Origin of the sequence: Halomonas sp. PAMB 3232 (genome assembly GCF_031954225.1) — a bacterium.
Taxonomy (GTDB): Bacteria; Pseudomonadota; Gammaproteobacteria; order Pseudomonadales; family Halomonadaceae; genus Vreelandella.
In genome coordinates, this window is sequence record NZ_CP134865.1 from 852523 (window position 1) to 1313895 (window position 461373).

At 61.9% G+C, this 461373-nt stretch carries 409 protein-coding genes, 4 tRNA genes and 1 other RNA gene (1 of these 414 only partly in view); 222 read left to right on the top strand and 192 right to left on the bottom strand.

Translation table 11 applies throughout. The features are described from left to right. Positions 1-118: 118 nt before the first annotated feature. The 4 genes from argA (at position 119) to RN346_RS03990 (ending at position 5601) form a co-directional block, all read left to right on the top strand. The gene (gene argA / locus RN346_RS03975; RefSeq protein ID WP_311962199.1) at positions 119-1429 is read left to right on the top strand and encodes an amino-acid N-acetyltransferase; all 1311 of its coding nucleotides are present in this window, start codon (positions 119-121) and stop codon (positions 1427-1429) included. Positions 1430-1535: 106 nt separating this feature from the next. Then, a complete protein-coding gene (locus RN346_RS03980; protein ID WP_311962688.1) occupies positions 1536-3734 on the top strand; it encodes an OsmC domain/YcaO domain-containing protein in 2199 nt (732 codons plus the stop codon). A gap of 20 nt (positions 3735-3754) precedes the next feature. Further along, positions 3755-4954, top strand: coding sequence for a serine hydrolase (locus RN346_RS03985; protein ID WP_311962200.1), 1200 nt, complete (start codon positions 3755-3757; stop codon positions 4952-4954). Positions 4955-5007: 53 nt separating this feature from the next. Next, entirely contained in the window at positions 5008-5601 is a 594-nt protein-coding gene (locus tag RN346_RS03990) for a GNAT family protein (protein ID WP_311962201.1), read from the top strand. A gap of 25 nt (positions 5602-5626) precedes the next feature. Here RN346_RS03990 and RN346_RS03995 read toward each other — a convergent pair whose 3' ends face one another. The 4 genes from RN346_RS03995 to RN346_RS04010 all read right to left on the bottom strand — a co-directional run bounded on the left by RN346_RS03995 (position 5627) and on the right by RN346_RS04010 (position 8856). Continuing rightward, entirely contained in the window at positions 5627-6172 is a 546-nt protein-coding gene (locus tag RN346_RS03995; RefSeq protein ID WP_263584870.1) for a cysteine hydrolase family protein, read from the bottom strand. Between the two features lie 41 nt (positions 6173-6213). After that, positions 6214-7140: a lysine exporter LysO family protein gene (locus tag RN346_RS04000; RefSeq protein ID WP_311962203.1), complete on the bottom strand. Its 927-nt coding sequence runs from the start codon at positions 7138-7140 to the stop codon at positions 6214-6216. A gap of 15 nt (positions 7141-7155) precedes the next feature. Continuing rightward, positions 7156-7845 (bottom strand): hypothetical protein, encoded by a 690-nt coding sequence (locus RN346_RS04005; protein WP_311962205.1) that lies wholly within the window; start codon positions 7843-7845, stop codon positions 7156-7158. Positions 7846-7920: 75 nt separating this feature from the next. Continuing rightward, positions 7921-8856 (bottom strand): glyoxylate/hydroxypyruvate reductase A, encoded by a 936-nt coding sequence (locus RN346_RS04010; protein WP_311962206.1) that lies wholly within the window; start codon positions 8854-8856, stop codon positions 7921-7923. Between the two features lie 130 nt (positions 8857-8986). On the opposite strand from RN346_RS04010, the gene RN346_RS04015 reads away from it, so the two are divergent. The 4 genes from RN346_RS04015 to RN346_RS04030 all read left to right on the top strand — a co-directional run bounded on the left by RN346_RS04015 (position 8987) and on the right by RN346_RS04030 (position 12969). Next, positions 8987-9994 (top strand): DNA topoisomerase IB, encoded by a 1008-nt coding sequence (locus RN346_RS04015; protein WP_311962207.1) that lies wholly within the window; start codon positions 8987-8989, stop codon positions 9992-9994. 196 nt (positions 9995-10190) lie between these two features. Next, positions 10191-11390 carry an ectoine hydrolase DoeA gene (gene doeA, locus RN346_RS04020; RefSeq protein WP_311962208.1) on the top strand — a complete coding sequence of 400 codons (1200 nt, stop codon included), beginning with the start codon at positions 10191-10193 and terminating at the stop codon, positions 11388-11390. Between the two features lie 64 nt (positions 11391-11454). Beyond that, entirely contained in the window at positions 11455-12486 is a 1032-nt protein-coding gene (gene doeB / locus RN346_RS04025; RefSeq protein ID WP_311962209.1) for a N(2)-acetyl-L-2,4-diaminobutanoate deacetylase DoeB, read from the top strand. Between the two features lie 6 nt (positions 12487-12492). Continuing rightward, positions 12493-12969 (top strand): Lrp/AsnC family transcriptional regulator, encoded by a 477-nt coding sequence (locus tag RN346_RS04030; protein ID WP_263584864.1) that lies wholly within the window; start codon positions 12493-12495, stop codon positions 12967-12969. On the opposite strand, the gene RN346_RS04035 is transcribed toward RN346_RS04030, so the two are convergent. Next, on the bottom strand, positions 12964-14169 hold the full coding sequence (locus tag RN346_RS04035; RefSeq protein ID WP_263584863.1) for a GGDEF domain-containing protein: 1206 nt from the start codon (positions 14167-14169) through the stop codon (positions 12964-12966). The two genes, RN346_RS04030 and RN346_RS04035, sit on opposite strands and share 6 nt — an antisense overlap. A gap of 305 nt (positions 14170-14474) precedes the next feature. Between RN346_RS04035 and RN346_RS04040 the strand changes: the two genes are divergently transcribed. The 5 genes from RN346_RS04040 to RN346_RS04060 all read left to right on the top strand — a co-directional run bounded on the left by RN346_RS04040 (position 14475) and on the right by RN346_RS04060 (position 20188). Beyond that, positions 14475-15971 carry an NAD-dependent succinate-semialdehyde dehydrogenase gene (locus RN346_RS04040; RefSeq protein ID WP_311962210.1) on the top strand — a complete coding sequence of 499 codons (1497 nt, stop codon included), beginning with the start codon at positions 14475-14477 and terminating at the stop codon, positions 15969-15971. Between the two features lie 87 nt (positions 15972-16058). Further along, on the top strand, positions 16059-17492 hold the full coding sequence (locus RN346_RS04045) for an aspartate aminotransferase family protein (RefSeq protein WP_263584861.1): 1434 nt from the start codon (positions 16059-16061) through the stop codon (positions 17490-17492). Positions 17493-17600: 108 nt separating this feature from the next. Next, positions 17601-18278 (top strand): haloacid dehalogenase type II, encoded by a 678-nt coding sequence (locus RN346_RS04050; protein ID WP_263584860.1) that lies wholly within the window; start codon positions 17601-17603, stop codon positions 18276-18278. Positions 18279-18360: 82 nt separating this feature from the next. Then, complete coding sequence (locus tag RN346_RS04055; protein WP_263584859.1) at positions 18361-19443, top strand: CNNM domain-containing protein; 1083 nt, start codon at positions 18361-18363, stop codon at positions 19441-19443. A gap of 94 nt (positions 19444-19537) precedes the next feature. Further along, entirely contained in the window at positions 19538-20188 is a 651-nt protein-coding gene (locus tag RN346_RS04060) for a peroxiredoxin (protein WP_263584858.1), read from the top strand. 115 nt (positions 20189-20303) lie between these two features. Here the strand turns inward: RN346_RS04060 and RN346_RS04065 are convergent, their stop codons facing one another. Beyond that, positions 20304-21572, bottom strand: coding sequence for a PAS domain-containing methyl-accepting chemotaxis protein (locus RN346_RS04065; protein ID WP_311962211.1), 1269 nt, complete (start codon positions 21570-21572; stop codon positions 20304-20306). Positions 21573-22063: 491 nt separating this feature from the next. Between RN346_RS04065 and RN346_RS04070 the strand changes: the two genes are divergently transcribed. Both RN346_RS04070 and RN346_RS04075 read left to right on the top strand, forming a co-directional pair. Then, positions 22064-23551 (top strand): SulP family inorganic anion transporter, encoded by a 1488-nt coding sequence (locus RN346_RS04070; RefSeq protein WP_311962212.1) that lies wholly within the window; start codon positions 22064-22066, stop codon positions 23549-23551. Positions 23552-23567: 16 nt separating this feature from the next. Then, positions 23568-24419 carry a universal stress protein gene (locus tag RN346_RS04075; protein ID WP_263584855.1) on the top strand — a complete coding sequence of 284 codons (852 nt, stop codon included), beginning with the start codon at positions 23568-23570 and terminating at the stop codon, positions 24417-24419. 35 nt (positions 24420-24454) lie between these two features. Here the strand turns inward: RN346_RS04075 and RN346_RS04080 are convergent, their stop codons facing one another. The 3 genes from RN346_RS04080 to RN346_RS04090 all read right to left on the bottom strand — a co-directional run bounded on the left by RN346_RS04080 (position 24455) and on the right by RN346_RS04090 (position 27020). Next, positions 24455-24841, bottom strand: coding sequence for a CrcB family protein (locus RN346_RS04080; protein WP_311962213.1), 387 nt, complete (start codon positions 24839-24841; stop codon positions 24455-24457). After that, positions 24838-25239, bottom strand: coding sequence for a CrcB family protein (locus RN346_RS04085; RefSeq protein WP_311962214.1), 402 nt, complete (start codon positions 25237-25239; stop codon positions 24838-24840). The genes RN346_RS04080 and RN346_RS04085 overlap by 4 nt, the downstream gene beginning before the upstream one ends. A gap of 89 nt (positions 25240-25328) precedes the next feature. After that, positions 25329-27020: a 2-isopropylmalate synthase gene (locus tag RN346_RS04090; RefSeq protein ID WP_311962215.1), complete on the bottom strand. Its 1692-nt coding sequence runs from the start codon at positions 27018-27020 to the stop codon at positions 25329-25331. Positions 27021-27206: 186 nt separating this feature from the next. Between RN346_RS04090 and RN346_RS04095 the strand changes: the two genes are divergently transcribed. After that, positions 27207-27689 (top strand): Lrp/AsnC family transcriptional regulator, encoded by a 483-nt coding sequence (locus tag RN346_RS04095; protein WP_311960285.1) that lies wholly within the window; start codon positions 27207-27209, stop codon positions 27687-27689. A 35-nt stretch (positions 27690-27724) separates the two neighbouring features. Beyond that, positions 27725-28084, top strand: a complete 360-nt coding sequence (locus RN346_RS04100) for a RidA family protein (RefSeq protein ID WP_311960286.1) — start codon at positions 27725-27727, stop codon at positions 28082-28084. Positions 28085-28092: 8 nt separating this feature from the next. Here RN346_RS04100 and hexR read toward each other — a convergent pair whose 3' ends face one another. The 3 genes from hexR to RN346_RS04115 are packed head-to-tail and all read right to left on the bottom strand — an operon-like array spanning position 28093 to position 33307. Further along, entirely contained in the window at positions 28093-28944 is an 852-nt protein-coding gene (hexR, locus tag RN346_RS04105) for a transcriptional regulator HexR (RefSeq protein ID WP_311962216.1), read from the bottom strand. Further along, positions 28896-30704, bottom strand: a complete 1809-nt coding sequence (locus RN346_RS04110) for an EAL domain-containing protein (RefSeq protein WP_311960287.1) — start codon at positions 30702-30704, stop codon at positions 28896-28898. Before RN346_RS04110 ends, hexR begins: the two co-directional genes overlap by 49 nt. Beyond that, positions 30701-33307 (bottom strand): GAF domain-containing protein, encoded by a 2607-nt coding sequence (locus RN346_RS04115; RefSeq protein WP_311962217.1) that lies wholly within the window; start codon positions 33305-33307, stop codon positions 30701-30703. Before RN346_RS04115 ends, RN346_RS04110 begins: the two co-directional genes overlap by 4 nt. 235 nt (positions 33308-33542) lie before the next feature. On the opposite strand from RN346_RS04115, the gene RN346_RS04120 reads away from it, so the two are divergent. The 12 genes from RN346_RS04120 (at position 33543) to lpxL (ending at position 44264) form a co-directional block, all read left to right on the top strand. Then, a complete protein-coding gene (locus tag RN346_RS04120; protein ID WP_311962218.1) occupies positions 33543-34712 on the top strand; it encodes a GNAT family N-acetyltransferase in 1170 nt (389 codons plus the stop codon). A gap of 96 nt (positions 34713-34808) precedes the next feature. Continuing rightward, positions 34809-35165, top strand: a complete 357-nt coding sequence (ftsB, locus tag RN346_RS04125; protein ID WP_311962219.1) for a cell division protein FtsB — start codon at positions 34809-34811, stop codon at positions 35163-35165. After that, positions 35158-35859 (top strand): 2-C-methyl-D-erythritol 4-phosphate cytidylyltransferase, encoded by a 702-nt coding sequence (gene ispD, locus RN346_RS04130; RefSeq protein ID WP_311962220.1) that lies wholly within the window; start codon positions 35158-35160, stop codon positions 35857-35859. Before ftsB ends, ispD begins: the two co-directional genes overlap by 8 nt. Before the next feature lie 5 nt (positions 35860-35864). Then, positions 35865-36344: a 2-C-methyl-D-erythritol 2,4-cyclodiphosphate synthase gene (gene ispF, locus RN346_RS04135; protein WP_311960291.1), complete on the top strand. Its 480-nt coding sequence runs from the start codon at positions 35865-35867 to the stop codon at positions 36342-36344. After that, positions 36344-37381, top strand: coding sequence for a tRNA pseudouridine(13) synthase TruD (truD, locus tag RN346_RS04140; protein ID WP_311962221.1), 1038 nt, complete (start codon positions 36344-36346; stop codon positions 37379-37381). The genes ispF and truD overlap by 1 nt, the downstream gene beginning before the upstream one ends. 88 nt (positions 37382-37469) lie before the next feature. Beyond that, positions 37470-38216, top strand: coding sequence for a 5'/3'-nucleotidase SurE (gene surE / locus RN346_RS04145; protein WP_263584841.1), 747 nt, complete (start codon positions 37470-37472; stop codon positions 38214-38216). A 31-nt stretch (positions 38217-38247) separates the two neighbouring features. After that, a complete protein-coding gene (locus RN346_RS04150) occupies positions 38248-38880 on the top strand; it encodes a protein-L-isoaspartate(D-aspartate) O-methyltransferase (RefSeq protein WP_263584840.1) in 633 nt (210 codons plus the stop codon). Continuing rightward, positions 38877-39833 (top strand): DUF368 domain-containing protein, encoded by a 957-nt coding sequence (locus tag RN346_RS04155; RefSeq protein WP_263584839.1) that lies wholly within the window; start codon positions 38877-38879, stop codon positions 39831-39833. The genes RN346_RS04150 and RN346_RS04155 overlap by 4 nt, the downstream gene beginning before the upstream one ends. Positions 39834-39850: 17 nt before the next feature. Further along, on the top strand, positions 39851-40936 hold the full coding sequence (locus tag RN346_RS04160; RefSeq protein ID WP_311960294.1) for a peptidoglycan DD-metalloendopeptidase family protein: 1086 nt from the start codon (positions 39851-39853) through the stop codon (positions 40934-40936). Between the two features lie 162 nt (positions 40937-41098). Then, positions 41099-42073 carry an RNA polymerase sigma factor RpoS gene (rpoS, locus tag RN346_RS04165; protein ID WP_263584837.1) on the top strand — a complete coding sequence of 325 codons (975 nt, stop codon included), beginning with the start codon at positions 41099-41101 and terminating at the stop codon, positions 42071-42073. A 167-nt stretch (positions 42074-42240) separates the two neighbouring features. Then, positions 42241-43335 carry an alanine racemase gene (alr, locus tag RN346_RS04170; RefSeq protein ID WP_311962222.1) on the top strand — a complete coding sequence of 365 codons (1095 nt, stop codon included), beginning with the start codon at positions 42241-42243 and terminating at the stop codon, positions 43333-43335. Between the two features lie 14 nt (positions 43336-43349). Further along, positions 43350-44264: an LpxL/LpxP family Kdo(2)-lipid IV(A) lauroyl/palmitoleoyl acyltransferase gene (lpxL, locus tag RN346_RS04175; protein ID WP_311962223.1), complete on the top strand. Its 915-nt coding sequence runs from the start codon at positions 43350-43352 to the stop codon at positions 44262-44264. Positions 44265-44474: 210 nt separating this feature from the next. Here the strand turns inward: lpxL and speD are convergent, their stop codons facing one another. From speD to RN346_RS04200, 5 genes are all read right to left on the bottom strand, one after another. After that, positions 44475-45266: an adenosylmethionine decarboxylase gene (speD, locus tag RN346_RS04180; RefSeq protein WP_263584834.1), complete on the bottom strand. Its 792-nt coding sequence runs from the start codon at positions 45264-45266 to the stop codon at positions 44475-44477. A gap of 144 nt (positions 45267-45410) precedes the next feature. After that, positions 45411-45836: an OsmC family protein gene (locus tag RN346_RS04185; RefSeq protein ID WP_311962224.1), complete on the bottom strand. Its 426-nt coding sequence runs from the start codon at positions 45834-45836 to the stop codon at positions 45411-45413. A gap of 133 nt (positions 45837-45969) precedes the next feature. Then, entirely contained in the window at positions 45970-46359 is a 390-nt protein-coding gene (locus RN346_RS04190; protein ID WP_263584832.1) for a gamma-glutamylcyclotransferase, read from the bottom strand. Continuing rightward, on the bottom strand, positions 46356-47039 hold the full coding sequence (murU, locus tag RN346_RS04195; protein WP_311962226.1) for an N-acetylmuramate alpha-1-phosphate uridylyltransferase MurU: 684 nt from the start codon (positions 47037-47039) through the stop codon (positions 46356-46358). The genes RN346_RS04190 and murU overlap by 4 nt, the downstream gene beginning before the upstream one ends. After that, the gene (locus tag RN346_RS04200) at positions 47036-48043 is read right to left on the bottom strand and encodes a phosphotransferase (RefSeq protein WP_311962227.1); all 1008 of its coding nucleotides are present in this window, start codon (positions 48041-48043) and stop codon (positions 47036-47038) included. The genes murU and RN346_RS04200 overlap by 4 nt, the downstream gene beginning before the upstream one ends. Positions 48044-48113: 70 nt before the next feature. Here RN346_RS04200 and RN346_RS04205 point away from each other — a divergent pair, with 70 nt between their 5' ends. From RN346_RS04205 to apaG, 5 genes are all read left to right on the top strand, one after another. Then, positions 48114-50561, top strand: a complete 2448-nt coding sequence (locus RN346_RS04205; protein WP_311962228.1) for an LPS-assembly protein LptD — start codon at positions 48114-48116, stop codon at positions 50559-50561. 75 nt (positions 50562-50636) lie between these two features. Then, entirely contained in the window at positions 50637-51668 is a 1032-nt protein-coding gene (locus RN346_RS04210) for a peptidylprolyl isomerase (RefSeq protein ID WP_409335793.1), read from the top strand. Beyond that, positions 51668-52726, top strand: a complete 1059-nt coding sequence (gene pdxA, locus RN346_RS04215) for a 4-hydroxythreonine-4-phosphate dehydrogenase PdxA (RefSeq protein WP_311960301.1) — start codon at positions 51668-51670, stop codon at positions 52724-52726. Before RN346_RS04210 ends, pdxA begins: the two co-directional genes overlap by 1 nt. A 58-nt stretch (positions 52727-52784) precedes the next feature. Continuing rightward, the gene (gene rsmA / locus RN346_RS04220) at positions 52785-53618 is read left to right on the top strand and encodes a 16S rRNA (adenine(1518)-N(6)/adenine(1519)-N(6))-dimethyltransferase RsmA (RefSeq protein WP_263584826.1); all 834 of its coding nucleotides are present in this window, start codon (positions 52785-52787) and stop codon (positions 53616-53618) included. Then, positions 53615-53992 carry a Co2+/Mg2+ efflux protein ApaG gene (gene apaG / locus RN346_RS04225; protein ID WP_263584825.1) on the top strand — a complete coding sequence of 126 codons (378 nt, stop codon included), beginning with the start codon at positions 53615-53617 and terminating at the stop codon, positions 53990-53992. Before rsmA ends, apaG begins: the two co-directional genes overlap by 4 nt. On the opposite strand, the gene RN346_RS04230 is transcribed toward apaG, so the two are convergent. Both RN346_RS04230 and RN346_RS04235 read right to left on the bottom strand, forming a co-directional pair. Further along, complete coding sequence (locus RN346_RS04230; RefSeq protein ID WP_311962229.1) at positions 53989-55428, bottom strand: GMC family oxidoreductase; 1440 nt, start codon at positions 55426-55428, stop codon at positions 53989-53991. The genes apaG and RN346_RS04230 overlap by 4 nt on opposite strands. Continuing rightward, a complete protein-coding gene (locus tag RN346_RS04235; protein WP_263584823.1) occupies positions 55428-55658 on the bottom strand; it encodes a hypothetical protein in 231 nt (76 codons plus the stop codon). The genes RN346_RS04230 and RN346_RS04235 overlap by 1 nt, the downstream gene beginning before the upstream one ends. A 174-nt stretch (positions 55659-55832) precedes the next feature. Here RN346_RS04235 and RN346_RS04240 point away from each other — a divergent pair, with 174 nt between their 5' ends. Next, positions 55833-56648: a symmetrical bis(5'-nucleosyl)-tetraphosphatase gene (locus tag RN346_RS04240; protein ID WP_311962230.1), complete on the top strand. Its 816-nt coding sequence runs from the start codon at positions 55833-55835 to the stop codon at positions 56646-56648. A 1-nt stretch (position 56649) separates the two neighbouring features. Next, complete coding sequence (locus tag RN346_RS04245) at positions 56650-57771, top strand: polynucleotide adenylyltransferase (RefSeq protein WP_311962231.1); 1122 nt, start codon at positions 56650-56652, stop codon at positions 57769-57771. On the opposite strand, the gene folK is transcribed toward RN346_RS04245, so the two are convergent. Further along, the gene (gene folK, locus RN346_RS04250) at positions 57768-58280 is read right to left on the bottom strand and encodes a 2-amino-4-hydroxy-6-hydroxymethyldihydropteridine diphosphokinase (protein ID WP_311962232.1); all 513 of its coding nucleotides are present in this window, start codon (positions 58278-58280) and stop codon (positions 57768-57770) included. The genes RN346_RS04245 and folK overlap by 4 nt on opposite strands. Then, positions 58277-58657: a dihydroneopterin aldolase gene (gene folB / locus RN346_RS04255; protein WP_311962233.1), complete on the bottom strand. Its 381-nt coding sequence runs from the start codon at positions 58655-58657 to the stop codon at positions 58277-58279. Before folB ends, folK begins: the two co-directional genes overlap by 4 nt. Positions 58658-58761: 104 nt before the next feature. On the opposite strand from folB, the gene plsY reads away from it, so the two are divergent. Further along, the gene (gene plsY / locus RN346_RS04260) at positions 58762-59340 is read left to right on the top strand and encodes a glycerol-3-phosphate 1-O-acyltransferase PlsY (protein WP_311962234.1); all 579 of its coding nucleotides are present in this window, start codon (positions 58762-58764) and stop codon (positions 59338-59340) included. Here the strand turns inward: plsY and tsaD are convergent. Beyond that, positions 59337-60383 (bottom strand): tRNA (adenosine(37)-N6)-threonylcarbamoyltransferase complex transferase subunit TsaD, encoded by a 1047-nt coding sequence (gene tsaD, locus RN346_RS04265; protein WP_311962235.1) that lies wholly within the window; start codon positions 60381-60383, stop codon positions 59337-59339. The genes plsY and tsaD overlap by 4 nt on opposite strands. A 188-nt stretch (positions 60384-60571) precedes the next feature. On the opposite strand from tsaD, the gene RN346_RS04270 reads away from it, so the two are divergent. The 4 genes from RN346_RS04270 (at position 60572) to rpoD (ending at position 66582) form a co-directional block, all read left to right on the top strand. After that, positions 60572-61996 (top strand): amidohydrolase family protein, encoded by a 1425-nt coding sequence (locus RN346_RS04270; protein ID WP_311962236.1) that lies wholly within the window; start codon positions 60572-60574, stop codon positions 61994-61996. Between the two features lie 203 nt (positions 61997-62199). Beyond that, the gene (gene rpsU, locus RN346_RS04275) at positions 62200-62415 is read left to right on the top strand and encodes a 30S ribosomal protein S21 (RefSeq protein WP_016416934.1); all 216 of its coding nucleotides are present in this window, start codon (positions 62200-62202) and stop codon (positions 62413-62415) included. A 165-nt stretch (positions 62416-62580) separates the two neighbouring features. Continuing rightward, positions 62581-64425, top strand: a complete 1845-nt coding sequence (gene dnaG, locus RN346_RS04280; protein ID WP_311962237.1) for a DNA primase — start codon at positions 62581-62583, stop codon at positions 64423-64425. A 300-nt stretch (positions 64426-64725) separates the two neighbouring features. Continuing rightward, a complete protein-coding gene (gene rpoD / locus RN346_RS04285) occupies positions 64726-66582 on the top strand; it encodes an RNA polymerase sigma factor RpoD (RefSeq protein ID WP_263584814.1) in 1857 nt (618 codons plus the stop codon). Between the two features lie 112 nt (positions 66583-66694). On the opposite strand, the gene RN346_RS04290 is transcribed toward rpoD, so the two are convergent. Together RN346_RS04290 and RN346_RS04295 are read right to left on the bottom strand one after the other, a co-directional pair. Further along, the gene (locus RN346_RS04290) at positions 66695-67354 is read right to left on the bottom strand and encodes a hypothetical protein (protein WP_311962238.1); all 660 of its coding nucleotides are present in this window, start codon (positions 67352-67354) and stop codon (positions 66695-66697) included. Positions 67355-67499: 145 nt separating this feature from the next. After that, positions 67500-68387: a LysR family transcriptional regulator gene (locus RN346_RS04295; protein ID WP_263584812.1), complete on the bottom strand. Its 888-nt coding sequence runs from the start codon at positions 68385-68387 to the stop codon at positions 67500-67502. A 135-nt stretch (positions 68388-68522) separates the two neighbouring features. Here RN346_RS04295 and RN346_RS04300 point away from each other — a divergent pair, with 135 nt between their 5' ends. The 3 genes from RN346_RS04300 (at position 68523) to mtgA (ending at position 71366) form a co-directional block, all read left to right on the top strand. Further along, positions 68523-69632, top strand: coding sequence for an S-(hydroxymethyl)glutathione dehydrogenase/class III alcohol dehydrogenase (locus RN346_RS04300; protein ID WP_263584811.1), 1110 nt, complete (start codon positions 68523-68525; stop codon positions 69630-69632). Between the two features lie 152 nt (positions 69633-69784). Next, entirely contained in the window at positions 69785-70639 is an 855-nt protein-coding gene (gene fghA / locus RN346_RS04305; protein ID WP_263584810.1) for an S-formylglutathione hydrolase, read from the top strand. 10 nt (positions 70640-70649) lie between these two features. Beyond that, positions 70650-71366 (top strand): monofunctional biosynthetic peptidoglycan transglycosylase, encoded by a 717-nt coding sequence (gene mtgA / locus RN346_RS04310; protein ID WP_263584809.1) that lies wholly within the window; start codon positions 70650-70652, stop codon positions 71364-71366. On the opposite strand, the gene RN346_RS04315 is transcribed toward mtgA, so the two are convergent. After that, entirely contained in the window at positions 71348-72289 is a 942-nt protein-coding gene (locus RN346_RS04315; RefSeq protein ID WP_311962239.1) for a DMT family transporter, read from the bottom strand. The two genes, mtgA and RN346_RS04315, sit on opposite strands and share 19 nt — an antisense overlap. Before the next feature lie 131 nt (positions 72290-72420). Here RN346_RS04315 and RN346_RS04320 point away from each other — a divergent pair, with 131 nt between their 5' ends. The 3 genes from RN346_RS04320 (at position 72421) to RN346_RS04330 (ending at position 75634) form a co-directional block, all read left to right on the top strand. Further along, a complete protein-coding gene (locus RN346_RS04320; RefSeq protein WP_263584807.1) occupies positions 72421-72813 on the top strand; it encodes a DUF4168 domain-containing protein in 393 nt (130 codons plus the stop codon). Positions 72814-72996: 183 nt separating this feature from the next. Beyond that, a complete protein-coding gene (locus RN346_RS04325; RefSeq protein ID WP_263584806.1) occupies positions 72997-74898 on the top strand; it encodes a DUF294 nucleotidyltransferase-like domain-containing protein in 1902 nt (633 codons plus the stop codon). 10 nt (positions 74899-74908) lie between these two features. Further along, on the top strand, positions 74909-75634 hold the full coding sequence (locus tag RN346_RS04330; RefSeq protein WP_263584805.1) for a 3'-5' exonuclease: 726 nt from the start codon (positions 74909-74911) through the stop codon (positions 75632-75634). 109 nt (positions 75635-75743) lie between these two features. On the opposite strand, the gene RN346_RS04335 is transcribed toward RN346_RS04330, so the two are convergent. The 5 genes from RN346_RS04335 to RN346_RS04355 form a co-directional block, all read right to left on the bottom strand. Then, positions 75744-77384 carry a BCCT family transporter gene (locus RN346_RS04335; protein ID WP_311962240.1) on the bottom strand — a complete coding sequence of 547 codons (1641 nt, stop codon included), beginning with the start codon at positions 77382-77384 and terminating at the stop codon, positions 75744-75746. Between the two features lie 418 nt (positions 77385-77802). Beyond that, on the bottom strand, positions 77803-79443 hold the full coding sequence (locus tag RN346_RS04340; RefSeq protein ID WP_409335784.1) for a BCCT family transporter: 1641 nt from the start codon (positions 79441-79443) through the stop codon (positions 77803-77805). A 173-nt stretch (positions 79444-79616) separates the two neighbouring features. Further along, entirely contained in the window at positions 79617-80486 is an 870-nt protein-coding gene (locus tag RN346_RS04345) for a glycine betaine ABC transporter substrate-binding protein (protein WP_263584802.1), read from the bottom strand. Between the two features lie 164 nt (positions 80487-80650). Continuing rightward, positions 80651-81487, bottom strand: coding sequence for a proline/glycine betaine ABC transporter permease (locus RN346_RS04350; protein WP_263584801.1), 837 nt, complete (start codon positions 81485-81487; stop codon positions 80651-80653). After that, positions 81487-82689 (bottom strand): glycine betaine/L-proline ABC transporter ATP-binding protein, encoded by a 1203-nt coding sequence (locus tag RN346_RS04355; RefSeq protein ID WP_311962241.1) that lies wholly within the window; start codon positions 82687-82689, stop codon positions 81487-81489. The genes RN346_RS04350 and RN346_RS04355 overlap by 1 nt, the downstream gene beginning before the upstream one ends. A gap of 428 nt (positions 82690-83117) precedes the next feature. Between RN346_RS04355 and RN346_RS04360 the strand changes: the two genes are divergently transcribed. Both RN346_RS04360 and RN346_RS04365 read left to right on the top strand, forming a co-directional pair. After that, positions 83118-83555, top strand: a complete 438-nt coding sequence (locus RN346_RS04360) for a hypothetical protein (protein WP_311962242.1) — start codon at positions 83118-83120, stop codon at positions 83553-83555. 278 nt (positions 83556-83833) lie between these two features. Further along, positions 83834-84028, top strand: coding sequence for a hypothetical protein (locus RN346_RS04365; protein WP_263584798.1), 195 nt, complete (start codon positions 83834-83836; stop codon positions 84026-84028). A gap of 78 nt (positions 84029-84106) precedes the next feature. On the opposite strand, the gene RN346_RS04370 is transcribed toward RN346_RS04365, so the two are convergent. The 5 genes from RN346_RS04370 to RN346_RS04390 all read right to left on the bottom strand — a co-directional run bounded on the left by RN346_RS04370 (position 84107) and on the right by RN346_RS04390 (position 90159). Further along, entirely contained in the window at positions 84107-85504 is a 1398-nt protein-coding gene (locus tag RN346_RS04370; RefSeq protein WP_263584797.1) for a sigma-54 dependent transcriptional regulator, read from the bottom strand. An 11-nt stretch (positions 85505-85515) separates the two neighbouring features. Continuing rightward, on the bottom strand, positions 85516-86964 hold the full coding sequence (locus RN346_RS04375; RefSeq protein WP_263584796.1) for an ATP-binding protein: 1449 nt from the start codon (positions 86962-86964) through the stop codon (positions 85516-85518). Between the two features lie 58 nt (positions 86965-87022). After that, on the bottom strand, positions 87023-88189 hold the full coding sequence (locus tag RN346_RS04380) for a PQQ-dependent sugar dehydrogenase (protein WP_311962243.1): 1167 nt from the start codon (positions 88187-88189) through the stop codon (positions 87023-87025). Positions 88190-88260: 71 nt separating this feature from the next. Next, positions 88261-89136 (bottom strand): AEC family transporter, encoded by an 876-nt coding sequence (locus RN346_RS04385; RefSeq protein WP_311960318.1) that lies wholly within the window; start codon positions 89134-89136, stop codon positions 88261-88263. 108 nt (positions 89137-89244) lie between these two features. After that, on the bottom strand, positions 89245-90159 hold the full coding sequence (locus RN346_RS04390; protein ID WP_311962244.1) for a LysR family transcriptional regulator: 915 nt from the start codon (positions 90157-90159) through the stop codon (positions 89245-89247). Between the two features lie 201 nt (positions 90160-90360). On the opposite strand from RN346_RS04390, the gene RN346_RS04395 reads away from it, so the two are divergent. Then, entirely contained in the window at positions 90361-92319 is a 1959-nt protein-coding gene (locus tag RN346_RS04395; RefSeq protein ID WP_311960319.1) for a ligand-gated channel protein, read from the top strand. 172 nt (positions 92320-92491) lie between these two features. Here the strand turns inward: RN346_RS04395 and RN346_RS04400 are convergent, their stop codons facing one another. Further along, positions 92492-94705: a TonB-dependent receptor domain-containing protein gene (locus RN346_RS04400; RefSeq protein ID WP_311962245.1), complete on the bottom strand. Its 2214-nt coding sequence runs from the start codon at positions 94703-94705 to the stop codon at positions 92492-92494. A gap of 315 nt (positions 94706-95020) precedes the next feature. Between RN346_RS04400 and RN346_RS04405 the strand changes: the two genes are divergently transcribed. The 4 genes from RN346_RS04405 (at position 95021) to RN346_RS04420 (ending at position 99057) form a co-directional block, all read left to right on the top strand. Further along, positions 95021-95995, top strand: a complete 975-nt coding sequence (locus tag RN346_RS04405; RefSeq protein WP_409335785.1) for an ABC transporter substrate-binding protein — start codon at positions 95021-95023, stop codon at positions 95993-95995. Between the two features lie 56 nt (positions 95996-96051). After that, positions 96052-97020 (top strand): iron ABC transporter permease, encoded by a 969-nt coding sequence (locus RN346_RS04410; protein WP_311962247.1) that lies wholly within the window; start codon positions 96052-96054, stop codon positions 97018-97020. A gap of 112 nt (positions 97021-97132) precedes the next feature. Next, a complete protein-coding gene (locus RN346_RS04415) occupies positions 97133-98248 on the top strand; it encodes an iron ABC transporter permease (RefSeq protein ID WP_311962249.1) in 1116 nt (371 codons plus the stop codon). Then, on the top strand, positions 98245-99057 hold the full coding sequence (locus RN346_RS04420; RefSeq protein WP_311962250.1) for an ABC transporter ATP-binding protein: 813 nt from the start codon (positions 98245-98247) through the stop codon (positions 99055-99057). The genes RN346_RS04415 and RN346_RS04420 overlap by 4 nt, the downstream gene beginning before the upstream one ends. A gap of 3 nt (positions 99058-99060) precedes the next feature. Here the strand turns inward: RN346_RS04420 and RN346_RS04425 are convergent, their stop codons facing one another. Further along, positions 99061-99636: a hypothetical protein gene (locus RN346_RS04425; protein WP_311960324.1), complete on the bottom strand. Its 576-nt coding sequence runs from the start codon at positions 99634-99636 to the stop codon at positions 99061-99063. Positions 99637-99763: 127 nt separating this feature from the next. On the opposite strand from RN346_RS04425, the gene RN346_RS04430 reads away from it, so the two are divergent. From RN346_RS04430 to RN346_RS04455, 6 genes are all read left to right on the top strand, one after another. Then, positions 99764-99840: transfer RNA gene (locus RN346_RS04430), tRNA-Ile, on the top strand. A 241-nt stretch (positions 99841-100081) separates the two neighbouring features. Further along, complete coding sequence (locus tag RN346_RS04435) at positions 100082-102961, top strand: SNF2-related protein (RefSeq protein ID WP_311962251.1); 2880 nt, start codon at positions 100082-100084, stop codon at positions 102959-102961. A 160-nt stretch (positions 102962-103121) separates the two neighbouring features. Continuing rightward, positions 103122-106505 (top strand): site-specific DNA-methyltransferase, encoded by a 3384-nt coding sequence (locus RN346_RS04440; protein WP_311962252.1) that lies wholly within the window; start codon positions 103122-103124, stop codon positions 106503-106505. Between the two features lie 6 nt (positions 106506-106511). Continuing rightward, positions 106512-109859 carry a DEAD/DEAH box helicase family protein gene (locus tag RN346_RS04445; protein ID WP_311962253.1) on the top strand — a complete coding sequence of 1116 codons (3348 nt, stop codon included), beginning with the start codon at positions 106512-106514 and terminating at the stop codon, positions 109857-109859. Between the two features lie 20 nt (positions 109860-109879). Continuing rightward, the gene (locus tag RN346_RS04450; RefSeq protein ID WP_311962254.1) at positions 109880-110470 is read left to right on the top strand and encodes an AAA family ATPase; all 591 of its coding nucleotides are present in this window, start codon (positions 109880-109882) and stop codon (positions 110468-110470) included. Beyond that, the gene (locus RN346_RS04455; RefSeq protein ID WP_311962255.1) at positions 110467-110661 is read left to right on the top strand and encodes a hypothetical protein; all 195 of its coding nucleotides are present in this window, start codon (positions 110467-110469) and stop codon (positions 110659-110661) included. The genes RN346_RS04450 and RN346_RS04455 overlap by 4 nt, the downstream gene beginning before the upstream one ends. Positions 110662-111339: 678 nt before the next feature. Here the strand turns inward: RN346_RS04455 and RN346_RS04460 are convergent. From RN346_RS04460 to RN346_RS04695, 49 genes are all read right to left on the bottom strand, one after another. Further along, on the bottom strand, positions 111340-111807 hold the full coding sequence (locus tag RN346_RS04460) for a hypothetical protein (protein ID WP_311962256.1): 468 nt from the start codon (positions 111805-111807) through the stop codon (positions 111340-111342). Positions 111808-111834: 27 nt separating this feature from the next. Beyond that, on the bottom strand, positions 111835-112626 hold the full coding sequence (locus RN346_RS04465; protein ID WP_311962257.1) for a DNA adenine methylase: 792 nt from the start codon (positions 112624-112626) through the stop codon (positions 111835-111837). Continuing rightward, a complete protein-coding gene (locus tag RN346_RS17050; protein ID WP_409335794.1) occupies positions 112577-112726 on the bottom strand; it encodes a hypothetical protein in 150 nt (49 codons plus the stop codon). Before RN346_RS17050 ends, RN346_RS04465 begins: the two co-directional genes overlap by 50 nt. A 199-nt stretch (positions 112727-112925) precedes the next feature. Beyond that, positions 112926-113351 (bottom strand): hypothetical protein, encoded by a 426-nt coding sequence (locus RN346_RS04470; RefSeq protein ID WP_311962258.1) that lies wholly within the window; start codon positions 113349-113351, stop codon positions 112926-112928. 22 nt (positions 113352-113373) lie between these two features. Continuing rightward, on the bottom strand, positions 113374-113985 hold the full coding sequence (locus RN346_RS04475; RefSeq protein ID WP_311962259.1) for a DUF4376 domain-containing protein: 612 nt from the start codon (positions 113983-113985) through the stop codon (positions 113374-113376). 828 nt (positions 113986-114813) lie between these two features. Further along, positions 114814-115587 (bottom strand): hypothetical protein, encoded by a 774-nt coding sequence (locus RN346_RS04480; RefSeq protein ID WP_311962260.1) that lies wholly within the window; start codon positions 115585-115587, stop codon positions 114814-114816. Then, positions 115584-116540: a hypothetical protein gene (locus tag RN346_RS04485; protein WP_311962261.1), complete on the bottom strand. Its 957-nt coding sequence runs from the start codon at positions 116538-116540 to the stop codon at positions 115584-115586. The genes RN346_RS04480 and RN346_RS04485 overlap by 4 nt, the downstream gene beginning before the upstream one ends. Then, positions 116537-121510 carry a phage tail tape measure protein gene (locus RN346_RS04490; RefSeq protein ID WP_311962262.1) on the bottom strand — a complete coding sequence of 1658 codons (4974 nt, stop codon included), beginning with the start codon at positions 121508-121510 and terminating at the stop codon, positions 116537-116539. Before RN346_RS04490 ends, RN346_RS04485 begins: the two co-directional genes overlap by 4 nt. A gap of 18 nt (positions 121511-121528) precedes the next feature. Next, complete coding sequence (locus RN346_RS04495; RefSeq protein WP_311962263.1) at positions 121529-121858, bottom strand: DUF1799 domain-containing protein; 330 nt, start codon at positions 121856-121858, stop codon at positions 121529-121531. A 32-nt stretch (positions 121859-121890) separates the two neighbouring features. Then, entirely contained in the window at positions 121891-122214 is a 324-nt protein-coding gene (locus tag RN346_RS04500; protein WP_311962264.1) for a hypothetical protein, read from the bottom strand. Between the two features lie 70 nt (positions 122215-122284). Continuing rightward, entirely contained in the window at positions 122285-123214 is a 930-nt protein-coding gene (locus RN346_RS04505; RefSeq protein ID WP_409335795.1) for a phage tail tube protein, read from the bottom strand. 16 nt (positions 123215-123230) lie between these two features. Next, entirely contained in the window at positions 123231-123632 is a 402-nt protein-coding gene (locus RN346_RS04510) for a hypothetical protein (protein ID WP_311962266.1), read from the bottom strand. Then, entirely contained in the window at positions 123632-123886 is a 255-nt protein-coding gene (locus RN346_RS04515) for a hypothetical protein (RefSeq protein WP_311962267.1), read from the bottom strand. The genes RN346_RS04510 and RN346_RS04515 overlap by 1 nt, the downstream gene beginning before the upstream one ends. Positions 123887-123895: 9 nt before the next feature. Beyond that, positions 123896-124306: a DUF1320 domain-containing protein gene (locus RN346_RS04520; RefSeq protein WP_311962268.1), complete on the bottom strand. Its 411-nt coding sequence runs from the start codon at positions 124304-124306 to the stop codon at positions 123896-123898. A gap of 1 nt (position 124307) precedes the next feature. After that, positions 124308-124787, bottom strand: a complete 480-nt coding sequence (locus RN346_RS04525; RefSeq protein ID WP_311962269.1) for a hypothetical protein — start codon at positions 124785-124787, stop codon at positions 124308-124310. 62 nt (positions 124788-124849) lie between these two features. Then, positions 124850-125752 (bottom strand): Mu-like prophage major head subunit gpT family protein, encoded by a 903-nt coding sequence (locus tag RN346_RS04530; RefSeq protein ID WP_311962270.1) that lies wholly within the window; start codon positions 125750-125752, stop codon positions 124850-124852. Between the two features lie 39 nt (positions 125753-125791). Continuing rightward, entirely contained in the window at positions 125792-126229 is a 438-nt protein-coding gene (locus RN346_RS04535) for a hypothetical protein (RefSeq protein WP_311962271.1), read from the bottom strand. A gap of 36 nt (positions 126230-126265) precedes the next feature. Continuing rightward, on the bottom strand, positions 126266-127351 hold the full coding sequence (locus RN346_RS04540) for a phage protease (protein WP_311962272.1): 1086 nt from the start codon (positions 127349-127351) through the stop codon (positions 126266-126268). A gap of 76 nt (positions 127352-127427) precedes the next feature. After that, the gene (locus tag RN346_RS04545; RefSeq protein ID WP_311962273.1) at positions 127428-128750 is read right to left on the bottom strand and encodes a HEPN domain-containing protein; all 1323 of its coding nucleotides are present in this window, start codon (positions 128748-128750) and stop codon (positions 127428-127430) included. 179 nt (positions 128751-128929) lie between these two features. Then, positions 128930-129376: a phage virion morphogenesis protein gene (locus tag RN346_RS04550; protein ID WP_311962274.1), complete on the bottom strand. Its 447-nt coding sequence runs from the start codon at positions 129374-129376 to the stop codon at positions 128930-128932. Between the two features lie 135 nt (positions 129377-129511). Further along, entirely contained in the window at positions 129512-130666 is a 1155-nt protein-coding gene (locus RN346_RS04555) for a phage minor head protein (RefSeq protein ID WP_311962275.1), read from the bottom strand. Beyond that, positions 130656-132263: a DUF935 domain-containing protein gene (locus RN346_RS04560; protein ID WP_311962276.1), complete on the bottom strand. Its 1608-nt coding sequence runs from the start codon at positions 132261-132263 to the stop codon at positions 130656-130658. Before RN346_RS04560 ends, RN346_RS04555 begins: the two co-directional genes overlap by 11 nt. Then, complete coding sequence (locus RN346_RS04565; RefSeq protein ID WP_311962277.1) at positions 132257-133765, bottom strand: terminase large subunit domain-containing protein; 1509 nt, start codon at positions 133763-133765, stop codon at positions 132257-132259. Before RN346_RS04565 ends, RN346_RS04560 begins: the two co-directional genes overlap by 7 nt. Further along, positions 133766-134314 (bottom strand): DUF3486 family protein, encoded by a 549-nt coding sequence (locus RN346_RS04570; RefSeq protein ID WP_311962278.1) that lies wholly within the window; start codon positions 134312-134314, stop codon positions 133766-133768. Positions 134315-134316: 2 nt separating this feature from the next. Further along, a complete protein-coding gene (locus tag RN346_RS04575) occupies positions 134317-134616 on the bottom strand; it encodes an ArsR family transcriptional regulator (protein WP_311962279.1) in 300 nt (99 codons plus the stop codon). Beyond that, positions 134613-134963, bottom strand: coding sequence for a DUF2730 family protein (locus RN346_RS04580; RefSeq protein ID WP_311962280.1), 351 nt, complete (start codon positions 134961-134963; stop codon positions 134613-134615). The genes RN346_RS04575 and RN346_RS04580 overlap by 4 nt, the downstream gene beginning before the upstream one ends. Before the next feature lie 10 nt (positions 134964-134973). Next, positions 134974-135267 (bottom strand): hypothetical protein, encoded by a 294-nt coding sequence (locus RN346_RS04585; RefSeq protein WP_311962281.1) that lies wholly within the window; start codon positions 135265-135267, stop codon positions 134974-134976. Continuing rightward, on the bottom strand, positions 135264-135497 hold the full coding sequence (locus tag RN346_RS04590) for a hypothetical protein (RefSeq protein ID WP_311962282.1): 234 nt from the start codon (positions 135495-135497) through the stop codon (positions 135264-135266). The genes RN346_RS04585 and RN346_RS04590 overlap by 4 nt, the downstream gene beginning before the upstream one ends. Positions 135498-135601: 104 nt before the next feature. Beyond that, positions 135602-136222 carry a lytic transglycosylase domain-containing protein gene (locus RN346_RS04595; RefSeq protein ID WP_311962283.1) on the bottom strand — a complete coding sequence of 207 codons (621 nt, stop codon included), beginning with the start codon at positions 136220-136222 and terminating at the stop codon, positions 135602-135604. 1 nt (position 136223) lies between these two features. Beyond that, positions 136224-136523: a putative holin gene (locus tag RN346_RS04600; RefSeq protein ID WP_311962284.1), complete on the bottom strand. Its 300-nt coding sequence runs from the start codon at positions 136521-136523 to the stop codon at positions 136224-136226. Positions 136524-136677: 154 nt separating this feature from the next. Then, on the bottom strand, positions 136678-137274 hold the full coding sequence (locus RN346_RS04605; protein ID WP_311962285.1) for a type VI secretion system-associated protein TagO: 597 nt from the start codon (positions 137272-137274) through the stop codon (positions 136678-136680). Continuing rightward, positions 137271-137480 (bottom strand): hypothetical protein, encoded by a 210-nt coding sequence (locus RN346_RS04610; protein ID WP_311962286.1) that lies wholly within the window; start codon positions 137478-137480, stop codon positions 137271-137273. The genes RN346_RS04605 and RN346_RS04610 overlap by 4 nt, the downstream gene beginning before the upstream one ends. Before the next feature lie 32 nt (positions 137481-137512). Further along, positions 137513-137938: a Mor transcription activator family protein gene (locus tag RN346_RS04615; RefSeq protein ID WP_311962287.1), complete on the bottom strand. Its 426-nt coding sequence runs from the start codon at positions 137936-137938 to the stop codon at positions 137513-137515. Further along, positions 137925-138347 (bottom strand): regulatory protein GemA, encoded by a 423-nt coding sequence (locus tag RN346_RS04620; protein WP_311962288.1) that lies wholly within the window; start codon positions 138345-138347, stop codon positions 137925-137927. The genes RN346_RS04615 and RN346_RS04620 overlap by 14 nt, the downstream gene beginning before the upstream one ends. After that, positions 138344-138754, bottom strand: a complete 411-nt coding sequence (locus RN346_RS04625; RefSeq protein WP_311962289.1) for a hypothetical protein — start codon at positions 138752-138754, stop codon at positions 138344-138346. Before RN346_RS04625 ends, RN346_RS04620 begins: the two co-directional genes overlap by 4 nt. A gap of 9 nt (positions 138755-138763) precedes the next feature. Further along, positions 138764-138830, bottom strand: an RNA gene (locus RN346_RS04630) — hammerhead ribozyme type II. Further along, a complete protein-coding gene (locus RN346_RS04635) occupies positions 138828-139166 on the bottom strand; it encodes a hypothetical protein (RefSeq protein WP_311962290.1) in 339 nt (112 codons plus the stop codon). The genes RN346_RS04630 and RN346_RS04635 overlap by 3 nt, the downstream gene beginning before the upstream one ends. Beyond that, positions 139163-139399 (bottom strand): hypothetical protein, encoded by a 237-nt coding sequence (locus tag RN346_RS04640; protein WP_311962291.1) that lies wholly within the window; start codon positions 139397-139399, stop codon positions 139163-139165. The genes RN346_RS04635 and RN346_RS04640 overlap by 4 nt, the downstream gene beginning before the upstream one ends. Then, positions 139396-139554, bottom strand: a complete 159-nt coding sequence (locus RN346_RS04645) for a hypothetical protein (protein ID WP_311962292.1) — start codon at positions 139552-139554, stop codon at positions 139396-139398. The genes RN346_RS04640 and RN346_RS04645 overlap by 4 nt, the downstream gene beginning before the upstream one ends. A 2-nt stretch (positions 139555-139556) precedes the next feature. Beyond that, positions 139557-140189 (bottom strand): DUF3164 family protein, encoded by a 633-nt coding sequence (locus tag RN346_RS04650; RefSeq protein WP_311962294.1) that lies wholly within the window; start codon positions 140187-140189, stop codon positions 139557-139559. After that, the gene (locus RN346_RS04655; protein ID WP_311962295.1) at positions 140186-140431 is read right to left on the bottom strand and encodes a hypothetical protein; all 246 of its coding nucleotides are present in this window, start codon (positions 140429-140431) and stop codon (positions 140186-140188) included. The genes RN346_RS04650 and RN346_RS04655 overlap by 4 nt, the downstream gene beginning before the upstream one ends. 1 nt (position 140432) lies before the next feature. Beyond that, entirely contained in the window at positions 140433-140864 is a 432-nt protein-coding gene (locus RN346_RS04660) for a hypothetical protein (protein ID WP_311962296.1), read from the bottom strand. Continuing rightward, positions 140861-141496, bottom strand: a complete 636-nt coding sequence (locus RN346_RS04665) for a hypothetical protein (RefSeq protein WP_311962297.1) — start codon at positions 141494-141496, stop codon at positions 140861-140863. The genes RN346_RS04660 and RN346_RS04665 overlap by 4 nt, the downstream gene beginning before the upstream one ends. Then, positions 141486-141869, bottom strand: a complete 384-nt coding sequence (locus RN346_RS04670; protein ID WP_311962298.1) for a hypothetical protein — start codon at positions 141867-141869, stop codon at positions 141486-141488. The genes RN346_RS04665 and RN346_RS04670 overlap by 11 nt, the downstream gene beginning before the upstream one ends. Continuing rightward, positions 141866-142495 carry a hypothetical protein gene (locus RN346_RS04675; protein WP_311962299.1) on the bottom strand — a complete coding sequence of 210 codons (630 nt, stop codon included), beginning with the start codon at positions 142493-142495 and terminating at the stop codon, positions 141866-141868. The genes RN346_RS04670 and RN346_RS04675 overlap by 4 nt, the downstream gene beginning before the upstream one ends. A 2-nt stretch (positions 142496-142497) precedes the next feature. Then, positions 142498-143217 (bottom strand): ATP-binding protein, encoded by a 720-nt coding sequence (locus tag RN346_RS04680; RefSeq protein WP_311962300.1) that lies wholly within the window; start codon positions 143215-143217, stop codon positions 142498-142500. A gap of 38 nt (positions 143218-143255) precedes the next feature. After that, complete coding sequence (locus tag RN346_RS04685; protein ID WP_311962301.1) at positions 143256-145313, bottom strand: DNA-binding protein; 2058 nt, start codon at positions 145311-145313, stop codon at positions 143256-143258. Then, a complete protein-coding gene (locus RN346_RS04690; RefSeq protein WP_311962302.1) occupies positions 145310-145747 on the bottom strand; it encodes a hypothetical protein in 438 nt (145 codons plus the stop codon). The genes RN346_RS04685 and RN346_RS04690 overlap by 4 nt, the downstream gene beginning before the upstream one ends. A gap of 2 nt (positions 145748-145749) precedes the next feature. After that, positions 145750-146088 carry a helix-turn-helix domain-containing protein gene (locus RN346_RS04695; protein WP_311962303.1) on the bottom strand — a complete coding sequence of 113 codons (339 nt, stop codon included), beginning with the start codon at positions 146086-146088 and terminating at the stop codon, positions 145750-145752. Positions 146089-146240: 152 nt separating this feature from the next. On the opposite strand from RN346_RS04695, the gene RN346_RS04700 reads away from it, so the two are divergent. Then, on the top strand, positions 146241-146945 hold the full coding sequence (locus RN346_RS04700) for an XRE family transcriptional regulator (protein ID WP_311962304.1): 705 nt from the start codon (positions 146241-146243) through the stop codon (positions 146943-146945). Between the two features lie 429 nt (positions 146946-147374). On the opposite strand, the gene RN346_RS04705 is transcribed toward RN346_RS04700, so the two are convergent. Both RN346_RS04705 and RN346_RS04710 read right to left on the bottom strand, forming a co-directional pair. Next, positions 147375-148322, bottom strand: coding sequence for an endonuclease NucS domain-containing protein (locus RN346_RS04705; RefSeq protein ID WP_311962305.1), 948 nt, complete (start codon positions 148320-148322; stop codon positions 147375-147377). A gap of 41 nt (positions 148323-148363) precedes the next feature. Next, positions 148364-150217, bottom strand: coding sequence for a 3'-5' exonuclease (locus RN346_RS04710; RefSeq protein ID WP_311962306.1), 1854 nt, complete (start codon positions 150215-150217; stop codon positions 148364-148366). A 186-nt stretch (positions 150218-150403) separates the two neighbouring features. Here RN346_RS04710 and RN346_RS04715 point away from each other — a divergent pair, with 186 nt between their 5' ends. Continuing rightward, a complete protein-coding gene (locus tag RN346_RS04715) occupies positions 150404-151702 on the top strand; it encodes an MFS transporter (protein WP_311962307.1) in 1299 nt (432 codons plus the stop codon). On the opposite strand, the gene RN346_RS04720 is transcribed toward RN346_RS04715, so the two are convergent. Together RN346_RS04720 and RN346_RS04725 are read right to left on the bottom strand one after the other, a co-directional pair. Then, positions 151699-152220, bottom strand: coding sequence for a hypothetical protein (locus RN346_RS04720; protein ID WP_263584769.1), 522 nt, complete (start codon positions 152218-152220; stop codon positions 151699-151701). The genes RN346_RS04715 and RN346_RS04720 overlap by 4 nt on opposite strands. A 34-nt stretch (positions 152221-152254) precedes the next feature. Then, a complete protein-coding gene (locus tag RN346_RS04725; RefSeq protein WP_311962308.1) occupies positions 152255-153712 on the bottom strand; it encodes a Na+/H+ antiporter NhaC family protein in 1458 nt (485 codons plus the stop codon). Positions 153713-153920: 208 nt separating this feature from the next. Between RN346_RS04725 and RN346_RS04730 the strand changes: the two genes are divergently transcribed. Beyond that, positions 153921-156059: a TonB-dependent siderophore receptor gene (locus RN346_RS04730; RefSeq protein ID WP_311962309.1), complete on the top strand. Its 2139-nt coding sequence runs from the start codon at positions 153921-153923 to the stop codon at positions 156057-156059. Between the two features lie 68 nt (positions 156060-156127). Here the strand turns inward: RN346_RS04730 and RN346_RS04735 are convergent, their stop codons facing one another. Next, a complete protein-coding gene (locus RN346_RS04735; RefSeq protein WP_311962310.1) occupies positions 156128-157036 on the bottom strand; it encodes a sucrase ferredoxin in 909 nt (302 codons plus the stop codon). Next, positions 157033-157878, bottom strand: a complete 846-nt coding sequence (locus RN346_RS04740) for an ABC transporter ATP-binding protein (protein WP_311962311.1) — start codon at positions 157876-157878, stop codon at positions 157033-157035. Before RN346_RS04740 ends, RN346_RS04735 begins: the two co-directional genes overlap by 4 nt. A gap of 305 nt (positions 157879-158183) precedes the next feature. Here RN346_RS04740 and RN346_RS04745 point away from each other — a divergent pair, with 305 nt between their 5' ends. Then, the gene (locus tag RN346_RS04745; RefSeq protein ID WP_311962312.1) at positions 158184-160322 is read left to right on the top strand and encodes a TonB-dependent receptor; all 2139 of its coding nucleotides are present in this window, start codon (positions 158184-158186) and stop codon (positions 160320-160322) included. Between the two features lie 45 nt (positions 160323-160367). Here the strand turns inward: RN346_RS04745 and RN346_RS04750 are convergent, their stop codons facing one another. From RN346_RS04750 to RN346_RS04760, 3 genes are read right to left on the bottom strand one after another with little or no spacing between them, the layout of a single operon-like run. After that, complete coding sequence (locus RN346_RS04750) at positions 160368-161387, bottom strand: iron ABC transporter permease (RefSeq protein WP_311962313.1); 1020 nt, start codon at positions 161385-161387, stop codon at positions 160368-160370. Further along, positions 161384-162388 carry an iron ABC transporter permease gene (locus RN346_RS04755; RefSeq protein ID WP_311960336.1) on the bottom strand — a complete coding sequence of 335 codons (1005 nt, stop codon included), beginning with the start codon at positions 162386-162388 and terminating at the stop codon, positions 161384-161386. Before RN346_RS04755 ends, RN346_RS04750 begins: the two co-directional genes overlap by 4 nt. Continuing rightward, a complete protein-coding gene (locus RN346_RS04760) occupies positions 162382-163383 on the bottom strand; it encodes an iron-siderophore ABC transporter substrate-binding protein (protein ID WP_311962314.1) in 1002 nt (333 codons plus the stop codon). The genes RN346_RS04755 and RN346_RS04760 overlap by 7 nt, the downstream gene beginning before the upstream one ends. A 237-nt stretch (positions 163384-163620) precedes the next feature. On the opposite strand from RN346_RS04760, the gene RN346_RS04765 reads away from it, so the two are divergent. Further along, on the top strand, positions 163621-172218 hold the full coding sequence (locus RN346_RS04765) for a GH36-type glycosyl hydrolase domain-containing protein (RefSeq protein ID WP_311962315.1): 8598 nt from the start codon (positions 163621-163623) through the stop codon (positions 172216-172218). Here the strand turns inward: RN346_RS04765 and RN346_RS04770 are convergent. Both RN346_RS04770 and RN346_RS04775 read right to left on the bottom strand, forming a co-directional pair. Beyond that, complete coding sequence (locus RN346_RS04770) at positions 172215-172931, bottom strand: Crp/Fnr family transcriptional regulator (RefSeq protein ID WP_263584757.1); 717 nt, start codon at positions 172929-172931, stop codon at positions 172215-172217. The two genes, RN346_RS04765 and RN346_RS04770, sit on opposite strands and share 4 nt — an antisense overlap. A 189-nt stretch (positions 172932-173120) precedes the next feature. Next, the gene (locus RN346_RS04775; RefSeq protein ID WP_263584756.1) at positions 173121-173840 is read right to left on the bottom strand and encodes a Crp/Fnr family transcriptional regulator; all 720 of its coding nucleotides are present in this window, start codon (positions 173838-173840) and stop codon (positions 173121-173123) included. A 534-nt stretch (positions 173841-174374) separates the two neighbouring features. Here RN346_RS04775 and RN346_RS04780 point away from each other — a divergent pair. Beyond that, positions 174375-175388 (top strand): diguanylate cyclase domain-containing protein, encoded by a 1014-nt coding sequence (locus tag RN346_RS04780; protein WP_263584755.1) that lies wholly within the window; start codon positions 174375-174377, stop codon positions 175386-175388. 44 nt (positions 175389-175432) lie between these two features. On the opposite strand, the gene RN346_RS04785 is transcribed toward RN346_RS04780, so the two are convergent. The 6 genes from RN346_RS04785 to RN346_RS04810 all read right to left on the bottom strand — a co-directional run bounded on the left by RN346_RS04785 (position 175433) and on the right by RN346_RS04810 (position 179384). After that, on the bottom strand, positions 175433-175777 hold the full coding sequence (locus tag RN346_RS04785) for an AzlD domain-containing protein (protein ID WP_311962316.1): 345 nt from the start codon (positions 175775-175777) through the stop codon (positions 175433-175435). Beyond that, positions 175774-176508, bottom strand: a complete 735-nt coding sequence (locus RN346_RS04790) for an AzlC family ABC transporter permease (RefSeq protein ID WP_311962317.1) — start codon at positions 176506-176508, stop codon at positions 175774-175776. The genes RN346_RS04785 and RN346_RS04790 overlap by 4 nt, the downstream gene beginning before the upstream one ends. A gap of 83 nt (positions 176509-176591) precedes the next feature. Further along, positions 176592-177104 carry an XRE family transcriptional regulator gene (locus RN346_RS04795; protein ID WP_311962318.1) on the bottom strand — a complete coding sequence of 171 codons (513 nt, stop codon included), beginning with the start codon at positions 177102-177104 and terminating at the stop codon, positions 176592-176594. A gap of 162 nt (positions 177105-177266) precedes the next feature. Beyond that, positions 177267-178487, bottom strand: a complete 1221-nt coding sequence (gene sstT / locus RN346_RS04800; protein WP_311962319.1) for a serine/threonine transporter SstT — start codon at positions 178485-178487, stop codon at positions 177267-177269. A 216-nt stretch (positions 178488-178703) separates the two neighbouring features. Next, positions 178704-179021: a hypothetical protein gene (locus RN346_RS04805; protein WP_311962320.1), complete on the bottom strand. Its 318-nt coding sequence runs from the start codon at positions 179019-179021 to the stop codon at positions 178704-178706. Between the two features lie 183 nt (positions 179022-179204). Continuing rightward, positions 179205-179384, bottom strand: a complete 180-nt coding sequence (locus RN346_RS04810) for a hypothetical protein (RefSeq protein ID WP_263584749.1) — start codon at positions 179382-179384, stop codon at positions 179205-179207. A 453-nt stretch (positions 179385-179837) separates the two neighbouring features. On the opposite strand from RN346_RS04810, the gene RN346_RS04815 reads away from it, so the two are divergent. The 7 genes from RN346_RS04815 (at position 179838) to RN346_RS04845 (ending at position 188876) form a co-directional block, all read left to right on the top strand. After that, complete coding sequence (locus RN346_RS04815) at positions 179838-181505, top strand: DASS family sodium-coupled anion symporter (protein ID WP_263584748.1); 1668 nt, start codon at positions 179838-179840, stop codon at positions 181503-181505. 174 nt (positions 181506-181679) lie between these two features. After that, positions 181680-182504 (top strand): ammonia-dependent NAD(+) synthetase, encoded by an 825-nt coding sequence (nadE, locus tag RN346_RS04820; RefSeq protein ID WP_311962321.1) that lies wholly within the window; start codon positions 181680-181682, stop codon positions 182502-182504. Positions 182505-182585: 81 nt separating this feature from the next. Beyond that, on the top strand, positions 182586-183737 hold the full coding sequence (locus RN346_RS04825) for an exonuclease SbcCD subunit D (protein WP_263584746.1): 1152 nt from the start codon (positions 182586-182588) through the stop codon (positions 183735-183737). Continuing rightward, positions 183734-186799 (top strand): SMC family ATPase, encoded by a 3066-nt coding sequence (locus tag RN346_RS04830; protein WP_311962322.1) that lies wholly within the window; start codon positions 183734-183736, stop codon positions 186797-186799. Before RN346_RS04825 ends, RN346_RS04830 begins: the two co-directional genes overlap by 4 nt. Positions 186800-186830: 31 nt before the next feature. Next, a complete protein-coding gene (locus RN346_RS04835; protein WP_263584744.1) occupies positions 186831-187553 on the top strand; it encodes a tellurite resistance TerB family protein in 723 nt (240 codons plus the stop codon). Between the two features lie 100 nt (positions 187554-187653). Continuing rightward, positions 187654-188394, top strand: coding sequence for a tellurite resistance TerB family protein (locus RN346_RS04840; RefSeq protein ID WP_311962323.1), 741 nt, complete (start codon positions 187654-187656; stop codon positions 188392-188394). Beyond that, the gene (locus tag RN346_RS04845) at positions 188394-188876 is read left to right on the top strand and encodes a phosphatidylglycerophosphatase A (RefSeq protein WP_263584742.1); all 483 of its coding nucleotides are present in this window, start codon (positions 188394-188396) and stop codon (positions 188874-188876) included. Before RN346_RS04840 ends, RN346_RS04845 begins: the two co-directional genes overlap by 1 nt. A gap of 81 nt (positions 188877-188957) precedes the next feature. On the opposite strand, the gene RN346_RS04850 is transcribed toward RN346_RS04845, so the two are convergent. Further along, a complete protein-coding gene (locus RN346_RS04850) occupies positions 188958-190340 on the bottom strand; it encodes an NAD-dependent succinate-semialdehyde dehydrogenase (RefSeq protein ID WP_311962324.1) in 1383 nt (460 codons plus the stop codon). A gap of 262 nt (positions 190341-190602) precedes the next feature. After that, positions 190603-191502, bottom strand: coding sequence for a LysR family transcriptional regulator (locus tag RN346_RS04855; RefSeq protein WP_311962325.1), 900 nt, complete (start codon positions 191500-191502; stop codon positions 190603-190605). A 170-nt stretch (positions 191503-191672) separates the two neighbouring features. Between RN346_RS04855 and RN346_RS04860 the strand changes: the two genes are divergently transcribed. From RN346_RS04860 to RN346_RS04870, 3 genes are all read left to right on the top strand, one after another. After that, positions 191673-193181 carry a CoA-acylating methylmalonate-semialdehyde dehydrogenase gene (locus tag RN346_RS04860; protein ID WP_311962326.1) on the top strand — a complete coding sequence of 503 codons (1509 nt, stop codon included), beginning with the start codon at positions 191673-191675 and terminating at the stop codon, positions 193179-193181. 12 nt (positions 193182-193193) lie between these two features. Next, a complete protein-coding gene (locus RN346_RS04865) occupies positions 193194-194879 on the top strand; it encodes a GMC family oxidoreductase N-terminal domain-containing protein (protein ID WP_311962327.1) in 1686 nt (561 codons plus the stop codon). 191 nt (positions 194880-195070) lie between these two features. Next, on the top strand, positions 195071-195274 hold the full coding sequence (locus RN346_RS04870) for a cold-shock protein (RefSeq protein ID WP_009101184.1): 204 nt from the start codon (positions 195071-195073) through the stop codon (positions 195272-195274). 93 nt (positions 195275-195367) lie between these two features. Here RN346_RS04870 and RN346_RS04875 read toward each other — a convergent pair whose 3' ends face one another. Continuing rightward, on the bottom strand, positions 195368-197413 hold the full coding sequence (locus RN346_RS04875) for a CocE/NonD family hydrolase (protein WP_311962328.1): 2046 nt from the start codon (positions 197411-197413) through the stop codon (positions 195368-195370). A gap of 66 nt (positions 197414-197479) precedes the next feature. Beyond that, complete coding sequence (locus RN346_RS04880) at positions 197480-198781, bottom strand: ATP-grasp domain-containing protein (protein WP_311962329.1); 1302 nt, start codon at positions 198779-198781, stop codon at positions 197480-197482. A 329-nt stretch (positions 198782-199110) separates the two neighbouring features. Between RN346_RS04880 and RN346_RS04885 the strand changes: the two genes are divergently transcribed. The 7 genes from RN346_RS04885 (at position 199111) to RN346_RS04915 (ending at position 208189) form a co-directional block, all read left to right on the top strand. Continuing rightward, positions 199111-200880, top strand: a complete 1770-nt coding sequence (locus RN346_RS04885; RefSeq protein WP_263584735.1) for an SLC13 family permease — start codon at positions 199111-199113, stop codon at positions 200878-200880. A 61-nt stretch (positions 200881-200941) separates the two neighbouring features. Further along, positions 200942-201607 (top strand): alpha/beta hydrolase, encoded by a 666-nt coding sequence (locus RN346_RS04890; protein WP_263584734.1) that lies wholly within the window; start codon positions 200942-200944, stop codon positions 201605-201607. Between the two features lie 118 nt (positions 201608-201725). Then, the gene (locus RN346_RS04895; protein WP_263584733.1) at positions 201726-202421 is read left to right on the top strand and encodes a hypothetical protein; all 696 of its coding nucleotides are present in this window, start codon (positions 201726-201728) and stop codon (positions 202419-202421) included. Further along, positions 202418-203908, top strand: a complete 1491-nt coding sequence (locus RN346_RS04900; protein WP_311960356.1) for a proton-conducting transporter membrane subunit — start codon at positions 202418-202420, stop codon at positions 203906-203908. The genes RN346_RS04895 and RN346_RS04900 overlap by 4 nt, the downstream gene beginning before the upstream one ends. Beyond that, a complete protein-coding gene (locus tag RN346_RS04905; protein WP_263584731.1) occupies positions 203905-205422 on the top strand; it encodes a complex I subunit 5 family protein in 1518 nt (505 codons plus the stop codon). Before RN346_RS04900 ends, RN346_RS04905 begins: the two co-directional genes overlap by 4 nt. Further along, positions 205419-207185, top strand: a complete 1767-nt coding sequence (locus tag RN346_RS04910) for a complex I subunit 5 family protein (protein WP_311962330.1) — start codon at positions 205419-205421, stop codon at positions 207183-207185. The genes RN346_RS04905 and RN346_RS04910 overlap by 4 nt, the downstream gene beginning before the upstream one ends. Next, positions 207182-208189 (top strand): YihY/virulence factor BrkB family protein, encoded by a 1008-nt coding sequence (locus RN346_RS04915; protein WP_311962331.1) that lies wholly within the window; start codon positions 207182-207184, stop codon positions 208187-208189. The genes RN346_RS04910 and RN346_RS04915 overlap by 4 nt, the downstream gene beginning before the upstream one ends. A 56-nt stretch (positions 208190-208245) precedes the next feature. On the opposite strand, the gene RN346_RS04920 is transcribed toward RN346_RS04915, so the two are convergent. Further along, positions 208246-209655: a PhoH family protein gene (locus RN346_RS04920; protein WP_263584728.1), complete on the bottom strand. Its 1410-nt coding sequence runs from the start codon at positions 209653-209655 to the stop codon at positions 208246-208248. Between the two features lie 174 nt (positions 209656-209829). Then, entirely contained in the window at positions 209830-210699 is an 870-nt protein-coding gene (locus RN346_RS04925; RefSeq protein WP_311962332.1) for a LysR family transcriptional regulator, read from the bottom strand. 101 nt (positions 210700-210800) lie between these two features. Between RN346_RS04925 and RN346_RS04930 the strand changes: the two genes are divergently transcribed. Next, positions 210801-211664 carry a cation diffusion facilitator family transporter gene (locus tag RN346_RS04930; RefSeq protein WP_311960360.1) on the top strand — a complete coding sequence of 288 codons (864 nt, stop codon included), beginning with the start codon at positions 210801-210803 and terminating at the stop codon, positions 211662-211664. Positions 211665-211748: 84 nt separating this feature from the next. Further along, a complete protein-coding gene (locus tag RN346_RS04935) occupies positions 211749-212018 on the top strand; it encodes a hypothetical protein (protein WP_252107062.1) in 270 nt (89 codons plus the stop codon). A gap of 77 nt (positions 212019-212095) precedes the next feature. On the opposite strand, the gene RN346_RS04940 is transcribed toward RN346_RS04935, so the two are convergent. Beyond that, positions 212096-212284, bottom strand: a complete 189-nt coding sequence (locus tag RN346_RS04940; RefSeq protein WP_311960361.1) for a DUF3008 family protein — start codon at positions 212282-212284, stop codon at positions 212096-212098. Between the two features lie 131 nt (positions 212285-212415). Between RN346_RS04940 and ybaK the strand changes: the two genes are divergently transcribed. From ybaK to RN346_RS04970, 6 genes are all read left to right on the top strand, one after another. After that, complete coding sequence (gene ybaK / locus RN346_RS04945) at positions 212416-212883, top strand: Cys-tRNA(Pro) deacylase (RefSeq protein ID WP_263584721.1); 468 nt, start codon at positions 212416-212418, stop codon at positions 212881-212883. Between the two features lie 106 nt (positions 212884-212989). Continuing rightward, a complete protein-coding gene (gene dbpA / locus RN346_RS04950; RefSeq protein WP_263584720.1) occupies positions 212990-214381 on the top strand; it encodes an ATP-dependent RNA helicase DbpA in 1392 nt (463 codons plus the stop codon). 68 nt (positions 214382-214449) lie between these two features. Beyond that, the gene (locus RN346_RS04955) at positions 214450-215319 is read left to right on the top strand and encodes a PA4780 family RIO1-like protein kinase (RefSeq protein WP_263584719.1); all 870 of its coding nucleotides are present in this window, start codon (positions 214450-214452) and stop codon (positions 215317-215319) included. Positions 215320-215404: 85 nt separating this feature from the next. After that, entirely contained in the window at positions 215405-216436 is a 1032-nt protein-coding gene (locus tag RN346_RS04960; protein ID WP_311962333.1) for an AbrB family transcriptional regulator, read from the top strand. A gap of 132 nt (positions 216437-216568) precedes the next feature. Next, positions 216569-218467, top strand: a complete 1899-nt coding sequence (locus RN346_RS04965; protein ID WP_263584717.1) for an ABC transporter ATP-binding protein — start codon at positions 216569-216571, stop codon at positions 218465-218467. A 43-nt stretch (positions 218468-218510) separates the two neighbouring features. Next, the gene (locus RN346_RS04970; protein ID WP_263584716.1) at positions 218511-219524 is read left to right on the top strand and encodes an NAD(P)-dependent alcohol dehydrogenase; all 1014 of its coding nucleotides are present in this window, start codon (positions 218511-218513) and stop codon (positions 219522-219524) included. 87 nt (positions 219525-219611) lie between these two features. Here RN346_RS04970 and RN346_RS04975 read toward each other — a convergent pair whose 3' ends face one another. Further along, positions 219612-219896, bottom strand: coding sequence for a hypothetical protein (locus tag RN346_RS04975; RefSeq protein WP_263584715.1), 285 nt, complete (start codon positions 219894-219896; stop codon positions 219612-219614). 210 nt (positions 219897-220106) lie between these two features. On the opposite strand from RN346_RS04975, the gene RN346_RS04980 reads away from it, so the two are divergent. Beyond that, positions 220107-221255: a hypothetical protein gene (locus RN346_RS04980; protein WP_311962334.1), complete on the top strand. Its 1149-nt coding sequence runs from the start codon at positions 220107-220109 to the stop codon at positions 221253-221255. Between the two features lie 8 nt (positions 221256-221263). Continuing rightward, positions 221264-222112 (top strand): mechanosensitive ion channel family protein, encoded by an 849-nt coding sequence (locus RN346_RS04985; RefSeq protein ID WP_263584713.1) that lies wholly within the window; start codon positions 221264-221266, stop codon positions 222110-222112. Between the two features lie 7 nt (positions 222113-222119). Here the strand turns inward: RN346_RS04985 and RN346_RS04990 are convergent, their stop codons facing one another. Then, the gene (locus RN346_RS04990; RefSeq protein WP_263584712.1) at positions 222120-222851 is read right to left on the bottom strand and encodes a YebC/PmpR family DNA-binding transcriptional regulator; all 732 of its coding nucleotides are present in this window, start codon (positions 222849-222851) and stop codon (positions 222120-222122) included. A 243-nt stretch (positions 222852-223094) separates the two neighbouring features. Here RN346_RS04990 and RN346_RS04995 point away from each other — a divergent pair, with 243 nt between their 5' ends. Together RN346_RS04995 and RN346_RS05000 are read left to right on the top strand one after the other, a co-directional pair. Next, positions 223095-223718 (top strand): LysE family translocator, encoded by a 624-nt coding sequence (locus tag RN346_RS04995; protein ID WP_263584711.1) that lies wholly within the window; start codon positions 223095-223097, stop codon positions 223716-223718. A 51-nt stretch (positions 223719-223769) separates the two neighbouring features. Beyond that, the gene (locus RN346_RS05000; RefSeq protein WP_263584710.1) at positions 223770-224258 is read left to right on the top strand and encodes a glutathione peroxidase; all 489 of its coding nucleotides are present in this window, start codon (positions 223770-223772) and stop codon (positions 224256-224258) included. Here the strand turns inward: RN346_RS05000 and RN346_RS05005 are convergent. Then, positions 224246-224638: a hypothetical protein gene (locus RN346_RS05005; RefSeq protein WP_263584709.1), complete on the bottom strand. Its 393-nt coding sequence runs from the start codon at positions 224636-224638 to the stop codon at positions 224246-224248. The two genes, RN346_RS05000 and RN346_RS05005, sit on opposite strands and share 13 nt — an antisense overlap. Before the next feature lie 188 nt (positions 224639-224826). On the opposite strand from RN346_RS05005, the gene fabV reads away from it, so the two are divergent. The 4 genes from fabV to RN346_RS05025 all read left to right on the top strand — a co-directional run bounded on the left by fabV (position 224827) and on the right by RN346_RS05025 (position 228597). Beyond that, on the top strand, positions 224827-226032 hold the full coding sequence (gene fabV, locus RN346_RS05010; protein WP_263584708.1) for an enoyl-ACP reductase FabV: 1206 nt from the start codon (positions 224827-224829) through the stop codon (positions 226030-226032). Positions 226033-226106: 74 nt separating this feature from the next. After that, a complete protein-coding gene (locus RN346_RS05015) occupies positions 226107-226319 on the top strand; it encodes a hypothetical protein (protein ID WP_311960366.1) in 213 nt (70 codons plus the stop codon). Positions 226320-226476: 157 nt separating this feature from the next. Beyond that, the gene (locus tag RN346_RS05020) at positions 226477-227463 is read left to right on the top strand and encodes a PRC-barrel domain-containing protein (protein ID WP_311962335.1); all 987 of its coding nucleotides are present in this window, start codon (positions 226477-226479) and stop codon (positions 227461-227463) included. Positions 227464-227622: 159 nt separating this feature from the next. Further along, entirely contained in the window at positions 227623-228597 is a 975-nt protein-coding gene (locus tag RN346_RS05025; protein ID WP_311962336.1) for a GlxA family transcriptional regulator, read from the top strand. Positions 228598-228626: 29 nt separating this feature from the next. Here the strand turns inward: RN346_RS05025 and RN346_RS05030 are convergent, their stop codons facing one another. After that, positions 228627-229421 carry an SDR family oxidoreductase gene (locus tag RN346_RS05030; RefSeq protein WP_311962337.1) on the bottom strand — a complete coding sequence of 265 codons (795 nt, stop codon included), beginning with the start codon at positions 229419-229421 and terminating at the stop codon, positions 228627-228629. Positions 229422-229668: 247 nt separating this feature from the next. Between RN346_RS05030 and RN346_RS05035 the strand changes: the two genes are divergently transcribed. Genes RN346_RS05035 through astB form a run of 5 tightly spaced genes read left to right on the top strand, consistent with a single transcriptional unit; the run spans position 229669 to position 235871 of the window. After that, complete coding sequence (locus RN346_RS05035) at positions 229669-230883, top strand: aspartate aminotransferase family protein (RefSeq protein WP_311962338.1); 1215 nt, start codon at positions 229669-229671, stop codon at positions 230881-230883. A 38-nt stretch (positions 230884-230921) separates the two neighbouring features. Beyond that, positions 230922-231995: an arginine N-succinyltransferase gene (locus RN346_RS05040; RefSeq protein WP_311960371.1), complete on the top strand. Its 1074-nt coding sequence runs from the start codon at positions 230922-230924 to the stop codon at positions 231993-231995. After that, positions 231995-233038: an arginine N-succinyltransferase gene (gene astA / locus RN346_RS05045; protein ID WP_263584701.1), complete on the top strand. Its 1044-nt coding sequence runs from the start codon at positions 231995-231997 to the stop codon at positions 233036-233038. Before RN346_RS05040 ends, astA begins: the two co-directional genes overlap by 1 nt. Further along, positions 233035-234522 carry a succinylglutamate-semialdehyde dehydrogenase gene (gene astD, locus RN346_RS05050; protein WP_311960372.1) on the top strand — a complete coding sequence of 496 codons (1488 nt, stop codon included), beginning with the start codon at positions 233035-233037 and terminating at the stop codon, positions 234520-234522. Before astA ends, astD begins: the two co-directional genes overlap by 4 nt. Then, positions 234519-235871 (top strand): N-succinylarginine dihydrolase, encoded by a 1353-nt coding sequence (gene astB, locus RN346_RS05055; protein WP_311962339.1) that lies wholly within the window; start codon positions 234519-234521, stop codon positions 235869-235871. The genes astD and astB overlap by 4 nt, the downstream gene beginning before the upstream one ends. A gap of 26 nt (positions 235872-235897) precedes the next feature. Here the strand turns inward: astB and RN346_RS05060 are convergent, their stop codons facing one another. From RN346_RS05060 to RN346_RS05070, 3 genes are all read right to left on the bottom strand, one after another. Next, complete coding sequence (locus RN346_RS05060; RefSeq protein WP_311962690.1) at positions 235898-236269, bottom strand: Fic family protein; 372 nt, start codon at positions 236267-236269, stop codon at positions 235898-235900. Positions 236270-236278: 9 nt separating this feature from the next. Then, a complete protein-coding gene (locus RN346_RS05065; RefSeq protein WP_311962340.1) occupies positions 236279-236428 on the bottom strand; it encodes a hypothetical protein in 150 nt (49 codons plus the stop codon). Between the two features lie 65 nt (positions 236429-236493). Next, positions 236494-236658 (bottom strand): YhfG family protein, encoded by a 165-nt coding sequence (locus tag RN346_RS05070; RefSeq protein ID WP_263584697.1) that lies wholly within the window; start codon positions 236656-236658, stop codon positions 236494-236496. A gap of 126 nt (positions 236659-236784) precedes the next feature. On the opposite strand from RN346_RS05070, the gene RN346_RS05075 reads away from it, so the two are divergent. Next, on the top strand, positions 236785-237210 hold the full coding sequence (locus RN346_RS05075) for a GNAT family N-acetyltransferase (RefSeq protein WP_311960376.1): 426 nt from the start codon (positions 236785-236787) through the stop codon (positions 237208-237210). Positions 237211-237241: 31 nt separating this feature from the next. On the opposite strand, the gene RN346_RS05080 is transcribed toward RN346_RS05075, so the two are convergent. Beyond that, positions 237242-238171: an EamA family transporter gene (locus RN346_RS05080; protein WP_311960377.1), complete on the bottom strand. Its 930-nt coding sequence runs from the start codon at positions 238169-238171 to the stop codon at positions 237242-237244. 85 nt (positions 238172-238256) lie between these two features. Here RN346_RS05080 and RN346_RS05085 point away from each other — a divergent pair, with 85 nt between their 5' ends. Continuing rightward, positions 238257-238763: a MarR family transcriptional regulator gene (locus RN346_RS05085; RefSeq protein ID WP_311960378.1), complete on the top strand. Its 507-nt coding sequence runs from the start codon at positions 238257-238259 to the stop codon at positions 238761-238763. A 6-nt stretch (positions 238764-238769) separates the two neighbouring features. Beyond that, positions 238770-239111 carry a GlpM family protein gene (locus RN346_RS05090; protein WP_263584693.1) on the top strand — a complete coding sequence of 114 codons (342 nt, stop codon included), beginning with the start codon at positions 238770-238772 and terminating at the stop codon, positions 239109-239111. 7 nt (positions 239112-239118) lie between these two features. On the opposite strand, the gene RN346_RS05095 is transcribed toward RN346_RS05090, so the two are convergent. Beyond that, complete coding sequence (locus tag RN346_RS05095; RefSeq protein ID WP_311962341.1) at positions 239119-240021, bottom strand: LysR family transcriptional regulator; 903 nt, start codon at positions 240019-240021, stop codon at positions 239119-239121. A gap of 88 nt (positions 240022-240109) precedes the next feature. Here RN346_RS05095 and RN346_RS05100 point away from each other — a divergent pair, with 88 nt between their 5' ends. Further along, the gene (locus tag RN346_RS05100) at positions 240110-240862 is read left to right on the top strand and encodes an NAD(P)H-dependent oxidoreductase (RefSeq protein WP_311962342.1); all 753 of its coding nucleotides are present in this window, start codon (positions 240110-240112) and stop codon (positions 240860-240862) included. Positions 240863-240899: 37 nt separating this feature from the next. Here RN346_RS05100 and RN346_RS05105 read toward each other — a convergent pair whose 3' ends face one another. Then, positions 240900-241880, bottom strand: coding sequence for an alpha/beta hydrolase-fold protein (locus tag RN346_RS05105; protein WP_311962343.1), 981 nt, complete (start codon positions 241878-241880; stop codon positions 240900-240902). Positions 241881-242074: 194 nt separating this feature from the next. Between RN346_RS05105 and RN346_RS05110 the strand changes: the two genes are divergently transcribed. Then, a complete protein-coding gene (locus RN346_RS05110) occupies positions 242075-242527 on the top strand; it encodes a GNAT family N-acetyltransferase (RefSeq protein WP_311960383.1) in 453 nt (150 codons plus the stop codon). Then, positions 242524-243222, top strand: coding sequence for a 5,6-dimethylbenzimidazole synthase (gene bluB / locus RN346_RS05115; RefSeq protein ID WP_311962344.1), 699 nt, complete (start codon positions 242524-242526; stop codon positions 243220-243222). Before RN346_RS05110 ends, bluB begins: the two co-directional genes overlap by 4 nt. A 60-nt stretch (positions 243223-243282) precedes the next feature. Here bluB and RN346_RS05120 read toward each other — a convergent pair whose 3' ends face one another. After that, complete coding sequence (locus RN346_RS05120; RefSeq protein ID WP_311962345.1) at positions 243283-244665, bottom strand: diguanylate cyclase domain-containing protein; 1383 nt, start codon at positions 244663-244665, stop codon at positions 243283-243285. Positions 244666-244986: 321 nt separating this feature from the next. Here RN346_RS05120 and RN346_RS05125 point away from each other — a divergent pair, with 321 nt between their 5' ends. The 6 genes from RN346_RS05125 (at position 244987) to RN346_RS05150 (ending at position 250416) form a co-directional block, all read left to right on the top strand. Beyond that, a complete protein-coding gene (locus RN346_RS05125; protein ID WP_311962346.1) occupies positions 244987-245715 on the top strand; it encodes a DUF1963 domain-containing protein in 729 nt (242 codons plus the stop codon). A 37-nt stretch (positions 245716-245752) separates the two neighbouring features. Then, positions 245753-246238, top strand: a complete 486-nt coding sequence (locus RN346_RS05130; protein ID WP_311962347.1) for a GNAT family N-acetyltransferase — start codon at positions 245753-245755, stop codon at positions 246236-246238. Further along, positions 246235-247146, top strand: coding sequence for a LysR family transcriptional regulator (locus RN346_RS05135; RefSeq protein ID WP_263584686.1), 912 nt, complete (start codon positions 246235-246237; stop codon positions 247144-247146). The genes RN346_RS05130 and RN346_RS05135 overlap by 4 nt, the downstream gene beginning before the upstream one ends. Positions 247147-247250: 104 nt before the next feature. Beyond that, complete coding sequence (locus tag RN346_RS05140; RefSeq protein WP_311962348.1) at positions 247251-248651, top strand: amidase; 1401 nt, start codon at positions 247251-247253, stop codon at positions 248649-248651. A 45-nt stretch (positions 248652-248696) separates the two neighbouring features. Next, positions 248697-248924 carry a hypothetical protein gene (locus RN346_RS05145; protein ID WP_263584684.1) on the top strand — a complete coding sequence of 76 codons (228 nt, stop codon included), beginning with the start codon at positions 248697-248699 and terminating at the stop codon, positions 248922-248924. Continuing rightward, positions 248917-250416, top strand: coding sequence for a sodium:solute symporter family protein (locus RN346_RS05150; RefSeq protein WP_311962349.1), 1500 nt, complete (start codon positions 248917-248919; stop codon positions 250414-250416). Before RN346_RS05145 ends, RN346_RS05150 begins: the two co-directional genes overlap by 8 nt. Here RN346_RS05150 and RN346_RS05155 read toward each other — a convergent pair. Next, positions 250413-251141, bottom strand: coding sequence for a class II aldolase/adducin family protein (locus RN346_RS05155; RefSeq protein ID WP_263584682.1), 729 nt, complete (start codon positions 251139-251141; stop codon positions 250413-250415). The genes RN346_RS05150 and RN346_RS05155 overlap by 4 nt on opposite strands. Then, positions 251138-252073, bottom strand: a complete 936-nt coding sequence (locus tag RN346_RS05160; RefSeq protein WP_263584681.1) for a glycine betaine ABC transporter substrate-binding protein — start codon at positions 252071-252073, stop codon at positions 251138-251140. Before RN346_RS05160 ends, RN346_RS05155 begins: the two co-directional genes overlap by 4 nt. A gap of 411 nt (positions 252074-252484) precedes the next feature. Here RN346_RS05160 and RN346_RS05165 point away from each other — a divergent pair, with 411 nt between their 5' ends. Next, positions 252485-253789, top strand: coding sequence for a DUF2252 family protein (locus tag RN346_RS05165; RefSeq protein WP_311962350.1), 1305 nt, complete (start codon positions 252485-252487; stop codon positions 253787-253789). Positions 253790-253803: 14 nt separating this feature from the next. On the opposite strand, the gene RN346_RS05170 is transcribed toward RN346_RS05165, so the two are convergent. The 3 genes from RN346_RS05170 to RN346_RS05180 form a co-directional block, all read right to left on the bottom strand. Further along, positions 253804-255591: a GGDEF domain-containing protein gene (locus tag RN346_RS05170; protein WP_311962351.1), complete on the bottom strand. Its 1788-nt coding sequence runs from the start codon at positions 255589-255591 to the stop codon at positions 253804-253806. A gap of 241 nt (positions 255592-255832) precedes the next feature. Then, entirely contained in the window at positions 255833-256894 is a 1062-nt protein-coding gene (locus RN346_RS05175; RefSeq protein WP_263584678.1) for an SPFH domain-containing protein, read from the bottom strand. 2 nt (positions 256895-256896) lie between these two features. Further along, positions 256897-257388 (bottom strand): NfeD family protein, encoded by a 492-nt coding sequence (locus RN346_RS05180; protein WP_263584677.1) that lies wholly within the window; start codon positions 257386-257388, stop codon positions 256897-256899. Between the two features lie 141 nt (positions 257389-257529). Here RN346_RS05180 and RN346_RS05185 point away from each other — a divergent pair, with 141 nt between their 5' ends. Beyond that, positions 257530-258240 carry a trimeric intracellular cation channel family protein gene (locus RN346_RS05185; protein WP_311962352.1) on the top strand — a complete coding sequence of 237 codons (711 nt, stop codon included), beginning with the start codon at positions 257530-257532 and terminating at the stop codon, positions 258238-258240. Positions 258241-258246: 6 nt separating this feature from the next. On the opposite strand, the gene RN346_RS05190 is transcribed toward RN346_RS05185, so the two are convergent. Then, positions 258247-261174, bottom strand: a complete 2928-nt coding sequence (locus RN346_RS05190; protein ID WP_311962353.1) for a hypothetical protein — start codon at positions 261172-261174, stop codon at positions 258247-258249. 104 nt (positions 261175-261278) lie between these two features. On the opposite strand from RN346_RS05190, the gene RN346_RS05195 reads away from it, so the two are divergent. Further along, on the top strand, positions 261279-261986 hold the full coding sequence (locus tag RN346_RS05195; protein WP_263584674.1) for a DUF3581 domain-containing protein: 708 nt from the start codon (positions 261279-261281) through the stop codon (positions 261984-261986). Positions 261987-262040: 54 nt separating this feature from the next. Here RN346_RS05195 and RN346_RS05200 read toward each other — a convergent pair whose 3' ends face one another. From RN346_RS05200 to RN346_RS05210, 3 genes are read right to left on the bottom strand one after another with little or no spacing between them, the layout of a single operon-like run. After that, entirely contained in the window at positions 262041-262916 is an 876-nt protein-coding gene (locus tag RN346_RS05200; RefSeq protein ID WP_311960397.1) for a transglutaminase family protein, read from the bottom strand. Further along, positions 262913-265303, bottom strand: coding sequence for a circularly permuted type 2 ATP-grasp protein (locus RN346_RS05205; RefSeq protein WP_311962354.1), 2391 nt, complete (start codon positions 265301-265303; stop codon positions 262913-262915). The genes RN346_RS05200 and RN346_RS05205 overlap by 4 nt, the downstream gene beginning before the upstream one ends. Positions 265304-265344: 41 nt before the next feature. After that, positions 265345-268698, bottom strand: a complete 3354-nt coding sequence (locus RN346_RS05210; RefSeq protein WP_311962355.1) for a transglutaminase family protein — start codon at positions 268696-268698, stop codon at positions 265345-265347. 258 nt (positions 268699-268956) lie between these two features. Here RN346_RS05210 and RN346_RS05215 point away from each other — a divergent pair, with 258 nt between their 5' ends. After that, positions 268957-270441: a circularly permuted type 2 ATP-grasp protein gene (locus RN346_RS05215; protein ID WP_263584670.1), complete on the top strand. Its 1485-nt coding sequence runs from the start codon at positions 268957-268959 to the stop codon at positions 270439-270441. 3 nt (positions 270442-270444) lie between these two features. Then, complete coding sequence (locus RN346_RS05220) at positions 270445-271446, top strand: alpha-E domain-containing protein (protein ID WP_263584669.1); 1002 nt, start codon at positions 270445-270447, stop codon at positions 271444-271446. Here RN346_RS05220 and RN346_RS05225 read toward each other — a convergent pair. Further along, positions 271443-272597 (bottom strand): putative zinc-binding metallopeptidase, encoded by a 1155-nt coding sequence (locus RN346_RS05225; protein ID WP_311962356.1) that lies wholly within the window; start codon positions 272595-272597, stop codon positions 271443-271445. The genes RN346_RS05220 and RN346_RS05225 overlap by 4 nt on opposite strands. A 283-nt stretch (positions 272598-272880) precedes the next feature. Between RN346_RS05225 and RN346_RS05230 the strand changes: the two genes are divergently transcribed. Beyond that, complete coding sequence (locus RN346_RS05230; protein ID WP_311960403.1) at positions 272881-274380, top strand: CoA-acylating methylmalonate-semialdehyde dehydrogenase; 1500 nt, start codon at positions 272881-272883, stop codon at positions 274378-274380. A gap of 21 nt (positions 274381-274401) precedes the next feature. Here RN346_RS05230 and RN346_RS05235 read toward each other — a convergent pair whose 3' ends face one another. Beyond that, positions 274402-275082, bottom strand: a complete 681-nt coding sequence (locus RN346_RS05235) for a hypothetical protein (protein ID WP_263584666.1) — start codon at positions 275080-275082, stop codon at positions 274402-274404. A 165-nt stretch (positions 275083-275247) separates the two neighbouring features. On the opposite strand from RN346_RS05235, the gene corA reads away from it, so the two are divergent. The 3 genes from corA (at position 275248) to RN346_RS05250 (ending at position 278622) form a co-directional block, all read left to right on the top strand. Beyond that, a complete protein-coding gene (corA, locus tag RN346_RS05240; RefSeq protein ID WP_311960404.1) occupies positions 275248-276216 on the top strand; it encodes a magnesium/cobalt transporter CorA in 969 nt (322 codons plus the stop codon). A 97-nt stretch (positions 276217-276313) separates the two neighbouring features. Continuing rightward, positions 276314-277483 (top strand): alcohol dehydrogenase catalytic domain-containing protein, encoded by a 1170-nt coding sequence (locus tag RN346_RS05245; RefSeq protein ID WP_311962357.1) that lies wholly within the window; start codon positions 276314-276316, stop codon positions 277481-277483. 92 nt (positions 277484-277575) lie between these two features. Further along, positions 277576-278622: a proline racemase family protein gene (locus RN346_RS05250; protein WP_311960406.1), complete on the top strand. Its 1047-nt coding sequence runs from the start codon at positions 277576-277578 to the stop codon at positions 278620-278622. A 182-nt stretch (positions 278623-278804) separates the two neighbouring features. On the opposite strand, the gene arfB is transcribed toward RN346_RS05250, so the two are convergent. Continuing rightward, positions 278805-279218: an alternative ribosome rescue aminoacyl-tRNA hydrolase ArfB gene (gene arfB, locus RN346_RS05255; protein WP_263584662.1), complete on the bottom strand. Its 414-nt coding sequence runs from the start codon at positions 279216-279218 to the stop codon at positions 278805-278807. A gap of 207 nt (positions 279219-279425) precedes the next feature. Here arfB and RN346_RS05260 point away from each other — a divergent pair, with 207 nt between their 5' ends. From RN346_RS05260 to RN346_RS05275, 4 genes are all read left to right on the top strand, one after another. Next, positions 279426-280040, top strand: a complete 615-nt coding sequence (locus RN346_RS05260; RefSeq protein WP_311962358.1) for a flavin reductase family protein — start codon at positions 279426-279428, stop codon at positions 280038-280040. A gap of 86 nt (positions 280041-280126) precedes the next feature. After that, positions 280127-280756 (top strand): SDR family oxidoreductase, encoded by a 630-nt coding sequence (locus RN346_RS05265; RefSeq protein WP_311962359.1) that lies wholly within the window; start codon positions 280127-280129, stop codon positions 280754-280756. Between the two features lie 6 nt (positions 280757-280762). Further along, positions 280763-281236 carry a metallophosphoesterase family protein gene (locus RN346_RS05270; protein ID WP_311960409.1) on the top strand — a complete coding sequence of 158 codons (474 nt, stop codon included), beginning with the start codon at positions 280763-280765 and terminating at the stop codon, positions 281234-281236. A 16-nt stretch (positions 281237-281252) separates the two neighbouring features. Continuing rightward, on the top strand, positions 281253-281591 hold the full coding sequence (locus RN346_RS05275) for a hypothetical protein (RefSeq protein WP_311962360.1): 339 nt from the start codon (positions 281253-281255) through the stop codon (positions 281589-281591). On the opposite strand, the gene RN346_RS05280 is transcribed toward RN346_RS05275, so the two are convergent. Beyond that, positions 281588-281821 carry a DUF3820 family protein gene (locus RN346_RS05280; RefSeq protein ID WP_263584657.1) on the bottom strand — a complete coding sequence of 78 codons (234 nt, stop codon included), beginning with the start codon at positions 281819-281821 and terminating at the stop codon, positions 281588-281590. The two genes, RN346_RS05275 and RN346_RS05280, sit on opposite strands and share 4 nt — an antisense overlap. 54 nt (positions 281822-281875) lie before the next feature. After that, positions 281876-282745, bottom strand: coding sequence for a LysR family transcriptional regulator (locus RN346_RS05285; RefSeq protein WP_311962361.1), 870 nt, complete (start codon positions 282743-282745; stop codon positions 281876-281878). Between the two features lie 117 nt (positions 282746-282862). Here RN346_RS05285 and RN346_RS05290 point away from each other — a divergent pair, with 117 nt between their 5' ends. Further along, complete coding sequence (locus RN346_RS05290; protein ID WP_263584655.1) at positions 282863-283288, top strand: VOC family protein; 426 nt, start codon at positions 282863-282865, stop codon at positions 283286-283288. Between the two features lie 8 nt (positions 283289-283296). Here the strand turns inward: RN346_RS05290 and RN346_RS05295 are convergent, their stop codons facing one another. Next, positions 283297-284184, bottom strand: a complete 888-nt coding sequence (locus RN346_RS05295) for an AraC family transcriptional regulator (RefSeq protein WP_263584654.1) — start codon at positions 284182-284184, stop codon at positions 283297-283299. 173 nt (positions 284185-284357) lie between these two features. Between RN346_RS05295 and RN346_RS05300 the strand changes: the two genes are divergently transcribed. Further along, complete coding sequence (locus RN346_RS05300; RefSeq protein WP_311960413.1) at positions 284358-285419, top strand: NAD(P)-dependent alcohol dehydrogenase; 1062 nt, start codon at positions 284358-284360, stop codon at positions 285417-285419. 64 nt (positions 285420-285483) lie between these two features. Here the strand turns inward: RN346_RS05300 and RN346_RS05305 are convergent, their stop codons facing one another. Further along, a complete protein-coding gene (locus RN346_RS05305) occupies positions 285484-286272 on the bottom strand; it encodes a methyltransferase domain-containing protein (protein WP_311962362.1) in 789 nt (262 codons plus the stop codon). 168 nt (positions 286273-286440) lie between these two features. Between RN346_RS05305 and nfsA the strand changes: the two genes are divergently transcribed. Next, entirely contained in the window at positions 286441-287178 is a 738-nt protein-coding gene (gene nfsA, locus RN346_RS05310; protein ID WP_311962363.1) for an oxygen-insensitive NADPH nitroreductase, read from the top strand. A gap of 10 nt (positions 287179-287188) precedes the next feature. Here the strand turns inward: nfsA and RN346_RS05315 are convergent, their stop codons facing one another. Continuing rightward, the gene (locus RN346_RS05315) at positions 287189-290059 is read right to left on the bottom strand and encodes an EAL domain-containing protein (protein ID WP_311962364.1); all 2871 of its coding nucleotides are present in this window, start codon (positions 290057-290059) and stop codon (positions 287189-287191) included. A gap of 385 nt (positions 290060-290444) precedes the next feature. Between RN346_RS05315 and RN346_RS05320 the strand changes: the two genes are divergently transcribed. From RN346_RS05320 to RN346_RS05355, 8 genes are all read left to right on the top strand, one after another. Next, positions 290445-290711, top strand: coding sequence for a DksA/TraR family C4-type zinc finger protein (locus RN346_RS05320; protein ID WP_311962365.1), 267 nt, complete (start codon positions 290445-290447; stop codon positions 290709-290711). 69 nt (positions 290712-290780) lie between these two features. Further along, positions 290781-292394: a PQQ-dependent sugar dehydrogenase gene (locus tag RN346_RS05325; RefSeq protein ID WP_311962366.1), complete on the top strand. Its 1614-nt coding sequence runs from the start codon at positions 290781-290783 to the stop codon at positions 292392-292394. A gap of 104 nt (positions 292395-292498) precedes the next feature. Beyond that, complete coding sequence (locus tag RN346_RS05330; RefSeq protein WP_311962367.1) at positions 292499-293554, top strand: SDR family oxidoreductase; 1056 nt, start codon at positions 292499-292501, stop codon at positions 293552-293554. 71 nt (positions 293555-293625) lie between these two features. After that, positions 293626-294030 carry a hypothetical protein gene (locus tag RN346_RS05335; protein WP_263584647.1) on the top strand — a complete coding sequence of 135 codons (405 nt, stop codon included), beginning with the start codon at positions 293626-293628 and terminating at the stop codon, positions 294028-294030. 60 nt (positions 294031-294090) lie between these two features. Beyond that, entirely contained in the window at positions 294091-294945 is an 855-nt protein-coding gene (locus tag RN346_RS05340; RefSeq protein ID WP_311962368.1) for a hypothetical protein, read from the top strand. 25 nt (positions 294946-294970) lie between these two features. Further along, positions 294971-295543: a hypothetical protein gene (locus RN346_RS05345; RefSeq protein ID WP_263584645.1), complete on the top strand. Its 573-nt coding sequence runs from the start codon at positions 294971-294973 to the stop codon at positions 295541-295543. A gap of 45 nt (positions 295544-295588) precedes the next feature. Next, positions 295589-296443, top strand: a complete 855-nt coding sequence (locus RN346_RS05350) for a hypothetical protein (RefSeq protein ID WP_311962369.1) — start codon at positions 295589-295591, stop codon at positions 296441-296443. 96 nt (positions 296444-296539) lie between these two features. Continuing rightward, positions 296540-297424, top strand: a complete 885-nt coding sequence (locus RN346_RS05355; protein WP_311962370.1) for a dihydrodipicolinate synthase family protein — start codon at positions 296540-296542, stop codon at positions 297422-297424. Between the two features lie 46 nt (positions 297425-297470). Here the strand turns inward: RN346_RS05355 and RN346_RS05360 are convergent, their stop codons facing one another. Both RN346_RS05360 and soxR read right to left on the bottom strand, forming a co-directional pair. Beyond that, positions 297471-298409, bottom strand: a complete 939-nt coding sequence (locus tag RN346_RS05360) for a glycerophosphodiester phosphodiesterase (protein ID WP_311962371.1) — start codon at positions 298407-298409, stop codon at positions 297471-297473. 121 nt (positions 298410-298530) lie between these two features. After that, a complete protein-coding gene (gene soxR / locus RN346_RS05365) occupies positions 298531-298974 on the bottom strand; it encodes a redox-sensitive transcriptional activator SoxR (protein ID WP_263584641.1) in 444 nt (147 codons plus the stop codon). A 174-nt stretch (positions 298975-299148) separates the two neighbouring features. Here soxR and RN346_RS05370 point away from each other — a divergent pair, with 174 nt between their 5' ends. From RN346_RS05370 to mmuM, 5 genes are all read left to right on the top strand, one after another. Then, positions 299149-300222, top strand: a complete 1074-nt coding sequence (locus RN346_RS05370) for a zinc-binding dehydrogenase (protein ID WP_311960422.1) — start codon at positions 299149-299151, stop codon at positions 300220-300222. 144 nt (positions 300223-300366) lie between these two features. Further along, positions 300367-300996 (top strand): LysE family translocator, encoded by a 630-nt coding sequence (locus tag RN346_RS05375; RefSeq protein WP_311962372.1) that lies wholly within the window; start codon positions 300367-300369, stop codon positions 300994-300996. A gap of 293 nt (positions 300997-301289) precedes the next feature. Beyond that, positions 301290-302966, top strand: a complete 1677-nt coding sequence (locus RN346_RS05380; RefSeq protein ID WP_311962373.1) for a methyl-accepting chemotaxis protein — start codon at positions 301290-301292, stop codon at positions 302964-302966. 199 nt (positions 302967-303165) lie between these two features. Then, complete coding sequence (locus RN346_RS05385) at positions 303166-304611, top strand: amino acid permease (RefSeq protein ID WP_263584637.1); 1446 nt, start codon at positions 303166-303168, stop codon at positions 304609-304611. Then, a complete protein-coding gene (gene mmuM, locus RN346_RS05390; protein WP_311962374.1) occupies positions 304608-305567 on the top strand; it encodes a homocysteine S-methyltransferase in 960 nt (319 codons plus the stop codon). The genes RN346_RS05385 and mmuM overlap by 4 nt, the downstream gene beginning before the upstream one ends. Here the strand turns inward: mmuM and RN346_RS05395 are convergent. Next, positions 305559-306458: a LysR family transcriptional regulator gene (locus RN346_RS05395; RefSeq protein WP_263584635.1), complete on the bottom strand. Its 900-nt coding sequence runs from the start codon at positions 306456-306458 to the stop codon at positions 305559-305561. The genes mmuM and RN346_RS05395 overlap by 9 nt on opposite strands. A gap of 140 nt (positions 306459-306598) precedes the next feature. Between RN346_RS05395 and trpB the strand changes: the two genes are divergently transcribed. Both trpB and trpA read left to right on the top strand, forming a co-directional pair. Continuing rightward, positions 306599-307825, top strand: coding sequence for a tryptophan synthase subunit beta (gene trpB / locus RN346_RS05400; RefSeq protein WP_311962375.1), 1227 nt, complete (start codon positions 306599-306601; stop codon positions 307823-307825). Then, positions 307825-308676 (top strand): tryptophan synthase subunit alpha, encoded by an 852-nt coding sequence (gene trpA / locus RN346_RS05405; RefSeq protein WP_311962376.1) that lies wholly within the window; start codon positions 307825-307827, stop codon positions 308674-308676. The genes trpB and trpA overlap by 1 nt, the downstream gene beginning before the upstream one ends. On the opposite strand, the gene RN346_RS05410 is transcribed toward trpA, so the two are convergent. From RN346_RS05410 to RN346_RS05425, 4 genes are all read right to left on the bottom strand, one after another. Then, complete coding sequence (locus RN346_RS05410; protein ID WP_311962377.1) at positions 308673-309407, bottom strand: SDR family oxidoreductase; 735 nt, start codon at positions 309405-309407, stop codon at positions 308673-308675. The two genes, trpA and RN346_RS05410, sit on opposite strands and share 4 nt — an antisense overlap. 139 nt (positions 309408-309546) lie before the next feature. Next, on the bottom strand, positions 309547-310200 hold the full coding sequence (locus RN346_RS05415) for a CPBP family intramembrane glutamic endopeptidase (protein WP_311960429.1): 654 nt from the start codon (positions 310198-310200) through the stop codon (positions 309547-309549). Then, positions 310188-311054, bottom strand: a complete 867-nt coding sequence (locus RN346_RS05420) for an NmrA family NAD(P)-binding protein (protein ID WP_311962378.1) — start codon at positions 311052-311054, stop codon at positions 310188-310190. The genes RN346_RS05415 and RN346_RS05420 overlap by 13 nt, the downstream gene beginning before the upstream one ends. After that, positions 311051-312106, bottom strand: a complete 1056-nt coding sequence (locus tag RN346_RS05425; protein WP_311962380.1) for an aldo/keto reductase — start codon at positions 312104-312106, stop codon at positions 311051-311053. The genes RN346_RS05420 and RN346_RS05425 overlap by 4 nt, the downstream gene beginning before the upstream one ends. Positions 312107-312255: 149 nt before the next feature. Between RN346_RS05425 and RN346_RS05430 the strand changes: the two genes are divergently transcribed. Both RN346_RS05430 and RN346_RS05435 read left to right on the top strand, forming a co-directional pair. Beyond that, positions 312256-312909: a TetR/AcrR family transcriptional regulator gene (locus RN346_RS05430; protein ID WP_311962381.1), complete on the top strand. Its 654-nt coding sequence runs from the start codon at positions 312256-312258 to the stop codon at positions 312907-312909. Positions 312910-312915: 6 nt separating this feature from the next. After that, positions 312916-313395: a YpsA SLOG family protein gene (locus RN346_RS05435; protein ID WP_311962382.1), complete on the top strand. Its 480-nt coding sequence runs from the start codon at positions 312916-312918 to the stop codon at positions 313393-313395. Positions 313396-313413: 18 nt separating this feature from the next. Here RN346_RS05435 and RN346_RS05440 read toward each other — a convergent pair whose 3' ends face one another. The 3 genes from RN346_RS05440 to RN346_RS05450 all read right to left on the bottom strand — a co-directional run bounded on the left by RN346_RS05440 (position 313414) and on the right by RN346_RS05450 (position 315488). Next, positions 313414-314028: a LysE family transporter gene (locus RN346_RS05440; RefSeq protein WP_311960434.1), complete on the bottom strand. Its 615-nt coding sequence runs from the start codon at positions 314026-314028 to the stop codon at positions 313414-313416. A gap of 49 nt (positions 314029-314077) precedes the next feature. After that, entirely contained in the window at positions 314078-314908 is an 831-nt protein-coding gene (locus tag RN346_RS05445; RefSeq protein ID WP_311962383.1) for an AraC family transcriptional regulator, read from the bottom strand. A gap of 88 nt (positions 314909-314996) precedes the next feature. Continuing rightward, entirely contained in the window at positions 314997-315488 is a 492-nt protein-coding gene (locus RN346_RS05450; RefSeq protein ID WP_311962384.1) for a GNAT family N-acetyltransferase, read from the bottom strand. 147 nt (positions 315489-315635) lie between these two features. On the opposite strand from RN346_RS05450, the gene RN346_RS05455 reads away from it, so the two are divergent. From RN346_RS05455 to RN346_RS05465, 3 genes are read left to right on the top strand one after another with little or no spacing between them, the layout of a single operon-like run. Then, positions 315636-315950: a hypothetical protein gene (locus tag RN346_RS05455; protein WP_263584623.1), complete on the top strand. Its 315-nt coding sequence runs from the start codon at positions 315636-315638 to the stop codon at positions 315948-315950. A gap of 21 nt (positions 315951-315971) precedes the next feature. Next, positions 315972-316355, top strand: a complete 384-nt coding sequence (locus RN346_RS05460) for an NUDIX hydrolase (protein ID WP_311962385.1) — start codon at positions 315972-315974, stop codon at positions 316353-316355. Positions 316356-316371: 16 nt separating this feature from the next. Beyond that, positions 316372-316803: a GNAT family N-acetyltransferase gene (locus tag RN346_RS05465; protein ID WP_311962387.1), complete on the top strand. Its 432-nt coding sequence runs from the start codon at positions 316372-316374 to the stop codon at positions 316801-316803. 18 nt (positions 316804-316821) lie between these two features. On the opposite strand, the gene RN346_RS05470 is transcribed toward RN346_RS05465, so the two are convergent. Further along, positions 316822-317790 (bottom strand): putative zinc-binding metallopeptidase, encoded by a 969-nt coding sequence (locus RN346_RS05470; protein ID WP_311962691.1) that lies wholly within the window; start codon positions 317788-317790, stop codon positions 316822-316824. Between the two features lie 174 nt (positions 317791-317964). Between RN346_RS05470 and RN346_RS05475 the strand changes: the two genes are divergently transcribed. Continuing rightward, positions 317965-319311, top strand: coding sequence for a carboxylesterase family protein (locus RN346_RS05475; RefSeq protein WP_311962388.1), 1347 nt, complete (start codon positions 317965-317967; stop codon positions 319309-319311). Between the two features lie 79 nt (positions 319312-319390). Further along, positions 319391-319915 carry a hypothetical protein gene (locus RN346_RS05480; RefSeq protein ID WP_311962389.1) on the top strand — a complete coding sequence of 175 codons (525 nt, stop codon included), beginning with the start codon at positions 319391-319393 and terminating at the stop codon, positions 319913-319915. A 342-nt stretch (positions 319916-320257) separates the two neighbouring features. Here the strand turns inward: RN346_RS05480 and RN346_RS05485 are convergent, their stop codons facing one another. Further along, on the bottom strand, positions 320258-320755 hold the full coding sequence (locus RN346_RS05485; protein ID WP_263584618.1) for a hypothetical protein: 498 nt from the start codon (positions 320753-320755) through the stop codon (positions 320258-320260). A gap of 428 nt (positions 320756-321183) precedes the next feature. On the opposite strand from RN346_RS05485, the gene RN346_RS05490 reads away from it, so the two are divergent. Further along, positions 321184-321897 (top strand): haloacid dehalogenase type II, encoded by a 714-nt coding sequence (locus RN346_RS05490; protein WP_311962390.1) that lies wholly within the window; start codon positions 321184-321186, stop codon positions 321895-321897. Between the two features lie 45 nt (positions 321898-321942). On the opposite strand, the gene RN346_RS05495 is transcribed toward RN346_RS05490, so the two are convergent. Then, positions 321943-322437 carry a hypothetical protein gene (locus RN346_RS05495; protein ID WP_311962391.1) on the bottom strand — a complete coding sequence of 165 codons (495 nt, stop codon included), beginning with the start codon at positions 322435-322437 and terminating at the stop codon, positions 321943-321945. 563 nt (positions 322438-323000) lie between these two features. Between RN346_RS05495 and RN346_RS05500 the strand changes: the two genes are divergently transcribed. Further along, positions 323001-325940 carry a DEAD/DEAH box helicase family protein gene (locus RN346_RS05500; RefSeq protein ID WP_311962392.1) on the top strand — a complete coding sequence of 980 codons (2940 nt, stop codon included), beginning with the start codon at positions 323001-323003 and terminating at the stop codon, positions 325938-325940. Positions 325941-326293: 353 nt separating this feature from the next. Here RN346_RS05500 and RN346_RS05505 read toward each other — a convergent pair whose 3' ends face one another. Then, positions 326294-326599, bottom strand: a complete 306-nt coding sequence (locus RN346_RS05505) for a phosphatase PAP2 family protein (RefSeq protein ID WP_311962692.1) — start codon at positions 326597-326599, stop codon at positions 326294-326296. Positions 326600-326706: 107 nt separating this feature from the next. On the opposite strand from RN346_RS05505, the gene RN346_RS05510 reads away from it, so the two are divergent. Continuing rightward, positions 326707-327273 carry a DUF1993 domain-containing protein gene (locus tag RN346_RS05510; protein ID WP_311962393.1) on the top strand — a complete coding sequence of 189 codons (567 nt, stop codon included), beginning with the start codon at positions 326707-326709 and terminating at the stop codon, positions 327271-327273. Positions 327274-327371: 98 nt separating this feature from the next. Here the strand turns inward: RN346_RS05510 and RN346_RS05515 are convergent, their stop codons facing one another. The 3 genes from RN346_RS05515 to recB form a co-directional block, all read right to left on the bottom strand. Further along, positions 327372-328127: a phosphatase PAP2 family protein gene (locus tag RN346_RS05515; protein ID WP_311962394.1), complete on the bottom strand. Its 756-nt coding sequence runs from the start codon at positions 328125-328127 to the stop codon at positions 327372-327374. Between the two features lie 118 nt (positions 328128-328245). Next, positions 328246-330531, bottom strand: coding sequence for an exodeoxyribonuclease V subunit alpha (recD, locus tag RN346_RS05520; protein ID WP_311962395.1), 2286 nt, complete (start codon positions 330529-330531; stop codon positions 328246-328248). Further along, entirely contained in the window at positions 330528-334184 is a 3657-nt protein-coding gene (gene recB / locus RN346_RS05525; protein ID WP_311962396.1) for an exodeoxyribonuclease V subunit beta, read from the bottom strand. The genes recD and recB overlap by 4 nt, the downstream gene beginning before the upstream one ends. A gap of 203 nt (positions 334185-334387) precedes the next feature. On the opposite strand from recB, the gene pncB reads away from it, so the two are divergent. After that, positions 334388-335581, top strand: coding sequence for a nicotinate phosphoribosyltransferase (gene pncB / locus RN346_RS05530; protein ID WP_311962398.1), 1194 nt, complete (start codon positions 334388-334390; stop codon positions 335579-335581). Between the two features lie 46 nt (positions 335582-335627). Here pncB and recC read toward each other — a convergent pair whose 3' ends face one another. Together recC and RN346_RS05540 are read right to left on the bottom strand one after the other, a co-directional pair. Then, positions 335628-339206: an exodeoxyribonuclease V subunit gamma gene (gene recC, locus RN346_RS05535; protein ID WP_311962399.1), complete on the bottom strand. Its 3579-nt coding sequence runs from the start codon at positions 339204-339206 to the stop codon at positions 335628-335630. A gap of 29 nt (positions 339207-339235) precedes the next feature. Further along, on the bottom strand, positions 339236-339598 hold the full coding sequence (locus RN346_RS05540) for a DUF5362 family protein (RefSeq protein WP_311962400.1): 363 nt from the start codon (positions 339596-339598) through the stop codon (positions 339236-339238). A gap of 195 nt (positions 339599-339793) precedes the next feature. Here RN346_RS05540 and ilvD point away from each other — a divergent pair, with 195 nt between their 5' ends. Next, positions 339794-341527 (top strand): dihydroxy-acid dehydratase, encoded by a 1734-nt coding sequence (gene ilvD / locus RN346_RS05545; RefSeq protein ID WP_311962401.1) that lies wholly within the window; start codon positions 339794-339796, stop codon positions 341525-341527. A 107-nt stretch (positions 341528-341634) separates the two neighbouring features. Next, positions 341635-342816 carry a chromate efflux transporter gene (gene chrA, locus RN346_RS05550; RefSeq protein WP_311962402.1) on the top strand — a complete coding sequence of 394 codons (1182 nt, stop codon included), beginning with the start codon at positions 341635-341637 and terminating at the stop codon, positions 342814-342816. A gap of 141 nt (positions 342817-342957) precedes the next feature. On the opposite strand, the gene RN346_RS05555 is transcribed toward chrA, so the two are convergent. After that, complete coding sequence (locus RN346_RS05555) at positions 342958-343236, bottom strand: XRE family transcriptional regulator (RefSeq protein ID WP_311960455.1); 279 nt, start codon at positions 343234-343236, stop codon at positions 342958-342960. Between the two features lie 204 nt (positions 343237-343440). Here RN346_RS05555 and purE point away from each other — a divergent pair, with 204 nt between their 5' ends. The 3 genes from purE to RN346_RS05570 all read left to right on the top strand — a co-directional run bounded on the left by purE (position 343441) and on the right by RN346_RS05570 (position 346857). Continuing rightward, positions 343441-343953, top strand: coding sequence for a 5-(carboxyamino)imidazole ribonucleotide mutase (gene purE, locus RN346_RS05560; RefSeq protein ID WP_263584603.1), 513 nt, complete (start codon positions 343441-343443; stop codon positions 343951-343953). Between the two features lie 10 nt (positions 343954-343963). Then, positions 343964-345079 carry a 5-(carboxyamino)imidazole ribonucleotide synthase gene (locus RN346_RS05565; RefSeq protein ID WP_311962403.1) on the top strand — a complete coding sequence of 372 codons (1116 nt, stop codon included), beginning with the start codon at positions 343964-343966 and terminating at the stop codon, positions 345077-345079. Positions 345080-345246: 167 nt separating this feature from the next. Then, positions 345247-346857: a diguanylate cyclase domain-containing protein gene (locus RN346_RS05570; protein WP_311962404.1), complete on the top strand. Its 1611-nt coding sequence runs from the start codon at positions 345247-345249 to the stop codon at positions 346855-346857. On the opposite strand, the gene RN346_RS05575 is transcribed toward RN346_RS05570, so the two are convergent. The 7 genes from RN346_RS05575 to RN346_RS05605 form a co-directional block, all read right to left on the bottom strand. Next, entirely contained in the window at positions 346835-347671 is an 837-nt protein-coding gene (locus RN346_RS05575) for a TraX family protein (RefSeq protein WP_311962405.1), read from the bottom strand. The two genes, RN346_RS05570 and RN346_RS05575, sit on opposite strands and share 23 nt — an antisense overlap. Positions 347672-347924: 253 nt before the next feature. Beyond that, complete coding sequence (locus tag RN346_RS05580) at positions 347925-348695, bottom strand: transporter substrate-binding domain-containing protein (protein ID WP_263584599.1); 771 nt, start codon at positions 348693-348695, stop codon at positions 347925-347927. A gap of 121 nt (positions 348696-348816) precedes the next feature. Further along, on the bottom strand, positions 348817-349548 hold the full coding sequence (locus RN346_RS05585; protein ID WP_311960459.1) for an ABC transporter permease: 732 nt from the start codon (positions 349546-349548) through the stop codon (positions 348817-348819). Between the two features lies 1 nt (position 349549). Then, positions 349550-350251 carry an ABC transporter permease gene (locus tag RN346_RS05590; RefSeq protein WP_263584597.1) on the bottom strand — a complete coding sequence of 234 codons (702 nt, stop codon included), beginning with the start codon at positions 350249-350251 and terminating at the stop codon, positions 349550-349552. A gap of 14 nt (positions 350252-350265) precedes the next feature. Then, positions 350266-351036 (bottom strand): ABC transporter ATP-binding protein, encoded by a 771-nt coding sequence (locus RN346_RS05595; protein ID WP_263584596.1) that lies wholly within the window; start codon positions 351034-351036, stop codon positions 350266-350268. 200 nt (positions 351037-351236) lie between these two features. After that, positions 351237-352229, bottom strand: coding sequence for a succinylglutamate desuccinylase (locus RN346_RS05600; RefSeq protein ID WP_311962406.1), 993 nt, complete (start codon positions 352227-352229; stop codon positions 351237-351239). A 242-nt stretch (positions 352230-352471) separates the two neighbouring features. Beyond that, a complete protein-coding gene (locus RN346_RS05605; RefSeq protein ID WP_263584594.1) occupies positions 352472-352912 on the bottom strand; it encodes a hemerythrin domain-containing protein in 441 nt (146 codons plus the stop codon). Positions 352913-353082: 170 nt separating this feature from the next. Between RN346_RS05605 and wrbA the strand changes: the two genes are divergently transcribed. Then, on the top strand, positions 353083-353682 hold the full coding sequence (wrbA, locus tag RN346_RS05610) for an NAD(P)H:quinone oxidoreductase (protein WP_263584593.1): 600 nt from the start codon (positions 353083-353085) through the stop codon (positions 353680-353682). 135 nt (positions 353683-353817) lie between these two features. Further along, positions 353818-354930 (top strand): alpha-hydroxy acid oxidase, encoded by a 1113-nt coding sequence (locus RN346_RS05615; protein WP_311962407.1) that lies wholly within the window; start codon positions 353818-353820, stop codon positions 354928-354930. On the opposite strand, the gene RN346_RS05620 is transcribed toward RN346_RS05615, so the two are convergent. Beyond that, complete coding sequence (locus tag RN346_RS05620; protein WP_311962408.1) at positions 354927-356000, bottom strand: tartrate dehydrogenase; 1074 nt, start codon at positions 355998-356000, stop codon at positions 354927-354929. The genes RN346_RS05615 and RN346_RS05620 overlap by 4 nt on opposite strands. A gap of 105 nt (positions 356001-356105) precedes the next feature. Between RN346_RS05620 and RN346_RS05625 the strand changes: the two genes are divergently transcribed. Next, a complete protein-coding gene (locus RN346_RS05625) occupies positions 356106-357023 on the top strand; it encodes a LysR family transcriptional regulator (protein WP_263584590.1) in 918 nt (305 codons plus the stop codon). 11 nt (positions 357024-357034) lie between these two features. Here the strand turns inward: RN346_RS05625 and RN346_RS05630 are convergent, their stop codons facing one another. Then, a complete protein-coding gene (locus RN346_RS05630; protein ID WP_311962409.1) occupies positions 357035-357814 on the bottom strand; it encodes a zinc-dependent peptidase in 780 nt (259 codons plus the stop codon). A 93-nt stretch (positions 357815-357907) separates the two neighbouring features. Here RN346_RS05630 and RN346_RS05635 point away from each other — a divergent pair, with 93 nt between their 5' ends. Then, positions 357908-358327 (top strand): secondary thiamine-phosphate synthase enzyme YjbQ, encoded by a 420-nt coding sequence (locus RN346_RS05635; protein ID WP_311960466.1) that lies wholly within the window; start codon positions 357908-357910, stop codon positions 358325-358327. A gap of 124 nt (positions 358328-358451) precedes the next feature. After that, the gene (locus tag RN346_RS05640; protein ID WP_311960467.1) at positions 358452-360695 is read left to right on the top strand and encodes a glycosyltransferase; all 2244 of its coding nucleotides are present in this window, start codon (positions 358452-358454) and stop codon (positions 360693-360695) included. On the opposite strand, the gene RN346_RS05645 is transcribed toward RN346_RS05640, so the two are convergent. Continuing rightward, the gene (locus RN346_RS05645; RefSeq protein WP_263584586.1) at positions 360677-361438 is read right to left on the bottom strand and encodes a TVP38/TMEM64 family protein; all 762 of its coding nucleotides are present in this window, start codon (positions 361436-361438) and stop codon (positions 360677-360679) included. The genes RN346_RS05640 and RN346_RS05645 overlap by 19 nt on opposite strands. A 68-nt stretch (positions 361439-361506) precedes the next feature. Then, positions 361507-362454 (bottom strand): ABC transporter substrate-binding protein, encoded by a 948-nt coding sequence (locus RN346_RS05650; RefSeq protein ID WP_263584585.1) that lies wholly within the window; start codon positions 362452-362454, stop codon positions 361507-361509. Positions 362455-362712: 258 nt separating this feature from the next. On the opposite strand from RN346_RS05650, the gene RN346_RS05655 reads away from it, so the two are divergent. The 3 genes from RN346_RS05655 (at position 362713) to RN346_RS05665 (ending at position 365260) form a co-directional block, all read left to right on the top strand. After that, positions 362713-364164: a sodium:alanine symporter family protein gene (locus tag RN346_RS05655; protein WP_311962410.1), complete on the top strand. Its 1452-nt coding sequence runs from the start codon at positions 362713-362715 to the stop codon at positions 364162-364164. 157 nt (positions 364165-364321) lie between these two features. After that, positions 364322-364930 (top strand): NAD(P)H-dependent oxidoreductase, encoded by a 609-nt coding sequence (locus RN346_RS05660; RefSeq protein ID WP_311962411.1) that lies wholly within the window; start codon positions 364322-364324, stop codon positions 364928-364930. 27 nt (positions 364931-364957) lie between these two features. Further along, positions 364958-365260 (top strand): MGMT family protein, encoded by a 303-nt coding sequence (locus RN346_RS05665; RefSeq protein ID WP_311962412.1) that lies wholly within the window; start codon positions 364958-364960, stop codon positions 365258-365260. An 88-nt stretch (positions 365261-365348) separates the two neighbouring features. On the opposite strand, the gene RN346_RS05670 is transcribed toward RN346_RS05665, so the two are convergent. Together RN346_RS05670 and RN346_RS05675 are read right to left on the bottom strand one after the other, a co-directional pair. Continuing rightward, positions 365349-366917, bottom strand: a complete 1569-nt coding sequence (locus RN346_RS05670) for a bifunctional GNAT family N-acetyltransferase/carbon-nitrogen hydrolase family protein (RefSeq protein ID WP_311962413.1) — start codon at positions 366915-366917, stop codon at positions 365349-365351. Between the two features lie 53 nt (positions 366918-366970). Further along, a complete protein-coding gene (locus RN346_RS05675; protein WP_263584581.1) occupies positions 366971-367885 on the bottom strand; it encodes a DMT family transporter in 915 nt (304 codons plus the stop codon). A gap of 236 nt (positions 367886-368121) precedes the next feature. On the opposite strand from RN346_RS05675, the gene RN346_RS05680 reads away from it, so the two are divergent. Together RN346_RS05680 and RN346_RS05685 are read left to right on the top strand one after the other, a co-directional pair. After that, positions 368122-370143, top strand: coding sequence for an NADPH-dependent 2,4-dienoyl-CoA reductase (locus RN346_RS05680; RefSeq protein ID WP_311962414.1), 2022 nt, complete (start codon positions 368122-368124; stop codon positions 370141-370143). Between the two features lie 166 nt (positions 370144-370309). Further along, on the top strand, positions 370310-371359 hold the full coding sequence (locus RN346_RS05685) for a low specificity L-threonine aldolase (RefSeq protein ID WP_263584579.1): 1050 nt from the start codon (positions 370310-370312) through the stop codon (positions 371357-371359). Positions 371360-371411: 52 nt separating this feature from the next. Here the strand turns inward: RN346_RS05685 and RN346_RS05690 are convergent, their stop codons facing one another. Next, the gene (locus RN346_RS05690; protein ID WP_311960472.1) at positions 371412-371930 is read right to left on the bottom strand and encodes an invasion associated locus B family protein; all 519 of its coding nucleotides are present in this window, start codon (positions 371928-371930) and stop codon (positions 371412-371414) included. A gap of 357 nt (positions 371931-372287) precedes the next feature. Here RN346_RS05690 and RN346_RS05695 point away from each other — a divergent pair, with 357 nt between their 5' ends. From RN346_RS05695 to RN346_RS05705, 3 genes are read left to right on the top strand one after another with little or no spacing between them, the layout of a single operon-like run. Next, entirely contained in the window at positions 372288-374210 is a 1923-nt protein-coding gene (locus RN346_RS05695; RefSeq protein WP_311962415.1) for a PrkA family serine protein kinase, read from the top strand. Positions 374211-374260: 50 nt separating this feature from the next. Further along, positions 374261-375550, top strand: a complete 1290-nt coding sequence (locus RN346_RS05700) for a YeaH/YhbH family protein (RefSeq protein ID WP_263584576.1) — start codon at positions 374261-374263, stop codon at positions 375548-375550. Positions 375551-375578: 28 nt separating this feature from the next. Next, complete coding sequence (locus RN346_RS05705) at positions 375579-377159, top strand: SpoVR family protein (protein ID WP_311962416.1); 1581 nt, start codon at positions 375579-375581, stop codon at positions 377157-377159. A gap of 25 nt (positions 377160-377184) precedes the next feature. Here RN346_RS05705 and RN346_RS05710 read toward each other — a convergent pair whose 3' ends face one another. Continuing rightward, positions 377185-377499 (bottom strand): high-potential iron-sulfur protein, encoded by a 315-nt coding sequence (locus RN346_RS05710; protein ID WP_252107233.1) that lies wholly within the window; start codon positions 377497-377499, stop codon positions 377185-377187. Between the two features lie 273 nt (positions 377500-377772). Here RN346_RS05710 and RN346_RS05715 point away from each other — a divergent pair, with 273 nt between their 5' ends. Beyond that, complete coding sequence (locus RN346_RS05715; RefSeq protein WP_252107234.1) at positions 377773-378048, top strand: Lrp/AsnC family transcriptional regulator; 276 nt, start codon at positions 377773-377775, stop codon at positions 378046-378048. Positions 378049-378148: 100 nt separating this feature from the next. Then, positions 378149-379012 carry a DNA/RNA non-specific endonuclease gene (locus RN346_RS05720; RefSeq protein WP_311962417.1) on the top strand — a complete coding sequence of 288 codons (864 nt, stop codon included), beginning with the start codon at positions 378149-378151 and terminating at the stop codon, positions 379010-379012. Here the strand turns inward: RN346_RS05720 and RN346_RS05725 are convergent. The 6 genes from RN346_RS05725 to RN346_RS05750 form a co-directional block, all read right to left on the bottom strand. Then, the gene (locus tag RN346_RS05725; protein WP_311962418.1) at positions 379006-379923 is read right to left on the bottom strand and encodes a LysR substrate-binding domain-containing protein; all 918 of its coding nucleotides are present in this window, start codon (positions 379921-379923) and stop codon (positions 379006-379008) included. The genes RN346_RS05720 and RN346_RS05725 overlap by 7 nt on opposite strands. A gap of 90 nt (positions 379924-380013) precedes the next feature. Beyond that, entirely contained in the window at positions 380014-382038 is a 2025-nt protein-coding gene (locus tag RN346_RS05730; protein WP_311962419.1) for a CocE/NonD family hydrolase, read from the bottom strand. After that, positions 382035-383585, bottom strand: a complete 1551-nt coding sequence (locus RN346_RS05735) for a BCCT family transporter (protein WP_311962420.1) — start codon at positions 383583-383585, stop codon at positions 382035-382037. The genes RN346_RS05730 and RN346_RS05735 overlap by 4 nt, the downstream gene beginning before the upstream one ends. 274 nt (positions 383586-383859) lie before the next feature. Continuing rightward, positions 383860-383946, bottom strand: a tRNA-Leu gene (locus RN346_RS05740). 22 nt (positions 383947-383968) lie between these two features. Continuing rightward, a tRNA-Leu gene (locus RN346_RS05745) sits at positions 383969-384055 on the bottom strand. 62 nt (positions 384056-384117) lie between these two features. After that, positions 384118-384204, bottom strand: a tRNA-Leu gene (locus tag RN346_RS05750). 257 nt (positions 384205-384461) lie between these two features. Here RN346_RS05750 and rnr point away from each other — a divergent pair. The 9 genes from rnr to RN346_RS05795 all read left to right on the top strand — a co-directional run bounded on the left by rnr (position 384462) and on the right by RN346_RS05795 (position 392641). Beyond that, entirely contained in the window at positions 384462-386972 is a 2511-nt protein-coding gene (gene rnr / locus RN346_RS05755; protein WP_311962421.1) for a ribonuclease R, read from the top strand. Between the two features lie 2 nt (positions 386973-386974). Then, a complete protein-coding gene (rlmB, locus tag RN346_RS05760; RefSeq protein ID WP_311962422.1) occupies positions 386975-387787 on the top strand; it encodes a 23S rRNA (guanosine(2251)-2'-O)-methyltransferase RlmB in 813 nt (270 codons plus the stop codon). A 229-nt stretch (positions 387788-388016) separates the two neighbouring features. Further along, positions 388017-388424, top strand: a complete 408-nt coding sequence (rpsF, locus tag RN346_RS05765) for a 30S ribosomal protein S6 (RefSeq protein ID WP_263584571.1) — start codon at positions 388017-388019, stop codon at positions 388422-388424. 34 nt (positions 388425-388458) lie between these two features. After that, positions 388459-388686, top strand: a complete 228-nt coding sequence (gene rpsR, locus RN346_RS05770) for a 30S ribosomal protein S18 (RefSeq protein WP_009097135.1) — start codon at positions 388459-388461, stop codon at positions 388684-388686. Positions 388687-388698: 12 nt separating this feature from the next. After that, complete coding sequence (locus RN346_RS05775) at positions 388699-389550, top strand: hypothetical protein (protein ID WP_311962423.1); 852 nt, start codon at positions 388699-388701, stop codon at positions 389548-389550. Between the two features lie 15 nt (positions 389551-389565). Further along, complete coding sequence (gene rplI, locus RN346_RS05780; protein WP_263584569.1) at positions 389566-390012, top strand: 50S ribosomal protein L9; 447 nt, start codon at positions 389566-389568, stop codon at positions 390010-390012. A 310-nt stretch (positions 390013-390322) separates the two neighbouring features. Continuing rightward, positions 390323-391708 carry a replicative DNA helicase gene (gene dnaB / locus RN346_RS05785; protein WP_263584568.1) on the top strand — a complete coding sequence of 462 codons (1386 nt, stop codon included), beginning with the start codon at positions 390323-390325 and terminating at the stop codon, positions 391706-391708. Between the two features lie 153 nt (positions 391709-391861). Continuing rightward, on the top strand, positions 391862-392158 hold the full coding sequence (locus RN346_RS05790; protein WP_252107667.1) for a hypothetical protein: 297 nt from the start codon (positions 391862-391864) through the stop codon (positions 392156-392158). A 180-nt stretch (positions 392159-392338) separates the two neighbouring features. Further along, positions 392339-392641, top strand: a complete 303-nt coding sequence (locus RN346_RS05795; RefSeq protein ID WP_263584567.1) for a DUF6482 family protein — start codon at positions 392339-392341, stop codon at positions 392639-392641. A 15-nt stretch (positions 392642-392656) separates the two neighbouring features. Here the strand turns inward: RN346_RS05795 and RN346_RS05800 are convergent, their stop codons facing one another. Beyond that, positions 392657-393064, bottom strand: a complete 408-nt coding sequence (locus RN346_RS05800; RefSeq protein WP_311962424.1) for a DUF393 domain-containing protein — start codon at positions 393062-393064, stop codon at positions 392657-392659. A 1-nt stretch (position 393065) separates the two neighbouring features. Then, complete coding sequence (locus tag RN346_RS05805; RefSeq protein ID WP_311962425.1) at positions 393066-394637, bottom strand: cryptochrome/photolyase family protein; 1572 nt, start codon at positions 394635-394637, stop codon at positions 393066-393068. Positions 394638-394740: 103 nt separating this feature from the next. Here RN346_RS05805 and hemH point away from each other — a divergent pair, with 103 nt between their 5' ends. The 11 genes from hemH (at position 394741) to RN346_RS05860 (ending at position 405799) form a co-directional block, all read left to right on the top strand. Next, complete coding sequence (gene hemH / locus RN346_RS05810; protein WP_263584564.1) at positions 394741-395823, top strand: ferrochelatase; 1083 nt, start codon at positions 394741-394743, stop codon at positions 395821-395823. A gap of 206 nt (positions 395824-396029) precedes the next feature. Beyond that, complete coding sequence (locus tag RN346_RS05815; RefSeq protein ID WP_311962426.1) at positions 396030-398366, top strand: putative monovalent cation/H+ antiporter subunit A; 2337 nt, start codon at positions 396030-396032, stop codon at positions 398364-398366. Next, positions 398359-398790, top strand: coding sequence for a Na+/H+ antiporter subunit B (locus RN346_RS05820; RefSeq protein ID WP_263584562.1), 432 nt, complete (start codon positions 398359-398361; stop codon positions 398788-398790). Before RN346_RS05815 ends, RN346_RS05820 begins: the two co-directional genes overlap by 8 nt. A gap of 18 nt (positions 398791-398808) precedes the next feature. Further along, complete coding sequence (locus RN346_RS05825; RefSeq protein ID WP_263584561.1) at positions 398809-399156, top strand: Na+/H+ antiporter subunit C; 348 nt, start codon at positions 398809-398811, stop codon at positions 399154-399156. Further along, positions 399153-400754: a Na+/H+ antiporter subunit D gene (locus tag RN346_RS05830; RefSeq protein ID WP_311962427.1), complete on the top strand. Its 1602-nt coding sequence runs from the start codon at positions 399153-399155 to the stop codon at positions 400752-400754. The genes RN346_RS05825 and RN346_RS05830 overlap by 4 nt, the downstream gene beginning before the upstream one ends. Next, complete coding sequence (locus RN346_RS05835) at positions 400751-401224, top strand: Na+/H+ antiporter subunit E (protein ID WP_263584559.1); 474 nt, start codon at positions 400751-400753, stop codon at positions 401222-401224. The genes RN346_RS05830 and RN346_RS05835 overlap by 4 nt, the downstream gene beginning before the upstream one ends. Then, the gene (locus tag RN346_RS05840) at positions 401224-401493 is read left to right on the top strand and encodes a cation:proton antiporter (protein ID WP_263584558.1); all 270 of its coding nucleotides are present in this window, start codon (positions 401224-401226) and stop codon (positions 401491-401493) included. The genes RN346_RS05835 and RN346_RS05840 overlap by 1 nt, the downstream gene beginning before the upstream one ends. After that, entirely contained in the window at positions 401486-401890 is a 405-nt protein-coding gene (gene mnhG, locus RN346_RS05845) for a monovalent cation/H(+) antiporter subunit G (RefSeq protein WP_263584557.1), read from the top strand. Before RN346_RS05840 ends, mnhG begins: the two co-directional genes overlap by 8 nt. A gap of 374 nt (positions 401891-402264) precedes the next feature. Beyond that, positions 402265-403836, top strand: a complete 1572-nt coding sequence (locus RN346_RS05850; RefSeq protein ID WP_311962693.1) for a DASH family cryptochrome — start codon at positions 402265-402267, stop codon at positions 403834-403836. Positions 403837-403936: 100 nt separating this feature from the next. Further along, entirely contained in the window at positions 403937-405190 is a 1254-nt protein-coding gene (locus tag RN346_RS05855) for a lytic murein transglycosylase (protein WP_263584555.1), read from the top strand. A gap of 51 nt (positions 405191-405241) precedes the next feature. After that, entirely contained in the window at positions 405242-405799 is a 558-nt protein-coding gene (locus RN346_RS05860) for an ATP-dependent zinc protease (RefSeq protein WP_263584554.1), read from the top strand. Between the two features lie 57 nt (positions 405800-405856). Here the strand turns inward: RN346_RS05860 and RN346_RS05865 are convergent, their stop codons facing one another. After that, positions 405857-406570 carry a 16S rRNA (uracil(1498)-N(3))-methyltransferase gene (locus RN346_RS05865; protein WP_311962428.1) on the bottom strand — a complete coding sequence of 238 codons (714 nt, stop codon included), beginning with the start codon at positions 406568-406570 and terminating at the stop codon, positions 405857-405859. Positions 406571-406701: 131 nt separating this feature from the next. Between RN346_RS05865 and phaR the strand changes: the two genes are divergently transcribed. The 6 genes from phaR to RN346_RS05895 all read left to right on the top strand — a co-directional run bounded on the left by phaR (position 406702) and on the right by RN346_RS05895 (position 411010). After that, a complete protein-coding gene (gene phaR / locus RN346_RS05870) occupies positions 406702-407172 on the top strand; it encodes a polyhydroxyalkanoate synthesis repressor PhaR (RefSeq protein ID WP_263584552.1) in 471 nt (156 codons plus the stop codon). An 85-nt stretch (positions 407173-407257) separates the two neighbouring features. After that, on the top strand, positions 407258-408550 hold the full coding sequence (gene purD, locus RN346_RS05875; RefSeq protein WP_311962429.1) for a phosphoribosylamine--glycine ligase: 1293 nt from the start codon (positions 407258-407260) through the stop codon (positions 408548-408550). A 56-nt stretch (positions 408551-408606) separates the two neighbouring features. Further along, the gene (locus RN346_RS05880) at positions 408607-409044 is read left to right on the top strand and encodes a thioesterase family protein (protein WP_311962430.1); all 438 of its coding nucleotides are present in this window, start codon (positions 408607-408609) and stop codon (positions 409042-409044) included. Continuing rightward, a complete protein-coding gene (locus RN346_RS05885) occupies positions 409044-409916 on the top strand; it encodes a phosphoribulokinase (RefSeq protein WP_263584549.1) in 873 nt (290 codons plus the stop codon). Before RN346_RS05880 ends, RN346_RS05885 begins: the two co-directional genes overlap by 1 nt. 76 nt (positions 409917-409992) lie before the next feature. Beyond that, on the top strand, positions 409993-410334 hold the full coding sequence (locus RN346_RS05890) for a histidine triad nucleotide-binding protein (protein ID WP_263584548.1): 342 nt from the start codon (positions 409993-409995) through the stop codon (positions 410332-410334). A 31-nt stretch (positions 410335-410365) separates the two neighbouring features. Continuing rightward, positions 410366-411010, top strand: a complete 645-nt coding sequence (locus tag RN346_RS05895; protein WP_263584547.1) for a demethoxyubiquinone hydroxylase family protein — start codon at positions 410366-410368, stop codon at positions 411008-411010. 128 nt (positions 411011-411138) lie between these two features. Here the strand turns inward: RN346_RS05895 and ettA are convergent, their stop codons facing one another. From ettA to RN346_RS05915, 4 genes are all read right to left on the bottom strand, one after another. Next, a complete protein-coding gene (gene ettA / locus RN346_RS05900) occupies positions 411139-412800 on the bottom strand; it encodes an energy-dependent translational throttle protein EttA (protein ID WP_311962431.1) in 1662 nt (553 codons plus the stop codon). A 163-nt stretch (positions 412801-412963) separates the two neighbouring features. After that, positions 412964-413176, bottom strand: coding sequence for a PA3496 family putative envelope integrity protein (locus RN346_RS05905; protein ID WP_263584545.1), 213 nt, complete (start codon positions 413174-413176; stop codon positions 412964-412966). 148 nt (positions 413177-413324) lie between these two features. Then, on the bottom strand, positions 413325-413759 hold the full coding sequence (locus RN346_RS05910; RefSeq protein ID WP_263584544.1) for a PAS domain-containing protein: 435 nt from the start codon (positions 413757-413759) through the stop codon (positions 413325-413327). A 156-nt stretch (positions 413760-413915) separates the two neighbouring features. Beyond that, positions 413916-415229: an MFS transporter gene (locus RN346_RS05915; protein WP_311962432.1), complete on the bottom strand. Its 1314-nt coding sequence runs from the start codon at positions 415227-415229 to the stop codon at positions 413916-413918. Between the two features lie 80 nt (positions 415230-415309). Here RN346_RS05915 and RN346_RS05920 point away from each other — a divergent pair, with 80 nt between their 5' ends. From RN346_RS05920 to RN346_RS05955, 8 genes are all read left to right on the top strand, one after another. Beyond that, positions 415310-415579, top strand: coding sequence for a SelT/SelW/SelH family protein (locus tag RN346_RS05920; RefSeq protein ID WP_263584542.1), 270 nt, complete (start codon positions 415310-415312; stop codon positions 415577-415579). Next, positions 415576-416451, top strand: coding sequence for a DMT family transporter (locus RN346_RS05925; RefSeq protein WP_311962433.1), 876 nt, complete (start codon positions 415576-415578; stop codon positions 416449-416451). Before RN346_RS05920 ends, RN346_RS05925 begins: the two co-directional genes overlap by 4 nt. Before the next feature lie 228 nt (positions 416452-416679). Then, positions 416680-418236, top strand: coding sequence for a TolC family outer membrane protein (locus tag RN346_RS05930; protein WP_311962434.1), 1557 nt, complete (start codon positions 416680-416682; stop codon positions 418234-418236). 326 nt (positions 418237-418562) lie between these two features. Next, positions 418563-420731 (top strand): type I secretion system permease/ATPase, encoded by a 2169-nt coding sequence (locus RN346_RS05935; protein WP_311960492.1) that lies wholly within the window; start codon positions 418563-418565, stop codon positions 420729-420731. Further along, positions 420731-422158, top strand: a complete 1428-nt coding sequence (locus tag RN346_RS05940) for an HlyD family type I secretion periplasmic adaptor subunit (RefSeq protein ID WP_263584538.1) — start codon at positions 420731-420733, stop codon at positions 422156-422158. The genes RN346_RS05935 and RN346_RS05940 overlap by 1 nt, the downstream gene beginning before the upstream one ends. Beyond that, on the top strand, positions 422158-422787 hold the full coding sequence (locus tag RN346_RS05945; RefSeq protein WP_311962435.1) for a response regulator transcription factor: 630 nt from the start codon (positions 422158-422160) through the stop codon (positions 422785-422787). The genes RN346_RS05940 and RN346_RS05945 overlap by 1 nt, the downstream gene beginning before the upstream one ends. Positions 422788-422976: 189 nt before the next feature. Then, positions 422977-434607, top strand: a complete 11631-nt coding sequence (locus RN346_RS05950; RefSeq protein WP_311962436.1) for an Ig-like domain-containing protein — start codon at positions 422977-422979, stop codon at positions 434605-434607. A gap of 91 nt (positions 434608-434698) precedes the next feature. Further along, on the top strand, positions 434699-435022 hold the full coding sequence (locus RN346_RS05955; protein ID WP_263584536.1) for a tryptophan synthase subunit beta like protein: 324 nt from the start codon (positions 434699-434701) through the stop codon (positions 435020-435022). A gap of 25 nt (positions 435023-435047) precedes the next feature. Here RN346_RS05955 and RN346_RS05960 read toward each other — a convergent pair whose 3' ends face one another. From RN346_RS05960 to RN346_RS05970, 3 genes are all read right to left on the bottom strand, one after another. Then, complete coding sequence (locus RN346_RS05960) at positions 435048-436949, bottom strand: EAL domain-containing protein (protein WP_311962437.1); 1902 nt, start codon at positions 436947-436949, stop codon at positions 435048-435050. 80 nt (positions 436950-437029) lie between these two features. Next, complete coding sequence (locus tag RN346_RS05965; RefSeq protein ID WP_263584534.1) at positions 437030-437734, bottom strand: transglutaminase-like cysteine peptidase; 705 nt, start codon at positions 437732-437734, stop codon at positions 437030-437032. Positions 437735-437875: 141 nt separating this feature from the next. Further along, positions 437876-438532, bottom strand: a complete 657-nt coding sequence (locus RN346_RS05970; protein ID WP_311962438.1) for an arylesterase — start codon at positions 438530-438532, stop codon at positions 437876-437878. On the opposite strand from RN346_RS05970, the gene RN346_RS05975 reads away from it, so the two are divergent. The 3 genes from RN346_RS05975 (at position 438531) to glyA (ending at position 443329) form a co-directional block, all read left to right on the top strand. Continuing rightward, on the top strand, positions 438531-439346 hold the full coding sequence (locus RN346_RS05975) for an ABC transporter ATP-binding protein (RefSeq protein WP_311962439.1): 816 nt from the start codon (positions 438531-438533) through the stop codon (positions 439344-439346). The genes RN346_RS05970 and RN346_RS05975 overlap by 2 nt on opposite strands. Continuing rightward, on the top strand, positions 439339-441945 hold the full coding sequence (locus RN346_RS05980) for an FtsX-like permease family protein (RefSeq protein WP_311962440.1): 2607 nt from the start codon (positions 439339-439341) through the stop codon (positions 441943-441945). The genes RN346_RS05975 and RN346_RS05980 overlap by 8 nt, the downstream gene beginning before the upstream one ends. Positions 441946-442063: 118 nt before the next feature. Beyond that, a complete protein-coding gene (gene glyA, locus RN346_RS05985; protein WP_311960498.1) occupies positions 442064-443329 on the top strand; it encodes a serine hydroxymethyltransferase in 1266 nt (421 codons plus the stop codon). An 89-nt stretch (positions 443330-443418) separates the two neighbouring features. Here the strand turns inward: glyA and RN346_RS05990 are convergent, their stop codons facing one another. From RN346_RS05990 to RN346_RS06000, 3 genes are all read right to left on the bottom strand, one after another. Next, positions 443419-444588 carry a nucleotide sugar dehydrogenase gene (locus RN346_RS05990; RefSeq protein WP_311962441.1) on the bottom strand — a complete coding sequence of 390 codons (1170 nt, stop codon included), beginning with the start codon at positions 444586-444588 and terminating at the stop codon, positions 443419-443421. 74 nt (positions 444589-444662) lie between these two features. Continuing rightward, entirely contained in the window at positions 444663-446093 is a 1431-nt protein-coding gene (locus tag RN346_RS05995; RefSeq protein ID WP_311962442.1) for a phosphomannomutase, read from the bottom strand. 139 nt (positions 446094-446232) lie between these two features. Beyond that, entirely contained in the window at positions 446233-450972 is a 4740-nt protein-coding gene (locus tag RN346_RS06000) for an ExeM/NucH family extracellular endonuclease (RefSeq protein WP_311962443.1), read from the bottom strand. 320 nt (positions 450973-451292) lie between these two features. Here RN346_RS06000 and RN346_RS06005 point away from each other — a divergent pair, with 320 nt between their 5' ends. From RN346_RS06005 to RN346_RS06035, 7 genes are all read left to right on the top strand, one after another. Further along, positions 451293-453629: a DUF4214 domain-containing protein gene (locus RN346_RS06005; RefSeq protein ID WP_311962444.1), complete on the top strand. Its 2337-nt coding sequence runs from the start codon at positions 451293-451295 to the stop codon at positions 453627-453629. Positions 453630-453749: 120 nt separating this feature from the next. After that, the gene (locus tag RN346_RS06010; RefSeq protein WP_263584525.1) at positions 453750-455504 is read left to right on the top strand and encodes a type I secretion system permease/ATPase; all 1755 of its coding nucleotides are present in this window, start codon (positions 453750-453752) and stop codon (positions 455502-455504) included. Further along, on the top strand, positions 455505-456884 hold the full coding sequence (locus RN346_RS06015; protein WP_311962445.1) for an HlyD family type I secretion periplasmic adaptor subunit: 1380 nt from the start codon (positions 455505-455507) through the stop codon (positions 456882-456884). Further along, on the top strand, positions 456884-458401 hold the full coding sequence (locus tag RN346_RS06020; protein WP_311962446.1) for a TolC family outer membrane protein: 1518 nt from the start codon (positions 456884-456886) through the stop codon (positions 458399-458401). The genes RN346_RS06015 and RN346_RS06020 overlap by 1 nt, the downstream gene beginning before the upstream one ends. 57 nt (positions 458402-458458) lie before the next feature. Then, positions 458459-459790: an undecaprenyl-phosphate glucose phosphotransferase gene (locus tag RN346_RS06025; protein WP_263584522.1), complete on the top strand. Its 1332-nt coding sequence runs from the start codon at positions 458459-458461 to the stop codon at positions 459788-459790. A 52-nt stretch (positions 459791-459842) separates the two neighbouring features. Further along, positions 459843-461291 carry a mannose-1-phosphate guanylyltransferase/mannose-6-phosphate isomerase gene (locus RN346_RS06030; protein ID WP_409335786.1) on the top strand — a complete coding sequence of 483 codons (1449 nt, stop codon included), beginning with the start codon at positions 459843-459845 and terminating at the stop codon, positions 461289-461291. A 6-nt stretch (positions 461292-461297) separates the two neighbouring features. Then, positions 461298-461373 carry the start of a glycosyltransferase family 4 protein gene (locus tag RN346_RS06035; RefSeq protein WP_311962448.1) on the top strand. The gene runs 1040 nt beyond the window's last position, so the window shows 76 of its 1116 coding nt (coding positions 1-76); its start codon is at positions 461298-461300; its stop codon lies off the right edge, out of view.

The window sequence follows — 461373 nt, forward strand, 5'->3', positions numbered from 1 at the left end:
CTTCGCCCCGGCGAGTCTTGCAAAGCGGTGCCGTTTTTTTTGGCGCTGGTTTTTCGGGCTCTGTTAAAGTAGTCGGTCTGCCAACGCCTTCATTCACTCTGCGCCGGAGAGCGGCCCCTTGGATAAACGCTTCCCCTTTGTCGACTGGTTTCGTAACGCCTCGCCGTACATCAACGCGCACCGCGGGCGAACCTTCGTGATTTTGATCGAAGGCGACGCCATGGCCTCACACCGTGGCGAGCAGCTGATTCAGGATCTGGCGCTGTTGCACACGCTCGGCGTTCGCCTGGTCGTGGTGTTCGGCGTGCGCCCCCAGGTGCAGGCTGCGCTCACCGCGGCGGGCGTGGCACCCGTTCACGTCGACGGGCGCTGGGTGGCCGATCGCGCGGTGATGGCTCAGGTCGAGCAGGTGGCGTCCCACCAGCGGCTGTGGCTCGAGGCACGCCTCTCCCTGGGGCTGCCAAGCTCCCCGCTGCACGGCGTTGAGTTAAGCGTAGTCTCCGGCAACCTGGTCACCGCCAAGCCGCTGGGCGTGCGCGAAGGGGTGGATTTCGATCATAGCGGCGAGGTGCGCCGGGTGCGCGCCAGTGCCATTCAGGAGCTTTTGAGCCAAGGGTCGCTGGTATTGCTGCCGCCGCTGGGCTTTTCCAGTACCGGCGAGGTGTTCGATCTCGACGCCGCCGACGTCGCCCAGCACGCCGCCGTGGCGCTCAAGGCGGACAAGCTGATTCTGCTCGGTGACTCGGAAGGCCTCGAAGACGAGCAGGGCGGGCTGCTTCGCCAGCTCAGCCCGAAGGAGGCCGAGCCCCGGCTCGCCGCCGCCGCCCCCGGCTCCGAGCTCGCCCGCCACCTGAGCGCGGCCTCTACCGCGGCGCGCAAGGGCGTGGCGCGCACGCACCTGCTCAGCTGGCAGGACCCGGATGCGCTGCTGGGCGAGCTTTTCACCCGCGACGGCGTAGGCACGATGATCACCGAGCACCGCTACGAGCAGCTTCGAGCCGCCACGCTCAACGACGTGGCGGGGCTTTTGGAGCTTCTCGAGCCGCTGGAGCGCCGCGGGATGCTGGTGGCGCGCTCCCGCGCGCGCCTCGAGCACGAGATCGACGACTACCAGGTGATTGAGCGCGACGGCATGGTAATCGGCTGCGCGGCGCTGCACCTCTTTTCGGAGGCCGGCGTCGGCGAGCTGGCCTGTGTGGCGGTGCACGAAAGCTACCGCGGCGGCGAGCGCGGCGAGCGCCTGATCGAGGCCGTCGAGCGGCGCGCGCGCAAAGCCGGGCTGGCGGCGCTTTTCGTGCTCACCACCCACACCGCCCATTGGTTCGTCGAGCACGGCTTCCAGGACGCAAGCCTGGAGGAGCTTCCGCCGCTCAGGCGCGATACCTACAACCACGCGCGCAAATCCAAGGTGCTGATCAAAACGCTGTAAGACGCGCGACGGGCAGACGGGGCGGGCGAAAAACTGGATAATGGGGGCCATCGCCCAAAGCCATATAAACGCGCCGGGCACACTCATCGATTCGGACGTCTGCCCCATGGAAATCAAGGTCAACTATCTCGACAACCTTCGCCTCGAGGCGAAGTTCGACGACTTCAGCGTTATTTCGGATCAGCCGATTCGCTACAAGGGCGACGGCTCCGCCCCCGGCCCCTTCGACTACTTTCTGGCCTCATCCGCCATGTGCGCGGCGTACTTCGTCAAGGTGTACTGCAACGCGCGCAATATTCCGACCGACAACATTCGGCTCTCCCAAAACAACATCGTCGACCCGGAAAACCGCTACAAGCAGATCTTCAAGATCCAGGTCGAGCTGCCCGAGGACATTTCCGAAAAGGACCGCGAGGGCATGCTGCGCTCGATCGACCGCTGCACGGTGAAAAAGGTCGTGCAGACCGGCCCGGAGTTTCAGATCGAGGTGGTCGAGAACATCGACGAGGACGCTCAGGCGCTTCTCATGGGCGCCCCCGAAGGCGGCGAAACGTTTATTGAGGGCAAGGATGCACCGCTGGAGCAGACCATCGCCACCATGAGCGGCATCCTTGCGGATCTGGGCATGAAGATCGAGATCGCCTCCTGGCGCAATATCGTGCCCCACGTCTGGTCGCTGCACATTCGCGACGCCGCCGCCCCCATGTGCTTCACCAACGGCAAGGGCGCGACCAAGGAGAGCGCGCTGTGCTCGGCGCTGGGCGAGTTCATCGAGCGCCTGTCGTGCAACTTCTTCTACAACGACCAGTTCTTCGGCGAAGAGATCGCGGGCAGTGACTTCGTCCACTACCCGAATGAAAAGTGGTTTCAGCCGGGCCCCAATGACGAACTGCCCGACGAGATCCTCGACGCGCATACGCGGGCGATCTACAACCCGGAAGGCGAGCTTGCCGGCTCGCATCTTTTCGACACCAACTCCGGACGCGTGGACCGCGGCATCGTCTCGCTGCCGTTTACGCGCCACTCGGATGGCGAGACGGTCTACTTCCCGTCGAATCTGATCGAGAATCTGTTTCTGAGTAACGGCATGAGCGCCGGCAACACCCTGGCGGAAGCCCAGGTACAGTGTCTGTCGGAAATTTTCGAGCGCGCGGTCAAGCGCGACATTCTCGAGCAGGAGCTTTCGCTTCCGGACGTGCCGCAGGCGGTGCTGGCGAAGTATCCGGGCATTATCGAAGGCATCCAGGCGCTGGAGGCCCAGGGCTTCCCGGTGCTGGTGAAGGATGCCTCGATGGGCGGCCAGTTCCCGGTCATGTGTGTGACGCTCATGAACCCGCGCACCGGCGGCGTGTTCGCCTCCTTCGGCGCCCACCCAAGCTTCGAGGTGGCACTCGAACGTAGCCTCACGGAACTGTTGCAGGGGCGCAGCTTCGAAGGCCTGAACGATCTGCCGCTGCCGACGTTCAACTCCCAGACGCTGGCCGAGCCCAACAACTTCGTCGAGCACTTCATCGACTCGGTCGGCGTGGTCTCCTGGCGCTTTTTCAGCGCGCGCTCGAACTTCGAGTTCGTCGAGTGGGACTTCACCGACGAAGGGCGCAAGACCTCCCAGCAGGAGGCCGAGACGCTGTTCGACATCTTCGCCGAGCTCGACGCCGAGGTGTACATGGCCGTTCACGAGGATCTCGGCGCGCCGGTATGCCGCATTCTGGTGCCGGGCTACTCCGAGGTGTACCCGATCGAGGATCTGATCTGGGACAACACCAACAAGGCGCTCGACTACCGCGAGGATATTCTCAACCTCCACGCCCTCGACGACGAGGCGCTCACGGATCTGGTCGAGCGCCTGGAAGAGAGCCAGATGGACGATCATGCCGACATCATCACGCTGATCGGCATCGAGTTCGACGAAAACACCGTCTGGGGCCAGCTCACTATATTGGAACTCAAGCTTCTGATCTTTCTGGCGCTGGGTCGGCTCGACGAGGCGCTGGACTGCGTCGAGATGTTTTTGCAGTACAACGACAACACCGTCGAGCGCGGGCTCTTCTACCAGGCGGTACAGGCGGTGCTGGAGATCGCGCTGGACGACGAGCTGGAGCTCGACGACTACCTGCCCAATTTCACCCGCATGTTCGGCGAGGCGACCATGGCGGCGGTGGTCGGCTCCGTCGAAGGCTCCGTGCGCTTTTACGGGCTCACGCCCACCAACCTGCAGCTCGATGGCCTGGAGCGCCACCAGCGCCTGATCGAAAGCTACAGGAAACTTCACGCCGCGCGTGCTGCCAAAGCGGGCCTTGCGTGAGCCAATCAAGAGAGGGTGATATGACCACACCGACGCTACTCAACACCTCGCTGATCGCCGGCGCCCTGGCCCTTGCCCCGGCGGCCTGGGCCCAGAGCTCCGAGCAAAGCCAAAGCGAGGTGCGAAAGCTGTATAGCGGCCAGATGATGCCCGACGAGCAGGTCGAGCTTTCGCGCCACATCGACCGGCTCTTCCCAACCCGCACGGTCAAGGCGGCGGCTGAGCCGCATCGGTTTGGTCAGCGCGACGCCTCGCTCGAGGATTTCTCGCTGACCCATGATGGCGTGACCTACGACATTTATGACTTCATGGCGCTCAACCGGGTGAGCGGGCTGATGGCGGTGCACGACAACGACGTGGTGTTCGAGCAGTACGCGCTCGGCAATACCGCCCAGACGCCCTGGATGTCGATGTCGATCGCCAAGTCGGTCTCCTCGACGCTGATCGGCGCCGCGCTCAAGGATGGCCATATCGAAAGTCTCGACGACCCGGTCAGCACCTACGTGCCGGCGCTCGAGGGCAGCGTCTATGACGACGTCAGCGTCGAGCAGATTCTTTTGATGGCTTCCGGCGTGGCCTGGGATGAAACCTACGCCGATCCGGACTCCGAGCGCCGCCAGATGCTCGAGCTTCAGCTCGAACAGCGCCCGGGCGCGATTCTCGAGTTCATGGGCGGGCTCGAACGCGCCGCCGACCCCGGCACGGTGTGGAACTACAGCACCGGCGAAACCCAGCTGCTCTCGGCGATCATCAACGGTGCGGTAGGCAAGAGCGCCTCTGAATACCTCTCCGAGAAGATCTGGGCGAACTATGGCATGGAAACCGATGCAAAGTGGTGGCTCGACGGCGAGGATGGCCAGGAGATCGGCGGAAGCGGGCTTCTGATCACGCTACGCGACTATGCGCGCTTTGGTCAGTTCGTGCTCGAGGAGCAGCGTGCGCCGAACGTGCTGCCGGAAGGTTGGGTGACGGAGTCGGCAAGACCTCACGAGATCGGTGGCGAGGAGATCGAGTACGGCTACTCCTGGTGGCCGGAAGGTGATAACGCCTTCTCGGCGGTGGGCATCTTCGGCCAGTGGGTGTTCATCGACCCGGACAACGATATGGTCATCGCCATGACCAGCGCCCAGCCCAAGGCGGAAGCCATGGAGATCGTGCCGATCACCCAGTTCTTCCACGCCCTGAGCGACCACCTGGCCGCCAGCGGCGCCGAGCGTTAGACGAGCCGCGCGACTCGGTCGCACAGACAAGGGCTATCCGTCAGGAGGTAGCGATGTTTATTCAGGAGCAGCAGCTCGAGGGCCAGCACGTGCGCCTGGAGCCCTTGAACGCCGGGCATATCGAGGCGCTTGCCGAGGCGGTGCGCGACGGGCAGGGCTGGACGCTCTGGTACGCCAGTGTCCCGCGCCCCGAAGAGATGGCCGCCTACGTGGAGCGGGCCATCGAAGAGGCCAGCCGCGGTCACCTGGCCTACGCCGTGCGCCACCTGGCCAGCGGCGATATCGTTGGCACCACGCGGTTTTACGCCGTCGACGCCGCCAACCGCCGGGCGATGATCGGCTATACCTGGTACTCCCAGAGCGTTCGCGGCACCGCGGTGAACGCCGAGTGCAAGCTCTTGATGCTATCGAACCTGTTCGAGGCCTCCCGGGCAATCGCCTGCGAGTTTCGCACCCACTTCTTCAACCGGGCTTCGCGCGCGGCGATCGAGTCGCTGGGCGCCAAGCAGGACGGTATTTTGCGCGCCCACCAGATCCTGAGTGATGGCTCGCTGCGCGACACCGTGGTCTATTCGATCATCGAATCCGAGTGGCCGGCGGTGCGCATGAATTTGAGGAGCAAGCTCGCGCGATTGACGCCGGGCTGAGAACGCTATTGGCCGCGATACGGGGTCAGACCACTTGGGCGCCCAGCACGTTCTGAAAGTGACCCAGCGCCCAGGCGTGGCCGGCGGCGTCGAAGCTTGCCACGGCGTTCTGATGGACGACGATTTTGAACCCCCGGTTGTAAGCATCGACCGCCGTGTGCAGTACGCAAATATCGGTACATACGCCGACCAGATGCACCTCGGTGATTCCGCGCTCGCGCAGTTTGATTTCAAGGTCGGTGCCGTGAAAGGCGCTGTAGCGGCTCTTGTCCATCGTATGCACGTTGGGTGCGTGCTTTACGCTTGCGTGGTACGCCGCGAGCTCGCCATAGAGCGCCCGGCCCTCGGTACCCACGATATTGTGGGGCGGAAAGAGCGCCGTTTCCGGATGGTAGGGGTCGTCTTGAGCGTGCCGGTCGATGGCGAACACGACGAAGTCGCCGGCCTCGACGAACGACTTCGTCAGCGCCAGCAGGGCATCGTGAATGGCCTGACCCGGCGCGCCGCAGGTGAGACTGCCGGTGTCGGCGACGAAGTCAACGGTGTAGTCGATGTTGATCAGTGCTTTCATGTCTGCCCCTTCGGTCGTGGTGTGGCTGCGCCCTGGTGTATCTAAAGCGAGAGAAAAAACAAAATCAACGGCGGTGATAAAAGCGACAGGATGAAGCCGCTGACCACCGCGACCGGCACGCAGGCCACGCCGCCGTGCTGCTGGATCACCGGCAGGGTGAAATCCATCGAGGTGGCGCCGCCGACGCCGATGGCAAGCGGCGCGTGGCGGTGGATGATCAGCGGAATCAGCACGAACGCTAAAAGCTCCCGGGCCAGGTCGTTGAAAAACGCCACGCCGCCGAGCAGCGGGCCGAGCTGGTCGCCGATCAGAATCGCCGAGAGCGAATACCAGCCAAAGCCCGAGGCCATGGCGAGCCCCTCAAAGGGCGTCAGCGATAAAAGCGGCGCGGCGGCAAGCCCGGCCAGTAGCGAGCTCGCTGCCAGCGTCGCGGCGATGGCCAGCCCCAGCCGGTTGAGCAGAATCTGCTTGAGCGCCATGCCGGAGTTGCGTAGCTGACACCCGATCAGCACGAGCAGCGCGTAGAGCGCCCATTCGGCGAGCAGATCCGCCGTGGTGAACAGTTCGCGGCCCCAAAGCAGCGCCAGCAGCAGACCCAACACCACACCCAGTACGACCGTCACCAGCAGTAACAGTGAGCCCTTGATCGCGGCAAGCTTGCTGGTCGGCGCGTTCTCGACCACGTTAGATGCGCCAGCCTTGAGCGTCAGCCTGCGCGATAGCCAGCCAAGGGCGGCCAGGTTGAACACCATCGTGATCGAAAACAGCACCAGCGTGCTTCCCCCCAGTGTCGAGAGCTGGCCCGTCAGATTCTCGAGTCCGGCCAGGCTCACGCCCATCAGCAGCAAAATCAGATACACCGAGGCGCTGACGCCGCGATTGATGAGTTCCAGCAGCCGCGGTGAGCGAACGCGCAAAAGATAGCCCCCGATCAGAGGCAGCAGTACGATGAGTAAACCGGAGAACATGGGGGTGGGCGAGCCTTATTGCGGTGCAAACCGTGTCAACGTGAGGGTGGTATCCCGGCGGCCATCCTTGATGTACTCCGCAGAGAGAATCAGGCCGGGCCACTGGGGGTGAAAGCTTAAGTCGATATGGCGATCCGGCTTTTCGACGTCCGTAAGCGTGACGCTCGGCGCCTGAAAATCACCGGCGGGAACGCTCACGGTGGTTTCCGGATGGATGTAGTACTGAAAGTGCTCGTCGCGCCCGCGATGGTCGAGAAAGGTGATGTCGCAGGGCGCACGCTCGGTGCACTCGGCTCTCTCCACGCGGCGCGACAGATCGAACAGCGCGGCTTGACGATCGAGGGCGGTAAGCTCGGCCTCACCAAGCGTATAGTCGTCGCCGACGCCCAGCAGGGAATAGCTGCTCGAATAGAGCAGCGCCCGGGTGTCGTTGCCCTCCACCGCGAAGCGGCTGCGCTCCTCACCCTTGGCCACGGCGATGGAAAAACGCATGCTCGAGAGCCAGTGAAGCCCTTCCTGACTGAGCGTATGGCGCACGGTGGCGCCGGGCCAGCCGCGAATTTCCAGCCGGTAGCTCGCCTCGAAAGGGCGCGGGGCGACAAGCTCCGGCGTCTGGGCCGCAGTACTGGCCGCGGTGACGCCCATGGTCAGGCACGCAAGCGCCAGACAGGCGGCGCGGCGGCGCGAAGGTACAGGTTTGAGCACGATCCTTCTCCTTTGCTTCAATCTTCCCTGAGAGCGTCGAGCTCAGCGCTTCGTTCAGTCAAAACGTCGCGGCCGTCAGTAGCCGTCGCTTGGGTTGACCGTGGCGATGGCGTCGCCGGCCTCGAAAGCGTGCAGGTACGAGATCACCTGGTCGATGGCGTCCGCCAGCGGCGTGGGGGCGGCCATGTGCGGCGTGATCAACACGCGCGGATGCTGCCAAAGCGGGTGGGCCGCCGGCAGTGGCTCCTCGCTGAACACGTCCAGCAGGGCGCCGCGCAAATGGCCTTCCTGCTCACCGCTTCCAAGCGCCTCGAGCAGGGCGTCTTCGTCGATCAGACCGCCCCGGCCCGGGTTGATCACGCTTCCGCCCTTGGGCAGGCGCGCGAGCCGCTCGGCGTTCAGAATATGCCGAGTGGCCGGGGTGTCCGGCAAAATGGTCACCACGCTTTGAACCTGGCCCAACAGCTCATCGAGCCCCGCCTCGCCGTGCAGGCAGCGCACGTTCTTGAGCGTCTTGGGCGACCGGCTCCAGCCCAGCACCGGAAAACCGGCCTGGTCGAGGGCGCTCGCCACCGCCTGGCCGATCGCCCCGAGCCCCAGGACGCCGACCGGCCACTGGGCTTTCTCCACGACCTCGTGTGGCTGCCACTGCGCGCCTGGCTGCTGCGCGCTGTAGCGGTCCATGCTGCGATAGAAATGCAGCACCCCGTAGAGCACGTAGTCAGCCATCAGCTCGCCCATACCGGCGTCGCGCAGCTTGACGATCGGTACGTCTGCCGGGCGCTCGGGGGAGGCGAGCAGGTGATCCACACCGGCGCCCAGGTTGATGATGCCTTTAAGCGCGCGCTGCTCGGCCAGCAGATGCCCCGGCGCCTTCCAGACGGCGAGATAGTCGGCGCCCTGGCGCTCTTGCGCCGGCGCATCGCTTTTGAGCACCGTTGCCTCGGGTAGCGCCTCGCTGAGTGCGGCCTGCCACTGGTCGGCCTGGTCGGTATGTACCACGATCTTCATGAAAAACCTCCGTGAATCGCATGTTGTAGGTTACCAGCTATCATGGGTTAAGTGGGGGAAGGGCTGCAAGGACGCCGCGCACCCTCAGCGCCACGTTGGCGCCCATTTTGAGGCGAAAAGGAGATTCACCATGGCAACCCGCAAGGCCCACGTGGTCACGCGTCAACGAAGCGGCAAGGGCTTTACCTATAAAACCGAAGATGGCGAAACGCTCAAGGATCAAACGTGGCGCGACTGGATCAAGTCGCTTGCCATTCCGCCGGCTTGGCGCGACGTCGAGATCACCCTCGACACGCGCCACCATATCTACGCCACCGGCCGCGACGACGCCGGGCGCAAGCAGTACGTCTACAACCCCAAATGGCGCGAGAAACGCGAGGCGCTAAAGTTCGATCGCATGATCGCCTTCGCCCAGAAGCTCACGCCGATGCGAAGGGTGACCGGCCAGCACATGCTGCAGGAGGGTCTGCCGCGCGAAAAAGTGCTGGCGTGCATGGTGCGTTTGATCGACAGCGCTTATTTCCGCCCGGGCAGCGAGCGCTATCGTCAGCAAAACGACTCCTATGGGCTGACCACCATGCGCTCGAAACACTTGACCATCGACGGCGACGAGCTGATTTTCGACTACCGTGGCAAAAGCGGCCAGGACCAGCACCGGGTGGTAGAGGATGCGCGTTTGGCGAGCGTGGTCGCAGAGCTCGATGAAACGCCGGGCTACGAGATCTTCAAGTATTTCGACGACGAGGGCCACAAGGTGCGCGTCGACAGTGCTGATCTCAACGACTACATCCACGAGGTAATGGGCGAGCAGTTCAGCGCCAAGGATTTTCGAACCTGGGCGGGTACCTCGATCGCCGCGCTGGCGCTCGAGGAGCTGGGGGTCGACGAGGATGAAAAGGTCAGCGAGAAGAACGTGCGCGAGGCCGTCGAGCGGGTGGCGAAATCCTTGGGCAATACGCCAAGCATCGCCAGGGCGAGTTACATCGACCCTCGGGTGGTGGAGAGCTACCTGGACGGTCAGACGCTCGAGAACTTTCGCCAGCTGGTCGAAGTCGAGCTCGAACACGAGGATCTGACCGGGCCGGACGAGCGCGCCGTGCTCGAGCTTTTGAAAAGTCGCCTGAAGCGCAAGACCTGATGCGCGTCGACGCCACGCCAGCACGGCCGGTTTTTGATAAGGGCTTTTGGTAAGGGCTTTTGATAAAGCCTTTGACCCAACGCCAAGGGTCGGTGCTAGTATCGGCTCAAGACGGCAATGGCGGTGCTCGCACGGACCTTTCGCTGCATGGGCCCAGCAAGCTGGTTTTTAGTGATTTAAAAGGGCGAGTTGCTCGATGAATGAGGTTTCCCTGCCTTTCACTCGCGAAGAGTATGCCGCGCGCCTTTGGAAGGTGCGCGCTGAAATGGCCAGCCGCGGTATCGACGTACTGATCGTCAGCGACCCCTCCAACATGGCCTGGCTGACCGGTTACGACGGCTGGTCGTTCTATGTCCATCAGTGCGTACTGGTGGGGCTCGAAGGCGAGCCGGTCTGGTTCGGAAGACGTATGGACGCCAACGGAGCGCTTCGCACCTGCTGGATCGACCCGGAGAACATCACCTACTATCCCGACTACTACGTGCAGAACCCGGACATGCATCCGATGGAGTATCTGGCACAGTCGGTGATGCCCGGGCGCGGCTGGCACACCGGCGTGGTCGGCATGGAGATGGACAACTACTATTTCTCCGCCAAGGCCTACCAAAGCCTTCTACGCGAGCTGCCCCACGCCCGCTTCATGGACGCCAACGCGTTGGTCAACTGGTGCCGGGCGATCAAGTCGCCTCAGGAGATCGAGTATCTGCGCGTGGCCGGACGCATCGTCGAGGGCATGCACTCGCGCATCATCGAAGTGATCGAGCCGGGGCTTCCCAAGAGCAAGCTGGTCTCGGAGATCTATCGCGTCGGCATCGAAGGCTTCGTCGATGAGCAGGGCCGCGTGTTCGGCGGCGACTACCCGGCCATCGTACCGATGCTGCCCACCGGCAAGGACGCGGCCGCCCCGCACTTGACCTGGGACGACACCCCGTTTCGCGAAGGCGAGGGCACGTTCTTCGAAATCGCCGGGGTGTTCAAGCGCTACCACGCCCCGATGTCGCGCACGGTGTTTCTCGGCACGCCTCCCAGAGACTTCATCCGCGCCGAATCCGCGCTTCTGGAAGGCATCGAAAACGGCCTGGCTGTGGCCAAACCCGGCAACCGCACCGCGGATATCGCCATGGCCCTGGGCGCGGCGATGGACAAGTACGGCTTTGATCGCGGCGGGGCCCGCTGCGGCTACTCCATCGGGCTCTCCTACCCACCGGACTGGGGCGAGCGAACCATGAGCCTGCGCCCGTCCGACGAAACGGTTCTGAAACCTGGCATGGTGTTTCACTTCATGCCCGGGCTCTGGGTAGAAGAGTGGGGCCTTGAGATCACCGAAAGCATTCTGATCACCGAAAGTGGCTGCGAGACCCTGGCGAACTTTCCCCGGCAGCTATTTGTGAAGTAGCGAGGCGACGATAGGCTCCACGTTCGCCATCGCGCCGACGACGATTCGACACAAGGACATATGCATGACTCAGCAAGCGAGCACCCGGCGGCCAAGCCCCGTCTCTGCCACCGTGGATTTCGACGCCGACGGCGTTCAGCACGGCTTTCTGAAGCTGCCGATCTCCACCGATATCTCCGCCTGGGGGGCGGTGATGATTCCCGTCACCGTGGTGAAAAACGGCGACGGCCCCACTGCGCTTCTGACCGGCGGCAACCACGGCGACGAGTATGAAGGCATCACCTCGCTTTTGAAGCTCTCAAGCGCCCTGAAAGCCGAAGAGGTCTCCGGGCGGGTGATCATCGTGCCGTGCATGAACACTCCGGCGGTAATGGCCGGCACGCGCACCTCGCCCATGGATAAAGGCAACCTTAACCGAAGCTTTCCCGGCGACCCGGATGGCGGCGTCACCGCACAGATCGCCGACTACTTCACCCGCGTGCTGGTACCGATGAGCGACGTGGTGCTCGACCTGCACTCCGGTGGGCGCACCCTCGATATCCTGCCGTTTGCCGCCTCCCACGTGCTCGATGACAAGAATCAGCAGCGGGCCGCCCTCGATGGCGCCAGAGCGTTCGGGGCGCCCTACGCCATGGTGATGTTCGAGCTCGACGCCGAGCGGCTTTTTGACACCGCCTGCGAGCGCCAGGGCAAGGTGTTTGTGGCCACCGAGCTCGGCGGCGGCGGCACGTCCACCCCACACAGCATGGCGATCGCCGAACAGGGCGTGCGCAATTTCCTGATTCACTACGGGCTGGTCGAAGGCGAGGTGGCCATGCCGGACGGCGGCCAGGTCTATCTCGATATGCCGGATGCCCGCTGCTACGTGCAGAGCCAGCACCAGGGCGTGTTGGAGTTGACCGTGGCGCTGGGCGATGCGGTCCAAAAGGGCCAGACCATTGCTTACGTGTACGACATGTCGCGAAGCGGCGCCGAGCCGGTGGCTTACAAGGCCGAACGCGACGGTGTTCTGATGGCGCGCCGCGCACCGTCGCTTATCAATATGGGAGATACGCTCGCGGTGATCGCCGATGTCGTCGACCGACTTGAGGCGTAACGCCACGTGCTGAAACTCGACCGCTATGACCTGAAGATTCTCGACATTCTCAGCCGCGATGGACGCATCACCAAGTCCAAACTGGCCGAGGCGATCAATCTATCGATCAGCCCCTGCTGGGAGCGGGTCAAGCGGCTCGAGAAGGCCGGGGTCATCGAGGGGTATACCGTCTGTATCAACGCCGAGGCTCTGGTGCCGCGCAACCCGGTGTGGGTGCAGATCGAGCTCAAGGCGCACAACGTGGAGAGCTTTTCGCGCTTCGAGGCGCTGGTGCTCGAAACGCCGGAGGTCACCGAGTGCGTGGCGGTCGGCGGCGGGGTGGATTACCTGGTGAAGTTCGAAGCACGCTCGATCGACAGCTATCAGCGCCAGATGGATCGCTGGCTGGTCTCAGAGGCCGGTATCGAGCGCTACTTTACGTATATCGTGACCAAGACCGTCAAGCGCCAACCGCTGGCGCTCGAGTTCGACGAGCCGTCATGACATCTTGTTGGCGTGATGAGGGGAAGGCGCATACTCGCGCCGGCACACCCGATTGCGCCCTTGCTGCTTGGCATCGTAAAGCGCCTGGTCGGCGCATCGGGTCAGCTCCTTGAGGGTGGTGCCACTGCCGAGCGCCCCACTGCAAACGCCCACGCTCACGGTCACCTTGCCCGCCGGCACGCCCCGGTGGGCAATACGCCGTTCGGCGACCCGCTCGCGAATGTGCTCCGCTACGGCCAGCGCGTTATCGTGGCAGGACGCTTCGCCGTAGCGCAGTACCAGAAACTCTTCGCCCCCATAGCGGCACACCACGTCCCTGGGCGCGCAGGCGCTTTTGATGGCATTGGCGACCTCGCGCAGCGCACTGTCTCCCTCGGCATGACCGTAATGGTCGTTGTAATCCTTGAAATGGTCGATATCGACCACGATCACCGTGGCTTTCTCTAGCGAAGCGCTGCGCTGCGCCAGTTTCTTTTCCTGACGGGCCAGCGCCCGGCGGTTGGCAAGCCCGGTGAGCGGGTCCAGGTGCGAAAGGCGCTCGAGTTCGACGTTACGCTCGGTCAGCTCGCCGCGCAGGCGCTCCACGTGGAGATTCTCCATATAGAGGCGCAGCGACTCGGAGGAGAAGCGGTAGTTGGCCATCAGCGACAGCACCAGCACCGGCACGCCGACGGACAGATTACGCACGACGTACTCTGGCGTCACTCCCTCCAGAAACCAGACGGTCGAGTAGAGGCACGCAAACACGAACAGCGAGGCGTAAACGCTGTACTCGAATGGCGGAGTAAAGACGATGGTGAGCACGAGAATGAACACTAGCCCGGCATAGAAGTAGTCGAGCACGCTCGGGTCGTGGGAGCCAACGATCACCAGACACCAGGCGACGCACCCAAGGCAGGCCTGGCAGGTGCCTGCGAGTTCCTTTAACCGAATCGGGCCGGGCCGGTCGTAGTAAAGCATCAGTGCGACCGTGGTCGGCCCCACCAGCAGCCCGCGAATCAATATCGAACGCCAGGTGACATCATCAAGCAGGTAGATATCGACCAGCGTGTAGAAAAAGTAGAAAAACGCGAGCCAAAGCGTGAGCAGCTTGATCGAGCGAAGGCGCTCATCGTGTCGATAATTATCGTAGTGATCACGGACCGTCAGGTCGCCGGCGCGTTGCGAAAGCGCCTTGTAGTAGGAAGTGAGTCGATACACGAAATCGGCCTCTATGATGCCGGCACGGGGGCAATGGGTCACTCAAACGGTGCCGGCATGAAAAAGATCATTTAACTCTCATGAGTTTACTCCACAAATGTTTGCAAGTGCCGTATTTGCACATGCGAACCAAAAAAAACCGTCGTTGAAGCGCGAGCCACCAAAAAAAGCGCACGCTCGGCCGCGTTTTTCGAAAACACTTCGGGTGAATCCTCGCGTAGCGTAGAGCCATCGAGTCAGCGCCACGGGCGCTTATCGCTTTTTGCACGTCTTCGCCGCTTGTTGACGAAGGCCAGGGAGGTTTTATGACCACGTACGCCGCCACACTGTCCAATCGTCTGGATGACCCGCGTCTGTTTCGCCAGTACGCCTACGTGAACGGCAAATGGACCCACGGCGAGGGCGGACGCGAGGAGGGCGTCGTCGATCCCGCCACGGGAGAGACGATCGGCCATATTCCGCTGCTCGAGGCCAGCCAAATCACCGCCGCCGTTGACGCCGCCGAGGCCGCCTTCAGCCAATGGCGGCTGCTGCGCGCCGACGAGCGCTGCGAGCGCCTGCTTGCCTGGTACGATCTGATTCAGGCCCATCGCGAGGATCTGGCCCGCATCATGACCCTGGAACAGGGCAAACCGCTGCCGGATGCCCGCGGCGAAGTGGAGTACGGTGCTAGCTTCGTGCGCTGGTTTGCCGAAGAGGGCAAGCGCACCTACGGCGACACCATCCCCAGCCACATTCCGAACGCCTCACTGGGCACCATAAAGGAGCCGGTCGGCATCGCGGCGATGATCACGCCCTGGAACTTCCCGCTGGCGATGATCACCCGCAAGGCAGCGGCGGCACTTGCCGCCGGTTGCCCGGTGATCGTCAAGCCCGCCAATGAAACGCCGTTTTCCGCGCTGGCGCTGGCCGAGCTTGCCGAGCGTGCGGGCATTCCGGCGGGCATTTTCAACGTGGTGCTGGGCGAGCCCGCCGAGGTGTCGAAGATTTTGTGTCGCGAGCCGCGCATCCGGGCGCTGTCGTTTACCGGCTCCACCCGCGTCGGGCGGCTTCTGATCGAGCAAAGCGCCGACACCGTCAAGCGCCTGTCGCTGGAGCTGGGTGGCAATGCCCCGTTCATCGTCGGCCCGGATATGGATCCGCGCGAGGCCGCACTCGCCGCGGTGGCGGCGAAGTTCCAGACCGCCGGGCAGGACTGTCTCGCCGCCAACCGAATTTTGGTGCACGCCTCGATCCACGATGAGTTCGTGGCGCACTTTACCGAGCGGATGGCCGCGCTCACCGTGGGCAACGGCTTCAAGGGCGAGGTGGACCTGGGCCCGCTGATTCACCGCCAAGCGGTAGAGAAGGCCGCCGCGATCGTCGATGACGCCCTTTCCAAAGGCGCGACGCTGATCGCCGGCGACCAGCAAAAGGCGCCGGGCGAGAACTTCTTCATGCCGGTGCTGTTGACGGGCGTTACGCCGAAAATGAAGGTCTGGCGCGAGGAAAACTTCGCCCCGGTGGCCGGTATTACCGCGTTTGAAAGCGATGACGAGGTGATCAGTATGGCCAACGACACCGAGTATGGGCTGGCCGCCTACGTCTATACCCACGATATCCGTCGCATCTGGAAACTTTTGCGGGCGCTTGAGTACGGCATGGTCAGCGTCAACTCGGTTAAAATGACCGGCCCGCCGGTGCCCTTCGGCGGCGTCAAACAGTCCGGGCTTGGCCGCGAGGGCGGCGCCACCGGCATCGACGAGTATCTGGAAACCAAGTACTACTGCCTGGGGGCACTGGGCTCCGTTTCCGGCAGTTAAGCGAATCGGCAACGTCATGTCATTTTTATCACGCATTTATCAGGCCTCGTTCGATGTCGAGCGGGGCGCACGTCAAGAAGGCAGCGTATGAGTCAGCATCAAGCGTTAATCGACCGCGACCGTGAGGTCACCTTTCACGCCTCGACCCACCTCAAGGACTTCGCCCACGGCGACGCGCCGGGGCGCGTGATCACCGGCGGTAAAGGCATCAATATCGTCGACAAGGACGGCCGCGAGTTCATCGACGGCTTTGCCGGGCTATATTGTGTGAACATCGGCTACGGGCGCACCGAAATCGCCGAGGCGATCTACAAGCAGGCGCTCGAGCTCTCCTACTACCACACCTACGTGGGCCACTCCAACGAGCCGCAGATCGAGCTGTCCGAGCGCATCGTCAAGGCCGCTGGCATGAACATGTCGAAGGTCTACTACGGCATGTCAGGTTCGGACGCCAACGAAACCCAGCTCAAGATCGTGCGCTACTACAACAATGTGCTTGGTCGCCCGCAGAAGAAGAAGGTCATTTCGCGGATGCGCGGCTACCACGGCTCCGGCATCGCGTCTGGCTCGCTCACAGGCCTCAAGGCGTTTCACGACCATTTCGATCTGCCGATCGACACCATTCGCCACACCGAAGCGCCGCATTACTATCTGCGCGCCGCCGAGCAGCACGGCATGACCGAGCGCGAGTTTTCAGCGTATTGTGCCGAAAAGCTCGAGACGATGATTCTGGAAGAGGGCCCGGACACCGTGGCCGCGTTCATCGGCGAGCCGGTGCTCGGCACCGGCGGCATCGTGCCGCCGCCGGAAGGCTACTGGGAAGCGATTCAGGCGGTTTTGAACAAGTACGACGTGCTGTTGATCGCCGACGAAGTGGTCTGCGGATTCGGGCGCACCGGGTCCGCCTTCGGTAGCCATCACTACGGCATCGAGCCGGATCTCGTCACCATCGCCAAGGGCCTGACCAGCGCCTACCAGCCGCTGTCCGGCGTCATCGTCGGTGACAAGGTGTGGAAAGTGCTCGAAGCCGGCACCGGTGAGTTTGGCCCGATCGGTCACGGCTGGACCTACTCCGGCCACGCGCTGGGCTGCGCGGCGGGGCTTGCCAACCTGGACATCATCGAGCGCGAGAACCTGGTCGGCAACGCCGCGGAAACCGGCGCCTACTTCCAGAGCCAGCTGAAAGCGACCTTCGAGGGCCACCCGCTTCTCGGCGACGTGCGCGGTGTGGGCCTGATGGCCGCACTCGAGTTCTCGCCGGAGGCGAAACAGCGCCTGCACTTCGACCCGGCGCTGAAAGTCGGCCCACGGGTCGCCGCGGCAGCACTCGAGGAGAACCTGATCGCCCGCGCCATGCCCCAGGGCGATATCCTCGGCTTCGCCCCGCCCTTGACCATCAACCGCCAGGAGGTGGACGAAGTGATTGCGCGGGCCAAGCGTGCCGTCGACCGCGTCACCGACGAGCTGACCCGCTCGGGCGACCTCAAGACCGGCGAGCAGGAAGCGGCGTTTACCGTTTGATCCAGCGCTTGGGTCAACACGCCGCTGCCTCGTGCAGCGGCGTTTTTGTTTTGCGCCGGGCAGGCTACGCTTAGAGCATCCCTTTTGATTCTGACAACGAGGTGCAGGATGCAACCGGTTTTAGCCTTCGACGTTTACGGCACGCTAATCGACACCCAGGGCGTCACCGAGGAGCTCGAGCGGCGGCTGGCGGACGGCTCGCGTGCTCAGGAATTTGCCAGGCGCTGGCGCGAGAAGCAGCTCGAGTACAGCTTTCGCGTTGGTCTGATGGGCGCCTACGTAACGTTCGCCGAATGCACTCGGCGCGCGCTGATCTTTACCGACCGGGCGCTGCAAACCGGCCTTTCCGACAACGACTGCGATCACCTGATGACGCTCTACGGCGAGCTTCCCGCCTTCGATGACGTGCGCCCGGCGCTGGCCGGTCTCAAGGAGGCCGGTTTTCGCTGCGTGGCGTTCTCCAACGGTACCGAAGAGGCAGTGGCAGGGCTTTTGGGCCGGGCCGGCGTCTCGGCCTACATCGACGACTGGGTCAGCGTCGATGCCATCAAGCGCTTCAAACCCGACCCGGCGGTTTACGCCTATCTTCGCAGCCGGCTGGACGTGCGCCCCGAGCACACTTGGCTCGTTTCGAGCAACGCTTTCGATGTGATCGGCGCCAGGCACGCCGGGCTCAAGAGCGCCTGGGTGCGCCGGCGAAGCGATGCGCCTTTCGATCCCTGGGGAATCGAGCCGGACATGACCGTCACCGACCTCGAGTCGTTTTCGTCGCGTATCATGGGGTAGGGCGCTTACGAGCGCGGTGCTTCATTGACAATCCTGCGCCGCGCTCCTATAAACACGTTACACCCCTCACCGCCAAGTGCTCATGCTCCTGCTCATCGTTACCGCAACGCTTGCCATCTCTTTATCGTTTCTTTGCTCCATTCTCGAAGCCGCGCTCTTGTCCATTACACCAAGCTATATTGCCCGGCTGAAAAACAACAATCCGCGCCTGCACGCCTCGCTGAATACCCTCAAGACCAATATCGACCGGCCGCTGGCGGCGATTCTCACGCTCAATACCATTGCCCATACGGTGGGGGCGACGGCGGTAGGTGCTCAGGCGGCGGTCGTGTTCGGCGAGGCCTCGATTGCGATCGTGTCGGCGGTGATGACGCTGCTGATTCTGGTGCTATCGGAAATCATTCCCAAGACGATCGGCGCTACCTATTGGCGCGCGCTGTCACCGCTATTGCCGCGCTTGCTCAAGCCGATGATCCTGGTGCTGTTGCCGTTCATCTGGCTTTCCGAGCAGATCACGCGCCGGCTGGGAAGTGCCGAGCACGACGTCGACCTGCGCGAGGAGATCAAGACGCTGGCGCGGGTCGGGCTCGAGGAGAAGGTGCTGGACGACGACGAGTCGCGCACCATCGTCAACATGCTCAACCTGCACGAGATCGCCGTGTCCCAAGCGATGACGCCGCGCACGGTATGCGTGACGGTCACCCCCAATATGACCGTGGCCGAGTTCGACGGCCAGCATGGCAAGGCGTCGTTTACCCGCTTTCCGGTCATGGACAGCGCCGAGCAGCCCTTTGGCTACGTTCACAAGGCCGATATCTACCACGCCGACGACGACAAGAGCATGAGCGAGCTGATGCACTCGATCGGCCGGGTGGATGTCGATCATCACGTCGAAGAGGTGTTCGTGTCCATGCTCAAGGATCACCTGCATATGCGTGTGGTATATGACGAGCACGGCACGTTCGTGGGGCTGATTACGCTCGAGGATATCTTCGAAACCATTCTGGGCCAGGACATTGTCGATGAAACCGACCGCGTCACGAACCTGCGCCATCACGCCAGACAGCGCTGGCTCTCTCGGGTCAAGCGGGGTCGCGAGCCGGCTGATATGGTCGCGGCAACGAAAGAGCCGGCTCAACCGGGCAAAGAAGGTGGAACGCCGTAGCGCCAGGTAGTGTCTTAAAACCAAACGTTCTATAGAGAATTGGTAGAGCGTGGTTTAAGGTATTAAAAGTTCGACCACCCGCAAAGGAGGCACCATGTCACTACGTATCAACGCCGTCGTTCCGGATTTTGACGCCGAGACCAGCCAGGGCGCGATCCGCTTTCACGACTGGATCGGCGATAACTGGGCGATTCTGTTTTCGCACCCCAAGGATTTCACCCCAGTATGTACGACCGAGTTTGGCGCGGTTGCCACGCTCAATGACGAGTGGAAAAAGCGCGGCACCAAAGTGATCGGTGTCTCCGTGGATGGCGTCGAGGATCACAAGCGCTGGGCGGGAGATATCGAAACCTACAGCGGAAGTGCGGTCGGCTTTCCGATCATTGCCGACGAAGGGCTGGAGGTCTCCAAGCTTTTCGACATGCTGCCGGAAGACGCCTACCTGCCCGATGGCCGCACCCCGGCAGACAGCGCCACGGTGCGCTCGGTGTTCATCATCGGCCCGGACAAAAAGCTCAAACTGTCGATGACCTACCCGATGTCCGTGGGGCGTAATTTCGCGGAGATCCTGCGGGCCCTCGATGCGCTGCAGGCGACCGAAAAGCACGGCGTGGCCACCCCGGCAGACTGGACCGTAGGTCAGGATGTGATCATCCCGCCGAGCGTCTCCAATGACGATGCCAGGGATAAATTTGGCGAGTTCGACGCGGTACTGCCTTACTTACGTAAAACGCGCCTCAAGTAATAGTGTTCAGGCGCCCGCTATTGGGCGTTAGGAAGAGGGCGGCCGCTGGCCGCCTTTTTCGTTTTTGCGTTGTTCAGCGCGGCACTGCCCCCTTTTATCCAGCCGGTTGGCCTTGTCACACCGATTGAAGTGCCAGCCGTTCGACGGAGTCCGATACGCCGCGCGCGCCAGCAAGGATCTCGTTGACGATGGTCTCGATCTCTCCCACGCTTGCCTGGCTGGTTTTACCCTGCTCGACCACCTGGGAGACGGCGAGGCTCGTACGCTCGACCAGCTCGCTGTTTTCTCTGAGCACGCGAGTAATCTCTTCGACCGCTTCACTGGAGCCCTTGGCCAGCTGGCGCACTTCGTTGGCGACCACGGCGAAACCGCGCCCCCGTTCCCCCGCTCGCGCCGCTTCCACGGCCGCGTTCAGTGACAAAAGGTTGGTCTGATTGGCGATTTTGGCGATCGCAGCGGTGATCTTGTTGATCGTTTGCGCCTGCTTGTTGAGCGCGGTCATGAGCTGCTGGGCATCGGCCAGGGTCCGGGCCGCCTGGCGTGACTCCTCGATCACCCGGTGAAGGTGCGTCAAGCCGTTTTGGGCGATCTGCTCGGTCTGGCTGGACGTGCTTTGGGCGTTCAACACCGCGCGGCGGGCGGCCTCGCCCTCCCTGACGGCACGCGTGATGTCGGTGGCGAACTTGACGATCTTGACGACGTTGTTATGGCTGTCGTAAACCGGGTTGTAGGTGGCCTCGAGCCATACGCTTTGGCCCTGGCTGTCAAGACGCTCGAACTTGCCCTGCTTGAACTGACCGCTGGCAAGCGCTGCCCAGAATGCCGGCAGCTGAGAGATAAAATCCGGGGTGCAGAAGAGGCGATGGTGCTGGCCCTTGAGCTGCTCACTCTTGTAGCCCATGACGCGCTCGAAGTTGGCGTTGGCGTTCAAAATGGTGCCGTCGGGTGCGAACTCGATGACCGCCATGGAGCTATCGAGCGCGCGGAGAACGGCGCTGTGGCTTTGGGCGGATTGGTGACGCGTGGAAATGTCGCTGGCGATCTTGACGATCTTCTCCACCTTGCCGCGACGGTTTCTCACTGGCAGGTAGATCGCTTCGAGCCAAATATCCTCGCCGGCGGCGCTGATACGCCGAAAGCTGCCCTGCTGCGGCTCACCGTTGGCCAGTGCGCTCCAAAAGCGCTGATAATTCGCCGAGGAAGTCTCCTCCACTGGGCAAAAAATGCTGTGGTGCTGGCCGATGATATCGTCCAGCTGATAGCCGATCTTTTGTAAAAAGATGGGACTTGCATCCAGGATGGTGCCATTGGGTGAGAAATGAATACTGGCGGTGTGTTCCTGAAGCGCCAGAGGCAAGGCGTCGTGCTTGATGAAGGTGAGCATGGGCGTTCTCGATGGGTAGGGGTTGTACCGTTTTGGTCATATGGTTCTATTTTTGTATAAATTATGTATTATTTTTTTACTTTTTTCAAGCGCTAGACATCATGCGTTTTGATTAGAGTAATCCTGCTCCATTTATTTGCGTACTAATCAGTTGCAAACAATTGTGACGTCTTCATTTAACGATTGAGAGACGCTATCGAGTACGATAGGCGTACTAAAATACCGGTATCGTCGAGCCTGCCCTGGGTGGCATTCGAGAACGTGCTTGCTATAATCGCGCTCTCTGAAAAGCCGCGTTAGTCGGCTTTTGCCTCGATCACCTCGCAAGGCAGCGGTAATTCATGCTTCTCACCTCTCTCTGGACGATGCTTCCACCCTAGCGCTGTGCCCTCACGTTGCGGCTTTTAGCCGCTATCCTCGCATCCGTTCAGCGCGCCTGTGCGCGGCTGGGGGCTGCACGACAGATCGATCAACGTTTTACGGGATATGGCATGGCGCTTTTCAACAAGTACGAATGGTTTTCCAACATCAAGGGCGATACGCTTTCAGGCATCGTGGTGGCGCTTGCGCTGATTCCCGAAGCGATCGCCTTTTCGATCATCGCCGGCGTCGACCCCAAGGTGGGGCTTTACGCTTCATTTTGCATCGCGGTGATCATCGCCTTCACCGGCGGGCGGCCTGGCATGATTTCGGCGGCGACGGGCGCGATGGCGCTGTTGATGGTGACGCTGGTACGCGAGCACGGCCTCGAGTATCTGCTGGCGGCTACGCTTTTGACCGGCGTTCTACAGATCGCGGCAGGCTATTTGAAACTCGCCGAGCTGATGCGTTTCGTTTCGCGCTCGGTGGTCACGGGCTTCGTCAACGCGCTGGCGATTCTGATCTTCATGGCACAGCTGCCCGAGCTCACCGATGTAACCTGGCACGTCTACGCCATGACGGCGGCAGGGCTTGGCATCATCTATCTCTTTCCCTATCTGCCGGTGATGGGTAAATCGCTGCCGTCGCCGCTCGTTTGCATCGTGGTGCTGACCATTGTTTACCTGGTCAGCGGCATCGACATTCGCACGGTGGGTGACATGGGCGAGCTGCCCGATACGCTGCCGGTGTTTTTGTGGCCGGACGTGCCTTTGAATGTCGACACCCTCGCGATCATCTTCCCCTACGCTGTGATGATGGCGGTAGTGGGGCTTCTGGAGTCGATGATGACCGCGACCATCGTCGACGACCTGACCGACACGCCCAGCGACAAGAACCGCGAGTGCAAGGGGCAGGGCGTGGCGAACATCGGCGCGGGGCTTTTGGGCGGCATGGCGGGCTGCGCGATGATCGGCCAGTCGGTGATCAACATCAAATCCGGCGGGCGCACGCGGCTCTCGACCCTGATTGCCGGGGTAGTGCTTTTGATCATGGTGGTGTTCTTGTCCGATTGGGTATCGCAGATTCCCATGGCGGCGCTGGTCGCAGTGATGATCATGGTCTCCATCGGTACCTTTAGCTGGGCCTCGATCCGCGATCTGAAAAAACACCCCATGAGCACTAATATCGTCATGCTGGCCACCGTGGCGGTCACCGTGGGCACCCACAACCTGGCGCTTGGCGTATTCGTCGGCGTGCTGCTGGCGGCGCTGTTCTTTGCCAACAAGGTGGGTAACATCATGGCCGTGTCGAGCGCCAGGACCCATGAAGGGACGCGAGAGTATCGTGTCATCGGCCAAGTGTTCTTCGCCTCGTCGCAGCGCTTCATCGCCAACTTCGATATCAAGGAGAGTCTCGATCACGTCGTCATCGACTTATCGCGCGCCCATTTTTGGGATATAACCGCGGTACAGGCGCTTGACCGGGTAGTGATCAAGTTTCGCCGTGAAGGCACGAGCGTGGAGCTCAAGGGGCTGTCCGAGGCAAGCGCGACCGTGGTCGACCGCTACGCCGTTCACGACGACCCGGAAGCCGTCGAAAAGCTGATGGGCGACCACTAAGCATAAGGAGCAGGTCATGACCGAGCACGTATTTGCCGCCATCGACGACTCGCGTTTTGCCCAGAGCGTTAGTGAGTACGGCGCCTGGGCGAGCCTTGCGCTAAAGGCACCGCTGAGCCTTTTGCACGTGATCGACAACCACTCCGGCGTGCCCGGCGAGCAGGACCTTTCCGGCAATCTGTCGCTGGGCTCTCAGGAGCAGCTGATGGAAACGCTCTCGAGTTTCGATGAACGGCGCGCACGGGAAAATCGCAAGCGCAGCAAGGCGCTGTTGGAGCAGGCCGGTACCTGGGCAAAAGCGCAGGGGGCCCAGGCCAATGCGCGCCAGCTCAACGGCACCTTCGTCGAAACGCTTTTGGAGCTCGAAAGCAAAACGCGGCTTCTAGTACTGGGCAAGCAGGGCGCCAGCCATAGCCAACGCGAGGAGCTCGGTGAGCATATCGAAGCGCTGGTTCGCCGCATCCACCGCCCGGTGCTGATCGTGCCGCCCACATTCACGCCGCCCAAACGCGTGCTGATCGCCTTCGACGGCAGTCAAACGGCGCGCAAGGGGGTCGAAATGCTGGCGCGCTCGCCGCTGTTTAGCGGCGCCGAGTGCCATGTGTTGATCGTGGGCGCGGCGACCGGCGAGCACACAAGCGAGCTCGACTGGGCGCTCGAGACACTCACCGCCGGTGAACACCAGGCGAAAGGCGCGATTCGCGCCGGCGATGTCGACCAGACGCTCGAGACCTACATGGCCGAGCATGCCATCGATCTTATGGTGATGGGCGCGTTTGGACACTCACGGCTCAAGCATTTGCTCATGGGGAGTACCACGACGAAAATGCTACGCCGCGCTGCCACGCCGGTACTGGTGCTGCGCTAGTCCTGTGGATTAGCCCTGTGGATTAGCCCTGTGCGTTAGCCCTGCGCCTTGGCCAGCCGCTGGCCAAGCCCGGCACCCAAAAGCCAGAGCGCCACGCTTGTCAGGGCGTAGACGCCGGCGAGCCAGCCGTGAAGCTTGAACAGTGTGAGAAGTTCGAGGCTGAAAAGCGAGAAGGTGGTGAACCCGGCGCAAAAGCCGGTCACCCAGAACGGCTGCCAGCGTGCCAGGCCGCTATTCGGGGCCTGCGCCATTCGGGTCGAGAGCCAGCCGATTAGAGCCGAGCCCAGCGCGTTGACCAGAAGCGTCCCCCAGGGCAGAGCGTTGCCCAGCCCGGCCAGCGCCAGTAGCGACACCGCGTAGCGACACACGCTGCCAAGCGCGGTCCCCACGCCGACGGCCAGGTACGCCGCTATCCCCTTCATAACGCCCCCCCCGTTAGGTGCCATCCCAGCGCGGCGAGGGCTACGCCTGCGGCGAGCGTGCCCGCCAGATACGCGATCGCCGTCCGTGGTTGGCGGTCTTGCCAGAGCGTGAGCGTTTGCAGGGAAAGTGACGAGACGGTGGTGTAGCCGCCGAGCAGCCCGCCGATCAGCAAAAGCCCGACCGGGGAGTTCGACAGCGGCGCGAAACCGTAATGGCCTAGAAACGCCCCGGCAACCAGGGCGCCGCTTGCATTGACCGCCAGCGTCCCCCAGGGGAAATCCGTTGCCAGATGCCGGGCGGCCAGCCGCGTGACGGCCAGGCGACCCATGCCGCCAAGCCCGGCGCCGAGCGCTAAAAGGGCGATATTGATGACTGTTTGAATACCCCCGTGACCCATCGCTACCTTTCACCCTGATTGAACGTCACCGGGAGTATAACAGGCCCGCCGGGCGGGCCTTGAGCGTCAGGCGAGGAGCGTGCGACACCTCAGACGGTGGCGTTTTCGCTGCGTGTCAACGTGTCCTGGCTTGCCTGGGTCTGGGCGGCGTTGATGCCCGACAGCAGTGCCTTGAGCGAGGCGCTCACCGTGTCGCTGTCCTCGGCGACCGCGCAGATGCGCTGGCCGTCGACGTTGAGCTGCACGAACGCGATGGCGTTGGCTTCGCTATCGCCGCCCAGCGAGTGTTCGCTGTAATCGACGATCGCCACGTGGCTGCCGGCGTGCTGGCGCCAGGCGTGGGTAAAGGCGGACATGGCGCCGTTGCCGGTGCCTTCCAAGCGTAGCGTGTCGTCGCCTTGCGTCAGCGTGACCTCGATACCTTCGTTTTGACCCTTTGAAAGGCGGTAGTCGGCAAGCGCCAGCGGTGCTTGATGACTAAAGTGATCGAACATCACCTGGCGGACCATTTCGCTTGAAAGCTCGCTGGCGCGCTTCTCGCTCTCCTGCTGCACGTAGGGGGCGAGCGCCAGCATCATCCAGCGCGGCAGGTTGATGCCGTAATCGCGTTCGAGCAAAAACGCCATGCCGCCCTTGCCGGACTGGCTGTTGACACGAATCACTGCCTGATAGTCGCGGCCGATATCGCGCGGGTCGATCGGCAGATACGCCACCTGCCAGGGCTCGTCGTCCTTCTGGTGCTTGAGCGACTTGCGAATGGCATCCTGGTGGCTTCCCGAAAACGCCGTGTAGACCATCTCGCCGACCCAGGGGTGGCGCGGGTGCATGGTGATACCGGTGCACTCCTGCACGACCTGCACGATTTCGTCCGGGTTGGACAAATCGAGTTCCGGGTCGATGCCCTGGCTGTAGAGGTTCATGGCCAGCGTGACGATGTCCATGTTGCCGGTGCGCTCGCCGTTGCCCAGCAGCGTGCCCTCGACCCGGTCGGCGCCGGCCAACAGCGCAAGCTCGGCGGAGGCCACCGCGCCGCCGCGATCATTGTGAGTATGTACCGAAATAATCACGCTATCTCGGCGGCTAATATGCTGACAGAAGTACTCGATCTGATCGGCGTGGTGATGCGGGCCGGCCACTTCCACGGTGGTCGGCAGGTTCAGAATGCAGGGGGTTTCCGGGGTCGGCTGCCAAACGTCCATGACCGCCTCGCAGATCGACAGCGAAAAGTCGATTTCGGTGCTCGAGAAGCTCTCCGGCGTGTACTCGAAGCGCCACTCGACGTCCGGGTACTGGTCGGCATAGGTTTTGACCCACGTCGCGCCCTGCACGGCAATATCGGTAATGCCGCCGCGATCCATCTCGAAAACCCGCTCGCGCTGCACGGTGGAGGTGGAGTTGTAAAGGTGGATGATCGCGCGCTTGACGCCGACCAGTGACTCGAAGGTCTTCTCGATCAGGTGCTCGCGGCACTGCACCAGCACCGCGATGGTCACGTCCTCGGGGATCTGGTCCTCGTCGATCAACCAGCGCACGAAGTCATAGTCGGGTTGGCTGGCCGAGGGAAAGCCGACCATCACTTCCTTGATGCCCACCTTGACGATCTGGTGCCAAAAGCGTTTTTTCTGCTCCACGGTCATCGGCTCCAGCAGCGCCTGATTGCCGTCGCGCAAATCTTCGCTCACCCAGATCGGAGCGCGGTCGAGATCCTTGTCCGGCCAAGTGCGGTCGAAAGCGGGAACGCGGGGAGCGGGGCGGTACTTGCGATGATCGAAGGCAGACATAAAAAGGCTTCCTGACGTTAATAAGATGTTGAGACGTATCGTCGGCTTTTCGAGCGCGTTTCGTCTTCTGACGGTAGCACCAGTATACCCATGGGGCGCCAGAAGATTATTGCTAATACTTGGCTCTTGCGGCAATAATTGGCAGAAACTATCGTTAAAAGATAAAATTTTGGCAGGAGGTGGCCGATGCTGCCCGTTCCGCTGGAACTCGATCGCTATGATCGGCACATTCTCGACGTGCTGCAGCAAGAGGGGCGTATCAGCAATCAGCTGCTCGCCGAGCGCATCGGGCTTTCACCGTCGCCGTGTCTTCGCCGGGTGCGCGCGCTCGAGGAGCATGGCCTGATCGCGGGCTACCGCGCCGAGGTCGATGCGCGCCAGCTCGGCTTCGATTTGATGGTGCTTCTGCACATCGCCATGGATCAGCACACCCAGGAGCGTTTTGATAACTTCGAGCGCCAGGTGCGCGAGATCCCCAACGTCATCGAGTGTCTGATCATTACCGGTCAGGCCGCGGACTTTCAGCTCAAGATCCTGATTCGCGATATGGACGAGTATCAGCACTTGCTGCTGCACGTCATCAACCGCATAGAAGGCGTCACCGGCGCGCATACGAGCTTCGTGCTGCGCCGGGTTTTCGAGCACCGTCCCGTGCCTACGCGCCGCTAGGCGCTCCAGGGCACCACTTTCAAACAGGAGAACGCATGTCCATCCAGCGTCACGATACCAAAGCGCGCATGAGCCGCGCCGTCATCCATCAGGGGGTGGCCTACCTGTGTGGCCAGGTCGCCGGACCCGATGCGCGTCAGGGCGATATCACCGAGCAGACGAAAAGCATGCTGGCACGCGTCGATGCCCTGCTCGAGGAGATCGGCTCCAGTCGCGAGCAGCTTTTGAGTGCGACGGTTTATCTCAAGGATGGCGGCGACGTCGCGGCGATGAACGCGGTGTGGGATGCCTGGGTGCCGGAAGGCCATGCGCCAGCGCGCACCTGCGTCTGCGCGCCGCTGCCCGCCAACGAGCTCAAGGTCGAAATCACCGTGACGGCCGCCGTTAGCCAGTAGCCGGCCGACTACTCCAGCGGAAAGCGCGTCTCGCGCAGGCTCTCCTTGATTTTCTTGAGGTGCGGCAGGAAATCCTCACCGCGGCGCAGCGTCACGCCAGTGGCCAGCGCATCGATCAGGGTAAGCTGGATGACCCGCGAGGTCATCGGCATGTAGTGGTCGGTGTCCTCGGGGGTGGCGACATCCAGCGTTGCCGTGCACTCGTTGGCAAGCGGCGAGTTGGGAGCGGTGATGCCCAGCACCACCGCGCCGGCGGCGCGCCCGAGTTTGGCGATATCGACGAGCTCTCGGGTGCGCCCGGTGTAGGAGATGATCACGATCACGTCGCCTGTGTGGCAGGCCGCGGCCACCATGCGCTGCATCAGCACGTCGATATAGGCCATGACCGGCAGGTTGAAGCGAAAGAACTTGTGCTGCGCGTCCTGGGCGACCGCGCCGGAGGCGCCAAGGCCAAAAAAGTGGATGTGCTTGGCTTGGGTCAGGTAGTCGACCATGCGCTCGATCGCGGCCATGTCGACCTGGCGCTCGGCCTCCTTGAGCGCGGCGATCGTAGCGCCAAAGATTTTCGGCGTGTACTGGGTGGCGCTGTCACCAGGCTCGACCGCGCGGGTCACGTAGGGCGTGCCGCCGGCCAGGCTCTGAGCCAGCTTGATCTTGAAGTCCGGATAGCCCTTGGCCCCGAAGTTGCGGCAAAACCGGTTCACCGTTGGCTCGCTGACCCCAGCGGCCTGGGCCAGGCTTGCAATGCTCAGGCTCGTGGCGGCCACCGGGTCGTCCATGATGACGTTGGCCACCTTGAACTCCGAGCGGTTTAGATCGTTGAGCCGTTCGCGCAGGCGGTCGAGGAGATCGTGGGCCATGTGGGTTCCAGAGCATTCGTCGAAGGGTGGGCGTCTCCCCACTGCGCGCACCAGTCGAAGAACTCATCGGCGGGCAGGGGGCGGGCATAATAATACCCCTGCGCCGCCTCACAACCAATGGAGCGCAGGTAATCCGCCTGGGGCTTGGTTTCGATGCCCTCGGCGACCACGTCGCACCCCACGGCGTGGGCCAGCCGCGTGATCGCCAGCGCCAGGTGTCGGTCGACCTCCGTATCCTCCAGATCCATGACGAAGGCGCGATCGATCTTCAGCGTCGAGAAGGGCAGCGTTTTGATATAGGCAAGCGATGAGTGGCCGGTGCCAAAATCGTCGATGGCCACGGCGATGTTGAACTGGGCGAGCTTGGCAAGCTGCAGGCGGGCGTTGTGCATGTCGCTCAAAAGCCCGGACTCGGTCACCTCCAATGAGAGAAAGTCCGTCGGTACCTCGTAGGCTTCGAGCGTTTTTAGCAATGTGTCGGCGAAGTCGCGTCGTGCGAGCTGGCGGGCGGCGACGTTGACCGCGATATGAAACTGGTCGTTCAAAAGCCCCTGATGGCGCCAGGCCACGATGTGACGAAGCGCCTCTTCGATGACCCATTCGCCGATGGCGAGAATATCGCCGCTGGCCTCGGCCAGCGGGATGAACTCCGCCGGCGAGACGCGCCCAAGCGTGGGATGGTCCCAGCGGATCAGCGCCTCGGCGCCGATCACGCGGTCGTCCGACAGCGAGATCTTGGGCTGAAAGGCGAGGCTGATCTCACCGCGCTCGGTGGCGCCACGAATCGACTGCTGTAGGCGCAGCCGCTGACGCTGAAGGGTTTCGAGCTCTTCGTTATAGCTTTGCACGCGCACGGGGGCGTTTTTCTGTGGCAACGCCAGCGCCGCCATGTGTACCAGCCGCTCCGGATCAAAGCCCTGATGGGCGCTGCTGATACCGATTCTGGCCCCCAGCGGTAGCAACAAATCCTCCAGCGCCTGGTCCTGGTTGAAGCACTCCAGCAGATGAATGGCCCGGCCGGTCAGCCGCTCGTGACTCGTTTCGGGCAGGATGACCAGAAGCTCGCTGCCGCCCCAGATGCCGAGGGTGACATCGCTTTGCAGCTGGTTCTGAAGCTGTTGGCTAACGTGAAGCAGCAGCTGATCGGCGATGGCGTAACCGTGAAGGCGCACGACATCGTCGAGCTGGTCGATGGCGATGAACAAAAGTCCGGTCGGCGCCTTGTCGCGGGCAGCGCGCTCGAGCGCATGGGTCATCGCTCGCCGATTGGGCAGTTGGGTGATGGTATCCGTGCGCAGCTGCTGGTCCAGCGCCTGAGAGTGCTCGTCAGCCAGGCGCTTGAAGCTCTGCGCCTGACGGGTGCTGCGTTGATAGCGCTGTTCGAGCTCCAGCGTGTTGCGAATACGCTGCATTACGTCGTCATGTTTGAACGGCTTGGTAATGAAATCTCTAACGCCCAGGGCCAGCGCGCGGTGGCGCGTCTCGTCATCGATTTGCGCGGTGAGCACGATGATGGGAGGTAGCGCCTCGCCGCAGTGCGCCTTGAGCGCCTCGGTGACCGCGTAGCCGTCCAGGTGCGGCATGCGAATATCGAGCAAAATCAGATCGGGGCAGTGGCGTTGGCAGTAGCCGAGTACCTCGCGGGAATCGCTCAGGCCGTGTACGTTGTCGTAGCCGTGCTCCTCGAGCAGGTCGGTCAGAAGCTCGACATTGATGGCGTTGTCATCCACGACCAGCAGGTGCTTTTGGGCCAGTTTCATAGATCGCTTCCAGGTGCTGGGTGAAGATGCTCCTCGAGCGCCTTCGTGAGTTTATCGATGTCCAGAGGCTTGGTGAGATACTCGTCGAATCCGGCGGCAAGCCCTTTTTCGATATCCTGAGGCGTGGCGTTGGCGGAAAGCGCCACCACGCTCATGGCGTCGAGCGCCGGGTTCTGGCGTAGCGCCTTGAGCGCCTGATAGCCGTTCATTCCTGGCAAATTGATGTCCAAAAGCACCAGGTCGAAGCGGGTGTGGCGCAGTATTTCCAGCGCAAGCTCGGCGCTGCCCACCACTTCCAAATCCACCGCCTCCACCTCCTCGAGAATGTCCTGCATCAGTCGCTGGTTGGTCGAGTTGTCCTCGACGTAGAGAATGCGACACTGCGAAGCGTGTGCGCGGTGATTAAGCGGCGCTTCGCTTTCGGGAGCAGCTTCGACCCCTTCGTCGGTCAGCGGGAGCGTGAACCAGAACGTGGCGCCCATGCCCTGGGCGCTCTCGACGCCCACCTTGCCGTGCATGCGATGAACAAGCTCCCGGGTGATGGCAAGCCCGATGCCGGTACCCTCGATGGCGCCGTACTCCGCATCCAGCCGGTTGAACGGCTCGAACAGCTCGCTTTGGCGCTCCGGGGCGATGCCGGCGCCGGTATCGCGCACGCTGATTTTAAGCGCATTGCCCTGGGCAACGGCGCGTATCTCGATGCGCCCGCGTGCGCAGTTGTACTTGATGGCGTTGGAGAGCAGGTTTAAAAGCACCTGCTTGGTGCGGGTGTAGTCCGCCAGCACCCGCCAGCCCGCCGCCAGCGGCGCGCGCTCGAGCGTAATGCCCGCCGCCTCGATGTTGGCTTCGAGAGTGGCGCAGGCGTCGTCGAGCACGGCACTCACGGAGATCGGCTCAAGCGACAGTGCCAAATATCCGGATTCGATCCGCGCGAGATCGAGGATTTCGTTGATCAGGCCCAAAAGATGCTGACCGCTTTTTTCGATCTGCTGTACCTGGCGCTGCTGCTTGTCACTGAGCGGGTCGCGCCGGCCCTTGTCCAAAAGCTGCGCGAAACCGATGATCGCGTTCAAGGGCGTGCGCAGCTCGTGGCTCATCGAGGAGAGAAACTCGCTCTTGGCCTGGTTGGCCTCTTCGGCCTGGTCACGGGCGACGGCCAGCGCCTGGAGCACGTGCTCGCGCTCGGCCATCTGACGGTAGAGATTGATCAACAGTGCGCAGGTGTCGGTGAAGGGTTGAAGCCAGTCGATCAGCGCCTGGTTGAGCGGCTGCTGGCTGTTGGCGATCGCGTACATGCCGATGACTTGATCGCCGCTTAGAATCGGCACGCCCAGGTAGTTATTCAGCCGCGGGTGGCCGGGCGGAAAGCCGCCTCGGCTCTCATGACCATAGACATCGTCGGTAATCACCACCTCGCCAAACGCAAATACACGACCCAAAAGGGTGTCGGGTTTGGTGAGCGTCATGTCACCGCTGCGCAGTCGCTCCATCAGCTTGTGGGAGGTTTCGCTCCAGGAAAGATCGGTCAGTGCGTGAATCTTGAGCGCGTTGCTGGTATCGGTGGGCAGCACCTCGCCGATCAGCGCGTAGTCGCTGTCGGTCAACTCTCTCAGCGCTTCCATTAGGAATATCCAGAGCCGCTGGCCGGACATCAGCGCCTGGTAGTCGGTGATCCCTTGATGAAGTACTTTTAAAAGGCTCTGCTCCTTGAGAATGCGCTGATTGGCGGCGTAGACATTGCTCAGGTCGGTCATCACGGCCAGAAACTCGACGACGTTGTGATGGGCGTCGTGAATGGCGTTGAGCGTCATGTGAACCGGCACGCGGTGGCCATCGCGGTGCAGCGCTTCCACTTCGCGGCCAAGGCCGATCACCGTCTGCGCCTCGCCGGCCAGGTAAGCGTTGATGGCGTGGTGGTGCTCGGCGGCGATCTCCGGTGGCGTCAGCATGTCGATGCTTTGATGCAAAACGTCATCGGCCGCAAGACCCAATAGCTTCAGCGCCGAGGGGTTGATGGCGCTAATGTCCCCGTCGCGGCTGATCCGCACCTTGGCCACCGCGCTTTTGCTGAACAGCGCCTCGAAGCGTTCGGCATCGCGGGAAAGCAGGGCTTCGCGCTTGTGGCGCTGGAAAAGATCCTCGACCTGAGCGGCGAGATTGGCCAAAAGCCGCTGCTCCCGCTCGCTAAAGTAGCGCGGGGTCTGGTCGATCAAACACAGCGTGCCGAGCACCTGACCGTCGAACGGGCGCAACGGATGCCCAACGTAAAAACGGATGTGCGGATTGCCGATCACCAGTGGATTATCGACGAAGCGCGGGTCCTTGAGCGTGTCTTCGATGATCAATACGTCGTTTTTCAAAACGGCGTGGGCGCAGAAAGAGTGCTCGCGCGGCGTTTGCTGTATGGCCAGGCCAGTGTGTGATTTGAACCACTGGCGATCCGTGTCCACCAGCGTGATCAAGGCAATAGGCACATCGAAGATGTCGCAGGCAAGCTCGGTCAAGCGGTCGAGCATGTCGTCCGGCGGCGTGTCCAACATCTCCAGGTGGTGCAGGGCCGCTAGTCGCTGGGGTTCATTTTCGGGTATCCGGGCGGCTTGCATAGTCGTTCCAGGAATGGGGCAATCCCTTCTTTATCGGTCGTTTTTAGCCAGGCTTTAACGATTTGCCGGCCCGTCGTCCATTTTTTTACATCCGATTGGTCTGGTAAAGCGATAAACGCCCAGGCCGGGTTCTAGTGAGCGTTTGATTGCGCGATACTCGGTGTCAAAGCGGCCAGACGATGGCCGTTATTCGTTAGCGGTAAAATGACCGACAGTCATTCAATGCGAGGTGTTCATGACGGATGGCAGGTCTTCACAGGCGTTGAATTTGGTCACACTCTCGTCGATCGAGCACGTGCCAGAGGCGCAGTGGGATGCGCTGGTAAGCTCGGAACAGCCTTTTTTACGCCACGCCTTTTTGAACGCGCTGGAGCAAAGCGGCTCGGCAAGCGAGGCCACCGGCTGGCAGCCGCGTCATCTCTGCGTATGGCAGGGGGAGCGGCTGGTCGCGGCGCTGCCACTTTATTTGAAAAGCCACTCCAGCGGCGAGTACGTGTTCGATTGGGGCTGGGCAGAGGCCTTCGAGCGCGCCGGGGGCGACTACTACCCCAAGGCGCTGAGCGCCGTACCCTTTACCCCGGTACCGGGCCAGCGCACGCTGGTGGCCTGCGATATCGATGCCCAAAGCGCCTTTGCGCTGCTCGCCAGGGGGTGGCGGGATCAGTGCGAGACGCTGGGGCTTTCGAGCTGGCATCTGCTGTTTGCCAATGACAACGAAGTCGATGCCTGGCAGGCCCAGTGCCCGGAGCTGATCGTTCGCCACGGCGTGCAGTTTCAGTGGCGCGACCGCGGCTTCAAGGATTTTGATGGCTTTTTGGAAAGCCTCACTGCCAAGCGGCGCAAGACGATCAAGCGCGAGCGGCGCCTGGTTGCCGAGCAGGGCATCACGCTCAGGCGCCTGGAAGGCGAGGCGATCGACCTTGAGGCGCTTGCGCACTTTTTTCGCTGCTACACGATCACCTACCATGAGCGCGGCCGCCCGCCGTACCTCAACGAGGCGTTTTTTCAGGCGCTTCGCCGGAACATGCCAGAGTCGATGCTGCTCGTACAGGCGCTCGTGGACGGCCGCCCGGTGGCCGCCGCGCTCTACTTTCGCGGCGCCACCACGCTTTATGGGCGCTACTGGGGCAGCGAAGTGGTCGCCGACTGCTTGCACTTCGAGGCCTGCTACTACCAGGGGATCGAGTTCTGCCTGGAGCGGGGGCTTTCGCTTTTCGACCCCGGCACCCAGGGCGAGCACAAGCTGGTGCGCGGCTTCGCCCCGACGCCCACGCGCTCGCTTCACTACCTGGCCCACGAAGGGCTTGCCGCCGGCGTTGCCGAGTTCTGCGCTCGGGAAGGTGAACACGTCAAGGCTTACCGCCAGGCGGCGCTGGAGGCGCTGCCGTTCAAGGCGTGGCCATAGCGCAGCTCGCGACACACGGCTCGCTGCCAGGCCCGCTTGCTGGCATAATGCGCGCCGTTCACGCCTTGAAAAGGCACTCGATTACAGGAAGCTTCGATGCATCGATGGCTGGTGATCGCCCTGGTGGGCGTTCTGGGATTTTTACAGTATCAGCTTTGGCTGGGTAACGGCGGCTGGCAGGATCTGCAGCGCGTCGAGCAGCGCGTGACGGTACAGGAGGCGGCGAACGTGCCCATGCGCGAGCGCAACGCGCGGCTGGCCGCCGAGGTCACCGATCTCAAGACCGGTCTGGATGCCATCGAAGAGCGCGCCCGTAGCGATATGGGCATGGTGCGAAGCGACGAGCAGTTTTTCTGGGTGCCGGGCGTGGCGATTCAAAACGAGCTGATCGGTTTGAACGCGGCAATGGTCGCCAACCCGGTCGCCGCCGAGAACGAGACCGCCGATGAGTGATCGCCTCTGGATGGTGGTGCCGGCGGCGGGCCAGGGCCGGCGCATGGGCGCCGACCGGCCCAAGCAGTATCTCGAGATCGAAGGCCGCCCGGTGCTGGCCCACACACTAAAGCGCCTGCACGCCGCCTATCCAGAGGCGCGGCTGGTACTCTGTCTGGACACCGACGATCGCTTTTTCGATCCGCGCTTCGTGCCGTTTGAACACTGGCAGCGGGTCGACGGTGGGCGCGAACGGGTCGACAGCGTCCAGAACGCGCTGAACGCGATCGACGCCGAGGATGACGACCTGGTCATCGTGCACGACGTGGCACGCCCTTGCGTCAGCGTCGAGGATCTGCGCGCGCTGGTCGATAACGCTCGCGTTTATCCGGGCGGGGCGCTTCTGGCCATGCCGGTGGCAGACACCATGAAGCGCGAGACGGAGGCCGGGCGCAGCGCGCATACCGAGCCCCGCGACGGGCTCTGGCACGCACTGACGCCCCAGGGGTTTCGCTTCGCGCTGTTAAAACGGGCGCTCATACACGCGCAGGAGCTGGGCATGGCGGTTACCGACGAAGCCTCCGCCATCGAGGCGCAGGGGCTTTCGCCAAAGCTCGTCAGCGCCCGCCGCGACAACCTGAAAATCACTCATCCCGATGATCTTGCCCTGGCGGCGGCGATTCTCTCGCTGCAGGCTGGCAACAGTAAAGAGTAGTGCTCATGCGTATTGGCCATGGATTCGACGTACACCGCTTCGGCCCGGGTGATCATTTGATGGTCGGTGGGGTTCGGCTCGCGTTCGAGCAGGGCTTCGTTGCCCACTCCGACGGCGACGTGCTGCTTCACGCGATCAGCGATGCGCTGCTGGGCGCCTGCGCGCTTGGCGACATCGGCCACCACTTCCCGGATACCGACCCACAATGGAAAGGCGCCGACAGCCGCGCACTCTTGCGCCACGTGGCCGCGCTGGTGGGCGAGGCCGGCTTCAGTGTGGGCAATCTGGACGCCACGATCATGGCCCAGGCGCCGAAAATGGCGCCCCATATCGGCGCCATGCGCGAGGTGATCGCCTTGGATCTCGGCGTGACGCTGGGCCAGGTCAATGTCAAGGCGACCACCACCGAGCGGCTCGGCTTTACCGGCCGGGGTGAGGGTATCGCCGCCGAGGCGGTGGTGCTGCTAACGCCCGGGGCGCGCTGATGAATCCACTGCCGGACTGGCCCCGCGCGCTGGAGGCTCGCTTTGGCCCCCGCGCGCCGGGCCAGTACCGCCAGGTACCGGAGGATTTCTTCGTCGATGAGCAGCTCGACTTCACCCCACAAGGCGAGGGCGAGCATGTGTGGCTGCGCCTTGAAAAACGCGGCCTGACCACGCTCGAGGTGGTCAAGCACCTCGCCCGACTTTGTGAGGTGGCGCCGCGCGCCATTGGCTACTCGGGCATGAAGGATAAAATCGCGGTGACGCGCCAGTGGCTCAGTGTCCACCTGCCAGGCCGGCCGTCGCCGGAGGGCCTGGAGGAGGCGCTCGCGGTTCAGGGCATTCGCCTGGTCGAGCAGGGGCGACACCCGCGCAAGCTCAAGCGCGGCGTGCACCGCACCAACCGCTTTCGGCTGCGCGTAAGCGGCGAGGCCGTCGAAACCGAGGCGTTCGCCAAACGCTGGGAGGCGCTGTGCCGTGAAGGCGTGGCCAACTACTTTGGCCCCCAGCGCTTTGGCGCCCAGGGGCGCAATCTGGAAAAGGCGCGCGCGGTGCTGCAAAAGGGCTGGCGCAAGCGCGACGACCGCCAGGGCATGCTGCTCTCCACGGCGCGCGCGTTTTTGTTCAACGAGTTTTTGAGCGCGCGGGTGGGTGATGGAAGCTGGCACTCGCCGGTACCGGGCGATACGCTGATGCTCGACGGCACCCAAAGCGTGTTTAGTATAAACGAGGTCGATGAAACGCTCACCGCGCGCGCCGAAGCGCTCGACCTTCACCCGGCGGGGCCGCTTTGGGGCGTTGGCGAGGCTGCGCTCGGTAAGGCCGGCGCGCTGGAGCAGGCGCTTTACGCCCGCGAAGCCGCGCTGTGTGACGGTTTGAACCGGGCGGGGGTGAAAAAAAGTCACCGGGCGCTTAGGATGCGCGTCATCGAGCCCGTACTGACGCGTGAGGCCGATGCCGTAGTGCTCGCATTTTCTTTGCCGCGTGGCGGCTTTGCGACCGCGCTTTTGCGCGAGCTGATCGACCACCCGGATTTTTGAAGGCGCGCTTGCGCGAGCGTACTCGCACATTTGGTGCCGTGCACACGGTCAGGGAATCACGCCACACCGACTGTCCAGGGAGAGGCCCATGCGACGACTGCTTTTATCCAACGACGACGGCGTGTACGCCCCGGGGCTTCGCGCGCTGCACGACGGGCTCATCGAGCACGCCAGACTGCGCGTGGTGGCGCCGGACCGTGACCGCAGCGGGGCGAGTAACTCGCTGACGCTGTCGCGCCCGCTATCGCTCACCGCGCTCGACAGCGGCTTTTACAGCGTCGATGGCACACCCGCCGACTGCGTCTATCTCGGCGTGAACGGGGTGTGGGATGAGCGCCCGGATCTCGTGATCGCCGGGATCAATCACGGTAGCAACCTGGGCGACGACGTGCTTTACTCCGGCACCGTTGCGGCGGCCATGGAAGGGCGCAACCTGGGCATGAGCGCGATCGCCATGTCGCTTTGCGGCGAGCGCCATTTCGAGAGCGCCGCGCGCATGGCGGCGACACTCGTCGGCGCTGCCGATACGCTGTCGCTGCCGCCAAGAACCCTTTTGAACGTCAACGTGCCGGATTTGCCCTGGGAGGAGATCAAGGGCGTTCGCGTGACAAGGCTTGGCTATCGCGGCCCGGCGGAGAAGGCGGTACCGATCAAGGATCCGCGCGGGCGCACGCGCTACTGGATCGCGCCGGTGGCGGCCAACGCCGACGACGGCGAGGACACGGATTTCGCCGCAATCAACGAAGGCTTCGTCTCGATCACGCCGCTACAGACCGACTTGACGCGCCACCCGGCGCGGGGCGACGTGCAAGCCTGGCTGGACGCTTTTGCCTGATCTCTTTCAGGCAGAGCGCCGTGGGCGGGGGATGACCTCCCAGCGCACGCGAGACCGTATGGTCGAACGGTTGATCGACCAGGGCATTGTTGACGCGCGGGTGCTCGAGGTCATGGCCGCCGAGCCGCGCCACCTGTTCGTCGACGAGGCGCTGGCGCACCGGGCGTACGAGGACACGGCGCTGCCGATTGGCTATGGCCAGACGCTTTCGCAGCCGTTCATCGTGGCGCGCATGACCGAGCTCGTGCTCAAGGCCAACCCCCGGCGGGTGCTCGAAGTAGGCACCGGGTCGGGCTACCAGGCGCTGGTGCTTTCGCGGCTGGTACCCACGCTTTATTCCGTCGAGCGAATCGTCACGCTTGGCGAGCGCGCGGCCGGGCGGCTTTCGAGTCTCGACGCCCGTGTGAATCTGGCGATCGCCGACGGCGGCGAGGGCTGGCCCGGCGGGCACACGTTCGACGTGATCCTGTTGACCGCCTGCGCGCAAACGCTGCCCAAAGCGCTGTTGGAGCAGTTGGGTCATCACGGCGTATTGATTGCGCCACTGGAAGCGCCGGACGGCAGCCAGTGGCTAACACAGGTCAAGCGTATCGGTGGGGCGTTCGAGAAGCGCCGTCTCGAGCCGGTACGCTTCGTCCCTTTATTGCAAGGAGTGGTGGATTGAAGCATCGACGCTTGGGCGTATTTTTGAAAGGCGCCGGGATGGGCGCCGCCGACGCGGTGCCCGGCGTTTCGGGAGGCACGATTGCCTTCATTACCGGTATTTATGAAGAGCTGATCCACACCATCAAGCAGTTCGGCCCCAGTGCCTGGCCTGCCTGGCGCCAGGGCGGCTGGCGGGGCCTTTTTGCGCATCTGAATCTCGGTTTTTTGGTGCCGCTTCTGGCCGGTATCGCGCTGAGCCTGGTGAGCGTGGCGCACTTGGCGCTTTGGCTGATGCACACACACCCGTTGCTGCTTGACGGCTTCTTTTTCGGGCTGGTCGCTGCCTCGGCGCTGGTGGTAGGTCGGGCGAGCGGGCGCTGGCGGCTTTTGTACGTGCTGCCGCTGTTGGCCGGGCTGCTGCTTGCCCAAGCGCTGCCGGCATTGATGCCGCTGGTGCTGCTGTTGGGCAACGAGGCGCTGATCGTCGTCGTGGCTGGAGCCATCGCCATCAGCGCGATGCTGCTGCCCGGCGTGTCCGGAAGCTTTTTGTTACTCACCATGGGGCTTTATGGCACCATCATGGGGGCTATCAAAAGTCTCGACATCGGTATTATCATGTGGTTTGGCTTGGGCTGTCTTGTCGGTCTGATGCTCTTTTCACGGTTTCTCTGGTGGCTTTTGAAGCGCCATCACAACGCCACGATGCAGCTACTTTTAGGTTTCATCGTCGGCTCGCTACCGGTGCTGTGGCCCTGGCGCGAACTTCTTAGCTATCAAATGGGCCCCGAAGGGCAGATCATTGCGCTATCGCACCGCTACCTGCTGCCAGGTGACTACGCTAACCTGATCGACGGTAGCGCTCAGGTAGCGGGCGTCGTTGTCATGATGCTCATCGGCGCGGCGCTGGTCGTGGTACTTAGCCGGCGGGCCGTTCAAGGACCAGGAAGTTCGACACAAGGCGCGCGGCGTTGAAAAGGAGTAGAGTTTGCATGCGTAAGGTTTTTACACTCTCTTTGGTGGCGTTGGCCATCAGCGGTTGCGTCAATCAGCCGTCAAACGCGCCCCAGGTACGAGATCTGAGCGAGGCGCGCCGCGCGGTGGAAAGCTCGCCCCAGTACACCGTCGCGCCGGGCGACACGCTCTATGGCATCGCCTGGCAATACAATTTGGACTACCGGGAGCTGGCGGCGATGAACAACATCGCCCCGCCGTATCAGATTCAACCCGGCCAGACCATCACGCTGCGCCAGGGCGGCGGGGCGAATGCTCAAGGGCCGAGCCCGGCCGATCAGTCGCCGCCGGCGCGTCAGGGGGGCGCGGTAGCTACTGGTCTGGGCGGTGGCGTGGCGATCGCTAGCAACGAGACCGGAGGCCAAAACACCGTTCAGTCAAGCGACCAGCAGATGGACTGGCTATTGCCGGATGAGAGTGCCATCGAGCGCAATCAGCGCATCACCGCCGAGCGCGGCGACACCAATAACGGCAGTAATGACGGCCAGGCGCCGGCGCGTGAAGAGGCGCCCATCGCCGAACCTGCGGCCGAGTCGTCGATAGAGGAGGCGCCCGCCGCCACGCCGGAGCCGGAGGCACCCGCTGAGCCCGAGCCGCAGCCCGAACCGGTGGAGTCGACACCCGAGCCCGCCGCCGCGCCCGAAGCGCCCGCGGCTCCGGATCGCTCCTCGCGCACCTTCACGCCGGCCGAGACCATCAACTGGCGCTGGCCGGCGGATGGCCAGGTCGCCGGTGGCTTTGGTGAAGGCGAAACGATCACCGCCGGGATTGATATCACGGGACAAAAGGGGCAACCTGTAAGAGCCGCCGGTCCAGGCATCGTGGTCTACGCCGGTAGCGGAGTACGGGGTTATGGCAACCTCATACTACTCAAACACAATGACCAGTTTCTTAGCGCTTACGCGCACAACGACAGCTTGCGCGTCAGCGAAAACGATGTGGTCGAGGCAGGAGAAGTCATTGCCACCATGGGCGATAGCGACACCGACAGCGTCAAACTTCATTTCGAGGTGCGCCGCGATGGCCAGCCCGAAAACCCCTTGGACTTTTTACCATCGCGATAAAGCGCTCTCTTTGATCGGCTTGGCCAAGGCGCCCTGCGCCTTTAGAAAAACCCGAACAGCTTGATAAGAGCGTCATATAACAATAACGGTGAGCGCGTACAGACAGTACGACCACCCACACTTTTTTACATGGCGGTTAGGCAAGACAACGGGGGTAAGATCATGAGCATGCTGGAGAAGGACCTGCAGGAGGTTGACCTCGAGACCGCGGAGGAGGCATTGGACGATGCCGAGGAATCCGCCAACGAAGAGGAAGATGCCTTCGAAAAAGCACTGGGGCGCGAAGATCGACAGTCGACCCAGAGCCTGGACGCTACGCAAATTTATCTCAACGAAATCGGTTTTTCGCCGCTTTTGACGCCGGAAGAGGAGGTCTATTACGGCCGGCTAGCGCGCAAGGGGGACCCGCTGGGTCGCTCGCGGATGATCGAATCCAACCTGCGCCTGGTGGTCAAGATCGCCAGACGCTACCTCAACCGGGGTTTGACGCTGCTCGATCTGATCGAGGAGGGCAATTTGGGCCTCATTCGCGCCGTGGAGAAGTTCGACCCCGAGCGCGGATTTCGTTTTTCGACCTACGCTACCTGGTGGATTCGTCAAACGATCGAACGGGCGCTGATGAATCAGACGCGCACCATTCGTTTGCCCATCCACGTAGTCAAGGAGCTCAACATCTATCTGCGCGCCGCGCGTGAGCTGACGCAAAAGCTCGACCACGAGGCGACCGCCGAAGAGATTGCCGAGCATCTCGACAAACCGGTGAGCACGGTCAAGAAAATGCTGGGCTTGAACGAGCGCGTGTCGTCGGTGGATTACCCCATGGGCGGCGAAAGCGACAAACCGTTGATCGACACCCTGGCTGACGACGATGTCTCCGGCCCGGAATCGCTACTGGTCGACGGTGACGTGCGCGAGCACGTCGATCACTGGCTCGACGAGCTCAGTGAAAAGCAGCGCGAAGTCGTGGTTCGCCGTTTTGGCCTTCGAGGCCACGAGTCGGCGACCCTCGAGGAAGTCGGCGCTGAAATTGGTCTGACTCGCGAGCGGGTTCGTCAAATCCAGGTCGAAGCGCTAAAGAAGCTTCGTCGCTCGCTGGAAAAACAGGGCCTCTCTCTCGACGCCATTTTCGAGAGCTAAGCCTTAAAGCACTGCTTCCCGCGAGACTTGCCAGCGGCAAGACAGGGCGCACCGGCCAGCCGGTGCGCCGGTATCCAGGCAGATGACCCGGCCCAATACGTTGGGCTTTTTTATACCCGAATGAAAACCGCAGGCGCCGTTTCAGCGCCTGGTAAGTGAGAAGAGCCATGCGCCCGCTGGCGGCCCATATCGATCTCGACGCGCTGCGTCACAACTACCGCGTGGCCGCCGGCTGCGCGCCCCAAAGCCGGTCCGTGGCGGTGATCAAGGCCAACGCCTACGGCCACGGCGCACTCGCCTGTGCCCGGGCGCTTGCGCCGCTCGCGCCGGCGTTGGCGGTGGCGTGTATCGAAGAGGCGATCACGCTGCGCGAAGGCGGCATCACCGCTCCCATCGTACTGCTCGAGGGCTTCTTCGACGCCGAAGAGCTCGCTCTTATCGATGCTCACGGCTTATGGACCAGCGTGCACAGCGAGTGGCAAATCGAGGCGCTATTGGCGTTTACGCCCCAAACGCCGATCCCCGTCTGGGTCAAGGTCGACTCCGGCATGCATCGGCTGGGGTTCGAGCCCGACCGGGTAGAGGCCATTTGGCGCCGACTCGAGGCCGCCCCTGGAGTCGGCGAGCTTCACCTGATGAGCCACTTCGCCACGGCGGATGCCGGCGACAGCGGCTACTTCGAGCGCCAGCTTCAAAGTGTCGCGGCACTTGGAAAGGCGCTCGGCGCGCCGCTTTGCCTGGCCAACTCGCCGGCCACGCTTGCCTATCCCGCTGCTCACGGCGCCTGGAACCGGCCCGGGGTAATGCTTTACGGCAGCAATCCGCTGGAAGTGGACAACGCCATTACCCAGGCGCTTCGCCCGGTCATGAGCCTGCGCTCGGAAATCATCGCGCTGCGCGAGATCGAGGCAAACGAGCCGGTCGGCTACGGCGGGCGCTGGCGCGCACCCGGGCGCTCATTGATCGCCGTGGTCGCCGCGGGCTACGGTGACGGCGTCGATCGTCACGCAAAAGACGGCACGCCGGTGCTGGTTAACGGTCAGCGCTGCCGGATCGTTGGGCGCGTGTCGATGGACATGCTCACCGTGGATGTGACCGACGTGAGCGGCGTTGCGATCGGCAGCGACGTGACGCTCTGGGGTCAAAGCGCCTGTGGGGCGCTTTTGTCGGTGGACGAGGTCGCCCGCCACTGCGACACGATCAGCTATACGCTCTTGACCGGGGTGCTGCCCCGGGTGCCGCGCCGCTATCACGGCGCTTGATCAAGGTTATTGGAATGTCGAAGAAACCCTTTCCCCGTTCGTTCGCTCACCCGCGCTACTGGTCGACCTGGCTTGCCATCGGCGCGATGGTTGTTGTGGCCTGGCTGCCCTGGCGGCTGAAGCTCGCGATCGGCAAGCTCATCGGGCTGATGGCCTGGGCGCTGATCAAGCGCCGGCGCCATATCACCGCGACCAACATCGCGCTCTGCTTTCCGGAAAAAAGCGCTGAGGAGCAGCGCCAGCTGGTCAAACAGACCTTCATCGCCAACGGTATCGGGCTGGTCGAGACCGCCACCGGCTGGTGTCGCCGCGCCGAGGGCTTTCGCCACCGGGTGGCCTACCATGGCGAGGAGCACCTGGCCCGGGCCAAAGCTCAGGGCAAGGGCGTGCTGGTCGTCGGCATTCACTTCTCGACGCTGGATTTAGGCGGGGCGCTGCACTCGCTCTTCTTTCCGGCGGACGTGGTCTACCGGCCGCACAATAATCCGCTGTTCGAGCGCTTCATGACCCGGGCCCGCTCGCGGATTTTTGGCCAGGCGATCGACCGCCACGACCTGCGCGGGGTCGTGCGTCGCATCAAGGCGGGGCATATCGTCTGGTACTCGCCGGACCAGGACTTCGGCCGCGATGTCAGCGTATTTGCGCCGCTCTTTGGCCAGCAGGCGGCGACCATTCGTCTGACCTCGAAGATCGCGCGCATGACCGGCGCGCCGGTAGTGCCCTTGATGTTCCACCGCAATCCGGATAACCGCACCTACACCATCGAGTGTCTGCCGGCCTTCGAGAATTTCCCGAGCAAGGATGAAGTGGGCGACGCCACCCGGGTGAACCAGTTCATCGAACGGGCGATCCGCAAACACCCGGAGCAGTACCTGTGGCTTCACCGGCGCTTCAAGACGCGCCCGGAAGGAGAGGAGAAGGTTTACTAGCTGATAGAACTGATGGCGCGCCAAGCGATCGGTAGGAGGAGGATCGTGTAACCCGTAGCGGGGGTCTTTCGCCAGGGAAGGCGAAAGTAGCGTACAGGGAGGTATCCACAGCGCCCCCGCGTAGGGTTACGCGAGCCTCCGGACTCAAGGTCAAACATGAAAAAAGCCGACGCGCAGGCGTCGGCTTTTTCGTTTTCGATCGATGGATGATCAATCGAGATTGCGCGAGTAGAAGATCTCCAGCATCTCCTTGCGCAGTCGGCTTTCGATGTCGCGCGCCTCCTCGAAGGTGATGTCGCGCCGTGAGGTGCCGAACAGATAGTTGTCCAGCTCGAAATCCTTGAGCAGCATCTTGGTATGGAACATGTTGTCCTGATACACGTTCACATCCATCATCTGATACGCCTGTTTGGTGTCCTCGGCCAGGTAGTCCTGAATCGAGGTAATGGCGTGGTCGATGAAAAGCTTTTTACCGTCGACGTCGCGAGTGAAGCCGCGTACCCGGTAATCCATGGTGACGATATCGGAATCGAAGCTGTGAATCAGGTAGTTCAGCGCCTTGAGCGGGCTGATGTGGCCGCAGGTGGAGACATCGATATCCAGGCGGAAGGTGCTGATGCCGTTGTCCGGGTGGGACTCGGGGTAGCTGTGCACCGTCACGTGGCTCTTGTCCAGGTGGCCGACCACGGTTTCCGGCAGCGGGCCCGGACCGGGCGTCGTTTGGGCGACCGGCTCGTCGAGCTCGTGCTCGGCGATCAAGATGGTCACGCTGGCGCCGTGGGGCTCGTAGTCCTGGCGCGCGATGTTGAGTACGTGCGCGCCGATGATGTTGGTCACATCCTTGAGAATCTGGGTAAGACGCTCGGCGTTATACAGCTCATCGATATAGTCGATATACGCGCCGCGCTGCTCTTCGGTCTTGGCGTAGCAAATATCGTAAATATTGAAGCTTAACGAGCTGGTGAGGTTGTTAAACCCGTGGAGTCGGAGATTATCAGGCAATTCCGCGCCTCCTGATGGCAGTGAAAACACCCCGACGAGCCAGCGCCGGAACCGATTCGCAAATGTTGAGCGCCCCGCGTCGGGCGCGAGGGCGGGCTATTATGCCCCCCCGCGGCCCGCGTTGCATCCCGGCTGGCCATTTTTTTACGACGCAACGTCCTGGATCTCGAAGGAGTGCGTGATGTCAACGCCGCCCTTGACCAGCATGATCGAAGCGCTGCAGTACTTTTCCGCCGAGAGCTCGACGGCGCGCTGCACCTGCTTCTCCTTGAGGTTGCGGCCGGTGACCACGAAATGCACGTGGATGCGGGTGAACACCGAGGGCACCTCGTCGGCGCGTTCGGCGTCGATCTCGGCCACGCAGTCGGTGACATCGGCTCGCGCCTTGTCGAGAATGTTCAATACATCAAACGCCGTGCAGCTGCCCATGCCCATCAACAGCATTTCCATCGGGCGTGGGCCGGTGTTGCGCCCGCCGTGATCCGGCGGCCCGTCGATCACCACGCTGTGGCCGCTGCCCGACTCCGCCACGAACTGGCGCCCGTCTGTCCATTTCACTCGTGCTTTCACGCGGCTCTCCTTTTGACTGATGCCGGAGTTTGAATACGTTAATAGGCTGTTCCAGGGATGCCAAGCGCGCTTGAGAAGGACGCCAGCTCCACTACTGATGCGCGCAGCATAGCACGCCTGCCACTCGAGACCCTTAGCGCGGCAGCGGCCAGCCACCTTCATCGATGGCGATGAAATCCGCGATCTCCGGATTGTAGAGATAGACCCACGCCTCGCCGAAGCGGGTGGTCAGCGTGACGCGCTGATACTCGCCTTCTCCCGGGGCGTCGAGTCGGTGATCCTCCAGCACGTCGAGACGGGCGAGCATGGCCTCATCGACGCGGTAGACCTCCAGCGCAATGCCTTTCGATTCGCGCTGTTTGGCGCCGGGATAAGGGCCCACGTCGTAAAGCGTGAGCACGCGGCTGGTATCCGCGCCGACGAACTCGGCGCCCTCCAATAGATAGGCATTATTGAGCCCCTTTTTCAGCGTGCCGTAAACGGCGACCAAGGGTGTGACGGCGATGTCGTCGGCAAGGCTCACGGTGACTCCTCGTTGAAACGGTGGGTCGATGACGTCAAAAAATCCTCGAGCGCTTTTAGGCGCGCCGGCGTGCCGACGTCCACCCAGTGACCGGTAAAGTGCTCAGCGCTGACCTGCCCGTGGGCAATCGCCTCTTTTAGAAGCGGCGCCAGCGCGAAGGCGCCGGGGGAGCAGCCCTGAAACAGCGCCGGATGAATCACGGCGATGCCCGAGTAGGTAAGCGCCGGCGTATCGAGTCCCGCCAGGCCCTGTTCGAGCGAGAAGTCTCCGTTTGGGTGCTGGGGCGGGTTGTCCACCAGCATCAGGTGGGCGAGCGCCTGAGGCACCAGCGTTGGGGTAGGCAGGGCGTCACACCAGACGTCGCCATTGACCAGCAAAAAGGGCGCCTCGCCCAGAAGCGGCAGAGCGTTGAGGATGCCGCCGCCGGTTTCCAGCGGCGTCTGTTCCACGCTGTAGGTGATCGAGAGCCCGTAGCGCGCGCCGTCGCCCAGGGCCTCCATGATCTGCTCGGCGCGGTAGCTTACGTTGATCACCACCTCAAAAATACCGGCTCGGGCCAGGTGCGCCAGATGATGCTCGATCAGCGCCTTGCCGCCTACGGTCAGCAAGGGCTTGGGGCAGGTGTCGGTCAGCGGGCGCATGCGCGTGCCGAGCCCGGCGGCCAGAATCATCGCCTTCATGGTGAATCTTCCAGCTTGGCGGCGATGGCCGGGCGCAGCGTATCGCGCGTCCAGCGGGTGAAATCGTCGTGGTTTGAGAGCCCGGCCAGGCTGTCCTCGAGGTGATCCAGAAAGTGGGGCAGCCGCTCGAGGTAGCCGGTTTTGGCGTCGCGCAGGGTCAGACGGCAGAAAATGCCCAGCACCTTCAGCGAGCGCTGGGCAGCCATCGCGCGACACCAGCGCAAAAACGCCGCCGCGTCGACGCTTGCCGGCAGGCGCCCGTCCTGGCGCGCCCGGGCGTGAAACGCCAGCGCCAGCGCGTCGAAATCACTCGCGTCAAAGCGCCAGTAGCGCCCGCACAGAAGCGATATGACGTCATAAGTGATGGGCCCGGCCACCGCGTCCTGGAAATCGATCATGTAAAGGCGCCCGGCGTGGGGCATGAGGTTCATGGCATCGAAGTCTCGATGTACACTCACTACCGGCTGCGAAAGCGCCAGCCGCGTGAGCTCATCCTCGAAAGCGGCGAGCGAGGTCGGTACCTCGAGGCCGAGCCAGCTCTTCAGGCACCACTCGGGAAATAGCGCGAGCTCGCGGCGCAGCAGCGCCTCGTCAAATGCCGGCAACGTGCTCGGGTCAACGGCGTTTTGCAGTGCGCTCACAAGCGCGAGCGCCTCTGCCGTGTGCTCATGCACGCTCGCGGTATCGATGAATCTGGTCTGAAGCGGCGTATCGCCCAGGTCCTCGAGCAGCAGAAAGCCTTGGTTCAGGTCCGCCTGATAAATGGCGGGCACCGGCAGGTTCGCCGCGCGAAGCCGCCGGCCGATCGCCACGAACGGAGCGGAGTCCTCTTGCTCGGGCGGGGCGTCCATGACAATTTGTGTTTCGCCGGAGGGAAGTCTCAGGCGAAAATAGCGGCGAAAACTCGCATCGCCCCCGGCTGGGGCGAGGGTAAGGGCGGTCGCATCGAGACCGTGCTGGTCGGCGACCCACCTGGTGAGGGCGTCAAACCTGGATGTGGACATGCAAGCTCCTTGCTGGTCGGGCATCATGCGAGCTGTATAATACCGATTCTGAATGCCAAGGATAACGAACATGGGCAAGCGATGTACGGGAACGGCGCTGGCAGGACATACGCTGCTGGGCATTTTTGCGCTCACGGCGACGTCGGCGGTAGCGCAAGGCGAGCCGCTGCCCGCCAGTGCGCTGGACTGGCAGCCCTACCGGCCGGACGAGGCGTCCAATCAGCTGTGTCGCGGCCGCTACGTGATGCCCGGCTATCGTTTGCCCGCCGAGCAGAACCCCGAAACGCTCTCGGTAGAAGCGGGAGAGGCCGACTACGCCCAGAACGGCGAGGCGCTCTTGCGCGGTGACGTGGTGCTGCGCCGGGCTGATAGCGAGCTTCAGGCCGCGCAGATCTTTCTTCCCGCCGAGCGCGAGCAGGTCGATGCCGAAGGCGAGCTTGCGCTTCGAAACGGCCAGGCGCTGGTGCGCGGCGACCAGGCCACGCTGTTTCTCAACGAAGACCGCGCCACCATCGACAATAGCCATTATGTTCTTTACGAGCCGCGCCTGCGCGGTCAGGCCGAGCGGCTCGAGCAGACCGGCGAGGATCAGTACCGGCTTCGAAGCGCCAGCTTCACCACCTGCGAGCCCGGTGAAAATACCTGGCAGATTCTGAGTAGCGATATTCGCCTGAATCAGGCCGCGGGCTTCGGCACCGCGCGCAACGCCCGCCTGCACGTCAAGGATGTGCCGGTGTTCTACTGGCCCTGGGTGCGCTTTCCGCTCGACGACCGGCGCCAGAGCGGCTTCTTGTGGCCAACGCTTGGCTTCTCCAATGATGGACTGGACTACGCCCAGCCCTACTACTGGAACATCGCGCCCAACCAGGACGCGACCATTACGCCGCGCTTCATGACCGACCGGGGACTTTTGCTCAACGGCGAATACCGCCACATGAGCGAGCAGACCCGCACCCTCGTCGAGGGTGGTTACCTCGCCGACGACGGCGGCCGGAGTTCCGGCGACAACCGCTTCGAGGGCGAGGAGCGCTGGTACATCGACGCCCAGCACCGCGGGCGCATCAACCCGCGCAGCAATTACAATTTGCGCTATGGCGGCGCCAGCGACGGGCGCTACTTCGATGACTTCGGCGCCGAGTTCGGCAGTAGCGAGCGCGCCGGTATGGAGCGCCTGGCGCAGGTGGATTACCGCGGCGAGCGCTGGCAGCTCGACGCCCGCGCCCAGGGGTTTCAGCGCCTGGAGGACCCGCTGGCCGATAGCGACAAACCCTTCTATCGCCTGCCGAGTCTGACCGCCAACACCACGGACTGGGATCTCGGCGGCGGCTTTTACGGCCAGTGGCGCTCGAATGCGACCTACTTCTGGCGCGACGTGAACGAAAACCTGGTGCCCGAGCGTGAAGCGGCCAACGGCTCGCGCCTTCACCTGACCCCGGCGGTGGGCTGGCGCTTCGAGAAGCCCTGGGGCTATATCGAACCGCGCACCGAGTTCTGGAACACCGCCTACGAGCTCGACTACGGCAGCCGCGACACCGACCGCGCCACGTCGCCCACGCGAAGCCTGCTGGTCACCTCCATCGACAGCGGCCTGACTTTCGAGCGCGATCTGGAGCTCGGCGGCGACGGCTATCGCCAGACGCTGGAGCCGCGGCTGAATTACGCCTTCGTGCCGCGTACCGACCAGACCGATTTGCCCGAGTTCGACAGCTATGAGCGTGCTTTTTCCTGGGATCAGCTCTGGTCGCCGCTGCGCTTCTCCGGCGCCGATCGGGTGGGCGATCTCAACCGGATCTCCTACGGCGTGCAGTCGCGGTTGATCGAGGACGACGCTGGGCGCGACCGGCTCACCTTCGGCGTAGGCCAGAGCGCCTACTTTGCCGAGCGGCGCATCGACGAAAACGGCGACCCCGACACGCTACCGGCGCGCCCGGAGGAGAACCCCTTCGTCAATCCGCAAAGCCGCTACCAGGCGACGCGCGACCGCTCGCCGCTGGTGACGCGGCTGGATTGGCAGATCAGCGACCGTTTCAGCACCGGCTACGAGTGGCTCTACGACGACCAGCGTCAGCAGACCGAGCGCTCCAGCGTCGACGTGCGCTATCGCCATCCCGAGGGGCACGTAGTGAACCTTGGCTACCGTTGGGAGATCGAAGGGTTCGATCCAGGCGTTGTGCCCGGCGACGACGGCTTTCGCGACTACAACCGTGAAGAGTGGGATCTTTCGGTGGGATACAAGGCTGCCCCGCAGATCGACCTGATCGGGCGCTATCTGTATGACCAGACCAACGACCGGGCGCTGGAACAGCTGGCCGGCGTGCAGTGGAACGACTGCTGCTACGGCGTTCAGCTGGTGTGGCGCGAATGGATCGACGACAACGACACCGCCCGTGTGGCCGACGATTTCAGCGACCGCGGCCTGTTTTTGCGCTTCGTTTTCCGGGGGCTGGGCGGCGTTGGCCAGGGCGCGAACACCTACTTCGACCGGGCGATTCCAGGCTACACGCCTTCGCCTTTGTAACGTGCCACGGTGATGATGCGTGATTCGCGTAACGCGCGGCTATTTTTAAGCGACGAAGAGAGTTTTCTTATGATGATGCACAAACGCCGGGCCCAGGGCCGCTTTACACGAACGCTTTCGCGGCTGACTACGGTCGGGGCGCTGGCGCTTAGCCTGGGCGCCGGCGCGGCGCTGACCAGCACCCAGGTGCTGGCCCAGAGCTTTCAAAACAGCCAGCGCCAGACGCTCGATAGCGTCGCGGCGGTGGTCAACGACGGCGTGATCATGCAAAGCGAGCTCGATGATCGCGTCAATCAGATCGAGCAGCAGGCCCAGGCGCAGGGCGGCGAGCTGCCGCCGCGGCGCCAGCTCACCCAGCAGGTGCTCGAGCGCATGGTGCTCGACGAAATTCAGCTGCAGATGGCGCGTGATGCGAATCTCAATGTCGACGATACCGAGCTCAACCGCCAGCTACGCAGCATTGCCGAATCCAACGGCATGAGCCTTGATGGCTTCGCCGACGCCCTCGAGGCCGACGGGCTGAGCCTGGCCGAGGTGCGCGAGGACGTGCGCCGCGAAATGCTGATGCGCCAGGTGCAGCAGCGCCAGATCCAGCAGCGCGTCAACGTCAGCGAGCGCGAGGTCGACCGCTTTATCGAGCAGCAGCCCGGCCAGCAGGGCCAGTCCTTCATCGAGGAGAGCCAGGCGCGCCACATTCTCGTCGCGCTGACGCCGACCCGCGATGAAAGCCAGGCCCGCGCCCGCGCCGAGCAGGTGCGCTCGCGCCTGCAGCAGGGCGAATCCTTCGCCGCGGTGGCGCGCGAGTTCAGTGACGACAGCGGCAGCGCCATGAATGGCGGCGATTTGGGCTGGGTGCGCCCGGGCCAGACCGTGCCGGCGTTCGAAGAGGCGATGAATAGCCTGAGCCCGGGCCAGATCTCGGCGCCGGTACGCTCGCAGTTTGGCTACCACGTGATCGAGGTGCTGGACCGCCGCCGTCAGGACGTGACCGACGAGAGCCGCCGCGAGCAGGTGCGCCAGGCGATCTTCCAGCGCCGCGCCAACGAAGAGCTGCAGAACTGGCAGCGCGAGATTCGCGAACAGGCCTTCGTGGACATTCGCCAGTAATGTCACGAGAGCCCCGGTTACCGCTTTTAGTCACCACCGGTGAGCCGGCGGGCATCGGCCCGGAACTGGTGCTGATGCTGGCCGCGCAGAAGCGCCTGCCCCCGGACACCGTTGCCGTGGGCGACCCGCAGATGCTGGCCGAGCGCGCCGCACGCTTGAAGCTCGACGTTGACATTGTGACCGAGCAGCACGCGTCGGAAAACGTCTTGAGGCCTCAGCTTCCAGTGTGGCCGGTCACCCTCGCCGCGCCCTGCGTGCCCGGGGTGCTGGCCCCGGCCAACGCCGCCTACGTGATCGAAACGCTCGAGATCGCCGTTCGCGCCTGCCTGGAAGGGCAGGCGGCGGGTATCGTCACCGCGCCGCTGAACAAGGGTGTGATCATCGACGGCGGCTTTACCGGCTTCACCGGCCACACCGAGTGGCTGCGCGATGCCTGCGGCGTCGATGAGGTGGTGATGATGCTGGCCACCGACCGCGCCCTGCACGCCCAGCAAGACGGCTGGCAGGGAAGCCGTGATCTGCGCGTGGCGCTGGCCACCACGCACCTGCCGCTTCGCCAGGTGGCGGACGCCATCACCTTCGAGCGCCTGACGCGCCTCATTACGCTGCTCGCCGAGGACCTGACCCGCCAGTTCGCGATTGCCTCGCCGCGCATCGCGGTGTGCGGGCTCAACCCCCACGCCGGCGAAGAGGGGCATTTGGGCGTTGAAGAGATCGAGACCATCACGCCGGCCATCGAGCACCTGAGCGCACAGGGAGTCGACGTTCGCGGCCCCTACCCGGCGGATACGCTCTTCACCCCGCGCCACCTCAAGGAGGTCGACGCGGTGCTGGCGATGTATCACGACCAGGGGCTTTCGGTGCTAAAGTATGCAGGGTTCGGCCAGGCGGCCAACATTACCCTTGGCCTGCCGCTGGTGCGCACGTCGGTCGATCACGGCACCGCGCTGGATTTGGCGGGGCTGGGCGTGGCGAGCCCCGAAAGCCTGCTGGTGGCGATCGATCTCGCCAGACGCCTTGGCGACCAGCGCGCCGCCCATGCCGCCGCGGCGCCTTAGCCTCCGGTTCATTCGCCACCCCGTTACACGCTTTATCCTACTCAAGGACTTTCGTTCGATGTCTCAAGCGCCCCTTCAACACCGCGCCCGAAAACGCTTCGGCCAGAACTTTCTTCGTGACCCCGGCACCATTTCGCGCATCGTGCGCGCCATTGGTCCTGCGAAGAGCGACCGGCTGATCGAGATCGGCCCGGGCCAGGGGGCGCTGACCGAGCCGCTTCTCGACGCCGGTGGCGCGCTCGAGGTCATCGAGCTCGACCGTGACCTGATCCCCGGGCTGCGGGTGCAGTTTTTCAACTATCCGGGGTTCGTGATCCACGAAGGCGACGCGCTGAAGTTCGATTTTAACGCGCTCAAGGGCGACGGCCCGGCGCTGCGCGTGGTGGGCAATTTGCCCTACAACATCTCCACGCCCCTGATCGTGCACCTGCTTGGCATGGGCAGTGCCGTGGCCGACATGCACTTCATGCTGCAAAAGGAAGTGGTCGAGCGCCTCGCCGCCGAGCCCGGCGGCACCGACTGGGGGCGGCTGTCGGTGATGGCGCAGTACTACTGCCAGGTCGAGCAGCTTTTCATCGTGCCGCCGGAGGCGTTCGTCCCCAGGCCCAAGGTGGACTCGGCCATCGTGCGCCTGACGCCGCATGAGTCGCTGCCGCACCCGGCGGATGATCCGGTACTGCTGTTCGAGCTGGTCAAGCTCGCCTTTGGCCAGCGGCGCAAGACGCTGCGCAACAACCTCAAGGGCCGGGTCAGCGCCGAAACGCTGGAGTCGCTTTCGATCGACCCAAACCGGCGCCCGCAAACCCTGAGCGTGGCGGAGTACGTGCTGATTGCCAACCACGTCGCCCGTCTGGACGCCGAACAGACAAGCGCCGAGCGGGGTGAGCCGTGAGCCAACTCGATATCGAGGTAAACGTGACGCCCGAGTACTGCATCGAGGAGTCGAGCGTGAGCGAGTCGCGCTTTGTATTCACCTATACCGTGACGGTGCATAACCAGAGCCCGCACAGCGTGCAGCTCATGGCACGTTACTGGAAGATCACTCAGGGCAGCGGCGACGCTCAGGAAGTGCGCGGCAAGGGCGTGGTGGGCCAGCAGCCTCTGATCGGTCCCGGCCAGCGCTTTCGCTATACCAGCCGGGCGATTCTGCAAACCCCGGTCGGCGTCATGGAAGGGGCGTACACGCTGCTCAACACCTACACCCAGCGCGCTTTTGATGTCTCCATCGCCCCGTTTCGTCTGGCCGCGCCCAGCCAGCTCCACTAGACGCGCCCCAGCTCCAGCGCCTCGTCGATATGCACGCCAAGGCGCAGGGCGAGCTGAACGATGGTCAGCGTCGGGTTGGCGTGGCCGGCGCTTGCGAACACGCTGGAGCCGGCCACGAACATGTTCGTCTGGGCAAAGAGTCGGCAGTCGCGGTCGACGATGCCACGGCGAGCATCATCGCTCATGCGCGTGCCGCCCATGTGGTGGCGCCCGGCGATTTCGCCCTCTTCGGGAAGTTCTACCGGCTCAGCGGCGAGCCAGTCGGCAAACTGCACCCGGCCGATATTCTCCTCGAGCAGGTACTCGCCCAATAGCATCAGGCTTTCGCGGATGGTGTGGCGATCCAGCGCCGACTGCTGCCACACCAGCCGGCTTCGCGGCACGCCCAGCTCGTCGCGCTCCTCCATGAGTTCCACTGCGTTATCGAAGCGCGGCTCCTGCTCCCAGGCGGCGCGTAGATAGACGCCGTGGGCGGTGTCCGCGCTTTGCGCAAGGGTGGCCTCGAGCCCCGGCGCCTCGGCTGCAAGCGCCTGGATGAGCTCGCGGGTTGCTTCCGGCGCCATGCGGTGCAGGCGCAGCCCGCAGTTGAGTATGCCGCGCTCGCTCATCGCGCGCGGGGTCGGCGACAGATAGACGTTGTAGTCGGTATCGAGGCCCAGCCGGGCCGGCTCGAACAGCAGCGCCTGGCCGATAGTGGCGTGCGGGTGCTCCATCCAGTAGCGCCCGAGCGTGGTGGCGTCGGGCACCAGCCGGCCACCGCTTTGCGCGTTACACCAAAGCAGCAGCCGGGCGTTCTCGATGCCGCCGCAGGCGAGCACGAAGCTGCGCGCGCGCATCGTTTTACGCTGGCCGTCGAAGTCGCTAAAGGTGGCCGCCTCGACCCGGCCGTCGCCCACGCTCAGACCCACCAGGTTGGCCGTCAGGCAGTAGGTCAGCGTCTCGAGGCCGTTCAAGGTCGCGGCGAATTTGTCCTTCATGCGCGTGGGCGGGCCCAGCGAGAAGTAGACCCGCTCGAGCCCGGTATCTTCGACCGGCGTATCCGGGGGGATCTCCTCCAGATCCAGAAGCGCGGCGGCCGCTTCGAAATAGGGGTCCAGATCCCCACGGCCGATCGGCCAGGCCGTTTGCGGGGCGGCCTGTTTGGCGGTGAAGTCATGGGCGTCCAGCGGCCGGCACACGCCGCCCCAGTGGTTGGTCGAGCCGCCCATGTAGCGAAGCCGAATGCTCGAGAGATCCAGGTAAGTATCGCCCAGGGTGTCGCCGCGATAGAGCGCCTGAGAGCGCTCGCTAAAGGAGGCCTCGCCGCCTTCGCACAAAAGCACCCGGCGGCCTTGGCGTGCCAGCGTCATGGCAACGGTGATGCCCGCCGCGCCCACGCCGATCACGCAGACGTCGAAACTCTCCCGCTCGCTTAGCGCGCTAAAGGGCTGATACATTAGCGGCTCGCACCGTCGATGTCGGCGCGGCGCAACAGCCAGCCGTTTTTCAATAGCGACGGCGCTGTCGACGCTGCCTGGACCAGAGTAGGGGGCACGCCGGCCAGCAGCGCGCCGCCGGCGCCGAGCGACAGGCTTTTCAAAAGCGCCCGGCGCGAGGGGCTTGTAAGCGTGAGCTGCGCGCAGGCCTTTGCCTCGCAGTCGATCGGTAGCGTGTGGAGTTTTGGCATGGTCGTTGTCACCCTGAAGCCAGCACGAGGTCGTGGTATTTGCCTATAGTAGCCGGACGAACGCTTTCGGCGGGCATTTCTTTCAACGTTTCGCGCCGGCTCCATCACGCCCGCGCTTTTCACGGTGTCGCCGCCTTTTATGAGTAACGGTTTTTTTATGAGTATCGACGTTTTATGAGTATGTATGCCATCGGCGATCTGCACGGCTGCCACGCGGAGTTCGTAGCACTTCTGGACAAACTCGCTTTCGACCCGGCCCGCGACACCCTGTGGCTGGTGGGCGATTTGATCAACCGCGGCCCAGGCTCGCTCGAGTGCCTGCGCGAGGTCAGAGCGCTGGGGAGCGCGGCGCGCTGCGTGCTGGGCAACCACGATTTTCATCTGCTGGTGGCGGCTCGCGGCGGCGGCCGGCTGAAAAAGAACGACACCCTGGGGGCGATTCTGAACGCCCCGGAGCGCGAGGCGCTGCTCGACTGGCTGCAGGCTCAGCCGCTGGCGGTGTTCGAGCACCACACGCTGATGACTCATGCCGGCGTGCTGCCGAGCTGGAGCGCGCACGCCGCACTTGGCTACAGCGCCGAGGTGCAAGCGATGCTCAAAAGCGAAAACGCGGGGCAGTTTCTACAAACGCTTTACGGCAACGAGCCGGCGCGCTTCGTCGAGTCGCTCGAGGGCATGGACCGGCTGCGCGCGCTGGTCAACGTGTTCTGCCGCATGCGCTTCATCGACGGTGACGAAACGCTCGATTTTGCCGCCAAGGAGGGCTTGGATAGCGCCCCGGAAGGCTTTCACCCCTGGTTTCAGTATCCGCGTCGAGACGACAGCCGGCTGGTGTTCGGTCACTGGGCGGCGCTGGAGGGTAAAACCCCCGGCGCGCAGATCGACGTTCACGCGCTGGACACCGGCTGCGTGTGGGGCGGGGTGCTCACCGCGATGAACCTCGAGACGCTCGAGCGCGCAAGCGTACCCAGTCAAAAGAAGGGGCGCTGACGTGGACGCTTGCGACAAGGCGCTCGATGGGCTCGAGGTGTACCGGGTCGGCGGTGCGGTGCGCGATGCGCTGCTCGGCTGGCCGGTGTTCGACAACGACTGGGTGGTGGTCGGCGCCACGCCGGAAACGATGCGGGCGAAGGGCTTCAAGCCGGTAGGGCGGGATTTTCCCGTATTTCTACATCCGGAAACCTTCGAGGAGTACGCGCTGGCGCGCACCGAGCGCAAGGCGGGCCACGGCTACGGCGGCTTTACGGTGCACGCAAGCCCGGACGTGACGCTGGAGGAGGACCTGCTGCGCCGCGATTTGACCATCAATGCCATCGCCCAGCGTCCGGACACCACGCTGGTCGACCCGTTCGACGGCCAGAAGGATCTCGAGCGGCGCCTGTTGCGCCACGTTTCGCCGGCGTTTGCCGAGGACCCGTTACGCGTACTTCGTACCGCACGCTTTCTGGCCCGCTACGCCGGTCTCGGGTTCGTAATCGCCGAAGAAACCCGGACGCTGATGCGACAAGTCGCGCAAAGCGGCGAGCTTTTGCATCTGGCCGCAGAGCGGGTGTGGGTCGAAACCGAGAAGGCGCTGGCCGAGCCCCACCCGGCGCGCTTCTTTACCGCGCTCGACGAGGCCGGGGCGCTTAAAAGCTGGTGGCCGCACCTGGCGGCTCATCTCGACGAGGCACTCGGGCTTTTAGAGAAGGCGCCATGCGAAGGTGAACTTGCCCACTGGCGCATGGCGCTTTTGGCAAGCGCGCTTTGCGAGCCCGAGCGTGAGGCGCTGATCGAGCGGCTGCGCTTGCCCAACGCCGTCGCCACGCTCTGCCGCCATGTTGCGCTCACGCGCGCGCTGATCGAGGACGAAGCCGACGGGGCACGCGTGTTCGAGTGGCTCGAGCGTCTCGACGCCTTTCGCAAGCCTGATCAGGTCGAGGCGCAGCTCTGCCTGGTCGCGGTGCTGGCACCAAAGCTCGAAAAGCCGCTCAATGATGCGTTTCGCCGCGCCCGGGGAGTAAGCCCGCAGGCGCTGATGGCCGAAGGTTTTCAGGGCAAGGCGTTGGGAGAGGCGCTGCGCGAGCGGCGTTTCTCGGCAGTCGATGACGCTCTGAGCGCAGAAAAGGATTAGGGCGAAATCGCCACGCCGCGAAAGCTGAACGCCACCGGCCACAGCGGCTGGTCGCTGAAGTCGGCGCGCGCGAAAAGCGTGGCGTAGGGCGTTTTACAGCGTGGATGGCGCTCGTTGGGTAGCAGCTCGGCGAGCGGCTTGAGCACGAAGGCGTAATGGGTGATGTCCTGTCGGGGCAGAGTGAAGCCCTCGAAGTCGGCGCAGGTATCGCCCACGCTCAGAAGGTCGATATCCAGCGCCCTGGGGGCGTGGCGGCTGCGGGGGGCGCGCGGGTTCAGCGCCGCCTCCTGGGCTTTGGTCCACGCGTTGAGCGCCTGCGGGCTCCAGTCGCTTTCAAAAGCGACCACCGCGTTGAAGAAGTTGACCGCGGCCTGGCAGCCGACCGGCTCGCTCTCGAAGACCCGCGAGATTCTCACTGCATCGAAGGTGCGCGTAAGCGCCTCGAAGCAGGCGCCAAGGTGCGTGGCCGGGTCGACGTTGCTGCCCAGGCTCAAGCAGACCAGGCTCACGTCGCCGGGCGCTCGATGACCTTGGGAATCTCGCCGCGGGTGATCTCGAGCCCCACGCTTTGGGCGGCGGGCACGGCGGCGGGTTTGCGCACGGCCAGGCGCAGCCAGCTGATGGGAAATTCGTGGCGCAGGCATTCGCACAGCCGCTCGGCGAAGGTTTCGATCAGGGCGAAGTGGTGCTCGTCGGCGAACTGCTGAATGCGCTGGCAGACGGCGCCGTAATCCAGGGTCAGGTGCAAGTCGTCGGTCGCGGCCGCCGGACGAATGTCGGTGGCAAGCGTCAAGTCCAGGCGCAGCGACTGGGTGATGGTGCGCTCCCAGTCGTACACGCCGATGACGGTTTCAATCGTTAAGCCTTCAATTAAAATACGGTCCATGCGCCCTGTTCCTGTTACAAGTACCTGTCATAAATCCTGCCAAGGTCAAAAAGAGTGTACGTGAGCCGCCCGACAAACGATACCAACCCGCGCGCGTGTGCCTGGTGAATGCGCTTCTCTGGGCCTTGGCGGGCTACCTGAGCGGCAGCTGGCTTGCCGCCATCGTCGTGTGCCGGCTCGCCGGCGTTGCCGACCCGCGCTGGTGCGGCTCGCAAAACCCGGGGGTTTCCAACGTGCTGCGAAGCCACGGGCCGCGCCTGGCGGCGGCCACGCTGGCCCTCGACGCCGCCAAGGCGATGCCGGTGTTGATGCTGGCAAAAAGCCAGGCGCTGCCGGTGTGGCTCCAAGGCGTGGTGGGGCTTTCGATACTGTTGGGCCACAGCTACCCGGTATGGTACGGCTTTCGCGGCGGTAAGGCGGTGGCCTGCGCCTTCGGGGCGCTGCTGGTGCTGGTGCCCTGGGTAGCGCTTTTGTGCGCCACACTCTGGGCGCTGATCGCCTGGCGACTTCGCACGGCGGCGGCGGCCTCGCTTGCAAGCGCGTTGGCCGCGCCGCTGTTGACGCTCTGGCTTTCGCCTGCGTATCTGGGCGTGGTCAGCGCGTTCACCTTGCTGGTGGTGGCGCGCCACGCGCTCAATATTCGCCGCCTGCGCGACGGCCAGGAGCCCCGCCTTCGCCGCTAGCGCTCGGGCGGGGTCAGGGTGTCCAGCGGCCAGCGCGGGGTCGACTGCATGACGCCGACGGTATCGCGCTCGCCGGCTTCCAGGCGCCGCGCGCCCACGTAGGCGATCATGGCGCCGTTGTCGGTGCAGAAACGGGCGCGGGGGTAGAACGTCTGGGCACCGCGCTTTTCGGTCTCCACGGCCAGCCGCTCGCGAAGGCGCGTATTGGCGCTCACCCCGCCGGCCATCACCAGCCGCTTGAGCCCGGTGTCATCCAGCGCCCGGCGGCACTTGATCACCATGGTGTCCACCACCGCTTCCTCGAAGGCGCGGGCGATGTCGGCGCGGGCCTGCTCGTCCAGCGCCCCATCGGCGTCGAGCTTTTTGATCGCGGTCAGGGTGTGGGTCTTGAGCCCGGAGAAGCTGAAATCGAGCCCCGGGCGGTCGGTCATTGGCCGCGGAAAGCGAAAGCGCTTCGGGTCGCCGCGCTCGGCAAGTTTGGCCACCTGGGGGCCGCCGGGGTAGGCCAGGCCCAGCATCTTGGCGGCCTTGTCGAAGGCTTCGCCCGCCGCGTCGTCGACGGACTCACCCAGCAGCCGATAGCAGCCAAGCCCGCTGACCTCGACCAGTTGGGTGTGCCCGCCGGACACTAAAAGCGCGACGAACGGAAACGCTGGTGGGTTCTCCTCGAGCATCGGCGCGAGTAAGTGGCCCTCCATGTGGTGCACGCCGAGCACGGGAATATCCAGCGCCCGCGCCATCCCGTGGGCGGTGCTGGCGCCGACCATCAGTGCGCCGACCAGCCCGGGCCCTGCGGTATAGGCGATACCGTCGAGATCGCGCTTATCCAAACCGGCTGCCTTGAGCACCTGTTCGATCAGTGGCAAGAGCTTGCGGGTATGATCGCGGGAGGCGAGCTCCGGCACCACGCCGCCGTACTCGGCGTGCATGGCGACCTGGCTGTAGAGCGTATCCGCCAAAAGCCCTTTGCCTGCCGGGGCGCGGGTGTCGTAAAGCGCGACACCGGTTTCGTCGCAGGAGGTTTCGATGCCAAGCACTCTCATGGGGGTCTCTTTAAAAGCGTTCAGGATGAGCGTGATTTTATCACGCCGGGCCTTCGAGCCGGTACGCGCGTTCGCCATGGGCTGCGTGCCTGGCTTTCGTCTGATTTCTGATTGACGCGGGGCAGCGCTCGACTAGGTTTATTAAACTCGTTCATACACCTCTCGTTCATGGATTCAAGGACATCGCCATGCGGCACGCACTCCCCCTTACTCGACGCCGGCTTCTCGGCGCCCTGTCGGCACTGGCGGGGTCGAGCCTGGTGCCCGGTGCCTACGCCAGCGACGAAAGCGAGGACAGCGACGATACTGCCAGCGACTCGCCCACGCGCTGGTGCATCAAGAACGCCACCATCCTGACCATGGAGGAGGGCAAGGCACCGCTGGAGAAGGCCGATATCTGGGTCGTGGACGGGCGTATCGAGGCGGTGGGTGAGAGCCTGGACACCGGCGACAGCGAAATGATCAGCGGCGAAGGCTGCATCGTCATGCCGGGGCTGGTCGATACCCACAATCATATGTGGCAGACCCAGATGCGAGGCATGTTCGGCCAGACCGAGCAGACGCTGTTCTTCCCGCTGACACAGCGGCTGAGCGAGCACTTTCGCCCCGGCGATATCTGGATTGGCGAGTATCTGGCGGCGATGGAGAACGTCAACGCCGGCGTGACCACCAGCTGCGATTTTTTCGACAACAATCGAAGCCCCGAACACTGTCAGGCCGCGCTCGAAGCGCTTGGCGCCTCACCCTTGCGCACGCGGCTGATGTTCGGTAATCAGAGCAAGACCGCCGGTAGTCAGATCGATCTTGAGCACCTGAGCGAGCTTGTTGAGAACTGGGAGCGCTATAGCGAGCGCGGGCGCCTGTCACTGGGCCTGGCCTGGCGGCTACCCGACAACTTGGGCAATCAGGACGCCATGGCCGTCAAGCGCCGGGAGTTCGAGGCGGCGCGCGAGATGAACCTGCCTGTCTCCGTACACGTCAGCGGCGACAATCACGATGGCCTGTTTCAAGCGCTGATCGACGGCGAGTTTTTGATTCCAGAGCTTCAGGTCGTACACGCCACCAACGCGCGCGAAGAGCATCTGAGCGCCCTCAATGAGGCTGGCGCTAGCCTTTCGCTGACGCCCATGACCGAGCACCGGGTCGGCTATGGGCTTACGCGGCTGTCGCATTTTGAGAGTGTCGAGCGGCTGGGACTTGGGATCGATGGCAACGCCCTGGCCGGCAGCGGCGATCTGTTTTCGGTGATGAAACACGCCGCACTGACCGAGATCGGCGCCAGCGAACACCAGACCAGCGTCGATTGCGAACGGCTGGTGGCGCTGGCGACGCGCCTCGGCGCCGAGTCGATCGGGCTTGGCGATGAGATCGGCACGTTGAGCCCGGGCAAACAGGCGGATTTGATCATGCTCGACACCCACCAGGTGAGTCTTGGCATGCTGCCTGGCGAGCCCTACGCGTTTACCGTTTTCGCCGCGACCCCGGCAAGTGTTTCGCTGGTCGCCGTGGGCGGGCGCATCGCCAAGCGCGGCGGGCAGCTTTTGAACATGGACGACGAGCAGATCGCCTCGCGCATCGACGCCTCGCTTTCGCACCTGCGCGATAAGCTATGATCCAGGTTTGAAAAAATCGGAACAAGAGGTGCCCGCGGCGGGCGCGGTGGCTGGCACTCGGGCGCGCCCGGTTGCAAAATGGGCGTATCACGACTAGACTACTCGGCGCTGTAAAAAAGGGTCGTACACTGTATCTACAGATGCTGGATTAAGCGGTGTGCGCACTATCCGAACTCAAGTCTCCTTAAGGTGGTGAGTGCTTAATGCCTTCTGTAAAAGTACGTGATAACGAGCCGTTTGACGTCGCTCTGCGTCGCTTCAAGCGTTCTTGCGAAAAAGCCGGCGTTCTCTCTGAAGTACGTCGTCGTGAGCATTACGAGAAGCCGACAGCCGAGCGCAAGCGCAAGGCAGCGGCAGCTGTGAAGCGTCACGCTAAAAAGCTTCAGCGTGAGCGTAAGCGTTTCGAACGGCTCTATTGATCCGTACCCAGAAACACGCGCTTGGGCGTGTGTTTCAAGAGGGATGCCAAGCGGCCGCCGTCAGGTGGCCGTTTGTTTTTGAACAGAACGACATCAATGAGTGATCTAACCCAAGTCGCGCTTGGGTTAGGCCATTGACCCTTGCTCCGCGCAGGAACGCCCCTCATGGCCGGACAGATCCCCCAGCGTTTCATTGACGATCTTCTGGACCGCACCGACGTCGTCGAGGTGGTGGGCGAGCGTGTTCAGCTCAAAAAGGCCGGGCGTAACTACTCCGGGCTCTGCCCCTTTCATCAGGAAAAGACCCCTTCCTTTACGGTGAGCGCCGACAAGCAGTTCTATCACTGCTTCGGCTGCAGCGCCAACGGTAACGCCCTGCGCTTTTTGATGGAGTACGACAAGCTCTCCTTTCCCGAGGCGGTCGAGCAGTTGGCCGCCCGCCTGGGGCTCGACGTGCCCCGCGAAGGCGCCGACGACCCCCGCGAGCGCGAGCGTGAGCAAAAGCGCAAGGAGGGCGTGAGCCTTCTAGAGCTTGCCGGCAGCTTCTACCGCGAGCGTCTGAAGATGCAGGCGGGGCAGAGCGCTCGCGACTATCTTAAAAAGCGCGATCTTTCCGACGAGGTCATCGCCGCCTACGGCATCGGCTTCGCGCCGGATGGCTGGGAGGCGCTCAAGCAGCACCTGAGTGCCAAGGGCGTCAGCGAAGCGGTGCAGATCGAGTACGGTCTGTTGATCCACCGCGAGGACACCGGGCGCACTTATGATCGCTTTCGCGATCGGGTGATGTTTCCCATCCGCGATCTGCGCGGACGCACGCTGGGCTTTGGCGGGCGCATCATGGGAGACGGCCAGCCGAAATATCTGAACTCGCCGGAAACGCCGGTGTTTCACAAGGGGCGCGAGCTCTACGGTCTTTATGAGGCGCGCAAGGCCAGTGCCAAGCTCGAGCAGCTGATTATGGTGGAGGGCTACATGGACGTGGTGGCGCTGGCGCAGTACGGCATCCACAACGCCGTGGCCACGCTCGGCACCGCGACCACCGAGGATCATCTGCACCGGCTGTTTCGGCTGGTCAGTCGGGTGGTGTTTTGCTTCGACGGCGACCGCGCCGGGCGCCAGGCGGCGAGCCGGGCCCTCGAGACGGCGCTGCCACAGATGATCGACGGGCGCGAGGCGCGCTTTCTGTTTTTGCCTGAAGGCGAGGACCCGGACTCGCTGGTGCGCCGGGAAGGCGAACGAGCGTTTCAGGATCGGGTCACCTGCGCGATGCCGCTCTCCGAATTTCTGTTCGAGCAGGCCGCCCAGGGGCGCGATCTGAATACCGTCGAGGGCAACGAGCGCTTCGCCAGCCACGTTCTCCAGGCGATCAACCGGGTGCCGGACGGCATGCTCAAGTCGCTGCTGCTGGAGGCGCTGGCCAAACGCAGTGGGCTGGGCAAGGAGCAGCTCTCGTCGATGCTCGAAAAGCCCGCCCTTGAGCTCGTGCCGGGTAGCGACGAGCCACCGCCGCTCATGGATAGTTTTTATCCGGAGTCGGCGCCTGCGCCCCCGATGGCACGAAAAAAGCCGAAAGCCTCGAGAAAGGTGCTTTCGACCGTCGAGCGCATCAGCCAGCTGCTGTTGTTCGAGCCGCGCCTTGTTGACGTCGTGCCCGAAAACCTCGACTGGCTGCCGCAGGGCGCCCCGGAGGGCGTGCTTTGCCGCGAGCTGGTCACGCTTTTACGCGCCGGGCGCTACAAAAGCCCTCAGGTGGTGCTGGCGCACTTTCAGGGTAGCGAAGAGGGGCAGGCGCTCGATGAGCTCGCCCGACGCGAGCTGTTGATTCCCGCCGCGGCCAGGGAGACCGAGCTTTTAGGGCTGGTCGAGCATCTTGCGGGACTCGAGCGCCGACGCTCGCCGCAGGAGGAGTACGAGGCGCTGTTGGCACTCGAGCGTTCGGGACAAAAGCTGGACAAGAGCCAGCGGCAACGTTTGGCAACGCTCGTGGTCGAACTGACTCGTCAGCAGTAGCTCGTACGCAGTAGTAAGACCGGGCGGCCAACGGTTGAAGGTCAAAAGCGTCGTCAGGGTTTGAGTCAGCGTTTGAATAGCGCGTAGCGAGCGGGGTTGAAATACGCCCTTGCGGCGCCATATAGAGAGCATTAGAGGCCGGTAAGCGGCCTAACCGAATAACCTAACACACCTGATTCGTCGCGCAAATACGTTTCGCTGGGAAAAACGCAGCAAATTACGCTATAATGTTCGGCTTGTTGAGTTTTATCGATTCAGCGCCCCAGGTGTTTCATTCTTCTTCGTCGAGATAGGGTTTCTATGGCTGGAAATGCGCAGCAGCAGTCACGTCTGAAGGAGTTGATCGCGCGCGGCAAGGAGCAGGGTTACCTGACCTATGCCGAGGTCAACGACCATCTACCCGAGGATATCGCCGACCCGGATCAAGTGGAAGACATCATTGGCATGATCAACGACATGGGTATCAGTGTCGTTGAGGAAGCGCCGGATGAAGACACTTTGATGATGTCGGATCACTCCACGGACGAGTCCGCTGCGGAAGAGGCCGTGGCGGCCCTTGCCGCCGTGGAAAGCGACGTGGGTCGCACAACGGACCCGGTTCGCATGTACATGCGCGAAATGGGCACGGTCGAGCTTTTGACCCGCGAAGGCGAAATCGAAATCGCCAAGCGGATCGAAGAGGGCACGCGGGAAGTGATGTCGTCACTTGCCTATTTGCCCGGCGCGGTCACCTCCATTTTGCAGGCCTACGATGCCACCCAGGACGAAGAAGCGCCCGGGCGGCTTTCGGACCTCTTCTCTGGCTTCATCGACCCGGATGAGGGTATTCCAGGCGTTGCCGAGGCCGAAGTGGCCGAGCCGGTCGTTGATGCCGAGCCTGGCGACGACGAAGACCTCGACGGCGACGACGAGGACGACGAGGACGATAACTCGGCCAGCGAAGGTGGCCCGGACCCGGAAGAGGCCCGTGCGCGTTTCGAGCAGATTCGCGAGCAAAACGCTGCCGTCGACGCCGCCTTCAAAAAGCACGGCCGCGGCAGCGCCGAGCTCAAGGCAGAGCAGGCGCGTTTGGCAGAGCTGTTCTCGCCGATCAAGCTCGTGCCCAAGCACTTCGAGCGCCTGGTCGGGCAGGTTCGCATCAGCGTCGAGCAGGTGCGCGCCCAGGAAAAGGCGATCATGCAGCTGTGCGTGAAAAAGGCCAAGCTTCCGCGCAAACTGTTCATCAAGTCGTTCCCGGGTAACGAGTCCGATCAGAGCTGGCTCGACCGCTTCCAGGAGGAGCAACCCAAGTACGCCGATCGTCTCGAGCCGCTGCGCGCCGATATCGCCCGCTCCCAGCGCAAGATTGCGTTCGAGGAAGATATGGTCCAGCTGATCGTGCCGGATCTGAAAGAGGTCAATCGCAAGCTCTCCATTGGTGAAGCGAAGGCGCGCCGGGCCAAGAAAGAGATGGTTGAGGCGAACCTGCGTCTGGTGATCTCGATCGCCAAGAAGTACACCAACCGCGGCCTGCAGTTTTTGGACCTGATTCAGGAAGGCAACATCGGCCTGATGAAGGCGGTGGACAAGTTCGAATACCGTCGCGGCTACAAGTTCTCGACTTACGCCACCTGGTGGATTCGCCAGGCGATCACCCGCTCGATCGCCGACCAGGCGCGCACCATCCGTATCCCGGTGCACATGATCGAGACGATCAACAAGCTCAACCGTGTATCGCGCCAGATGCTCCAGGAAATGGGCCGCGAACCGACGCCGGAAGAGCTTGGCGAGCGTCTGGAAATGCCGGAAGACAAGGTGCGCAAGGTGCTCAAGATCGCCAAGGAGCCGATCTCCATGGAGACGCCGATTGGTGACGACGACGACTCGCACCTGGGCGATTTCATCGAAGACGGCACCATGCTGCTGCCGATCGATCTGGCCACCGGCGAAGGCTTGATCGAAGCCACGCGCAATGTGCTGGGCGGTTTGACCGCGCGCGAAGCGAAGGTGCTGCGCATGCGCTTCGGGATCGACATGAACACCGACCACACCCTCGAGGAAGTGGGCAAGCAGTTCGACGTCACCCGGGAGCGTATTCGTCAGATCGAAGCCAAGGCGCTGCGTAAACTGCGTCACCCCAGCCGCTCGGAGCCGCTTCGCTCGTTCCTCGACGAGTAAGCTAACCGCCGCACCAGGTGGTGAACAAAAAAGCCCCGCCGTTTCATGAACGGCGGGGCTTTTTGCGTTGGATACTCGGGTGCGGCCGACCTGGCCGCGCCCGAGAGACCGATCAGTTCAGCGGTTTGCCCGCCTTACGCGCGAGATAAATACGCCGCGCCATGAGCAGAAGCTCGAGCGTGGCGAACATGATCAGGCTATAGCCCAGCAGCTCGATGACCTCTTCGGCGGCGTCCTTGATGGTACGCTCGAAGCTTTCACCCAGTACGGCTTCCCAAAACACGCTGCGACCATAAAGGCGCGAGAAAATATAGGTGGTAAGCACGCCGCTGGCAAAAAGGCCAAAGGAGAAGGTGTTGCTGAAGTAGCGAAACTCATTGAGAAACCGACGGCGTTGAATGATGACCCAGGTGATCGACGGCACGACGATCAGTGCCACCAGAATCTTCCAGGTTTGGCGGGCAACGTACTCGTCGAGAAAGTAATCCTGCTCGCGCACCAGCGAGGCGGCGATGAACGCGAACAGCAGCAGCGTAACCGTGGGCCATACCTTCAGGACCTGTCGCACGTAGATGAGCATCAAACAGGCGCTGGCCAGTACGGTCGTCTGGGCAAGCTCGGTAAAGCCGTACTCACTGAAGCGAAGTTCAGGCATGTAAAGTGCTTCGAGGTAGCTGCCCTGGGCAATGGCACCGATAAACAGCACATAAAGTATTGCGCGCATGAGACTCGTTTTGAAGTTGATGGACCAGTTGGGTGGGGGCAGTGACATTGAGCATCCTTACGGGGCGTGACGCGGATCATAAACATTCAGCATTGAATGTTCATTATATCGTCACTTTGCTTTGCTCGCACCCTGATAATGCCCGAGGCGCTCGCCCGCGCACACCCTCCAAAGCCGCAAGAACGGCCTTGTATTAGCGTTTCGGTAGTCCGGTATCGATATGGGTCGCCAGGTAGTCTACCAGCTGGCGAATTTTAGGCGAGAGGTGGCGGTGACGCGGATAGACCGCCCACACCGCGGTGTCGTGATGCTGAAACGGCTCCAGCACCGCGACCAGCTCGCCGCTTTTCAGATAAGGCGCCACATAGTAGTCGGGAAGCTGGGCAAGCCCCAGGCCCTTGAGCGCGGCATCCAGAAGGGCCGGGCCGGAGTTGCCGCTCCACCGCCCCTCCAGGCGAACCTCGCGGCGCTGGCCGTTGACCTCGAATAGCCAAAACGGGCGCGAGCCCAGCAGACACGGGTGCTGGCTGAGTTCCGAGAGCGTATGCGGGCGCGGTGCCTGGCGGAAATAGTCGCTGGAACCAACGATGTATTCGCGGCGCTCGCACAAACGCTTGGCGATGAGGCTGGAATCCTTGAGCACGCCCATGCGAATGGCGATGTCGAAGCCTTCGTCGATCAGCTCCACCGCCCGGTTGGTGAAGTGCATGTGCACTTCGAGCGCCGGGTGCTGGCACTGAAAGTCGTTGACCAGCGGGGCGACGTAGCGCTCGCCGAAGGTGGTGGCTGCAGTGAGCTTCAAAAGGCCGCTGGGTTTGGCTTGAAGCTTGTTGATCATTTGCTCGGCGTCGCGCAGCCCATCGAACAGGTGGCGACAGTGCTCTACATAGAGTGAGCCGGCGTCGGTCAGGCGAATCTGGCGCGTGGTGCGATACAAAAGCTGCACGCCGAGCTGATTCTCGAGCTGGCTGACCAGTCGGCTGGTGTGCGATGTCGATACTTTCAGATGGCGCGCCGCCGCAGAAAAGGTGCCCAGCCGCACCACTTCGACGAAGGCTTCGATACGATCCCAGCGCTGCATGAAACTCCTTCAAAGCCAATTATTGCTGATGAGCAACAATCTTGTGAGTATATCCCTGTTTATCCCGTTCGCACAGGTGGCTACACTGGCTGGCATGGAGCAAACGTTCGGCTCTTTCATCCCAGGAGATTTGATATGAAGTCACGCGCTGCGGTAGCGCTTGAAGCGGGTAAGCCGCTCGAGCTCGTCGAAATCGACGTCGAGGGTCCGAAAAAGGGCGAAGTGCTGGTGAAAATGGCCGCCACGAGCGTGTGCCACACCGACGCCTATACGCTCTCGGGCTCCGACCCGGAAGGGCTCTTTCCCTCGGTGCTGGGCCATGAAGGCGCCGGTGTCGTGCAGGAAGTGGGCGAGGGCGTGACCAGCCTGAAACCCGGCGACCACGTGATTCCGCTCTACACCGCCGAGTGCGGCGAGTGCAAGTTCTGCAAGTCTGGCAAGACCAACCTGTGCGGCAGCGTGCGCGCCACCCAGGGCAAGGGCGTGATGCCCGACGGTACCTCGCGCTTCTCGCTCGACGGCAAGAAGCTGCATCACTACATGGGAACCTCAACCTTCAGCGAGTACACGGTCGTGCCGGAAGTGTCGCTGGCGGTGGTATCGCCGGAAGCGCCGATGGACAAGATTTGCCTGCTCGGGTGCGGCGTGACTACCGGTATCGGCGCGGTACTCAACACCGCGAAGGTCGAGCCGGGCGCGACGGTCGCCGTGTTTGGTCTGGGCGCCATCGGTCTGGCAGTCATTCAGGGGGCGGTCATGGCGAAGGCGGGCCGGATCATCGCCATCGACGTCAATGAGGACAAGTTCGAGCTGGCCAAACAGTTCGGCGCCACCGACTTCGTCAATCCCAAGAAATATTCAGACCCGATTCAGCAGGTCATCGTCGATCTGACCGATGGCGGCGTCGACTACTCCTTCGAATGCATCGGCAATGTCAACGTCATGCGCTCGGCGCTGGAGTGCTGCCACAAGGGGTGGGGAGAGTCGATCGTCATCGGCGTGGCCGGTGCTGGCGAAGAGATCTCTACCCGTCCGTTCCAGCTGGTCACCGGCAGGGTCTGGAAAGGCTCGGCGTTTGGCGGCGTCAAGGGCAGAAGCGAGCTTCCCGGTTACGTGGAGCGCTACATGAACGGCGAGATCAATATCGACGACTTCATCACCCACGACATGCCCTTCGAGAAGATCAACGAAGCCTTCGATCTGCTCCACGAAGGCAAGAGCATTCGTACCGTACTGCACTACTGATGAGCCGCGGTGACAAAAGGCGAGCCCGCTTTCTGTCACCCGGATGTTAGAGCTCGTCATTTACCACTACAGTTAACCACTATAGTTACCACTACAGTGAAACAAAACGCGGCGGTATTTCCCGCCGCGTTTTCATCGTCAGGAGCGCACTCATGAGCATGAGCGAAACCCTGGAACTTGTGTCTGCCAACAGAAGCTTCGGCGGCTGGCACAAGCGCTACCGCCACTACTCGCGGGCACTGGACTGCAATATGGTCTTCGCCGTCTACCTGCCGCCGCAGGCCGAAAACGAGCGCGTGCCGCTGGTCTGGTGGCTCTCCGGGCTCACCTGTAACGACGAAAACTTCATGCAGAAAGCCGGTGCTCACCGCGTGGCCGCCGAGCTTGGCATCGCCATCGTCTGCCCGGATACGAGCCCCCGGGAAACCGACCTGCCCGGCGAGCACGAAAGCTATGACTTCGGCTCCGGCGCCGGCTTCTACGTCAACGCCACAAAGGCACCCTGGAAAAGCCACTACCGCATGTACGATTACGTGGTCGAGGAGCTTCCGTCGGTGGTGCGCCAGCACTTTCCGGTCAACGGACGCGAGTCGATCAGCGGCCACTCCATGGGCGGCCACGGCGCGCTGATTCTGGCGCTGCGCCATCCTGGCCGCTTCAGCTCGGTATCGGCCTTCTCGCCGGTGGTAAACCCAATGAACTGCCCCTGGGGCAAGAAAGCGTTCACGAACTACCTTGGCGAAGATGAATCGAGCTGGCGCCAGTACGACGCCTGCGAGCTGGTGGCCAACGGCGCCTCGCGCCAGCGCCTTTTCATCGACCAGGGTGATGCCGACCAGTTTTTGGAAGAGCAGCTCATGCCCGAGCGTCTGGAAGCCGTGTGCGAAGAGCACGATCACCCGCTCACGCTTCGTCGTCAGCCAGGCTATGATCACAGCTACTTCTTCATTGCCTCGTTCATCGAAGAGCATTTGCGCTATCATGCGCAGCATCTCATGAAACGCTAAGGATTCTGTAATGCTCAATCGCGCGCTGCGCCGCTGGCTTGAACGACTCTGGCGTATCGTCTGGCGTGGCGCGCTGGCCTTCGTGGTGCTCTCGGTCGCGCTGGTGTTGCTGTTCAAGGTGGTGCCGCCGCCGGGATCGATGGTCATGGTCGAGCGCAAGATTCAGAGCATCATCGCCGGCGAGCCAATCACCATCACCCATCAGTGGCGCAGTTTCGATGAGCTCTCGAGCAATGCCAAGCTCGCTGTCATCGCTGCGGAGGATCAGCGCTTTCCCGAGCATCGCGGCTTCGATTTCGTCGAACTCAAGCGCGCCTGGCAGGCAAGCCAGGACGGCTCACGCCTGCGAGGGGCGAGCACCCTGAGCCAGCAAACCGCCAAGAACGTATTTCTCTGGAGCGGACGAAGCTGGCTGCGCAAGGGGCTCGAGGCCTGGTTTACGCTGTTGATCGAGACCTTCTGGAGCAAGACCCGCATTCTCGAGGTGTACTTGAACGTGGCCGAGTGGGATACCGGCGTATTCGGGCTCGAGGCTGCGGCGGATCACTACTTCGGCGCCTCGGGCAGTGCGATGACCGAGCGCCAGGCGAGCCTGTTGGCGGCGATTTTGCCCGACCCGCGCAACAGAAGCGCCGCCCGCCCGGATGCCCAGGTCGAGCGGCGCAGCCAGTGGATTCGCCGTCAGATGCGAAACCTGGGCGGGGTGGGCTATTTGGAGCGGCTTTGAGCCGGTGGCGAGCGCTGGATCACCAGCATCACCCCGACAATGGCCACGACCATACCCAAAAGGCCCAATAGCGGCAGCCGTTCGTCAAACAGCCACCACGCCTGTAGCGCCGTGACCGGCGGCACCAGATAGAACAGACTCGCCACTTTCGACGCTTCGCCCTGGCGGATCAGCGCCATTAAGAGCAGAATGGCGGCGATCGACAGCACCAGTACCAGCCAGCCGAGAGTCAGTAGAAACGTCGGCGCCAGCGTCACTTCGCGGATTTCAAACAAAAGCGCCCCGACCCCCAGCAGCGCTCCCGCCGCCAGATACTGAATCACCGTGCCGGAAAGAAGCGCCATTTGCGTACAGAAGCGCTTTTGGTAAAGCGTGCCCAGTGAAATACCCAACAGGGCAACGAGCACACACGCCAGTGCATCAAAACCGAAACCATCAAAAAGTTGCCGGCCGGACTCCAGCTTGCTGCCCAGTACCAGTGCGATGCCGACAAGCCCCAGCGAAAGCCCCAGCCACTGCCAGTATGTGAGACGCTCGCCTAAAAAAGGGCCTGACAAAAGTGCCGTCAACAGCGGCTGAAGCCCCACCAGTAGCGCGGCAAGCCCCGACGGCATGCCCAGATAGATGCCGTAAAACACTCCGCCCAGGTACGCTCCATGCACCAAACACCCCGAAACGCCAATGTGCGCCCAAAGCGCGGTCGCGTGCGGCCAGGGTGCCTTCATGACGAAGGCCAGCGGAACCAGCAGCAACAGCGTCAGTACGAAGCGAATGAACAAAAAGGTGAAGGGCTCGGCGTAGGGTAGGCCGAACTTGGCGCCAATGAAGCCGGTGCTCCAAAGCAGTACGAACACAAATGGCATGGTCGTCAGTCCGGCGTGCGCTATTCGCGCGCGGGGCGTAGCATCGGTCGAGAAGCGCATGGCTCACCTTCAGGAATGGATTTTTTCATTTATTAACTTACTGTTACTTATAATTACACTAAAAATTGAACCTGTTGGAGCGCGCTGCGTCTGAGTCACCACATACATAACGCGCAAAGAGGTTTCTTACCATGCAACGATTGACTGCCTTGTTTTCAGCTGCACTTCTTGCAACCGGTTTGATGGCAGGTACTGCTCAGGCCCAGCAGGAACAAGAGCCAGCGCAGGATTCCGCGGCCACCCAACAAGCCGCTCCGACGCAGGACTTTTCTGACGAGCAGCTACAGCAGTTCGCCGATGCTTCTCAAGAAATCGCCGTGATCTCGCAAGAGTACACACAGCGCCTGCAGGAAGCAGAAGACGAGTCCGCTCAACAGGAAGTTCGCGCTGAAGCCAACGAGCGCATGATCGAAGTGGTTGAAGGTAGCGGTCTGGACGTCGACACGTTCAACGCCATCGGCCAGTCCATCCAGCAGGATCCGGAAATGATGCAGCGCGTTCAAGAGATGGCAAGCCAGTCCTGATGAGACCGACGCCAAGCCCCGACCGGTTCAGTGTCGGGCGCGCTCTTTAAGGCGTCAAGCAGGTTCTGAGCTTAAAAAGCCCGGCGTTTTTCGCCGGGCTTTTTTGTGTGCCCCGCTTTACCGGCCAGGGATATGCCGCCAAACTTGGTGCCAAACGGGCGAGCGCTTCACCGAGGAGTCATTATGGATGTGGAACTGTGGGAAATACGCCAGCACATGGGGCAGTTTCCCCCCTTCGACGGGCTGTCCGACGAGCTTTTGGACGCGATCGCCGAAAGTGTCGAGATACGCTACTTCAAGACCGGCACCGAGGTTTTGAAACTCAACGAAGTGCTCGACGAGCTTTGCTATATCCGAAGCGGCGCAGTCGAGGTCTATCGTCGCCGGGGCGAGCTTTATAACCGCTTGGGCGAAGGCGATATCTTCGGTCATTTCAGCCTTTTGCGTAATCATCGCGTGCGTTTTCCGGCCACCGCCATCGAAGACACCCTGATGTACTTCATCCCAAAGGACATTTTTCAGCGCCTTTGTGAAGAAGACGAGGATTTTGCCGACTTCGTCGAGCTCGAGCGCCCGCGCCTTGAAAGCGTCGCGCAGCAGCAAAAAAAATCCAACGACATGATGGTCACCCGGATTCGTAAGCTGGTCACACGCTATCCGGTCATGGTGGAGTCGACCATCAGCGTTCAGGATGCGGCGATTCAGGTCGGCCAGGCCCAGGCCTCGGCGGTACTGGTGATCAACGAGGGCAGCGACAACCCGCGCTACAGTTTCAAGGACAGCGAGGGCAAGACCTGGCAGATGTGCGGCATCCTCACCGACAGCGATTTCCGCAACCGCGTGGTGGCCAAGGGCCTCTCGCCGCAAACCCAGGTGGGCGACGTGGTGTCCGATCACCTGATCACGGTTCAGTCCGACGCCTCGGTGTACGAGGCGATGCTGATCATGCTGCGCAGCAACGTCCACCATCTACCGGTGCTCTACCGCCAGCGCCCGGTCGGGGTGGTGCATCTGTCCGATATCATCCGTTACGAAACCCACAGCGGGCTCTATCTGGTGAGCAATATCTTCAACCAGTCAAGCGTTCAGGGCCTGGCGCGACTCGCCTCGGACGTGCGCGCCGCCTTCGTGCGCATGCTGCAGGAGGGCGCTAACTCGGTCATGGTGGGGAGCGCGCTGTCGACGATCGGGCGAAGCTTCACCCGGCGCCTTTTGGAGCTTGGCGAGGAGGAGCTCGGCCCGCCGCCGGTGCCGTACTGCTTCATGGTCAACGGCTCCATGGCGCGCAACGAGCAGGGCATCGTCACCGACCAGGACAACGCCCTGATCCTGTCGGACCGCTTCGACCCGGAGCAGCACGACGAGTACTTCAAGGCGCTGGCAAAGATCGTCAGCGACGGGCTGGACGCCTGCGGCTACACCTACTGCAAAGGCGATATCATGGCGACCAACCGTCAGTGGCGCCAGCCGCTGCACGTCTGGAAGGGCTACTTCGAAGAGTGGATCGCCAACCCGACGCCGGAGAAGCTGCTTCACAGCTCGATCTTTTTCGATCTGGACAGCATTTACGGCGAGGACCATTACGTGGAAACGCTGCAGGACTTGATCGCCCAGCGCGCGCCACAGGCGCCGCGCTTTCTCGCCGCCATGGCGCGAAACGCGCTCAACCGCACGCCGCCGCTCGGGTTTTTCCGCACCATCGTCATGGAGAAGGACGGCAAGCACAACAACTCCATCAACCTGAAGCGCCGCGGCACCGCACCGATGGTGGATCTGATTCGCGTCCACGCGCTGGCCTGCGGCTCCAAGGCGCAAAACAGCTTCCAGCGCCTGAACGATATCGACAACACCCAGCTGCTCGCCTCGGGGGTGAGCGACAAGCTCAGCTACGCGCTCGAGTTTCTGCACATGTCCAGGCTTCGCCACCAGATGATCGACCTTCAGGAGGAGCGCGAGCCGGACAACAACATCGAGCCGGAAAACGTCGACGACAGCGAGCGCCACACCCTCAAGGACGCCTTCCAGGTGTTGAGCAATGCGCAGAAGTTCTTGAAGTTTCGCTACCCCATTCCGGCCCAGCGCTAAGGACGTCACCATGAAAGGAATACGCCCGCGCCAGCGCGTCAATCAGGCCGACTGGAATGGCTACATGAAAAAGCGAAGCGCGGTCGCTCAGGACGACGCCCTGAAGCGCTTTTTCGACACCGAGCTTCCTGGTCCGGACACGCCCATCTCGGAAGTGCCCATGGTGGCACTGGATATGGAGACCACCGGGCTCGACGAGCGCCGCCACGCCATCGTCAGCATCGGCTTGATCCACTTCACGCTCGATCGTATCCCGCTCTCCAGCCGGCGCTACTGGGTGGTCAAGCCGCCCCGGCCCTTGAGCGAGGAGTCGGTGACGTATCACCACATCACCCACTCGGAGGTCAGCGATGCGCCGGATCTGGACGAGGTGCTCGAGCCCTTGCTCGACGAGCTGGCAGGAAGGCTCGTCGTGGTGCATTTTCGCAACATCGAGCGGCCGTTTCTGGACGCGGCGGTGAAGTCACGCCGCGGCGAAGGGGTGCTGTTTCCCATGATCGACACCATGTCGCTGGAGGCAAGGCTTCACCGTCAAACGCTCTGGTCACGGTTTCGCCGCTGGCTGGGCCGTCCGCCGGTCTCCATTCGATTGGATGCCAGCCGTCAGCGCTACGGGCTTCCCACCTACCAGGGCCACCACGCGCTGACCGACGCGCTGGCCACCGCCGAGCTCTTTCAAGCGCAGGTCGCGCACCGCTATTCCCGCGATACGCTGCTCAAGACCTTTTGGTGTTAAAACCAGCACAAGCGCCAAGACATTCAGGCATAAAAAAACGGGCAGCCCTTTGGCTGCCCGTTGTCGTAGCGCTAGCGCTGGAACGACCCTGGATCATATTGCCTTATTATTACACCGCCTTGGGCTCGCTCATCAGCCCCTTGATGATGGCGTAGCAGGCCACCAGCAGGATGAGCGCGAAGGGGAAGCCGGTGGAGACCGCCATGGTTTGCAGCGCGGTCAAACCGCCGCCGAGCAGCAGCGCAATGGCGATCGCGCCTTCGATGATTGCCCAGAATACCCGCTGCGACGTCGGAGCATCCATTTTGCCGCCGGCGGTGATCGAGTCGATTACCAGAGAGCCCGAATCAGAAGAGGTCACGAAGAAGAAAACGACCAGCAGGATCGCCACGAAGCAGGTGATTTGCGAAAGCGGCAGTTGCTCCAGCATCAAAAACAGCTGCAGATCGACACCCGCATCGCGCACGGCGCTGATGCCCTGGTTGATGTATTGATCGATGGCCGTGCCGCCAAAGGTCGTCATCCAGAGTACCGATACCATGGATGGAATGATCAAAACGGAAATCAGGAATTCGCGAACCGTGCGGCCCCGTGAGACGCGGGCGATGAACATGCCCACGTACGGAGACCAGGAGATCCACCAGGCCCAGTAGAAGGTGGTCCAGCCCTGGCTGAAGTCGGCATCTTCACGACCAAAAGGATTGGAAAGGGCGGGGAAGTGGGCCGCGTAGCTCCACAGGTTCTCGAAAAAGCCGGTCAGGATGAACAGTGTCGGGCCAACGGCGATCACGAAGAACAAAAGCGCCGCCGCCATCACGATGTTGATTTTGGACAGAAGCTGCATGCCCTTATCGACACCGGCCGCTAGCGAAGCGATGGCCAACATCGTGATGCCCACGATCAAAAGGATCATGGTGATATCGCTTTCCGGCGCGCCGAACAGATACGATAGCCCCGCCGCGGCCTGGCTGGCACCGAGCCCCAGCGACGTTGCCAAACCAAAGAGCGAGGCGAACACTGCTAGAATATCGATCACGTGCCCGGGCCAGCCCCAAACGCGCTCGCCAAGAATGGGGTAGAACACCGAGCGGATCGAAAGCGGCAACCCCTTGTTGAACGAGAACAGCGCCAGCGAAAGGGCCACGATGGCGTAGATCGCCCAGGGGTGCAGACCCCAGTGATAGATAGTGGCGGCCATGGCAAGCGACGTCGCCGCCGCCGTATCTCCCTCGGCACCGCCCAGAGGCGCCCAGCCGTCGCCATCAAAAGAGGTGCCAAAATGGGTGAGCGGCTCGTTGACTGCAAAGAACATCAAGCCGATGCCCATACCGGCGGCAAACAGCATCGAAAACCAGCCCATGTAGGTATAGTCAGGCTTTGCGTTGGTTCCCCCCAGGCGTATCTTGCCCAGCGGCGAGAAAATCAAACCAATGCATAAAATGACAAAAACATTGGCCACGGCGATAAAGAACCAGGAAAGATTGCCGGTCAGAAAGTCGAAAATGGCGTCGTAGACGGGCGCAATGGTATCCTGCAGCGCCAGCGTCAATACCACGAACAGCAGCACGATCACGGCGGAGATACTAAATACCTTACCGTGAAGGTCGAGGTTGATCCCCATCTTGTTGGTGGTGAAGTTGTCCTGACCCACGACGTAGTCGGTATCGATCAAATTCGCTGCCCCTTCGGGGGCGGGTATACCGTCTGACGCCGGCTCGTCCGATGAGTGATTGGGTTCTTGCTTGTCCACGGCTACCTCTGTGCTTTGCATAAAAAAACACGCCTTGACGGCGTGTCGTGTTTGTTGCGCAGTATATTAACAATAATTATACTTTTGCGCCTCCATGAATATGGTTTGTAAAAAAAATTAATTCGTAAACGCGTTGGTTACCTGACGGACGGTACGGCTTTTCACCAGGTTCTGTCTAAAAAGTGCCTGCGCTCGACAATACGGCGTTAAAAATTTGCTCAGAATACTCATTTACTCACTGTAAACTCCGTTTCTTCGCCCATTTTTGCCTTGTCCTGTCTTCGCTCGCCGGCTTTTCAGACAGAACCCAGGCCGGTCATGGACTCCCGGGCCCTGCCTGACCGCACGTTGGCGCCATTTTCACCGCACGTAAAAAAACGGGCAGCCCTGAGGCTGCCCGTTTTCGTACGGCTTGCGATTAAACCGCCTTGGGTTCGCTCATCAAACCCTTGATGATGGCGTAGCACGACACCAGCAGGATAAACGCGAAGGGCAGGCCGGTAGAGACCGCCATGGTTTGCAGCGCCGTCAGGCCACCGCCGAGCAGCAGCGCGATGGCGATCGCACCCTCGATGGAGGCCCAGAACACACGCTGGGGGATCGGCGAGTCGACCTTGCCGCCAGCGGTGATCGAATCGATGACCAGCGAACCGGAGTCCGATGAGGTCACGAAGAACACGATCACCAGCACGATAGCGATGAAGGAGGTGATATCCGACAGCGGCAGCTGTTCCAACATCAAGAAGAGCTGCAGGTCGACGCCGGCGTCGCGCACCGTTTCGATGCCCTGGCTTACGTACTGATCGATCGCAGTACCCCCGAAGGTGGTCATCCAGAGAACCGAGACGACGGACGGGACGATCAATACCGAGATCAGGAATTCACGTACCGTGCGGCCGCGCGATACGCGGGCGATGAACATGCCGACGTACGGAGACCAGGAGATCCACCAGGCCCAGTAGAAGGCAGTCCAGCCATGAGTGAAGCCAACGTCTTCACGGCCGAAGGGGTTGGAGAGCGCCGGCAGATTGACGACGTAGTTGAACAGGTTCTCGAAGAAGCCAGTGGCGATGAACAGCGTCGGGCCAACGGCGATCACGAAGAACAAAAGTCCGGCGGCCAGGGCGATGTTGATCTTGGACAGCAGCTGAACGCCCTTATCCACGCCAGCCACGATCGAGCAGATCGCCACGCAGGTGATACCCACGATCAAAAGAATCATGGTGATGTCGCTTTCCGGCGCGCCGAAAAGATAGGTGAGGCCCGCGGCGGCCTGAGTGGCACCCAAGCCCAGCGAGGTGGCGAGACCGAAAAGGGTGGCGAATACTGCCAGAATATCGATGCAGTGGCCCGGCCAGCCCCACACGCGCTCGCCCAGAATTGGATAGAACACCGAGCGCATGGAGAGCGGTAGGCCCTTGTTGAAGGCAAAAAGCGCAAGCGACAGTGCAACGACGGCATAGATCGCCCACGGGTGCAGGCCCCAGTGGAAGATGGTCGCGGCCATGGCCAGCGCCGTCGCGCCCGCAGCGTCACCTTCGGCGCCGGAAAGCGGTGCACCGCTGCCGCCCTCGATGGAGGTACCGAAGTGGGTCAGCGGCTCGCTGACGCCAAAGAACATCAGGCCAATGCCCATGCCCGCGGCGAACAGCATCGAAAACCAGCCCATGTAGGTAAAATCCGGTTTGGCGTTGGCACCGCCAATGCGAATTTTACCTAACGGCGAGACGATCAGGCCCAGGCACAGGATGACGAAAACGTTGGCGGTAAGAATGAAGAACCAGGACAGATTGCCGGTCAAAAAGCCAAAGATGGCATCGTAGATGAACGAAATATTGTCCTGAAGCGCCAGCGTCAACACGACGAACAGCGTCACGACGATAGACGAAATGGTAAAGACTTTACCGTGGAGGTCGAGCCTCAAGCCCATTTTTTCGGCGGTGAAGTTATCCTGACCGATAACGTAATCGGTATCGATGAGGTTCGCTGGCCCGTCCGGGGAGGGGATACCCTCACCGACCGGCTCTTCCTTGGGCTGATTGGGTTTTTCGTTTTCCACTCGATCTTTCTCCATGTTGAATCGAATTCGCTAGGTGTACGACCAAAGGGATGCCGGGTAAAACGAGGTCGCGAAGCGCCTGCCCGTCAGTTGTATAAGAAACACCCCTCTTGTACAAACTGTTTGTACAAGCCTTTTGTTAACCCGGCGCTTGGGCCGGGCCACGGTCGCGATTACGAATCGAGCCACTGCTCGACAACGTCCTGGTTCTCTTCGACCCACTGCTTGGCGTTTTCATAGGGGTCGCTGCCGTCTTCCTGGTTCATGAGCATGACTTCGCCCATCTGCTCCGGGGTCCACTCGAAGGCGTCCAGAATGGCGTAGGCGCCGGGCATGTCGTCCTCGAAGCCGTTGCGAACCACGGTATGGATCTGCTCGGCGCCGCCGAACACGCCTTCCGGGTCGTCCAGGTACTTGAGGTCCCAGCGGGCGAACATCCAGTGCGGTGTCCAGCTGGTCACGACGATGTCTTCTTCGTTGTTGATGGCGTTATCCAGCGCCGCCACCATGGTCGCGTCGCTACCGCTGCGCAGGCGAAGATCAAGATCATAGGTATCAACGGCTTCCTCTGCCAGCCCCATCAGGCCGGCACCGGGGTCGATGCCGATGATCTCGTCGTCGAACAGCTCGGCGTTGTCGTTGAGCTCATCGATCGAGTTCACCTCGGTGTATTCGGGAACGACCAGACCAAGCTTGGTACCGTCCAGATTTGGGCCCAGGTCCTCGACGTCGCCGCCAATGCGCTCCATGTAGTCGGCGTGGGTGGTGGGAAGCCAGGCCGCGACGATCGCGTCGGCATCGCCGGTCGAAAGTGCCTGGAACATGGCCGCCGCGGAGAGCGAGGTCATGTTCACCTCATAGCCTTGCTGCTCGAGCACGGCGGCGATCACGTTGGTGGAGGCGACCTCGGAGGACCATTCGACGTAGGCCAGGTTGACCGTGCCTTGCTCCTGGGCCTGAGCAAAGCCGCCGGCGAGCAGGGCGCTGCCAGTCATGAGCCCGAGCGTGGCAAGACGAACAGAACGATTGATGCGTGTTTTCATGCTGTTTCCCTTTTTTGAATGCGTAACACTTTTATAAAAGGCAAAAAAAGCCTTCATCTTATGAGAAGCCAAACCGCGCGAGAGCGCTGGTTTTGGCTTCCCAAGCATGGTGGCTTATAGCGTGGGCTTCAAGTTTTGCGCGCCCGCGCGATAAGGCCATGGCCTCATTGACGCTTTGATTTACGTAGCGCCTGAGTCAAACGGTCGAGCAGCATGGCCAGAATGACGACCGCGATACCGGCCTCGAAACCATCGCCCGGGCGCAGGCGCTGAATGGCACGCCACACTTCGCTGCCAAGCCCGTCAGCGCCGATCATCGCGGCGATCACCACCATCGACAGCGCCAGCATGATGGTCTGGTTGATACCGGCCATCACCGTGGGCAGCGACAGCGGCAGCTGCACCTTGAAGAGTTTTTGACTGCGCGTGGCGCCGTAGGCATCGGCGGCCTCGATCAAATCCGTCGGGACCTGGCGAATGCCGAGCGTCGTGAAGCGTATGGCCGGCGGCATGGAGAAGATCACGGTAGCGAAAATCGCCGATACCGCGCCGATACCGAAAAATGGAATCGCTGGAATCAGGTAGACGAACGCCGGCATGGTCTGCATGAAATCCAGAATCGGCATGATCACCTTGTAAAGCCGGTCGGAAAGTGCCGCCAGGATGCCGATGGGAAGCGCGATGACGACCGCCACGAGCGTGGCGATCACCACCAGCGTCAGCGTTTCGATCATCGGGTTCCAGAGATCCATGTTCCAGATTAGCGCCAGACCCGCTACCGCGCCGATTGCCAGGCGCGGGCTCGCCAGCCGCCAGCAGAGCAGGGCGATGAGCGCCATCAGCGCCCACTCGGGTAGCCACATCAGGGCGTCGTTCAGGCTACTGATACCGGTTTGAGTCACGCGTGAAATCGCGCGGGTGACGACCGAGTACTCGCTGGTCAGCCAGCGCAGTGCGGTTTCGATCCAATTGCCCAGGGGAATACGGGGAAGGTTGTCCATTACTGATCTCCTGCTCGTGCCAGTTCATCCAGTACTGCGCCCTTGACGACAACGCCCAGAAGGCGCTTCTCCTCGTCGACCACGGCGACTGGAAAGCCTTTTTCGCTAAACATGGCGAACAGGTGCTGCAGGGGCTCCTGTGGGGTGACCAGACGGAAATCCTGGGTGAGGTAGGCATCCAGCGTTTCGTCACCGGCTTCGATGGCCTGACTGGCGGCGTCCGCCTCCAACAGCCCCTTGAGGCGGCGGTCGCGGTCGGTCACGTAGATGGAGTCGATGCTGTAATCGCGCATGCGGCGAAGTGCTACGCGCGGGCCGTCGGTGTCACGAATGCTGGTGCGCACCGGGCGCATGGCGCTCTCGGCGGTCAAAATACGCGAGCGGTCCACCCCTTCGATGAAGCGGCGCACGTAGTCGTCGGCGGGCTTGGTGAGAATTTCTTCCGGTGTACCAATCTGGACCACTTCGCCATCTTTTAAGAGCACGATGCGATCACCGATCGACAGCGCCTCGTCCAGATCGTGGGTGATGAACACGGTGGTTTTCTGCATGCGCGTTTGAAGCTGCAAAAGCTCCTGCTGCATCTCCTTGCGGATCAACGGGTCGAGCGCGGAGAACGCCTCGTCCATCAGCAGGACGCTGGCATCGTTGGCCAGCGCCCGCGCTAGCCCCACGCGTTGTTGCATACCGCCGGAAAGCTGGTGGGGATAGGCATCTTCCCAACCGCCCAGCCCCACTTGCTGCAACGAGTTGTAGCCAAGCTCGCGGCGCTCGGCCTTGTCGACGCCGCGAATCTCGAGGCCAAATTCAGCGTTTTGCTGAACGGTGCGGTGGGGAAAAAGCGCAAAGTTCTGAAACACCATGGAGAAATGGCGACGACGACACTCAAGAAGCTTCTTCTCGCCAAGCGACGGAATATTCTCGTCATCGATGACGATCTCGCCTTCGGTGGAGTCGATCAGGCGATTCAAACAGCGAATCAGGGTGGACTTGCCGGAGCCCGAAAGCCCCATGATGACCAAAAGTTCACCTTCGTAAACGTCGAAGGTGATGTTGGAAAGGCCCAACGTTTGTCCGGTCTGCTCGAGTATCTCCGGGCGTTTGAGGCCCTGGTCGCGTAGCTCGAGTGCTTTTTTTGGCTGTTTCCCAAATACCTTGCTTAAATTACGAACCTTGATTTTGACAGGACGTGTTTCATCCATTAATCGAACCTTTTTATGGTGTGATTTATCGTTGGCTATCTCTCTAACGCGCAGGCTTTGAAGACAGGGGCCTGCCACGGTTTCCCGGAGATCATAAAAGTAAATTAACGATTACCAGCTGTATTATTAAAAATTATTATACATAAGTCGCATCGATGTGTCACAACGCCCGGTCGACACGGTGAACTAACGCTACATGTGTCATTTTGTGCCTGTCTCCCATTAGCATAGATTAATCCAAAAGGTCGGGGTAATTTTTTATAAATTATTGATTTTTATTTAAAAATTAAAATTCAGTGCTGCAGTGGCACGACTTGTGTAACTCCACTTTCAACGACACGCGTTGAAGATTCAGGGTCGAAGGATTCGACGCAATTGCCAGGAATGGCAGCCTGACTAGCTCGCTGGATTCAATGGAGGCAGGCTTTATGGATAAACGTTTTATGGAAAAACAAGGCAAACCGATGTTCAAACGCAAATCGCTCGTTGCCCTTGGCATGCTGCTGACTGCCAGCACATTGACGCTTGCCGGTTGCGGCGGCGACGATGAAGATGAGATGCCGCCGGCCCAGCAGCCCGAGACCATGGAGCAGGGTGGGACCGCGAACGACCCGGCCGTGAATGAAGAGCCCGGTATGGCCAATGACCCGGCCATGAGTAACGACCCGGCAATGGCCGACGACCCGGCGATGAGCGACCCGGGCCTTGAAAGTAACGCCACGACCTCGCAGGAGCCGATGCCCAGTAGCGAAGGCGCCATGGACGATCAGGACCCGGAAGAGAATCCCGGTTTTGGTGACGGTACCGAGCCGATGCCGGGCTCTGCACCGGGCGACGGCGAACGCGACGACGAAACCACCCAGTAAATCGACTTGGTAGATCGACCCGGTGAACAGACCGGGTTAGATGACCGCTCCCTACGGTAATGAATCGAGCGGGCTGTTCGTTCCCTGCGGCTGCGCTCAATGCTTCATTACCATTACCCCCGCGCCTGCGGGGGTTTTTTTGTACTCATGGGAGGAGAAAGGCGTTTGAAACGTTTGCGGCACTGGCAAAAACCAGGCGTCAGCGCTAGGTTTAAGAGGCTCTGTACGGGCAGATCGCTTCAAGGAACGCGACTTCACAAGGTCAAGGAGAAAGACACATGGCACAACAACGTGGCGACCGTTTTAAAGCGCTGCTGTTAAGCGCTCTGCTGGCCTTTGGTGCGCTCGGCCTTACCGGCTGTGGCGAACCCGACGCGCCCAACCCGGACGCCGAGCCCGAGGAGCAGCAGCCCATGGGCACGGGCCCGATGTCCAACGACGATGCCGGCGAAACGCCGAGTGACGGCGTCTAATCGAACACGGGCGGTTTTGATCTCCCAATGGCCAGACAGCCGCGACTGTCTGGCCATTTTTTGGCCATCAACGCATGACTAGCTGTCATCCTCGAGACGGCGGTAGAGCGTGCGGCGGGCGATACCCAGCACTTCGGCAGTGCGCCGCTTGTTGCCGCCAGTCGCCTCGAGCACCTTGCGGATATAGCGCTTTTCGACCTCCTCAAGGCTTGGCCAGCGGGCGGGCGCCGGGGCGGGTGTCTGGGTGCCCGACAGCACTTCACCCCTGAGCGTTGGGGTAAACTCGGCGTCCGACTGAGCACTGACGTGATCGCGAAGCCGCTCCGGCAGATCGCCATGCTGTAACACGCCCTCTTCACTGAGGGTGACGGCGCGCATGATCGCGTTTTCGAGTTCACGTACGTTGCCCGGGTAGGAGTAGCTCAACAGCGTATTTAGCGCCTCGGGCTCGATCTGTTCGATCTGCTTGCCCTGAGCGTCGGCGTGCTTGTCGATCAGCGCAAATACCAGATGCTCGATGTCGCTGCCGCGCTCGCGAAGCGGCGGAATGCGCAGTGAAAAGGTCTCCAGACGATAGAACAGGTCGCTTCTGAAATTCTGCGCCTCGATCTCCTTGTCCAGATCGCGGTGGGTCGCGGCGATGATGCGCACATCCACCGGCTCTTCGCGCTCGCCGCCTACCGGGCGAATCGTTTTCTCCTGCAGCGCGCGCAAAAGCTTGGCCTGCAGGTTGATCGGCATTTCGCCGATTTCGTCGAGAAACAGACTGCCGCCCTGGGCGCTTTGAAAAAGCCCCTTACGCGCTTCGTTGGCACCGGTGAAGGCGCCCTTTATGTGGCCAAAGAATTCGCTCTCCATCAGGTCGGCGGGAATGCTGGCGCAGTTGACCGGCACGAAGGGCGCATCATGGCGCGGGCTTTCCTGGTGAATGGCGCGGGCCAAAAGCTCCTTGCCGGTGCCGCTTTCGCCCAGAATGAGGATCGGCGCGCTGCTTTTGGCAAGCCTGGAGGCGTCGTGGAAAAGCCCCTGCATGGTCGGGCTTTTGCCCACGATGCCGTGAAAGTGGGTAAGCTCGGCATCGTGAGAAAGCGCCAGGCGTTGGCGCTCCAGCACGCGAAAAACCGCCTCGCGAATGGCGTCCAGATCCAGTGGCTTGGTGAGAAAGTCATTGGCGCCGAGCTTGAGTGCCTCGACCGCCTGGTCGATGGTGCCAAAGGCGGTAATCACGATGATGCCAAGCTCCGAGCCGCTCTGGCGAAGTTGTTGCAATAGCTCGATACCGGACATGCCCGGCAAGCGCACGTCGGTGATCATCATCGCCACCGGCGTGTGGCTCAAAAGCGCCACGGCCTCTTCGGCGCTCGGTACGCCAAGCGTGGTGTAGCCGGCGTCATTGAGCTCCTCTTCGAGCAGTTCGCGAATGGCGGGGTCGTCCTCGACGACCAGAAGCGGTAAAGCGTGTTCCTGTTCGGTCACAAACGTTTTCCTCAAGCGGATGCGGTGTCTTCACTCAAGGGGAGGGTGATTTCAAATCCTGCTCCCCCGAGGGCGCTGTCGAACACGCCAATCGTCCCGCCGTGATCATTGATAATGCGGTGTACCATCGAAAGCCCCAGCCCGCTACCCTGGCCCACGGGCTTGGTGGTAAAAAACGGATCGAACACCTGCTGATGGTGCGATACCGGAATGCCCGGGCCGTCGTCCTCGACCCAAAGCGTCATTTCACGGCTGTTCTCCTGCGCGCGAACCCGGATAAGGCTAACCTCCGGCGCCTGGGCGGCGTTACGCAGCAGATTGGTCAGCACCTGCACGACCTGCTGGCCGTCGACCATGACCCAAAGCGGTGGAGTAGGAAGTTTGACGTCCAGCCGGATGCCGCGGGGCTCCAACTCCTCTTCCACCAGCTGGCTTGCGCTGGTGATAAGGTGATCGAGCGACTGCTTCTCTTTCTCCACGTTGTGCTGTCGGCCAAGCTCCATGAGCTGGCGCACGATCTCGACGATGCGCTCGACCTCGCCGCGAATACGCCCGAGCCGGGCGCGCTCGTCGTCGCCGATGACGTCGCGCCGCGCCAGGCGCTGGGCCTGGCCGTTGATGACGGTCAGCGGCGCGCCGATCTCATGGGCGACCCCGGCGGCCAGCACGCCAAGCTCGGCGAGTTTTTTGGATTTACGCAGGCGCTTTTCGAGTTCGATTTCGCGCTCCCGGCGGGCATCGATGTCGCGGTCCTTCTCGGCCATGGCGTCGAGCATGCCGTTGAGTCCGGAGGCCAGCCGGCGATACTCTGCTGGCCCTTCGACGCTTGCGCGCTGACGCCGGTCGCCATCCTCGACCAGCAGCATGACGCGCAGTAGCTGGTTCAATGGCCGCTCGATGTAGCGACGAAACCCCCACCAGATACTGAGTACGATACCGCCGGCGCCGATGATGAATACCAGCACCGCCACGATACTGATAAACCCCGTGTAGTTCTCGATGCCGGTGTTGAGTCGGTTGACCTGCAGCACGCCGTAGACGGTGCCGTCCTGGGTGCGCAGTGGAATCAGCGCCGAGTAGTAGGTCCAGCCGTCGTGCTGGCGGTAGTTGCTGTAAAGATCGTCCCGCGAGATCACGCTTTGAATCTCGTCCGGGGTGAAAAGATTCTTGCCAAGGCCCAGCCCGTAGATCTCCCGGCCCTGCACATCGAACACGTAGGCGCCGTAGATCCGGTGAAACGAGAACGCCGACTGCAGCGCCTCTTCCAGCGGCGCGGCGCTTTCGCGGGCGACGGCGTAGCTCAGCGAGGTGCTCAGCGCCCGGGTAATGATTTCGACCTCGGTTTGAAGCTTCGAGCGCACGTTGTCCTCGAGCGCCTTGATCGCCACGAAGCTGAACACCACCAGCGCCACGAACAGTGGCACGATGACCGTCAGAATCATTAAATTGCGTAAGCGCATCGCGTGTCCGTCGCCGCCAAGTGTTATTAAAAGCCGTTAAAAGTCATTCAAGCGTCAGTCAGTCGGTCGGCAGCAAGCGATAAAGCCCGCCCTGGTCGCTGTCGGTCAAAAGGTAAATGCCGCCGTCCGGGCCCTGGCGCACGTCGCGAATGCGCCCGACTTCACCTTCGAGCACCACCTCGCTCTCCACGGCGCGGCCGCTTTCGATCACGAAGCGCTCGAGCTTTTCGCTGGAAAGGCCGCCGGCCAGCAGGTTGCCCTGCCAGGCGGTAAAGCGCTCGCTGTTCACCTCGGCAAGCCCGGACGGCGCAAAGCGGCCCTCGAGGGCGACGGCCGGGCCGGTCATGCCCGGTTTTGAGTCGACGCCCAGCGGCTCGTTGGTGGCGTAATCGTTGCCCAGCGTGACCTCCGGCCAGCCATAGTTTTCGCCGGGCTGGATCAAGTTCAGCTCGTCGCCGGTGCGCGGGCCGTGCTCGGATACCCAAAGCTCGCCGTTGTCGCGAACGGTCATGCCCTGGATGTTGCGATTGCCCAGCGTATAGATTTCATCGAGCGTGGCGCCGTCATCGACGAACGGGTTGTCTGCCGGTACGCCGCCGGTCTCGGTCAGGCGCAGGGTAGAGCCGGCGTGGTCGTCGCGGGCCTGGGCACGGGTTGGGTCGGAGCCGCGATCGCCGACGCTCATGACCAGCGTGCCGTCGTCCAAAAACGCCAGCCGCGAGCCGTAGTGACGCCCGGGCCCCGAGGCCCGGTCCTGCTCGAACAGGTGCTCGAGCTCGCCCAGGCCATCGCCTTCCCAGCGCACCCGCGAAAGCGCCGTGCGCGTGCTGTTTTGATCCGGTTTACTCCAGGTGAAGTAGATCCAGTCGTGCTCGCCGTCACCAAACGCCGGATGGAGCACTACATCCAGAAGCCCGCCCTGGCCCTGGGTGCTGACCTCGGGCATGCCCTCGAGCGCCTCGATATGACCCTGATCATCCACCAGATTGAGCGCGCCGCTTCGTTCGCTCACCAGATACCGCCCGTCGGGTAGAAACGCGACCGCCCAGGGGCGAGTCAGGCCATCGGCTACGCGCTCGATCGAGAACGTGACGGCGTCGGTTGCAACGGCTTCATGGGTCATTTCGGCCTGGGCGCTACCGGCGCCGGTTAAAAGCACAAGCCCACCCAGAACGCCAAAGGCGCGGCGAAGGGACGAGGACAACGGGGCAGCGGGGTAGAACATGAGAGCTCTCCGACCAGGGTTTGACGTCGATCCAGCAGTGACTGCGCGTGTGCGAACAGGTTCCCTACACGCTACATCATAAACGCCAGCAATGCAGGCAGATAGAAAAGCGCCAAAAGCGTCGAGCAGAACACCAGGCTTGCCACGTAGACCGGTTCGCGCTGGGCACGCTGAGCGAACAGATAGTTGAACACCGCCACCGGCATGCACATTTGCAGCACCAGAATCATCTGCGCCAGTGCCGGCAGATTTAAAAGCTCGGCCACCAGCCAGGCCGTGACGGCGGCCAGCGGAATGCGCACCAGGCTAAAGCCGAGCCCCGAGCGCAGGTTGTCGACCCGGATGCTCGCCAGCGACACGCCGAGGGTGATCAGCATTAGCGGTACGGTAAAGCCGGACATCAGATCGACGGTGTTGGCGATCCAGCCAGGCAGCGCCGTGTCGGTGAGCATCAGCGCCATGCTGATCAAAATGGCGTAGACCGTCGGCGTTTTGACCAGCGTCTTGAGCGGATTACCCCGGCTCGAGAGCATGGCGCCTATCGTGAACTGAAAAAGCGAGACGGTCACCATGACGGTGATGCCATAGACGAAGCCGGCGCTGCCAAACGCGTAGAGCACCACCGGCAGGCCCATGTTGCCGGTGTTGGGGTACATCATGGGCGCGATGAGCACTTTCCAGTCGCGGCGCAAAAGCCTGGCCACGCCAAAGGACGCCATGCCCATCAGGCTGATGACCAGCGCGGCGGCCAGCATGGTCTTGCCGAAGGTGTGGGCATCGATCGAGGCGCCGGCAAGCGAAGCCAGCACCAACGCCGGCGTTCCAACGTTGAATACCAGCCGGGTGACGAATTCGATCGGGTAGGGGTAGCCCAGGCGCACCCAGAAAAAACCAAGGCCGGCACCGGCCAGCACCGGAGCCATCACGGCGAACAGTTCAACGAGCATGGAGCGTTCCTGGCAAGCGTAAACGCCTATTGTCATCAATCGGGTCGTTAGCTGGCAAGGTTTCCCGGTGATCGCACTGCCGCCAAACGCTAACACCGGGCGAAAACGCTAGGCGAACAGCGGCGGCGCCTGCCACTGGTGCGGCACGTGCTCGCGCAGGCAGCTCAACAGGGCGCTGACCCGGCGCGAGTGGTGGCCAAAGGCGTAGAGCATCGACACCGGCAGCGGCTGGGGCTCCCAGCCCGCCAAACACGGTACCAGCTCGCCGGGGTGGTGCATTTCGCGCTGATTGACGATCCAGTGCGGCAAAAGCCCGATACCCTGGCCGCTGGCGATCGCGTCCACGTGGATCAGCGTCTGATCCACCCTGAGCCGTGAGCGGGGCGGCGAAAACACGTACTCCGGGGCGCTGGCGTGATAAAGCGGCAGGCGCGTCGTGTCGGTGTCGAGCAGATCGATCCAGGCGTGGTGATCCAGATCACTTGGGTGAGCAAGCATGGGCGCCTGGGCCAGATAGCGCGGGCTTGCGTAAAGCCCGCGGGTGAGCTGACCCAGGCGCTCCTGGTTCAGCCCGCTTTCGTCGAGCGCGCCAAGCCAGATATGTACGCTGTTGGTTTGAAGCGTCGTGGACGGCCTTTCCCGGCTCTGAAGCGTCAACTCGATCCCCGGGTGGCGGTCCAGAAAGATATCCACGACTTTGGAGACCCAGTTGCGGGCAAGCGCGCCGTGAACCTCCAGCGTGATCTTGCCGCTGATCTCCTCACGAAGCTCCGACAGCGCCTCCTGGCTTTGCCTGGCCAGCGTTAAAAGCTCCGTGCAGTACCCATGAAAAAGAAGCCCGGCTTCGGTAGGCGTCAGCTGGTTCGCCTGGCGGCGTAGAAGCGGCTGGTTCAGGCGCGACTCGAGCTGGCTGATGCGCCGGCTCAGCGTGGATTTGGCCACCCCCATGCGCTGGGCGCTGCGGGTCAGGCTGCCGGTCGCCATGACATCCGAAAAAGCGTTGAGTTCGTCGAAGTCGTACATGAAAGCGGGCCCGCGAGCAAAAGAGTCACATTGTGCCAGTAATGCTCATAAATGAAAATAAGATCGATTTGTGTTGCGGTTCCGGCAACGCCACGTTCCCCCACGGGCGTGAATGGATGTGAGAGTATTTGAATGCTAATTATTAGCATTCAGAAAACGATAACACTATTACGATATCCGGATCTTCATAGGAACTGCGTCATGTCATTCCCCTTGCGCAAAACGCTGCTGGCGAGCGCGATCTCCTCTTTGGTCGCCGTCCCGGCCTGGGCCCAGCAAAGCACCTCGTTGAACAATGTCGTGGTCACGGCGGCCGGCTTCGAGCAACAAATCACCAATGCCCCTGCGTCCATCAGCGTGCTCAGCCGTGAGGATATCGAGCGCGGTCATTATCAGGATGTCACCGACGCGCTGCGTAACGTACCCGGGCTCATCGTGACCGGTGGGGGCGCCGGGGATAACGGTAACGATATTTCGATTCGCGGCATGCCCTCTGAATATACCCTGATTCTCGTCGATGGTCGGCCACAAAACACCCGCGAGACGCGACCCAACGGCAGCGGCGGTTTCGAGCAGGATTGGCTGCCGCCGCTGCAGGCGATCGAGCGTATCGAAGTCGTGCGCGGACCGATGTCGACCCTGTACGGCTCCGACGCCATCGGCGGGGTCATCAACGTGATCACCCGCACCGTGGCCGACAGCTGGCACGGCAACGTACAGATCGACACCGTCATTCAGGAGAACAGCGAGTCCGGCGACAGCCGCCAGGCCAACTTCTACGCCGGCGGCCCGCTGGTGCAGGATATTCTCGGGCTCGAGGTGTATGGCCGCGCCTCCGAGCGCGACGAGGACGACATCGTCGACGGCTACGAGGAGCGAAGCCTGCAGAGCCTGACCGCCAAGCTGAGCCTGGACGCCAGCGACAATCACGATTTCAGCCTCGAGGCGGGCGTGACCGAACAGGATCGCCGCTCCCGGGTCGGCAAATCGGCCCCCGCCGAGGGCTGCCGCGGGCCATGCACCGACAGCTTCAACGAGTACACCCACGAGCACGTTGCGCTGACCCACAGCGGCAGCTTCGGCTGGGGCACCACGGAAACCTACCTGCAGCGGGAAAGCAGCGAAAACGATTCGCGCGAAATCGAGATCACCAACACCACGGCGAAATCCACCGCGGTACTACCGCTGGGTGCGCACATGGTCACCGTCGGGGCGAGCTACGAAGAAGAGGAGCTCGACGACGGCACCACCAACCAGATTTCCGATCTCGAACAGATCGACCAGTACCGCTGGGCGCTGTTCGCCGAGGACGAGTGGATGCTCGCGCCCACCTGGGCGCTGACCGGTGGCCTGCGTCTGGACAAGGACGAGAACTTCGGCAGCCACCTAAGCCCCAGGCTTTACAGCGTCTGGAACATGACGCCGGACTGGACGTTGAAAGGCGGCGTTTCCACCGGTTTCCGCGCCCCGGCGCTGCGTGAAATCACCCCCGGCTGGGGGCAGGTCAGCCGCGGCGGTAATATCTACGGCAATCCGGATCTCGAGCCCGAAACCTCGCTCAACAAGGAGATCGCGCTGCTCTACGGCGACGAAGCCGGCCTCAACGGCAGCTTCACGCTGTTCCACAACGATTTCGACGACAAGATCACCCGTATCGGCTGCCCGATCGCGGTCTGCCCGGACGGCGCCAACGACTTCGGCAGCGACCCGACCTACCGCGTGAACGTCGATGAGGCCGTCACCCAGGGCGTGGAGGCGAGCCTCGGCGCGCCGATCACCGACGCGATCTCGCTCAGCGGCAGCTACACCTACACCGACTCCGAGCAGAAAAGCGGCGAGTTCGAGGGCAACCCGCTGACCCAGCTGCCCAAGCACGAAGTGGCCGCCTCGCTCGACTGGCAGATCGACAGCCAACTGAGCCATTGGACGCGGGTCACCTACCGCGGCGAAGAGAGCCAGCCCACCGGCGGTCGCTCCTCGGGCTCGCTGGTCGCGCCGTCCTATACCCTCGTCGATACCGGTTTTGGCTATGATCTGAACGACACCACCACGGTGAGTGCCGGTATCTACAACCTGTTCGACAAGACGATCCGCCCCGACGACTACAGCTACGCCGAAGACGGCCGCCGCTTCTGGCTGGGCCTGAACGTCGACTTTTAAGGCTCTTTCGAAGCGCTCTTTTAAAGCTTGCTTTTAAAATCCTTGGCGCTTCATCTCAAACGGCTACCTTCGGGTAGCCGTTTTTTCGTGCGCACGAAAAAGCCCCGGCCAGGGCCGGGGCTGAATCAGTAAGCGAGATCAAGCGAGCCGCTTGCGAGCATTGCGTGGTCGGTTAGAACTCGTAGGTCGCGGAGAGCCAGTAGCTGCGACCATCAAGTGCCACGCCGTCGGTGGCGCGACCGGTCTGGGTATAGTCGTAGGCGATATACGTTTCGCCGTCGAAGTCGTAGGTGTCGTAGCCACCGAAGTCCTTGTCGAACAGGTTATACACCGTGCCGGTCAGACGCAGGCTATCGGTGAAACGGTAGGTCGAGCGCAGGTTGAAAAGCTCGTAGCCGTCGAGCTTGTTGCCCAGCTGCTCGACCAGCGCCGCGGAGCTTCCCGACACGTTGCCGGAGAAGCGCTCGCGGGAAGAGTAGTACTCGCCCTCAAGGGTGGTGCTCCACTGCGGGGTGATCGCCCAGGAAAGGTCCGCAGTCAGCTTGTGTTTGGGCGCGTTGGTCAGCTTTTGTCCTTCGTTATCGCCGGAGGTCACTTCGGTATCGGTGAAGGTGTAGCCACCGCTAATGCGCCAGGCCGGGTCGAACTGGTAGCTCGAGATCAGCTCGACGCCGCGGGTTTCGGCGCGGTCGACGTTGACGGAGCGGTTGAAGCTGTCCTGACTGACGAAATCGCCCACGCTGATGCAGTTGGCCGCGTTCGCGAAGGGCCGGTTGCCGTCGCTGTCGATGAACTGGCAGTTGGGAATGTCGTCGCCGCTTGAGATGCGGTCGCGGAACTGGGTGAAGAACACCGTGGCGCCGGCGGAGAAGCCGTCGAGATTGTCGTAAATCGCGCCGATTTCGTAGTTGGTGCTTTTTTCCGGTTCGAGATTTGGCGACCCCAGGCTCGCGGACTTGCCCTGGTTGCCAAAGCCGTTCACGCCGTCGTGAAGCTGATTGAGCGTCGGCGTTTTGTAGCCCTGGCTGATACCGCCCTTGAGCGTCCACTCGTCGGTGGTGTTCCACACCAGATACCCCCGCGGGCTGAAGTGGCCGTCGAAGGCGTCGTGATGCTCGTAGCGTCCACCCAGTGTCAGCGCCAGATCATCACGCAAGAACCATTCGTCCTCGACGAACAGCGCCCAGCTCGACTGGCTGAACTCCTCGTTGCCAGCGGTGGCATCACGTAGGTCGGCGTCGATGTATTGACCGCCCACTGTGAGCATGTGCGCGTCAAGCGGCGCGACGAATTTGGTATCGACGACGACGTCGCGGTTTTCCAGCGTGCGCGGCTCGCCGCCCAGGGCGAAGTAGCCGTAGTCCGGCGCGTTGCCGGCGGGCAGCGTGCGGCCAAGCGATTCGGTTTCGTTGCGCGTGATGCTGGTGTCCCAGGTCCCTGCGGCAAGGCGCGCGGAGTGGCCCAGCGCGATCTGGTCGCGCTGGAAGCGAAGCTCGTCCTCGTAGCCAAAGAACTCGGTGGGGGCGGGCGTTTCGCAGTCGTTGCGGCGCAGGCCGTCGCGGCTACCCAGCCGGCAGTCGGTATTGTCGTAGACCTGGCGGGCGCGCTCGGCGTCGAGCCAGATCTCGTGGGTGTCGTTGGGCGTGAAGCTGAGCCGGCCGCCGATGGAGTAGATACGCGCCTCGGACGGGCGCGGGTCACGGCCGACGCTCTCGTCCACCAGCCGCTCGGAGCTGTCGCGATCGAACACGCGCCCACGCAGCTGCACGCCAAGGGTATCCTCGATGAGCGGGCCGGTGGCGTAAAGATTCAGCGTCGAGCTGTTGCCCGCGTCGCGGTCCTCCTGGAAGGTGTTTTCGACGGTGACCGAGCCCGCCCAGTCGGTGCCGACGCGGCGAGTGATGATGTTGACTACCCCGCCGAGGGCGTCAGAGCCGTAAAGCGTGGACATCGGCCCGCGAATGACCTCGATACGCTCGATGGCGGAAAGCGGCGGCATGAAGCTGGTGGCGGTCGAGCCAAAGCCGTTCGGCGTCACGTCCCCTGAGGTGTTCTGGCGGCGGCCGTCGATCAGGATCAGCGTATAGTCGCTGGGCATACCGCGAATCGAAATGCTCTGACCGCCGGTTTTGCCCGTGCCCGCCCGTACGTCCACGCCCGGTACGTCACGAATCGCCTCGGCGATGCTGGAGAACTGGTTCTGCTCCAGCTCCTGACGCGTCACGACCGAGATGCTCGCCGGGGCGTTGTTGAGCGTTTGCTCGTAGCCGGCGGCGGTCACGACCATGCTGTCCAGGTGGGTCGCGCTTTGCTGGGCGTGTGCGGCGCCGGCGGTGGTTCCCAGCGCAATGGCGCTGGCGAGGGCGGTGCGAGTAAAACGAGCCATGAAACAACACTTACTTGAAGAACGATCTTGAAGACCGATGCGATCGATGTTTTGGTTTGAATGATATTTGTTATCAAATGCGATCGAGAGTCTAAAAACAAGAGTTCCCAATATCGAGCTAAAAATAAGGAACGATGCGTTGCAAAAAAGGGAACTTTTAGCACGTTATCGATATGGCCTTACGCACGGCGCTGCCATTGTGAGCGAATTGCTAAAAGTGGAACGAGCCATTCGGCAGGATGGTAATGCAATCGCTTTTGAGAATCGTTATTATCATCGCCATCGATAAGCGGCAGGTATTCTCAGGAGAGTCAAATGGCGGGTAAAGCGCGCGGTACGATGAAGGCAACGACGTTCAACGCGGCGTGGCGTGTGGGGCTGGCCGGGGCACTGATGGGCGCGTTACTGACGAGCCAGGCCCAGGCGCGTACGCTCGACACCGCCTATGGCGAGGTCGAGGTGGACGGCACCCCGGAGCGGGTCGTCACGGTGTACGAAGGCGCACTCGACGCCTCCATCGCCGCCGGTATCATGCCGCTGGGCGCGGTGACCACCCGCGGCGGCACCGATGTCGCCGACTATATCACCGACTACTTTACTCAAGCGTTCGACGGCGAGCGTCCGGAAGTCGTGGGCGTGGTGCGTGAAATCAACATCGAAGCGGTGCTTGCCCAGCAGCCGGACCTGATTCTGGCCGCACCGCAACTGCCCGAAGAGCAGTACCAGCTGCTCTCGCGCATCGCGCCGACCGTGGTGCCCCCGGGCAATGGGTTCAAGCCGGACAACTGGGAGAGAGAAGCGCGCCTGTTCGGTGAAGCGCTCAACCGCCAAAGCGCCGTCGAAGAGGCGATCACCGCCGTCGATGAACGCGTCGACGCGCTTTCCGCGCGTATTGCAGAAAACCACCCGGACGAAAGCGCTTATGTGGTGCGCTGGATGCCGAGCGGCGCCATGGTGATGTCCGAAAACCTGATCGCTACCGGGCTTCTCAACCGCGTGGGCGTGAACGTCAGCGACGCCGGTCTGATCGAAGAGGGCAGCGCTCACAGCGACGTGCTGAGCCTTGAAAACCTCTCCATGATCGATGGCGACTGGCTGTTTCTGGCCACCCTCAATGAAGAGGGCCAGCAGGCGCTGGATGCCGCGCGTGAAAGCGCCGCCTTCTCGCGCCTGAACGTCGCGCAGCAGGAGCATGTCGTGCCCGTCGATGGCCAGCTCTGGAGCAGCGCCAGCGGCCCGCTGGCGGCGCTGGCCATTCTCGATGATATCGAAGACGCACTGCTGCCGTGACCAGCCTTGCCAGTGTGGCGAGCGGCTCTCTCGCGCGCCGCTCGTCACGCCATTGGATGCTGGCTCTGCTCACCGCCCTCGTGGCGGTGAGCGCGTTGAGCCTGTTGATCGGCGCGGGCAGCGTTGGCCCGACGCGCATTCTGGCGTTTTTGCAGGGTAGCGCCGACGACGAGGTGCGCTTTGTCATGTGGGAGCTTCGTGCGCCGCGCACGCTGATTGGCATCGTGGTGGGCATGGCGCTGGGCGTGGCCGGGGCGCTGTTGCAGGCGGTGTCGCGTAATCCGCTGGCGGAGCCCGGACTTCTGGGCGTGAGCGCCGGCGCCGCCTTTGCCGTGGCGCTGGCGCTGGTGCTGGGGGCGAGTGCGGCGACGCTGCGCATTTCCGTGGCCCAGCTCGGCGCGCTGGCCGGCTGTGTCTGCGTGATGAGCGTGGCGCGGTTTCGCGGCGTGGGCAACGACCCGGTGCGGCTGGTGTTGGCGGGGGCGGCGTTTTCCGGGCTTTTGGGCTCGCTGACCTCGCTGCTGCTTTTGTATGATCAGCGCGCGGCGGACGAGATTCGCTTCTGGGTGGTCGGCAGCCTGGCCGGGCGGCGTTTGGATGACCTGGTCAGCGTGCTGCCGAGCCTGATGGTGGCCGCGGCCGCAGTCGCGGTGACCGCGCGGCCCCTGGCGTCGCTGGCGCTCGGTGAGCGCGCCGCCTCCGGGCTTGGCCATCGCCCCGGTTTGATCCGCTGGATCGTGATTGGCAGCGTTGCGCTGTTGGTCGGCGCGGCCACGGCGATTGCCGGGCCGATCGCCTTCGTCGGCCTGGTGGTGCCGTTCGTCGCCCGCGCCCTGGCGGGGCCAGACATTCGCCGTACGCTCTGGTTCTGCCTTCCCATTGGGCCGTTGATCGTGGTGAGTGCCGATATCATCTCACGGGTGGTGGTGGCGCCCTCGGAGCTTCCGTTAGGGGTGCTGACCGCGCTATGCGGCGCGCCGGTGCTGATCGCCGTGGTTCGCGCGCGGCGTTTGCCCATGCTTTAATGCTCGCGCTTAGCCGCCGCGCCTCGATACCCGTTTTTAGAGATACCTGTGTTTAGCCACAACGCTCTTTTATTTGCCGGCGATTTATCCAGTGACGACTCCATCAGTGACCATGGCTTCCAAAACGACCGCCACCTCCGAGTACCTCTCGGGGGCCACCTCTCAACCGCGCGCCGTGAATGACGCGCCGCCGGGCTACTGGTGCCTGGCCTGGCAGGGCAGGGAGAATATCTATAGCGTGCTGCTCGAGCGCCGCGCCGTGGCGGTCAATCTGGGGCTTTTGCTTGCCCTGTTGATCGCCGGGGTGGCGTATCTGAGCTTTGGCAGCGTGCCGCTATCCGTGAGCGAGGTCATCCCGGCGCTGGTCGGCCGAGGCGACATGATGGCCACCTTCATGGTGTCGGAGCTTCGCCTGCCAAGGCTAACGGCGGCCTGCCTGACCGGCGCCGCCTTTGCGCTGGCGGGCGTGCTGATGCAAACCCTGGCGGGCAACCGGCTGGCAACGCCGGGCATCATCGGCATCGACAACGGCGCCACGGCCTTCGCCATTGCCTCGGTCATTGGCGTGGGCGTGACCATCGCCCCGCCGGCCATGGCGCTGGCCGGGGCGGCCACCGCCGCCGCCATCACCTTCGGGCTTTCCGCCGGTAGCGGCACCCAGGGCTATCGCTTCATCGTCGCCGGTATCGGCGTGGGCGCGGTCTTCGGCGCGCTCACCCAGTTCTATCTTGCCCGCGTGCCGATCGACACCGCCAACGCCGCCTACCCCTGGACCGTCGGCACGCTCAACGCCCGCTCGCCCGGCGCTGTATGGCTGCTGGCCGCGGGGCTTTCTGTCGGCGTGGTACTGGCGATGGGGTTGGCGCGGTCACTATCGATTCTGCGCTTTAGAGACGCCGTCGCCAGCGGCCTGGGCGTGAAGGTGAAAGCCTGCCGGATTCAGGTGCTTGCCCTTTCCGTGGTGCTCACGGGCTTGGCCGTGGCGGTGGCCGGCCCCGTGGGCATGGTGGCGCTGATCGGCCCGGAAATTGCCCGCTCGCTTTCAAGTTCGCGCCACGTGCCGGTGCTGGCCGCCGCGCTCGCCGGCGCCCTGGTCATGGTGCTGGCGGATCTGGCCGGGCGCACGCTGCTCGCGCCGATCGAGATTCCGGTGGGGATCGTGACCGCCGTGGTCGGGGGCCCCTGGCTTTTATGGATACTGATGCGCCCACAAAGGAGCCGCCCATGAGCACGTCCCACGACACGCCGGCGCCCACACTTTCGACCCAGGCGCTGGACATGAGCTACGGCGCCCGCCGGGTGATCCGTGAGCTGGCGCTTGACCTGCCGAGCGGCAAGGTGACCGCGATCGTTGGGCCCAACGGCTGCGGTAAATCCACGCTGCTCGCCGGGCTTTCCCGGCTGCACAAGCCGGAAAGCGGCGCGGTGCTGCTCGACGGCGCCGATATTCAGGCACTTCCCGCTAAAACCCTGGCCAAACAGCTTGCGCTGCTGCCCCAGGAAGCGATCGCCCCGGAAGGGCTGACCGTGACCGAGCTGATCCGCTTTGGCCGCCAGCCCCACCAGGGGTGGCTGCGCCAGTGGTCACCGGAAGATCAAAAGATCGTGCAGTACGCGCTCACCGCCGCCGGACTCGAGGCGTTGGCCGACCGCCCGCTCGAGGCGCTCTCCGGCGGGCAGCGCCAGCGCGCCTGGATCGCCATGACCATCGCCCAGCAAACGCCGCTGCTGCTGCTCGACGAGCCCACCTCGGCGCTGGATCTCGGCCACCAGATCGAGGTGTTCGAACTGGTGCAAAAGCTGGCCAGTGAAGGCCGCACCGTGGTGATGGTGCTGCACGACCTGGCCAGCGCCTGCCGCTACGCCGACCACCTCATCGCCATGAATGAGGGACGCATCGTCGCCGAAGGTGCGCCCTCCAGGATCGTCACGCCGGCACTTGTCCGCACGCTCTACCAGGTCGACTGCACGCTGCTCACCGACCCGGATACCGGCAGCCCGCTGATCGCCAACGTGCGCCGGGCGGTCAGTGCCTGATGGCTAGCGGTTGATCAACACCGCGTCCAAAGTGACCGGCACGTGATCGGCGATCTGCTGATAACCCAAAAGCGACATGACGCTGCGTACCGTGTTGTTGGCCATCAGCGTGCTGCCATCCAGTTCCATCGGCTCGGCGTGAGTCACCCGCACCTGGTTCAAGCCCTCGCGGGTAAAGCGAAGCGGCACCTCTTCCTGGCGGTTGATGCCTTCGTTCTGCACGCGAAAGGTGAGCGTCTCGACCATCGACTCACCGATATCCAGCGCGTCCAAACGCTCCGGCGGCATCTGAGCGGTCAGCGTCACCAAAGTGGAGTCGGTCAACAGCCGCGCCCACACCGGCAGATCCCCAAAGCGTGAGAGCAGGTCGGTTTGGTTGAGCCTGAGCGGCAAGGTCAGGGTACCGTCCGGCGAGATGGTGCCCTGAAGGTTGCGCACCTGATGATGATGGGTTTGCGGCGAAGGGCCGTCGAGCTGCGTGATACTCGCCTGCACCTGGGACTGGCTCGAATCCAGCTGCCAATCCGCGAAGGCGGGGGCCGCCAGCATCAGCGGTACAAGAGCAAACAAGGCTTTCATGGCATGTCTCCACAGTAAGGACTCCACAGCAGACTCGCCCCTCGGGTAAAAGTGCCGTGGTCATCGCAAGATAGCGCCCCAAGGGTAGCCTCGCCCCGCCACATTCGCTATGATATGCACGCTTTTCGGGCCTATAGCTCAGTTGGTTAGAGCAGGGGACTCATAATCCCTTGGTCGTAGGTTCAAGTCCTACTGGGCCCACCATTTAAATTTAAATCCAACTCCCCCCTCCTTTCTTTGTTGTGTTTAAACGCAATGCTGCTTGGTAGTAAAGAATCCCCCTGTTGATTAATTAATGTGGCTATTCATTACAGACGATCATTGCTTTTCGGCAATCGAACGTAATGCTTAACTATTAGCTTATTTTGTCAGCGAGCTTTAATGGTCAAGCCCTCACGTCAGATGATATGAAGCCAAGTTAATTATAAAAGCCAGGAGCATGGATATGGGCAAGCAGCACATCACCGACTACCACGCCAAGTACTTCGCCTACGAGCTGACACGTCAGAGGCGGGGCGGAAACGTGGATCGGCTGGCAGCTTCGCTGTTCGACGCCTCGGTAGATCTCAACCCCCACCAGATCGATGCTGCTTTGTTCGCCTTGCAGAACCCGCTGGCCAAAGGGGTGTTGCTGGCCGACGAGGTGGGGCTGGGCAAGACGATCGAAGCAGCGCTAGTCATTTGCCAGTATTGGGCAGAGCGCCGACGCCGCTTGGTAGTAATTGCACCGGCTGCTCTCCGCAAGCAGTGGGCGACCGAGCTGGCCGAGAAGTTCCACTTGCCCACCCAGGTGCTGGATGCCCGCACCTACAAGCAGCAGCGTGATCAGGGTATCTACGATCCGCTGGATCAGGACGTCATCAGCGTGATGTCCTACCACTTCGCGGCCAAGCTGGAACCTCAGCTGCGCACCATCCCCTGGGATTTGGTGGTGATCGACGAGGCCCACAAGCTGCGTAATGCCCACCGCGAGAGTCATCGCACCGGGCAGGCCATCAAGCGGGCCTTCGCCGGCAGCCGGAAGCTGCTGCTCACCGCCACGCCATTGCAGAACTCACTGCTTGAGCTCTATGGGCTCTCCACGGTGATCGATGACCAGCTGTTTGGGGACGCGATCAGCTTCCGCCGCCAGTTTATGCGCGGTGGTAATGACATCGAGGGGCTGCGACGCCGGCTGGAGGAGTTTGCTAAACGCACCCTGCGCCGTCAGGTGCTGGAGTATGTGCAGTACACCGAGCGCAAAGCGCTGACGATTCCCTTCACCCCCTCCCAGGATGAACAGCGGCTCTATCATCTGGTCTCCGGCTATCTGGAGCGCGAAGACAGCTATGGCGTGCCCACTCGCCAACGCCACCTGGTATCTCTGGTCATCCGCAAGCTGCTGGCGTCATCCACCACCGCCATCATCCAGACGCTGGAGACGCTCAAGCAGCGGCTGGAGTCGCTGCATGACCGGCATCAGGTCGAACAGGACTGGCTGGAGCGGCTGCTGGCCGATGAGTCGCTTGATGAGGAGCTGTTGGAAGCAGCGGAAGCCGATGAAGTGGAGGAGGCTGAGGCCCGGTATCTGGAACAAGAGGTCAATCCCACTCGCTTGCAGGGTGAGATCGCCGAAATCGAGCAGTACCTGAGCCTGGCTCGGGGGATTCACGAGGATGCCAAGTCCCATGCGCTGGTCACGGCGTTGGAAACCGGCTTCGCTCGCATGGATGAGATGGGGGCACCGCGCAAGGCGGTGCTGTTCACCGAGTCGCGGCGCACCCTGGAGTACCTCAGCCGCTTTTTGGAGCGGCATGGCTTTGCCGATCAGGTCGTGACTTTCAGTGGCACCAACAACAGCCCGGGAGTGACGGGCATCTACCAGCGCTGGCTGTCAGAGCATGCCGGCAGCGACCGAGTGACAGGTAGCCCCGCCATCGACCGCCGTACTGCCATCATCGATCACTTTCGGGACCGAGCGCAGATCCTGGTGGCTACCGAGGCGGCTGCCGAAGGGGTCAACCTGCAGTTCTGCAACCTGGTAGTGAACTATGATCTGCCCTGGAACCCTCAGCGGGTGGAGCAGCGCATCGGTCGCTGCCACCGGTATGGCCAGCAGTTTGACGTGGTGGTGGTCAACTTCCTCAACCAGCGCAATGAGGCCGACAAGCGCGTTCTTGAGCTTCTGAGCGAGAAGTTCCAGCTGTTCGATGGTCTATTTGGCGCATCTGATGAGATTCTCGGTCGGCTGGAGTCTGGGGTGGATGTCGAGAAGCGTATCGCCGATATCTACGCTACCTGCCGCACGCCAGACGCCATCGAGGCGGCCTTCGCTGAGCTGCGTGATCAGCTGGAGGCCGATATCGATGCCCGCATGAAAGAGACGGAGAGCAAGCTGCTCGAGCATTTCGACGAACAGATCCACGACCTGCTGCGCGTTCAGCGTGACAAGGCCGAGGCCCAGCTCGAACGCACCGGTAAGCTGTTCTGGAAGCTGACCCGGCACTGCCTGGCGGAGCAGGCCAAGTTCAACGACAGCAGCCTGACCTTTCACTTAGAGGCTTCCCCGATACAGAGCGTGCCTGCCGGTGACTACTGGCTCATTCGTAAGGGGAAGGGCATCAAGCCGCCCGAGCATGCCCACGTTTATCGGCTGACCCATCCGCTGGGCGAGCATGTTCTCGATAGCGGTTGCCGCCGGGAGACGCCGGTCGCCACCCTGCGCTTCCAGCTATCCGATCACCCCCTACGAATCTCGGTACTCGAACAGCTTTCCACTCGCAGTGGCTGGCTGGAGCTGAATCTGCTCGAGCTGGACAGCTTTCAGCACGAGGAGCACCTGGTCTTCTCTGCCCTGGCTGACGATGGCACATACCTCGATCAGGAAGCCAGTGAGCGGCTCTTCAACGTGACGGCGGTGGTAGTACCCGATAGCGCAGCCGAATTCCCTCAGGAGCTCCCTGCGCTGGCCAGGCGGCAGCTGGATGCCACCCTCAGCCGTGTGCTTGAGGAGAATCACAGCTACTTTCAGCGCGAGCGCGACAAGCTGGAGGCCTGGGCGGATGATCAGGTCGCTTCCAGTGAAGCGCAACTGGAGGACACGCGGGCCAAGATCAAGGATGCCAAGCGCCGCTCACGCACCGCCGAGACCCTTGAGGAGCAGAAGGCCGCGCAGGAAGCGCTCAAGACGCTTGAGCGTCAGCAGCGCCGCGACCGTCAGGCGATCTTCGACGTGCAGGACGAGATCGAGGAGAAGCGCGACGCGCTCATCGATGCCCTGGAGCGCCAGATGCACCGCAAGAGCCAGACGCATCGACTTTTCCGGGTTCGATGGGAGCTGGTTTGAGAGGGGCTTTTACACAGTCAACCTGTACGGGATAATGAAAAACCGTATGAGACGTGGCGGCTGCGAGAGCTGCGTGCTTCACAAGGTTTATTGGCGCTCTCGAGGGTTCCAAACGGGAACTGTCGGATCGCCAACTATTTTTTTAAATTAAGGGTTGTTAATGTCATCGTCTACTCAACAAATTAAAGCCAAGCAGCGCCGAGAAAAGTTTGCCGAACTGCTGCGAGAAATGTTTCAGCTCAACCAGCCGGAGCTGGATTTTGGTCTCTATCGCATTATGCATGCCCGCAAAGACGACATTAACCGTTTTATTGAAAAAGACTTACCTAGCATCACCCAAAAAGCCTTCAGCCAGTTTGCTAGCCAGGACAAAACCCAGCTAGAGGTGGAGTTGGAAAAAGCTCGTAAAGCCGCCGAAGATGCAGGCTTTAGTCCCGAGGATTCTCCTAAAGTCAAGGAGTTGCAAGCGCAGCTCAACGACGGCTTTGATCTTGCCCGCGAAGAGGGCGAAGTTTACGATGCTCTGATCACCTTCTTTAACCGCTACTACAGCGAAGGCGACTTTCTCTCCCGCCGCGTCTACAAAGATGGCACCTACGCCATTCCCTACCAGGGCGAAGAGGTGGTGTTGCACTGGGCCAATAAAGACCAGTACTACATCAAAAGCAGCGAAACCCTACGCGACTACAGCTTCCGCCTCAATCCTAACGCAGGGCCCGAGGAAGCCCCCTTGCGCGTGCATTTCAAACTGGTGGATGCCGACGCCGGCGCCAAGGACAACAACAAGGAAACCGCCGACAATAAGCGCATGTTTGTACTGGACGCCGAGCAGCCGTTCGAGCTGATTGAGGGCGAGCCCAACGACAAAGGCGAAACTCACAACGAGCTGCAATGCCGTTTTCACTTCCGCGCCGCCACTGAGGCCGATTGGACCGACAAAATCAAAGCCAATGCCACAGAGGCGGCCGGCAAAAAACCACCCGCTCAGGATGTCTTGCTCGCTATCGCCGAAGAGCGCCTGTTGGGCGACCATGCCGCACTGCCGGAACCCTGGAAATCCGCCCTGGGCCAAGCCTATCGTAAAGCTGACGGCGAGCTGGCTGACTATTCCATGTTGGCCGGCCAACTCAACAACTACACTAAAAAGAACAACTTTGACTATTTTATCCACAAAGATCTGGACGGCTTTTTAACCCAGGAGCTGGATTTCTATATCAAAAACGAATTGCTGGACTGGGCGGATATTGTCTCTCTAAAGAACGATACTGCTCGACTGGGGCCGCTTCTGAGCAAAATTGAGGTGATTCGTTCCCTAGGTGAGAAAATTATCGCCTTTCTGGCGCAGCTGGAGAATTTCCAGAAAAAGCTTTGGCTGAAAAAGAAATTTGTTACAGAGACAAACTACTGCATTACGCTGGATCAGTTGGAAGAGCAGCCCGACCTGTTGGCCACAGCGTTTGAAAACGAGAAGCAACTTAAGGATTGGGAGTGTCTTTACAAGATAGATCTTAAGCAATTGGAAAAAGATCGGAAGTCGTTGGGCTGGACGGAGCTTCTGGCCAAGCCTGAATACCGCTATATGATGGTGGATACGGGGCATTTTGAAGAGAACTACAAAGCAAGGGTTTTGGCTGGTATTGAAAGCCTGGATGAACAATGTGAAGGTTTGCTAGTTCGCTCGGAGAATTTTCAGGCACTTAATATTCTAAAGGAAAAGTATAAGGAAAACGTAGACTGTATATATATTGATCCGCCTTACAATACAGGTGGTGACGGATTTTTATACAAAGATAGCTACCAGCACGCTAGCTGGCTTTCTATGATCAACGATAGAACTCTGAATGCAATTCCCTTTGTGAAAAACGATTCAGCTATTTTTGTATCGATAGACGAAAATGAGCAACCTAATCTACGAAAGATCATGGATGTAACGTGGGGGGAAGAAAATTTTGTAGCAGATTTAGTTTGGGCGGCAGGAAGGAAAAATGACTCGAAGCTTGTCTCTGTATCTCATGAATATATGTTGACGTATGCCGCAAATCGACAGTATCTGACCGACAATAAATCGACGTGGCGTCAAAAGAAAAAAGGACTCAATGATATATATAAAAAGGAAAAATCGTTAAGAAAGGAATTTGGTGTTGATTATCAAACGATGACGCGCGAAATGAAGGATTGGTACAGGAGTCTTCCAGACGGCCATCCTGCAAAGGATCATAAGCATTATTGCGTTCTCGATGAAAAAGGACTTTACTTTCCCGCAGATATATCGTGGCCGGGTGGAGGTGGCCCGCGATACCCCGTGAATCACCCTGAGACAGGGAAGCCAGTGAAAGTTCCCGCTCGAGGTTGGATGACTGGAGATGAAGATAAAATGAAGCAGTGGATCGAGGAGGGTCTCGTCCATTTTGGCGATACCGAAGATTCTGTTCCCTGCATTAAGTCGTATTTAAGAGATAAGGAGTATCAGCCGCCCTATAGTGTCTTTTATCAAGATGGCCGTGCCGCAACTAAACGACTGAGGCATATATTGGGTTCAGATGATTTTGGCTATCCCAAAGATGAAAAAGTTATTGCCGAATGCGTTGGTATGGTTGCGAAAAATAAAGGTTTAGTGCTTGACTACTTCGCGGGGTCGGGTACAACCGCGCACGCAGTTATTGACTTAAACAGAAAGGATGACACGGGGCTAAAGTACATCTTAGTGGAAATGGGTGATTACTTCGACACTGCTATTAGGCCAAGGATTGAAAAGCTGGCGTATTCTGACAAATGGAAATGCGGTAAGCCTGAAGAGCCGCGAGGAATTAGTCATAGCTTCAAGTATATACGGCTCGAAAGCTACGAGGACGCTTTGGGGAATTTGGCACTTAACCGTGCTCCAGGACAACAACAATTACTAAACGAACCCGACGAGTCGAATAAATTCGAAGCGCGTCAAGCCTATGTGATGAACTATATGCTGGAAGTCGAAACCCGTGACTCCCAGTCGCTGTTAAATACGCGCCAGTTTGTCGACCCCACTCAATACAAACTCAATGTCCGCCCCTCCAGTGGCGATGAAACCCGCCCGGTCAATGTGGACCTGCTGGAAACCTTTAACTACCTACTGGGACTGACGGTAGAGCATATTGCCGCGCCCATCCATTTTGACGCCGAGCTAAGCCAGGGTGAGTACGGCCGTTGGCAGGCCAAGGTTAAACGTAGTGAATCCGGCAAATGGTGGTTCCGTACCGTCTACGGTACCAACCGCGCCGGCCAGCAGGTGCTGGTGGTCTGGCGCAACCTGCCCAGTGTGATCGAGGGTGTGGAAGATGGCATCAAACTGGATAACGCCGTGCTGGATGCGGTGCTGATTGAAAAATTGGCCATTCGCTTGACCGAGAGCCGCGATGACGAGGTGGATGTACTTTACGTGAATGGCGACCACAATATCGCAATACCCCGCAACCGCAAGGGCGAGCCCATGGAGCAGGCGCGTATTCAGCTGATTGAGGAAGCCTTTCACCGGCTGATGTTCGCCGACACCGAGCAGGGGGTGTAAGCCACTATGGCAGCTCGTAAAGCGACCCAAAAAGCCAAAAAGACCCTGCAGTTTCGTCACCATCTGGTGCTCAATCAGTGGCTGTTCTCCCTGTTTGGTTTTGATTCGCTGAACGGCAACTACGATGTCGGCAAGCGCGAAGCATCGACACTGGAAGCCTTTCGCGATCGATTCCAACTGATCGGAGAAACCAGCGGCCGCAATGCCGAGGGCGAACATCTATTGGTGCAGCGCATTCGCGAAAACCTTACCGATGATGCCCTGCTCAGCGATGAGCAGTTGCTGGAGTACGACCGGCGCATCAAGGCATTAACCGATACCATCAATAACGCGCGCTTAACCGCCAATGAAGAGCCCATTGAATGGAAGTACTTTCAGTACCTGATGCTGCTGTTCACGGAAATCTATCTGGACTATCTGTTTACTAAGCCCGAAGAGTTGTTGGAGGGTTTGAACCAGCAGATAGAGCGCTGGAATAACCACTGGGTGGTGGAGCAGGGGTTTAATCACAAGCCGTTGGGGTTGCTCAACCCGGATGACGACCTCTGGCCGCAGCTGAATATGGTGGCCTACTGGAGTGCCACCGGCTCCGGCAAGACGCTAATCATGCATGCCAATATCCTGCAGTACCGTTATTACTTGCAGCGATATGGCAAGGCCGGGGATATTAACAAGATTATTCTTCTTACGCCCAACGAGGGGCTGACCCATCAGCACCTGGTGGATCTGGAAAAGTCAGGCATTCGGGCCAGTGAGTTCTCTGCCAAGGGCGGCGATTTGTTCGCGCAAGACGTGATTGTGATCGACATCAACAAGCTGCGCGACAGCGAAAAACAGAAAACCGTGGCGGTGGACTCCTTCGGCTCGCGCAACCTCCTGTTAGTGGACGAAGGCCACCGGGGCACCGCCAGCGGTGGCGGTAGCTGGTACGAGTACCGGCAAAAGCTCTGCGTCCTGGGTTTTTCCTTTGAGTATTCCGCCACCTTCGCCCAATCCAGCATCAAGCACGACAATCTGCGCCAGACCTACACCAAGGCCATACTGTTCGACTACTCCTACCGCCACTTCTACGGCGACGGTTACGGCAAGCAGTCTCAGATTCTCAATATCGAGGCCGCCACCAAGGACGATCAATTTCGTTACCAGGTGGCTTCGTTGTTGAGTTTTTATCAACAGCTGCGCCTTTTTGCAGAACACTCGAAAACATTTGTGCCCTTCAATCTACAAACACCGCTGTGGGTGTTTGTCACCTCCAAGGTCACGAAAGGCTTCGATACCAAGGAAGCTAATGACATGGTGCAGGTGCTTCAATTCCTGGACCGGGTACTGAGTAAGCCAGCCGACACAGTCGCAGCTATAGAAACCCTGCTCAATCGCGGTATGGTCGGTAAAGGTGGCGTAGACCGATTGCATGGCCGCTTTAATTACCTCAAAGAGCTGGGGGAAAGTGCAGAGAAGCTATACATGGACTTGCTGGACCGGGTTTTCCACTGCGGCGGTGGCCGTCTGCATATCGAAAATATTACCGGCGTAGCTGGCGAAATCGCTCTGCGTGGCGGCACATCAGACACGCCCTTTGGCGTGATTAACGTCGGCGACGACGCCAAGCTTGTTAAACTCTGCGACAAGCACGACCTGCTGGTGCAGGATGCTCGCTTCAGCGAGTCGCTATTCCGGGCTATTAATCACGATGGCAGCGAAATAAACCTGCTGCTCGGGGCCAAAAAATTTACCGAAGGCTGGAGTAGTTGGCGGGTCTCAAACATGACCCTGCTGAACGTGGGTAAAAACGAAGGCGCCCAGATTATTCAACTCTTCGGCCGCGGCGTGCGCCTGCAGGGCTGGAATACCACGCTGAAACGCTCTGCTGAGTTGGCCACCCAACTGAAAGCCGCCGGCATCGAGCGACCTCGCCATATTGGATTGCTGGAAACCCTGAATATATTCGGCGTTAAAGCCGATTATATCGCCCAGTTTAAAAAAGAGCTGGAAGACGAAGATATTCCCGTCAACGAAGGACTGGAAGAGTTTGTTTTGCCGCTTAACCCCATGAACAACCTGCCGGACAACCTGAACGTGCTCCGGGTAAAAGACAGCATCGCTAACAAGGCGATTGGCGGTGCGGGTAGTGCTTTCATGCAGTTGGCGGAGCAGGTGGTGCTTAAAGCGCCCAAAGCGCTAACACCATCGGAAGTCGACTATTTTTGCAGTCCGCCCCGAGTCAACTTGGATTTCTACCCCCAGGTCGGCTCCTTCGCTACAGATCGGCAGGGCATACGTGCCGTAGGCGCCCAACAGCAGTGGCTCAAAAGTACACAGCTGGCCTTGCTAGATAGCCGCAAATTGTATTTTGAGCTGCTCGCGTTCAAGCGCGACAAGCGCTGGTCCAACCTGACCATTACTCAGAATGTAGTGGACGAGTTGCTGCAGGATACCAGCTGGTACCGCCTCTACGCGCCAGATGAAGCCATGGAGCCGGGCCGACTAGAGCGCCTCGGCCTATGGCACGATATGGCGATTGCGCTCTTGCGAAAATACTGTGAAATGTTTTATGGGCTACGGCGCAAGCAATGGGAAGGGGATAAGCTGGAATATCGCCCAATCACCGAGAACAACAAATATCTGCCAGGCGTAAGCGAAGACACGCCGGCTGGCAGCTATTTAGTGACACTGGACCGTGTACGCCACGAATCGCTGATCAATCAATTAGACGTCTTACGAGCCAAAATGGCGGAAAATGACGTCAATGCCTGGAATGGCCAAATCCGGGAAGGGCTGGAATTTATCTGGTGTGAGCCGCACTTCTATCAGCCGCTACTGGCATCCACCCAAGGTCTCGATTTTCAGGTGACGCCTGTATCACTAAACAAGGGCGAGGCCGATTTCGTCAAAGATCTCCAGCAGGCTGTAGAGGCCAAGCTATTCAATGACTTCGATGTCTATTTTCTGCGCAACCAAACAGGGCAAGGCTCCGTGGGCGTGTTCATCGACGGCGGCTTCAAACCAGATTTCATCTTGTGGCTTGTCAAAGGTAACCAACAAAAGGTCATATTCATCGATCCCAAAGGCCTCCGCCACCATAAGCCAGAAGACCCGAAAGTCTGCTTTTACGAAACCATTAAAGCTGTCGAAGCTGATTTGAGAAAGACGGCCAATAGCAGCAGTAATATTGAGCTGTATGCCTTCCTTATTTCGGAAACTCACTCATCACATCTAATCAGTGAATGGAAAGATGAAGATGGGAATCCGGTGACGCGGGAACTTATGGAGTCCTGGAACATTCTGTTTCGTGAGGAAGATGAACGTTACATTGAAAAGCTACTTACACATGTTAATGCTACAGGCCAAAATTGAATGATCGTAGAGGCTTGATAATGATACACCAACGACAGCCACCGACCTGCTGGATCGTTGCAGGCCCCAACGGTGCTGGCAAGACGACGTTCGCCCTTCACTACTTGCCCCAGGTGGCCAAGTGCGCGCGCTTCATCAATGCTGACCTGATCGCCGCCGGGCTGTCGCCGTTGGCTCCGGAGCGTGAATTGCTCGCGGCTAGCCGGATTTTCCTGCGCGAGATCGAAGACGCCATCGAGGACGGAGAGGACTTCGCCTTCGAGACGACTCTATCGGGAAGGGGATATCTGAGCTTGGTGAAACGGCTACTCTCAAACAGTTGGCGAGTCGAGCTAGTCTATCTAGCGCTGCCCTCGGTGGAGATGTCTCGCTTGCGCGTCGCAGAACGTGTCGCTCACGGCGGCCACAACATCCCGTTGAAAGACATCCAGCGTCGATTCCCTCGCAGCCTGAATAACCTGCTGACACTCTATGCTCCCAACGTTTCTCGGGCGCGATGCTTCATGAACGCCGGTGGCACCCCTGAGCTGGTTTTCGAGCAGATAGGTTCGCAGCGCAATATTCTCGATGACCGCCACTATAATTCCCTAGTCAAGGAGGCACGACCATGACTCAGCCGACACCGGATACCCAAACAATGCTCGACAGTCTCCGTGCCGCAGTCGCCGAGACCCTGGAGCGCAAGCGGCGTCTGGGCCAGTACGCAGTGTTCTGGCAAGACGGCAAGCCAGTGCTTGAGGGTGATGATGCGCCGCCACAACAGGCGGGTGAGCAATATGGCCAGGACCAGGAGTCGTATTGATAGGTGCTTGCTCGCTTCGGCATGCCGCATGCGGCGGTTCAGCGCATGCGGCAACATGGCTATAGGATCATGCGCTCGAGGAAGCGTTATCCGGAGTGGGAAGCTGCTTGCCACAATCACGAGAGGGCTACTTTGGTTGCGGCTTGGTTGCCGACTGAGTGAATTCCGTGTGAGCCATGTAATGAGTGGAAAGCCGTAAGCTTTTGAAATTAATAAGCTATGCGTTGCAGGCGCGATCCTCGAAACGGCTTGGTTGCACTCATAATCCCTTGGTCGTAGGTTCAAGTCCTACTGGGCCCACCATTCCATTACAGCTTTTGCATCCCATTGCTTGATCCAGGCGCTTAAACAACACTCCAGGCCTGCTTCAACCGCTCCACCGTATGCTCCCACTTCGGCGTGGTAGGCTTGCACACCGTATTTTGATTCCCGAAAAGCCCTACCTCACGAAAAGCCTTAGTAACAGGAACGCTTTTGATCCAGCGTACCGGTACGATGTACTCCAGCGTCTCTTCGTCATCCATTGAACTGGCTTTGTACAGGTGAGGGTACTCGGCAGGTGTGCTCACCTCTTTCTGTAAGCGCGCGACGCATTTGGCATAAAGTCGCGCTTTATTTGGCATTACCACGATGAAAAGAAACTGCGCCTTTTAGCGACGTTTTTGGCACAAACGATCCTTACCAATGCTCATCATAAGTAGGCCCTGAGCTTATCGAGTACCCAGGCTGTCTTTTATGGCTAGCTTCGGTCCTGCAGACGGTGCAGTAATAACTATATTCACCTTCTTGAAGAACTGATCGTCTACCATCCTCACGGCATTGCACGCATATAGCGTGTAGTGGCTCATCACGGCCAGCAAATTCATTCTTAAGCATGTAGACATGGTGTCCAACAGCCGTTCTGAAAAGTCGGTACTGATCAAAGCGTTCTTCTTTGTTTAATTTTTCTTTCAGTTCTTTGTTCTCATCCACTAGCTGCTGATATTGCAGCTGCATATCCATTAAACCAAACTGTGCTTGGGTCAGTTGATCCATGATTTCACTGATCGCAGTGTTGAGCCGCACTTGGTCGTCTAAATCCTTTGCAGCCTTGCCGATGTTGTATGCAGTTTTGAGACCTGTTCCTATTGCTAAAATATCAACCATTTTGGCTACCTATGACTATTGATTAATTTAAAACAGCCCGGCTGGTTCTGCATTTATATCCCAGCTAAAAATCAGCACCTCTTTAGCATCTGACCCTCTGCCACCTCCGACGGTATAGCGAATGTCGGTGGTTTCGATATGGTAGCCAGCGAAAACGTGGCGGATATCCGGGTGATCATTGAGGCTGATGATGGCCTTGCCTTTCAGCCTAGCCAGCATGCTCGCCATCTCTTCATACTGCTCTATGCCAAAGGGTACCCCATATCCTTCTGTCTGCCAGTAGGGCGGGTCCATGTAGAAGAAGGTGTGCGGGCGATCATAGCGCTCGATACAGTCTTGCCAGCTCAAGTGCTCGATGAAGGTGCTGGCCAGCCGCAGGTGGGCGGTCGAGAGCGACTCCTCCAGGCGAAGCAGGTTAAGTCCCGGAGGGGCAGTGGTAGCGGTGCCGAAGTTCTGGCCTTCAACGCGGCCACCAAAGGCGTTCTGCTGCAGGTAGTAGAAGCGCGCCGCGCGCTGTATGTCCGTAAGCGTTTCAGGGCGCGTCATCTTGAGCCACTCGAATACTTGTCGGCTGGAAAGCGCCCACTTGAATTGCCTGACGAACTCTTCCAGATGGTTTTGCACCACGCGGTATAGGTTGACCAGATCGCCGTTCACATCGTTGAGCACTTCGACCTCGGCAGGCACTGAGCGCATAAAGTATAGCGCGGCCCCTCCTGCGAAGGGCTCGACATAACATTGATGCGACGGCATCAGCGGAAAGATACGGTCAGCGAGGCGGCGTTTGCCGCCCATCCACGGAATGATTGGGGTAGCCACGAGGGTTCTCCTGTACGGGTTTGGAGCTCGTGGCTCTCTGTTGATTGAGGTGCCGGCAACGCGGGCACTGGATCTCGATAAACTGATAGTCGCTGGCCATGGCCAGCTTACGGTTGCACTGCTTACAACGAATCTCTGTTAACACCAGATCAAGCCTTCTAACGTTCTAACGTTTGGCTTAGACTTTCCTTGCCTCGCGCGAGGTAGAGGAGTCTTGGCCGACTTGCAGGTGTGTTCTGCTGGTTGGTGGCCACTCTTGGTGTTGCTGCACCTCGGGTGGCCACTCCTTTCTGTAAAAATTAACTGCCTAACGCCCCTCTGAAGAGCTCTTTAACTCCGTATTTCAGTGCCTCTTGGCCAGCTGCTGAGCCTGCAGAGCGTATACCCTGCATGAGTCGTTCTAATCCTTTTGGCTTGTTGAGCTCTTTTAAAACTTCGCCACCTAAAGGTGTTAAAACGAGGGGCACATTGGCATAGCTTCTAGAACCACCGACGCTTTGTGACTTGCCCCACCGACGTTGGGCATTGAGATTACGCGTCTTGAATAACTCTGCATCGAAGAGTTCGTCCATGTGATAAACGAATTTTTGGAACTCGTTTTCGCTGGCACCTTTTATGTCTTCATTTAAAAAATGCTTATACAAATCGCCCAAGGGGGTGCCCACATACTCGCCGTCACCTATCATCTGCAGAATTTCTTTTACGAGTTCAGGTTTAAGCATCATAAACTCTCCTGCTGGTTTAGATTTACACCTCCCAGCTTAGGCTATCTATGGCTTCAATTTCGCCATTTCGCACTTGCGCTTGATATGCTCCTTCCAGCGCGATCAATTTGCCCCGGCGAAGGGCGATAGCATGTAGCGCTTGCTCGACATCTTCTAAGCGATGGTTGGGATGAAAGCGTCCATCACTATCTTTCCAGCTTTGAAACTCCTTTTGCCCGGCTTCGCGTGCGAACTGGACGACTTCGAGGAGGGCGGCCCGGTTCGAGGGATCGCCGCTGTATCTGATGCCATTGATCACGACACCTTGCGCTTCTGCGTTCTTGCGGGCTTCTTCGAGCAACGCTAGAAGGGCATGGCGTTGCTCAATGCGCTCATCTTCTGAGAAGTCACGAACATGCCAGGTTTGATGCCAGCTGCCATCGTCTTGCAGCTCTGGTTCGCCCTGCGTCACTACATCACCGTCTGGTTTCGGTGTGTCGTACAGCTCAAAGAATCCGGCGTCGTTCAGTGTCTCTTCTAGCAAAATACGTGGCTGAGAAACATTTGGTTTGAGTGAGCGTACTTGTCGGCATGCTCTGGAACGCGTGAGGCCATCCTCAACTATCTTTCCAGAGACGATCTTTAAATATGGCATTCGACCTCCTTTAATCATATGTCTCGATGGTTTCACTAAAAGAAGCGCCTGTATTAGTCCTGGGAAATTCGCGATCCTTCCCCCAGATCACTCTGACTGCCCCTTGGCCGCCACGGCGAATAGAAGACCCACCGCCCCCTCCGTATTCGCCCCCATCCCCGCCACGCGGTATGGATGATCCGGTAGTGCCCATTGTCCCTGTTATTCCGCCGGACCCTCCTCTGCCACCCAGCCCCTCTCGGAAAGGATTTCCGGCGTTTGATCCACCAAGCCCTCCTGATCCGCTACTTCCTTCACCCATCAGTCCGACCCCGCCACCGCCGCCGGCGCCATAAGAACTTGACCTACCACCACCGCCGCCACCGCCGCCGCCACCACTGCCGTCTCCGCCATCGCCTCCGTAGCCGCCGCCGTAGCCGCCAGCCCCGGTATAACCACCAGCGCCGCCGCCGCCGTACCACAAATTCCCGCCGCCGCCATCGCCGCCACCATCGCCCGCGATAACCTTGCCCCCGTATCTGCTCCCTCCGCCCGCTATCACCCGGTCAGAAAATGAGGACCTGCCACCTGGACTACCGACCACAACTTCTATGGACTCTCCCGGCGTCACATTTATTTCATTGGCCCACGCCAAAGCGCCGCCGCCGCCAGCATAGTCGCTGCCTGAACTTCGCATGGATGTATTGCCTCCTCCACCCACCGCAACGGCGCAAACACGTTTGACCCCTAAGGGAACGACCCACAAATGGGTCCCGGTCTTGGTGAAAACGGCTTCGCCTGCCTTATCTGGTTTAGCGCTCAGCATTAGTGCCTCGATCATTCCCGGCCTCATGCATTTCCCGTCCACTCGATTCCATCCCACATCATCACGACCCGCGTAAACTCAGACTCTAAAACGGGCGCTTCACGGCTATCCCATTGGATATAGTCCGGCCATGTCACCGCGTTTTCTCCCAAGATATGGATCACCACCACCATCGCTCGATTAGCCCCTGGCTCATTGGCAAACGATAGCGTTCGAGGGGTGAGCGTTGCATCGACTCTGAAGACGTTCGAGGCATCGAGATCCAGCAGGGTGTCGGCTTCAATACTGGATAGATCGTAGCGCCTTAACGCCGAGCCGAACGCTACGCTGCCATCTGGCTGCTTGATCAGTGGGTCTCCCGCCAAACCGGCTTCCCCAGCCTGCATCTCGGCAATTGCCGGGGTGGCCGGTATCCAGATGTCGCGTTGCTGACCCGGCTCGCTAGCCGTGACATCGCTCACATGCGTTAGCAGACGCCAATATTGCGCACGGTGATAGACCGATGCTGGGGGGCTCAGTGAGCCGGTCAACGCCGACCACTGACCTTTGAAGCTCGAAGCACTCTCAACCATGACCTTGATCAATCCTGCACTCAATGCTGCTTCCTGTGCGGATTCGCCGGCTGCCAAGATTGCCTTAACTGCTTGGTTCATCCATTCAACAGCGGTATTAAGCTCGCTTGAGAAAGGCACCAGCTTCGGAAAGAAGCTCAGCGCCGCTTCGTCAAATTCGCGCTCGTTCATGCCGCGCACGGGCACGGCATCGAAGCGTGTGAACGTTGGTGTCGGAGTGTTCATGTGAGACCTACTGCGTCGAGGGTGAAGTGGTGGTAGCGAACGTTTTCATAGGTGAAGCGGAAGTCCTCATAGATGCCGTACACCAGGCTGCTTTCGAACAGATCGGTGCCAAAGATGACGAGCCGTTTGGCATCGAGATCCGTGAGCAGGCGAACGCCAGCGTCTGACCGGTGCTTCTCGACACTGATGCGGTAGTTGAAGGTTTTTACGACGTCGCCTTCTTGAAGCAGCAAGCGGCCGAACTCGTCACGCACTTTGCGCGAGAACGGCATGACGCCGCCGCCAACGCCATAAAGCAGGTACCCCAGCCTGTGCACGGGGCCGATAACGCAGACGCCGCATTCAGCGGGCGCATCACCCACTTGCTGAATGCTGATGCGCAGGGTGCCGCGATAAGAGGGCAGGTCATCGATCATGACGTCGCGCCGTCGCTGGATCGGTGAGAACCAGTACGCCCAGTAGCCAGTGATGCCCGTGGTCGACCGCATGTTGATGGTTCGGTCGTAAACGATGCCGTCGATGTCATCGATCAGCTCGATGCGCACCGATTCCACGTTGCGCATGCCGAATATCGCCAGACCGGGCACGATACGGCCGGGGCGCACTTCCATCTGGATACCGGTGCCCTCGTGTACCGCCCAGGGCTGGCTGCCGATCGTCGCGTCGCCGATCACGCCGTTCCACATGGCAAGCTCATTGACCGAGCGCACCTCGATCCAGCTCTTTGGGGTGGCCACAGAACCCTTGCTGGGCGGTACGCCAGTCACTTCCCTGACCGCTTCATAAACGAGGCCGTTCTCGACGACTCGATCGCCTTGTTCTCCCTCGTGCGGCCGGTAGGTTTGCTGTGCGTCGTAGTCGGCTACCGTCTCTTGGTCGCAAATGCTCGAGAGGATCTTTTCACCGGCGATCACTTCCGGCACCAGCACGCTGACTTCCTTTACTTGCCTCATGCGAGGGCCTCTTGCTGGCGTTCATGACGTTGGCGCTCGACTTCGCGGGCCGCCTTGCTGGTGTGATCGGCAATGCCGCGGCTGATGCTGTTGCCTTCTTTTAGCTCCACTTCCAGGCGGGCGATTCGATCGTTCAAGCGCCGGATCTCGCGCAATAGCTCTGCATCACCGCCGCCTGTGATTTGCAGAGGAATCGGCCCGTTCTTGAGAGGGATCACGGCTTCCGTGCCATGCAGTTCCACGGGGTAGCCGCTATCCGGCCCGGAGGCGATGCCGCCATCCCTGAATTTGGGCAGGCCCAGTTGTTGCGCGCGATCGAGCACGTACTGCTGGGATTTACCAATTGAAGCGGCGAGCTGGGCGGACGTGACGCCCGCGTTGATCGCGGCCCATCCGATCGCTGAGTCTTTCTCGTTCCAGCCACCTGTTGTTGTCGAGGCAATATGACCGGCGGCTTCTTTGACCTGGGCGTTGGAACGGGGGGCCGCTGTCCGGCTGGATACGCCAAGCGCGGCGAGCGCGTCTGACAGCGACAGTACCGAGCCGTTGATCGTTTCGAGCCACGTTTGCTGGCCGAAAATAGCTTCCAACTGCGCGGTCTCGGCGGCTAGCAGGTTGTCCAGTCGGCTCATCTCCGAATTGAACTGTCGCTCTGCCGTGACCAGTTGGCGCTCGAGCGCGGCGAGGCTGCGCTGCTCGGTCGTGAGCTGGCCATCTGCGCGATCGTTGAGCTGATCGATGACATTGGCCGTGGTCCAGAAGTCGCGTTGATAAGATTCAAAGGAGCCGTACAAGCCTGCCGAGGGTTCAGCGACGGCGGTGAGTGCCTTATCCAGCATTGCAGGATCGCCCAAACCGCCGGAAGCCAGTACGCTTTGCAAGTAGCTTTGCGCTTCGCGGCGGGATTCGGCTTGGCCAAGTTCCCGCTGCATCATGGTATCGAGCGTACTGGTGAGGCTGCGTGCAGTGCGTACCGAGGCGCTGATCGCATCCTGAATCGTGCTGATGTTCGCGTTGATGCGCTGAGTCGTCTCATCGTACGCGCTGCGCAAAATGGCTTGCTCATTCGAGATCGACTGGGTCAGCGCCTTGTAGGCATTCTGGACGCCGCCCATCAGCGTCGAGAAGCTGCGCTCTACTTCGCGTGAGACGTCTGCCACGGCACGTTCAGCGGCTTTCGCGGCGTCCGCTTCATCCTGTAATGCCCAAACGTGGCGCTGGAGGGGACGATTGGATTCATCCAGCGCATCGAGATCCCGGCGACGCAGCTCCAGGATATTGCCTTCCAACGTGAGCACTTGGCGCTCCAGCCGCTCACGCTCGCGGGCTATGTCCTGCGCGCTTCTCAACGCCCCGGTCGTAACGCTGGCAGTCTCGCCGGTGCGGGCCAGCATGGTCTGGAGTTCATCGAAGCCACCCGCAAGCTGGAGTAGCTGCACGTACTGGCGCTGACCGGATTCGGTCATCCGGTCCTGTTGCTCGACCAGCGCACGGAAGCCCTCATGCGTGGCGGGCAGGGTGTAGCCCATTTGGCCCAGCGTCTGGGTCAGGTCACGTTGTAAATTCGCGGCGCGCTCGGCGTCCGAGAAGTACGCTTGGTAGTAGCTGTTCTGAAGCTGGTTGAGCTGTTCGACACCGCCGGCGAACTGGGCGATGTTATCGGCGGCACGCAGGGCGCCCTGGGCGCTGGTATCGAATTGAAGGTTCAGCCGTTCACTCGCGGCACCCATGACGTTGAGCGCGGCAACAGCGTTCTGCGTCCGGGCAACGATGGTTTCAACATCGGTACCAAGGCTGGCAACGAACGCGCCGAAGTCACCGTCGAGCGCAGAGACGGCCGCGACCGTGCGATTCGATAGCTGTTCCATGATGCCGTCGACGCCGGACGCGGACAGGTGGACGCCCTGAACGGCGCTGGCCATCTTGTTCAGCTCCTCGGGGGAGCGGGCCAGACTGGCGAGAAGGTCGTCACTGGCAGCAAGTGCGGCCAGGAACTCGCGCTCTTCGGGAATACCGCCGAACAGTTCATCGCTGCGCCTGGTTCCTTTTCCGAAGCCCACCGTGCCGAACGCTCCGGTCGCGACAGAGTCGTGCGAAAACGAGGAGCGATCGCCGTACGTGGAAATATTGAGTCTGGGATCGGATTTGCCGCTGCCAAATGCCGCGTCGAGCGCGCCGCCGATGGCGCCACCGATCGCCGCGCCCAATGGGCCACCGAAATACGTGCCCACCAACGCGCCGCCGGTCGCGCCATAGGAGCTACCGGCTTTTTTGCCGAACAGGGACTCGCCGATCTTCGTGCCAGCGTAGCTGCCTGCAAATCCCGCCCCGGCGCCGGCCAGCCCTTGCATGCCGCTGAAGTTCTGCATCGAGCCGCCCCAGAGGCCCGTTTGCGTATTAGCGGCACTTAGCCAACCTGAGCCACCGTAAGCCTGCGCGCCGCCGGCGCCGCTCCACTGAATGTTGCCGAACCCATTCTGAACGGCGTTCCAGGCATTGCTGATACTGCCGGGGCTGATGCCAAAACCGCCGCCAGGGGCCGCGCCGGGCATGCCGCCGCCATTAGCGTTTACACCGAACGAGGCGGTGATCTGACGCGTGGTGAAGGCGTGGATCACCTCGGCGAGGGTATCGAGTGCCAAGCGCCGGAACGAGCCGAACGCGTCTTCGCTGCCGTCAAGGAACGAGCGCCACATATCGACGCTGGCGTCGTCCATGCGCTCGAGCTGGCGGGTCCAGAGCGTGGCCATGCGGTCGGCTTCGGCGCCGACGGTGGTGGCCAGCTCTTCGCTTTCGCGCTGGGCTTCCTGGAAGCTTTCGTGAAGCAGCCCCATGGCTTGCATGTACTGCACTGCGCTCATTCGGCCGGTGGCGAAGGCGAGGTTGAGTACGCCGAGATCCTGCGCGTACTGGCGGGCGGCGCGGCGGTTGGGGTTGAGGCGGTCGAGCAGATCTTCGTAAGAGGCGGCGAGCGTGGTGACTTCTTTGGCGGCTTCGCGGGTAGTAACAGTTTGTCGAGCCGTAGACTCCGTGAGAGCATCCGCTGTCACGGTCATTTCGTTCATTACCGCCGTAGCAGTGCTATCCGCGCGAGTAGCCGATTCACGCGCAGCACGGTTCTCTTTAATGGCAGTTCGTAGCTTAACTTGCCGCTCCCACAGCCCTTCCAGCACTTGAGCTTGATCGCCTATAGCGCCATTAAGGCTATCGGCTACACCCTGGTGAGAGTTTTCGTAAAAGGCTTGGCGCGCTTCAAGCTCCACAAGCTGGGCCATGGCCTCTTGAGCTTGCAGAGAGACGGCTTCCAAAGAGCTAATCAGATTATCGTATGACGCGTCCATGGCGGCAGCGGTACCGTCACGGATGGCATCGCTATTCGCATCAAGGGCGTTGGTGGCATCCTGAGCGGCAACGTCGACCAGGCCGAGCTCTTCACGGAAATAGTAGAGTGCGCCGACCGCGATGACAGCAGCACCGGCAGGTCCACCCACCAGCGCTATGGCACCGGCAGCCCCACGAGCCGAGGCGGCCATTACATTGTTGGCGACTGTTTGGCGGGAGGTAGCGCCGGTCAACAGGTTCAGGGTGCCGGTGGTGGTCGCAGCGATCGCTGATTTGGCGGTCAATGCCGTTTGACTGGCGGCGATCGCACCGACGTAGCGGCCTGCCATGATCCCGGTCGTCACAATCAGAGCGTCTTTCAGTAGATCCACTCCGCTCACCAGCATCTCGATGCGGCGCACCTGCTCGTCGGTCAGGTCGTTGGCTTCGGCCAGCGCCGGCAGCATGCCGTTATATGCTGCGAGTACGCCCGTGGCGTTGTCGATGACCAGCTCGAAGGCGCCGCCGATCCCGCCTTCGCCGAGCTGCAAGATCGACTCGCTCAGCATCGAGTTGAACCCGCGAATCGAACCGGTCAGGCCAGAGCCGATGATCTGCGCCATGCGGGAGGTCGCGCCCTCGGCGTTTTCCAGCTCCGTCGTGAACTCCCGCACGCGGCCCGCGCCGGCGGCGAGGATCTGCGCGGCGGCGCCCGCTTCGCTGCCGAAGATGGCGAACGCATCGGCGGTGCTCATGTTGGCATCGCGGATGCGCTCGAGCACCGTTTCGAGGCCATGGGCCTCGATGTTGACGTCCTCGACGGTCAGGCCGTAGTCAGCGAGTACGCCCGCCGCTTGCGGGGTGACGTTGGAGAGCTGGCGAATGATGCCGATCAGACCGGTACCGGCTCGGCTGGCTTGCAGGCCCGCATCCGATAGCACGCCGATAGCGGCGGACGTGGTTTCGATACTGATACTGGCGGACGCTGCAAATGGCCCAGCGAATGAGAATGCTTCACCCAACTGGGTGATATTGGTGTTGGATCGAGCAGAGGTCTCGGCCAGCACATCGTTGACGCGGTTGAGCTGGTCGACCTCCATCCGCATACCGCCGAGCACGTTCGAGGCGATATCGGCGGCCTGGGCAAGGTCCATCTGGCCGGCGGTAGCGAGGTTCAAGACGCCGGGCGTGGCGGCCAGCACTTCGTTGACGTCGAACCCGGCTTGAGCAAGAAAGCGCTGCGCATCGGCGGCCTGTTTGGCCGAGTGCATGCTGGTGGCGCCCAGGCTGCGCGCTTGCTGTTCGAGCTGGGCAATTTGCCCCACGGTGGCGCCGGAAACCGCCTGAAGGCCCAGAATCGAATCCTGAAACTCGGCCGTTTCGCCGATCACCCGGCGCAGACTGAACCCGCCCGCCATGCCTACCAGCGCCGTCATCGCGCCCAGCGCCATGGTGCGCATGGTGTTGAGGTGCCCGGTGACCGTTTGCGCCTGGCGCCCGGTGCTGTCCAACGCCCGCGTGGCGCGGCCACCTTCACGCTCGGTGATGCCGCCGAACTCGCGCACCTCACCCTGCGCGTTGCGCAGAGTGCCGGTGAGCTGGCGGCCGTCGCCGGTGAGGGTAACGCTGAGCGTTAGATCGTTCGCCACGGGGTGTCCTTCTAACGGCTAGTTGCGGGGTTCGTTCATGACGCTGAGCGCGCCGCGTTCGATGAGCTGGACCTGGTCCAGCCGCTCGAGCTGCTCCTTTGGTGCGAGCTGATACAGGGCGATCACGCTGAGGATCGCCGGCACCTCAAGCCCGGTGGCGCCGCCCATGCCGGCGAAGCGCCACTGGCGCGAACAGCGCTGGAACGTCTCGACGGCCTGCCAGTTCTCCGGCAGCACCTCGAAGAGATCTGGCTCGGCCTCGGCCGCCTCGGCTTCTTCCGCCAGCTCGCCGCCCAACGTGATGCCCAGGGCGGCGAGGTCATCGGCAACCAGGTTGGGCTGAGCCATACTGGCCTCCGCCCAGTGCTTGCCCGCATCGACTAGATTCGCCCCCGGTTCTTTTTTGCGATGGATTCCTGGTAGGCCGTGAGCAGTGCAGTGCTGGCGGCCGGGTCGTTTTTCAGGGCGTTCAGCAGCGCTTCGCCTTCCAGCTGTTTGCCGTCTTCGCCGGGTACCTCGATGCCCTCGGCACCAACCAGCACCTGATCGAGCAGCAGCGTATCGGCGGGCATTTCGCGCAACTTGTCCTGGGCCACCACCTTGAACTTGGCGGTGAACTTGCCGGTGTGCTCCTTGCCGGCTTCGTCGTAGACGGTCAGGGCAACGGGGTAGGTGTAAGAGCGGGCGGTATTGAGTTTGAACACGGGTAGTTCTCCTGATTGAACGCTGATTAACCGCCGCTTAATCGGCGGTGTCGGGGTGGTTAAAAGGGGCTTACCGGACGACGATCGAGACTTCGTCGTTGCCGTCCACGGGCTGAGGCATGTAGTTGATGCCGAGCATTTGCTTGCCCTTCACGTCGGCATAGGTCGGCGACTCGATGCCGATCGACGGCATGTTGAAATCGATGATGCTGCCCTTGGTCTTGCCGTGGGTGAGCTTGAGCGTGCCGACCTCTGCGTTCTGGTGAACCTCGAAGTAGTTCTTCACGCCCACACCCGGGTCTTCGATCTGTAGCGAGCCGGACGGGCCGCGGCCGTTGATCTCCACCTCGTTGGCGCCAACTACCTCGCTCATGTGCTCGACGCTGTTGCTCATGTTCAGCGAGAACTGGCTGAACGCGACGTCTGCGCCCATCAGCTTCAACAGCTCGGTGTTGGTGCTGTTGACCACCGGCGCTTTCTTCCACTGGCTCAGCGTCACGTTCGGCAGCTCTTCCTGCGTGACCGGGCTCACGAGTCCGTACAACGTAAAGCGCACCACGGGGATGCTGTTACCGTTGAGGGTGAACTCCGGCGTACCGTGCGCGCCGCGGCCCTTGTGCAGGTTGCCGTCCATGTGGGCGAAGAAGACGCACGAGTCTTCGTTTTCAGAAACGGGCGCGTAGGTGACGCTTTCACCCTCGACGATGACTTCGCTCCAGCCACAGGCGCGCAGCATCGCGCCCCAGGGCGGCGGCGTGCCGGCGGTGCCGCTGGTGTTCAGCTCCACCTCGACCTGCACCTGAACGTGCTTTTCACCCGGCGCTTGGGGGGCGTTGCCGTAATAGGGTCGGATGTAGTTCCGGTCGATGTTGTTGCCGGCCAGTGGCGTGGTGGTGATCTCGCGGGCCAGCACGGCGTGGCTCGCGGCATCCGGGGTGGTGGTGCCATCGTTGTAGGCGTCTTCCAGGGCGACGATGAGCGCCCGGCGGTTCGTCTTCATGCTCACGGTTGTTCTCCTACCACCGGTATTCAGTGGTGAATACGTCGACCCAGAAAAGGGCGTGTGACTTTAAGCTCAGGATCTGGCCGCGCTGCCACTTGATGGCGCTGTCGCAGTCGTCCGGTATCCAGTTGATCAAGCTTTCCAGCATCGGCTCGCGCAGTAGCGCCAGCTCGTCGTCGGTATTGCCCAGCGGCAGGTTGCGTCGCTGGATACCGGTGACGAGTAGCACCTCCGGTTTAACGAGATGGTCGGCGCCGCTGCTCATGTCGTGGTGGGTGACGTTTTCACGCCCCAGCACCAGCATCCGGCTCGGGTTGACCTTCGCGTTTTGGGCGGCGTCTACGTCGGCCGCGAGCTGCACCCTGGGGCCATCGAGTGCGTTCAGCCGCTCAAGCCACGGCGCGAGGGATAGCATCAGCCCTTCGCCTTCTCGGAGGCGGGCGCGGCTTCCATCTCCAGCGCCGGATCACGCGCGATCGCCTTGTAGGCGCTGCCTTGGTCATCCAGCGTCAGCTCTTTCCACTCGTTGGTGAGGATCACGCCGCACACCTGGCGCTTGATGCCGGGGGCTTTCGTCTTTACCCGCACCGCTACCTGCTTGCGCGGGGGCGGTGGGGCTTTCTTCTCAGCGGTGGTGGCCGCTGCTTTGGTGGTCTGTTTGGCACTCATGGCTATCTCCTAAAAACCGCCGCCGTTGAACGCTCGGCGGCCTGAGTTCATCTGCACGCTGCCGGCGCTGCTCGAGGACGGGCCGGTCGAGATCCCCAGCCGTACTTCGCCACGCGACACGCTCTTCAAGAACTTCACCGCGTCGTCGTAGCGCTTCTGCACCTGTTCGCTCGCGTGCTCGTCGTAGAGCCGGTAGCGGGCGATGTCGCAGGCGTTGGCGATCACGATGCGCGGCACCGGTACCAGCGGCACCGGGTAGCCGGCGGCGTTCACGTAGCCGTCGATCTCGCCGCTGGCGTCTTCGCAGGCGCGCTCGATCACGGCGGTATCGATTGCGTTACCGCTGGCATCACGGGCGATCGCGAGGATCTCGTCGGCACCGAAGCGCTCGATGAGGTCCGCTTGGGTGCAGTACGCCATCTCAGATCTCCGGCTCTTGAGTGGCGCCGGCGATCGGGAAGGTGCAGTCCTCGACCTCCAGCGCCGGGTCGCTGCGCAGCTGCTCGATCTGCTCATCGGTCAAAAGCTCAAGCGCGATGCCGGTGCCTTCGCGGTTGAAGCGATGGCCCGCGCGGCGGCGGCTCTTGATGCGGCGTTTCGTGCGCACGAACAGACCGGGCACTTCCTCGGTGTCGATCGGCGGCAGGGCGTGGCCGGTACCGTCGCCGGTCAGCTCGTTGCCCGGGATCTCGGTAGGCGTTTCCGGCGATGTACTGGCATCGATCGCCACGGCGTCGGTCGTTGCCGGTGGCACCGGCTCGATGTCAGGTGCCATGGCCGTGGCCGTTTCCAGCACGGGCGCTGGCTCGGCGGCGGCCGGTGTCGCCTGCTCGGTGGCTTCCGCTGCTTTTGCCTCGGCCTCCTGCTTGGCCTTGGCGGTGGTGCGTTTACGCGCAGTCATGACGTTCTCCGTGGCGCGGCGCCCGCCGGGGCAGGCACCGCGAAGGTCGGTTGAAGGGGGCGTTACGCCTTGCGCAGCCAGGGGTTCTTGATGAGCTGAGAGGTACCGGCCCACTCGTTGTCCGCCCCGTTGGCCGCCTGCGCGTTGTTGAGGATGCGCAGAGCTGCGCCCTCAAGATTGCTGGGCACCATCGTGTGGGTGTGGCGCAGCGCCAGCGGGCGGCCGTAGTCGCCGGTCATGTCCTGCAACGCTTTGCGCGCGGCTTCGTAGTTCTCGGCGTTGAGCGGCTGGCGGGAGCGCACAACCAGTTGCCACAGCCCGGCGCCGGCGTTGACGCGGGCATCGGTACCGAACAGGAACTGGTCGGTCATGAAGACGGCCGTGTCGTTGAGGTCGGTCAGCGCACGGAAGCTGTAATCACGGCGGCGCTGGAACACCACCGGCTTGATCACGCGCGACAGATCCATCACGTACCAGGCATCGCCGTCGCCGCCCATGTCGTTGGACACCGAAGTCTCCACGCCCAAGGCGTTCAGCACCGGGTGGTCGGTATCGAACAGCGGCTGGCCGTCGTAGCACTCCGGGTTCGCGGCCAGCACCTCGACGGCGAGCTCGTTGGGGTGCTCGCGGCTGGAGCGGCCGAACTCCTCGAAGACCGGCGCGTAGAGACCAAAGGTGTCGTCTTCGATCGCGTCGCGCGAGACGCCTTCGGTCAGCTCCCATTTGCGGTTCTTGATCGAGAAGCCTGCGCCCTCGAGCGAGTGGATCACCCGGTCGCCAAGCCACTCGCGCATGCGCGGTAGGCCCTTGAGGAATGGGTACACTTCGACGGCGGTAGTCGAGGGCACGATGGTGCAGAACTGCTCATAGAGCGCGCCCTGTTCGCCCATCGAGCTGAAGCCCTGCTGGAAGTTGGTGTTGTAGGCCTTGAACAGCGCCTGCAAGTTGGCGGAAGTGAGGTTCATGGTGGTTCTCTATCCTTTGTCTGGTGAGCGCCGGGCCTATCAGGCGCTGGCGACCGGGCCATTGGTCGGGTCGATGCGTACCCACACGCCGAAGTCGTCGACGCCGTCGATCACGCCTGCCACGGAGCGGGTGCCTTCGCCGTCGGTCTTCGCGACGGTCTGGTCGTCGACCATGAAGCAGAAGAAACCCACGTCGCCGGGGCCGATGGCGTCCTCGCCGGTGGCGCCGGTGAAGGCGAAGCAGCCGCGCTTTACCTCGACGTGCTGGTCGCCGTTGTCGCCGGTTTTGTTGTCTTCAAAGTGTGTGGCCACGCCCACGGCCACCAAGCCGTTGCCAGGCCCGGCGGCGGCGGCGAAGCCGGTCACGGCCATGGCGACGATGCCGCCGGCGTACACCACGGCGCCCGCTGCCATCGGATGGCTACGGCTGATGTTTTCGCGGTAGGGCGTGTTGCGGTTCTGGGTTAACGCAGTCACGGTGCAGTCCTCTTGGGGGGATCAGGGGCGAGCGGCTTACGCGCTGGCGGCGGGGTTGGCTTGGCGGTACTGCTCCGGCGTCAGGCCCATCGACTTGCACACGGCCAGCTCGGCGTCAGAAAGCTCATCCTTGCGCTGGTCGTCCCTGGGCGGGTTGCCGCCGGTCTGGGTGGTCTTGAGCGCGGCAATGCTCGGGGCGCCGTCCAGGTGCGCCTTGCACGCGGCGAGGCCTTGCTTGCGCAACCAGTCCGCCGTGGCCTGGCCGGGGATGCGGCCGTCTTCGAGTCCATCCTTGATGAGCGTGTCCAGCTCGGCGTTCTGGTTGCCGGCTTTCAGCACGGCGAGCTGCTGGGTGGTTTCATCGAAAACGGCGCGGGGCACGTACTGGCTCATGTCCGGTGCGGCGGTCGTGCTTGATGCCTTTAGCGCGGCCACGGCCTCGGCGGGCTGTGCGTCGGCGGTGGCGCCAAGTGCGGTGCGCAATGCCGTAGCGTCATCGGCGCCGGCTTTCAGCGCGGCGATGGCGGTGTCGATCTGCTCGTCGGTGGCGTCGGTGGCCAGGCCGAGCGTGGCAATCAGCTGTTCACGTTTCACGGGGTCGATCTCCTCGGGTGTGTCGTGGGATACCGACAAGCGCGCAGCGGCGAGCCGCGCTGCACCTTCGTCGATGGCGGGGGTGTTGGTTAACGCCAGGTGCAGCAGGTCGAGCGGCTGGCCCTGGGCGTCATAGGGGAAAACGGGGGAGAGGTAGCGGTACTCGTTGGCCTCAATGGCCGCACTGGCGGCGGCTGTCCACGCGATCGCGCCGTAAAGGCCGTCTTCGCGGTACTCCAGCGAACGCGGGTCGATCCAGCCAGCGGCAGGCGCAGGCTTGCCGTTCTGTTCGGCGTAGAGGGTCTGGTGTTCGTAGTCGATGGCGATATCGGTACTGCGCGCAGCGGCCAAGCGAATGATCGCTTGAGCAGCGTCGGCAGAGAGATGCCAAGGGCCAGTGCCTTCCGCCGCCCCACGCGGTGCGTGAAAGGTGCCGGACGGCATCAGGCGCGTCTTGTCGTTGGTGGCTTGCACGCTGAGGGCGCAAACGGCAACGCGGGGCTTGGAGTGAAGGCTTTGTGTTTTCATGCCCCCATGATCGGGGGCTTAGGGCGGGGCGTGGATTTAAAGCGCTTTAGGAGTTTTTAAGCTAGCTATTATCAATTTAACCTAGAGGTGCGTGGTGATCTTGGTAGTTATTGATTACATCTTTTTGTACGCCAATCTGAGTGAGTATGTAGCCTATGACTGTAAGTTGAAGATATTTGTTGATTCTCACCATCTTCTTGAGGGACAAATTCCTAAGTATTACCTTTGGCTTTCCCACATGCGCAATTTCATTACGAAGATCTGCAATTGATTTGCCAATATCAGATATAGTGCTGACAGAAAAAGCTGAACTTAACCCATTAACGATTTTTTGATTAGCATATGTGCTAATGGGATATTCATACTTGGCGCTTTTCTGTTTAGCCAAATAGCTAATCGACTCTAGCTGGGTGGCATAAAGAGTAACTTCTCCATGAGCCTCATGTAAGTTCACTATTGTGCTGTCATTTTGTATGCTTGAGACAATTATTGAAAAATCATACTGTGAACTCAGCCAGTTGGAAATTATCTGTTCTAAAGGGATGGTGTTTCTCTGAATCGGCATGCTGGTATGAGATTGTTTTCTAGTTGCATTAGCAAGAGTACGCCTGTCAGCGATCATGCTAGGGTATAGTGCTGCATTAGATGATGTGTTGTTGAAACTAAGGTCATGAATTTTAATGTCTTCTGGATATACTGGGCTATAGGTTAGTAGCGAGAATAGATCAGTTAATAGTAAGATTTTTTTATAAGCGTCTAGAACGCTTAAAGGTGTAGAGAAGTCAATGCTTAGCCTATAGTTAATGTTTTCTTTAATTAAGAATGCGTGGTTGCCATGTTTCTCGGTTATTTTTCTATAATTAGCTTGTAGCTCAGCCAGTGCCAGCGGTTGGAAGCTGTATATTTGCTCGGTAATATCTCTGCCTAATGGGTGAAACTGTGTGTTCGTTCCTACTTTTATATTTCCAAATGAAGTGCTCAGGTTATAGTCAGGTATGTTGGAGTGTTTGATTTTGCTCTTGGCATAACTGGGGTAAAAAAATTCTTGTAAATTTGTCAGATTTAGATCTAATTTTTGTACCTTTCCAAGGTCAGTTAAAAATCTTCCCAGTATCAAAAATTGAAATCTCCCTCTACCTGGGCGTGTTAAAGCTTCGTTATTTAAATTGATTCCAGTTTTAGAGGGGTCAAAATTACCTATTAATGTGCATGGATCGCCTGAATCCAGAAAACCGTGGAGTATTTCTGACTTCTGCATAGTTTGATTGTGGCTAATGAAGTATGAAAGTGTTACTCCATCTTCTGGCGTGTATTGAAGCTCACCGCTAAAACGATTTTCATGTGACCCAGGTAGAAAAAACTCGCCGAACCATTTTTGCTCAGTTAGTAAATCAGACATAGAACCCTCTTTTTTGGCTTTGCTTTACTCAGAAGCTTATCACGCCGCTTACTCGAAGCTCTTGTGAGCAGGTTCTCGCGAATCTAACGCGGGTCTAACGCACCATACGGGAAAAATCCGGGCCGACGTAGCGGGTCGGGGTCTTGCGGGGCGTGTGCGCCAATTCTCGCGGTCGCGTCTCAACCGCTCAAATGGTCGGCCAAGGTGGCCATCACCTCGTCGCCATCGTCATCGTTCAGCCCGATAAACTCCCGCCTTGGAATGTCACCCCACAGGTGGGGGAACTCAGCCTTTACGCCGCCGTAGTGTTGCATGGCGGCGTAGACCATCAGGCTACCCCATTCGACGCCATCGCTGTTGGCCGAGGAGCTGAACTGTTTGGCCAGCTCCTTACTTTCGCCTTCCAGTATGCGGTCATGGCCCTTGCGCTTTTCCGTCACCGGCGAGTTGGGTGCCCAAGGGGTGCCGTCCGGGGTCACTTTATCGCGGAAGCGTTGCTGGGTGCGATTGACCATCTCTTCGCCGATGCTCTTCATCGGCGCGGTGAGATCCTGCCCCCGGTTGAGCATCTCGGTGATGGCGCGCTCGACGTCGCCGCTATCAGTATCGATCTTGATGGTGGCCATGGGCCTCTCCTATACTGGGGGTGCCTGTCCTCGGTATGGCTACCGACCCCTTCGCTCTCTTTACTGTCAGGGCGTTGATGAGGGTTAGCATGGGTGCCTCCCATGCGACAGGCTCTTTCCTCTTTACCCCTTTCCTTATCTAAGCCTGACCGCGTTCGGCGGCGGCTGATCCGTGCGGCTTTTGAACAGCGTCAGGAAGTAGCTCTTCTTGCCATCCTGCGTGCGCTTTAGTGCGGCGCGATAGGTCACGCCTTCGATCACCAGGTAGATCAAGCGGCCGGGCTCGTTTGGCACTTGGTACACCTGGCCATCGTCGAGGAGCTGCTGCACGCGCCGGTAATCCTCGAGGCCGATCTCCGGGTGACGTTCGCGGTGGGTACGCAGACTTTGCTGTGAAAGCAGCACTACCGGCGACTCGGCGCCCAGCACTTGCCGCTCGACCGGCGGCACCACGGCCACTGGATATTCCCCCCGGATCTCGCCATTGAAGAACCGGCTGAACAGCGGCGCCTCGACCAGTTGGCCAACGTGCTGCCGGGCAATCGTCGTCTCCACGCTATCCAGCCGGTTCAGCCGTACAGCGATCGCGTGCTCGGCAGCGGTCTGGCCCGGTGCGTAGTCCCAGCCGGGTTGCAGTCCGTTTGGCACGGTGATGACTTCGCCGGTGGTGTTATCGACGTGCTCGAACGTGCCGTTATCGGGTGCGGTGTCCGGCCCGCTTTTACCCAGCCGCTCGAGGCCGCGCTGGTTCAGCGTCTCGACGCCGCAGTTGCAACCGAAGCCGTTCGGAGGATAGTGAGTCTGCCACCACGGGTCATCCGCACGCAGCACCAGGTTATTCCAGCGCTGGTGCTGCTGGCGTGGGTTCTCGATGGTGTTATGCACGTAGCGCCAATAGGGCCGAAGGCGAACCACGTCCGGGTCGGTCATCTGCGCCCAGCGTCCGGCAGCGTAGCTGGTATCGAGGTTCGTTTTGTAGATAAGCCGAGTACGCCAGGCGCGTCCGGCTTTGGTGCCTTCACCCGTCCAGCCTGTCCAGCCGCGCTTGGCGACGATCTCCTCGAACTGGCGGCGGAACTCACCCAGACTCTGGCCGTTGCTGATCGCGTCATCGACCGCGCCGCGAAGATCTGCCAGCAAGTCGGCCTTGGTCGCCCCGGCGACGACAAAGGCAGCGTCGTTCTGATCGCGAGTGATATCGCCGGAGCGGCGCGTGGGCAGGTTGAGCTTGTTGCGAAAGAAGCTCACCTGCTCGGCGAACGGCCGGCGGAACTCGGCGCTAATCGGCATTGCCGATCTCCTCATCGACCGTCGCGCGGCCGGCCAAACTGGCCGCCTCAAACGCGGTGGCCATCACGCTGACCAACTCGTTTTCGTCCAGGTCATCGAAGGCGCTCGCGATCAGCTCTTGCAGCTGCTCGAAGCTTTCCGCTTGCTCAGCTAGCTGCCGTACCTGGTTAACCCAACCGTCGATCACTGGCTGCGCCTGGCCATCGAGCTGCTCGAGGGTGGCGTCCCGGTAGTAGCTCGGCTGACCGGGCTGAGTAGGCGCCTGCCGCAGAGCTGCCAAGGGCTGGTTCGACGATGCCAAACGTAACGCGCCGAAGGGGTTGGCGGACTGCCGGGGTGTCAGTACGTCTTCGCCGGCCTGCGCCTTCGGAATGCCGCTCTTCTCGTGGAGCCACCACAGCGGGATCTGAGCGCCCATGTCCACGAAGGTGGGCAGGCTCTTGGAGAGGCGGTCCAGGTCTTCCGTCTCGCCGGTGTCGAGGTAGAAGCGCGGGGCGCGGCTGGGCTTGTCGATACCGTAGTTCAGCGCGGCCATCGGCCACAGGATCTGCTTGCGGATGCTGCCCGCGTACTGGCGTACATCGGAACGTATCAAGCTGGTTTGCCCGCGCTCATGCACGTTGCCCAAGGCGTTGGTGTTGGTGCCTTCACCGGTGCCGCTGGTGAGCGTGCCGCCGAGGATCGCCTTGGCCTTGGCGCGCTCGCACCAGTCCATCATCAGCTTGTAGACGTCCGCTGAGCTGCCCTTACCGGCGGCCTCCATGAACTCCACCGACATACCTTCGGGGATGATGCCCGCCGCGTTCTGGCCCAGCGTGACGACGGCGCGTAGCAGCGTTGCTTTTTCCTTCTCGGTCGCGTTCTTGGGGTACTTGCCGATGCGCGCAGGTAGGCCGTAAATCTCAAGAAGCTGGGCGAGATCCCCCAGCGCGTAGTTCTGGAACAAATACGGCCAGGCCAGCATGCGGTGCAGGCCCATGCGCGCCACGTAGCCGCTCTTGGCCCGGTGGCGGTGTTGCACCCAGCCCAGCGGCCACAGCTCGGCGCCCGTGGCGCTGTTGTCGCGGAGCGTGATCAGGTTCTGGTCGTCCGGGTGCAGGCGGAACCAGGAATGCGGGCGCAGCGTGGGCTGCTCGATGTAGCGCAGCGCGCCGTCTCGGCTCCACGGTAGTTCCAGGTTGGCCCAGCCGTGGCCGATACCGGTACCGAGATCGAGAATGAGATCCTCGACTTCCAGACCGCTGAATACTTCCGCCGCGTGCTCGGCGGCTTTCTTCTCGCGGGCGTCGGCGCCATCCGGCGGGACGATCTGCCATTCGAGCTCGGCGGCGAGCTGACGGCGCTTACCGAGGTCGGCGCCGATCTGAGCGTCCTTCTCTTCCATGTCATCGAAAAGCTCGGACTGCGCTTTAAGGTCGCCTTGCTCAGCGGCTTCGAGGATCTGGTAGAGCCGCGCCGGCGTGAGCCCCTTGGTGGGGTGCTCGGCAAATTCGCGCTTGAGCTGGCCGATGCGGGCGTCCTGCGTCTGCTCCTCTTCCAGCGCCTGGCTGCTATCGGTGCCAAACAGGCGCTTGATGAGGGTTCTGGGGCTTACCATGCGCCGCCTCCTATGCCGAATCCGGCAGGTTCAATGTCGTCGCTGTCGTCGTCCGGGCGAATGCCCGGCAGGGGCGCGGGGGTGAAGTCGATGGGGGCTACGTCCATCATGCTCGCGTAGTAGGCCATGGCCAGCGCGATGGCGGCATCGCCGTGGCGGTCGGCGTTGGCGCCGGTTTTGGCATCGGGCAGCTTGGGCACGCCCTTGATGACTTGAAGCGCGCGCAGGTCGTCCACGACCTGGCTATCGCGCGGCAGGGTGATCTGCTCGTCCTCGAACGCCGCTTTGAACGGCGGCATGTTGTTGAGGTACCAGCTCTGGGAAAGCATGACCACTTCGACGATGCTGCCGTAACGCTCGGCGGCCTGCTCGGCGAGGTACTGGCCATTGCCGCGCCCATCCAGCGCGCCGCCTTGTAGGCGCGGCAGCCGGTCGACGACGAAGAACAGTACCTGCTCTTGCTGTTTGAACGGCACATTGCGCAACTCGATTAAAAAGGGCACCTGCCGCATCAACTGCTGAGTGATGGCCATGGGGGCGATCACGGTCAGGTCGCCGCTCCGCCCGAAGTCCTCGCCGAAGCAGTGGGTCAGGCGCGGGTCGAGCGCCTCGAGCAGCGGCAGCAGGTGTTCGTTACACCAGGCGTCGATCTCCAAAGCCCGGTAATGCTCCGGCACCGCGTTGAACTCGGCGCTGCCTTCGAAGCGCACCACTGGAGCATCGACCATGCGGGCCTCGATCATGGCGCGGGAGAGGTAAGCCCCGCCGCCCGCCTTGGGCACGCAGTAGTACTCCTCGAGCGCGTCTTCACGGGTGGCGGTGTCCTTGAGCAGGTTCTCCTTCCACTTTTCCTCGGCTTCGGGGCTCCAGGGTTTGCCGCGTACCTGACAGATCCGCTGGTACAGCCCTTGCTCGCAGGCGTCGTCGAGGGTGATGCGGTGAACACTGTAGCGCTTCTTGCCAGCGCGGCTGTCCTGAATCAGCTCGTTGAACAGGTTCTCGACGCCGTTGTGGGTGCTGATCAAGCGCACCTTGGCGCCCCACATGGTGAGGGCGAGCGCGGCCTTGAGCACTTCGGCTAGCTGATCGTGGAAGGCGGCTTCGTCGATGGTGACGTTGCCCTGACGGCCCCGCATGTTGCTGGGGCGCGAGCTGAGCGCCTGGATCTTGAAGCCGCTGGAGAAGTGGATATTGAAGGTGAGGATGTCCTTATCCTCGTCGTGATAAAGCTCTTCCTGAACGTGCGAGGCAGCGCGGTTGAACGCCTTAGCCCACATGGCGCAGGCGTCGATGAACTCGATGGCCATGTCCTTATTCGAGCCCACATAGAAGTGGTTGGTGCCGCCAGCGGCCTTGGCGCTACTGGCGGAAAGCACGGCATCGGCCGCTTCGCCCCAAGTCAAACCGGTGCGGCGGCTTTTCTCGGCGATCTTGAGATCGGCGTCGTCTTCTATCCATGCCTTTTGGTAGGGGAGAAGAACGGATTCAGGGAGCCCACTCATTTAAGCAATCCCCAGGATGTCACGCTTGATTGCGTCGATGGCGTCGCGGCTCATGCCCTGGGTGGCCATGCTGCTCTCGGCCTTCTCGGCGGCTTCCTTGGCAAACTCGGCGCGCAGCTCTTTGGCGTGCTTCTTCTGGCTAAGCGACAAGCGGCCCAAGCTATCCAGCGCCTTGGAGACCTTGCCCAAGTGGTGGGCGGCTGCATCCGGCTCGATCTCCATCTTGCGAAACTCCAGCGAGATCCGCAGCAGGTGCTCTTGTACCAGGCGCGCGGTAGCGTCGATCAGGTGCCCCTCGTCGTCTTCCACCGCATCCGCCATGGCCTTGGCCATCTCGGTGGTGCGGCGAACGCTGCCCATGGCGTCCTCGAACTCCTCCTTAAGATCCTGACCATAGCGGTGAACGCTCGACTTCGAGACGTTATAGCCGCGCTCGGTCAGCCAATCGGACAGCCCGGCGTAGCCTTGAAAGCCACCGCTCACCAGCCGTTCGTTCAGCGCTTCGCGGATCTCCGGCGGCAGGTCGTATACCTTGTTGCGCGGGGGCATGGTCAGGCTCCCGGCCGGGGGCGGGCGACACCGGGCACCTGTGCCAAACCCGCTGCAACGTCGTCGCCACGACTGGTCAGGGTGATAACCCAACCGGCGCGGGGTTGTTGAGTGATCACCAAGCCTTGCTCATCCAGCCACGCGAGGTCACTGTGTAGCCGGTCGCGGCTCACATGGTGGGCATACGCACCTGTCAGCTCGTCATTAAGCGAGTATTCATTGGTGGTGAACTGATTGCGCCGCGCGAGGATGCGCAGAATGCCGAGGCGACGGCCCTCGGTTTCATAATCCTGAAAGCTCATGCCTTCCCCCCTGAACGGTTCAGCAGATAATCATTCATGCGTCCTACCTGCTGTGCTGTAGCCTTCTGGCTGGCGCTGATCTCAGCCAACAGCACATTGGTTTGCGACATTTGTTCTTGAAGCTTGGTAAGGTCGCGATGATCCGGCAGGCGATCCACTTTATGTTCCAGGTTGACCACCTGTTTTTCGACGTTATCAATACGCTTGTTGGTTGATTTGATTGCCGTCTGGCTGGCGCGTTGTTTATTGATCCACCACACGTAGACCGCTACCGCGACCGTAGCTAACGCCTGCAGAAAATCGAACAACACCTTGGCGGCCGACCAGTTGATGATTGAAAAGTCCACGGTGCTCCCCTTAGTCGTTATCGTCTTCGGCGCTTTGCGCGCACTTATCGGCGTGCTCTCGAATGCGGGCAACGCGTAACCAGCCCCGCGCGCCCCACTGGTGTAAATCGGTAATGAACAGCGCCACGTCCTCCTGCGAGTAGTCGCCCATGGGCGGTAGCGGCTGGGTCTCTCGCCCGGTCAGCCCCGCCGGGGTGACGCACTGGTACACGGTGACGGACGGGGGTGGCGGCAATGCGGGCGGTGTGCTGCCGCACGCGGCAAGCGCCGCAGTGGCGGCCAGTATCAATACGATTCGAGTCACGGCAGGCGCTCCAGGGTATCGCGCAGCACCGGGGCCACGGTGCCGTTGTCGCTGGCGGGGGCGCGGCGGATGCGCTGGCGCAGGGCGTCGTAGCTCTCAGCTTGCTCGGCCAGTTCCTCTTGAAGCGCTTTAATATCGGCTTCGGCAAGGCGTCGGCGGCGCTCGGCTTCGTCGAGCTCTTTCGCTTTCTCAGTCGCTTCACGCTGATATTTATCGCGTTGCTCAGTCATCTGCTGTAGCGCGCTTCGCTCACTCTCTAGCGCTAGATTTAAGAAAAACACCTTCCCAGACATAAAAAGCGAGGTGGCACAAACGGCTACAAACATGAATTGCATTACACGGGACATGGCGCCCCCCCTTGCCATCCGGCGCGCTCATAGCGCGGCGTCAGCTCCAGCAAAATGCGGCGCACGTAGTGCCGGTTCTCTCGCTTGGCCCAGCTCGCGCGGTTGGTGTAGCGCTCGACGTGGCCGAACCAGCGCGCGGCATCGTCGTCGGCGGCGGTGGCCAAGCGGCGGTCACGGTTTACCCAGCCCAACCCGCCGTTGTACGCGCTGAGTACCATGGCCCAGTGTTCGCACTGGTTGGCGGTACCTCTGAGGCGCTGCCAGTGCCACTTGTTGTAGCGCGCCTGCGCTCGCATCGCCCAGGTAGGCGAGTACGGCGCGGCGCGGCCAAGGTCCGAGTAGATCTCGGCGATCCATTTGGAAGTGGATGGCATGAACTGGCTCAACCCCTGAGCGCCGACCGGCGAATTGACTTTCGCCCGCCACCCACTCTCTTGGTGGATCTGCGCCGCGTGGACCGCCACGCGACCATTCATCCCCCATTCCTGTTGCACGATGCGGGTCAACTCGCGCTGGTACTGAGCGGCGGCGGCGGGAATCTGTGCCTGAGCGGGGGCGCAGGCGGTGAGCGCGAGGCCAAGGGTAATCAGAAGGCAGAGCCAGCGCATGCTATACCCCCAAGCCCAGGGCGAGGATCGCGGCGGCAATGATGATCACGCGGCGCAGCATGAACTGCGGTAAGAGCGGCCGATCGGCGTCGCTATCGACCCAAGCACCGGGCCGGGCGTAGGGGAACATCGAACGATCGATCCAGTAGCCCAGGTACGCGCCCCAGCAGAGTTTCGTGAGCGACCAGAGCAGCACGCCGAGCTGGTGGGGGTAGAGAATGCCAACGACGATGGAAGTGATGATCGCGCCGACGAGCCAAGGACCGATGCGGAGTTTGTCGAGCAGAGTGGAACGGTTCACGGGGTAGCCTCAGTGCAAGGAATGGGATGCAGTGAGGTTCAGGCTAAGGGGATTGGGTCAGGCGGCGGGAATCAAGCGGTTTAGGAGTTTTCATACCTTAGAAAGCAAACAACCCGCCGGGGCGGGTTGTTACTGTTATTTCCATTGGCTTCGATTACCAATTACATGCTTCTCTTAATGGCTCAATCGCTTCTTCCAGCCCCGTTATGGGGAATTGCGTTGTGATTGGCGATTGGCTGTATGGGGTAGCGCGAACAGTGAGAGTGTCGTGGTCGAACATGCTGCGAATGACGGGGATGGATCGACCACCGCTCCATAAACCAAGAGAGCTGTGATCGGTAGAGGCATCCATCCGCATCGTACGCGCTTGCAGGTCATCAATTCGCAAAGTCACTTGGCCATATTGATTCAGGTCGGCCATATGATTTCCCGCAAATTTCATAATCATTGCAGTAGTGTTTTCCGAACAGCGAATCCATAACTCGGCGTCACCTTGGCGGCCTATACGATCGGTAACTGGTTCTTTAGAAAAAACTCGCAAATACACTGCTGTGGAGTCATCAATAGGTGATGTTTCGCTGTTTACCATCCAGTCAGATTCTTGAGTAACGTCGCTGCTAGGTTGATATTCCGCATCATAGCAAGCTAACCGGCGGTCATCATTCGAGATGTCTACACAGTCTTCAGCCGCATGAGCTTGGCCGATGAAGAAAACGATGGCTGCTGCTACGGTTGATTTGGCTGTTTTCATATCTGTTCCCTGTTTTTGGCTTCACGTTGAACTTCTCTATACCAGCGGCCAAATGCGATGGTTTCTGACGTGCCAGTCGCTCTAATGATCTCCCCACAGAACTCTCCTACAGCTCGATACAAGGATTCATCGACTTTGGTAACCTCGGCTTCAAGCTCTTCGCTGCCAATTCGAGTGCAATAGCGCTGGGATTTTTTCTTGTACATATCGCCCCCTGACTCGCCGGTTTTAACTTAGCTTAGCCTTTCACCCTGTCAGCGAACAAGTCGGACTGCATCCGCGCCCGCGCGAGCTTTCTCTGCTCGGCCAGGATGCTATAGATCTGTGCCTCGGTCAGCGTGTAGTCCTCGACCAGCGTGGGGATGTTGTCGCCGGTGTGGCGCTCCCAAATCTCGCGATCACGAAGGGCGCGGTCGAGCTGGCGGCCCTGGGGTACATAAAGGCTACGGCCACCGGCAAAACCGCTGATCGCCCGAACCGCAGCAAACGCTCGGCGGCGAGCAGCTTTCATATCATCGCCGCCGCGCACGTATTCGCTTTCTATCACCGTGAGCATGTCGCTCAAGCCTTGGGGCCACTTCTTTAGGATCTCCGGGTCGAGGTAGTCGAGCGCGTCGCCCGGCACGTCGAAGCCCAGGTCGAAGTTATCGTCATGCGAGGTCATTGGGGTACCGTCCTTGCCGTTTGGCGTCGATGATCAGCCCGGTCATCAAACGGTGGAGCTGGTCATCGTCCAGCCAATCCACCCGTTCCACATTGAACATGCGCTTGGCGATGCCATCGGCGTAGGTCCATGGGCGCCCGGCGTGGGTCAGCATGGCTTCGATCTTGCTCATCACGTTCTGGCGCGAGCGTGGCGGGCGCGGCGCTTTCCGACCCGCCTTCTTCGCTGGCTTGGGCTCGAACCCGAGCCGCCGGAACTCGTGCATTACAGCGCCAACGGTGCGATTCGTGAGGTCTTTGGCACTGCTCACGCCCGCGGTGCGGGCGAGAATCGCGCGGTACTCTTCGTCGCCAAGGCCCAGTTGCGCCTTGGCGATGTGGATCTGGGCGAGCTTGCCTTTGCTGATCATGACGCCACCTCGCTGCTCACCAGTTCCAGGTCTGGGAAGTTCTTTTTCAGGTGGCTGATCAGCGTGCGAGGGCTGTTCCATGTCGGGCCGTATGCCACGGTTTTAAGCTCAACCATGTTGTCGGCCTGCTTCTTGCCAAAGACCCGCTTGAGCTTCGGATAATCTTTCAGCTTATAGAGGCGGCTGGTGAGAGGACGGTAGAAACGCGCCTCGGGGTGCTTTGGGGCACCGTTCTCACCCGTTGAAAACCATTCCCCTTTGATATAGCCGTTCACGTAGGTCTCAATCACCAGTCGTTCGCCCTTGCCAAGACGCTTCTGAAAGGCCACTTCATAGCCGTCAGCTAGAATTTTAGCGCTACCGAAGACACCGAACAGCTGCTCTTCTAGTTGCTTCCACTTGTCCATTGTTCACCTCACTGGCTGCTCATCAGTGCCGGGGCACCACACCCGACAGACGCCCCCGTGAAGGGGCGTTTCGCTACACTTTGGCCTTTAGCTGCTCGCCGTTTACTTCCATGTTTTGGATGGTGATTCCTTTAACTGGCTCATGCGTTAGGCTGCCGCCCACCCAGCTACCGCTCTCTGGCTCAATTACCAAGCGACATACCAAGCCGTTGTAGGTGCCAAGTACTACTTCGCCAGCCTTATCGAGATCTTCCTGGGGCTTCAGGCCCAGCATTTTTTTAGCGGTCTCCTCGCCATACGCATCAAGCAATGCCTTGGCGCCGATGATCGGCGCAGCCAATGTAGTGAAGGCTTGGCCAATCACTTCCTTGTCTACCGCTACGCTCATGCTGGTAATTTCAAACTTGCTCATGCGGCACCTCGCTGATGGGTGATGTGGTAGCGGTACTGGATGTTTGCCGCTGGGTCGGAGCGGCGCAGGTAGTCGCTGCGCACGCTGACCTTTGCCCCGTAGACTTTGCGCGCCACGGCCAGCGCTGCGTCGCGGTGGGTACGGCCGGTGGCGCGCTGGCCACGCAGCGTGGCGACAAAGCCGCCCATGGCGGGGCTGACGCGGATGGACGAGGCGTTCGCGGCGGTGGTCATTGGGCGGCCTCCGTGGTCATATTCTCGTTGGCCCAGCGCCAGGCGCTGTGCTTCCAGCCGCGCGGCGGCGGGTTCTGTTTCAGCCACTTTTTGGCAGCGGCGGCAGTGATGCCGCGCGCCTGGAGCTGGTAGAAGTACTCGCACTTGCTCGGCATGGTCAGACCCCCGCGATATCGAGTGAGATGGGGCGGTACTGATCGCTGCTACCAACCCGCTCGTACACGCGGATGTAGCTCTTGGAGCCCGTGACCTGCACGGCATCCGAGATTGCGTCCATGGCGCGCAGCCAGCGTTCGTCCTGAATGTTCAGCCGGCGCAGCCCCAGCACCTGGCCGGTGCGGATGTTGCCCGCCTGGTCGACGCGAAACGCATCCTGAACGATGGTGGCCACCTCGGGGCGGGCGCCGGTGGTCCAGTCGCGCAGGCACTCTTCGATCAGCCCCTTGGCGGCCTGGAGCCGTTCATCGAAGGTGATGGTCTCGGAGATCGCGCGCAGTACCTTGTACTTGCCGCAGAAGCTGACGAGCTGCACGTTGCCTTTCTTGCCGCCGATCTGGACGTCGTACTCCTGGGCACTTGTCTGGATCAGCGCTTCGATCTCGCTGAACACGTCTGCCTTGAAGTCGCGGAGCTGGTCGCGCAATTCAGTGGCGCGGTCGGCGATCGAGCGCACCAGCTCGTCACGAAGCTGGTCGACCTCCTTGATCTGCTCGAGCGGAATCAAGCGGCCCTTGGCGTCCATGCGGAAGCCATCGGGGATTTGTTGGGTGTCGGTGGCCGGGGTGTTCATGCGTGTGCTCCATTGCGTTCAGTTTCGATATCGCGCGTTACCCGGCGGATCGCCTCCAGATAGCGCGTGGTGTGGGGGCCATGCAGAGAAATCAGCGCCGCGAAGGGTTCAAACTGATGGCTACGTGTGATCGCTACCGCGACTTGCTCGACCTCGTCGGCGCCCATGTCCTGAAGCAGCTGGCTGACAGTGGCGCTGCCAATCTCGTCAACATCGATCAGGCGCATGATGGGGTTGGTCATGTCAGGCTCCTTTGCGGGCTTGTTTGCGTTCGAAGTTGGCCATCGCGCGGGTGTTGCGGTGGTTGTGGCGGTGGTGTCTCATCGGCTCGATGAAGGTGCCGTTGCGCTGGCCCACGTGGTCCAAAGGCAGCAGGGCGGCATGGACATCGGCGCGGAGCTGGTCGAGGAAGTCGCGCCAGTCCCAGCCGTTGGCCTGGATCTCGATGTCGTCGGTCTCACTTCCCGGCGCGGCCAGCCCGGTATCCCAGCGCTGCCAGATACGCAGTACGGCGGCATGCTGGGCGGCAAGCAGCGGCTCGGGCTCGAGCGCGGCGCGCTCCACGGTGGCCGGGTTGGCGATGTACTGCGCCAGGTTGAAACCGTGCTGGCCAATACGCATACGCACGAAGCGCTCGGCGTAGTACTCGATCTCGCTATCGCTGTAGGTGATCATTGGTCGTTCCCCCGGATAGACGCGCCCTTGAGCAGATCCCCCAGGCGCTTGGGTGCGTTGTTCTTCTCGGTGGCTTTGTGTTGCTCATGCTGTCGCGGCTGGCTCACGTGCGCCTGGCGCTCGGCCAGACGTTTGTGTTCGGCCAGGACGTCATCGGTCGAGCGCTCGCGTACGGCAGCCGTCGGCGCGCGATTCGCGGGCGGTTTGGCACCGCTGCGTGCTGCTTCTTCACGCTGGCGCTCCACTTCACCGGCGTGCCGATCGGCCACATTGGCGACCACCTCGAACAGGTAGCCGTGGCCGTTCAGCGGCAGGTTGCTGGGCGGGCGCTCGAGCAGCTGATCCAGGGCGTTCATCCAGACGTTCAATGGCGCATCGCGGGTGACGCCCTTGCGCTCGATGACGCCGCTGGTGATCGCGTCTTTCAGCTCGGCCAGCAGCCGCGCACTTTTGGCACTGGCCAGCGCCCGCGATTTGGGCCGGAACATGCCCAGATAGCGCACGATGCGGCTGCTCAGCAGCGCAGGCATTTCAAGCGCGACGGCCAGCGCCTGGTTGTGCTCGCCTTGGGTGACGAAGGCGGCCATGTCGCCGGTCATGCCGCACTCGGGGCAGGTCGCTTTAAGCGTCATCGTTACCTCCAGCGTCGGGGTTGTGTGGGCAGGTCTGGCACTGGCGCCAGAGACGCATGGCCATCGGGTTATGCGTCGGAGCTGGGCGGGCGCGGTACTCGCGACACTGCTCGACGCTGATGGTGTCGCCAAGCGCCGGGCACTTGAGGCCGTCCAGTGCGCTCAGCACTTTCTTTTCGATGCTGTCAGTCGAGGGGCTGGGGTAGCGGTTAGCCAGTGCCAAAGAGACCGCGCTGCGCGAAACGCCAATACGTTCGGCGGCGAGCTTGCGATTGCTGGCGCGTACCTCATTGGCCAGAAGCGCTATCCAGCGGGGCGGCTGGGCGCCCCAGTTGGAGATATCGACCGAGCGGGTGCGGCGAATGGCGCTCATGGCTCACCCCCTTCCGTTTTCGTGACGCGGCTATAAACCACTTTTCCGGTATTGGGGTCGTAGAGCTGTTTGGTGCGCTGAATCATGGGCGCAAGCGGCCCCGTCCAGCGGCTGGCTACTGCGCGATAGCGAGTGGGTATGCCGGGCGAGCCTGCGCGGGCGACGACAACGTAGCCGGCGGCCGCCAGAAAGCGCAGGTACTCGTTCGCGGTGGCTTCGGCAATCGTCACCTTGGGCGTTGTAGCTGCATCGGCGAGTTCGCCAGCGGTGCAGTTACCCACGATGCGCAGGGTGCGCCAAAGCTGTTCCCGGCCAAGACCGCCTTCGGGGGTAGATCCGTCCTTGCGAACGCGTGGAGCTTCTACGCCGACATCCTTGGTCAGCGAGTACTCGATCGGCTGGCCGGTCTTGCGAGCGGTATCCTTGCGCTCGAGATAGCCCGCTTTCTCCAGTCCAATGAGGTAATCGCGCACACGGTCCTGGCTCACGGCATTGGCCATTTCCAGGGTGATGGCCCGTGTAGTGATGCTGGTGCCGTCTACGGCCAGCGCTCGCAATGCTTCCCAAATGGCCTGGCGGTCGATGCGTGGCGCCTGTGCGTTCAGCTTGGGTTTACGTTTTGCCATGCTTACCCCCTCCGCGCCGGCGGCTGACCGGTGTGGATCTCACGATCGCCCCAGTCGCGTAGGCCGACGTTGGTCCACCCATTGGCGGCGGCTTCCGAGTGGATCTGGTAGAGGTTCACCGCGACGCGGCGCAGGCAGCCCTTGACCCGATCGTTAACCACTTCGAGCAGGTCATCGTCGATCTGAATATCCGGGTAGCTCTTGTCGGCAAGCGCCCGCACGTCATCCAGGCTGGCGGCTTGCGCCGGTACCCATTCCAGTACGCGGTTGTGTAAGCGTTCAAGGCGCGCCATTGAGGCGGGCACGCGCTCTTCACCGATCAGAATCAGCGTGCCTTGGCTGGCGTTGTATATATCGGTCAGCACGTTGGCCGCGGACTTGTCGATCACGTACTGGACGTCATCGACGATCAGCGGGCGGCCGGAGCGTGAGAGCTGCTCGGCCACCTGATCGACCATCTCCGAGATCGTCTTCATGGCGATGATGCCCATCTCACGCAGTACCGCCTGAATGAAAGCTTTCTTGGTCCAGCTTTCGCGGCACTCGACGTAGTAGGCGCGGTGCATGTTGGCCGAGTAGGCCGCCGCCAGGCTTTTGCCATAGCCGCTGGGGCCGTACATGACCACCAGCCCGGGTAGCTCCGGCGGCCGGTTCGCGGCGCTTTCGACGGCGGCGGCTAAAAGGCCTACGTTGGTGAGTGGTACAATGGTGTTGACGCTCATATCAGTTCCTTCTTACTGCGGGTGTCATGGGCCGTGGTTCAGACGGCCCGCCGGTTGCGGGCGGGTGGCAGCCCGTCCGCTTCCATTACTTTCGCGATGGCGCGGAAATCGTTGTGATGCTGGTAGCGTTCGTGCCACTGACGAGCCGTTTCCGGTAGTTCCTCGCCTTGCTCGACCTGTGCATCGAGCTTCTTCCAGAGCCGATAGCGCTCCATCTTGTTTTGCGGGATCTGAAAGCGGGTGCCCTGGTCAGCCAGTTGCTGTGCGTAGGCACGGCCGGCAGCGGCCTGTTTCTCGTCGGAGTAACTGGCGGCGGGCGTGATCGCGCGGATCTCCACATCGCTGCCGGTAATGACCTTGGCTTTTTGAGCCAGCCGGTTGAGCTGGCCTTTCTCGCGCTTTTCAGCGGCGCGCTGAATCATGCTGGCCGGCATGGCGGGGGTGGCGTTGCCATCGAGAAGCGCATCGCCGATGTGTTCACCGTCCAGGGTGTAAACGCCAACGCTGCCGGTATCGCGGTAATCCCAAGCCACGCGGATCTCTTCGCTGTGGAAGTCGCGCAGAGCGTCCATGAAGTAGATGCCGCCGTTGATACGCACCTCGCCGCGATGGGTTTTGCGCACTTCCTGCGGGCGCATGAGAGACGCGACCACGTCGCTCGGCGCGGTCAGTGCTTCAAAGCCGGAGGCTTCGGCACTCTTCCAGGCTTCCATCGGGCTTTGATGGCGAAGTTTTCCGCTGTCCAGATCGCGTACTTTAGAAAGCCCCTTGTGCGGGCGATGGTTATAAACATCGAGTGCATCATTCAGGCGATCAAAGAACTCCTGAAACGTGGGAATAAGAGCGGGCTTCAAACCGGCTTTAATGTCGCGGCGGCTTAACTTATGCGCTTTAGTGGAAGCCTCTTTATCCATATCCGCGCCAATAAAGCTGGGCAGCTCTTTAGCCAACTTCACAAGAATGGATTGGTGAGCGCGTTCGATAACGCCGCGTGCCTGAGAGTTATAAGGCAGCGAGTGGGTAATACTGCCACCAAGCCGATCGACCACTTCGTAAACCGTGGCGTTATCGAACCCGGAGCCGTTATCGACGTAGAACAGGTTGAACATGCCCACACGGCTAACGGCGTCGCGCAGCGCATCCAGCGTGGCCAGAGTGGATTCGGCCAGGTTCAGGGCGAAGCCGACGATCCGGCGCGTGGCCCAGTCGATGATCAGCGTAACTTCCGGGCGGAAAGCCTGGCCGGTAACCGGGTTGATCACTTCGGCATCGAAGGTATGGCCATCAGCGACCCACACATCATTGGGCAGCAAATCGGCGCTGGTGCGGCGCTTGAACGGTTGTAGCGCTTTCAGTTCATGCGCCCCCATCCGGCCGCGCTCACGCGCTTCGGGCGACAGCTTGGCCAGCCATCGACGCACCTGGTGAATGCTGGGGTGGGGTGGCTCGGTCTGCTCGACCAGCATCTGGTAAGCGGCTTCGACGCTGGGCTTTTGGGGCTTCTGGTAGCGCTTGAGAAAATCACCCGCCCACTCAGGCATGCCCATATCGGGTTTGCGACGCTTGGGGGCCAGGCCACGCTCGCCGTGTTTTCTGAAGTCGGCGATCCAGCGCTTGAGGGTGCGTTCGCTCAGGGTGCGGGTGTCGCTCTTGCGGTCATTGGCAAGCACCACGCGCTCATTCAGGTAGGGGGTTAAATCTCCCTCTCTGGCATGCTCGACCAGGGTAATGATGGCGCGCTGCTGGCTGACCATTTTGCTCATGCGCTCGATCTCACGAACGAAGGCAACGCGCGCAGTCATTACTTTGCGCTGGGCGTCGGTTAGCTGTTGTTGGCCAGGGCGTGGTTCATCCGTTACCACACAGGTGTTCGAAGAGTGACTGGATTGCGGCGTTGGCTTCGAGTCGTCAGCGCTCTTTAGCAGCAAAGCGCTTTGGGTTTCTGTAGGAAGGACGGCGAAGGCATATTCCACAGCCTTACTACCTAACCGCCGCTGGCCTTCCCAGTTGTGGCGTTGGGCAAATGCTCGGACGTTTCTTTCAGTGCCAGGAACGCCTGGTAGCCCGGCCAATTCTTTGGCGGTATACCAGCTCATTCGTCTTCTCCCATGAGCCGTTTAAGCTCACGCATTTCAGCCTTGACCTTGTCCATTTGCTGCTGGCGACGACCGTATTCCGCCGCCAAGGCTTCACGTCCGTAGGCCACACGTCCTCCGCGTAAATGCACAAGCCAGTCTGTGAAGGCATGGCTTTTACACACCTCCTCGAGGAGTGGAACGCGATAAAGAGGAATGTTGTGGTCGCTACGCGCCGGACTCGACCAAGCATCGAGCATATGTTTTGAAACGTCGTCACCGCTTAAACGACTCATCTGTGCCGCTACTTCATAACGATCAACGGGGCAGTCCTTCAAAACGATGCCCACCAGCTCGCTTACCTGGCTGGCATAGTTACCACTACCGGGGGCGGGTACTACAGGGTGTGGCACCTCAAAGATATCCAGCGTCAGGTCGTCTTTGACACGTCGCATGGCTATGCCCCCACGATCATTTGACGATGCGCTAAAGCGTTAGAAACGCTATCCTGTCCACATAATGTGGATTCGCTTTTTTCCGCGCGATTAGGGCGCTGGCGGCAAGGGGTGCCGTCGTGGTTCCAACGTTCTGGCCATATAGTGGCAGGTTGAAGCTCTAGTACATCGGCAATAGCTCTTTCCATACGTGGATAGGGCGTACGCTTCACCGCTGCAATTGTGCCAAGCTCAACGCCCAGCCGGCGTGCAAGCTCAGCCAGCGTTAAACCACGGGCACGGATCTGATACTTGATCCATTCCCACCTCGCCGTTGGGTTGGTTGGTATATCCAGTTTCATTGCGTCACTCCGTGGCGTTTTTTCTGGCTGTCTAACCCTCACTTGTGAGTAAACATAACGCGGAAAAATGCGCGCATCAAGCGGATAAATGAGCATCCGGTTCTTTTTTGTGAGCAAACCGCTCTTTTTTATGCGTAGCAGGTTTTATATCAGTGACTTACGGCGAAAAGGATGTTGTTGAAAAGAATGAGGGAGATCATCCGATTCCTGATGAACGAATCGGATGCTTCCCCGAGCGCCTAAAAAATGCGTTAGGAGGAGAGAGTGCGCGCGTTTTTTCGCGCAGATGTGGTTTGTCCGAGGGTGCGATACGCAGTTATCTGAGTGGTGACACCTATCCCACCTTGGATCGCTTAAATTCGATTGCCCAAGCTTCGGGTAAAGATATTCAGTGGCTGGCGTTTGGTGTTGAGAAGGGGCATCACGACGAAGTGCAGGGGATGGACGATTATGCTTTCGTTCCCCTCTATGACGCACAATGTAGCGCAGGCGATGGCGCGTGGAACGAGAACTGCCGTGTACTGACGCACATATCTTTCACCCGCTACTCGCTACGCAAGCATGGCCTGACACCGGATCACCTTTCGGCGATCCGCATTGACGGCGATAGCATGGAGCCCGTGCTGCATAGTGGTGATACTGTCCTGATCGATCACACCAGAAAGGCGATCGAGGGTGAGGGAATCTACATACTGCGCTTGGATGGACATCTCTACGCCAAACGGCTCCAGCGCAACTTCGACGGCGTCAGCGTCATCAGCGCCAACAGCGCCTATCGCGAGGTGGTGGTGCCGCGCGATCGCTTGAACGAGCTTGAGATTATTGGCCGTGCGGTATGGTCGGCGGGATGGCTATAAGGAGGAGAAGCTATGATAGGCACTGTAGTAGGCATAAACCCCCGAAAGGGTTTTATAGCGATCCGAATTGATGATGGGGATGTGACTGTTGCAGAGCTACTGGGTGACTATGATGTCGAATTGCGTGACAGAATACGTGGTGACTTGGAGGCTTTGGGCGGCGAGTACTTTTACAACCTTACCAAGCAAGAAGAGCTAGACGTTTTCGTACAAGGCACTGGTTGTTCTGATTACAATGCGAAGCTGCTCTTAAGGTAATTGAAAGCAGTGCCAAATATTCAGCAAAAAAGGCCGCTCTAGCATAGAACGGCCTTTTTCCTGATTTGCGCGGCTTTGGCACAGTGGCCTCTGAATTGCTGGCTTTTCATACTGCCGACGCGCGTGTAACCTATTGAGTCTACTGACCTAAAACTTGTTATCTGTCCCCTGTTATCCCACTTCTTCTTTTGTAGTCCCACATTCGTCCGCGGTGCCATATCTACTGCTAACCCACACTTTCAAACGTTGTAGCCCGTCCGCCGTTTCGACCATGAACTCGTCCGCCCGTACCCGCTCGCCGGTCACTTCCGCCACGCCAACATAACCGATCCTGGGAATGTTCACCCATACCCGGGCACCTTCGGAAAGCAGGTTGAGCGTCTTGGAGTACCAGTGGGCGCCGCCGCCGGCGATGAAACCAGAACGCCGCGCCAGTTCCCAGGGGCGGTCGTCGCCGAAGGAGGCGTAGAACTCGCCGTTCCAGGGGGCTTTCTGCGCTTTGCGTGCGGCTGGCTGGGGCGGCTCGTCCGGGTCGATCATCCAGGCGCGGCTCAGGTAGTGGTTGCCACCGTCTTCAAACGCCGAAAAGAACATCGCGTTGATCGAAAGCTGGGCATGGTCGTTCAGGTAGTTGATAATGCGCTCGCTGCTGGCGTCGAGCCGGGTGGCGACCACCACCATCTGGTGGCTATCGTTGAGCGTCACGTCATCGAGCGGTACGCCGAACTTGGCGTCGAATGCGTCTTCCAGAGTGGGGTAAGGGCGGTGGTAGCGCTCGGCAAAGGCCTGATAGATATCGATCAACTGGTAGTCGGCCAGCGTGACTACCCAGCTGGCGTAGTCGATGGCCTGGGCCACCACGTCCCGGGGTGTTTTATCACGTTTCAATTCGATGATAATCACGTTGCCGTTGGCATCGAGTGCGAGCAGGTCGATCAGCTTATCGAAGCCGGTGCGTACCTGGCGGCCGATCAAGAGCCAGTCCCGGTTGAGGATCGAGACGTCCTGCATGATCTGCTCTTCAAGCTTACTTTCATCGGCAAGCCCCATGGGGCGCAGTTTTTGCGGGGCTTCGCTGGCACCGCTTGCCAGTTTCCAGATGCCTTGCTCGATCGCCATTCGGCGTCTCCCGTGTAGGTGTTATTCAAAGACGCTGCTTCTCAGGCCGAGGCCAGCTCGCTCAGCCGCTCGGTATACCAGTTCACCTTGCTCCCGGTCACCATCAACCGTCTTCGCGCTCGGGTCATGCCCACATACAGAAGCCGCGCTTCCTGGGCCTGCTTCTCCTCGGCGGAGTCGAGCGCGCCGAGGCCGCTGAGCAGTACCGTGTCGAACTCCAGGCCCTTGCTGCTCTGGCGGCTGAGCAGGACCACTTCCTGGGCCTGCGGGTCGTAGCGGTGTTTATCGAAGGATTGCTGCAGGCAGCGGCTGGGAATGCCGGCGCTTTGAAGCGCCTCGTGGAAGCGCTTTCCCTGAGCGTTGCTGGTATAGACCACTGCGATGCTGTTCAGCTCGGTTCCGTGTTCCTGCCAGGTCTGAATACAGCGCACCAGGTAGTGGGCCTCGGCGTCGTCGCTTTTGAAGGCTCGAAACGCGGGTTTAGGGCCGCTGACGCCGGCTACTTCCGGGGCGATGAGCGGTACGTGGTCGTCGTCACCATCGTGCGCCGTGAGGAAGTCCTGGGCGAACTCGTAGGCGAAGCTCAATATCTCGCGGGTGTTGCGGTAGTTGAGCTTGAGGATGGTGGTGCGCCCGCGCGCCTGAATACCGGCGGAGGAGAGCGGGAATTTCAGCGCGCCTTTCTGGTAGATCGACTGGGCGTCGTCGTAGAGCAGCAAAAGCGAGTTGGTATCGGGGTCGATCATCTGCACCACCAGCTTGAGCCAGGCCTGTTCGAAATCGTGGCCCTCGTCGATCATCACGGCGGCGTACTGGGCGCGGGGAATCTGCCCCTGGTCGACGGCGTGAATCACGCTCTCCACCTGGCGCTCGTACACCGGGCGGCTGCCGGGCAGCAAATCGACGTGGTACGTCTTGAGTTGTTGCCCGCACCATTCGTGAAAATGGTGCACCTTCACCTTTTCGGTCAGGCCTTTTTCGGCGATGAAGCAGCGAAGCCTGGCAGCCAGCGTGATGTTGAAGCAGAGCACCAGAATCGGCTTGGTGGTGGCCTGCGCCAGGTGCAGGCAGCGATAGCCCAGGATCAACGTCTTGCCGGAGCCGGCCACGCCGTGGATCACCCGGTGGCCGTCGCCCATGCTGCGCGCCAGTAGCTCCTGCTGCAGGTCCATCACGCGCACGATATCCGGCACCGCGTTCGTGGCCGGCGCCTCACTCTGCTCTTCGTCGCCGAACAGATCGCCGGTGGGGGCGTCGATGCGCACTTCCGGAAAGAGCTGCCAGCGAATGCGATCGAGCTGGGGCAGGGTGAGCTTCTCGCCGAAGCGGTAGTCGAACATGGCCCACAGCCGTTCCTGAAACGCTTCCGGGTCGGCGGTGGCGAGCATCTCGTCCTGGCAGATCAAGCGATGCCCCGGCAGCACTCGCTCCTGGGCTTCCTCGCTCATGGCCTCGTCCCATTGGCGTCGGGTGATATTGGGAAAAATCACGCCGAAGCCGTAGGGAAAGCAGAGCTTGCCCTGGTAGCGGCCATCGCTTTGGGTGAGCTGCGGGTCACGCTCCAGCTGGTCAAGAGCGGTAAAGGCATACTGGCGCGCCTGTATCAGCGGATTGCTCACCGTCTTGCGCCCCTTGGGGGTGTCGATGACCGCGCTTTCCGGTGTGATCGAGTGCAGGGTATCGAGCTTCCAGTCCTTCACTTCGAGAAACAAAAGCCCTCGCGCGGGGTGCAGCACGATGAAGTCCGGGTAGCGGCGCTGCCGCCCGAGCGGGATGTCGTACCAGACGATGTAGTCGTCCTCGAGCAGGCTATCCAGGCGTTGGGCCACACGGCGCTCGCCGGGCGTCATGCGGGCACGGGGAATGGTCGAAAGCGCAGGAATGAACGTGGCCATGGCGTGAAGGCTCCGCAGTCGGGCCATTGACCCAAGGGTGAAGTTTTATTTGGTTGCTTGATTCTATCCGCCGTGCCTGCCACCCGCAATTGCGCTCGCGGGTGGCCCTCTTTATGCATGGTGTTTTGTCAGGCTCCAACCGATTCCCTTGAGATGACCGGCGCGCGCCCGGCAAGGAGGCTTCCCATGCGCTCATTGGCAATGCTCAGGCCGGTGAAATCGATTCTCTATAGCGTGGCGCTGCTGCTTTTAGGCAACGGCCTGCTCAATACGCTCTTGAGCCTGCGCGGGGTGAGCGAGGGGTTTTCCACCGTGCTGCTGGGGCTGGTGATGTCCGGCTATTTCGTCGGGTTCATTTGCGGTACCTGGGTGAGCCGGCGGCTGATTCGGCGGATGGGGCACATTCGCACCTTCGGCTTTTGCGCCTCGCTATGCGCCACCGTGGCGCTGTTGCACCTGGTGTTCGTCACGCCCTGGGTATGGCTGCCGCTGCGGGTGGTCTACGGGCTCTCGTTTATCACGCTGATCACGGTGATCGAAAGCTGGCTCAATAGCCAGGCGGCCAGCCACGAGCGTGGGCGACTCTTTGCCGTCTACATGGTGGTCAATCTGGGGGCGCTGGCCATCGCGCAGCAGTTTTTGCGGATCTCCTCCATCGAGGGGTATCTGCTGTTCGTCATTATCGCGATGTTGATCAGCTGGGCGGTGCTGCCCATCACGCTTACCCGGCGGGTGCAGCCGAAAGTGAGCGAGCGCCCGAAAAGCAGCCTGCGCGCGCTTGTAGGCTTTGCGCCGCTGGCGGTGGCGTCGGCGGCGCTTTCCGGGCTTGCCATGGGCGCATTCTGGTCGATGACGCCCGTTTACGCCGACCATATGGGGTTCGATCTGGCCGGGGTAGGACTGGTGATGAGCACAGCCATCGTCGGCGGGGCGCTTTTGCAGATTCCCATCGGGCGCTTTTCCGACAAGCACGACCGGCCGGTAGTACTGACCTGGGTGGTGCTGGGCGCGGCGCTGATAGCGCTGATGATGCCTTTCGCACCGAACCAGGGCGCGCTGCTGGCGCTCTATTTTCTGTGGGGCGGACTCGCGTTTTCGCTCTACCCGCTGGCGGTAGCGCAGCTGATCGATCAGCTCCACCCGGACGAGATCGTGGCAGGCTCGGCAGACATGCTGGTGATGCACGGCGCCGGCTGCGCGCTGGCCCCGCTGGCGGCGGGCACATTAATGCACGCGGTCGGGGACCAGGGCCTGCCGTTTTATATCGCTGGCGTGTTCCTGCTGCTGGGGCTTTATGCCCTTTACCGCCGCCGGCGGGTGCGGGCGCTGAAGACCCACACCGCCCATTTCGAGCCGATGGTGCAAAGTAGCGCCGAGGTGCTGAGCATGATGTTCGACGACGTTCAGCCGGACCTGTTCGACGACCCGAGCTTTTACGAGGCGCAGGAGCGCGAGCGGCTGGCGACGGTGCTTCGCGAGGGTTAGCCCGGTGGCCGCTTGTGATTCGATGTTGCAATCACCAGGCCCACCACGATCAGCATACCAAGGGGGATCATCCAGCCGCCGAAGAGGGCGTTGACGTTGGCCGTGCCCAGCGCGCTGGTACAGCCAAAGCCTCCGAACCCGAAGGCGCAGTTATAGGGCTGGCGCTCCAGCGAGACGACCAGCCCGATCCATAGCGCTATGCCGGCCACGGCGGTGAAGAGCATCGCGCCCACGTGCCGGGAGCAGCGCAGCAGGGTGCGAATCGCCACCCATACCAAAAGTGCATAGGGCACCACCCAGCCCACCACCGCCAGCCAGTTATGCAGGGAGTCCTCGACGAACACGAAGGTCATGTTCATGCGCGGGTCGCAGGCCAGTTTTACGGCCTCATCCGCCGGGCGATGAGCGCCCCACAGAACATCGGAGCAACTGTAGGGCGTATAGGCCAGCCCCCAGGCGGCTAGCCAAACCGGCAGGCAGAGGGCGGCGATGATGAGTAGCGTCCGATGGCGTGGCACGGCAGGGCTCCGCGGGTCTATTCGAGTGTGCTTATCAAAGCATCATCGCCGCCACCCAGGCAAACAGCAGCATGCCAAGATTGGCGTGCAGGAACATCGGGATGACGCTGTCGCGGATATGATCGTGCTGGCCGTCGGCGTTGAGCCCGGCGGTGGCACCAAGCGTAATGGTCGAGGCCGGCGAGCCCGCGTCGCCGAGTGCGGCCGAGGCGCCCAGCAGCGCCACCGTGGCCATGGGCGAAAACCCGAGCGCCAGCGCCAGCGGAATATAGATGGGCGCGAGAATCGGCACGCTGGCAAACGAGTCGCCGAAGCCGATGGTGATGAAAAGCCCGACGATCAGCATGAGCGCCGCGCCGAGCATCATGTTGCCGTCGAGCAGCTCGGCGGTGGCCGCCACCAGCGAGCCGATCTCGTCGGTGGCGCCGAGCACGCCGGAAAAGCCCGAGGCGAGCGTGATGATGACCGCGATCTGGGCCATCATGCGCATGCCTTCGGTGAAGACGTCGTCCTGTTCCTGCCAGCGAAAGACGCCACTCACTCCCAGAATCACGAAGCCCACCAGTGCCCCTACCAGCAGCGAATCGACCAGCAACTGACACACCAGCGCCGCGCCAATGGCCAGCACCGTCGCCAGTAACTGGCCAGCGTTGGCTCGGCGGCGCGGAGCGTCGGTGGCAAGCTCGGTGGCCGGTAGGGTGTGGTACTCGCGGGGTTTGCGGTAGCTTACGAAGATGCAAAACGCCGCGCCGACCAAAAGCCCCATCACCGGCAGAAACATGGCCTGGGGCACCATGGCGGCGGTGACCGAAAGGCCCAGTGGCTGGCCGATGTCGTTGACATTGCTCAGCAGAATCTCGTTGAGATAGATCGCCCCGAAGCCCGTGGGCAGCAGCAGGTAGCTTGCGCTGATGAAGCAGCCGAGTATGCAGGCCACCGCGCGGCGGTCGATCTTCAAGCGGTTCATCACGCCCAGCAGCGGCGGAATCAGAACGGGGATGAAGGCAATATGCACCGGCACGACGTTTTGCGACATGATCGAGGCGACCATCAGCGTAAGAAAGAGGCTCCACTTCACGCCCTTGTTGGTTGCGCCTTCCTGCCAGTCGAGCTTCGAGGCGATGCGGCGGGCCAGCATATCCAGCAGCCCGCTTCGCGCGATGGCCACGGCAAAGGCGCCGACCATCACGTAGGTCATGCCGACCTGAGCGCCGGTCAACAGGTTCTCGTTGAAGGTCGCGATCGCCTCATTCATCGTAAGCCCGCCGTGAAGCGCGCCGAGCAGGGCGGCGCCGATCAGCGCGATCGCCACCGGCATCTTCAAGAGACAAAGCGTCACCATCAGTGTGATGGTGAGCACGGCGGTGTTGATGTGGTAATCAAGCGCCAGCGCCGCCCCGTAGATCAGGACGAAAAGCCCAAGCGTGGGCAGCACGCGCCGTTTAAGAAACGCATCATGCTCGGGGTGAGGGCGTGAAGGCGAAGAGTTCATGCACTTTCCTTTTGTATCATCGTAGGCTGGCCGGGGCGCCGGCGCGGGATGATAGCAGATCGCGTAGAGGCTTAGCGCCATTGACGAAAAAGGCGCCTGGTAATGCCCTTTCAACGCGTGTTGAGCGCTGCGATTTGTGGTCGTGAATAAAAATATCTATCATTCGCTTTACTTGATCGTCACCTTGCTCTTTAACGAGACCGACTACATGTATTCCAAGCCCTTCGCCGTTGCGCCTTTATCGTTGGCCGTTCGCCGCTCGATACTTCTTTCTCTAACCGGGGCGCTGGGCGTTGTGCCGCTGGCCGCACTGGCTCAGGAGCAAACGGTGACGCTGGGCACCACCACGGTGACCGCCACGGCGCTCAAGGTCGACACGCCGGATATCGAAACGCCACGCTCGATCTCCACCGTCAGCAGTGATGCGCTCGACACCCAGGGCGTGCGCACCTTCGATGAAGCGTTCCAGTACCGCTCCGGTGTCACCTCGCAGCCCTACGGCGACGACAACAACGCGGACTGGTTCCTGCTGCGTGGTTTCAGCGCTGAAAGCGCGACCTACCAGGACGGCCTGCGCCTGTTTCGTACCGGCGGCTACTTCTGGTGGCTCACCGAAACCTTCGGCCTCGAGCGGGTCGATCTTCTCAAGGGCCCGGCCTCTATCCTTTACGGCGAGGCGCCTCCGGGCGGGGTGATCAACGCGATCAGTAAGCGCCCGACGCGTGAACCTCAGGGCACCATAGAGCTTCAGGCGGGCAACCACGACCACCGCCAGGTCGCCATCGATACCGCCGGCCCGGTGGGTGAAAACGAGGATGTGCGCTATCGCATGGTCGGGCTCTACCGCGACCGGGACGGGGAACTCGACGGTACCGGCAGCGAGCGCTACTACTTCGCACCGAGCCTGGCGGTCGATTTTAATGACGACACCACGGTGACCTTTCTGGCCAGCGTCCAGAAGGACCGCGGCACGCCGACCTCCGGTTTCTTCCCGGCCATGGGCACCGCAAACGCCACGCCGCTTGGCCGGATCGACCCGCAAACCAACTACGGCCAGCCGGATTTCGATACCCTGGATCAGCGCCAGACGTCGCTTGGCTACGAGCTCGAGCACCAGATCAACGACACCTGGGAGTTTCAGCAAAACGCCCGCTATGCGCATCTCGATCTCGAGCTCAAGAACGTTTACCCCAACTCTTTCGTTACGCCGCCGCGCAGCATTTCCCGTGGGGTGATCGACCGCGACGGTGATTATGACGCCTACACCCTCGACAACCGCCTAATTGCGCGCACCTATACCGACAATACCGAGAACACGCTACTGCTCGGCGCGGGCTATCAGAAGCTCGACTTGAACTACGTCAACCGGGACAGCTTCCGCACCCTGGGCGACGGCTCGAGCTTCTTCGCCAATATCGACACCGTCGATCTCTACCAGCCGGACTACGCGGCCTTCAGTGAGCCTGACACCGGCGACCCCACCCGGCACGACCTGAGCCAGCGCCAGTTCGGCTTCTACGTGCAGGATCAGCTGCGCGTCGCAGACAACTGGATCTTTCTGGCCGGCGCCCGCTACGACAACGTCAAAAGCTCCGAGGATTTGAGCGATACCACCGGCCGCTCTGATCAGGGCTACGACGACGAGCAGGTATCGTTGACCGCCGGCGCCATGTACCTGGGCGATAACGGCATATCGCCCTACGTAAGCTACAGTGAATCCTTCACGCCAGTGGCGGGCAGCGGCCCGAGCGGCGAAAGCTACCGGCCGCTGGAAGGCCGCCAGCTCGAAGCCGGGGTCAAGATCGCGCCGTTCGACATCGACGGTTATGTCACCGTCGCCGCCTTTGATGTGGAGGAGGACAATACCCTGATCTCCACCGGCGCACCGGTGCAGGAGCAGGCCGGTGAGCGCCGCTCGCAAGGCCTGGAAGTGGAGGGGGTGGGCTACTTGACCGATGCACTGCAGCTTACCGCCGCCTATACCTACACCGATGCGCGCTATGACGTCAGCGACGCTCAGCAGGATGAGCGCGTGCCGCTGGTACCGCGCCACTCCGCCTCCGCACGGCTCGATTACGACGCCAGCCAGTTCGTGCCCGGCGTCTCCGTCGGTGCCGGCGTGCGCTACGTGGGCGAAAGCGAGCCAAGCCCGGGCAGCAGCGTCGAGGGCAGCGTGTCCTCGGCCACCGTCTTCGACGCCGTAGCCAGCTACGATTTCAACCCGAACTGGACCGCCCAGGTGAACGTCAACAACCTGACCGACAAGGAGTATGTCAGCGGCTGTGACTTCTACTGCTACTACGGCGCCTCGCGCAGCGTGATCGGCAGTATTAGCTACCGCTGGTAGGATTTTTGCTCGTGTTCAAAAAACCCGGCTCAGGCCGGGTTTTTTGTGGGCGCTAGAGGGCGCGGCCATCAAGTTTTCATCGCCTCGATACGAGTAGCCTGCCAGACAAGGCTTTCCGTAGGGCCCTGGTCGAGATCGGCGCAGGTGTCGACGCGTAAAAGCGCCATGCTCTGGCACTGCACCTCGAACGTGGTGGTATGGCCGCCCTGCTCGCACTGCCAGCAAAGCGTGCGCTGCTGCTCGTCGCCCTGGTCGTCGGTCAGCGTCAGCTGGGAAAAGGGTGCCTCAAACTCAAGGCGTTCGAGCAGTGCCACCTCGGCGCACTGCTGGGCCGGGGTGAGCCGCGAGTCGCCCCGGTAGCCGGGCAGAAACCGCCGGCCGCTGGCTTCAGCGCGCAGAAAGGGCAGCACCTGTTCGGGGCGAAGGCGACCGTACTTACGCACGCGGGGCAGCACGACGAGGCTGGCGGCCAAGCGGCACCCGCCCAGGTGGCTGCTCTCCCATACATCGAAAGGCAGGGCGTGCTCCAAAACGGCGGCGGCCAGCGCCTTGTAGGTGCGGTAGCCGTATTTCGCACAGCACTTGTCCTTCTTGCCGTGCGTGCAGCACAGAATCAGGTCAGCTTCCGGCGGTGCCTGCTCCCACCGGGCAAGCGAGTGGCCCTGGCGCCATCGGTCGAGAAAGTGGGAAAGCTCGTCGCGCGCCACGTCGAAGCGGCGCCGTTCCGGCATCAGAAAGATCTGATGGCAGGTGGCGTCCTGCGACCGGCGGTGAATCAGGTTGACTCGCCGGCCGGTGGCGGCGATCTCATCCAACTGTGTTTTCAGCGAATCTGCCATGTCGCTTGCGTGGCGCAGGTTACGCTGCCACTTGGCCCGGGGCCAGCTGATCAGCAGGTTGCGCTCGGCGTGGGCAGCGCTGCCCGCCAGCGGGTCGTGCTGCTGCTGGCTCAGCTCGGCGCAGAAGGTGTGGGTCATGAGGCTTTTCGCTGCGCAAGGCTGCCGGGCGGGCGCTCCGGGGCGCGCTTTCGCGGCACGCAGATCGGGCGGCCGCTTTCCGGGTCCTTGAGTACCTGGGCGTCGAGTTCGAACACGCGCGCAAGGTTCTCGGCGGTGAAGACCTCGCCAGGCGCGCCCTGAGTCACGATGCGCCCGTCGCGCATCAGCACCAGACAGTCGGCGTAGGCGGCGGCCAGGTTCAGATCGTGCAGTACCAGTAGCAGCGTGCGGTTTTTCTCGTGGGCGAGCCGCGACAAAAGCTCCAGAAGATCCACCTGCACTTTCAAGTCCAGAAAGGTGGTGGGCTCATCGAGCAGGATCAAGTCGGTCTGCTGGGCCAGCACCATGGCGATCCAGCAGCGCTGGCGCTGGCCGCCGGAAAGCGCATCGACGCCGCGCTCGGCGAAGGCGCCAACGTCGGTGTAGGCCATCGCCTCGCGCACGGCCTCATCGTCCTGGCGGGTGTTTTTCTGCCATAGCCCCTGGTGGGGAAAGCGGCCCATGCCGACCAACTGGCGAACGCTCAAGCCTTCTGGTGCCACCGGGCCCTGGGGCAGAATCCCCAGGCGCTTGGCGACCTCGCGGGTGGGGCGCTGGTGAATGTCCTTACCGTCCAGGTAGACCTGCCCGGCGCTGGGGGCGAGCGTGCGCGCCAGCGTCTTGAGCAGCGTAGACTTGCCGCAGCCGTTGGGGCCTAAAAGCACGGTAAGCCGGCCCTGCTCGATGGCGATATCCACACCTTTCAGCACGGGCTCGATGTCATAGCCGGCGCGAAGGCCAGCGCCGGTCAGGCGAGAAAGCGGGGGCGAAGAGAGCGTCATGAGCGGGCTCGTGCAGTCGGCGAACGGGGCAAACCCTAGGATAAAACATTCTCATTTTCAATATTTCCCGTTTTAACTTCCTCGTCCGGTACGAAATATCGCGACCCATAAAAGAGCATGAGCGCACGAATGTATCGAACGCGGTGTTTCATTTTATAGAAAATAAGCGTCTAATATGCGCAATACAATCATTATCATTTAGATGCTCGTTTGTACTGCAAGCCTCTCTGCGCACCACCGCAAGGCTCATCCAAAAGCGGTTTAAAAAGCGGTTAAAAAAACTTTTAAAAAAGGGGTAGGACAAGGTGAATATCGATAAACGCATGGCCGTCTGGCCAACGGTCACGCTCGTCGGGCTGGTCGCGGCGACTCAGGGCTTTGCTCAACAAGCGGCGCTCAATGAACCCGTTGAGCGCGGCAGCGCTGAGCCGACCATGGTGGTCACCGCCTCGCGCACCAATGCAACCGTCGAGGACTCGCCGCAGACGGTGCGCATCATCAGCGAGGAGGAGATCACTCAGCAGCGCCAGATGACCAGCGACTCATCGCAGATCCTCAGCAACCTGCTGCCGTCCTATTCCCCCAGCCGCCAGAAGATGAGCGGCAGCGGCGAGACGCTAAGAGGCCGCACGCCGCTGATCCTGATCGACGGTATTCCCCAATCCAACCCGCTACGCCCGACCGGGCGCGAAGCGCACGCCATCGATTTCTCGATGGTCGAGCAGATCGAGGTGATCCAGGGCGCCAACGCCACCAACGGCGTGGGCGCGGCGGGCGGGGTGATCAACCTGATCACCAAGCGCCCGGAACCCGGCTCCTTCAACCAGTACGTGGAGGGTCAGGTCACCACGCCCACCCGTGAGCTCGATAGCGAAACGCTAAGCTACAAGGCGGGCTACGGCGTGAGCGGCAACAGCGGCGACGTGGATTATCTGTTCTCGGCAAGCGTTGAGGACCAGGGGCTGTTTCTGGACGGCAACGGCGACGCGGTCGGGGTGGACAACACCCAAGGCGATTTGATGGATTCGCGCTCATTCGATCTGCTGGGCAAGCTTGCCTACTGGATCGACGACGACCAGCGGCTGCAGTTCACGCTCAATCACTACGATATCGAAGGCCACAACGACTACTTAAGCGTCACCGGCGACCGCGCCAGCGGCGTGGTCACGACCTCGCGGCGCGGCACCCCCGAAGGCGATGCGCCCTACAACCGGGTGTGGACGACCGGGCTTGGCTATGACCATTTCGATCTGGCCGGCATGCAGCTCAGTGCCCAGGCGTTCTACCAGGACTACGAGGCGCTGTTCGGCGCGACCGACTCGGCGACCTTCCAGGACCCGGCGCTGGCGCCGGTGGGCACCTACTTCGACCAGACCCTGGCGGCGACCACCAAGTTCGGCACCAAGGTCTCGTTGACCCGAGATGATCTGTGGGACGAGCGCCTGAAAGTGACTCTGGGTTTCGATACGCTGTTCGATGAAACCGAGCAGTATCTGTACACCAGCGATCGTACCTACGTGCCGCCCACCGACTACACCGATCTCTCGCCGTTTGTGCAGGCGGACCTGCGCCCGGTCGATTCGCTGTTGTTTTCCGCGGGCGCGCGCTACGAGTACGCCAAGCTCGACATCGACAGCTACCGCACCGTGGCGGCCAACAACGGCGTGGCGGTGGAGGGCGGTGACCCCAGCTTCAACGAAACGCTCTATAACCTGGGCGCGGTCTGGAGCCCGGTCGCGCACTGGAGCCTGTTCGCCAACTACTCCGAAGGCTTTTCGATTCCGGACGTGGGGCGCGCGCTTCGCGGCATCAGCACGCCAAATCAGTCTGTCGATAGCATCGACAACCTCGCCCCAATCGTCACCGACAACATCGAAACCGGATTGCGCTTCGAGAACGGCCGCCTGGCGGCACAGCTCAGCTACTACGAATCCTCGTCGGATTTCGGCAGCCGCCTGACCGAGATCGACGACGTCTTCTACATGCAGCGCCAGGAGACCAAGATCCAGGGCGTCGAGGCCGCGCTGGACTACCAGTTCAACGACCGCCACTCGGGCCGGGTGGCCTACTCGCGCATGGACGGGCGTTATGACAGCAACGAGGACGGACGCCTGGATGCCAAGCTCTCGGGGCTCGATGTCTCGCCGGATCGTCTGACCGCCAGCTGGTCGGCGAACTGGACGGATAACCTCTCCACCTTCGTGCAGGCCAACTACGCCTTCGATGAAACCTTCGATGAGGCGAACCGCGAGTTCGACGGCTATCTGCTGATGGATGCGGCGGTGGGTTACCAACTGCCGGTGGGTCAGGTCAACGTGGGGGTGTCCAACCTGCTCGACGAGCAGTACGTGACCTACTACTCGCAGAGCGCGCTGGTCAACGACGAGCGCTACTTTGCCGGTCGCGGGCGCACGTTGACGCTGGGCTATCGTCTGGATTTCTAACGCCCACAGGATCGGGAGGCGGGGTGAAGATCGAGCGTTCCCTGTCTAACGCGTTCTATACAGCAGGTAGACGAAAAAGGGCGCGCCGATGCCGGCCACGAAGATGCCCGCCGGCAGGTCCTTGGGCAGAAAGGCGACCCGCCCCAGCAGGTCGGCGCAGAGCACGATGAGCGCGCCGACCAGCGCGGCGGCGGGCAGAAGCCGTGCCAGATGGCGACCGGTCAACCTCGCCGCGAGATGCGGCGCCATCAGCCCAACGAAGCTCAATCCCCCGGCAAAGGCCACCGCCGCGCCCGCCAGCACCACGCTGCAGGTTAAAAGCGCCAACCGGCTGCGCGTGATGGCCACCCCCAGTCCCAGCGCCACGTCGTCGCCCAGCGCCATGGCGTCGGCGTGGCGGGCAAGCATCAAACACACCGGTAGCGTCACCAAAAGCCAGGGCAGTAGCCCCAGCACATCGCCCCACTGCGCGCCGTAAAGGCTGCCGGTGAGCCAGACGTAGGCCGCCATGGCCGCCGCGTCGTCGCCGATCACGATCATCATCGTCGTACCCGCGCTTAGCGCCGCCGCCAGGCCAATCCCCACCAGGACCATGCGCGTCGGGCGAAGCCCCCGCTGCCAGCTCAGCCCGATCACCGCCAGGGCTGCGGCCAGCGCGCCGAGCATCGCCGCCACGGGTAGCCAGTGGATGCTCAAGGTCGATCCCAGCAGTGCCAGAAACGCCACCGCGGCGAAGGCGGCGCCGCTGGTGATACCGATCACGTCCGGCGAGGCCAACGGGTTGCGCACGATCGCCTGCAACAGCGCCCCGGCCACGGCCAGCGCCGCGCCGACCAGCACTGCCAGGGCGATGCGCGGCAGACGAAGCTCCCAGACGATGAAAGCAATATCGCTTTTTGACGGCGCAATTAACGCCTCGGCCACCCGAACCGGCGAAGTCGGAAAACTGCCCAGGCACAGCGACAGCGTCGCACTGGTCATCAATAGTAGAAAAAGCGATAGCAGCGTGGCGCGGAAGGAGGCGAGCGCGGCGGGAGCCGCGCGCGAAGAAGCGTTCGAGTTCATTGGGCGGCCAGCCTGCGCCTTGCCAGGTAAATGAAGAAGGGGGTACCGACCAGCGCGGTCATCACGCCCACGGGCACCTCCTGGGGCGGCATCACGAAGCGCGCGGCGACATCCGCCAACAGCAGCAGCGCCCCGCCGAGCAGCGCGCAGGCGGGCAGCAACCAGCGGTGGTCGATGCCGAAGAGCCCGCGCGCCATGTGCGGCACGATCAAGCCCACGAAGCCGATCATGCCTGCCAGCGCCACGGAGCTTCCCGCCAGCACGATGACCGCCGCGCCCAGCAGCAGCTTGGTGGTCGTCGCCGACATGCCAAGGCCAGTGACCAGATCGTCGCCCAGCAGCAGCGCGTTGGCGCGCCCGGCGAGTAGCGCGCTCAGCGCGAAGCCCCCCAGAAACAGCGGCAGTAGTGGCGCCACCCGATGAAGCTCGCGTCCAGACACCGAGCCCGCCAGCCAGTAGAGCACGCTCTCGAAACTCTGCTGGTCGATCACCAGAAGCCCCTGGCTGAACGACACGAACAGCGCCGTGACCGCGACGCCGGCCAGCACTACGCGTAGCGGTGAAAACTCCCCCTGGCGGCCGCGGGCCAGCGCCACCACCAGGCCGGCCGCGGAAAGTGCCCCCAAAAGCGCCGCCCAGACGATTTGCCCCGGCGTGCTCAGCGGCAGTAGCGACACCGCCACTACCACGAAAAACATCGCGCCGGCGTTGATGCCCAGAATCCCGGGAGAGGCGAGCGGGTTGCGGGTCACGGTCTGCATCAAAGCACCCGCCACGGCAAGGCTCGCGCCGACCAGCGCGGCCACGCAGGCCCGGGGAATGCGCTCGGTGAGCAGGATGATCTGATCCACCCGGGCCGGGTCGTGGTGAAGCAGTGCCCGGGGCAGGGCGCTCAAGGCGATCGGCGTGGTGCCCAGCATCACGCTCGTCATGAATGCCGCCAGTAGCGCAAGCGCCCCCGCCAAAAGCCCCAGCGCCCGGCTCGATGTGCGGCTCAGCATGAGGCGTTTTCCCTAACGGCCGCGCAGGCGCTTTGGTCAAACGCGGATACGTCGGCCAGGGCGGATACGTCGGCAAGCGCGGCAGGGCGAAGCTGATAGTGACGGTAAAGGTCATCGAGCATGGCGTTGGCGGCCAAAATGCCGCCGCCCATCATCCAGCTGACCGGCTCGACCTCGAATACCCGGTTGCGCTCGACCGCCGTCAGCCGCTGCCACAGCGGATGCGCCGACCAGCGGCGGTAGTTGTCGGCAATGGCCGGGTCATCGGGCTCGAGCAGCACGAACATCACGTCGGCGTCCAGCACCGGAATGTTCTCCGGGCTTGTCAGCTTCATGCCCCAGCTCTGGGCGGTGAGCGTCTGCGGCTGTGCAAAGCCCAGCTCACTGAGAATCGAGCCGGCGAAGCCGCTGGTATAGATGCGCAGGTGATCGCTCTTGAAGCGGACCACCGCCACCTTTTGTGGCCATTCGCTGCCGAATCGTTCAATGATCTGGCGGCGAAAGTCGGCGACTCGCGCATCCCAGCGCGCAAGCAACGCCTCGGCACGCGCCTCGCGCCCGGTGGCCTCGGCCATTTGGCTCAGCGTGGTCTTGAAATCGAACACCGTAGGCATGGAAAGCGTCGGCGCGATGGCGCGCAGAAGCGGGGCGACCCGGGCGTGACGAAAGTCGCTGGCAACGATCAGCTCGGGGGAAAGCCAGGCGATTTTCTCGAGGTTGGGCTGGGTTTCCAGGCCCACGTGCGCCACTCCGGCCAGATCGTCTCGCAGGTAGCGGTACATTGGCGGCTCGAGCCAGGCATCGACGACGCCCACGGGCGTTATCCCCAGCGCTACGGCGCTATCGGTCGCTCCCTGGTAGAGCGTGACGATACGAGGGGCAGGCGCGCTGGCGCGAGCCGTTGTCACGACCAGCATGGCGGCAAGCAGTAGCACGCACTGGGTGAGCAACCCACGCTTGGCGCTCACGCTGCGGTAGCAGTGTAGTGTTGGCATACGCCTGCTCGGCTCTGGATAAATGCCGGATAATGTCATGCAAAAAAAGAGAATGCAAAGCGTTATCAATTACGTGAGGTTAGCGGGTGTTAACCCTGCCTTGTCGGGAACGACGCAATGCGCTCGCTTCAGCCCTCTTTGGTGCGCTAGAGAACAGACGCGCCTGGACCGGTTTCCTATGCTCAAATAGCGCCCTGCTGGCCTACGCCGTGGTGCCGTGGCGCCCAGGTACCGTCTATGCCCTTATTGTCTGGTTGGCTTCATCGTCGTCGCGCTGCGGCGTCGCCCTGGCACTCTCTTGCGCCGATCCGGGAAGAACTCTTCAGCGTCGAACGACTTGAACAGCACGCCGTCAGCCTGGCCGCCGCCCAGCGCGTGAGTGCGTCGCCGCCTCGGGTGTTTTCGTTACAGCGGCGCCTTCAGGGCAATACCGCCGCGCTGCTCGATGCCTATCAGACCAGTGCGAAAGCGCTGGCCGACGGGCGGGATATCATGCCCGCCGCGGCCTGGCTGCTGGACAACTACCATCTGGTGGAAGCACAGATCAAGGAAGTCCGCGCCGATCTTCCGCCGGGCTACTACCGGCAGCTTCCCAAGCTGGCCGACGGCCCCTTTGCGGGCTACCCGCGAGTGCTGGGGCTGGCCTGGGCATTCGTGGCGCATACCGACAGCTACTTCGATCCCGACGTGCTGCAAAGCTTTCTGGCGGCCTATCAGCGCGTGCAGCCGCTGACCATCGGAGAGCTTTGGGCGGTGGCCATCACGCTGCGTATGGTGCTGATCGAGAACCTGCGTCGGCTGGCCGACCAGATCACCGAGGAGCAGGGTGCGCGCATCGAGGCCGACGAGCTGGCTCGGCGGCTGCTGGTACCCGATGGTGATCGTTCGGTGCCGGTGCTCGATGAACTGTCGCGCGATCAACAAGGCTTGTCCGAGGCCTTTGCCGCGCAGCTGGCCAAGCGCCTGCGCGATCAGGACCCGCGCACCATGCCGGTGCTGGGCTGGCTCGAGCATCAGTTGGCGCGCCAGGGCGACAGCATCGACGAGGTGGTTCACCGTGTTCAGCAGCGCCAGGGCGCGGCCAACGTCACCATGCGCAATATCATCAACAGCATGCGGCTGGTGTCGAGCATCGACTGGCCGGATATGGTCGAGCGCGCAAGCCTGGTGGATGCAAGGCTGGGGGCTGCCAGCGGGTTTGCCGCCATGGATTTTCCGACCCGCAACCGTTACCGGAACGCCATCGAGCGCCTGGCTCGAGGCGCGACGTGCGCCGAGCTGGACGTGGTGGAACACGCTCTGGCCGCCGCCCAGCAGGCCCGCGCAAGCGAGGCGGAATTCATCGAGGCGGAGCGGGTGGGCGACCCGGGCTATCATCTGATCGGCGCGGGGCGGCGGGCGCTGGAAAACGCCATCGGCTACCGGCCCACGCTGGGCCGGCGCCTGGGGCGCGGGGTGCGCGGGCTGGGTATTGCCGGCTATCTGGGCGCGATCGGTGTCTTCACAATGGGGCTGCTGGGCCTGGCGCTCTGGGCGCTGACGGCCGTGATGCCGAACGGCTGGTCGAGCGACGGCGCGGGGCTGCTGGTCGCGCTGGCGCTTGTCGGGTGGCTGCCTGTCAGCGACGTTGCCACGGCGCTGGTCAACCTGGCAATCACTCGTCGGGTCGGGCCGCTTTCACTCCCGAGCCTTGATCTGGCCGCAGGCGTGCCGGCGTCGATGCGCACCCTGGTGGTCGTACCCACGCTGCTCACCAGCGAAGCGGAGCTTGACGATCAAATCGAACGGCTGGAAGTGCATCACCTGGCAAGCGGCGAGGGAGCGCTTCTTTATGCCCTGTTGGTGGATGGCATCGATGCCGAGCAGCAGGTGCTGGCATCGGATGCGCCGCTGCTGGCGGCAGCGCGCCGATCGATCCAGCGGCTCAATCAGCGGCATGGGGGCGTGAAGGGGGAGTCGAGCGAGCGCTTCATGCTGCTCTACCGGGGGCGCGCCTTCAACGCCGTGGAAAAGTGCTGGATGGGCTGGGAGCGCAAGCGCGGCAAACTGCACGAACTCAACCGGTGGCTGCGCGGGGCCACGGATACCGCCTTTATCGACGCGCCGGCCGCTCCGGCCAACGTACGCTACGTGATCACCCTGGATGCAGATACTCGGCTTCCCCGAGAAGCGGCGATCCGGCTGATCGGCAAGATGGCGCACCCGCTGAATCGTCCGCGTTTCAGTGAAACCGACCGCCGGGTGGTGGAAGGCTACGGCGTGCTGCAGCCGCGCAGTTCCCCGGCGCTTCCGGTGGGCGCGGAAGGCTCGCGGTTCCAGCGGCTCTTTTCCGCCCCGGGGGGCATCGACCCTTACGCCGGCGCGGTGTCCGACGTGTATCAGGACCTCTTCGGGGAGGGCTCCTTCGCGGGTAAAGGGATCTACGATATCGATGCCTTCATGGCGGCCATGGAAGGCCGGGTGCAGGACAACACACTGCTCAGCCACGATCTTTTCGAGGGGCTTTTCGTGCGCGCGGGGCTGGTGTCGGATGTGGAAGTCGTCGAGGACTTTCCCGCGCGCTACGACGTGGCCGCCAAGCGCCAGCACCGCTGGACGCGCGGCGATTGGCAGCTTTTACCCTGGATCGTCGGCATGGCGCACTCGGGTATCAGCGCAAGGGCGCAGAGGCTTTCACTGCTGGCGCGCTGGAAGATGCTGGATAACCTGCGCCGTTCGCTGTTGATACCGGCCACCCTGGCAAGCCTTGCGTTGTGCTGGTGGCTGCCGTTGCCCGCCGCGGCTCTGGGCACACTGCTGCTGGTCGGGGTGATCGCCGTGCCGCCGCTTCTGCCGCTGCTGGCCGCCATTGTGCCTGCCCGCCCGGGGCTCGAGCTTCGTCCGCACGTCGCTCGGCTGTGTCTGCTGTCACGGATTGCGCTGATGCAGACGCTGATGCTTCTGGCTTTTCTGCCTGATCAGGCCGGGCGCATGCTCGATGCAATCGGCCGCACGCTGTTTCGCCTCGGCGTTTCCCGCCGGCACCTGCTCGAATGGACGACGGCGGCGCAAAGCGCGCTCAGCCCGCATCTCACTCCCCGGGGCTTTTATCGCGCCATGGCTTTGGGCCTGGCGGCGGGGCTTGTTGTCGCGGCGGCGGCGGTGCTGCATGACCCCCGCGTCGGGCCGGTTGTCGTGCCCATCGCTCTTTTATGGCTGTGCGCCCCGGCACTGGCCGCCTACCTGAGCCGGGCGCCGGTGGAAACACCCCGGCGCCCGCTGAAGCCGCAAGAGCGGACCGAGCTTCGTCTGATCGCGCGGCGAACCTGGCGCTTTTTCGAGACATTCGTCACACCGCTTGAGAACGACCTTCCTCCGGACAACTTCCAGGAAGATCCGCAGCCGGTCGTGGCGCCGCGCACGTCGCCCACCAACCTGGGGCTTTACCTGCTTTCCACCGTAGCCGCGCGGGATTTCGGCTGGGCGGGGACGCTGGCCACCCTGGAGCGCCTGGAGCGCACCCTGGCCACCATGCGTCGCTTACCGCGCTACAACGGACATTTCTACAACTGGTATGCAACGCGCGATCTTCGCCCGCTCGAACCCATCTATATCTCATCGGTGGATAGCGGCAATCTGGCGGGGCACCTTATCGTCCTGGCCAACGCCTGCGAGACCTGGCTTCCCGCCCGGGCGCTGGCCGATCTGCGCCCGGGTCTGGGCGACACGCTGCATCTGGCGCAAGAGGCTCTGGGGAGGCTCGATCTACCGGAGGATCAGCGCCAGGGACTGACCGCGCAAGGCGATGCGATCGCTGCGCTGCTCATGGCGTCACCGGCCGAGCTGGCGCTACCCCGCCTCACGCTACTGAGCGAAACGCTGGCCCGTGCGGTGCGTGATCGTCTGACGCCCGGCGTCAGCGAGCCGGCCGACGAGGCGCTTTTCTGGGTCGCGGCACTTGAAAGGATGCTGGGCGAGCATGTTCAGGATACCGAGCGGCTCGGCGCGCCGGCCATCGCCTCGCGCCTGCAAGCGCTGGCGACAGAGGCGCGCCAGATGGCGATGGCGATGGACTTTACCTTCTTGCTCAATGATGAGCGTCGGCTGCTGTCGATCGGCTACGCCGTGGCCCAGAATCGCCTGGATGAAAGCTGCTACGACCTGCTCGCCTCCGAGGCGCGTCTGGCGAGTCTTTTCGCGATCGCCAAGGGCGATGTGCCGACGCGCCACTGGTTTCGCCTGGGCCGTACGGCAACGCCTCTGGGCGGCGCTTCGGCCCTGATCTCCTGGTCAGGTTCCATGTTCGAGTATCTGATGCCATCGCTTTTGATGCGCGCTCCGGATGGCAGCCTGCTGGCCCAGACCAACCGCCGCGTGGTCAAGCGCCAGCGGGCCTACGGTCAGTCATTGGGCGTGCCCTGGGGGCTTTCCGAATCCGCCTATAACGCGCGGGATCTGGAGTTCACCTACCAATACTCCAACTTCGGCGTACCGGGGCTGGGCCTCAAGCGCTGGCTTTCCGCGGATGTGGTGATCGCCCCCTACGCCACCGGGCTTGCGGCCATGGTCGACCCGCTCGCGGCGCACCAGAACTTTGCCCGGCTCAAGGCCATGGGCGCGCTGGGGCGCTACGGTTTTTACGAGGCGCTGGATTTCACGCGCACGCGGCTACCGGTGGGCGAGCAGGTTGCCATCGTGCGAAGCTTCATGGCACACCACCAGGGCATGACCATCGTGTCGCTGGCCAACGCCGAGCATCAGGGGCTGATGCGTACGCGCTTTCACCGTGAACCGATGATCAAGGCCTGCGAGCTGCTGCTTCAGGAGCGAGTGCCCCACGATATCGCCACTGCCTATCCGCGTGCGGAGGAGGTCAAGGCGGCCCCCCAGACGCTGCCCGGCGAGGCGCCGACGGTTCGCCGCTTCACCATGGCGAACGCGGCGCCCCCGGTCACGCATCTGCTCTCGAACGGCCATTACGCAGTCATGCTCACCGCCGGCGGCGGTGGCTACAGCCGCTGGCAAAGCGTGGCGGTCACCCGCTGGCGCTCGGACGCCACCTGCGACGCCTGGGGCAGCTTCATCTTTCTGCGCGATCTCCAGGACGAGGTGGCGTGGTCCGCCACCGGCCCGCTGGCCAGCACCCCCGATGCATCGCAAAAGGATCGTCAGGAAGTGGTCTTCGCCGAGGACCACGCCAGCTACAGCCGCCACGGCCCCTTGTCGAGCCTGCTCGAAGTGCTGGTTTCCGGCGAGGATAACGGCGAAGTGCGCCGGGTATCGCTGACCAACACCGGGCGTAGCGCACGGGATATCGAGGTCACAAGCTACGCGGAGCTGGTGTTGACCACGCCGGCCACGGATAACGCCCACCCGGCCTTTGCCAAGCTGTTCGTGGTGACCGAGTATTTGCCCGAACTGGGCGCGCTGATAGCCACCCGCCGACCGCGGACCCCGGACGAGCCACCGGTGTGGGCGGCCCATTTCGCGGTGGTGGAAGGCCATGTGCTGGGCGAGCTCGAGTACGAGACCGACCGCGCGCGGTTCATCGGGCGCGGTCGCTCGCTGCCAACCGCCGCAAGCCTGGCCAAGGGCCAGGCACTGTCGAACACCGTGGGCACGGTGCTCGACCCGGTATTTTCACTGCGCTGTCGCGTTCGCGTGCCGCCGGGCAGCGGCGTGCGGGTGGCATTCTGGACCGTGGTCGCCGCCTCGCGTCAGGCGCTTGTCGATCTGATCGACAAGCATCACGACCGCAGTGCCTTCGACCGCGCCCAAACCCTGGCCTGGACCCAGGCGCAGGTCCAGCTTCGTCACTTGGGCATCAAGACCGACGAGGCGGCGGATTTTCAACGTCTGGCAGCGCCGCTGCTTTACCCGGATGCGCGGTTTCGGGCGCCCGCCGAGGCGATCCTGCGCGGCGCCGGTCCCCAATCAGGGCTCTGGCCCCACGCCATCTCCGGCGATTTGCCCATCGTGCTGCTGCGTATCGATTCACTCGATGATCTGGCGCTGGTGCGTCAACTGCTGCGCGCCCACGAATACTGGCGCATGAAACGCCTGGGGGTCGACGTGGTGATCGTCAACGAACGCGCCTCTTCCTACGTTCAGGATCTGCAAAATGCCATCGAAACCGCCGTGCTCAGCAGCCAGGCACGCCCCCGACTTCGTGACGGGTTCGTTCAGGGTACGGTGACCACACTGCGCGCCGACTTGATGAGCCAGGCCTCTCAGGCGCTGCTGCGCTCGGTGGCCCACGTGGTGCTGCAGGCCCACCGCGGCCCGCTGTCGAGCCAGCTTGAGCACATCGAACCCGCCGGCAAGCCCGCCGAGCGCGCACCGGACAAGATACTTCCATCGCCGCGCAAGGAGTGGGTGGACAGCGTCAAGCACGCGGACGTGCCGGCACTCGAGTTCTTCAACGGCCTGGGCGGCTTTGATCGGCACGGGCGCGAGTACGTGACGGTGCTGACACAAGGGCACACAACGCCGGCACCCTGGATCAACGTCATGGCCAATGCCGGGTTCGGCTACCAGGTCTCTGCCGAAGGCAGCGGCTACCTGTGGGCCGAGAACAGCCGCGACAATCAACTGACCCCCTGGTCCAACGACCCGGTCACCGATGCGCCCGGTGAGGCCTTCTACCTGCGCGATGAACAAGGTGGCGCACTCTGGACGCCGACGGCGCTTCCCATACGCGATGCCGGCCGCTACCTGGCCCGCCACGGGTTCGGCTATAGCCGTTTCGAACACCAGGCGCACGGCATCGCGACCGATCTCTTGCATTTCGTGGTGCTCGATGCACCGGTCCGGGTTTCCCGAATGACGCTCGAGAACCGCTCCGGTCGGGTGCGCCGCGTGTCGGTGACGGCGTATCTCGAGTGGGTGCTGGGCACTTCGCGAAGCGAGTCCGCCCCTTTCATCGTCACCGAAATGGACGAGACGAGCGGGGCGATGCTGGCCAGGCGGCCGTGGAGTATCGGTTTTTCCGAGCGCATCGCGTTTGCCGATCTGGGCGGGCAGCAAAGCGCATGGACGGCGGATCGCCGCGAATTTCTGGGGGAGCGGGGCACGCTTGGCGCCCCGGCCGCGCTGACCGGTGACACGCCGCTGTCCGGCGCCTGCGGGGCGGGGCTTGACCCGTGTTCGGCGCTGCAGTGCGAGGTGGAAATCGCCCCCGGTGCTCGGGTCGAGGTGATCGCTCTGGTGGGGCAGGGCCGCTCGCTTGACGAAGTGCGATCGCTCATCGCGCGCTATCGGGCGGCGGATCTGGACGCGGAGCTGGCGGCTGTCGAGGCGCACTGGCAGGCGCGGCTGAATGCCGTGCAGGTGAAAACGCCGGATCGCGCCATGGATATCATGCTCAACGGCTGGCTGCTCTATCAAACGCTGGCGTGTCGAATCACGGCGCGGTCCGCCTTCTATCAGGCCAGCGGGGCTTACGGGTTTCGCGACCAGCTACAGGACGGCATGGCGCTGAGTTTCGCCTGCCCCGCGATCACGCGAGCGCATCTGCTCACCGCCGCCTCGCGCCAGTTCGTCGAAGGCGATGTACAGCATTGGTGGTTACCGCAAGAGGGGCAGGGGGTGCGCACGCGGATTTCCGACGACCGGGTCTGGCTGGCCTACGCCTGCGCCCTGTATATCGAGACCTCCGGTGAGGCTTCGATTCTTGAGCAACGTGTTTCCTTTCTCGAAGGGCCAGCACTGAAGGACGACGAGCACGATGCTTTCTTCCAGCCCGAAACCGCCGTCGAGACGGGCACGCTGTTCGAGCACTGCGCCCGAGGGCTCGATCAGAGCCTGGCCTTGACCGGCGAAAACGGCCTGCCCTTGATCGGTGGCGGCGACTGGAACGATGGCATGAACCGGGTGGGGGTGGCGGGCAAGGGCGAAAGCGTGTGGCTGGGCTGGCTTTTGCTGCGTACCCTTGGGCTGTTCGCCCCCTACGCCGAGCGTTACGACCCGCCTCGCGCCGAGCGCTGGCGCGCCCACGCGAAGGGGCTTCGTGAAGCGCTCGATAGCGTCGCCTGGGACGGCCAGTGGTACCGACGCGCCTGTTTTGACGATGGCAGCTGGCTGGGGGCAGAGGGCGCCGAGGAGTGTCGCATCGATGCCATCGCGCAGACCTGGGCGGTGCTCTCCGGCGGCGCCGATCCCGAAAAAGCCGCGTGTGCCATGCGGTCGTTCAAGCGCGAACTGGTGCGAGACGAGAGGGGGATGGCACTGCTGTTCTGGCCGCCTTTTGACAAGATACCCAAGGACCCGGGCTATATTCGCGGCTACCCGCCGGGGCTTCGCGAAAACGGTGGCCAGTACAGCCACGCAGCGATGTGGGGAATTCTGGCGTTTACCGAGCTTGATGAGGCGGACGAAGCGGTGTCACTTTTCGGGCTGCTCAATCCCATCAACCATGCACGCACGCCGGACGCCACGCAGCGCTACAAGGTCGAACCCTATGTCGTCGCCGCGGATGTCTACTCGGTGGCGCCCCATGAAGGGCGTGGTGGCTGGACCTGGTACACCGGCTCTGCGGCCTGGATGTACCGTGCGGGCATCGAGGGCATCCTGGGGCTTCGCCGCCGCGGGCAGACGCTTGTCATCGCGCCCTGTCTGCCTACCTCCTGGTGGGGGTTCGAGGTCCAGGTGTGTGTCGATGCTACTCGCTACGCTATCCGGGTTGATCAGGTGACAGAAGAGGCTTCTGACCGGGCCGTGCTCGACGACTCAGCGCTTCCCGATGTTGACGGGCCGCTTATTCTGCCGCTGGACGGCGGCGATCACCGGCTAACGCTCACGCTGGCGCAAGGCGATGCAGGGCTGGATGGAGGTAAAAAGGGGCTAAGCCGGATTTAAGCGCCAGGGGCCATGGTGCGGACGTACAGCGCGCAGTCCGTCTCGTAACACGAGCAAGCCACCGCGATCAGCCCCGGCCGGTCGAGAATAATGATCTCACCGCGGTGGTAGTCGATGAGCCCACTCGTTTGCAGCGTAATGGCGGAAAGGGTAATACCTGCACGGCGAACGCCCAACATGATGGCCAGAAACTCGTGGGTCAGCTGTAGGTGGTTCGAGCGTGCACGGTCCTGAGTCATCAACAGCCAGCGAGCGAGGCGCTCCTCGATACGGTGAAAGTGGATACACCCTGCCGCGCCGGCGAACTGATTCATTACCACGTAGAGGTAGCGCATGAGCCGGCGATGTAGCTCGGGGCTGTTGGCGACCAGCAGGCGAAAGGCATCGGCCTCGATACGTAACGCGCTGCCAGCGCCCTGCACGATTCCCATCAGGGTGGGGTGGTCGACACCCAAAAGTGTGGCCACGCCCAGCATGCCTTCATGGCCTGCCATGGCGACTTCGAGCCGGCTATCGGTATCGAGCACCGTCATTTGTGAAATAAAGCCGTCGGTCGGGAAATAGACGTGGCGCTGGAGCTGGGTGGGGCGCTGGAGAATCTCCCCAAAGATCAGGGGCACCGACTCGCACACGCCTGAAAAACGATCCCGTTCCACGCCGGGCAAATCCGCGAGCAGTTGGTTGGCACTGAGCAAGCGATGAATGGGCGTCATGTGCCCCTCTGATGAAGTAAACCAGGCAAACGGCACGTTAAAACGGCGCTATCGTTTCAATGTCGACTGCAGTGAGTGCATGTTCTGGTGATGCACATCTACAGTACCACTTGATAACGGCGGCGTCGGCACGCAAGCGTACATAGCAGGGCCGACGTACAGAAATAAACGAAACCGTTAGTGCCGGTGTTACGTCACATCCGCGTGCTTGAGTAGGCGGTCGTACTCGTTTTTCACCACCGCGTAGCATTCGCACACGCGGGCTTCCAGCCCGGCCCGGTCACGTACGGTAATGCGGCCACGGTTATAGGCAATGAGGCCGGCCTTTTGCAGTTTTCCTGCGGACTCGGTAACGCCCTCACGACGAACGCCCAGCATGTTGGCAATCAGCTCCTGCGTCATCACCAGTTCGTTGCCCGGTAGCCGGTCGAGGCTCAGCAACAGCCAGCGGCAAAGCTGCTGGTCGACGCTGTGGTGGCGATTGCAGACCGCCGTTTGTGCCATCTGGGTCAGCAGCGCTTGGGTGTAGCGCAGCAGCAGGCGCTGCAGGCCACCGGCGCGATCGAACTCGCGTTTGACCAACGCCCCCTTGAGGCGGTACGCACGCCCCGAACTTTGCACGATGGCGCGGCTGGGAGTGGTTTCGCCACCCATGAACAGCGAAACACCGATCATTCCTTCGCGGCCGACCACCGCGATCTCGGTAGAGGCGCCGTTTTCGATGACGCACAACAGCGACACGATGGCGTCGATGGGAAAGTACACGTGAGTCAACGTTCGGCCCGACTCATGCAGCGACTGGCCCAGCGCCAGGGTGACTTCCTCGAGGTGCGGTGTCAGGTGAGCAAGCTCTTCTTCATTGAGTAAGCCAAGCAAACCATTTTGACTAAATGGGCGTAGCTTGAGCATTAAGTAATCCCCCCTTGGTTCACATAAAACGGCGTGGTGCTTGAGTAGAGTTAATTTTTTCTATTTATCAGCAATTTATAATTTTTGAAGTAAATGCTTTTCGTCAGACAAGCCTTTTTTGAGTATAGAGACCCTGGACAATAATTCTGTACGCTGTCGAACATAGCCGTGTGATCGATAGCGTGCTTACTGTAACGCTATGTAAAAAAAACACTCAAATAGCGTTGAAAACGCCTTTCCCATGTTCGCCAACGTACAGTAGACGACCAGAAGGTTGACTATGGTCTTCAACGTATATCCTGGGAAGAAGGGGTAAAGGGGGGCCTTGTAATCCCAATGCCCGGGCTTTCTATGGGGGATATGTATCGCGCCGCATCGAGATAGCGATACGTCTGATCACGTTCAAAACGCCGCCACTACTTGGGGCGAGAGGCTTAAAAAAATACCGGCTGAAAAAAGCCGTAAAAAAGCAGGGCAGGCATCGGTCGATCATAAAGCATCATCCCGGATGCAATTACACATGGGGAAAATGACATGCTATACGGAGATGGCAATAATCGTCCCAGAGAGACAAAGGCTTTCAAAAAACTGGCGCCCGACGCGGACTCGCAGGGAGGGGAGGCTGCCTGGGTTGCCGAGAAGAGCTGGGCTCACGTTACGCTGAACTCCATTACCGACGCGGTGTTGACCACGGACATGCACGGCCGGGTCACCTACCTGAACCGCGTGGCGGAAGCGCTGATTGGCTGGTCGAGGGTGGAAGCCGCTGGCAAGCCCGTCGAGGACATCCTGTCGATGGTCGATAGCCATACCTATCAAACGATGGTCAATCCAGCGATCCGCGCCATGATCGAGGATCGCGCTCAAGGCTTCGTTCTCGGCGCCGTTCTGATCCACCGGGACGGCAGCCAGCGCGAGATAGAAAGCTCCGCGGTCCCGGTTCACAATCTTTCGGGCATGATCGTCGGGGCCGTCGTCGTCTTTCATGATGCCTGCCAGTCGCATATACGCTCGGCCCAATTCGCCTATCAGGCGCAGCATGATCCGCTTACATCCCTTCCCAATCGCTTTCTCTTTGCCGATAGATTGGCGCGGGCGGTGGGCCTGGCAAAGCGCCACCAGCACAAGATGGCGCTTATCTACCTCGACATGGATCATTTCAAGGCCATCAACGACACGTTCGGGCACGCCCTGGGCGATCGCTACCTGCAGATCGTGGCTGAGCGTCTGAGCGGCTGTATCCGTACCACCGATACCGTCTGCCGCCAGGGTGGGGATGAGTTCGTGGTGCTATTGAGCGAAATCGAAAGCGTAAAGAGCGCGCTAAACGTGGCATCGAAGATCCTGACCGCATTGGCCACGCCCTGCCAACTGGCCGGCCATGAACACACCTTCAGTGCCAGTATCGGGGTGAGCATCTATCCGGATCACTCGACCGACGAGCAGGCGTTGCTTCACTACGCCGATCTTGCGATGTACTGCGCCAAGCAAAACGGCCGGCAGCAGTGCCGGCTGTATCTGGCCGAAATGGAAGAGCGTCAATCCTGACGGTGGGCGCCAATGAAAAACGGGTAACAAACGCCCGGGCACGATCAGCCTGGCAGGGCCAGCGCCGCCAAAATCACTACGACGCCAAACACCGTGACGCCCGCGGCCACGGGCCAGCCCAGTGAACGCGTACGTCGCCACACCAAACAAGTGGTCAGCAGGCCAAGGGCGGTCGCGACCCAGGAGGTGGTGCCTGGGTTGACCGGCACGATCGACACTCCCAGCACCGCGGCGATCATCAAGGGCCCCAGCGTGGCCAGCCACCCCGGCAACGGGCTCGGGCCATCGCGCTGGTTGAGGCGCCGCTGCATCCAGAGAAACGGCGCCACGCGAATCAACAGCGTGCCCAGCGCCGACATCGCCACGGCGATCCAGAGCTCGACACTCATGCGGGCCCCCTGGCGGAAAACCGCACCGCGTAAAAGCACAGCGCCCCGCACGCCGCCCCCAGTGGAATCGCAACGTTGCTGGCGCCGGTCAGCGTCAAAGCCAGCGCGGCAACGATAGTGACGATGAGCGCCAGCGACCAGCGCAGGTCGACAAAACGCGGCGCGGTCATGGCGAGAAACAGCGCCGGCAGGGCAAAGGGCATGATCTCACCCAGAAGCGGCCAATACGCGGTCACCGCCTCGCCGGCCACCGCGCCAATCACGGTGCCTACGACCCAAACCGCCCAGGCCATCAGCGCACAGCCCAGAAACCAGCCGAAGCGCCGCGCGGGGGCGAGCGCCGGGAGTCTCGTCAGCGCCAGGGCGAAGACCTGATCGGTCAGCCCGTGCATGAGCCAGAGCCAGTGTCGACTTCGGGGCAGTAGCGCGGCCAGGTTGGGGCCATATACCAGGTGGCGGGCGTTGATTAAAAGGGTCAACGCAACGACCAGCCAAAGCGGTGCGCCCGTGGCGATCATGCCCACGAACAGAAACTGCGAGGCGCCGGCGTAGATCAAAAGCGAAATCGCCGCCGCCTCGAACGTCGTAAAGCCGGCCTGAGTCGCCACCAGCCCGAACGACAGCGATACCGGTATGTAGCCGCCCAGCAGCGGAATGCCCTCGCGTGCGCCCTGAAGGGCGGCGTGCCAAACAAAGTGGGGGCCGGCACTGGATTCGGTGGACGCGCGCATGGGACCTCGATGCCTTTGAGCTGTCAATGTTGGTGCGTAACACGAGATGGCGAGTGGTACGTGATAGCGATCGATGCAGGTAGCTAGTGGTAAGTAATGGTCACCAGCAGCGTGGCGCGATCAAGACCGGTGCGATAAAGGTGCGGTCGGTCGGCGTTGAATTGGGCACTGTCACCGGGAGCCAGCCATCGCAGCGCGCCGAGTTCACCCGCCTCGATGCGTCCGCTAATGACGAACAGCGTCTCGACGGTGCCTGGAGTGTGCCCTTCGGCCTGGCGCTCGGTATTGGGTGCGAACCCCATCCAGTAAGCGTCGACCTGGGGCGTGCTTTGGCCCTGCTCGATCAGGGTGAGCTTTACATCGTCGTCGCAAAACGCCTCGTCGACCGGCGCAATCAGCGCCCCAAAGGGCACCCCGAGCTGCACCGCCAGGCGCCAGATCGTATCCAGCGTCGGGTTGCCGCTACCTTGCTCGAGCCGGCTCAGGTTGGATTTGGCCATGCCCGCCGCGCTTGCCAGCTGGCTCAGCGATAGCCCGCGCGCCAGGCGCAAACGCTGAAGGTGCGCGCCCAGCGTGCGTAGCGTCTCTTCTTTCATGATGGACCGTTCGCTTATCCAGCGAGGTGCTATTTTTAAGGTGTTCTTTTTAGAGAACGCTTTATATAAGAAACGTTTTATAAAAAGAACGCCGGGTCGTCAACCCGGCGTGGTGAATAAAACGATGAGAGGGGAGATAAAGAGAAGGCGTGGGCTGAAAAATCAGGCGTCTGCTTTTTTCGCGCGACAGGCAGCGGCGGTAAAGAGCACGTCGGTCGAGGAGTTCAGCGCGGTCTCGGTGGCGTCCTGCACCACGCTGATCACGAAACCGATCGCCACGGCCTGCATCGCCACTTCCGTCGAGATGCCGAACAGGCTGGCCGCCATGGGAATCAGCATCAAGGAGCCCCCGGCCACGCCGGACACCCCACAGGCGGCCAGCGCCGAGACCACACACAGCAGCAGCGCGGTCGGAAAATCGACGCTGATGCCAAGGGTGTGGGTCATGGCCAGCGTGATCACGGTGATGGTGATCGCCGCGCCGCACATGTTGATGGTCGCGCCTAGCGGTATCGAGATCGAGTAGGTATCGGCGTCGAGCTCGAGTTTGCGGCAAAGCTCCAGATTCACCGGAATATTGGCCGCGGAGCTGCGGGTGAAAAAGGCGGTAATGGCGCTCTCTCGCAGGCAGGTCCAGACCAGCGGGTAGGGATTTCGCCGTGTCACGACGTAGACCAGCAGCGGGTTGGTGATGAGCGCGACGATGCCCATGCAGCCCACGATGATACCCAGGAGCTGGGCGTACTTGAGCAGCGCCGAGGCGCCGGACTCCGCCAGTGTTCCCGCCACCAGGCCGAAGATGCCCAGCGGCGCCAGGCGAATCACCAGCGTAACGAGCCGGGTGACCGCCCCGGACAGATCCGAAAGCGCCTGGCGAGTCGTGTCGCCTGCCTGGCGCAGTGCCAGCCCCAAACCCACCGCCCAGACCAGAATGGCCACGAAGTTGGCCTCCATCAGCGCGCTGACCGGGTTGGAAATGGCATTGAGCAGCAGATCCCGCAGTACGCCAACGATGTCGCCCGGCGGGTTGCCGTCGGCTTGGGGCGCGTCCAGCGCAAGCTCGGTGGGCAGCAGGAAACTCGCGCTCACGGCGATCAACGCCGCAATCAGCGTGCCGATGACATAAAGCGCCAGCACCGAGCGAATCTGCGTGGGTCGGCCCTTCTGGTGAGCCGCGATCGCCGCCATTACCAGCACGAACACCAGAATGGGTGCGACCGCCTGCAGCGCGCTGATGAATAGCTGACCAAGCAGCGCCACGCGGGTGGCCACCGCCGGCGAAAGTAGCGCCAGCGCAACGCCGGCGGCGATACCGATGAGAATTTGAGAAATCAGGCCCAGCCGTAATAGAGGCCGAAACGCCGCTTGGGCAGTCGCAATCATTGCAAAGCTCTTGGTCAGTCAGGACAAGGCGTCGACGCGCTGTTCGACGCTCGCGAAAGGCGGGTATTCTAGCAGTGAAGGTACAGGGCAGGGGCGTTGCGAGAAAAAAACGTCAGACCCATAGCAACGCCGGCGTTGTTAATGAGCGGACACAAAAAAACGGCTTGCTTTCATCCGGAAAGCAAGCCGTTTTTATTAAGCCTGGCCGTTAAACCATCACGCCACGGCGGCTTCAGTCTCGACGCTAGCTTTATGTGCAGCGACCGGGCTAACGGTCCTGGACTTGGCGGTCGCACTCATGGCATCGACCATGGCGTAGCCCTTGTTGATCAGCTCGACCACGTCCGGCGAAGAGCCCCACTTCAACAGCATCTCATCGAGATAAAGCTCAGCGGTCGTAAAATGGCCGCAATGGCTCAACATTTTGGCGATGGTGAAGTCCGTATGCGGCGTGTCGAACATTTCGCTGCGGATTTCCTTGATCGCCAGCTGAAGGCCGGCTTCCGAGATGTTTTCCAGTTGTAATCTGTGCATGCCACCACTCCTTGTGAATGCTGATACTTGAATAAAGTATTTATTTATACGCGTCTTGTACCAACTCACAGTAATACACCTCATCAGCAGAAGCAATCACCAATTTTGGCCCTATCGAAAAAATTGATGCGTATAAAAAAACCCCGCCGACGGTGGCAGGGTTTTCGCTGTGAATACGGGGTCTTAAAGCGGTACTACGAAAGCGAGCGTTGCAAGGCTTCCGGCGAGAAAGGCGGCGGCGGTCAACCATAAAAACTCCGCGTTACTCTCCTTTTCTCTCCTAAGCTTCTGTTCGCTTAGATATTTTTCCAGATGCTCTGGGCTTCCTGGTTGAGCCCCATTGAAAAGATGTTGGCGTATCATCTTAACTCCTTGAGCGTAAACGATTTGAGTAAATCCCCTCGTACGTGTTTCGTGACCAGCCCGATGCTTGTACAGACATTCTCTGGGTCATGGCGAAAGTATAGACCATGTACCGGGTGCGGCGTTCATGAAAGTTGTACAAAAAGTTAACCTGAAGGTCATCAAAACGGCACACAGGAAACGTTCGTTTGCTAACCGGTTAATCTCAAAGGCGATGTCCTCAGAGAGGCCGATGCATCGATATTCTATAAGAAACCATGCATGTAAACGGGAAGGGCGGTTTATTCAACTAAAGTTGTTAGACTTTGGTAGTAATTGGGGCTAATTCACTGGACTAATAGCCGCTTGCAGGGAATAAAGGGCCCTCTAAAATCGGCGACGCTGTTTTAGCCATCTCAAGGCGCTGTCGCGAAGCGTCTTTACTGCTCACTCAATACCAAGCGGTACTGCCCCATGTTCAAAACGGCCACCCTATCGGTCTGGGACCAGCTTTGGCACTATCATTATCAGGCCAAACACCTTCTTCTGTGCGCACTGCCGACCTCCGGTGCCCCTGGCGCTACCGGTGCGCAGGGCGGTTCAGGTACGCCGACGCCTCCCGATAACACCCCCTCGCCGCGCCCGCCGGCGTACAATCGTGCGCAGTCCATCGGGCTCGTGCTCGGGCCGCTGATGTTCGCGCTAACGGTGATGTTCTTCGAGCCGGCGGATTTGAGCTTCGAAGGCCGCATGGTGCTGGCGACCACGCTTTGGGTCGCCATCTGGTGGATCACCGAGGCCATTCCGATTCCGGCGACCTCACTGCTACCGATCATACTGCTGCCCATTACCGGAGCGCTCGAGGGCAGTGCTGTCACCGCCGCTTACGGTAATCCGATCGTCTTTCTGTTTTTGGGCGGTTTTTTGATCGCGCTGGCAATGGAGAAATGGGATCTGCACAAGCGTATCGCGCTGACCATCATTTCCGTGCTCGGCACCAGTATCAACAGCATCGTGTTCGGCTTCATGGCCGCCACGGGCTTTCTTTCGATGTGGGTGTCCAACACCGCCTCGGTGATGATGATGCTGCCGATCGCCACCGCGATCGTCTATCAGGTCACCCAGGAGCTTGCCAAGAGCGACGGCGACCACAGCGGTGAAATCGACAAGTTCAGCAAGGCGCTGATTTTCGGTGTCGGCTACGGCGGTACCATCGGTGGTCTCGGCACGCTGATCGGCACGCCCCCCAACATCATTCTGGCCGCCGTAGTCAGCGAGCTGTTCGGCTATGAAATCTCGTTCGCCAGCTGGCTAATGTTCGCCTTCCCGGTCGTGGTCTTGCTGCTGTTCATCGGCTGGCTCATGCTCACGCGCTTTATCTACCCGATGAACCTGGGCCATCTGCCCGGCGGCAAGGAGTTGATCAAAAAGGAGATGGAGGCGCTTGGGCGCACCAGCTTCGAGGAGAAAGCGGTGCTGGCTGTGTTCCTGTTGGCGGCGTTTTTCTGGATCACCCGCTCGTTTTTATGGCAGGGCCAGATCATCAATATCCCCGGCATCAACGACACCATGATCGCGATCACCGCGGCGGTGGCTCTGTTTTTGATTCCCTCTCGCACCAAGGGCGGCTGCCTGCTGGACTGGGAAATCGCCCGTGACGTGCCCTGGGGTATTTTGCTGCTCTTCGGGGGCGGTCTGGCGATCGCCGCCGGCTTCAACTCGTCAGGCCTGGCCGCCTGGATGGGCGATCAAATGAGCGTGCTGGAAGGCGTCAACTTCCTGATGGTGATTCTGCTCTCCGCGGCCATGGTGCTCTATCTCACCGAGATCACCTCCAACACCGCGACCGCGACCATGATCCTGCCGGTACTGGCGTCTTTGGCGCTGGCGCTGAACGTGCACCCGTTCGTGCTGATGGTGCCGGCGGCCATGGCGGCCAACTGTGCCTTCATGCTGCCGGTGGGCACGCCGCCCAACGCGATCATCTTCGCCACCGGCAAGATCACCATCGCCGAAATGGTGCGCAACGGCTTCTGGCTCAACATCATCGCGCTGATTCTGATCGTGGCCGCGACCTACTTCCTGCTCCCGGCACTTTGGAGCGTGGATCTGACGGTCTATCCGGACGCGTTTCGCAACTAAGCCGCTCGCGTTTAGTCACCAGGCCCAAAGCCCCCGTTCGATGCGGGGGCTTTTCGTTGGCAGATGAGCGCCGCCTCGCTACGCTGGATGAAACGCTCACGGCAATGAGCTTTAGCGCCAGAAATTTCTCACGCACAAACTCCTGGCGCCACGAATCTTGAAAAGGAGAACCGCATGGACTCGCAAGGCGACTCGCAAACCCGTATCCGCCAGGCCCTTGGCGTCAAGGCGTCGATCGATGTGAAAGAGGAGATCGAGCGGCGCGTGGCGTTTCTTTATCAGCGCCTCAAGGACACCGGCCTGCGTGCGCTGGTGCTCGGCATCAGCGGCGGCGTCGACTCCACCGTGACCGGGCGCCTTTGCCAGCTCGCGGTAGAGCGAGCCCGCGCCGAGGGCCGCAAGGCCGAGTTCTACGCCATGCGCCTGCCCTACGCCGTCCAGGCCGATGAAAACGACGCCCAGCAGGCGCTCGACTTCATCCGGGCCGATCATCTGCTCACGGTGAACGTCAAGCCCGCCAGCGACGCCGCCCTCAAGGCGCTCGAGGAGGGCGGCCTTGTGTTTCGCGACGAGCACCAGCGCGATTTCGTGCTGGGTAACATCAAGGCGCGCCAGCGCATGGTGGCGCAGTACGCGGTGGCCGGCGCCCACGCGGGGCTGGTGGTCGGCACCGACCACGCCGCCGAGGCGCTGATGGGCTTTTTCACCAAGTTTGGCGACGGCGCCTGCGACGTGGTGCCACTCGCCGGGCTCACCAAGGACCAGGTGCGCCGCTTGGGCGCCGAACTCGGCGCGCCGGCGTCACTGGTGAAAAAAGCGCCCACCGCGGATCTCGAAACCCTCAAGCCGCAGCTTGCCGACGAGGACGCCCTGGGCGTGACCTACGCCGAGATCGATGCCTTTCTGACCGGCGAGGAGGTCGACGACGCGGCGCGCAGGACCATCCTGCAGACCTTCGAGCGTACCCAGCACAAGCGGGATCTGCCCATCGCGCCCTGAAGCGTTCAGCGGCGTCGCAGTGCCAGTGCCCGGGCGTGAAGGTCGATGATAAGATGCGGGCATTTTCATTAAGGCGATGCCATGCGACTACTGCACACGGCCGACTGGCACCTGGGGCGGCTTTTTCACAACGTATCGCTGCTCGATGACCAGCGCTTTGTACTCGACCAGCTCATCGAGATCGTCGATCGTGACGCCGTCGATGCGGTGCTGGTCGCCGGCGACATTTTCGATCGCGCCATTCCCCCCGCCGGCGCCGTGACGCTGCTCGACGACGTGCTTTATGAGCTCTGCGATAAGCGCGGCCTGCCGGTCGTGATGATCTCCGGCAACCACGACAGCGCCGAGCGGCTGCGCTTTGGTGCCCGCCACCTCAAGAAGGCCGGGCTTCATATTCTCTCCGAGCTCGACCGGGCCGACGCGCCGGTCACTCTCGAGGCCGGCGGCGTGACGGTGGATGTCTTCGGCATTCCCTACGCCGACCCGGAGCACGTGCGCAGCGCCTTCAAGTGCGAGGTACGCGATTTCGACAGCGCCCACCGCTTCTTGCTCGAACGTATCGAGGCCGTTCGCCAACCAGGCCGCCCGGCGCTGTTGATGAGCCATTGCTTCGTCGACGGTGGTGCCGCCTCGGACTCTGAGCGCCCGCTCAATCTCGGTGGGGCGGAGAGCGTGGCCTGGGAGCCGATGCAGCGTTTCGACTACGTGGCCCTTGGCCACCTGCACGGGCCGCAGTATCGCGGCGGCGAGCACATCCGCTACAGCGGCTCGCTACTAAAATACAGCTTTTCCGAAGCGCGCCAGCGAAAGGGCGTGACGCTGGTCGATATCGATACGGACGGCCAGCTCGCGTTCGAGTGGCGCACGCTCACCCCCAAACGCGAGGTGCGCGTGCTCGAAGGCGAGCTGGAAAGCCTGCTGGCGCAGGCACAAAACGAGGCGTCTGAGCGCCGCGAGGACTACCTGCTGGTACGCCTGACTGATCGCCACGCCATTCTCGACCCGATGAGCAAGCTGCGCGCGCTCTACCCCAACGTGCTCCATCTGGAGAAGCCAGGCATGCTCGAGGCGCGCGGCGCCCAGCAGCTCGACCGCGAAAAGCTTCACTTCAGTGCGCTGGAGATGTTCAGCGACTTCTTCGAGCAGACCAGCGGCGAAGCGCTCGACGACGACCAGCAAGCGGTCGTGCGAGCGCTGATTGCAGAGCTGAACAAGGCGGAGGGCGGCCCGTGACCCCACTCGTGCTCACCATGCAGGCCTTCGGCCCCTTTGCCGGGGTCGAGCGACTCGATTTCACCGCCCTGGGCCGCCATCCGCTGTTTCTGATCAACGGCCCCACCGGCGCCGGCAAGAGCTCGATTCTCGACGCCATCTGCTTTGCGCTTTACGGCCAGACCACCGGCGAAGATCGCACCGGTACGCAGATGCGCTGCGACAGCGCAAACCCGGCGCTGCTCACCGAGGTGACGCTGGAATTTCGCCTGCAGAAGCGCTTTTATCGCATCCGCCGTGTGCCCCAGCAGGAGCGCCCCAAGGCGCGCGGCGAGGGCACCACCACGCAAAACACCGAAGCCCAGCTCTGGCAGCTCAACGAGGCCCTCGAGGAGCAGACGTGCCTGGTGGCCAAAAACGTGGGGGAGGCCACCGCCCAGGTTCAGGCGCTGCTCGGCCTGGACATCAAACAGTTTCGCCAGGTGATGGTGCTGCCTCAGGGCAAGTTTCGCGAGCTGCTGGTCGCGCCGTCCAGCGAGCGTGAAAGGATCTTTGCCCGGCTGTTTCAAACGCAGATCTTCAAGCGCATCGAGGATGAGCTGCTGGAGCGCTCGAAAGGCATCGTCGCCCGGGTCAAAAGCCACCGTGAGCATATCAGCGGCCTGCTGGCCGGCGGCGAGCTCGAAAGCGAAGCCGCGCTCGAGGAAGAGCTTGCCGCACTTTCGCCCCGGGTCGAGGAGGCCACTGCCGGGTTCGAGGCCGCCAGGCACGAACGCCGTCAGGCGGAGCAGCGCCGCGACGCAGGCGAGGAAACCCTGCGCCAGCGCCAGGCGCGCGACGCGCTGATAGGTGAAAAAAGTGCGCATCTGAAAAGCGCTGATGCCATCGAAGGCGAACGCCACCGCCTGGCGCAAAACGAGCGCGCCCAGGCTCTGCGCGCGCCTTTCGAGGCCGAGCTCCAGGTGCGCAGGGCGCTGGAGGCGGCCCAGGAAGAGTGGCGCCAGGCGCTGGCGGGGCTCGATGATCAGCGCGCACGCACGGCAAAAGCGCAAGCGTCGCTGGCCGAGGCGGCAACACGTTTCGAGCGGCTTGATGAGCGTACCGAGCGCCGCCGGGCGCTGGGCGAATACCTCGAAAAGGGCCAGGCGCTCGAGGAGCTCGCCGCGCGAGCCCGCCAGGCCGAACAGGCGCATCAGCAGGCCCACTCCACCTTCCACCAACAAACGCAGCGCCTGGAGGAGATTCGCCGACAGGGGGAGGCGGCCAGCCAGCGTGTTGAGGTGCTTCAGGCGGAGTATCAACGCCTGGCCGGCGCGCCGGCGGAGCTCAATCGTCACCAGGCGCTTCTAACGGCGCGCCGCGAGCTCGAAGCGCTGGCAGACACGGAGCGCCAGACCCAGGCGGCCGAACGGCGCGCGGCGCAAACGCTCGAGCGCTGCCAGGCAGAGACCCGCCGCGCCGAGCGCGACGCTACCGAGTGCGAGATGCGCTGGCACCAGGGCCAAGCGGCGCTTTTGGCGCAAACCCTCCAGGCGGACGCCCCTTGTCCGGTGTGCGGAAGCCACGCCCACCCCGCGCCCGCAAAGCCTGCCGGCGACATCGTCACCAAAGAGCAGGTGGAGCAGGCCAGAACGCAGGCGGCCACCGCCCGCCAGGCGCAGCAGGCCGCCGAGCGTGCACTGGAGGCGACGCGCTTCGATGCCCGCCAGCACGCCGAGCAGCGAAGCCGCCTGCGTCAGGCGCTTGGCGAGTGGGCCGGTGAGCCGCTATTGGAGCTCGAGCGCGCCGTCTCAACGATCGAGGCCAGCGCGGCGCGGCGCGAAAGCGTCGAGCGCGAGATCGACGCGCTGTCAACGCAACGCGAAACGCTGCGTCGCGACTGGAGCGCCCAGGATCAAAAGGTGAAAGCGTCTCAGACCGAGCGGGACGCGGCGAAGGAGCAGGCGCTTCGCCTGACAAGCCAGCGCGACCAGCTCAGCGAGTCGCTGCCCGCGGATGCCCGCGACCCGCAGGCGCTTCGAGCCAGCATTCAGACGCTTACCGCTGACATCAGCGAGATCGAAACGGCCCATGCCGGCGCCCGCCGGGCGTACGACGAAAGCGTGGCCCTGCAGGCGCGCGCCGAGGAGCGCGCAAGCGGCGCCAAAACGCGGTGTGAGCAGGCCGAGCAGGCATTGGAAAGTGCCCGCGCCGAATGGCAGAAAGCGCTGGCGGCCAGCCCCTTCGAGGATACCCGCGCCTTTGAGGCCGCCCGGCTCGACGACCCCGAGCGTCAGGCGGCGGCCCAGCGCGTCGAGGCCTACCAGCGGCGCCTGGACGAACTCGTTGGCGCCATCGCCAGCGCCGAGGCCAGGCTCGATGATCAGCCCGAACCGGACATGGCGGCACTCGAGTTAGAGGTCGAAGCGAGCCAGGCCCGCGAAGAAACGCGTTTAGAGGCGTGGCGCGGGCTGAGCGAGCGCCAGAACGCCTTGAACGGCGTGCGTCAGAAGCTCCAGGCCGCCCATGAGGCTCAGCAGGAACTCGAGGCGGAGTACAGGCTTTGGGGGACGCTCAGCGACGTGGCCAACGGGCGCACGGGCAACCGCATCAGTTTGCAGCGCTTCGTGCTCGGCGTGCTGCTCGACGACGTACTGATCCAGGCTTCCGAGCGGCTCACCCGCATGAGCCGCGGGCGCTATCAGCTCGTGCGCCGGGAGGACCCTTCGAAAGGCAACAGCGCCTCGGGACTCGAGCTCGATGTGGCGGACACCTACACCGGCAAGCAGCGCCCGGTGGCGACCCTGTCCGGCGGCGAGTCCTTCATGGCGGCGCTTTCGCTTGCACTGGGGCTATCGGATGTGGTCCAGGCCTACGCCGGCGGCATCAAGCTCGATACGTTGTTCATCGATGAGGGCTTTGGCAGCCTCGATCAGGACGCGCTGGATCAGGCGATCGAGGTGCTCTGCGAGCTGCAATCCAGCGGGCGCATGATCGGCATTATTTCTCACGTTAGTGAACTCAAGGAGCAGATGCCGGTTCGTATCGAAGTAGCCGCGCACCGCCTGGGCAGTACGACCTCGATCAAGGGCGCGGTCCATTGAACGTTGACGTCACAACGACAAGGAGCCATCAATGAACGCGAGCAACATTTTACAACAGCTGATGAAGCAGGCCGGCGGCAAGGGCCAGAGCGGCGGGGTGGACGTCAAGGGCATGCTCGACGGCCTCTCGCGCCAGTTTGGCGGCGGTGACGAGGCCAAAAAGGGCGGCGGTGGCAGCGGCTTTGACGTCAAAAGCCTGCTCGGCGGCGGCGCCATGGGGATGCTGGTGGGTTCCAAACGCGGGCGCAAACTCGGCGGCAAGGCGCTCAAGTACGGCGCGATTGCCGGCGTCGGTATGCTCGCCTGGAAGGCGTGGCAAAGCCACCAGGCCAAGGGCAGCCAGAATGATGCGCCCGGTCGCGAAGAGGGCGAGCGGGTCGACGTGCTCGAAGGCGAAATCCAGGAGCGGCGAAGCCTGGAGCTTTTGCAGGCGATGATCATGGCCGCCCGCGCCGATGGGCATATCGATGCCGAGGAGCGTGCGTTGATCAGCGAGCAAATCGATGGCCTCGGCGCCGACGATGAGCTGCACGCCTGGGTCGAGCAGCAGCTCAACGCCCCGCTCGATGCCAAAGCGCTCGCCTCTCAGGCGGATTCGCCTCAGGCAGCGCGGGAGATGTACCTGATCAGCCTGGCGGTGAGTGACGAGCAGAACCCAATGGAAAAAGCCTGGCTCGACCAGCTCGCGCTGGAGCTCGACCTGGATGCGCCGATGGTTGCCGAGCTCGAGCGTCAGGCGGCTCAGGCCGGGTAATGGGCGCCGACGGCGTTGGGTAGAGGTCAAAGGGAGCGAAACCGTCTAACCTGCTGGTAGGGTGGCGGCTTGCCACTCCATTGAATCAAGGAGTCCACGGATGAACGCAAGCAGTATTTTCAAGCAGTTGATGGAGCAAGGCAGCGGCGAGTTGGGCCTCAAGGGCGTGCTGGACGAACCGACGCCGGGTCCGCGCGGCCCGCGCCCAAACCGCACTCAGTCGCCCCGGCCGCGCGCAGGCTTCGATACCCGAAGCGCGCTGGGCGGCGGCGCCATGGCGCTGCTGATGGGATCAAGACCTGGTCGTAAGCTGACCGGCAAGGCGCTCAAGTATGGAATCGTGGCAAGTATCGGTATGTATGCCTGGAACGCGTGGCAAAGCTCCGAACTACGTAACGGACCGAGCGCCGGTGCCGATGCCGAGTGGGACCGCGACCAGGCCCGCACCGCCAGCGGCGAGCACATCGATTCGCTCAGCAGCGAGCACCAGGAGCAGCGCAGCCGCACACTGCTGCAGGCGATGATTCTGACCGCGCGCGCCACCGGCCAAAGCGAGGAGCAGACGCGCACCCGAGTCACCCAGAAAATGAGTGACCTGGGCGCCGATGACGAGCTCTACGCTTGGGTAGAAAAGCAGCTCAGCGCGCCGCTGGAGGCCAGCGTACTGGCCGAGCAGGCGGATTCACCCCAGGCGGCTCGCGAAATTCTGCTGGTCAGCCTGGCGGTGGCCGGTGAGCGCCACGAGATGGAAAGCGACTGGATTGAGCAGCTCGTCGACGCCCTGGGGCTCGATCGCGAAACGGTGATCCGGCTCAAGCGTAAAGCCGCCCAGGCGGGCTGATGCTCGAAACGCTCAATATTGCGTTGGCCTCGGGGCTGGGGGTGGGGTTTGCGCCGCTCGCCCCAGGCACCGTGGGCACGCTTTGGGGCGTAGCGCTGGCCTGGTGGCTACTGAGCCATCGCGTTAGCCATCAAGTGGCGATCAGCGCGCTGATGCTGGGCCTGGGCGTGCTCGTTTGTCACTACGCCTCGCGCTACTACGGCGGGCTCGATTATGGCAGCATCGTGTTCGATGAAATCGTCGCCTTTCCGCTGGCGGTGATTGGCCTCAAGGCGGCGCGAACGCGTTGGGTAATGGCAGCCGCGTTCATCGTTTATCGGCTACTCGATGCGCTCAAGCCGCCGCCCATCCACCTGGCCGAGTTCGCCCCCGGCGGGCTCGGCGTGGTGCTGGACGACGCCATCGCGGCGCTGTTGACCTGGCTTGTGATGGCCGCGTTGCTGCTGTTTCGCCGCCGGGCCTACACCACGCGCTCCATTTGACGCGCACAAAAAACGCCGCAAGCAGCGCTTGCGGCGTCAATCAGTTTTGCTAGTAAAGGCCTTCAGGCCGACACCGTCCCCTTACTCCTGAACGATGATGACCGCCTTGGCATTGACGAATTCGTGCATGCCGAAGCCGCCGTGCTCACGGCCGTAGCCGGAGTCCTTCACGCCGCCAAAGGGCATTTCCGGGGTGGCCACGCCGAAGCCGTTGATGAACACCATGCCGGTATCGAAGTGTTTGCTCGCAAGCTCGGTGGCGCGCTTCACATCCTTCGAAATGATGCCGCCGCCGAGGCCATAGCGGCTGTCGTTGGCGATGCGCATGGCGTCTTCGTCGTCTTTCGCCCGAATCAGCGCGGCGACCGGACCGAACAGCTCGTCATCGTAAGCCGGCTGGCCGGGGGTAACGTTGTCCAGCACCGTCACCGGGTAGAACGCGCCGGGGCCAGACGGTTTCTCGCCGCCGCAGAGGATGTTGGCACCGTTTTGCACGCTTTTCTCGACCTGATCGTGAAGGTCGTCGCGCAAGTCAACGCGGGCCATCGGGCCAACGTCGGTGCCGCTCTCTTTCGGGTCGCCGACCTTGAGCGCCTTCATCTTCTCGACGAAACGCTCCTTGAAGGCCTCATAGTTCTTCTCGGTCACCACGAAGCGCTTCGCCGCCACGCAGGTCTGGCCGCCGTTGAACACGCGCCCGGTGACGCAGGTATCCACCGCGAGATCCAGATCGGCGTCGTCGAGCACCAGGTAGGCGTCGTTGGAGCCCAGCTCCAGCACGGTCTTTTTCAGATTTTCGGCAGCCTTGGCGGCGACCTTGCGCCCGGCGGTGTCGCTGCCGGTCAGCGTCACACCGCGAACAAACTTGTGCTCGATGATCTTGTCCGATACATCGTGGGAGATGACCAGCGTGCGGAAGATGTTTTCCGGCAGGCCCGCATCACGGTAGAGCTTCTCGAGGAACAGGCCGCTGCCGGTGACGTTTTCGGCGTGCTTCAACAGCACCCCGTTACCCGCCATCAGGTTGGCGATCGAGTAGCGCACTGCCTGATAGGCAGGGAAGTTCCAGGGCTGAATGCCGTAGATCACGCCCATCGGCGAGTAGGTCACGATGCCGCGCTCGCCGTTGCCGGGCTTGCGCTGCTCGTCGGCTAGCTTGGTTGGCCCGTGCTCGGCGGTGTAGTCGCAGATGCCGACGCACAGATCGATCTCCTGGCGCGCCTCTTCCGGCGGCTTGCCCATTTCATCGACCATGAGCGTGGCGAAGGCTTCCTTGTTATCGGCAAGCGCCTTGCCGATCGCCTTGATGACCTTCGCCCGCTCGTCCAGCGACGTGAGCCGCCACTGTAAAAAAGCCTCGTGGGTCTGCTCGACGACCTTGAGCGCCTGGCTCTCGTCCATCAGCGTGTAGCTTTCGAGGTTTTTGCCGGTGGCCGGATTGACCGTCGTGATGCTGTTGCTCATAAGACCTCCTGTCTTTTAATCAACGCTTTGAGTGCGGGCCAAAGCCCGCGTCCAGTCCTTGGGTGAATCACCCATTAGCCGACTGGTCTATTTGGTTCGCTCTTAACCCTAGTAGACAAACGCCGCGCTGGCCAAACATGAATATAGATCGGCCTTGACTGGGCCCTACCAAAGGCGCGGCCTATTCAGCGTAGCTCGTTTTGATCACTCGACCGCAAGGATGGTTCCGAAGGATTCGCGCCGGGTTGCGAGCGGCGGCGACTCAAATTCGATGGAGCCAAACGCTATCCAGAGTGTCGAGCGCCGCGCGAATCGGCGGCTCGGCTTCGCGGTCCTGTCGCCAGGCCAGGCTGAGCGCGCAGGGCAGGCGCACATCATCGACCACCGCCAGTCCGTTTTGCTGGCGCTCGGCCATGGCCTGGGCGTCGCGGGCAAGACAAAGCCCCACGCCGGCGCGCACCAGATCCAGCATGCACGCCTCCTGGTCGACCTGGGCCACACGATTGGGTGCTACGCCGCACTCGCTTAGGGCGCGACTCAATAGCCGGTGGTGGGCGGAATCCGTGGGCGTGACGATCCAGGGTAGCCGCGCCAGGGCTTCCCAGCGGGTATCCAACAGCCGGTTCTCCCAGCCCGGCGGGGCCACCACGTGGTAGTGAAAGTGGGTCAGCTCGCGAAATCCGAGCGTATCGACGCCGGGGCCCTCGCCGGGCGAGGCGAGGATGAAACCCACGTCGAGTTCGCCCCGCTTGATGTGGGTGATCACACTGCCGCTCATGCCGTGGGCGAGCTCGGTTTCAAGCTGCGGCGCGCGGGCCATCAGCCGGCTCAAGAAGTGGCCCAGGCGGATGAACTCAGGGTCGACGATGGTGCCGACCCTGAGCTTGCCGCGAAGCGTCTGCTGCAGGGCATGGGCGCTCTGCTCGAAGGCCTGGGCGCTGGCCAGCGCCTGGCGCGCGGCGGGCAACAGCGCATAGCCATCGCTGGTCAACGCAAGCCCCTGGGGGCGGCGGATAAAGAGGGTGAGGCCCAAATGCGCCTGCAGCTGCTTCAACTTTAGGCTGACGGCGGGCTGGGTCAGGTGCAGCGTGGCGGCGGCTTTCGAGACGCTGCCGCTTTGGGCAACGGCCACGAACGCCCGCAGGGCGGCGTACTCCTGCATGAAAGCTCCTGTAGGTCGGTTTTGTTATCAGAAAAGCTTATATCGCGCTTAAGAATTACTCAATTGATCGCGGCCCGGCGCGGGGTAAGCTCGAGCGAGCGATAGTTTCAGGCCGCACCGTCGATCAAGCGGGCGAGCCGCATCCATGATCACCGACCAGCAGGCAGCTTATGTCCACCGCGATTCAGCACTACATCAACGGCCAGCGTGTAGACGGCGACGCCGCCGAGCGCCAGCCCGTCACCAACCCCGCCACCGGCCAAATCACCGGTCAGGTGGCGCTGGCCAACCAGGCCGATGTGAACCGGGCCGTCGAGGCCGCAAGCCGGGCGTTTCCCGCCTGGGCGGAGACGCCGCCGATTCGCCGCGCCCGGGTGCTGTTCAAGTTTTTGGAGCTTTTGAACGCGCACAAGGACGAACTCGCCGAGGCGATTACCAAAGAGCACGGCAAGGTCTTCTCTGACGCCCAGGGTGAGGTGGCCCGCGGGATCGATATCGTCGAATTTGCCTGCGGCGTGCCGCAGCTACTCAAGGGCGACTACACCGACCAGGTGAGCACCGGCATCGACAACTGGACGCTGCGCCAGCCGCTGGGCGTGGTGGCAGGCATTACGCCGTTCAACTTCCCTGCCATGGTGCCCATGTGGATGTTCCCGGTGGCGCTGGCCACCGGCAACACCTTCATCCTGAAGCCAAGCCCGCTGGACCCGAGCGCTTCGCTACTGATCGCGGATCTTCTAAAGCAGGCGGGCCTGCCCGACGGCGTGTTTAACGTGGTGCAGGGCGGCAAGGAGGCGGTCGAGGCGCTGATCGACCACCCGGCGGTAGAGGCGCTGTCGTTCGTGGGTTCTACGCCGATCGCCAACGCGATCTATCAGCGCGCCGCCGGCCACGGCAAGCGGGTGCAGGCGCTGGGCGGGGCGAAGAATCACATGGTGGTGATGCCCGACGCGCATCTGGACAAGGCAGTGGATGCGCTGGTCGGTGCGGCGTTCGGCTCCGCCGGCGAGCGCTGCATGGCGATCAGCGTGGCGGTGCTGGTCGATGACATTGCCGATGAGGTGGTGGCACGCCTTGCCGAGCGCGCCCGCACGCTCAAGGTGAAGGACGGCATGCAGCCAGACGCCGAAATGGGGCCGATCGTCACCAGAGAGGCCCACGCGCGCATCACCGGCTATATCGAAAAGGGCGCGGCAGAAGGCGCTGAGCTGGTGGTCGACGGGCGCGCGTTTGAGTCGAGCCAGGCGGGCGAAGGCAACACCGACGGCTTCTGGATGGGCGGCACGCTGTTCGATCACGTCACCCCGGAGATGACGATCTATAAAGAGGAGATCTTCGGCCCGGTGCTCACCTGCGTGCGCGTGCCGGATATCAAGAGCGCCATCGAGCTGATCAACGCCCACGAGTTCGGCAACGGCGTGAGCCTTTTCACCGAAAGCGGCAGTGCGGCGCGAGAGTTCGGCCGGCGTATTCAGGTCGGTATGGTGGGCATCAACGTGCCGATTCCGGTACCCATGGCCTGGCACGGCTTCGGCGGCTGGAAGCGCTCGCTGTTTGGCGACACCCACGCCTACGGCGAAGAGGGCGTGCGTTTCTACACCAAACAGAAGTCGATCATGCAGCGCTGGTCCGACTCCATCGACGACGGCGCCGACTTCATGATGCCCACGGCCAAATAGTCAGGAGGTTTCATGGCAGCGCGCACTAACAACGCACATCAAGGCGCCGGCGACACCTTCGACTATATCGTGATCGGTGCCGGCACCGCGGGCTGTTTGATGGCCAATCGGCTCAGTGCCGACCCGAATAACCGCGTGCTGCTGATCGAGGCGGGCGGGCGCGACAACTACTACTGGATTCACGTGCCGGTGGGGTATCTTTACTGTATCAACAACCCGCGCACCGACTGGCTCTACAAAACCGAGCCGGATGCGGGCTTGAACGGCCGCTCGCTGATCTACCCGCGCGGCAAGACCCTGGGGGGCTGTTCGAGCATCAACGGCATGATCTACATGCGCGGCCAGGCCCGCGACTATGACCACTGGGCGCAGGTGGTCGACGACCCGGACTGGAGCTGGCAAAGCTGCCTTGCGGATTTCATGCGCCACGAAAGCCACTACCGGATGGACGACGGCGGCGACGCCGACGAGACGCTCCGGCGCTTTCACGGGAAGGAAGGCGAGTGGCGGGTGGAGAAGCAGCGGCTCAAGTGGCCGGTGCTCGACGACTTCGCCCGCGCCGCCGTCGAGGCGGGCATCCCGCGTACCGACGATTTCAACCGCGGCGACAACGAAGGCGTGGCCTACTTCGATGTCAACCAGCGCGCCGGCTGGCGCTGGAACACGTCCAAGGCGTTTCTGCGCCCGGCATTGAAGCGGGCGAACCTGACGCTCTGGCACACAAGCCAGGTCAACGCGCTCTGCTTCGAGCAGGGCGAGAGCGGGCCGCGCTGTACCGGCGTCGAGCTCGAGCGCCAGGGGCGCCTCGAGCAGGTGAGCGCCTCAAGGGAAGTGGTGCTCTGCGCCGGTGCCGTTGGCTCGCCGGCGCTTTTACAGCGTTCCGGAATCGGTGCGCGAGCTCACCTGGAAGAGCTCGGCATCGAGGTGGTGAAGGAGCTGCCCGGGATAGGCGAGAACCTGCAGGATCACCTCCAGATCCGCTCGGTGTATCGTGTCAGCAACGCCAAAACGCTCAACGCCATCGCCTCGACACTCTGGGGCAAGGCGGGCATCGGCTGGGAGTATCTGACCAAACGCACTGGGCCGATGAGCATGGCGCCGTCGCAGCTGGGCGCGTTTACGCGAAGCTCCAGTGATTACGCCCACCCCAACATTCAGTACCACGTGCAGCCGCTGAGCCTCGAGGCCTTCGGCCAGCCGCTTCACCCGTACCCAGCGATCACCGCGAGCGTGTGCAATCTGAATCCGACCAGTCGCGGCACGGTACGTATCAAAAGCCGCGACCCGGCGGTGCCGCCGTCGATTCGCCCGAACTACCTGAGCACCGAGGAGGACCGGCGGGTCGCCGCGGACTCGCTGCGCGTGACCCGGCGTATCGCTGCGCAGCCGGCGTTTGCAAGGTACGAACCCGAAGAGGTCAAGCCCGGCGCGCAGTACCAAAGCGACGAGGAACTGGCACGCCTGGCCGGCGATATCGGTACCACGATCTTCCACCCGGTGGGCACCACGCGCATGGGAAAAGCGGAGGATCCGATGGCGGTGGTGGATGCCCGATTGAGAGTGCTGGGCGTGGCCGGACTCCGGGTGGCAGACGCCGGTATCATGCCCACCATCACCAGCGGGAACACCAATTCACCCACCCTGATGATCGCCGAAAAAGCCGCTAAGTGGATTTTGGATGCAGCGTCATCGCATTGACATTTTTTTAAGGCATGGTGTTGACGTGTGTGCTGCATAGGCGCATGCTTCGAAGCAGTAGGTTAGCAAGTCGAACGTTGTCAGCAGCATCGAAACGCTCAAGCGTTGAGTCTGGTGAAAGTTTCTTGTTCTACCCACTGTAACTCGGGTATTACCCGGCTTTTCATTAAGCTACATCGAGGATTTCGATCATGGCAACTGGTACCGTTAAGTGGTTCAACGACACTAAAGGTTTCGGCTTCATCTCTCCGGACGACAATGGCGACGACCTGTTCGCGCACTTCTCCGAAATTCAGGCTGACGGCTTCAAAACTCTGCAGGACGGCCAGAAGGTTTCCTTCGACGTCACCCAGGGTAAAAAAGGCCTTCAGGCTTCCAACATCAAGGTTCTGTAATTTCGAATCGCTGATGTTTCCCGCTTGCTAACGCAATCGGGCTAGAAAAACCCCGCTTATCGCGGGGTTTTTTATTGGCTGGCGTTTGGCCACCTAAACCAGATCGCGAGGGATCGACTCGTCCCAGCTTTGCGAGTAGACCCGCGTGTCGCCTTCCCAGGCGTCCAGGGTTGCCTGAATGCGAAAGGCGTCGGCGCTTGCCGTGAGCCGCGTGTGGGTCAGCGTGCGCACCATCCAGTCGCCGCGGCGGAAGGTGCGCTCCCAGTCGGTGATCCCTTCGATGCTGCGATAATCGCCATAGGCGTAGCGGTAGCGCTCGGTCACCTTGCCGGCGATCTCGAGATCGATGTCGTCGAAGCGGTAGGCACCTTCGTCGTTGACCACCAGCACCTCGTTGACGTCGGTAGCCAAATCGCGAATCACCCGCCACACCTCGCTGCCGGTCTCGATGACCGTGGTGGCAAGCCCCGGCGCCGATACCGGCGGCTCGAACGCGGGCAGCGCCGCTTCCTCCTGTGGTCGCGGCTCGCGGGTGGGCAACGTCAGCCGGCACGCCTCGGGGTGGAAGGTCAGGCGAACCGGCTCCGGCGCCGGCCAGGCGATCGGCCAGTAGCTCGTCGAGATCGACACGCGAACGGCGTGGCCTGCCATGAATTGCTGAGCGATGTGCTTGAGCGCGACCCGCACGCGGTAGCGCTTGCCGGGCTCCAGAGACTCGGGAAACTCGTCGCTGTCGCGGTGGGTCAGGTTGAGAAGCCCAAAAGAGACGCGGGTGGCCTTGTCGTCCAGGTGAATGTCGCTCAGGCGCACCGCGACCATCGCCACCGGCTGGTCAGAAGAGAGTTCGAGCTCGAGCACCGGCTGGCCGCAGATCTCGAGTGGGGCGTCCAGCCGCGCGGTCTGAAAGATCAGCGAGCCGCCGTCCTCGTCGCGCTGGTCGTGGGGGAGATCCGGCGGCGCGTTGTAGGAGCACCACTTGCCGGCGTGAAGCCCGACCGATAGCGACGAGCGCAGCGTCATTGGCGCCTCGGCCGCACCGCTTGCGCTGCCGTTTGATTCGTCGTCTTCGGCCAGCAGGTCGTGGCCGGCGGTGAGCCTGAAGTGTTGGGGGACGATATGGCGCGAGGGCCAGCCGGGCTCGGCGACCCAGCGCCCCGGGCGGTGGTCGTAACGGGTGGAAGGCGGCGCCGACTCCTGCATCCAGACCCGCAGCATGGGTTCGTCCATGATGGTGTTGTCGATGCCCTTGAGCCAGTAGTCCCACCAGCGCAGCGCATCCTGCAAAAAGCCGATGGCGGGGCCGGGCACGCCCAGGTGCGGGTACTTGTGCGACCAGGGGCCGATGAGCCCCTTGCGCGGCACGTCGAGCCCTTCCATCAGCCTGAACACCGCGTTGCAGTAGCCGTCCGCCCAGCCGCTGATGGCGTAGACCGGGCACGTGATGGCGCCAAAATCCTCGCACACCGAGCCGTGCTTCCAGTAGTCGTCGCGGCGCTGGTGCTCGAGCCACTGCTTGAGCCACAGCCCGCTTCCGGCCAGGCGCTCGAGCCACATCTCGCGCCAGCGCTCGCCGACCAGCGCCGGATCCGGCGGGCAGGCGTTGCCGTCGAACATGGTCGAGGCCCAGGAAAGGTTGTCCACCAGCATGCAGCCGCCCATGTGATGGACATCGTCGGCGTAGCGGTCGTCGGTGGAGCAGATGGTAATGATCGCTTTCAACTCCGGCGGCTGGCGCGCGGCGATCTGCAGCCCGTTGAAGCCGCCCCAGGAAATCCCCACCATCCCCGCGCTTCCGGTACACCAGGTCTGGCGGCCGAGCCAGGCAAGAATCTCGACGCCGTCGTCGAGCTCCTGGGGCAGGTACTCATCAACCAGCACGCCGTCGGACTCGCCGGTGCCGCGAATGTCCACCCGCACGCCGGCGTAGCCGTGGCCAGCCCAATAGCGGTGCATGCCGGCATCGCGCTGGGCGGTCAAATCGCGCTTGCGGTAGGGCAGGTATTCGACGATGGCGGGCACCGGGTCGGTGTCGGAATCCTCCGGGCGCCAGATGCGCACGGCCAGGCGCGTGCCGTCACTCATCTCGATCCAGGTCTCCTCCTCGAAGACGCGGCGGGGCAAGTCATCCACGATCTGCATAAGCACTCTCCTTGAAAGCGAATATGGCCTTGAAAGCGAATATGGGCTTGAAAGCGAACGTGTCGCTTAGCCGATCACGTCGCTGAATTCGAAGTGAAGCCGCTCGGCCAGGTTGCGGTAGTTTTTCTCCAGCACCTCGCTGGTGGGCGCCCCCATCCAGATGTAGGCGAGCGCGTAGCTGTAGGCGTCCTGCTCGGGAAGCGTTGAGAGCCGCTGGCCAGGCGCCACCTGCAGATCGATCAGCGTGCCCGGGTAAGCCTCTTCCAGCGCCTTGATCTCCTCTTTCGAGGGCACGCGGGCGACGGTGGCGTCATCGAAAAAGACGCGGTAGAAGAACTTGCCGGCTACCGGATAAGTGCCTTCGCGATGAGGCATGTTCGGCGTTTGGCCCAGCGCCAGGTCGATGGTGACCTGCTGGTGGCTGACGCCGTCGACTTTTTCGAAAAGGTCGCAGTGAGACTGCGAAATGCGCGTGTTGACCTCCAAAAGCCAGATGCGGTTTTGAACTTCGTCCCAGAAAAACTCCACGTTGAAGGCGGCGTTGTCGTAACCGATATGCGACAGCAGCATCGTGGTCAGCTCGCGCATCTTGTCCTGAATCTTCTCCGGCAGGGTGGAGGGGTAGTGGTAGTAGAGAAAGCTCAGCACCCGCGGGTAGCGAAGCGAATCGACGATGCCGTAGGGCACCACCTTGCCCTCGAACACGTAGCCTTCCACGGTGCACTGCCAGCCGCCGATGATCTCCTCGGCCATGCAGAAGCCGCCGTCGACCCGGCGCACCTCCTCGGGTATCTCGGCCTGCTCGAGAATGAAGTTGAATGGCTCGGAAATCAGCCCGATATCACGTCTGAGCGCCTTGATCGCGGATTCGAAATCTTCCGGGCTGTCGATGCGAAAGCCAAGTCGGGAGCCAGATGACTTGATCGGCTTGATGAAGAACGGAAAATAGAGCCCGGCGCGGCCGATTTCCGACAGCGCCTGGTCGTCGAAGGGGTCGAAGGCGGTAAAACGGGGGATGAAGTTGCCGATCACCTCACGCTGACAGCACCGGCTCCAATACTTGTGCTCGCACTTCAAAAGGCTCTCCAGGCTCGTGGTGCGGGTGTTAAAGCGGTCGCACAAAAGCGGCAGCATGGTCGAGACGGGAAAATCCATGTAGCCAACGATGGCGTCGATATCGTGCTCGAAGTTCGAAAGCGTTTCGCTTGCGCGCTCGACCATGGACGCGATCGGAAACACCTCGGTGTCGTAGACCTCGGCGGGCTCGATGACGCCATGAAACTCGAAGTGCTCGGCGCCTCGCAGGCGCTTCAAGCGCTCGTGGTTAAAGTCGTTGAGCCCGACGACGAAGATATGCTGCGTTTCCATGCGGTCTTCTCCCGTAATGACGAAACAGTCCGGCCGACCACCACGTACGATTCAGGTACCGCTTATCCATAATGTAAAGAAAGGTTAGCCTTTGATATTTTTGGTAACGGCCGCTTTTAGGAGCTTAGCGGGCTTTTCTCCCAGGCGCTCGGCGCTTTTCATCGATTTTGTAATCACGCCACCTCTCATTTTTGAGTAGCTACATGAAGTGAGCGGCGCGAATGATCTCTTTATATTCTTTTATCGAATAAATGTGTTCCTAAAAATAGCTTTTTGGAATATCTGGCAGGCGGCACAATGAGCACGTTTCTTTTTTTAAGGCGCGCGTCATGTCATTGGATGCTTGGATTGCGATCGGGGTCGTACTAACGGTATTTCCGTTGATGGCGCTCTCCCGGCTGGGGCCGGATATTATCCTGATGGGCGCGGTGGTAGTGCTGCTCACCCTGGGCGTGATCGACCCAGGCCAGGCGCTAGGCGGGTTCTCCAATTCCGGGCTTTTCACCGTGGCCTTCATGTACGTGCTGGTGGCGGGCATTCGTGAAACCGGTGGCATCGATCTCATCATTCGCCACGTGCTCGGCACCCCCGCCACCGAGCGGCGAGCGCTCTCGCGGCTGGTGTTGCCGGTCGCCTCCTTGAGCGCGTTCTTGAACAACACCCCGGTCATGGCGACCTACATTCCCGCGGTCATGAGCTGGAGCCGGCGCATTCGCCGCTCGCCGCAGCGGCTGTTGATGCCGCTAAGCTTCGCCTCGATTCTCGGCGGTACCGTCACGCTTTTTGGCACCAGCACGAACCTCGTGGTCTATGGGCTTTTGACCGAGCGCTACCCCGAGCTTTCGATGGGCCTTTTCGATCTGGCCTGGGTGGGCCTGCCCGTGGCGCTGGCAGGGCTTGCCTACCTGATTTTCGTCGCGCCCAGGCTGTTGCCCAACCGCGAAGGGATGGGGCGGGCGTTCGCCAACCCCCGGGAGTTCACTATCGAGATGGAGGTCGACCCCGGCGGCGTGCTGGTCGATCGCACCGTGGAAGAGGCAGGGCTTCGGCATTTGCAGGAGCTCTTTCTGGTCGAGATCGAGCGGGCCGGTAACGTGGTCAGCGTGGTCGGCCCCGGCGAGCGGCTCAAGGGCGGCGACCGGCTGGTGTTTACCGGCACCAGCGACGCCGCCGTCGAATTACAGCAGATCCGCGGGCTGGTGCCGTCGAGCGAACGGGGCTCGAACCTAGAGAAGGAGTTCAAGGAGCGCCGGCTGGTCGAGGCAGTGGTGTCACACCAGTGCCAGTTCATCGGCCAGCGCATCCGCGACGGGCGCTTTCGCACACTTTATGGGGCGGCGGTGCTAGCGATTTGCCGCGGCGGCGAGCGGGTCACCGGTAACCTGGGTCAGGTGCGGCTGCAGTCGTCGGACGTGCTGCTGCTCGAGGCGCGCCCGCCGTTCATCGAGCGCCACCGCGAATCCCGTGATTTTCTTCTTATCAGCGAGCTCAATGGCGCCGCCCGCCCGGTGCATGAAAAGGCGCCGCTGGCCTGGGGTATCCTGATCGGCGCGGTGCTGCTGGCCGCCGTGGGCGTGATGAGTATGCTCAACGCGGCGATGCTCGGCGCCGCACTGGCACTTTTGACCGGCTGCTGTTCGGTGGCCGGGGCCAAGCGCGGCCTCGACACCCAGGTGCTTTTGACCATCGCCGCCTCGTTTGGAGTGGGCGGGGCGCTTCAGGCCTCCGGGGCGGCGGACGTGCTCGCCGGCGGCGTGCTCTCGATGGTGGCGGGAAGCCCCTGGCTTCTGCTTCTGGGCACCTACTGCGTGGTGGCGCTTCTCACCGAGCTTGTGACCAACAACGCCGCGGCGGTGATCATCTTCCCGGTGGTGACCGCCGCCGCTGAAAGTCTGGGCGTGAACGTGATGCCTTACGTGGTGACCATCATGTTCGCCGCCTCGGCGAGCTTTCTGACCCCGATCGGCTATCAGACCAATCTCATGGTCTATGGGCCCGGTGGCTATCGCATCAGCGACTTTCTCAAGGTCGGTGGCGGGCTCAACGTGCTGACCGGGGCGATCGCCGTGGCGTTGATCCCGCTGGTGTGGCCTTTCTAGCGCTCGCCGTCACGATCACTTTGCGCTAGGGTGTCGCTTTTGTTTACGAGGAGATCGCGTTATGTCAGAGCCGGGTGAACTGATCATCGAGCCCAAAAATGGCCAGCCGGCGGATGCCTGCGTGTTCATCATTCACGGCCTCGGCGCGGACGGTCACGACTTCGAGCCCTTGATTCCGGCGATGGGGTTATCAAAGGATATGAACGTGCGCTTCATCATGCCCCACGCGCCGCGCTTGGCCGTCACCGTCAACGGCGGCATGGTGATGCCCGCCTGGTACGATATTCTGGCGATGGATCTTGGCCGCCGGGTGGACGAGGCACAGCTCAAACGCTCCGCCGAGCGCATTCAGGCGCTGATTCAGGAGCAGATCGACCAGGGCATGGATAGCCGCCGTATCATCGTGGCGGGTTTCTCCCAGGGCGGGGCGGTCGCCTATCAGGCCGCACTCACCTTCGAGGCCCCGCTGGGCGGGCTTCTGGCGATGTCGACCTATCTGGCCACTGGCGAGAGCATTGCCTTTGCCGAGGCCAACGCCGCCATTCCCGTCGAGGTGCACCACGGCAATTTCGACCCGGTGGTGCCGGAAACCCTCGGCCGCGCCGGCGCTGATCGGCTCAAGGAGAAGGGCTACAGCGTCAACTATCGTCAGTACCCCATGGCCCACGCGCTCTGTCCGCAGCAGGTCAACGATATCGGCAAGTGGCTGCAGGCGAGGCTTGGCTAGTCCTTCGTCGACCGGCGACCGTGTGACGGGCGAAAAACCGGCGTGTCCCCGTTCGACAAGCGTTTGAAACGCAGGCAAAGTGGTTCTTTTCCAGCCGAGCAGGGAATCAGCGAGGCCTATGTTAGCGTCCATCGATCTGTGGGAAGCGGGGCTGGCCGCGTGTCTGGCGCTCGCCGCGCTCGTTTGTCTGTTCGACCGCCACGTGGCGCGCGCTACCTGCGCGTTCCTCGCATTTTCGCTTGCCATGACGCTGGCCTGGTGGTGGCTGGGCGCGCCCTGGCTTGCGCTGTTGGAACTTGTACTCGGCGTGCTGCTCACTGGTACGGCGCTTTTTTATGCCCTGGGCGCTTTTACCCATGGATTTTCCTGGCGCGCTTTTCAGCGTGAAAGCCACCACGTCGATACCTTTCAGGGGCCAGTCAGTCACCGCTTCGCCCGCGCCGCGCTGACCCTTGCCTGGTGTGTAATGATCGGCGCGGTGATTCGCCTTGTCGTGCCCGGCATGGCCTACTCGCTTTCTGAGCACCCGCTGATGATCGTGGCGGTGCTGATGGTCGGCACCGCCATGGGTGCGTTTGCGCTTCACCGCCACCGCTTGCGCCGGCTGCTCGCCTTCAACGTGCTGGGCTCTGGCGTATTTTTGCTGATGACCGGGCTTGCCGGCACCGAGGAAGGCGCCCAGGCCCTGGTCGGCGTTGGGCTTGTCATCGCCTGGTTCGGCTCGCTGTTGGGGGCCTTGTTGATTCGCCATCTACACTCCCATGAAGACGAGGCGGGCGAGGAAGATACCCCCGGTGCGGGGAGCCCCTCATGACCTGGCGCTTTGGACTGTTCGACAGCACGTTTTCGCCGCTGGCGCTTAGCCACTGGGCACTTTTGTGCGCGCTGGTGCTGCCGCTGGCGGCGGGTCTTGCCGCGGTACTTTACCCTCCCAAACGCGGCTGGCCGGTGCTGTTGGTGAGCGCTCTGGTCGTGGTTGCCGGGCTCTGGCTTTTGCGCGATGTTCAGCAGGCGGGGCTTTTGCGCTGGCAGGCCGAGGTGGTGGGCGTGACGCTGTCGCTTCGCATGAACGGCCTCGGGGCGCTGCTGCTGCTCGTCACCCAGTGTGTGGGCGCGGCGGCGGCGCTTTATGCCCCGGGGCATTTTCGCCTGACCGAGTCGGGTGCCGGCGAGCGCTGGCTGTGGCCGCTGATGGGAGGGCTGATCAGCGCGCTATCGCTTTTATGGCTCGCGGCGGATCTTTTGACGCTCTACGCGGCGCTCGAAACGCTCGGGCTGTCGGCGGTGGCCATGCTGCTCTTGTCCGGCAAGCCCGATGCCCTCGAGGCGGGCATGCGCTATCTGATGCTGACACTGGTCGGTTCGCTCACGTACCTGATGGGGGTGGCGCTGATTCTGGGGCAGTGGGGCGAGCTTGAGCTGCTTGCGCTTTCCAGGGTCGTCGAGCCTGGCCTCGTTACCTGGGTGGCGGCGGCGCTTCTGGGTGCGGGACTTGCCTTGAAGGCGGCGCTGTTTCCGCTGCACGCCTGGTTGAGCCCGGTTCACCAGAGCGCCTGGACACCGGTAAGCGCGCTGCACGCGGGGCTGGTGATCAAGGGCTCGCTCTACATTCTCATCATGCTTTGGAGCATCTTGCTCCCGGATACCTTTTGGGCGCCGCGGCTGGTGGCCTGGCTTGGGGCGCTTGCGATCGTCTGGGGCGGGCTGATCGCCTGGCGAGCAGACTCGCTGAAAACCCTTGTCGCCTCCTCGACGGTGGCACAGCTTGGCTATCTGATGGTGGCCTTTCCGCTGCTGCTCGGGCCGGACGTCGCGCCGATTCCCCGGGCGCTTGGCTGGCAGGGGTTCTGGCTGATGCTGATCGGCCATGGACTTGCCAAGGCGGCGATGTTTCTGGCGGCAGGCAACCTGATTCTCGCCACCGGCGAAAGCTCGCTGAAAGGGCTCGCCGGGACCAGCCGGCGACTGCCGCTGTCGCTACTCACCTTCGGGATCGCCTCGATCACGCTGATGGGGCTGCCGCCCAGCGCCGGGTTCACCGCCAAGTGGCTGCTTCTTCATGCCATGGTACTGGAAAGCCAGTGGACCTCGGCGGCGGCACTTCTAGCGGGAACGCTGCTGACCGCGGCCTACGTCTTTCGAGTGTTTCGCTACTCCTTCGATGAAACCGCACCGCGCCACGACTACCGCCCATTGGCGCCGGGCATGGATGCGATAGCGCTGATTCTGGCGCTCGCCGCGCTCTCGCTGGGGCTTCTGGCGCATCTTCCCCTGGGGCTTTTGCATGGAGCGGGCGCATGAACGAAATGAACGACATGGCCTGGCTGCCGCTCGCCGCGCTTTTGGTATCGCTTTTCGCCGCGATCACGATCTTTTCGCTGCCGGAAACTGCGCGGTCGGCGCGCACCGTGATCAACCTCGCCGCGGCGGCGTGCAAGGTGGCGCTGGTAGTGCTGATGGTCTGGCGGGTCTCCCTGGGCTTCGAGGATACCTTTAGTTTTCAGATCATCGGCGGCATCGACTTCGTGCTGCGCGCCGATGCGCTGGGCGTCATGTTCGCCGGGCTCTCATCAATACTGTGGCTCTGCACCACCGTCTATGCCATCGGGTATCTCGAGGGCGCGGCGAATCGCAAGCGCTTTTTTGGCTTCTTTAGCCTTTGTGTGACCAGTACGCTCGGGATCGCGCTGGCGGGCAATCTGTTCACCTTCCTGATCTTCTACGAAATGCTCACGCTCTCGACCTACCCGCTGGTCGCCCACGCCGGCACGCCCAAGGCGCTGGCGGCAGGGCGGGTGTATCTGCGCTATACGCTCAGCGCCGGCGTGGTGGTACTGCTCGGCGTGGTGCTGCTTTACAGCCTGACCGGCGATCAGTCGTTTGCATCAGAACAGGGGCTTGATCGCTACCTGGGCGATCACCGCGGGCTTTTGATGCTCATTTTCGCGCTGCTGGTCGGCGGGCTGGCGGTCAAGGCGGCGATCGTGCCGCTGCACGGCTGGCTGCCCCGGGCGATGGTCGCGCCGGCGCCGGTCAGCGCGCTGTTGCACGCCGTCGCCGTGGTCAAGGCCGGCGCCTTCGGCATTCTGCGCATCATCTATGATTTGTACGGCATCGAGCTTAGCGTCGAGCTCGGCGTGACCACTTGGCTTGCGGCGCTGGCGGCTTTTACCATCCTGTACGGGTCGCTGCGGGCGATCACCCAGGCCGAACTCAAGCCAAGGCTTGCCTTTTCGACCATCAGCCAGGTCTCCTACATCGTGCTCGGGGCGTGCCTGGTCGGGCCTTTCGGCACCATCGGGGCGCTGGCCCACCTGCTGCACCAGGGGTTGATGAAGGTGACGCTCTTTTTCTGCGCCGGCAGCTACGCCGAGGAGCTCGGCATTCACCGCATCGACGAGATGAACGGGGCCGGGCGGCGTATGCCGCTGACCAGTATCGCGTTCACCCTGAGCGCACTCGGTATGGTGGGCCTGCCGCCGACCGCCGGCTTCATCACCAAGTGGTATCTGGGCATCGGCGCCATCGAGGCGCAGATGCTCTGGGTCGTGGCGGTGCTGGTACTCAGCAGCGTGCTCAACGCGCTCTACTTCCTGCCAATCGTTTACCGGCTCTGGTTCTGCCAGGGGCCGGCTCACGGGGTGGGCGAGTGGCCGAGCGAGCAGCGCCTGGGGCGCCTGGAGACCCATGGATGGCTCTTGTGGCCGGCGGTGTTTACCGCGACGGTGAGCCTTCTGGCCGGGCTTTTGGCGGGACTGCCCTTTAGCCCGCTGGACTGGGCGACCCGCGTTGCGGTCGGGGAGTATCTGCCATGACCCCGCTGCTGTTGGTCGCGTTTTTATGGCCGCTTTGCGCGGCGCTGAACGTGGTTCGGCAGATGTTTCGCCCGCCCAAGGCGCGGCGCTTGTTTTCGCTTTGGTGGCTCAGCGCCGCCTGGCCTTCCCTGTTGCTTGCGCTCATTGGCGAAGGAGCGTGGGAGTGGCAGGCCTGGCTGCTCGGCGGGCAGTGGGCACTCGACACGCTCGGCCGCGTCTGGCTTGGTTTCACCGCGCTTTTGTGGAGTCTGGCGGCGCTTCACGCCCGGGGCTACTTCAAGCGCGCGGCGGCGCGTGCCCGCCTGGGCGACGACGGCGAACACTATAGGCTTTTGCGCTTCACGCTGTTCTGGCCGCTGACGTTTCTGGGCAACGCGTTTTTGATCCTCTCGCAGGACATCGCAAGCTTCTATTTCGGTTTTGCGCTGATGACCTTCGCCGCCTACGCGCTGGTGCTGCACGAGCAAAGCGACGCGGCCAAACGCGGGGCGCACGCCTATATCGTGCTGGCGGTGATCGGTGAAGCTCTGATCCTCGGCGGGCTTTTATGGGCGGCGGGCAGCGGCGAGGCGACCACGCTCGAGGGCGTGCGCGAGGCGATCGCCGCCGCCCCCGAGGGCGTGTGGATGGCGCTTGTTCTGTGGCTGGGCTTTGGCGTCAAGGCCGGGGTGATCGGACTTCACGTCTGGCTGCCGCTGGCCCATCCGGTGGCACCGGCGCCGGCAAGCGCGGTGCTGAGTGGGGCGATGATCAAGGCCGGGCTTCTGGGCTGGCTGATGCTACTTCCGCTAGGCATGGAGGGGTTGGCCCCGGCGTTTACGACGCTGGGCAACGTGATGCTGGTGGCCGGTTTCGCCGCTGCCTTTGGCGCGGCGCTTTACGGGGTGGGCCAGCGCCACCCGAAGGCGGTGCTGGCCTACTCGAGCATCAGCCAGATGGGCATGATGACCACGCTGGTGGCGGTGGGGCTGCTCGACCCGACACTTTGGCCGGCACTGCTGCCGGGCATTGCGCTGTTTGCCGGCCACCATGCGCTGGCGAAGGGCGCGCTGTTTTTGGGCACCAGCGTGAGCGAGCACAGGCCGCGCCTGCCCACCGCACTCTTGTGGAGTGTGCTGGCGCTGCCGGCGCTGTCGCTGACCGGTGCCTTCGGCGCAGGGGTGATCAGCAAGTACAGCGTCAAGCACGTTCTGGAGGAGGGCGGGCATCACTATATCGTGCTCCTGCTGACGTGGGCGGCGGTGGGCACGACGGCGCTGGTCAGCGTGTGTGTATGGCGCCAGTGGCAGGACCGCGACACCGGCGACAGCGACGCCTGGCAGCTCGCCGGCTGGTCACTGGCGATTCTGGCCGCCCTCACCGCGCCCTGGTGGCTGCCACTGCCGGATCAGAGCGTGCACGTGCCGGCGCTGTCGTCGCTCACATCCCTGGTATGGCCGCTGCCTGCCGGGATCGTTTTGGTGGTCGTTGGCGTGGTGATTGCCCGCGCTTTAAGCGCGCCGACGCTGCCGGCAGGGGATTTGTGGTGGCCGTATCGAAAGATCGCGAAGTGGCTGGTCGCGCTTTGCCGGGGGGTAGCGCGGCGGGCAAAACGCGTGAAGCGCTCGAGCGTTGCCCGCGCGCTGGTGCTCGAGCGTTTCGTGATGGCGCGCTTGAATCATGCGCTTGAAGGGGAGCGATGGATGCGCCGACACGGCAGCGGGCTGATGATGGCGCTGGCGGTGGTGCTGGCGCTGCTACTGATTTGGGAGGGAAGCCAATGAGCGAGACACCGCAGAAGAGCCCGCGCGGGCGCCGAGCGCAAACGCCGGAGGAGATTCCCACGCCCGGGCTTCTGGACGTGTGCTGGCGCGTGGTGCGCGCGGCGCGGCGCAACCGCCTGACCATGTTGGCCGCAGGCACCGCTTTCTACGCGCTGTTGGCGCTGTTTCCCACCATCGCGGCGGTCATCTCGCTTTGGGGACTTCTATTTGACCCGCTGGAAGCAGCCCAGCAGCTTTACGAGATCAGTCGCTTCATGCCGCCGGACGCGGCGAATTTGATCGACCAGCAGGCCGAGCAGGTGATCGAAAACACCGAAGCGGGCAACTTCATGGCCGCGATGATCGGGCTTGCCATCGCCATGCTCATCGCCTCCAAGGGGGTGGCGGTGCTGGTGGTAGGGCTTAACGTCGTTTACGGCGAAAGCGAGAAGCGCCCTTTTCTACGCCGCACGGTGCTGTTGACCCTGCTCACCTTCGGGCTGATCGCGATGACGCTGATTTCGCTTGGCTTCATCGCGCTGATTCCGATGGCGGTGGAGTCGCTCGCCATCGACGCGCCGCTGAACAACCTCATCAACTGGCTGCGCTGGCCGGCGCTTTTGATCATCACCAGTTTTCTGATCACGCTGCTTTACCGCTTTGCGCCCTATCGGCGAAAGCCGCGCTGGGAGTGGCTCAACTACGGCACGCTGTTCGCTACGCTTACCTGGCTTCTGGGCTCGGCGGCGCTGTCGCTCTATGTGGGCCACTTCACCACCTTCAGCGAAGTCTACGGCTCGCTGGGGGCGGTAGTCGCCATGATGATGTGGTTCTGGATGTCGGCGTTTTTAGTGCTGTTCGGCGCCGAGCTCAACTGCGAGCTGGAGCGCCAGACCGTGAAGGATACCACTGTCGGGCGTTCGCGCCCGCTGGGTGAGCGAGAGGCCTTCGCCGCGGACACCGTGGGCGTGCCCAACCCCATGGGTGACGAAGAGAAGGATGAGAACGCGCCGGATACCCGCTAGCCGCGCCGCCGTTGGCGGCGCGAGTGGGAGGTGATGAAAGAGATTGATGGAAGAGCTTACAAAAGCTCTTCGGCGGCCAGCGCCAGGCGCGAACGCTCGACGCCCTTGAGCGTGATGTGGCCGGCGTGGGGCCAGTCTCTAAAGCGTTCGACCACGGCGGCCAGACCGCACGTATTGGCGGTGAGGTACGGTGTGTCGATCTGGCCGACGTTGCCCAGGCAGACGATCTTGGTGTTGCGCCCGGCGCGGGTCACCAGCGACTTGAGTTGCTTGGGGGTGAAGTTCTGCGCCTCGTCGATGATCAGGAAGGTGTCGTTGAGGGTGCGCCCGCGCATGAAGCCTGGCGAGCGGATCTGAACCCGCGAGCCGATCAACTGACGGGTAGCCCCGTTGTCCCAGCTCGATTCGCCATCGTCGTTGCGCAACAGGTTGTCCATGTTGTCGTGAAAGGCTCCCATCCAGGGCGACATTTTCTCCTCCTCGGTGCCCGGTAGAAAGCCAATGTCCTCGCCCATGGGGATCGGCGCGCGGGTGAACACGATACGCTCGAACTGTTTGGTGTCGAGCGTTTGCTGGAAGGCCGCGGCGAGCGTCATGTAGGTTTTGCCAGTGCCGGCGTTGCCGGCAATGGTGACCAGGTCGATCTCCGGGTCCATGAGCAAATTCAGCGTGAAGTTCTGGCGGCTGTCGTGGGCATGCACGCCCCAAACGCCCGAGTGGTGGCGGTAGTTGGTCAAAAGCTGGAGAGTGGCGCTCTCAGGGCCCAGTTCGCGCACGATCGCCTCGAACTCGGCGCCGTTTTCGCTATCGCTGACCAGCATGCCGGTGTGCCACGCCACGGGCATGTCGCCCTTGAGGTGGTAGAAGGTGTGATGGCCGGTGCGCTCGACGTCGACCTCGACGTTGAGTGTCTCCCAAAGGGTGGTGCCTTCGCTTGCCGCGTGCTGGTAGACGCTGGCGCCCTCGATCATGGCGTCGCTGTCGGAGAAGGCGCGATCGTTGTGGTAATCCTCCACCGGCACCTTGAGTGCGGCGGCCTTGATGCGAAGGTTGATGTCCTTGGTGATCAGGATGACCGAGGCGTCCGGGTTCTCGTCACGAAGCCTACAGGTCTCGGCCAGTATGCGGTTGTCCGGGGTGTCGCTGACTTCGTTGAGAAGCTTCAAATCGCTGTAGCAGAGAAAATGGAGCCGGCCGCTTTCGCCGGAAAGCCTGGGGATGGGAACGCCGTACTGAACTTCCTTGAAAGTAACCTGGCTTGTGAGATCCGACAGCGTGCGGCTGACCTGGCGCGCCGTACGGGCGATTTCGCGAATGCCGTTTTTGTGCTTGTCCAGCTCCTCGAGGACGGTCATGGGGATGACCACATCGTGCTCTTCGAAATGGTACAGAGCCGCGGGGTCGTGAATCAGAACGTTGGTGTCGAGCACATAAAGCCGTTTGGCTTTCTTATCGAGTTTGACCATCGTGGAAGTCGCTCCTTGGTGGACGGCAACATCGACACTGGCAGGGCTTTTTGACGCACGCATGACACTGCCCGTGTTCTACGCTCTAGAGTGTCATCGCTCTCCTCTGTGGTTTTCTATAGCGTGGTGGGCAACGCCACTTTTCGCCAATCACGCATTTCAACGAAACCGCGCTCACTCCTGGTGGGCCAAAAACCGGGTGAGCCGGCCAAGCAGCGCGCTCGCCACCGGCCCCTGGGGGCCGCTCACCAGCGAGCGGTAGTGGTAGCTTTCGAGCGCAAGCTCGTGGGGCAAGCGGCTAAGCGTGCCGGCATCGAGCGCGTGACGTATGAGCGGGGCGGGCAGAAGCGCCCAACCAGTGCCTTGGATCACGGCGTCGCGCATCAGCTCGAACATCGTCACGCCCAGATAGTTGGCGGAGAACAGCGCCTCGCTCACCAGCCGGTCGTCCTGAAGGTGGCTCAGGCAAATCTGGGTGTACTGGGCAAGATCGTCGCGCTGCACGCTGGGCAGCCGGCTCAAGGGGTGGTGCGGCGCGGCCACCAAACGCATGTCGACCGGCGCCAGGCGTCTGGCGTAGTGGGGCAGCGCCTGGACGCTATAAAGGCCGAAGGCGATATCCACCGTTTGGCGCGCGATCAGCGTCTGGTGGGTCTGGGGCGGGGCGAGATAGACCGAGACCGCCGTGAGTGGAAAGCGCGTTTTGATGTCGTGCATCACGCCTTGCCAGAACGCCTCGGGCAGGGCGTCGTCGCGGGCAATGCAGAGCTGACTCTCCACACCCAGGCTATGCTGCTGGCAGTACTTGTCGATGCGCGAAGCGCTGGTCAAAAGGCGATAGCAATCCGGCAGAATGCTCTCGCCCATCGGGGAGAGCGTAAGGCTATTGCCGGAGCGCTCGAAAAGCGCCACGCCCAGGTGATCCTCCAGCGCGCTTACCATGGCGCTCAGCGTGCTGCGCTTGGCACCGGTATGGCGGGCGGCGCCGGCGAAGGAGCGCTGCTCGGCAACCTCGATGAACGCCTGAACCTGTTCGATACGCACAAGGCCTCCAGCGCCAAAAAAGTTGGCGGTGAGCGATTGGTGGAAAGCGGTTTGGGCGCCTATTATGGCCTACCTTTCCTCTTCCCACGGATGTTTTCTGCGTGTCATCGTCAACGATCGAGCGCCGCGCGCTCAAGTTTTCGGCGCTCTCTGCCTCGCTGTTCGCCTTCATCGGGCTCTTCATCGGCTTGTCTTCTGGCTCCATCACCATCCTGTTCGACAGCGGCTACTCGCTACTGAGTTTGGTGCTGGCGACGCTGTCGCTGGTCGCGCTCAGCCACGCGCAAAAGCCGGCCGACGAGCGCTACCCCTTCGGTCGGCTGACCGTCGAGCCGCTGGCGGTGCTGTTGAAGGGGGTGGTGATCGCGCTGGTGTGTCTATTTTCGCTGGTGTCGGCGCTCTGGAGTCTCTATCAGGGCGGGCGGCTCGTCACGCTCGATTTGGCGCTGGGGTTCGGCGCCTTCAACGTGCTCGGTTGTCTGTTCACCTGGTGGCGGCTGGCGCACTACGCCCGCGGGCGCCACTCCTCGCTCATGGCCGCCGAACTCAAACAGTGGCAGATGGATACCTGGCTCTCCGCGGCGGTGCTGATCGGCTTCTTTGCGACCTACCTGCTGACGCTCTCGCCCTTTGCCGCCTGGGCGCGCTTCGCCGACCCGGCCATGGTGCTTCTGATCGTCGCCTACTTCTTGCCCATGCCGGTGCGGATGATTCGCGGGGCGCTGAAAGAGCTCATGTTCGGCGAGCCCGGCGGTGGCATGCGCGAGGAGCTCGCCGTGGGCGTGGCGGATTTCGCGGTCGAGGAGAGCGACGTTCGCCTGGCGCGGGTAGGCAACTTTTTGATGGTCGACATTCAGCTCGAAAAGGCGCAGATCGATGACGCCGAGGCTATCGTCGAAAGCGTGGCGCGCCACTGCCACCGCCGCCAGCTGCGGCCGGTGACCAGCATTACGCTCATCACCTGAGCCCGGCAAAAAGCGTTGACGCCGCGGTGCGCGGGTGGTATCTAGCGCTACCGGCAATCGGGCCGGATTTTGAGGGTTTGAAACATGCTACTCGGCCGCTTTATCGCTTTGCTGGTCGCCACTACGCTGGTCGCGGGCTGTGCCAGCACCACCGTCGCTCCGCGCTACACCTCGACCAATACCGACGTCATGCGCGTTGGCGGCGAGCGCCCCTCGAGCGCCGACCCGCGCACCGAGGATATGGGCTCGTATTGCCTGGAAACCACCGAGCGCTGGAACGAGCAGGGCCGCACCCCGGATGGTCAGAACCTGTGGGCCAAGGACACGCTGCGCAAGGTCGTGCCCTGCCAGTAAAAAGTCAGCCTTTGCACACAACGCCCGGCATCGATGCCGGGCGTTTTGATTGCGCGCTGGTTGAACGCACCGCGTGCCTAGTCATCGCCTTTTTTCTCAGGCTTGCCCTTGCGTTGAGTGCTGGCGAACTCCTCGAGCTCCTTCTCGCTCATCGAGTCATACATCTCCTTTGACGAGCCTGTAAGCTCGCTCACGTTGGTCTCGCCGCGCTTGGCGGCAAGGGCGGCCCCTGCGGCCTTTTGCTGAGCCTTCGATTTTGCCGGCATCTCTTTCTCCTGACGCTTGTTTTCCTGGTGCGTGTTTGCTGATGACTGGGAGGCGTTTATCTTTTCCATGACGCTTTGCTAAAGTTTAGTCACTTCTCGAACGCCTGCCGAAACAATGCAAGGAAAGCGCCATGACGCCAGCCATCAATACCGCCAAACGGGCGGGTATCGCCTTTACCGTGCACGAGTACAGCCACGAAAGCGGCGCCCCCTCCTACGGGCTGGAAGCCGCCGAAAAGCTCGACGTCGATCCGTCGCGGGTGTTCAAGACGCTGGTCGTCGAGCTCGACGGCAAGACGCTGGCGGTGGGCGTGGTACCGGTCACCCACCAGCTGGGGCTCAAGCAGATCGCCCGCGCGGCGGGGGCGAAGAAAGCGGCCATGGCGAAGGTCGACGCCGTCGAGCGCGCCACAGGCTACGTGCTGGGCGGCGTGAGCCCGCTGGGGCAGAAAAAGCGCCTGGCGCTGTACGTCGATGAAAGCGCCCGCGCGTTTGAGTCCATTTTCGTCAGCGCCGGGCGTCGGGGGCTCGAAATCGAGCTGGCGCCCCAGGCGCTGGCCGCGCTGGGTCAGGCGCGCTTTGCGCCGCTAGCGGTGTGAGGTCGGCGCAAAGCGAGCCGCTTTCTGGTATCGTGCGCGTTATGCGCACCAGCGACGGCGCTTGGCAGTGACCGGCGCCGTCGCCTCTTTTTTTCAGGAAATATTCGTGGCCGATACCTCTTTCGCCTCTCTGGCGCTGCCTTCTGCGCTCACCGACAATCTCGCCTCACTTGGCTATCACGAGATGACGCCGATTCAGGCTCAGAGCCTTCCGCCCATGCTCGAAGGCCGCGACGTGCTCGGCCAGGCGAAGACCGGCTCGGGCAAGACAGCGGCGTTCGGGCTGGCGCTTTTGGCCAAGCTCATGCGTGAACGCTCGCACGTTCAGGCGCTGGTGCTCTGCCCGACCCGGGAGCTTGCCGATCAGGTCGCCGAGTCGATTCGAAAGCTGGCCCGGGCGCTGCCCAACGTCAAGGTGCTCACTCTTTGCGGCGGCGCCCCCCTGGGCCCGCAAATCGGCTCGCTCGAGCACGGTGCCCATATCGTGGTGGGCACGCCCGGGCGTATCGACGAGCACCTGCGAAAGGGCTCGCTAAGCCTCGATGCTCTCGAAACCCTGGTGCTCGACGAAGCCGATCGCATGCTCGACATGGGCTTTCGCCCGGCGATCGACGCGATCATTCGTCAAACCCCTAAAGCGCGCCAGACGCTTCTCTTCAGCGCGACCTTCCCGGACGATAACGAAGGCGGCGAGCTTTTCGAGATGACCCGCGGGGTGCTGACGGACTACGTCAGCGTCGCCATCGAAGATGGCCACGACGCCGCTACCATCGAGCAGCACTTTTTCGCCGTACAAAGCGAGCAGGCGCGTCTGGCCGGGCTCGAGGATCTGCTGCTGCACTACCGGCCGACCTCCAGCGTCGTGTTTTGTAATACCAAACGCGAAACCGACGAGGTCGCCGAAGCCCTTTCGGCGCATGGCTTTAGCGCCGTGGCGCTGCACGGCGACCTGGAGCAAAAGGAGCGCGACCGGCTGTTGGTGACCTTCGCCAATCAGAGCGTCTCCATTCTGGTGGCCACCGACGTGGCAGCGCGCGGGCTCGATATCGCCAAACTCGACGCCGTGTTCAACTATCAGCTCGCCCGCGAGCAGGGCGCCCACGTTCACCGCGTCGGGCGCACCGGCCGGGCCGGGGAAAGCGGCGTCGCGGCTACGCTCATCGCCCCGGAGGAGCGCTACCGGCTGGAGCGTTTGAGCGACTATCTCAATGAGCCGCTCACGGTCGAACCGCTGCCCAGACCCGCTCGCCGCACGCCGTTTACCGCGGCGATGGCCACGCTTCAGCTAAATGGCGGCAAAAAGGACAAGCTGCGCCCGGGAGACATTCTCGGCGCCTTGACCGGCGAGGGCGGCATTCGCGGCGACCAGGTCGGCAGCATCAAGGTGCAGGCGAGAAGCGCGTTCGTGGCCGTCGAGCGGGGCGTGGTCGACCAGGCGCTGGGTAAGCTTTCGCGCGACAAGCTCAAGGGCCGCGCCTTTCGCGTGCGCCGAATTTGAACCGTGTACCGTTTTCACGTGCATTCACCGCTTCACGCATTCGCCATCAGGAGTGACCGTCAGAGGCCATGAAGATACCCAAACGATTACAGCCACTGGTCGACGACGGCCTCGTCGACGAGGTGTTGATGCAGCTGATGAGCGGCAAGGAAGCGCAGGTGTACGTCGTTCGATCCAGCGGTGAAAAGCGCTGCGCCAAGGTGTTCAAGGAGGCGAGCCAGCGAAGTTTCAAGCAGGCCGTCCAGTATCAGGAGGGGCGCAAGGAGCGCAACAGCCGCCGGGCCCGGGCCATGGCGAAAAAGACCCGTTACGGGCAAAAAGAGCAGGAGCAGGCCTGGCTCACCGCCGAGGTCGACGCGCTCTATCGGCTGGCGGGCGCCGGCGTGCGTGTGCCCACCCCCTACGGCTTCGTCGACGGCGTGCTGTTGATGGAGATGATCACGGACGCCGAAGGCGACGTAGCGCCACGCCTTGGCGACGTGACGCTTTCTGAAGCCCAGGCGCTCGCCTACCACGACAAGGTGATCGGTGACGTAGTGCGTATGCTCTGCGCCGGGCTCGTTCACGGCGATTTGTCCGAGTTCAACGTGCTGGTCGACGCAAGCGGCCCGGTGATCATCGACCTGCCCCAGGCGGTGGACGCCGCGGGCAACAACAGCGCCGCCGCCATGCTCGAGCGTGACGTGAACAACATGCGCGCCTACTTTGGCCGCTACGCGCCTTCGCTTCTGGCCACCCACTACGGCAAGGAGATGTGGGCGCTTTTCGAGGCCGGCAAGCTCACCCCGGAGAGCAAACTCACCGGCCACTTCGAGTTCGACACCAGAAGCGCCAACGTCGACGAACTTCTGGACGTGATCGACGACGCAAAAGAAGAAGAGGCCGAGCGCCAGGCGCGGCTCAGAGACGACGACGATGATGACGGCTACCCGTACTAACCTCGCCTGATTGCTCTGATGCTATGCTAAGCGCCAGAGCTCATTAGCAGGTTAAGAAACGGCGCGAGGCGCCCGGGGTATCCGTTTGAAGGTAATACCAACCAACCGCACGGCCAGAGGGCTTTTGACCTCGCTGGGCGCCGGCGCAGTCGGCGGAACGGTATTTCAACTGATCGGTTTGCCGCTGGCCTGGATGCTCGGGCCGCTGGTGGCGAATCTGCTGCTTTCCTGTAACAACGTGCATGTGGCCGTGCCCGAGCGCCTGCGCAGCGTGTTTCTGGCGGTGATGGGGCTAGTACTTGGAAGCCAGGTCACGCCGCAGCTTGCCCACCGCGTGGGTGATTGGCCGATCTCGGCGGCGCTTTTGCTGGCGGGTGTGGCGGCCTCCACCGCCGCCGCGGCCGCCTGGTACCGGCGCTGCGGGTTCGACGCGACCAGCGCCTGGTTCAGCGCCGCCCCTGGGGCGATGACGGCGATGATTCTACTGGGCGACCGCTGCGGCGGCGACCCGCAGCGCATCGCCGTCGCCCAGTCGCTTCGCGTGGTACTGGTGATTCTCTTCCTACCCGCGTTTTTCTGGGTCGCGAGCGGCGAGGGCGCAAGCCCCACGCCGCCAGGCACCGCGTTTGAAAGCGGCTGGATGCTGCTGCTGATTCCGCTCGTGCTGCCCCTGGGGCGCTGGCTGCGCCTGCCAAGCGCCGCGCTGCTGGCACCGCTACTGGTGGCCGCAGTGCTATCGGGGTTCGATATCGCAAGCCTTGCGCTACCTGGCTGGGGCATGAACCTGATGCTCTGGGTGCTGGGCAGCGCCATCGGCTCACGCTTCAGGGGCATGACCGGGCGCCAGCTCTCGCGCTACCTGTGGCAATCCGGCGTGGCCACCCTTTTGGCGCTTATGGTGCTGGCGCTTTTTGCCGAGGCGATTCATCAGTTTCTTGGGGTCGGGCGGGACGTCGCGATTCTGGCGCTGGCGCCGGGCGGTATCGGCGAAATCGCCATTCTCGCCGTGGCGCTCGACATCGACCCGGTGTTCGTCGCCTTTCACCATCTGCTGCGCATGATCACCCTGATGATCATCGCGCCGTTCTGGGCGCGCTATCTCACCCGGCACCGGTAGCGTTTGCGATCTCGTGCCAGGCTGTTCAGGCCACGCGTTGAACCTTTGATTTTGAACCATGCCCTGGTCGCGCCTTTCGTTACCCTTTTGAATGCTTTGTTATCCCCTGTCTTTTGGTTTCAAGGACCTTCCATGCTCGCTCGCACTATGAAATCGCTGTTTCAGTTTTTTGAGAACCGCGTGAACCCTTATCCACACGCGCAGATGACCACGCCGCCCAGGGGACTAGTGCCGTTCATCTGGCACTTCTCCAAACCGATCTGGCCGCTGTTGCTGGCCATGTCGCTGGTCACCGGCGCGGTGTCAGCGGCGGAGGTGTTCTTTTTTAGCTACATGGGCGAGCTGGTCGACTGGCTGGGGCAGGTCGAACGCGAAGGCTTCTGGCAGCAAAACGGTAGCTGGCTGATGGGCGTGGGGCTTCTGGTCGTCGTCGGGCTGCCGCTTCTGGTGCTGCTGCAGTCGCTGATCACCCATCAAAGCATTTTCGGCAACTACCCGATGATCGGTCGCTGGCTATCGCATCGCCACATGTTGAGCCAAAGCCTGGCGTTCTATCAGGACGAGTTCGCCGGGCGCGTGTCGCAAAAGGTGATGCAAACTGCCCTTGCCATCCGCGAAACGGTCACCAAGGTGATGGACCTGATGGTCTACGCGCTGGTCTATTTCACCGGTGCAGCGTTTCTGCTCGGCCGCGCCGACCCCTGGCTTTTGCTGCCGCTGGGGCTTTGGCTCATTGGGTATCTGGGCATCATGCGCTACTTCGTGCCTCGGCTTCGCGACGTCTCCATGGCCCAGGCGGACGCCCGTGCCGAGATGACCGGGCGCGTGGTGGATAGCTACAGCAACATTCAAACCATCAAGCTCTTTGCCGACACCCTGCGTGAGCAGCGCTACGCGAAAGACGCGATGGAGGGGTTTCTCACCACGGTGCACCGTCAGATGCGCCTGGTGACGGTGATGAGCGTCTGTTTGACGCTGCTCAATACGCTGCTGCTGGTCGGCATCGCCGGCATGGCGATCAGTGCCTGGTACGTCGAGGCGATTTCGCTTGGCGTGCTGGCGATCGCCATTGCGCTGGTGATGCGCATTCGCTTCATGTCCGACTGGATTTTGTGGGAAGTCGCCGGGCTGTTCGAGAACATCGGCACCGTGCAGGATGGCATGAACACCATCGCCCAGGCGCCGAGCATTCAGGACGCCCCGGGGGCGCCGCCGCTCAATGTTCCTCGCGGCGAAATCGTTTTTGATGCGCTCACCTTTCACTACACCCAGGCCAAAGGCGAGCACCGCACCGTGTTCGACGGCTTCGACCTGACGATCAAGCCCGGTGAGAAAATCGGCCTGATCGGCCGTTCAGGGGCGGGCAAGTCCACGCTTGCCAACCTGCTGCTGCGCTTTTACGACTTGCAGGGCGGGCGCATCCTGATCGATGGCCAGGACATTAGCGACGTGACCCAAACCTCGCTTCGCCACCAGATTGGCATGGTGACCCAGGATACGTCACTTCTGCACCGCTCGCTTCGAGACAACATCCGCTACGGAAGCCCTGATGCCAGCGACGAAGACGTCTGGCAAGCGGTGTGCCGGGCGCACGCCGACGGCTTTTTGCAGGAGCTGGTCGACCCGCACGGCCGGCGCGGGCTGGATGCCCACGTGGGCGAGCGCGGGGTCAAGCTCTCCGGTGGGCAGCGCCAGCGCATCGCCATCGCCCGTGTGCTTTTGAAAAACGCGCCGATTCTGGTGCTGGACGAAGCGACCTCGGCGCTCGATTCCGAAGTGGAGGCGGCGATTCAGGAGCAGCTCGACGCGCTGATGGAGGGCAAGACGGTGATCGCCATCGCCCACCGACTCTCGACGATCGCCATGCTCGACCGTTTGATCGTGGTCGACGGCGGCGAAATGGTCGAAAGCGGCACCCATCAGGAACTGCTGGCCAAAGGCGGCATCTACGCGAGTCTTTGGCAGCGCCAGTCCGGCGGATTTTTGGGGCTGGACGTGTCGGATGCGGATTCGTCTGCTAACGTGACGTAAGCGCAGTAGACCAGTTGATTAATGGATGAATCAGGAGGAGTGTATGTCCAACCGTACCGTTACCTTGAAGGCGCCCGGCGGGCTCGACCAGCTCGGCGTTTTCGAGCGTGAGGCTCCAAACGCGCCCGGCGCGGGTGAAATTCTCGTGCGCATTCACGCAAGCTCGCTCAACTTTCACGACTACGCAGTGGTCGCGGGCATGATCCCGACGGATGACGGGCGTATTCCGATGTCCGATGGCGCCGGCGTCGTCGAGGCGGTGGGCGAGGGCGTGACCGAATTCGCGGTCGGCGACCGGGTCGTGTCGACATTCTTCCCCACTTGGCTGGAAGGCCCGGCGCGGGTGGGCGATTTTCGCACCACGCCAGGCGACGGCGTGGACGGCTACGCCCGTGAGCAGATCACACGCCCGGCCACCTGGTTCACCCATCAGCCCGAAGGCTATAGCCATGCAGAGGCGGCAACATTAACCACCGCAGGGCTGACCGCCTGGCGGGCGCTGGTGGTCGATGGCGGCCTCAAGGCTGGCGACACCGTGCTGGTGCTCGGCACCGGCGGGGTGTCCATTTTCGCGCTGCAGTTCGCCAAAATGATGGGCGCGCGGGTCATCGCCACGTCGTCGTCCGACGAGAAGCTCGAAAAGCTCAAGGCGCTCGGCGCCGAGCACGTGATCAACTATCAAAAAACGCCGGAGTGGGGCAAGAAAGTCAAGGAGCTCACCGGCGGTGAAGGGGTCGATCACATCGTCGAGGTGGGCGGACCGAAAACGCTGCCTCAGTCGATCGACGCGGTGAAAATCGGTGGTCACATGGCGCTGATCGGCATTCTGACCGGACGCGAAGGCGATATTCCCACCGCCAAGCTGATGGCCAAGCAGGCCACGCTCAAGGGGCTGATCGTGGGCAGCCGCCGGGATCAGCTCGAGATGATTCGCGCCATCGAAGCCTCGCATTTGCGCCCGATTATCGATCGTGAATTCGGCCTTGAAGAGATTGGTGATGCCTTTCGCCACCAGGAGTCCGGCCAACACTTCGGCAAGATCTGTCTGAGCTTTTAAACGCCTCAAGCCATGTTCGGTAGTTTAAACGACGACTGCACGCCCAAAGGCGTGCAGTCGTTTTATAAGAGTCGTTTGAAGACGGGGTCAGGCGCTACGCTCGGTGGGCTCGCCGATGCGGCTATAGACCACACCCTTGACCTCGAGCTCCCACACGTCCTGGTAGGGGAGCGTCAATCCCTCGATCTCATCAGAAGCGCCTTGTGCGCTTTTGATGAGTGCCTCGGGAATGACCCTGACGCCTTTCGTATCGGCCTGTTGAATGCGCGCGCTAAAACGGTTGCCATCGTGGTCGATCAGCACCCGCTCACCTGACATGCATTTGGTCAGCTTTTCGTGAAGCTGACTTTCGTTAACTTGAACAACGCTCATTGCGACCTCCCGTTGGGCAACGACCGGTGATGACACCGGGGTCTACATGCTTGAGTGTTCTCCTGGCACCGCCGCGCGAAGGTCTTTTAACGGACTCTTGTTGCGGTCAGGTCTACCCCTATTGACCCTTTTACTCGCGTTAAGTTCGTAAGCACCGGCTCCGGTGCAGCGTGCTAAGCTGAACGTCTTTAGCAACCAACGAGATGCGCTATGGCAAAGCGTTCGGAAGATGCCTCTTCCCCCCTTTGGGAGATCGTCGAACTCGAGGCGTTTTCTACTCCACAGAAGACCCAGCAGTCCCGCCGTCAGCGCTACGTTCGCGCACTCAAGACCTGGCTCACAGGACAGCGCGCCGCCCAGCGACACGCGATCGAAGAGCAGAAGCTGAGAAAGCTTCCCGAAGTGCGCCTGGCCCACCTGGCCCCGCCCATCGACTGGTCCCGACCGGCCACTGCCCTGGGGGAGACGCTCGATCGCACGTTTTATCAGCAGCCGGTAGTGATTTTCATCACGCCTCCCTACGGCGGGCACCAGCAGATCGTTTCCCAGTGGGCCAGAGACCAGCAGGTGATGCTTGCCGAGTCGCCCTCGGTCGAGGCGCTGCTGGCGGCTGATACCGACTGGATCATGGCGTTCGACGGTCAGCAGCGCTGGGCGCTACCGGCGCTGGAGCGCTGTTTCTTACGCAATCACGCCGGCATTCAGGGGGTGCGTGCCTTTCTGGAGCGCGCGCTCGGTGGGCATCTTGGCCAGGGCGTGATTGGCTGCGATAGCTGGAGCTACGCTTTTCTCAAGCACATCATCGGCCTGGACAGCGTGCCGACATTGACCCTGCAGGCCGTGGAGGGGGAGCAGCTTGCCGAGTACTTCATCGGCGCGGGGTCGGGGCACCAGGCGCTCACGGTCTACAGCACGCGCACCGGCGAGCCGCTGACCGTCGAGAGCCAGCAAACGCATAAACACGAAAGCGATATGCAGTACCTGGCCGTGCACTGTCGTGGCCAGCTCGGCATCGCGCGCAGCTACTGGCGCGAGCAACTTCGCGAGCCAATCGAAGAGAGTGGTCACGACGATGAGCTTTGGCTGCTCGATGCGCTAAACGAAGCGGAGCTGACCAATGAAACCGGCGATGTCGCCACGCTCGTGCTGCATTCGCTGCTCATCCACGGCGGGCTTTGCGACCAGGCACTGCCCGAGGTCGTGCCGTTCACCCGCTCCGAGACGCTCAACGCGCGGATGGTGCTGTCCCGGCAGGGGGTTCTCACGCATTACGAAGGGCGATGGCAGGTAGCCCCTCTGGCGTATACCAGCGTTCGCGAGCTTTTGTCCTCGCGTAACTATCTCATCGACCCGCTTTAGGACGTTTCATGGAAGAGCGCAAACGCTACGCCGAGCTATTCAACGATATCGATACCAGTACGGTCATCACCGTCGGCCTGATTCTATTGGCGACGATTCTTCTGATCGTTTTGAGCCAGCGCGGATTGAACTGGCTGGCCAACCGGCTTCACGGCCAGCTTCGCTTTCGCGTGTTCGCGCTGGTGCCGCTGACCAGGCTTCTGATTCTGATTGCGGCGATCGTGTTGATCGTGCCCATGATCATCGACCCATCGCTTCGCAACATGGTGACGCTATTCGGCGCGCTGGGGCTGGCGGTCGGTTTCGCGCTGAAGGACTACGTGAGCAGCCTGATTGCGGGGGTGGTGTCGGCGGTAGAGCTTCCCTACCGCCCCGGAGACTGGGTGCAGATCGAGGATGCCTATGGTGAGGTGAAGCACGTGGGCATGCGCACCGTGCACATCCAGACCCCGGACGACGACCTGGTCGCCATGCCGCACCTGAAGCTGTGGGATACGCCGGTCTATAACGCCAACAACGGTGGGCCGTCGCTACAGTGCGTGACGAGCTTCTATCTTTGCGTCGATGACGCTGCGGGCTGGGTGCGCCAGGCGCTCAAGGACGTGGCGCTGACCAGCGCGTATTTAAGGTTCGATGCGCCAATCATCGTCGTTGCCGAGGAAAAACCCTGGGGCACGCACTATCGCATTCGCGCCTACCCGGTCGACCCGCGTCAGCAATTTTTGTTCATTACCGACCTGACCGTGCGCGCCAAACAGGTGCTCAGTCAGGCCGGGATCAAAACCGCGCATCTGCCGCCGGACACCGCGCTCGATGCCGGTGAGGTGACCTCGGGGCCGAGCAAGCCGCGCGGCTAGCGCGGGCTTAGCTTTCCTGCTCGGGCAGCTCGGCGCTGTGAAAGACGTTTTGCACGTCGTCCAGATCGTTGAGCATGTCGAAGAATTTCTCGAACATCACCGCGTCGTCGCCTTCCACCGGCGTGGTGGTCTGGGGCAAGAACTGGATTTCGTCGGCTTCGAAATCGAGCTCGCCAAAGGCGTCGATCAGCGCCTGCTTGGCCTTGGCGTAATCGGTGTGCGGCGCGAAAACGGTGATGCGCTCCTCTTCCTGCTCGATGTCGGTGACGTCGACATCGGCTTCCATCAGCGCCTCGAGCACCGCTTCCTCGTCTTGCCCCTTGAAGGAGAAGATCGCGCAGTGGTCGAACATGTGGCTCACGCTTCCGGGCGTGCCGATCTTGCTTTTGGTCTTGGTAAAGCAGCCGCGCACGTCGCCAAAGGTGCGGTTCGGGTTGTCGGTCAGACACTCGACGATCACCATGGCGTTGCCCGGGCCAAAGCCTTCGTAGCGGGCGGTAGAGAAGTCCTCGCCGCCGGCGCCCGACGCTTTATCCAACGCCTTGTCGATCACGTGCGAAGGCACTTGATCCTTCTTGGCGCGCTCCATCAGGCCACGCAGCGCCAGGTTGCCGTTGGGGTCGGTGCCGCCGGACTTGGCGACGACATAAATCTCGCGCCCGTACTTGCTGTACACCTTGGTTTTCGCCGCGGCCGTCTTGGCCATCGATTCCTTGCGGTTTTGAAACGCCCTACCCATGTTAACGTCCTTTCATCGCCTAAAGCTGCCTGAACGCCAGGCGCTATATTCATCAACGCCATGGTAAATCGACATCGCGAGCCCTGGAGCTCGGGACGATCAACGCCATGGTTCATCAAAAGGGAAAAATTTTACCCAACAGCGTAACATGCTAACAGCGTTATTTAAGACCGCGTGGCGGGGAGTGTTTCGCCGCGCTTGAAAGCCGCCCTTGGCGACGATAAAAACGAGAAGGAAGAAAGCATGCCGCTGTCACTTTGGCTGTCGCTGGCCGCCATTTGTACCATGGGCGCGATGTCGCCCGGGCCAAGCCTGGCGCTCGTGTTACGCCACACTTTGGGGGGCGGGCGCCAAAGCGGAATGATCGCGGCGGTGGCCCACGCGCTTGGCGTAGGTATCTACGCGCTATTGACGGTGCTGGGGCTTGGCGCGCTGATCGCGAGTCACCCGGAGCTCTTTCGCTGGGTGACCTGGCTTGGGGCCGCCTATCTTGCCTGGCTTGGCGTCAAGGCGTTGCGCGCCGGCCGTTCAGGCGTACTCTCGCCAGCCCACGTGGCAACGACGAGGCGTCTGGCCGCAAAAGAGGGGCTATTGGTGGCGCTGATCAACCCCAAGCTGATTCTCTTTTTCGTGGCGCTTCTGAGTCAGTTCGTATCGCCGGACATGGGGCTTTTCGCCAAACTGATCATCGTGATGACGGCGGTCGTGATCGACGGCGGATGGTATTTGATCGTTGCCCTCGGGCTTTCGCACTCTTCCGTGCTGCCTTGGCTTCAGCGCCGCTCGCACTGGGTCAACCGGGTGACCGGTGTGCTGCTTTTACTACTGGCGCTGCGCGTGGTGATGGGGCCGCTGGTCGAGGCGTAATGCGCCGGGTAACGTCATCGTTTTCAACGGGTTTTCGACAAGGGCTTTGCCATGACCATTTTCGAGCAGGACTGCCATACCCATCAGGGCGAACCGTTCAACCTGCGCGCGCTGAAAGGGCAGGTGCTGCTGGTAGTGAACGTCGCAAGCCAGTGCGGCTTCACTCCGCAGCTCGAGGAGCTCGAAAGCCTTTACAAGCGCTATCGCGACCGCGGCTTCACCGTGCTCGGCTTTCCCTGTAACCAGTTCGGCCGTCAGTCGCCGGAGAGCGCCGAGGCGTTTTGCCAATTCGGCGAGCAGCGCTTCGGGGTGCATTTTCCGCTAATGGAGAAGGTGCGGGTCAACGGGCCCGAGGCGCATCCGTTGTTCGCCGCGCTCAAACGCGACGCGCCGGGACTTTTAGGCACCCGCATGATCAAGTGGAACTTCACCAAGTTTCTGGTCGGCCGCGACGGCCGGGTGATCGCGCGCTTCGGCCCCAGGGAGCGCGGCCTGACGCTGCGCCGGGCGGTGGAAGCCGCGCTCGATCAGGAGCCCTGAACGTCCCCGCGCGCGACCATCAGCCGCTGCATCAGCGCGCCCCAGCGGTGGCGCACCATCATCGTGGTCAATCCCGAAAACAGCGCCCAGCTCTTGCGCCGCCAGCCGCGCAAGCGCAGGTTGTGCGAGACGAGCTGCTGCATCAGCTTACGATCGTCGAACGCTCGCCATTCACTGGCAATGGAGAGCTGATGGCGCGCCATCACCGGCGCGAGCTCCAGGCGAAACATCCACTCGAGCTCCTTGAGCGACAACCCATGCGCCTGGATCACCTCGATCATGTGCGCGTAGTCGCGCTCGCCGGGCTCGCGGTCGAGCCAGAGCGGGGCGAGGGCGAGCCAAACGTCGCCACGTTCATCCACTAACTGCTGTGCGTTCATTGGTTCATCATCGCGAATTGGCCGTCCAGGCATCGGCCCTTACAGGGCCTGATACGTTCATCTGAGTATCCTGACGCGAAAACCCGCCAGGCTCAAGTGCGGACAGCGTCGCCTCGGCCCGCTAGAATGGGCGCCAACGCCACGGGCCTGCCCGTCGATGAACCCCGATTTTCGATAAGGAGATCCCAGTGATTATCAAACCCAAAGTACGCGGCTTTATCTGCACCACCACGCACCCCAAGGGCTGCGAGCAAAACGTGCGCGAACAGATCGAGGCGACCAGAGCCCGCGGTCTGGACAAGCGCCAAGGCCCGAAAAAGGTGCTCGTGATCGGCGCCTCCAGTGGTTACGGCCTGGCGGCGCGCGTCACCGCCGCCTTTGGCTATGGCGCCGACACGCTGGGCGTGTTTTTCGAAAAGCCCGGCACCGAGAAAAAGCCCGGCACCGCCGGCTGGTACAACAGCGCCGCGTTCGACAAGTTCGCCAAGCAGGAAGGCCTCTACAGCAAGGCGATCAACGGCGATGCCTTCTCTCATGAAGCCCGTGAGAAAGCCATCGAACTGATCAAGCAGGACATGGGGCAGGTGGATCTGGTGGTCTACTCACTCGCCTCCCCGGTACGTAAGCTGCCGGATACCGGCGAGCTCAAGCGCTCAAGCCTTAAGCCGATCGGCGAGACCTACCGCGCCACGGCGATCGACACCAACAAGGACACCATCATCGAAGCCGAAGTCGAGCCCGCGACCCAGGCCGAGATCGATGACACCATCACCGTGATGGGCGGCGAGGACTGGGAGCTCTGGATGAACGCCCTGGCGGATGCCGATGTGCTGGCCCCGGGGGCGAAAAGCGTGGCGTTCAGCTACATCGGCACCGAGATCACCTGGCCGATCTACTGGCACGGCGCGCTTGGCAAGGCAAAAGAGGATCTGGACCGCGCGGCCACGGCCATCGACGCCAAGCTGGGTGAGACCGGCGGCCAGGCGAACGTGGCAGTGCTCAAGTCTGTGGTGACACAGGCGAGTGCGGCCATTCCGGTCATGCCGCTCTATATCGCCATGGTGTATCGCATCATGAAAGAGCAGGGCCTGCACGAAGGCACCATCGACCAGCTCAACCGCCTGTTCGGCGAGCGCCTCTACGCCGAAGACAAGAGTGCCCAGGGGCTCGACGAGATGGGGCGTTTTCGTCTGGACGACTGGGAGCTACGCGACGACGTCCAGAAGGCGTGTCAGGATCTGTGGCCGGAAGTCACCAGCGACAACCTTTTCGAGATTACCGACTATGCTGGTTACAAGCACGAATTCCTGAAACTGTTCGGCTTCGAGCGTGAGGACGTCGACTACGACGCCGACGTCGACCCGGAGGTCGATTTCGACGTCGTCTCGCTTTAACGGCGCTTTTCAAAAAGGCTCGAAGCCTGTGAGGGCGGGCGCCCGTCCCGGGCGCCCGCTCAAGAGGCGAGGCCATGGATACCCGCGAAAGTAAAACGCCCAAACAAGAGAAAGAGCACGTAATGGGCCAGCGCCAACCTGAACGGGCGCCGCAGATGCCCGCTCATCGACAGCCCGAAGCAAGGCGCTCCCCCAAAGGATTTTATAAACTCCTGCCCATCGTCGTTTCCGTACTTGCCGTGGCGCTCGCACTGTTCATTATTGCGGGCATACTGCTCGGTAAGTGACCCGCACCGACGTTGCAGCCAGACTCTTTCAAACAGACCTTTCAGCCAGACCCAAGCGTCTCCCGATGCCGTTGACCGTGCGGGCGCAAAATAAATTGCGTATCGCGGCTTTGCTCACTAGCTTCAATAGAGTCGATCAACTACAAGGAGTCACCCCATGAAACGGACAGCACTGGCGGTCGCCATCGCCGCGATCTGCGCGGGCACGTCGTTTGGCGCCCTGGCCGAAGAAGAGAGTCCGGCGGCGTCCGGCGGTTCCAACGAGCAGCAACAGACGTCAGGAGCGGCTGCCCAGGGCGCGCAGGGGGCGCAAAGCCAGACCAGCACCGAAGACGACACCGACGGTAGCGACGCGCAAAGCGGCGATACCGATATGGACGCCGATACTGACACGGATACCGATACCGACATGGAAGCGGATACCGACATGGGGACGGCGGCCGAGCCCGACGCCAATGCGGACACCGACAGCGGCACCGGTAGCGCCTCCGGCGCCGACAACGAAAGCCAGGGCCAGATGAGCGATGACCAGGGCAGCGATGCTGACATGAGTAGCGACGCTGACGCCCAGGCCGACGCGGTAGACGATACCGAAAGCGACGGCCAGATGGAGAGTCCGCCCTCAACCAACTCCGACGACGCCACGACCGAGGAAGCCATGGCGGCGGAGGAGTCCATGACCGAAGAGGCCGCTGACGACAGCGACGGCCAGATGGACGGCAACCAGGGCCGTAGCCCGAACGCCATGGAAGATCCGGACAACCTCGAGCCTGACGAAACGCTCGCCGAAAACGACACCCAGGGCGGCCTGATGTCGCTGACGATCAGCGATGTCGAAGGCATGACGGTAGTCAATCAGGAAGGCGAGGAGATCGGCGAGGTCGATAACGTGGTCGAGCACAACGACTCCGGCGACCTTTACGCCGTCGTTTCCATTGGCGGCTTCTGGGGCTTCGGTGCCACCGATGTGGCGCTGGCGCTGCAGGAGATCAATCTCGAAGACGACCAGCTGGTGATGCAAACCACCTACGGTAGCGACGAAATCGAGTCCGCGACCGAGGAGTACAACGAGGACAACTACAGCCAGGTCGACGGCGACATGCAGGTGGGCGAGCTCGCCAACCATCCGAACCGCGGCCAGTAAGGCGCCACGTTCGTGGCAAGCCTTCGCTGGCGCTAAAACGCACAGGGCAAGGGGCTTCCCCCTTGCCCTGTTTGCGTTGGCCGCTTTTCTTACAAAGCCGCACTGATTCCCCGGGCGTTATTGGTTAAGATATCCCTTTGTTTTCAACCGGTCGTTTTCATGGCGCACGCGTCACCTATCGATGCTCCTTCGTCCACTCCGAAGCGATTCGGCGTGCTGCTGCTGCCCGGCTTCTCTCTGCTCTCTCACGCTTGCCTGGTCGAGCCGCTGCTGCTGGCCAATCAGCTCAGCGGCCAGAGCCGCTATCAGGTGGTCTCGCTCGGCCTTGAAAAAGGCAGCGTGCGCAGCGCCGCCGCCCTCAGCGCCGAGGTCGAGTTCGGGCTCGGCGACGGTGCAGAGGCCTTTGATTGCGTGTTCATCGCCGCGCCTTCGCCGCTGCCCTATCCGCTCGGCGCGGCGCTGGTAGGGTGGCTGCGCACGCTCCCTTCGAAAACGGCGCTAGGGGGGCTTGCCGGTGGAAGCGAGGTGCTGGCGCGCTGTGGGCTTTTGGACGGTTACCGGGCGACGCTTCCCTGGCAGCGCTTTGCCGCGCTCTCTCAGGCCTACCCGGCGGTCACCTTCACCCAGACCCTGTTCGAGATCGACCGTGACCGCCTGAGTGCGGCCGGCGGCACCGCCGCGCTCGATATGACGCTAACGCTGATTCGCCGCGAGCTGGGGGCCGAACTGGCCCAGCGGGTCTCCGAGCAGTTCGCCTACGAGCGCGTGCGCACCGCCGACGAGCCCCAGCATGTACCGCTTCGAAGCCGCCTGGGCCACGCGCCGCAAAGCCTGGTGGACGCGGTGGCGCTGATGGAGGCGAACATCGAAGAGCCGTTTTCGACGCTGGAGCTCGCCGAGCATCTGGGCGTCTCGCGCCGCCAGCTCGAACGGCTGTTCAAGAAATACCTGCAGGCGGTACCGAGCCGCTACTACCTGGATTTGCGCCTGCAGGCCGGGCGCTCGCGGCTGCGCGAAAGCGACCAGCCGATCGGTGAGATCGCGCTGGCCGTGGGGTTTTCTTCCGGGGCGCACTTCTCGACCGCCTACCGCAACCACTTCGGCCTGACGCCCCGGGAAGAGCGATTGACCTGACGCGCCCCACGTGACGTCTCGTACAGCGCCTAGGCCATGGTATCCACGATACCGCCTTCGACCCGCAGCGCCGCACCGGTGGTGGCGCTGGCTTGCTCGGAGGCAACGTAGACGCACAGATTCGCGACTTCGTCGGTGTCGGCGAGCCGGTGAATGATCGACGAGGGCCGGTTTTCGTCGATAAAGCGCGCCTCCGCCTCCTCGATCGACATATCTTTCTCGCGCGCCTGCTCTTCGATCATGGCATTGACGCTTTCCGAGCGGGTCGGGCCGGGCAGAATGGCATTCACCGTGACCCGTGTGCCGGTGAGCACCTTGGCGAGCCCGCGCGACACGGACTGCAGTGCGGCCTTGGTCATACCGTAGTGGACCATCTCGGTGGGGATGTTCAGCGCCGACTCGCTGGAGATGAACTGGATCCGGCCCCAATTGCGCTCGCGCATGCCGCGGGCGTAGTGGCGCGACAGGCGCACCGCGCTCATCACGTTGGTGTCGAAAAAGCGCTGCCAGGTATCGTCATCGGTATCAAAAAAGTCGCCGGCTTCAAAGATACCGACGTTGTTGATCAGGATGTCGGCCTCCGGCACGCGCTCGATCAGTTTCTGGCAACCGTCTGCGGTGCTCAAATCCACCGCCACGCCGGTGGCGTTGGCGTTTTCGACGTCGCGCCCGAGTGTTTCCAGCGCCTGGTCGATCCGCTCCTTGCTGCGCCCGGTCACCACGACGCTGGCGCCCGCCGCGGCGAGCCCCTTGGCGATCGCGTAGCCAATGCCCCCGGTAGAGCCCGTGATCACCGCGCGTTTACCGCTCAAATCGATCTGCATACGTTTCTCCTGGAAGGGTCGTCAAAACGGCTCGGGCCGTCGTGTTAGCCGGCTAATCATCGCGTTAATCACTATGGTCGCTGACGCTTAAAAATCAAGCCGACACTTTTTTTAAAAAGTGCCCCGCCATGAGCAACTCGCGCATCGGTTGTCGCCGCTTTACATAATTAACCGTCTCAATCGTGAAAGTGCGAAACGCGATCGTCTGCGTATACTGGAACTCTTTTGCCCGTAACCGGAGAGTCACATGAGCCACACGCCCAGCCGTCAGGATTTCGACACCTACATGACGCCCAATTACGCGCCGCAGCAGGTGGTGCCGGTGCGCGGCGAGGGCAGCCGCCTGTGGGATCAGGAAGGGCGTGAGTACATCGACCTGGCCGGCGGTATCGCCGTCAATGCGCTCGGCCACTGCCACCCAGCGCTGGTCGGCGCGCTCAAGGAGCAGGGCGAAAAGCTCTGGCACCTCTCCAACATCTATACCAACGAGCCGGCCTTGGCGCTTGCCCGCAAGCTGGTCGACAGCACCTTCGCCGAGAAGGTCTATCTCTGCTCTTCCGGCGGCGAGGCCAACGAGGCCGCGCTGAAGCTGGCTCGGCGCTACGCGTTCGATCATTTCGGCAAGCAAAAGGACAAGATCATCTCCTTTCGCCAGTCGTTTCACGGCCGCACGCTCTTCACCGTCACCGTTGGCGGCCAGCCCAAATACTCCGAAGGCTTCGGCCCGGTGCCCGGCGCTATCCAGCACGCCGAGTACAACGACCTGGAGAGCGTGCGCGCGCTGATCGACGACGACACCTGTGCGGTGATGGTCGAGCCGATGCAGGGCGAAGGCGGCGTCATTCCCGCCACCCAGGCGTTTCTCGAAGGCCTTCGCGCGCTGTGCGACGAGCACCAGGCGCTATTGATTTTCGACGAGGTGCAAACCGGCGTCGGGCGCAGCGGCAAGCTCTACGCCTATCAGCACTTTGGGGTGACGCCGGACATTCTGACCACCGCCAAATCCCTGGGCGGCGGCTTCCCCATGGCGGCCATGCTGACCACCGATAACATCGGCGCCTCATTGGGTTTCGGCACCCACGGCTCGACCTACGGCGGTAACGCCCTGGGCTCGGCGGTCGCACTCGCCGCTCTCGAAGTGATCGATACCCCGGAAGTGCTCGACGGCGTCCAGGCGCGCCACCAGCTCTTTCGCAAGCACCTGGAGGCGATCAACGAGAAGTACGGCGTGTTCAAGGAGATCCGCGGTATGGGCCTGTTGATGGGCGCGCAGATGAGCGATGCCTTCGAGGGGCGTGCCAAGGACATCCTGCCGCTGGCCATCGAAGAGGGACTAATGGCGCTGATTGCCGGGCCCAACGTGCTGCGTTTGGCGCCGTCGCTGGTGATTCCCGAGGCGGATATAGAGGAGGCCATGGCGCGGTTGGAGCGTGCGATCAAACGCCTCGTCGCGCATTCATGAACCGTGCCGAGCAGGCCCTGACGGCAGGGAGGCTGAGTATGCGAATCGTGCGCCCGGTGGCGATGACGGATCTCGACGCGCTGATGGCGCTGGCCGAGAACGCGGTGCCACGGCTAACCAACCTGCCGGCCAACCGGGCGCGCCTTGAAGAGCGTATCGCGCGCTCGCTCGAGGCGTTTGCCCGTGAGGCAGAGTTTCCCGGCGACGAACACTACATGTTCGTGCTGGAGGACACCGGCGCCGAGCGCGAGGCCGAGCGGGTGCTGGGTACCGCTACCATTCGCGCCCAGGCCGGGGCGACGGATGCCTACTATACCTATCGCCAGGAGACGCTGATCCACGCCTCCCAGCAGCTCAACGTGCGCCGTGAAGTGCAAACCCTGGCGCTCTCTCACGAGGTGTCGGATGCCACGCTTCTATGCGCGTTCTCGCTGAACCCGCGCTATCAGGGCACCAGCGCCGAGAGTTTGCTGCGCCGCGCCCGGCTTTTGTTCATCGCCCAGTACCCGGAGCGCTTCTCCAACATTCTGGCGGTGGCGTTTCCGGGCTATCTCGATAGCCAGCAGCAGTCGCCGTTCTGGGAGAGCGTGGGCAATCATTTCTTCGCGCGCAGCTTCCAGGAGATCAACCACATCGCCGGCCTGCGCTCGAAAAGCTTCATCGCCGAGGTGATGCCTCAATTTCCGCTGTATCTGCCGCTGCTCACACCCCAGGCCCGCGCGGCGATCGGCCGCGAGCACCCGGCCCACGAAGGCCCGCTGCAGGAGATGCTGGCAGAAGGCTTTGCGCGCTCGCGCCACGTCGACATCTTCGATGCCGGCCCGATCGTCAAGGCCGAGCGCGAGCGGCTGGAAACCTTTCGCCAGGCCAGCTGGCATCCGGTGCGTATCCGCCCGGAACACACCCTGCCGGACGCCGAGCCTGCGCTCATCGCCAACCAGAGCGCGGCGTTTCGCTGCCTGGTGGCGCGCTATGCGCTTTCGCCGACCGGCCAGCTCATGCTCAGCCCCGAGCACGCCGAAAGGCTTGGCGTCGAGGAAGGCCGCGCGGTGCTGGTGGCGCCGCTGACACTACCTGGTGCCCAGGACGTTCTCGACGAGGGAGAGATGTAATGCGCATTCGACCCATCGCCCGCGGCGATATCGATGGTCTCCAGATGCTGGCGCAGCAAACCGGCGTCGGCTTTACCTCGCTTCCGGACAATCGTGAGTTTCTGGCCGGCAAGATCGAGACCGCCGTCAGCGCGTTCGAGGAGCGCACTCCGGTCGATGACCGGCTCTACTTCTTCGTGCTCGAAGACGACGCTACCGGTGAGCTTGCCGGCTGCTGCGCCATCGAAGGTCAGGTCGGCCGCGAGGTGCCGTTTTATCACTACCGGCTCGGGACGCTGGCGCATTCGTCCGTGCAGCTCGATCTGCACCGCACCATCGACACGCTCTTCTTGAGCTCGGACCACACCGGCGACGCCGAGGTGTGTTCGCTCTACGTGCGCCCGGAGTACCGCGGCGAGGCCAACCGGCATTTGCGCTGCGGCGCGCTGCTCTCCAAGGCGCGCTGGCTGTTCATCGCCGAGTTCCGTGACCGCTTCCCGGACAAGGTGCTGGCGGAGATGCGCGGCGTGTTCGACGAACATCACCAAAGCCCGTTCTGGGAGAGCCTGGGCAAGCACTTCTTCCCGATGGATTTCAACGAGGCCGACCGGCTCACCGGGCTTGGCCAGAAAAGCTTCATCGGCGAGCTGATGCCGAAATTCCCCATCTACACCACCTTCATGTCCGAGAAAGCGCGCGCCTGTATCGGCCAGGTTCACCGCGACACGCGACCGGCGCTCGAGATGCTCAAGAAAGAGGGGCTACGCTGGGAGGGCTACATCGATATTTTCGACGGCGGCCCGACCGTGGAGGCCTATATCGACGATGTGCGGGCGGTGCGCACCTCCCAGGTCCATTCGGTAGAGATCTCGCGCGACCCAAACGTCCAAAGCGTCAGCCGCTGGCTGGCGGCCACCACCACGATCGGCGCGTTTCGGGCCGCCTGGCTCGGCCGCGGCCCGGATGATAACGGCACGATCTTGCTCAGCGAAGAGGAAGCGCGGCGGCTGGATGTCGGCGCCGGCGACACGCTCAGACTACTCGACACTCAGGAGGCGTCATGACCGCACAACCCTTAAGCGCAAAGATGCAGCAGCTGATCGACGGCCGCTGGCGTGTGGGCGAAGGCGCGCGCTTTAGCAAAACGGACCCGGTCGGCGGGCAGGCGCTTTGGCAGGGCGAGGCCGCAAGCCCCGCCCAGGTCGGCCAGGCCGTCGAGTCGGCGCGCGCGGCGTTCAACGCTTGGGCGCGCACGCCGTTTGAGCAGCGCCTGGCGCTGGTCGAGCGCTTCGCCGAGGTGCTCAAACAGAGAAGCGAAGAGCTTGCCTGGGCCATCGCCTCGGAAACCGGCAAGCCGCTTTGGGAGGCGCGCACCGAAGCCGGCGCCATGGTCGGCAAGGTGGCGCTCTCGATCCGGGCGCATGACGAGCGCACTGGCCAGCGCGAAAAAGAGGTGGGCAGTGCGAAGGCCGTACTGCGCCACCGCCCCCACGGCGTGATGGCCGTGTTCGGCCCCTACAACTTCCCCGGCCACCTGCCCAACGGCCACATCGTGCCGGCGCTTCTGGCAGGCAATGCCGTGGTCTTCAAGCCCAGCGATCAGACCCCGCTCACCGCGGATCTAACGCTGCAGTGCTGGCAAGAGGCGGGTCTGCCGGAGGGCGTGATCAACCTGGTGCAGGGCGGTGTCGAGGTCGGCCAGGCACTGGCCGGTGATGGGCGCATCGACGGGCTGCTATTCACCGGAAGCGCAAAGGTCGGGGGGATGCTGCACCAGCAATTCGCCGGGCAGCTCGACAAGATCCTTGCGCTCGAGCTTGGCGGCAACAACCCGCTGGTGGTCAAGGAGGTGTCGGATGAGCGCGCCGCCGTGCTGACCATTTTGCAGTCGGCGTTTCTCTCCGGCGGCCAGCGCTGTACCTGCGCCCGGCGGCTGATCGTGCCCAACGGCGAGGCCGGCGACCGGCTGATCGAAGCGCTCTCGAAGGCCATCGAAACGCTTCACGTGGCCGGGCAGTTCGAGGAGAACCCGGCGCCGTTCTATGGCGGGCTCGTAAGTCCGGCCGCCGCCGACGGCCTGCTAAAAGCCCAGGACGCGCTGGAGGCGCAGGGTGGGCGGGTGCTCAATCGCATGCAGCGCCTTGAAGAGGGTACGAGCCTTGTGAGCCCCGCGCTGATCGACGTGACCGGGCTGAAAGTACCCGACGAGGAGCACTTCGGCCCGCTTTTGAAGATTCACCGCTTTGATAGTTGGGACGAGGCGCTCGCGCTTGCCAACGACACCCGCTACGGGCTTTCCGCTGGGCTGATCGGCGGCGACCCAACCGATTGGGACGATTTTCTGCTGCGCATTCGCGCCGGCATCGTCAACTGGAACCGCCAGACCACTGGTGCCTCGGGCGATGCGCCCTTCGGCGGCGTGGGCGACAGCGGCAACCACCGCCCGAGCGCCTTTTACGCCGCGGACTACTGCGCCTACCCGGTCGCCTCGATGGAGGCCGAGTCGCTGGAGATGCCGGAAACGCTGCCGCCGGGTATTACGCTATGAGCCGCGTGGATGAAAGCGTTCAGGAGGTCAACTTCGACGGCCTCGTCGGCCCGACGCACAACTACGCGGGCCTGGCCGCCGGTAATCTGGCCTCCCAGCGCCACGGAGGGCTCACTGCCAACCCGAAAGAGGGCGCGCTGCAAGGGCTTTTGAAGATGAAATCGCTGATGGAGGCGGGCTACGCTCAGGGCGTGCTTCCCCCCCAGCAGCGCCCGGACCTCGGCGCACTGCGAAAGCTCGGCTTTACCGGCAGTGACGAACGCGTGCTGGCAAGCGCCGCCGACCAGGCGCCGCAGCTTCTGCGCGCGGTGTGCTCGGCGTCCAGCATGTGGACCGCCAACGCCGCCACGGTCACCCCGGGCGTCGATGCGCCGGATGGTCGCGTGCAGTTCACCCCGGCCAACCTGCAGTCGAGCTTCCACCGCTTTCTCGAGCCCGCCACCACCGGCCGTGTTTTGCAGGCCATCTTTCATGACGAGCGCCACTTCGCCCATCACCCTGCGCTGCCGGCAACGCCGGCGTTTTCTGATGAAGGCGCGGCGAACCACACCCGGCTTTGCGGCGCGCACGGTGAGCCCGGCGTGCACCTGTTCGTTTACGGACGAAAAGCGTTTGGCGGTGAGCGCGAGCCCCGCCGGTATCCGGCCCGGCAAACGCTGGAGGCGAGTCAGGCCGTGGCGCGTCAGCACGGGCTTACCGATGCCCAAACCGTGTTCGCCCAGCAGCATCCGGACGCGATCGACGCCGGCGTGTTCCACAACGACGTAATCGCCGTGGGCAACGGCCCGGTGCTGCTCTACCACGAGCTGGCCTTTCTGGACGAGGAGGGCACGCTGGAGGCGCTGCGCGCCAAAATGGCCACGCCCCTGATCCCGGTGCGCGTGCCGGTCGAGGCGATCAGTCTTGACGACGCCGTCGGCTCGTATCTCTTCAACTCGCAGCTTCTTTCCAATCCGGACGGCAGCATGACGCTGGTGGTACCTGGCGAGTGTCAGGAGAACGACACGGTGTGGCGCGTGATCCAGGATCTGATTCTCGCGGGCTACAACCCGATTAGTGAAGTGCTCGTCAAGGACGTCAAGCAGAGCATGCAAAACGGCGGCGGCCCCGCCTGCCTGCGCCTGCGGGTGGCGCTCTCGAGCGCCGAGCGCGAGGCCATCAAGGCGCGGGCGCTGCTCACGCCGGCGCTGTTCGAGGATCTCACCGCTTGGGTCGAGCGCCACTACCGCGACCGGCTGGCACCAAAGGATCTGGCCGACCCGCAGCTTGCTCGCGAGTCGCTCGCCGCCCTCGATGAGCTTACAAAACTGCTCGAAATGGGATCGGTGTATCCGTTTCAGCTGGGGTAGAGGAAGTAAAGGAAAACGCTTGCGTATCAATCCTGAAGCGGCGGCCCGATACAGCTTTCGAATATTGCGGCCAGGGCCTCGTACTCGCACGCCATGGCCGCGATATTTGCCTTTATCCATGTCGCTCGTTCGACACCTGCCCAGGAAATACGGTAACCACAGTTGATAATCAGATGCTCGAAAAAGAGCCGCTGAGTACGTCCGTTACCTTCGCGAAAAGGGTGAATGGCATTCAAATCCCCGTACAGTTCGGCGCAGGCAGCCACGAGAGCGCTCTTATCCAGTTGAGTGAAGTACGCTTGCGCTGCCAGTTTCCTGAAGAGTTTTTCGGATTCGGGCGCTATAAAAGGAACGTGACAGAAGCGCGTGTCTCCCTTTGCAATATCGATGGACCTCAGCTCTCCTGCCTAGTCATAAAGATCATCAAAAAGTCGAGAATGCAGGCGCTGCAGATAGGCGAGGTCAAAAGGCGGTGGTTCGAGCTCAATACTGGCGGCGTTGATCATCGATAGGTCGCGTTCGGCTTCTTCGAGCGTGGCCACCTCATCGATATTCAACTTGTTTCTTAATACGTCAGTACCAGGGTAACAGTAGGGATCCTGACCGGTACCGTACTTATCCATCAGCGTTTTTGAGTTTTCGTATATTTGGCGATCACGTCGGCTTTGGTAAGCCGCGACGTGCGAGGGTCGACCGTAATGCCTTCGAGCGCCATGCTGGACTGATAGTTGGTGCGCCGGACTTCAGCGTTATAACGCCGCTTGGTTTCCCAGGAGAGTGTTTGCATGGGGCCTCCTTGATTCGTAGCACTCATTATAACGTAGTCGCGCTTGAGGTTTCATCAGGTTGTTGTAGCCAATCACCGCGTGAAAGCCGCGTACCTAAGTCGACAAAACGTTTTGGAAATATCGGAATGACACCGTACTTTCGACGAACCAGCGACAAAGCGTTCGCCGCCGATCTCATTCGGCGCAACATGGCCGGCTATTTCGATGCGCTGGGTATGCACTGGGATGATGCCCTGTTCGCGCGTCAGTGGCGCGAGATGGAAAGCTATCAGCTTCTGGTAGAGGGTTCCCCGGTAGGGCTTTTGTGCCTCGATCCTGCTTCGAACGCCTGTACTATCCGTGAGCTGCAAATCGCCTCGGCATGGCGAAGCCAGGGGCTGGGCACCGCCGCCATCGGCTTTGCCGAAACCCGGGCCCGCCGGGCCGGTAGCGCTACGCTGCGATTGCGGGTTTTCACTCTCAATCCGGCGGTGGCACTTTATCGCCGGCTGGGGTTTGGCGTCGTCACCACCGAGGCCGGCGCTCACACGATGGAAAAGCGGCTCGACTAGGCGTTTTGAATGCGCCCTTCTGATCAACGCCTCAGGTTTTCTGGCGAACCTTGTCCAGGTTGAGCAGGGCGATCCCGATGGCGATCAAAAGCCCGCCCAGGAGCAACCCCTCCGGGGCGCTTTCGCCCTGTATGAATATCGCCACCGGCACGCCGAACAGTGCCCCTACCGACCCCAGCAGGCTCAGAAGCACCGGGCCGCCGCTTTTCTGTAGTAAAAAGAGCAGCAGGAACTGCCCGGCAAAAACCACCGCCTGCAGGCCGATCAGTGAGATCAATTCGAGGCGAAGCTGGGGCACCGCAAGCGAAAAGTCGGGCAGCAAGCTCACGCCCAGCAAAAGCACCACCGCGGCCACCAGCATGCCCGGCGCCAGGGTTTCGCCGGCAACGCCTGGCGGCCAGCGCAGCGTGCGGTAAAGATTGCCAATCGCCAGCAGCACCGGGCCGAGTAGTGAAAGCAATATCCAGTGAACGTCGGCCTGCGGGGCGGCGATCTTGTGCGCGGCGAGAATGAGTGCCCCGGCGAGCGCGGTGAGCACGCCCAGGCCGCGGCTTGGCTGAAAACGCTCGATCTTCAGCGCCAGCGCGCCGAGATAGGTCAAAAGCGGCGGCAGGGTGATGATTAGCGCCACGAAACCGGCACCGATATGGGCAATGGCCGAGAAGAACAGCAGGTTGGAGCCCGCCACGCCGACCAGCGCCGACACCGTGTAGTACTCGAGCGTGCGGGCGTTGACCGGCGGCAGCCGGCCCCGCCCGGCGGCCAGCGCCAGCAGAATCAGCGCCGCCCCGGCCAGCGACCAGAACAGAAACGCCAGCGGCGACAGCGCCATTTCGCCGGCCTGCTTGGCCAGGTTGGTGGAAAGGCCCAGCAGTGCCCCACCGGCGAGCAGATAGAGAAGCGGGGCGAGACGCCTTGAGGCGAAGGCCTTATCGTTAAAAACGCGGCGGACGGGCGGCATGACGACTTCCTGTTCAAGTATCTTGATATCAAGGTATTCGACTTTTTATCTTGACGTCAAGGTAAAAAGTCGTAAGCTCGACGCTATGGATCATGTCGATAAAATACTTCTGCAGTGGCAGCGCCAGCGTCCGGAGCTGAACGTGGCGCCGATGGGCACGCTTGGCCGCCTCAAGCGGCTCAACCAGGTGCTGATGCGTGCCATGGAGCATACCTGGGAGCCGTTTGGGCTGAGCGAGTCGAGCTTTGACGTGCTCGCCACGCTCCGGCGCGAAGGCCCGCCCTTCGCGCTGTCGCCAAGCGCCTTGATGGCCTCTACCATGGTGACCTCCGGCACCATGACCCACCGCCTACAGCAGCTCGAAAAAGCCGGGCTCATCGAGCGGGTGAAAAATCCCGAGGACGGGCGCGGCTTTCTGATTTCGCTCTCGAAGGCAGGCTTTGCGCTGATCGACGACGCCGTGACCGCCCACGTCGAAACGCAGCAGGCATTGGTGAGCGGGCTGAGTGAGGCGCAGCGAGCCGAACTCGATGCGCTGCTCAAGCAGATGCTGGAAAGTCTCGATCAGCGCTCCCAGGAACACGCGAGGTAACACGCGATGGCGCTTTTATTGAAATGTCTGCTCGGGGCGCTGGCGGTGCTGCTCATTGCGCTTTTGTCGCGCACCAGGAGCTTTTTTATTGCCGGGCTGGTACCGCTGTTTCCCACCTTCGCGCTGATCGCGCACTACATCGTGGGTAGCGAGCGCGGCATGGCGGATCTTCGCACCACGGCGCTGTTCGGGCTCTGCTCGCTGATTCCCTACGCGGCCTATCTCGCCGCGATCTACTACGCCAGCTACCGATTCGACCTGACCGGCACGCTGACCGCCGCCACTCTGGTCTGGATCGTCTTCGCGCTACTGCTGCTTTGGGGCTGGACGCGGTTCCATTCCGGTTGAAGCGCTTTCATGTCTTCGCGCTTTTGCAGGCGTGTTCGAGTCGCGGGCACAGCGCCTCGCTCACCGTATCCATAAAGGCACGCACCCGCGCCACCCGGCGAAGGTCGGGGTGGGTGAGTAGCCAAAGCGGCGTCGCTAGAGCCCCTATCGGCGTTGTCAGGCGCGTAAGAGCCTCATCACTCTCGCCCAGGTAGCAGGGCAGCACTCCGATGCCGGCACCGTCGCGTATCGCTACCTGTATGCCGAGTAGGCTATCTACTCTGTAGGCGGCACGTTTATCCGCCATCCAAGCCTCAAGGATGGCATCGCCCAGGTGCGCGTCCGGTGCTATCCAGGCCTGATTCGATAGCGTCTTTAATGGGACGTGGCGGTGAACGTCTTCCCAGTACTCGCCTGGCCCATAGACCGCTAGAGCGATATCACCCAAATAGCGGCCCACTAGGGTGTCTGGCGGCGCGTGGGTCGGGCGCAGGGCGATATCTGCCTCCCGGCGCGACAGGCTGTGGCGCTGGTTGGAGAGAGCCACTTCCAGCTCAATCGCTGGATAGCGCTGGCGGAACGTGGTGAGCACCGGACTCAAGAGCCCGGTGAACAACGTGTCCGTGGTGGTGATGCGAAGGCTGCCCGTAAGTGCTATGTCCTGTCCGGCCAGCCGCCGCTCTGCACCGTGGATCTCACGCTGTACGCGCTCGGCGGTGGCGGCCATGTCCTCCCCGGAAGGCGTCGGCGTGTAGCCTTGGCGGTGACGTTCGAACAGCGTCACCGCCAAGCGCCGCTCGAGGGCGTTGAGCCGGCGAAACACCGTAGCATGGCTGATACGAAGCTGCCGGCTGGCGCCGGAGAGCGAGCCCGCTTGGGCGATCGCGAGCACGATCTGCAGGTCATCCCATTTCACTGTCTGTGCATTCATGAAAATCCAGTTGGCATTTTTAGGGAATATTGAAGCAAATATGAACAGAGTAGCCTGTCATTTCTCATCGTGACAGGAAAGCTTGAGCATGAACGTACTGATCATTTCGGCGCATCCGGAGCCGCGCTCGTTCAACGGCGCGCTAGTCGATATTACCGTCAGCCGACTCAAGGCCATTGGGCATCAAGTCGAGGTGGGCGACCTCTACCAGGAACGTTTCGACCCGGTCGAACGCGCCGAGCACTATGCGTCGCGTGGCAGCGGCGAGCCTTTCGCGCCGCTCGACGAACAGCGCGCCCATCACGACCGGCAGGCGCTTCCCAAGGAGATAACCCGTGAGCTTGCACGGCTTGAGTGGGCGGAGCTGGTAGTTTTTCACTTCCCGCTCTGGTGGCACGCTCAGCCCGCCATCCTGAAAGGCTGGTTCGATCGGGTGATGGTCTACGGCGGCCGCTACACCAGTCGCATGCGCTATGACCAGGGGTATTTTCAAGGCAAACGCGCGTTGCTTTGCGTAACAGCGGGCTCGCCGGAGCCTGCCTTCCAGCCTTTCGGCCGGGCCGGGGACATGGCGGCGTGGCTCTGGCCGATGCACGCCTCACTTTATTACGTTGGATTTGACGTGCTGGCACCCCAAGTGAGCTACGGGGTACAGGGTGGTGGAATTGAGTATCAAGGCAAGGCAGCGTTGCGCGAGCACCTGGAAGGCTGTAAGCGGCGCTGGGCAGAGCGCTTGCCGGGTCTTTCAAATGAGGCAACCATTCCCTTCGCGGGTTGGGGGGATTGGAACGAGCAGGGCGTGCTCAAGGAGACATCGCCACTGCGCTGGCGCTTGGGGTGAGTACGTGTCGTCATCGGTAATACCGGGAGTAGTCGAGTCAGCGCGAGGGCTCTCGAGCAGACGCGCGAACGGCATCGACATCGTTCACCCCGGTTACTTCGGCCAGCGCATCCATCAGGGAGGCGCGAAAGGTCTGGCCGTGATTCATGCCGTTAAATTCGCGGTAGGTGGCCGTGACGCCGGCCAGAGCGTCGAGGCGCTCGGCCAGCGTTTCGACGGTATCTGCGGGCACGCTGGTCACGCGACGCAGGTGCTCGCGTACGCGCGGGTCGTTCAGGTCGCGGTGAGAGGTGTCGCGGCGGCGCTCGTCGCCGCCCAGGCTTAGCAGCACCCGGGCCGAGGCGTCTTCGTGATTGGCGATGAAGGCCTGCTCCGGGCCATCGAGAAGCGCGCCTTCGGCCCACCATAGCGACGGGCTGCCCGCGGCGTAGGTGTCGAAAGCGTCAGGGCGGGTGAACAGCGTCGTCAGGGTGAAAAGCCCGCCCAGGGAGTGGCCCCATAGCGTCTGCTGCTGTGGGTCGGTCGTTGCATACTGCGCGATGATCGGGCGAATGCGCTCCTCGATGACCTCCAGCAGGGCGTTGGCGCCGCCGCCCTGGTCGCCGTCCTCAATGAAGGTGTAGTCGTGTACACGTCGGCGGTCGATGCGCAGGTCGTTATCGTAACCCACGAACACCAGCACTGGCGGCGCCGGGCGCTCACCGAGTGCGTCGAGCAGGGCGGCATCGAATTCCATCAGCGCGGCGTTGCCATCGAGCATCCAAAAGGCGGGGTAGTTTGATGCCGGTGCGCTGGCTGCGGGAATGCCCAGGGTGACGCGATAGCGCGTTTGGGAGTCGGTATTCTCGACCGTGAAGCGCTCGAAGCGATAGGCACCTTCGGGCTCGTCGAAAACGGTGTGCCCGATCGTCTGGGCCGGGTCGCGCTGCTGTGCCACGGTGACGGTACTCCATAAAACGCTGACGAAGAGAAACGCAGCGACGGCGCGCAAACGCTTGAGCAGAAAACGATTCGACATGATCCATCCACGGCTGAGGCAGAGACATCAACGTTAATGATAATTGATGTTAATTGACAGAGCGCTGGAGAGGCAACCACGGGCGGCTCATGTGATGATCGCCAGTAGCGCCAGACGGCAGGGCCGTTTGGGGAGTAGCGAGTTCGCGCTATACTCCCGGGCTTTGAACGCCGTGACTGAAAGGACCAGACGTTATGTCGCTACACTTCAACTGGGCACGCATCGATGAGCTCAGCGCCCGGGATTTCCACGAGATCGCCCGCGCCCGCGAGGCGGTGTTCGTGGTCGAGCAGGCCTGCGCCTACCAGGAAGTGGACGCGCTCGACCCGTTGGCCTGGCACCTGCGCGCGACCGTCGATGGCGCGCTTGCGGCCTACGTTCGTGTGGTCGGGCCGGAAGAGAAGTTCGATGAGCCTTCCATTGGCCGGGTAATGACGGTTCGGGCCTTTCGCGGACAGGCGCTGGGGCGTGCCCTGATGACGGAAGCGATTCGCTTTACTGAAGCTACCTACCCGGGGCGCGGCATTCGCATCGGCGCCCAGGCGCATCTCGAGGGCTTTTATGCCTCGCTCGGTTTCGAAACGGTCAGCGAGCCGTTCGACGAGGATGGCATCATGCACATCGAGATGATCAAGCCTGCCCCATGAGCGACTCACGCCACCGCTTTAGTGAGGCCGAGCGCGCCGGGGTCTACCGCGCCATTTTCGAGCGCCGCGACGTTCGCGCACAGTTTCTGCCCGACCCGATCCCGGATGCCGTGCTCACACGCTTATTGGAAGCGGCTCACCACGCGCCGTCGGTGGGCTTCATGCAGCCCTGGGATTTCATCGTTATCGAAAGCCGTGAGGTGCGCGAGAACGTGCTCGCGCTGTTCGATGCGGCCAACGCGGCAGGCGCCGAGCGCTTTTCCGGCGAGCGCCAGGCGCTTTATCGCAGCCTGAAGCTGCAGGGCATTCTCGAAAGCCCGCTCAATGTGTGCATCACCTGCGATCGTCGCCGTGGCGGTAACCATGTGCTGGGCCGCGATAGCGTGATCGACACCGATCTGTTCAGCACCTGTCTGGCGGTGCAGAACCTGTGGCTCGCCGCCCGGGCCGAGGGTATTGGCGTTGGCTGGGTGAGCATCATCGACCCCATCGAGCTTGGCGGCGTACTGGGCCTGCCCGAGTATGTCTATCCGCTGGCCTATCTATGCCTTGGCTACGTCAGCGAGTTTCTGGAAAAGCCGGAGCTGGAGGCGAAGGGCTGGCGCTCCAGACTGCCGATCGAGTCGCTCGTGCATGCCGATCTTTGGGGGCAGCGCCCGGCCGGCGGTTCAGCCGGCCCTTTTGGTAACGAGTAAAACGCGTCGCGCTCTTGACACCGTAAACCCGGCGTTCACTAGTGCCCAACCGATGGCGTATCAATCATCATGGCGCTCTCGGTTCGAGCGCTTATCGTCATACATACGTTCGTCGGCCATCGCCAGTACTTCCTGAGAGGCGACTTCACTTGAACAGGCGCACCCCAGGCTAAGCCCGAGGGCGAGGCGATGCGGCCCGGTGGGAAGGTTGATCACGCAGTATTGGTCAACGAGGTGAGCGCGAATGCGCTCGAGCAACGCTTGAGCCGCGTCGAGGTTTGTCGCTGGCAGCAAGAACGTAAACTCATCGCCACCGTAACGAGCGAGGATGTCGCTCTCTCGGGTGCACGCCTGCAGATGCTGGGCAACGCAGGTAATCAGCGCGTCGCCTGCCTCGTGGCCATAGCGGTCGTTTGCCTCTTTCAGGCGGTCGATATCCATCACGATCACGGCAAAGTCGGCGCCGGACAAGCGTTCCTTGTTGGCGATACAGGCGTGCAGCGCCGAATCGAAAAAGCCGCGATTGTAGAGGTTTGTGAGGGCATCGCGTTCGGCAAGCCGGGTGAGCTCGAGCTGAAGCAGCTTGTTTTCGGTGGCGCCGGCCAGTTGGTCGGCGAACAGCGGCAAAATCTGCTCGAGCCCGCTGTTCTCCTCGGGGGCCTTGACGATGAGCCAGCCCAGGTAAAGGCCGGAGTGGTGATCCATGGGCGTGAGATAGAGCGTGGCGCCATCACCGCGTTGGCGAACGATGGCTCGGCCTGTTTTTTCTGCCGAAAGGTTCTCGGTCAGGGTCGTTAGCTGCTTTCGATCGTCGGCCGTCAAGTTTGCGGTGGCCGCGAACGAATCGGTAGCCGGCCGCGCGCGCTCATGAAGGATCACGGCGAACCCGTAGTCCGGGAAATGGGTGCGCAAGTGATCGAGAAATTGATCGAGCAAGGCGTCAATCGTTGTCGTGTGATGACTGAGCAGGGTCAAGTCGAGCAGGGTTTGAAAGAGGCGATTCTGCATTTCGATGGCGCGCATGTTGCGGCCTATCTGACGATTTTGCTGGTAGGTGACGCGGCCCATCACCATGAAATAGCCCACGGCGCCCGCCCATTGATAGATGTCGACCCGGACATTGACGTAGGGCCGAAAGTCCGGGCCGGTGACCAGCGCGCCGACCAGCGCTGAAAAGGTAAAAACCAGCGCCGAGAGCAGCATGCGGCGTGGCCCGCCTACCACGAGGTTGTTCATTAGGCAGGCCAGCGCCAGCGTGATGGTACCCAGCACATAGAAATCCAGCACGCTGCACCAGAGGCCAAACAACAGCGTATCGAAAAGCAGGTTATTGAACTCGGCACGTTTGGTGTTTTTGGCAAGCGTGGCATGCCAGTAGGCGATCCCCGGCCAAATCAGCAGCATGACGCCGGGCAGTACCAGCTGCCACTGTGTTCCCTCCACCTGCGCAATCCACACCGTGAGGCCAAACGCATGAAGAAAGGCAAACACTCGTGGGCCAGTCGTTGCGAGCGTCAGTCGGTGCAATCGCCGAGGGCGCGGGAGCGCGAAGGAAAATGGCATGCGATGGGGTTCTCGGATCACGGTTTGTGGGAGCCTAGCACGCCAAGCGTGCAAGCGAGCTTACCCATTGATCGTAGGAAAGTATGAGTGAGCGTTGAGGGCGTCACGATAGGGCCTCAGGATAGGGTGTCAAGGTAGAGCGGCGCTTATCGCTTGGCGGGTTTTGGGTTAGAGTCCTACCATCGATAAAGGAATCGCTTCATGGAAGACCGACTCGACGCGCTGCTTGCCCCGCTGATTAAAGAGGCCATGCTGCTTACGCCCCACGCCGACCCCGAGGCGTGGGTGCCATTGCCGGTCAGCAAGTTCGGCGGTTTGCCCTACTTTGAAGCGGGGGCGACGTGGCCTGTATGCAAACTTTGCACCCAACCGCTCACCTTCGTTTTCCAACTTTTTGATGAGACGACGAGCGCGCTGTTTGTCTTTCACTACTGCTTTAACTGCCTGCCCGCGGGCGACGACCCGCGCGACCGTGGGCTCTGGCACGCGCAGTGGTTCACCGCGCCGCAAGGCTATAAGCAGATTCGACTGGCGCCACCCGGCGCCGATCGCAACGCCATCACGCCGTGTCGGATTACGCACCAAACGGTTCGCTCGCTACCCGGCTGGGAAGGGCTCGATACCCAAAGCCCTGAAGCCGAAGGGCTTTGTTGCGAGCTCGACCCGGAAAGCCCCTGGCAGGCTTTTGATCAGGCAGTGACGCGGGCAGGCTGTATCGATGATTTGAAAAGCTGGCAGGGCGGCTACCCGCTCTACCTTCAGGGCGAGCACGTGCCCGATTGCCCCCATTGTCAGGCGTCCATGACGTTTTTCGCCCAGATCGACTCTGAAGGCGAGGCGAACCTGGATTGGGGGGCGGTCGGGCTCATCTACCTCTTTTACTGCGCGCAGCATCCGCAGAGCGTGGAGTTCGTTCGGCAGAACACCTAGACCGCGAACCCGTTTTCATGCACCACCAGGACGACCCATGACGGATACCTTCACCATCGAACGCCTTCGCGCTGACAGCCCACACGTCACGTTGGTGGCGACCTGGACCTTCGAGGCCTGGGGGCACCTGCACCCCGGCCAGACCCTCGAAAAGCAGGTCGCTTTCGTGCGTTCAGAGTGCGGTGAGGGCGGGGTGCCGTCGATCTTCGTGGCGCTGGAAAAGGGGGCGGCGGTGGGCACGGCGAGCTTGATCGCGGACGACATGTCGACCCGGCCCGAGCTTGGCCCCTGGCTTGCGTCGGTGTTCGTCTTGCCGAACCAGCGTGGCCGAGGGATCGCCTCACGGCTGGTCGCACGGGTCGAGCAGGAGGCTTTATCGAACGGCTTCGAGTGCGGCTATCTCTACACGCCGGATCAACAAGCACTTTACCACCGCCTGGGTTGGCGCGCCTTCGAGGAGGTGACGTATCTCGGCGAGCAGGTCACGCTCATGGCGAAGTGCGTCAGCGAGACGGTCCAATGATCAGCGGCCGCGCGCTTCACTACTTCGATACCGTTGCGCGGTGTCGCTCGCTGCGCCAGGCGGCGGCCAAGCTGCACATCGCACCTACAGCGATCAGCCGCCAGATCGATCTGCTGGAGCATCAGATGGGCGCGCCGCTACTGGAGCGAGGGCCCAACGGTATCAGCCTGACTGCGGCGGGAGAGCTATTGGCCGCCCAGGCACAGCACACACTGCGCGATCTGGAGCGCGTCCAGGAGCATATTGCCGACCTCAAGGGCTTACGTACCGGGCGAGTGCGTTTGCAAGTGGCCGAGGGCGTGGTGGCGGGGCTACTTGCTCCAGCGCTGGCCGACATGGCTGCGCGTCACCCTAGGCTTAATTTCGATATCGGCATCGCCAGCGCCGGGCAGATGGTCGAGAGTCTACGCTTGGGTACTGCGGATATCGGCCTGTCATTTTTCATGCCGCGCCACGAGGATATTCTTGTTCTGGAGAGTGTGCGCCTAGAGCACCATGCGGTCATGGCACCAGAGCATCCATTGGCCGCCGCTTGCGAGGTGACGCTCGAAGCACTTGCCGAGCACCGTATCATCTTGCCGGGTGAAACCTTTGGAGCGCGTCAGGCGTTCGAGCGAAGTGCTCATCGGGCGGGCATCAAACTCATGCCTACCTTCGATACCGCGTCGCTCGAGACCCAAAAGGCGCTGGCCCTGAACGGGGCTGGCGTACTCATTCTCCCGCCCATGGCGGTGGCCCGTGAGTGTCGAAACGGTGAACTCAAGAGCATTCCTCTCGCTCCGGACGAGCTCGAACCGGCGCGTATGGATCTCTGTGTCTTTCGTCACCGCACTCGAAGCTTCGCCGTCGAAGCGTGTCTTTCGCTGCTGGCCAAGGCCTTGCAGGCTCATGACAGCTCGCCTCGTTAAAAGTGCACACAAAAAGTGGACACGCTGACATTAAAATTGAAATAGTATGTAGCGCTGACTAACGCCATTCTAAAAGCGTCGATAACAACGCAAAGGACGACGGCATGTTCGAGCTTCATCAATTGACGGCGACCCAGCTGCTGGATGGCTACCGAAACAAGGCATTCTCCCCCGATGAGGTGGCCAAGGATCTGGTTGCTCATATTGAGCGCCACGAAGGACAAATTAACGCGCTTTACGCCTATTCGCCGGAGCGCTTTCTCGACGCTGCCAAGGCTTCCACTGCCCGCTGGTCGAAAGGCGAAAGCCTAGGGGCGCTCGATGGCGTCCCGGTGACGCTGAAGGAACTGGTGGCCACTCGAGGCCAGCCCGTTCCCGTTGGGACGGGGCTGGGTGACCAGACCCCGGCGGCGGCGGACGCGCCTCCCGCCGCGCGCTTGGACGAAGCCAATGCGGTACTGCTTGGCAAAACTACCTGCCCGGATTTTGGCATGCTCTCGTCGGGGCTCTCCTCGTTTCACGGCCTTACCCGTAATCCTTGGGATTTGAATTGTAATACCGGTGGTTCCAGCTCCGGCGCCGGTGCGGCAGCAGCGGCCGGATTCGGGCCTGTGCACATCGGCACTGATATCGGTGGCTCGGTGCGCCTGCCCGCCGCCTGGTGTGGGGTCGTGGGCTTCAAGCCGACCCTTGGTCGTATTCCGATCGACCCTTATTACGTTGGCCGCTGCGCCGGTCCCATGGTGCGCTGTGTCGAGGACGCCGCACTGGTGATGCCAACCTTGAGCCGGACCGATCGCCGCGATGCCATGCGCCTGCCGCCGGAGCGCATCGACTGGCAGGATCTGACGCTTGATATGAACGGTCTGCGTATCGGCGTGATGCTGGATGCGGGCTGCGGATTGGCGCTCGAACCGAACATCGAGGCGGCGGTGACCTTCGCCGCCCAGCGTCTGGAAGCTCGCGGCGCAACGCTGGTGCCCGTGGCTCCCGTACTAACACGCGAGATGCTCGATGGTCTGGATCGCTTCTGGCAGGCGCGCCAGCAAGGCGAGCTCGAAAAACTGAGTGACGAGGAGCGCGCCCGGGTTCTGCCCGCGATTATCGAATGGGCTCGTGGTGCGAAGGAGTCGAGCGCGCTGGATGTGGTGAGTGGCTTTCAGCAGACAATGGCAATGCGCCGCGAAAGCGAGGCCATCTTCGAACAGGTGGATTTCGTGATTTCGCCTACTACACCCAACGTCTCATTTCCCGCCGAGTGGGCTTCGCCGACCGACGACCCGCGCCGTCCCTTCGAGCACATCGCCTACACCGTGCCCTGGAACATGGGCGAGCAGCCGGCGCTTTCACTCAATGCGGGCTATAGCGAGGACGAGATGCCTATCGGCGTACAGTTGATCGGCCCCCGGTTTAACGACCACGGAGTATTGAAACTGGCCTACCAACTGGAAACCGAGCTGGCGTTACCCGTGCGTTGGCCGAAGCTGGATACGCGTGCCGCTTGAATCATGAAAAATGACCTGTCTCCCAACAATCCCAAGAGAATTGCCATGCGTCGTCTTTTCGTATTACCCACCTCACGCGCGGGGTGGGGCCTTCTTGCTGCATTTATCGTGCTGGTGCTGGCCGGCACCTGGCCGGTCATCGGCTTTATCAACCAGGCAGCACTGGTGTTCGGTCTGCCGCTGATGATCGTCTGGAGCTATGTGGTCATCTTTTCCTGCGTGGGCGTAATGCTCGTCGGCAACCGACTCGTCGAGAGGGATGGGCATGAATAGTTCCTGGCCGCTCATCATAACGTTAGGGTACGTGGCCATTGCCATGATCATTGGGCTCAAGGCTCGTGCCGGGCACCGTATGGATACACTGGAGCAGTGGGGCGTGGCCGGGCGAAGCATGGGGCCGGTCACGCTGTATCTGCTGATCGCGGCAGGCAGTGTGAGCGCTTACACTTTCATGGGGGCGCCGGGCTGGGCCTACTCCAAGGGCGTGGCGGTGTTCTACGTGGCGGTGTATCTGGCTTATCTCGCGCTGGTGGCCTGGTATTTCGGGCCCAAGGTTTGGCAGTTCGGCGAGCAGTTCGGCCACGTCACTCAGGCAAGCGCGATTGCGGATCGCTACCAGAGCCCGGCACTCGGCGCGCTGGCATCGCTGGTGATGGCGGTGGGGTCGGTCGCCGTCGCGGTGCTTCAGACCGTGGGGTCGGCCTATATTCTGTTCGTGATGAGCGGTGGCGCCATCCCCGTATGGCTCGGGGTAATCATCGTGCTTTCCTGTATCGCGGTGTATCTCTATATCAGCGGCCAGCGGGCGATCGGGCGCACCAACGCCTTTCAGGGCGCGTTGATGCTGGTGGTCGCTTGGGCGGTGGGGCTCTGGGCGGTGCAAAGTGCCACCGGCGGGCTCGACATGTCCGCGGTGTTCACGCGCATCCAGCAAGACCACGCCGAGTTTCTGACGCTGCCCGGCGCCAAGGGTGATATGAGCTTCAGCTTCTGGACCACCTCGATCATCGTGTCGATGTTTTCGTTCATGCCGCCGGTGTGGACGCAGTGGATGTGTGCCTCCTCGGCGCGCACCATTCGCCGTAGCGCGACCTGGCTTCCGACCTACTACGTGGTGATCCTGCCTGTGGTGGTGGTCGGGTTCATCGGTATCTACTCGCTGCCGGAGCTCGAGCGCGCCGATACCGTGGTGCTGGAGTACGCCATGGCGAACCTGCCGGTGCTGCTGGTGGGCCTTTTAGGCGCCGGTACGCTGGCGGCTTCGATGTCCTCGAGCGAGCCGTTCATTCACTCGGTGGCGCTCTCCGCGACCAAGGACGTGCTGCAGCCGTTGTTCAAGCTCTCGGATGCGTTTACGGCCAAACTCGCTCGTTGGCTGCTGCTGCCGGTGATGGCGCTGATCATCGCGCCGCTGGCGATCGCCGAGCCGGGGAGCCTGGTGATGATCCTGCTGGTGGGGCTGGGGTTTGCCTCTCAGGTATTGCCGGCGTTCATCGGCATGTTCTTCTGGCCGCGCGCCTCGAAGCTCGGCGTCATGGCGGGGATTCTTTCGGGGTTCGCGGTGACCGTGGCGTTCACCACGGTGTGGTCGCATCCGCTCGGCATTCACGCCGGCTTCTGGGGGCTTTTGATCAACCTGCCGATGTTCGTCGCCGTGTCGCTTGCCACGCCCGCCGTCGAGGCCAGCGTGGTCGAGCGATTTTTCCGTATTTCGGCGCCGCGTGGGTTTGCCCGACGCCAAAACGCCGGGCAGGTGCTGCGTTAGCCTTCGCGGCTTTTCAGTCGGCGGCGCTCGGCCTGCCAGGCGCGGCCGGTGCCCGCCTCGCCTGCCGCCCAGACCTCGTACTGCTGGGCGACGTACTCGCCCATCTCCCGGGAGGCCGTGATCAAGGCCTGGCCGGTGCCCTGGGCGGCCAGCTGCGCACGGCAGCTGCGCTCCAGGTCGCGCATGCGCAAAAAGGCCTCGCCAACGCTTTGCCCACAGGTCAGCAGACCGTGTTGGCGCAGGATCATCGCCGAGTTCTGGCCCAGATCGCGGGCCAGCCGCTCGCGCTCTTCGAGATCCAGGGCGATACCTTCGAAATCGTGGTAGCTCAGCCGATCGAAGAACTGTAGCGCCCACTGGTTGAGCGGTAAAAGACCCTCCTCGAGACACGATAGCGCTACGCCGGCCACCGTATGGGTATGCAGCACGCAGTGTACCTCCGGGCGAGCCTCGTGCAGGGCGCTGTGGATCGTGAAGCCCGCTGGATTGATGCCCAGGCCGGTCGGGTCGTCCAGCACTTCACCGCCGGCGTCGACGATCACCAGGTTGTCGGCGCGTATTTCGTCGAAGCGCAGCCCGTAGGCGTTGAGAAGAAAGCGATCGTTTGGCAGGCGCGCCGAGATATGTGTCTCAATACCGTCGTCCATGCCCTCCAGCGCAACGAGCTGGTACGCCGCGGCGAGATCTTCGCGAATGGCCTGTTCGTTCATGGTGTTCGCGCTCATTGGCTGCTCTCCAGGATGGTTTGGGCGTCTTCTCCATCGAACGTCGTGACGCCTTCGAGGAAGGTGGCCACCCGCTCCGGGTGATCCGCCAGCCACTGGCGAGCGACATCCTCCAGCTCGCGCTCTTGTTGGCTGTAGGCGCTAATGAAGGCGCTCTGCTCCTCGGCGGTGAAGGCGAACTGATCGAGCAGGCGCGTCATGTTGGGGTTGGCATCGACATAGTCCTTGGCGACGATGGTTTTGACGTCGTTGTCGCCGTTGCGATCGCCGAAGACGCCGTTGGGGTCGTCGAGAATGCGAACGTCGTACGCCGGCACCATCCAGTGGGGCGTCCAGCCGTAAAACAGAATCCAACGGCCATCGCTGTTGGCCGAGGCGACTTCGCTGAGCATGCCTGGCGTGGAGGAGGAGAGGATCGACCAGCCGGCTAGCCCGTAGGTATCGTGATCGATGGCGCTCTCCATCATCTCGGTGACCGTCGAGCCGCTTTCGATGCTGTAGATCCGCTGCTCGAAGCGCGCCGCGACCTCCGGGTCGGCCAGCTGCTCGGCGCTGGTGATGCCTTCATCGGCGACGTAGCCGGGCACTGCAAAGCCCATACGCGCGCCTTCGACGTTGTTGCCCAGATCCACGATCGTGCCGGAGGCCATCGCGGCGTCGTAGCTCTCCTGTTGAGCAGGGAGCCAGCCGGCCAGGAAGGCATCGCTGTCGCCTTGCTGGAGCGTGCTGTACCCCACCGTCGAGCTCAGTTCTTGAGTCGTGGCGCGGTAGCCCAGCGGTTCGATCAGTTGAGAAAGGATTTCACTTTTGACCGTCACGCCGGGCCAGGGCGGAGTGATCAGGCGAAGTTCACGACTCTCGTCCTGAGCCGCCTGTACGGCGAGTGGCAGCGTGGTGATAAGGGCAAACGTGGTCAGTAGAACTCTTTGCATATCAGCATCCTTTAAAAGCAGTGAATCCGCGAAAGCACGACCTTCGGCGTGGGAGGCGGCGTGGGTGCGTAGCCGGTCGCGGCCTCATCGCTGACGGATATTTTCATTATCCGCAGGGGCGGCCATTACGTTCGATATCACCGCCACGAGGCACGAATAGGGGCTTGCGAACCGGAAGGGGCGTCCAAACGCCAATAGTGAAAATCGTTGAAAAGACTCCTCGATAATGTTGACTTTCTTTATAACTGTAGCCTATTTAGCTGATTAATCTGGTTTTAATGGATTTTTTCAGATCATGAGCCAAGGGGGCTGGGCCTCCAGCTCGTGTCATTGCCAGGCTTGCACTGTCTTAAACCCTTAACGAAGCGCGGCCAGACTGAGGGGCTTGCATCCCTTCAGGAGAGCCGCGCAATGAGCCATCGGCTGGTCGGGCGTAACCGCCCTCAACAGGTTATCGAAGCACTTCACGTAGCCAGCGAGTCGCTACCCGCGGCGCAGCGCCAGGCGAGATTTGCGCGCATGGCGGCGTCGCCGCGGCGCTTTTTCGACGCCACGAATCATCTTTACTGGCAGGATGTCTGGCCCGAGTGGCGCCTCGCGCTGTTTGGCGGCTGGCCAGAGACGCAGACCTGGCTGCACGGCGACGCCAGACTTCACTCCTTTGCAGCAGTGGGGCATGCGGGCCAGCCAATTCGCTATGGTTTGACCGGCGTGGATCGCGCGCTGATCGGCGACTATCAGCTCGATCTGTGGCGCCTGGCCGCAAGCCTTGTGCTGAACATCCGCGAGCACGGCGAGCTTTCGTCAAAAGCGCTCGACCGCGCGCTGTGGGCGCTGGCTCAGGGCTATCGAGAGCGGCTTGACGCGCTTCGAGAAGGCCAGTCGGCAAAAGGCAGCGAGCTCCACAACACCAAGGGCCCGCTCAAGGCGTTTTTGGGCAAGGTGGCGGACAAGCAGCACCCCGGCCGCGCGCTGGACAAGTGGACCGAACTCACCGAGCAGCAGGGGCGACGGTTCGTCCCGCAGCCGAACAAGCTCGCCAACCTGCCGGTGGATGTGGCAAGCCGGCTCAAACGGCTGATCGAAAACGACTACCCGCAAACCCTGCCCAAACCGGTCAAGGAGGGCGACGAGGGCCACTTTCGCGTCAAGGACACGGCGCGCCGGCTCAACACGCTGGGAGTGGAGCACTACTACGCGCTGTTGGAAGGCGGCGCCCGGGGTGAGCACGATGACGTGATCATCGAGGTCGTCGAGCAGACGCCGCCGCCGGCATTTCATCTGTTGAGCCGCGCTGACCAGCAGGGCTGGCGCAAGCTCTTTCCCAACGAAGCACTTCGTCACGCCGCGGCGTTTCACGCGTTGGCGCCCCACGCCGACCCTTATCTTGGCTGGTTGACGCTCAACGACCGGGTCTTCGCGGTGCGCCGGGTGGCGGGGTTCGAGAAGCGCCTGCCTACCCACAAGCTTAAAAGCGCCAAGACGTACCGGCGGCTGGCACATCAGTGGGGCGGGCTGCTTGCCGAGCACCACGTGCAGGCAGCGGCGGCGCTCCACCGGGAGCCCGCGCGCTTTGTCGAGGCGGTGTGTCGGCGCATCGACGGCCGTGAAGAGGCGTTTTGCGAAAGCGTGGCTGCGTTTGCAACGCGCTACGCCGACTGCGTCGAACAGGACTACCGCCTGTTCACCGAGCACTTCATGGGCGGCGCAAGCTAGGGCCGGCCAGGGCACTACCCTGGCCGGCCGGAATGAGGCTGGGCCGAGACGTCAACGTCGTGATAAGCGCCCGCGCGCACGAAGCGGTTGCGCCCGCGGTGCTTGGCGTCGTAAAGCGCCTGGTCGGCGAGCTGGAGCAGCGCCGAGGGGGCCACCGCATCTTCCGGGTAGTTGGCCACACCGCAGGAAAGCGTGACCCGAATCGGTGGCTGTCCTTGGCGGTTGATCGTGCGCGCCGCCATGGACGTCACCAGCGCCTGAGCGTAGCTTTGGCCCTCGCGCGCGGGCAGATCGGTCATCACCGCGACGAACTCTTCACCGCCGAAGCGACAAACGGTGGCGATACCGGACAGCTGCGCCTCGAGGTGGCGGGCGATTTCGGTGAGCACCATGTCGCCGATGGCGTGGCCAAAACGATCGTTGATCGACTTGAAGTGATCGACGTCGATCATCAATAGCGTCAGTGGCCGGTCCAGCGCTTTTGCGTGCTGGCACTCACGTTCGAACAGCGAATCGAAATGGCGGCGGTTGTAGAGCGTGGTGAGCGGGTCCTGGTAGGAGAGCCCGCGAAATCGTGACACGAGCCGGTCGAGCTCTTCGGTGCGCCGGGTCACCTCCTGCTCCAGGGTTTCGTTGGCGCGGGCGAGCTGACGCTGGGTGCGCCGGTAGTGCCACAGAAAGATCGCCGCGTTAGCGAGCGTAAACGCGAGCAGGCCACTGCTCAGCGGCACGAGGCGCCAGCCGATAAAGCCGTGAGCGACCAGCATGTCGAGCACCAACAAGAACGCAAACAGCGTAATGCTCACGATCAACAGGCGCTGCTCGAGAGCGAGCGTCGAAAAGCGCCAGTACGCAAGCGCCAGCATCAGGGGCAGTGTCACGAGCAAAAGCGCGTCGAACAGCGGAAACGTCAGCGGTAGCGCTACCAGCCCAAGCGCCACCGCGGCCATGGAGATGGCCAGGTAGAGCAGATGCAGCTGCCAGACCCACGCCATGAGATGCCGCGTGCGGCCTTCGAGCCAGTGGCCGAGCAAAAGGCCCAGCGCAATCGGCAGGGTGAAATAGCTGGCGGCGCGCAGCGTATCCCAGACCAAAGCGTTGGTGAAAAAGAGCTGGCGCGCCGGCGCCTCGGCGACGAGCATGAGCCCGGCGGCGTAGGCGAACAGCGCAAGGGCACCAAAGCCGCGGCGCTGCGGTCCGACCAGCATGAAAAGGGTGGACAGAATCGCCAGTACGAGCAGCAGCGCGCTGACCGCGAGCGCCTGGGCGGAGCCCTGAAGCACCTGCTGGAAAACGTCGAAGTGCTCCATCACCTGTACCTGCCCCCAAAGGCCGATGCTGGTGTAATCGGAGTAGAGCGCGAAGACGAGCGTGGTGCCAGCGCTTTCAGGAGGCAGCGTGATCACGTGCCAGGGCCAGCCGGCGAAGCGGCCGCGCCCTTCGGCGTCGAGCGCGCCGTGCTGGTAGATCAATTCGCCATCGAGATAGACCCGCCCGACCAGATTGATGCTGGTGATATAGAGCACCGGGTCGTGCCACTCGCCCTGAGGCAGCGTCGTGCGAAGCCAGAGATAGCGCTGGCCACCTCGCCCCGGCGGGTTGGAGGGCGAGGCGACCGGCTGCCAAGCCGCAGGGTCGTTCTCTGTACCGGTGACGCCGTTTTGCGCAATGGGCGCCTCGCCGTAACGGTACTCCCACTGGGTGAGTGGAGCAGGCGGGCGGGCCGCCTGGGCCACTTGTGGCAGGGCAAGCAGTAAGAGCACAAGCCAGCCGCAGCGTGCAAAAAAAGCAAACGAACGCATCTGAGTCTCTTGACCGATACGCAGCACGCCGGCGTTTGGCCGGCTCGCCATCCTTGAGCGCCACGTCAGGAGTTCATGAAGACGTACATGAAAATGTACATAAAAAAGTAATTGAAATGGTGGGGCCAATATACCCCACTTGACGCTACAAAAGCGTTAAATCGGACTTGGGGAGGCGTTCAACGTCAAACGCCGAGCACGGCGGCTCGGCGTTTGAAAAAATGAGGCGAGTGAAAGGCGCTTACTGGCCTGCGGCACCGCCTACCACGCCGCTTTGAAAGGCGTTGTGGCGCGTGCCGCGACCGGCATCGCTTTGGCGCAGATGACTTGCCACGGTGTCTTCCGGGGAGCCCGCCATTTCACGGAACATGCCCATCGAGCCCAGAAGCGCTGAGGACTCATAAGGCACGAACACCCGCTCACCGTCCTTGGCCATGTTGGGCAGCACCTTGATGTAGCTCTGGCCCAGCAGATAGCCAACCACGGTGCGCTTATCATCTTCGCTTTCACCGAGGGCGTTGAGCACCAGCTTGATCGATTCCTGCTCGCCCTGGGCGCGCAGAATCGCCGACTCCTTGTCGCCCTGAGCGTTGAGAATCGCGGACTCGCGCTGGCCCTGGGCCATGGCGATCGCCGCGGACTTCTCGCCCTCGGCCTCGGTCACCGTGGCGCGGCGCTTACGCTCGGCGGCCATCTGCAATCGCATGGCGGACTCCACCTCTTCGGGCATGGCGATGTCCTGCACCTCGACCCTGGAGATCTTCACGCCCCACTTGGAGGCGGGCTCCTCCATCGCCGCCTGGATTTCGTTGTTCACCTCGGCACGAGACTCGAACAGCTTGTCGAGCTCCATCTTGCCCACCACCGAGCGCAGCGTGGTCTTGGCCAGTACCTCGACGGCCTGGCTCATGTTCTCCACTTCGTACACCGCGCGTTTGGGGTCGATGATCTGGAAGTAGAGCGCGCCGTTGATGCGCACCGTGACGTTGTCGGTGGTGACCACTGGCTGGCCGGGGAAGTCCATGACCGTTTCGCGGCGGTCGATGCGGATCTCGTCGGTGGTGATCGCCTGGTACTCGTCGCCGAGCTTACGATAGCGCAGCATGGTGATAGCGCGGGGCTGCTCGATGAAGGGGATGATCACGTTGATGCCGCTTTCCAGCACCCGGTGGAACGAGCCGAGGCGCTCGACCACCATGACCTCGGACTGGCGCACGATCACCAGCCCCTTGGCGATGATCGTGATACCGATGACGACGACGATCAGGCTAATGATCAGACCGGGGCTAATGGGTAGATCCATGTTCAGGGTTCCTTGTACTCGGTGGGTTCTACGGGAGCAGGGGGCGCATCGATATCGCGCGTGACCAGGGCGGTCGTTCCTTCGAAGCGTTCGAACAGCACGACGCTGCCTTCGGGAAGCTCGGTGTCGTTGCTTTCGAGCACGCGCAGGCGGTAGAAGTCGCCATTGACCTTGATACCGGTGGCGCCGTCGAAATCGCGCGTGATGGTGGTGTAACGGTTGCCTTTCTCCACGCCGGTGCCGGTGGTGCCATAGGCCACCCCGCGGGGTGAAAAGCGCGGGCGAATGTACCCAATGCCGACCGGCACTAACACGCCTGAGAAAACGCCCATGCACACCAGCTGCCACGTAAGATCAAGCCCCAGCGCGGTGACCAGCGCCGTGAGCGCGGCGGCTACGCCCAGCGCCAGCAGCAGCATGGCGCCGGAGGTCAGCTCGGCCAGGCTCAAAAGCAGCGCCAGCACGAGCCAGGTGTAGGCAGGGTTCCATTCCATGGGGCGTTCCTCCTGAAGACGCCGCAGCATGACGCAAGCGTCGACGGCGGCCATCCATATGTAATCACGCGAATTGATGCTAGCTTACCGCAATAAGGGGCGCGCGCGCCGTTCGAATGCATCGAATGAAAGGGGAGTCGTGTGTCGGGAGTGGTGTACTGGCTGGATATGACCGGGGTGATCGTCTTTGCGCTGTCCGGCGTGGTGCTGGCGTGTCGCTCGCGGATGGACCCATTCGGCATGCTGGTACTCGCTGCGGTTACCGGCATCGGTGGCGGCACGCTGCGCGATTTGGTGCTCGGCATTCGCCCGGTGTTTTGGGTCAGCGACCCCACCTATCTGTGGGTGATTCTGGCCACGGTGGGCGTGGCACTTTTAGGGTTTCACTACATTCACCGGCTGTCGCGCCGGTTTTTGCCCGTGGCCGATGCCTTCGGGCTTGCGCTATTCGTGGTGATCGGCACGCACAAGGCGCTGCTGCTGGGCACCTCCGCCGTGGTGGCGGTGGTAATGGGGATCATGACCGGCGTGGCCGGCGGCATGCTGCGCGACGTGCTCGCAAGGCGCGTACCGATGGTGCTGCGCGAGGAGATCTACGCCACCGCGGCAATGGTCGGCGGCATCGTCTACGCCGGGCTCTACACTCTGGGCGCGCCGCTCTACGCGACCATCGCCATCTCGCTGGGCGCAACGCTCGGGCTGCGTTTGGCCGCAATTCGCTGGCGCCTGGCGCTGCCGCAGTTCGCTTGGGTGAAGGTGGCGCCTAAAGTCGAGCAAGGCGACAGCGCGCTCTCTACGCCAAAAAAGGCGAAAGAGCGGGTGCGTATGATTCGCCGTCAGCGCCGGCGCTAGCGCCGCTTACGGGCGCGGGTAGCGCTGCGCCTGGCGCCAACGGTCGAACCAGCGTTTGGGTTGTAACAGGCGCAGGCTCGGCTCACCGTCGACGAGCTCGACCCCGAGCCCCAACACCCCCAGGCGTGCGTAGAGCGCGCCGTTGACGCGTTGCTTTTCGAGCGTTATATCCGACAACAGCCAAAGTGACCCGCCAGAGAGCGTCAGGTCATTGAGCGCGATGCGCTCACCGCTCATGGAGAGCTCGGCGCTGCCTTCGATGCCGTGAACGTTCAACAGTCGCCCCAGCCAGTCGTTGTCCCGGGCACGGGCCAAAAACAGCCGCGCCAGCAGGCCGGTGTCGCGCATGCCAAGGCGCAGCGTGCTCGTAAGCTCGACGGGCTCGTCCATGGTCAGGGCGGCATCGATTAGCTCCAGACGCACCCACCAGCCGGCGTCCTGCCGGCCCTCGCCGCTCAAGCGAAACACGTTTTCCAGCTGGATCCAGGAGTCATCGGCGCGAAAGCGGCGGGTCTGCCAGTCGCCTTCGGTCAGCGCCAGGTGCAGCTCGATATCACCGCGCAGGCGCTGCTCCAAAAGCGAAAGCTCCGTTTGAAAGGCGCGCAGCGTGGTCTCGCCTTCCACCCGGTAGCCTTCCAGACGCCATTCGCTTTCTAGACTTGCCTGGCCGCCCAACAGCGTGACGCCGTCGGTGTCCGGAAGGTAGTCGTTGTAGCGGGTGATGTCCGCCACCTCGATCACCGGAAGCTCGACGCGGGTGGTGAAATACTCGGGGGAGGGCGCCTCGCGCGCCTGGCGAAAGCGCGCTGTCTGCGTGGTCAGCGCCAAATGACGCCCGGCGAGCGCCGGGCGGTCGTCGCCTGCGCGGGTCAGTGCAAAACGCGGGATCGAGAGCGTCAGCGAGGCGTCGTCACGGCTTGAAAGCTCGCCGTGAAGCTCCCCCCGGCCGCTCGCGGCGAAATCCAGAAAGCGGGCCTCCAGGTCGTTGGCGTTCACTCGCAGCCGGGTCGGCGGTAACAGCTCGCTCCCGGTAAAAACGGCGTCCAGGAACAGCTCGCCGCTTCCTGCCACGGAAAGCCCCGGGCCCTCGGGCAAAAAGGTGTTCAAAAAGCCGAGCCGCTGGACCTCGCCTTCCAGCGACAGCTCGCCGCTAAGCACGCCGTTCTGGCGGCGAAAGCGCCCCTGTCTGAGCACCAGTACGCTCTCCAGGCGCTCGGCCCGAGCCTCACGACTGGCGACCTGCCAGCGAAGCGATGAGCCGCCGAGATCAAACGCCGAGCCGTCGAGCGTGGCACGCCGAACGTTGAGCATAAGCCGGGCATCGCTTTCAAGCGTTTGGGGTTGGCGCTCGCTTTGCAAGCGGGTAACCCAGCGCTCGCCGGAAAGCGTCAACTCGCCGTCCAGTTGGCCCGCGTCCAGCGAAAGCTGCCCCTGGCTTCTGGCCCGACCGCTGACGAGCTCAAGCGCACCGGGGGTGGGAAGCGCCGCGTTCAGGTAGGGCGTGAGGGCGGCGATGCTGGGAAGCGTGGCGTTTTGCCAGCCAAGCCGAGCGGTGACGTTCTCGATGCTCGGTTGCTCGATCGGGCTTTCCAGGTCCAGAGTGATGTCGCCATCGGCCAGCAGCGTGCGATTTTGGTGGGTCAGCGAGGCATCTTTTAGGGCGAGATGGGCGTCGAGCGGCGCGCCGGGTTCGCGCTCGGCGCTTAGCGTACCGTCGCCCTGGGCGGTGAAATCGTCGTAGGCCGCGCCGAGATTCTGGGCCTGGATATCGAGCCGGCCTCTATAGAGCTCGCTTTGGCGAACGCTTACGCGCAGGCCCAGCCTCCCCTGGCCACTCAGCGCAAGGGCCCCCGGCGTCGAGGGGCGAAGGTAGCGGTCGAGCATGTCCAGGCGCGTGACGCGGCCGTCAAGCTCGAGCTCGGCGCCGCTGGGGGGCGCTAACCGATCCAGGCGCTGGTTGGGAACCGCGGCGGACATCGAAAGCGCGGCCTGTTCGGCGTAGGGGGTGGCGTCGGCCAGCACGACGTCCTCGAGCGCAGCGGCGAAGTGCAGCGCGTTGTCACTGACGTGCAGGCGCACCTGCCCACTGCCCGTCGCGGTGTGCCGCGAAAGCCCAACAGGCTGCGGTGCGCTCGAAAGCGCTGCCGTATCCACCCCCAGTTCGAGCTGTGGGGCGCGCAGCGTCACCTCACTTGCCTCCGACAGCGTACCTTTCTCCATGGCCAAAGCCACCTCCAACGCGCCGCGGCCGGCAAGGCTCAGCCAGGGGAGGGCGTCGAGGTAGGGCATGAAAACGTCCCAGGCATCCGCCCGGGCCGAGGCGTCGACTCTTGCGCTGAGCGCCTCTAAAAGCGCAGGTGTGAGCGAGACGTCGCTCGGCTGACGGGTGAGCAGCGGCGCGAGCGTGCCCTGGGCGTCGAGGGCGATGTCGCGGGCGAGTATCGCGCCATCGCTTGCGCGCACCAGTCGGCCCTGCTCGACTGCTAGCATGAGACGGGCGGCGCTGAGCGTATCGCCGCTGAACGTGGCGTCTTCGAGGCGAAGATTGCCCTCGGCGTTCAGGGCGATATCGCCTACGCGAAAGCGGCGAATGCCGTCGGCCTCGAGCGCCTGGATATGCAGCGTTCCGCGTAGAAGCGCGGGAAGTGAGAGTGAGAGCGTGGCGCGTTCGACGCTGATACTGACCGGGAGCGCCGTGTCCTGACGGGTCAGGGTCAGTTGGTCCACTTCCCAACGGCCGGGGTGCTGGCTGTGAGCGCGCTCCCAGCGCACCTCGACGCCGTCGATTTTCGATAGCCGATTGGCCATCCACTGGCTGTTGAGAAGCAGGGAATTGACCAGCCACCACGCCATCGAAAGTATGATGGCCAGGATCAGGACTATACTCAGTGCCAGCAGTAGCCATCTGGGTAACAGGGTGGTTTTGGGCAACATACGGCTTTTGATAATGGCTCCTTTTGGCGCATGTTTTATGGCATTATGCGCGACAAGGGACTGATATGGGTTTTCGACTTCAACGCTAGGCAGGCAGCAAAGCCATGTTCAAGGATTTTTACACGCAGCGCGGAGATCTCGTGGTGATCTCCGCGGAGCAGGCAAGCCGTTTCGCCAAGGGCGTCGCCGGTGACTACAACCCCATCCATAATCCGGACGCGAGGCGTTTTTGCGTGCCAGGGGATCTTTTGTTCACCCTGGTGCTGGCCAAATTCGGGCTTTCGCGCCACATGGAATTTCGCTTTACCAATATGGTCGCGGCGGACACGCCGCTCAAGTTCAGCGAAGGAGACGACGGCAAGCTCCACGTGTGCGATGAAAGCGGCAAGTGCTACCTGCACGTGACGCGCTCGGGCGAAACGACATTCGAGCCGGACGTGATCGAGAACTTCGCGCGCTGCTATGTGGCCTTTTCGGGCAAGAACTTCCCGCACTACCTGAAACCGCTCATGGAAGAGCACGGGGTGATGTTCAACCCCAAGCGTCCGCTGGTCATCTACGACAGTATGGGCTTTTCGCTGACGCGCCTGGATGGCTTCACGCCGAATCTGGCGCTGACCGACTCTTCCTTGAGCGTTCAGGGCAAACGCGCCGAGGCGCTTTTGGAGTTCGCTATCGAATCCGCCGGCGAATCGGTGGGCGTCGGGTCCAAAAAGCTCGTGGTCAGTGGGCTTTGTGACTACGATGACCATCAGATGTCCGCGATCGTCGACGAGTTTTACCGGCTGAAAGCCGCCTACGAAGCCGCCTGAAATATCGCCAGGCGGCGCTGGCCGCCCGGCGATGGAATCCTCGCCGCGACCGCTCTAGCCGGCGCTGCGCTTGAACGGGATCACGTCGACCTCGACCTCCAGGTGGTGCCCTCCACCGCCGTTCATGACCCCCTTGAGCGGCGCTACATCGAAATAGTCGCGCCCCCAGGCGAGCACCGGGTGGCGCTCGCCGGCCAGCGTTCCGTTGGTCGGGTCCAGCGACAGCCACCCCCACTCCGGGACCCACAGCGCAAGCCAGGCATGCGAGGCGTCGGCGCCCACCAGTCGCGGCTTGCCCGGCGGCGGCTCGGTTTCCAGATAGCCACTGACGTAGCGTGCCGAAAGGCCGATCGAGCGCAGCGCGCCGATCATCAGATGGGCGAAATCCTGACAAACCCCGCGCCGGCTGGCCAGCACTTCGGAAAGCGGCGTGGCGAGCGTGGTGAAGCTCGGGTCGTACTCGAAATGGGCGTGCACGTGGGCGGTCAGCGCCTGGGCCGCCTCGATGATCGGTCGATTAGGCGTGAAGCACTGTTTGGCGAAGGCGGCGAGCGCATCGCTTTTGCGCACGAAGGGCGAGTCCATGCGGTAGAGCTGGGTCTCGAAGCGCGAGTCGGCGTCCAACAGCGTCGCGACCTGCTCCCAGCCGCTCGATGAGGCCGGCAGCGGGCTCATTCCCCAGGTGTTGATCGGTGTGGTGACGGTCACGTCGAGCGTGCGGTGCGGCTCTTCCAGCGCGAAATAGAGTACCCGGTTGCCGAACACGTCGCGCCGCTCGGCCTGATAGTGCGGCGTTGGCGTAATGGTGAGCGTCGAGGCGCCGCACTGCTGATACTGCGCCTTGCGCGGCAGCACCCGCGCCTCGCTATGGCAAAGCGTGACCGGCGCGCCGTAGTGGTAGCGCGTGGTGTGGCGAAGGGTGTATTTCACGGTGCGACCTCTACGCTGACCAGCAGCCGCGCGCGCTCGACGTGACTGAAGTGGCTGTGGCTGATCGCATCGGACAGCGCGTTGAGCGGTGCGAGCAGCTCATCGAGCAGCTGGACGAGCGCCTGCTGAGCTTCCGGGGTGTCGTTGACGTGGCTGAGCCGGTCGATATCCGCCAGGTGCAGCGCGGCGTTGGCCTGAATCAAGAGCCTACGCTCGGCGTTGCGGTAAGGCGTAGCGCTGCCGGGCAACCGCTCGACCTGCTTGTGCAGGCGCTTGAGCATGTAGCCCACCGAGCGCGGGTTGGTTTCGTCGAACAGTAGCAGGTCGATGATCGCCGCCGGGTGAAGCTCGCTTCGGTAGCGCCGTCGGTAGGCGGTGAAGTTGTCGGTGGTGGCCAGCACGACCTCCCATAGCGCCGAACGCCGCTCCGGGCGGGCATTGAGGGTCAGCTTCAACAGCGTCAAAAGCCCCAGCGCCCGGTCCAGAAAGCGGCCGATATCCATGAACCGCCAGCCAAAATGGTGCGGCATGGTCTCGTTGCACAGCCCGAAAAAGCCGGCGAGTTGGGCGAATACCCCTTCGCAGGCGCGCCGCGCGGCGCTGGTATCGATGTTTGGATCGAAGGCGTCGAACTGCTGACGAAGCTGGTGAACGACCCGCCAGGAGTCGTCGCCCAGGTGGTCACGCACGCTGCGCGCGTTGTGTAAAAGCTGCGAAAAAAGCGGCTGCAGCGCGCGCGAGTCGCGCCCGTCGAACTGGGTCAGAAGCGCCGCCCGCTTCGGCCCAAAGCCTTGAGGCGGTGCGGCGTCGGCGCGTTTGGGATCACACAGATCGAGCGCCAGCAAAAGCTCGTCCAGCACCTGGTCGGCGATATCGTCCTGGTCGTACTCCATGAGCCGCATCAGCGCCTCGCGCAAGAGTCGGGCGCGGCTATCGAGGCGCTCGCCGTAGCGCCCCAGCCAGTAGAGGCACTCCGCTACGCGGCTGGGCAAATCTTCGCTGTCGCGAGTGACCACGACCGGGCCGCGCGCCTGCTTGAGCTGACTGACGTGGGGCTGGGCGCTGTCGGCGGTGACCCATACATCCTTGACCACCGGGCTTTGAAGCGACGGCGAGCCCGGCTCGCCGAGCCAGCCAAGCCCGCCGGGCAGTACCTGGTAATCCTCGTCGGTGGCCTTTGGCGCCGTCACGCTTTTGGGCGTGCGTGCCACGAAGCAGCGCAGGTTGAAAGTGGCCGGGCTCAGCGTGGAGAGGGTTTCATCGAACACCGGCATGGTGGCAGAGGCGGTGTCGGCGGTCGCGGCGGTGAGCTTGAGCGGCTCACCCAGCAGGTGCTCGCAAAGCGCGGGCAGATAGCTCGTCAGCGCCTCGCTTTCCAGCACCCCGACGCCCAAAGCGTTGGAGAGCGCTACCCCTTGGGTGCGCGCGGCCTGCAAAAGCCCGGGCACACCGATCGCCGAGTCGCCGTTGAGCTCCAGCGGGTCGCACTCGGCATCCCGGCAGTGGCGCAGCACCACGTCGACAGGCTTGAGCCCGCCAAGGGTTCGAAGCCAGAGCTGGCTTTCTCGCACCACCAGATCCTGCCCCTGGACCAGCGCGATGTTGAGATAGTTGGCAAGATAAGCGTGTTCGAAGTAGCGCGGGCTTTGTGGCCCCGGGCTTAAAAGCACCACGGTGGGGTTGTCGCGATGCTGGTAGGCCAGCACGGTGAGGGTACGGTGGTGGGCGTCGAGAAAGCTCGCCAGGCGCTTGAGCGGCGCGTTGCGATACATCTGCGGCAAAGCGCGGGCCATCAGGATGCGGTTTTCGAGCGCGAATCCGGTGCCCGACGGCGCCTGGAGCCGGTCGCCTACTACTCGCCAGCGGCCGTCACGGTCAAGAATGACGTCGACCCCGTGATAGTTGATCGGCGCGCGATCGGCCGGGTGGGCGCCGTGGGCCGGCAGCAGAAAATCCGTCGAGGCGAGCAGCGCCTGAGTGGGCAAAAGCCCCGCATCGAACAGTGTACGCGGGCCGTAAAGGTCGTGATAGATGGCGTTGAACAGCCGACTTCGCTGCACAAGCCCCGCTTCCAGGGTCTGCCACTGGCCGGGCTGGATCACCCAGGGCAGCGGGTCGAGCCGCCAGGAGCGACCTTGGTGCTCGTCGTGCATGTTGAAAATCACGCCGTTTTCAGCCAGTAGACCCTTCAAATCCTCCTGCTGGCGAAAGCGGCCGGGCGCGCCCAGTGCGTCCAGGCACGAAAGCAGTGCCGGCCAGCCCGGGCGTAGCTGGCCGTGGCGGTCGACCATGGCGTCGAACGGTGCGGGCATTCCCTTGCCTAGCTGTTCAATATATCCCTCGACCAGCCCGATAGCGGTGGGCAAGGGCGTCACAGAGGCGGTCATACAGTGTTCCAAAACGGCGAGTGAGGGTGGATGATAACCCGTTAGCTGGGCCGGCGGCGTAGATCCAGCGTCAGCGGCAGTTCGTGGCTTGGCAACTCCGCGTCGGGCATCTGGAAGCCGTGGGTATGGCCGCCAGGAATGAAGCGCCCCAACCGGCGCGCCTCGGCCTCGAAGGCGTTGACCGGGAAGTGTTCGAAGTTGCGCCCGGTAGGGTGAACCACATGATAGGTGCAGCCTGCCACGCTGCGCTCGTTCCAGGTGTCGATCACATCGAACACCAGCGGCGCGTGAATCGGAATGTGCGGGTGCAGCGCCGACGGTGGCTGCCAGGCACGGTAGCGCACTCCGGCCACCGCTTCACCACTGCGCCCGGTGGCCTTGAGCGGCACGCGACGCCCGTTGCAGGTGACGATATAGCGCTCATCGCTCATGCCGCTGACCTTGACCTCCAGACGCTCGACGGAGGAGTCGACGTAGCGCGCAGTGCCGCCGGCGGTGGCCTCTTCGCCGAGCACGTGCCAGGGCTCGATCGCCTGACGTAGCTCGATGTCGAGCGTCGACGTCGTGAGCCGGCCGTGGACGGGAAAGCGAAACGCCCGAAACGGCTCGAACCAGTCGAGTTCGAAGTGGAAGCCGTGATGGCGCAGATCGCCCAGCACGTCGCTCAAGTCTTCCCACAGGTAGTGAGGTAGCATCCAGCGGTCTTGAAGCGCGCTGCCCCAGCGCACCGGCCGGGCGCGGTAGGGCGCCTTCCAGTGACGAGCGACCAGCGCGCGGATCAGAAGCATCTGCATTAATCCCATGCGCGCATGGGGCGGCATCTCGAAGCCTCGAAGCTCCAAAAGCCCCAGCCGCCCGCTGTCGCTGTCTGGCGAGTAGAGCTTGTCGATGCAGAATTCGGCGCGGTGAGTGTTGCCGGTCAAGTCGGTCAGCAGGTGGCGCAGCAGTCGGTCGACCAGCCAGGGCTGGACCACTTCGCCGACCGGCATTTGAGAAAGGGCGATCTCGAGCTCGTAAAGCGCCTCGTGGCGCGCCTCGTCCACCCGCGGGGCCTGGCTGGTGGGGCCGATGAAGAGCCCGGAGAACAGGTACGAAAGACTCGGGTGGTGCTGCCAGTAGGTGACGAGACTCGCCAGCAGGTCCGGGCGGCGAAGAAACGGCGAGTCGTCCGGGGTAATGCCGCCCAGGGTGACGTGGTTGCCGCCGCCGGTGCCAGTATGGCGGCCGTCGAGCATGAATTTTTCGGTGCCGAGCCGCGACAGGCGCGCCTCTTCATAAAGCCGCTCGGTTTGCGCCACCAGGGTTTGCCAGCTGGCGGCGGGCATGATGTTGACCTCGATCACACCCGGGTCCGGGGTGATCATGAAACTCTCCAGCCGCGGGTCGCGGGGCGGGGCGTAGCCTTCGATCATCACCGGGCAGCCAAGCTCTTTGGCGCACTCCTCGATACTGCCAAGCAGATCCAGGTAGTGCTCCAGGTGCGTCAGCGGCGGCAAAAAGATATGCAGGCGCCCGTCGCGGGGCTCGACACAGAGGCTTGTGTGCACCACGCCCTTGCCGCGGTCCTCCTCGGCGCTGGGCTGCTGCTGCACCGACTCGCCTTCCGGGTGGCTCGAGCTCGTGTGGGTGCTCTGGCCGAAACGCTCGGCGCTGCTAAAGCGGTGTTGCTCGGCGTGACGCCGCGCCACTTCGCCGTGAATGTCGCCGATCTCGGCGCGCGGGGCGAACACCGACTGGGCCTTGGGTTGGTCGTCCGGGTCCGCCCAGGGCAGCGCCGACAGCGGCAGGCGCAGGCCCATGGGCGAATCACCTGGAGTGAGATAAAGGTGATCGCGCTTGATCGGCCAGCGCCCGGTTTCCCAGCGGTGGCTTTGGCTCACCGAGTGGCGAAGGGGCAGGGCGTAGCCCACCACCGCGCCGAGGCCTCGCTCCAGAAGCCGGGCCAGCCGACGCCGCTCGGCGTCGTCTTTCAGGTTCGCCTCGCGCGGGTCGATGTTGACCGGCAACGTCTGCTCTTTCCACAGGTAGTAGTAGGCGTCTTCAAAGGCCGGAATCCAGAAGCGTGGCTCGAGGCCCAGCCGTTCGGCCAGCGCGTGGGTGAAGCTTTTTGCCAGCATCTCGTTGGCGTGAACGCTTGGGGCATCCGCCATGCAGGCGAGCCATTTCGGGTCGCGCCACAGGGGCTTGCCGTCCTTGCGCCAGTAGCAGGCCAGCGCCCAGCGCGGCAGTGGCTCGCCCGGGTACCATTTGCCCTGCTGCTGCTGAACCACACCGCCATCGCTGTAGGCGGCCTGCAGCCGGGTCAAAAGCGCCTCGGCGCGCTCGCGCTTGTGAGCGCCCAGCGCATCAATATTCCACTGCGGACTCTCCATGTCGTCGATCGAGACGAAGGTGGGCTCGCCGCCCATGGTCAGGCGAACGTCCTGTTTTTGCAGCTCGGCGTCTACCTGGTCGCCGAGGGCGACGATGTTCGCCCACTGGGCATCGCTGTAGGGCTTGGTGACCCGGGCGTCTTCGTGAATGCGTTCGACGCGCATCTCGACGTCGAAGCTGACCTCACACTTCTCCGAGAACCCGGTGATCGCCGCTGCGCTTCCGGTGGTGGGCGTGGCCGCCAGCGGTATGTGACCTTCGCCGGCGAACAGGCCCGAGGTCGGGTCGAGTCCGACCCAGCCCGCACCGGGCAGAAAGACCTCGGTCCAGGCGTGCAGGTCGGTAAAATCCACCTCGGTGCCGCTGGGCCCGTCATCCAGCGCCTTGACGTCCGGCACCAGCTGGATCAAGTAGCCCGAAACGAAACGCGCCGCCAGGCCCAGATGGCGAAAGATCTGCACCAGAAGCCAGGCGCTGTCGCGACACGAACCGCTGCCCAGCGTCAGCGTCTCTTCACAGCTTTGCACTCCAGGCTCCATACGCACCAGGTAGCTGATGTCGCGCTGCAAGCGCTGGTTGATCGCGACCAGAAAATCCACCGTGGTGATCGGCGTTTTATCCACCTCGCTCAGCCATTGGGCAAGCTTTGGCCCCGGCGCTTCTGCCTCGAGGTAGGGGCCAAGCTCACCCTTGAGCCCATCCGGGTAGACGAAAGGCGCGGTTTGCGCGATGTCGTCCAAAAAGAAGTCGAAGGGGTTGATCACCGTCATGGGGGCGATGAGTTCGACGGCGATGGTGAGTTCGCGCCGTGGCGTGGGAAACACGACCCGCGCGTTGAAGTTGCCGAAGGGGTCCTGCTGCCAGTTGACGAAGTGATCGTCGCCGGAGATGTCCAGCGAGTACGCCTCGATGTGGGTACGACAGTGCGGTGCCGGACGCAGGCGAATCACGTGGGGTGAAAGCGCCACCGCGCGATCGAAGCGGTAGGTGGTACGGTGGTGCAAGGCAACGCGAATGGTCATGGGCCACCCTTGGTTGAAGCGAAGTTCGATGGAGTCGCCCAGGCCCTGACACCGGCACCGCGGCGGATCATCGCTGAATGAAGTGAAGTATCGCCCTGGGTCGCTTTTTTTGCAGCACTATTTGCGTTGAATGTTTCATACGTTGTCTAGAGTTGAATAACGTTTACAGAGCGTTACCCGATAGAGTGCGATTAAAAAAGAAGGATCTAAACTGAAGCTATCGGACCCGTGGTCCTTCGCTGCGCCAGGAGAGCGCCCATGAGCCAAGTGAACTGGAATCATTACCCCTGTCGAGACTTTTTCGACGAGCTCATCGCCGCCCCGGGCCAACCCCGCGCCTCGGCGCTCGAGCTTTGCAACATGCTCGCCCGCTTCAGCGCCGATGAACTCGCCGAGCGCAAGACCGCCGCCGAAATCGCCATTCGTACCATGGGTATTACCTTCACGGTGTATTCCGAAGGCGCGATGATCGACCGCGCCTGGCCCTTCGATATCGTGCCGCGCATCATTTCGGCCAGTGAATGGCGCAAGACCGAGGCCGGGCTCAAGCAGCGCGTGCAGGCGTTGAATCTGTTCATCGACGATCTCTACCACGACCAGAAGGTGGTCAAGGATAAGGTGCTGCCGGCGGAGGTGCTGGCGCAGTCGGTCAATTTTCGCCCGCAGTGTGTGGGCATCAACCCGCCCCATAAGGTGTGGGCCCATATCTGCGGCTCGGACCTGGTGCGTGGGGGCGACGGCACGCTCTACGTGCTGGAGGATAACCTGCGTATTCCTTCCGGCGTCTCCTACATGCTCGAAAACCGCAACGTCACCAAGCGCGTGCTGCCGGAGCTTTTCGCCTCGAACAAGATTTTGCCGGTGGATGACTACGTCGCCCAGCTCTACGACATGCTGGCGGCGATGTCGCCGCGCCCCGGCGACGACCCGCAGGTGGTCGTACTCACCCCGGGTATCTACAACTCCGCCTACTTCGAGCACGCCTACCTCGCCCAGCAGATGGGCGTGGAGCTGGTTCAGGGCAGCGACTTGCTGGTCGACGACAAGGACGTGGTCTACATGCGCACGGTGGAAGGACGTCGCCGAGTGGATGTGATCTATCGTCGAGTCGATGACGAGTTCCTCGACCCGGAGGTCTTCAACCCGGAATCGACGCTCGGCGTGGCCGGACTGATGCGTGCCTGGCGGGCGGGTAACGTGGCGCTGGCCAACGCCCCGGGCGCCGGCGTCGCCGACGACAAGGTAGTCTACGCCTTCGTGCCGGAGCTTATTCGTTACTATTTGGACGAGGAGCCGCTTCTGCCCAACGTGCCGAGCTATCTGTGCATGTTCGACAAGGACCGTGACTACGTGCTCGAGCATCTGGACGAGCTAGTGGTCAAGCCGGCCAACGAGTCCGGCGGCTACGGCATGCTGATCGGCCCGCGCTCGACCAAAGAGACGCGCGAGGAGTTCGCCGAGCTGATTCGCGCCAATCCGCGCAACTACATGGCGCAGCCAACGCTTGCACTGTCCACCACGCCGACGCTTGCCGGCGGGCTTCCGCAGCCGCGCCACGTCGACCTGCGCCCCTTCATTCTTTCCGGCCCGGACATCCACGTGACCACCGGGGGGCTTACGCGGGTCGCGCTGGTGGAAGGGTCGCTCGTGGTCAACTCTTCCCAGGGCGGGGGGAGCAAGGACACCTGGATCGTCGAGGTCGACGAGCTCGACCCGGCCCACGCCGATCAAAAGGGGGACTGAGCCATGCTGTCACGGGTCGCTGAAAATCTTTACTGGATGGCGCGCTACATCGAGCGCGCCGAGGATACCGCGAGGCTTTTGAGCGTCAACAGCCACCTGATGCTCGACTTGCCGCGCAACCTGCCGCTGGGCTGGGCGCCATTGATCGAAATGACCGGCACGCTCGAGCAGTACCGCGCGCGTTTCGATCACTTCGACGAGCAGGCGGTGGTGCATTTTCTCTGCGCCGATACCGAAAACCCAAGCTCCATTCTTGCCGCGCTTGCCAGCGCCCGCGAGAATCTGCGCACCACCCGCGACGTGGTGCCGCGCGAGATCTGGGAAGAGGTGAATCATCTGTATCTGAGCGTGGCGGATCACGCCGAAAACGGCGTCAGCCCGCGCCGGCGTGACACCTTTTTGAAAAACGTGATTCGCAGCTGTCAGACCCTGACCGGGCTGATCGAAGGCACGCTAAGCTACGGCCCGGCGCGCACCTTCATCCAGCTGGGCCGCCAGCTCGAGCGCGCCGACATGACGACGCGAATTCTCGACGTGCGTTCGGCGAGCCTGCTGCCGCAAAACCCGGAGGAGCTTCTGCCCTTCGAAAACCTGCAGTGGATGAGCGTGCTCAAATCCCTGACCGCCTATCAGATGTATCGCCAGCAGGTACGCCTGCGCGTGCGTGGCCCGGACGTGCTGCGCTTTCTGCTTCAGGATAGCCATTTGCCGCGAGCGATCGCCTGCAGCCTGGAGATCCTGGCCCACGAGCTTCAGTGGCTGCCGCGCCAGGACCGGGTGGTGGCGACGGTATCGCTGGTGCGTGCGGACGTGGTCGACGCCGACATCCAGGCGCTCGCCCATTCACCGAGCAAGCTGCACGCGTTCGTCGACGAGCTGCAGGTGGGCTTCGCCAAAATCCACGACACGCTCAGCACCACCTACTTCGTCAACAGCGAAGACGTTCCCCGCGTCACGCAAAGCCAGTCGCAGAGCAGCTTCAGCGGGGAACAGGATAACGACTAGTCATCAAGCGGCGCGCTCTCCTTGGTGCCTGCGCGCGCAATCAGCGTGTGCAGGTAGTCGAGCTTTTCACGCACCGGCGGGGCGAGAACCGCCGGGGCCAGATCCAAAAGCCCCATGTCTCGATTGAGTTCGTTCACGGCCTGGCCCACCTGGTGATAGGCCAGCAGCATGCTGTCCAGCGTACCGTCGTACTCGGCGCGGGAGAGGCCGATGTGCAGCGCCGTATCGAGTACCGACACCATATCCAGGTAGTAGGCGAAGCTTTCGGCGAAATCCTCCCAGGCATGCATGGTGGAGTAGGCGGAAATATGGCGCTCGGCCCAGTCTTGCGGCGCACCCTGCTGGTAGTACTGCTCCAACGCTTCACTGTAGGTCGGGTTGTCGTGATCGCCAAAGACCGCCTTGCACGCCTGCTCGTCCTGATCCTTGACCAGTAGATCCCAGTAGTAGTGGCCCACTTCGTGACGGAAATGGCCGATCAGCGTGCGGTGGGATTCGTTCATGTCCACCCGCAGGCGCTCGCGCTCGACCGCGTCCGCCTCTTTGACGTTGATGGTGATCAGCCCGTTGGCATGGCCGGTGTACACCTTCTGCTGGCCCGCCACCGAGCGCCAGAGCCCCTGGTCGGGCAGGGCGTCGGCCATGAACGAAAAGCGCAGCGGCACGTGGCTCTCCTGGGGCGTGGCGCCGTGAGGCAGCTTCAATAGATCCAGCGTGTAGAAAAGCCGCCGTTTGGCCGCCTCCAGCGCGGCCCAGCGCTCGCGGCTGCCCTCGACGCTCAGATCCGGAATCATGTCGTTGTGGCGACAGCAGTCACACAGCGGGTCGCTGCCGAGTACGTCGATACCGGTGGTATCGGCGCTTGAAGTGTGGCTCGTGAAGCCGTTATCGGATGCCTGATCCATCGGCGCATCCTCTACCGTGGCCGTCACCACCATGCGATTACATACGTTCTCGACGGCGTAGTTGTGGCACTTGGTCAGGTGCGCGTCGCAGCCGGCGGTCGTGCACTGATAGCCGCCCTGCTCGAGCGGGTCGAGCGCCACGATGGCGCGGCACGACGGGCACCAGCCCACCTCGGATTCGCAGGCCACACAGCGCGTATTTTCGAAAAACAGCGGATTACCACAGCCACAGCTAAAGGTCTGCATGAGTACCTCCTGGTAACGACCTTTGACCCTTTTCCCTGCGCCAGGATGACGTCCTTTTACACAGCGCAGAGTACTGCTTGCAAAGCGTACGGCGTACTTCGCAATTAGTGCCTCGCAAAGCAGTACCTCGCAGCATAGTCCGGCCCGCGTAAAGCCGCTACGGCGTGGAGTTGGCCCCACCCGGACGCTCAAGGCCAATTGACGTTTACGTCAACTTGCTGCTATATCTTGGCCGGTACGCTTACCTTCGATAAAGCAATAATAAAAGCCAAGGAGAGACGCTGTGGCTCTACGCGATATCCCCCTGTACATCGATGGCGCCGCCGTCACCTCGCAAAGCAGCGAGTGGCGCGACGTGGTCAACCCGGCGACCCAACAGGTCGTGGCCCGCGTGCCGTTTTGCACTAATGATGAGGTCGAGCGCGCCATCGAAAGCGCGCAACGGGCTTTTCCCGAGTGGCGTAAAACGCCGCTGAACAAGCGCATGCGCATCATGATGAAGCTCGCCGCGCTGATCCGCGAGCACACCGGTGAGCTTGCCGCGCTGATCACCGAGGAGCACGGCAAGACCCTGCCGGACGCCGAAGGCGAGGTTGGTCGCGGGCTCGAGGTGGTCGAGCACGCCTGTTCGATCACCTCGCTTCAGCTGGGCGAGCTTGCCGAGAACGCGGCCAATGACGTGGATGTCTACACCATGCACCAGCCGCTCGGGGTCGGCGCGGGCATTACCGCGTTCAACTTTCCGATCATGCTGCCGTGCTTCATGTTTCCGCTGGCGATCGCCACCGGCAATACCTTCGTTTTGAAGCCGTCCGAACAGGACCCGAGCTCTACCATGCGCCTGGTCGAGCTCGCCCATGAGGCCGGCGTGCCGCCGGGCGTACTCAACGTGGTGCACGGCGGGCCGGAGGTGGCCAATTTGATCGCCGATCATCCGGGCATCAAGGCGCTGTCGTTCATCGGCTCGTCTCACGTGGGCGGGCTTTTGTACGAGCGCGCGGCGAAGGCGGGCAAGCGTATGCAAGCGATGATGGGGGCGAAAAATCACTGCGTGGTGATGCCCGACGCCAACAAGAGTCAGGCGATCAATAGCTTATTGGGCTCTGCCTTCGGCGCGGCGGGCCAGCGCTGCATGGCCAACTCGGTGGTGGTGCTGGTAGGCGAGGCCCAGGCCTGGCTCGACGAGCTCGTCGAGGGTGCGCGCAACATGCGCGTCGGCCCCGGTACCCAGCGCGACGCGGATCTTGGCCCACTGGTATCGCCCCAGGCAAAAGCGCGGGTCGAAGGGCTGATCGAGCAGGGCGAGCGAGAAGGCGCCGCGCTCAAACTCGACGGGCGCGGTTACGCGGTGGAAGGTTACCCGGAAGGCAACTTCGTCGGGCCGACGCTCTTTTCGGACGTGACCGCAGCGATGCGTATCTATCAGGAAGAGATTTTTGGGCCGGTGCTGTGCGTGGTCAACGTGGCCACATTGGAGGAGGCGATTGCGTTCATCAACGCCAACCCCAATGGCAACGGCACCTCGATCTTCACCAGCTCCGGCTGGGTGGCCCGGCGCTTTGAAACCGATATCGACGTCGGTCAGATCGGCATCAACGTGCCGATCCCGGTGCCGGTGGCGTACTTTAGCTTCACCGGCTCCAGGGGCTCGAAACTCGGCGATCTGGGCCCCAACGGTAAACAGGCGATCGCGTTCTGGACGCAGACCAAGACCGTCACCGCCCGCTGGTTCGAGCCGGAAAATGTCTCCGGCGGTATCAACAGCACCATTGCGCTTGGCTGACGTCTACCGGACAAGACACGCTCAATCGTCTGCCAGCGGCAGACACAGCTCGAAAAGCCGCTCGATCTGATCGAGTTGGCTTTCGTGCAGAACCAGCAGCGTTTTAGCGCTCTGCGCCCCATCCTTTGGTGGGACGAGCAGCGCGAACTCTCCCTCCTCGAGATGAAATTCGTGAATCTCACGCGCGCCCTGCGCCGTTTGGCACAGCGAGCAGCGGTAGCTGTCGTCTTCGCCGTAGACCAGGCGGTGGTACATCTTGAACTGCGTATAAAGCGCCAGCCCGCCTTCGAACGCCGTCCAGCGCGCCGGCGCCCGCTCGATGTGAGGCTCCAGAGTGACGCCCTGCTGCCGGGCACGGGTCAGCGCCTCGGCCAGCGGCTCGGCCAGCAGGGCGCCGGCGTTCGAGGCCGCGGGAGGTTGGTCGCCCTGAAAGCCGCTCGCCGCCGCGCGAAAATCGTCGAGCGAGGCCAGGGGATAGTCGATATGGGCGAGCGCTGCCGGGTCGTCGTTGCCGTTTTCCCAGCCGTGGACGATTCGAAGCGTTACCAACCCGCGGGCGATGGGCCTGGCGAGCAGCACGTAGAGCGCGACCTTGATATGCAGCTCGCGTTCGGGCGTATCGTTGTCGAAGGCACGGTAGGGGTCGGCAAACAGGGCGTGCAGCCGGCCGTGTACATGTTCCTTGGCCTCGGTCTGATTCATGGCGTTTCCTCGCGGTGAGCGTTTGGTCTAAAAGTATGGCTTTTTGACCGGATTGGCATTAATTATTGCCGGTCGCGTTAACCCTTCAATTCAACGTAGACTAAAGTATTCAGCCTTTAGCGCCCGCAGCGGCACGGTTTTAAACGTTTTAAGGAAGACCAGGCGATGATTCGCACCATGTTAACCACGCCGGGCAGCGCGCTTTTGGTCGGCGGCGAAGAGCTCATCGAGCAGTGGCGCAGCACCCCGGACAGCCATATCTGGATCGATCTTCAGGGCGAACCCCAGGAGGTCGAGCGCGAACTGCTGGAGCGCTTCGAGTGCCACCCGCTGGCCATTCAGGACGCCCACAAGGATCGCCATCCGCCGAAGATCGAGGAGTTCGAGCACCATACGCTGATCATCTACCGCGGCATTTCATCCTTCGATGCCGAGCTCAACTTCGTGCCTCAGCAGATCGCGTTTTTCATCGGCGAGCGGTTCTTGATCACGCTGCATCCGGGCGAGGCGATGAGTATCGAGCGGCTTTTCAACGCTCAGGGCCATGCGCTTTTGGCGCAGTCGCCGGAGCGCGCGGCGCTCAGAGTGATGTACACCTCGGCCGGGTATTACAGCGACAGCCTGCTGGAGTTCGAGACTGCGCTGAGCGACCTGGAAGACGCGCTGTTGGAAGACGGCAACGATGTGCTGATGCGCAAGATCATCAGCTACCGCTCAAAGCTGGTCAAAATGCGGCGCATCTTCAGCTACCACAAGGGCATCACTCAGGAGCTGACCGCCTACGACTACGAGCACCTGCCGCGGGATCAAAGCGAAACCCTGCACGCGATCAACGACGTGGCCGAGCGCTTCGAGCGCCTCTACACCCTGACGCAGATGTACTACGACATTTGCGGCGACCTGGTCGACGGCTATATCTCGATCTCCTCGCACCAGCTGAACATCACCATGCGCATACTGACGGTGATCACCGCGATTTTCGTGCCGCTGACCTTTATCGCCGGCATCTACGGCATGAACTTCGAGAACATGCCGGAGCTTGGCTGGCGCTACGGCTACTTCTTCGTCTGGGCGCTGATGCTCTTCATCGCCGGCATGCTGGTGTGGTATTTCCAACGCAAGAAGTGGTTTTGACCTGCGTTAAATAATGGCCCGGCCGGGGGATTGAGCGGGGTGGAAAGTTTGATATGGTCATTCAAACCCACGCAAGCACCGAGACAGGAGACCTTTTATGGTCAACGCGCGCTCAACCGTCCCCGACACCATGGCTGCGATGCTCTTGACCGGGCACGGCGATGTCGAAAAGCTCGTGTACCGCGAGGACGTCACGACCCCGCGCCCGGGCCCCGGCCAGGTGCTGGTGCAGGTCACCGCCACGGCCAAGAACAACACCGACCGCAAGGCGCGTGAAGGCCTCTACCCGACCAGGGGCAAGGAGGAAGTGACCTCCTTTGCCATGGGCGGGACGCCGACGCTGACCTTTCCGCGTATTCAGGGCGCGGATGTTGCCGGCCGGGTGGTGGCCGTGGGCGACGGTGTCAGCGAGGCGCGCCTTGGCGAGCGCGGGCTTTTGGATTTCAACCTCTACCCGGACGCCCGCGCCGACATCAACCTGGCGCCGGACTACTACGGCCACGGCGCCGACGGCGGCTTTGCCGAGTACGTTGCCGTCCCTTCCGATCAGTTCTATCCCATTTCGAACCCGGCGCTTGCCGACGCCGAGCTTGCCGCCATGGGCATGTGCTCCTATCAGACCGCCTATCACATGATGACCGCCGCCGGCGTGCGCGCGGGTGAGCGCGTGCTGGTCAGCGGCGCCAGCGGCGGCGTGGGCACTGCGCTGATTCAGCTCTGCCGGGTCATCGGCGCGGTGCCCTTCGCCGTTAGCCAGCCGGACAAGGCGCAGGCGCTTTTGGCGCTCGGCGCCGAGGCGGTGATCGACCGAAGCGGTCTCGACGCTTTCGTCGAGCGCGTGCTCGAGGCCACCGGCGGTGCGCCGATCGATGCGGTGATGGATCTGGTCGGTGGCGAGATGACCGACCGGTTCATCGACACCATGATCGCGGACATGAGCGCGCGCACCACCTACCCCAGGCTCTCGATCGCCGGCGCCAGCGGCGGTAACGTGAGCGAGATCATGTGGACGCGTATCTATCTCTATCAGGTGCAGATCTTCGGCGTCTCCCACGGCACCCGGGAGGAGGCGGCGAAGCTCATGGCCTGGATCGACAGCGGCGCGCTCAAGCCGGTGCTGCACGCCGCGTTCAAACTCTCGAAGCTTCACGACGCCGAGCGCTACTTCGTCAGCCGTGGCAGCGACTACCTCGGCAAGGTCGTGATCGTGCCCGACGCCCAGTGGGACGCCCACGGGGCGGCCTACGCGCTCGATCGAGAGTTTTGATTTTGAAAGTAACGACGTCGAAGGTAACGACGTCAAAAGCAACGACGTTCGATCACCTCTCTCATGTCTTTACTCACTGACCGGAGCCGCCCGTGAACAATCGCCACACCCTGGAGCTGATGGACACCCACGCCGGCGGCGACGTTAGCCGGATCGTTACCGGCGGCATCGATGCGCTGCCCGGCGACACCGTACGCGCGCAGATGGAGTACCTGCGCGACGACGCCGACGGACTTCGCCGGCTACTTTTGGGTGAACCCTACGGCATTCCCGAGATGTCGGTGGATCTGATCGTGCCCGCCACGCACCCGGAGGCGGCGGCGGGCTACATCATCATGGAGGTGATGGGCTACCCCATCTATTCCGGCTCGAACACGCTGTGTACTGCCACGGCGGTGCTCGAAAGCGGTTTGGTGCCCAAACGCGAAGGCATCCAGCGCTTCAAGCTCGAGGCCCCGGCGGGGCTCGTTCAGATCGAGGCGCTGGTTCGGGACGGTGTGGTGGAGTGGGTCACCTGTGAGGGGCTGCCAAGCTATATCGATACCTACCGCGAGACCATTGCCGTGCCGGGCATCGGCGAGGTGACGTTTTCGATCGCTTACAGCGGCGGCTTCTACGCGCTGGTCGACGCCGAGGCGCTCGGCTTTCGACTGGTGCGCGACGAGGAGGCCGCACTGGCTGCCTGCGCCTACAAGATCGTCGAGGCGATCAAGGCCAAGCGCGGCTTCTCCCACTACACATTGGGCGACGTGGGGCCGCTACCCTTTCTGCACTTCATGGGGCCCGAAGAGCCGGTCGCCGACGACTACATCCGCTCGCGCTCGACGACCTACGTGCACCCCGGCGTGATTTGCCGAAGCACCACCGGCACCGGCACGTCGGCCAGGCTTGCGCTGATGAACTACGAGGGGCGGCTCAACGTGGGCGACAGGCTCGAGACGGTGTCGCTGCGCGAAACCGGCTTCATCGGCACCTTTACCGGCACGCATCAGGAGGGGGCGTATCAGGTGGTCGAGAACACCATCACCGGGCGCAGCTACGTGCTGGCCGAGTCGCGCATCGTGATCAACTGCGACGACCCCATGGTGGCCTGTGGCGAGCTGCATCACATCCTGAGCGACCGGCATTGCGGCCAGTGAATCGGCCACATCGCCTTTTGCGGTGATCGCCCTGGGTGGGCTCGCAAGCCACCCGGGGCGGGGGCGCTGTAAATACCTCCCTGTACGCTACTTTCGCCTTCCCTGGCGAAAGACCCCCGCCCCGGGTCACTTGCCAGCGCCGGTGTCGTGGCGCGCCACTATCCTTCGAGATCCAAAGCGCGTTAGTGCGACACCTTTCCCCGCAGCGATTTGATCGCGCCCTTGCGCGTCTTGTTGTCCACCCGGCGGCGTTTGGCGCCCTTGCTCGGTTTGGTGGGGCGGCGCGCCTTGCGCGGCGTGACCGCCTCGAGAATCAATGCCTTGAGCCGGTGTAGCGCATCTTCCTTGTTGAGCTCCAGCGTGCGGTGGCTTTGGGCCTTGATGATGATCACGCCCTCCTTGCTGATGCGCTGATCCGAGTACGCCATCAGCCGCTCCTTGTAGATCGCCGGCAAGGTCGAGCTTTGGATATCGAAGCGTAGATGCACCGCAGAGGCGACCTTGTTGACGTTCTGCCCGCCGGCGCCCTGAGCGCGAATCTGGGTAAGGGTGATCTCCCAGTCCGCAAGCGTCACGTTGTTGGAAAGCGTCAGCATGAAGGCTCCCTGAATCGTTCATTGATATGGGTCCATTGATACAGGTCCATGGATACAGGTCCATGGATACAGGTCCATTAAAACACAGTCGCTGGGTCGGATTATTCGCGGCTCACGATCACCTGCTATCTTGAAACGTTTCACGCGATGCGATTTGCGCCGCCGGGGCGCGGGCGTCATCCAGGGAGTCTTACCGAGGAGCATGCAATGCCACACTACGCGATCGATGACAACGAGCTGAGCGCGGGCAAGATCTACCGGCTGCTATCCGGCACCGTTTGCCCGCGGCCGATCGCCTGGGTCGCCACCCGCGACGCCGAGGGCCGGGCCAATCTTGCACCGTTTTCGTTTTTCAACGTCGCCAGCATCGACCCGCCGGTGCTGGCGTTTTCCCCGCTTCTGGACGGCGAGGGCAAGGCCAAGGACACAGTGAACAATCTCGACGCGGTGGGCGAGTGCGTGGTGCACGTCGGCAGCGAAGACCTGATCGAGGCGCTCAACGCCACCAGCGCCACCCTCGAGGCCGGTGAGGACGAGTTCGAACACGCCGGGCTCGAAAAGGCCGACATGCCGGGGCTTAGCGTGCCGCGCATCAAGGCCGCGCCCGTGGCGTTTGGCTGCACACTTTTCGATATCGTACGCTTTGGCGATAGCCCCCTGGCCGGGTCGCTGGTGCTGGCGCGCATCGAGAGTATTTACGTGGACGAGCACATTTGGGACGGCCGCCACGTCGACATGGAAACGCTCAAGCCCACCGGGCGGCTGGCGGGCAACGGCTACGTGCGCATCACCGACCGCTTCGTGATCGAGCGGCCGGGTTGAATTCAGCGTTCGGCGTCGGCATTTACTCATTCATAGCCAAGCACCAGCTTGACTCAACATCTTCAGGCAACCCCCAGGGAGGCACCATGACGACACTCGTAGTCGGCGCGAACGGCCAGATCGGCAAGCAGTACTGCCAGCAGGCGCACAGTAACGGCATCGCCGTGAGAGCCATGGTGCGCCGCGAAGACCAGGCAACATGGTTTACCGAGCGCGGCATCGACGTGGTCATCGGCGATCTCGAAGGCGAGATGGCCCACGCCTTCGATGGCTGTAGCGAAGTGGTATTTGCCGCCGGCTCCGGGCCCCACACCGGCCCGGACAAGACGCTGTTGATCGATCTTCACGGCGCGATGCGCACCGTAGACCTCGCCAGGGAGAAGGGCCTGAAGCGCTTTTTGATGGTCAGCGCCATTCGCGCCGAGAAGCCGCTGGAAGCCTCGGAAAAAATGCGTCCCTACATGGTCGCCAAGCTCGCCGCCGACCGCTACCTGGAAAATTCCGGGCTGCCCTACGTGATCCTGAAGCCCGGCCCGCTCACCGATGAGGCCCCTACCCACGGGTTTACCGACTCGAAAGAGGACTCCCCGAGCGGTTCGATCACCCGGGCGGATGTCGCCTACGCCCTCGTTCACGTTAGCCAGCACCCGGCGTTCGAGAATCGCTCGGTGACGCTCTTGAACGGTGAGCGCTCCATTGACGAGCTTCTCGGGTAGGCGTGGATGAAACTCGACGCCCCGGTCGGGGTGATCAGCGATACCCACGGGCTCTTGCGCGATGAGGCGATGACGCTTCTCGACGGCTGTGGGCTGATCCTGCACCTGGGCGACGTGGGCCATAAACCCGAGGACGCCATGATCCTCGAACGTCTGGAAGCGCTTGCGCCGGTCTACACGGTTCGTGGCAACATCGATACCGCCCAGTGGTCCAAGCGGCTGCCGCTGACGGAACATATCGAGGTCAACGGCTGGCGCCTGCATCTGGTGCATCGGCTCGAGGATTTCGACGAGGCCACCGACTGCGACGCGGTGCTGCACGGCCACTCGCACAAGCCCTTTCACGCATGGCGCCATGGGCGTTTACTGTTCAACCCTGGCGCGGCGGGCAAGCGCCGCTTCAAGCTTCCGCTCACGCTTGGGAAGCTCTGGTGTGGTGAGCATCATTTGCGCCACGCCATTCTTCATCTGCCCGTTTAGCGCCTGGAGTAGACCGATGGCATCATCCGCCTCACTCACCGATGCGGTGCGAACCCTGCTGACAGATACCCCGGCCAGTGCGCTGCCGCTGACCTATCAACAGGTGGCCACTGCCCTTGAATTAAAGCCGCCGCGCACCATTGCCCGGGTCACCCAGGCGCTGGAAGCGCTCATGCATGAAGACGCGGCCAGCGGCCGGCCGTTCATTGCCGCCCTGGTGGTCAGCCGGCGCGGCGCCGTACCCGGCCAGGGCTTTTTCGAGCTGGCGCGCACCCTCGAGCGCTTTCCTTTGGATCCTTCTTTACAGCAAGACGCGTACCGCAACGAGTTCGCTCAGGCATTGGCTAACCGCTAGCGGCGCTGCGCCGTGGCGGGTCGCTTTCGAAGGGGTGTCAAAAGCTCGCCAAGGCCGTTGTGGTCGATCTCGTGCATCAGCGCCAGAAGTGTGCCGATCTCACCGCTGGGAAAGCCTTCCCGCGCGAACCAGTTCAAATAAGGCCCCGGCAGGTCGGCGATGAGCCAACCCTGGTATTTGCCGTAGGGCATGGTGTGAGTAACGAGTTTTTCCAGATGTTCCGGGTTCACAGTGCGCTCCGAAGGGGTCGTGGTTGGCCGAGAGGGCCATCGATGGGCAAAAGCTTACGGGGTGTCGGCGCCGGCGGCCAGCATCTCGGCAAGCGTTCGGGCGCTGGGCGTGGAGAGCCCGGCGCCGCGGTGCACCAGGCCAATCTCGCGGTAGAAATCCGGCGCAGCCAATTCGATCGCGCGCACCTGATCAGGCCAGTGCGTTAGCGCTTTCGAGGCGGGCAGTAGCGCCACGCCGACCCCGCTTGCCACCAGCGCGACGATGGCATCGAGCTCGTCCACTTCGCACACGTCCTCTACCTGGCAGTGCTGCTCGCGCAAAAAGCGCTCCACCTGGCGCCCGCCAAACGACGTGCGCTCGTAGCGGATGAACGGGTGGCGGGTAAGCAGGGCGTGCCAATCATCGCCTTCGATCCCGGCGGGCACCAGCAGCTGAAACGGCTCCCGCGCCAGGGTGTGCCAGCAAAGGCCGCGGTGCAGTGCGAAAGGCGGGCGAATGATGATCGCCATGTCGAGCTCCCCAATATCTACCTGATCCAGCAGCGCCATGGAAAGCCCGGGTAGCACGCGGGTTTTGCACGCCGGGTGGGTCTGGTGAAAGTGGGCGAGCGTTTGGGGCAGTATCAGCCGCTGCATCGAAGCGATCGCCCCGATGGTCACGGTTTGCGTCTCGGCCCGCTCGCCGGCAAGGCCAAGCTGGCCGTAAAGGGCGATAAGCTCCTGCGCCTGGCTCAGCACTTCCTGGCCCTGGTGGGTCAACTGCGAGTTGCGCCCCTGGCGCTCGAACAGCGCCACCCCCAAATGCTCCTCGAGCCGCTTGATCTGGGCGCTTACGCCGGCCTGGGTGAGGCCGATCCTTTGTGCGGCGCCGGCGAACGTACCCGCCTGAGCCACGGCCAAAAGCGTTCTGAGTTCGCGGATCATTGATCAATCCTTTTTGTGAATCTGCCAAAAAAATATTGATTTTATTTTGGCATAAAGCGGCCTAGCATGGATTTTTTGCGCAACCGACGCACTGATTACCCTTTAGAGGAGCCTGCCATGAGCCTATCTCCCTTTCATCTCGCCATCCCCGTTTATGACGTGCCGCTGGCGCGAGCGTTCTACAACGACGTGTTCGGTCTCGAAGAGGGCCGCTCCAGCGACAACTGGGTAGACTTCAACTTTTTCGGTCACCAGCTGGTCATTCACGGCCATCCGAAAACCCCGGGCCAGGAGAGTGCCCACACCAACCCGGTAGACGGTCACGATGTGCCGGTGCCGCACTTCGGCGTGCTGTTGGAGTGGAGCGAGTGGGAAGCGCTTGCCGAGCGGCTGAAAAGCCAGGGTATCGAGTTCGTCATCGAGCCCTACGTGCGCTTCAAGGGCCAGGTCGGCGAGCAGGCCACCATGTTTTTGCTCGACCCCTGCGGCAATGCCCTCGAGTTCAAGGCGTTCAAGGACAAGAGCCAGATTTTCGCCAAATAGAGCCGCGTTCAGACCTGGCGCTCGCGCTGGCGATGCGCCAGCGGCGTGTGGCCGAAGTAGCGCTTGTAGTCACGGCTGAACTGAGCGGCGCTGCGATAGCCCACCGCCAGTGCCGCCTGGTTGACGTTATGGCTTTGTCCGGCCAAGAGCGCCTGCGCTTTCAGCAAGCGCAGGCGTTTGACGTACTGACCGGGCGACGTATGGGTGATCTGCTTGAAGTGCTGATGAAACGCCGACCCGGACATGTTCACCCGTCGCGCTAGCGCCTCGACACTGATCTCCTGATCGAAATGATCGTGCAGCGTCGACAGTGCCTGCACGATACGCCCGTAATGCCCGTGGCCTTGTACCAGCGCGCGCAGCGCCGGGCCTTGCTCGCCTTTGAGCGCCTCGAACACCACCTCGCGAATGCGCGCCGCGCCCATGGCTCGGCACGTTCCCGTATCCCCCAGCGTTTCGGCCAGCCTGATAATCGCGCCCTGCATGGTCGCGCTCATCGCCACCGATGCCATGGGTTGAGGGGGCGGCTCGACCGGCGGAGGTTGGCCCATGGCGTTGGTCAGTTCGCCCAAAAGCGCCGGGTCGAGCTTGATCGACACGCCCAGCAGTGGCGCTTCGACGCTTGCGTGGGTTTCGCACTCGAAGGGCAGTGGCAGCGTTTGTACCAGATACTGGCCCGGGTCGTAATGGATTTCCCGGTCACCCAGATAGCCTGTCTTTCGCCCCTGGGCGATCACGATCAGGCTGGGCTCGTACATCAGCGGCGTGCGCGGCTGATGACGGCCCAGGTATAAAAGTGATACCTGCTCCAGCGGCGTGGCGTTGAAGCCATCATGGCGAATCAGCGCGGCAACGAGCGCCGACAGCGGCGTCGAGGTATGAAAAGGGGTGACCATGAAAGGTCTCCAGGCAGGCAATTTCAAAATATTGTGCCATTTTTGGCCGCTTTATTGTTACTTGATCACGCAGTTATGGAGAAACGAGCAAAAACCACGTAGCTTCCTGCATCGTAAAACGCCGCCCAGGGGTCGATAATCAGCACTCACGATTGACCCTATCAGGAGTGCTCATGAGTCAGACACAATCCTTTGCCGCGTTTGCCGCCGATAAACCGTTGGCTCCCTTCAGCTTCGAGCGCCGTGCACCGCGCGCCGACGACGTCGCCATCGAGATTCTTTACTGTGGCGTCTGCCACAGCGATCTGCACTTCGCCCGCAACGACTGGGGCATGAGCCAGTATCCGGTCGTGCCGGGTCACGAGATCGTCGGCCGCGTGACGGCGGTGGGCGAGAAAGTCAGCCGCTTCAAGCAGGGCGATCTGGTCGGGGTAGGCTGCATGGTCGATTCCTGTCGCACCTGTAGCGCCTGCAAGGATGGCGTGGAGCAGTACTGCCTGGAAGGCTTCACCATGACTTACGGCAGCCCCGACCGCCAGGACGGCACGATCACCCAGGGCGGCTACTCCAATGCGATCGTGGTCAGCGAGCATTTCGTGCTCAGAATGCCGGACGGCATCGATCTGGCCTCGGCGGCGCCCATTCTGTGCGCGGGTATCACGACCTACTCGCCGCTGAAGCATCACGGCGTGGGTAAGGGCCACAAGGTCGGCGTGATCGGCATGGGTGGGCTGGGTCACATGGGCGTGAAGCTTGCCAAGGCCTTGGGCGCGGAAGTCACCGTGTTCACGCGCTCCAGCGCCAAGGTCGAGGAGGCCAAACGCAACGGCGCCGACCACGTCGTGGTCTCGAGCGACCAGGCGCAGATGGACGCGGTGGCAGAGACGTTCGACTTCATGCTCGACACCGTGCCGGTCCAGCACGACCTGAACCCGTATCTCGCCTCGCTCAAGTATGACGGCACGCACATTCTGGTGGGTCTGCTGGAGCCGATCGAACCCGCGATCGAAGCCTTCAATCTGGTGTTCAAGCGCCGCGTGGTCGCAGGCTCGCTGATCGGTGGTATCGCCGAAACCGAAGAGCTTTTGACGCTATGCGCTGAGCAGGGCATCAGCTGCGATATCGAGATGCTCGATATCAACGACATCAACGAAGGCTTCGAGCGGATGGAGAAAGGCGACGTGCGCTACCGCTTCGTGATCGACATGGCGACGCTTACAAACGCCCAAACCTGAGTTTGTACATCGTGCTTTGATATTCGCCGCCCGCTTGCCGCGGGTGGCGTTTTTGCCGTTAGCGCTACGCCGTGGGCAGGTGGGCCGTCACGCGCAGACGCACGTAGTCGGCGCTCCAGTGACCCTGACCGTCGCTCAGGCTGTGGGAGAGCAAATTCAGCGTGTTGTCCATCACCGTCTCCTTGATGTCGTCATCAAGGCCGTGGAAAAACGGGCTGGCGAAGGTGTCGAGCCAGTTGGCCATGCCCGTCGGAAGCTTCGTCGGCCGAGCGATAAGCTCGATGCTATCGACCTTGAAGCCAACGGTTTCGAGCAGGTGGGCGTACTCCTCGACGGTGGGGAAGTACCAGGGATGGCGGTGCTTGGCGCTGATGCCGCGAAACTGTAATGAGGCGATCAGCGCGGTGCAGATGGCGGCAACGTTGCCGTGCCCGCCAAACTCCGCCACGAAGCGCCCGCCGGGTTTCAAGGCGCGCTTGATACAGGCCAGCACCGTTTGCGGGTCGAGCATCCAGTGCAGCGCGGCGTTGCTGAACACCGCGTCGAACTCCTGGTCGAAGGGCAGTTGGTAGGCATCGATGCGTCGCGCGTCCACGCCGCGGGCCAGGGCCGCCTCGATCATCTCCTCGGAAGCGTCGACGCCGACCACCTCGGCGCCCACCTTGCCGATGCGCTCGGTCAGCGCGCCGTCACCGCAGCCCAGATCGAGAATGCGCTCGCCGGGTTGCGCGGCCAGAAGGTCGAACACGTCGCCACCCAGTTTGGGTACGAAGTCAGCGTGGTCGGCGTACTGGCGGGCATCCCAGCGCTGTCCTGGGGCTTGCGGGGGCTGGTCTTCAAAGGTATCGGACATGGTGGGCTTCCGGGGCTGAAAAAAGACGGCGCGCTACTCTCATGAGTATAGTGCGCAACGCGCGACTTTATGAACAGGCAAATATAGCGCTATCCTGAGGGTTTTCCACCGCGGCCGGAGCGCAGGGGCCGCGACGTTTTTACTCAATCGACCACTTCTCGAGGCACCATGAACGACACGATCAAGCAGATGATGAGCCACCGCTCGGTACGTAAGTTTCGTGATCAGAGCATTCCGCAGGGGCTTTTGCTCGAGCTGATCGAGGCCGGCCAGGCGGCGGCGACCTCGAGCCACGTGCAGGCCTACAGCATCATCGACGTGAAAGCACCGGAAAAGCGTGAAAAGCTCGCAGAGCTTGCCGGCGGGCAGCCCTATATCGCCAGCGCCTCCCACTTTCTGGTGTTTTGCGCAGACATGAAGCGCCCGCTCGAGGCGGCCGAGCGCGCCGGGGCCGAGGTGGTGTCCGGTATGACCGAACAACTGCTCGTCGCTACCGTCGACGCAGCGCTGGTCGCCCAGAACGTCGTGGTCGCCGCGGAGTCCGAAGGCCTGGGGATCTGCTATATCGGGGGTATTCGCAATAACCCTCAAGCGGTCAGCGAACTGCTGGAACTGCCCTACCAGGTCTACCCGGTTTTCGGGCTTTGCCTGGGTTATCCGGAGCCGGACAAACTGCCGGAAGTGAAGCCGCGTTTGCCGGTAGAGGCGATTCTCAAGCAGGACGTCTACCAGGACGACCGCGAGCAGGTCGCCGCCTTCGATGAGACCATGCGGGCCTACTACCAGGCACGCAGCAGCGCCAACAAGGACACCGACTGGTCGCACAATTTGACCCCGCTATTCGAAACCAAGCTGCGCGCCCACATGCGCGAGTTTCTCATCGAGCGCGGCTTTGAAATGAAATAGGGGGTGGCCATCACCACTGAGTGACGTCGTTGAGCAGCTCACTCAGCGGCATGGGCCTGCCCAAATGATACCCCTGGGCGTAATGAATACCGTGGGACTGTAGCACCGGCACCAGCGCCTGCTGGTCGACGAACTCGGCGATGGTCTGCTTGCCGAACCCGCGAGCAATATCGGCGATCGCCTTGACGATGGTTTGGCTGTCGCTGTCGGTCAGCAGGTTGCGGATGAACGAGCCGTCGATCTTGATGTAATCCACCGGTAGCTGGCCCAAGTAGTGGAAGCTGCTAAAGCCCACGCCGAAGTCGTCCAGCGCCGTTTGGCAACCCAGCTCGCGCAGTTTTTGCAGCACGTTGTGGGCAATCGAAAAGTCGGTGATCGCGGCGGTTTCGGTCACCTCGAGAATCAGACGGCACGGGTCGACCCGGTGGGTTTGAAGTGCCTGGGTCAGATACTGGCGCAGGCCGTGGTCGTGCAGTGACTGCCCGGACAGATTGAGCGCCAGCGTAATGCCGCGCTCCTGAAGCACGGTCAACGCCTGCAGGCTGTGATGGATCACCCAGCGATCCACCTGGGTGATCAGCCCGCTCTGCTCGGCGATGGGAATGAAGTGTGCCGGAAGCACTAGGCTCTGATCGGCGTTTCTCAGGCGTAAAAGCACCTCGTAGTGCTTCACGGAGTGATCCTTGAGGCACATGATCGGCTGTACCCAGATCTCGAATTCGTCGGTTTCCAGCGCCGCGCGTATCCGCTCGATCCAGTAGACCCGCTCCTGAAGCTCGCTTTTCGCATTGTCTACTATCGACAGCAAGTGCCAGTAGGGGCTGCCGCTCTCTTTTGCCTTGTACATTGCGATATCGGCGCTGGCCAGCAAGTCCTCCGGCGTATTGCCATGCAGCGGGTAGAGCGCGATGCCGACGCTGGCGCCAATGTGGTGCTTGCGGCCCCCGGCACTGAAGTCGATGGCGTTGATCAGCTGAACGATATACTGAGCAACGCCAATGGCCTGGTCGCCGCCGATATCGGTCATCAGCAGCGCGAACTCGTCGCCGCCCAGGCGGGCGATGGTGCTGCGCTGGCCCAGATTGGCGCTGAGCGTGAAGGCGACCTCCTTGAGCAGCGAGTCGCCGACGTGATGGCCGCTGAGCTCGTTGATCTCCTTGAACTGGTTGAGATCGAGCAGCAAAACGGCGACCTCGGCATGATCCTGAAGCGAGAGCTGCAGCGCATCCTGGAAGTAGCGGCGGTTATAGAGCTCGGTGGTGGTGTCGCGCTCGGCAAGCCAGGTCAGGCGCGCTTCGGCAATCTTGCGCTCGGTAATGTCCAGCCCCACGGTAATACGAGAAAGTCCTCCGTTGTGGGCCTGGTTCAGAGGCGCGTGATACCAGGCAACGGTCGAGCGCTGCTTGTTGATTGTCTCGAACGTGCTCTCCTCCGGGGCGGGCCGTTCGACGCTAAGCGGCTCACCGCTAAGCGGGCGAAGGCGCTCCACCAGCGGCAGGATCATCGGGTAAGGGTGATTGAACACCTCGCCGAACCGACGGCCGATCAGATCGGCTTTTTCGAGCCCCAAGGCCTTGCAGGTGTAGCCGTTGACCAGGCGAATGTAGCCCAACGCGTCCTGAGCGATGATGAATACCTGGGCGGTATTGAGCAGGCTGTTGACGAAGTCGCGCTCGCCGGCGAGTTCCTCGACGCGGCTTGAAAGCTCGGCGTTGCGCTCTTTGGCATCGTCCTCGAGCGTGTTGAGCTGCAGTGCCAGAGCGCGGGTAGCTTCCTCGAGCACGTCGATTTCGTTGCGCCAGGGCGAGTGGGTAAAAGAGAGCCGACGCCGCACGCTGTCGAACTCTCCCCGCGCCAAAGAGGGCAGCAGCTCGGAAACGTGGCGAAGCCGGGCCATCGGCCCAAACAGAATGAGCAGCAGCAACAGCTCAGCGAGTATTCCGCCGGTCACCCCCACCAGCATTAGCGTACGGGTGGCCGACTCAATGGCGATCAGCTGCAGCGACGTGTCGGCCATCAGCAGAAAGTAGCCCGCGCTTCGCCAGTCGCCGTCATCCTGCATGTAGACGGCGCTCACCTCGAGTTGGCGGTTGTCGCGCGACACGCGATAGGGGGCGTTGACCAGTTGATGGATCGAGACGTCTTTTGCGGTCGTACGCAGAACCGGCATCACCTGTTCCGGGCGTGTCAGCGCGACGACGTAGCCCTCCCACTCGGGAATGCTCACCTGTTGAGCGCTATCGTGGTCGTCGCTGCCGGTCACCATCAAGGCGATTTCGCTTCCCGAGACCGCCTTGACCTCGCGCATCGTCTCGGCGAGGTTGCGCGAAAGGATCATCACCCCCTGGTTGACGCCGTCGTTCAGCACTGGTACCGCGACGAACTGGTGGCAGGTCAGCGCGCAGCGCAGCCGCGACATCGAGCCTTGCGTTTTAAGCACGTCATCGATCCAGCGCCGCGCCGGGAAAATCGGCGTTTCATCGCCGTGGCCCAGCTGCACGACCTGCTCGCCCCGGCGGTTGAACGCGAAGAGGTTATCCACCCCGCCTTCGAGCTGCAGCGTCGGCCACTGGGCGCCCAGCAGTGCGCGAAGGGTCGCCACGTCGTCGTTTTCAAGTGCGGCGCCCAGTTCCGGCGTGGTCGTGGCAAGCCCGGCCAGTTGGCGCAGACTGTCGCTGGAGCGCTGCATGGCCAAATGAATTTCGCGCTGCTGGCGCTCGTGATGCTGGAAGCGGGTCGACTCCAATTGCTGGGTCAAATAGTACTGACCCAGACAAACGAAAAGCACCACCAGCACCAAAAGCAAAAGGCTGCTAAGCGCGAGTACCCGCCAGGTCAGGCTCAGCCAGCGAGGCGCCTGACGGTGTGCCTTAGGCTGCATGAATAGACGTTTCCCGATAAGCAATGCTTAAAAGCGTAGTGAAGGTGATGACAAACGCATGTGCCCGTTTTCGCTTGCCTGTCAAAACCCGTCTCTCTAGCGCGTGTCGGCCAGGCGCAGGCACGCCACACACTTTTTAATGAAACACGTTTGTTAAAAAGATGCTCTTTAAAAGGCCAGCTTATCGGCTTTTGGAAGGGGCTAAAACCTTCAATAGCGGATAAAACCGCGTTATCTCGATGCATGGCGAAAAACGGCGCAAGAAAGCGCATCGGCGGTATTTCGCTCAAGGCAGCCAGGCGCCTGCGGCACTATACTCATGGGGAAGATCACGAAAACCGTGGCGCATTGATGCGCTGTCAGTACACAGTCAAGGAGAGTCGATATGGCCGGTGGATGGGCAAAGGATGGCGCCGAGCAGGAGCAGATCGAAAGCACGCTCGAAGAGGGTGTAGAGTGGGCGCGCAGCCAGCTACCCCGCGGTGAAAGCCGCCTTCACTGCGAAGAGTGCGAGGCGGTGATCCCCGAGCCGCGGCGTAAGGCGTTGCCCGGGGTCAGGCTTTGTATCGCCTGCCAGACCGAGCAGGACAAGCACGCCAGCCGCGCCAGCGGCTACAACCGCCGCGGCAGTAAGGATAGCCAGCTGCGTTAGGCGCCCTGGTCGATGGTACGTTTCGCGGCCACCCTCGGTGTGGCACCTCACGTTGGAAAGAGCGTTTTCATGCAAAAAAGATCCCCCGGATTTACCGTCAGCCTGCATGTCGCGATCGCGCTATTGGTCGGCATCGTGCTTGGCAGCATCATCCAGACCCAAGCCAATTTGGCGGCGCTTTCGACCATGGGCGTCGAGGTCTCCGCGTTTCGCCGCGTGATGACCACGCTCTGGGATCTGGTCACCTTCTCACCGATCTACGCGCTGCTCTTTTCTATAGGCTTCATCGTCTCTCAGGGCGCGGCGCTTTTAATATCGCGGCTGGCCCTGGCCGGGCGCTACCGGCTGCTACTCTGCCCGCTGCTGGCCATCATCGCGCTGTTTCTGACCTTTCATCTGGTCGACCACTTCGCCCCGATGCCCACGCTCGTGGCCGCTACCCGCACCTCGCTTGGGTTCGTGGCAATGCTCGCAAGCGCTGGCGCCGCTGGTCTGACGCTGGCGCTGCTGCGCGGCCGCGGCCGGCACCACGCGCACCGCGGGGCGTCAGCGACTACGGCCGCCGTTGCGCTGATGGCGGTAGGCATGGCGTCAACGGCTCCGCCTCAGGCCCATGCCCAGGACCAGGTCGAAGAGCCGGCATCGGTTGATTACCGACTGGAAATTGTGGCCGAGGGTCTCGAACACCCGTGGTCGCTCGCCTTTTTGCCCGGCGGTGACATGCTCGTCACCGAGCGGCCCGGACGGCTTCGGCGGATAACGCCGGGAGAGGAGAGCGTGGCCATCGACAACGCTCCGGCCGTGTTCGCCTCAAAGCAGTCCGGGCTTTTCGACGTGCTGCTCTCAAACGATTTCGCTAAAAATGAAACGCTGTATCTCAGCTACGCCTGCGGCGACCTGACCGCCAACCATACGTGCCTGGCCCGCGCGCGGCTGGTCGATAACGCCCTGCAGAATGTGGAAGAGATCTTTCGCGTCGCGCCCGCCAAGCGCGGCGCTGCCCACTTCGGTGGACGCCTGGCGTGGCTACCCGATGACACGCTGATACTGACCCTGGGCGACGGGTTCGACTACCGCGAACAGGCGCAGAACACGGATAACCACATCGGCGCGATCGTGCGCCTGAACCCCAACGGCAGCGCCCCTCGGGACAATCCGTTCGTGGGCGATGACACCGCCCGCCCGGAAATCTACAGTTTTGGCCACCGCAACGTTCAGGGCCTGGTGGTCGACGGTGAGGGCCGCGTCATCATTCACGAACACGGCCCGCGCGGTGGCGACGAGATCAATATCATCGAACCCGGCGCCAACTACGGCTGGCCGATCGCCACTCACGGCCTCGATTACACCGGTGCCCGGGTCACGCCGTTCACCGAGTACCCCGGCACCATGCCGCCGCTTCTGGACTGGACGCCGTCGATCGCCCCGTCGGGCATGACGCGCTACGACGGCGAACTCTTCCCCGAATGGCAGGGCGATCTGCTGATCGGCTCGCTGGTCGATCGCGAAGTGCGCCGCGTTACGCTAAACGATGACCTCACTCAGGCCGAGGACGTGGAAGGGCTTTTCGGCGAACTCGAGGAGCGCATTCGCGACGTGCGCACCGGCCCCGACGGTGCTTTGTATCTGCTCACCGACAGCCCGGAAGGGCGGCTCATTCGGGTGGTACGCGGCAACGGTTAATCACGGCGTCTGCCGGTTGGTCATTTGTTCGATCGCGACTAAAGTCAAAGAGCATCGACTTTTTACATCGACGTTTCGCATCGACTCATGACAGGGAGGTCAAGATGAAGCCAATCAATTCGTTCGACCCGACAAGGCGCAAGATCGTGGGCGGCTTGGCAACCGGTGTGGCGGCAGCCATGGCCACACCGGCGTTTGCGCAGTCCTCATCCTCGGCAAGTGGCTCTTCGTCCACCGCCGCAAGCGGCGCGCGCGGTGAAGGCGGCGATGGTTCGCTGCTCGACAAGCAGGACCCGACCCGCCAGTACCCGTCACCGCCGTTTACCAATCAGCCACAACAGTGGCCGGGTCTGGCCGGCGAGATGGAGCCGCGCCCGGACCACGGTGAGCAGAGCTATAAGGGCAGCGGCCGGCTGGCCGGCCGTCGTGCGCTGATCACCGGCGGCGACTCCGGCATCGGCCGCGCCGCGGCGATCGCCTACGCCCGTGAAGGGGCGGATGTTGCGATCAACTACCTCGACGCGGAAGAGTCTGACGCCCGCGAAGTGATCGAACTGATCGAGGCGGAAGGGCGCACGGCGGTGGCGATCCCCGGCGACATTCAAAGCGAGCAGTTCTGCCGCGAGCTGGTCGAAACTGCCGTCGAACGCTTGGGCGGGCTGGATATTCTGGTCAACAACGCCGCGCGTCAGCAGTGGAAAGCGTCGATCACCGATATGTCCAATGAGGACTTCGACGCCACCATGAAAACCAATCTCTACGCCATGTACTGGATTACCCAGGCGGCGATGGAGCATCTGGGCGCCGGGGCGGCGATCATCAACACCTCCTCGGTGGTCGCCTATGATCCGCCGAAGATCCTGCTCGACTACGCCATGACCAAGGCGGCGATCATCGCCTTCACCAAGGGCTTGGCCAAACAGGTGGCCGAAAAGGGCATTCGCGTGAACGCCGTCGCCCCGGGCCCGTTCTGGACACCGCTTCAACCGAGCGGCGGCCAGCCGGATGACGCCGTCGAAACCTTCGGTGAAGATACGCCCTTCGGCCGTCCCGGCCAGCCCGTCGAGCTTTCCGGCGTCTACGTGCTGCTCGCCTCTCAGGAATCCAGCTTCACTACCGGCCACGTCTACGGCGCGGCGGGCGGTAGCGGCCAGCCCTGACGCTGGCTCGGCCTGTGGGGGCTGATGGTATATAATTAGGCGCTTAATTATTTCCACCCGCAGGCTGCTCGATGGTCCAAATCTCCTACTCCCACCATACCGCTGATCGTGAGTTCGTTCATCGTCGGATCACGACCGACCGCTTCGAGAAAGCGAGCGACATCATCGACCAGTACCCCTACCAGCACGAAGCCGAAATGTTCGAGGAGCTGGGCAGCGGGGGAGGTTTGGAGTTCCTGCTGGGCGATCTCAAGGGCCAGCACGCGCACTACAATTTCATTCCCGTCGAGGCGGACAAGGGCATTCTCGATCTTTCCATCGTCGCCAAAAAAGGCGTTTTCAATCTGCTGGGCCGCAAGGCGCTGATCCGACACTTCTATCTCGTGACACCCGAGACCGCCAGGGCGCATATTGCGGAGCTGTTTGAGCACTCCGTCGAATTTCTGTATGAAAAGCACCGACCCTTCAAAAGCTGATCCCGGCTTTCATCTTCAAGCTTTGATCGATTCAATACAGCGCCCGGCGAGGGGCTTTCAATGACCTATCACGGCGCGATCATCGGTGAGCGGCTGATCACCCGGCACGAGTACCATTACGCGAAACAAGTGGTCGCCACGCACCGCTATCTCTTCTGGTTTTTAATGGGCGTGGGCGTACTGCTTTTGTGTTCGGGAGTGGGGCTTGGCGTCGTCATTTATCTGGATGACCCGTGGATGGAGACGGTCGCGTGGCTGCTGATCGTCTTTTTAGTGGTGGGCCAGATGCTGGGCGGGGCCTTTATCTTCTGGCTGGGCTATAAACGCCGCCTACGCATCGACCCGCGTGTCGCCATCATTCGCGGCGTTTTGACCGTGCTCAAAAAGCGTGTGCCCAGCAACGCCGGCGGGGTTAACTACGTCAACGAATATTACATTGGCAATGCGCTGCTGCACGGACCACCGGGGTCGTATGACCTCCTCGAGAGGTTGAATGGTCATGTCATCGAGGTTCACGCCCTCTTTCTACGGATGTACCCGCCGCTGAATTTGAGCAAGCGCTATAAGGGGATCGAAGAGGCGCTGCTCTTCAATTTGAAAGACCGGGACAACGCGAGCGACCGAATCAACCTTAACGGCACCTTCGAGAAGTACGGGCGAAAGGTGTTCAAGCGCCAGGCCTGGCGCTTCAATCTTCTCAGCCTTCCGCCCATGTTCCTGAGCCTTGGGCTCGCGTTCTACTTCATCGTGAAATTCGAGCTCTTCACGTTCTGGGCGCTCATGGGAATTATGCTGATCTCCATTATTGCGGGGGGCTTGATGTATGAGTTGCTCGAATACCTCTACAGGAAACTGAGAAAGGGGCTGGACCCTGATTACCAGAGTTTGACGCCGGAAGAGCTATTGAAGGGCTAACGTTCAACGATACGAAGAGAGAGCCATGACACGCAACGTGGATACCGCTGATACAAGAGCCATGACGCCCCGTGAACGCGCCTACGCCGAACAAGTGATTGAGCTTCGACGCTGGCGAGCGCGCCTGAATATTTTGATCGGCCTACTAATGCTGCTGACCGTTGCCGGCGTGCTGTGGGTCGTTTTGGGAAACGCCTACGTCATGAAAATGAGCTCTAGCGCACCACTGATGTTCTTCGGCATCGCGCTGTTCGGCGTGATCGTCGCCTGGTACATCATTAAGGTAGAGATCGGTCGAAAAGTCGTGCTGGGGGAGGAGGTGCACCGTATCACGGGATATTTTCACTCTGTGAGCCGAACAGGCGGCCCACAGACTAGTGGTTGGAGGGAGTACTTCGTCGGCGATGTATCGCTTAGAACCCCCTTTATGGTCGACCTCGTTCCTCCGAAAAACGAAGATCGCGAGATGGAGGCCGAGGTGGTCTTTATTCATACCTACCCAAAGAAACACAAGTGGATCGATAAGTACCAGGATCCCGAGGCCATCGCGCTCTACATCGATGGGCAGGTCGATATCGACAAGCGCGGCTCTAGGTAACGAAGCATGTCGAGCAGCGGTAACGTATTATCGAGGGAGCAGTTGATGGGCAAGGAAAGTGTGGTCGGTGAGCGTGCCATGACGCCCAACGAGCGGTTTCACGCTCGCCAAGTGGCGCTTTACAAGCGTATGGGGCTTCACGTAACGGCCATCGTCGGCGCCGTGTTCGGGCTGATGGGCATTGCGCTTTTAGTACTCACAGTGGGGCTTTTGATCCGCTTTCAAATCGTGGGCGTTTTAATCGCGGCGGCAACGACAGGGCTTCTGGGATATATCGCGCGGGGGATGATCCGGGAGGGGACAAAGCGAAGGCTCAAGACGGCGGATCGAGTGACGATGATCAAGGGCGTCATGGAGCAGCAGGCAGTCTCCTATGCCACGTATAACGGCAGAACCACGCTGTATTTTCACAGCATTGGCGACTTTGAATTCATCAGGCCACTGGATACGGAATACACCTTCATGCCCTTTGTTGGCAAGCCCTTCGTGGCGCACGTGGTCGAGCTCTCTTTTGAGACGTTTGATGGGACACCGCTGGCGCTGAAGAAAAAGCGCGAGGCCATCCTGCTCAAGCTCGAAAGCGACGAGGAAAATGAGATCAAGGTCGATATCGACGGCGTCTACACACGATACGGCCGGAGCTATTTCTATCGCTACTTTCTGGCCCACGCGCTGATCATTGGGCCGTCGATACTATTGAGCCTGGTGCTGATGATCCGTTACTCGGTTCCGCTCGCCGATGCTTACGGGCTCGGGTTATTTACCGGGTTGTTGGCCATCTTCGTGCCCATTGCCATCGCCTTTGCCATCGGGTCACTGGTCTACTTCCTGTGCCAGAAGCTGCGCAAACTGATCGATCCCGATTACGTCAAAACCCACGAAGAGCGGCTAAAGGGGTAGAGCGCTGCCGTTCGATAGAGTATCCGATACCTGTCCCCCGTTAGCGTTTCAAGACGACATACGCGGCGCCCACTTTTCATATTGAGGATATTGCCCATGTTCACCGGCCTCAGCGCCTTCCCCTTGACGCCCATGAGCGAGCAGGGCGTTCGCGATGACGAATTCGTGGGTCTGGTAAAGCGTCTGGCGGCCGCCCGGGTGGATTCTATCGGCGTGCTGGGCTCGACCGGCAACTACATGTATCTGACCCGCGAGCAGCGCGCTCGCGTGATTCAGCTGGCCGTGGAAAACGCCGAAGGCGTGCCGGTGGTGGCCGGTATCGGGGCGCTTGCCACTCGCGAGGTAATCGCGTTGGCCGAGGACGCTCAGAAAGCGGGCGCAAGCGGTGTGCTGCTGGCACCAGTCTCCTATCAGAAGCTTACCGATGACGAGGTGTTCGATCACTACCAGACCGTATGCGCCTCGATCGACGTACCGCTTTGCGTCTACGACAACCCGGGCACCACGCATTTCTCCTTCAGCGATGAGCTGCATGGGCGTATCGCCGAACTGCCTCAAGTGGCGTCGATCAAGATACCGCCGGTGGCCGGGAATATCGCAGAGGCCCGGGCGCGCATTGAACGGCTTCGCGCGCTGATTCCGAAAGAGGTCACGCTCGGCATCAGTGGCGATCCGGTCGCGGCGGTCGGGCTATGCGCCGGGTGTCAGGCGTGGTACTCCGTACTCGGCGGGCTCTTTCCAGAGCGGGCGATGGCGATCACGCGCGCCGCTCAGTCCGGCGATCGTGAAACGGCGCTCACGCTTTCAAGCGAGCTCGAACCGTTTTGGGCGCTTTATCGTGAGCACGGTGGAAGTCTTCGCGTCACCGCCACCGTTGCCGAAGTATTGGGGGTCGTGAGCCGCCCGAGCCTTCCGATGCCGCTCAAAACCCTGCAGGGGGAGGCGCGCCGGCAGGTAGAGCAGGTCATCGAGCGGCTCTAAGGATGCGCCCTTGAGCGTTTGGGCCGCGGCCGGGCGAGAAGGCGTGTTACTCGGTCAGCTCGATCAGCCGATCCGGGTAGTCGGTGAACAGGCCGTTCATGCCCCAGTCGATGAGCCGCTGCATTTCATCGACCTCGTTGACCGTGTAGACGTGCACCGCCAGGCCGTTCTCCTGAGCCTGCTGAACGAACGCTTGGCTGATGACCGGCTCGCCGTCATACAGGTAGTTGGTGCCGAGCCCCACGGCGTAATCCGCCACGCGCTGGAAATCCTCATCGGTGATCTCGCCGGGGCCTGGGGTGACGCCGGTCCACTCCGTCAAGCGGCCTTCGCTCTCCTCGGCCGGGGAGTACCACACCAGCTGAATCAGCGGGATGTCCGGGTTCAGGTCGTGAATCTTCAAAAGACTCGCCTGATCGAAGGACTGGATCAGTACTCGGCCGGTCTCGATCATCTCGAACGCTTCCAGCCGGCGAACCAGCCCCTCTTCCACGCCCGGATTGAGCTCGGGGGATTTGGTTTCCAGATAAAAACGGACGTCCTCGTCGAAGCGATTGAGCACCTCTTCCAGCGTCAGGATATGGGCGCCCTCATAAGCGGGGTTGGCCAGCGCCGGGTGGGCCTCATTGAACCAGCTACCGGCATCCAGCGCCTTCAGCTCGGCCAGCGTGTGATCGTTGATGCGGCCCTCACCGTTGCTGGTGCGCTCGAGCGTGTCGTCGTGAAAGGCGACCAGCTCGCCATCGCTAGTCATCTGAATGTCCAGCTCCAGATAGTCCGCTCCCCAGGCGTGGGCGAGCTCCAGTGCTGCCATGCTGCTTTCCGGCGCGTGGCCGCTGGCGCCCCGATGGGCGATGACCTGGAACGACTGAAGATCCTCAAGCTGCTGTGAAAGTGCTGGGGTATCGGCCTGGGCGGTGTGGGTAACGATCAGAGCACCAGTGAAAAGACTTAAGCGTACGGCAAGCGTTGCGTGACGTTTCATGACAACTCCCTTTTTTCATGAAGAGCGTGAACTTCTCATGAAGAGCGTGAACGGGTGATTGATGACCCTACCCGGTTTCTCACGCCATTCCAAACGACAGCCTGCTGCGCTCAGCATCGTTTTAGTCGGTCGACGAAACCAGTAACCGGGCCCCCGGGCCTTCCTCGGCCAGGTGGTCGTCCGGGTTGCGCAGCGGGCAGTCGGCAAGCGACAGGCAGCCGCAGCCGATGCAGCGATCCATCTGATTGCGAAGCTGCATCAGGCTCTCCACGCGACGGTCGATCTCCTGGCGCCAGGTCGCCGTGATCGCCTGCCAGTCCGCCGCGCTTAGCTGACGATCGGAAGGAATCGAGTCGAGATGCTCCTTGGTCATCGCCAGCGGAATACCGGCGCGCTGAGCGATGCGAATCACTGCGATGCGGCGCAGCACGCTGCGCGGATAGCGGCGCTGGTTGCCGCCGGTACGCCAGGACTGAATCAGCCCCTTGGACTCGTAGAAGTGGAGCGTCGATACCCGCACGCCGCTGCGCTTGGCGACGTCTCCCACCGAAAGGTCGGTAGCCATGAACGTTCAAACCTCGAGTTTGCTTGATCCATTTAAAATACATCTCTCTTTAATACAGCGATCGAGGCGAAAAATAAACCTGTTGACCTCATCTTTAGTTGAGGTATTAGCCTTGTGCCGTGGCTGTCATGGCCACCCCCATTTCATGTTTTCACCCTCGAGGAGTAATGGCTGATGAAAGCCTGGTACAAGGAATCCCTGAAGGCTCCGCTCGTCTGCGCCGAGCGCCCTGACCCGATATGTTTGCCCGGATCCGTCATCGTGGATGTGCGAGCGGTGCATGTGCCTGCCTACCTGATGGCCATGGTCGACAGCACCGACATCCCGCTGCCCGTACCGTTGGTGCTGGGGGCGGGCGGCGTTGGCGTGGTGCGCGAAAAGGCGGATGACGTGTTCAATGTCCATGTGGGCGATGTCGTGGCGCTCGACTGTCTGGTCGAGTCTGGCGATACCGACTACCCGGAAGACGTCCTCATGGGGCTGGGCGAAATAGGTGGGCGCGGCCTGGAATCGGACGTGGTGGATGCCATGCGCACGCAGTGGCGAGACGGCACCATGGCGCAGAAGGCGCGGCTGCCGAAGGAAGCCGTCACACGACTACCTGGAGCGGAGCACTTCGACGACCCGGGGAGGCTCGCGTTTCTGACCTGGCTTGGCATTGCCGGGGAAGGCGTGGAGCAGTCCGGCCAGACGCCTGGCGATATCGTGGCGATTCTGGGCGCCACCGGGCAGATGGGCGGTGCGGCGGTACTGGTCGCGTTGGCCAAAGGCGCCTCACGGGTCATTGCGCTGGGCCGCAACGAAGCCGCGCTCGAAAAGCTGGCCACGCTCGACCCGCGCGTCGTGCCCGTTCGCTTGACCAACGATGTCGATCAGGACGCCTCGGCCATGACGGCGGTGGCGGGCGCCCCGCACGTCGTGATCGACACCATGGGCGACGCCGATAGCGCCAACCCGCTGCTGGCCGGTTTCGCCGCCCTGAGGGACAGCGGTACCCTGGTCATGATGGGCGGCGTGCGCATGGACATTCCGATGCCCTACGGCGAGATTCTGCGCCGCCGGTTGACGATTCGCGGCTCGCGCATGTACCGGCCTGAAACGGTGCTATCGATCTGGCGCATGATCGAGGCCGGCCTGATCGATCTGTCTCGGGTGGGCATGGTCGAGGTCGGCATCGACGACCCGAAAGCCGCCATCGAGACGGCCACGAAGACGACCGGGCTCAACTTCGTATCACTTCGACCCTGAAGGGCGGTGCCAGGCGTATCCATTCAAGCAACCGGCAAGCGAAGGGCATTCGAGTGTGTTTGAATACGGTATTGTCGATATGGGCGTTACCGTAAGCGCCCGTTATCGCTGCCGACCGACCCATCGATTAAAAAGGAGCATCGAGTGGATACGCTGACGTGGCTGACCTACATGGGCGTCATTTTCGCCCTGATCATCTTCCCGGGACCGGTGGCGCTTTTATGCACCAGCCACGGGCTGAAGTTCGGCCGCAAGCAGGCGACCACCACGGTGCTGGGCGGCGTGGCAGCCTCGCTCGTGCTGATGACGATCTCATCGCTCGGGCTGGGCGCCGTGCTGGCCACCTCCGAAACCGCCTTTTACGCGCTGAAAATGGTCGGTGGGGCGTATCTGGTCTACCTGGGTATCATGGCCTGGCGCGATACGGCCAGCCCGCCGATGGCAAGCCCGGGAGCGGCCGCGGGGCCTAAAGTCTCGGCGAAAAAGCGCTTTCGCCGCGGCTTTACCGTGGGTATCAGCAACCCCAAGGATCTGCTGTTCTTCGCCGCGCTGTTTCCCAACTTCATCGACGTGAGCCAGCCGCAGCTCGAGCAGTTCGTCATCCTTGCGTTGACTTGGCTGGTGATCGATTTCACCCTGATGTCGATCTACGCAGGGCTGGGCTCCAGTATCAGCCGCTGGTTCCAGAGTCCGCGCCGCTACCAGCGGTTCAACCGAGCGACCGGGGGCCTATTCATGGCCGCCGGCGGTACGCTCATTGCCTCGAACCAGTAAGCCGTATCGATGTAAAAAAGCTCATGCAAAAAGGCTCATGCAAAAAGGTCGCAGGAAGGAGTGTTCAGGTAGCGCGGCAATAGTCAGTAATGTATTGGCTCATTCGCTTGTAAGAGATCGGCTATTTTTTTGTCAAAAAGATTTAATTAGTTGCCGGCTACGCCGATAGATCATCGGATGGTGAACGAAGCGGCGGACAGCAACGCGCACTCACCATGGGCGCTGGTGTTTACGCGTTGGCTTCCTTCCACCCAGGGCAGTGCGCCCCGGGTCCCCAAGAGATTCTTACTCCTATGTTTTTTCTGAATCGAAGCGTCAAGCTGCGGCTTGCCGTGAGTTTGGCGGCGTGTGCGCTGGTTCTGATCGTGGTTGGGGCAATCAGTCTTCATAGCCTCAACAAGACCAACAATGCCATGTCCGATATCTATGAAAGCAATGTGCTCACCCTCACCGACCTGAGCCAGGTCAATCAGGCACTGCTCAGCAACCGGGTGAAGATAACTGCCGAACAGCGCGACCGTGACCCGGTCTCCGCCCTGGCCGTCCAGCAAGAGCTTGCCGACAACGATGCCCTCATCGATGCTGCCTGGGCGGATTACTTCCCGAGCCGTGTCTCTGGAGAGGCTGAGCGCGCCATCGCGAATACGTTCGTTACCTCGCTTGCCGAGCTGCGTGCCGGTATCGACACGATCATGGCGGCGATGATCGATAACGAGTTCGATCAAGCGCGTCAGATTGCCACCACGACGCTGCGTGAAGCCTATCCCAAGGCGCTGACGGCCCTGAAGCAGTTGACCGACGGTAACAGCGCGCAAGCCGCTGCTGCCAATCAGCAATCCTCGCGCGACTACGTTTGGACACGCAACTTCGTCATTATCGTGATGGCGGTGGCCATCATCATCAGTATCCTGCTGGCGATATGGCTGATCCGCGGGATCATGACGCCGCTTGGCAAGGCCCAGAAGCTCGCCAACGACATGGCAAAAGGTAATCTCAATAATGCCATCGACGTGACTTGTAAGGATGAATTTGGCGACATGCTGAGCGCATTGAAGACGATGGAGATAAAGTTCTCGCAGGTGGTAATGTCGGTGCGTAGCAATGCAGAGTCAGTCAATGGCGCTGCGGATGAGATAGTGGCGGGTACCGACGACTTGAGCAGCCGTACCCAGCAGCAGGCGGCGAGCATCGAAGAGACGGCGGCCTCGATGGATGAAATCACTTCCACCGTTCGCCAGAACGCCGAGAACGCCTCCGAGGCCGACAAGCTGGTAAGCGACGTGAGCCGGCAGGCGAATGCCGGCGGCGAGATCGCTCGTCAGGCGGTCGAAGCGATGGAGATGATCAACACCTCGAGCCGCCGAATTGCCGGTATTATCGGGTTGATCGATGAAATTGCCTTTCAGACCAACTTGCTGGCGCTCAATGCCTCGGTCGAAGCCGCCCGTGCCGGTGAGCAAGGGCGGGGGTTCGCGGTCGTGGCCAGCGAGGTGCGTAATCTGGCCGGGCGCAGCGCCAACGCCGCCAAGGATATCAAAACGCTGGTCGAAGACAGTATCGTTCAGGTGGATTCCGGCTCGGAACTGGTCAACCGCGCGGGCCGTTCGCTCGAGGATATCGTGGGCGGCGTGCAGCGCGTTTCGGCCCTGATGGCCGAGATCGCCACGGCCAGCCGAGAGCAGTCTCAGGGTATCGAACAGGTCAATACGGCTATCTCGCAGATGGATAGCGCCACTCAGCAGAACGCCAGCCTGGTGGATGAGTCCAGCGCGGCGGGCCGTTCGCTTCAACGTCAGGCGGCGTCGCTGCTCAAAGAGGTATCGTTTTTCCGGGGCGCGTCGAGCGGCCTGAAAACGGCGGCGCTGCCCACCCCGTCACGACCGCTTCAAAGCCCGGCGCGAATCGCCAAGCCCAAGGCGACTCAGGTTCTGGGAAGTCAGCATGATACCGAGCAATGGACTTCATTCTAGGTTTCTCGAGCGCCCCGTCCGGGGCGCTTTTTTGTTGGTCGAAGACATAAGTAAGGCGCTAGCGTTTCGTTGGCTATTATTCAAAAAAATACTAAAAAATAGTTTTTTTATTCTTTTTTTCTAAATTAGAATAGCGCTCCTTTTCAGGTCCGGCTTACGGGCCGGCAACGATGCGATAAGCCAACGAGAAGGTCGTTATATGAGTGATCAGGCACGTCATCCCTCCAGGCGTCGAGAAGAGGGCGCGCACTTCAAGCGCAGCATGCAGACGCGGCATCTGGTGATGCTGTCGCTCGGTGGCGTGATCGGCACGGGGCTCTTTCTGAGCTCGGGCTACACGGTGCAGCAGGCGGGCCCGCTGGGTGCGGTGCTGGCGTATCTGGTGGGCGGTATCGTTGCCTGGCTTGTGATGATGTGCCTGGGTGAGCTTGCCGTGCATATGCCGGACTCCGGCGCATTCAGCGCCCACGCCACGCGCTACATTGGCCCCGGCACCGGCTACATGGTCGCCTGGATGTACTGGCTTACCTGGACGGTGGCGCTGGGCTCGGAGTTCACCGCGGCGGCGGTGTTCATGGGCCGCTGGTTTCCCGATGTGCCCGGCTGGTACTGGAGCGGGCTGTTCGCCGTCATCGTGTTTGGTGTCAACGCCTTCACCTCGCGTTTTTTCGCCGAATCCGAGTTCTGGCTCTCGCTGATCAAGGTGCTGGCGGTGGTCGCCTTCGTGTTGATCGGCGCGGCGGCGATCATCGGCTTCGTGCCGCTGCAGGATGAAACCGGCGCTACCGTGGCCTCCCCCGGGCTTTCGGCGCTGTGGGGCGAGGGCGCGATGCCGCCGAGCCTTTTGACCATCGGCATGACGCTTCTGGCGGTGATGTTCGCCTTCTCCGGTACCGAGCTTATTGGCATCGCCGCCGGCGAAGCCGAGGATCCGGCGCGCAACGTCCCTAAAGCGATTCGTGCCACGCTCTGGCGGCTGATTCTGTTCTTCGTCGGTACCATGGTGGTGATCGCCGCGCTCCTGCCTCATACCGAGGCCGGACTCAGCCAGAGCCCGTTCGTCGCGGTCTTCCAGCGCATCGGCGTGCCGGGAGCGGCGGACATCATGAACTTCGTGATCATCACCGCGCTGCTCTCGGCGGCCAACTCCGGTCTCTACGCCTCGGCGCGCATGCTCTGGACGCTCTCGGACCAGGGCACGCTGCCCAAGTCTCTTGGCCGGCTCAACAAGCGCGGCATTCCCATGAACGCGCTGCTCTTGAGCATGGTCGGCGGCTTCGGGGCGCTGTTCTCGAGCGTTTACGCGCCGGAGTCGGTGTATCTGGTGCTGGTGTCCATTTCGGGGCTTGCGGTGGTGATCGTGTGGATGGCGATCGCGCTGAGCCAGTTCAACTTTCGCCGCCAGTACCTGCGGGAAGGCGGCCAGCTCGAGGATCTGGTTTACCGCACGCCGGGCTACCCGTTCGTGCCGCTGATCGCCTTCGGCGCCTGCCTGGCCGCCTGTATCGGCATTGCCTTCGATCCGCAGCAGCGCATCGCGCTCTACTTCGGCGTGCCGTTCATCGTACTCTGCTATCTGATTCACTACCTGCACCGCCGCCAGACGGCCAAACGCGCCCGCACCGCCGAGGAGACCCCCGCATGAGCCAGCACGCCAACCCCATCCAGACCTTGCTGCGCGACGTTCCTTTCATGGTGATCGACGGCGCGCTGGCCACCGAGCTCGAAGCGCTGGGATGCGATCTCAACGACAGCCTCTGGTCGGCGCGGCTCTTAAGCGAGGCGCCGGAGAAGATCCGCCAGGTTCACCAGGCTTACTTCGAGGCCGGCGCCGACTGTGCGATCACCGCAAGCTACCAGGCGACCATTCCCGGCTTCATGCAGGCAGGGCTTACCGAGGCAAAGGCCCGCGCGCTGATTACGCGCTCGGTAACGCTGGCGTGTGATGCCCGCGACGCCGCCTGGCAGCCGGACAGCGCGCGCCCGAAACCGCTGGTGGCAGCTTCTGTGGGGCCCTATGGCGCGTACCTGGCCGACGGCAGCGAGTACCGCGGCGGCTATGACCTGGATCGTGCCGGGCTCGTCGATTTTCACCGCGAGCGCTTTGCGCTGCTGCTGGAGGCCGGGGCGGACCTGCTGGCGGCGGAGACGCTGCCGTCGCTTGACGAAGCGCTGGCGATCAGCGACCTGCTCGCCGAGCACCCCGGCGCGCAGGCCTGGATTACCTTCTCGGCAAAGGATGACGCGCACATCAGCGACGGCACGCCGATTGCCGAATGCGCCAAGGCCCTGGCAGGGCGCCCGGGCGTGGCGGCGATCGGCGTGAACTGTACAGCACTCGCCCATATCGCGCCTCTGATCGAGGCCATCAAGCAGGCGTGCGACCTGCCGGTACTGGTCTACCCCAACTCCGGCGAACAGTACGACCCGACCACCAAAACCTGGCACCCGGCGGCGTGCGACCACAACGGCGCGCCGCCCAACCTCGTTCAGGGCGCGGCCGCCTGGCTTGCCGCCGGGGCCGCGGGTATCGGCGGGTGCTGTCGCACCACGCCTTCGGATATCGCCGCGCTGGCCGAGTACCGCCAAACGCTAATTTGATGCTTTAAGCGCCCGTTCGAGCCACGCCGCCAGCTTTTCTCCCGCGCCGGTGCGGCGCTCGTCGGGTAGCCACAGGCAGAGGCGGGCGGGGGTGGCGATACTTCCCCAGGGCGCGACCAGCCGCCCGCTTTTCAGATCATCCTTCACCAGCAGCCGGGGCGCGATCGCGACCCCGAGCCCCGCCACGGCGGCCTCCATCAGGTAGTAGAGGTGGTCGAACCCCAGGCTTTGTTCCAGCGCCTTGTCGAGAGCGCTTTCATCGAGCCCTTGGCCGTGGGCCCAGGCCGGCCACGCCTGGGGGCGTGAGGCGGTCGTCAGAAGCGTCTGTTCGAACAGCGACGCCGGTACATTGGCGTCAAGACGCGCGGCAAGTGCCGGGCTTGCCACCGCGCAGATCTCCTCGGCCATCAGCTCGATCACCTCACCGCTAACGGGCCAGGGCGGCTCCAGAAACGCAAGGGTGGCGCTGGCGCTCTGCTGGCCGCCGGGCTGTTCGGTGTCGCTGACCACCACCTGGAGGTTGAGCTCGGGCAGCGCCCGGCGCAGCGGTTCGAGCCGAGGAATCAACCAGCGCGCCAACAGGCTGCCGGGGCAGGCCAGGGTAAAGGGTGCGCCCTCTACCTCACGCTTGAGCGATGCGCAACTATCGCGCAGCTGTGCGAAGGCCTCGCCAAGGCCGCGCTGCAGCGTTTCGCCGTGCGGGGTCAGCACCAGGCGCCGGCCGGATTTGGCGAACAGCGCCGTCTCAAAATGTTCGTCCAGCGTCTTGAGCTGGCGGCTGACCGCACCGTGGGTCACGCTGAGCTCACCGGCGGCGCCGCTTACGCTGCCAAGCCGCGCGGTGGCCTCAAAAGCACGCAGCGCGCTCAGCGGGGGCAGGCTATTCTGCATGAAGATGGCTTCTCGATAGTTGATTAAAACTCACAGATAGCCGCTATCTTATCGATTTTTTGACCCTCGCGCCTCGGGTAACGTAAAGACATCAATGAACGCCTTAGCCGGCAACGTCTTTTCAGCCCTTCGAGGTCGCGATGAACCAGCCTTTTACTCCTTCGACCGCCTTGCCCGATGGCAACGGTATGTTCGGCCGCTTCGGCGGGCGCTTCGTGGCGGAAACGCTGATGCCGCTGATCAACGAGCTGCGCGATGAATACGCCGCGGCCAAGGCGGACCCCGAGTTTCAGCGCAAGCTCGCCTACTTTCAAACCGACTACGTGGGTCGGCCAAGCCCGCTCTATTTTGCCGAGCGGCTGACCGAGCACTTCGGTGGCGCAAAAATCTATTTAAAGCGTGAAGAGCTCAATCACACCGGCGCGCACAAGATCAACAACTGCATCGGGCAGGTGCTGCTCGCCAGGCAGATGGGCAAGAAGCGCATTATTGCCGAAACCGGCGCGGGCATGCACGGCGTGGCCACGGCCACGGTGGCGGCGCGCTTCGGCCTCGAATGCGTGATCTACATGGGCACCACCGACATCGAGCGCCAGCAGCCCAACGTGTTTCGCATGAAGCTTTTAGGCGCCCAGGTGGTGCCGGTGACGTCGGGCACCGGCACGCTCAAGGACGCCATGAACGAAGCGCTGCGCGACTGGGTGACCAATGTCGACGACACCTTCTACATCATCGGCACCGTGGCCGGCCCCCACCCGTACCCCGCCATGGTGCGCGACTTCCAGGCGGTGATTGGCCATGAAACCCGCCGCCAGATGCAGGAGAAAGAGGGGCGCCTGCCGGATTCGCTCGTCGCCTGCATCGGCGGCGGTTCCAACGCCATGGGGCTTTTCCACCCGTTCCTTGCCGATGAAAGCGTGCAGATGATCGGCGTCGAAGCCGGCGGCAAGGGCGTGGCAACGGGGCAGCACGCGGCGAGCCTGAACGGCGGCACCCCCGGCGTGCTCCACGGCAACCGCACTTTCTTGCTGCAAAGCGAGGATGGCCAGATCATCGACGCTCATTCGATCTCGGCGGGGCTCGACTACCCGGGCATTGGCCCCGAGCACGCCTGGCTTCACGAGCAGGGCCGCGTCGAGTACGTCTCGGCCACCGACGACGAGGCGCTCGAGGCGTTTCAGATCTGCTGTCGCGAAGAGGGCATCATTCCGGCGCTCGAAACCGCCCACGCCCTGGCCGACGTCGCCAAGCGCGCGCCCACGTTACGCCGCGATCACCTGATGGTGGTCAATCTGAGCGGGCGCGGCGACAAGGACATGATGAGCGTTGCTCACCATCTCAAAGACACGCTAGGAGACAAGTTCTAATGAGCCAGGCCAACTCGACCGTCGGCACCCAACGTATTGAGCGCTGCTTCGCCGCGCTGAAAGCGCAGAATCGCCCGGCGCTGGTAAGCTTTCTGACTGCCGGCGACCCGAACCCGGAGACCTCGCAACGCCTGCTCGACGGGCTGCCCGACGCGGGCGTGGACATCATCGAGCTGGGCATGCCCTTCAGCGACCCGATGGCCGACGGCCCGGCGATTCAGAAAGCGGCCCTGCGCGCGCTGGACGCGGGCCAGACCCAGGCCAAAACGCTGGCGATGGTGAAGCGCTTTCGCGAGAAGAATCAGCACACGCCGATCGTGCTGATGGGCTACTACAACCCGATCTACTGCTACGGCGTCGAGCGCTTTCTGGAAGACGCGCGTGAGGCCGGCGTGGACGGGCTGATCGTGGTGGACCTGCCGCCGGAGCACGACGACGAGCTCTGCACGCCCGCCGCCCGCCACGGCATCGACTTCATCCGCCTGGCCACGCCCACCACCAACGCCAAGCGCCTGCCGCAGGTGCTCGAGCGTGCCTCCGGGTTCATCTACTACGTCTCGGTCGCCGGCGTGACCGGCGTCGGTGCGGCCACGCCGGAAAGTATCGAGCGCGCGGTCGTTGACCTGAAACGCCATACGCAGCTCCCGATCGGCGTAGGGTTTGGTATTCGCACGCCGGCACAAGCCGCGTCTATCGGCCGCTTCAGCGACGCGGTAGTGGTCGGCTCGGCGCTGGTCGAGCGCATCGAGCACGCCACGACCGGTGACGAAGCCGTCGAAGGCGTACATGGGCTGGCGCGCGAGCTGGCAGATAGCGTTCGCCGCTGCCGCGAAGAAGAGACCGTGAGTTAAACGATGCCGCCGTTGGCGCGCAGCGTCTGCCCGTTGATCCAGCCGCCGGCGGGCGAGGCGAGAAACGCCACCACGCTTGCGATGTCCTCGGGCTCGGCCAGACGTTCCAGCGGCGGCATTTTGGCGAGCCTGTCGATCAACTCGTCGGACTTGCCATCGAAAAAGAGCTTCGTGGCGGTGGGGCCGGGGGCGACGCTGTTGACGGTGATCTCGCGCCCGCGAAGCTCCTTGCACAGAATCGCGCCCAGGGTTTCCACCGCCGCCTTGGTCGCCGCGTACACGCTGTAGTTCTCGAGCTTGAGCCCCACCACGCTGGTCGACAGGTTGATGATGCGCCCGCCGCTTTGCAGGCGTTTGGCCGCCTCACGCATGGTGTAGATAGAGCCTTTCAGATTGATATCGATGTGGGCGTCGATAAGCGCATCGTCGCACTCAACGAGCGGCGCGAGCTTCAGGATCCCGGCGCTATTGACCAGCACGTCGAGCCGGCCGTACTGCGCTTCGATCTCGTCGAAGAGCTGGCGCACCGCGTCCGCGTTAGCCACATCCGCCTGAAATGCCTTGGCACTGCCGCCCTGGCGCTGGATCTCCTCGACCACCTTCGCCGCTTCATCAAAGCTGTTTGCGTAATTGACGATCACCGTGAAGCCGTCATTGGCGAGCTTTTGGGCAATGCTTGCGCCGATACCGCGCGAGCCGCCGGTGACCAGCGCCACTTTCTGTGCATTCATGCGATTTTCCTCCTGATAGGGCATGTCGACCAACAGCTTAGAGCAAATATCGCGCTTTATAACCCGCCGCGTTTCGGTCACTTTCAAAATAAGCCATGAAAGCCGGGGAGAGACCGGAGAGAGGCCGGGAAGAGAAAGGTCAGAAGGGCCGAGCCGACGCCTCTGGCGTGAAATACCAGCCCACGCCGGTGACAAACAGCAAAAACCCCGTAAGGCCGTGCAGGGCCCAGGCCTCGACAAGGCCGCGCTGACGGTAGGACACGGCGAACAACAGCCCGCCCATGAACGTCACAAGCAGCACCACCCAGTTCCAGAACATCACGTGCGCGAGGGCAAACAGCGTGGCATTGAGCAGGATGGAGCGGCGGCCCGTCGGCAGGATCGCGGCGTAGCGTCGGAAAAAGAGCGTCCGGTAGATGAGTTCCTGCGGCAGGGCGGACAGCAGCGGATAAGCTACCAGTAACCCCCAGAACACGGATCGTTCCTCGCGCCATAGCCAGAAGGTCGCCCAGGGCTGTAGCCACTGGATGGCGGCCCAGCCCGCGATGAAGGTGGCCAGCCCTGCGGCCGCGATAAGCGGGATGCGCGTTTCCCGCCAGCCGTGCAGGATCGATGACCACCGGAAGTCGGGTGTCATGTGCAATAACACCAGCCCGAGCCCCAGAAGCGGCAGGATCGAGGGAAACAGCTGCCCCGGCGTTGCGATGAAGGCCATCAGGACGGGAGCCGCCACGAAGACGGTCCCCATTTCCACTATCAGCCGAAGACGGCTTGGTGATCTCAGGTTCTCCACGACGCCACCGCCTCCTGCGCGAAGTCGCGATAGCGCCGCAGCGGATGGCCGATCAGTTGCTCCATCGTGGCAGCCGCTTGCGGCGCTGGCACCATCCCCTCCCGCTGGAAGCCACTAAACATGCGCGCAAGGTCATGGGCCATCCAGGCGGGCATCCGGTGGCGCAGACCGGCCTCGAAGGCGCCGAGGTCAGCCGAGCCGGGGGAAACCTCAAGCCCAAGCGCGTCGGTCCAGATCGCCGCCACGTCGGCGGCGGTCAGAACCTCCGGGCCGCACACCTCGATCAGGGTGGCAGGCAGCGAAGCATCGGCCTGATGACGCCGCAGGAGTTCGGCCACCGCGGCATCCGCGATATCGCGAACGTCAACCATGGCCACGCCGACCTCACCGATCGGCTGGGGAAAGACACCCTCAAGCAGCGCGTCCTTTGCCGTCAGGTCGTTCTGCATGAAGTAGTTGGCGCGCAGAATGGTAGCGGGCAGCCCCGCCGTCCAGATCATCCGCTCGACCAGATGCTTGCTGGCATAATGGGGCGTGTCGACATAGCGGCCTGCGTGGCTGACGGACAGGTAGACGATGCCGCGCACGCCTGCCGCTTTCGCCAGGTTCACAGCCATCATCGCCTGGTTCGCTTCATCCGGACTGACCGACGTCAGCAGAAATAGTGTATCGACACCTTGTAGCGCTGCCTCGATTGATACCGGGTCGGTCAGGTCGCCCTGAACCGCTGTGACCACGTCGCGCTCCCCAAGGCGCGCGGGATCGCGGGTCAGCGCACGGATGTCTGCCCCGTGCAGACGGTCAAGAATCGCCGCACCGACCTGGCCGGTCGCGCCGGTGACAAGGATCGTCATTGGGCACCCCACTGAGTCTCGGGCATCCTGCCGGTCTCCATCAGGCTGCGGCGCGGCCCCTCACCCGAGGCCATCATCCAGCTGGGGTATTCCGGGGTCAGGGCGCTTGCCGCATTCAGGGCGGCCAGGTCGTCCTCGGACAGCGCCACCTCGGCGGCCTTCAGGTTGTCCTCCAACTGATCGAGCCGTTTCAGGCCGAGGATCACGCTGGTGACGACCTTCTGGTGCAAGAGCCACGCCAGCGAGATCGCCGCGAGGGTGGTGTCATGCCGCGCAGCGATGCCGTCCATCACGTCCAGAAGCGGCGCGCCGCGCGCTTCGTTCACCGGGGGGAATGGAACGGTGGCGCGGCGGCCTTCATCACTGTTGCGATACTTGCCCGTCAGATAGCCCCCGGCGAGCGGACTGAAGACCATCAGGCCCAGGCCTTCGGCCTGCAAGAGCGGGGTAATCTCACGCTCCACGTCGCGCCCGGCCAGCGAATAGTAGCCCTGATAGCTCTGGAACCGCTCCAGTCCCAGACGTTTGGCATCACCCAGCGCCGTGGCCAGCTGCCACGCGGCCCAGTTCGACACGCCGATGTGACGGACAAGGCCCTGGCGGACAAGATCATCCAGGGTGCGCAGCGTTTCCTCGACCGGGGTGGCGGGGTCGAAGCCGTGCAGCTGGTAAAGGTCGATATAGTCGGTGCCGAGACGCTTCAGGCTGCCATGCACCTCGTGCAGGATGTGCTGGCGCGAGGCGCCGCCATCGTTCGGACCTTTGCCGGTGCCATGCTCGAACTTGGTCGACAGCACAACGTCCTTGCGCGCGATACCGAGCGAGGACAGGGCGCGACCCACGATCTCTTCCGACTGCCCGCCCGCATAGACGTTGGCCGTGTCGATGAAGTTGATGCCTGCATCAAAAGCACGGCGCAGAATCGCTTCGGCCTCGTCCTGCATGACGCCGCTGGCGGCTGCATAAGGGCCGCCGCTCTGACCAAAGGTCATGGTGCCCAGGCACATGTCGGAAACGAAGAGGCCGGTGCGGCCCAGAAGGTTGTAGCGCATGATAAGCTCCGGTTATGATCAAGCCACTCGATAATTTCGATACCAAAAAGTATCGGAACTAAGTAGTATCGGAACTAAGTAGTATCGGAACTAAGTAGTATCGGAACTAAGTAGTATCGGAACCATGTAGTATCGGATTAAAAATGTCAATGACTAACAATGATCTTCCTGTTGCCGCGCGAGGACGCAAACGCGACCCCGAACGTGACGTCGCCATTCTGGAGGCGACGATCGACCTGCTGGCGGAGGTCGGCTATGACGGGCTGAGCACGGCAAAGGTGGCGGATCGCGCGCAGGCCGGGAAAGGCACGCTGTATCGCCGCTGGCCGACGAAAACCGATCTGGTACTGGACGCGGTCGCGCACATGAAGGCGCAACAGATCGACCTGGAAGCGCTGCCGGATACCGGCTCGTTACGGGGCGATCTTCTGGCGATGTTTCGGCCACAGGACGGCGCGAAGGTGGACCGGATATTGCGCGCCATGGCGGGTGTGGTGTCGATGATCAGCCAGGTGCCGGGATTGGCAGACACGGGCGACTACTCGATTTTCGAGCCATGGATCACGGCGAATGCGGTGCTGATGGAGCGCGCCCAAGCGCGAGGTGACATCCCGCCAACGGCAGATATTGCCCTCGCTGCCCAGATCATCCCCTCCATGGCGGCCTATCGAGCCCTGATTCTGAGGGTCGCGATCGATCGTGATCTGCTGGAGCGTCTGGTTGAGCAGGTGGTGCTGCCAGCCCTGGGCGAGAGTTCTGTTAATCCGTCGCCCTCGCAAGACGGAATGGGCCAGGACGGATAACGACAGATGCTGGAAAAGATCATCAGCGGCGGCCAGACCGGCGCCGACCGGGCGGCACTCGATGCCGCGCTCGACGCGGGCTTTCCCATTGGCGGCGCCTGCCCGGTAGGGCGGGTAGCCGAAGATGGGCCGCTTGACCCTATCTATACATTGACGGAAATCGGCGGCGGTTACCGTCAGCGCACCAAACGCAACGTGCAGGACGCCGACGGCACCGCCATTTTCTATAGCGCTTACCCGCGCGGCGGCACCGAGGCGACGGTGCTCTTCTGTATTCGCCAGGCTAAACCTTACAAACTGATCGATATCGACCTGGTAACGTATGAGACGGCAGCCACGCTGCTGGACGACTTCGTGCGCGAGTTCGATGTCCGAGTGTTGAACATCGCCGGGCCCAGCGCCAGCCATTGCAATGGCATTTACCACTATGTGAACCATTCGACGAGGCTGTTTTTAAGTCACAAGATAGGCGCCGATAGACATTAACCTTGTCTGCGCAAACCGCTAGCCTGCCGCAGAGGCAAGCGGCACCCACACGTGCTCAATGCCAATCGACACGGCCACGGCCGCCAGCAGCGCGGCCATGGCAAGGTTGAAGCCTTTCACCAGGCGCGGTTGCTGGATGCGCTGGCCGACCAGGCGGCCCAACAGCATGTAGCTGCCGGGGGCGCCGGCGGCGAGCAGCGCGAGACCCACGGCCCAAACGACCAGGCTTACGCCGTCGATACCCGCCGCCGGAAACTGCAGCGTGACGATGGGCAACACCGCCACCGGTGTCTTGGGGTTCAAGAGTTGCATCGCCACCCCGTCACGGAAGCCGAACACGCGCATGGGCGCATCAGCGGTTTTAAGCCGCGCGCTAGCGCGGGCGATCTTCCAGGCGAGATAGAGAATATAGCCGCAGCCCACCGCGCTCAGTATGACCAGCGCTTGCCCGCCGATCCACGCCGCCCCGGCGAAGCCCAGCACCAGCAGATAGAGCAGCATGGCGCTGCCCACACCCAGGCAGAAGCCGATAGAGCGACTGGCCTGGCCGTTGATGCCCACGTTCAGGCCGAGCAGGTTCACGGGGCCGGGCGTGTACATGATGCCCACCCCAAACAGGATGATTCCCAGCATGATGAAATCTCGCGAACGTTGATGGGTTAGCGCTTTGGCCGCAAGGGAGTCAGCGGGCGATGTCGCGCCGGTACTGGCTTGGCGTCACGGCGTAGATGCGCTTGAAGCGGCGATTGAAGTGGCTCGAATCGCTGAAGCCGTAGCGCAGCGCGACGTCGCTGGGGAAGGCGCCTTCGGCGAGTGCGGCCCGCGCCGCGTTGATGCGGCAGTTGATCACGTACTGGTGCGGGGTAATGCCGTAGTGCTGGCGGAAAAGGCGCAGGAAATGGTACCGGGAGAGGTGCGCGGCGGCGCTGATCGCATCCAGGGAAATGTCCTGCTCCAGGTGGGCGTGAATATAAGCCTTGGCCCGCTCCAGTAGCGTCTCCGGCCGAGTGGCACGGGGCTTGTCGACCACCTCGCCGCCGAGCTGCGCGGTACGCTCCGCGATACGGTAAAGCGCGTTCTCCTGGTCGATGCAGCTACCGATGCCGTGGGTGACCAGGCGCGCCAGTTCCAGGATGGACGTGCGCAGCTTGGCGTCATGCATCAGCGTAGTGGGCGAGCGAAAGCCCGCGCCGCTCGGACGGCCCAGCGCCTCGGCGAACAGCGGCGCCAACTGGTCCGGGTCGACGTACAGCATCAGGTAATCCAGCGTGTGCTCGCCGCCGGATTGGCCGTCGTGCACCTCCTCCGGGTTGAACACGATCACGTTGCCCGGCGGGCTCTTGTGAAACTGCCCGCCACTGAAGAAATCCTGCCGCCCGGCCAGGGTCACGCCAAAGGCGTACTCTTCGTGGGCGTGGCGGTCATAGCTGAAATCCTCCATCGCCGCGTGCAGCACGGTCAAACTCGGCACGTGCTGGCTTTTGATAAATTCAAATCGGCTGGCGTTTCGCATACCGCGCTCCTCGCATGTCACCCGGTAAGCTTAAGGCAGTTGGCCGTTCGAATGCTTGTACAGAATTGCTCACATTCGGGCCGACAAGCTACAACACCATGACCATCTCATGCCACGCCATGCCGCCGTGGTCGGAGTCAGAAGGCTTTACGTAGCGGTAGCCCATGCGCTCATAGAGCAGGACATGACGCTCCTTGCACATCAGGTGGATGGTCTGCTTGCCAAGCGTTTTCATGTGTTCGACGAAGGCTTGCATCAGTTTGCTGGCGTAACCGTTGCCCTGGTGGGCGGGGTCGATCACCACCGACATGATGACCACGTTAGGGGCGGCGGGGTCGTGGCCGATCAGCTCCTTGAACGCCTCGTCGGACATGACCACCTCATGCGCGCAGCCGCCGTTGATAAAGCCGATGATCCCGTCATTGAGCGTCATGACCAGAAACCCTTCGGGATACTGGACGATGCGGGTGGCGATTTTCTCTCGCGTGGCGCCTTCGTCGCCCTCGTAGGCTGCAGCCTCGATGTCGTAGCAGCGGTCGGTGTCGTTGGGCGTGGCGAGTCGCAAAACAGGTGAGGTCATGGATAGACTCCGGAGGGGTGAAAGCAAAGCGTGGGCAGCAGAATAAAGAAAAATGGGGCGCGATGCCTGCCCCTTGTGCCCCCGACCCATGCCCGGCATTATCCCGCTTTTGGCCGTTGATCGAACGGCGATGATGCGAGGCGTTTTATGGGTAAGCTGTTGTCGTTGATCGGGGTGTTGGCGCTGGGCTATGCGGGGGTTTATGTCTACTACGGCCACGCCGTGGAGCGCGAGGTGGAGCAGGCGCTGAGTGAGCGCGGGCTTTCCAACGTTACGGTGGAAAGCGTCGATTACAGGCTCTGGGCGCCGATCAGTACCTCGACGGAGATCACGCTGAACGTGGCCTACCGCGGCAGCCAGGCGGCGCTGAATCTGGGCGTCGAAGGGCATCCGCTGTTTTCTGATGAGGTCACGATCACCCTCGATGGACTACAGGCGCTGCGCTTGGGACTCAACTTCTAGCATTGAACGGGAAGGGTGCTTGTGTTTCCAGTATCGATCAAGGGCGTATTGAGACTTCCCAACGGCCAGGTGGTGTTGGCACTGAACGACCGCGACGAGTGGGAGCTGCCCGGCGGGCGTATCGAGGTTGGCGAGAGCGCGCCTGAGTGCCTGGCACGAGAGTTCAAGGAAGAGCTCGATGTCGAGGTGCGCGTCTCATCGATCATCGACAGCTATCTGTTCGAGGTAATTCCCGGCAAGCAGGTCTTCATCGTGACCTATGGCTGCGAATTGGTAGGCCCTTTCGCACCTGAAGTGAGCGACGAGCATTTGCGCATTGCCACCTTCGCGCTCGACGCGCTGCCGGCCAACCTGCCGCCGGGCTACGCCCACTCGATCCACACCTTCCACGCCCTGACGAACTGACTTTCTGGAATTCTTCATGCACTACCGCCCCATGACCCTCGAGGACTACCACGCCGCCGTGGCGCTTTGGCAGCAAACGCCGGGCGTGCGCCTGCGTGATGCGGACTCTTTCGAAGGCATCACGCGCTATCTATCGCGTAACCCGGGGTTGAGCTTCATTGCCGAACAGGACGGGGAGATCATCGGCACGATCATGGCGGGCCACGACGGCCATCGAGGTTTCATCCAGCACCTGGCGGTGGCCGAACGTCACCGTAAGCAGGGCGTCGGTACCGCTCTGGTCGAGCGCTGCCTGAACGCCTTGCGGGGTGAAGGCATCGACAAGGCGCACCTGATGCTGCTTACGGATAACGAATCCGGCAAGCGGTTCTGGAAGCGCTTGGGCTGGCAATTTCGAACCGATATCGAGCTGCATTCGTTCGTGTTGAGCGACAGCCCCAGTGCCTGAGGCCTGCGCTCACGAAGGTTACAGCCCCTGCGCCCCCCGGCGTAGCCAGCCGTGCACGAACGCCATCTTCTTGAGCGTGACTTCGGTCAGCATGAAGGGGTAAACGTCGGAAAGCCCCATCGCGCGGTTGACGTGGTTCACCCCGGCGATTAGCGCGGTGGCAATGTGAATCAAGCGCTCGGCGTCCGGCTCGGCGTAGGCGTCCCACTTGTGATCGCGGGGCAGCTCCGGCGAATCCATGCCCGATGACACGAAGCTGTCGGTGATATCGGTCAGGTGCAGAATGTGCGAAACGGTTTCCGCCCAGTCCTCGTGGGGGTGGGCCGAGGCGTAGGTGGAGACGAAATCCTTGCGCCACTTCTCCGGCGGGCCTTCGTTATAGTGGTGCTTGAGCGCCTCGCCGTAATCGGCGCGTTCGTCGCCGAACATGTCGCGAAACGCTTCCAGAAAGTCCTCGCGCAGGCTTAACCGCCACCACAGCATGTGCGCAATCTCGTGACGCATGTGGCCGATCATGGTGCGGTAGGGTTCTTCCAGCGCCTCGCGCCGGGTGGTGACCAGTACCGGGTCGGCCTCGGCGATGCTGATCGTCACCACACCATCCACGTGGCCCATCATCACTGGTTTTTTGCCTTCCGCCAGCAGGTGGAACACCGGCGGGGCGCCCGGGTCTTCCGGACGAAACCAGTTCCAGCGGCCCAGATTGTCGATCACCCAGCGCTTGGCGGCTTCGGTTTGCGCCCAGTTGGCAGTGGCGTTGGGAATGCTCGGGTCCGGTGCGACGGCGGTCATGGCGCAGGCGCGGCAAAGCTGGCCCTTTTGCGGGGCAATCCAGTTACAGCCGATCACCTCGCGGTTGGCGCAAAACGGCGGCATGGGGATGAACGCGCGGGCCTGCGGGTCATAGGCGACCGGCACGCCGTCGGCGGTGACCAGGTTATCGAACCACAACGAACCGGCACCGACCGGATTGGAGAAAACGCGCATGGGCAGGGCACTCACGGGGAAGGAGCCTTGAGTCTAGGTGGTGGCAAGCCGAGCCGTCCAATGACTTCTTCGCTGGTATCTCAACGCCGCCTCGCGCGCGTGGCCTATAACCGCCGATCACGCGTGCTATGCTCGTCGGCTCATGATGATGTGCCATTGTAAGAGCGACCGCCCATGACCCACGCTGAGCCCGCCCCGCAAGACGCCCCGCGCTTTACCGCCCCCGCCGGCGAGATCATCGGCTGGACTGACCGCGGCGCGATTCGCGCCACCGGCATCCGCTACGCACGCGTTGAGCGCTTTTGCCCGCCGGTGGACGAGCCGCCTTCGAGCGCGCCCATTCACGCCACCGAATGGTCACCCGCCGCGCCGCAGAATATCGTGCCGGAGCTCAACCACGCCCTGGGCGTGAGTGCGGGCGAGTTCGTCGTCTCGGAAGAGGCGCTGCACCTTTCCGTGACGCTGCCGGAAAGCCCCGCCAGTACGCCGCGCCCGGTCATGGTCTGGATCCACGGCGGCTCCTATGTATTCGGCACGGCGGATCTGCCCGTATTCGACACCCGCCCGCTGGCGCTTGAGGGGGATGTGATCGTGGTGGGCGTGAACTACCGGCTGGGGCTGTTGGGGTTTCTCGGTGGGGAAGGGCGGCCGGCGAACCTGGGGCTGCTCGATCTGATCTCGGCGCTGCGCTGGATTAACGCCAACATCGCCGCGTTCGGCGGCGACCCCAACAACGTGACCCTGTTCGGCCACTCCGCCGGCGGCGACGCGACGGCGCACCTGATGATTGCCGACGGCGCCGAAGGGCTTTTCCAGCGCGCCATTATTCAGAGCGCGCCGCTCGGCATCAGCCGCGGGCGGGCGAAAATGAACGCCAAAATGCTTAAGCAGGCCGCCTCAGCCACCGATGAGATGCCGCTGGGCGAGGTGCTTGCCCTGCAAACCGAGGTCATCAAGACCGCCCAGGGCTTTGGGCTTAAATCCGCCATGCCGTTTTCGACCCAGTACGGCCACTACCCGCTGCCCCAGGAGAAGCAGGCGCCCGCCGCCTGGCAGCGCGCGGCGAAAAAGATCGATGTGTTCATCGGTACCACCTGTGAAGAAACCGCACTGTTTCTGGTGATGTCGCCGGGGCTGACGCGCCTGCGCCAAACGCCGCTTCTGGGCGCGCCGCTCACCGGCGCCATGGTTGCCGCCACCACGCGCAAGGTGTACCGGCATGATGCCCACGCCTTCGCCCGCCGCCACGTAAGCGCCGGTGGCCGCGCCTTCGTCTATCGGTTCGATTGGAACAAGGGCCGGGCCCCTTACGGCGCCGCCCACACGCTGGAGCTACCGCTGCTGCTGGGCGAGCCGGCAAGCTGGCGGGATGCGGATATCGTCAAGGGCGTGGATGAAACCGAGCTTCGCGAGTGTGGCCAGCGCCTGCGCACGCTCTGGGCAGACTTTGCCAGAGGCGGGCAGCTGGCCGAGAAGGGCGAGCTTGCGCCGGGCATACTGGCGTGGTGGAAAGCGCGCTAGCGTTTTGGGGCGTGATCGCACAAGCTGAACCCACGTGCTATCGCAGGTTCGAAGCATAACTTATCGAACGGAGTACACCATGAGCATTGACCCCTGGGATACCGAGTTACCGGAGCGGTTGGCATTGCTCCATCAGCTGAGTTTCGATATCGAGGAAGGCTATGACTTTGAACCCTACACGCGATTCTTGACCGCCGAGGACACCGCGCAGTGGCTACAGGCCTGGAGCGGCAACCCGTACGCGACCGGCGCGCAGTTTCGCGTTTTCGGCCAGGACGGCACCGGCGGCTACGCCGCGTTCTGGATGGTGCTGCCGCAAACGCCCATCGAGCAGCAGCCGATCGTGTTTTTAGGCTCGGAAGGCGAAAGCGGCGTGATCGCCCGGGATCTTGACGACTTTCTGTGGCTTTTAGCCGGCGGGGTCGGCCCACGTGAAGCGCTGGATTACCCCCACGTGAGCGCCACACCCAACGCCGCCTTTCAGGCCTTCGCCCATCAGCACGCCCACTCCCGCGAGCAGAGCGTGTTCGAAGTCATCGATAACGCCCATCTGACCTACCCGGGCTTTACCGAGGAGCTCGAACGCCTGTGTCATCCTGAGTGAGCCAACACGGATTTTTTGAATACGGGCGGTAATGGTGAGCGTGTTTCGATAACAGAAGGGCTTGAAGTAACGCGACTTGAACACTGCGCTTTTCTTCAAGGGATTCGTGAGCTGGGTGCTCAACTCCTACGCGGTCACCGGTATGAGTCTGTACCTACTACATGGCCGCCGGATTTATTGTAGTAGCCCGCTTCAGCGGGCGAAGGGCGCCCTCAGGCACCTTGGCTGACGACCAGCCGCGAGCGAAATCCTCTATCCATAACCGCTGGCCAGGCTTGACAGAGGGGTATTACGGTCTGAAACGGCTTTCGATGGCATGTCTTGAGTAGTTGGGCAACTTAATCACTTCGGGTAGAAGCTCAGATGCACGATGTCATCCGAAATACCGGTGGTCACTGGCGCGACGACCACATTCCCTTGGGCATCGCGATAGCCAAAGCCGCCGTTGCCATACATATCGAAGGGCGCTAACTGCGTGAAGTCGGCGCCCTGCTCATCGGCCAAAATACCCGCCCAGGTTTCGCTCTGCGCCATCGGGTCGGCCACGCCGCTTGCCGTGATAATGCAGCGATCGTACCCCACCTCGCCCCCGATGGTGACGGTGGCAAGGGTACCGTCCAATCCCATGAACAGCAGCGCGGTGTAATTGCCTGAGCTTTGGTCGAACGGAGCATCAAAGTGCTCGGATGCGGACAGCAGGGCGATCGACTTTTGCATATCCCCACCCGCTTCAAGGCAGTAGTCCTGAAAATAGGCAAGCGCGGAATCCGTGCGCTCTTGCGCGTAAACCGTTGAGGTCGCGCATGCCAACAGGCCCGCCGCTATCAAAATCTGTTTCACTGTGACTCTCCCTTGAGTGCTTCCAACGTCTGCCCGAAGCGCTTGATGTGCCGGCTGCACGACCACCTGATCGTCGCGATCCTGGATGCCAGAAAATAATATAGATGACTCTAATGTATTAAACGGCGTGCGCAACCGGCATGGCAGCAATATGGGGCTATCGGCAACTAACGGGTGGGCGTAAAGCTGCGCGATGAAAATGAGCGTCTACGCAAAAGCTGGAGGACACTCTCAAGGAGCCGCAGGCACACCATGCTCTATGGGTGAGAGCTTCGGCTCGCGACGATAGGCCACCGAGGCGCAATAAGCGAAAGGCCCAGCGCCACGCTATCTTTCATTTCAACCAGCCTGATCGTGTCATCGATGGGCGCAATTCAGCCCCATACTGACAAGACTCAAAATAACAACAGGCCAAAAAGGAGACATGAATGAAAGCGATCCTGTTCGACGTATTCGGTACCGTGGTCGACTGGCGCACCAGCCTGATCCAGCAGTTCGGCAAGCTGGAGCAGGAGCTGGGCATCGAATTGCCAAAAGAGACGCTGACCGACCAGTGGCGCGGGCGCTACGTGCCTTCGATGGACCGGGTCCGCAAGGGCGAATGCCCCTGGACGAACCTCGATGACCTGCATCGCGAAAGCCTGGTCGAACTGCTCGATCAACACGGCATTGAACTGGATGCTTCGACGATCGAGCGCATCAACCGCTTCTGGCACCGCCTTACGCCCTGGCCGGACGTGCAGTCAGGCCTTGCGCGTCTGAAAGAGAATTACATCATCGCCACACTGACCAACGGCAACGTCTCGCTGATGGTCGACGTGGCCCGCCACGCCGAACTGCCTTGGGACATGATCTTCTGCGCCGAACTGTTCGAGCACTACAAGCCTGACGCGGAAGTTTATCTCGGCGCGAGCCGTCTGCTGAATCTGCCGCCGGAAGAGGTGATGCTGTGCGCGGCGCATAATGCGGATTTACGAGCGGCGAGGGCGTTGGGCTTGAAAACGGCGTTCATCCCCCGGCCCACGGAGTATGGTCCGCAGCAGAGCAAGGATTTGGAAGCTGAGAAAGCGTGGGATTTCGTGGCTGAGAATTTCATTGCGCTGGGTGAGCAGCTAAGGCAACAAATGCCCAGTTCGATTTGAACGGGTTACTTCTTATCAGAGCTTAAATCGCACCGGGCAACGCCATCAATTCGGGTAGAAACTCAAATGCACGATGTCATCCGAAATACCGGTGGTCACGGGCGCGACGACCACATCCCCTTGGGCATCGCGATAGCCAAAGCCGCCGTTGCCGTAATCCTCGAACGCCTCCCACTCCATGAACTCGGCACCGGCGGTCTCCGTCAGGGTGGCCGCCAGCGCTTCGCTCTGCGCCATCGGCTCGTCCACACCGGTCATGATGATGGTGCATTTATCGTCCGTAAATGAGGCGCCGATCAGCACCGAGGCATTAATGCCGTCTGGGCCGGTGTAGCTGACATAGGTGAAGTCTGACCCCATGCTGCGTTCGTTGCCAAATATGTCGGAATTGGAAAGCAGGTCTATCGATTTTTCCAGCTTCCCGCCCGGTTTCAGGCAGTAGTCCTGAAAGTAAGCCAGGCCGCTATCCATGTGATCCTGCGCAAAGGCGGTAGTAGTGGAGCACGCCAGCAGGCCCACTGCTATGAAGATGGGTTTCATTGTGGGTTCCTTTGAAGCGGTTTTGACGGTGGGGCGAGCGGTTGGCACAGCGTACTAAACGCACCGGCAGTAAAACGGCTCGCATCATCGTGACTCGTTGAAACCATAACATAATATAGATGGGGCTAATATATTCAATGGCGCGAAGACAGCCGAGCTAACGCCATGTGAGGAAGCTGCGGATTTCGGCTCAACTATTATGTCTTCGTGATCAACCAGTAGGCACAACTCAGATGAATAGTGCCGCGTGAACCATGGTGATGTAAGCGGTAGCATTGAAGCGGGGGCTCAGTAGCATCGTAAAGTGTTCGCTACCGACTAAAAGCTAAGCCGTTGAAGTAGAGTTAACCTAAATTAACTGGTACTATGTAGAATATTAGAGCGAAAATTTCTTTAGAATGATTTCGCTTTTAGCCCCTAAGCGGATATATCGGCAATATAAGTTCAAAAAGCCAGTGTCTGGGTCCGGCTGATCTTGTTCTAATGCCTACATAGTTAAAGTTATTTGCAACAGGGGCATTGTGCCACCTAGCAAAAAACCTTTCTGTTCTCAGGTATTCATCATGGACGACTTGGTAATAACGCATTCGGATGTGTATCAAAGCTGGCAAGACCATCTATTCAATTTTAGAATGGACGACCCCAAGGCAAATACGTCTGGTCTACGAAAGCCACAATTAGCCGCACTTTACGCGACCCTAGGTCAGCTGGTGGTTGAGCCCGCTACTACGGCGACAGTGGTCATGCCCACTGGCACCGGTAAAACCGATACAATGCTCGCGCTAATAATTGCCGCAAAAATGAGGCGTACATTGATTCTCGTACCATCGGACGCTCTCAGAACTCAATTGATGAACAAATGCGCTGAGTTGAAAACGCTGCGTACAGTTGGGGCAGTATCGGACACGGCGCGCAATCCTATTCTTGCTGCCATTGATTCGAAGCTGTCGGAGGCGCAGGTTGCTGAATTAGCTACTGCTAACATCATTGTGGCCACTCCCCAAGCATTGTTGTTATTCGAAAATACCGCTTTGGATTCGTTAGTGAACATGTGCAGCCACTTGATGATTGATGAGGCTCACCATGTCGTGGCAGCAAGTTGGAGCCGAATCAAAATAGCCTTTAAGGACAAACCTTGCATTCAGTTCACTGCGACGCCATTCCGGGAAGATGGTTTGGCTTTGGCTGGCAAGATTATCTACAACTACCCGCTTCGTGATGCGCAGCTTGATGGCTATTTCAAAGGTATTGAGTTCCATCCAGTACGGGAATATAACCTCAAACTGTCGGACCAAGCCATTGCAGATAAGGCTGTTGAGCTGCTCCGAGCTGACCTTAAGGCAGGTTATAACCATTTGATGATGGTTCGGGCCAAGTCGCATAAGAGGGCTAAAGACCTGTTTGAGATTTACGGTCAGTATCTTGATCTAACGCCAGTTCTTATCCATAGCAAGGTGCCGAATCAAGCCAAAGTGATGGCAGATATCGTCAATAAAAAGCACCGGGTCATCGTGTGTGTAGATATGCTTGGCGAAGGTTTCGATCTGCCCGAGCTTAAAATTGCCGCCATTCATGATCAACATCAAAGCCCTGCTGTAACACTACAGTTCATTGGTCGGCTAACTAGGGTAGATGCGGCTCTTGGTGATGCTAAGTTTGTGGCCAATATCGCTAATCAAAAGACCGATCATCAAATGTCAGCCCTTTATAAGGAGAGTGCTGACTGGGGGGCAGTCATTCGCGATGTAAGTGAGCAAAAAGTCAGCCGGGAAATTGCAAAGTCGGATTTTAACGAACAGTTTGCGGACGTTGATGATGCCCAAGTGATTTTCGGACTGAACCCAAACCCCAAAATTAGTGCTGTGGCGTATCGCGTTTCCCCTAAAGACTGGACTCCAAAGCGTGCGCAATATTTGAATGGGCGTAGAGAAACACTGCAGTACATTTCGATCAATGATCAGTCTGATACAGTCATTGTCGTCACCCGGAGAGAGACTCCTGTTGGATGGGCTCAGACCGAAGAAATTATTGATACCAACTGGAATCTGTATATTGCTTTTTACAACAAAATGCAGGAAACCCTCTTTATTCACACCTCGGGCGACGACACTCAGGCAGCTCGCTTTCTCAATCTTGTTGCCAAAGACTCACGTCGCATCAATGGTGAGCCCACCTTCCGTACACTCCACGACATTCAATTGATGAAGCTACAGAACGTAGGCCTTTCACGCGCCCGGAAAGACCTACGCTTCACGATGCATGTCGGACGCGATATAAATCAAGTAATCAGCGACATCGAAAAGGGCAATGCTACAAAATCCAATATCTTTGCCACAGGTTTTTGGAATGGAGAACGAACTACCGTGGGCTGCTCGCACAAAGGCAAGATTTGGGAGATGAATACCTCCCCAATTAACTACTGGATAGAGTGGTGCAAGCGCATTTCGGTCAAACTCAATGACAACACCATCGACCCTGCTGATGTACTCAAAAATGTTATGCGTGTTGACCAAATCAAGAGGTGCTGGCCAGAAGGCCTGTTTTACGCTGACTGGCCTGATTCGATCGCGATTGAAAACGAGCAAAGAATCTCGCTGTATTATCAGGGGGAGACGTTTAATCTTCTTGATGTCGAGCTTGGTAAACCTCATTACAGTGGCCCACTGACATTGAATATCCCCATCTTGGTTGCAGGTAATGATGGTGGGGAGCGTCATCTTACTTCCATTGCTATCAACTTGTTGGAGGATGGGTACAAGACCTCCTGCCCGGGTGCGAAGATTCTTTGTCCACACGAAATGCCCTTGGATTCCTATCTGGATGCAGAACCACTTGTATTACTCAAGGTCGACGGCTCCATGGTACAGGGCAACTACCGTCATTACTCACTCAACAGTATGGATGTCAAACTGCCTGTCGGTTTGCTTGAACCTTGGAGTTGGGGAGCGACGAAAATTCATCAAGAGTCCATGCGTCCAGAGAAGCGTGTGGATTCAGTACAAGGTTTTACATTTGCAAAGATCGCTGAGGATTACTCAATCGTCTTCAACGATGACGGTAAAGGCGAAATCGCTGATCTAGTAGCAATTCGAGAGAGCAAGGATGCTATCTACATTGACCTCTTCCACTGCAAATTCTGTCCGATGACTAATGGTGTGGCCACGCCTGGGTCGCGCGTCGCCGATGTATACGAGGTATGTGGACAGGCGTCGAGATCGGTGAAGTGGCTTCATACCGGTGATAAGTTCTTCAACCGACTGATGGATCGCTACCAGAAATCATTGCTCAATGACTTCGACAGAATTCTAAAAGGCACACCACAGCAACTGGAGATACTTCGCAACAAGTGTCACGATCACGAGCTGATCTTCAAATTTGTGATCGTGCAACCTGCGATATCAGTAAAGAAAGTATCGCAGGAGCAGCTTGCAGTCTTGGGAGCGAGCTACTCTTATATCAAGAGCATATCAGGTTCGGACATCAAGGTCGTTGTTAGCCCTTAATTTATTTATACCAAATTAATTACAACTAATTTCATTCGTTAAACGCCGTAATTCATGTTTCTAATCTCTACTTCGCTTTTCTCGCTAAAAGCTTTTCTGCATGCCTTAAAAAATTAACGGTCAATTCGGAAAATTCTAGTGAAAAAATAGATCAGTTGGCTGTCGCGAAAAAGAGTAGCTGCACTAAAAATTGAAAAAAAGCGTGCCAAGAAATCCAGAGAGTAACTAATCAAAGAAAAAGCACGCATCAAAGCTGCGCTGCTATTTGATACATTATATCAGTATCGCCTAAAAGGCCCCCTATGTTGTTAGGGCCACTTTCAGTGAGTTGCCCTGCATTAATTTGAAGTGGATTAATCGCTACCCGCCTCACTCTCTTCCTTCTCAATCTGCCTACGTCCCTGCATCCAGTGCATCACGCCCCAGCAGATCGCGGCCCAGCTCGCGCCGGCGGTCCAGCCGAGCAGAGTCAGCAGTATCGCCAGGATCAGCAGGTACGCATTCAGTCGCAGCGCGGGCTGAATGCGGATGAGGAGGACGGCCAGAGTCAGGTAGGTCACGCCGAACATCATGGAGTGGCCGCTGGAAAAGCTCGCGGTGTAGATCATGGCTTCATGCGGCGCGAGATCCGGGCGGGGGCGGTCAAAGCCCAACTTCATCACGGTGCAACCGACTTGATGGCTATTATTCGCAATAACTCACGTTTATAAAGAAGCCTCGCCCTCACAATCATTCGGCCACCATCGATTCAACAGGAAGAGAATCCATGTCACTAACGCAGCTGCTGGTACCCACTTACACCCAAATGCTGGGCGCGCTTTCCAACTGGTTAAAGAAGGCTCAAAGCCAGCTGCCTGATGCCGAGGCACAAGCGCTGCTCTCCGCGCGGCTTGCGCCGGATATGTTCCCGCTGTCGACGCAGGTGCGGTTTGCTTGCGTGCAGGCGCAAGAGGCCGTCCACCGGTTGCAGGGTGAGGCGCTACCGGCTTCTATCAAGGAAATGCTCGACGAGGGACGAAATGCCGGAGAGAACCCTGGAACGTTTGCAGAGGCGCAGGCGCGTATTGAGGAAACCCTTGCCTTGCTCAACGGGCTGGCTTTTGATGCGCTGGATGCCAAGGCGGATAAGCCGTTAGTGCACGAGCTGCCCAACGGTATGATTCTCGACTTAACCGCCGAGCAGTATGCCCGCGATTGGACGCTGGGGCAGTTCTACTTCCACATCATGACCGCCTATTCCATCTTGCGCAGCGAGAAGGTCGAGCTTGGGAAGGCCGATTATGTCGCGCACCTGTTTCCCTATATTCGCCCTGAAACGCTTCCCAAAGGCTAAGCGGCTGGTTTGGCGGCGTAGCCCTTGGCTTCTTGAGGGGCAGCCATTCGCGGGCGCGGGTGATGTCGGTCTACGCCCGTTCCCGCATCAAGGTCGGGCTAGTCGCTGCTCGCCTCGCGCGCTTCCGCCTCGATCTGCCCACGCCCCTGCATCCAGTGCATCACGCCCCAGCAAATCGCGGCCCAGCTCGCGCCGGCGGTCCAGCCGGCGAGCACGTCGGTCGGCCAGTGAACGCCGAGATAAACGCGGCTTGCGCCCACCAGCAGGGTGAGCAGTATCGCCAGGATCAGCAGGTACGCTTTCAAGCGCAGCGCGGGCTGGATACGGATGAGGAGGGCGGCCAGCGTGAGATACGTCACGGCGGACATCATGGAGTGGCCGCTGGGAAAGCTCGCGGTGTAGACCATGGCTTCGTGGGGCACGAGATCCGGGCGGGGGCGATCGAAGCCCAGCTTCATCACGGTACTGAGCAGAATGCCGCCGGGCACCGCCACCAGCGCGAAGAGTGCGGCGCGAAAGTGTTTGGCCAGTAGCAGATACCCCAGCGCCCCCAGCGTGAGCATTACCAGCACGCCCACGCCGCCGAGTGCGGTGAAGTCCCGGCCCATCTCCTCGACCCAGCCCGGGCCGATCGGGTCGTTCAGGTCGGCGGGGTTGCGAAGGGCGAGCAGCAGGCGCTCGTCGAAGCTCTGGGTGTCGCCCTCGATGACTTCACCGGCCAGCGCGACGAAGCCCCAAATGCCGCCGGAAATGATCGCCAGGCACAGCAGCAGGGCGAGTTCGTGACGGCCCAGCCGCGACAGCAGGGAAAAAGCCTGACGCCCCATGTGGCCCATCCGTTTTTGATACTTCATTGGCAAATCCCTTGCGTTGATAGCGTTGTACCGCCTCGATTACAGCGGGTTTTTTAATGGCCAGGCGCCGTTCCCGTGCGCTCGACCGTGAGTGTTTTAACCTTGCCCGCTATACGGATCAAGCCCGCATGACTTCCCGCACCACCGCCTCATTCAAGATTCCGCGCTTGGCTTCCACCACGGTCAGCCACTCGCGGGCGCGGGTGATGCCGGTATAGACGAGTTCGCGCGTTAGAATCGGGTTGATCGTGGCGGGCAGCAGGAGTGCCGTGTGGACGAACTCCGAGCCCTGGGATTTATGCACCGTCATCGCGAACACGGTTTCCACCGAGTGCAGGCGCGAGGGCAGCACCCAGCGGATGGGGTGGGCCGGGTCGCTCGTCGGAAACGCGACGCGCAAAAGCGACTGGCCGGGCGCGCGCGGGTCGGGCACGGCCAGCGTGATGCCGATGTCGCCGTTCATCAGTTTTAGCGCATAGTCGTTCTGGGTGACCAGCACCGGGCGGCCCTCGTACCAGCCTTTCTCCAGCGTCACGTCGTTGGCACTCAGCCACCCGTTTCGGCGAAGAGTATGAGCGATGCGCGGATTCAACCCTTCCACGCCCCAGGGGCCCTTGCGCAGCGCGCACAGAAGCTGAAAGCGCCCGTAAGCGGTCAGCACTTGGCCGGCCCAGGCGTCGAATGCGCCCGGGTCCGCCTCGAAGGAGGCGCCTTCGGGGCGCTGGGCCTTGAGCACGCTCAAATAGTGGCGGTAGCCGGTGGGCGGGGCCACGGGGTTACCCTTGTGATCGGTGCGGCCTTCGCCGTTTTGCGTAAAGCCCGCGGGGCTCCCGTCGATCACCAGCGCGTCAAGCGCGGCATCGTCTTGGCCGCTTGCGCCACCCAGCACGCGGTGCTGTACATCTGGGTAGCCCTGGCGCAATAGCTGGTTCACCGCCTGCTGTTTGTCACGCTCGCTCATGGCGTCGCCGGGCTGGTTGATCGCCTGGGCGAGCTGGCCGATGCCGCTTTGCTCATTAAAGCGGTGGCTGACCCGCAGCATGGTGATCGTCTGATCCAGCGGTTGGCCCTGCTCGTCGATGAAGGCCTCCGGTATCGGCTGGCCGGTGGCGGCTTCGAGCCAGGCGGCGGTCGCCCTGGTGTAGTGGGCGGCCTCGGCGCGGCGGCACAGCTCGCCGAGCACCGCGCCGGCCTCGACCGAGGCGAGCTGATCCTTGTCGCCCAGCAGCACCAGCTGGGCGTTTGCGGGCAGGGCGCTGAGCACGGCGGTCATCATTTCGATATCCACCATCGAGGCTTCGTCGATCACCAGCACGTCGAGTGCGAGCGGGTTGTGCGGGCCGTGGCGGAAGTGGCGGGTGTCGGGGCGCGCACCCAGTAGCCGGTGAAGGGTGGTGACCTCGGTGGGGATGGCGCCGTCTAGCGCGCCATCAAAGTGCTCGCCCAGCAGCGCCTCGAGCGCAGCGGTGGGCAACCCGCTGACCTGGCCGGCGATGGACTCATTGAGCCGCGCGGCGGCCTTGCCGGTGGGAGCGGCCAGGCGGATGCGTAGCGGCTCCGCCGGGGCGTGGGAGAGCCGCAGGGTTTGCAGCAGCGCGAGCAGGCGCACCACGGTGGTGGTCTTGCCGGTGCCGGGGCCGCCGGTGATGACGGCGAAGCGGCGGCGAGCGGCCAGCGCACAGGCGGTTTTTTGCCAGTCCAGGGTTTGGGTATTAGTGAAGAGGGTGTTTAGGGCCCGGGAAAGAAGGTCAGTTGCTGTGGCGTGATCGGGATGACTGGCGTCATCCATCGCCCAGTGAACTGGGCTCCTACCCGTATTAGCCTGCTCGAATACATCTTCGTTTGCGGTGAGGCGGGTGGCGATTTCCGCGTGCAGGGTCTGCTCGTATTGCCAAAAACGGCGCAGATAAAGGCGCGTGGCGCTGGCGACCAGTGGCGTGTTGCCGGGGCCGTGACTTACCAGCAGCGGGTGATCGAGCGCGGCCTGCCACTGTGCAAGCGTTAGCGTTTCGAGCAGCGCGCTTGGCAGCAGCGGCGGCTCGATCAGGTCGTCGCCTTCCGGCGGCAGCGATAGCGCGAAATCCGGCGCGTCCAGGGTGGCGGCCAACTCCAGGCATACGTGCCCGCGGCCGAGCTGGTGGCTGGCAAGCGCCGCCGCCAGCAGCAACAGCGCCGGGGCGGCCGGGGCTTCCGTCAGCAGAAAGCGCGCCAGCGCCCGGTCCAGATCGCGCAGCCAGCCCCGCGCCACCCAGCGCTCGAGCAGATCGAGCAGCGCCTGAGGGTCATGAAGCGCAGCGTGCGGTGTGGCTGGGGCGACGGGCGCGGCGTTGGCGCTGGGCTCACGCGTGGCGGGCTCATCCGGCGTATCGAAAAGGTCGAAGGTCTGCGTGTCCTTACGGCTCATGCGGTGGCCTCCTGCTGGGCGCCGGTGAACAGGGCATCCAGCGCCTCGATCAGCGCGATGGGCGCGGGCTCGGCGTACACGCCCCGGCCCTGGCTCGAACTGCCGCGCAAAAACACGGTGAGCGAGCCGCCCAAGTGGCGGTGCGGGTCGTAGTCACTCAGGCGCGCTTTCAAGAGCCGGTGCAGGGCGAGCAGGTAGAGCGCGGCCTGCAGGTCGTAGCGTTTCTCCAGCAGCGCCTGGCGCAGCGCTTCCTGCTCGTAGGCGGCATCCGTCGGGCCCAGGTAGTTGGATTTCCAGTCGAGCACGTAAAAGCGGCCGTCGTGCTCGAAGGCCAGGTCGATGAAGCCCTTGAGCATGCCGTTGAGCGTGTCGCGGTCCAGCGCCGGGCGGGCGTGGCCGGCCAAAAAGTGCTCGCTCACCAGCGCGTCGATTCGGCGGGTATCCACTGCTTTGGCGGCCAGCCAGAACTCGAGCTCCACCTGGTAATCACTGAGCTCGGTCAGCGCCACGCTTTGCGCCCCGCCAAGCGGCAGGGGCGTGGCTAAAAGCGCCTTTAGCCAGCCGGAAAGCGGCGCCTGCCACACCTGCCAGCCGCGAAGCTGCACCCGGCGCCAGAGCATGTCCTCGAAGGCCTCGTCATCATCGAGTGCGGCCTGAAAGCCGGCGCGGCCCGCCCACTCCAGAAGGCCGTGCAGAAAGGTGCCCGGCCCCGGCCCGCGGGGGAACTTGTGCAGGTGAAACGCCTGGGGCTCGGCCAGGTCCTGGGGCTCATTAAGCACCTCGAACGCGGTCGCTTCCTGGGCGGTAGTGGGCTCCAGCGGCGCGCTCGAAGGTGCGGTGAGCGTGCCGGAAAGGCGCAGCGCCGAATAGCTGGCGATCCACCAGTGCTCGCGGGCCGGCCGCGTTGGCACGCGGGCGTGGCCCAGCGTCTCGCTATCAAGCGCCGGGGCCAGCCGCAGCGCGGTGGGCGCCGGCGGCTCGGCCACGTGGATGTCGCTGCCTTTCGCAAGCGCCTCCAGCGCCGTGGCGAGCGCGGCGGGGGCGATGGGCTGGCCCGCGTTCAACAGATACCCCACCGCGCTCGCCTCGCCCTCCTTCAGCGGGGCCAGGCCCAGCCAGGTCGCGTGGCGGGCGCGGGTCAGCGCCACGTACAGCTTGCGCAAATCCTCACCCAGGCGTTCACGCTCGGCAATCGCGAGTATTTCCTCGTCGGCGTTCAGGCTAAGGCGCAGCTGGCCGTCACCGTCGTGCCAGCGAAGCGGCAGATCGTCCGCCTTCACTGGGCGGTGGTTCTGGATGAAGGGCAGAAACACCAGCGGGTACTCGAGGCCCTTGGACTTGTGAATGGTGACCACCTTGACCAGGTCGGCGTCGCTCTCCAGGCGCAGCTTGTGGCTGTCGTTCTGACTGTTTGGGTCGGCAATGGCTTCCATCAGAAAGCGGATCAGGGCGTGCTCGCCGTCGAGCTCCTGGCTTGCCTGCTGTAAAAGCTCGCCCAGGTGCAGAAGATCGGTGAGTAAGCGCTCACTGTCTTCGAACTCGGCCAGAAGACGAGCGGGAATCTCGAAGTCCGCCATCAGCCGGCGCACCAGCGGAAGCACCCCCTGGCGCTGCCACAGGCGGTGGTAGTGGCTAAACTGCACCACCCGCGCCTCCCAGGCCAGCTCGTTTTGCTGCAGGTGGTCGAGCTCGGCGAGACTTAGCCCCAGCGCAGGTGTCGCCAGTGCCGCTCTCAGGTGCGCCTCGGCCTGGCGCGAGCTTGCCAGCGGCTCGGCGCAGGCGCGAAGCCACCGCTCCACCTGGGCGGCCATGGGCGAGGCGAACACCTTGTCGTGGTCCGACAGGTACACGCTTTTTACCCCGCGGCTTGAAAGCGCCAGGCGGATCGCGCGGGCCTCGCTCAGGCCGTTGACCAGCACCGCCATGTCGGAAGGCTTCAGCGGCGTCAGGCCCTGCTCGCTTTGAAAGCCGCTTTGCCCCCGGCGGCCCGACTCCAGAAGTGCGGCCATGTGAGAGGCGCAGCGTTCGGCCATCTCGGTCTGGTAGGCGGTTTTCGAGAGCGGCTCGTTGCTTTCCAGGGGCCAGAGCGTCATCGCCGGGAGCGGGGCGCCTTCGTGTACCAGCTGCTCGCTGCGCCCGCGGGCCTCCACCGGCAGAAACGGCAGCGGGTTGTCGCCGTGCTCGTCGCGAAACAAAAATGCGCCGCGCGGATGCGCGTCGGCGTAGCGAAAGCAGTGGTTGACCGCCTCGACCATGGCGCGGGTGGAGCGAAAGTTGGTTGAAAGCGTGACGTGGCGGCCGTCGGTATCCTGGCGGGCCTGCAGGTAGGTGAAGATATCCGCGCCGCGAAAGGCGTAGATCGCCTGCTTGGGGTCGCCGATCAGCAGAATCGCGCTGTCGCGGCGTTGAGTGGCTACCTGGTAGACCGCATCGAAAATGCGGTACTGCACCGGGTCGGTGTCCTGGAACTCGTCGATCAGCGCGACCGGAAACTGGCGGCGGATCTGAGCCGCCAGCGCCTCGCGGTTGGGGCCCTTGAGCGCTCGGTCCAGATGGGTCAAAAGCTCAGTCGGGCCCATTTCGGCGCGGCGCTGCTGCTCGCGCTCCAGGCGCACCTTGCACCACTGCACGGCGTGAATCAGAAGATCACTGTAGGGCTCTGGCAGCGTATCGAGCGCCGGCTTGAGCGCGGCCAGTGCCTGCCAGGCCTCGGGGCAGGGCGGCTCGCCCTCTATCCAGATCTCCGCCATGCCTTCCGGCGTCAGGCGCTTCCAGGCCGAGTCGGTCAGCGCCGGGCGCTCCCGATCGCTTTGGGCCCACTCCTTGAGCGCCCCCAGCCAGTTGGCGCGGCTTTTGGCGTTGAAACTCTGGCCCTTGAACGCCTTGGCCTTCGCCGCGTTTTCCAGTGCCGGCACCAGCTCGTCGAGCCATTGGGGCCAGGGGGCTTTCAGCGCCGCCAGCGCCTCATGCTTTTGCGCCTCCACCGCGGCCAGGGTCGTTTGTGGGGCCGGGCGCGGCTCGCCAAGCGCCTCGCACTCCGCCAGCAGCCGTGAGAGCGTCTCATGCAGTTCTTTCGGCGCTTTCCAGTAGCGGGTGATGTGGGCAAGCGCCTCGATATCCAGCGGGTAGTAGAAGGTGCGCCAGTAGTCGCGTACCACCTCCTGCTCGAGCTCGCGCTGGTCGTTTTCCAGGTTAAGTGAGAAGAGGCTGCCGCTATCGAAGGCGTGCTCGCGCAGCATCCGGTAGCACCAGCTGTGAATGGTCGATACCGCCGCCTCGTCCATCCATTCGGCGGCCAACTCCAGCCGGCGGGCGCAGGCGGGCCAGGCGCCTTCATCGTACTGGGCGCGAAGTTCACACAGCAGGTCGTCATTTTGGGCACCGCGAAACACCGCCGCGGCTTCCACCAGCCGCGCGCGAATACGCTCGCGAAGCTCCTGGGTGGCGGCATTGGTGAACGTCACCACCAGAATTTCCGGCGGCGTGAGCGGGCGCGGGTAGGCGGTGTCGTCCTCTTGAGAATGACCGCCCAGCACCAGGCGCACGTACAAAAGCGCGATCGTGAAGGTCTTGCCGGTGCCGGCACTGGCCTCGATCAAGCGGCTGCCGTGTAGCGGCAGGCCCAGTGGGTCGAGTGGGGCGGGTTGGCTCATGAGGTCTCCGGGTGCGGCAGGAAAAGGCGCCCGGAGGCGCAGGTTTGGCACTATATCGCGATGGTTTGAGGGGATCAAAAGGCGGGCGGCGTTTGCCCGGGCTGTGAGTCAGGCCCGTCACCTGCTAATCTTGTCGGCCAGCCACGCCAGGATAGCCGTCATACGCTGTCGTGGCTTTAAGTTTATGCTGACGATGAGACACCATGCTGACATCGCTTCTCGATAACGATTTTTACAAGATCACGATGCAAAACGCCGTGATTAAGCGCTTCCCCTACGCCCACGCGCACTACGCCTTCATCAACCGGGGCGAGCATCGCTTTCCTGACGGGTTTGGCGCCGCGCTTCGCCGGGAAGTGGACAAGATGGCATCGCTTGCGCTCAGCGAGGACGAGAAGCGTTATCTGGAAACCACCTGCCCGTACCTCGACCCGACCTACCTCGATTTTCTCGCCGGGTTTCGTTACGACCCCTCCGAGGTGATCGTCGAGCAGCAGGGAAGCGACGTGTCGGTGGTCATCGAAGGCCCCTGGTACCGCACCATCCTGTGGGAAGTGCCGCTGATGGCGCTGATCAGCGAGCTCTGGTACGTGCTGCGCGACGAACACGCCCCGGACAACACGGCGGAGCTGATCGAGGAGCGTACCCGCGAGAAGATCGAACACTACCGCGATCTGGGCCTCAAGATCGCCGAGTTCGGCACGCGGCGGCGCTTTTCGTTTGCGGTGCACGACCGGGTCGTGGGCGCGCTTCGCCACTACGGCGGCGACACCTTCACCGGTACCAGCAACGTGCTTTTGGCCATGCGCCACGGGGTGAAGCCGATTGGCACCCACGCCCACGAGTGGTTCATGTTCCACGGCGCGCGCTTTGGCTTCAAAATGGCCAACAGCCTGGCGCTCGAGCACTGGGTGGACGTGTATCGCGGCGATCTCGGCATCGCGCTGACCGATACCTTCACCACCAAGGCGTTTTTCGAAAGCTTCGACAAGAAGTTCGCCAAGCTCTTCGACGGCGTGCGCCACGATAGCGGCGACCCGGTGGAGTTCGCCAAGGCGACCATCGAGCACTACAAGCGCCTGGGCGTGAACCCGCAAACCAAAACGATCATCTTCTCCGATGCGCTGACGCCGGAGCGGGTCGAGCGCATCCAGGCGTTCTGCCAGGGGCGCATTGGCACCGCCTTTGGCATCGGCACCAACTTCACCAACGATGTCGGCGTCGAGCCGATGAACATGGTGATCAAGATGGTCAAGGCGCGCCCGGAAGGCCAGGGGTGGCTTCCGGTCATCAAGCTATCCGACGTGCCGGACAAGCACACCGGCGACCCGGACATGATCGCCCTGGCCAAACGCATCCTGTCGTTAAGCCACGCCACGCCGGAAACCTGCCCCTGATCGAGCCAGGCGCGGCTCGTACTTTAAAGCGCCAATCGGCGGGCGGTTAACGCCCGCCTTTTGAGTCGCTTTTCCTGTCAGCTCTTTTGTCACCTTTCTTGTCGCCCTTGACCGCCTTGAACAGCGGCGCATAAAGGCGCTCGACCAGCTCGGCAAAGCCTTCGCCCTGAGCGGTGCGGGCGGTGAACAGCTGCTCGAAGCTCGACCACTGGTGAGCGAGATAAGCGCTTTGGGTGACATCCCCCCTCTGGTAGCGCCCGCCCTCATAGGCACTTTCGGCGGCGGCAAACGCGGGGCTGTCCCGGTCGCTATCGGTCGTGCCGAGCTTGTTAAGCCACTCGAACCCGGCCTGCGTCGCCAGCGGCAGCGGCCCTTGCTGGCCCTGGCGCCAGGCATCGAGCTGGGTCGCAAGGTGCGCCTTCGCAGTGTCGGGCGCTACCGGCTCAAGCGTGACGCTACCGGCTTTCGAGATCAGCGCGGTGGTCATGGGGGCATCGAGATTGCCCGCCAGATGCGCGACCCAGTGGCGCAGCAGGTGGTGCCACTGATATTTGCTCTGCTTCACCAGGCTCGAACTCAACAGCAGCACCCGGCAGCGCTCGCCGGCCTCGTTCAAACGCACCTCGCCCAGCCAGTCCTCGAGCGTTGGGCCTTGCTCAAAAGCGAGCCACACCCGTTGGGCGGCGCTCGCCTGGTGCGGCCAGGCGGCCAGCATCTGTTCGTACTTTTCGAACAGCGCCTCCATCGGCTCGGCGAGCGAGGCGCGCATGCGCTCGCCAAAGGCGCCGATGGCGAGCACGCCCTGGCCCTGAAAGCGCGACAGCTGCTCGTCGAGCGCCTCGATGCGCGGCTCGTTATTGTCCACCGCGCGGCGCTGGGCGGCGATCAGCCGATCCTGAAGCTGCCAGTTCTGCAGGCCGTCCAGCGCAAAGGGTTCGGCGTCGAGCTCGGCAATCGCTTCCTGCTCGAAGTAGACGCCCAGTCGCGCGTTGAAAAAGCTCTTCACCGGCTCACGCAGGAAACTGCCCAGCTGGGCGAGATTGAGCGTGGCCGGCTCGCTCTCGGCAGGCGCGGGGAGCGGTGCCGATTCGCGGGCGCTCTGCGCGGTGTGCACCTCACGCCACTCATGGGCGTAGGTAAAGAGCGCCTCGTCCTGGCCGAAGTAGCGCCGGCTGAAGGGCTGCAGCGGGTGCTCGGTGGTGAGCCGCGCTAGAAGATCATCGCCGTCGCGCTGCCAGCCGGCGGCCAGGTGTTCGCGCAGTTGGCCGACCAGCACCGACGGCGGGAGCGGAGCGTTGTCGATCTGGCTTTTGCCCACCCAGCTCACGTAGAGCTGGTCACGGGCGGAGAGCAGCGCCTCCAGAAACAGATAGCGGTCGTCCTCGCGCCGCGAACGGTCGCCGGGGCGGTAGTCGCCGCCCATCAGGTCGAAATCCAGCGGCGGCTGGGAGCGCGGATACTCGCCGTCGTTCATCCCCAAAAGGCACACCCGTTTGAAGGGAATGGCGCGCATCGGCATGAGCGTGGCGAAGTTGACCGCGCCGGCCAGAAAGCGCTGGGAAAGGCTATGCTCGTCGATCTGTGACAGCCAGTGCTCGCGCACCATCGAGAGCGGAAGCGCCTCATTGAGCGCGGCTTCCCGGGTACTCTCGAGCATCTGCTGCAGGCCGTTTTCGAGCTTTGCCAGCATGACGCTCTCGGCCGGGTCGTCGGTGAAAAAGAAGGTCTCCAGAAGCTCGCGCAGCCGCGCCACCCAGGTGGCGGCGTCCGCCGGCTCGCAAAAGCGCTCCCAGGTGGCTTCGAGTTTTTCCAGAAGTGTGGCCAGGGGCCCGGCCAGGCGCGCCTCCAGCCCGCCGATATCGTCAAACGGCTCGATGCCCTGCCAGGCGCTAGCCTCGCCCACGCTGTAGCCAAGCAGTAGCCGTCGAAGCCCAAAGGCCCAGGTGTTCTGGGCGAGCCCGCCGGGCAGCTCCAGATGCGCTCGGGCGCGGGCGTTCAACCCCCAGCGAATGCCCGCGCCTTCCATCCAGCGCGCAAGCGTGGGCAGGTCGCGCTCCTCGAGCCCAAAGCGCTGGCGTAGCGCCGGTACGTCGAGCAAATCCAGCACGTCGCTGGTGGAGAGGCGAAGCTCCGGCAGGCGCAGCAGTTTTTCCAGCGCGATCATCAGCGGCAGCCGGTGGCGGCTGGCCTGGTCCGAAAGCGTGTGCGGGATGAAGCGCGGGTCGTCCTGATTGAGCTGGCCAAACACCGCCTCGATGTGCGGCGCGTAGCGGTCGATGTCCGGTACCATGACGATAATGTCCCGCGGGCGCAGGTTCGGATCACGGCTGAACGCGGCCAAAAGCTGGTCGTGCAGAATCTCGACCTCACGCTGGGGGCCGTGGGCGATGTGAAAGACGATCGAGTCGTCGGTATCAATCGGGGCCGGCCAGTGCTCGCGGGTCTCGGGCACCGGGCGCAGCTCGCGGATATCGTCCTGAAGCTGGCTCAAGAGCGTGCCGCCGCCTTCCAGCGAGAAGGGCTCGAACATGTCGATGCGCAGCGCGCGCTGCTCGAAAAGGCTCTGATAATCGCCGGTGTCGTCGTGCTCGTCGATCAGGCGCAGGTAGTCGCGGCCCTGTTTACCCCAGGCGGCGAGCAGCGGCTGGGCGTGCAGGTGCAGCGCGCCCTCAATGTCGCCGGTGCCGAGTACGTCGAGCGCTTCCGGCATACCGGCCTTACGGGTCTGGCGGTAGCGGCTGGCGCGCAAGAGGTCCTTGTGCTCGATGATGTCCGCCCAGTAGTACTGGCAGGGGTTATGTACGCAGAGCACGATCTGGCAGCAGCGCGAAAGCGCGGCCAGTGCCTCGAGGGTCTGGCTTGGCAGCGACGAAATACCGAAGATGATCAGCCGCCTTGGCACCTTGGGCGGGCAGGCATGGCCCTTCAGGTGCTCGGTGGCCTCGAGAAAGCGCTGGTGGACGCTTGCCCGGCTGCTCTCGAGCCCGCGAGGGCCCTGGGTGGCGGCGACGTCCTCTCTAAGACGGCGCCAGAGCGCGGGCTGCCAGCGCTGGTGCTCTTCCAACGCGCGGCGCTCGCCGCGGGCGCCGATGAGCACGTCGTCTTCTTTAGCCCAGGCGTCGAGCCAGTCCGCCCGGTACACCTGGTACTGATCGAACAGATCCGCCAGCCGCTCGGCGAGCTGGTAGTGCTTACGCTGGTCGCGGTCGAACTCGAGAAAGCGGGCGAGCGGCTCGAAGACCGGCTCTGCTACCAGGGCGGGCAGCAGGCGCAAGAGCCGCCACACCAGGCGCGACTTATCGAACGGCGAGGTTTCCGGCACCGCATCATCCGCGCCGCTTATGTGCGTCAGCACGGTGCGGTAGGCCTGCCAGAGAAAGCGGGCGGGCAGGGTCACGTCGAGCGCGGCGGCAATGCCCGCGCCGCCGTTTTCGGGGTCTTCAGCGAGCGCGAGTTTGAGCCACTGGCCGATGCCGTTGCTCTGCACCAGAATGGTTTCGTTTTCCAGCGGCCCCAGCGGGTGCAGGCGCATCCACTCGATGACCACGGCGCGCAGGTCCTCGAGCCGGTTGGCGTGCACCACCATGAAACCGGGCGTCAGTGGGGGCGTAGAAAGGCGCGACATGGACACATCCCGGCAGGTTGAACGTTTCGTCAGTAGGAGAGCGTGACGTTACCAATCCCCATCAGGCCCAGAAAGGCCATGCCCACGAACAGCAGAAGGTAGAGCAGCACCAGCACGCCGAAAATGGTGAAGTGGGTCTTGAGCTTTGAAAGCGCAAAGCGCAGCTCACGCTCGTCGCCGCTTTGATAGGCGCGCTGACTGGCACTGGCCGCCTGGAAGAGCACGACGCCCGCCCAGATCGGTATCCAGGCGACGATGATACCGACGACGGTAATCGCCGTTAACACCCCGCCCAGAATGAGCATGACGCCGATCAGCTGCATCCAGAGTTTACCGCGGTAAAGCGGCTCCGCGACGCTTTTCAACAGCTCGTTTTTCTCTTGCGGCTCCATGGTGACCTCACGGTGTCGTTTGAAAATCAATACGTTGTTGGAAGGTCATGATCTTAATGAGTTTCGACACGTTTGTCTTTACTCGCGGCGTGGGTAGAATTTTGCCGGATAATTGCCCTGTGCATCTTGCAGTGAGGCCCGCGCATCGCCAAGCTATGACGTTTTTTAGAACACGAAAAACACAAGGAGCCCGCCATGACCGAGCCGACTAGCCCTTCTCAGAACGCTTCACAAGACGCCACATCGCAAGACGCAGCGCAAGGCTCGCGCCGCCACTCCGCCCCCGTCGTCGACGGTCCGGGTAAGGCGGCCAGCCGCGCGATGCTGCGCGCGGTAGGCTTCAACGACGAGGATTTCAAAAAGCCTCAGGTGGGCGTGGCCTCGACCTGGAGCATGGTGACGCCGTGCAACAGCCATATCGGTGAGCTGGCCGAGCTTGCCCGCGAAGGCGCCGACGCCGCCGGCGGCAAGGGCGTGGTGTTCAACACCATCACCATCAGCGACGGCATCGCCAACGGCACCGAGGGCATGAAGTACTCGCTGGTTTCGCGTGAAGTCATCGCGGACTCCATCGAGACCGTGGCCGGTTGTGAGGGCTTCGATGGGCTGGTCGCGATTGGCGGCTGTGACAAGAACATGCCCGGCTGCGTAATGGGCCTTGCGCGCCTGGATCGCCCCAGCGTGTTCGTCTACGGCGGCACCATCATGCCGGGCAAGGGCCACACCGATATCGTCTCGGTGTTCGAGGCCATGGGCGCGCATTCGCGCGGCGACATGGACCTGATCGAGCTCAAGCAGATCGAAGAGACCGCGATTCCCGGCCCCGGCTCCTGCGGCGGCATGTACACCGCCAACACGATGGCCTCGGCGATCGAGGCACTCGGCATGAGCCTGCCGGGAAGCTCCGCGCAAAACGCCATCTCCCAGGAGAAGCGCGACGACTGTAAAGCGGCTGGCGAAGCGGTGCTCGAGCTGTTGAAAGCCGATATCAAGCCCTCCGACATCATGACCCGCCAGGCCTTCGAGAACGCGATCACCGTGATCATTGCGCTCGGCGGCTCCACCAACGCGGTGCTGCATCTGATCGGCATGGCGCGCACCATCGGGGTTGAGCTAACGCTTTCGGACTTCACCGAGATCGGCAAGCGCGTACCGGTGGTGGCGGATCTGCGCCCCAGCGGCCACTACATGATGAGCGAGCTGGTCGCCATTGGCGGCATTCAGCCGCTGATGAAAATTCTGCTCGAGGCCGGGCTTTTGCACGGCGACTGCCTGACCGTCACCGGAAAGACCTTGGCCGAAAACCTGGCGGGCGTCGAGCCCTACCCGATGGATCAGTCGATCATCGCGCCGCTCGATAAGCCGATCAAGGCGCAAAGCCATCTGCGCATTCTCTACGGCAACCTAGCGCCGGAAGGGGCGGTTGCCAAGATCACCGGCAAGGAAGGCACGCGTTTTTCAGGACCTGCCCGGGTATTCGGCTCGGAAGAGGAAGCCCAGGCGCGCATCAACGACGGTACCGTGGTCGCCGGTGACGTGGTCGTGATTCGCTACGAAGGCCCGAAGGGTGGGCCGGGCATGCGTGAAATGCTGACGCCGACCTCCGCCATCATGGGCCGGGGCTTGGGTAACGACGTCGCACTGATCACCGACGGGCGCTTCTCCGGCGGCAGCCACGGGTTCGTGGTGGGCCACGTGTCGCCGGAAGCCTTCGAAGGCGGCCCGCTGGGGCTGGTCGAAAACGGCGATCTCATCACCATCGATGCCGAGGCGGACACCATCGATATCGACGTTAGCGATGAAGAGATGGTTCGTCGCCAAAGCCAGTGGCGAAAGCCCGAGCCCCGCTATACCCGTGGCGTGCTCGCCAAGTACGCGCGCCACGTAAGCTCCGCCAGCACCGGCGCGGTCACCGACCAGGACGACTGAACGCTTTTAGCCAACGCCCAGGGCCGCACTCGCGGCCCTTTTTTTGTCACGTCCGCGTCAAACGGCTGGGCTAGAGTGGGGCTTTCGTTTCATGAGGAGGCCTTTCGATGGCGAGTCGGCACGGGCGAGTTTTCGATGTCTTTCGAACGTTTTTGTGGCTGGGCTGCACCTCTTTTGGCGGCCCCGTCGCGCATCTGGGCTATTTCCATACCGAATTCGTCGTCAGACGTCGCTGGTTATCCGAGGCGGCCTATGCGGAACTGGTGGCGCTTTGCCAGTTTTTGCCCGGCCCGGCGAGCAGCCAGGTAGGCTTTGCGCTCGGGCTCTTGCGCGCCGGCCCCTGGGGGGCTGCCGCGGCGTGGGTGGCGTTTACGCTGCCTTCGGCGCTGCTGCTGGCGCTGTTCGCGTTGGGCTCGACAGCACTCGAGGGCCCGCTGTTCGAGCGCGTGATCGACAGCCTCAAACTTGTGGCCGTGGCGGTGGTGGCCCACGCCGTTTGGGGAATGGCGAAAAGCCTTTGCCCGGATAGAGCGCGGGCGGGGATTGCGCTGGGCGCGGTGTTCGTGGCCGCGCTCGCAAGCGGCCCGGCGGGCCAGGTCGGCGCCATTGCGCTGGGTGCGGTGGCGGGGCTTTGGCTCTGCCGGTCGCCGTCGCCCCGGGGGGAGGTGAATACATTCTCCTTTGGCGTCTCGCGCCGCGCCGGGGCCGCCGCGCTTGCGCTTTTCGCGCTGCTGTTGGGGGCGTTGCCGCTGCTGGCGCCGATGGCGCTGTGGCTCGATATGGTCGATGCCTTTTACCGCGCCGGGGCGCTGGTCTTTGGCGGCGGCCACGTGGTGCTGCCGCTTCTGAGCGCCGAAACGGTTCAGCCAGGTCTTATCTCAAATGATGCTTTCATGACCGGCTACGGCGCCGCCCAGGCGATTCCGGGGCCGCTTTTCACCTTCGCCGCTTACCTTGGCGCGCTGTGGCCGGGCGTCAATGCCGGGGCCGGGGCGGCGCTGGCGTTGGTGGCGATTTTCGCCCCCGGTTTTTTACTGCTGGTGGGGGTGCTGCCGTTCTGGCACCGTTTTCGCCGCGGCGAGCGTGCCCAGGCACTTCTGCGTGGCGCCAGTGCGGCGGTCGTGGGCATTCTGGGGCTCGCGCTTTTCGACCCGGTGTGGGTCAGCGCGGTGCTGGTGCCTATCGATGTCGCGCTGGCGCTCACCGGTTTTCTTCTGCTGAGCGTGTGGCGCCTGCCCGCCTGGGCGGTCGTGATCATCGTCCTGTTGGGTGGAATAGTGCTGGGCTGAGTCATGGCGGGCTTATTCATAACGGGCTTATTCATAACGGGCTTATTCATGACGGGCTTATTCATGACGGGCCAAGCCGTGCTTTGAGCACAAAAAAACGCCTCGCGTTTGGCGAGGCGTTTATCGGTTCACACCTGGAGGCTATGGCGTTGGCGCCTCCAGCTCTAATGTGCGGCGCAGGACGTTGAGTTCGTCCAGATTCAGATGCTCGAGCCTTCCGGCGAGCAGGTCGCTGATCTTCTGGACGGGAAGGCCGGCCCGGCGGGCGATTTCGCGGCTTCCCAGATCCGATACGGCGACCAGACGAGTGATGATGCGCATCAAGCGCGTGCGTTTTTCCAATTCCCTGACGTCGAGGTCAGGGCTGCTTCGAGGAGGGTCCAGCGTTTCTGCGTGAGCAGTCGACGTTGCCGTACTCATGTGACTCCATGGGTCAAAAGTGACACCTACACAATGACGCTATCGGAAGCGCTTTTCAATGCCTGATCCGGCTAAAATTTCATCCACCGATCGAAGCCCCTAATTCGGCCCGCTCTGGTAAACTATGCGCCTTTAAAATTATAGCCAAGCCTTGCGGCTTTTCATCTTTTACCGATTGATGGCCTTCGGCCGAGGAGCGAATCCATGTCCAGCCGCGCACCCCAAGTGGGCGTAATTATGGGATCCAAATCCGATTGGCCCGTGATGGAACACGCCACCCAAATGCTCGAGCGCCTGGGCGTTGCTTTTGAGACCCGCGTGGTCTCGGCGCACCGTACGCCGGATCTGTTGTTCGACTACGCCAAGGGTGCGGCGGAGCGCGGGCTTCAGGTGATCGTGGCCGGCGCGGGCGGGGCGGCGCACCTGCCGGGCATGGTGGCTTCTCAAACGCCGCTTCCCGTGCTGGGCGTGCCGGTGGAGTCCAAATCGCTCAAGGGGCTCGATTCGCTCCTCTCCATTGCCCAGATGCCCGGCGGTATCGCCGTGGGAACGCTAGCCATCGGCAAGGCCGGGGCGACCAACGCAGGCCTTCTGGCCGCGCAGATCGTGGGGCTTCAGGATAGCGCCGTGCGCGAGGCGGTCGAGGCGTTTCGCGCCGAGCAGACCCAAGCCGTGCTCGATAACCCGGACCCCCGCATCGATACCGATCAGGCCTGAGGAGACCACCATGAACATTGGCGTTTTGGGTGCCGGCCAGCTCGGTCGTATGCTCGCCTTGGCAGGCTACCCGCTGGGCAATCGTTTCACCTTTCTGGACACCACCGGGAGCCCCAGTGCGGGCATTGGCGAGGTGATCGTCGACCCGCACAACGAGCACCTGGCCACGTTTCTCGAGAAGGTCGATGTCGTGACCTACGAGTTCGAGCACTTGCCGGTCGAGCTGGTGCGCGAGATCGAGCAGCACAAGCCGGTCTATCCCAGCAGTAAAGCGATCGCGGTGTGCCAAAACCGGGTAGAAGAGAAGGCGCTGTTCGACCGGCTTGCTATTCCCACGCCGGCCTACCGCGTGGTGGAGAGCGCCGAGGCGCTGGCCCAGGCCGCCGAGGAGCTTGGCTGCCCGGTGGTCGCCAAGTCGGTCACCGAGGGCTACGACGGCAAGGGCCAGGCCGTGCTCACATCCGCCGATCAGGCCGGTGATGCCTGGGCGTCGATTGGCCATTCCCAGCTGATCGTCGAGGCGTTCGTCGATTTCGTGCGCGAAGTATCGATCATCGCGGTGCGCGGTCGCGACGGCGAGGTCGTGTTCTACCCGATGGCGGAGAACCAGCACGAGGGCGGCATTCTGCGCTACTCCGTGGCACCGCTACCGGATCTCGACGACAGCGTCCAGGCACTGGCCGATGGCTATATTCGCCAGTTGCTCGACGAGCTCGACTACGTCGGCGTGCTGGCGCTGGAGCTTTTCCAAGCCAAAGATGGAAGCCTGTTGGCCAACGAGATGGCGCCGCGTGTGCACAACTCCGGCCACTGGACGATGGACGGCGCCGCGACCAGTCAGTTCGAAAATCATCTGAGGGCGATTCAAGGGCTGCCGCTGGGCTCGACCGAGGCCATGGCGCCGACCTGCATGGTCAACGTCATCGGCCGCGAAGGCGACAACGCCGCGCTTCTGGCAATCCCGCATGCTCACCTGCATCGCTACGATAAGGCTGAGCGCGCCGGGCGCAAGCTTGCGCACATCAATGTTCTCGCCGACTCGCACGCAGAGCTTTTGGAGAAAGTTCGTCGGTGCCAGACGCTGCTGCCGGAGGCCCCTTCGGTAAAGTGGAGTTTCACCCTGTAAGGGGCGCGATAACGCTTCATTAACCGCCTGATGTCAGGCGGTTTTTTTATAAGTCGATTTTGGTATTCGCTTTAACGAGATAAATCGTTTACAACTACGGCTCAAGACTTCATTGAACGAAGACGGGTTGCCTTTGTTTAGGCGATCCAACAGCACAGGGAATGGACATGCTGTGGAAGCTTAAACTCGCCGGGGTTGCCCAATATGGCCCCGTCGACGCCGATGAGCCGCTCTCGCTATGCGATCTTGAAGCGGCGAAAGTGGCACTTTTATATGAAAATCTATGGCAGCCCGTTGTCAGCAGCCTGGTCGTGGCCGCCTTTACCGCCGCGATCCTCTGGTCGGCGCATTCGCCGGTGGCCGTCATGGCCTGGTTTTTAACGCTTGGCGCCATATCACTGTTGCGGCTGGTGTTTGCTCGCTGGTATGAGCAGGGCACGGCCAGCGCCCATCAAAAACGGTGGCTCTACATTTTTAGCGCGGGCTCGCTTGGCTCGGCGGCCCTCTGGGGGGCCGCGGGGGTCCTCTTTTTTGCCCCGACCGATCCGACTCAAACCGCGGCGCTGGCGGTCATCGCCTGCGGTATCGCCGCCGGCGGCACGACCACGCTTTCACCGGTCAAGTGGCTTGGGGTTGGCTTCATCAGCCTCATTTTACTGCCGCTGGCCGCCGTCTTCTTGTTGCGAGCAACCATGCTATCGATACTGATGGGCATTGTCGTGCTGGTATTTTTGGCACTGATGCTAACCACCTGTATCCGGTTTCATCGCATCATTCACGATAACATCGCGCTCAAGGTGAGTGTCGAGTCGCGCAAGGCGCAGCTGCAGGAGTGTGAAAACCGCTACCGCTCGATCTTCGACCACTCGCCGCTGGGGGTGCTGCACTTCGACCGCAACGGAGTGATCACCGACTGTAACGAGCAATTGCTCAAAATTCTGGGCGGCACGCGTGACAGCTTCATGGGTTATCGCATGCTCGACCGCTCGGCGAATCAGCAGGTCGCTCAAGGGGTACGCGACAGCCTCGAGAAGGGCTCGGGCTATTTCGAAGGTACGTTCTATCTGCCCGGCGCTGAGAAGGGTACGCCGCTGCGCGCCATTTTCAACGGCGTGAATTGCGACAATAACCATCGCATCGGCGGGATGGCGATCGTCGAGGATTTCACCGAGCGCACCCGGCACGAGGCGACCATCTACCGCCAGGCCTACTACGACTCGCTGACCGATCTGCCCAACCGGCGTCTGTTCATCGAGCGGCTGATGTCGCTTTGCAAGGAATCCTCAAACCGCGAGCGAACCGGCGTAGTGATGTTTCTGGATCTGGACCGCTTCAAGATGATCAATGATACCTTCGGCCACGCCGCCGGGGACGATCTGCTCATACAGGTGGCCAAGCGTCTCGAGGCTCACCTGGGCGACGACGACATGGCGGCACGGCTAAGTGGCGATGAGTTCGTGATGCTCAAACTGTTCGACTGGCCCTTTGACGACCGGGCCGAAGAGATGGCGAAGGCGTGCCTGGAAACGCTGAGAAGCAAGCTGGGCGGGTTTTATCACCTGGAGAGCCAGCAGGTAGAGGTGACGCCGAGCATGGGCTACACCTGCTTCAATGCCGACGAGTGCGACCATGCCGAGATCCTCAAGCAGGCCGATGTCGCGATGTACCAGGCCAAGGCGCAAGGGCGGGCGCGGCTTTGCCGCTACCGCCCGGAAATGCGCGACGTCATGAAAAAGGCCGCGCTGCCTGACCGCGTTACATCGCTAATTGACCGCTAAGCACCACCCAAAGCGCGATGAGCGCGAAGTGGCCCGGATACCAGGCAAGCCAAAGCCGCCGCGGCATGTTTTTGAACACCCTCGGAACGTAGCGGGCGCCGCCGGCGGCGAGGATGAGAACGACGATACACGTGCCCACGGTGAACGACTTGGACATGTCCGAGGCGTTCATCTGGCCGGCGATCCAGAGCACCGGAAACGCCGCCAGCCCCGCCCAGAGCCTCGATTTCAGCGCATTGTCGCTATCGTTGAGCGCGTACATAGCGAACATGAAAAACGGGATCAGCATCAGGCCGTTATGGCCATACTCGACCCAAAAGCCGAGCAGATACCAAAGCGTGACCGCCACCGCCGCCCCCAGTAGCAGCCAGCCAAACCCGAGCGTCTCCTGACGGTAGTGTTGCCAGCCCTGGCGGGCCAGCGCCCCGAGTGCCAAACCGCTTGCCAGTGTAAAGCAGACGTTGAGGATGAAGGCATCACTCGATCGCGGCATCATCATGTACGGCACCTGGGCGATGAGACCGATGACCAGTACCCGCCGGGCGTAGCGCAGCGGATTACGCGTATTGAACAGCCCATGCCAGGCCACCATGGCCGCGAACAGCGGAAAGGCGATGCGCCCAATCGACGACCCCGCCCAGCTCAAATCCCAGCTGTCCGGGAGCACGTAGCGCACCAGGTGGTCGATGGTCATGGTCAAAAGCGCCAGCCACTGCGCCCAGGCCGTCCAGTGTGATAGCGGGCGATCAGCCGCCGCCGCCGTGGGTCGCGGCGAAGAAGCCGGGGGGGCGGTATCGCCGGGAGCGTGTGCCATAAAACCTCCGTGTTGAGATGGCCAGAATGGCTTCAGACTTGATCGGTCGCGTCGAGTTCAAGCCCGGTCGCGCGTTCGCCAGCGGCGCGTTCGTCGCTCGGGGGGGAGCCGCGCGTATGATCCCTACGTACTGTCCAAACGTACTATCTATTTATCCGTACTATACCTCAAAGCTCTCAAGCGTTGCCCCAAAAAGCAAAACCCCGGCGTTTGCCGGGGTTTTGCATACTTGCTCGACGCTTACGAAAAGAGGTTATTCGCCGTCGAAGTAGCGCGCGTGAATCTCGTCGTAGGTGCCATCTTCCTGCAGCGTCGCGAGCGCTTCGTTGAAGCGTTCGGCCAGGTCTTCATCGCGCTGGCGGAAGGCGATGCCAAAACCGTCACCGAAGTACTCCTTGGGTTCGGTGATCTGCTCGCCGACGATGGTGTAGTCGCCTTCGTCGCTTTCAACCAGCGTGGACTGACCGATCGGGAAGTCGAGGAAAACGATGTCCAGACGTTCGGCGTCCATGTCCAGCACCATGTCATCGGCGGTGGAGTAGCGGCTGATGTCGGCGATACTGCCGTACTTGTCGGTGACGTAGTTGTCCTGCAGCGTGCCGCGCTGAACGCCGATGGTCAGGCCGTCCAGCGTTTCTTCATTGGCTTCACTGATGTCCAGATCGCTTGCCGCGAACCAGGCCGACGGCATGGTGATATAGGGCTCGGAGAACAGCACCTGCTGGCGGCGCTCGTCGTTGATCGTCATCGACGACATCACGGCGTCGTAGTTGCGCGCCAGAAGGCCGGGAATGATGCCGTCCCACTCCTGCTCGATCCACTCGCAGGTCACGCCGACTTCTTCACACAGCGCGTTGCCCAGGTCGATATCGAAACCGGTAAGCTCGCCTTCCGGGGTGCGGTACTCCATGGGCACGTAGGGAACGTCCACGCCGATGCGCACGGTATCGTAGTCGCGCGCCTGGGCCGAGGATGCGGCGGCGACCGCAAGGCCTACCAAAGAGAGCGAAAGCAGTTTTTTCATCATCAAACTCCACTGTCGTGAACGGGTGTATTTATTGGTCCTCTTTAACCTAACCCAAGCGAGGGCGAGCGCAAAGTCGAAAACGCATTAAAAACCAACGTTCGTTTGACGCAGCCGCCGCTTACAGCGACGGCGGGCTCAGGTGCGCCAACAGCCGCTTTTCCAGAAAGCGGAAAAAGAACAGAATGGCGAAGGTCAGGCAGAGATAGATCAGCGCGACGAACAGAAACGGCTCGAAGGGCGTGTAGAAGCGCGAGTAGACGTAGCGCGCCGCGCCGGTCAAATCCATCAGTGTCACCACGCTTGCGATGGCGCTGGCGTGGAGCATGAAGATCACCTCGTTACCGTAGGCGGGCAGGGCGCGGCGAAAGGCGCTGGGAATCACGATGCGCCGCATCATCAAGGACTCCGACATGCCGTAGGCCCGCGCCGCCTCGAGCTCCCCCTTGGCGGTGGCCTTGATCGCGCCGCGAAAGATTTCCGTGGTATAGGCGGCGGTATTGAGCGTGAAGGCGATCAGCGCCGGATAGAAGGCTTCCCGAAAGATCGGCCAGAGAACGCTCTCCTGAATGCCATCGAAAAACACCACGCCGTAGTAGATGATATAGAGCTGGATCAGAAGCGGCGTGCCGCGAAACACGTAGGTGTACGCGTAGATGGGAAGGCTGATCCATTTGCGTTTGGAGCTTCGCAGGATGGCCAGCGGCACCGCCAGCACCAGGCCTACTACCAGCGAGAGAAACACCAGCTGCGTGGTGGTGACGAGCCCCTCCCAGTAGTGGGCCATGGTGGCCGGGGTGAAGATGGCGTTGCCGTCGAGCAGGTCGTGATACCAGGTAGAAAGATCGAACATGTCAGTGCTCCCCGAAGCCGATGTCGTAGCGCTTTTGCAAGCGCGCGAAGATCCACTCGGTGACGCTTGCGATGAGCAGGTACGCCACCGCCACGGGAATCAAGAAGACGAAGGGTTCGTGAGTTGCGCGCGAGGCCTCGGCGGCGACGCGCACCATGTCGGTCAGCCCGATCACCGAGACCAGCGCGGTGGTTTTCAACAGCACCATCCAGTTGTTGGAGAGGCCGGGCAGGGCATGACGCATCATTTGTGGAAAGCGCACGCGGCGAAAGAGCAGGGCGCTGCCCATGCCGTAGGCCTTGCCTGCCTCGATCTGGCCCGCGTCCACGGCCATGAAGGCGCCGCGAAAGGTCTCGCCCATGTAGGCGCCGAAGATAAAGCCGATGGTCAGCACGCCGGCGGCAAAGGCGTTGAAGCTTAAGTAGATATCGATATCGTAGTTGTAGTAGAGCACGTCACTGATGGCGTTGACGCCGATCTGACCGCCGTAGAACAACAGCAGCATCAGCACCAGATCCGGCACGCCGCGAATCAGCGTGGTATAGACGCCGGCCACGCGCCGAAGAATCCAGCTTCGTGACATTTTCGCCGTGGCGGTGATCAGCCCCAGTATGATCGCAAGCCCGAGCGAAAGCGCGGCGAGCTCGACGGTGACGAGCGCCCCTTCGAAAAGGCGCGGGCCGTAGCCTTGCAAATCCAGCATGGTCGCCTCGTCGGTCAGTGGTTGGGGGTGAGAAACTGCTTGAGCCGGGGCGAGCGCGGGTTGTCCAGCACCTCCCCGGGCGTGCCGGACTCCTCGATCAGCCCCTCCTGCAAATAAATGACCTGGCTCGAGACGTCGCGGGCAAAGTTCATTTCGTGGGTCACCACGATCATGGTGCGGCCCTCTTTCGCGAGATCGCGCATCACTTTCAACACGTCGCCGACGAGCTCCGGGTCCAGCGCCGAGGTCGGCTCGTCGAACAGCATCACGTCCGGGTCCATGGCGAGCGCCCGGGCAATAGCGCCGCGCTGCTGCTGTCCGCCGGACATCTGCGCCGGGTACGCCTTGGCACGCGCGGTCAGGCCCACGCGCTCCAAAAGGGCGTAGGCGTGTTCGGTGGCTTCCTTTTTCGATTGGCCCAGCACGTGCACGGGGGCTTCGATGATGTTCTCCAGAAGCGTCATGTGCGCCCAGAGGTTGAAGCTTTGAAACACCATCGAAAGCTTCGCCCGCATGGCAACGACCTGTTTCTTATCCGCCGGTTCGCGCCCCTGGCGCGTGTTCTTGAAACGGATGGGGTCGCCGTGGACGATCAGCTCGCCTTCGTCGGGCTGCTCCAACAGGTTCATGCAGCGAAGAAACGTGCTTTTTCCCGAGCCCGAAGCGCCGATCAGGGTGATGACATCTCCCTTGTGGGCTTCGAGTGAGAGTCCCTTGAGAACTTCGGTATCCCCGAAGCGCTTTTTGATGTTGCGCACTTCAAGAGGGGTCGGTGTAGTGGCCATAACCAGGCTCCAGAGCAGAGTTGCCGCTTAAGCGAACGGTGTCGACACGGATATTCGTAGCGGCTGGCGCGAAAAAGGGAGCGATTCTATCAGGCCTTATACCCGATGCGCTCGTTGTTATGCGATTTAATGCGCTGATCCTGGCGGCCTGTGAGCGCCGCCTTCGATCGTGTTCAACGGTTTTGCCTAGTGTAGGGCGTTTATGGTCTGACTGCTCGGCTGGCGGCCGGCGTGACCAAAAGTGCTGCCCGCGCGCCGATTTCTACCCGCGCGTTGGGGAACACCACGTGAAGCGGCGTTTCACCGACGATGAAGTCGCCGGCCTCTTCGTCCTGGGCGAGTTTGGTGTGGGGTTCGAAACGGGTAAAGTTCGCCACGTCCTCGTCAAAGCAGAGCGTAAAAGCCTGCGAGCGACGCATCAGCTCGTGCTCGACTCTGAAAAAGCGCGGAAGCTCGGCGCCCTCTTTTGGCGTTTCGCCGGCGCCGAGCGCCTGGATGAGCTCAAGCATGGGAGCAAGCGGCGCCAGATCGTTTTGGCCAAAGGGCGCGTTTTGGCCAAGCTCGAAGGTAAACGCCTGGGCCTGATGGTAGTGCTTGCTGTAGTGAGAGAACGTGAAGCTCGACTGGTGCTGGTGCAGCACCGCCTGCATATCGGCGCCGGCAAGCCAGGCCCACTGGCGGGCGTTAGTGGCCGTTTCGCCAAAGGGCTCGACCACGAAGCGCGGATAGAGGCTTTGGCGGATCGCGGTGTGCAGGTCGTAGTGAAGCCGCGGGCGGCCCTCATGGCGCTCGAAGAAACGATCCACCTCGCGCATCAGCTCGCGAGCCCGGTCGGCCTCCTGGCCTTGTTGGGTCAGGCCGCGCTCGAAAAGCCGGTTCAGGTTGGTCTCCACAAAGCGGGTTTGCGCCTTGAGGGCGGGAATATTGCCCAGTATCACCAGCACAGGTGCGCTTAAGCGCGCGCTACCCGCTTCCAGCGCGCAGAGCCACTGGCCCAGAAGCTCCACCGGGGCGGTTTCATTGCCGTGAATCGCGGCGGAAAAGACGCAGGCGTAGGCATTGGTGTTCGAGGCGTTCGGGATGAGTTCCAGCACCCCGGGGGCGCCAAGGCGGTAGTGGCCGCTGGCGAAGCGGCCCTCACGCCTGGCGGGCATGTTGTCATCGAGCGCCCCGTCCAGCCACTGGCTCAGCATGCGCGATTCTCCCTATTGCTTTCGCGATATTTGTTGTTCGAGCTATCTGTCTTTCGAGCTATTCGTTTTCGAGACTAGAAGATGTAGCACGTTGGGCCGGGTTAAACAAAAAGCGGTGTCGCCAGGCTGTAAAAGAGGCGGGCGTGGGTGTAAGCCGACGTTCGCTTGGGCAGTGGGATCGCAGTGAACAGGCACAAAAAAGCGCCTGCCCTGTCGGGTCAAGCGCTTTGGGACGACATGAATTACTCGGCGCGCTGGCGCTGCATCTCGTCCTGGTACTCACCGGCCAGCGAGGTTTTCTGCTGTTCCGGCAGGCCACGCCCGGCCAGTTGGAAGACTTCCTGCTCTTCCTCGTCCAGGTGGTGGGTCACCAAGTGCTGAAGCTCCTTGGCGTGCACCAGCCAGTTGCTGGCGCTGTAGTCGGTTTCGTCCAGAAGCTCGATCAGCTCGTCGATTTCGTGGTGCTCGGCGACGCTGTGGCGGGCCTTCTCCTGGGTGAGGTCGATGTCCATCATCGGAATGTACAGCGCGCGCTCTTCGGCGTTGGCGTGGTACTTGAGCTCGGCGCGGATCTGCTGATAGAGCGTATCGCGCTCGCTGCTATCACCGTGGGTTTCGACCAGTTTGGCCAGCAGGTCGCGCTGAATGTCGTGGTCCTTACGAAGCGCTTCGAAAATCGTCATGTAAAACTCCCTTTTTGCTGTGACGGTCGCATTGAAAACTAGTGCGGGATGGGCAAAAGCGCAAGATACAAACGCCGGCAATTCAAGCGACGCCACCGCGACCTTCACTTGGGTTAATTTTCCGCTAGGCTTAAAAGGCGGTTTATCTGTCGACTCAAACGGAGAGAGCAATGACCAAGGTACTGGTACTTTACTATTCCATGTACGGACACGTGGATACCCTGGCCGCGGCCGTCGCCGAAGGTGCCAGGGAAGTGGACGGCGTCGAGGTCACGGTCAAGCGCGTGCCGGAAACCATGCCCGAGGAGGCCTACAAGAACGCCGGCGGCAAGCAGGACTTCGAAACGCCACAAGCCAAACCCGACGAACTCGCCGACTACGATGGCATCATCATCGGCACGCCCACCCGCTTTGGCAACATGGCCGGCCAAATGCGCACCTTCTTTGATCAAACCGGTGGCCTGTGGGCCAACGGCTCGCTGCGCGGCAAGGTGGCAAGCGTATTCACCTCCACCGGCACCGGCGGCGGCGAGGAGATGACCGTGACCTCCACCTGGACCACGCTTGCCCACCACGGCATGGTGATCGTGCCGATCGGTTACGGCATCGAAGAGCAGTTCGACATTTCCGAAGTCGCCGGCGGCAATCCCTACGGCGCGGCAACGCTTGCCGGCGGCGACGGCTCCCGCCAGCCAAGCGAGCGCGAACTGAAGCTTGCGCGCTTTCAGGGCAAACACGTGGCGGGCATTACCGCGAAGCTCACCCGCTGAGACCATGGGCTAATTGTTTGGCAGCTGCCAAGCGCTACTATAGTGCCCGTTAGCCCCGCAAACCCCACTCCCGTGGGGTTTGCGCGTTTTAGGGCATCGACCTGAAATGGGGCGTCCACCTGAAAGGAATCTCGCGTGAGCCGACTCGACAAAGCCCGCAACCTGCACGACTTCGAAGCGCTGGGGCGCCGCCACTTGCCGCGCCCGCTATTTGGCTATATCGCCAACAGCGCCGAGGAGGGCCATACCCACGCGGCGAACCGCCGCTGCTTCGATCAATTCGGGCTGATGCCTCAGGCGCTGGTGGATGTCTCATACATTTCGCTGCAAACCGAGCTTTGGGGGGAGACCTACCGCGCGCCCTTTGGTATTGCGCCGATGGGCATTAGCGCGCTGTCCGCCTACCGCGGTGATATCGTTCAGGCCCGAGCGGCGGCCCGCGAAGGCGTGCCGATGATTCTCAGCGGAAGCTCGCTGATACCACTGGAGGAGGTGCTGCTGGCGCGCGTTGAGCGTGCGGGGTACAAAAAGCTCGTGATCACCGTGGATTATCCGGTGCCGCCCAACAGCGACAACAACCGCAAGAGCGGATTTTCGTCGCCGCTGCGCCCGAGCCTACGCCTGGCGCTGGATGGCATCACGCGCCCGCGCTGGCTTTTCGGCACCTTTCTACACACGATCTATTACCACGGCATGCCGCACTTCGAGAACAACTACGCCACGCGGGGTATTGCGGTGATGTCGAAAAACGTCAATCGCGACTTCTCCGGGCGCAGCCACCTGCAGTGGGAGTATCTCGAGCGGGTCAGGGCGCTGTGGCCGGGCAAGCTGATCGTCAAAGGCATTCTCAACCCGGCGGATGCAAAACGGGTCGAGGCGCTGGGCGGCAACGCGGTGATCGTCTCCAACCACGGTGGACGCCAGCTCGACTACAGCCCGGCCGCGCTCGAGGCGCTGCCGGGAGTGGTCGACGCGGTCGAGCACATCCCGGTCATGATCGACAGCGGCTTTCGCCGCGGCACCGACGTGATCAAGGCGCTCGCCCTGGGCGCCGCGTTCGTGTTCATCGGCCGGCCGATGAACTACGCCGCCGCCGTTGCGGGCGAGGCCGGGGTGCGCCACGCCCTGAACCTCGTCAAGGAGGAGCTCGCACGCGATTTGGCGCTCATGGGCGTGACCGATATCACTCACCTTGGCCGCGAGCACCTGATCGACCGGCGCACCGAGGCGTTTGCCAAGCCGTTCTAGCCCGCGATTTTCTCGGCGATCGCCCGGCCCAGGGTCTCGGTCGTGCCTTGCCCGCCGACGTCCCGCGTCAAGACCTGCGGATCCCCCGCTTCGAGCACCGCTTCGATGGCGTCGACCATCGCCTTGGCGGCGTCCAGGTGGCCCAGGTGTTCGAGCATCATCGCGCCGGACCAGATCTGGCCGATCGGGTTGGCGATGCCTTTACCCGCGATGTCCGGGGCGCTACCGTGGACCGGCTCGAACAGGCTCGGGAAGTGGCCTTCCGGGTTGATGTTGGCCGAGGGCGCGATGCCGATGGTCCCGGTACAGGCCGGGCCCAAATCCGAGAGGATATCGCCGAACAGGTTGCTGCCCACGACGACGTCGAACCAGTCCGGGTGGAGCACGAAGTTGGCGGTCAGGATGTCGATGTGGAACTTGTCGACGTCGATCTCCGGGTACTGTTTGGCCATTTCCAGCACGCGCTCGTCCCAGTAGGGCATGGTGATCGAGATACCGTTGGATTTGGTCGCCGAGGTGAGCTTTTTGCGCGGGCGTGTCTGGGCGAGATCGAAGGCGTATTTAAGCACGCGGTCGACGCCGGTGCGGCTCATCACGGTTTCCTGAATGACCACCTCGCGCTCGGTGCCTTCGAACATCCGCCCACCAATGCTCGAGTACTCGCCTTCGGTGTTTTCACGGACCACGTAGAAATCGATGTCGCCGGGCTCACGGCCGGCCAGCGGGCTCTTGATGCCCGGCATCAGCTTGCAGGGGCGCAGGTTGATGTACTGGTCGAACCGGCGGCGAAACTGCAGAAGCGAGCCCCACAGCGATATGTGGTCCGGCACTTTCGCCGGCCAGCCGACGGCACCATAAAACAGCGCATCGAAGCCCTTGAGCTGCTCGAACCAGTCGTCCGGCAGCATCTGGCCGTGTTGAAGGTAGTAGTCGCAGCTGCCGAACTCGAAGGTGGTGAACGCCAGGTCGAGATTGAAGCGCTTCGCGGCGGCTTCAAGCGCGCGAATACCTTCGGGCATGACTTCGGTACCGATGCCGTCGCCGGCGATGACCGCAATGGTGTGGGCCATGAGTCGCTCCTTGAGTGGTGGAAGATCCAGCCGAGTGTAGCGGCTTTGGCGCGGGAAATAATCGGGCTATACTGCAAGGTATTGTTGCCTTTGAGTGGATAATGCGTGGCCGCCCTCGACGATCTTGCCTTTTTCCAGCACCTGGCCCGCGCCGGCAGCCTGACCGCCGCGGCGCGCACGCTCGGGCTTTCGCTGTCGGCGGTGAGCAAGCGCCTAAAGCAGCTCGAAGCTCGCCTGGGCGTGAGCCTTGCCGCGCGCACCACGCGGCGGCTGACGCTGACGCCGGAAGGCGAGCGCTACCTTGCGCGCGGCGCGCTGATTCTCGAGGAGCTTGCCGAGCTCGAAGGCACGCTCAATGAGGAGAAGGGCCAGGCGCTCAGCGGCGCGCTGCGCATCAACGCCACTTTCGGCTTTGGCCGCGCCCACGTCGCACCACTGCTGTCGGCGTTCTGCCACGCTCACCCTGGCGTGAGCGGCTGGCTGGAGCTGACCAACTTTCCCCTGAGCCTGTTGGATCACGGCCTGGATATCGGCATTCGCGTTGGCGAGCCGCCGGATTCACGGCTGATTGCCCGACGGATTCTCGAAAGCCGTCGGGTGCTGTGCGCCGCACCGGGCTATATCGAGCGCATGCCGGCACTCGACACCCCGCAGGATTTGACCCGCCACGCGTGTCTGGTGGTGCAGGAGAATGATACGGACTTTCCGCTCTGGCGCTTCGAGCCCAGGGGCGGGCGCGGCCCGGCGCAGTCGGTGAAGGTGAGCGGGCGGCTTTCGAGCAATGATGCTGAGGTGATCACAAGACTCGCGCTGGATGGCCATGGGGTCATGCTGCGCTCCTGGTGGGACGTACATGCGCACCTGGAAAGCGGGGCGCTGGTCGCACTTTTACCCGAGTGGTTAGGGGTGCGCGCGGACTTCTACGCAGTGTACCAGGCCAGACGCCACGCGAGCGCCCGGGTGCACGCCTTCATCGATTTACTGGCCCGCGAAATGGCCGGGCGCGTGCCGCCGCTGCCCTAAGCTAGCGTGAATCAGGCGGTTTTGATGCGCCCCAAAGGCGCCTGATTGAAGTAGTCGCACAGCAGCTCATAAAGTGCCGGGTAGGCGTTGACCAGATGATCCGGCGCGGTGAAGAAGTACTCGCAGCACACCGCGAAGCACTCGCCCGGGTGGCTGGCGGCGTAGTCGTCGATGGGCGGGGTGAGGCCCTTTTCGAGACAGGCGTTGAGATCTTCCCAAACGCTCGAGAATACCGCGTGCCAGCGCTTGGCCGAGAGCGAGCGGGGCAGCGGCGGAAAGCCGTCGATATCCATGGAGTTGCCCATGTCGAGCTTGTGGGCGAGCTCGTGGATGAGTACGTTGAAGCCGATGAAATCGCCACTTTCGATCAGATCGGCATAGGCGATGACCACCGGGCCCTGGTAGGAGGTTTCGCCGACACGCTCGTCGACGCCCTCATGCACCACGCCGAACTCGTCCATCTCTTCCACCTCGCGGGTGAAACTCTCCGGCAGGATCACGATCTCGTGAACGTTGGCGAAAGCCTCGCGGTGCTCGGCGTCGCTCCAGCCAAGCGTGAGCAGGCACGCCTGGCCTGCGATGGCCAGCCGCTCGGCATCCTCAAACGGCGCGTTTGAAAGCTCGGCGTGACGGGTCAGGCGCTTGGTGCGAAGAAACTGCCAGGCACGCTCAGCCAGAAGATCGGCCTCCGTTGGCGTAAGTGCGGCCAGAAGCGGCGTCTGCTGACGAGCCTTGCGCCAGATATCCGCCGGTGGCGAGGCGGGATCACGGGTGAACCAGCGTTTGAACATGGGTCTCTATCGTGGCGTGCAACTTGCGTATTGTGGCGGAATCGACCAGCTTTCACCAATTCGATGCCAGATACTTGACTCAGGAGGTTCGCCATGTGGCAACAGCGTGACATCACCCTGGCGGCGCACCCGCGCGGCTTCCATCTGATTACCGACGAGATCACCCGCGCGCTCGATGAAATGCCCCCGGTCGAGGCGGGGCTTTTGCACGTATTCATTCAGCATACCTCGGCCTCGCTCACGCTCAACGAAAATGCCGACCCCACGGTGCGTACGGATTTCGAAAGCCATTTCAACCGCGCGGTGCCGGAGAATGCGCCGTACTACCAGCACGTGTTCGAGGGCAGCGACGACATGCCCGCCCACCTCAAGGCGAGCCTTTTAGGGGCCAGCGTGCAGGTGCCGGTGACCCGCGGGCGATTGAACCTGGGCACCTGGCAGGGGATCTATCTGTGCGAACATCGCGACCACGGCGGGCGCCGCCGGCTGGTGCTGACGCTGCAGGGCGAGTGAGGCGCTGTTTTAGCGCGGTTTGAACCCGCGAGACGTCGGGGCTGTGCTACGCTTGGCCGTTTTCGCTTCGTTTCTCAAAGATCGCTTCTCAACGTCCACCTTCTTGTCGAACATCTCGAGCGCCATGGCCCCACGTTCTCTTCGTCTGTCTCGCAAGCGCTGGCTGCGCCTTGCCTTTACGCTCAACCTGGCGCTGGTGGCGGGGCTGGTGATCCACCAGGTATGGCTCTACGCCGGCGAGCCGGAGTTCGAATCGCTTCACACGCTGGAGGTGTCGAAGATCCGCACGGCGTTGACCGGGCGCGACAGCTACCGCTTTGCGGTGGTGGGCAACATCAATAATTCCGTGAACGTGTTTGGCAAGACGATCGTGCCGAGTCTCAACGAAAGCGGGCTCGATTTCATGGTCTCGGCGGGCAACGCCGTCGCGAGCGGTCAGCAGGAGAGCTACCGGGCGATTTACGAAAGCCTCTCTAAGCTTACGATGCCCTTCGTGCTCACCTACGGCGACAACGAAGATAGCGACTTCGGCAGTTACCTGTTCTACGAGTATTTCGGCCCGCACTTCTACGCCTTCGTGGCCGGTGACAGCCACTTCATCTTTCTCGACGGGACGGGCAAATCCTCGACCTCCTGGCAGCTCGATTGGCTCGAGCGCGAGCTCTCGGCCTCGACCGCCACGCACCGCTTCGTCTTTGTGGGGCTGCCGCTTCACAATGTGATCAGCGAAGCGCCACCGTTCGAGGCCGATAATTACCTGAACGATCCGCGTATGAGCGAAGGCATTCAAACGCTCGCCGAGCGCTATCAGGTGGACGCGGTATTCTCGGCCAACCTGTCGCTGTTCTCTCACCAGACCTTGAACGGCGTGGATTACGTCACTACCGGCGGCGCCGGCGGTATCCTGACGGACCTTCAGGACAGCTTTCACCACTACGTGGTGGTCGAGGTGGGCAAAGACGGCGTCAAGATCGCCCCGGTTCGCCTCAACGTCGATCAGCCCGGCTGGTGGCGTCTGATTGGCAGTATCGCCTCGACCATCTACGCGTTTTTCTACGTCAGCTACCCGCGCTTTCTCTTGATCGTCGGGCTGTTGACGCTGTTGGCGATGCGCCTTTACCGGCTGATTTTCGAAGAGCGCGACTACTACCCCAACTTCGATCTCGACCCGACCCCGTATCTTGGCAAGCCCCTGCGCGTGGCGATGGTGTCGAATAACTACTTCCCGTTCGTTTCCGGCGTGTCGATCTCCGTCGAGCGGCTGCGCAAAAGCCTGGCAGCGCTTGGCCACAGCGTCACTTTGCTGGTGCCGCGCTACGCCGAGCAGCGCCAGGACGATGACGGCGTGGAGCGCCTGCCCACGCTCATCGCCTTCGGTGAAAAGCGCGAGTTCCGCCTCACCAACCCGTTCAACCGCCGCTTTCGCCAGCGCCTTCGCGCCTATCAGCCGGATGTGATTCACGTGCACCACCCGTTCTGGCTGGGGTCGATGGGCCTCTGGATGGGGCGGCGTTTGAACGTGCCGGTGATCTACACCTATCACACTCGGCTCGAGCACTACGCCCACTTCGTGCCGCTGCCCGGGGCGCTGTTTCGCAACCTGATTTCGCACTACCTGATCAAGCGTTTCTCCAACCGCTGCGACGGCGTGATCGTGCCGACCTACTCGGCGGAGGAGTACCTGCGTATGATCGGGGTGAAAACGCCGACGCTGGTGCAGCCCACGGGAATCGATACCCGCCGCTACGCGAAAGCGAACGACGCGGAGGTCGAGGCGCTCAAAAAGCAGTGGAAGATCGATGAAAACGAACGGGTGTTGATCAGCGTCTCGCGGGTGAGCCGTGAGAAGAATATCGGCTTCATGCTCGACGCGCTGGCCCAGCTTCAAGGCCAGGGCGGCGAACGCCTACGGCTTTTGCTGATTGGCGACGGGCCGGACCGGGAGAGCCTGCAGGCACGCATCGACGAGCTTGCGCTGACGGATCGGGTGACGCTCACCGGCGCCGTCGCGCCGGAGGCGATGGCGAGCTACTACCACCTGGGTGATCTGTTCGTGTTCGCCTCGACCTCGGAGACCCAAGGCATGGTGATTCTGGAGGCGATGGCGGCGGGGCTACCGGTGGTGGCGGTGCGCTCGAGCGGCATCGACGACGTGGTGCGCGATGGCTATAACGGCTTCAAGACGCCGCAAAATCTGCGGGTGTGGGGCGAGCGAGTGCTCGAGATCAGCGGGGACGCCGCGCTACGCCACACCCTGGGCGAGCAGGCCAGAACCTTTGCGAAAGACTACGACGTCGAGCGCTTCGCCGACGCCATCACCCACTTCTACGCGCAAACCCTGGCCCAGCATCACACGCCGTCGCGCTGATCCTTGCACGTTTGTTCACGCGCTTCCTCACCTTGGGCTTCGCGCTGCGCCTCACGCTGCGCCTTGCGTCGCGCCGAGCGCGCATCGGCGTAGCGCTTCAGGGCGTAAAGAAGCGCCGCACCCAGTGCCAGCCCGCCGAGCGCAAAGGCGACTTCGCGGCGGCTGGCGGCGGTCAGGAGCGCCCCGAGCTGGCTGCCCAGCAGAATCACCGCCGCCAACCCCGGCACGATGCCGATCGTCGAGCCGATCATGTAGTCGCGAAAGCGCAGGTGAAAAGCGCCGGCCAGCATGTTGGTCAGCGGAAACGGTGCCAGCGGCAGCACGTTGATCACGATCATGGTGCGAATGCCGCGCTTGGAGAGATAGCCCGACAGCCCCCGCAGATGGCGCCCGCCGTAGTCCATCAGCGCGTCGCGCCCCAGCCAGTGGCCGATCCAGTAGGAGAGCACCGAAAAACTCAGCGTGCCGATCGTGGCGTAGAAAAGCCCCCAGGCCGGGCCGAACAATAGCCCGGTGGCCACCACCAAAAGCGTCAGCGGAAACATCACCAGAAGCGTTCCGTTGTATACCACCAGTACCGCGGCGAACATCCAGGGGGCGTCGCGCCACCGGCTGACGTACTCGATGGCGTCGTTGAGTCCCTGGGCGCTCATGTACCCGGAGTGCTGCAGCCAGCGCCAACCGAAGGCGAGCGTAACAAGCAGGGCGACCAGGCCCAGGCCCTTTAAAAGCGTGCGTGACATTCCGTTCACCACCGGCCGTTTCAAAGGGCGCCAGCATACGCTAGCCGGCCGGTGGGTTGAAGATGGCGCTAACGATAAGCGGCCTGAATGACCGGCCAGGCCGGTTCGCCGTCTTTGGTGGTGACATCGGCCAGCATCGCCTCGACGCGTTCGGGATGCTCGGTGATCCACTGCCGCGCGACCTCGTCGAGTTCGCCTTCGTCGCGCCCGAAGGCCTGAATCATCCAGCTCTGCTCGTCGGCGCTGAAGGTGAACTGTTCGAAAAAGCCGACCAGGTTCGGATGAGCATTGGCGTAGTCGCCGCGCAGCACTGTGAGCACCTCGCTTTCACCGTTGTTCTCGCCGAAGAGGTCGTTCGGGTCGTCGAGATAGCGCATCGGAAGCTCGAGATTCATCCAGTGCGGCGTCCAGCCGACCCAGACCACGTCCTGCTCACGGGCGATCGCATCCTGCGCCGCGCTGAGCATGCCGACCTCGCTGGTATCACGCAGGCGCCAGTCGCCGAAGCCGCTCACGTCGTCATCGATCGCCGCCTGCAGTATTTCACTCGCCGCCGAGCCCGCGCCGAAGCCGAGAATTTCGCCGTTGAAGGCGTCACGGTGCTCGGTCAGATCACTGAAGCTTTGAATGCCGCGCTCATACGTGTATTCGGGAACCGCCAGCGTCATCTGCGCGCCGTCGACGTTGTTGGCGACATCGACCAGCGTGCCGTCATCGCGCCGGGGGGTGAACATGGCGCGCTGGGCGGGCAGCCACACGCCCAAAAACGCGTCCACATCGCCGCTTTCGATACCCTGATACACCACCTGCAGGCCGAGCTCGTGCGCCTGGGTGTCGTAGCCGAGCCGGTTGAGAAGCTGCTCGGCGATCTCGGTTTTGACCGTGATACCGGGCCAGGCGGGCACGCCGAAATCGAGCGTATCGTCATCGGCCACTGCCTGGGGCGCCGTGCTCAAGGCGATGCCTGTCATCAGTAGCGGGGCGGCCAGGCGAGTGTTGGGCAACTTTTTTCTCATGGGGTCTCCTGTCGTTTTTTTAGGATTTAGCGCTTTTATTTTGGCGTAATTTCTGTGCCGCGCTTAAGGTGAGTGACGTTTCCAGGATAGACAGGGAAGCCGAGTCGGTCGAGCCAGCCGTTTCACAACCGGCGCGATAAATAGTCAAAAGCGGCGCAGTATCGGCGAAAAGGCGCAAACTGCTTGCCATTTTGGTGCAGGCGTGAAGAATGAGCCGGCTAATTGCGTCATATCTCGTCATAACAAGGGTACAGGTTTATGGATTTTTCTCTTCCGTCACTTTTGACCGGCCTGGTCGATCGTGGCAACGGCCTACTGTGGGGCAGCGTGCTGATCTATCTGCTGATCGGTGCCGGTCTCTACTTCACCGTGCGCACCGGCGCGATCCAGGTGCGCTATTTTGGCCACATGTTCAAACTGCTGCGCGGCTCGCGTCAGGCCAACGGCGGCATTTCATCGTTTCAGGCGCTTTCGACCAGTCTGGCCGCCAGGGTCGGCACCGGTAATCTGGCCGGGGTGGCGGTGGCCATCTACTACGGCGGCCCCGGCGCGATCTTCTGGATGTGGATGACGGCGATCGTCGGCATGTCGACCAGCTTCATCGAGTCGACGCTGGCCCAGGCCTACAAGGTCGATCACGGCGACAACACCTTTCGCGGCGGCCCGGCGCGCTACATCGAGCGCGGCCTGGGGCTTCGCTGGCTGGCGGTGCTGTTCTCGATCTGTCTGATCATCGCCTTTGGCCTGGCCTTCAACAGCGTTCAGGCCAACTCCATCGCCCAGGCCATGGAGCAGGCCTTCGCCATCCCGACCTGGATCATGGGGCTGGTATTGATGGTGATCGTCGCGCCGATCATCTTTGGCGGTTTGAAGTCGATCGCGAAGGTGGCGGAGCTGGTCGTGCCGCTGATGGCGCTGCTCTACCTGATTCTGGCGCTGGTGGTGATCGCGCTGAACATTTCCGAGCTTCCGGCGGCGTTCATGACGATCATTCGCGGTGCTTTCGGCCTCGAGCAGGCCGCCGGGGGTGTCGCGGGCTATGCGATCTCCCAGGCGATCATGAACGGCATTCAGCGCGGGCTCTTCTCCAACGAAGCGGGCATGGGCTCGGCACCGAACGCCGCCGCCACCGCCAGCACCCGCCCGGATCACCCGGCAGCTCAGGGTTTCATTCAGATGCTCGGGGTGTTTTTGGATACGCTGGTGATCTGCACCGCGACCGCGGCGATCATCATCATGTCCGGCCCGGAGCTTCTCTCGGGTAGCGAAACCAACGGCATCCAGCTGACCCAGATGGCGCTTTCAAGCCATGTGGGTGACTGGGGCAGCATCTTCGTCGCCGTGGGCATTCTCCTGTTTGCGTTCACCTCGGTGATCGCCAACTACTCTTATGGCGAGTCGAACATCGAGTACCTGGCTGGCGGGCGCGCGCCGCTGGCGATCATGATTTACCGTTTGGCGGTGCTGGGCATGATCATGGTGGGCTCGGTCGCGAGTCTGGGGGCGATCTGGAATTTCGCCGATCTCTCCATGGGCACCATGGCGATCATCAACCTGATCGCGATTTTGATGCTTTCGCCCATCGCCTTTGCGCTGTTTCGCGATTACGAAACCCAGCTCAAGGCAGGGGTGGAGCCGGTGTTCAGACCCCGCGAGTTCCCCAAACTCGCGCACAAGGTCGACCCCAACGCCTGGCCGGACCGCGACTGATTCCCGGTCAAGCGCCATTAGCAAACCCCGCCCTTACCGGCGGGGTTTTTTGTTTCATTCGTTTTTATCGATTTAGTGCCGCGAAAGGATGCGCTTCACATTGCAGAAATTCGATTTAAAATGGCGCGATTCATCATCCGCACAAGAGAGCTTTGTCATGAGCACCCGCGTTTTACTCGTTACCTCCTCCATTCTGGGCGAACATGGCCAGTCCAATGCGCTGGCCGAGCACTTCAAGACCCAGGCCGAGGCGCGCGAAGGCGTCGAGGTAAGCGTGCGCGACGTGGTGAAGTACCCGCTGCCGCACCTGGCGCTCGACGAACTCGGTGCCTGGCAGACCCCGGTGAATGAGCGCAGCGACGAGCAGATGCGCCTGGCGGCCATCTCCGACAAAATGCTTTTCGAGCTTCGTGAAAGCGATGTGATCGTGCTGGCGGTGCCGATGTACAATCTGGGTGTGCCGAGCCAGCTCAAGGCGTGGTTCGACCGCGTACTGCGTGCCGGCGAAACCTTCCGCTACACGGAAAACGGCCCGCAGGGGCTCATCGAAGGCAAGCGCGCGATCATTCTGGCCGCCCGCGGTGGTATGTACGCCGGCACCGAGATGGACAGTCAGACCCCGCACCTGAAAAGCATGCTGGGGCTGATGGGCCTCACGGATGTGAACGCGATCTACGCCGAAGGGCTCAACATGGGTGACGACCGGCGCGAAAGCGCGCTCAAGGAAGCGTGTCAGGCCATCGATCAGCAGGTGGCCGCGCTTTAAAACGATTTACCGACGACGGGGTGGCCCATGCGTGCAGCGCTTCTGGAGCAGATCTACACCATCGTGGCCCAGATTCCCGAAGGGCGAGTGACCACCTACGGGCGTATTGCGAAAATGACCGAAGGCGCCACGGCGCGCTCGGTCGGCTCCGCCATGCGCCATCTTCCCGAGGGTCATGAGCTGCCCTGGCACCGGGTGATCTCGGCAAGCCTTGCCTTGGCCGATCACAGCGGTGCGGCCCGCCAGCATGAAAAGCTGCGCGCCGAAGGGGTTGCCTTCGATGAAAAGGGGCGGGTGCCGCGTCATCTGGTGTGGCCGGACAACCCTTGAGCGCACCTCTTGAGCACACCATAAAAAACGCCGCCCAACCGGGCGGCGTTTTTTTATTCACCATTCACGAATCGCTATTGACCAATCCTCAGTCGTCCAGATTGGCGCCGGACTTCCAGGACCAGTCGCGCCAGCGCAGGTCGAACAGATCCTTGCGGCGGTCCTTGAGGTTGGTCACCGAGCCTTCGGCGCGCACCACCGTGAGCCGCGTCAAATCCAGGTCCGAGAAGAAGATCATCTCGGTGTTGGGCGTGGTTTCCGCCAGCACCGCGTCGTGGGGGAAGGCGAAGTCCGAGGGCGTGAACACCGCCGATTGGGCGTACTGGATGTCCAGATTCTCGATCGACGGCAGGTTACCGACGCTTCCGCACAGCACCACGTAGCACTCGTTTTCGATCGCCCGGGCCTGGCCGCAGTGGCGCACGCGCAGGTAGCCGTTCTTGGTGTCGGTCCAGAACGGTACGAACAGAATGTCCATGTCCTGGTCGGCGAGTAGCCGGCCAAGCTCCGGAAACTCGACGTCGTAGCAGATCAGGATCCCCACGCGCCCGGCGTCGGTGTCGAACACCTGCAGGTCGTCGCCGCCTTCGATCACCCAGTCGCGGCGCTCCTGCGGGGTGATATGAAGCTTCGCCTGGCGCTGGATCTCGCCGTCGCGGTGGAACAGGTAGGCGATGTTGTAGAGCCGGCCGTCCTCGCCTTCCTCGATCATCGAGCCGCCTACGATGTTGATGTTGTAGGAGACCGCCATGCGCGACAGCTCGCTCTTGAAGCGGTCGGTGAAGCTTGCCAGAAAGCGGATCGCGGCCATCTGATCCTGCTGGGCGGCACGGTCCTGCAGGCCCATCAGGGGCGTGGTGAAAAGCTCCGGGAAGACGGCAAAGTCGCTCTGGTAATCCGACAGCGCATCGACGAAGTACTCGATCTGCTGAAGGGCGGCTTCCACCGAGGAGAACTCCCGCATCTGCCACTGCACCGCGCCGACGCGTACCTGGGTGGGGCGGGTATCGAGCACGCTGTCGGCGGGCTCGAACAGAATGTTGTTCCACTCCAAGAGCGTCGCGTAGCCGCGTGAATGGGCGTCCTCCGGCAGGTACTTACGCAAAAGCCGCTTGACCTGAAAGTCGTTGGCCAGCTGGAACGACAAGATCGGGTCGTAGATCTCCTTGCGCGAGACCTTGTCGATGTACTGAGCCGGCGTCAGCTCGTCGGCGTACTGGTGATACTCCGGAATGCGCCCGCCGGCGAGAATCGCGCGCAGGTTGTGCGAGCGGCAGAGCTCCTTGCGCGCCTCGTAAAGGCGCCGGCCCAGCCGGTAGCCGCGATAATCCGGATGAATCAGCACGTCGAGGCCATACATCGCGTCACCTTCCTCATCGTTGAGGATGACTTCGCGATGGCCGATCAAATCGTCGTAGCGGTGGGGGTTGGAGAATTCGTCGTAATCTACCTGAACGGTAAGCGCCACGCCCACCAGCACGCCGTCGTCCTCGATGGCGATCTGACCGTCGGGGAAGGCCTGGATCAGCTTGTCGATGGTGTGCTTGGGCCAGGCGCCGCCGATATCGTGATAAACCGCGTCCATCAGCGTTTTCAGCTGGTCGTAGTCGTCGCTCGTCAGATTGCGAAGATTGAGATGCAGCTCTTCAAGGGACATAGTCGTGGGTACCCACCGTTGATAAAGACGTGGAAAAGAGTGTGACTAGTGTATCACTGCTGCGCGCTGCGGGCCTTTTTGCCGGCCATACCCACCAGCGGGCGGGTGAGCGTCTGCGCCATGATCACCCCGGCCAGAATCAGTAGACCGCCGTACAGGTGAAAGCCTGCAATCCGCTCGCCCAGAAACGCCATGGCGATCAGCGCGCTGAAAAGCGGCATCAGGTTGATGAAGATGCTCGCCTGGTTGGCGCCGATCTGGCGTACCGCACGCATCCACAAAAACGTGGTGATGATCGAGGCGGGAATGCCGGCGTAGAGAATCAGCCAGACGTTCTGACCGTCGATCGGCGTCATCGGCCCCAGAAGATAGGGCGGCAGCAAGAACAGCACCGCAAAGCAGACCTGAGCGTAAAGCATCACCCAGGGGGGCAGGTTCATCTGCCAGCGCTTGAGCATCACCCCGTAAAGGGCGTAGCAGATCGCGGCGATCACCATCAGCGCGTCGCCAAAGGCGACCTCGAGCTTCAAAAGCGACAGCGGGTTGCCCTGGCCGAGCAGAATGCTCACGCCGACAAACGCCAACAGCCCGCCGATCACCCCGCCAAGCGTGGGCGGCTCGCGCAGAATCAGCGCGCTCAAAAGCACCGTCAAAAGCGGCACCATGGCGGCGAGAATCCCCATGTTGGTGGCGGTGGTGGTTTCCGCCGCCACGTAGCCAAGGCCCTGCCAAAGCCCCATGCCGAGTAGCCCGAGCGTTGCCAGTTTCGGCCAGTGGCGACGAATTTCCGGCAGGTGCTTGAGCGTGGCCGGTAGCACCAGCGGCGTCATCACCAAAAGCGCCAGAAACCAGCGCAAGAAGGCGATGCTGCTCGGCGCGATGGTGCCAACGGTGAGCTGGTTGATGGTCATGTTGCCCGACCAGATCAACACCGTGGCCAGCGGGGCGAGGAAGTAAATCAACGGCATAGCGGGTTCCTTGTTCGTTAGCCGGTTAATGTGACGCGCTTTTAGCGTGTGGGCAAGGGGGTGTAAAACCAAACCCCTTGCGCCGCCACCGGGCGCTGGCGCTGTACGGCGGCCGGCCAATGTCATACGCTTGTTTGAATATCGCTTGAAAGGCGCAGCAAAATCCCTCGCTACGATTTCAACGACGATGTCAGCAACGATTCCAATAACGATTCCAGCAACGCCGAGAGACCGTGATGACAAAGCCGTCCGCCTATCCGCACCTGTTCACGCCCATAACGCTTGGCCCCTTGACGCTACCCAACCGCGTGCTGATGGGCTCGATGCACACCAATCTCGAGGAGACCCGCGGCGGCTTCGCCCGGTTGGCGGCGTTCTACGCCGAGCGGGCGAGGGCTGGGGTGAGCCTGATCGTGACCGGCGGCATCGCGCCCAACCCGGAAGGTGCGGTGTTCGAAGGCGCCAGTGCTCTGACCGACGAGGCGCAGCTTTCTGAGCATCGCCAGGTGGTAGAGGCCGTGCACGCCGAGGGCGGGCATCTGTGCATGCAGATTCTGCACGCCGGGCGCTACGCCTACTCGCCCGTGCTGGTCGCGCCCTCGGCGCTGCAGGCGCCGATCAACCCGCACGCTCCAAGAGCGCTGGAGACCCACGAGGTCGAGCAGCAGATCGACGACTACGTGCGCTGCGCACGGCTCGCGCAACAAGCGGGCTATGACGGCGTCGAGGTGATGGGCTCGGAAGGGTATCTGATCAATCAGTTCATCTGCCGGCGCACCAATCAGCGCGATGACGAGTGGGGCGGGGATTTTCAGGCGCGCATCCGCTTTCCGGTGGAGATCGTAACGCGCATTCGCGAGGCGGTGGGCGAGCGCTTTCTACTCATCTTCCGGCTTTCCATGATCGACCTGGTCGAAGAGGGCAGCAGCTGGGAGGAGGTCGTCGCACTTGGCCAGGCGATCGAGGCGGCCGGGGCCGATGTGATCAACACCGGCATCGGCTGGCATGAGGCGCGCGTACCCACCATCGTCACCAGCGTGCCGCGCGCCGCCTTCACCGAGGTGACCCGGCGGATCCGCTCGGCGGTTTCGATTCCGCTGATCACCACCAACCGCATCAACATGCCGGAAGTGGCCGAGCGCGTGCTGGCCGAGGGCCATGCCGATATGGTCTCGATGGCGCGCCCGTTTCTCGCCGACCCGGCCTGGGTGCAAAAGGCCGCCCGGGGCGCGAGCGATGAGATCAATACCTGCATCGCCTGCAACCAGGCGTGTCTGGATCACACCTTCGCCGGCAAGCTGACGTCGTGTCTGGTCAACCCGCGGGCGTGCCACGAAACAGAGTTCAGCCTCGCGCCCGCCGACACCTCCCGACGCGTGGCGGTGGTCGGCGGCGGCCCGGCGGGGCTTGCCACGGCGGTGGCGGCGGCCGGCCGTGGCCACGCGGTGACGCTGTTCGAGCGCCAGGGCGAGCTTGGCGGGCAGTTCAACTACGCGCGCAGGATTCCCGGCAAGGAGGAATTCGATGAAACGCTGCGCTATTTCCACGTCATGCTGGATAAATACGCCGTGGAGGTGCGCCTGAACGTCGAGGCCACCGCCGAGGCGCTTGCCGATTTCGACGTGGTGGTGATTGCCACCGGCGTGACGCCGCGCACGCTGGAGCTGCCCGGCGCAGATCATTCGAGCGTGCTGAGCTACGCCGATGCGATCGAGCACCCGGACCTGGTCGGGCCCGAGGTGGCGGTGATTGGCGCCGGCGGCATCGGCTTCGATGTCTCCGAGCTTCTGTCCCACGTCGGGCACCCGGCGCTCGATGTAGACGTTTGGTGCCAGGAGTGGGGTGTGGACCTGGCGGTCGGCGAACGCGGCGGGCTCACGGCACCCAACCCGCCGGTGCCGGCCCGGCGTATCACCATGCTTCAGCGTAAACGCTCGAAGCCCGGCAAGGGCCTTGGCAAGACTACCGGCTGGGTGCACCGCGCCGCACTCAAGGCGCGTGGGGTGAAAACCCTCGTTGGCTGCGAGTATCTGCGTATCGATGATGACGGGCTGCACATTCGCCAAAACGGCGAAGAACAGGTGCTGAAAGTGGACAGCATCGTGGTCTGCGCCGGGCAGGAGTCGGTGCGCGATCTCGTCACACCGCTTGAAAGCGCCGGGGGCGAGGTGTACGTGATCGGCGGCGCCGATGAGGCCTCCGAGCTCGATGCCAAGCGGGCGATCGACCAGGGCATGCGCCTGGCGGCGACGCTTTAGGCGGGCGTTTAGAGCCCGTATGACGCCTGTATCGAATTAGCGTTAGACTGAGACGCTCTTGCCCGCGGCGCATATCCCCCGCTGCGGGCGCTTTCGTAACGCATCCGGCGCGGGGCGAGTGGCACCCAGCTCGCCCCGCGTCCGTCAGCATAAGGACCCAACCGCCATGCCCTCGGAGTGCACCCCCCGGTTTCTCGCCAGCGACAACACCTCGGGTATCTGCCCGGAAGCGATGCAGTACCTGATGAAGGCCAACGATAGTGACGATCTGGCCTACGGCAACGACACCTGGACCGCGCGCGCGGCGGACCGCTTTCGCGAAATGTTCGATTTCGACTGCGACGTGTTCTTCGTGTTCAACGGAACCGCCGCCAATTCGCTGGCGCTTTCCGCCATGGGGCGCAGCTACCATAGCGTGATCTGTCACGAGCTCGCCCATATCGAAACCGACGAGTGCGGCGGCCCGGAGTTTTTCTCCAACGGCGCCAAGCTTTTGACCTCGCCCGGCGCCAACGGCAAGCTCACCCCGGAAGGCATCGAGGCGCTGGTCACCAAACGTTCCGATATTCATTACCCCAAGCCCAAGGTTGTCTCGCTCACCCAGGCCACCGAGGTAGGTACGGTGTATTCGCGCGAGGAGCTGTTGGCCATTCGCGCGGTAGCGGACAAGTATGATCTTCGCCTGCACATGGACGGTGCGCGCTTTGCCAACGCCTGTGCAAGCCTGGGTGCAAGCCCCGCGGAGCTGACCTGGCAGGTCGGCGTGGACGCGCTCTGCTTTTCCGGCACCAAAAACGGGCTGGCCTTCGGCGAGGCGATTTTGTTCTTCAACCGCGAACTCGCTGAAGACTTCTCCTATCGCTGCAAGCAGGCCGGCCAGCTCGCCTCCAAGATGCGCTACGTCTCCGCCCCCTGGCTTGGGCTTTTGGAAAGCGGCGCCTGGCTGACCAACGCCCAGCACGCCAACGCCATGGCGCGCTATCTCTCGGAGGGCTTGCAGCAGCTTCCCGACGTATCGTTGATGTTTCCCACCCAGGCCAACAGCGTGTTCGTCGAGCTTCCCGCCCACGTGGTCGAGACATTAAGAGCCCGCGGCTGGACGTTCTATACCTTCATCGGCGCCGGCGGGGCGCGCTTTGTGTGCGCCTGGAATACCACCGTCGAGCTTCTGGACCAGCTTCTGGCCGATGTCAGCGAGGCAATGGGCTCACGCTAGAAACGCGCGCGCCGCACGTGAGAGTGCGGCGCGCTGTGCAGGCAAGGCGGGATCAGGGCGAGATTTGCTGGCTCGCGCTGGTAAAGCCCATTAGCGACAGATTCAGATCCAGCCGCTGGCCGTCCGGTGCGATGGCGCTGACGGTCGCGGTAGAGCCGCTGCGAAGCTGCTGCAGAAGGCTCGCTTCCAGCGGCAGATCCGCCCGGCAACCCTGCTCCTGGCAGAACTGGTAGGGAAAGCCCACCGGCTCGTTGCTATCGACCTGAAGCTGCATGCCCGGCGCCAGGTTGACGCCCAGCGGCATGACGAAGGCCATGACCGCCATGCCCTGGGCCTGGGGCGGGTAGCCCACCATGGCGCGCATCAGCGGCTCGTTGCTGTCCGGATTGTTGACGATCTGGTTCATGGTGCAGCTTTGCTGGCCGGTGTTGCCGGCGGGGCAGCGCACTTCCCAATCCTGAAAGCGTTGGGTGTCGACGTTCGGGGCGCTCTGTTGCGCCTGAACCGTTGAAGCGGCGGTGACCGCCATCAGGGGGAGTAAAGCGGTAATCAGCGCGCGACGAATCGGCATACGTTCATATCTCCGGGTATTGGAAAAGTGAGTGTTGGAAAAGCAGATGTTGGGAAAGCCAGTGTTGTAAAAGCCTGGGTGGAAAGCAAGCGTGTCAACGCTCAAATAGCCGCCTGCCGCCAGATCCTTTGTTTGTGCTCCCCATTCGAACATGAGCCGCGCCCTGGGTTCCAGTACCGCGTTCGAGGGGCTTGCGAAACATCCTGTTTCCAACCCGAAATTCACGCTAGCGTTGAAGTTTTTATCACTCTTTTTCGATTAATGCTGTCTACGCTAATAGAGCGATACCTCGTTTGGTGCACCGCGTTGACAGGGTGGTTGAGCGGTATACCTGAGGCTGGGCCACAGGAGAGTTCAATGAGCATCTTTGATCACGTTCAAGACCGATTCGCCCGTATTCAGCAAGAAGAGTTGACCCTCGAGGAGTATCTCGCCCTTTGTAAACGTGACCCGAAGGTCTACGCCAGCGCCGCCGAGCGGATGCTCGAGGCGATCGGCGAGCCCGAGGTGATCGATACCGCCAAGGACCCGCGTCTTTCGCGCATTTTTTCCAACAAGGTGATTCGCCGCTACCCGGCATTTACCGAATTTCACGGTATGGAAGATGCCATCGAGCAAATCGTGGCCTACTTCCGTCACGCCGCCCAGGGCCTTGAAGAGCGCAAACAGATTCTCTATTTGCTGGGCCCGGTCGGCGGCGGCAAGTCGTCGCTTGCCGAGCGTTTGAAGCTCTTGATGGAGCGCATTCCCTTTTACGCGATCAAGGATTCGCCGGTGCAGGAGTCGCCGCTGGGGCTTTTCTCGCCGGAAGAGGATGGCGAGCTTCTGGAGCAGGAGTACGGTATCCCAAGGCGCTATCTAAAAAGCGTGATGTCGCCCTGGGCGGCCAAACGGTTAAAGGAGAACGGCGGCGATATCTCGCAATTTCGCGTAGTGCGCCTGTATCCGTCGCGACTCAATCAGATCGCGATCTCCAAGACCGAACCGGGCGACGAGAACAACCAGGACATTTCATCGCTGGTGGGCAAGGTCGATATTCGTAAACTCGAGCTCTTCTCCCAGGACGACCCGGACGCCTACAGCTTCTCCGGCGGGCTTTGCCGCGCCAACCAGGGGCTGATGGAGTTCGTCGAGATGTTCAAGGCGCCGATCAAGGTGCTCCATCCGCTTTTGACCGCGACCCAGGAGGGCAACTACAACCCCACCGAAGGCATGGGCGCGATCCCTTTCGATGGCGTGATTCTTGCCCACTCGAACGAGTCCGAGTGGCAGGCATTTCGCAACAACCGTAACAACGAGGCGTTTCTCGACCGCGTCTACATCGTCAAGGTGCCGTACTGCCTACGCGTTTCCGAAGAGATCAGCATCTATCAAAAACTTCTCGAGGAGTCCTCGCTCAACCAGGCACCCTGCGCGCCGGATACGCTGCGCATGCTGGCGCAGTTCACCACGCTTTCACGGCTCAAGGTGCCGGAAAACTCCAGCGTCTACTCCAAGATGCGCGTCTACGACGGCGAAAACCTGAAGGATACCGACCCGAGGGCGAAGTCGATCCAGGAGTATCGCGATGCCGCCGGGGTGGACGAGGGCATGCAGGGGCTTTCGACCCGCTTCGCCTTCAAGATCCTGTCGAAAGTGTTCAACTTCGACAGCACCGAGGTCGCCGCCAACCCGGTGCACCTTCTGTACGTGCTGGAGCAGGCGCTGGAGCGCGAACAGCTTCCCGCCGAGGTGTTCGAGCGCTATATCGGGTTCATCAAGGAGTTTCTGGCGCCGCGCTACGTCGAGTTCATCGGCAAGGAGATCCAGACCGCTTATCTGGAGTCCTACAGCGAATACGGCCAGAACATTTTCGACCGCTACGTGACCTACGCCGACTTCTGGATTCAGGACCAGGAGTACCGCGACCCGGAAACCGGCGAGCTCTTGAATCGCCAGTCGCTCAACGAGGAGCTCGAAAAGATCGAGAAGCCTGCGGGTATCTCCAACCCGAAGGATTTTCGCCACGAGGTGGTCAACTTCGTGCTGCGCGCGCGCGCCCAGAACAACGGCATGAACCCAAGCTGGCAGTCCTACGAAAAGCTTCGAGGCGTGATCGAGCACAAGATGTTCGCCAACACCGAGGAGCTTTTGCCGGTGATCTCCTTCAACGCCAAGGCGTCGAAATCGGATCAGAAAAAGCACGAGGACTTCGTCGAGCGCATGGTCGAACGCGGCTATACCGAGAAACAGGTGCGCCTGCTGTCGGAGTGGTACCTGCGCGTACGTAAATCCCAGTAGCGCTGGTTTTACTGGCTCGGGTTTCAGTCGCCCTTGTTCAAGGAGGTCGCATGACCTACTTCATTGATCGCCGGCCCAACGCGAAGCACAAAAGCGCGGTCAATCGGCAGCGTTTTCTCGAGCGTTATCGCCACCACATCAAGCGCTCGGTGGAGGAGGCGGTCAACCGCCGCTCGATCACCGACATGCAGCGCGGCGAGAGCGTGTCCATTCCGACTCGCGATATTTCCGAGCCGGTTTTTCAGCACGGCCCGGGCGGGAAGCGAAGCATCGTCTCGCCCGGCAACAAGGAGTTTCTCGAAGGCGACCGAATCCGCCGTCCGCCCGGCGGCGGTGGAGGCGGTGGGGCGGGTGAAGGCAAGGCGAGCAATCAGGGCCAGGGCGACGATGAGTTCGCCTTTACCCTGAGCCGCGAGGAGTTTCTGGAGTTCGTGTTCGACGGGCTGGAGCTTCCGCACCTGCAGCGCAAACCGCTCAAGACCATGGAGGAAATTAAAATGGTGCGCGCCGGGCTTGCCCGTGACGGCGTGCCGTCGCGCATGAGCGTTACCCGCTCGATGCGTGAGGCTTACGCCCGGCGCATTGCCATGCGCGCGCCGATCAAGCGCGCGCTGATGGAGGCGCAGCTGGCGCTGGCCGAGGAGCTCGGCAAGGATTCGATTTTGCGAAACCCGGCGCGCATCGCTGAGCTCGAGGCGGAAATCAAGCGTCTTGAAAAGCGCATCGAGTCGGTGCCGTTCATCGATACCGTGGATCTTCGCTATCATCAGCTCGCCCCGGAGCCCCAGCCCTCGAGTCAGGCGGTGATTTTCTGCGTCATGGACGTCTCCGGCTCGATGACCCAGAACCACAAGGATATCGCCAAGCGCTTTTTTTTGCTGTTGTACCTGTTTTTGGAGAAGCACTACGAGAAAGTGGAGCTCGTTTTCGTGCGCCACCACACCGCCGCCCGCGAGGTCAGCGAGGAGGAGTTCTTTTACTCCAGGGAAACCGGCGGCACGATCGTTTCGAGCGCGTTGAAACTCGTTCACGGTATCGTCGAGAAGCGCTACCCGGCGAGTCAATGGAATCTCTACGTCGCCCAGGCCTCTGACGGCGACAACTGGGACGACGACTCCTCGATCTGCCGCGATCTCTTGATCAAGGAGCTGATGCCGAATCTTCAATACTTCGCCTACGTGGAGATTACCCCGCACGAGCACCAGTCGCTCTGGCACGAGTATGAAACCGTGGCCAAACGGTTTTCCGAGCGTTTCGCGATGCGCCAGATTTTCGAAGCCGGCGATATCTACCCGGTGTTTCGTGAGTTGTTCAAACGCCGGCTGACCACGTCGCCCTGACCCGATCCTGTTTTTCGAGGAGTACGCGATGCGAGTCTCTTCCGATGCTACCGCTCAGAGCCCCATTGCCACGGGCTCTGATTGGAATTTCGCCATACTCGAGCGCTTCGACGAGGTGTTGGCGGTGCTCGCCGACGAGTACCGGCTCGATACCTACCCCAATCAGATCGAAGTGATCACCACCGAACAGATGATGGATGCCTACGCCAGCGTCGGGATGCCGGTAGGCTATCACCACTGGTCGTTCGGCAAGCAGTTTCTCGCCGTACAGCAGGCCTACAAGCGCGGCCAGATGGGGCTGGCTTATGAGCTCGTCATCAACTCCGATCCCTGCATCGCGTACCTGATGGAGGAGAATACGCTGATGATGCAGGTGCTGGTCATGGCCCACGCCTGCTACGGCCATAACTCCTTTTTCAAGGGTAACTACCTGTTTCGTACCTGGACCGAGGCCGACTCCATCGTCGACTACCTGGTGTTTGCGCGAAAATACATTGCCCGGTGCGAGGAACGCCACGGTACCCACGCCGTCGAGCAGCTGCTCGACGCCTGCCATGCGCTGCAAAATTACGGCGTGGACCGCTACAAACGCCCCTCGAAAATCTCCGCCGCCCAGGAGGCCGCCCGTCAGCAGGAGCGTGAGGCCTACCTGCAAACCCAGGTCAACATGCTCTGGCGCACCATCCCCAAACCTTTCGAGAAGAGCGAGGCGCTACCGGGCGGGCTTTTTGACGAGGATGACCCGCTGGGCCTGCACGAAGGCGGGCGCTACCCGTCGGAGTCTCAGGAGAACCTGCTCTACTTCATCGAGAAAAACGCGCCGCTGCTCGCGCCCTGGCAGCGCGAAATCGTGCGTATCGTGCGCAAGCTCGCCCAGTACTTCTACCCTCAGCGCCAGACTCAAGTGATGAACGAGGGGTGGGCCTGTTTCTGGCACTACACGCTGATGAACCGGCTCTATGACGATGGCCACGTGGATGAAGGGCTGATGCTCGAGTTCTTGCAATCCCACGCGGCGGTCATCAATCAGCCGGATTTTGACAGCCCCTACTACAGCGGTATCAACCCCTACGCGCTGGGCTTTGCGATCTTTCGCGACATCGAGCGCATCTGTATTGCGCCGACGGACGAGGACCGCGCCTGGTTTCCGGATATCGCGGGCTCGCCCTGGCGGGAGACACTCGAGTTCGCCATGCGCAACTTCAAGGACGAGTCGTTCATCCAGCAGTTTCTTTCGCCGAAGGTGATTCGCGATCTAAAGCTGTTCGTGATGGTGGACGACGATCAGAGCGATACCCTGGCCGTGGGCGCGATCCACAACGAGCAAGGCTACCGCCGGGTGCGCAACGCGCTCTCTGCCCAGTACGCGCTATCGCTTCGCGAACCCAACATCCAGGTGTTCGAGGCGGCCATTCGCGGCGACCGGTCGCTGACGCTGCACCACGTGCAGGAGAGTCGTCGGCCGTTGGAGCGCAGCGTCTATCCGGTCATGCGCCACCTGCAAAAGCTGTGGGGCTTCCCGGTGCATCTGGTATCGATGGACGAGGGGCGTGTCACGCACCGCTATCGCTGGCCGGTAGAGGAGGGCAGTGCTGAAGGCGCGTCGTAACGCTTGAAGGGGGTAGGGCCTGGCCTTACCCCTTCGAAGTCCAGGACTGGCACCAGCCGTTCGGGGCGACGCTGTTTTCCGGGAAAAGCTGGCAGCCTTCGTTGGACTCGGTGAAGAACATGCAGTTGGAGCAGAGCTCGCCTTCGCTAAAGGCGGGGTGGTCGCTGGCGCTTTGCGCCTCTTCCACGTAGTTGAGTGCCTGGGCGGCGGGGGCGCTCGGGTCGAGCCGGGGCAGCGACTGAGCGAACGCGGTTTTCGATAAAACGCCGGCGCCCAGCGGTAGGGCAGCCAGGCCCAGTACACTGTTGCGCATGAACGTGCGGCGGCTTTGATCGGCCATGGTATCTCCTGATCTTGCAAACGAAGCGCCCGTCATCCGGGCGAGCTGTCACGAGTAGGTAGCGGGCGAGGCGCTCGAGCGCTCTAAGTATCGCCTCATGATAAAACATTCACCGACCAGGCATCTTAACCCATGAGGACAGGCGCCTCTAATGGGTTTTGGGCTGCGCGGCAATAGACCGCGTCAATCGCGGCGTTTGGCCCGCCGAGTGGGGCTGGTATACTCGCAGACTTGAAGACGCAGACTTTCATTACGTTGACCTACGAGGGCGCCATGCAAAACGCTGTCATTTTGATTAATACCGAAAAGGGCCAGGTAAAAGGCGTGGCCGAGCGGTTGGCGGAGGTCGAGGGTATCAGTGAGGTGTACTCGACCTGTGGGCGCTACGATCTGGTCGCCATCGCTCGCACTCGGGATTTCGAAAGCCTTGCCGAGCTCGTCACCGAGCGCTTGAACGCGGTGGAAGGCATCAGCGACACCGAAACGCTGAACGCCATGCAGGTGCACTCGCGCCACGATCTGGAAACCATGTTTTCGCTGGGCTGGTAACCGCACCGCGTAGACAACTGGATAACGACAGAACTGAATAATTAAAGAACCATCAGCGTCGCGCGGGCAGCGGCTACAAGGGAACGTGGGGAGAGAGTCGTTGGGTAAATCGCTTGTGCGCTGGCGTCGTCAGGGGCGGCGCTTTGGCATTGCGCTGCTGTTCGTGGTGGTGGGAGGCGGGCTTTGGGAGTATCAGGAGCGCCACGCGCTGCAAAACGTCGTCTGGATGGGCGCGCCGACCTGGGACGAGCTTGGCTTCACCAACTTTCATCGCGTGCTGCGAAACGATGGCTTCGTCGTTGGCTGGTCGGACGTACGCGTCAACCCGCTCTGGGTCAGCTACCAGGTCGCCGCGGTCGCCGACGATACCCGCATTGGCTCGCGGCCAGGCTTTCGCCCGGACTGGCGAACGCTTTGGCCAATCGGCACCGACAGCTATTCCGGCAGCGGCTATGACCGCGGCCACATGGCACCCAACTACGCGATCGCCGCGGTTCACGGCCGAAGCGCCCAGCTCGATACCTTCCTGATGAGCAACATGAGCCCTCAGAAGCCCAACCTGAACCGCCAGCTCTGGCAGCGCCTGGAGGAGTCGGTGATGGATCACTTCGCCCCGCGCTTTGACGTCCTGCAAGTGATTACCGGCCCCATCTTTCCCGAGCGCTTTACAGACAACGTCATGAACCGTGTGGGTCTGGTCGAGGTGCCGGAGGCGTTTTACAAGATCATCGTCGCCCCCCACGCCGACGCGCCGCTGGCGCTGGCCTTCATCATGCCCCAGGACGTGCGCGGCAACGAGCCGCTCGCGGATTATCTGGTCACCATCGACGAAATAGAGGCGCGCACCGGGCTTGATTTCTTCCCGCGGCTGTCGCCGGCGACGGCGTCCGTACTCGAAGGCGAGGTCAACACCCAGGGCTGGGCGCTCGAGGATGTTTCGAAACGGCCGGGCCGTTTTCAGTGATCAATGGGTTCGCCGCTGAGCGCCCACTTCTTGAACGCTTTCATCGGCTCGGTCATGTGGCGGTGCTGTGGGGTGAATAGCGATAGCTTCCCACGGCTTGGCAGGCGGTGCTCGAGTGCCGGGACCAGGTTGCCTTGGCGAATTTCCGCCTCCAGCAGGCGCATCCAGCCGAGCGTGACGCCTTGGCCTGCCAAGGTCGCGTTCATCAAAAGCTGAAAACTGTTGGCGCGAAGCATGTGGGTCGGTGCCTGCCAGGGAAGTCCAAGCTCGGTGAACCAGTGCTGCCATGTGAGCCAGTCGTTGTAGTGATCCTCCACTACCATCAGCGTGTGTTCGGTCAGTAGCGTTTGAGGGGTAATACGTTTGCCGTAGCGATCCAGATAAATCGGACTGCACACGGCAGCCACGTCTTCATCGGAAAAGATGGGGTGGGCGGTGAGCCCCGGCGGGTCTACTTCAAGCGGTACATGATAGTAAATCCCCAGATCGAATTCGCTCAGATCCAGCCGATGCGGATCTTCGACGGTAAGAATGCGGATTTCGATATGCGGGTGGGCGCGTTGAAAGGCCGGTAGCTGGCGAGCTAGCCAGATCGAGGCGATGGTTGGGCTGGATGCGAGCGTGAGTTGGCGGCTATCGGCGCGCCGCCGAAGACGGGCTGTTTCATCGCCCAGATCTCGCAAAAGCCGCTGGACCACGCGGAAGTAGCGCTCGCCGCTGGGCGTCAGGCGAAGACCCTCGACGTGGCGCTCGAAAAGTGGTCTCCCCAAGTCGTCCTCTAGCCGTTTGATCTGACGGCTGACCGCACTTTGAGAAAGGTGGAGCTCGTGTCCGGCTTGGGTAAAGCTGCAGTAGCGGGCCGCGGCCTCGAAAGCTCTCAGGCACGATAGGGGGGGGAGGGCATCACGCATGAAGAAACTCATTGGCTGGTTCGCTTGATGCAAGCCAGCATATCACTGCCGGACGGCCGCTGCCGTCCGGCGCCGAACGAGAAAGGCAGTTTATATGGCCGTTCTCGGGATGTCGCGCTGCCAGGCGTTGTCGCTGACGAGCGTTTCATCCTCGAAAGCACGCTGCTGGGCGGTGAGGTAGAAGGTGCTTTCGTCGCAGTTGAGCTGGTAGCGGCTGATCACCGAGACGGCGAAGCGCCCCTCGCCTTGACGGCGCGTCGCGCGGTAGACCCATTCGATCTCGGCGCGCGTGCGGGTCGCATCAAATGGGTGGCTGGTGTAGACCTCTCTGGCGAACTGCTCGACTTCGAGTCCGTGGTCGAGAAACTCAATGTTGCCCATGTCATCCTCGACGGTAACGGTGACTTCGCCACTACCCACGTCTTCACTGATGGTGCGCCTTGGCTCGCCCGCCCTATGCGTCTTGATAGCGCAAGGCGTGGCGCTTTCCGGCGATTCAAAGGGCGTGTCGACGTAGGGCGCCGTCGACACCGGAAGCGATAGCGTCGGTGTGCCGGCCAGCAAGGTGAGATCGGCGCGTTTTTGCGGTGACCACACCAGCGGAAAGCTCGCGCTCGAAAGCGCCAGGCGCAGGCGGTGTCCCTTTGGCAGCCGGTAGCCGATCAGGTCCATTGCCAATGTAATCGTCATCGGCTCACCCGGCACGGGTGGACTGAGCGCGCCCAGGTCGTCGCGCAGGTTCAGGTTTAGCGTCGCGTAAGTGATCAGCGCGCTTTCGCCACTCGGGGCGACGTCGCACAGGCGCGCGTGGAACTGACCACACGCCTGGCTGCTCGTCAGCGTCACGTTCACGCTGGGCTGGCCCAGAAGATCAAGGCCCGCATCGTAGGGCGCGGAGTCGAAGGTGAGCGATAGCCCATCATCGCGGCGCTGATCCGGCGGAAAGTCGGCGCCGAACCAGAGCGGTATATACTCGCCTTGAAGGCTACCCGCGGTCAGCGGCGAAGCGATTCGCTGGTCCCGGTAAAGCTCGCCTTTCTCGCCCAGCCCCTGCTCGGTGAGATATAGCGTGCGGGTGTCGATATCGCATTGAGCGGCGGGCCAGCGGTCGGTGTGCACCCACTGCCCCGGACGCTCGGCGTACTTGGGCGCCGGGGGCAGGCCATCCTGCAGGTAAAACGTGCAGGCGGGCTCACTCATGATGCCGGTATCGATATCCTTGAGCCAGTAGTCCCACCAGCGAAGCGCTTCCTGGAGAAAGCCAATCGCCGGCTCCGGCAGCGCAAAGTGGGGGTACTTGTGCATCCAGGGCCCCAGTAGCGCTTTTTTCGGACAGTTCAGATGCTCCATCATGCGGGGGATGGTATTGACGTAGGAGTCGCCCCAGCCGCTGATCATGTACACCGCCGCGTCGATGTCGGCGTAGTTTTCGTTGATGGAGCCGTGCTTCCAGTAGTCGTCGCGGTACTGATGATCGAGCCACTTCTCGGCCAGTAGTGGCATGTTCTCAAGCCGAGAGCGCCACAGGTCGCGCCAACGCTCGCCCACCAGCAGCGGGTCGGGCGGTGCGGCGGAGAAGCTGAGCATGGTCGCCGCCCATCCCAGGTTTTCCAGCAGCATGTTGCCGCCCTTGTAGTGAATGTCATCGGCGTAGCGATCATCGGTGGAGCAAAGTGTAATGATTGCCTTGAGCGGTGACGGCCGCAGCGCGGCCACCTGTAGGCCGTTGAAGCCGCCCCAGGAGATGCCCATCATGCCCAGAGTGCCATCGCACCAGGGCTGCGCGGCGATCCACGTGATCACTTCCAGCGCGTCAGCCTGCTCCTGAGGAGCGTACTCATCCACCATCAGACCGTCGGATTCACCGTTGCCCCGCATGTCCACGCGCACGCTGGCATAGCCGTGACCGGCGAAATAAGGGTGAGTCAGCTCATCGCGAATCGCGGTCCCATCACGTTTGCGATAGGGAAGGTACTCTAGAATCGCGGGAACGGGGTTTGACTCGGCGTTATCCGGTAGCCAGATACGCGCAGCCAAGCGGGTGCCGTCTGCCAGCGGTATCCATACGTTTTCCAGTTCGCGAACGCGGTGGGGAAAATTCTGCTTGATATTCATGAAGCACGCTTATGGCTGGTGGATTGCGAAGGATGGGTAAGAGACTCCGGGTGCTTGAGCCAGACCCAGAGCGAGCCAGTCGCGACCAGTACGATTGCCAGTGCCGGCAGCCCGCCGAGATTGGACAGCATTTTCACCCCGTCGATACCAATGAAGCTCACCATGACCCAAGCGACGAGGCCGACGATCACGCCCCAAACCACTTTCATGGTTAGCCCCGCGTTCAGATCGGAATCCGCGGTCAGCCCACGAGTACACAGGTTGCCTATGGCATCGGTCTGAGAGTCGGCGGCGGTCACGTAAGATATAAATGAGATGAATAGCAGTACCGGGATCAAGAACGTCGACAAGGGCAGCTCCCGGAACAGGGTATAAAGCACATTCTCGACCCCTTGATCGTTGAGCACTGCGTAAAGACCTATGTCCGTGTGGGCCTGGTAGTAAAGCGCGGTGCCCGAGAAAATGACGATCCATACGCAAGCGAACAGCGCCGGATAAAGCAGGTTGATGCGCAGAAACTCGCGTACGGTGTAGCCACGGGAGATCTTGCCCAGGAACAGCGCCGCCACCGGCGCCCAGGCAAACCATACGGCCCAATAGAAAATCGACCACCACTGCGGCCACTGGTCGTCGCCCGCCGTGCCTGTAAAGAGGCTTTTGGTCATGAAGTTATCGAGAAATACACCGAAGGATTCGACACCGAGTCCCAGGCTGAAGATGGTGGGGCCAACGACGAATGAAAATATACCCAGTGCCAACAGCAACAGGGCGTTGAGACTGGAAAGTCGCGCGATTCCCTTTTGTAAACCGCTCGCCGCCGACAGCACGAAGGTCGTCACGATGATGGCGACGACGACCCCGAGACGCAGCGGCGTGGTTTCGCCCCCCAGATACTGGTTGACGCCGCCGGTCAGCGTCAGCGCGCCGGTACCCAGCGAAGAGGCCATGCCGGCGACCAGCGCATAGAGTGAAATGGCGTCGATCAATCCGGAGTAACGCTTGATGCGCGGGCCGAACATCGGCTCGAGCATGCTTGAAATCGAAAAGCGCAGGCGTAGGTTGTAGAAGGACAGCGCGAAGATCAACGCCGGCACTGCGTAGATCGCGTAGGGCGTGAAGCTCCAGTGAAGAAACATGGTCGACATGGAGAAGATCATGGCCTCACTCGACCCGGCTTCAAGCGCGCTGGACGATGGCGGGCTCATGAAGTGATAGAGTGGCTCGGCGGTGGTCCAGAACAGCACACCGACCGCAAGCGTTGTACACAGCGTGATCGAAAACCAGCGAAACGGCGACAGTAGTGGTGTGGCCGAGGCGCCGCCAATGCGAATACGCCCGATAGGTGAGAAATAGACGATAACGGCCATGCCCAGTAGATACAGGCTGCCCAGACTGAAAAGCCAGGAAAAGTTTTCCAGAATGGCGTCGTTGAGATGGCCCGCAGCGGCGAGAAAGGCCTCCATATCGACATAACTTGCGATGACGGCGCCGAGAATAATGAAGAATGTTGGCCAGAATACCAAGGGGCGTAACGACTGATGCGACATAGCGCTCTCCTGTTATTTTATAATCCATGCGTCGGATGCATGGAAAACAGGCTAACGCGTTATCATTTACCAAACGAAGCGCTGGTTAGGAATAGGGGTATGCGCTGAATGCATGACCAGAACTGAAAGCGCTAGGGTGTTGCAATGGATTGAAACCTTGGGATACGAGTAGTAAATACCAGAGTGCTTCAGGGAGTCGAAGAATCAACGAAGCTTGAGAAATGCATAAAATAGGTGATCATGAAGCATGATAATGATGCGGACGACACCTTGATGGTGCCCAGGAGAGGACTTGAACCTCCACGTCCATACGGACACTAGCACCTGAAGCTAGCGCGTCTACCAATTCCGCCACCTGGGCGCATCATATGCTCGTATTCGATTGGTGCCCGGGAGAGGACTTGAACCTCCACGACCATACAGTCACTAGCACCTGAAGCTAGCGCGTCTACCAATTCCGCCACCCGGGCGAATACGAACCGCTTGTTTTACACCGCTCAATATCGTGAAAAGGGGATAACACGATGTCGATTGGTGCCCAGAAGAGGACTTGAACCTCCACGTCCATACGGACACTAGCACCTGAAGCTAGCGCGTCTACCAATTCCGCCATCTGGGCAAGTGGCGCGTATGATACCAGGCCCAAACCTAAATGCAAGTGTTCAGGCGCATTTTTGAATCAAAAATCGATCGAATGCGGGCGCGGACGGTTGGGTGATTGAAGCGGCGGCGCTATACTGCACCGATGACCAAAGACACCATGACTATTTTTGGCGCGTTTTGCCTAGTCAAAGCGCCTGCCTCCTTATCGAAGGCGTGCTTTCGCACGGCCTTTTTTTCCTGCCTTTCGCACACGCCATCAGGGACGACGAACGCATGAAGTACTGGACGTTAAGTGATGACCCGCACGCTGAGCGTGAGGCGCACAAATACGACAACCCCGCGCCCAGCCGTGAGTATCTGCTGGCCGCGCTCGAAAGCTACGGCAAGCCAATCACTCACGAAAACATGAGCCGGATGCTGGGCATCGAGGACGAGGATCATCTCGAAGCCGTGCGCCGGCGCATGGCGGCCATGGAGCGCGACGGCCAGGTGCTGCGCGACCGCCGCGGCGCCTACGCGCTGATCGACAAGCTCGATTTGATCAAGGGCAAGGTGCAGGGCCACCGCGACGGCTTCGGCTTCTTGCTGCGCGACGACGGCAAAAAGCCGGATATCGTGCTGCCCGCGCGCCAGATGCGCCGCGTCTTCCACGGCGATCACGTGCTGGTGCGCGTCAGCGGGCGCGACCGGCGCGGGCGCGACGAGGGCACCATCGCCGAGGTGATCGGGCGCAACACCCAAACCCTGGTGGGCGTTTATCGCAGCAATACGCCGGAGTTCGGCATTCTGATCCCGGAAAACCCGCGTATCACCCAGGAAGTGTTGATTCCGCATACCGCCAGCGAAGGTGCGAAGGATGGCCAGGTGATCTCGGCCCGCATCACTCAGCAGCCCGCGACCCGCGTGCAGCCGATGGGCGAGGTGATCGAGGTGCTGGGCGAGCGCATGGACCCGGGCATGGAAATCGACATCGCCATTCGCAGCTACGAGATTCCCGCCGAGTTTCCGCCGGAAGTGCTCGACCAGACCAGCGGTATTTCCGCCGAAGTACTGGAAGAGGACAAGAATCACCGGGTGGATCTGCGCGACATGCCGCTGGTCACCATCGACGATGAGTCCGCCAAGGATTTCGACGACGCGGTGTATGCCTGGAAGACCAAGTCCGGCAGCTGGAAGCTGATCGTTGCGATCGCCGACGTGTCCCACTACGTGCGTCCGGGCACTGCGCTCGACGGCGAGGCGCGCACCCGCGGCAACTCGGTCTATTTCCCCGGCCAGGTCGTCCCCATGCTGCCGGAGCTTCTCTCCAACGGGCTCTGCTCGCTGAACCCGCACGTCGACCGCCTCGTAATGGTCTGCGAGATGAATATCTCCAAAACCGGTGCGATTAGCCGTTACTCGTTCTACGAGGCGGTGATGAACTCCCACGCGCGACTGACCTACAACAAGGTCGCCGCGATGCTGGAGCCGGAAAGTGAGCAGGGACAAAAGCTTCGCGAAGAGCACAAGGAGCTCGTCAAGCCGATCGAGGACCTGCACGCGCTTTACAAGCTTCTGCGCGAGGCGCGCGAGGAGCGCGGGGCGATCGACTTCGATACGACCGAAACCGCGATCGTGTTCAACGAAGAGCGCAAGATCCAGGAGATCGTGCCTAGAAGTCGCAACGACGCGCACAAGATGATCGAAGAGTGCATGCTGGCGGCGAACGTGGCGACCGCACGCTTTCTGGACAAACACGACCTGCCGGCGCTTTACCGCATCCACGAGCGCCCGACGCCGGAGCGTCTGGACAAGCTACGTCTGTTTTTGAGCGAGCTGGGTCTGTCCGTTGGCGGCGGCGACGAGCCCACGCCCCAGGACTATCAGGCGCTCAGAGAAGCGATCAGCGACCGCCCGGATGCGGACATCATCCAAACGGTCATGCTGCGCTCGATGAACCAGGCGGTCTATTCGCCGCAAAACGAAGGTCACTTCGGCTTGGCCTACCAGGCCTATGCCCACTTCACCTCGCCGATTCGCCGCTATCCGGATTTGCTCGTGCACCGCGCGATTCGCTCGGTGATTCGCGGGCCGCGCCAGACCAATACCGTGGTGCGCGTCGAGGGTGCGCCGGTCGAGCCGCCGAGTAAGTGGTGCCCCTACACCTTCGAGCAGATGGTCGAGCTTGGCGAGCACTGCTCGATGACCGAGCGCCGCGCCGACGAAGCGACCCGCGACGTCGAAAGCTGGCTCAAGTGCGAGTTCATGTCCGATAAGCTCGGCGAAACGTTTGAGGGCACGATCGCCTCGGTCACGCAGTTCGGTCTGTTCGTGCGCCTGGACACCTTCTTCGTCGAAGGCCTCGTGCATGTGACCTCGCTACCCTCGGACTACTACCATTACGAGGCCGAGAAGCATCGCTTGAAGGGCGAGCGTACCGGCACCACCTACCGCCTGGGCGATGGCCTGACGGTACAGGTGGCACGAGTCGACATGGACGATCGCAAGATCGACTTTGAGCTCGGCGACGAAAAGCCGCGTCCGCGCCGCCAGCCGCGCAAGCGCCCTGGTGGCGGTGATGCGCCCGAGAAGCCGCGCCGCTCGCCGTCCAAGCGCGGCGGTGGCAAGGCAGCGGAAGGTAAGACCGCGGAAGCAAAGGCCGAGCCTAAAAGCGGTGAGCGCTCGCAAGCCCCTTCGAGTAACGCCGATGCCAAGCCTGAACCGGTGGGCGAGACCACGGCCACGAAAAGCGGCCCGCAGCGCAGTCGCCGCGCCCCTAAAAAACCACCGCTAAATAAGGGATAAGGATGAAGTCATCGTGCAGGCGCGGTACGCGCGGCGGCCAGCGCAGCGCGCCGCCAGTGCCGGTGCCGGAAGGCCTCGACCAGGTGTACGGTGTTCACGCCCTCGAAAGTCTGCTGGAGCGGGGCGAGGCGCCTCGCGAGCTTTGGATTCAGCAGGGCGCGGGCAAGCGCTTGAACCTTTTGATCGAGCGCGCCCGTACCCAGGGCGCTCGGCTCAAGGAGCAGCCGCGAGAGCTTCTCGACCAGCTCACTGCCGGCGCCGCCCATCAGGGCGTGGTGGCGTTTTGCGCGCCGCTGACGGCGGAAGGGGAGGAGTCGCTCTGGCTCAAGCTGCGCGCCTGGAATCAGGCCGCGCCACCGCTTCTGCTCGTGCTCGATGGCGTGACTGACGTGCACAACTTCGGCGCGTGCCTGCGTAGCGCCGATGCCGCTGGCGCCCACGGCGTGATCGTGGCGAAAGACAACGCCGCACCGCTGAACGCCACGGTACGCAAGGTTGCCTGCGGCGCGGCGGAGGTCGTGCCGGTCTATCAGGTCACCAATCTTTCCCGCACGCTTGAAAAGCTCAAGGAGTTCAACGTCTGGATCACCGGCACCGCCGGGGAGGCCGACGCTTCGCTTTATGAGCTCGACTTCAAGGGCCCCACGGCGCTGGTCATGGGCGCCGAAGGCAAGGGCATGCGAAGGCTGACTCGCGAAGGCTGCGATCATCTGGCGAAACTGCCCATGGCCGGCCAGGTGTCTAGCCTGAACGTCTCGGTCGCCGCGGGGATTTGTCTGTTCGAGGCGGTTCGCCAGCGCCAGCTTGCAAGTTGACCTCAACGCTTCTAAAATGCGCTCGCCCGTTTATTCGTTGCGGGCGCCTTGAGGGTTTTTCCCTCACACCAATGAAAGTTCTGCTTGATGCCCAGGCGACTAATCGGCGCTTCATCGTGGCCCCCACGATATTAGAAGCGCGTTGGCGAAAGGCATTCAGTTAACTCCTTGCTTCCCTGCCAAGCCCGAGCGGCGCGCACCGGAAGCTGTCAAACCGCAAGGAGATTCCATGCGTCATTATGAAATCGTGTTTATGGTCCACCCGGATCAGAGCGAGCAAGTGCCGGCTATGGTCGAGCGCTACACCAGCATCGTGACCGAAAATTCGGGCACCGTGCATCGCCTTGAAGATTGGGGCCGTCGTCACCTGGCTTACCCGATCAACAAGATCCACAAGGCTCACTACGTGCTGATGAACGTCGAGTGCACCGGTGAAACTCTGGAAGAGATCGAAAACATCTTCCGTTTCAACGATGCCATCATCCGTAGCCTCGTGGTCCGCTGCAAGGAAGCGGTCACCGAAGCCTCGCCGATGATGAAGCCGGCAGAAGAGAAGCGTCCGCGTCGCGAAGACAAGCCGCGCAACGATTCTGACGTCGATGCCGACTCCGAAGCAGAAACCGAAGAAACTGCCTAAGTTTACTCACCGCACGTATTAAAGGAGCTACTCCATGGCACGTTTTTTCCGTCGCCGTAAGTTTTGCCGCTTCACCGCTGAAGGCGTCAAGCAGATCGACTACAAGGATCTGGACACGCTGAAGGCTTACATCACCGAAACCGGCAAGATCGTTCCAAGCCGTATCACCGGTACTAAAGCACGCTACCAGCGCCAGCTGGCGACCGCGATCAAGCGTTCGCGCTACCTGGCACTACTGCCCTATTCCGATAGCCACCAGTAAGCACTTGACGTGATGCTGGCACTAGCACGATGGCTGATGCAAAAAACGCCCTACGCCGTTGGCGTGGCGTCGCTTGCAACGCTGGTGCCCTGGCTTTTTTGGTTGGGAGCCGCCATTGCCGCCTTAGTGACACTGCGTCGCGGGTTCGCCCCGGCGCTGCCGGTGATTCTCGCCGCCGCCATCCCCGCCGGTTTTTGGTGGGTGCAGGGCGACGTGATTCCGCTGGCAAGTGTGTTGCTGGTCACGCTCATGGCCGTCATTCTGCGCGAGCGGATGCGTTGGAGCGAAGCGCTGATCGTCGGCACGCTGGCGTCGGCCTTCATGATCCAGCTCGGGATTTTCAGCCTGCCCGGTGGGTCGGAGCTGATGCTCGAGCAGCTCAGGCAGAGCTCGGTAGAGGTGGACAACATGCTCACCGAGTTCGCCCGCCAGGGCTACGACACCGAGGCGCTGGCCGCATTGGTCGTCGGTGGGGTCACCGGGCTGATCGTGCTGCTGGCATCGATCGCCTGTCTGGCCCTGGGGCGCAGCTGGCAGGCCGGGCTCTATAACCCGGGCGGCTTTCGTGAAGAGTTTCACGCGCTGCGCTTGAGCCCTAAAGAGTTCGCGCTGTTGGCGATTCTTGGCGTGGTGGGGCTTTTGCTGAGCGGCGAGGCGCTTTTGATCGTTGGCTGGGTGCCGCTGTTGGTGGCTGGCATTGCGTTAGTGCACGGATTTATTGGACTAAAGGGGATGAACGGGCTGTGGCTGGCGGTATTTTATGTGCTGCTGATCACAACCTTGCCCACGATTCTCATTGTGCTGCTGTTGGGGCTGATTGATACTTTCGCGAACGTTCGCGCACGCCTTACCCGCAGCAATTGACTAGAGGTTTACGAGATGGAAGTCATTCTGCTCGACAAGATTGGTAAGCTGGGCGGCCTGGGTGACAAGGTCACTGTGAAGCCCGGTTACGGTCGTAACTACCTGGTACCGTACGGCTTGGCCGTACCGGCGACCAAAGAGAACGTTGAAGCGTTCGAAGCGCAGCGTGCCGAGCTCGAAGCTCAAGCCGCCGAGCGTAAATCAGAAGCCGAAGCGCGCGCCGAGCAGCTCAACGACATCGAACTGTCGCTGGTCTCCAAAGCGGGCGACGAAGGCAAGCTGTTTGGCTCGATCGGTCCGCGCGATCTGGCCGATGCGATCTCCTCTGCCGGCATCGAAGTGGCCAAGAGCGAAGTTCGCATGCCCGAGGGCCCGATTCGTCAAACCGGCGAATACGACATTGCCCTGCACCTGCATGCCGAAGTGGATGCAACCGTACGCGTAGTGGTGGTTGCAGAGTAATCCCGACGGATGCTTTGCCACCTCCGGTGACGCCGAAAAGGGCGCGGGTTATCCCGCGCCCTTTGTTTTTGAATAACGTTTTTGATTCATGTTTTTGACTCGTATTGAGCCTCGTGTTTGTGCCGCTTAAGGCACGCAAGGGAGTCGATTTTGCAAGGCCTTGCCTTGCAAAATCGTTTTCAGCACCGCCGGGCGTAAACGCCCAGGCGGGCTCATGAGTCACATGGGGCCACGTATCAGTGGCTCCGCGTAGTACGATTGCACGCGTAGTACGATTGCCTGCGTAAGACGCTATTGAAAGGAGCCCGGGATGGATGAGTCCCCAGCGGATCAGGAAACGGCGGCGCTGAAGCTTCCGCCGCACTCGCTCGAGGCCGAGCAGTCGGTGCTTGGCGGGCTGATGCTCGACAATCAGGCCTGGGACAACGTCGCCGAGCGCCTGGCCGCGGATGACTTCTACCGCTACGAGCACCGGCTGGTGTTCAACGTCATGATTCATCTGGCCGAGTCTGGCCAGCCACTGGACGTGGTGACGCTCTCCGAGGCGCTGGAAGCGCGCGACCAGCTCGATAGCGTTGGCGGGCTCGGGTTTCTGGCCGAGCTTGCGCGCAACACGCCGTCGGCGAGCAATATTCGCGCCTACGCCGATATCGTGCGCGAGCGGGCGACGCTCAGAAAGCTGATTCGCGCGGCCAATCAGATCGCCGATGGCGCTTTCTCGCCCCAGGGCCGGCCCGCCGACGAGCTGTTGAACGAAGCCGAGCGGCTGGTATTTCAGATTGCCGAGGAGCGCCCCAAGACCGGCGGTCCGATCGGCATGAGCGAGCTTTTGACCAAGGCCGTCGACCGTATCGACGAGCTCTTCAACATGAAAGGCGAGATGACCGGGCTCTCATCCGGGTTTCGTGATCTCGACGAGATGACCTCGGGCTGGCAGCCTTCGGATCTGGTGATCATCGCCGGGCGCCCGTCGATGGGCAAGACCACCTTCGCCATGAACCTGGTCGAGCATGCGGTGATCTCGAGCGATAAGCCGGTGATGGTGTTCTCCATGGAGATGCCCGCGGAGTCGCTGATGCTCAGGATGCTGTCGTCGCTTGGGCGCATCGATCAGACCCGCGTGCGCTCGGGGCAGCTCGAGGACGAAGACTGGCCGCGGCTGACCTCGGCGGTGAATCTTCTAAAGGACAAGCAGCTCTTCATCGATGACACTGCCGCGCTTTCGCCCAACGAGATGCGCTCGCGGATTCGCCGCGTCGTGCGCGAACACGGCAACATGGCGCTGATCATGATCGATTACCTTCAGCTGATGCAGATCCCCGGCTTTTCGGAAAATCGCACCGGCGAGATCTCCGAAATCTCGCGCTCGCTCAAGGGATTGGCAAAAGAGTTCGGCTGCCCGGTGGTCGCGCTTTCCCAGCTCAACCGCTCGCTGGAGCAGCGCCCCAACAAGCGCCCGGTGATGTCGGATCTGCGTGAGTCCGGCGCCATCGAGCAGGACGCCGACGTCATCGCCTTCGTCTACCGCGATGAGGTCTACAATCCGGACAACCCTGATAATCAGGGGCTCGCCGAGCTGATCATCGGCAAGCAGCGTAACGGTCCGATCGGTACGGTCCATATGGCGTTCATCGGCAAATATACCCGCTTCGAGGATCTGGCCCCGGACAGCTACGGCCAGGCCTTCGGCGAATGACTTGAGCCGCGGGGCGCAGCCCGTATAATGCCGCCCCTTTAAAGTGAAAACCGACTTTGTAAAGTGACGTCGGCGTGGCCAGCACGACCGAGAACATTCATTGATCCCGGTGTGGCCACGTTCGATCAAACGTTCAATCGACAGGAGCAGCGCATGGCTGGTGGTGGTTTTAAGCGAGGCAACAAGAAGCGTCTTCCCAAGCTCGAAGGCCGGGGTGAACTCGAATCGCTCGAGCGCGAAGGGCCGTTCAAGGAGTGGCTGGGCATGCCGGATCTTTACCGCTACCACCTGGTGGTCAACGGCGAGGCCTTTAGCTATCAAACCGAAGACGGCGAGCTGCCCGTGGAAATCGGCGACAAGGTGGTATTTCGCTACAAGGAGACCAAGGGCGGCAATTGGATCGACCGTAACTCTCTGGGCAAGGCGATCGATCCTTCCCAGTATCAGTAGGCCGGCCCTGGGGCCCCTCGGAAAGCCAGGTATCTGATAAAACACTCTTTTGTTACGTTAGCGCTCGAGCGCCTTAGTGAAGCGGCACGATTTGCGCTACTGTTATCCTGATAGGGTAATAAAAATGTCATGGGGAAGCGTCAGGCTGTGCCCCATGACCACTAATAACAGGAGAGATTCATGGATTTGAACGAACTGAAAACCTTTGTCGAAGGCTCCAGCAATTTCGAAATACGGGTGATTACCCACTCGGGCAGCCGTTTTTATCAGGTCGAGCTCGAGGATGTCGAGGGCAGCCGCCATATGCTGACCCAACGGGGCAAGCCGATGCTGTTTCGCTCGCTCGACGACGTCTATCTCGAACTCAAGCGGGCCGACATCCACCGCGCGTATCTGGTCCAGCACGTGCCCCACGACGAGATGATCGGCCGCGACGCGCACTACAGCGAACCCTTGACCTCGCGCATGCCGCTCGTTTTCTAACGCGGCGCTGGTCTTTCACCGCGAACGCGTCTTACGTCTTTCAACCCACCGCCCCAGCCGTACACGGTAGCGGGCAAACAAACGGTAGCCTGCATTCATCACTCCGCGCAGGCCCGGTAGGCAGGAAACCCACACCATCCGCCGGTAGCCCAGCACCGCATACAGGGTCCGGCTCGCTTCCATGCCGATATACCACTTCCCGTTTTGATCCCTGACATGCAGTTTCCCCATCAGATCCTCGAAAGGGCGCCCCAGGGCGACGGCGTCGAACGTGCTGGCCTGAATATCCACCAGTTCGATACGCGCTCGGCGCGGGTGCTTTTCAAGCCAGGCCACCTCCTTCAAGCAAAACGGGCAGTGGCCGTCGTAGTAGAGCGTCACCGGGGCCCGGGCGTCGAGGCTTTCAAAGCGTTGGCTGTTCACATTAATGGCTCTTGTATCCTTGAGTGTGATGTTTCTGGCCGTAGCCCTGGCGGGTCGAGAGCTTACGCAGAAAGCTTTCGGCCTGCTGGCGAATCGCATCGCGCTTGTCGTCGCCCATTTTATTGAGAGAGCCGTAAATCAGCTTCATGCGCGGGTTCTGGCTCAGGCGTTTCTCGTTCTGCTCGAGAAAGTGCCAGTAGAGGCTGTTGAACGGGCAGGCGTGGGTGCCGGTCATCTGCTTGGGCGAGTAGCGGCAGTTGGCGCAGTGATCCGACATGCGGTCAATATACTTGCCCGACGCGCAGTAGGGTTTGGAGCCCATCAGGCCGCCGTCGGCGTGCAACACCATACCAAGCGTATTGGGAAGCTCCACCCATTCGCTGGCATCGGCGTAAACCGCCAGGTACCAGTCACACAGCGCCTCCGGTTTGACCCCGCACAGAAGCGCGAAATTGCCCGTCACCATTAGCCGCTGAATGTGGTGGGCATAGGCGTTGTCGATGGTCATTTGAATGGCGCGGTTCATGCAGCGCATATCCGTTTGCGCATCCCAGTAGAAATCCGGCAGCTCGCGGCGAAAGTTGAGCCGGTTCTCGCGCTTGTAGCCTGGCATCTGCGTCCAGTAGAGCCCGCGCACGTACTCTCGCCAGCCCAGTATCTGGCGGATGAATCCCTCCACGGCGTTGATCGGCGCCTCACCCTCGGCGTAGCTTTTTTCAGCGGCCTTGCACACTTCCAAAGGCGACAGCAGGCCGATGTTCATGGCCGCAGAGAGCCGTGAGTGGTAGAGCAGCGGATCACTGTCGCTGATCGCGTCCTGATAGCGGCCGAAATCCGGCAGCGCCTCGTCGATGAAGTGTTTGAGATCCGCCAGTGCCTGGCGGCGCGTGACCGGCAGGTTGAAGTTATCGATGCTGCCCATGTGATCACCGAAGTGACGCTCGGCGTCGGCAAGCGCCGCCTGGGTGATCTCATCCTGGCGGTGATGGGGCAGGGTGGGAAAGCTTTTCTGCCCCTTCAACGGCTCACGGTTGTCGTGATCGAAATTCCACTGGCCCCCGGCGGGCTCGCCGTCTTTCATCAAAAGCCCGGTGCGTTTTCGCTGCTCGCGGTAGAAGTACTCCATGCGCGGCTGCTTGCGCCCGCGGATCCACTCGGCGAATTCGTCCGGCGTGGTGAAAAAGCGCGTGTCCTCACCGAGAAGCCAGGGAATCTTAGCGTTCTGGCGATCCTGCATCGCCTCCCAAAGACGCCACTCGCCGGGGCGCGTGGCGTGGATCCCATCGCAGCCGTGAGCGCGCGCGAGCCGCTCGGCTTCCTCGAGCAGCGAGTGGGTATTCTGCTCATCGTCGAGATGGCTGTAGGCGACTTGAAAGCCTTTCTCCTCGAGCGCTTTGGCGAAGTGGCGCATCGCCGCCAGAAACAGGCCGATCTTATGAATATGATGGGGGACGTAGCGCGCTTCTTCCTTGACCTCGCAAAGCGCCACGACGGCGTTTTCCGGGGCGTTTTGCAATAGCGGAAGCGATAGCGACAGCTGGTCGCCAAGGACCAGCAGCAGCGGCTTGGACATAAATTGATCCATAGTTATACGAATAGTGTTCATAGTATAACTTCATGCCGCGACTTTGCTGAAAAGTGATAAGCTTTGGCGACTCAATCTGCAGGAGATGGCCATGAGCGACACCGTTTCGAAAGATGCACCCGGCGAAGGACGCTTGACCCACGCGCCGGCCTCGCACCCGCCGGTGGCCCGTAAGCGGGTCGGCGTAGTGCTGGCCAACCTGGGGACGCCGGACAATACCGACTACTGGTCCATGCGGCGCTATCTCAATGAGTTTCTCTCGGACAAGCGGGTCGTGGACTACGCTGACTGGAAGTGGCAGCCGCTTTTACAAACCATCATCCTGACCAAACGGCCGTTCTCGTCGGGCAAGGCGTATAAAAGCATCTGGAACACCGAGCGTGACGAAAGCCCGCTTCGCACCATCACCCGCGCCCAGACCGAGAAAGTCACTGACCGCTTGAAAGCGCTGTTCGGCGATGACGTGGAAGTGGATTACTGCATGCGCTACGGTAACCCCTCCACGTCCAGCGTGCTCGAGCGGATGCAGCAAAAGGGCTGCGAGCGGATCGTCTTTTTTCCGCTCTACCCGCAGTACGGCTCGCCCACCACGGCGACCGCCAACGACCAGGCGTTTCGCAGCCTGATGAAGATGAAGTGGCAGCCGGCGATTCGCACCGTGCCGGCCTATTTCGACCACCCGAGCTACTTGAGGGCGCTGGCCAACTCCGTCGAGGAGGCTTACGCCGGGTTCGAAACGCGCCCCAGCAAGCTGGTCGCAAGCTATCACGGTGTGCCCGAGCGCTATCTGCTCGAAGGCGACCCCTATCACTGCCACTGTCAGAAAACCACGCGGCTTCTGCGCGAGACCCTGGGGTTCGATGCAAGCGATATCGATACCGCCTTTCAATCCCAGTTCGGTCCGGAGAAGTGGGTGGGGCCGGCGACCGTCGACCACGTGGCAGAACTCGCCCGGCAGGGACACACCCATATCGCCGTGATGTCGCCGGCGTTCTCGGCAGACTGCGTCGAAACGCTGGAGGAGATTCAGGAGGAGATTCGCGAAAGCTTCCTCCACGCCGGTGGTGAAACCTTTAGCTATATCCCGTGTTTGAACGACCGCGAGGATCACATGGAGGCGCTGGTCGAGATTATCAAAAACGAGCTGGGTGGCTGGCTTTCAACGCGTGAGTAACGAAATAATGTGAATGATTTCAATCGCTAAAATAGCAGGCTAAGTAAAATAGCGGTCCTGTTCGCAGGCGGGTTTTGTGGAAACGGCGCCGCGGCTGCTATAAGGTGAGGCATACTCAATCACAGTTATTCAACGCAGTGAACATGGATGTGTCGCCGCGTCGAGCCCATTACCTGGGCGGTTATCAGTCAGGGAGATCGTGTCAGATGCAGCTCGCCATCCTGTTGGGTTTTCTACTAGCGGCCTCGGCGCCGTTGATCAATCGCTGGTTCGGTGAGCAGGCGAGTTTCATACTGGCGCTATTTCCCGCCACTATCGCCGCCTGGCTTCTGAGCCAGGCCGGTACCGTGGTGGCCGGCGAGCCCTTGCTGCTCGAATGGGCCTGGGTTCCCTCCCTTGGCATTAGTCTTAGCTTCATGATCGACGGGCTATCGCTGCTTTTTGGCCTCTTGATCACCATCATCGGCACCTTCGTACTGGTCTATGCCGGGGGCTATTTGAGAGGCAGCCCGGATATCGCCCGCTTTCACGTCGCCATGCTCGGCTTCATGATGTCGATGCTCGGGTTGGTCATGGCCGATGGGCTTTTGACGCTGTTCGTGTTTTGGGAGCTCACCAGCGTTACTTCGTATCTGCTCATTGGCTTCAACCATACCGATCTGAAAGCGCGTAACTCCGCCCGCCAGGGGTTGTTCGTTACCGTGGCCGGCGGACTTGCGCTGATGGGGGGGCTGGTGCTGCTGGGCATCACAAGCGGTAGTTGGTCGTTTTCCGAGGTGCTGGCCGGGGGCGAGGACCTTAGCGAGCATCCGCTCTACACACCGATGGTGATCTGCCTGCTGCTCGGCGCCTTCACCAAGTCGGCGCAGTTTCCGTTTCACTTCTGGCTCCCCAACGCCATGGCCGCACCGTCACCGGTGTCGGCCTACCTGCACTCCGCCACCATGGTCAAGGCGGGCATCTACCTGATGGCGAGGCTACAGCCAGAGCTGGGCGGCACCGAGCTTTGGGTTTGGACACTGTCGCTGGTGGGCGCGACCACCATGTTCACCGGCGCCTTTTTGGCCATTCATCACACCAATATCAAAAAGCTTCTTGCGTACTCCACCATCATGGCGCTGGGCACCTTGACCATGCTGCTGGGCATCGGCAGTGACTACGCCATGACCGCCTTCGTTACCTTCATGCTGGCCCACTCGCTCTACAAGGGGGCGCTGTTCATGGTGGCGGGCATTCTCGATCACGAAACCGGTACCCAGGACGTGACCGAAATGGGCGGGCTGCGCCGGGTCATGCCGGTCACCGCGGTCATCGCTTTCGTCACGGCGCTGTCGCTTTCCGGCGTGCCGCCGCTGTTTGGCTTCATCGGCAAGGAGCTAATGCTCGAGGCGGTACTCGGCGCCGAGGGTTTCCAGGCGGTGCTATTGGGGCTTGCCTTCGCCTCGGCGATTCTGACGATTGCGGTGGCGGCCATCGTGGCCATACGCCCGTTTTTTGGCAAGCGCCGGCAAACGCCCACCGAGGCTCACGAGGCGCCGTTCAGCATGCTCGTGGGCCCCGGACTTCTGGCGTTTGGCTCGCTGTTTTTTGGTCTGGCGCCGGCGTTTTTCGGCATCGATGCGCTACTCACGGCGGCGGCCAGCGCCATCGTGGGCCAGACGCTGGAGGTAACGCTGTCGCTCTGGTACGGCGTCAACGCCGCGCTGATTTTATCAATTGTGAGTCTGGCGCTCGGATTTTTGCTCTTCAAACGCTGGGACAGCGTGCGCGGCAAGCTCTCCGTGCTGGCGCCGATTCAGCGCCACGGGCCGGAAGCGGGCTACGATAGGGCCCTGAATGCCATTGTGCGCGTCGCAGAGTGGCAAACCCGGCTTTTGCAAAACGGCTACATGCGTAACTACATTCTCGTCATGCTGGTGGTACTCATCGCGCTGGTGGGCTATTCGCTTTTGGTGCGCCACGCGCCGGTGTTGCGTTTGGAGCTCGATGCGCGTTTTCACGAGATCATCGTGGTCACCACCATGGCGATGGGGGCGCTGTTCGCTACCATCTCACGCTCGCGGCTGGGGGCGGTGGTGTCAGTGGGCATCATGGGGTTTTCGATCGCGCTGATCTTCATTCTCTTTAGCGCGCCGGATTTGGGCATCACCCAGCTGTTGGTCGAAACACTGACGGTCATTTTGCTCGTTTTGGTGCTGTTTCGTCTGCCGCGCTTTTCCAATCTCTCCACTAGCCTCGAGCGCTTTCGCGACGGCGTCGTCGCCGCGGCCATGGGCGTTTTGATCTTTTTGCTGGTGATGACGGCCTGGAGTATCGACCAGTTCGAACCGATTTCCGCCTACATGGTGGAAAACAGCGCGCCGCTGGCGTTTGGGCGCAACATCGTCAACGTCATTCTTGTCGATTACCGGGCGCTGGATACGCTGGGCGAAATGTTCGTGCTGGCGCTGGCCGCGATCGGCGTGATCGCCATGCTCAAGTTCAACCACGCCGCCGCCAGTGCAAAGCGCAAGGACGCGCCAAGGGAGCCTTACGATGGTTAAATCCGGCACGATCATCCTCAATACCGCTGCGCGCTTTTTGATGCCACTGCAGCTGATGTTCTCGGTGTTCTTGCTGCTGCGCGGCCACGACGAGCCCGGTGGTGGCTTCATCGCTGGGCTCGTGGCGGCGGGCGGCTTTACGCTTTATCTCTTCGCCTTCGGGGTCAGCGCCACGCGCGAAGTGCTGCGCATGCTCGACCCGCGAGACCTGATCGGCATTGGACTTCTGCTCGGCATGATCTCGGTGGTGCCCGCCTGGTTCATGGATCAGCCCTTTTTGACCGCCCAGTGGTGGACCATTCCGGTGATCGAGTTCAAGGCGTCGACCCCCTTGATCTTCGATATCGGCGTGTATCTGGCGGTGCTGGGCTCGGTGATCGGTATGGTCATGGCGCTGATGGAGGTGGACAAGGATGAACCCTAAAGGACAGGGAGGTTACCCATGGAGCCGATAATGGCCCTGGCGATCGGGCTTTTGTACGCCACCGCCATTTTCATGATGCTTAGACGCTCGATCGTCAAGCTCGTCATCGGTTTGCTGCTGCTTTCCAATGCCGCAAATCTTTTGATCTTCACCGCGGCCGGGATGACCCGCGGTGCGCCGCCGCTGATTCCCGAGGGCATGTCCCAGCCGCTTGGCGAAGTGGCCGACCCGCTGCCTCAGGCGGTGGTGTTGACCGCCATCGTCATTGCGTTTGGCGTGCTGGCCTTCGCAGTGGTGCTGATCCGCCGCGCCTATGAGATCGTCAAGGCAGACGATCTGGACAAGATGAAGGATACCGATACGTGAGGCCCGAAGTCGCTCTGCCCGTTCTGCTGCCGCTGCTCTGTGGGGCGCTTTCGCTGCTGTTCTGGCGCTCGCGGCCGATGCAGCGCTTTTTGGCCGTGGCCGGTAACGCCGCGCTTTTGCTCGTCAGCCTGTGGCTGTTCGTGTCCGTACTGGAAGATGGCTACGTCACCATTCAGATGGGCAGCTGGCCGGCGCCGTTTGGCATTACATTGATTGCGGATATGCTGAGCGCGGTCATGATCCTCATGACCGGACTCATCGGTTTGGCTATGGGAATCTACTCGCTGGCCGCCACCGGCCACGGCCACGAGAAGTTCGGCTACTACCCGCTCATGCACCTGCTGCTGGCAGGGGTGGCCGGGGCGTTTCTGACCGGCGATATCTTCAATCTGTATGTCTGGTTCGAGGTCATGCTGGTGGCCTCTTTTGCGCTGTTGATTCTGGGCGGCGAACGCGCGCAGATGGAAGGGGCGATCAAGTACGTCACCCTTAACCTGCTGGCGTCGGTAATTTTCCTCACCGCGATCGGGCTTTTATACGGCAGCGTCGGCACGCTCAACATGGCGGATATCGCCGTACGTATGGAGCAGATGGAGCACACCGGCATGGTCGAGGTGCTGGCGGTGATGTTCATGGTTGCTTTCGGTATCAAGGCCGCCGCGTTTCCGCTCTTTTTCTGGCTGCCCGCCTCCTACCATACGCCGCCGGTGGCGGTCTCGGCGCTGTTTGCCGGCCTTCTGACCAAGGTGGGGGTGTATTCGCTTTTCCGCGTATTTACGCTGATTTTCGATCAAACCATGGGGTATCTGCAGGATATCCTGCTGTGGGGCGCGGTGTTCACCATGGTGACCGGCGTACTCGGCGCGGCGGCGCAGTACGAGTTTCGCCGTATTCTGTCGTTTCATATCGTCAGCCAGATCGGCTACATGATTCTGGGGTTGGCGATCTTCACTCCGCTGGCGATTGCCGGCGGGGTGTTGGCGATCGTGCATAACATCGTGGTGAAGACGAATCTCTTTTTGATCAGCGGTATTACCCATCGGCTGCAGGGCACCTATCAGCTCAAGAAGATGGGCGGCCTTTATCGCCAGTCGCCGGGGCTTGCCATCGCGTTTTTCGTCTCGGCGTTTTCGCTGGCCGGGGTGCCGCCGCTGTCCGGGTTTTTCGCCAAGTTCGTGCTCATTCGCGCGGGTTTCGAGGCCGAGGCCTACGTGGCCACGGGCATTGCGCTGGCGGTCGGGCTGATGACGCTCTACTCGATGGTGAAAATTTGGAACGAGGTGTTCTGGAAGGCGCTGCCCGAGGACAATCGGGTGCCCGAAGCGCCTACACCGGTGGGCGATGACGAGCGCCTCTTGAAGCCAGGTCTGTGGCTGATGTATCTGCCCGTGGTGGCGCTGGCGGCGGTGACCCTTTTGATTGGCGTGTTCGCCGAGCCGATCATGCGCGTAATGACGCTGATTGGCGAGCAGCTTTTCAACCCGGCGGGCTACGTAGAAGCAGTGCTGGGAAGTCCTGACGGCGCCGAGGCGAGCATCAATGAGCCGCTGGAGTCTGACGCCGAGCCTTCCGGCACCCTCGGGGAGGAGCTGCCATGACCGGTGCTATCTGGAACCTGCTGCTGGGTCTTGCCTGGGTGCTATTGAGCGGCGATTTTACCGGGCTGAACCTGTTGGTGGGGATGATCTTTGGCTATATCGCGCTGGTACTGATCGAGCACCAGGTGGACGCGCTCAAGGGCTACCCGGCGCGTATTCCGCGTATCCTTCGCTTTCTTGGCTTTTTCATCAAGGAGCTGATTCAGGCGAATCTCCGCGTTGCTTTCGACATCCTGACGCCGCCCTGGCACATGAAACCCGGCGTCATCGCCATGCCGCTGTCGGCGCGTACCGAAATGGAGATCACACTGGTGGCCAATCTGATCTCGCTGACGCCGGGGACGCTGAGTCTGGACGTCTCTGACGATCGCCGGGTGCTCTACATTCACGCCATGTTTCTGGATGACGAGGACGAGCTGCGGCGCAACCTCAAGGAAATGGAGCATCGCGCACTGGAGCTGTTTCGCTAATGAGTACCGTCATTTTAATTTGCCAGATCATCATGGGCCTGGCGCTGATGCTGACGTTCGTGCGGGTGGTGAGAGGCCCAAGCCTTCCCGACCGCGTGGTGGCGCTGGAGCTTTTTTCCACCACCGTCGTCGGGCTCGTCGGGGTGTACGCCGTGCAGTCGGGTGTCGCCAGCTTTCTGGACGCTGCCATCGTCATCGCACTGATGGGGTTTCTGGCCGCGATCGGCTTTGCCCGGTTTTTGGAACGAGGAGGGCCGCGGGATGATTGAGTTCATCAAGGGGGCGCTACTGCTCAGCGGCTCGCTGTTCATTTTGCTGGCCGCCATTGGCCTTTTGCGCCTGCCGGATTTGCTGACGCGCATGCACGCTACCACCAAGGCCGCCGCGCTTGGCGTCATACTGATCATGCTGGCCTCGGCCATGCACTTTGCCGAGGTGGGCGTGGTAGCGCGCTCCTTTGCCATCATCCTGTTCATTCTCATGACCGCGCCGGTCGCAGCTCACGTCATTGGGCGGGCAGGGTACTTCGTTGGGTCCAGACTTTGGAGCGGTACAGTCAAGGATGAGTTAAAGCCCAATTACGACCCGCTGACTCACGAGCTCAAAAGCGGCCTTGAAACCGAAGAGAACGCCAAACGACCGGCAAAGAGTGGGGATTCCGAGTAGTCAGGGTCAACCATCAAAAATTGTACCACTCGATTTTTAACGGTTTTAAAACAGTATTTTAATAACCTATGTTATTAAATAAGCCGCCTTCAACAGGGCGGCTTTTTTGTTTATAGCTGAAATGGCTTGCAAAAAAGGTGGTTGTTTAATGTACAATAATTGTATTGTATAAGATAATCTGTTCAGTAATTACGCTGTAAACGTTTTGAAACCCGTTACTGCTGCGCCCTGGAGTTGGTGAAAAGCCTACGAGGACCGCGTTCTATACTCGCGTTCATATCGTATCGAGGATGGACGCACAGCTGATGTGGAGCGCTAAAGCGGTTACTCCGCCCATGCACACCCAGCCAGCAAGGTACGCCAGGAGACTCTTGATGCAAGCTACTACCGATATTGTCTTGATAAACAATAGCCTAAGGGTATCAGACAATCCGTTATTGAGATTCGACTCCCGTCCCGATCAGCTTATTTGCCTTTTCGTACTCGACCAGCGCCTACTCGAGCCTGCTTTACCCGGAGAAGCGACGCCGCGACTGGGGCCTGCGAGGCTGCGGTTTTTATGGCAAAGCCTGATGGCGCTTCGTGGTGAGCTTCTACAGCGCGGTAGCGATTTGCTAGTGCGCATCGGCGAGCCCGCACAAATAGTTGTACAGCTTGCTAATCAATTCAGAGCGCGTCGCGTGCGGACGATGGAACACGCGGGCGTCGAAGAGTCTCGCTTGCTCGACCAAATCGATAACACGCTGCCCGACGAGACAGCGCTCGAGCGCATCGAAAGCGGCTATCTTTTTGATCGCGAGGAGCTTCCATTCGAGCTCGACGACATGCCCGGTAGTTTCTCGGCGTTTCGCCAGCGGATCGAAAAGCAGTGGTCGTTTGGCGAAGCGCTCGCCGCTCCCTATACGTTGCCTGGCTGGCCGGAAAACGCTTCGCGTGGTTTCCCACCGCTTAAAAAAGTGAGCGAAGAGAGCGCCTTCTGGCAGCCCGATGACCGCCAGGGGTTCAACTTCATTGGCGGCGAGGCCGCCGCGCGTGATCGCCTTCATGACTACTTCTGGCATATCAACGGTGCCGGGTCCTACAAAAAGACCCGCAATGGTCTTTTGGGTGACACCTTTTCAACGCGGTTTTCGCCCTGGCTTGCCTGTGGCTGTCTTTCCGCGCGACAGGTCTATGAAGAGGTCAAGGCCTGGGAGGCGGTCAACGGTGCCTGTGAGTCGAGCAAGTGGATCGTGTTCGAGCTGATGTGGCGCGACTATTTTCACCGCAATGCCCAAGTGGAAGGTCCCAAGCTGTTCGGGGAACAAGCGCTATCGAGGCCGTGTGAAAATTTCGACCGCTGGCGCGAAGCCAGAACCGGTGTGCCGTTCGTCGACGCTGCCATGCACGAGCTTAGCCATACTGGCTGGATTTCGAGCCGGTCGCGTCAGAACGTGGCAAGTTTTTTGGTCAGAGATCTGGGGGTCGACTGGCGCCTCGGGGCTCAGTGGTTCGAACACTGCCTGATCGATTATGACGCCGCCAACAACTGGGGTAACTGGAGTCATATTGCCGGTACTGGTCGCGATGGGCGCAAGGACCGTTATTTCAACGTTTTGAAGCAGGCCAAACAGTACGATCCGAAAGGCCTCTACGTAGCTCACTGGCTTCCCGAGCTCGATAACCTCGATTTTGGTGTCGATCGTCATCAGCCTTGGCGTAGCGATCCGCAAAGCTTCGACCCGCCTTGTGTCGAGCCGGAAGAGTGGGATCGCTGGCTGATGGATAGGCCATTATCGAGCAGCGCCGATAAGGGTGATACTTCCGATAAGGGTGATACTTCCATTCGGGTTAAAAGTCCGCTGGAGCGCCAAATTGCGCGCAACGATTCGAAAGTGTCGGCATCCGAGAGTGCGCGCCAGGCTTCCAGTCTATCGATCGAGGAGATCGAAGAGGCCGAAGAGTAGCGGCGGAGTGGCGTTGATGGAATCTAGCGGCCACGCTGGCAAGCCGTGCGTTTCCAGGCCATTATCAGTCTCTGCCAGGGATAGCCAAGAGATTGAAACCATGTCGTTGAAAACCAGTATGTTTGCAGGCTATCGGGGCGTTCAGCTCGGTGCCTTGAGTCTTGCGGCGGGCTTGGCGCTCGCCAGCCCCGCCTACGCCAATCTCGAGCTAATGAGCGAAGTGGACGCCCGCGGCGCCGAAGAGCTTCGCTATGCCAACTTCGAGCAGTGGCGCGATGAGTTTCGCCGATACGCGCGAAGCCAGGGGATCAGCGAAGCGACGCTGGCCTCGGCGTTCGACAACGTTCGCTATCGCGAGCGCGTCATCGAGCTCGACCGCTATCAGCCGGAGTTCGTGCGCCCGATTTGGCAGTATCTCGACTCTGCCGTATCCGATACGCGTGTCAGCAATGGCCGCGAAAAGCTTTCAGCGCACCGTCAAACCGCCGCCGAGATGCAGAGCCGCTTCGGCGTTCCGGCCGAAATCATCGTGGCGATCTGGGGGATCGAGAGTAACTACGGCAGTAACTTCGGCGATTTCTCGACGCTCGAGTCGCTCGCCACGCTGGCCTTCGACGGGCGGCGCCGCGATTTCGCCCGAGGCGAGCTTCTGGCCGCGCTTCGAATCATCGATGAAGGTGACATCACCGCCGAGCGTATGAAAGGCTCCTGGGCCGGGGCCATGGGCCACACCCAGTTCATTCCTTCGAGCTTCGAAGCCTACGCCGTCGATGGCGACAACGACGGCCACCGCGATATCTGGGGCAGTATTCCCGACGTCATGGCCTCCACCGCCAACTATCTTGCGAAGGCCAACTGGCAGCCGGGCCAGCCCTGGGGTCGCGAAGTCATGCTGCCCAATGATTTCGACTACGCCCAGACCGAGCGCCGGTCGACCCGCGAGTGGGCAAGCCAGGGCGTGCGCGCGGTCAGCGGGGAGCTTCCCGACTTTGATAGCGCAGCGATCATCGTGCCCGCCGGCGCCCAGGGGCCCGCCTTTCTGGTCGGCCCCAACTTTCGCTCCATTCTTCGTTATAACAACGCCACCAGCTACGCCCTCGCGGTGGGCACACTAGGCGACGCCATCGCCGGACGACCGGGCATTTCACAGGCCTGGCCGCGCGACGAGGCACCATTGACGCGCGACGATGTCAGAAGCCTTCAGCAGCGGCTCAACGCTGCCGGCTACGCCGTGGGCACGCCGGACGGTATCATGGGGCCCAACACGCAAAGCGGGCTGCGCGCCTTCCAGCGCGACCAGGGGCTGACGCCGGACGGCTTCGCCACGCAGTCGCTGCTCGAGCGCCTTCGTTAGCGCTCGATCCATCAACGAACGCCACTGTTTTTTCATCAGGGATGACTGTCAATGAGCAAGGCTTTTTCACACGTACTGGGGCTATGCGCGCTTTCCGGGGCACTCATTGCGAGTAGCGCCGTTTCGGCTGACGAGCGCAAGGTCTACGGCTGGGTCGAGAACGCGGTGATCGATCACTGGGATATCATGGTGAAGGCGAAGCTCGATAGCGGTGCGCTCACCTCATCGCTCGACGCCCGCGATATCGAAACCTTCGAAAAAGAGGGCGAGGAGTGGGTGCGCTTTCGCCTGCAGCTCGAAGACCAGGGCAGCGGCGACACCTTCAGCGATGAAATCGAGCGCCCGTTGCACCGCGAGCAGACCGTTCGCGGCGCCGGCGGCCGCGACGAGCGCCCGGTCGTGCTGCTCGACGTCTGCATGGGCGACACGGTCTACGAAGAGCAGTTTAGCCTTCGCGACCGCGAAGAGATGATCTACCCGATGCTCTTGGGTCGGCGCACCATCAGTCATTTGGGCCTGCTCGACGTGGAAAACACCTTCTTACAAGAACCCGAGTGCTCGGACGATTCCAACTACGTTGCCTTCGACCCCGAAGACGATCAGGACTAACAACCGCGTAGCGGCGCATCAAAAGCGCTTTGAGCAGATCAGAATAGCTTGAAGAAGTTAAAATAGTTTCGATAGCAGCGCCGTCACCGCGGTTTCGACCCGTAAAATGCGAGGGCCCAGATGAATGCCCTCGCAGCCCGCCTCCAGCAGCTTTTCCACTTCCCAGGGAATGAATCCGCCTTCGGGGCCGACCAGTAAAAGTGTGGGCTCGTCGACCTCGCGCGGGCAGGCGTTAGGCATGCCCGGGTGGGCCAACAGCCCGCGCCGGTCTTTTAGCAGTGCAGGAAGCTGATCTTCCAGAAAGGGCCTGAACCCCCGGCAGAGGGTGATCTCGGGCAGGATCGTGTCCTGGGTTTGCTCCAGCCCCAAAATGAAATGTTGGCGTATTTTATCCGGGTGAAGCTCCGGCGACTGCCAGTAGCTTTTCTCGACGCGGCTGGTATGCAGCAGCGTCAGCGCTTTGACCCCCAGCGCGGTCACGTGCTCGAGAGTGCGCGCGAGCATACGCGGGCGTGGCAATGCCAGCACCAGGTGCACGGGAAGTGCCGGGGGCGGTGGCTGGGTCAATGCGGGTACTTCGAACACCGCGCGCTGATCATCCAGCGCGGCCAGGCGTGCCCTGCCCACGCCTTCACCCAGCACGCCCACGGTAAAGGTATCGTCGACTTTCGCCCGATGAACGCGGATCAGGTGCTCGAGGCGCCTGGCGTCGGTCAGGGTGGCGCGGCGGTCGGCGTCGAGCTCGTCGGGGGCCAGTAGTATCAGGTTCATGTGGTTCGCTAAATACTCGTCAATGAAAGGTCTAGAGGCGGAGTTGACCGACTCGGCTTGCATGCGTGCGCGTTGCAGGCACAATACGGGCAACGGCGACAAAGCCTTTACCGCGTTTAAGGAGATGCGCTGTGCGCGTGATTCGCAAATATGCCAACCGGCGGCTGTACGATACGCAGCAAAGCCGCTATGTAACGCTTGAAGACCTGCGGCGGTTGATTATCGACGAAGCGCCTTTTCGCGTCGAGGATGCCAAAAGCGGTGAGGACTTAACGCGTACGATCCTGCTGTCGATCATCATCGAGCAGGAGCAGGCCGACAGCGATGCCGAAGTGTTCTCCAACGATCTGTTGGCTCAGCTCATTCGTGTCTACGATATGTCGTCGCCGCTGCCGCTGGCGCGCTACCTGGAGCAGGGCACGCAGCTGATGCTGCAACAGCAAAAGCGTATGCAGAACCAGTGGCAGCAGGCGCTCAAGAACTCGCCCATGGAGCTGATGCGCGAGCTGGCCGAAGAGAACATGCGTTTTTGGCAAAGCGCGCTCAACAAGCCCCACCCGACCGAGCCCTCAAAAGAAGACGACGATAGCAAGCCCTCGTGAGCAAAGGCGCTGCCGGGTCCGCCCACCGGGTGAACAGGTGTGGCATAATGCGCCCAGGTAACGCACCCGTTTGAGAAGGAAAGACATGAACGTTTTGATGATAGGTGGCGGCGGGCGCGAGCACGCCCTGGCGTGGAAGTTGGCGCAGTCGAGTCTGGTCGAGAAGGTGTTCGTCGCGCCGGGCAATGCAGGCACCGCCATTGAGCCTTCGCTTGAAAACGTGGCCATCGATGCCACCGATATCGACGCGCTTGTAGCCTTTGCCCAGCGCGAGAACATCGGGCTGACCGTCGTTGGCCCCGAGGCGCCGCTGGTGCTGGGCGTGGTCGACCGCTTTCAGGCGGCGGGGCTTGCCATCTTTGGGCCCACCCAGGCGGCGGCTCAGCTCGAGGGCTCCAAATCCTTTACCAAGGATTTTCTTGCCCGCCATCAGATTCCCACGGCGGCCTATCAGACCTTCACTCGGGTAGACGCAGCGCTTGAGTATTTGGACGAGGTCGGCGCGCCCATCGTGATCAAGGCCGACGGCCTGGCCGCGGGCAAGGGCGTGATCGTTGCGATGAGCGAGGCCGAGGCCGAGGCCGCCATTCGCGATATGCTCGAAGCCAACGCCTTTGGCGATGCCGGGGCGCGGGTGGTCATCGAGGAGTTCCTCGAAGGCGAGGAGGCGAGCTTCATCGTCATGGTCGACGGCGACAATGTCGTGCCCATGGCGACCAGCCAGGATCACAAGCGCGCTTTTGATGGCGACACCGGCCCCAATACCGGCGGCATGGGCGCCTACTCGCCGGCGCCGGTAGTGACCCCAGAGGTCGATGCTAGGATCATGGAGCAGGTGATACTGCCCACGGTGCGCGGCATGCGCGACGAAGGCAACGCCTATACCGGCTTTTTGTACGCGGGGCTGATGATCGACGAGGCGGGCAACCCCAAAGTGATCGAGTACAACTGTCGTTTTGGTGACCCGGAAACCCAGCCGATCATGATGCGCCTGACCTCCGATTTCGCCGCGCTCTGCCTGGCCGGCGCCCAGGGCGAGCTTGCCGGCCTTACCTGCGAGTGGGATTCCCGCGCTGCGGTCGGTGTGGTCATGGCCGCCGGCGGCTATCCCGGTAGCTATGCAAAGGGCGATACCATCGAGGGCCTGACGGCAGCCGAAGCGCAGCGCTGTAGGGTGTTTCACGCCGGTACCGCGCAAGACGATGAGGGGAATACCGTGACCGCCGGTGGGCGCGTGCTGTGCGTGACCGCGCTTGGCGACAGCGTGCTGGAGGCCCAGGCCCAGGCGTATCTGGGCGTAGAGAAAATACGCTGGGCCGGCGCAGAGTACCGGCGCGATATTGCGCACCGGGCGATTGCGCGCGAGCAGTCACTTTAACCAAAGGCTTTTTCCATTACAGGTTTGTTCATTAAAGGCTTGGCCGGGAGGCGGGTATGGAGCGCGTAACGCTGGAATTCCCTGAGGCGATGATCGTTCATCGCCACCCCCTGTCGGTGCGCATCACGGACATGAACTATGGGCGCCACCTGGCTCATGACGCCGTGGTGACGCTGCTGGCGGAAGCGCGGGCGCAGGCCTTTGCCGCGCTCTCCTGCCCGGAGTGGGATATGGGCGGCTACCCAAGCGTGGTCGCGGATTTGAGCGTGACGTTTCAGCGTGAAGCCCGCTTTCCCGACGCGCTCGTCATCGAGACCGCGGTGCCCGACCCCGAGGGCAAGGCGCTGGTCGTTTATCATCGAATACTGAACCACCGTCAGGAACCGGTGGCGACGGCGCGGGTCACGCTGCTATTGATCGATACGACGGCGCGCAAGCCCGTGGCCATCCCTTCCGAGCTTACCCGCGCGCTTGACGCCGCTCGAGGTGATTGATGTCGCGTGAATATCCCATCATTGCCGTGACCGGCTCGTCCGGGGCGGGCACTACCACGGTGCGGCGAAGCTTCGAGCGCATGTTTCTGCGCGAGGACGTGCACGCCGCGGTCGTGGATGGCGACGCCTTTCACCGCTATACCCGCGAGGATCTGCAGCGCATCTTTCGTGAAGAACCGGAGCGCAAGGATGAGCTTTCCCACTTCGCCGTCGAGGCCAATCTGCTCGACCGGCTCGAGGGGCTTTTTGCCGAGTACGGCGAGCACGGTTCGGGCACGTTTCGCCACTATATCCACGCCGAGGACAAGCAGAAGATCGAAGCCGGCTACCGCGTGGGCACCTTCACCGAGTGGCAGTCGCTGCCCTGCGGCACGGATCTGCTCTTTTATGAGGGCCTTCACGGCGGACTGGTCACGCCGGAGTACGACATCGCCCGCCACGCGGATCTTTTGATCGGCGTGGCCCCCACCATGAATCTTGAGTGGATTCAAAAGATCGACCGCGACACCAAGCTTCGAGGCTACTCCCAGGAAGCGGTGATCGATACGATTCTCGGGCGCATGGACGATTACGTGCGCTATATTCAGCCGCAGTTCTCACGTACGCACATCAACTTTCAGCGCGTGCCCACCGTGGATACCTCCAACCCCTTCGAGGTGCAGGACATTCCGACGGACGCGGAGTCTTTTGTCGTGATTCGCTTTCGCGACCCCTCCACGGTGGATTTTCCCTGGCTTCTGGCCATGATCAAGGATGCGTTCATGACGCGTCCGCACACGCTGGTCGTTCCCGGGGCGAGGCTTTCGCTGGCCATGGAGCTGATTCTGGCGCCGCTGGTGCGCCATTTGCTCGCCCAGCGCCGCTTTCGCTAGAGTAGAGGCCAAACGCCGCTCGCCGTGGCCTTTCACTGACCGTTTAGAGTCGCCGTTTCACCGACAGGAGCCTGCCATGGAGTGTCTTTTCTGCAAGATCATCAACCGCGAAATTCCCGCCGATATCGTTTATGAGGACGAGCACGTACTGGCGTTCAACGATATCGACCCCAAGGCGCCGACGCACCAGCTCATCATTCCCAAGCAGCACATCGCTACGCTCAACGATATCGAGCCCGAGCACCTGGCCGTCGTCGGCCGGCTGCAGTACACCGCCGCGCGCCTGGCCAAAGAGCAGGGCTTTGCCGAGGACGGCTATCGCGTGGTGATGAACTGTAACGGCATGGGCGGACAAACGGTCTATCATATCCACATGCATTTGATGGGCGGTCGCCAGTTCACCTGGCCGGCCGGCTGAGTCTGACTGTCGGACAATCGAGGTTACCGTGATGCGCGAACGCCACTTGAGCCGCTCGGATCGCTTTATTTCGCACATCGATAGCGCTTTGCGCACGCTGATCCCCAATACCCGGGGTGCGCAGCGGGTCAATCCCAGCGCGAGCATGGCGGAGTCCGAGCTCGGTGAGCTCGAGCGCCGTCACGCGGCGAGCACCCTGCGCGTGCTGCATGTGGCCACCGCCGGCGTGCAGGGGCTTTGCCAGGGGCAGGTGGGGCTGGTCATGCTGCCCCGTGCGCGTCAGCAGATCGACCACTCCCAGCGCGAAGCCACCGATCATCTGGCCTGGTGCCAGCAGCGCCTGGAGCAGCTCGAAAGCCGCACCAGCTACTTCACGCCGGTTTATTACGGGGCCGGGGTAGGGCTTGGCATCGTGACCGGGCTGATCAACGACCGCTTCGGGCTGGGCGTGGTCGCGGCGACCAAGGAGCTCATCGGCCGTCAGGTGAGTGAGCAGATGAACTATCTACCCGCGGATGACCAGCGTTCGCGCACGCTGCTGCGCCAGGTCGTATCGGATAATACGCACCACGCGCAGCTGGCGCTGGAAGCGGGCGGCATGCGCTTTCCCGCGCCGATCAAGTGGGGGATGGGGCTGCTGGGCGGGGCGTCGTTGAAAAAGGCGCGCTATACCTGAACCCGATTACTGGGCGTTCGTGCCTGCGCCCGCACCATGAAAAGGTGTGGTCGGTAATATTGTTCGACCGCGCATAAAAAAGCCCCTCGCGAGGGGCTTTTTTGCGTCGGGCTTTTGTATTTTCAGCCTTAAGCGTCGATGCGCTTGTACTTCATGCGCTTGGGCGTGTCGTTGCCCACCCGTTTTTTGTGATCCTCCTCGTAGTCGGTGTAGTTACCATCGAAGAAGACCACTTCCGACTCGCCTTCGAAAGCGAGAATGTGGGTGGCGATCCGGTCCAAAAACCAGCGGTCGTGAGAGATCACGATCGCGCAGCCCGGAAACGCAAGGAGCGCTTCTTCCAGCGCGCGCAGGGTCTCGATATCCAGGTCGTTCGACGGCTCATCGAGCAGCAGCACGTTCGCACCCTGTTTGAGCGTTTGCGCCAGCTGCAAACGACCACGCTCGCCGCCGGAGAGCTCGTCGAGGCGTTTCTGCTGGTCGTTGCCCTTGAAGTTGAAGCGGCCCACGTAGGCGCGCGACGACACTTCGTAGCCGTTGATATTGAGAATGTCCTGACCGCCGGACACCGCTTCCCAGACGGTCTGCTTGTCGTCCAGGGCGTCACGCAGCTGCTCGACGTAGGCGATATCGACGGTGTCGCCGATGACGACGTCGCCCTCGTCCGGCTGCTCCTGGCCTGTGATCAGCTTGAACAGCGTCGACTTACCCGCACCGTTGCCGCCCACGATGCCGATGATGGCGCCGGGCGGTACGCTAAAGGAGAGATCCTGATAAAGCAGCTTGTCGTCGAAGCGCTTGGTCACGTTGTGGAATTCGATGACCTTGTCGCCCAGGCGCGGCCCCGGCGGAATGTAGATCTCGTTGGTCTCGTTGCGCTTTTGGAAATCGCCGGACTGCATCTCCTCGAAGCGATTGAGGCGCGCCTTGCTCTTGGCCTGGCGGCCCTTGGTGTTGCTGCGTACCCACTCGAGCTCCTGCTTGATCGCCTTTTGACGCGAGGCTTCCTGCTTGGCTTCCTGGGTCAGGCGCTGCTCTTTTTGCTCGAGCCACTGCGAGTAGTTGCCCTCGAAGGGGATTCCCTGGCCGCGGTCGAGCTCGAGAATCCAGCCGGCGACGTTGTCGAGGAAGTAGCGGTCGTGGGTGATCGCCACCACGGTGCCGCTGTAGTCGTGCAAAAAGCGCTCGAGCCACGCCACGGACTCGGCGTCCAGGTGGTTGGTCGGTTCGTCGAGCAGCAGCATGTCCGGGTTGGAGAGCAGCAGCCGGCAAAGCGCGACGCGGCGACGCTCGCCCCCGGAAAGATGCCCGACCCGGGCGTCCCAGGGCGGCAGGCGCAGCGCGTCGGCGGCGACCTCGAGCTTGCGCTCGATATTGTGGGCATCGGCGGCCTCGATGATGTTCTCAAGGCGCGCCTGCTCGCTTGCCAGCGCGTCGAAGTCCGCATCGGGCTCGGCGTAGGCGGCGTAGACCGCGTCGAGCTTCTCCTGGGCGGCTTTTAGCTCGCCCAGCGCCTCTTCGACGGTCTCGCGAACGTTTTTCTCATCGTCCAGCTGCGGTTCCTGGGGCAAGTAGCCCACGTTGATGCCGGGCATCGGGCGAGCTTCACCTTCAAACTCCGTATCGACACCGGCCATAATGCGCAGCAGTGTGGACTTACCCGCGCCGTTGAGACCCAGTACGCCAATCTTGGCGCCGGGGAAGAACGACAGGGAAATATCCTTGAGAATTTGCTTTTTGGGCGGCACGACCTTGCCAACCCGGTTCATGGTGAATACGTATTGCGCCATGGAAATCCGTTAGGTTGTTGAGAGTGGTGTCAGAAGCGACGTGGGCCTAGATGATAGTGCCCAGAACGCGCAAAGGCCAGAAAGCGAGGCGATGAGTGGAGGCGGCAGAACCGGCAAGGCCGAGCCTGGCGGCAAAGCGCGTTAAAAGAGGCGTCGTTGAGCGCTACTCTTCTTCATCCCAATCGTCCTCGATGGCGCGTTTGAGGCTGCGCTCCTCGAGCCACGCTTCCACCTGGCGGCGGGCACGCAGGGTGTCGGACTTGCTCGCTTTTTGCTTGCTATAGGCGTCGTCATTGACCGCGTCGAGGCTTTCGAACTCATCGACTTCGAGCGTCGAGGCGGCGAAGGAATCGCGATTCAGGGGGTCACGGCTCATGAGAGGCCCTCCAACCCAAGCCGGCGCACCGGCATTGTAACGGCTTGGCCTGGTCATTCGGCCAAGCGCCCAAGCGCGACGTTTGCGCTTAGGCGCTATATAGCGCCGCTTGGGTCGAAGTTCAAGCTTTAAATGTCGGTAACATCGATCAGGCGCTTTCGTGCTTTTTTTGAAGATCAGAAAGGGCGATCTGTGCCTCGACGCGTTCGGTTACGTCCTTTTGTACGCCAACGCAGTACATCAGGTTATCGCTTTCATCATAGACCGGTGTGATGGAGAGCTCGTTCCAGAACATGGTGCCGTCCTTGCGATAGTTGCGGAGCACTTCGCGGGAGGGGCGGCCGCTACTGATCGCTTCGCGAATGTTATCGAGGGCGTCCTGGTCGCGATCATCGTTTTGGAGAAAACGGCAGTCGCGATAAAGAATTTCGTCGGCGGTGTAGCCGGTCAAGCGTTCAAACCCTTTGTTGACGTAGATGAGAATGTTTTCATCGCCTTCCTGTTCGGAGACGACGATACCGTCGTCCGAGGCGTCGACGATCCGTTCGAGGAGCTCGGGGTTGATGAGAGGAGATCGTTTCATAAAAGGGTTCCTGTTGCTTGTCGCTCATCCGTTGCCATGGCGCTGTGCATCAGCACGGACAACAACGGTGTATAAACACTTCAACCAGCATTAACATAGGCAGCTACGTACGCGCTGGCAAATTATCTCGCTCGATCCACGTACTTGCACGCCTCGTCACTCTACTTCAGGCAGCCGATAGGCGCTGAGTAGCGCAAAAAATGCCGTCACCGCCAGTATCAGCAAAAGCCAGGCGCTGCCCAGCCACTGCGATAATGCTCCCACCACGCCGCCCACGGCCAGCATCAGGATACCCGTCAGCGTGTTGGAAAGCGCGACATAAAGCGCCCGGTTGTCCTGAGTGGCGATATCGACCAGGTAGGTCTTGCGACCAAGTCGCACGCCGTGGTGCACGATCGTCAACAGGGCGTACACCAGAGCGTAGGGCACGACGCTTTGCGCCCACTGGTCGGGAAGCTGGATCAAACTTGCGCCCAATACACAGCAAGCCGTGGTGCCCAGCGCGGCGTAGCACATGACGCGGCGGCTGGACTGGTCGGCCAGTTTACCCCAAATCGGGCTTGCGACCATGGCGGCAAGCCCCGACACCACCACCAATAGCCCAAGATTGCTCAGATCATCGCCACTTTGCTGCTGGCCAAGTAGCGCAAGGTAGGGAAGCGCCAGGGCGCTCGATAGAAGGAGTGCGCGCGACACGTTGAAGTGTAAAAAGGCGCGATCGCTTTTGAGAAGCGATACCCCCGTCTTGATGCTGCTCCAGGCGTTTTCCCCGCCTTCGACCGCGCCGGGTTCTTCCTTGATGCGTGCCACGCAAAACGCGTTGAGCAGCCAGCCGAGCGCGGCCACGCCTAAAAGCGCCGCCAGTGCCCACTCGCCCGGGCGATTCCCCATCAGTACGAGCACGCCGCCCGCCACCAGCGTGGCCGCGCCGGCGATGCTGCCGCTGTAGCCCATTAGCGTTCCGCGGCGGCGCTTGGCGATGGTCTTGCCCATCACGTCCTTGGTGGCGATGGAAGAGACGCCCCGCGAAAGCGAAAGCAGCACAAGAGCCGCCAGTACCAACGCACCGCCAAACGTGCTTTCACCCCAAAGTGCGAGCAATGCCAAACAGCCGGCACAGACTGCTTGCAGCAGGGCGCCGGCGACCCACACCCATTTGCGCTGGGGTTTGGGGCGAATGAAACCGGCCACGAAAATCTGGGGCAGCAGGGCGCCGGCTTCGCGAATCGGTACCAGCAAACCTACCATCCAGACCGGCGCACCGATCAGCCCCATCAGCCAGGGCAGCACCAGGCGAGCGCTGGAAAGCTCGTCGGCGAGCTTGTTGCCCAGCGCGGCAAACAGATGCAAGAAGAAGTTACGCGGCTGCTCCTTGCACGCCTGCTCCGGAATGTCTTCGCACATCCGGCTGTCGTCATCGCCGGTCAGCCGTTCGAACAAGCGGGTCTGGGAAATGGGCGACTCGGCCATCTCGATTCCTTGGAAGTTGTTGAATCAGGGTGACAGAATGGCGGTTAATCGCATTTTGTCAAAGCTCAAAGGATAGCTTCATGTCTCGCATCCACATTCGTTATTGCACCCAGTGTCAGTGGCTTTTACGCAGCGCCTGGTATGCCCAGGAGCTGCTGTCGACCTTCGGCGAACAGCTGGATGAAGTCGCGCTTTCGCCTTCGCACGGCGGCACGTTCGAAATCTGGTGCAACGATACGCTGCTCTGGGAGCGAAAGCGCGACGGCGGCTTTCCGGACAGCAAGGAGCTCAAAAAGCGCGTGCGCGACATCGTAAGCCCGGATCAGAACCTTGGGCATATCGACCGATGAGTCAGGATCGGTTGGCCATAACGTGCGGGCTGGGGGCGGTGGCGCTCTGGTCTACCGTCGCGACGGCGTTCAAGGTGGCGCTTTCGTTCATGAGCCCGCTGGAGCTTATGTGGATCGCCTCGCTGGTCTCCTGGCTATTGATGGGCGCGCTGGTCATCAAACGCGGGCTTTTGCGTCAGGCGGCAAGCGGGTGGAAAACGGCGGCCTGGGCGGGGCTGATGAACCCGGTGGCGTATTATCTTGTGCTGTTCGCCGCGTATGATCGCCTGCCGGGTCAGGAAGCCATGGCGCTCAACTATACCTGGGGGCTGACCATGGCGCTGCTTGCCGTTCCCCTTCTGGGTCATCGATTGTCCATGTCTGATTTTGCCGCCGGGTGCGTCGCCTACGCTGGCGTGTGGGTGATCGCCACGCGAGGGCAGGTGTTCGATGTCGCCTTCGAGGATCCAGTGGGCGTGGCGCTGGCGCTGGGGTCGACGCTTATCTGGGCACTCTATTGGCTGCTCAACACGCGCGATGCGCGCGAGCCGCTGGTCGGGCAGTGGCAAAATTTCTCCATCGGCTTGCCAATACTGACATTACTACTACTTTTAGGGCCGGGGATCACATGGCACGGCCTTGCTGCGCTAGGCGCTGGCGTTTACGTCGGACTCTTCGAGATGGGCATTGCATTCATCTTGTGGCAGCTGGCGATCCATCGTATATCGCGCACTGCGCGCGTCACCAACCTGATTTTTCTATCGCCGCCGGTCTCGCTTTTTCTACTGCATGTGGTGGTGGGTGAGCCGCTTTTGGCGTCTACCTTCGCTGGGCTCGCGTTGATTTTAACGGGGTTAGCGCTGCAGCAACTAACCAGCCACAAAAAAGCATGAAAAAAGCTGCAGAGGTTTTGTAGTTCTTAATTGTAAATATTTGTGACTTTTGTTTTGATGGCTTGTGCCTGACGCTTATTTACTTAAATTGAGTAGTGTGGGGGAAATAATCCTTGACACTTGGCTTTTGAAAAGCGCGCTCAGCGTTTCGGCCGGTGCGGGAAGCAAGCGGCAAGGGGTGTCGTGGTTTCAACGTTCGAGTGGAACGCTCATTGGGGATTCATGGATATGAAAGACAACGTTACAAACAAGCTGAAGCATTTCTTCTCTGCGCGGGCGATTCGCCCCTTGACCATGACGACCATGGCCTGTCTGCCGATCTCCGCGTTGGCGCAGTCTCTACCGGCCACTCTCTACTCGCCGGGCTCGACCGACCTGCCAAGCGCCATTCAGCAAACCATCATTACCAACCCTGAAGTCAATGCTGCATGGGCAAATTTCGAGGCCTCGGGAAGCGACATCCGCGCCGCGCAGGGCGGTTATTTGCCCACCATCGATGTGCGCGCCGGCGTGGGAATTCAGGATCAAAGCAACGACGGTCGGGGAAGCTATGATTCCGACTTTGCCGAGCTAACGCTGAGTCAAATGGTGTTCGATGGTTTCGCAACCCGCAGCGACGTCGAGCGTTTGGATCGCGCTCGTCTGGTTGCCTATTTCCAGCTCTTAGGGGCGAGTGAAGAAGTCGCGCTGGAAGCGTTTCGTACCTACCTCGATGTGCTTCGCTACCGTGAAATGGTGCGCTTGGCCCAGGACAATTACGCCCAGCATCAGCGCGTATTCAGCCAAATCGAAGAGCGCACGCTTTCCGGCGCCGGTCGCGGGGTCGATCTCGAACAAATCAGCGGCCGCCTGGCTTTGGCTGAATCGAACCTGATGACCGAGGCATCGAATCTTCACGATGTGACGGCGCGCTATCAGCGCATCGTGGGCCAGTTGCCTGCGCAAAACATGGCGCCTGCGCCGTCGCTCGAAGCCAACGTGCCCGCTGACGTTGCTCAGGCCGTGAGAATGGCGTTCGAAGGCAACCCGGATTTCCAGGCCGCGATCGAAAACATCGCCGTGGCCCGTGCCGAGCAGGAGAGCGCCCGCGCCGGTTTCATGCCGCGTCTGGATATTCAGGGCCGTACGGGCACCAACAACGAGGATAGTGTCGTACGCGGACGTACCGACGAACACAGTATTCAGCTTGTAGCGAGCATGAATCTGTACCGCGGAGGCTCTGATCTGGCAAGCTTCAACGCGGCCGCTTCGCGTATCGAGCAGGCGCAAAGCCAGCGCGAGCTGGCCTGTACCAACGTGCGCCAGACCACCCAAATCGCCTATAACGATACCCAGCGCATTCGCGAGCAGCTCAACTATCTCAACGAGCACCGCCAGTCCATCGATCGCGTACGCGGTGCCTATCAGCAGCAGTTCGATATTGGTCAGCGCACCCTGCTGGACGTGCTTGACAGTGAAAACGAGTACTTCGAGGCGAGCCGTGCCTATGCCAATGCCGAGTTCGACCTGACGCTCGCACAGGCGCGTACCCTGGCGTCCATGGGCCAACTGATGCCAGCGCTCAACGTAACGCGAGAAGATATCCCGAGTCTGGACGAGCTGGGTTATGACGGTGCTACCTTGAGTTCCGCCGATACCTGCGCCCTTGACGGCCCGCGTGGATTTACGCTGGAGGACTTTACCCGCGGTATCTCGATACCCCCGGCGCCCGAGGCTTCTCTTGACGCAGCCGCCTACCCCGACCCGGCTATCTCTGACGACCCAATGACCACTCCCGAGTATTGAGCCCGGACTCGGATTAGGCGCTCTTTTCGAGTGCCCGTACGTGCCTTTCGCTCCGCCTGCCGTTGTTGGTGGCGGGGCGTGGGTAAAAGGTCCGGCGCTTACAGGCGCGATGCTTACGAGGGCCAGCCTTTCGTTTAATCAAATACGTATCTTATACCGCTGTATTAAGCTTATTGCCCAGCGGCCGATGGTATCAAATATACCGAAATTTTCGGCTTGAATGCGTCGCGGCGAAGGTTTTGCAACGGTCGGTTGGGTCCATCGGCACCGAACGATTCAACGCTTTCGATGCTTGCGGCAGCCGACGGACAGGAGATCAGGTTTTAGTGGCTCAAGATAAACAGGTCGTCTCTACCCCTACCCGCGAACGCTCGGACGACGAGCTTCTCGAATGCCTAAAAGCGATTGCTTCTTACCACCAGCATGAGGTGTCGTCCGAGGCGCTCAAGGCGGGGTTACCGCTGGAAAAGGGCAACTTGACCCCGTCGGTGTTTGGCCGTGCGGCGCATCGTGCAGGTCTCACCGCGCGTATCGTCAAAAGCCCGCTGTTGGGCCTCAATCCGTCGCTCTTTCCGGCGGTACTGTTACTGGAACCGGGGCGAGCCTGCGTGCTGCTGGCGCTGGATACCAGGCAGCAAAAAGCGCGCGTCATTTTTCCCGAGCTTTCCGAGTCCGCCGTCGACGTAGCGCTCGATGAGCTCAACGGAGGCTATAGCGGTGAAGCGATCTACGTGCGCCCCCGGTTTCAGGCCGACAACACCTCCGAACCCGGCGTCGAGAAAAAGCGCGGTCAGCACTGGTTCTGGGGCGTCATCAAGGAGAATCGCCGGCTTTACCGCGATATCATCAGCGGGTCGATTGCGATCAACATCTTTGCGCTGGCCATGCCACTGTTCGTGCTCAACGTTTATGACCGCGTCGTGCCCAACCAGGCGACCGAAACGCTTTGGGTCATGGCGGCCGGGGTTTTCATCGTACTCTGTTTCGATCTGGTTCTTCGTTTGATGCGTAGTGGCTTCGTGGACCTCGCCGCCAGCCGTGCGGACGTCAAGCTGTCGTCCTCCATCATGAGCAAGGTGCTGGGCATGCGGATGGAAGAGCGTCCGGCCTCCACGGGGTCGTTCACCTCGACGCTGCAATCCTTCGAGTCGGTGCGTGCCTTCATTGGGTCGGCCACCATCATCGGGATCGTCGATCTGCCGTTCGTGCTGCTGTTCGCGGGTATCATTGCGCTGATCAATCCGTGGCTGGTTTTGCCGGTCATCGTGGGGATTCTTTTCGTATTGCTCTACGCACTCGCCGCCCAGGGCAAGCTGCATGAGCTTTCCGAAACCACCTGGGAGGTTGGCGCTCAGCGTAATGCGCTGCTGGTCGAGTCGGTTTCTCAACTCGAAAACGTCAAGGCGCTGCGTGCGGAGAGCCGTATTCAGCGCCATTGGGAAAAAGCCACGGCGTTTCTTTCGCGTACCAGCGCACAGCTCAAGTTAGTGAGCTCCTCGGTGTCGAGCGTTGCACTCTGGGCGCAAAACAGCGTGGCGGTCTGCGTCATCATCGTGGGGGTTTACCAAATCGTTCAGGGCAATCTGACCCAGGGCGGGCTGATCGCCTGCTATATGCTTTCGTCACGCGCGATGGCGCCGGTCAGCCAGGCTGCGGCCCTGCTGGCGCAGTATCACCAGTCTTCTACGGCGCTCGAGGGGCTCAATCGCGTCATGGAGAAAAAAGAGGAGCGCCACGAAGGCAAAGCCTACGTGGAGAAGCCCAGTGTGACCGGCCGTTTGGAACTCGACAAAGTCACGCTTCGCTACCCCAATGAGGAGCGTGATGCGCTGCGCGACGTCTCCATTGCCATCAAGGAAGGCGAGAAAGTCGCGCTATTGGGGCGCGTCGGCTGTGGCAAATCCTCGCTCAACAAGCTGCTATTGGGTTTTTATCAGCCCAGCGCCGGCGCTGTGATGCTCGACGGCGTGGATATTCGTCAGTTGGATCCGCTTCAACTGCGACGCCATTTGGGTTACGTGCCTCAGGAGGTCAGCCTGTTTTCCGGCTCGCTTCGCGACAATATCGTGGCCGGCGGTGGAAGCGACCATGTCGATGACCACGCGCTACTGCGAGCGATCAAGATCGCCGGGCTGGAAGCGCTGGTGAATAGTCATCCCAAGGGAGTCGATCTGCAGGTAGGTGAGCGCGGGCAGGCGCTATCCGGTGGTCAGAAGCAGGCGGTCGCCATTGCTCGGGCGGTGGTACAGGACCCGCAGGTACTGCTGCTCGATGAGCCGACCAGCGCGATGGATAACGCCAGCGAAGAGGCATTCAAGGCGAACCTGACCCGTATTGGTGAAGGTAAAACCATGCTGATCGTCACTCACCGCACGTCACTTCTGTCGCTCGTCGATCGCATCATCGTTATGGATGCGGGCAAGGTTGTCGCTGATGGCCCGCGTGATAGCGTGGTTGAAGCGCTGCGTAACGGCCAGATCGGGAGGGCATCGTAATGGCGAAGAACTCCTCCACCAGTGAACAAAAAGGGTTCGAGGCGATTGGTCGTTTCTCCGAAAAAGGGCAAAAGCCGTTTCGCCCGTTCATGGACCGACTGTTTGCGCGCCGGGTAAGTTCGGCTCACCTCAACCGCGACTGGGCAAGCGACACCGACTGGGCGCGCATGCAGCAGGAGCCCATCCGCGCACGGCTGTTTTTGTACGTGACATTGCTGGCCTTCATTGCCGTCCTCGTCTGGGCCTATTTCGCACCCATCGATGAGGTGACTCGCGGTAGTGGGCGCGTGATTCCAGCAAGCCACCTTCAGCGCATTCAGTCCTTCGATGGCGGCGTGATCGAAGAGATCAATGTGCGCGAGGGTCAGGTCGTAAGCCAGGGCGAAGTGCTGATGCAGATCGACCCCACGCGTTTCGTCTCCGATTTCCGCGAAAACCGTGCTCAGCGCTACGCGCTGGAAGCGCGTGCCGAGCGGCTGCGGGCGCTGGCGACCGGCACCGAGTTCGAACCCTCGGAAGAGCTTCGCCAGGAAGTTCCGCATATCGTCATGCAGGAGCGCGAGGCCTACGAGAGCAGTCTTGTGGAGCTTCGCGAGCAGGAGAACGTGCTCGAGGATCGCGTTCGCCAGCGTCAGGAAGAGCTCAGAGAAGCTCAGGCGCGTCGCGATACGGCGGGGCGTGAAGCCAGTATGGCCAGCCAGGAGTTGAATCTGACTCGACCGCTGCTGGCGTCCGGCGCCGTATCCGAGGTCGAGGTGCTGCGCCTTCAGCGCGAAGTGTCCCGTGCGACTGGCGAGCGCAACCAGGCCGATGCCTCGGTATCCCGTCTGCAAGCCGCCGTTGAAGAGTCGCAGACTCAGCTGCGCGAGCAAAGCGCCGAGCGGCGCAGCCAGTGGCGCAGTGACCTGGCTCAAGCGGTGGGTGATTTGAACGCGCTTCAGCAGTCCGGCACCGGGCTACAGGATCGGGTGCGTTTGACCGAGATTCGCTCGCCGGTCGATGGCGTCATCCAGCGCATCCATATCAATACCATCGGCGGGGTAGCGCAGCCCGGCCAGGAGGTCATCGAGATCATCCCGAGCGACGACCAGCTGTTGGTCGAGGCCCGTATTGCGCCCCAGGACATCGCTTTTCTGCATCCGGGGCAGGCCTCTACTATCAAGCTCACCGCCTACGATTACGCTATTTACGGTGGCCTGCAGGCGGAGCTTGAGCATATCAGCGCCGATACGATTACCGACGACGACGGCAATACCTTTTACCTGGTACGCGTACGCAGCCTGCAGGACGAGAACGCTACTGAAGGGCTTCAGGTCATTCCAGGCATGACAGCGCAGGTCGATATCGTGACAGGTAAACGAACGGTGATGCAGTTTTTGCTGAAGCCCGTTTTAAGAGCGTGGCGTGACTCAATGGGAGAGCGCTAATGAAACATGTTTTTATCACAAGTGATGGAAGTCTCAAGGCGCGTTGGCAAGGCGCTCTACCCGACGCGATAGCCGTTACCTCTGACCAGGCGATCACACGTTCAGAGTCTGGGGATGTGGTTTGGATCACCACGACCGTCGAGGACTGGCGCGCGCAAACCACGGCGATTAGCCGCCAGGGCGCAAGCGTGGTGGTCATGAGCTACGCCCCTAACGACCGCGAGGCGCTGCTGGCGCTTGAGCTGGGGGCTCGTGGCTATACCCATACGCTTTCTGCACCCGAAGTGCTCAAACAGGTCGCGCTGGTCGTTACCCATCAGGGTGTCTGGGTGGGCCAGTCGCTTTTATCGCGTGTGCTCACAGGCTCTGTCCAGGCGCTGCAGCAGCGAACCGGTGACGATATCACCCATCAGGGCCAGCAGTTTCTTGCCACGCTGACAGAGCGTGAACGAGCGGTAGCGCTAGCCGTTGCCCGCGGGGGCGCTAACAAGGAAGTCGCTCGAGAGCTTGCGATTACCGAGCGCACGGTAAAGGCCCACTTGAGCGCCATCTTCAAGAAACTGGCGGTACGCGATCGCCTGCAGCTCATTTTGAAGCTTTCTTCGGACGCCGAAAAACGCATTTCTTGAGCTAACGCCCAAGCGCCTACCCGCAGTGCATGGATGCCCCTCTGCGGGCAGCAAGTTACATTACTTTACTGTCCTTCAGTACAATAGGGAGGGGGCGCCAAATCCCTTACTATTGCGCTATAAGCCGTTCTTTTCACTCGCACGACGGGTGAGCGGGCGGCCACTAATACTCATCGGGGATTTACCTAAATGGCAACAGCAACGGTCATCGCTATCACCGGGGACGCTTGGGTCACGGATGGAAAGGGTAACCGGCACGAGGTCAAAATCGGCGATACGCTTATCGAAGGCGAAACACTGATTACCTCGGACGGTGGACGAGTCGAACTCGATTTTGGCGATGGCGCAGGGGCAGACGTGGTGGAAGGCGGGCAGTCCATGGAGCTGACTCCGGACCTTGATCGTGAAACCGTTGTCTCTTCCGATGAAGCCAGCGTGCTGGATGACGATATCGATGCCTTGTTGGCCGCTCTTGAAGACGACGATATCGATCTTCTTGATCTTCTCGACCCCACCGCTGCCGGCGGTGCCGGTGGCGGCGGCGGCGGGGGCAATAGCTTCGTTCGCGTGGCGCGTATCTCCGAAGAGGTAAGCCCCCTAAGCTTTACTACCGCTGGCCCCACGGCAGGTACACCGCCCGTCTTTTTTACGCTAAATCCCCCCGGCCCCGATGACACAGCCCCCGATACCGATATCCCGCTAAGCCCGGACGACCCCCTGATCCCCGGCGATGATGACGGTGATGCCGATGCGGACGCAGACGCTGATGCAGATGCAGATGCAGATGCTGACGCCGATACGGACGCAGACGCTGACGCAGATGCGGATGCAGATGCTGACGCCGATACTGACGCTGACGCAGATGCGGATGCCGACAGTGATTCGGACTCTGACAGTGACTCCGATTCCGACAGCGATTCAGACGCCGACAGTGACTCGGATTCCGATAGCGACTCGGATTCCGATAGCGACTCGGATTCCGATAGCGACTCGGACTCTGACAGCGATTCGGACTCCGACAGCGATTCGGATTCAGACAGCGACTCTGATTCCGATAGCGACTCCGACTCTGACAGCGATTCGGATTCCGATAGCGACTCGGATTCCGATAGCGACTCGGATTCCGACAGCGACTCGGATTCCGACAGCGACTCGGACTCCGATAGTGACTCGGACTCCGATAGTGACTCGGACTCTGACAGCGACTCTGATTCCGACAGCGATTCAGACTCTGATAGCGATTCGGACTCCGATAGCGATTCAGATTCGGACAGTGACTCCGATTCCGACAGCGACTCCGATTCGGATAGCGATTCTGACTCCGATAGCGACTCCGACTCTGATAGCGATTCGGATTCCGATAGCGACTCGGATTCCGACAGCGACTCGGATTCAGATAGCGACTCCGACAGTGACTCCGATTCCGACAGCGACTCGGATTCAGATAGCGACTCCGACAGCGACTCGGACTCCGACAGCGACTCTGACTCTGACAGCGATTCGGACTCTGACAGCGATTCGGATTCCGACAGTGATTCGGATTCCGACAGTGATTCGGATTCCGACAGTGATTCAGACTCCGATAGCGATTCAGATTCCGACAGCGACTCGGACTCCGATAGTGACTCGGACTCCGATAGCGATTCAGATTCCGACAGCGACTCGGACTCGGACAGTGACTCTGATTCCGATAGCGATTCGGACTCAGACAGCGACTCTGATTCCGATAGTGACTCGGACTCGGATAGCGACTCCGACTCTGACAGCGATTCGGACTCTGATAGTGACTCGGACTCCGACAGCGACTCCGATTCCGACAGTGATTCGGATTCTGACAGTGACTCCGATTCCGACAGCGACTCCGATTCCGACAGTGATTCGGATTCTGACAGTGACTCCGATTCCGACAGCGACTCCGATTCGGATAGCGATTCGGACTCTGATAGCGATTCGGACAGTGATTCCGACTCTGACAGCGACTCTGATTCCGATAGTGACTCGGACTCCGACAGTGATTCAGACTCCGATAGCGATTCAGATTCCGACAGCGACTCGGATTCTGACAGTGATTCCGATTCCGACAGCGATTCGGACTCCGACAGTGATTCCGACTCTGACAGCGATTCGGACTCTGATAGTGACGCGGACTCCGACAGCGACTCGGATTCCGATAGTGACTCGGACTCTGATAGCGATTCAGATTCCGACAGCGACTCGGACTCTGACAGCGACTCTGATTCCGATAGTGACTCGGACTCCGATAGCGATTCAGATTCCGACAGCGACTCGGATTCAGATAGTGACTCGGACTCTGATAGTGACTCCGATTCCGATAGTGACTCGGACTCCGATAGCGATTCAGATTCCGACAGCGACTCGGATTCTGACAGTGACTCGGATTCCGATAGCGACTCCGACTCCGACAGTGACTCCGATTCTGACAGCGACTCTGACTCTGACAGCGATTCGGACTCTGATAGCGATTCGGATTCCGATAGCGATTCAGATTCCGACAGCGACTCGGATTCCGACAGCGACTCGGACTCTGACAGCGATTCGGATTCCGACAGTGATTCGGATTCCGATAGCGATTCAGATTCCGACAGCGACTCGGATTCCGACAGCGACTCGGATTCCGACAGCGACTCGGACTCTGACAGCGACTCTGATTCCGATAGTGACTCGGACTCCGACAGTGATTCAGACTCCGATAGCGATTCAGATTCCGATAGCGATTCGGACTCCGACAGCGATTCGGATTCAGACAGCGACTCTGATTCCGATAGCGACTCCGACAGCGACTCCGACTCTGACAGCGATTCGGATTCCGATAGCGACTCGGACTCCGACAGCGATTCGGATTCAGACAGCGACTCTGATTCCGATAGCGACTCCGACAGCGACTCCGACTCTGACAGCGATTCGGATTCCGATAGCGACTCGGATTCCGATAGCGACTCGGATTCCGACAGCGACTCGGATTCCGATAGCGACTCGGATTCCGACAGCGACTCGGATTCCGATAGTGACTCGGACTCCGATAGTGACTCGGACTCTGACAGCGACTCTGATTCCGACAGCGATTCAGACTCTGATAGCGATTCGGACTCCGATAGCGATTCAGATTCGGACAGTGACTCCGATTCCGACAGCGACTCCGATTCGGATAGCGATTCTGACTCCGATAGCGACTCCGACTCTGATAGCGATTCGGATTCCGATAGCGACTCGGATTCCGACAGCGACTCCGACAGCGACTCGGACTCCGACAGCGACTCTGACTCTGACAGCGATTCGGATTCCGATAGCGACTCGGATTCCGACAGCGACTCGGATTCCGATAGCGATTCAGATTCCGACAGCGACTCGGATTCTGACAGTGACTCCGATTCCGACAGCGATTCGGACTCCGACAGTGATTCCGACTCTGACAGCGATTCGGACTCAGACAGCGACTCTGATTCCGATAGTGACTCGGACTCGGATAGCGACTCCGACTCTGACAGCGATTCGGACTCTGATAGTGACTCGGACTCCGACAGCGACTCCGATTCCGACAGTGATTCGGATTCTGACAGTGACTCCGATTCAGACTCTGACAGTGACTCGGATTCAGATAGCGACTCGGATTCAGATAGCGACTCGGACTCTGATAGTGACTCCGATTCCGACAGTGACTCCGACAGCGACTCCGATTCGGATAGCGATTCGGACTCTGACAGCGATTCAGATTCCGACAGCGACTCGGATTCCGATAGCGACTCGGATTCAGATAGCGACTCGGACTCTGATAGCGACTCGGACTCTGATAGCGACTCCGATTCCGACAGTGACTCCGATTCGGACAGCGATTCAGACTCGGATTCAGATAGCGACTCGGACTCTGATAGTGACTCCGATTCCGACAGTGATTCGGACTCCGACAGTGACTCGGATTCTGACAGTGACTCCGATTCCGACAGCGACTCCGATTCGGATAGCGATTCGGACTCTGATAGCGATTCGGACTCTGATAGTGACTCGGACTCCGACAGCGACTCGGATTCCGACAGCGACTCGGATTCCGACAGCGACTCGGATTCCGACAGCGACTCCGACTCTGACAGCGATTCGGACTCCGATAGCGATTCGGATTCCGACAGTGATTCCGACTCTGACAGTGATTCGGATTCCGACAGCGACTCTGACTCAGACAGCGACTCGGATTCCGATAGCGACTCGGACTCCGACAGTGATTCGGATTCTGACAGTGACTCCGATTCAGACTCCGACAGCGACTCGGACTCTGACAGCGATTCGGATTCCGACAGTGACTCCGACTCCGACAGCGATTCAGACTCGGACAGTGACTCTGATTCCGACAGCGACTCGGACTCGGACGGTGATCACGATCCGGACTCGGATAACGAGTCCGATGGTCCCGAGGAGGAGGAAGAGGAGGAAGAGATAAAAGCCACGATCACCATTGATAACGTAACCAAGGACAATGTTGTTAATGGGGAAGAGGCGAAGGGGCCTGTCAAAATTACCGGCACCGTGGGCGGCGACGCCAAGGCCGGCGACACGGTCACCCTGACCGTGGGCGAGAATACCTACGGCGGCGAGGTCGTGGCCGACGTCGAGGGCAACCTCACCTACGCCATCGACGTGCCCGGATCGGTTCTGGCCGACAACGACACGATTCGTGCCGACGTGACCGGCACCGACGCGGACGGCAACGCCTATACGGGCGAAACGGACAAGACCTACACCGTCAATCTCGACGCCAGCGCCACGATCACCATCGACCAGATCGCCGGTGACGGCGTGGTCAACGGCGACGAAGCGAAGGGCGATATCACCATCACCGGCACCGTGGGCGGCGACGCGAAAGCAGGCGACACCGTCACGCTGAGCGTGGGCGACAACACCCACACCGGCACCGTCGGTGAGGATCTGACCTACGCCATCGACGTGCCCGGATCGGAGCTGGCCGAGCACACCGCGATTACCGCGGAAGTGACCGGCACCGACGCGGACGGCAACGCCTATACCGGCGAAACGGACAAGACCTACACCGTCAACCTGGACGCCAGCGCCACGATCACCATTGACCAGATCGCCGGTGACGGCGTGGTCAACGGCGACGAAGCGAAGGGCGATATCACCATCACCGGCACCGTTGGCGGCGACGCGAAAGCAGGCGACACCGTCACGCTGAGCGTGGGCGACAACACCCACACCGGCACCGTCGGTGAGGATCTGACCTACGCCATCGACGTGCCCGGATCGGAGCTGGCCGAGCACACCGCGATTACCGCGGAAGTGACCGGCACCGACGCGGACGGCAACGCCTATACGGGCGAAACGGACAAGACCTACACCGTCAATCTCGACGCCAGCGCCACGATCACCATCGACCAGATCGCCGGTGACGGCGTGGTCAACGGCGACGAAGCGAAGGGCGATATCACCATCACCGGCACCGTGGGCGGCGACGCGAAAGCAGGCGACACCGTCACGCTGAGCGTGGGCGACAACACCCACACCGGCACCGTCGGTGAGGATCTGACCTACGCCATCGACGTGCCCGGATCGGAGCTGGCCGAGCACACCGCGATTACCGCAAAAGTGACCGGCACCGACACGGACGGCAACGGCTACGAAGCCAACGCCGAGCGCGACTACAGCGTGAACCTGGACGCCAGCGCCACGATCACCATCGACACCATTGCCGGTGACGGCGTGGTCAACGGCGAGGAATCGAAGGGCGACGTGACCATCACCGGTACCGTCGGCGGCGACGCCAAGGCAGGCGACACCGTCACGCTGACCGTGGGCGACAATACCCACACCGGCACCGTCGGTGAGGATCTGACCTACGCCATCGACGTGCCCGGATCGGAGCTGGCCGAGCACACCGCGATTACCGCAAAAGTGACCGGCACCGACACGGACGGCAACGGCTACGAAGCCAACGCCGACCGCGATTACAGCGTGAACCTGGACGCCAGCGCCACGATCACCATCGACACCATTGCCGGTGACGACGTGGTCAACGGCGAGGAAGCGAAGGGTGATGTGACCGTGACCGGCACCGTGGGCGGCGACGCGAAAGCGGGCGACACCGTCACCCTGACCGTGGGCGAGAATACCTACGGCGGCGAGGTCGTGGCCGACGTCGAGGGCAACCTCACCTACGCCATCGACGTGCCCGGATCGGTTCTGGCCGACAACGACACGATCCGTGCCGACGTGACCGGCACCGACGCGGACGGCAACGGCTACGAAGCCAACGCCGAGCGCGACTACAGCGTGAACCTGGACGCCAGCGCCACGATCACCATCGACACCATTGCCGGTGACGACGTGGTCAACGGCGAGGAAGCGAAGGGCGACGTGACCGTGACCGGCACCGTGGGCGGCGACGCGAAAGCGGGCGACACCGTCACCCTGACCGTGGGCGAGAATACCTACGGCGGCGAGGTCGTGGCCGATGGTGAAGGCAACCTCACCTACGCCATCGACGTGCCGGGAGCGATGCTGGCCGACAACGACAGCATCACGGCCGAAGTCACCGGCACCGACGACGCGGGCAACAGCTACCGTCAGGACGCCGAGCGCGGTTACGAGGTCAACCTGGACGCCAGCGCCACGATCACCATCGACACCATTGCCGGTGACGACGTGGTCAACGGCGAGGAAGCGAAGGGCGACGTGACCGTGACCGGCACCGTGGGCGGCGACGCGAAAGCGGGCGACACCGTCACCCTGACCGTGGGCGAGAATACCTACGGCGGCGAGGTCGTGGCCGACGGTGAAGGCAACCTCACCTACGCCATCGACGTGCAGGGAGCGATGCTGGCCGACAACGACAGCATCACGGCCGAAGTCACCGGCACCGACGACGCGGGCAACAGCTACCGTCAGGACGCCGAGCGCGGTTACGAGGTCAACCTGGACGCCAGCGCCACGATCACCATCGACACCATTGCCGGTGACGACGTGGTCAACGGCGAGGAAGCGAAGGGCGACGTGACCATCACCGGTACCGTGGGCGGCGACGCCAAGGCCGGCGACACCGTCACCCTGACCGTGGGCGAGAATACCTACGGCGGCGAGGTCGTGGCCGACGGTGAAGGCAACCTCACCTACGCCATCGACGTACCCGGATCGGTTCTGGCCGACAACGACACGATTCGTGCCGACGTGACCGGCACCGACGCGGACGGCAACGCCTATACGGGCGAAACGGACAAGACCTACACCGTCAATCTCGACGCCAGCGCCACGATCACCATCGACACCATTGCCGGTGACGACGTGGTCAACGGCGAGGAAGCGAAGGGCGACGTGACCGTGACCGGCACCGTGGGCGGCGACGCGAAAGCGGGCGACACGGTCACCCTGACCGTGGGCGAGAATACCTACGGCGGTGAGGTCGTGGCCAACGGTGAAGGCAACCTCACCTACGCCATCGACGTGCCCGGATCGGAGCTGGCCGAGCACACCGCGATTACCGCAAAAGTGACCGGCACCGACACGGACGGCAACGGCTACGAAGCCAACGCCGAGCGCGACTACAGCGTGAACCTGGACGCCAGCGCCACGATCACCATCGACACCATTGCCGGTGACGGCGTGGTCAACGGCGAGGAATCGAAGGGCGACGTGACCATCACCGGTACCGTCGGCGGCGACGCCAAGGCAGGCGACACCGTCACGCTGACCGTGGGCGACAATACCCACACCGGCACCGTCGGTGAGGATCTGACCTACGCCATCGACGTGCCCGGATCGGAGCTGGCCGAGCACACCGCGATTACCGCAAAAGTGACCGGCACCGACACGGACGGCAACGGCTACGAAGCCAACGCCGACCGCGATTACAGCGTGAACCTGGACGCCAGCGCCACGATCACCATCGACACCATTGCCGGTGACGACGTGGTCAACGGCGAGGAAGCGAAGGGTGATGTGACCGTGACCGGCACCGTGGGCGGCGACGCGAAAGCGGGCGACACCGTCACCCTGACCGTGGGCGAGAATACCTACGGCGGCGAGGTCGTGGCCGACGTCGAGGGCAACCTCACCTACGCCATCGACGTGCCCGGATCGGTTCTGGCCGACAACGACACGATCCGTGCCGACGTGACCGGCACCGACGCGGACGGCAACGCCTATACGGGCGAAACGGACAAGACCTACACCGTCAATCTCGACGCCAGCGCCACGATCACCATCGACGAGATCGCCGGGGACGGCGTGGTCAACGGTGACGAAGCGAAGGGCGACGTGACCATTACCGGCACCGTCGGCGGCGACGCGAAGGCGGGTGACACCGTCACGCTGAGCGTGGGTGGCGAAACCTATTCGGGCGATGTGCTCGAGGGCGATAACGGCGCTCTGACCTACGCCATCAATGTGCCGGGCTCGGTATTGGCCAACCACGACAGCGTTAAAGCGGAGGTAGTTGGTAAGGACGAGGCAGGTAACGATTACAGCGCAGAGGCTAACCAGGATTACAGCGTTTATCTTGACGCCAGCGCTACGCTGACTTCCAAGCTCCAGCCGGAGGCCGATGAAGATGGTGCGACGGTCACTTATACGATCACGCTGAGTTCAGCACTTGAGACCGATACAACATTTACATTCGATGTGAATGAAGAGGTGCAAAGCATCACGGTCGAAGCAGGGGCTACCACGGCATCGAGCAGCTATTACTACAGCGATTCTGATGTCTATGTCGATGACGATACCATTAGCGCGCCGTCTGACTTGCAAGTTATTGGCGATAATGGCAGCTGGAACTGGAGCCTGTTGAATGAGGCTGAATCCTATTACATCGAGGATTCCATCGATGTAACGACGGTCAACCTGAGTGCCTCTGTCATCAAGACGTCGATGATAGACGTCACCAACGTCGATAAATCCGATAGCTTTACGGTAACGGCGTACGGCACTGATGGTGAGCGCGGAGAGATTTCTCGGGTCACCGGTACCAATCACGATGGCTTCGGTGTGGTAGGCAAGACCTCTGGTAGCGCGGCAAACAGCGAGTTGGGCTATGGCACTAACGGTACCAGCGAAAAAATCGTTATCGACTTTAATAACGAGATCGAAAGCTTCGACGTCCAGTTCGCATGGCGAAACAACCGCGAAAAAGCCCGGGTCGATTTTAAGGATGCCGATAACAATCCTGTGGGGCATGCCATCATATCGGGAGGCGGTGGCTCAGACGCACGGGTGACGTATTTCAACGCCAATGATGAAGAAGTGCGACAAGAAAGCGTGCAGGGCGGCTCTGATCGTGTAGATCTGGCCTATACGTTTAAACCTGAAATTGGCAAGACGTTTACCAGCGCTGAATTTACCGCGGTAGATAATGACGACGACTACCTCATCCACTCCATCGCTTATAAGGAGGTGGTCAAGGGTGGGGCCACTACCATCAGCGGTGAGTCAGAGGTCACGTTCGTGGTCGAAACGTCCAACCCGCCCGATGTCACTCAATACACCTTCCAGGGGGATGACTTCCCAACGGCGATTGTTGAGATCAATGGTGAGCGTCATACCGTCACTCTAGACCGCGACGGAAAAGGAGCTGTAACGGTCAATGTCGATGGCAGCGGCGACCTGAACGCCAAGGTAATCGAAGTCAACGGCAACTTCGAGAAAGTCGAGGTGCCGGTCAGCCTGACACTGGAAAGCACCACGGTCGACGACGCCGTGGCCCAAACGCCCACGGTGAGTATCTCGCTGGGTGACGCCACCGCGATCGACAAGACGGGAACGATCGAGGCACAGACGAAGTCATTTGAGCTTACGCTGGGCGATGAGCGCGGCGATGGCAATATCTCGGGCTCCTGGTGGTATGACTACTCCGAATCTGACGCCAAAACGTTCGATTTCGGTAAGGTACACGCCGGGCAGGAAGTCAGCATTACCTTGCCTCACACGATTCAGGGCACCTGGAATTCGGGCAATGGAGTTTACAACGATAACTGGGTAGTCAAAGTCAACGGTGGGAAGGAGTTCGTCTTCAAGGACTACGGTTCTCCCGCGAACTACTACCTGAACGAAAACTATACGGCAACGATTACCACTACTCTCGATAATGACGGTAAGCTGAGATTGGACTTCAGTGCATCGACAACCGAGACGAGTGAAATCGTTAAGGTCAATGGCGCAACGGCCACGGTTGGCGCGATCGAAATTACCGAAGTAGACGCGTATCGCTATGAAGTCGATTTAAACGCCGCACTCAACGATACCGATGGTGACGAGACGCTCAGTATCCGCGTGACCGGGGTGCCGGAAGGCGCAACCTTGAGCCAGGGCGCATTGCAAAGCGACGGAAGCTGGTTGATCGAAGCGTCCGGCGATACGTTCGCAAGCGACGGTTTAACGTTGACAGTGCCTGCTTCGTTGGCCGGCCAAGGCATCCAACTAACGGCGGAAGCCATTGCCACAGAGCTGAACGCGACGGATGAGGCTGATAGGCAAGACAGTGCGTTTGCCAGCACGGTTGAGGTCACCGTACCTACACCGGCTTCACCAGATAATGAAGACGTCAAACCTGAGTCCTCCTCTGTGAGCATCGATAGCGTCGAGACTGCTCAGGAAGCAGGTGTGGATGTACTTGCCAAGGTATGGGGAAGTCTGGGAGGTCATAACTTTGGTGTCTCCGGTAATCGAGTCGATACCAGCGACACGAACCAGACCGTGTCGAGTAGCCACCTGAGCGTGGGCAACACGAGTAATCTCTCGGTTCGTTCACAAGCGGGTAGCAACGAAACGGCATACTTCCAGGTAGGTGATACGTACAAGCTGAGCTGGACGGAGTCGGTGACCCAATACTATGTGAAAACGTGGTATGGCATCCCCATCGGAAAATACCTGCACACTACGTATGAAGAAAAAGCCATGGAGGGTACGGTTACTCGTTCGGATAAGTCGGGCGTTAACGGTACCGAAACTGACATAGTGGTTTTCAGTGGTCATGTAGACGGTAAGGCGCAGACTCTGGTGCTCGATAGCAAGGGAATCAGTAATGCCAACTATCTCGTGAATGACCAATTCTCTGAGACCACCGTCGGCTTCCGTGAAATGAAGGTAGCTGGCTCGGCCGGTCCGGACGCAGAGGTGAGCATTACCGATGCAAGCGGTAAGGTAGTCGATACCGTCAAGGCAGATGCCAACGGCGAATGGACCACGTCCCTGAAGCGTATCGAAAGCTCCACCGGCGAGCTCAAGGCCACCGCGGTTGATGCCAATGGCAACGTCTCGACGGATATCAAGCACTTCGAGCTGGGCGACAAGGGCAGTAACATGCTCCCCGGTACCGAAGGCAACGATATCCTTTACGGCGGTGCTGGTAACGATATCCTGATCGGCGGTGCCAGTGACGACGTGCTGATCGGTGGAAAAGGCGACGATGTTCTCTATGGCGGATCCGGTAGCGATACGCTTTACGGCGGCGGCGGTGCCGATACGTTCAAGTGGGAGTTCGGTGACCAGGGAACAAGCACCAAGGCGGCCGTGGATACCGTCATGGACTTCAACAAGGGGGTGTATGGCAAGGATGCTCAAGCGGATCGCCTGGATCTCTCCGATCTCTTGAAGGGCGAAAGCGATGAGACCATCGATCAATACATCCGCGCCGAACAGAAAGGCAGCGATACCATTCTGCACATCAAGTCAGAAGGTGGCTTGTCGGCAGATAACAGTAACGCGGATCAGCGGGTTGTACTGAAAGACGTCACCATGCCCCAGGGCGAAAGCTCGTCGGACTTCCTGCAAAGCATGCTGCAGGATCATCAGCTGAAGATCGACCAGTAAGACATCACGTTACGCATCGTGTAACACCAAGGCCGCCTCCGGGCGGCCTTTTTTAACCTTGAACCCTGTTTAACGAGAGAAGGGGGTTGCCATGTTCTATATCAAACGCAATGCCGACGGCGACATCGTGACGCTAAGTAAGGAGGCGACCAGCGAATCTTCCGAGCAGGTGAGCGCAGACGACCCGCAGGTGCTGGCGTTTCTGGCCAATGAGCCGGGCTCGAAAGCGAACTTTCTTGCTTCGGATCTGGCTTTCGTGCGGGTAGTGGAAGACTTGATGGAGGTGCTGCTGGACAAGGGGGTGATTTCGTTCACCGACCTGCCCCAGGCGGCGCAGAACAAGGTGATGCAGCGTAAATCGCTGCGCGCCAAGAACAACGTCAATTTGATTGGCGAGGACGGCGGTATCATCTGATACCGCCGCCATGGCGGCGGCCGGGTCAGTTTGGCGTGCGTATCGCCGGGCCGGTCACGCCGTCGATGCCCATGCGGAACAGCTGGGCCAGCTCCTCTTCGGATTTCACGCCCTCGGCGATGACCAACAGCCCCAGCGAGTGGCAGAGCGTGGTCAGGCCGCGCAGTATGCTTTGCTGCTCGGCGGAGGCGTGAATGTCGCGCACTAGGCTGGCATCCACCTTCAGGTAGGTCAGCCCCACGTCGTGTAGCTCGGCAAGCTTGTTGAACTCGGCCCCCACATGCTCGATACCGAATTGACAGTCGAGATGTCTGAGCGCGGCGCAGAAACCGCGCATACTCGCCAGCGCCCGGGAATCGAGGGTCGCGGGAATTTCGAAGCAGAGCCTGGACGCCAGCGTGGCGTTTTTCTCCAGCAGGGTGCGCAGCCCGGTGACGAAGCGGGCGTCGCTGATGGCCGCGATCGACAGGTTGATGCCCAGCCACTGCTCCGGGTTCTGGCGAAGCTGCTCCAGCGCCTGTTTGATGACGGCCATATCCAGCGACGGCTCCAGGTTAAAACGCGCAAGCCAGGGAATGAAAACTCCCGCGCTTTGCCACTGCTCGGCCAGCTGCAGCCGGGCCGGGCTTTCGTAATGTAGAACGTGCTGCTGGGCGTTCAGTACCGGGAAACGCCCAAGCTCCGGGCCCTGCAATAGCGCCGTATCCAGCGCCGTACGCCACGCCGCGTGCGTGGCAAAAAGCGGCTGACGCTCGCGTTCGCGCACCACAACTGGCAAGCTGCCCTGAGCGCTTTCTGCCTCTGCCAGGGCCGTGTCGAGCGTGGCCATCAGGTCGCTGCGCTCATCTCCCGGCGCGTAGCTGGTAATCGCCGTGGGCAGTCGCAGCTCGCTCGCCGGGGTGAGCGTTGCAAGCGCATGTTTCAAGCGAGCGCTGAACGCCTCGATGTCGGTTTCAAGCGGTACCACCAGCATGAAATCGCTGCCGTTGAGCCGGCCGATCAGCGTCTCTTCCGAGGTGGTATCGAGTGTAGTCAGCTGCTCCACCAACCCCTTCAGCAGGTTATCCGTGGCGTCGTGGCCGAGGCGGTCGTTCAGCCCCACCAGATCCTCCACGCGAACGATCGCCATGAGCCCCGTCGCCCGTGCATCGTCGCTGTCCAGAAGCGCCGCCAGTCGGGTCATGAAGGCACCGCGATTGAGCGCGCCGGTCAACGCGTCGTGCTGCAGGTCGCGGCGCAGCTCATCGAGTTTCTGACTTTCGTGGGTCAACATCTGGCGCACGTTGTGAGAGAGCACGTTCATGGCCCGGGCTACCTCGCGAAGCTCCCGGGTGCGCGGCTCCTTGATGGTGGTAAAGCGCCGCGCGCTGATATTACGCGCTTGCTCCACCACGCGATTGAGCGGGCGCTTGATGGTACTGACGATCACCGCTGCCAGCGCGAGGCTTGCGATCCCTGCCGCGATGAACCAGGCCGTCAGCTCCATGAAGCTTCGCCACAGGGCCCGGTAAGCAAAGCTGTACTGACTCTGAAGGGTCAGCGTACCGAACTGCTGCCAGCCTTCCTGAATGGTGGCCGTGCCCGGCGGAATGTCGAAGTCGATCAGGTGGCGAAACCAGCCGGGCACGTGGCCCTGGTACTCACTCGCCACGCGCTCGACCAGTACGCTGCCATCGGTGTCGCGCAGGACGATCTGCTGGTAGTAGCCGGTGTCGAACTGCGCCGAGATCAAAAGCTCGAGAATGACCAGGTCCTTGTCGAGCTGCGTCATGGAGAGCGCCAGCGCCGTGGCGTTATCCTCGTTCTTGATGCTGATTTCCTGCTCGATGTAAGCGCGACTGGTGGTGATGCTGATCACAAGGCTTCCAACAAAGGAGAGCAGCAACAGCCCGATGATGGCCAGCCAAAGCTGTTTGATAAGCGACATAACGGCACGTCCTTTTGTTGAAAACTTTTTGTTAAAAGCGCTTTATTAAAAGCGCTTGTAAAAACCTTTCTGCGAGGTCTCTAGAGAAAGCCTTGAGATTGCATACGTTCCAGTACGCTGCGCCAGCGCGACAGGCGCGCCAATGGATCCGCGCGCGACTGCGATGAGCCGCCGGCCCAAAGCCCTTCGCTGTTGAAACTGAACACCGGGTCGAGATCGGTACGCTGCGAGGCGGGCGAAATCGAGGGCGCCATGTTGTCGAGCACCAGCGGCACGGCGCTCGGGGTATCATAGTAACCCAGCACCATGTGCGCTTGGGTAATACTGCTGCGGCCAATGCGGGCGCGTACGTAAATCATGCGCAGGCGCTCGCCGGGAACTCCGAGCTGCTTGAGCGTGATGTACTTGGCGATCGCGTAGTCCTCGCAGTCGCCCTGGCCCTTACCCATGGCCTCGAGCGGCGTGGCCCAGTAATCCTCCTGCCCCCACACGACGATATCGTCGACCCAGCGAACGTTTCGGTTGAAGAAGTCGTTCACCTCACGAAGCTGGGTTTGAATATCCTGCCCCGCAGCGCGCTGTAAAAGCGCGAACCACCCCTCGAGCACGTTGAGCCCTGCCTGGCCGTACATCGAGCTCATGCGCTCACGCAGTCGTGTCGGGTCGAACGCCGAAGCCTGAAAGGGGTACAGACCAAGCCCCGCGCCCAGCGCCAGAAGCCCGGCGGACGCGAGAAACGTTCGCCGGGTGAGACCCGCAGGGGTAGAGGAAGAGCACCGAGGCATAGACGTCCAGCCATGGCCAAATGAAGCTTAAGACTACAAGCTGGCGTGCGTCAGTGCTATATAACTCATCATAAAAATGACGAAAAGCGGCAGGTTTTTAATAGGGAATGGTGGGTTACATCCAAAGCGCTAGGGCGCTTGCTAATGCGCCTGCTCCAGCAGCGGCTCGACCATTGGCCATACGTTCTCCAGAATGAGCGGCTGGGCCTCGGCGGTCGGGTGAATGCCGTCGCTTTGCATCAACGCGCGATCCAGCGCAATGCCCTCCAGCAAGAAGGGGAGTAGCGCCACGTCGTACTCGTCGGCAAGCGTGCGATACACGCCGGTGAAGGCATCGCGATAGGCTTGGCCGTAATTGGGCGGAATATCGATGCCCAGTAGCAGCACCTCGGCATCAGCGGACTGGCTTTGCTCGATCATGCCGGCCAGGTTCTCGCGCATCTGCGCCGGGGGAAGCCCGCGCAGGCCGTCGTTGCCGCCCAGTTCCAGCAGCACGATATCCGGGGCATGCTGATCAAGAACGCTTTCGAAACGCTCAAGGCCTCCACCGGTGGTCTCACCGCTAATACTGGCGTTCACGACCTGCGCCTGATCGTCAAGGCGGCGCTCGAGGAGGCGCACCCAGCCCTGGTCCTGCTCGATGCCGTAGGCCGCGCTCAGGCTATCTCCCATCACCAGCAGCGTCGGGCGCGACTCGGCATTGGCAAGGCCTGGTTGAAAGAGCACTATCAGTGCGACCAGCCCGGCGGTTACCATGCAGGCAAGCCGATGCCACATAAAAGGGATGCCACGCTTCATGTCCTACTCCTCTGACAAGGATTCGACTAACGCCGCTCAACCGGACGTCGAGCGTTCAAGCTTAACCGATGAGACGGCCAAGGCACACGCCCGTGATACGCATCAGGGGCCGCCGGTGCTGCTCGCCGAGAACCTGTGCAAACAGGTGAAAAGCGGCGAGCGGGCGCTGACCATTCTAAAGGATCTTTCGCTGTGCGTGGCACAGGGCGAAACGGTGGCGATTCTGGGTAAAAGCGGTGCCGGAAAATCGACGCTTCTTGGGATTCTGGCTGGGCTCGACACGCCCAGCGACGGCGAACTGAATCTGTTCGGCCACCCCTTGAGCCGTTTGGACGAGGATGGCCGTGCATCGCTTCGCGCCGGGCGCGTGGGCTTCGTATTTCAAAACTTTCAGCTTCTGCCCACGCTCAGCGCCCTTGAAAACGTGCTGCTGCCGCTGGAGCTATCGATTCGCGCCGGAGAAACCCAGGCAGCGCACGCCTGGCTTGAGCGGGTAGGGCTGACTGAGCGCGTCGCGCACCTGCCCAAGCAGCTTTCCGGCGGCGAGCAGCAGCGCGTGGCCATCGCGCGCGCGTTCGTCACCGACCCGGAGCTGGTCTTCGCCGACGAGCCCACCGGCAACCTGGACCCGGAGACCGGCGCCCAGGTGATCGATCTGCTGTTCAGCTTGAATCGCCAGGCGCATACCACGCTGATTCTCGTCACCCACGATTACGCCCTGGCGCGGCGCTGCGACCGCTGCTTGCGCCTGGAAGGCGGGCGGCTCACGGCGTTCGAGCCCGAGCAGGCATTGGCAGGCGGTGGCGATGAGTAGCGTCAACTGGCGTCTGGCCGCGCGCAGCCTCAAACGCGATCTGCGCGCCTCGGACGTGCGCGCGCTCTTTATCGCGCTGGTACTGGCCGTCGCGGCGTCCACCATGATCGCGTTTTTCCTGGATCGACTGGAGCGCGGCCTGGAGCGCCAGGCGGGCCAGATGATGGGCGGTGATCTGGTGCTCGAGCAGCGCGAACCCTTCGATGATGCGCTGCGCGAAACCCTCGAACGAGCGGGCTTTTCGCTCAGCGATCAGGTCGATCTGGTGTCGATGATCAGCCAGGGCGAGCGGTTTCAGCCCGCGAGCCTCAAGGCGGTCGACGAAATCTACCCGCACTACGGCGCCACGCGGGTGGACCGCGGCAACGGCACCGAAGAAGTACCGGCCGGCCCCGCCGCCGGCGAGGCCTGGGTCGACCCGCGGCTTTTTGAGCTGCTCGCGCTTGAATTGGGCGATCGTGTTCAGGTCGGTGAGCTTTCGCTTGCCGTGACCGGTATCGTCGAGCGCGAGGCCGACCAGTCCGCCGGCTTTAGCAGCTTCAATCCGCGGCTGATGCTCAACACGCAGGATCTCGAGGCGACCAACCTGCTCCAGCCGGGCTCGCGCATCGAGTTCGAGCTGCTGGCCGCCGGCCCGCCCGCCGCGCTCGAACGCGTTCAGCCGCTGCTGGACGAGCTTCGAGAAGCGGGGGTCGAAGTACGCGATGTGCGAGTCGACCGCCCGCAGCTGGGCAACGCGCTTTCTCGGGCAGAAAGCTATCTGGGGCTGGCGGGGCTGGTCGCCGTGCTGTTGGCCGGGGTCGCGGTCGCCATGTCGACACGGCGCTACGTCGAGCGCCACCTGGATACCGCTGCGCTTCTGCGCTGCTTCGGCGCAAGCCAGGCACAGCTGGTCACCATTTTCGCGCTCCAGCTCCTGGGCCTTGCGCTGATCGCCTCACTGCTCGGTGCGCTGCTCGGGCTGTTGGGGCAGGCGGTGCTTCTGTGGCTATTGGCGCAGTTTCTCCCGCTGACGCTGCCCGCACCCGGGGTGATGCCGCTGGGCCTTGGCGTGCTGACCGCGCTGGCCGTGCTGGTCGGATTTGCCGGGCCGGCGCTTTTACGCATCAAGCAGGTCAGCGCCCTGAAAGTGCTGCGCCGCGAGCTCGACCCGCTGCCGCCAGCGGCCTGGCTCGTGGTGGGTGTGGCCGGTGCGGTGTTTGGCGGGCTTTTGTGGCTTTATTCCGGAAGTCTGCCGCTGGCGGCCGGGTTGCTGCTCGGCGGTGGGACGCTGCTGGGCGTGCTGTGGGCGGCTAGCGCCCTGGTGCTCAGCCTGGTGTTGAAAGCAGTTGCGAAGCTCTCCGGCGCCACGCCCTGGAGCCAGGCATTTCGACTCGGCGGCCGCCAGCTCGCTCGGCGTAAACAGGCGGGCATGGGCCAGCTGCTGGCGTTTTCCGTCACGTTTTTTGCCATGGCGATGATCGCCCTGGTGCGTGGCGACCTGCTCACGACCTGGCAGGATCAGCTGCCGGATGAAACGCCCAACTACTTTGCGATCAACATTCAACCGAGCGAGCGAGACGCCTTCGACGCCGCCATCACGCCCCGGGTGGATACCCAAAGCGCGCTTTACCCCATGGTGCGCGGGCGTATCACGGCGATCAACGGCGCTCCCCCACGGGAGTTTGTGCCCGTCGAGGCCCGCGGCGATGGCGCGCTGCGCCGCGAACTCAATTTGACCTGGCAGGCAACGCTTCCCGAAGGCAACGAGGTGGTCGCCGGCCAGTGGTTCGACGGCCAAACAAGCGAACCCCAGGGATTCATGAACGAAGTGGACGCCACGCCAGCCGGCGCCGCCGTGCCGGACATCGCCGTGCCGGGCACCGATATATCGGCCACCGCCGTGCCGATTTCCGTCGAGCAGGGCCTGGCCGAGCGGCTAGGGCTTACGCTTGGCGATACGCTGGCCTTCTCCATTGGCGGCGAAACGATCGACACCCGCATCGAAAGCCTTCGAAGCCTCAACTGGGATAGCTTCAAGCCCAACTTCTTCGTCATCTTTCCGCCCGGCGTGCTGGAGAGCTTTGGCCACAGCTACATCACCGCGTTTTATCTTCCTGAGCGCGAGCAGGATCTGATCACGCAGCTGGTGCGTGACTTCCCCGGCGTCTCGCTTCTAAACGTCGATGCGATCCTGGGGCAGGTGCGCGAGGTGCTGGGGCAGGTCACCCGCGCCGTCGAGCTGATTCTTCTGTTGGTGCTGTTGGCCGGCGTCAGCGTGCTGTACGCCGCGCTCACCGCCAGCCGCCCAGTGCGCGCCCACGAAAGCGGGCTTTTGCGCGTGTTCGGCGCGGGCAACGCGATGATTTCCCGCGTACAGGGCGCCGAGTACGCGCTGCTGGGGCTGGCAAGCGGGCTCATGGGCGCGTTTTTGGCCGAGATAGCCAGCGCGGCGCTCTATCTTTTCTGGCTCGATTTGACCCCGAGGCTGCACCTGACGCTGTGGCTGGTTCTGCCGCTGGGCGGTGCCGCGCTGATTGGCCTGATCGGCCACGCGCTGTCGCACAGCCTGCGTCGTCAGGCGCCGGCGGCAAGTCTGGGGCTGATCGGGGAGGCCTAGCACGCTTGATGAATCCGGCTCATGGTGCGGCTGAGCCGGATGCGATGAAAGTCGCCTCCGGCTGAGGTATCATGGCCGCCTTGCTTTTTTCGATGCCCTAGCCTACGAGGTTTGCCCCATGTTCAGCCGCGATATGACCATTGCCGGATTCGATGATGCGCTATTTGATGCCATGCAAAAGGAAGTGGCGCGTCAGGAAGATCACATCGAACTGATCGCCTCCGAAAATTACGCCAGCCCGCGCGTGCTCGAGGCCCAGGGCAGCCAGTTGACCAACAAGTACGCGGAAGGCTACCCGGGCAAGCGCTACTACGGCGGCTGCGAGTTCGTGGATATCGCGGAAAACATGGCGATCGACTACGCCAAGGAGCTGTTCGGCGCCACCTACGTTAACGTACAGCCTCACTCCGGCTCCCAAGCCAACAGCGCCGTCTTTCAGGCGCTGGTCACCCCCGGCGACACCATCCTCGGCATGAGCCTGGATGCCGGGGGCCACCTGACCCACGGCGCCAAGCCCAACTTCTCCGGCAAGCACTACAACGCCGTTCAGTACGGCCTGAACGACCAAGGCCTGATCGACTATGATCAGGTCGCCGAGCTTGCCCGTGAGCACCAGCCGAAAATGATCATCGCCGGTTTCTCCGCCTACTCGCAGATCATCGACTGGGCGAAATTCCGTGAAATCGCCGACGAAGTGGGCGCCTATTTGCTGGTCGATATGGCCCACGTCGCCGGTTTGGTCGCCGCGGGCGTCTACCCAAGCCCGCTGCCCCACGCCCACGTGGTGACATCCACCACGCACAAGACCCTGCGCGGCCCGCGCAGCGGCGTGATTCTATCCGCTGAAAACGACGCCGAGATCGAGAAGAAGCTGCAGTCCGCCGTCTTCCCCGGCGGTCAGGGTGGCCCGCTCATGCACGTCATCGCCGCCAAGGCGATCTGCTTCAAGGAAGCGATGGCGCCGGAGTTCAAGACCTACCAGCAGCAGGTGGTCAAGAACGCCCAGGCCATGGCGAAGGTGTTCATCGACCGCGGCTTCGATATCGTCTCCGGCGGTACCGAAGACCATCTGTTCTTGCTCTCGCTGGTCAAGCAGGGCGTGACCGGCAAGGATGCCGACGCCGCGCTGGGCCGCGCGCACATTACCGTCAACAAGAACGCCGTGCCCAACGACCCGCAAAGCCCGTTCGTCACCTCGGGCCTGCGCATCGGCACTCCCGCGGTGACTACCCGCGGCTTCGGTGAAGAGGAGTGCACCGAGCTTGCCGGCTGGATCTGTGATCTGCTCGACGTGCTCGCTAGCGGCGACGACACTACCGCCGTCGAGCAAGAGATCGCCGGGAAAGTGGCGAAGGTCTGCGCGAAGCTTCCGGTTTATAAATAAGCGCCTGCAACACCAGACCGGTCAAATAGTGGGCGCCCTCGGGCGCCCATTTTGTTGTGAAGTGTAAAAGACCTACAGGAAGGAAGCGTTCATGAATCGCTGCCGAAAAGGTCGCGCGTAAACACCTTCTCTTCGATGTCGCGCAGCTCCTCGGTCATGCGGTTGGCGACCACCACATCGCACAGCGATTTAAAGGACGCCAGGTCGCGAATGACCGCCGAGTTGAAAAAGGCGCTTTCCTCCAGAATCGGCTCGTACACCACCACCTTGATGCCTCGGGCCTTGATCCGTTTCATCACACCCTGCATGGCGCTGGCGCGAAAGTTGTCGGAGCCGGCTTTCATGATCAGCCGGTAGATGCCCACGACCTGGGGCTTTCGCTTGAAGATGCACTCGGCGATGAAGTCCTTGCGGGTACGGTTGGCATCCACGATCGCCTGCATCATGTTGCTGGGCACGTTTTGATAGTTCGCCAGCAGCTGCTGGGTATCCTTGGGCAGGCAGTAGCCGCCGTAGCCGAAACTCGGGTTGTTGTAGTGCTTGCCGATACGCGGGTCCAGCCCCACACCCTCGATGATTTGGCGCGTGTCGAGCTCGTGGGTTTCGGCGTAGGTATCCAGCTCGTTGAAATAGGCAACGCGCATGGCCAGGTAGGTATTGGCGAAGAGCTTGATCGCTTCGGCTTCGGTGCTGTTGGTGAAAAGCGTGGGAATATCCCGCTTGATGGCCCCGTGAGATAGCAGCTCGGCAAACGCGTGGGCGCGGGGGGTGCGCTCACCGACCACGATGCGCGAGGGGTGAAGGTTGTCGTAAAGCGCCTTGCCTTCACGCAGAAATTCCGGTGAAAAAATCAGGTTGTCGGTGTTGAAACGTTCGCGCGCGTTGGCGGTATAGCCCACGGGAACCGTGGATTTGATCACCATCACCGCGTGCGGGTTGATCTTGATCACCTGTCGAATCACGGACTCGACGCTCGTCGTATCGAAGGTGTTGGTGTGAGGGTCATAGTCGGTCGGCGTGGCGATAATGACATAGTCGGCGTCTTGATAGGCGACTTCCGGCGCCAGTGTCGCGCTGAACTGAAGGTCATCGCGGGCGAGAAACGCCGTAATATCGGCGTCCTCGATCGGGGAGATGCGCTGGTTCAACAGCTCGACTTTATCGGGTCGAATATCGAGCGCCGTGACAGCGTGATGCTGAGCCAACAGCATCGCGTTGGATAGCCCGACATACCCCGTTCCCGCCACCGCGATTTTCATACCCAAACTCCCCGAACCCTGCCCATGGTAGGGGCTACTTTAACAGCCGTTTCTTGCAAAGCCATTAATGAGCGCTACAGCGTGCCCAGCGCTTTTAAACTCTGCTGAACCAACTGCTCGGCCCGGGCGGCCGAGCCCGCCTCACCGTAGCAGCGAAGCTCCGGCGCGTTGCCGGAAGGGCGCAAATGGACGATCTCGTCGTTTGTAAACGTCACCCTCAAGCCATCGGTCGTATCTATAGCGGCAATGTCCTCTATAAGCCCGAGCGCGCTTTGAAGCTTTTGCGGCGAGTCAGACCACTGCTCCAATAGCGCCCGGCTTTTTTCCACGGGAAACGCCTTGAGCCGGTCGCTGGCGGTATAGCGCTCGGGTAGCGCTTTATTGAGCGCCGACAGTGTTTGGCCTTTCCGGGCGGCTTCCACCATCAGCGTAAGCGCCGGTAGCAGCGCGTCGCGAGTGGGTAGGGCGGCCAGCGTGCGGCCCTCTTTTTGCAGCGGGGTGTGAAGCAAAAAGCCGCCGTTGGCCTCGAACCCGGCAACGCTTGAAAACGTGCTCGAAAGCGATGCCATGCCTTCGAGCACAAACGGCGAGCCAATGCGCGTGCGCACCACTTTTTTGAACGCCCCACACGCCTCGATGGCGGTATTGCAACTGATCGGTACCGCCAGCGCCTCGATACCCAACGCTCTTGCGCACAAAAGCCCCACGATATCGCCTCGAAGCCAGGTGCCGGTTTCATCGCCCAAAAGCGGGCGGTCGGCGTCACCGTCGGTGGATAGCAGCGCGTTGAGGCCGTGCCGCTGCGTCCAGGCGCGCCCCCTGGCCTGGTCATCGGCACTGACGGCTTCGGTATCGACCGGCACGAACGCATCGGTGCGACCCAGTACGACCACATCGGCGCCCAGGGCATCGAGAATATAGGCGCTCAAATCGCGCCCGGCAGCGGAGTGCTGATAAAGCCCCACCCGCCACCCCTTGAGCGGCTGATCGACGAACCAGCGGGTATAGCGCTCGGCGTAGGCTTCGTTCGCCGCGTCAGAAAACGCTTCGCGGGCAGGCGCCGAAAAAGAGGGCAGTTCAGCCTTCGCCGATAAAATAGCGGCCTCGTCGGCCTTGGTGATTTCGCCGTCCGGGCGATAGAACTTGATGCCGTTGCGATCAAACGGAATATGGCTGCCGGAAATCATGAGGCAAGGCACGCCGTGTTTCATCGCCTGCAGCGCCAACGCCGGGGTTGGCAGTATGCCGTAGTCGTCGACGCCAAGGCCCATTGCCCTGGCCGCACTCGTACAGGCGGCGGCCATGGCTGGGCTACTGGGTCGGCGGTCCATGCCGATGGCGATACGCTCGAACGTGAACGACTGGCGCATGGCGAAAACGAAGGCCGTCGTAAACGCGGCACAGACGTCATCGGTGAACTGCTCGGCCGGCCCCCGGGCGCCGCTCGTACCGAAGCCAATGCCGCTTTGCGCGATGATGTCCGATGTGAGGGGGCGCGTGGTCAATGTAGGACTCCCGGGAAGGTAGAGGATGGTGCCTTGCGTGTGCGAGCGAGTTTAGCATTACCTTGACCGGTTACCGCTAGAGGGTACCCACGAAAAAGCCCCCGCGGGTGCGGGGGCTAATGGTGGAGTCAATGAGGGGTTAGAACTCGCCGCCGCCCAGATTCAGGCCGACCAAAATGGGGTCGTGGTCGGAGCTTCTAAACGCATCCGGCGCGTACAGGTTTTCATCCTGGCGCTCGCTGGTGAAATCGGTGTTGTAATCCAGTGCACTCGCTTCATCCGCGTTGATGTGCCAGGTAGTGGTGCCCGTGACCTGGCCGGCGAGAGATTCGCTTGCCAGAGCGTGATCGAGCGAGCCCCAGAAACCATCGAACACGTAGCTGTAGTCATCGTCGAGCAGCTCGAACCCGCCCTCAACCAGCGCCATGATGGGATCTTCCATCGCATAAGCGTTCAAGTCGCCCAGAATCAGCACGTCCTGATCGCTGCTGCCGGTGGGGTTGGTTTCAAGCCACGCCATGAGCTCCTTCGCCGCCTCGACCCGCGTCGGGTTGTTGTTGCCCTGGCCGTCGCCAATGGCGTCCTCGCCGTTGATCACGCTGCCCTTGGATTTGAAGTGGTTCACCACCACCGAGAACTGTTCACCGTTTTCATCGCTGAACGTCTGCATCACCGGCGGGCGGTTGCCATAACCAAACGCGCCCTCGGTAGTGGTCGCGGCGGAGCCTTCGGGGGTGACCGCCTGGCTGTTATAAATGACGCCCACGGTGATGGCATCATCGCCGGCGCTGACGATATTACCGTCGCCGTCACGCGGAATGCTGTACGCCCAGGTGATCCCTTCGATGCCTTTGGCGGCGATGTCGGCATTGAGCGCGTTGACCAGGCTTGCCAGCGCGCTGTCCTCGCCATAACCGTTGTTCTCGATCTCCATCAATCCCAGCACATCAGCGCCGCTGGTATTGATGGCTTCGACGATCTTGGCTTCCTGGCGGGCGAACTCTTCGGCGTTGTCAGCGCCACGCGGTGAATGCGTAGTGCCATCCAGCGTGCGTGTGGGTTGGCCGCTATCGCCCAGCGTATTGAAGTAGTTGAGTACGTTGAACGAGGCTACCTTGATGGTCGCATCGCCCAGAGCCTCAACGTCCGGCGCGGTCGGGCGATCAGAACCCTGGAAGTCCAGGCCTTCGACATTTTGAACTTTCCACTCGCCAAAGTTGAAGTCCAGCACCCCGTCCAGCGTCTCGAGCGTATCGCCCCCACGCAGCGGGTTGGAGGCGGAAAGCTCTTCTCCGCCACGCCCATGAATGATCGGGTCCGGATTCTGGGACGAGTTGGCGTCATCGAGCTTGATGGTGCGCGCCTCGGCGTCTTCAAGCCACGCCTGGTAGCCCTCGACACTCGGCGCATTGACCTCGGTGAACTGCTCCAGGCGCCCACCTGCGGAAAGCGTTACCTCGCCATAACGACCCAGTTCGTAAAGCTCGGTGACGACCAGCGGCTGGCCGTCCATCGCTTCGATGGCAACTCGCATGCCTTCAAACGCTTCCAAGCCTTGCTTGTTGGCGAACGGCAGCTTGATGACCTTGCTTTGCGGCAGCGGCTGATCGTGTTGGAGAATCTTCAGGCTCGAACGCTCGGCGGTCAGCTGGGTTTTATCGTAATACTCCGACACCGTGCCACCGATACGAATTTGATCGCCGGCCGAAAGCGTGGCCAGCCACTCGGCACTGCCGCTACCGGCGTAGACGAAGATACCCTCCGAGGTATTCGGGTTATCGTCGTTGTCTGCGTCTTCTTCCTGAAGGAAGAAGCCGTCAAGACCGGGTGTCACCATGGTGACGATCGCTTCCAGCGTAACGCTTTCGCCATCCAGCGCGCTGGTGCCGCCTTCGCCTTGTACCGTCGAGATCAGCGTGATCTCGGGCTCGGGTTCGATCGCCACGCCCGGGGAGGCGAGGGCGGGCATATCGTTACCGTCACCTCCCAATGCGCTGGAGGCGAGCGCGCCTTCTTCGTCCGGCTGCGTAAAGGCCTGGCGGTCGACGTTCCAGGACGCCGCATCGTGATCAGACGTGTCCGGGTAGACTTCGAAACCAATGCGGTTGCCGTCCAGTCGCGGGTCACCCTGCCAAAGCGTGACGGCATCGCCGCTGCTGCCAAGGCCTGCGGCGTCATCGGCGAAACCGATCTTGAGCGACTCGATACCGCTCAGGTTGCTCCAGGCGGCACGGAACTCGGCGACCGAGTCGAAGCCACCGTCAACGATGACGATGGCGGATTCACCCGGCGCCAGCGTGGTCAGCCCTTCGATGCGCACGGCATCCTGAGGCGAGGCGCTGTCGTCGTCGTAGTAAAGCGGCGAGCTTGTGAAATCCAGCGTCTCATCGGAGCGGTTGGTAATCTCGAACCAGTCTTCGGTGATATCCGAGCCAGACTGGCCGGGCCAAATTTCGGTGATGGCAAGCCCGATATCGGCCTCGCCCGGTACATAGGGTGCCTCCATTGTGCCGATGCGAAAGGTCTGGGTCAGCCCGTCGGGCATGGCGCTACTGGCGAATTCCCAGTTATCGGGGTTAGCAATGGCGGCCAAAAGTTCTTCAGCAGTGCCGTAGCCGTCGCTATTAAAGGCGGCATTGCGTGCCTGACCGACCGCAACTGCGGTATAGCCCTCTTCAAGGCCCGAAGGTAGGCCGGAGTCGTTGGAGTTCGACGCCGTCGCTTGCCACTCGCCGCTATTGGTTTGTACCGCGTAGATAAACGATGGGGCAGTGTCCTCGCCGACGAAAGCGATGACCTGATCGCCACTGGTCGATAGGTTAAAGCCGTTATTGCCTACGGCGGCGCTGTTGGCGTTGGTAAACTGATCGGCGTTTTGAAGATAAGAGACCACCGTGCCCGGTGCTACGCCGCCTTCCGGAGCGGTCCATTTGACGGCGCCTTCAGTGGCGCGAAAGCCATCTTCCTGCCAGCCAGAGTCGGTGAAAGTGATCTCGGCGCCTTCTGCGATGCCCTTGAGCGCTATGAATTGGAACTCCTTATCGCTGCCGCTGACCGCGATTACGGCGATATCGCCGGGGCGAGGGGTCGTATCTGGCAGCGCATCGAAGGCGATATCGAGGCCAATGAACTGCTGTTGAGTGTCGGGTAGATCCTTGGATTCGCGGCCATCCTCGAACCAGTCCACGGTGCCGCTATCGAACAGCACACTGGCGGATACGCCTTCATCGCTGATCGCGATATCGAAAAGCGCTTCGGGCTTGGCGCCAATGGCTTGGGGTATCGTGTTGAGATCGACGCCTTCGATTTCACGCACCGCGTGATCGCCGTCCCAGAAATAGAGGCCAAACCCCGTTTCCAGGCTGTCGTCTTCAGGGCCGGCCAGAATCAGGTAGCCCTGATCGCCGGCGGGCTCAATGGCGCGCACCGCACGGCCGTCCAGGTCCAGTCGAAGCGGGGTGCCGAAGTCGGCTTCAAGCGCCGAACCGCTCACGAGCTCGACGGCGTTCTCGACCGGGATGAGCTGTGCAAAGCCATCATCCAGCGGCGCGCGCAGCCCAAGATAGAGCGCATCGTCGATGAACACCGCGCCTTCGATGTTAATGCCCAAGTCGAGCTTCAGCGCACTTTCGCCAAGCCCATGGCCATTACCTCTGTCCCAGCTCAAGAGCTGCTCATTGAGATTCGTGAACTGGCCGACCACATTGATCTCGAGATCGTCGCCGCTGCCGGTGACGTCTGTTGCGAACACCATCGAGCGCTGACCGCTCTGGTGCGAGCCCAGCCAGTATTGAACCCCTTGATGAGTCGCTACGGCTTCGAGGTCCGCTTCCTGACCCTCGCTTAGCCCCAGCGCCTGGTTGAGATCGAACGATTTGATCGGCTCGCCGCCGGCCTCACGGTCAAAAAGGCGCAGCGTCTGGTCTTCATCGTCGGCGACCAGCATGAGCGTCTCGCTAATAGCGACGGCGGCGGAAGCGTCGGACGCGCCCTTGAAGTAGCGTTCGCCGAATTGAAAATCGGGCTGTGGCGTCTGCTCGGGTTCTTCGATCGGCTCCTCGGGCTCCTCGACCGGCTCTTCTGGTTCTTCGACAGGCTCCTCAGGCTCCTCGATGGGCTCTTCTGGTTCTTCGACCGGCTCCTCGGGCTCCTCGATGGGCTCTTCTGGTTCTTCAACAGGCTCATCGGGTTCTTCGATCGGTGCTTCAGGCTCCTCGGGTTCCTCGATTGGTTCATCAGGCTCTTCGACCGGCGCTTCGGGCTCTTCGACCGGTTGGTCAGGCTGTTCGATGGGCGTTGTGGCTTCATCTTCGATACGGCGAGTGATATCGCCCAATACTGCTTCGAAGTCGGCACTGGCGGTATCGGTGTTGCTCAAGGTTGAAAGCGTTTGGGCAGACTTTAACTGCTGGCTTTCATAGCTTTGTGCCAGGGTCCGCGCAACGTCTGATCTGGAAACGCCCGAGGCGAGCTGGGCAAGCCAAAAGTCGGTGCTTTCGGCATCCGGCGAGCGCCCTAAAAAGGCTGAGTAAGCCTGGTTCAACCAGAGCGTCGACTCCTGAGTGGCGATCGCGTCAAACTCTGCCGAGCTTTGCAGGCTGGCGGCGATCTCGTCGATGCTCACCCCCTGGCGATGCATTTCCACCCAGTAAGCGAGGCCGTCGATGTCGGCCGGGCGTAGCAAGTACGTTTGGTAAAGATCGACGATTGGTTGAATAGCGGTATCGAATTCGTTGCCCATCATAAAATTCTGCGCGACACCGCCGGTATCGAGCGTGCCGTTCTCCAGCTGCTCGACCCAATAACTCAACCCGTATTCATCGGGTTGGCGTAGCAGAAGTGTTTGATAAAGCGAAGTGACGATCGTTTGGTAGTCCATCGAGAAAGCCCCAAGAGCAGTTACGCAATAGTTATAAAAAATAGAGAGAAAATAACAATTTCATTTTTTGTTGCTTAAGTTTTCTGGTTGTTACGAATGAGTGAAACAACGTATCGGTTAAATGTGTCGTTACCGTGACGTGATGGTTGGGCTTTTATTTCAAATAAATGAATTTCGGCGTCTTTTTCCTCGATTGGTCAGATCCGTATCGAGTGAGATTTATCGAAAGTGTCATCTTTTCGTCATTGTTAGCTCGCTAGTATCTCTTCGCTTTGTAAGCTCGCTTGGCCAACCGCTACTAAAAATTGAAGGGATCGAACATGAGCAACTTTCAGCTACAGCTTCTGCACGCCTCGGATATGGAAGGGGGCGGCGGCGACCTGCTCAACGCACCGAACTTCGTTTCAATCGTCGATTATCTTGAAGATCAGTACGCCAACAGCCTGTTCGTAAGCTCCGGCGATTTGGTACTACCGGGGCCGTATCTGAACGCCGCAGCGGAGGCGAGTTTACAGTCCGCTTTTCAAGCGGCGGTCGAAGACGTCTACGGTTTAGAAGCCGGTTCCATGAGCGGTATCACGGCGGCTTCGGGGCGGGTCGAAGTGCTGCTGATGGATTTACTCGACGCCGCGGCGGTAACGCTTGGCAACCACGAGTTCGATCTGGGTACCGGTTTGATCGCCGACATGATCGCACCGGTCACAGGCGGCAGCAGCGCCGCCGATGTAGAGTGGCTGGGTGCCCAATTCCCGTATCTTTCCGCGAACCTGGATTTCTCCAACGACTCGAGCTTGAGCGGTCTGGCCACCAGCGAAATCCTCTCCAACGAGGCGTTTCAGGCAACGCTTGCCGAGGTGCTGGCAGGCGCCGACAAGCCCAAACTGGCGCCAGCGGTCATCGCCGAGGCCGGCGGCGAGCAGATCGGCATCATCGGTATCACCACCCAGATTCTGGAAAGCATCTCTTCTACCGGCGATGTCGATGTCATTACCGGCGGTAGCAACGATATGCAGGCGCTGGCGGGTGTCATTCAGCCCGTAATCGACGAACTCGAAGGCCGTGGCGTTAACAAGATCATTCTGAGCTCGCACCTGCAGCAGATTCAGTTCGAGGAAGAGCTTGCCACGCTGCTCGACGGTGTCGATATCGTCATCGCCGGCGGCTCGGATTCACTGCTGGCCGACCAAGAAGATATCGACCGCGGCCTTTTCCCCGGCGCGGCCGAGCCCTACAAGTCCTACCCCATCCTGACCCAGGACGCTTCGGGTCGTGATGTGGCCATCGTCAACACCGATGCTGGCTGGCGCTACGTGGCGCAGCTGGTGGTCGAATTCGACGAGAACGGCCATCTTCTTCCCGAATCGATCAACCCGGCGACTTCCGGCATTTTTGCCTCGACCGATGCACAGGTCGAAGCGCTGTGGGGGAGCCTGGAAGCCGCATTCGCTGACGGCACCAAGGGCCAGGTCGCTCAGGAACTGGTAGGCGCCGTTGGTGAATTCGTCGCTGAACAGGATGGCAATATTCTGGGCCTGACCGATGTGTATCTGGTAGGCGAGCGAGGCTCGGTGCGCACCGAAGAGACGAACCTGGGAAATCTTACCGCCGATGCCAACCTTTGGTATGCGCGAAAGCTCGATAGCGACGTCATGGTCTCGTTCAAAAACGGCGGCGGCATTCGCGAGCCGATTGGAGAAGTCGTCGTTCAGGGCGGCGACAGCGAGCAAAGCTACCAGCCGCCCGGCGCCAACCCGGTTATCGGTAAGCCCGAAGGCGGGGTATCGCAGCTCGACGCCGCGTCATCGCTTCGCTTTAACAACGATCTGACTATTTTGACCGTTTCGCGCAGCACGCTGGTGGAGGTGCTCGAGCACGCCGTGGCGGCCTCGGCGCCCAACGTCACGGCGGGCCAGTTTGCCCAGGTCGGCGGTATTCAATACAGCTTCGATTGGGACCAGCCTGCCGGCGAGCGTATCCAGAGCGCTGCGGTTCTCAAGGAAAATGGCGAAATTCACGATGTACTGGTAGCTAACGGCCGTTTGGTAGGGAACGCCGAGGACACCATCAAGGTCGTGACGCTGGGTTTCATGGCCGACGGCGGCGACGGCTATCCGCTGGGCGAGGGGGTCTATATCGACCGCGTCGACCTGGTGGATGCCTACACGTTGGAGGGCAAGTTCGATTTCGCCGATAACGGCACCGAGCAGGACGCCTTCGCCGAATACATGGGTGCCACGTACAGCGAAACGCCCTTTAGCGAGGTCGAGACGCCGGCAAGTGAGGACATGCGCATTCAGAATCTGGCGGTGCGCGACGACGCCGTATTGTCTGACGCCGTCGATCCGCTGCTGCGTCTTTACGATGCCGCTTTCGATCGCGATGCCGATGGCCAAGGGCTTGGCTATTGGCTGGATATCAGCGAAGAGTTCGAGCTGATCGATATCGCCCACGGCTTCCTCGCATCAGAAGAGTTTCAGCAGCAAAACGGCAGCCTTCAGAACGATGCTTTCATCGATTTGATGTACGCCAACGTATTCGAGCGAGAGGCCGATGCGGCGGGCAAGCAGTACTGGCTCGATGAAATGGCCGGTGGCGTCGATCAGGCAACTGTCATGCTGGGCTTCGTGGAGTCTCAGGAAAGCATGCTGTTGGCATGATGTGTTCTTCAGAGTAAGGCAGCAGGCTGAACCCGCGCCCCTACCCCTGGCAGGGGCGCTTCTGTTATGCTTTCGCGATTCTGCCTCGCACGATTTTCTCGAAATTACGGTGATCCTTCCATGTCAAAGCAACAGGAAGCAACGGACCTGCAGCGGGCGTTGAAAGCCTGCAAGGGTTCGTTCATGTCGGTCGGTTTTTTCAGCATGTTCGTCAACCTGCTGATGCTCGTACCGCCGATGTACATGCTTCAGGTATACGATCGTGTTTTGACTACTCAAAGCTTCGATACCCTTTTGATGCTCACCCTGGTGGTCGTGTTTCTTTTCATGGTCATGGGCGGGCTCGAACTCGTACGCTCGCGGATGCTGGTACGCGTAGGTAACCGGCTGGATACGTCGATCAACGAGCGCCTCTACAGCGCCATGTTCCGCAGAAGCCTGTTTGCCCAGGGCAGCCAAAGCGCGCAGCCCTTGAACGACTTGACCAGCCTGCGCCAGTTTCTGACCGGCAACGGGCTGTTTGCCTTTTTCGATGCTCCCTGGGTGCCGGTGTACCTGGGCGTACTGTTTCTGTTTCACCCGTGGCTTGGCATTTTCGCCACCTGCGCGGGCATCATTTTGCTCGCACTGGCGGTGGCGAACGAAAAGTCCACCAAAACGCTGATGGCGGATGCCAACAGCGAACATATCCAAGCGCAGAATCTCGCCAACTCCAACCTGCGCAACGCCGAAGTGCTTCACGCCATGGGCATGCTGCCCGGTATCATGGGTCGCTGGTCGAAGCGCCACCACGAATTTTTGGCAAAGCAGTCCAAGGCCAGCGACCGCGCCGGTGCCTTGACCAACGTGTCGAAAGTGATGCGGCTGATGTTTCAGTCGCTCATTCTGGGGCTAGGGGCACTTTTGGTGCTGGAAGGCGAAATGAGCCCGGGCATGATGATTGCCGGCTCCATTTTGATGGGACGTGCACTGGCACCGATCGACCAAATGATCGGCGGCTGGAAAAGCTTCGTCAGCGCCCGCGGCGCCTACGGGCGTTTGAATGAGCTGCTAACGCAAATTCCCAGCGAGCAGCGCAAGATGTCGCTGCCTGCACCCAAGGGCGATATCGCGCTGGAAAACGTTGCAGCGGCGCCGCCTGGCGTGCGCATGGCCACCATTCGTGGGATCAATTTCAGCGTGCCCAGCGGCGAGCATATCGGCATCATCGGCCCGAGTGCCGCGGGTAAATCGACGCTGGCCCGTGTGCTGTTAGGCATCTGGCCCTCCCAGGTGGGCGACGTTCGTTTGGATGGCGGGGTCATCACCCAGTACAACCGCGACGAGATCGGCCCCTACATTGGCTATCTGCCCCAGGACATCGAGCTTTTCGACGGCACCATTAGCGAAAACATCGCCCGCTTTGGCGACATCGATTCCAAAAAGGTCGTCGAGGCTGCGCGCAAGGCCGGCGTGCACGAAATGATTCTCGAGCTGCCCAACGGTTACGATACCGTTATTTCATCTACCAGCGGCGCGCTCTCCGGCGGCCAGCGCCAGCGCGTGGGGCTGGCCCGAGCGCTGTATGGCGACCCGGTCTTCGTCGTGCTGGACGAACCCAACGCCAACCTGGACGACGCCGGTGAGCGGGCGCTCGGCCAGACCATTGCGCTGCTCAAAAGCGAAGGCGTGACGCTGTTCGTCATTAGCCACCGCACCAACGTCCTCAAGAACATGGACAAGCTTCTGGTGATGAAAGAAGGGCAGGTCAGCATGTTCGGCCCGCGCGATCAGGTGCTGGCGCAATTCGCCAAAAAACCGAACAAGCAGGTCGGTCAGCAGAGTTCAGCCCGCTTGTCCGCCATTTCCGGCGGGCGTCAGGGCGAGGAGTCGTAAATGAGTAACGATAAGCGCGATCTCACCTCTCAGGGCGAGATCGACGTCACCCCCAAGGGCCCCACTACCATCGATGGCGAGGCTACCGAGAAGCTGCCCACCAGCGACAAGGGCTACCGCAAGCTTGGCTACGCCATTTTGATTTTTGCTCTCGGCGGTTTCATTTTATGGTCGGTCACGGCGTCGCTGGCGATTGCCGTGGTCGCACCGGGCAGCGTATCGATCGAATCGTTCAAGCGTACCGTTCAGCATCTCGAAGGTGGCATCGTGCGCGAGATTCTCGTCGACGATGGCGATACCGTCGAAGCCGGCGATACGCTGGTGGTGTTAAGCGACACCCAGGCCCGTTCGCAGCTCGAAATCGCGCGTTCGCAGTTTTTGATCAACCGCGCCATGGAAGCGCGTCTGCTCGCCGAGCAGGAAGGCGCCGATACGATGCAAATTCCTGAAGATATCCAGGATGCAGATAACCCTCGCGTTCAGCAAGTGATTGCCGTTCAGCAGAGCCTGTTCGCCGCGCGCAAACAGTCGTTGGAAAGTACGCTACAGTCGCTTGATGAGCAGATCGTGCAGATGCAGGAGCAAATCGAAGGTCTGCGAGAGCGCTCCAGTGTCAATACACGCCGTATTTCGTCGCTGCGCTCTGAGGCGGATGATTTCCGCTCGCTCTACCGGGAAGGGTTGGGCGACAACCAGCGCTTGCGTGAGCTCGAGCGCCAGGTTCTTCAATACGAAGGCGAAAACGCCGAGTTCCAGGCCAACATCGCCCAGCTGCGCTCGCAGATCAGCGAAAATCGCATGCAGCGCGAAATTCAGCAGCAGGAGTTTCAAAAGGAAGTCGGCGAGCAGCTGCGTCAGGCCCAGGCGCAAATCGCCCAGGCCGAAGAGCAGATCATTTCGCTCGGCGATCAGGTCGAGCGCACCGTCGTCACGGCGCCTGTCTCCGGCACCGTGGTGGGTCGTCAAATTCACACCGTCGGCGCGGTCATTCGCCCGGGCGATGCAATCATGGATATCGTGCCCAACAATGACGGCTTCGTCGTGGAGGCACGTATTCCCACGCGCGATATCGACAATATCTACATCGGCCAGTTTGCCGAAATCCGCTTTAGCGCCTTCAACCAGCGCCTGACCGATGAAATCGACGGTGAGGTCATCTACGTCAGCGCCGACAGCTTCGAAGACGAGGCGACCGGTCAGCGCTACTACCGCGCCCGCGTTCGCGTCACCGAAGCCGGCCACGAACAGATGAGCGAACAGATGCAGCTTCTTTCCGGCATGCCGGCAGAAGTCATGCTGCGCACCGGCGAGCGCACGTTCGCAAGCTATATCGCCAAGCCTGTCACCGACATGCTGGCCCGCGCCATGCAGGAGGACTAATGCGTTTTTCGCCGATTCGAAAGAGCATTACCCGCAGGCAAGGCGTACTGGTGGGATTGATGTTGGGCGTGACCAGCGTGTCGGTCTACGCCCAGCAGGGCGGGCCAGCGGGCGATTCGATGGCCGCCCCTCTGGCCGAGCAAAGCGCGCTGGACGAGCTGGCGGCGCTGGACGCGCGCCCGGGCCAGGCCGATGCACATCAGGCCCCGACGCTGCCTTCGCTGCCGGGGCTGTTCGCAAGCGCTTTGGAGCACGATGCGGATCTTTCCCGTCAGCGTTTCGAGCTTGCGGCCACGCAGGAAGAAGTGCCCATGGCGCGCTCGCAGCTGCTGCCCCAGGTCTCGGCGTCGGGTTCTTATCTTTGGCAGGATTCCACCAACATTCAAACCTCGCCGGACGACTTCGGCCTCGACCAGCCCGCCCAGCGCCCCGGTGAAATCGAGGAGAACGTCTGGGGGCTTCAGCTCCAGCAGCCGCTTTTCAGCCTCGAGCGCTGGCGCGGCGTGAATGTCGCTCAGGCACAGGTCAGCGCCGCCGAGCTTCAGCTTGCGGTGGTCGAGCGCGATTTAGCGCTGCAGGTAGCCGAGGCCTACATTCAGGCGTACCTTGCCACCCAGCGCCTGGGGCTTTTGAAATCGCAGCAGGAGTCTCTCGAGCTTCAGGTGCGCCAGGCTCAGCGCGCTTATGACCTGGGCATTGGTGATCGCATCAATCTTTATGAGGCGCAGTCGCGCCTCGACCAGGCCGTCTCTGACGCGGTTCAGGCCGAAAACGAGCTGAACAACGCACTCAGTACGCTCGAGCGTTTGACCGGCACTTTCCCCGAGTTCAGCTCGCTGGGCGTGGGTGAGCTTTCAAGCGCCACCCTCAACCAGGAGTGGGGCGACCCGCAGGCGTGGATCGCGCGCGCAGGGCAAAATCTGGATGTGCAGCTGGCCGCTGAACAGGCGCGCATCGCGACCGCCGATGCCAGCACCCGGCGAGCGGGCTATTTCCCGGAACTCAACCTGAACCTCTCCTATTCGGATCGCCAAAGCGACGACGCGCTGCGCGAAAGCGAGGACTACCGGGCAAGCGTCGAGGTCAGCGTGCCCATCTATCGCGGCGGCTATACCACGGCGAACGTGCGCCAGGGGGAGCGACGCATCGATGCAAGCCAGGCCGATCTGGACAACCAGCTCAACCTGGCGGTTCAGGAAGTTCGCCAACGCCTTCGCTCATTGAACGGCCATGTGCGCCGCGTTCAGGCCCTCAGCCAAGCCATCGAATCCAGCCAGCTGTTTCTCGACGCCGCCGAGCGCGGCGAGCAGTTGGGCCTTCGCGATCTGGTCGACGTGCTGGACGCCCGGGCAAGCCTGTACGATCAGCGCATTCAGTACGTCGACACCATCGGTGAATACGCGCTCGATAGCCTGGCACTGCAGTCCGCAGTCGGTGATCTCTCGAGCCAGGATTTGAGCGATATCATGACGCTCTTGCTGTCTTTCACGGATCTAACGGTCACCAGTCAGGGATAACGCCGTTGCATGAGTGGGTTGAAGGGGGCTCCGCATAACGATTGGCTAAGACGCGCCATGCGCTGCTTCGATGCAGGCATTGCGCTGGTCGTGTCGTGGATCGCGCTGTGGGTGATGCCCAATATCACCTATCACGGCGAAGAGTATATGTTCATCATGGTGATCGGCAGCCTGCTGCTGCCTGCCGTAGGTGAGCTTTTGGGGCTTTATCAGCCCTGGCGCGGCCGTAGCCTTTACTCGATGCTGGGCGCCTACGCGCTGAGCTGGTGCATCACGATCGTATTGATCAGCCTTCTGCTGGTCGCCACTCAAACGACCCAAAACTTCTCCCGGCTTTGGATGGGCGTGTCGTCGTTGACGGTGCTGGGGTTTGGCAGCGTCATGCGAGGCGCGCTCTATATTTATCTGCGGCGTCTGCGCGCTCAGGGCAAGAACTGCAAGCGTATCGTCATCATCGGCCGCGAAGAGAACCTGCTGCGCCTCAAGGATCATCTGCTGGCGATGCTCAATGCGGGCTATATGCTGCATAGCGCCAAGGTCGACGACGACTCGGACCGCTTTCATCAAACGCTCAAGGAGCTGGTCGATGACAGCGCCTTCAACCGCGATTTCGACGAAATCTGGTTGAGCTACCCGCTAAGCGACGGCGACAAGGTGCGGCTGGTTTCGACCAGTTTGATCGACATTCCCATTAGCGTTCGCTACTTTCCCGATCTTTCCGACATTCGCCTGCTCAATCATCGTATGGTGCAGGTCGTTGGGCTCTACTCGCTCGAACTCAACTACAGTCCGCTGGACAGCACGCCGCTGCGGCTGGTCAAAAATATCGAGGACCGCTTGATAGGCGGTGTGCTGTTCATCGCCTTTTTACCCGTCATGCTGGTGATCGCCGCGCTGGTTAAATGGAAAATGGGCGGGCCGGTGCTGTTCAAGCAGCACCGCCACGGCATCGACGGCAAGCGCTTTCGCATCTACAAGTTTCGCAGCATGAGTGTGCATCAGGCGCGCACCACCGTGGCGGCCACCAGGGAAGACCCCCGCATCACACCGCTCGGCGCGTTTTTACGCCGCACTAGCCTGGATGAGTTGCCACAGCTTTATAACGTGCTCCAGGGGCGCATGTCGCTGGTCGGACCGCGCCCCCATGCGCTGGATCACAACCAGTACTACCAGGGCGTCATTCAAAACTACATGCAGCGCCACCGGGTCAAGCCCGGCATGACCGGATGGGCCCAGGTCAATGGCCACCGGGGCACTACCGATACCCTGGAGCAGATGCAAAAGCGTGTCGAGTTCGACCTTTACTACATCGATAACTGGTCGCTGGGGCTCGATTTGAAGATCTTGATCATGACGCTAACCCGGGGCTTTGCCAACAGCCAGCCGTGATACGGCGGATCGCTGCAACGCCAACAGATCCAACAGCTTTTCGGGATGAATGATGATTTTACCGGTTATTTTGTCCGGTGGGAGCGGCTCGAGGCTGTGGCCGGTTTCCCGCGAGCATTACCCCAAACAGTTTTTGAACCTCAACCAGGACGATGTCAGTCTGCTGCAGGAGACGGCGCTGCGTGCGCAAGGCCTCGCCTCGAGCGAGGCGCCGCTGATCGTGTGCAACGAGGAGCATCGTTTTCTGGTCGCCGAGCAGATGCAGGCGCTGGGCTTCAAACAAAGCCGTATCCTTCTCGAGCCCTGTGGGCGTAATACCGCACCAGCGCTTGCCCTGGCAGCGCTGCTGGCAAGCGAACAGAATCCTGACGCCGACCTTCTGGTAATGCCGGCGGATCACGTCATTCAGGATAACCAGGCGTTCGCCGACGCCATCGAAAAAGGGCTGGAGCTTAGCCACCAGGGGCAGCTGGTGACCTTTGGCATCACGCCTTCGAGCGCGCATACTGGCTACGGCTATATCAAGCGCGGCCAGGCGCTTTTGCAGGGCTTTGCCGTGGAGGCTTTCGTCGAAAAGCCATCCCAGCAGATCGCCCAGCAGTATCTGGAAAGCGGCGATTACGTCTGGAACAGCGGCATCTTCCTGTGTAAGGCCGAGCGTTTTTTACAAGCTCTGGCGCAGCACGCGCCGGATATTCTCGAAAGCTGCCAGGCCGCGTTTCAGACGCGCACCCAGGATATGGATTTTCTGCGCATCGACGAGGCCGTTTTCGGCCAGTGTCGCAGCGAATCGATCGACTACGCGGTAATGGAGCATACCCGTCAGGCGGCGGTGGTGCCCATGTCGCCGGGCTGGAGTGATATCGGCGCCTGGGATGCGCTTCACGCGCTACGTGGTGAAAAAGACCCCGAGCACCACAACGCCGTGCGCGGCGACGTTTTGCTTCGCGATACTCGCAACAGCCTGGTCTACAGCGAATCGCGGCTGGTCGCCACCCTGGGCGTTAGCGATTTAGTGGTCGTGGAAACCGACGACGCCGTGCTGGTCGCCCACCGCGACCACGCTCAGGACACCAAGCAGATCGTCAGCGCGCTCAAAGAGGCCGGCCGGCCAGAATGCCAGCTCCACCGCACGGTCTATCGCCCCTGGGGGCATTACCGTAGCATGGAGATCACCGAAAGCTTTCAGGTCAAGGAGATCGTGGTTAAACCCGGGGCGGCGCTGTCGCTTCAAATGCACCACCACCGCGCCGAGCACTGGGTCGTGGTCGAAGGTACCGCGAAGGTGACCCAGGGTGAAACGCCCGGCATCGACGCCACATTGAGAAGCTTTCTGCTCTCGGAAGACCAGTCCACCTACATACCGTTGGGCACCGTACACCGGCTGGAAAACCCCGGCGTCATCGCGCTCAAGCTGATCGAAGTGCAAACCGGGTCTTACCTGGGCGAAGACGACATCGTGCGCTTTGATGACAAGTACGGTCGTGACCAGGAGCCCTGACGCGCCATGAAGGTCGCGATCGTCCACGACTGGCTGACCACCTGGGCCGGCGCCGAGAAAGCGTTGGCCGAGCTTGCAAGCT

What these genes read in the sequence shown, in the direction of transcription:
- lpxL (WP_311962223.1), top strand. Translation starts at nt 43,350, where the DNA reads ATGTCGAAGAAACCCTTTCCCCGTTCGTTCGCTCACCCGCGCTACTGG.
- RN346_RS04555 (WP_311962275.1), bottom strand. Translation starts at nt 130,666, where the DNA reads ATGCCGATTAGCGCCGAGTTCCGCCGGCCGTTCGCCGAGCAGGTGAGC.
- RN346_RS06025 (WP_263584522.1), top strand. Translation starts at nt 458,459, where the DNA reads ATGCGCTGCTTCGATGCAGGCATTGCGCTGGTCGTGTCGTGGATCGCG.
- RN346_RS04710 (WP_311962306.1), bottom strand. Translation starts at nt 150,217, where the DNA reads ATGGCCACGTTCATTCCTGCGCTTTCGACCATTCCCCGTGCCCGCATG.
- RN346_RS05735 (WP_311962420.1), bottom strand. Translation starts at nt 383,585, where the DNA reads ATGTCGCATCAGTCGTTACGCCCCTTGGTATTCTGGCCAACATTCTTC.
- RN346_RS04605 (WP_311962285.1), bottom strand. Translation starts at nt 137,274, where the DNA reads ATGAAAACAGCCAAATCAACCGTAGCAGCAGCCATCGTTTTCTTCATC.
- RN346_RS05850 (WP_311962693.1), top strand. Translation starts at nt 402,265, where the DNA reads ATGCAAGCTACTACCGATATTGTCTTGATAAACAATAGCCTAAGGGTA.
- RN346_RS05685 (WP_263584579.1), top strand. Translation starts at nt 370,310, where the DNA reads ATGCCCTCGGAGTGCACCCCCCGGTTTCTCGCCAGCGACAACACCTCG.
- RN346_RS05650 (WP_263584585.1), bottom strand. Translation starts at nt 362,454, where the DNA reads ATGAGAAAAAAGTTGCCCAACACTCGCCTGGCCGCCCCGCTACTGATG.
- doeB (WP_311962209.1), top strand. Translation starts at nt 11,455, where the DNA reads ATGACTCAGCAAGCGAGCACCCGGCGGCCAAGCCCCGTCTCTGCCACC.
- RN346_RS05105 (WP_311962343.1), bottom strand. Translation starts at nt 241,880, where the DNA reads ATGTCGAATCGTTTTCTGCTCAAGCGTTTGCGCGCCGTCGCTGCGTTT.
- RN346_RS04320 (WP_263584807.1), top strand. Translation starts at nt 72,421, where the DNA reads ATGCAACGATTGACTGCCTTGTTTTCAGCTGCACTTCTTGCAACCGGT.
- RN346_RS04065 (WP_311962211.1), bottom strand. Translation starts at nt 21,572, where the DNA reads ATGCTCACCTTCATCAAGCACGACGCCTTGCCTCTGGCGCTTCAGGAA.
- RN346_RS04530 (WP_311962270.1), bottom strand. Translation starts at nt 125,752, where the DNA reads ATGAACCTCACTTCCGCCAACTTGCAGGCGCTGTTCAAGGCCTACAAC.
- RN346_RS05925 (WP_311962433.1), top strand. Translation starts at nt 415,576, where the DNA reads ATGAGTCAGGATCGGTTGGCCATAACGTGCGGGCTGGGGGCGGTGGCG.
- RN346_RS06000 (WP_311962443.1), bottom strand. Translation starts at nt 450,972, where the DNA reads ATGGACTACCAAACGATCGTCACTTCGCTTTATCAAACACTTCTGCTA.
- surE (WP_263584841.1), top strand. Translation starts at nt 37,470, where the DNA reads ATGCGACGACTGCTTTTATCCAACGACGACGGCGTGTACGCCCCGGGG.
- RN346_RS05235 (WP_263584666.1), bottom strand. Translation starts at nt 275,082, where the DNA reads ATGAATCAGACCGAGGCCAAGGAACATGTACACGGCCGGCTGCACGCC.
- RN346_RS04615 (WP_311962287.1), bottom strand. Translation starts at nt 137,938, where the DNA reads ATGACCTCGCATGACGATAACTTCGACCTGGGCTTCGACGTGCCGGGC.
- RN346_RS04060 (WP_263584858.1), top strand. Translation starts at nt 19,538, where the DNA reads ATGTCACTACGTATCAACGCCGTCGTTCCGGATTTTGACGCCGAGACC.
- dnaG (WP_311962237.1), top strand. Translation starts at nt 62,581, where the DNA reads ATGGCCGGACAGATCCCCCAGCGTTTCATTGACGATCTTCTGGACCGC.
- RN346_RS06005 (WP_311962444.1), top strand. Translation starts at nt 451,293, where the DNA reads ATGAGCAACTTTCAGCTACAGCTTCTGCACGCCTCGGATATGGAAGGG.
- RN346_RS04070 (WP_311962212.1), top strand. Translation starts at nt 22,064, where the DNA reads ATGGCGCTTTTCAACAAGTACGAATGGTTTTCCAACATCAAGGGCGAT.
- RN346_RS04845 (WP_263584742.1), top strand. Translation starts at nt 188,394, where the DNA reads ATGCTCGAAACGCTCAATATTGCGTTGGCCTCGGGGCTGGGGGTGGGG.
- trpB (WP_311962375.1), top strand. Translation starts at nt 306,599, where the DNA reads ATGAACCAGCCTTTTACTCCTTCGACCGCCTTGCCCGATGGCAACGGT.
- RN346_RS04475 (WP_311962259.1), bottom strand. Translation starts at nt 113,985, where the DNA reads ATGCCATATTTAAAGATCGTCTCTGGAAAGATAGTTGAGGATGGCCTC.
- RN346_RS04675 (WP_311962299.1), bottom strand. Translation starts at nt 142,495, where the DNA reads ATGGCAAAACGTAAACCCAAGCTGAACGCACAGGCGCCACGCATCGAC.
- RN346_RS05035 (WP_311962338.1), top strand. Translation starts at nt 229,669, where the DNA reads ATGAGCCACACGCCCAGCCGTCAGGATTTCGACACCTACATGACGCCC.
- RN346_RS05945 (WP_311962435.1), top strand. Translation starts at nt 422,158, where the DNA reads ATGAAACATGTTTTTATCACAAGTGATGGAAGTCTCAAGGCGCGTTGG.
- RN346_RS04890 (WP_263584734.1), top strand. Translation starts at nt 200,942, where the DNA reads ATGTCAGAGCCGGGTGAACTGATCATCGAGCCCAAAAATGGCCAGCCG.
- RN346_RS05680 (WP_311962414.1), top strand. Translation starts at nt 368,122, where the DNA reads ATGACAAAGCCGTCCGCCTATCCGCACCTGTTCACGCCCATAACGCTT.
- RN346_RS05380 (WP_311962373.1), top strand. Translation starts at nt 301,290, where the DNA reads ATGTTTTTTCTGAATCGAAGCGTCAAGCTGCGGCTTGCCGTGAGTTTG.
- RN346_RS04435 (WP_311962251.1), top strand. Translation starts at nt 100,082, where the DNA reads ATGGGCAAGCAGCACATCACCGACTACCACGCCAAGTACTTCGCCTAC.
- RN346_RS04360 (WP_311962242.1), top strand. Translation starts at nt 83,118, where the DNA reads ATGGATAAACGTTTTATGGAAAAACAAGGCAAACCGATGTTCAAACGC.
- RN346_RS05635 (WP_311960466.1), top strand. Translation starts at nt 357,908, where the DNA reads ATGTGGCAACAGCGTGACATCACCCTGGCGGCGCACCCGCGCGGCTTC.
- RN346_RS05155 (WP_263584682.1), bottom strand. Translation starts at nt 251,141, where the DNA reads ATGAGCGCGAACACCATGAACGAACAGGCCATTCGCGAAGATCTCGCC.
- RN346_RS04205 (WP_311962228.1), top strand. Translation starts at nt 48,114, where the DNA reads ATGGGCAAGCGATGTACGGGAACGGCGCTGGCAGGACATACGCTGCTG.
- RN346_RS05540 (WP_311962400.1), bottom strand. Translation starts at nt 339,598, where the DNA reads ATGGAGCCGCAAGAGAAAAACGAGCTGTTGAAAAGCGTCGCGGAGCCG.
- mnhG (WP_263584557.1), top strand. Translation starts at nt 401,486, where the DNA reads ATGATTGAGTTCATCAAGGGGGCGCTACTGCTCAGCGGCTCGCTGTTC.
- RN346_RS04955 (WP_263584719.1), top strand. Translation starts at nt 214,450, where the DNA reads ATGAAGATACCCAAACGATTACAGCCACTGGTCGACGACGGCCTCGTC.
- RN346_RS04240 (WP_311962230.1), top strand. Translation starts at nt 55,833, where the DNA reads ATGAGTATGTATGCCATCGGCGATCTGCACGGCTGCCACGCGGAGTTC.
- RN346_RS05565 (WP_311962403.1), top strand. Translation starts at nt 343,964, where the DNA reads ATGAACATTGGCGTTTTGGGTGCCGGCCAGCTCGGTCGTATGCTCGCC.
- RN346_RS05905 (WP_263584545.1), bottom strand. Translation starts at nt 413,176, where the DNA reads ATGAGCCGTGACCCCCTGAATCGCGATTCCTTCGCCGCCTCGACGCTC.
- doeA (WP_311962208.1), top strand. Translation starts at nt 10,191, where the DNA reads ATGAATGAGGTTTCCCTGCCTTTCACTCGCGAAGAGTATGCCGCGCGC.
- RN346_RS04150 (WP_263584840.1), top strand. Translation starts at nt 38,248, where the DNA reads ATGACCTCCCAGCGCACGCGAGACCGTATGGTCGAACGGTTGATCGAC.
- nadE (WP_311962321.1), top strand. Translation starts at nt 181,680, where the DNA reads ATGGACTCGCAAGGCGACTCGCAAACCCGTATCCGCCAGGCCCTTGGC.
- rlmB (WP_311962422.1), top strand. Translation starts at nt 386,975, where the DNA reads ATGAAGTCATCGTGCAGGCGCGGTACGCGCGGCGGCCAGCGCAGCGCG.
- RN346_RS04505 (WP_409335795.1), bottom strand. Translation starts at nt 123,214, where the DNA reads ATGAAGACGAACCGCCGGGCGCTCATCGTCGCCCTGGAAGACGCCTAC.
- RN346_RS05445 (WP_311962383.1), bottom strand. Translation starts at nt 314,908, where the DNA reads ATGCGAAACGCCAGCCGATTTGAATTTATCAAAAGCCAGCACGTGCCG.
- RN346_RS05835 (WP_263584559.1), top strand. Translation starts at nt 400,751, where the DNA reads ATGACCGGTGCTATCTGGAACCTGCTGCTGGGTCTTGCCTGGGTGCTA.
- RN346_RS05555 (WP_311960455.1), bottom strand. Translation starts at nt 343,236, where the DNA reads ATGAGTACGGCAACGTCGACTGCTCACGCAGAAACGCTGGACCCTCCT.
- RN346_RS04015 (WP_311962207.1), top strand. Translation starts at nt 8,987, where the DNA reads ATGGCAACCCGCAAGGCCCACGTGGTCACGCGTCAACGAAGCGGCAAG.
- ybaK (WP_263584721.1), top strand. Translation starts at nt 212,416, where the DNA reads ATGACGCCAGCCATCAATACCGCCAAACGGGCGGGTATCGCCTTTACC.
- RN346_RS05245 (WP_311962357.1), top strand. Translation starts at nt 276,314, where the DNA reads ATGGTCAACGCGCGCTCAACCGTCCCCGACACCATGGCTGCGATGCTC.
- RN346_RS05180 (WP_263584677.1), bottom strand. Translation starts at nt 257,388, where the DNA reads ATGGAATGGAACCCTGCCTACACCTGGCTCGTGCTGGCGCTGCTTTTG.
- RN346_RS05950 (WP_311962436.1), top strand. Translation starts at nt 422,977, where the DNA reads ATGGCAACAGCAACGGTCATCGCTATCACCGGGGACGCTTGGGTCACG.
- RN346_RS04480 (WP_311962260.1), bottom strand. Translation starts at nt 115,587, where the DNA reads ATGAACACTCCGACACCAACGTTCACACGCTTCGATGCCGTGCCCGTG.
- RN346_RS04910 (WP_311962330.1), top strand. Translation starts at nt 205,419, where the DNA reads ATGACCCCGCTGCTGTTGGTCGCGTTTTTATGGCCGCTTTGCGCGGCG.
- RN346_RS04695 (WP_311962303.1), bottom strand. Translation starts at nt 146,088, where the DNA reads ATGAAACTGGATATACCAACCAACCCAACGGCGAGGTGGGAATGGATC.
- soxR (WP_263584641.1), bottom strand. Translation starts at nt 298,974, where the DNA reads ATGGCTACCGACCTTTCGGTGGGAGACGTCGCCAAGCGCAGCGGCGTG.
- purE (WP_263584603.1), top strand. Translation starts at nt 343,441, where the DNA reads ATGTCCAGCCGCGCACCCCAAGTGGGCGTAATTATGGGATCCAAATCC.
- fghA (WP_263584810.1), top strand. Translation starts at nt 69,785, where the DNA reads ATGAGCATGAGCGAAACCCTGGAACTTGTGTCTGCCAACAGAAGCTTC.
- RN346_RS05600 (WP_311962406.1), bottom strand. Translation starts at nt 352,229, where the DNA reads ATGCTGAGCCAGTGGCTGGACGGGGCGCTCGATGACAACATGCCCGCC.
- RN346_RS05450 (WP_311962384.1), bottom strand. Translation starts at nt 315,488, where the DNA reads ATGACCTCACCTGTTTTGCGACTCGCCACGCCCAACGACACCGACCGC.
- RN346_RS04235 (WP_263584823.1), bottom strand. Translation starts at nt 55,658, where the DNA reads ATGCCAAAACTCCACACGCTACCGATCGACTGCGAGGCAAAGGCCTGC.
- RN346_RS04380 (WP_311962243.1), bottom strand. Translation starts at nt 88,189, where the DNA reads ATGTTCTACCCCGCTGCCCCGTTGTCCTCGTCCCTTCGCCGCGCCTTT.
- RN346_RS05860 (WP_263584554.1), top strand. Translation starts at nt 405,242, where the DNA reads ATGAGCAAGGCTTTTTCACACGTACTGGGGCTATGCGCGCTTTCCGGG.
- RN346_RS05440 (WP_311960434.1), bottom strand. Translation starts at nt 314,028, where the DNA reads ATGCTGGGAATCATCCTGTTTGGGGTGGGCATCATGTACACGCCCGGC.
- RN346_RS05500 (WP_311962392.1), top strand. Translation starts at nt 323,001, where the DNA reads ATGGACGACTTGGTAATAACGCATTCGGATGTGTATCAAAGCTGGCAA.
- RN346_RS05370 (WP_311960422.1), top strand. Translation starts at nt 299,149, where the DNA reads ATGAAAGCCTGGTACAAGGAATCCCTGAAGGCTCCGCTCGTCTGCGCC.
- tsaD (WP_311962235.1), bottom strand. Translation starts at nt 60,383, where the DNA reads ATGAGAGTGCTTGGCATCGAAACCTCCTGCGACGAAACCGGTGTCGCG.
- RN346_RS05790 (WP_252107667.1), top strand. Translation starts at nt 391,862, where the DNA reads ATGGCTGGTGGTGGTTTTAAGCGAGGCAACAAGAAGCGTCTTCCCAAG.
- astB (WP_311962339.1), top strand. Translation starts at nt 234,519, where the DNA reads ATGAGCCGCGTGGATGAAAGCGTTCAGGAGGTCAACTTCGACGGCCTC.
- RN346_RS05510 (WP_311962393.1), top strand. Translation starts at nt 326,707, where the DNA reads ATGTCACTAACGCAGCTGCTGGTACCCACTTACACCCAAATGCTGGGC.
- RN346_RS05570 (WP_311962404.1), top strand. Translation starts at nt 345,247, where the DNA reads ATGCTGTGGAAGCTTAAACTCGCCGGGGTTGCCCAATATGGCCCCGTC.
- RN346_RS04655 (WP_311962295.1), bottom strand. Translation starts at nt 140,431, where the DNA reads ATGACCAACCCCATCATGCGCCTGATCGATGTTGACGAGATTGGCAGC.
- RN346_RS05505 (WP_311962692.1), bottom strand. Translation starts at nt 326,599, where the DNA reads ATGAAGTTGGGCTTTGACCGCCCCCGCCCGGATCTCGCGCCGCATGAA.
- rnr (WP_311962421.1), top strand. Translation starts at nt 384,462, where the DNA reads ATGAAGTACTGGACGTTAAGTGATGACCCGCACGCTGAGCGTGAGGCG.
- RN346_RS04835 (WP_263584744.1), top strand. Translation starts at nt 186,831, where the DNA reads ATGAACGCGAGCAACATTTTACAACAGCTGATGAAGCAGGCCGGCGGC.
- RN346_RS05080 (WP_311960377.1), bottom strand. Translation starts at nt 238,171, where the DNA reads ATGCCGCCCGTCCGCCGCGTTTTTAACGATAAGGCCTTCGCCTCAAGG.
- ftsB (WP_311962219.1), top strand. Translation starts at nt 34,809, where the DNA reads ATGCATCGATGGCTGGTGATCGCCCTGGTGGGCGTTCTGGGATTTTTA.
- RN346_RS05890 (WP_263584548.1), top strand. Translation starts at nt 409,993, where the DNA reads ATGGAGTGTCTTTTCTGCAAGATCATCAACCGCGAAATTCCCGCCGAT.
- folB (WP_311962233.1), bottom strand. Translation starts at nt 58,657, where the DNA reads ATGGACCGTATTTTAATTGAAGGCTTAACGATTGAAACCGTCATCGGC.
- RN346_RS04420 (WP_311962250.1), top strand. Translation starts at nt 98,245, where the DNA reads ATGAGCACGTCCCACGACACGCCGGCGCCCACACTTTCGACCCAGGCG.
- RN346_RS05965 (WP_263584534.1), bottom strand. Translation starts at nt 437,734, where the DNA reads ATGCCTCGGTGCTCTTCCTCTACCCCTGCGGGTCTCACCCGGCGAACG.
- RN346_RS05840 (WP_263584558.1), top strand. Translation starts at nt 401,224, where the DNA reads ATGAGTACCGTCATTTTAATTTGCCAGATCATCATGGGCCTGGCGCTG.
- RN346_RS05430 (WP_311962381.1), top strand. Translation starts at nt 312,256, where the DNA reads ATGACTAACAATGATCTTCCTGTTGCCGCGCGAGGACGCAAACGCGAC.
- RN346_RS05990 (WP_311962441.1), bottom strand. Translation starts at nt 444,588, where the DNA reads ATGAAAATCGCGGTGGCGGGAACGGGGTATGTCGGGCTATCCAACGCG.
- RN346_RS04985 (WP_263584713.1), top strand. Translation starts at nt 221,264, where the DNA reads ATGGAAGAGCGCAAACGCTACGCCGAGCTATTCAACGATATCGATACC.
- RN346_RS04115 (WP_311962217.1), bottom strand. Translation starts at nt 33,307, where the DNA reads ATGCAAGCCGCCCGGATACCCGAAAATGAACCCCAGCGACTAGCGGCC.
- RN346_RS04570 (WP_311962278.1), bottom strand. Translation starts at nt 134,314, where the DNA reads ATGCCCCCGCGCAACAAGGTATACGACCTGCCGCCGGAGATCCGCGAA.
- RN346_RS05270 (WP_311960409.1), top strand. Translation starts at nt 280,763, where the DNA reads ATGAAACTCGACGCCCCGGTCGGGGTGATCAGCGATACCCACGGGCTC.
- RN346_RS05205 (WP_311962354.1), bottom strand. Translation starts at nt 265,303, where the DNA reads ATGACCGCCTCTGTGACGCCCTTGCCCACCGCTATCGGGCTGGTCGAG.
- RN346_RS04010 (WP_311962206.1), bottom strand. Translation starts at nt 8,856, where the DNA reads ATGAAGATCGTGGTACATACCGACCAGGCCGACCAGTGGCAGGCCGCA.
- RN346_RS05345 (WP_263584645.1), top strand. Translation starts at nt 294,971, where the DNA reads ATGACACGCAACGTGGATACCGCTGATACAAGAGCCATGACGCCCCGT.
- RN346_RS05495 (WP_311962391.1), bottom strand. Translation starts at nt 322,437, where the DNA reads ATGAAACCCATCTTCATAGCAGTGGGCCTGCTGGCGTGCTCCACTACT.
- RN346_RS05515 (WP_311962394.1), bottom strand. Translation starts at nt 328,127, where the DNA reads ATGAAGTATCAAAAACGGATGGGCCACATGGGGCGTCAGGCTTTTTCC.
- RN346_RS05085 (WP_311960378.1), top strand. Translation starts at nt 238,257, where the DNA reads ATGGATCATGTCGATAAAATACTTCTGCAGTGGCAGCGCCAGCGTCCG.
- glyA (WP_311960498.1), top strand. Translation starts at nt 442,064, where the DNA reads ATGTTCAGCCGCGATATGACCATTGCCGGATTCGATGATGCGCTATTT.
- RN346_RS04610 (WP_311962286.1), bottom strand. Translation starts at nt 137,480, where the DNA reads ATGTACAAGAAAAAATCCCAGCGCTATTGCACTCGAATTGGCAGCGAA.
- RN346_RS05020 (WP_311962335.1), top strand. Translation starts at nt 226,477, where the DNA reads ATGAAACGGACAGCACTGGCGGTCGCCATCGCCGCGATCTGCGCGGGC.
- rpsF (WP_263584571.1), top strand. Translation starts at nt 388,017, where the DNA reads ATGCGTCATTATGAAATCGTGTTTATGGTCCACCCGGATCAGAGCGAG.
- alr (WP_311962222.1), top strand. Translation starts at nt 42,241, where the DNA reads ATGCGCCCGCTGGCGGCCCATATCGATCTCGACGCGCTGCGTCACAAC.
- corA (WP_311960404.1), top strand. Translation starts at nt 275,248, where the DNA reads ATGATTCGCACCATGTTAACCACGCCGGGCAGCGCGCTTTTGGTCGGC.
- RN346_RS05825 (WP_263584561.1), top strand. Translation starts at nt 398,809, where the DNA reads ATGGAGCCGATAATGGCCCTGGCGATCGGGCTTTTGTACGCCACCGCC.
- RN346_RS05730 (WP_311962419.1), bottom strand. Translation starts at nt 382,038, where the DNA reads ATGAATATCAAGCAGAATTTTCCCCACCGCGTTCGCGAACTGGAAAAC.
- RN346_RS06030 (WP_409335786.1), top strand. Translation starts at nt 459,843, where the DNA reads ATGATTTTACCGGTTATTTTGTCCGGTGGGAGCGGCTCGAGGCTGTGG.
- RN346_RS05225 (WP_311962356.1), bottom strand. Translation starts at nt 272,597, where the DNA reads ATGCAGACCTTTAGCTGTGGCTGTGGTAATCCGCTGTTTTTCGAAAAT.
- RN346_RS05620 (WP_311962408.1), bottom strand. Translation starts at nt 356,000, where the DNA reads ATGGCCCACACCATTGCGGTCATCGCCGGCGACGGCATCGGTACCGAA.
- RN346_RS05025 (WP_311962336.1), top strand. Translation starts at nt 227,623, where the DNA reads ATGGCGCACGCGTCACCTATCGATGCTCCTTCGTCCACTCCGAAGCGA.
- RN346_RS04055 (WP_263584859.1), top strand. Translation starts at nt 18,361, where the DNA reads ATGCTCCTGCTCATCGTTACCGCAACGCTTGCCATCTCTTTATCGTTT.
- RN346_RS04685 (WP_311962301.1), bottom strand. Translation starts at nt 145,313, where the DNA reads ATGAGCTGGTATACCGCCAAAGAATTGGCCGGGCTACCAGGCGTTCCT.
- RN346_RS04650 (WP_311962294.1), bottom strand. Translation starts at nt 140,189, where the DNA reads ATGAACACCCCGGCCACCGACACCCAACAAATCCCCGATGGCTTCCGC.
- RN346_RS04740 (WP_311962311.1), bottom strand. Translation starts at nt 157,878, where the DNA reads ATGACGCTCTCTTCGCCCCCGCTTTCTCGCCTGACCGGCGCTGGCCTT.
- RN346_RS04100 (WP_311960286.1), top strand. Translation starts at nt 27,725, where the DNA reads ATGTCCATCCAGCGTCACGATACCAAAGCGCGCATGAGCCGCGCCGTC.
- RN346_RS05040 (WP_311960371.1), top strand. Translation starts at nt 230,922, where the DNA reads ATGCGAATCGTGCGCCCGGTGGCGATGACGGATCTCGACGCGCTGATG.
- RN346_RS04840 (WP_311962323.1), top strand. Translation starts at nt 187,654, where the DNA reads ATGAACGCAAGCAGTATTTTCAAGCAGTTGATGGAGCAAGGCAGCGGC.
- RN346_RS04330 (WP_263584805.1), top strand. Translation starts at nt 74,909, where the DNA reads ATGAAAGGAATACGCCCGCGCCAGCGCGTCAATCAGGCCGACTGGAAT.
- RN346_RS04440 (WP_311962252.1), top strand. Translation starts at nt 103,122, where the DNA reads ATGTCATCGTCTACTCAACAAATTAAAGCCAAGCAGCGCCGAGAAAAG.
- RN346_RS03990 (WP_311962201.1), top strand. Translation starts at nt 5,008, where the DNA reads ATGTTTATTCAGGAGCAGCAGCTCGAGGGCCAGCACGTGCGCCTGGAG.
- RN346_RS05775 (WP_311962423.1), top strand. Translation starts at nt 388,699, where the DNA reads ATGCTGGCACTAGCACGATGGCTGATGCAAAAAACGCCCTACGCCGTT.
- pncB (WP_311962398.1), top strand. Translation starts at nt 334,388, where the DNA reads ATGCTGACATCGCTTCTCGATAACGATTTTTACAAGATCACGATGCAA.
- hexR (WP_311962216.1), bottom strand. Translation starts at nt 28,944, where the DNA reads ATGGCCCACGATCTCCTCGACCGCCTGCGCGAACGGCTCAACGATCTA.
- RN346_RS04485 (WP_311962261.1), bottom strand. Translation starts at nt 116,540, where the DNA reads ATGAGGCAAGTAAAGGAAGTCAGCGTGCTGGTGCCGGAAGTGATCGCC.
- RN346_RS04395 (WP_311960319.1), top strand. Translation starts at nt 90,361, where the DNA reads ATGTCATTCCCCTTGCGCAAAACGCTGCTGGCGAGCGCGATCTCCTCT.
- RN346_RS04120 (WP_311962218.1), top strand. Translation starts at nt 33,543, where the DNA reads ATGACGGATGGCAGGTCTTCACAGGCGTTGAATTTGGTCACACTCTCG.
- RN346_RS04415 (WP_311962249.1), top strand. Translation starts at nt 97,133, where the DNA reads ATGGCTTCCAAAACGACCGCCACCTCCGAGTACCTCTCGGGGGCCACC.
- RN346_RS05355 (WP_311962370.1), top strand. Translation starts at nt 296,540, where the DNA reads ATGTTCACCGGCCTCAGCGCCTTCCCCTTGACGCCCATGAGCGAGCAG.
- murU (WP_311962226.1), bottom strand. Translation starts at nt 47,039, where the DNA reads ATGAAGGCGATGATTCTGGCCGCCGGGCTCGGCACGCGCATGCGCCCG.
- RN346_RS04270 (WP_311962236.1), top strand. Translation starts at nt 60,572, where the DNA reads ATGCGGCACGCACTCCCCCTTACTCGACGCCGGCTTCTCGGCGCCCTG.
- chrA (WP_311962402.1), top strand. Translation starts at nt 341,635, where the DNA reads ATGGCGAGTCGGCACGGGCGAGTTTTCGATGTCTTTCGAACGTTTTTG.
- RN346_RS05305 (WP_311962362.1), bottom strand. Translation starts at nt 286,272, where the DNA reads ATGTCCGATACCTTTGAAGACCAGCCCCCGCAAGCCCCAGGACAGCGC.
- RN346_RS04355 (WP_311962241.1), bottom strand. Translation starts at nt 82,689, where the DNA reads ATGGATGAAACACGTCCTGTCAAAATCAAGGTTCGTAATTTAAGCAAG.
- ilvD (WP_311962401.1), top strand. Translation starts at nt 339,794, where the DNA reads ATGACCGAGCCGACTAGCCCTTCTCAGAACGCTTCACAAGACGCCACA.
- recB (WP_311962396.1), bottom strand. Translation starts at nt 334,184, where the DNA reads ATGAGCCAACCCGCCCCACTCGACCCACTGGGCCTGCCGCTACACGGC.
- RN346_RS04635 (WP_311962290.1), bottom strand. Translation starts at nt 139,166, where the DNA reads ATGAGCAAGTTTGAAATTACCAGCATGAGCGTAGCGGTAGACAAGGAA.
- RN346_RS04540 (WP_311962272.1), bottom strand. Translation starts at nt 127,351, where the DNA reads ATGAAAACACAAAGCCTTCACTCCAAGCCCCGCGTTGCCGTTTGCGCC.
- RN346_RS04705 (WP_311962305.1), bottom strand. Translation starts at nt 148,322, where the DNA reads ATGGCGATCGAGCAAGGCATCTGGAAACTGGCAAGCGGTGCCAGCGAA.
- RN346_RS06015 (WP_311962445.1), top strand. Translation starts at nt 455,505, where the DNA reads ATGAGTAACGATAAGCGCGATCTCACCTCTCAGGGCGAGATCGACGTC.
- RN346_RS05295 (WP_263584654.1), bottom strand. Translation starts at nt 284,184, where the DNA reads ATGGTCACCCCTTTTCATACCTCGACGCCGCTGTCGGCGCTCGTTGCC.
- RN346_RS04495 (WP_311962263.1), bottom strand. Translation starts at nt 121,858, where the DNA reads ATGGCTCAGCCCAACCTGGTTGCCGATGACCTCGCCGCCCTGGGCATC.
- RN346_RS04850 (WP_311962324.1), bottom strand. Translation starts at nt 190,340, where the DNA reads ATGAGCAACAGCATCACGACGGTCAATCCGGCCACCGGCAAAAACCTC.
- RN346_RS04980 (WP_311962334.1), top strand. Translation starts at nt 220,107, where the DNA reads ATGGCAAAGCGTTCGGAAGATGCCTCTTCCCCCCTTTGGGAGATCGTC.
- RN346_RS04295 (WP_263584812.1), bottom strand. Translation starts at nt 68,387, where the DNA reads ATGCAGCGCTGGGATCGTATCGAAGCCTTCGTCGAAGTGGTGCGGCTG.
- nfsA (WP_311962363.1), top strand. Translation starts at nt 286,441, where the DNA reads ATGAACGACACGATCAAGCAGATGATGAGCCACCGCTCGGTACGTAAG.
- RN346_RS05090 (WP_263584693.1), top strand. Translation starts at nt 238,770, where the DNA reads ATGGCGCTTTTATTGAAATGTCTGCTCGGGGCGCTGGCGGTGCTGCTC.
- RN346_RS04345 (WP_263584802.1), bottom strand. Translation starts at nt 80,486, where the DNA reads ATGAAAACACGCATCAATCGTTCTGTTCGTCTTGCCACGCTCGGGCTC.
- RN346_RS05585 (WP_311960459.1), bottom strand. Translation starts at nt 349,548, where the DNA reads ATGTTCGATCTTTCTACCTGGTATCACGACCTGCTCGACGGCAACGCC.
- RN346_RS05475 (WP_311962388.1), top strand. Translation starts at nt 317,965, where the DNA reads ATGACCCACGCTGAGCCCGCCCCGCAAGACGCCCCGCGCTTTACCGCC.
- RN346_RS05700 (WP_263584576.1), top strand. Translation starts at nt 374,261, where the DNA reads ATGACCTACTTCATTGATCGCCGGCCCAACGCGAAGCACAAAAGCGCG.
- RN346_RS05915 (WP_311962432.1), bottom strand. Translation starts at nt 415,229, where the DNA reads ATGGCCGAGTCGCCCATTTCCCAGACCCGCTTGTTCGAACGGCTGACC.
- RN346_RS05260 (WP_311962358.1), top strand. Translation starts at nt 279,426, where the DNA reads ATGCCACACTACGCGATCGATGACAACGAGCTGAGCGCGGGCAAGATC.
- RN346_RS04970 (WP_263584716.1), top strand. Translation starts at nt 218,511, where the DNA reads ATGTCCAACCGTACCGTTACCTTGAAGGCGCCCGGCGGGCTCGACCAG.
- RN346_RS04855 (WP_311962325.1), bottom strand. Translation starts at nt 191,502, where the DNA reads ATGCAGGAGTACGCCGCCCTGCGGGCGTTCGTGGCCGTTGCCCAAAGC.
- rpsU (WP_016416934.1), top strand. Translation starts at nt 62,200, where the DNA reads ATGCCTTCTGTAAAAGTACGTGATAACGAGCCGTTTGACGTCGCTCTG.
- arfB (WP_263584662.1), bottom strand. Translation starts at nt 279,218, where the DNA reads ATGCTGACGCTTTCCAACAACGTGACGCTTGCGGACTGGGAGATCACC.
- RN346_RS04690 (WP_311962302.1), bottom strand. Translation starts at nt 145,747, where the DNA reads ATGCGACGTGTCAAAGACGACCTGACGCTGGATATCTTTGAGGTGCCA.
- RN346_RS04935 (WP_252107062.1), top strand. Translation starts at nt 211,749, where the DNA reads ATGCTACTCGGCCGCTTTATCGCTTTGCTGGTCGCCACTACGCTGGTC.
- RN346_RS04640 (WP_311962291.1), bottom strand. Translation starts at nt 139,399, where the DNA reads ATGACCACCGCCGCGAACGCCTCGTCCATCCGCGTCAGCCCCGCCATG.
- wrbA (WP_263584593.1), top strand. Translation starts at nt 353,083, where the DNA reads ATGACCAAGGTACTGGTACTTTACTATTCCATGTACGGACACGTGGAT.
- RN346_RS04470 (WP_311962258.1), bottom strand. Translation starts at nt 113,351, where the DNA reads ATGATGCTTAAACCTGAACTCGTAAAAGAAATTCTGCAGATGATAGGT.
- sstT (WP_311962319.1), bottom strand. Translation starts at nt 178,487, where the DNA reads ATGATTGCGACTGCCCAAGCGGCGTTTCGGCCTCTATTACGGCTGGGC.
- RN346_RS05815 (WP_311962426.1), top strand. Translation starts at nt 396,030, where the DNA reads ATGCAGCTCGCCATCCTGTTGGGTTTTCTACTAGCGGCCTCGGCGCCG.
- mmuM (WP_311962374.1), top strand. Translation starts at nt 304,608, where the DNA reads ATGAGCCAGCACGCCAACCCCATCCAGACCTTGCTGCGCGACGTTCCT.
- RN346_RS05320 (WP_311962365.1), top strand. Translation starts at nt 290,445, where the DNA reads ATGGCCGGTGGATGGGCAAAGGATGGCGCCGAGCAGGAGCAGATCGAA.
- pdxA (WP_311960301.1), top strand. Translation starts at nt 51,668, where the DNA reads ATGTCACGAGAGCCCCGGTTACCGCTTTTAGTCACCACCGGTGAGCCG.
- RN346_RS05350 (WP_311962369.1), top strand. Translation starts at nt 295,589, where the DNA reads ATGGGCAAGGAAAGTGTGGTCGGTGAGCGTGCCATGACGCCCAACGAG.
- RN346_RS04410 (WP_311962247.1), top strand. Translation starts at nt 96,052, where the DNA reads ATGCTGGCTCTGCTCACCGCCCTCGTGGCGGTGAGCGCGTTGAGCCTG.
- RN346_RS05470 (WP_311962691.1), bottom strand. Translation starts at nt 317,790, where the DNA reads ATGCGCGTTTTCTCCAATCCGGTCGGTGCCGGTTCGTTGTGGTTCGAT.
- RN346_RS05820 (WP_263584562.1), top strand. Translation starts at nt 398,359, where the DNA reads ATGGTTAAATCCGGCACGATCATCCTCAATACCGCTGCGCGCTTTTTG.
- RN346_RS05275 (WP_311962360.1), top strand. Translation starts at nt 281,253, where the DNA reads ATGGCATCATCCGCCTCACTCACCGATGCGGTGCGAACCCTGCTGACA.
- RN346_RS04565 (WP_311962277.1), bottom strand. Translation starts at nt 133,765, where the DNA reads ATGAGTGGGCTCCCTGAATCCGTTCTTCTCCCCTACCAAAAGGCATGG.
- astD (WP_311960372.1), top strand. Translation starts at nt 233,035, where the DNA reads ATGACCGCACAACCCTTAAGCGCAAAGATGCAGCAGCTGATCGACGGC.
- RN346_RS04915 (WP_311962331.1), top strand. Translation starts at nt 207,182, where the DNA reads ATGAGCGAGACACCGCAGAAGAGCCCGCGCGGGCGCCGAGCGCAAACG.
- RN346_RS05490 (WP_311962390.1), top strand. Translation starts at nt 321,184, where the DNA reads ATGAAAGCGATCCTGTTCGACGTATTCGGTACCGTGGTCGACTGGCGC.
- bluB (WP_311962344.1), top strand. Translation starts at nt 242,524, where the DNA reads ATGAGCGACTCACGCCACCGCTTTAGTGAGGCCGAGCGCGCCGGGGTC.
- RN346_RS04645 (WP_311962292.1), bottom strand. Translation starts at nt 139,554, where the DNA reads ATGCCGAGCAAGTGCGAGTACTTCTACCAGCTCCAGGCGCGCGGCATC.
- RN346_RS04400 (WP_311962245.1), bottom strand. Translation starts at nt 94,705, where the DNA reads ATGGCTCGTTTTACTCGCACCGCCCTCGCCAGCGCCATTGCGCTGGGA.
- RN346_RS05285 (WP_311962361.1), bottom strand. Translation starts at nt 282,745, where the DNA reads ATGATCCGCGAACTCAGAACGCTTTTGGCCGTGGCTCAGGCGGGTACG.
- RN346_RS04595 (WP_311962283.1), bottom strand. Translation starts at nt 136,222, where the DNA reads ATGCGCTGGCTCTGCCTTCTGATTACCCTTGGCCTCGCGCTCACCGCC.
- RN346_RS05000 (WP_263584710.1), top strand. Translation starts at nt 223,770, where the DNA reads ATGACCATTTTCGAGCAGGACTGCCATACCCATCAGGGCGAACCGTTC.
- RN346_RS05980 (WP_311962440.1), top strand. Translation starts at nt 439,339, where the DNA reads ATGAGTAGCGTCAACTGGCGTCTGGCCGCGCGCAGCCTCAAACGCGAT.
- RN346_RS05675 (WP_263584581.1), bottom strand. Translation starts at nt 367,885, where the DNA reads ATGCCGTTGATTTACTTCCTCGCCCCGCTGGCCACGGTGTTGATCTGG.
- RN346_RS04875 (WP_311962328.1), bottom strand. Translation starts at nt 197,413, where the DNA reads ATGCAGATCGTGGATGACTTGCCCCGCCGCGTCTTCGAGGAGGAGACC.
- RN346_RS04865 (WP_311962327.1), top strand. Translation starts at nt 193,194, where the DNA reads ATGGCAGCGCGCACTAACAACGCACATCAAGGCGCCGGCGACACCTTC.
- RN346_RS04095 (WP_311960285.1), top strand. Translation starts at nt 27,207, where the DNA reads ATGCTGCCCGTTCCGCTGGAACTCGATCGCTATGATCGGCACATTCTC.
- RN346_RS03995 (WP_263584870.1), bottom strand. Translation starts at nt 6,172, where the DNA reads ATGAAAGCACTGATCAACATCGACTACACCGTTGACTTCGTCGCCGAC.
- RN346_RS04110 (WP_311960287.1), bottom strand. Translation starts at nt 30,704, where the DNA reads ATGAAACTGGCCCAAAAGCACCTGCTGGTCGTGGATGACAACGCCATC.
- RN346_RS04815 (WP_263584748.1), top strand. Translation starts at nt 179,838, where the DNA reads ATGTTCAAAACGGCCACCCTATCGGTCTGGGACCAGCTTTGGCACTAT.
- RN346_RS05465 (WP_311962387.1), top strand. Translation starts at nt 316,372, where the DNA reads ATGCACTACCGCCCCATGACCCTCGAGGACTACCACGCCGCCGTGGCG.
- RN346_RS04160 (WP_311960294.1), top strand. Translation starts at nt 39,851, where the DNA reads ATGCGTAAGGTTTTTACACTCTCTTTGGTGGCGTTGGCCATCAGCGGT.
- recD (WP_311962395.1), bottom strand. Translation starts at nt 330,531, where the DNA reads ATGAGCCGTAAGGACACGCAGACCTTCGACCTTTTCGATACGCCGGAT.
- RN346_RS04405 (WP_409335785.1), top strand. Translation starts at nt 95,021, where the DNA reads ATGGCGGGTAAAGCGCGCGGTACGATGAAGGCAACGACGTTCAACGCG.
- RN346_RS04080 (WP_311962213.1), bottom strand. Translation starts at nt 24,841, where the DNA reads ATGAAGGGGATAGCGGCGTACCTGGCCGTCGGCGTGGGGACCGCGCTT.
- RN346_RS04455 (WP_311962255.1), top strand. Translation starts at nt 110,467, where the DNA reads ATGACTCAGCCGACACCGGATACCCAAACAATGCTCGACAGTCTCCGT.
- RN346_RS05710 (WP_252107233.1), bottom strand. Translation starts at nt 377,499, where the DNA reads ATGGCCGATCAAAGCCGCCGCACGTTCATGCGCAACAGTGTACTGGGC.
- ettA (WP_311962431.1), bottom strand. Translation starts at nt 412,800, where the DNA reads ATGGCGCAATACGTATTCACCATGAACCGGGTTGGCAAGGTCGTGCCG.
- RN346_RS05170 (WP_311962351.1), bottom strand. Translation starts at nt 255,591, where the DNA reads ATGCGTTCGTTTGCTTTTTTTGCACGCTGCGGCTGGCTTGTGCTCTTA.
- RN346_RS04860 (WP_311962326.1), top strand. Translation starts at nt 191,673, where the DNA reads ATGTCCACCGCGATTCAGCACTACATCAACGGCCAGCGTGTAGACGGC.
- trpA (WP_311962376.1), top strand. Translation starts at nt 307,825, where the DNA reads ATGAGCCAGGCCAACTCGACCGTCGGCACCCAACGTATTGAGCGCTGC.
- RN346_RS06010 (WP_263584525.1), top strand. Translation starts at nt 453,750, where the DNA reads ATGTCAAAGCAACAGGAAGCAACGGACCTGCAGCGGGCGTTGAAAGCC.
- RN346_RS04665 (WP_311962297.1), bottom strand. Translation starts at nt 141,496, where the DNA reads ATGACGCTTAAAGCGACCTGCCCCGAGTGCGGCATGACCGGCGACATG.
- RN346_RS05630 (WP_311962409.1), bottom strand. Translation starts at nt 357,814, where the DNA reads ATGTTCAAACGCTGGTTCACCCGTGATCCCGCCTCGCCACCGGCGGAT.
- RN346_RS04725 (WP_311962308.1), bottom strand. Translation starts at nt 153,712, where the DNA reads ATGAACTCTTCGCCTTCACGCCCTCACCCCGAGCATGATGCGTTTCTT.
- RN346_RS04000 (WP_311962203.1), bottom strand. Translation starts at nt 7,140, where the DNA reads ATGTTCTCCGGTTTACTCATCGTACTGCTGCCTCTGATCGGGGGCTAT.
- RN346_RS04905 (WP_263584731.1), top strand. Translation starts at nt 203,905, where the DNA reads ATGAACGAAATGAACGACATGGCCTGGCTGCCGCTCGCCGCGCTTTTG.
- RN346_RS04385 (WP_311960318.1), bottom strand. Translation starts at nt 89,136, where the DNA reads ATGCTCGTTGAACTGTTCGCCGTGATGGCTCCGGTGCTGGCCGGTGCC.
- RN346_RS04660 (WP_311962296.1), bottom strand. Translation starts at nt 140,864, where the DNA reads ATGATCACCTACAGCGATAGCGAGATCGAGTACTACGCCGAGCGCTTC.
- RN346_RS03985 (WP_311962200.1), top strand. Translation starts at nt 3,755, where the DNA reads ATGACCACACCGACGCTACTCAACACCTCGCTGATCGCCGGCGCCCTG.
- RN346_RS05955 (WP_263584536.1), top strand. Translation starts at nt 434,699, where the DNA reads ATGTTCTATATCAAACGCAATGCCGACGGCGACATCGTGACGCTAAGT.
- RN346_RS04990 (WP_263584712.1), bottom strand. Translation starts at nt 222,851, where the DNA reads ATGGGTAGGGCGTTTCAAAACCGCAAGGAATCGATGGCCAAGACGGCC.
- RN346_RS05960 (WP_311962437.1), bottom strand. Translation starts at nt 436,949, where the DNA reads ATGTCGCTTATCAAACAGCTTTGGCTGGCCATCATCGGGCTGTTGCTG.
- RN346_RS04460 (WP_311962256.1), bottom strand. Translation starts at nt 111,807, where the DNA reads ATGGTTGATATTTTAGCAATAGGAACAGGTCTCAAAACTGCATACAAC.
- RN346_RS05480 (WP_311962389.1), top strand. Translation starts at nt 319,391, where the DNA reads ATGAGCATTGACCCCTGGGATACCGAGTTACCGGAGCGGTTGGCATTG.
- RN346_RS05160 (WP_263584681.1), bottom strand. Translation starts at nt 252,073, where the DNA reads ATGCAAAGAGTTCTACTGACCACGTTTGCCCTTATCACCACGCTGCCA.
- RN346_RS05325 (WP_311962366.1), top strand. Translation starts at nt 290,781, where the DNA reads ATGCAAAAAAGATCCCCCGGATTTACCGTCAGCCTGCATGTCGCGATC.
- RN346_RS05655 (WP_311962410.1), top strand. Translation starts at nt 362,713, where the DNA reads ATGGATTTTTCTCTTCCGTCACTTTTGACCGGCCTGGTCGATCGTGGC.
- dnaB (WP_263584568.1), top strand. Translation starts at nt 390,323, where the DNA reads ATGGATGAGTCCCCAGCGGATCAGGAAACGGCGGCGCTGAAGCTTCCG.
- RN346_RS04750 (WP_311962313.1), bottom strand. Translation starts at nt 161,387, where the DNA reads ATGAACTCGAACGCTTCTTCGCGCGCGGCTCCCGCCGCGCTCGCCTCC.
- RN346_RS05290 (WP_263584655.1), top strand. Translation starts at nt 282,863, where the DNA reads ATGAGCCTATCTCCCTTTCATCTCGCCATCCCCGTTTATGACGTGCCG.
- RN346_RS05880 (WP_311962430.1), top strand. Translation starts at nt 408,607, where the DNA reads ATGGAGCGCGTAACGCTGGAATTCCCTGAGGCGATGATCGTTCATCGC.
- RN346_RS05265 (WP_311962359.1), top strand. Translation starts at nt 280,127, where the DNA reads ATGACGACACTCGTAGTCGGCGCGAACGGCCAGATCGGCAAGCAGTAC.
- RN346_RS04920 (WP_263584728.1), bottom strand. Translation starts at nt 209,655, where the DNA reads ATGGTCAAACTCGATAAGAAAGCCAAACGGCTTTATGTGCTCGACACC.
- RN346_RS05920 (WP_263584542.1), top strand. Translation starts at nt 415,310, where the DNA reads ATGTCTCGCATCCACATTCGTTATTGCACCCAGTGTCAGTGGCTTTTA.
- RN346_RS04230 (WP_311962229.1), bottom strand. Translation starts at nt 55,428, where the DNA reads ATGTATCAGCCCTTTAGCGCGCTAAGCGAGCGGGAGAGTTTCGACGTC.
- RN346_RS04075 (WP_263584855.1), top strand. Translation starts at nt 23,568, where the DNA reads ATGACCGAGCACGTATTTGCCGCCATCGACGACTCGCGTTTTGCCCAG.
- RN346_RS04730 (WP_311962309.1), top strand. Translation starts at nt 153,921, where the DNA reads ATGTATTCCAAGCCCTTCGCCGTTGCGCCTTTATCGTTGGCCGTTCGC.
- RN346_RS05030 (WP_311962337.1), bottom strand. Translation starts at nt 229,421, where the DNA reads ATGCAGATCGATTTGAGCGGTAAACGCGCGGTGATCACGGGCTCTACC.
- RN346_RS04315 (WP_311962239.1), bottom strand. Translation starts at nt 72,289, where the DNA reads ATGCGCTTCTCGACCGATGCTACGCCCCGCGCGCGAATAGCGCACGCC.
- RN346_RS05690 (WP_311960472.1), bottom strand. Translation starts at nt 371,930, where the DNA reads ATGCCGATTCGTCGCGCGCTGATTACCGCTTTACTCCCCCTGATGGCG.
- RN346_RS05575 (WP_311962405.1), bottom strand. Translation starts at nt 347,671, where the DNA reads ATGGCACACGCTCCCGGCGATACCGCCCCCCCGGCTTCTTCGCCGCGA.
- RN346_RS04050 (WP_263584860.1), top strand. Translation starts at nt 17,601, where the DNA reads ATGCAACCGGTTTTAGCCTTCGACGTTTACGGCACGCTAATCGACACC.
- RN346_RS04775 (WP_263584756.1), bottom strand. Translation starts at nt 173,840, where the DNA reads ATGCTCAAGCTACGCCCATTTAGTCAAAATGGTTTGCTTGGCTTACTC.
- RN346_RS05930 (WP_311962434.1), top strand. Translation starts at nt 416,680, where the DNA reads ATGAAAGACAACGTTACAAACAAGCTGAAGCATTTCTTCTCTGCGCGG.
- RN346_RS05670 (WP_311962413.1), bottom strand. Translation starts at nt 366,917, where the DNA reads ATGTCCCTTGAAGAGCTGCATCTCAATCTTCGCAATCTGACGAGCGAC.
- RN346_RS05975 (WP_311962439.1), top strand. Translation starts at nt 438,531, where the DNA reads ATGTCCTACTCCTCTGACAAGGATTCGACTAACGCCGCTCAACCGGAC.
- RN346_RS04680 (WP_311962300.1), bottom strand. Translation starts at nt 143,217, where the DNA reads ATGAGCGTCAACACCATTGTACCACTCACCAACGTAGGCCTTTTAGCC.
- RN346_RS04545 (WP_311962273.1), bottom strand. Translation starts at nt 128,750, where the DNA reads ATGTCTGATTTACTAACTGAGCAAAAATGGTTCGGCGAGTTTTTTCTA.
- RN346_RS04825 (WP_263584746.1), top strand. Translation starts at nt 182,586, where the DNA reads ATGCGACTACTGCACACGGCCGACTGGCACCTGGGGCGGCTTTTTCAC.
- RN346_RS04620 (WP_311962288.1), bottom strand. Translation starts at nt 138,347, where the DNA reads ATGATCAGCAAAGGCAAGCTCGCCCAGATCCACATCGCCAAGGCGCAA.
- RN346_RS05150 (WP_311962349.1), top strand. Translation starts at nt 248,917, where the DNA reads ATGAATAGTTCCTGGCCGCTCATCATAACGTTAGGGTACGTGGCCATT.
- RN346_RS04735 (WP_311962310.1), bottom strand. Translation starts at nt 157,036, where the DNA reads ATGACCCACACCTTCTGCGCCGAGCTGAGCCAGCAGCAGCACGACCCG.
- RN346_RS05425 (WP_311962380.1), bottom strand. Translation starts at nt 312,106, where the DNA reads ATGCGCTACAACCTTCTGGGCCGCACCGGCCTCTTCGTTTCCGACATG.
- RN346_RS04510 (WP_311962266.1), bottom strand. Translation starts at nt 123,632, where the DNA reads ATGCTATCCCTCGCGCCGTGGCTTGAGCGGCTGAACGCACTCGATGGC.
- rpoD (WP_263584814.1), top strand. Translation starts at nt 64,726, where the DNA reads ATGGCTGGAAATGCGCAGCAGCAGTCACGTCTGAAGGAGTTGATCGCG.
- RN346_RS05385 (WP_263584637.1), top strand. Translation starts at nt 303,166, where the DNA reads ATGAGTGATCAGGCACGTCATCCCTCCAGGCGTCGAGAAGAGGGCGCG.
- RN346_RS05590 (WP_263584597.1), bottom strand. Translation starts at nt 350,251, where the DNA reads ATGCTGGATTTGCAAGGCTACGGCCCGCGCCTTTTCGAAGGGGCGCTC.
- RN346_RS04210 (WP_409335793.1), top strand. Translation starts at nt 50,637, where the DNA reads ATGCACAAACGCCGGGCCCAGGGCCGCTTTACACGAACGCTTTCGCGG.
- RN346_RS05300 (WP_311960413.1), top strand. Translation starts at nt 284,358, where the DNA reads ATGAGTCAGACACAATCCTTTGCCGCGTTTGCCGCCGATAAACCGTTG.
- RN346_RS04290 (WP_311962238.1), bottom strand. Translation starts at nt 67,354, where the DNA reads ATGTCACTGCCCCCACCCAACTGGTCCATCAACTTCAAAACGAGTCTC.
- RN346_RS04975 (WP_263584715.1), bottom strand. Translation starts at nt 219,896, where the DNA reads ATGAGCGTTGTTCAAGTTAACGAAAGTCAGCTTCACGAAAAGCTGACC.
- RN346_RS05215 (WP_263584670.1), top strand. Translation starts at nt 268,957, where the DNA reads ATGAGCCAAGTGAACTGGAATCATTACCCCTGTCGAGACTTTTTCGAC.
- RN346_RS04785 (WP_311962316.1), bottom strand. Translation starts at nt 175,777, where the DNA reads ATGAGTGTCGAGCTCTGGATCGCCGTGGCGATGTCGGCGCTGGGCACG.
- RN346_RS05190 (WP_311962353.1), bottom strand. Translation starts at nt 261,174, where the DNA reads ATGTTGCCCAAAACCACCCTGTTACCCAGATGGCTACTGCTGGCACTG.
- RN346_RS05095 (WP_311962341.1), bottom strand. Translation starts at nt 240,021, where the DNA reads ATGAATGCACAGACAGTGAAATGGGATGACCTGCAGATCGTGCTCGCG.
- RN346_RS04450 (WP_311962254.1), top strand. Translation starts at nt 109,880, where the DNA reads ATGATACACCAACGACAGCCACCGACCTGCTGGATCGTTGCAGGCCCC.
- RN346_RS04090 (WP_311962215.1), bottom strand. Translation starts at nt 27,020, where the DNA reads ATGTCTGCCTTCGATCATCGCAAGTACCGCCCCGCTCCCCGCGTTCCC.
- RN346_RS05795 (WP_263584567.1), top strand. Translation starts at nt 392,339, where the DNA reads ATGGATTTGAACGAACTGAAAACCTTTGTCGAAGGCTCCAGCAATTTC.
- RN346_RS05165 (WP_311962350.1), top strand. Translation starts at nt 252,485, where the DNA reads ATGAGCCATCGGCTGGTCGGGCGTAACCGCCCTCAACAGGTTATCGAA.
- RN346_RS03980 (WP_311962688.1), top strand. Translation starts at nt 1,536, where the DNA reads ATGGAAATCAAGGTCAACTATCTCGACAACCTTCGCCTCGAGGCGAAG.
- RN346_RS05715 (WP_252107234.1), top strand. Translation starts at nt 377,773, where the DNA reads ATGCAAAACGCTGTCATTTTGATTAATACCGAAAAGGGCCAGGTAAAA.
- RN346_RS05660 (WP_311962411.1), top strand. Translation starts at nt 364,322, where the DNA reads ATGAGCACCCGCGTTTTACTCGTTACCTCCTCCATTCTGGGCGAACAT.
- RN346_RS05705 (WP_311962416.1), top strand. Translation starts at nt 375,579, where the DNA reads ATGCGAGTCTCTTCCGATGCTACCGCTCAGAGCCCCATTGCCACGGGC.
- RN346_RS04390 (WP_311962244.1), bottom strand. Translation starts at nt 90,159, where the DNA reads ATGTACGACTTCGACGAACTCAACGCTTTTTCGGATGTCATGGCGACC.
- RN346_RS04795 (WP_311962318.1), bottom strand. Translation starts at nt 177,104, where the DNA reads ATGAAAGAAGAGACGCTACGCACGCTGGGCGCGCACCTTCAGCGTTTG.
- RN346_RS05135 (WP_263584686.1), top strand. Translation starts at nt 246,235, where the DNA reads ATGATCAGCGGCCGCGCGCTTCACTACTTCGATACCGTTGCGCGGTGT.
- RN346_RS17050 (WP_409335794.1), bottom strand. Translation starts at nt 112,726, where the DNA reads ATGGCCAGCGACTATCAGTTTATCGAGATCCAGTGCCCGCGTTGCCGG.
- rplI (WP_263584569.1), top strand. Translation starts at nt 389,566, where the DNA reads ATGGAAGTCATTCTGCTCGACAAGATTGGTAAGCTGGGCGGCCTGGGT.
- RN346_RS05335 (WP_263584647.1), top strand. Translation starts at nt 293,626, where the DNA reads ATGGTCCAAATCTCCTACTCCCACCATACCGCTGATCGTGAGTTCGTT.
- RN346_RS05005 (WP_263584709.1), bottom strand. Translation starts at nt 224,638, where the DNA reads ATGAACGCACAGCAGTTAGTGGATGAACGTGGCGACGTTTGGCTCGCC.
- RN346_RS05110 (WP_311960383.1), top strand. Translation starts at nt 242,075, where the DNA reads ATGTCGCTACACTTCAACTGGGCACGCATCGATGAGCTCAGCGCCCGG.
- RN346_RS04560 (WP_311962276.1), bottom strand. Translation starts at nt 132,263, where the DNA reads ATGGTAAGCCCCAGAACCCTCATCAAGCGCCTGTTTGGCACCGATAGC.
- RN346_RS04445 (WP_311962253.1), top strand. Translation starts at nt 106,512, where the DNA reads ATGGCAGCTCGTAAAGCGACCCAAAAAGCCAAAAAGACCCTGCAGTTT.
- RN346_RS04885 (WP_263584735.1), top strand. Translation starts at nt 199,111, where the DNA reads ATGTCATTGGATGCTTGGATTGCGATCGGGGTCGTACTAACGGTATTT.
- RN346_RS05580 (WP_263584599.1), bottom strand. Translation starts at nt 348,695, where the DNA reads ATGAAAAAACTGCTTTCGCTCTCTTTGGTAGGCCTTGCGGTCGCCGCC.
- RN346_RS04200 (WP_311962227.1), bottom strand. Translation starts at nt 48,043, where the DNA reads ATGTCCACATCCAGGTTTGACGCCCTCACCAGGTGGGTCGCCGACCAG.
- RN346_RS04350 (WP_263584801.1), bottom strand. Translation starts at nt 81,487, where the DNA reads ATGGACAACCTTCCCCGTATTCCCCTGGGCAATTGGATCGAAACCGCA.
- RN346_RS04940 (WP_311960361.1), bottom strand. Translation starts at nt 212,284, where the DNA reads ATGCCGGCAAAATCGAAGGCTCAGCAAAAGGCCGCAGGGGCCGCCCTT.
- RN346_RS05940 (WP_263584538.1), top strand. Translation starts at nt 420,731, where the DNA reads ATGGCGAAGAACTCCTCCACCAGTGAACAAAAAGGGTTCGAGGCGATT.
- rsmA (WP_263584826.1), top strand. Translation starts at nt 52,785, where the DNA reads ATGTCTCAAGCGCCCCTTCAACACCGCGCCCGAAAACGCTTCGGCCAG.
- RN346_RS05360 (WP_311962371.1), bottom strand. Translation starts at nt 298,409, where the DNA reads ATGAAACGTCACGCAACGCTTGCCGTACGCTTAAGTCTTTTCACTGGT.
- RN346_RS05665 (WP_311962412.1), top strand. Translation starts at nt 364,958, where the DNA reads ATGCGTGCAGCGCTTCTGGAGCAGATCTACACCATCGTGGCCCAGATT.
- RN346_RS05395 (WP_263584635.1), bottom strand. Translation starts at nt 306,458, where the DNA reads ATGCAGAATAGCCTGCCCCCGCTGAGCGCGCTGCGTGCTTTTGAGGCC.
- RN346_RS04810 (WP_263584749.1), bottom strand. Translation starts at nt 179,384, where the DNA reads ATGATACGCCAACATCTTTTCAATGGGGCTCAACCAGGAAGCCCAGAG.
- RN346_RS05220 (WP_263584669.1), top strand. Translation starts at nt 270,445, where the DNA reads ATGCTGTCACGGGTCGCTGAAAATCTTTACTGGATGGCGCGCTACATC.
- RN346_RS05210 (WP_311962355.1), bottom strand. Translation starts at nt 268,698, where the DNA reads ATGACCATTCGCGTTGCCTTGCACCACCGTACCACCTACCGCTTCGAT.
- RN346_RS05645 (WP_263584586.1), bottom strand. Translation starts at nt 361,438, where the DNA reads ATGTCACGCACGCTTTTAAAGGGCCTGGGCCTGGTCGCCCTGCTTGTT.
- RN346_RS04995 (WP_263584711.1), top strand. Translation starts at nt 223,095, where the DNA reads ATGCCGCTGTCACTTTGGCTGTCGCTGGCCGCCATTTGTACCATGGGC.
- RN346_RS04900 (WP_311960356.1), top strand. Translation starts at nt 202,418, where the DNA reads ATGACCTGGCGCTTTGGACTGTTCGACAGCACGTTTTCGCCGCTGGCG.
- RN346_RS04765 (WP_311962315.1), top strand. Translation starts at nt 163,621, where the DNA reads ATGCCCTTATTGTCTGGTTGGCTTCATCGTCGTCGCGCTGCGGCGTCG.
- RN346_RS05895 (WP_263584547.1), top strand. Translation starts at nt 410,366, where the DNA reads ATGCGCGAACGCCACTTGAGCCGCTCGGATCGCTTTATTTCGCACATC.
- RN346_RS04520 (WP_311962268.1), bottom strand. Translation starts at nt 124,306, where the DNA reads ATGGCGTACTGCACCCAAGCGGACCTCATCGAGCGCTTCGGTGCCGAC.
- RN346_RS04790 (WP_311962317.1), bottom strand. Translation starts at nt 176,508, where the DNA reads ATGCGCGCGTCCACCGAATCCAGTGCCGGCCCCCACTTTGTTTGGCAC.
- RN346_RS04880 (WP_311962329.1), bottom strand. Translation starts at nt 198,781, where the DNA reads ATGGAAACGCAGCATATCTTCGTCGTCGGGCTCAACGACTTTAACCAC.
- RN346_RS04515 (WP_311962267.1), bottom strand. Translation starts at nt 123,886, where the DNA reads ATGAGTGCCAAACAGACCACCAAAGCAGCGGCCACCACCGCTGAGAAG.
- mtgA (WP_263584809.1), top strand. Translation starts at nt 70,650, where the DNA reads ATGCTCAATCGCGCGCTGCGCCGCTGGCTTGAACGACTCTGGCGTATC.
- RN346_RS05075 (WP_311960376.1), top strand. Translation starts at nt 236,785, where the DNA reads ATGACACCGTACTTTCGACGAACCAGCGACAAAGCGTTCGCCGCCGAT.
- RN346_RS04870 (WP_009101184.1), top strand. Translation starts at nt 195,071, where the DNA reads ATGGCAACTGGTACCGTTAAGTGGTTCAACGACACTAAAGGTTTCGGC.
- RN346_RS04045 (WP_263584861.1), top strand. Translation starts at nt 16,059, where the DNA reads ATGAGTCAGCATCAAGCGTTAATCGACCGCGACCGTGAGGTCACCTTT.
- RN346_RS04625 (WP_311962289.1), bottom strand. Translation starts at nt 138,754, where the DNA reads ATGGACAAGTGGAAGCAACTAGAAGAGCAGCTGTTCGGTGTCTTCGGT.
- ispD (WP_311962220.1), top strand. Translation starts at nt 35,158, where the DNA reads ATGAGTGATCGCCTCTGGATGGTGGTGCCGGCGGCGGGCCAGGGCCGG.
- RN346_RS05640 (WP_311960467.1), top strand. Translation starts at nt 358,452, where the DNA reads ATGGCCCCACGTTCTCTTCGTCTGTCTCGCAAGCGCTGGCTGCGCCTT.
- RN346_RS05015 (WP_311960366.1), top strand. Translation starts at nt 226,107, where the DNA reads ATGGATACCCGCGAAAGTAAAACGCCCAAACAAGAGAAAGAGCACGTA.
- RN346_RS05315 (WP_311962364.1), bottom strand. Translation starts at nt 290,059, where the DNA reads ATGCAGCCTAAGGCACACCGTCAGGCGCCTCGCTGGCTGAGCCTGACC.
- RN346_RS05125 (WP_311962346.1), top strand. Translation starts at nt 244,987, where the DNA reads ATGGAAGACCGACTCGACGCGCTGCTTGCCCCGCTGATTAAAGAGGCC.
- RN346_RS05855 (WP_263584555.1), top strand. Translation starts at nt 403,937, where the DNA reads ATGTCGTTGAAAACCAGTATGTTTGCAGGCTATCGGGGCGTTCAGCTC.
- RN346_RS05725 (WP_311962418.1), bottom strand. Translation starts at nt 379,923, where the DNA reads ATGCGTGATGCCCTCCCCCCCCTATCGTGCCTGAGAGCTTTCGAGGCC.
- ispF (WP_311960291.1), top strand. Translation starts at nt 35,865, where the DNA reads ATGCGTATTGGCCATGGATTCGACGTACACCGCTTCGGCCCGGGTGAT.
- RN346_RS04755 (WP_311960336.1), bottom strand. Translation starts at nt 162,388, where the DNA reads ATGCTGAGCCGCACATCGAGCCGGGCGCTGGGGCTTTTGGCGGGGGCG.
- RN346_RS04965 (WP_263584717.1), top strand. Translation starts at nt 216,569, where the DNA reads ATGCTCGCTCGCACTATGAAATCGCTGTTTCAGTTTTTTGAGAACCGC.
- RN346_RS05695 (WP_311962415.1), top strand. Translation starts at nt 372,288, where the DNA reads ATGAGCATCTTTGATCACGTTCAAGACCGATTCGCCCGTATTCAGCAA.
- purD (WP_311962429.1), top strand. Translation starts at nt 407,258, where the DNA reads ATGAACGTTTTGATGATAGGTGGCGGCGGGCGCGAGCACGCCCTGGCG.
- RN346_RS04425 (WP_311960324.1), bottom strand. Translation starts at nt 99,636, where the DNA reads ATGAAAGCCTTGTTTGCTCTTGTACCGCTGATGCTGGCGGCCCCCGCC.
- astA (WP_263584701.1), top strand. Translation starts at nt 231,995, where the DNA reads ATGCGCATTCGACCCATCGCCCGCGGCGATATCGATGGTCTCCAGATG.
- RN346_RS04550 (WP_311962274.1), bottom strand. Translation starts at nt 129,376, where the DNA reads ATGGCCACCATCAAGATCGATACTGATAGCGGCGACGTCGAGCGCGCC.
- RN346_RS04895 (WP_263584733.1), top strand. Translation starts at nt 201,726, where the DNA reads ATGTTAGCGTCCATCGATCTGTGGGAAGCGGGGCTGGCCGCGTGTCTG.
- RN346_RS04670 (WP_311962298.1), bottom strand. Translation starts at nt 141,869, where the DNA reads ATGAGCGCCATTCGCCGCACCCGCTCGGTCGATATCTCCAACTGGGGC.
- RN346_RS04575 (WP_311962279.1), bottom strand. Translation starts at nt 134,616, where the DNA reads ATGAGCTTTCAGGATTATGAAACCGAGGGCCGTCGCCTCGGCATTCTG.
- RN346_RS04780 (WP_263584755.1), top strand. Translation starts at nt 174,375, where the DNA reads ATGCTATACGGAGATGGCAATAATCGTCCCAGAGAGACAAAGGCTTTC.
- RN346_RS04040 (WP_311962210.1), top strand. Translation starts at nt 14,475, where the DNA reads ATGACCACGTACGCCGCCACACTGTCCAATCGTCTGGATGACCCGCGT.
- RN346_RS04525 (WP_311962269.1), bottom strand. Translation starts at nt 124,787, where the DNA reads ATGACTGCGCGTAAACGCACCACCGCCAAGGCCAAGCAGGAGGCCGAG.
- RN346_RS04300 (WP_263584811.1), top strand. Translation starts at nt 68,523, where the DNA reads ATGAAGTCACGCGCTGCGGTAGCGCTTGAAGCGGGTAAGCCGCTCGAG.
- RN346_RS05100 (WP_311962342.1), top strand. Translation starts at nt 240,110, where the DNA reads ATGAACGTACTGATCATTTCGGCGCATCCGGAGCCGCGCTCGTTCAAC.
- RN346_RS05195 (WP_263584674.1), top strand. Translation starts at nt 261,279, where the DNA reads ATGTTCAAGGATTTTTACACGCAGCGCGGAGATCTCGTGGTGATCTCC.
- RN346_RS05910 (WP_263584544.1), bottom strand. Translation starts at nt 413,759, where the DNA reads ATGAAACGATCTCCTCTCATCAACCCCGAGCTCCTCGAACGGATCGTC.
- truD (WP_311962221.1), top strand. Translation starts at nt 36,344, where the DNA reads ATGAATCCACTGCCGGACTGGCCCCGCGCGCTGGAGGCTCGCTTTGGC.
- RN346_RS05145 (WP_263584684.1), top strand. Translation starts at nt 248,697, where the DNA reads ATGCGTCGTCTTTTCGTATTACCCACCTCACGCGCGGGGTGGGGCCTT.
- RN346_RS04365 (WP_263584798.1), top strand. Translation starts at nt 83,834, where the DNA reads ATGGCACAACAACGTGGCGACCGTTTTAAAGCGCTGCTGTTAAGCGCT.
- RN346_RS05070 (WP_263584697.1), bottom strand. Translation starts at nt 236,658, where the DNA reads ATGCAAACACTCTCCTGGGAAACCAAGCGGCGTTATAACGCTGAAGTC.
- RN346_RS04375 (WP_263584796.1), bottom strand. Translation starts at nt 86,964, where the DNA reads ATGCGCTTACGCAATTTAATGATTCTGACGGTCATCGTGCCACTGTTC.
- RN346_RS05330 (WP_311962367.1), top strand. Translation starts at nt 292,499, where the DNA reads ATGAAGCCAATCAATTCGTTCGACCCGACAAGGCGCAAGATCGTGGGC.
- RN346_RS05595 (WP_263584596.1), bottom strand. Translation starts at nt 351,036, where the DNA reads ATGGCCACTACACCGACCCCTCTTGAAGTGCGCAACATCAAAAAGCGC.
- RN346_RS04715 (WP_311962307.1), top strand. Translation starts at nt 150,404, where the DNA reads ATGCGCTCATTGGCAATGCTCAGGCCGGTGAAATCGATTCTCTATAGC.
- RN346_RS04770 (WP_263584757.1), bottom strand. Translation starts at nt 172,931, where the DNA reads ATGACGCCCATTCATCGCTTGCTCAGTGCCAACCAACTGCTCGCGGAT.
- RN346_RS04325 (WP_263584806.1), top strand. Translation starts at nt 72,997, where the DNA reads ATGGATGTGGAACTGTGGGAAATACGCCAGCACATGGGGCAGTTTCCC.
- RN346_RS05970 (WP_311962438.1), bottom strand. Translation starts at nt 438,532, where the DNA reads ATGAAGCGTGGCATCCCTTTTATGTGGCATCGGCTTGCCTGCATGGTA.
- RN346_RS05455 (WP_263584623.1), top strand. Translation starts at nt 315,636, where the DNA reads ATGGGTAAGCTGTTGTCGTTGATCGGGGTGTTGGCGCTGGGCTATGCG.
- rpoS (WP_263584837.1), top strand. Translation starts at nt 41,099, where the DNA reads ATGAGCATGCTGGAGAAGGACCTGCAGGAGGTTGACCTCGAGACCGCG.
- rpsR (WP_009097135.1), top strand. Translation starts at nt 388,459, where the DNA reads ATGGCACGTTTTTTCCGTCGCCGTAAGTTTTGCCGCTTCACCGCTGAA.
- RN346_RS05885 (WP_263584549.1), top strand. Translation starts at nt 409,044, where the DNA reads ATGTCGCGTGAATATCCCATCATTGCCGTGACCGGCTCGTCCGGGGCG.
- RN346_RS05805 (WP_311962425.1), bottom strand. Translation starts at nt 394,637, where the DNA reads ATGTCCAAGCCGCTGCTGCTGGTCCTTGGCGACCAGCTGTCGCTATCG.
- RN346_RS05340 (WP_311962368.1), top strand. Translation starts at nt 294,091, where the DNA reads ATGACCTATCACGGCGCGATCATCGGTGAGCGGCTGATCACCCGGCAC.
- recC (WP_311962399.1), bottom strand. Translation starts at nt 339,206, where the DNA reads ATGTCGCGCCTTTCTACGCCCCCACTGACGCCCGGTTTCATGGTGGTG.
- RN346_RS04085 (WP_311962214.1), bottom strand. Translation starts at nt 25,239, where the DNA reads ATGGGTCACGGGGGTATTCAAACAGTCATCAATATCGCCCTTTTAGCG.
- RN346_RS05140 (WP_311962348.1), top strand. Translation starts at nt 247,251, where the DNA reads ATGTTCGAGCTTCATCAATTGACGGCGACCCAGCTGCTGGATGGCTAC.
- RN346_RS05865 (WP_311962428.1), bottom strand. Translation starts at nt 406,570, where the DNA reads ATGAACCTGATACTACTGGCCCCCGACGAGCTCGACGCCGACCGCCGC.
- RN346_RS04805 (WP_311962320.1), bottom strand. Translation starts at nt 179,021, where the DNA reads ATGCACAGATTACAACTGGAAAACATCTCGGAAGCCGGCCTTCAGCTG.
- RN346_RS05435 (WP_311962382.1), top strand. Translation starts at nt 312,916, where the DNA reads ATGCTGGAAAAGATCATCAGCGGCGGCCAGACCGGCGCCGACCGGGCG.
- RN346_RS05130 (WP_311962347.1), top strand. Translation starts at nt 245,753, where the DNA reads ATGACGGATACCTTCACCATCGAACGCCTTCGCGCTGACAGCCCACAC.
- hemH (WP_263584564.1), top strand. Translation starts at nt 394,741, where the DNA reads ATGAGCGACACCGTTTCGAAAGATGCACCCGGCGAAGGACGCTTGACC.
- RN346_RS05175 (WP_263584678.1), bottom strand. Translation starts at nt 256,894, where the DNA reads ATGGATCTACCCATTAGCCCCGGTCTGATCATTAGCCTGATCGTCGTC.
- RN346_RS06020 (WP_311962446.1), top strand. Translation starts at nt 456,884, where the DNA reads ATGCGTTTTTCGCCGATTCGAAAGAGCATTACCCGCAGGCAAGGCGTA.
- RN346_RS05410 (WP_311962377.1), bottom strand. Translation starts at nt 309,407, where the DNA reads ATGAATGCACAGAAAGTGGCGCTGGTCACCGGCGGCTCGCGCGGTATC.
- RN346_RS04590 (WP_311962282.1), bottom strand. Translation starts at nt 135,497, where the DNA reads ATGACTGAGCAACGCGATAAATATCAGCGTGAAGCGACTGAGAAAGCG.
- RN346_RS05420 (WP_311962378.1), bottom strand. Translation starts at nt 311,054, where the DNA reads ATGACGATCCTTGTCACCGGCGCGACCGGCCAGGTCGGTGCGGCGATT.
- RN346_RS05605 (WP_263584594.1), bottom strand. Translation starts at nt 352,912, where the DNA reads ATGACGATTTTCGAAGCGCTTCGTAAGGACCACGACATTCAGCGCGAC.
- RN346_RS04760 (WP_311962314.1), bottom strand. Translation starts at nt 163,383, where the DNA reads ATGCCAACACTACACTGCTACCGCAGCGTGAGCGCCAAGCGTGGGTTG.